The organism is Cupriavidus sp. D39 (genome assembly GCF_026627925.1).
Taxonomy (GTDB): Bacteria; Pseudomonadota; Gammaproteobacteria; order Burkholderiales; family Burkholderiaceae; genus Cupriavidus; species Cupriavidus ulmosensis.
Genome location: NZ_JAPNLE010000009.1, coordinates 4,569,309 through 5,030,681 on the forward strand (window position 1 = coordinate 4,569,309; position 461,373 = coordinate 5,030,681).

General features: G+C 65.6%; 366 protein-coding genes, 7 tRNA genes, 1 other RNA gene and 51 pseudogenes (2 of these 425 running past the window's edge). 245 read left to right on the plus strand and 180 right to left on the minus strand.

Annotated elements, in window-relative coordinates; translation table 11 throughout:
* The 3 genes in view from OMK73_RS33385 to OMK73_RS33395 are tightly spaced (at most 48 nt apart) and all read right to left on the minus strand, a layout consistent with a single transcriptional unit that may run on beyond the window.
* Positions 1–2,675 carry the 5' portion of an efflux RND transporter permease subunit gene (locus tag OMK73_RS33385; protein WP_267605752.1) on the minus strand. 529 nt of this gene lie to the left of the window's left edge, so 2,675 of the gene's 3,204 nt are visible here — the first part of the coding sequence; it begins with the start codon at positions 2,673–2,675; its stop codon lies beyond the left edge, outside the window.
* Positions 2,672–3,904, minus strand: coding sequence for an efflux RND transporter periplasmic adaptor subunit (locus OMK73_RS33390; protein ID WP_267605753.1), 1,233 nt, complete (start codon positions 3,902–3,904; stop codon positions 2,672–2,674). Before OMK73_RS33390 ends, OMK73_RS33385 begins: the two co-directional genes overlap by 4 nt.
* Positions 3,905–3,952: 48 nt before the next feature.
* Positions 3,953–5,401 carry an efflux transporter outer membrane subunit gene (locus OMK73_RS33395; RefSeq protein WP_324291795.1) on the minus strand — a complete coding sequence of 483 codons (1,449 nt, stop codon included), beginning with the start codon at positions 5,399–5,401 and terminating at the stop codon, positions 3,953–3,955.
* A gap of 3 nt (positions 5,402–5,404) precedes the next feature.
* Here OMK73_RS33395 and OMK73_RS33400 point away from each other — a divergent pair, with 3 nt between their 5' ends.
* The 7 genes and pseudogenes from OMK73_RS33400 (at position 5,405) to OMK73_RS33430 (ending at position 10,302) form a co-directional block, all read left to right on the plus strand.
* Positions 5,405–5,533 carry a hypothetical protein gene (locus OMK73_RS33400; RefSeq protein WP_267605754.1) on the plus strand — a complete coding sequence of 43 codons (129 nt, stop codon included), beginning with the start codon at positions 5,405–5,407 and terminating at the stop codon, positions 5,531–5,533.
* Positions 5,534–5,978: 445 nt separating this feature from the next.
* Positions 5,979–6,263, plus strand: a complete 285-nt coding sequence (locus OMK73_RS33405) for a winged helix-turn-helix domain-containing protein (RefSeq protein WP_267605755.1) — start codon at positions 5,979–5,981, stop codon at positions 6,261–6,263.
* 141 nt (positions 6,264–6,404) lie between these two features.
* Complete coding sequence (locus tag OMK73_RS33410; protein ID WP_267605756.1) at positions 6,405–7,013, plus strand: 2OG-Fe(II) oxygenase; 609 nt, start codon at positions 6,405–6,407, stop codon at positions 7,011–7,013.
* Positions 7,014–7,053: 40 nt separating this feature from the next.
* Positions 7,054–7,779 carry a Crp/Fnr family transcriptional regulator gene (locus OMK73_RS33415; RefSeq protein WP_267605757.1) on the plus strand — a complete coding sequence of 242 codons (726 nt, stop codon included), beginning with the start codon at positions 7,054–7,056 and terminating at the stop codon, positions 7,777–7,779.
* A gap of 238 nt (positions 7,780–8,017) precedes the next feature.
* Positions 8,018–8,488 (plus strand): hypothetical protein, encoded by a 471-nt coding sequence (locus OMK73_RS33420; protein ID WP_267605758.1) that lies wholly within the window; start codon positions 8,018–8,020, stop codon positions 8,486–8,488.
* 599 nt (positions 8,489–9,087) lie between these two features.
* Positions 9,088–9,303 (plus strand): hypothetical protein, encoded by a 216-nt coding sequence (locus OMK73_RS33425; protein WP_267605759.1) that lies wholly within the window; start codon positions 9,088–9,090, stop codon positions 9,301–9,303.
* A 142-nt stretch (positions 9,304–9,445) separates the two neighbouring features.
* Positions 9,446–10,302: pseudogene (locus OMK73_RS33430) on the plus strand (LysR family transcriptional regulator).
* A 942-nt stretch (positions 10,303–11,244) separates the two neighbouring features.
* Here OMK73_RS33430 and OMK73_RS33435 read toward each other — a convergent pair.
* Positions 11,245–12,234, minus strand: coding sequence for a zinc-dependent alcohol dehydrogenase family protein (locus OMK73_RS33435; protein WP_267605760.1), 990 nt, complete (start codon positions 12,232–12,234; stop codon positions 11,245–11,247).
* A gap of 612 nt (positions 12,235–12,846) precedes the next feature.
* On the opposite strand from OMK73_RS33435, the gene groES reads away from it, so the two are divergent.
* Together groES and groL are read left to right on the plus strand one after the other, a co-directional pair.
* The gene (groES, locus tag OMK73_RS33440; RefSeq protein ID WP_267605761.1) at positions 12,847–13,137 is read left to right on the plus strand and encodes a co-chaperone GroES; all 291 of its coding nucleotides are present in this window, start codon (positions 12,847–12,849) and stop codon (positions 13,135–13,137) included.
* 41 nt (positions 13,138–13,178) lie between these two features.
* On the plus strand, positions 13,179–14,831 hold the full coding sequence (groL, locus tag OMK73_RS33445) for a chaperonin GroEL (protein WP_267605762.1): 1,653 nt from the start codon (positions 13,179–13,181) through the stop codon (positions 14,829–14,831).
* 140 nt (positions 14,832–14,971) lie between these two features.
* Here the strand turns inward: groL and OMK73_RS33450 are convergent, their stop codons facing one another.
* The 15 genes and pseudogenes from OMK73_RS33450 to OMK73_RS33520 all read right to left on the minus strand — a co-directional run.
* Positions 14,972–15,760 (minus strand): metallophosphoesterase, encoded by a 789-nt coding sequence (locus OMK73_RS33450; protein WP_267605763.1) that lies wholly within the window; start codon positions 15,758–15,760, stop codon positions 14,972–14,974.
* A 90-nt stretch (positions 15,761–15,850) separates the two neighbouring features.
* Positions 15,851–16,519, minus strand: coding sequence for a methyltransferase family protein (locus OMK73_RS33455; RefSeq protein ID WP_267605766.1), 669 nt, complete (start codon positions 16,517–16,519; stop codon positions 15,851–15,853).
* 127 nt (positions 16,520–16,646) lie between these two features.
* The gene (locus OMK73_RS33460) at positions 16,647–18,128 is read right to left on the minus strand and encodes a vWA domain-containing protein (RefSeq protein ID WP_267605769.1); all 1,482 of its coding nucleotides are present in this window, start codon (positions 18,126–18,128) and stop codon (positions 16,647–16,649) included.
* A gap of 24 nt (positions 18,129–18,152) precedes the next feature.
* Positions 18,153–18,788: a TadE family protein gene (locus OMK73_RS33465; RefSeq protein ID WP_267605771.1), complete on the minus strand. Its 636-nt coding sequence runs from the start codon at positions 18,786–18,788 to the stop codon at positions 18,153–18,155.
* Positions 18,788–19,267, minus strand: coding sequence for a TadE/TadG family type IV pilus assembly protein (locus OMK73_RS33470; RefSeq protein ID WP_267605772.1), 480 nt, complete (start codon positions 19,265–19,267; stop codon positions 18,788–18,790). Before OMK73_RS33470 ends, OMK73_RS33465 begins: the two co-directional genes overlap by 1 nt.
* Before the next feature lie 63 nt (positions 19,268–19,330).
* Positions 19,331–20,284, minus strand: coding sequence for a type II secretion system F family protein (locus tag OMK73_RS33475; protein ID WP_267605773.1), 954 nt, complete (start codon positions 20,282–20,284; stop codon positions 19,331–19,333).
* Positions 20,285–20,333: 49 nt separating this feature from the next.
* The gene (locus tag OMK73_RS33480) at positions 20,334–21,308 is read right to left on the minus strand and encodes a type II secretion system F family protein (protein ID WP_267605774.1); all 975 of its coding nucleotides are present in this window, start codon (positions 21,306–21,308) and stop codon (positions 20,334–20,336) included.
* Positions 21,309–21,339: 31 nt separating this feature from the next.
* Entirely contained in the window at positions 21,340–22,695 is a 1,356-nt protein-coding gene (locus tag OMK73_RS33485) for a CpaF family protein (RefSeq protein ID WP_267605775.1), read from the minus strand.
* Positions 22,696–22,843: 148 nt separating this feature from the next.
* Entirely contained in the window at positions 22,844–23,956 is a 1,113-nt protein-coding gene (locus tag OMK73_RS33490) for an AAA family ATPase (RefSeq protein ID WP_267605777.1), read from the minus strand.
* A 35-nt stretch (positions 23,957–23,991) separates the two neighbouring features.
* Positions 23,992–24,303: a hypothetical protein gene (locus OMK73_RS33495; RefSeq protein WP_267605778.1), complete on the minus strand. Its 312-nt coding sequence runs from the start codon at positions 24,301–24,303 to the stop codon at positions 23,992–23,994.
* A 38-nt stretch (positions 24,304–24,341) separates the two neighbouring features.
* Positions 24,342–26,236: pseudogene (locus OMK73_RS33500) on the minus strand (type II and III secretion system protein family protein).
* Positions 26,237–26,302: 66 nt separating this feature from the next.
* On the minus strand, positions 26,303–27,154 hold the full coding sequence (gene cpaB / locus OMK73_RS33505; protein ID WP_267605779.1) for a Flp pilus assembly protein CpaB: 852 nt from the start codon (positions 27,152–27,154) through the stop codon (positions 26,303–26,305).
* 113 nt (positions 27,155–27,267) lie between these two features.
* Positions 27,268–27,441: a hypothetical protein gene (locus tag OMK73_RS33510; protein WP_267605780.1), complete on the minus strand. Its 174-nt coding sequence runs from the start codon at positions 27,439–27,441 to the stop codon at positions 27,268–27,270.
* A 73-nt stretch (positions 27,442–27,514) separates the two neighbouring features.
* The gene (locus OMK73_RS33515; protein WP_267605781.1) at positions 27,515–28,042 is read right to left on the minus strand and encodes an A24 family peptidase; all 528 of its coding nucleotides are present in this window, start codon (positions 28,040–28,042) and stop codon (positions 27,515–27,517) included.
* Positions 28,043–28,163: 121 nt separating this feature from the next.
* Positions 28,164–28,331, minus strand: a pseudogene (locus OMK73_RS33520) (Flp family type IVb pilin); the annotation flags it as partial.
* Between the two features lie 1,250 nt (positions 28,332–29,581).
* Here OMK73_RS33520 and OMK73_RS33525 point away from each other — a divergent pair.
* Together OMK73_RS33525 and OMK73_RS33530 are read left to right on the plus strand one after the other, a co-directional pair.
* The gene (locus OMK73_RS33525; protein ID WP_267605783.1) at positions 29,582–30,679 is read left to right on the plus strand and encodes a YjgN family protein; all 1,098 of its coding nucleotides are present in this window, start codon (positions 29,582–29,584) and stop codon (positions 30,677–30,679) included.
* 129 nt (positions 30,680–30,808) lie between these two features.
* Entirely contained in the window at positions 30,809–31,897 is a 1,089-nt protein-coding gene (locus OMK73_RS33530) for a M48 family metallopeptidase (protein WP_267605784.1), read from the plus strand.
* Positions 31,898–31,900: 3 nt separating this feature from the next.
* On the opposite strand, the gene OMK73_RS33535 is transcribed toward OMK73_RS33530, so the two are convergent.
* On the minus strand, positions 31,901–32,959 hold the full coding sequence (locus OMK73_RS33535) for a LysR substrate-binding domain-containing protein (RefSeq protein ID WP_267605785.1): 1,059 nt from the start codon (positions 32,957–32,959) through the stop codon (positions 31,901–31,903).
* Positions 32,960–33,036: 77 nt separating this feature from the next.
* On the opposite strand from OMK73_RS33535, the pseudogene OMK73_RS33540 reads away from it, so the two are divergent.
* Positions 33,037–34,296 (plus strand): annotated as a pseudogene (locus tag OMK73_RS33540) (MFS transporter); the annotation flags it as partial.
* 18 nt (positions 34,297–34,314) lie between these two features.
* On the opposite strand, the pseudogene OMK73_RS33545 reads toward OMK73_RS33540, so the two are convergent.
* The 3 genes and pseudogenes from OMK73_RS33545 to OMK73_RS33555 all read right to left on the minus strand — a co-directional run bounded on the left by OMK73_RS33545 (position 34,315) and on the right by OMK73_RS33555 (position 36,323).
* Positions 34,315–34,817, minus strand: a pseudogene (locus OMK73_RS33545) (TPM domain-containing protein).
* Positions 34,818–34,823: 6 nt separating this feature from the next.
* Entirely contained in the window at positions 34,824–35,687 is an 864-nt protein-coding gene (locus tag OMK73_RS33550) for a TPM domain-containing protein (RefSeq protein ID WP_267605786.1), read from the minus strand.
* Positions 35,688–35,702: 15 nt separating this feature from the next.
* Positions 35,703–36,323 (minus strand): LemA family protein, encoded by a 621-nt coding sequence (locus OMK73_RS33555; RefSeq protein WP_267605787.1) that lies wholly within the window; start codon positions 36,321–36,323, stop codon positions 35,703–35,705.
* Positions 36,324–36,778: 455 nt separating this feature from the next.
* Between OMK73_RS33555 and dapA the strand changes: the two genes are divergently transcribed.
* Positions 36,779–37,723: a 4-hydroxy-tetrahydrodipicolinate synthase gene (gene dapA / locus OMK73_RS33560; RefSeq protein ID WP_267605791.1), complete on the plus strand. Its 945-nt coding sequence runs from the start codon at positions 36,779–36,781 to the stop codon at positions 37,721–37,723.
* Positions 37,724–37,751: 28 nt separating this feature from the next.
* Here dapA and hemL read toward each other — a convergent pair whose 3' ends face one another.
* A complete protein-coding gene (hemL, locus tag OMK73_RS33565) occupies positions 37,752–39,041 on the minus strand; it encodes a glutamate-1-semialdehyde 2,1-aminomutase (protein ID WP_267605792.1) in 1,290 nt (429 codons plus the stop codon).
* A 214-nt stretch (positions 39,042–39,255) separates the two neighbouring features.
* On the opposite strand from hemL, the gene OMK73_RS33570 reads away from it, so the two are divergent.
* The 6 genes and pseudogenes from OMK73_RS33570 to OMK73_RS33595 all read left to right on the plus strand — a co-directional run bounded on the left by OMK73_RS33570 (position 39,256) and on the right by OMK73_RS33595 (position 49,828).
* Entirely contained in the window at positions 39,256–39,426 is a 171-nt protein-coding gene (locus tag OMK73_RS33570) for a rubredoxin (RefSeq protein WP_267605793.1), read from the plus strand.
* Between the two features lie 444 nt (positions 39,427–39,870).
* Positions 39,871–40,365 (plus strand): response regulator, encoded by a 495-nt coding sequence (locus OMK73_RS33575; RefSeq protein ID WP_267605795.1) that lies wholly within the window; start codon positions 39,871–39,873, stop codon positions 40,363–40,365.
* Positions 40,366–40,391: 26 nt separating this feature from the next.
* Positions 40,392–40,760, plus strand: coding sequence for a response regulator (locus OMK73_RS33580; RefSeq protein WP_267605797.1), 369 nt, complete (start codon positions 40,392–40,394; stop codon positions 40,758–40,760).
* A 53-nt stretch (positions 40,761–40,813) separates the two neighbouring features.
* Positions 40,814–41,391, plus strand: a pseudogene (locus OMK73_RS33585) (chemotaxis protein CheW).
* 69 nt (positions 41,392–41,460) lie between these two features.
* Positions 41,461–43,629, plus strand: coding sequence for a methyl-accepting chemotaxis protein (locus tag OMK73_RS33590; RefSeq protein WP_267605800.1), 2,169 nt, complete (start codon positions 41,461–41,463; stop codon positions 43,627–43,629).
* A gap of 85 nt (positions 43,630–43,714) precedes the next feature.
* On the plus strand, positions 43,715–49,828 hold the full coding sequence (locus OMK73_RS33595) for an Hpt domain-containing protein (RefSeq protein WP_267605801.1): 6,114 nt from the start codon (positions 43,715–43,717) through the stop codon (positions 49,826–49,828).
* 441 nt (positions 49,829–50,269) lie between these two features.
* Here the strand turns inward: OMK73_RS33595 and OMK73_RS33600 are convergent, their stop codons facing one another.
* The 3 genes from OMK73_RS33600 to OMK73_RS33610 form a co-directional block, all read right to left on the minus strand.
* Positions 50,270–51,574, minus strand: coding sequence for an MFS transporter (locus OMK73_RS33600; RefSeq protein ID WP_267605802.1), 1,305 nt, complete (start codon positions 51,572–51,574; stop codon positions 50,270–50,272).
* 115 nt (positions 51,575–51,689) lie between these two features.
* A complete protein-coding gene (locus OMK73_RS33605) occupies positions 51,690–51,932 on the minus strand; it encodes a hypothetical protein (RefSeq protein ID WP_267605804.1) in 243 nt (80 codons plus the stop codon).
* The gene (locus OMK73_RS33610; protein WP_267605808.1) at positions 51,925–53,361 is read right to left on the minus strand and encodes an aldehyde dehydrogenase family protein; all 1,437 of its coding nucleotides are present in this window, start codon (positions 53,359–53,361) and stop codon (positions 51,925–51,927) included. The genes OMK73_RS33605 and OMK73_RS33610 overlap by 8 nt, the downstream gene beginning before the upstream one ends.
* Positions 53,362–53,550: 189 nt before the next feature.
* Here OMK73_RS33610 and ppa point away from each other — a divergent pair, with 189 nt between their 5' ends.
* Both ppa and OMK73_RS33620 read left to right on the plus strand, forming a co-directional pair.
* A complete protein-coding gene (gene ppa, locus OMK73_RS33615) occupies positions 53,551–54,078 on the plus strand; it encodes an inorganic diphosphatase (RefSeq protein ID WP_006162794.1) in 528 nt (175 codons plus the stop codon).
* A 179-nt stretch (positions 54,079–54,257) separates the two neighbouring features.
* Positions 54,258–54,811, plus strand: a pseudogene (locus OMK73_RS33620) (cytochrome b).
* Between the two features lie 15 nt (positions 54,812–54,826).
* Here OMK73_RS33620 and OMK73_RS33625 read toward each other — a convergent pair.
* On the minus strand, positions 54,827–55,993 hold the full coding sequence (locus OMK73_RS33625; RefSeq protein WP_267605810.1) for a GNAT family N-acetyltransferase: 1,167 nt from the start codon (positions 55,991–55,993) through the stop codon (positions 54,827–54,829).
* A gap of 308 nt (positions 55,994–56,301) precedes the next feature.
* Between OMK73_RS33625 and glnK the strand changes: the two genes are divergently transcribed.
* On the plus strand, positions 56,302–56,640 hold the full coding sequence (gene glnK, locus OMK73_RS33630; RefSeq protein ID WP_006162803.1) for a P-II family nitrogen regulator: 339 nt from the start codon (positions 56,302–56,304) through the stop codon (positions 56,638–56,640).
* A gap of 88 nt (positions 56,641–56,728) precedes the next feature.
* Here the strand turns inward: glnK and OMK73_RS33635 are convergent, their stop codons facing one another.
* From OMK73_RS33635 to trxB, 3 genes are all read right to left on the minus strand, one after another.
* Positions 56,729–57,370, minus strand: coding sequence for a trimeric intracellular cation channel family protein (locus OMK73_RS33635; RefSeq protein WP_267605821.1), 642 nt, complete (start codon positions 57,368–57,370; stop codon positions 56,729–56,731).
* Positions 57,371–57,383: 13 nt separating this feature from the next.
* Complete coding sequence (locus OMK73_RS33640; RefSeq protein ID WP_267605822.1) at positions 57,384–58,067, minus strand: Smr/MutS family protein; 684 nt, start codon at positions 58,065–58,067, stop codon at positions 57,384–57,386.
* Positions 58,068–58,379: 312 nt separating this feature from the next.
* Positions 58,380–59,327 (minus strand): thioredoxin-disulfide reductase, encoded by a 948-nt coding sequence (gene trxB / locus OMK73_RS33645; protein ID WP_267605823.1) that lies wholly within the window; start codon positions 59,325–59,327, stop codon positions 58,380–58,382.
* Positions 59,328–59,498: 171 nt separating this feature from the next.
* Here trxB and OMK73_RS33650 point away from each other — a divergent pair, with 171 nt between their 5' ends.
* The 4 genes from OMK73_RS33650 to OMK73_RS33665 all read left to right on the plus strand — a co-directional run bounded on the left by OMK73_RS33650 (position 59,499) and on the right by OMK73_RS33665 (position 64,293).
* On the plus strand, positions 59,499–61,823 hold the full coding sequence (locus OMK73_RS33650) for a DNA translocase FtsK (protein ID WP_267605824.1): 2,325 nt from the start codon (positions 59,499–59,501) through the stop codon (positions 61,821–61,823).
* A 133-nt stretch (positions 61,824–61,956) separates the two neighbouring features.
* A complete protein-coding gene (gene lolA / locus OMK73_RS33655; protein ID WP_267605825.1) occupies positions 61,957–62,595 on the plus strand; it encodes an outer membrane lipoprotein chaperone LolA in 639 nt (212 codons plus the stop codon).
* Between the two features lie 8 nt (positions 62,596–62,603).
* Complete coding sequence (locus OMK73_RS33660) at positions 62,604–63,023, plus strand: hypothetical protein (protein ID WP_267605826.1); 420 nt, start codon at positions 62,604–62,606, stop codon at positions 63,021–63,023.
* 235 nt (positions 63,024–63,258) lie between these two features.
* The gene (locus OMK73_RS33665; RefSeq protein WP_267605827.1) at positions 63,259–64,293 is read left to right on the plus strand and encodes a Fe(3+) ABC transporter substrate-binding protein; all 1,035 of its coding nucleotides are present in this window, start codon (positions 63,259–63,261) and stop codon (positions 64,291–64,293) included.
* Between the two features lie 76 nt (positions 64,294–64,369).
* Here the strand turns inward: OMK73_RS33665 and OMK73_RS33670 are convergent, their stop codons facing one another.
* Complete coding sequence (locus OMK73_RS33670; protein ID WP_267605828.1) at positions 64,370–65,032, minus strand: hypothetical protein; 663 nt, start codon at positions 65,030–65,032, stop codon at positions 64,370–64,372.
* 222 nt (positions 65,033–65,254) lie between these two features.
* Entirely contained in the window at positions 65,255–66,907 is a 1,653-nt protein-coding gene (locus tag OMK73_RS33675) for an ABC transporter permease (RefSeq protein ID WP_267605829.1), read from the minus strand.
* Positions 66,908–67,106: 199 nt separating this feature from the next.
* Here OMK73_RS33675 and OMK73_RS33680 point away from each other — a divergent pair, with 199 nt between their 5' ends.
* The 6 genes and pseudogenes from OMK73_RS33680 to OMK73_RS33705 all read left to right on the plus strand — a co-directional run.
* The gene (locus OMK73_RS33680) at positions 67,107–68,168 is read left to right on the plus strand and encodes an ABC transporter ATP-binding protein (RefSeq protein WP_267605830.1); all 1,062 of its coding nucleotides are present in this window, start codon (positions 67,107–67,109) and stop codon (positions 68,166–68,168) included.
* A gap of 143 nt (positions 68,169–68,311) precedes the next feature.
* Positions 68,312–69,325 (plus strand): TRAP transporter substrate-binding protein, encoded by a 1,014-nt coding sequence (locus OMK73_RS33685; protein WP_267606610.1) that lies wholly within the window; start codon positions 68,312–68,314, stop codon positions 69,323–69,325.
* A 117-nt stretch (positions 69,326–69,442) separates the two neighbouring features.
* Positions 69,443–70,810: a replication-associated recombination protein A gene (locus OMK73_RS33690; RefSeq protein ID WP_267605831.1), complete on the plus strand. Its 1,368-nt coding sequence runs from the start codon at positions 69,443–69,445 to the stop codon at positions 70,808–70,810.
* A gap of 157 nt (positions 70,811–70,967) precedes the next feature.
* Positions 70,968–72,272 (plus strand): serine--tRNA ligase, encoded by a 1,305-nt coding sequence (gene serS, locus OMK73_RS33695; protein WP_267605832.1) that lies wholly within the window; start codon positions 70,968–70,970, stop codon positions 72,270–72,272.
* A 78-nt stretch (positions 72,273–72,350) separates the two neighbouring features.
* Positions 72,351–72,440: transfer RNA gene (locus tag OMK73_RS33700), tRNA-Ser, on the plus strand.
* A 474-nt stretch (positions 72,441–72,914) separates the two neighbouring features.
* Positions 72,915–74,552 (plus strand): annotated as a pseudogene (locus OMK73_RS33705) (DUF1653 domain-containing protein); the annotation flags it as partial.
* A gap of 157 nt (positions 74,553–74,709) precedes the next feature.
* Here the strand turns inward: OMK73_RS33705 and OMK73_RS33710 are convergent.
* Both OMK73_RS33710 and OMK73_RS33715 read right to left on the minus strand, forming a co-directional pair.
* Positions 74,710–76,023, minus strand: coding sequence for a hemolysin family protein (locus OMK73_RS33710; RefSeq protein ID WP_267605833.1), 1,314 nt, complete (start codon positions 76,021–76,023; stop codon positions 74,710–74,712).
* A 94-nt stretch (positions 76,024–76,117) separates the two neighbouring features.
* Positions 76,118–77,071: a LysR family transcriptional regulator gene (locus tag OMK73_RS33715; RefSeq protein ID WP_267605834.1), complete on the minus strand. Its 954-nt coding sequence runs from the start codon at positions 77,069–77,071 to the stop codon at positions 76,118–76,120.
* Positions 77,072–77,198: 127 nt separating this feature from the next.
* On the opposite strand from OMK73_RS33715, the gene OMK73_RS33720 reads away from it, so the two are divergent.
* The 4 genes from OMK73_RS33720 (at position 77,199) to OMK73_RS33735 (ending at position 81,130) form a co-directional block, all read left to right on the plus strand.
* Positions 77,199–78,461 (plus strand): D-amino acid dehydrogenase, encoded by a 1,263-nt coding sequence (locus tag OMK73_RS33720; protein ID WP_267605835.1) that lies wholly within the window; start codon positions 77,199–77,201, stop codon positions 78,459–78,461.
* A 104-nt stretch (positions 78,462–78,565) separates the two neighbouring features.
* Complete coding sequence (locus OMK73_RS33725) at positions 78,566–79,486, plus strand: glutamate/aspartate ABC transporter substrate-binding protein (protein WP_267605836.1); 921 nt, start codon at positions 78,566–78,568, stop codon at positions 79,484–79,486.
* Between the two features lie 157 nt (positions 79,487–79,643).
* Entirely contained in the window at positions 79,644–80,441 is a 798-nt protein-coding gene (locus tag OMK73_RS33730; RefSeq protein WP_267605837.1) for a transporter substrate-binding domain-containing protein, read from the plus strand.
* 29 nt (positions 80,442–80,470) lie between these two features.
* Positions 80,471–81,130: an amino acid ABC transporter permease gene (locus OMK73_RS33735; RefSeq protein WP_267605838.1), complete on the plus strand. Its 660-nt coding sequence runs from the start codon at positions 80,471–80,473 to the stop codon at positions 81,128–81,130.
* 222 nt (positions 81,131–81,352) lie between these two features.
* Here OMK73_RS33735 and cphA (OMK73_RS33740) read toward each other — a convergent pair whose 3' ends face one another.
* Both cphA (OMK73_RS33740) and cphA (OMK73_RS33745) read right to left on the minus strand, forming a co-directional pair.
* Complete coding sequence (gene cphA / locus OMK73_RS33740; RefSeq protein WP_267605839.1) at positions 81,353–83,923, minus strand: cyanophycin synthetase; 2,571 nt, start codon at positions 83,921–83,923, stop codon at positions 81,353–81,355.
* 20 nt (positions 83,924–83,943) lie between these two features.
* Complete coding sequence (gene cphA / locus OMK73_RS33745) at positions 83,944–86,580, minus strand: cyanophycin synthetase (RefSeq protein WP_267605840.1); 2,637 nt, start codon at positions 86,578–86,580, stop codon at positions 83,944–83,946.
* 240 nt (positions 86,581–86,820) lie between these two features.
* On the opposite strand from cphA (OMK73_RS33745), the gene OMK73_RS33750 reads away from it, so the two are divergent.
* Entirely contained in the window at positions 86,821–89,109 is a 2,289-nt protein-coding gene (locus tag OMK73_RS33750; protein ID WP_267605841.1) for an ABC transporter ATP-binding protein, read from the plus strand.
* A 14-nt stretch (positions 89,110–89,123) separates the two neighbouring features.
* Positions 89,124–89,594, plus strand: a complete 471-nt coding sequence (locus OMK73_RS33755; protein ID WP_267605842.1) for a DUF1854 domain-containing protein — start codon at positions 89,124–89,126, stop codon at positions 89,592–89,594.
* Positions 89,595–89,615: 21 nt separating this feature from the next.
* On the opposite strand, the gene OMK73_RS33760 is transcribed toward OMK73_RS33755, so the two are convergent.
* A complete protein-coding gene (locus tag OMK73_RS33760; RefSeq protein ID WP_267605843.1) occupies positions 89,616–90,338 on the minus strand; it encodes a hypothetical protein in 723 nt (240 codons plus the stop codon).
* A gap of 1,218 nt (positions 90,339–91,556) precedes the next feature.
* On the opposite strand from OMK73_RS33760, the gene OMK73_RS33765 reads away from it, so the two are divergent.
* The 10 genes and pseudogenes from OMK73_RS33765 to OMK73_RS33810 all read left to right on the plus strand — a co-directional run bounded on the left by OMK73_RS33765 (position 91,557) and on the right by OMK73_RS33810 (position 97,073).
* A complete protein-coding gene (locus tag OMK73_RS33765) occupies positions 91,557–92,795 on the plus strand; it encodes a hypothetical protein (RefSeq protein WP_267605844.1) in 1,239 nt (412 codons plus the stop codon).
* Between the two features lie 136 nt (positions 92,796–92,931).
* Positions 92,932–93,147: a helix-turn-helix transcriptional regulator gene (locus OMK73_RS33770; RefSeq protein WP_267605845.1), complete on the plus strand. Its 216-nt coding sequence runs from the start codon at positions 92,932–92,934 to the stop codon at positions 93,145–93,147.
* A gap of 2 nt (positions 93,148–93,149) precedes the next feature.
* Positions 93,150–93,932 (plus strand): Rha family transcriptional regulator, encoded by a 783-nt coding sequence (locus OMK73_RS33775; protein WP_267605846.1) that lies wholly within the window; start codon positions 93,150–93,152, stop codon positions 93,930–93,932.
* A gap of 237 nt (positions 93,933–94,169) precedes the next feature.
* Positions 94,170–94,331, plus strand: a pseudogene (locus tag OMK73_RS33780) (helix-turn-helix domain-containing protein); the annotation flags it as partial.
* A 368-nt stretch (positions 94,332–94,699) separates the two neighbouring features.
* Positions 94,700–94,888, plus strand: coding sequence for a hypothetical protein (locus OMK73_RS33785; protein ID WP_267605847.1), 189 nt, complete (start codon positions 94,700–94,702; stop codon positions 94,886–94,888).
* A complete protein-coding gene (locus tag OMK73_RS33790; protein ID WP_267605848.1) occupies positions 94,881–95,360 on the plus strand; it encodes a hypothetical protein in 480 nt (159 codons plus the stop codon). The genes OMK73_RS33785 and OMK73_RS33790 overlap by 8 nt, the downstream gene beginning before the upstream one ends.
* Positions 95,353–95,667, plus strand: a complete 315-nt coding sequence (locus OMK73_RS33795; protein ID WP_267605849.1) for a hypothetical protein — start codon at positions 95,353–95,355, stop codon at positions 95,665–95,667. Before OMK73_RS33790 ends, OMK73_RS33795 begins: the two co-directional genes overlap by 8 nt.
* A gap of 37 nt (positions 95,668–95,704) precedes the next feature.
* Positions 95,705–96,037, plus strand: a complete 333-nt coding sequence (locus tag OMK73_RS33800) for a hypothetical protein (RefSeq protein WP_267605850.1) — start codon at positions 95,705–95,707, stop codon at positions 96,035–96,037.
* A gap of 29 nt (positions 96,038–96,066) precedes the next feature.
* Positions 96,067–96,399: a hypothetical protein gene (locus OMK73_RS33805; RefSeq protein ID WP_267605851.1), complete on the plus strand. Its 333-nt coding sequence runs from the start codon at positions 96,067–96,069 to the stop codon at positions 96,397–96,399.
* Between the two features lie 170 nt (positions 96,400–96,569).
* Positions 96,570–97,073, plus strand: coding sequence for a PriCT-2 domain-containing protein (locus tag OMK73_RS33810; protein WP_267605852.1), 504 nt, complete (start codon positions 96,570–96,572; stop codon positions 97,071–97,073).
* Positions 97,074–97,098: 25 nt separating this feature from the next.
* Here OMK73_RS33810 and OMK73_RS33815 read toward each other — a convergent pair whose 3' ends face one another.
* Entirely contained in the window at positions 97,099–97,242 is a 144-nt protein-coding gene (locus tag OMK73_RS33815; RefSeq protein ID WP_267606660.1) for a hypothetical protein, read from the minus strand.
* Between OMK73_RS33815 and OMK73_RS33820 the strand changes: the two are divergent.
* The 4 genes and pseudogenes from OMK73_RS33820 to OMK73_RS33835 all read left to right on the plus strand — a co-directional run.
* Positions 97,193–97,381 (plus strand): annotated as a pseudogene (locus tag OMK73_RS33820) (hypothetical protein); the annotation flags it as partial. The gene OMK73_RS33815 and the pseudogene OMK73_RS33820 sit on opposite strands and share 50 nt — an antisense overlap.
* A 195-nt stretch (positions 97,382–97,576) precedes the next feature.
* Positions 97,577–99,409, plus strand: a complete 1,833-nt coding sequence (locus tag OMK73_RS33825) for a DUF927 domain-containing protein (RefSeq protein WP_267606611.1) — start codon at positions 97,577–97,579, stop codon at positions 99,407–99,409.
* Positions 99,410–99,926: 517 nt separating this feature from the next.
* The gene (locus OMK73_RS33830) at positions 99,927–100,328 is read left to right on the plus strand and encodes a hypothetical protein (protein WP_267605853.1); all 402 of its coding nucleotides are present in this window, start codon (positions 99,927–99,929) and stop codon (positions 100,326–100,328) included.
* 463 nt (positions 100,329–100,791) lie between these two features.
* Positions 100,792–101,358 carry a hypothetical protein gene (locus OMK73_RS33835; RefSeq protein WP_267605854.1) on the plus strand — a complete coding sequence of 189 codons (567 nt, stop codon included), beginning with the start codon at positions 100,792–100,794 and terminating at the stop codon, positions 101,356–101,358.
* Between the two features lie 1,610 nt (positions 101,359–102,968).
* On the opposite strand, the gene OMK73_RS33840 is transcribed toward OMK73_RS33835, so the two are convergent.
* The 6 genes and pseudogenes from OMK73_RS33840 to ompA all read right to left on the minus strand — a co-directional run bounded on the left by OMK73_RS33840 (position 102,969) and on the right by ompA (position 107,623).
* Positions 102,969–103,508, minus strand: coding sequence for a hypothetical protein (locus OMK73_RS33840; RefSeq protein WP_267605855.1), 540 nt, complete (start codon positions 103,506–103,508; stop codon positions 102,969–102,971).
* Positions 103,509–103,570: 62 nt separating this feature from the next.
* Positions 103,571–104,815: a tyrosine-type recombinase/integrase gene (locus tag OMK73_RS33845; RefSeq protein ID WP_267605856.1), complete on the minus strand. Its 1,245-nt coding sequence runs from the start codon at positions 104,813–104,815 to the stop codon at positions 103,571–103,573.
* Positions 104,816–104,988: 173 nt separating this feature from the next.
* Positions 104,989–105,347, minus strand: a transfer-messenger RNA (tmRNA) gene (gene ssrA, locus OMK73_RS33850).
* Positions 105,348–105,434: 87 nt separating this feature from the next.
* A complete protein-coding gene (gph, locus tag OMK73_RS33855; protein WP_267605857.1) occupies positions 105,435–106,106 on the minus strand; it encodes a phosphoglycolate phosphatase in 672 nt (223 codons plus the stop codon).
* A 2-nt stretch (positions 106,107–106,108) separates the two neighbouring features.
* Positions 106,109–106,858: a bifunctional 2-polyprenyl-6-hydroxyphenol methylase/3-demethylubiquinol 3-O-methyltransferase UbiG gene (gene ubiG / locus OMK73_RS33860; RefSeq protein ID WP_267605858.1), complete on the minus strand. Its 750-nt coding sequence runs from the start codon at positions 106,856–106,858 to the stop codon at positions 106,109–106,111.
* 107 nt (positions 106,859–106,965) lie between these two features.
* A pseudogene (gene ompA / locus OMK73_RS33865) lies at positions 106,966–107,623 on the minus strand (outer membrane protein OmpA).
* 458 nt (positions 107,624–108,081) lie between these two features.
* Here ompA and gyrA point away from each other — a divergent pair.
* The 7 genes and pseudogenes from gyrA (at position 108,082) to aroA (ending at position 117,626) form a co-directional block, all read left to right on the plus strand.
* Positions 108,082–110,795 (plus strand): annotated as a pseudogene (gene gyrA, locus OMK73_RS33870) (DNA gyrase subunit A).
* Between the two features lie 82 nt (positions 110,796–110,877).
* Positions 110,878–111,441, plus strand: coding sequence for a DUF2059 domain-containing protein (locus tag OMK73_RS33875; RefSeq protein ID WP_267605859.1), 564 nt, complete (start codon positions 110,878–110,880; stop codon positions 111,439–111,441).
* Positions 111,442–111,551: 110 nt separating this feature from the next.
* Positions 111,552–112,710: pseudogene (serC, locus tag OMK73_RS33880) on the plus strand (3-phosphoserine/phosphohydroxythreonine transaminase).
* Positions 112,711–112,881: 171 nt separating this feature from the next.
* Positions 112,882–113,967 (plus strand): prephenate dehydratase, encoded by a 1,086-nt coding sequence (pheA, locus tag OMK73_RS33885; RefSeq protein WP_267605860.1) that lies wholly within the window; start codon positions 112,882–112,884, stop codon positions 113,965–113,967.
* Positions 113,968–114,060: 93 nt separating this feature from the next.
* The gene (hisC, locus tag OMK73_RS33890) at positions 114,061–115,176 is read left to right on the plus strand and encodes a histidinol-phosphate transaminase (RefSeq protein WP_267605861.1); all 1,116 of its coding nucleotides are present in this window, start codon (positions 114,061–114,063) and stop codon (positions 115,174–115,176) included.
* Between the two features lie 39 nt (positions 115,177–115,215).
* Positions 115,216–116,205 carry a prephenate dehydrogenase gene (locus OMK73_RS33895; RefSeq protein WP_267605862.1) on the plus strand — a complete coding sequence of 330 codons (990 nt, stop codon included), beginning with the start codon at positions 115,216–115,218 and terminating at the stop codon, positions 116,203–116,205.
* 110 nt (positions 116,206–116,315) lie between these two features.
* Entirely contained in the window at positions 116,316–117,626 is a 1,311-nt protein-coding gene (aroA, locus tag OMK73_RS33900) for a 3-phosphoshikimate 1-carboxyvinyltransferase (RefSeq protein WP_267606612.1), read from the plus strand.
* On the opposite strand, the gene OMK73_RS33905 is transcribed toward aroA, so the two are convergent.
* Complete coding sequence (locus OMK73_RS33905) at positions 117,627–117,860, minus strand: DUF2061 domain-containing protein (protein ID WP_267605863.1); 234 nt, start codon at positions 117,858–117,860, stop codon at positions 117,627–117,629. It abuts the gene before it with no gap.
* Between the two features lie 134 nt (positions 117,861–117,994).
* On the opposite strand from OMK73_RS33905, the gene cmk reads away from it, so the two are divergent.
* The 12 genes and pseudogenes from cmk (at position 117,995) to cysM (ending at position 132,212) form a co-directional block, all read left to right on the plus strand.
* Positions 117,995–118,657 (plus strand): (d)CMP kinase, encoded by a 663-nt coding sequence (gene cmk / locus OMK73_RS33910; RefSeq protein ID WP_267605864.1) that lies wholly within the window; start codon positions 117,995–117,997, stop codon positions 118,655–118,657.
* Positions 118,658–118,808: 151 nt separating this feature from the next.
* The gene (gene rpsA, locus OMK73_RS33915; RefSeq protein WP_006158411.1) at positions 118,809–120,503 is read left to right on the plus strand and encodes a 30S ribosomal protein S1; all 1,695 of its coding nucleotides are present in this window, start codon (positions 118,809–118,811) and stop codon (positions 120,501–120,503) included.
* A 32-nt stretch (positions 120,504–120,535) separates the two neighbouring features.
* Positions 120,536–121,039, plus strand: a complete 504-nt coding sequence (locus OMK73_RS33920) for an integration host factor subunit beta (protein WP_267605865.1) — start codon at positions 120,536–120,538, stop codon at positions 121,037–121,039.
* Positions 121,040–122,098: 1,059 nt separating this feature from the next.
* Positions 122,099–123,801: pseudogene (gene ltrA, locus OMK73_RS33925) on the plus strand (group II intron reverse transcriptase/maturase).
* Between the two features lie 166 nt (positions 123,802–123,967).
* On the plus strand, positions 123,968–124,297 hold the full coding sequence (locus OMK73_RS33930) for a lipopolysaccharide assembly protein LapA domain-containing protein (RefSeq protein ID WP_183032076.1): 330 nt from the start codon (positions 123,968–123,970) through the stop codon (positions 124,295–124,297).
* A gap of 3 nt (positions 124,298–124,300) precedes the next feature.
* Positions 124,301–125,530: a lipopolysaccharide assembly protein LapB gene (gene lapB, locus OMK73_RS33935; protein WP_267605866.1), complete on the plus strand. Its 1,230-nt coding sequence runs from the start codon at positions 124,301–124,303 to the stop codon at positions 125,528–125,530.
* Positions 125,531–125,602: 72 nt separating this feature from the next.
* Positions 125,603–126,976, plus strand: coding sequence for a UDP-glucose dehydrogenase family protein (locus tag OMK73_RS33940; RefSeq protein WP_267605867.1), 1,374 nt, complete (start codon positions 125,603–125,605; stop codon positions 126,974–126,976).
* Positions 126,977–127,046: 70 nt separating this feature from the next.
* Positions 127,047–127,994, plus strand: coding sequence for a D-glycero-beta-D-manno-heptose-7-phosphate kinase (gene rfaE1, locus OMK73_RS33945; RefSeq protein ID WP_267605868.1), 948 nt, complete (start codon positions 127,047–127,049; stop codon positions 127,992–127,994).
* A gap of 40 nt (positions 127,995–128,034) precedes the next feature.
* Positions 128,035–129,030: an ADP-glyceromanno-heptose 6-epimerase gene (rfaD, locus tag OMK73_RS33950; RefSeq protein ID WP_267605869.1), complete on the plus strand. Its 996-nt coding sequence runs from the start codon at positions 128,035–128,037 to the stop codon at positions 129,028–129,030.
* A gap of 185 nt (positions 129,031–129,215) precedes the next feature.
* Positions 129,216–129,596 (plus strand): ComEA family DNA-binding protein, encoded by a 381-nt coding sequence (locus OMK73_RS33955; protein ID WP_267605870.1) that lies wholly within the window; start codon positions 129,216–129,218, stop codon positions 129,594–129,596.
* 276 nt (positions 129,597–129,872) lie between these two features.
* Positions 129,873–131,202: pseudogene (locus tag OMK73_RS33960) on the plus strand (solute carrier family 23 protein).
* Positions 131,203–131,309: 107 nt separating this feature from the next.
* Positions 131,310–132,212, plus strand: coding sequence for a cysteine synthase CysM (cysM, locus tag OMK73_RS33965; protein ID WP_267606613.1), 903 nt, complete (start codon positions 131,310–131,312; stop codon positions 132,210–132,212).
* Positions 132,213–132,287: 75 nt separating this feature from the next.
* Here the strand turns inward: cysM and mltB are convergent, their stop codons facing one another.
* On the minus strand, positions 132,288–133,394 hold the full coding sequence (gene mltB, locus OMK73_RS33970) for a lytic murein transglycosylase B (RefSeq protein ID WP_267605871.1): 1,107 nt from the start codon (positions 133,392–133,394) through the stop codon (positions 132,288–132,290).
* Positions 133,395–133,512: 118 nt separating this feature from the next.
* Here mltB and OMK73_RS33975 point away from each other — a divergent pair, with 118 nt between their 5' ends.
* The 8 genes from OMK73_RS33975 to OMK73_RS34010 all read left to right on the plus strand — a co-directional run bounded on the left by OMK73_RS33975 (position 133,513) and on the right by OMK73_RS34010 (position 141,771).
* Positions 133,513–134,436, plus strand: coding sequence for a histone deacetylase family protein (locus OMK73_RS33975; RefSeq protein WP_267605872.1), 924 nt, complete (start codon positions 133,513–133,515; stop codon positions 134,434–134,436).
* Positions 134,437–134,447: 11 nt separating this feature from the next.
* Complete coding sequence (locus OMK73_RS33980; protein ID WP_267605873.1) at positions 134,448–135,260, plus strand: enoyl-CoA hydratase; 813 nt, start codon at positions 134,448–134,450, stop codon at positions 135,258–135,260.
* A gap of 169 nt (positions 135,261–135,429) precedes the next feature.
* Positions 135,430–136,464 carry a methionine ABC transporter ATP-binding protein gene (locus OMK73_RS33985; protein WP_267605874.1) on the plus strand — a complete coding sequence of 345 codons (1,035 nt, stop codon included), beginning with the start codon at positions 135,430–135,432 and terminating at the stop codon, positions 136,462–136,464.
* Positions 136,454–137,107, plus strand: a complete 654-nt coding sequence (locus tag OMK73_RS33990; protein ID WP_267605875.1) for a methionine ABC transporter permease — start codon at positions 136,454–136,456, stop codon at positions 137,105–137,107. The genes OMK73_RS33985 and OMK73_RS33990 overlap by 11 nt, the downstream gene beginning before the upstream one ends.
* Before the next feature lie 68 nt (positions 137,108–137,175).
* Positions 137,176–137,973, plus strand: a complete 798-nt coding sequence (locus OMK73_RS33995; protein WP_267605876.1) for a MetQ/NlpA family ABC transporter substrate-binding protein — start codon at positions 137,176–137,178, stop codon at positions 137,971–137,973.
* A 204-nt stretch (positions 137,974–138,177) separates the two neighbouring features.
* On the plus strand, positions 138,178–138,927 hold the full coding sequence (locus OMK73_RS34000; protein WP_006158397.1) for an electron transfer flavoprotein subunit beta/FixA family protein: 750 nt from the start codon (positions 138,178–138,180) through the stop codon (positions 138,925–138,927).
* Positions 138,928–138,946: 19 nt separating this feature from the next.
* The gene (locus OMK73_RS34005) at positions 138,947–139,882 is read left to right on the plus strand and encodes an electron transfer flavoprotein subunit alpha/FixB family protein (protein WP_174423155.1); all 936 of its coding nucleotides are present in this window, start codon (positions 138,947–138,949) and stop codon (positions 139,880–139,882) included.
* A 104-nt stretch (positions 139,883–139,986) separates the two neighbouring features.
* Entirely contained in the window at positions 139,987–141,771 is a 1,785-nt protein-coding gene (locus OMK73_RS34010; RefSeq protein ID WP_267605877.1) for an acyl-CoA dehydrogenase, read from the plus strand.
* 74 nt (positions 141,772–141,845) lie between these two features.
* On the opposite strand, the gene OMK73_RS34015 is transcribed toward OMK73_RS34010, so the two are convergent.
* A complete protein-coding gene (locus OMK73_RS34015) occupies positions 141,846–143,150 on the minus strand; it encodes a D-amino acid dehydrogenase (protein WP_267605878.1) in 1,305 nt (434 codons plus the stop codon).
* A gap of 109 nt (positions 143,151–143,259) precedes the next feature.
* Between OMK73_RS34015 and OMK73_RS34020 the strand changes: the two genes are divergently transcribed.
* Positions 143,260–143,763 (plus strand): Lrp/AsnC ligand binding domain-containing protein, encoded by a 504-nt coding sequence (locus OMK73_RS34020; RefSeq protein ID WP_006158394.1) that lies wholly within the window; start codon positions 143,260–143,262, stop codon positions 143,761–143,763.
* A gap of 34 nt (positions 143,764–143,797) precedes the next feature.
* On the opposite strand, the gene OMK73_RS34025 is transcribed toward OMK73_RS34020, so the two are convergent.
* The 5 genes and pseudogenes from OMK73_RS34025 to OMK73_RS34045 all read right to left on the minus strand — a co-directional run bounded on the left by OMK73_RS34025 (position 143,798) and on the right by OMK73_RS34045 (position 148,319).
* On the minus strand, positions 143,798–144,880 hold the full coding sequence (locus tag OMK73_RS34025; protein WP_267605879.1) for a PA0069 family radical SAM protein: 1,083 nt from the start codon (positions 144,878–144,880) through the stop codon (positions 143,798–143,800).
* 121 nt (positions 144,881–145,001) lie between these two features.
* Positions 145,002–145,904 carry a LysR family transcriptional regulator gene (locus OMK73_RS34030; protein WP_267605880.1) on the minus strand — a complete coding sequence of 301 codons (903 nt, stop codon included), beginning with the start codon at positions 145,902–145,904 and terminating at the stop codon, positions 145,002–145,004.
* Positions 145,905–145,930: 26 nt separating this feature from the next.
* On the minus strand, positions 145,931–146,416 hold the full coding sequence (locus OMK73_RS34035) for a TM2 domain-containing protein (RefSeq protein ID WP_267605881.1): 486 nt from the start codon (positions 146,414–146,416) through the stop codon (positions 145,931–145,933).
* A gap of 267 nt (positions 146,417–146,683) precedes the next feature.
* A complete protein-coding gene (locus OMK73_RS34040) occupies positions 146,684–147,091 on the minus strand; it encodes a hypothetical protein (protein WP_267605882.1) in 408 nt (135 codons plus the stop codon).
* Positions 147,092–147,250: 159 nt separating this feature from the next.
* A pseudogene (locus tag OMK73_RS34045) lies at positions 147,251–148,319 on the minus strand (PQQ-dependent sugar dehydrogenase).
* A gap of 208 nt (positions 148,320–148,527) precedes the next feature.
* Here OMK73_RS34045 and rpsP point away from each other — a divergent pair.
* From rpsP to OMK73_RS34070, 5 genes and pseudogenes are all read left to right on the plus strand, one after another.
* On the plus strand, positions 148,528–148,782 hold the full coding sequence (rpsP, locus tag OMK73_RS34050) for a 30S ribosomal protein S16 (protein ID WP_006158390.1): 255 nt from the start codon (positions 148,528–148,530) through the stop codon (positions 148,780–148,782).
* 160 nt (positions 148,783–148,942) lie between these two features.
* Positions 148,943–149,530, plus strand: coding sequence for a ribosome maturation factor RimM (gene rimM / locus OMK73_RS34055; protein ID WP_267606614.1), 588 nt, complete (start codon positions 148,943–148,945; stop codon positions 149,528–149,530).
* Between the two features lie 81 nt (positions 149,531–149,611).
* Positions 149,612–150,399 (plus strand): annotated as a pseudogene (gene trmD / locus OMK73_RS34060) (tRNA (guanosine(37)-N1)-methyltransferase TrmD).
* 75 nt (positions 150,400–150,474) lie between these two features.
* Positions 150,475–150,879, plus strand: coding sequence for a 50S ribosomal protein L19 (rplS, locus tag OMK73_RS34065; RefSeq protein WP_267605883.1), 405 nt, complete (start codon positions 150,475–150,477; stop codon positions 150,877–150,879).
* Positions 150,880–151,021: 142 nt separating this feature from the next.
* Positions 151,022–151,701, plus strand: a pseudogene (locus OMK73_RS34070) (NUDIX hydrolase).
* Positions 151,702–151,716: 15 nt separating this feature from the next.
* Here the strand turns inward: OMK73_RS34070 and OMK73_RS34075 are convergent.
* Positions 151,717–152,574: a sulfurtransferase gene (locus tag OMK73_RS34075; protein WP_267605884.1), complete on the minus strand. Its 858-nt coding sequence runs from the start codon at positions 152,572–152,574 to the stop codon at positions 151,717–151,719.
* A gap of 182 nt (positions 152,575–152,756) precedes the next feature.
* Here OMK73_RS34075 and dnaE point away from each other — a divergent pair.
* Positions 152,757–156,266: pseudogene (gene dnaE, locus OMK73_RS34080) on the plus strand (DNA polymerase III subunit alpha).
* Positions 156,267–156,362: 96 nt separating this feature from the next.
* Positions 156,363–157,619, plus strand: a complete 1,257-nt coding sequence (locus tag OMK73_RS34085; RefSeq protein ID WP_267605885.1) for a glycosyltransferase — start codon at positions 156,363–156,365, stop codon at positions 157,617–157,619.
* On the opposite strand, the gene OMK73_RS34090 is transcribed toward OMK73_RS34085, so the two are convergent.
* Complete coding sequence (locus tag OMK73_RS34090; protein ID WP_267605886.1) at positions 157,567–158,334, minus strand: glycosyltransferase family 2 protein; 768 nt, start codon at positions 158,332–158,334, stop codon at positions 157,567–157,569. The genes OMK73_RS34085 and OMK73_RS34090 overlap by 53 nt on opposite strands.
* 11 nt (positions 158,335–158,345) lie before the next feature.
* Between OMK73_RS34090 and OMK73_RS34095 the strand changes: the two genes are divergently transcribed.
* The 4 genes from OMK73_RS34095 (at position 158,346) to OMK73_RS34110 (ending at position 163,357) form a co-directional block, all read left to right on the plus strand.
* The gene (locus tag OMK73_RS34095) at positions 158,346–159,599 is read left to right on the plus strand and encodes an O-antigen ligase family protein (RefSeq protein ID WP_267605887.1); all 1,254 of its coding nucleotides are present in this window, start codon (positions 158,346–158,348) and stop codon (positions 159,597–159,599) included.
* A complete protein-coding gene (msbA, locus tag OMK73_RS34100; RefSeq protein ID WP_267605888.1) occupies positions 159,596–161,365 on the plus strand; it encodes a lipid A export permease/ATP-binding protein MsbA in 1,770 nt (589 codons plus the stop codon). Before OMK73_RS34095 ends, msbA begins: the two co-directional genes overlap by 4 nt.
* A gap of 110 nt (positions 161,366–161,475) precedes the next feature.
* Positions 161,476–162,066, plus strand: coding sequence for a peroxidase-related enzyme (locus OMK73_RS34105; protein ID WP_267605889.1), 591 nt, complete (start codon positions 161,476–161,478; stop codon positions 162,064–162,066).
* A gap of 76 nt (positions 162,067–162,142) precedes the next feature.
* Positions 162,143–163,357 carry a cation:proton antiporter gene (locus tag OMK73_RS34110; protein WP_267605890.1) on the plus strand — a complete coding sequence of 405 codons (1,215 nt, stop codon included), beginning with the start codon at positions 162,143–162,145 and terminating at the stop codon, positions 163,355–163,357.
* Between the two features lie 30 nt (positions 163,358–163,387).
* On the opposite strand, the gene OMK73_RS34115 is transcribed toward OMK73_RS34110, so the two are convergent.
* The 10 genes and pseudogenes from OMK73_RS34115 to OMK73_RS34160 form a co-directional block, all read right to left on the minus strand.
* Positions 163,388–163,897: a hypothetical protein gene (locus tag OMK73_RS34115; RefSeq protein WP_267605891.1), complete on the minus strand. Its 510-nt coding sequence runs from the start codon at positions 163,895–163,897 to the stop codon at positions 163,388–163,390.
* A 118-nt stretch (positions 163,898–164,015) separates the two neighbouring features.
* Positions 164,016–164,228 (minus strand): annotated as a pseudogene (locus tag OMK73_RS34120) (sterol desaturase family protein); the annotation flags it as partial.
* Between the two features lie 88 nt (positions 164,229–164,316).
* On the minus strand, positions 164,317–165,783 hold the full coding sequence (rng, locus tag OMK73_RS34125) for a ribonuclease G (protein ID WP_267605892.1): 1,467 nt from the start codon (positions 165,781–165,783) through the stop codon (positions 164,317–164,319).
* 132 nt (positions 165,784–165,915) lie between these two features.
* On the minus strand, positions 165,916–166,557 hold the full coding sequence (locus tag OMK73_RS34130; protein ID WP_420715627.1) for a Maf family protein: 642 nt from the start codon (positions 166,555–166,557) through the stop codon (positions 165,916–165,918).
* Positions 166,558–166,642: 85 nt separating this feature from the next.
* A complete protein-coding gene (gene rlmH / locus OMK73_RS34135) occupies positions 166,643–167,113 on the minus strand; it encodes a 23S rRNA (pseudouridine(1915)-N(3))-methyltransferase RlmH (RefSeq protein ID WP_267605894.1) in 471 nt (156 codons plus the stop codon).
* Positions 167,114–167,136: 23 nt separating this feature from the next.
* Positions 167,137–167,895: a ribosome silencing factor gene (rsfS, locus tag OMK73_RS34140; protein ID WP_267605895.1), complete on the minus strand. Its 759-nt coding sequence runs from the start codon at positions 167,893–167,895 to the stop codon at positions 167,137–167,139.
* A gap of 15 nt (positions 167,896–167,910) precedes the next feature.
* Positions 167,911–168,681: a nicotinate-nucleotide adenylyltransferase gene (locus OMK73_RS34145; protein ID WP_267605896.1), complete on the minus strand. Its 771-nt coding sequence runs from the start codon at positions 168,679–168,681 to the stop codon at positions 167,911–167,913.
* Between the two features lie 10 nt (positions 168,682–168,691).
* A complete protein-coding gene (gene hemF / locus OMK73_RS34150; protein ID WP_267605897.1) occupies positions 168,692–169,603 on the minus strand; it encodes an oxygen-dependent coproporphyrinogen oxidase in 912 nt (303 codons plus the stop codon).
* 220 nt (positions 169,604–169,823) lie between these two features.
* On the minus strand, positions 169,824–171,092 hold the full coding sequence (purD, locus tag OMK73_RS34155; RefSeq protein WP_267605898.1) for a phosphoribosylamine--glycine ligase: 1,269 nt from the start codon (positions 171,090–171,092) through the stop codon (positions 169,824–169,826).
* Between the two features lie 105 nt (positions 171,093–171,197).
* Positions 171,198–171,923 (minus strand): YebC/PmpR family DNA-binding transcriptional regulator, encoded by a 726-nt coding sequence (locus tag OMK73_RS34160; RefSeq protein WP_267605899.1) that lies wholly within the window; start codon positions 171,921–171,923, stop codon positions 171,198–171,200.
* Positions 171,924–172,181: 258 nt separating this feature from the next.
* Here OMK73_RS34160 and OMK73_RS34165 point away from each other — a divergent pair, with 258 nt between their 5' ends.
* On the plus strand, positions 172,182–173,729 hold the full coding sequence (locus OMK73_RS34165) for a helicase HerA-like C-terminal domain-containing protein (RefSeq protein ID WP_267605900.1): 1,548 nt from the start codon (positions 172,182–172,184) through the stop codon (positions 173,727–173,729).
* A 12-nt stretch (positions 173,730–173,741) separates the two neighbouring features.
* Here OMK73_RS34165 and OMK73_RS34170 read toward each other — a convergent pair whose 3' ends face one another.
* The 4 genes from OMK73_RS34170 to OMK73_RS34185 form a co-directional block, all read right to left on the minus strand.
* Positions 173,742–173,888, minus strand: a complete 147-nt coding sequence (locus OMK73_RS34170) for a DUF3149 domain-containing protein (RefSeq protein ID WP_267605901.1) — start codon at positions 173,886–173,888, stop codon at positions 173,742–173,744.
* A gap of 137 nt (positions 173,889–174,025) precedes the next feature.
* The gene (gene upp, locus OMK73_RS34175) at positions 174,026–174,676 is read right to left on the minus strand and encodes a uracil phosphoribosyltransferase (protein ID WP_043344561.1); all 651 of its coding nucleotides are present in this window, start codon (positions 174,674–174,676) and stop codon (positions 174,026–174,028) included.
* 114 nt (positions 174,677–174,790) lie between these two features.
* Positions 174,791–175,750 (minus strand): Bug family tripartite tricarboxylate transporter substrate binding protein, encoded by a 960-nt coding sequence (locus tag OMK73_RS34180; RefSeq protein ID WP_267606615.1) that lies wholly within the window; start codon positions 175,748–175,750, stop codon positions 174,791–174,793.
* A 213-nt stretch (positions 175,751–175,963) separates the two neighbouring features.
* Positions 175,964–177,118: an acyltransferase family protein gene (locus OMK73_RS34185; protein WP_267605902.1), complete on the minus strand. Its 1,155-nt coding sequence runs from the start codon at positions 177,116–177,118 to the stop codon at positions 175,964–175,966.
* A gap of 301 nt (positions 177,119–177,419) precedes the next feature.
* On the opposite strand from OMK73_RS34185, the gene OMK73_RS34190 reads away from it, so the two are divergent.
* The 4 genes from OMK73_RS34190 (at position 177,420) to OMK73_RS34205 (ending at position 180,779) form a co-directional block, all read left to right on the plus strand.
* A complete protein-coding gene (locus OMK73_RS34190; RefSeq protein ID WP_267605903.1) occupies positions 177,420–178,442 on the plus strand; it encodes a DMT family transporter in 1,023 nt (340 codons plus the stop codon).
* Position 178,443: 1 nt separating this feature from the next.
* Entirely contained in the window at positions 178,444–179,232 is a 789-nt protein-coding gene (locus OMK73_RS34195) for an SDR family oxidoreductase (protein WP_267605904.1), read from the plus strand.
* A gap of 99 nt (positions 179,233–179,331) precedes the next feature.
* On the plus strand, positions 179,332–179,736 hold the full coding sequence (locus tag OMK73_RS34200; RefSeq protein WP_267606616.1) for a methylglyoxal synthase: 405 nt from the start codon (positions 179,332–179,334) through the stop codon (positions 179,734–179,736).
* 68 nt (positions 179,737–179,804) lie between these two features.
* On the plus strand, positions 179,805–180,779 hold the full coding sequence (locus tag OMK73_RS34205) for a quinone oxidoreductase family protein (protein WP_267605905.1): 975 nt from the start codon (positions 179,805–179,807) through the stop codon (positions 180,777–180,779).
* 32 nt (positions 180,780–180,811) lie between these two features.
* On the opposite strand, the gene OMK73_RS34210 is transcribed toward OMK73_RS34205, so the two are convergent.
* The 6 genes and pseudogenes from OMK73_RS34210 to OMK73_RS34235 form a co-directional block, all read right to left on the minus strand.
* Positions 180,812–181,105 (minus strand): YkvA family protein, encoded by a 294-nt coding sequence (locus tag OMK73_RS34210; protein WP_267605906.1) that lies wholly within the window; start codon positions 181,103–181,105, stop codon positions 180,812–180,814.
* A gap of 268 nt (positions 181,106–181,373) precedes the next feature.
* Positions 181,374–182,519: a BMP family ABC transporter substrate-binding protein gene (locus OMK73_RS34215; RefSeq protein WP_267605907.1), complete on the minus strand. Its 1,146-nt coding sequence runs from the start codon at positions 182,517–182,519 to the stop codon at positions 181,374–181,376.
* Between the two features lie 180 nt (positions 182,520–182,699).
* Positions 182,700–183,620: an ABC transporter permease gene (locus OMK73_RS34220; protein WP_267605908.1), complete on the minus strand. Its 921-nt coding sequence runs from the start codon at positions 183,618–183,620 to the stop codon at positions 182,700–182,702.
* A 17-nt stretch (positions 183,621–183,637) separates the two neighbouring features.
* Positions 183,638–184,739 (minus strand): annotated as a pseudogene (locus tag OMK73_RS34225) (ABC transporter permease).
* Positions 184,732–186,320: pseudogene (locus tag OMK73_RS34230) on the minus strand (ABC transporter ATP-binding protein). Before OMK73_RS34230 ends, OMK73_RS34225 begins: the two co-directional pseudogenes overlap by 8 nt.
* Before the next feature lie 432 nt (positions 186,321–186,752).
* Positions 186,753–187,682 carry a pirin family protein gene (locus tag OMK73_RS34235; RefSeq protein ID WP_267605909.1) on the minus strand — a complete coding sequence of 310 codons (930 nt, stop codon included), beginning with the start codon at positions 187,680–187,682 and terminating at the stop codon, positions 186,753–186,755.
* 702 nt (positions 187,683–188,384) lie between these two features.
* Between OMK73_RS34235 and OMK73_RS34240 the strand changes: the two genes are divergently transcribed.
* The 4 genes from OMK73_RS34240 (at position 188,385) to OMK73_RS34255 (ending at position 191,919) form a co-directional block, all read left to right on the plus strand.
* Positions 188,385–189,101, plus strand: coding sequence for an ABC transporter permease (locus tag OMK73_RS34240; protein ID WP_267605910.1), 717 nt, complete (start codon positions 188,385–188,387; stop codon positions 189,099–189,101).
* Positions 189,102–189,198: 97 nt separating this feature from the next.
* Entirely contained in the window at positions 189,199–190,083 is an 885-nt protein-coding gene (locus OMK73_RS34245) for a glycine betaine ABC transporter substrate-binding protein (RefSeq protein WP_420715689.1), read from the plus strand.
* Positions 190,084–190,093: 10 nt separating this feature from the next.
* Positions 190,094–190,741 (plus strand): ABC transporter permease, encoded by a 648-nt coding sequence (locus OMK73_RS34250; protein ID WP_183036068.1) that lies wholly within the window; start codon positions 190,094–190,096, stop codon positions 190,739–190,741.
* Positions 190,742–190,743: 2 nt separating this feature from the next.
* Positions 190,744–191,919, plus strand: coding sequence for a betaine/proline/choline family ABC transporter ATP-binding protein (locus OMK73_RS34255; RefSeq protein ID WP_267605912.1), 1,176 nt, complete (start codon positions 190,744–190,746; stop codon positions 191,917–191,919).
* A 512-nt stretch (positions 191,920–192,431) separates the two neighbouring features.
* On the opposite strand, the gene OMK73_RS34260 is transcribed toward OMK73_RS34255, so the two are convergent.
* A complete protein-coding gene (locus OMK73_RS34260) occupies positions 192,432–194,009 on the minus strand; it encodes an aldehyde dehydrogenase (NADP(+)) (RefSeq protein WP_267605913.1) in 1,578 nt (525 codons plus the stop codon).
* 211 nt (positions 194,010–194,220) lie between these two features.
* Entirely contained in the window at positions 194,221–194,949 is a 729-nt protein-coding gene (locus tag OMK73_RS34265; RefSeq protein WP_267605914.1) for a FadR/GntR family transcriptional regulator, read from the minus strand.
* Positions 194,950–195,192: 243 nt separating this feature from the next.
* On the opposite strand from OMK73_RS34265, the gene gudD reads away from it, so the two are divergent.
* The 3 genes from gudD to OMK73_RS34280 all read left to right on the plus strand — a co-directional run bounded on the left by gudD (position 195,193) and on the right by OMK73_RS34280 (position 198,192).
* Positions 195,193–196,551 carry a glucarate dehydratase gene (gene gudD, locus OMK73_RS34270; RefSeq protein WP_267605915.1) on the plus strand — a complete coding sequence of 453 codons (1,359 nt, stop codon included), beginning with the start codon at positions 195,193–195,195 and terminating at the stop codon, positions 196,549–196,551.
* A 164-nt stretch (positions 196,552–196,715) separates the two neighbouring features.
* A complete protein-coding gene (locus OMK73_RS34275) occupies positions 196,716–197,669 on the plus strand; it encodes a Bug family tripartite tricarboxylate transporter substrate binding protein (RefSeq protein ID WP_267606617.1) in 954 nt (317 codons plus the stop codon).
* Positions 197,670–197,817: 148 nt separating this feature from the next.
* Complete coding sequence (locus OMK73_RS34280) at positions 197,818–198,192, plus strand: hypothetical protein (protein ID WP_267605916.1); 375 nt, start codon at positions 197,818–197,820, stop codon at positions 198,190–198,192.
* Between the two features lie 241 nt (positions 198,193–198,433).
* Here OMK73_RS34280 and OMK73_RS34285 read toward each other — a convergent pair.
* A tRNA-Ser gene (locus OMK73_RS34285) sits at positions 198,434–198,523 on the minus strand.
* 285 nt (positions 198,524–198,808) lie between these two features.
* Between OMK73_RS34285 and OMK73_RS34290 the strand changes: the two genes are divergently transcribed.
* Positions 198,809–199,333 carry a glycine zipper 2TM domain-containing protein gene (locus OMK73_RS34290; RefSeq protein ID WP_267605917.1) on the plus strand — a complete coding sequence of 175 codons (525 nt, stop codon included), beginning with the start codon at positions 198,809–198,811 and terminating at the stop codon, positions 199,331–199,333.
* A gap of 93 nt (positions 199,334–199,426) precedes the next feature.
* Here the strand turns inward: OMK73_RS34290 and hemW are convergent, their stop codons facing one another.
* From hemW to OMK73_RS34315, 5 genes and pseudogenes are all read right to left on the minus strand, one after another.
* A complete protein-coding gene (hemW, locus tag OMK73_RS34295; protein WP_267605918.1) occupies positions 199,427–200,677 on the minus strand; it encodes a radical SAM family heme chaperone HemW in 1,251 nt (416 codons plus the stop codon).
* Positions 200,674–201,291: an RdgB/HAM1 family non-canonical purine NTP pyrophosphatase gene (gene rdgB, locus OMK73_RS34300; protein ID WP_267605919.1), complete on the minus strand. Its 618-nt coding sequence runs from the start codon at positions 201,289–201,291 to the stop codon at positions 200,674–200,676. Before rdgB ends, hemW begins: the two co-directional genes overlap by 4 nt.
* A gap of 13 nt (positions 201,292–201,304) precedes the next feature.
* Complete coding sequence (gene rph / locus OMK73_RS34305; protein WP_267605920.1) at positions 201,305–202,024, minus strand: ribonuclease PH; 720 nt, start codon at positions 202,022–202,024, stop codon at positions 201,305–201,307.
* A 181-nt stretch (positions 202,025–202,205) separates the two neighbouring features.
* The gene (locus tag OMK73_RS34310) at positions 202,206–203,120 is read right to left on the minus strand and encodes a PP2C family protein-serine/threonine phosphatase (protein ID WP_267605921.1); all 915 of its coding nucleotides are present in this window, start codon (positions 203,118–203,120) and stop codon (positions 202,206–202,208) included.
* A 171-nt stretch (positions 203,121–203,291) separates the two neighbouring features.
* Positions 203,292–204,343 (minus strand): annotated as a pseudogene (locus OMK73_RS34315) (serine/threonine protein kinase).
* A gap of 178 nt (positions 204,344–204,521) precedes the next feature.
* Between OMK73_RS34315 and OMK73_RS34320 the strand changes: the two are divergent.
* From OMK73_RS34320 to OMK73_RS34335, 4 genes and pseudogenes are all read left to right on the plus strand, one after another.
* On the plus strand, positions 204,522–205,463 hold the full coding sequence (locus OMK73_RS34320; RefSeq protein ID WP_267605923.1) for a YicC/YloC family endoribonuclease: 942 nt from the start codon (positions 204,522–204,524) through the stop codon (positions 205,461–205,463).
* A gap of 5 nt (positions 205,464–205,468) precedes the next feature.
* On the plus strand, positions 205,469–206,122 hold the full coding sequence (gmk, locus tag OMK73_RS34325; protein ID WP_267605924.1) for a guanylate kinase: 654 nt from the start codon (positions 205,469–205,471) through the stop codon (positions 206,120–206,122).
* A gap of 84 nt (positions 206,123–206,206) precedes the next feature.
* Positions 206,207–206,410: a DNA-directed RNA polymerase subunit omega gene (gene rpoZ / locus OMK73_RS34330; protein ID WP_006162413.1), complete on the plus strand. Its 204-nt coding sequence runs from the start codon at positions 206,207–206,209 to the stop codon at positions 206,408–206,410.
* A 257-nt stretch (positions 206,411–206,667) separates the two neighbouring features.
* Positions 206,668–209,072 (plus strand): annotated as a pseudogene (locus OMK73_RS34335) (RelA/SpoT family protein).
* Positions 209,073–209,151: 79 nt separating this feature from the next.
* Here OMK73_RS34335 and greB read toward each other — a convergent pair.
* Positions 209,152–209,708 (minus strand): annotated as a pseudogene (gene greB, locus OMK73_RS34340) (transcription elongation factor GreB); the annotation flags it as partial.
* 123 nt (positions 209,709–209,831) lie between these two features.
* On the opposite strand from greB, the gene OMK73_RS34345 reads away from it, so the two are divergent.
* The 5 genes from OMK73_RS34345 (at position 209,832) to OMK73_RS34365 (ending at position 213,701) form a co-directional block, all read left to right on the plus strand.
* A tRNA-Arg gene (locus tag OMK73_RS34345) sits at positions 209,832–209,908 on the plus strand.
* 444 nt (positions 209,909–210,352) lie between these two features.
* Complete coding sequence (gene ltrA, locus OMK73_RS34350) at positions 210,353–211,723, plus strand: group II intron reverse transcriptase/maturase (protein WP_267600714.1); 1,371 nt, start codon at positions 210,353–210,355, stop codon at positions 211,721–211,723.
* A 421-nt stretch (positions 211,724–212,144) separates the two neighbouring features.
* The gene (locus OMK73_RS34355) at positions 212,145–212,909 is read left to right on the plus strand and encodes a DUF1266 domain-containing protein (protein ID WP_267605925.1); all 765 of its coding nucleotides are present in this window, start codon (positions 212,145–212,147) and stop codon (positions 212,907–212,909) included.
* 115 nt (positions 212,910–213,024) lie between these two features.
* Positions 213,025–213,306, plus strand: coding sequence for a hypothetical protein (locus OMK73_RS34360; RefSeq protein WP_267605926.1), 282 nt, complete (start codon positions 213,025–213,027; stop codon positions 213,304–213,306).
* Between the two features lie 319 nt (positions 213,307–213,625).
* Positions 213,626–213,701, plus strand: a tRNA-Met gene (locus tag OMK73_RS34365).
* Positions 213,702–214,400: 699 nt separating this feature from the next.
* Here OMK73_RS34365 and OMK73_RS34370 read toward each other — a convergent pair.
* Positions 214,401–214,688 (minus strand): hypothetical protein, encoded by a 288-nt coding sequence (locus OMK73_RS34370; protein WP_267605927.1) that lies wholly within the window; start codon positions 214,686–214,688, stop codon positions 214,401–214,403.
* Positions 214,689–214,927: 239 nt separating this feature from the next.
* On the opposite strand from OMK73_RS34370, the gene OMK73_RS34375 reads away from it, so the two are divergent.
* Complete coding sequence (locus OMK73_RS34375; protein WP_267605928.1) at positions 214,928–215,611, plus strand: Fe2+-dependent dioxygenase; 684 nt, start codon at positions 214,928–214,930, stop codon at positions 215,609–215,611.
* A gap of 132 nt (positions 215,612–215,743) precedes the next feature.
* Here OMK73_RS34375 and OMK73_RS34380 read toward each other — a convergent pair whose 3' ends face one another.
* Positions 215,744–216,046, minus strand: a complete 303-nt coding sequence (locus tag OMK73_RS34380) for a hypothetical protein (protein ID WP_267605929.1) — start codon at positions 216,044–216,046, stop codon at positions 215,744–215,746.
* A 253-nt stretch (positions 216,047–216,299) separates the two neighbouring features.
* On the opposite strand from OMK73_RS34380, the gene OMK73_RS34385 reads away from it, so the two are divergent.
* The 3 genes and pseudogenes from OMK73_RS34385 to lpxO all read left to right on the plus strand — a co-directional run bounded on the left by OMK73_RS34385 (position 216,300) and on the right by lpxO (position 220,655).
* Complete coding sequence (locus tag OMK73_RS34385) at positions 216,300–216,611, plus strand: hypothetical protein (RefSeq protein ID WP_267605930.1); 312 nt, start codon at positions 216,300–216,302, stop codon at positions 216,609–216,611.
* Positions 216,612–217,897: 1,286 nt separating this feature from the next.
* A pseudogene (gene ltrA / locus OMK73_RS34390) lies at positions 217,898–219,605 on the plus strand (group II intron reverse transcriptase/maturase).
* Positions 219,606–219,752: 147 nt separating this feature from the next.
* Entirely contained in the window at positions 219,753–220,655 is a 903-nt protein-coding gene (lpxO, locus tag OMK73_RS34395) for a lipid A hydroxylase LpxO (RefSeq protein WP_267605931.1), read from the plus strand.
* Between the two features lie 66 nt (positions 220,656–220,721).
* Here the strand turns inward: lpxO and OMK73_RS34400 are convergent.
* The 3 genes and pseudogenes from OMK73_RS34400 to OMK73_RS34410 all read right to left on the minus strand — a co-directional run bounded on the left by OMK73_RS34400 (position 220,722) and on the right by OMK73_RS34410 (position 224,423).
* Positions 220,722–222,198 (minus strand): annotated as a pseudogene (locus tag OMK73_RS34400) (diguanylate cyclase domain-containing protein).
* A gap of 207 nt (positions 222,199–222,405) precedes the next feature.
* A complete protein-coding gene (locus OMK73_RS34405) occupies positions 222,406–222,807 on the minus strand; it encodes a hypothetical protein (protein ID WP_267605932.1) in 402 nt (133 codons plus the stop codon).
* Between the two features lie 173 nt (positions 222,808–222,980).
* Positions 222,981–224,423, minus strand: a complete 1,443-nt coding sequence (locus OMK73_RS34410; RefSeq protein ID WP_267605933.1) for a PLP-dependent aminotransferase family protein — start codon at positions 224,421–224,423, stop codon at positions 222,981–222,983.
* A gap of 173 nt (positions 224,424–224,596) precedes the next feature.
* On the opposite strand from OMK73_RS34410, the gene OMK73_RS34415 reads away from it, so the two are divergent.
* Together OMK73_RS34415 and OMK73_RS34420 are read left to right on the plus strand one after the other, a co-directional pair.
* A complete protein-coding gene (locus tag OMK73_RS34415) occupies positions 224,597–224,971 on the plus strand; it encodes a hypothetical protein (protein WP_267605934.1) in 375 nt (124 codons plus the stop codon).
* Positions 224,972–224,995: 24 nt separating this feature from the next.
* Positions 224,996–225,214 (plus strand): annotated as a pseudogene (locus tag OMK73_RS34420) (pyridoxal-phosphate dependent enzyme); the annotation flags it as partial.
* Here the strand turns inward: OMK73_RS34420 and OMK73_RS34425 are convergent.
* Positions 225,209–225,514, minus strand: coding sequence for a single-stranded DNA-binding protein (locus OMK73_RS34425; protein WP_267605935.1), 306 nt, complete (start codon positions 225,512–225,514; stop codon positions 225,209–225,211). The pseudogene OMK73_RS34420 and the gene OMK73_RS34425 sit on opposite strands and share 6 nt — an antisense overlap.
* Positions 225,515–225,737: 223 nt before the next feature.
* Between OMK73_RS34425 and OMK73_RS34430 the strand changes: the two genes are divergently transcribed.
* The gene (locus OMK73_RS34430; protein ID WP_267605936.1) at positions 225,738–227,360 is read left to right on the plus strand and encodes an NAD(P)/FAD-dependent oxidoreductase; all 1,623 of its coding nucleotides are present in this window, start codon (positions 225,738–225,740) and stop codon (positions 227,358–227,360) included.
* A 7-nt stretch (positions 227,361–227,367) separates the two neighbouring features.
* On the opposite strand, the gene OMK73_RS34435 is transcribed toward OMK73_RS34430, so the two are convergent.
* On the minus strand, positions 227,368–228,636 hold the full coding sequence (locus OMK73_RS34435) for a TIGR03862 family flavoprotein (protein ID WP_267605937.1): 1,269 nt from the start codon (positions 228,634–228,636) through the stop codon (positions 227,368–227,370).
* A 181-nt stretch (positions 228,637–228,817) separates the two neighbouring features.
* Here OMK73_RS34435 and OMK73_RS34440 point away from each other — a divergent pair, with 181 nt between their 5' ends.
* Together OMK73_RS34440 and OMK73_RS34445 are read left to right on the plus strand one after the other, a co-directional pair.
* Positions 228,818–229,201 carry a hypothetical protein gene (locus OMK73_RS34440; protein WP_267605938.1) on the plus strand — a complete coding sequence of 128 codons (384 nt, stop codon included), beginning with the start codon at positions 228,818–228,820 and terminating at the stop codon, positions 229,199–229,201.
* A gap of 61 nt (positions 229,202–229,262) precedes the next feature.
* Positions 229,263–229,829: a DUF1415 domain-containing protein gene (locus OMK73_RS34445; protein WP_267605939.1), complete on the plus strand. Its 567-nt coding sequence runs from the start codon at positions 229,263–229,265 to the stop codon at positions 229,827–229,829.
* 94 nt (positions 229,830–229,923) lie between these two features.
* Here the strand turns inward: OMK73_RS34445 and OMK73_RS34450 are convergent, their stop codons facing one another.
* Positions 229,924–230,829, minus strand: coding sequence for a class I SAM-dependent methyltransferase (locus OMK73_RS34450; RefSeq protein WP_267605940.1), 906 nt, complete (start codon positions 230,827–230,829; stop codon positions 229,924–229,926).
* A 100-nt stretch (positions 230,830–230,929) separates the two neighbouring features.
* Here OMK73_RS34450 and OMK73_RS34455 point away from each other — a divergent pair.
* Positions 230,930–231,033: transfer RNA gene (locus tag OMK73_RS34455), tRNA-OTHER, on the plus strand.
* Here the strand turns inward: OMK73_RS34455 and OMK73_RS34460 are convergent.
* Positions 230,984–231,931 (minus strand): annotated as a pseudogene (locus tag OMK73_RS34460) (bestrophin family protein); the annotation flags it as partial. The gene OMK73_RS34455 and the pseudogene OMK73_RS34460 sit on opposite strands and share 50 nt — an antisense overlap.
* A 332-nt stretch (positions 231,932–232,263) precedes the next feature.
* Between OMK73_RS34460 and OMK73_RS38535 the strand changes: the two are divergent.
* The 3 genes from OMK73_RS38535 (at position 232,264) to OMK73_RS34470 (ending at position 235,160) form a co-directional block, all read left to right on the plus strand.
* Positions 232,264–232,845, plus strand: a complete 582-nt coding sequence (locus tag OMK73_RS38535; protein ID WP_324291796.1) for a flagellar assembly protein A — start codon at positions 232,264–232,266, stop codon at positions 232,843–232,845.
* On the plus strand, positions 232,785–233,921 hold the full coding sequence (locus OMK73_RS34465; protein ID WP_324291797.1) for a FapA family protein: 1,137 nt from the start codon (positions 232,785–232,787) through the stop codon (positions 233,919–233,921). Before OMK73_RS38535 ends, OMK73_RS34465 begins: the two co-directional genes overlap by 61 nt.
* Before the next feature lie 729 nt (positions 233,922–234,650).
* Positions 234,651–235,160: a DNA-binding response regulator gene (locus tag OMK73_RS34470; RefSeq protein ID WP_267605941.1), complete on the plus strand. Its 510-nt coding sequence runs from the start codon at positions 234,651–234,653 to the stop codon at positions 235,158–235,160.
* An 8-nt stretch (positions 235,161–235,168) separates the two neighbouring features.
* Here the strand turns inward: OMK73_RS34470 and OMK73_RS34475 are convergent, their stop codons facing one another.
* Positions 235,169–236,089, minus strand: a complete 921-nt coding sequence (locus OMK73_RS34475; protein WP_267605942.1) for a LysR family transcriptional regulator — start codon at positions 236,087–236,089, stop codon at positions 235,169–235,171.
* Positions 236,090–236,255: 166 nt separating this feature from the next.
* Here OMK73_RS34475 and OMK73_RS34480 point away from each other — a divergent pair, with 166 nt between their 5' ends.
* On the plus strand, positions 236,256–237,371 hold the full coding sequence (locus OMK73_RS34480) for a zinc-binding dehydrogenase (RefSeq protein WP_267606618.1): 1,116 nt from the start codon (positions 236,256–236,258) through the stop codon (positions 237,369–237,371).
* A 228-nt stretch (positions 237,372–237,599) separates the two neighbouring features.
* On the plus strand, positions 237,600–239,624 hold the full coding sequence (locus OMK73_RS34485; protein ID WP_267606619.1) for a gamma-glutamyltransferase family protein: 2,025 nt from the start codon (positions 237,600–237,602) through the stop codon (positions 239,622–239,624).
* A gap of 233 nt (positions 239,625–239,857) precedes the next feature.
* On the opposite strand, the gene OMK73_RS34490 is transcribed toward OMK73_RS34485, so the two are convergent.
* Positions 239,858–240,421 (minus strand): hypothetical protein, encoded by a 564-nt coding sequence (locus tag OMK73_RS34490; protein ID WP_267605943.1) that lies wholly within the window; start codon positions 240,419–240,421, stop codon positions 239,858–239,860.
* A gap of 481 nt (positions 240,422–240,902) precedes the next feature.
* Positions 240,903–241,394: a hypothetical protein gene (locus OMK73_RS34495; protein ID WP_267605944.1), complete on the minus strand. Its 492-nt coding sequence runs from the start codon at positions 241,392–241,394 to the stop codon at positions 240,903–240,905.
* Positions 241,395–242,516: 1,122 nt separating this feature from the next.
* Here OMK73_RS34495 and OMK73_RS34500 point away from each other — a divergent pair.
* Positions 242,517–242,777: a hypothetical protein gene (locus OMK73_RS34500; protein WP_267605945.1), complete on the plus strand. Its 261-nt coding sequence runs from the start codon at positions 242,517–242,519 to the stop codon at positions 242,775–242,777.
* Positions 242,778–243,115: 338 nt separating this feature from the next.
* Here OMK73_RS34500 and OMK73_RS34505 read toward each other — a convergent pair whose 3' ends face one another.
* From OMK73_RS34505 to OMK73_RS34530, 6 genes and pseudogenes are all read right to left on the minus strand, one after another.
* A complete protein-coding gene (locus tag OMK73_RS34505) occupies positions 243,116–243,481 on the minus strand; it encodes a hypothetical protein (protein WP_267605946.1) in 366 nt (121 codons plus the stop codon).
* 409 nt (positions 243,482–243,890) lie between these two features.
* Entirely contained in the window at positions 243,891–244,868 is a 978-nt protein-coding gene (locus OMK73_RS34510; protein ID WP_267600512.1) for an IS5 family transposase, read from the minus strand.
* Between the two features lie 51 nt (positions 244,869–244,919).
* Positions 244,920–246,005, minus strand: coding sequence for an IS630 family transposase (locus tag OMK73_RS34515; protein WP_267605947.1), 1,086 nt, complete (start codon positions 246,003–246,005; stop codon positions 244,920–244,922).
* A 187-nt stretch (positions 246,006–246,192) separates the two neighbouring features.
* Positions 246,193–246,268, minus strand: a tRNA-Thr gene (locus tag OMK73_RS34520).
* Positions 246,269–246,392: 124 nt separating this feature from the next.
* A pseudogene (locus OMK73_RS34525) lies at positions 246,393–246,676 on the minus strand (amino acid permease); the annotation flags it as partial.
* Positions 246,677–246,993: 317 nt separating this feature from the next.
* Positions 246,994–247,638, minus strand: a complete 645-nt coding sequence (locus OMK73_RS34530) for a TetR/AcrR family transcriptional regulator (RefSeq protein ID WP_267605948.1) — start codon at positions 247,636–247,638, stop codon at positions 246,994–246,996.
* Positions 247,639–247,711: 73 nt separating this feature from the next.
* Between OMK73_RS34530 and OMK73_RS34535 the strand changes: the two genes are divergently transcribed.
* Both OMK73_RS34535 and OMK73_RS34540 read left to right on the plus strand, forming a co-directional pair.
* Complete coding sequence (locus OMK73_RS34535) at positions 247,712–248,653, plus strand: crotonase/enoyl-CoA hydratase family protein (protein ID WP_267606620.1); 942 nt, start codon at positions 247,712–247,714, stop codon at positions 248,651–248,653.
* Between the two features lie 186 nt (positions 248,654–248,839).
* The gene (locus OMK73_RS34540) at positions 248,840–249,925 is read left to right on the plus strand and encodes an IS630 family transposase (protein WP_267605949.1); all 1,086 of its coding nucleotides are present in this window, start codon (positions 248,840–248,842) and stop codon (positions 249,923–249,925) included.
* A 45-nt stretch (positions 249,926–249,970) separates the two neighbouring features.
* Here OMK73_RS34540 and OMK73_RS34545 read toward each other — a convergent pair whose 3' ends face one another.
* Together OMK73_RS34545 and pepN are read right to left on the minus strand one after the other, a co-directional pair.
* Positions 249,971–250,987: a class 1 fructose-bisphosphatase gene (locus OMK73_RS34545; RefSeq protein WP_267605950.1), complete on the minus strand. Its 1,017-nt coding sequence runs from the start codon at positions 250,985–250,987 to the stop codon at positions 249,971–249,973.
* Between the two features lie 134 nt (positions 250,988–251,121).
* Positions 251,122–253,820 (minus strand): annotated as a pseudogene (gene pepN, locus OMK73_RS34550) (aminopeptidase N).
* A 331-nt stretch (positions 253,821–254,151) separates the two neighbouring features.
* Here pepN and OMK73_RS34555 point away from each other — a divergent pair.
* The gene (locus OMK73_RS34555; RefSeq protein WP_267606621.1) at positions 254,152–254,781 is read left to right on the plus strand and encodes a DUF4136 domain-containing protein; all 630 of its coding nucleotides are present in this window, start codon (positions 254,152–254,154) and stop codon (positions 254,779–254,781) included.
* 268 nt (positions 254,782–255,049) lie between these two features.
* Positions 255,050–257,377 (plus strand): NADP-dependent malic enzyme, encoded by a 2,328-nt coding sequence (locus OMK73_RS34560; RefSeq protein WP_267605951.1) that lies wholly within the window; start codon positions 255,050–255,052, stop codon positions 257,375–257,377.
* A 140-nt stretch (positions 257,378–257,517) separates the two neighbouring features.
* Here OMK73_RS34560 and OMK73_RS34565 read toward each other — a convergent pair whose 3' ends face one another.
* Both OMK73_RS34565 and OMK73_RS34570 read right to left on the minus strand, forming a co-directional pair.
* Positions 257,518–257,763: a hypothetical protein gene (locus OMK73_RS34565; protein ID WP_043344643.1), complete on the minus strand. Its 246-nt coding sequence runs from the start codon at positions 257,761–257,763 to the stop codon at positions 257,518–257,520.
* Positions 257,764–258,254: 491 nt separating this feature from the next.
* Positions 258,255–259,832, minus strand: a complete 1,578-nt coding sequence (locus OMK73_RS34570) for an MFS transporter (RefSeq protein WP_267605952.1) — start codon at positions 259,830–259,832, stop codon at positions 258,255–258,257.
* A 150-nt stretch (positions 259,833–259,982) separates the two neighbouring features.
* Between OMK73_RS34570 and OMK73_RS34575 the strand changes: the two genes are divergently transcribed.
* Complete coding sequence (locus OMK73_RS34575) at positions 259,983–260,864, plus strand: LysR substrate-binding domain-containing protein (protein WP_267605953.1); 882 nt, start codon at positions 259,983–259,985, stop codon at positions 260,862–260,864.
* Between the two features lie 15 nt (positions 260,865–260,879).
* Here OMK73_RS34575 and OMK73_RS34580 read toward each other — a convergent pair whose 3' ends face one another.
* A complete protein-coding gene (locus tag OMK73_RS34580; protein ID WP_267605954.1) occupies positions 260,880–262,076 on the minus strand; it encodes an MFS transporter in 1,197 nt (398 codons plus the stop codon).
* Between the two features lie 400 nt (positions 262,077–262,476).
* Between OMK73_RS34580 and ltrA (OMK73_RS34585) the strand changes: the two are divergent.
* Together ltrA (OMK73_RS34585) and OMK73_RS34590 are read left to right on the plus strand one after the other, a co-directional pair.
* Positions 262,477–264,023 (plus strand): annotated as a pseudogene (gene ltrA / locus OMK73_RS34585) (group II intron reverse transcriptase/maturase).
* A gap of 160 nt (positions 264,024–264,183) precedes the next feature.
* Positions 264,184–265,071: a LysR family transcriptional regulator gene (locus tag OMK73_RS34590; protein ID WP_267605955.1), complete on the plus strand. Its 888-nt coding sequence runs from the start codon at positions 264,184–264,186 to the stop codon at positions 265,069–265,071.
* A 74-nt stretch (positions 265,072–265,145) separates the two neighbouring features.
* Here OMK73_RS34590 and OMK73_RS34595 read toward each other — a convergent pair whose 3' ends face one another.
* From OMK73_RS34595 to OMK73_RS34615, 5 genes are all read right to left on the minus strand, one after another.
* A complete protein-coding gene (locus OMK73_RS34595) occupies positions 265,146–266,231 on the minus strand; it encodes a porin (RefSeq protein WP_267605956.1) in 1,086 nt (361 codons plus the stop codon).
* A gap of 190 nt (positions 266,232–266,421) precedes the next feature.
* Positions 266,422–266,940: a 2-oxo-4-hydroxy-4-carboxy-5-ureidoimidazoline decarboxylase gene (gene uraD, locus OMK73_RS34600; RefSeq protein WP_267605957.1), complete on the minus strand. Its 519-nt coding sequence runs from the start codon at positions 266,938–266,940 to the stop codon at positions 266,422–266,424.
* A gap of 20 nt (positions 266,941–266,960) precedes the next feature.
* Positions 266,961–267,911: an allantoinase PuuE gene (puuE, locus tag OMK73_RS34605; protein ID WP_267606622.1), complete on the minus strand. Its 951-nt coding sequence runs from the start codon at positions 267,909–267,911 to the stop codon at positions 266,961–266,963.
* A 48-nt stretch (positions 267,912–267,959) separates the two neighbouring features.
* Positions 267,960–269,366, minus strand: coding sequence for a nucleobase:cation symporter-2 family protein (locus OMK73_RS34610; protein ID WP_267605958.1), 1,407 nt, complete (start codon positions 269,364–269,366; stop codon positions 267,960–267,962).
* Between the two features lie 150 nt (positions 269,367–269,516).
* Entirely contained in the window at positions 269,517–270,260 is a 744-nt protein-coding gene (locus tag OMK73_RS34615) for a GntR family transcriptional regulator (RefSeq protein ID WP_267605959.1), read from the minus strand.
* 312 nt (positions 270,261–270,572) lie between these two features.
* Between OMK73_RS34615 and uraH the strand changes: the two genes are divergently transcribed.
* From uraH to OMK73_RS34635, 4 genes are all read left to right on the plus strand, one after another.
* Positions 270,573–270,926, plus strand: coding sequence for a hydroxyisourate hydrolase (gene uraH / locus OMK73_RS34620; RefSeq protein ID WP_267605960.1), 354 nt, complete (start codon positions 270,573–270,575; stop codon positions 270,924–270,926).
* Positions 270,927–270,957: 31 nt separating this feature from the next.
* Positions 270,958–272,163: a urate hydroxylase PuuD gene (locus tag OMK73_RS34625; protein ID WP_267605961.1), complete on the plus strand. Its 1,206-nt coding sequence runs from the start codon at positions 270,958–270,960 to the stop codon at positions 272,161–272,163.
* 536 nt (positions 272,164–272,699) lie between these two features.
* On the plus strand, positions 272,700–274,070 hold the full coding sequence (gene ltrA, locus OMK73_RS34630; protein ID WP_267600714.1) for a group II intron reverse transcriptase/maturase: 1,371 nt from the start codon (positions 272,700–272,702) through the stop codon (positions 274,068–274,070).
* 180 nt (positions 274,071–274,250) lie between these two features.
* Positions 274,251–275,501 carry an IS256 family transposase gene (locus OMK73_RS34635; RefSeq protein WP_267604911.1) on the plus strand — a complete coding sequence of 417 codons (1,251 nt, stop codon included), beginning with the start codon at positions 274,251–274,253 and terminating at the stop codon, positions 275,499–275,501.
* An 865-nt stretch (positions 275,502–276,366) separates the two neighbouring features.
* Here the strand turns inward: OMK73_RS34635 and OMK73_RS34640 are convergent.
* On the minus strand, positions 276,367–276,924 hold the full coding sequence (locus OMK73_RS34640; protein ID WP_420715690.1) for a c-type cytochrome: 558 nt from the start codon (positions 276,922–276,924) through the stop codon (positions 276,367–276,369).
* A 101-nt stretch (positions 276,925–277,025) separates the two neighbouring features.
* Positions 277,026–278,696 carry a pyrroloquinoline quinone-dependent dehydrogenase gene (locus tag OMK73_RS34645; protein ID WP_267606624.1) on the minus strand — a complete coding sequence of 557 codons (1,671 nt, stop codon included), beginning with the start codon at positions 278,694–278,696 and terminating at the stop codon, positions 277,026–277,028.
* A gap of 347 nt (positions 278,697–279,043) precedes the next feature.
* Here OMK73_RS34645 and OMK73_RS34650 point away from each other — a divergent pair, with 347 nt between their 5' ends.
* The gene (locus OMK73_RS34650; protein ID WP_420715628.1) at positions 279,044–279,712 is read left to right on the plus strand and encodes an ankyrin repeat domain-containing protein; all 669 of its coding nucleotides are present in this window, start codon (positions 279,044–279,046) and stop codon (positions 279,710–279,712) included.
* A gap of 7 nt (positions 279,713–279,719) precedes the next feature.
* On the opposite strand, the gene OMK73_RS34655 is transcribed toward OMK73_RS34650, so the two are convergent.
* A complete protein-coding gene (locus OMK73_RS34655) occupies positions 279,720–280,802 on the minus strand; it encodes a beta-propeller fold lactonase family protein (protein WP_267605962.1) in 1,083 nt (360 codons plus the stop codon).
* Between the two features lie 63 nt (positions 280,803–280,865).
* Positions 280,866–283,223, minus strand: coding sequence for a TonB-dependent receptor (locus OMK73_RS34660; protein ID WP_267605963.1), 2,358 nt, complete (start codon positions 283,221–283,223; stop codon positions 280,866–280,868).
* Between the two features lie 232 nt (positions 283,224–283,455).
* Here OMK73_RS34660 and OMK73_RS34665 point away from each other — a divergent pair, with 232 nt between their 5' ends.
* On the plus strand, positions 283,456–284,265 hold the full coding sequence (locus OMK73_RS34665) for an NADPH-dependent F420 reductase (RefSeq protein WP_267605964.1): 810 nt from the start codon (positions 283,456–283,458) through the stop codon (positions 284,263–284,265).
* Between the two features lie 31 nt (positions 284,266–284,296).
* On the opposite strand, the gene OMK73_RS34670 is transcribed toward OMK73_RS34665, so the two are convergent.
* From OMK73_RS34670 to xdhA, 7 genes and pseudogenes are all read right to left on the minus strand, one after another.
* Positions 284,297–284,725 (minus strand): hypothetical protein, encoded by a 429-nt coding sequence (locus OMK73_RS34670; protein WP_267605965.1) that lies wholly within the window; start codon positions 284,723–284,725, stop codon positions 284,297–284,299.
* Positions 284,726–284,970: 245 nt separating this feature from the next.
* Positions 284,971–286,070, minus strand: a pseudogene (locus OMK73_RS34675) (fatty acid desaturase).
* 177 nt (positions 286,071–286,247) lie between these two features.
* Positions 286,248–287,579 carry a guanine deaminase gene (gene guaD / locus OMK73_RS34680; protein ID WP_267605966.1) on the minus strand — a complete coding sequence of 444 codons (1,332 nt, stop codon included), beginning with the start codon at positions 287,577–287,579 and terminating at the stop codon, positions 286,248–286,250.
* 61 nt (positions 287,580–287,640) lie between these two features.
* Complete coding sequence (locus tag OMK73_RS34685; protein WP_267605967.1) at positions 287,641–288,687, minus strand: adenosine deaminase; 1,047 nt, start codon at positions 288,685–288,687, stop codon at positions 287,641–287,643.
* A complete protein-coding gene (xdhC, locus tag OMK73_RS34690; protein ID WP_267605968.1) occupies positions 288,684–289,718 on the minus strand; it encodes a xanthine dehydrogenase accessory protein XdhC in 1,035 nt (344 codons plus the stop codon). The genes OMK73_RS34685 and xdhC overlap by 4 nt, the downstream gene beginning before the upstream one ends.
* A 273-nt stretch (positions 289,719–289,991) precedes the next feature.
* Entirely contained in the window at positions 289,992–292,355 is a 2,364-nt protein-coding gene (gene xdhB, locus OMK73_RS34695) for a xanthine dehydrogenase molybdopterin binding subunit (RefSeq protein WP_267605969.1), read from the minus strand.
* Between the two features lie 12 nt (positions 292,356–292,367).
* Positions 292,368–293,882: a xanthine dehydrogenase small subunit gene (xdhA, locus tag OMK73_RS34700; protein ID WP_267605970.1), complete on the minus strand. Its 1,515-nt coding sequence runs from the start codon at positions 293,880–293,882 to the stop codon at positions 292,368–292,370.
* Positions 293,883–294,102: 220 nt separating this feature from the next.
* On the opposite strand from xdhA, the gene OMK73_RS34705 reads away from it, so the two are divergent.
* From OMK73_RS34705 to OMK73_RS34720, 4 genes are all read left to right on the plus strand, one after another.
* A complete protein-coding gene (locus OMK73_RS34705) occupies positions 294,103–295,053 on the plus strand; it encodes a LysR substrate-binding domain-containing protein (protein ID WP_267605971.1) in 951 nt (316 codons plus the stop codon).
* 1,299 nt (positions 295,054–296,352) lie between these two features.
* Entirely contained in the window at positions 296,353–297,660 is a 1,308-nt protein-coding gene (gene ltrA / locus OMK73_RS34710) for a group II intron reverse transcriptase/maturase (protein WP_267605030.1), read from the plus strand.
* Positions 297,661–297,773: 113 nt separating this feature from the next.
* Positions 297,774–299,321, plus strand: a complete 1,548-nt coding sequence (locus OMK73_RS34715; RefSeq protein ID WP_267605972.1) for an IS3 family transposase — start codon at positions 297,774–297,776, stop codon at positions 299,319–299,321.
* Positions 299,322–299,407: 86 nt separating this feature from the next.
* Entirely contained in the window at positions 299,408–300,508 is a 1,101-nt protein-coding gene (locus OMK73_RS34720; RefSeq protein ID WP_267605973.1) for an IS5 family transposase, read from the plus strand.
* 154 nt (positions 300,509–300,662) lie between these two features.
* Here the strand turns inward: OMK73_RS34720 and OMK73_RS34725 are convergent, their stop codons facing one another.
* On the minus strand, positions 300,663–301,517 hold the full coding sequence (locus OMK73_RS34725; protein ID WP_267605974.1) for a substrate-binding domain-containing protein: 855 nt from the start codon (positions 301,515–301,517) through the stop codon (positions 300,663–300,665).
* 142 nt (positions 301,518–301,659) lie between these two features.
* On the opposite strand from OMK73_RS34725, the pseudogene OMK73_RS34730 reads away from it, so the two are divergent.
* The 5 genes and pseudogenes from OMK73_RS34730 (at position 301,660) to OMK73_RS34750 (ending at position 307,473) form a co-directional block, all read left to right on the plus strand.
* Positions 301,660–302,755, plus strand: a pseudogene (locus tag OMK73_RS34730) (substrate-binding domain-containing protein).
* 108 nt (positions 302,756–302,863) lie between these two features.
* Positions 302,864–303,480, plus strand: a pseudogene (locus OMK73_RS34735) (DUF4126 domain-containing protein).
* A gap of 297 nt (positions 303,481–303,777) precedes the next feature.
* Positions 303,778–306,315, plus strand: coding sequence for an ABC transporter permease (locus tag OMK73_RS34740; protein WP_267606626.1), 2,538 nt, complete (start codon positions 303,778–303,780; stop codon positions 306,313–306,315).
* Between the two features lie 52 nt (positions 306,316–306,367).
* Complete coding sequence (locus OMK73_RS34745) at positions 306,368–306,805, plus strand: group II truncated hemoglobin (RefSeq protein WP_267605975.1); 438 nt, start codon at positions 306,368–306,370, stop codon at positions 306,803–306,805.
* Between the two features lie 50 nt (positions 306,806–306,855).
* Complete coding sequence (locus OMK73_RS34750; protein WP_267605976.1) at positions 306,856–307,473, plus strand: DUF924 family protein; 618 nt, start codon at positions 306,856–306,858, stop codon at positions 307,471–307,473.
* A gap of 32 nt (positions 307,474–307,505) precedes the next feature.
* Here the strand turns inward: OMK73_RS34750 and OMK73_RS34755 are convergent, their stop codons facing one another.
* From OMK73_RS34755 to OMK73_RS34810, 12 genes and pseudogenes are all read right to left on the minus strand, one after another.
* Complete coding sequence (locus tag OMK73_RS34755) at positions 307,506–307,634, minus strand: hypothetical protein (RefSeq protein ID WP_267605977.1); 129 nt, start codon at positions 307,632–307,634, stop codon at positions 307,506–307,508.
* Positions 307,634–308,218 carry a TIGR00730 family Rossman fold protein gene (locus tag OMK73_RS34760; RefSeq protein ID WP_267605978.1) on the minus strand — a complete coding sequence of 195 codons (585 nt, stop codon included), beginning with the start codon at positions 308,216–308,218 and terminating at the stop codon, positions 307,634–307,636. Before OMK73_RS34760 ends, OMK73_RS34755 begins: the two co-directional genes overlap by 1 nt.
* Positions 308,215–308,913 (minus strand): TetR/AcrR family transcriptional regulator, encoded by a 699-nt coding sequence (locus OMK73_RS34765; RefSeq protein WP_267605979.1) that lies wholly within the window; start codon positions 308,911–308,913, stop codon positions 308,215–308,217. Before OMK73_RS34765 ends, OMK73_RS34760 begins: the two co-directional genes overlap by 4 nt.
* A gap of 137 nt (positions 308,914–309,050) precedes the next feature.
* Positions 309,051–309,551, minus strand: coding sequence for a diacylglycerol kinase (locus tag OMK73_RS34770; protein WP_267605980.1), 501 nt, complete (start codon positions 309,549–309,551; stop codon positions 309,051–309,053).
* Positions 309,451–310,604 (minus strand): annotated as a pseudogene (locus OMK73_RS34775) (glycosyltransferase family 4 protein). The gene OMK73_RS34770 and the pseudogene OMK73_RS34775 overlap by 101 nt, the downstream one beginning before the upstream one ends.
* A 103-nt stretch (positions 310,605–310,707) precedes the next feature.
* Positions 310,708–311,724, minus strand: coding sequence for a UDP-2,3-diacylglucosamine diphosphatase (locus tag OMK73_RS34780; RefSeq protein ID WP_267605981.1), 1,017 nt, complete (start codon positions 311,722–311,724; stop codon positions 310,708–310,710).
* Positions 311,725–312,650: 926 nt separating this feature from the next.
* Positions 312,651–313,238, minus strand: coding sequence for an esterase/lipase family protein (locus OMK73_RS34785; protein WP_267605982.1), 588 nt, complete (start codon positions 313,236–313,238; stop codon positions 312,651–312,653).
* Positions 313,239–313,374: 136 nt separating this feature from the next.
* Positions 313,375–313,635 carry a hypothetical protein gene (locus tag OMK73_RS34790; RefSeq protein ID WP_267605983.1) on the minus strand — a complete coding sequence of 87 codons (261 nt, stop codon included), beginning with the start codon at positions 313,633–313,635 and terminating at the stop codon, positions 313,375–313,377.
* Positions 313,632–314,197 (minus strand): annotated as a pseudogene (locus tag OMK73_RS34795) (RDD family protein). The gene OMK73_RS34790 and the pseudogene OMK73_RS34795 overlap by 4 nt, the downstream one beginning before the upstream one ends.
* Positions 314,198–314,378: 181 nt before the next feature.
* A complete protein-coding gene (locus OMK73_RS34800; RefSeq protein WP_267605984.1) occupies positions 314,379–315,158 on the minus strand; it encodes a DUF3106 domain-containing protein in 780 nt (259 codons plus the stop codon).
* A 2-nt stretch (positions 315,159–315,160) separates the two neighbouring features.
* Entirely contained in the window at positions 315,161–315,595 is a 435-nt protein-coding gene (locus OMK73_RS34805) for a DUF3619 family protein (protein WP_267605985.1), read from the minus strand.
* Positions 315,592–316,158, minus strand: a complete 567-nt coding sequence (locus OMK73_RS34810) for an RNA polymerase sigma factor (protein WP_006156852.1) — start codon at positions 316,156–316,158, stop codon at positions 315,592–315,594. Before OMK73_RS34810 ends, OMK73_RS34805 begins: the two co-directional genes overlap by 4 nt.
* Before the next feature lie 367 nt (positions 316,159–316,525).
* Here OMK73_RS34810 and OMK73_RS34815 point away from each other — a divergent pair, with 367 nt between their 5' ends.
* The 7 genes from OMK73_RS34815 to OMK73_RS34845 all read left to right on the plus strand — a co-directional run bounded on the left by OMK73_RS34815 (position 316,526) and on the right by OMK73_RS34845 (position 324,204).
* Complete coding sequence (locus OMK73_RS34815) at positions 316,526–318,286, plus strand: acetolactate synthase 3 catalytic subunit (RefSeq protein WP_267605986.1); 1,761 nt, start codon at positions 316,526–316,528, stop codon at positions 318,284–318,286.
* Positions 318,286–318,777, plus strand: a complete 492-nt coding sequence (ilvN, locus tag OMK73_RS34820; protein ID WP_267605987.1) for an acetolactate synthase small subunit — start codon at positions 318,286–318,288, stop codon at positions 318,775–318,777. Before OMK73_RS34815 ends, ilvN begins: the two co-directional genes overlap by 1 nt.
* Before the next feature lie 97 nt (positions 318,778–318,874).
* Positions 318,875–319,891 carry a ketol-acid reductoisomerase gene (gene ilvC, locus OMK73_RS34825; protein ID WP_267605988.1) on the plus strand — a complete coding sequence of 339 codons (1,017 nt, stop codon included), beginning with the start codon at positions 318,875–318,877 and terminating at the stop codon, positions 319,889–319,891.
* 152 nt (positions 319,892–320,043) lie between these two features.
* Positions 320,044–320,688, plus strand: a complete 645-nt coding sequence (locus tag OMK73_RS34830; protein WP_267605989.1) for a phosphatidylserine decarboxylase — start codon at positions 320,044–320,046, stop codon at positions 320,686–320,688.
* 42 nt (positions 320,689–320,730) lie between these two features.
* Entirely contained in the window at positions 320,731–321,633 is a 903-nt protein-coding gene (gene pssA / locus OMK73_RS34835) for a CDP-diacylglycerol--serine O-phosphatidyltransferase (protein WP_267605990.1), read from the plus strand.
* A gap of 144 nt (positions 321,634–321,777) precedes the next feature.
* Positions 321,778–322,287: a peptidoglycan-binding protein LysM gene (gene lysM, locus OMK73_RS34840; protein WP_267605991.1), complete on the plus strand. Its 510-nt coding sequence runs from the start codon at positions 321,778–321,780 to the stop codon at positions 322,285–322,287.
* 378 nt (positions 322,288–322,665) lie between these two features.
* Positions 322,666–324,204, plus strand: coding sequence for a 2-isopropylmalate synthase (locus OMK73_RS34845; protein WP_267605992.1), 1,539 nt, complete (start codon positions 322,666–322,668; stop codon positions 324,202–324,204).
* A gap of 129 nt (positions 324,205–324,333) precedes the next feature.
* On the opposite strand, the gene OMK73_RS34850 is transcribed toward OMK73_RS34845, so the two are convergent.
* A complete protein-coding gene (locus OMK73_RS34850; protein ID WP_267605993.1) occupies positions 324,334–324,861 on the minus strand; it encodes a hypothetical protein in 528 nt (175 codons plus the stop codon).
* A 218-nt stretch (positions 324,862–325,079) separates the two neighbouring features.
* Between OMK73_RS34850 and OMK73_RS34855 the strand changes: the two are divergent.
* From OMK73_RS34855 to OMK73_RS34995, 29 genes and pseudogenes are all read left to right on the plus strand, one after another.
* A pseudogene (locus OMK73_RS34855) lies at positions 325,080–326,323 on the plus strand (branched-chain amino acid ABC transporter substrate-binding protein).
* Between the two features lie 189 nt (positions 326,324–326,512).
* Positions 326,513–326,784: pseudogene (gene rpsO / locus OMK73_RS34860) on the plus strand (30S ribosomal protein S15).
* Between the two features lie 473 nt (positions 326,785–327,257).
* The gene (pnp, locus tag OMK73_RS34865) at positions 327,258–329,471 is read left to right on the plus strand and encodes a polyribonucleotide nucleotidyltransferase (RefSeq protein WP_267605994.1); all 2,214 of its coding nucleotides are present in this window, start codon (positions 327,258–327,260) and stop codon (positions 329,469–329,471) included.
* A 223-nt stretch (positions 329,472–329,694) separates the two neighbouring features.
* Positions 329,695–330,699, plus strand: coding sequence for an NAD(P)H-quinone oxidoreductase (locus OMK73_RS34870; RefSeq protein WP_267605995.1), 1,005 nt, complete (start codon positions 329,695–329,697; stop codon positions 330,697–330,699).
* Between the two features lie 150 nt (positions 330,700–330,849).
* A pseudogene (gene tpiA, locus OMK73_RS34875) lies at positions 330,850–331,553 on the plus strand (triose-phosphate isomerase).
* Between the two features lie 46 nt (positions 331,554–331,599).
* A complete protein-coding gene (gene secG / locus OMK73_RS34880; RefSeq protein WP_267605996.1) occupies positions 331,600–331,968 on the plus strand; it encodes a preprotein translocase subunit SecG in 369 nt (122 codons plus the stop codon).
* Positions 331,969–332,176: 208 nt separating this feature from the next.
* A tRNA-Leu gene (locus OMK73_RS34885) sits at positions 332,177–332,261 on the plus strand.
* Between the two features lie 165 nt (positions 332,262–332,426).
* Entirely contained in the window at positions 332,427–332,786 is a 360-nt protein-coding gene (locus OMK73_RS34890; protein ID WP_006156838.1) for an NADH-quinone oxidoreductase subunit A, read from the plus strand.
* Positions 332,787–332,792: 6 nt separating this feature from the next.
* The gene (locus OMK73_RS34895) at positions 332,793–333,275 is read left to right on the plus strand and encodes a NuoB/complex I 20 kDa subunit family protein (RefSeq protein WP_006156837.1); all 483 of its coding nucleotides are present in this window, start codon (positions 332,793–332,795) and stop codon (positions 333,273–333,275) included.
* A gap of 1 nt (position 333,276) precedes the next feature.
* Positions 333,277–333,876, plus strand: coding sequence for an NADH-quinone oxidoreductase subunit C (locus OMK73_RS34900; protein ID WP_267605997.1), 600 nt, complete (start codon positions 333,277–333,279; stop codon positions 333,874–333,876).
* 9 nt (positions 333,877–333,885) lie between these two features.
* Positions 333,886–335,139, plus strand: a complete 1,254-nt coding sequence (locus tag OMK73_RS34905; protein ID WP_006156835.1) for an NADH-quinone oxidoreductase subunit D — start codon at positions 333,886–333,888, stop codon at positions 335,137–335,139.
* 213 nt (positions 335,140–335,352) lie between these two features.
* Positions 335,353–335,859 (plus strand): NADH-quinone oxidoreductase subunit NuoE, encoded by a 507-nt coding sequence (gene nuoE / locus OMK73_RS34910; RefSeq protein ID WP_006156834.1) that lies wholly within the window; start codon positions 335,353–335,355, stop codon positions 335,857–335,859.
* 1 nt (position 335,860) lies between these two features.
* Complete coding sequence (gene nuoF / locus OMK73_RS34915; protein WP_267605998.1) at positions 335,861–337,156, plus strand: NADH-quinone oxidoreductase subunit NuoF; 1,296 nt, start codon at positions 335,861–335,863, stop codon at positions 337,154–337,156.
* A gap of 12 nt (positions 337,157–337,168) precedes the next feature.
* The gene (nuoG, locus tag OMK73_RS34920; protein WP_267605999.1) at positions 337,169–339,547 is read left to right on the plus strand and encodes an NADH-quinone oxidoreductase subunit NuoG; all 2,379 of its coding nucleotides are present in this window, start codon (positions 337,169–337,171) and stop codon (positions 339,545–339,547) included.
* 18 nt (positions 339,548–339,565) lie between these two features.
* Positions 339,566–340,630 carry an NADH-quinone oxidoreductase subunit NuoH gene (gene nuoH, locus OMK73_RS34925; RefSeq protein ID WP_267606000.1) on the plus strand — a complete coding sequence of 355 codons (1,065 nt, stop codon included), beginning with the start codon at positions 339,566–339,568 and terminating at the stop codon, positions 340,628–340,630.
* Positions 340,631–340,695: 65 nt separating this feature from the next.
* A complete protein-coding gene (gene nuoI / locus OMK73_RS34930) occupies positions 340,696–341,187 on the plus strand; it encodes an NADH-quinone oxidoreductase subunit NuoI (protein WP_267606001.1) in 492 nt (163 codons plus the stop codon).
* A 155-nt stretch (positions 341,188–341,342) separates the two neighbouring features.
* Positions 341,343–341,993 (plus strand): NADH-quinone oxidoreductase subunit J, encoded by a 651-nt coding sequence (locus tag OMK73_RS34935; RefSeq protein ID WP_267606002.1) that lies wholly within the window; start codon positions 341,343–341,345, stop codon positions 341,991–341,993.
* A gap of 17 nt (positions 341,994–342,010) precedes the next feature.
* Positions 342,011–342,316, plus strand: a complete 306-nt coding sequence (gene nuoK, locus OMK73_RS34940; protein ID WP_267606003.1) for an NADH-quinone oxidoreductase subunit NuoK — start codon at positions 342,011–342,013, stop codon at positions 342,314–342,316.
* 59 nt (positions 342,317–342,375) lie between these two features.
* Positions 342,376–344,475, plus strand: coding sequence for an NADH-quinone oxidoreductase subunit L (nuoL, locus tag OMK73_RS34945; protein WP_267606004.1), 2,100 nt, complete (start codon positions 342,376–342,378; stop codon positions 344,473–344,475).
* Positions 344,476–344,488: 13 nt separating this feature from the next.
* Entirely contained in the window at positions 344,489–345,955 is a 1,467-nt protein-coding gene (locus OMK73_RS34950) for an NADH-quinone oxidoreductase subunit M (protein WP_267606005.1), read from the plus strand.
* A gap of 18 nt (positions 345,956–345,973) precedes the next feature.
* A complete protein-coding gene (gene nuoN / locus OMK73_RS34955) occupies positions 345,974–347,449 on the plus strand; it encodes an NADH-quinone oxidoreductase subunit NuoN (protein WP_267606006.1) in 1,476 nt (491 codons plus the stop codon).
* A 22-nt stretch (positions 347,450–347,471) separates the two neighbouring features.
* Complete coding sequence (locus OMK73_RS34960; RefSeq protein ID WP_267606007.1) at positions 347,472–347,780, plus strand: DUF2818 family protein; 309 nt, start codon at positions 347,472–347,474, stop codon at positions 347,778–347,780.
* A gap of 51 nt (positions 347,781–347,831) precedes the next feature.
* The gene (locus tag OMK73_RS34965) at positions 347,832–348,455 is read left to right on the plus strand and encodes an NUDIX domain-containing protein (protein ID WP_267606008.1); all 624 of its coding nucleotides are present in this window, start codon (positions 347,832–347,834) and stop codon (positions 348,453–348,455) included.
* A gap of 748 nt (positions 348,456–349,203) precedes the next feature.
* Positions 349,204–349,653, plus strand: coding sequence for a DUF1178 family protein (locus OMK73_RS34970; RefSeq protein ID WP_267606009.1), 450 nt, complete (start codon positions 349,204–349,206; stop codon positions 349,651–349,653).
* 95 nt (positions 349,654–349,748) lie between these two features.
* The gene (locus OMK73_RS34975; protein ID WP_267606010.1) at positions 349,749–350,951 is read left to right on the plus strand and encodes an acyl-CoA dehydrogenase family protein; all 1,203 of its coding nucleotides are present in this window, start codon (positions 349,749–349,751) and stop codon (positions 350,949–350,951) included.
* 13 nt (positions 350,952–350,964) lie between these two features.
* Entirely contained in the window at positions 350,965–352,083 is a 1,119-nt protein-coding gene (locus OMK73_RS34980; protein WP_267606011.1) for an acyl-CoA dehydrogenase family protein, read from the plus strand.
* 126 nt (positions 352,084–352,209) lie between these two features.
* Positions 352,210–352,658 (plus strand): annotated as a pseudogene (locus OMK73_RS34985) (MaoC family dehydratase).
* A gap of 137 nt (positions 352,659–352,795) precedes the next feature.
* Positions 352,796–353,275: a MaoC family dehydratase gene (locus OMK73_RS34990; protein WP_267606012.1), complete on the plus strand. Its 480-nt coding sequence runs from the start codon at positions 352,796–352,798 to the stop codon at positions 353,273–353,275.
* 94 nt (positions 353,276–353,369) lie between these two features.
* Positions 353,370–354,002 (plus strand): hypothetical protein, encoded by a 633-nt coding sequence (locus OMK73_RS34995; RefSeq protein WP_267606013.1) that lies wholly within the window; start codon positions 353,370–353,372, stop codon positions 354,000–354,002.
* A 7-nt stretch (positions 354,003–354,009) separates the two neighbouring features.
* On the opposite strand, the gene OMK73_RS35000 is transcribed toward OMK73_RS34995, so the two are convergent.
* From OMK73_RS35000 to OMK73_RS35010, 3 genes are read right to left on the minus strand one after another with little or no spacing between them, the layout of a single operon-like run.
* Entirely contained in the window at positions 354,010–355,311 is a 1,302-nt protein-coding gene (locus OMK73_RS35000; RefSeq protein WP_267606014.1) for an MFS transporter, read from the minus strand.
* Between the two features lie 60 nt (positions 355,312–355,371).
* Positions 355,372–356,157 carry an alpha/beta fold hydrolase gene (locus tag OMK73_RS35005; protein WP_267606016.1) on the minus strand — a complete coding sequence of 262 codons (786 nt, stop codon included), beginning with the start codon at positions 356,155–356,157 and terminating at the stop codon, positions 355,372–355,374.
* Between the two features lie 56 nt (positions 356,158–356,213).
* Positions 356,214–357,752, minus strand: a complete 1,539-nt coding sequence (locus tag OMK73_RS35010) for a flavin-containing monooxygenase (RefSeq protein WP_267606017.1) — start codon at positions 357,750–357,752, stop codon at positions 356,214–356,216.
* Positions 357,753–358,099: 347 nt separating this feature from the next.
* Here OMK73_RS35010 and urtA point away from each other — a divergent pair, with 347 nt between their 5' ends.
* From urtA to ureG, 14 genes and pseudogenes are all read left to right on the plus strand, one after another.
* Entirely contained in the window at positions 358,100–359,365 is a 1,266-nt protein-coding gene (urtA, locus tag OMK73_RS35015; RefSeq protein WP_267606018.1) for an urea ABC transporter substrate-binding protein, read from the plus strand.
* A gap of 182 nt (positions 359,366–359,547) precedes the next feature.
* On the plus strand, positions 359,548–361,185 hold the full coding sequence (gene urtB, locus OMK73_RS35020) for an urea ABC transporter permease subunit UrtB (RefSeq protein WP_267606019.1): 1,638 nt from the start codon (positions 359,548–359,550) through the stop codon (positions 361,183–361,185).
* Positions 361,185–362,390: an urea ABC transporter permease subunit UrtC gene (gene urtC, locus OMK73_RS35025; RefSeq protein ID WP_267606020.1), complete on the plus strand. Its 1,206-nt coding sequence runs from the start codon at positions 361,185–361,187 to the stop codon at positions 362,388–362,390. The genes urtB and urtC overlap by 1 nt, the downstream gene beginning before the upstream one ends.
* Complete coding sequence (gene urtD, locus OMK73_RS35030) at positions 362,387–363,235, plus strand: urea ABC transporter ATP-binding protein UrtD (RefSeq protein WP_267606021.1); 849 nt, start codon at positions 362,387–362,389, stop codon at positions 363,233–363,235. Before urtC ends, urtD begins: the two co-directional genes overlap by 4 nt.
* Before the next feature lie 35 nt (positions 363,236–363,270).
* Entirely contained in the window at positions 363,271–363,963 is a 693-nt protein-coding gene (gene urtE / locus OMK73_RS35035) for an urea ABC transporter ATP-binding subunit UrtE (protein ID WP_267606022.1), read from the plus strand.
* A gap of 204 nt (positions 363,964–364,167) precedes the next feature.
* A complete protein-coding gene (locus OMK73_RS35040) occupies positions 364,168–365,040 on the plus strand; it encodes an urease accessory protein UreD (protein WP_267606023.1) in 873 nt (290 codons plus the stop codon).
* A gap of 66 nt (positions 365,041–365,106) precedes the next feature.
* A complete protein-coding gene (locus tag OMK73_RS35045; protein WP_267606024.1) occupies positions 365,107–365,409 on the plus strand; it encodes an urease subunit gamma in 303 nt (100 codons plus the stop codon).
* A gap of 78 nt (positions 365,410–365,487) precedes the next feature.
* Positions 365,488–366,111 carry a HupE/UreJ family protein gene (locus tag OMK73_RS35050; protein ID WP_267606025.1) on the plus strand — a complete coding sequence of 208 codons (624 nt, stop codon included), beginning with the start codon at positions 365,488–365,490 and terminating at the stop codon, positions 366,109–366,111.
* A gap of 37 nt (positions 366,112–366,148) precedes the next feature.
* A complete protein-coding gene (locus OMK73_RS35055; protein WP_267606026.1) occupies positions 366,149–366,454 on the plus strand; it encodes an urease subunit beta in 306 nt (101 codons plus the stop codon).
* Positions 366,454–368,172 (plus strand): urease subunit alpha, encoded by a 1,719-nt coding sequence (gene ureC / locus OMK73_RS35060; protein ID WP_267606027.1) that lies wholly within the window; start codon positions 366,454–366,456, stop codon positions 368,170–368,172. Before OMK73_RS35055 ends, ureC begins: the two co-directional genes overlap by 1 nt.
* Before the next feature lie 35 nt (positions 368,173–368,207).
* Positions 368,208–368,819, plus strand: coding sequence for an urease accessory protein UreE (gene ureE, locus OMK73_RS35065; RefSeq protein ID WP_267606028.1), 612 nt, complete (start codon positions 368,208–368,210; stop codon positions 368,817–368,819).
* A gap of 103 nt (positions 368,820–368,922) precedes the next feature.
* Positions 368,923–369,405, plus strand: coding sequence for an endonuclease domain-containing protein (locus tag OMK73_RS35070; RefSeq protein WP_267606029.1), 483 nt, complete (start codon positions 368,923–368,925; stop codon positions 369,403–369,405).
* 404 nt (positions 369,406–369,809) lie between these two features.
* Positions 369,810–370,502: an urease accessory protein UreF gene (locus tag OMK73_RS35075; protein ID WP_267606030.1), complete on the plus strand. Its 693-nt coding sequence runs from the start codon at positions 369,810–369,812 to the stop codon at positions 370,500–370,502.
* Positions 370,503–370,551: 49 nt separating this feature from the next.
* A pseudogene (gene ureG / locus OMK73_RS35080) lies at positions 370,552–371,180 on the plus strand (urease accessory protein UreG).
* A gap of 19 nt (positions 371,181–371,199) precedes the next feature.
* Here ureG and OMK73_RS35085 read toward each other — a convergent pair.
* Entirely contained in the window at positions 371,200–371,931 is a 732-nt protein-coding gene (locus OMK73_RS35085) for a class I SAM-dependent methyltransferase (protein ID WP_267606032.1), read from the minus strand.
* Positions 371,932–372,053: 122 nt separating this feature from the next.
* Between OMK73_RS35085 and OMK73_RS35090 the strand changes: the two genes are divergently transcribed.
* Together OMK73_RS35090 and OMK73_RS35095 are read left to right on the plus strand one after the other, a co-directional pair.
* A complete protein-coding gene (locus tag OMK73_RS35090) occupies positions 372,054–372,230 on the plus strand; it encodes a hypothetical protein (protein ID WP_267606033.1) in 177 nt (58 codons plus the stop codon).
* A 100-nt stretch (positions 372,231–372,330) separates the two neighbouring features.
* Positions 372,331–373,350, plus strand: coding sequence for a threonine/serine dehydratase (locus OMK73_RS35095; protein WP_267606034.1), 1,020 nt, complete (start codon positions 372,331–372,333; stop codon positions 373,348–373,350).
* A gap of 39 nt (positions 373,351–373,389) precedes the next feature.
* On the opposite strand, the gene OMK73_RS35100 is transcribed toward OMK73_RS35095, so the two are convergent.
* Positions 373,390–373,779 (minus strand): helix-turn-helix domain-containing protein, encoded by a 390-nt coding sequence (locus tag OMK73_RS35100; RefSeq protein ID WP_267606035.1) that lies wholly within the window; start codon positions 373,777–373,779, stop codon positions 373,390–373,392.
* A gap of 368 nt (positions 373,780–374,147) precedes the next feature.
* On the opposite strand from OMK73_RS35100, the gene OMK73_RS35105 reads away from it, so the two are divergent.
* Positions 374,148–374,909 (plus strand): hypothetical protein, encoded by a 762-nt coding sequence (locus OMK73_RS35105; RefSeq protein WP_267606036.1) that lies wholly within the window; start codon positions 374,148–374,150, stop codon positions 374,907–374,909.
* Between the two features lie 33 nt (positions 374,910–374,942).
* Here OMK73_RS35105 and OMK73_RS35110 read toward each other — a convergent pair whose 3' ends face one another.
* Positions 374,943–375,635 (minus strand): glutathione binding-like protein, encoded by a 693-nt coding sequence (locus OMK73_RS35110; RefSeq protein ID WP_267606037.1) that lies wholly within the window; start codon positions 375,633–375,635, stop codon positions 374,943–374,945.
* A 157-nt stretch (positions 375,636–375,792) separates the two neighbouring features.
* Entirely contained in the window at positions 375,793–377,055 is a 1,263-nt protein-coding gene (locus OMK73_RS35115; protein WP_267606038.1) for an acyl-CoA dehydrogenase family protein, read from the minus strand.
* 192 nt (positions 377,056–377,247) lie between these two features.
* Between OMK73_RS35115 and OMK73_RS35120 the strand changes: the two genes are divergently transcribed.
* Both OMK73_RS35120 and OMK73_RS35125 read left to right on the plus strand, forming a co-directional pair.
* Positions 377,248–378,183 carry a LysR family transcriptional regulator gene (locus tag OMK73_RS35120; RefSeq protein ID WP_267606039.1) on the plus strand — a complete coding sequence of 312 codons (936 nt, stop codon included), beginning with the start codon at positions 377,248–377,250 and terminating at the stop codon, positions 378,181–378,183.
* 976 nt (positions 378,184–379,159) lie between these two features.
* Entirely contained in the window at positions 379,160–379,519 is a 360-nt protein-coding gene (locus OMK73_RS35125) for a hypothetical protein (protein WP_267606040.1), read from the plus strand.
* A 181-nt stretch (positions 379,520–379,700) separates the two neighbouring features.
* Here the strand turns inward: OMK73_RS35125 and OMK73_RS35130 are convergent, their stop codons facing one another.
* From OMK73_RS35130 to OMK73_RS35160, 7 genes are all read right to left on the minus strand, one after another.
* Positions 379,701–380,321, minus strand: coding sequence for an RNA polymerase sigma factor (locus tag OMK73_RS35130; protein WP_267606041.1), 621 nt, complete (start codon positions 380,319–380,321; stop codon positions 379,701–379,703).
* A gap of 95 nt (positions 380,322–380,416) precedes the next feature.
* Entirely contained in the window at positions 380,417–382,207 is a 1,791-nt protein-coding gene (locus tag OMK73_RS35135; protein ID WP_267606042.1) for a vWA domain-containing protein, read from the minus strand.
* A gap of 129 nt (positions 382,208–382,336) precedes the next feature.
* On the minus strand, positions 382,337–383,344 hold the full coding sequence (locus OMK73_RS35140) for a Bug family tripartite tricarboxylate transporter substrate binding protein (protein WP_267606043.1): 1,008 nt from the start codon (positions 383,342–383,344) through the stop codon (positions 382,337–382,339).
* Positions 383,345–383,603: 259 nt separating this feature from the next.
* Positions 383,604–384,680, minus strand: a complete 1,077-nt coding sequence (locus tag OMK73_RS35145) for a phosphotransferase (RefSeq protein WP_267606044.1) — start codon at positions 384,678–384,680, stop codon at positions 383,604–383,606.
* A 73-nt stretch (positions 384,681–384,753) separates the two neighbouring features.
* Positions 384,754–385,488 (minus strand): histidine phosphatase family protein, encoded by a 735-nt coding sequence (locus OMK73_RS35150; protein ID WP_267606045.1) that lies wholly within the window; start codon positions 385,486–385,488, stop codon positions 384,754–384,756.
* A gap of 106 nt (positions 385,489–385,594) precedes the next feature.
* Positions 385,595–386,374, minus strand: coding sequence for an oxepin-CoA hydrolase, alternative type (locus OMK73_RS35155; RefSeq protein ID WP_267606046.1), 780 nt, complete (start codon positions 386,372–386,374; stop codon positions 385,595–385,597).
* Between the two features lie 93 nt (positions 386,375–386,467).
* Positions 386,468–387,991, minus strand: a complete 1,524-nt coding sequence (locus tag OMK73_RS35160) for a 3-hydroxyacyl-CoA dehydrogenase (protein ID WP_267606047.1) — start codon at positions 387,989–387,991, stop codon at positions 386,468–386,470.
* 233 nt (positions 387,992–388,224) lie between these two features.
* Between OMK73_RS35160 and OMK73_RS35165 the strand changes: the two genes are divergently transcribed.
* Entirely contained in the window at positions 388,225–388,866 is a 642-nt protein-coding gene (locus OMK73_RS35165; protein ID WP_267606048.1) for a glutathione S-transferase, read from the plus strand.
* A gap of 287 nt (positions 388,867–389,153) precedes the next feature.
* Here OMK73_RS35165 and OMK73_RS35170 read toward each other — a convergent pair whose 3' ends face one another.
* Both OMK73_RS35170 and OMK73_RS35175 read right to left on the minus strand, forming a co-directional pair.
* Positions 389,154–390,341, minus strand: a complete 1,188-nt coding sequence (locus OMK73_RS35170; protein ID WP_267606049.1) for a pyridoxal phosphate-dependent aminotransferase — start codon at positions 390,339–390,341, stop codon at positions 389,154–389,156.
* 54 nt (positions 390,342–390,395) lie between these two features.
* On the minus strand, positions 390,396–390,962 hold the full coding sequence (locus OMK73_RS35175) for a putative toxin-antitoxin system toxin component, PIN family (RefSeq protein WP_267606050.1): 567 nt from the start codon (positions 390,960–390,962) through the stop codon (positions 390,396–390,398).
* Between the two features lie 39 nt (positions 390,963–391,001).
* On the opposite strand from OMK73_RS35175, the gene yaaA reads away from it, so the two are divergent.
* The gene (yaaA, locus tag OMK73_RS35180; RefSeq protein WP_267606051.1) at positions 391,002–391,787 is read left to right on the plus strand and encodes a peroxide stress protein YaaA; all 786 of its coding nucleotides are present in this window, start codon (positions 391,002–391,004) and stop codon (positions 391,785–391,787) included.
* A gap of 91 nt (positions 391,788–391,878) precedes the next feature.
* Positions 391,879–393,021 (plus strand): M14 family metallopeptidase, encoded by a 1,143-nt coding sequence (locus OMK73_RS35185; RefSeq protein WP_267606052.1) that lies wholly within the window; start codon positions 391,879–391,881, stop codon positions 393,019–393,021.
* Between the two features lie 349 nt (positions 393,022–393,370).
* On the opposite strand, the gene OMK73_RS35190 is transcribed toward OMK73_RS35185, so the two are convergent.
* The 3 genes from OMK73_RS35190 to OMK73_RS35200 form a co-directional block, all read right to left on the minus strand.
* On the minus strand, positions 393,371–394,186 hold the full coding sequence (locus OMK73_RS35190; protein ID WP_420715630.1) for a BspC domain-containing protein: 816 nt from the start codon (positions 394,184–394,186) through the stop codon (positions 393,371–393,373).
* Positions 394,187–394,467: 281 nt separating this feature from the next.
* On the minus strand, positions 394,468–395,340 hold the full coding sequence (locus tag OMK73_RS35195; protein WP_267606053.1) for an N-formylglutamate amidohydrolase: 873 nt from the start codon (positions 395,338–395,340) through the stop codon (positions 394,468–394,470).
* Positions 395,341–395,352: 12 nt separating this feature from the next.
* Positions 395,353–396,339 (minus strand): tripartite tricarboxylate transporter substrate binding protein BugE, encoded by a 987-nt coding sequence (locus OMK73_RS35200; protein WP_267606054.1) that lies wholly within the window; start codon positions 396,337–396,339, stop codon positions 395,353–395,355.
* A 179-nt stretch (positions 396,340–396,518) separates the two neighbouring features.
* Between OMK73_RS35200 and gcvA the strand changes: the two genes are divergently transcribed.
* From gcvA to OMK73_RS35240, 8 genes and pseudogenes are all read left to right on the plus strand, one after another.
* Complete coding sequence (gene gcvA, locus OMK73_RS35205) at positions 396,519–397,421, plus strand: transcriptional regulator GcvA (protein ID WP_267606055.1); 903 nt, start codon at positions 396,519–396,521, stop codon at positions 397,419–397,421.
* Between the two features lie 140 nt (positions 397,422–397,561).
* Positions 397,562–397,879, plus strand: coding sequence for a YXWGXW repeat-containing protein (locus OMK73_RS35210; protein ID WP_267606056.1), 318 nt, complete (start codon positions 397,562–397,564; stop codon positions 397,877–397,879).
* A 5-nt stretch (positions 397,880–397,884) separates the two neighbouring features.
* On the plus strand, positions 397,885–398,043 hold the full coding sequence (locus tag OMK73_RS35215) for a hypothetical protein (protein WP_267606661.1): 159 nt from the start codon (positions 397,885–397,887) through the stop codon (positions 398,041–398,043).
* Positions 398,044–398,118: 75 nt separating this feature from the next.
* Positions 398,119–398,678: pseudogene (locus OMK73_RS35220) on the plus strand (RNA polymerase sigma factor).
* Between the two features lie 85 nt (positions 398,679–398,763).
* Positions 398,764–399,072, plus strand: coding sequence for a hypothetical protein (locus OMK73_RS35225; RefSeq protein ID WP_324291798.1), 309 nt, complete (start codon positions 398,764–398,766; stop codon positions 399,070–399,072).
* The gene (locus OMK73_RS35230) at positions 399,069–399,554 is read left to right on the plus strand and encodes a periplasmic heavy metal sensor (protein WP_267606057.1); all 486 of its coding nucleotides are present in this window, start codon (positions 399,069–399,071) and stop codon (positions 399,552–399,554) included. Before OMK73_RS35225 ends, OMK73_RS35230 begins: the two co-directional genes overlap by 4 nt.
* 117 nt (positions 399,555–399,671) lie before the next feature.
* Positions 399,672–401,057 carry a DUF1800 domain-containing protein gene (locus OMK73_RS35235; protein WP_267606058.1) on the plus strand — a complete coding sequence of 462 codons (1,386 nt, stop codon included), beginning with the start codon at positions 399,672–399,674 and terminating at the stop codon, positions 401,055–401,057.
* A 5-nt stretch (positions 401,058–401,062) separates the two neighbouring features.
* The gene (locus tag OMK73_RS35240; RefSeq protein ID WP_267606059.1) at positions 401,063–402,196 is read left to right on the plus strand and encodes a DUF1501 domain-containing protein; all 1,134 of its coding nucleotides are present in this window, start codon (positions 401,063–401,065) and stop codon (positions 402,194–402,196) included.
* Between the two features lie 21 nt (positions 402,197–402,217).
* On the opposite strand, the pseudogene OMK73_RS35245 reads toward OMK73_RS35240, so the two are convergent.
* The 3 genes and pseudogenes from OMK73_RS35245 to OMK73_RS35255 all read right to left on the minus strand — a co-directional run.
* Positions 402,218–402,421: pseudogene (locus OMK73_RS35245) on the minus strand (IS4 family transposase); the annotation flags it as partial.
* A gap of 83 nt (positions 402,422–402,504) precedes the next feature.
* On the minus strand, positions 402,505–403,755 hold the full coding sequence (locus tag OMK73_RS35250) for an IS256 family transposase (RefSeq protein WP_267604911.1): 1,251 nt from the start codon (positions 403,753–403,755) through the stop codon (positions 402,505–402,507).
* A gap of 55 nt (positions 403,756–403,810) precedes the next feature.
* Positions 403,811–404,898 (minus strand): annotated as a pseudogene (locus tag OMK73_RS35255) (IS4 family transposase); the annotation flags it as partial.
* Positions 404,899–405,217: 319 nt separating this feature from the next.
* Here OMK73_RS35255 and OMK73_RS35260 point away from each other — a divergent pair.
* From OMK73_RS35260 to OMK73_RS35275, 4 genes are all read left to right on the plus strand, one after another.
* Entirely contained in the window at positions 405,218–405,829 is a 612-nt protein-coding gene (locus OMK73_RS35260; RefSeq protein WP_267602332.1) for a helix-turn-helix domain-containing protein, read from the plus strand.
* Complete coding sequence (locus OMK73_RS35265) at positions 405,751–406,254, plus strand: IS630 family transposase (protein ID WP_267606628.1); 504 nt, start codon at positions 405,751–405,753, stop codon at positions 406,252–406,254. Before OMK73_RS35260 ends, OMK73_RS35265 begins: the two co-directional genes overlap by 79 nt.
* A gap of 909 nt (positions 406,255–407,163) precedes the next feature.
* Complete coding sequence (gene ltrA / locus OMK73_RS35270; RefSeq protein WP_267602420.1) at positions 407,164–408,663, plus strand: group II intron reverse transcriptase/maturase; 1,500 nt, start codon at positions 407,164–407,166, stop codon at positions 408,661–408,663.
* The gene (locus tag OMK73_RS35275) at positions 408,654–409,778 is read left to right on the plus strand and encodes an IS110 family transposase (protein WP_267606060.1); all 1,125 of its coding nucleotides are present in this window, start codon (positions 408,654–408,656) and stop codon (positions 409,776–409,778) included. Before ltrA (OMK73_RS35270) ends, OMK73_RS35275 begins: the two co-directional genes overlap by 10 nt.
* A gap of 137 nt (positions 409,779–409,915) precedes the next feature.
* Here OMK73_RS35275 and OMK73_RS35280 read toward each other — a convergent pair whose 3' ends face one another.
* From OMK73_RS35280 to OMK73_RS35300, 5 genes and pseudogenes are all read right to left on the minus strand, one after another.
* Positions 409,916–410,953 (minus strand): IS630 family transposase, encoded by a 1,038-nt coding sequence (locus tag OMK73_RS35280; RefSeq protein WP_267601780.1) that lies wholly within the window; start codon positions 410,951–410,953, stop codon positions 409,916–409,918.
* An 833-nt stretch (positions 410,954–411,786) separates the two neighbouring features.
* Complete coding sequence (locus OMK73_RS35285) at positions 411,787–413,523, minus strand: IS1634 family transposase (protein ID WP_267606061.1); 1,737 nt, start codon at positions 413,521–413,523, stop codon at positions 411,787–411,789.
* Positions 413,524–414,494: 971 nt separating this feature from the next.
* Positions 414,495–415,669 (minus strand): annotated as a pseudogene (locus OMK73_RS35290) (vWA domain-containing protein).
* Positions 415,670–415,721: 52 nt separating this feature from the next.
* Entirely contained in the window at positions 415,722–416,336 is a 615-nt protein-coding gene (locus OMK73_RS35295) for a GNAT family N-acetyltransferase (protein WP_267606062.1), read from the minus strand.
* 10 nt (positions 416,337–416,346) lie between these two features.
* A complete protein-coding gene (locus OMK73_RS35300; protein WP_043344836.1) occupies positions 416,347–417,225 on the minus strand; it encodes an AAA family ATPase in 879 nt (292 codons plus the stop codon).
* Between the two features lie 416 nt (positions 417,226–417,641).
* On the opposite strand from OMK73_RS35300, the gene OMK73_RS35305 reads away from it, so the two are divergent.
* Together OMK73_RS35305 and OMK73_RS35310 are read left to right on the plus strand one after the other, a co-directional pair.
* On the plus strand, positions 417,642–417,989 hold the full coding sequence (locus OMK73_RS35305) for a c-type cytochrome (RefSeq protein ID WP_267606063.1): 348 nt from the start codon (positions 417,642–417,644) through the stop codon (positions 417,987–417,989).
* Between the two features lie 12 nt (positions 417,990–418,001).
* Entirely contained in the window at positions 418,002–418,400 is a 399-nt protein-coding gene (locus OMK73_RS35310; protein WP_267606064.1) for a c-type cytochrome, read from the plus strand.
* A gap of 121 nt (positions 418,401–418,521) precedes the next feature.
* On the opposite strand, the pseudogene aroG reads toward OMK73_RS35310, so the two are convergent.
* Positions 418,522–419,600 (minus strand): annotated as a pseudogene (gene aroG / locus OMK73_RS35315) (3-deoxy-7-phosphoheptulonate synthase AroG).
* A gap of 325 nt (positions 419,601–419,925) precedes the next feature.
* Positions 419,926–420,225, minus strand: coding sequence for a helix-turn-helix transcriptional regulator (locus tag OMK73_RS35320; protein WP_318236682.1), 300 nt, complete (start codon positions 420,223–420,225; stop codon positions 419,926–419,928).
* Between the two features lie 213 nt (positions 420,226–420,438).
* Here OMK73_RS35320 and OMK73_RS35325 point away from each other — a divergent pair, with 213 nt between their 5' ends.
* On the plus strand, positions 420,439–421,494 hold the full coding sequence (locus tag OMK73_RS35325; protein WP_267606065.1) for a class I SAM-dependent methyltransferase: 1,056 nt from the start codon (positions 420,439–420,441) through the stop codon (positions 421,492–421,494).
* 36 nt (positions 421,495–421,530) lie between these two features.
* Here the strand turns inward: OMK73_RS35325 and tldD are convergent, their stop codons facing one another.
* The 4 genes from tldD to OMK73_RS38540 form a co-directional block, all read right to left on the minus strand.
* Entirely contained in the window at positions 421,531–422,991 is a 1,461-nt protein-coding gene (tldD, locus tag OMK73_RS35330) for a metalloprotease TldD (protein ID WP_267606067.1), read from the minus strand.
* A gap of 105 nt (positions 422,992–423,096) precedes the next feature.
* Entirely contained in the window at positions 423,097–423,966 is an 870-nt protein-coding gene (locus OMK73_RS35335; RefSeq protein ID WP_267606069.1) for a carbon-nitrogen hydrolase family protein, read from the minus strand.
* Positions 423,967–424,032: 66 nt separating this feature from the next.
* A complete protein-coding gene (locus tag OMK73_RS35340) occupies positions 424,033–427,569 on the minus strand; it encodes a YhdP family protein (protein WP_324291799.1) in 3,537 nt (1,178 codons plus the stop codon).
* A complete protein-coding gene (locus tag OMK73_RS38540) occupies positions 427,544–428,362 on the minus strand; it encodes a hypothetical protein (RefSeq protein WP_324291800.1) in 819 nt (272 codons plus the stop codon). Before OMK73_RS38540 ends, OMK73_RS35340 begins: the two co-directional genes overlap by 26 nt.
* A gap of 255 nt (positions 428,363–428,617) precedes the next feature.
* On the opposite strand from OMK73_RS38540, the gene glnE reads away from it, so the two are divergent.
* Together glnE and rrtA are read left to right on the plus strand one after the other, a co-directional pair.
* Positions 428,618–431,458: a bifunctional [glutamate--ammonia ligase]-adenylyl-L-tyrosine phosphorylase/[glutamate--ammonia-ligase] adenylyltransferase gene (gene glnE / locus OMK73_RS35345; protein WP_420715691.1), complete on the plus strand. Its 2,841-nt coding sequence runs from the start codon at positions 428,618–428,620 to the stop codon at positions 431,456–431,458.
* The gene (rrtA, locus tag OMK73_RS35350; RefSeq protein ID WP_267606073.1) at positions 431,455–432,090 is read left to right on the plus strand and encodes a rhombosortase; all 636 of its coding nucleotides are present in this window, start codon (positions 431,455–431,457) and stop codon (positions 432,088–432,090) included. Before glnE ends, rrtA begins: the two co-directional genes overlap by 4 nt.
* Positions 432,091–432,161: 71 nt before the next feature.
* Here the strand turns inward: rrtA and OMK73_RS35355 are convergent, their stop codons facing one another.
* From OMK73_RS35355 to OMK73_RS35365, 3 genes and pseudogenes are all read right to left on the minus strand, one after another.
* Positions 432,162–433,640 (minus strand): S8 family peptidase, encoded by a 1,479-nt coding sequence (locus OMK73_RS35355; RefSeq protein WP_420715631.1) that lies wholly within the window; start codon positions 433,638–433,640, stop codon positions 432,162–432,164.
* Positions 433,641–434,465: 825 nt separating this feature from the next.
* Positions 434,466–436,184 (minus strand): annotated as a pseudogene (gene recN / locus OMK73_RS35360) (DNA repair protein RecN); the annotation flags it as partial.
* 72 nt (positions 436,185–436,256) lie between these two features.
* On the minus strand, positions 436,257–437,174 hold the full coding sequence (locus OMK73_RS35365; protein ID WP_267606075.1) for an NAD kinase: 918 nt from the start codon (positions 437,172–437,174) through the stop codon (positions 436,257–436,259).
* Positions 437,175–437,288: 114 nt separating this feature from the next.
* Between OMK73_RS35365 and hrcA the strand changes: the two genes are divergently transcribed.
* The 3 genes from hrcA (at position 437,289) to OMK73_RS35380 (ending at position 439,983) form a co-directional block, all read left to right on the plus strand.
* Positions 437,289–438,326, plus strand: a complete 1,038-nt coding sequence (hrcA, locus tag OMK73_RS35370; protein ID WP_267606076.1) for a heat-inducible transcriptional repressor HrcA — start codon at positions 437,289–437,291, stop codon at positions 438,324–438,326.
* A gap of 112 nt (positions 438,327–438,438) precedes the next feature.
* The gene (gene hemH, locus OMK73_RS35375; protein ID WP_267606078.1) at positions 438,439–439,554 is read left to right on the plus strand and encodes a ferrochelatase; all 1,116 of its coding nucleotides are present in this window, start codon (positions 438,439–438,441) and stop codon (positions 439,552–439,554) included.
* Positions 439,555–439,587: 33 nt separating this feature from the next.
* The gene (locus tag OMK73_RS35380) at positions 439,588–439,983 is read left to right on the plus strand and encodes an RNA-binding S4 domain-containing protein (RefSeq protein WP_267606079.1); all 396 of its coding nucleotides are present in this window, start codon (positions 439,588–439,590) and stop codon (positions 439,981–439,983) included.
* A 44-nt stretch (positions 439,984–440,027) separates the two neighbouring features.
* Here the strand turns inward: OMK73_RS35380 and OMK73_RS35385 are convergent, their stop codons facing one another.
* Complete coding sequence (locus tag OMK73_RS35385; RefSeq protein WP_267606080.1) at positions 440,028–440,183, minus strand: hypothetical protein; 156 nt, start codon at positions 440,181–440,183, stop codon at positions 440,028–440,030.
* Positions 440,184–440,457: 274 nt separating this feature from the next.
* Here OMK73_RS35385 and grpE point away from each other — a divergent pair, with 274 nt between their 5' ends.
* Positions 440,458–441,015 carry a nucleotide exchange factor GrpE gene (gene grpE, locus OMK73_RS35390; protein ID WP_267606081.1) on the plus strand — a complete coding sequence of 186 codons (558 nt, stop codon included), beginning with the start codon at positions 440,458–440,460 and terminating at the stop codon, positions 441,013–441,015.
* Positions 441,016–441,104: 89 nt separating this feature from the next.
* Positions 441,105–441,545: a thioredoxin family protein gene (locus OMK73_RS35395; protein WP_267606083.1), complete on the plus strand. Its 441-nt coding sequence runs from the start codon at positions 441,105–441,107 to the stop codon at positions 441,543–441,545.
* A gap of 5 nt (positions 441,546–441,550) precedes the next feature.
* Here OMK73_RS35395 and OMK73_RS35400 read toward each other — a convergent pair whose 3' ends face one another.
* Together OMK73_RS35400 and OMK73_RS35405 are read right to left on the minus strand one after the other, a co-directional pair.
* Positions 441,551–442,813 carry a phospholipase A gene (locus tag OMK73_RS35400; protein WP_420715692.1) on the minus strand — a complete coding sequence of 421 codons (1,263 nt, stop codon included), beginning with the start codon at positions 442,811–442,813 and terminating at the stop codon, positions 441,551–441,553.
* A gap of 175 nt (positions 442,814–442,988) precedes the next feature.
* Positions 442,989–443,419, minus strand: a pseudogene (locus tag OMK73_RS35405) (DUF1841 family protein).
* A gap of 143 nt (positions 443,420–443,562) precedes the next feature.
* On the opposite strand from OMK73_RS35405, the gene OMK73_RS35410 reads away from it, so the two are divergent.
* On the plus strand, positions 443,563–444,507 hold the full coding sequence (locus OMK73_RS35410; RefSeq protein ID WP_267606084.1) for a DMT family transporter: 945 nt from the start codon (positions 443,563–443,565) through the stop codon (positions 444,505–444,507).
* Positions 444,508–444,591: 84 nt separating this feature from the next.
* The gene (locus OMK73_RS35415; RefSeq protein ID WP_267606085.1) at positions 444,592–445,179 is read left to right on the plus strand and encodes a malonic semialdehyde reductase; all 588 of its coding nucleotides are present in this window, start codon (positions 444,592–444,594) and stop codon (positions 445,177–445,179) included.
* Between the two features lie 599 nt (positions 445,180–445,778).
* On the opposite strand, the gene nth is transcribed toward OMK73_RS35415, so the two are convergent.
* Together nth and rsxB are read right to left on the minus strand one after the other, a co-directional pair.
* Positions 445,779–446,423: an endonuclease III gene (gene nth, locus OMK73_RS35420; protein WP_267606086.1), complete on the minus strand. Its 645-nt coding sequence runs from the start codon at positions 446,421–446,423 to the stop codon at positions 445,779–445,781.
* Positions 446,420–447,244 carry an electron transport complex subunit RsxB gene (gene rsxB, locus OMK73_RS35425; RefSeq protein ID WP_267606088.1) on the minus strand — a complete coding sequence of 275 codons (825 nt, stop codon included), beginning with the start codon at positions 447,242–447,244 and terminating at the stop codon, positions 446,420–446,422. The genes nth and rsxB overlap by 4 nt, the downstream gene beginning before the upstream one ends.
* 189 nt (positions 447,245–447,433) lie before the next feature.
* Here rsxB and OMK73_RS35430 point away from each other — a divergent pair, with 189 nt between their 5' ends.
* Positions 447,434–448,069: a TetR/AcrR family transcriptional regulator gene (locus OMK73_RS35430; protein ID WP_267606089.1), complete on the plus strand. Its 636-nt coding sequence runs from the start codon at positions 447,434–447,436 to the stop codon at positions 448,067–448,069.
* 76 nt (positions 448,070–448,145) lie between these two features.
* Here OMK73_RS35430 and OMK73_RS35435 read toward each other — a convergent pair whose 3' ends face one another.
* Both OMK73_RS35435 and OMK73_RS35440 read right to left on the minus strand, forming a co-directional pair.
* Positions 448,146–449,387: a polyhydroxyalkanoate depolymerase gene (locus OMK73_RS35435; RefSeq protein ID WP_267606091.1), complete on the minus strand. Its 1,242-nt coding sequence runs from the start codon at positions 449,385–449,387 to the stop codon at positions 448,146–448,148.
* 272 nt (positions 449,388–449,659) lie between these two features.
* Positions 449,660–450,856 carry an amino acid aminotransferase gene (locus OMK73_RS35440; protein ID WP_267606092.1) on the minus strand — a complete coding sequence of 399 codons (1,197 nt, stop codon included), beginning with the start codon at positions 450,854–450,856 and terminating at the stop codon, positions 449,660–449,662.
* A gap of 157 nt (positions 450,857–451,013) precedes the next feature.
* Here OMK73_RS35440 and uvrB point away from each other — a divergent pair, with 157 nt between their 5' ends.
* From uvrB to hscA, 11 genes and pseudogenes are all read left to right on the plus strand, one after another.
* Entirely contained in the window at positions 451,014–453,116 is a 2,103-nt protein-coding gene (gene uvrB / locus OMK73_RS35445) for an excinuclease ABC subunit UvrB (protein WP_267606093.1), read from the plus strand.
* Positions 453,117–453,177: 61 nt separating this feature from the next.
* Complete coding sequence (locus OMK73_RS35450) at positions 453,178–453,477, plus strand: putative quinol monooxygenase (protein ID WP_267606094.1); 300 nt, start codon at positions 453,178–453,180, stop codon at positions 453,475–453,477.
* A 298-nt stretch (positions 453,478–453,775) separates the two neighbouring features.
* A complete protein-coding gene (locus OMK73_RS35455) occupies positions 453,776–454,267 on the plus strand; it encodes a low molecular weight protein-tyrosine-phosphatase (protein ID WP_267606095.1) in 492 nt (163 codons plus the stop codon).
* A 48-nt stretch (positions 454,268–454,315) separates the two neighbouring features.
* Positions 454,316–456,400: pseudogene (locus tag OMK73_RS35460) on the plus strand (site-specific recombinase); the annotation flags it as partial.
* An 84-nt stretch (positions 456,401–456,484) separates the two neighbouring features.
* Positions 456,485–457,039, plus strand: coding sequence for a Fe-S cluster assembly transcriptional regulator IscR (gene iscR, locus OMK73_RS35465; protein WP_267606631.1), 555 nt, complete (start codon positions 456,485–456,487; stop codon positions 457,037–457,039).
* A 62-nt stretch (positions 457,040–457,101) separates the two neighbouring features.
* On the plus strand, positions 457,102–458,325 hold the full coding sequence (locus OMK73_RS35470) for an IscS subfamily cysteine desulfurase (RefSeq protein ID WP_318230773.1): 1,224 nt from the start codon (positions 457,102–457,104) through the stop codon (positions 458,323–458,325).
* A 55-nt stretch (positions 458,326–458,380) separates the two neighbouring features.
* On the plus strand, positions 458,381–458,782 hold the full coding sequence (iscU, locus tag OMK73_RS35475) for a Fe-S cluster assembly scaffold IscU (protein WP_006160178.1): 402 nt from the start codon (positions 458,381–458,383) through the stop codon (positions 458,780–458,782).
* A gap of 31 nt (positions 458,783–458,813) precedes the next feature.
* On the plus strand, positions 458,814–459,134 hold the full coding sequence (gene iscA / locus OMK73_RS35480; RefSeq protein WP_017229301.1) for an iron-sulfur cluster assembly protein IscA: 321 nt from the start codon (positions 458,814–458,816) through the stop codon (positions 459,132–459,134).
* Positions 459,135–459,162: 28 nt separating this feature from the next.
* Positions 459,163–459,396 carry a DUF3565 domain-containing protein gene (locus OMK73_RS35485; protein WP_267606097.1) on the plus strand — a complete coding sequence of 78 codons (234 nt, stop codon included), beginning with the start codon at positions 459,163–459,165 and terminating at the stop codon, positions 459,394–459,396.
* A 111-nt stretch (positions 459,397–459,507) separates the two neighbouring features.
* Complete coding sequence (gene hscB / locus OMK73_RS35490) at positions 459,508–460,026, plus strand: Fe-S protein assembly co-chaperone HscB (protein ID WP_267606099.1); 519 nt, start codon at positions 459,508–459,510, stop codon at positions 460,024–460,026.
* Positions 460,027–460,150: 124 nt separating this feature from the next.
* Positions 460,151–461,373, plus strand: a pseudogene (gene hscA, locus OMK73_RS35495) (Fe-S protein assembly chaperone HscA); it runs 639 nt beyond the window's last position.

Consider the following 461,373-nt stretch of genomic DNA (forward strand, 5'->3'; position numbering starts at 1 on the left):
TGGATGTAGCTTTCGTACAGCAGCCCCAGCACGATGTACACGGCGACCAGGGCGGCGGCGATCAGGTAGGGCTGGGAGGCAAGCGAGGCGGCGAAGGCCTGGGCCGTGCCCTGGAACGAGCCGGAGAGGGTTTGCGGGCGGCCCATGCCGGACAGCGTGCTGTTGATGGCCTTGACGGCATCGCCGAGCGCCACGCCCTGTGCCAGGTTGAAGGAGATCGTGACGGCGGGGAACTGCCCCTGGTGGCTGATCGACAGATAGGCAGTGCTGTCGGTGTCAATCTTGACGAAGGTGGACAGGGGCACCTGCTCGCCGGTCAGCGGCGAGGTGACGTACAGCTTGCTGAACAGGCGCGGGTCTTCCTGCAGTGCCGGCGTGACCTCCAGGACCACGTGGTAGCTGTTGATCTGCGTGAAGTACTGCGCTACCTGCCGCTGCCCGATCGCGTCGTACAGCGTGGCATCGATCAGGGCCGGTGTGATGCCAAAGCTGGACGCACGCGCGCGGTCGATGGTCAGGCGCGCGGCGGCGGCGGCGTTCTGCTGGTCGGACGCCACGTCTCTCAACTCCGGCAGGGCGCGCAGGCGCTCCAGGATGCGCGGCGCCCACTGGTTGAGCTCGTCCAGGCTGGAGTCCATCAGCGTGTACTGGTATTGCGTGCGCGACAGCCGCCCGCCCACGTTGATGTCCTGCCCGGCCTGCAGGAACAGGTTGGCGCCTTGCACCTGCGCCAGCTTGGGCCGCAGCCGCGCGATCACTTCGTCGGCGCTGGCGGTGCGGCCCTGGTCCTTGGGTTTCAGGCTGATGAAGAAGTTGCCGGTGTTGAGTGTGTTCTGCCCTCCGGTCATGCCGACCGCCGCGACATCGGGATCGGCGCGCACGATATCCGCGAGCTGCACCATGCGCGCGTTCATGGACTTGAAGGAGGCGTCCTGCGCCGACTCCGCGATGCCGAACATGAAGCCGGTGTCCTGCTGCGGGAAGAAGCCCTTGGGTATGTAGATGAACAGCGCCACCGTGGTGGCAACCGTGGCGATAAACACGCACAGTGTGAAGAACTGGTGGCGCATCACCACGTCCAGCCCGCGCTTGTAGCCTGCGAGCATGGTGTCGAAGCCATGCTCGAACCAGCGGTAGATGCGGCCGTGATGATGGCCGCGCGGCGGGGTCAGGAAGCGCGAGCACAGCATCGGCGTCAGCGTCAGCGAGACCAGCACCGATACCACGATGGTCAGCGTGACAGTCACGGCAAACTCGCGGAAGAGCCGCCCCACGATGCCGCCCATCAGCAGCAGCGGGATGAACACCGCCACCAGCGAGACCGAGATCGACACGATGGTGAAGCTGATTTCGGCGGCGCCCTTGAGCGCGGCGTCGATCGGTGCCATGCCGCCTTCGACGTGGCGATAGATGTTCTCCAGCATCACGATGGCATCATCCACCACGAACCCCACCGCGATGGTGAGCGCCATCAGCGACAGGTTGTCGCGGCTGTAGCCGAGCAGGTACATGCCGCCTGCGGTGCCCATCAGCGCCAGCGGTACGGTGACGCTTGGGATGACCGTGGCGGCCACGTTGCGCAGGAACACGAAGATGATCATCACCACCAGCGCGATGGTGAGCACCAGCGTGGACTCCACGTCGGCCACCGAGGCACGGATGGTCTGGGTGCGGTCGGCCAGCGTGTTGACGTTGATGGTGGGCGGGATCGCGGCCTGCAGGCGCGGCAGCGCGGCGCGGATGCGGTCCACCGTCTCGATCACGTTGGCGCCTGGCTGCTTGGTGATGGCCAGGATGATGGCGCGCCCGTTGTGGAAGGTGTTGTCCGCCGGCGCGGCGGCGCCGGCAAAGCCCCAGCCCGCCAGCTTGGCGTTCTCGGGCCCGTCCACCGCCACGCCGACATCGCGCACGCGCACCGGCGCGCCGTTGCGGTAGGCCAGCACCATGTCGTTCCACGCCGCCGCCTTGGTGACCTGGTCGTTGGTGTAGACGTTGAAGGCCTTGGTGGCGCCATCGGTGCTGCCGGTGGGCTGGTTGACCGTGGTGGCGGCAATCACGCCGCGCAGGTCTTCCAGGCTCATGCCCATGGCCGAGAGCTTCTCGGGATCCACCTGGATGCGCACCGAAGGCTTCTGCTGACCACCGATGAAGACCAGCCCCACGCCGGAAATCTGCGAGATCTGCTGCGCCAGCACGTTGTCGGCGAAGTCGTTGATTTCGGTCAGCGGCAGGGTGTCGGACTGCACCGCCAGGACCAGGATCGGCGAGTCGGCGGGATTGATCTTGCGGAATGTCGGCGGCGTGGGCAGGTTGCTTGGCAACTGGCCGCTGGCGGCGTTGATGGCGGCCTGCACGTCCACGGCGGCGGCGTCGATGCTGCGGTTGAGGTCGAACTGCAGCGTGATCTGGGCGTTGCCCTGCGCGCTGGTCGATGTCATCTGGGTGAGCCCGCTGATCAGCGAGAACTGGCGCTCCAGCGGCTGGGCCACGTTCGACGCCATGGTCTCCGGGCTGGCGCCGGGCAGGTTCGCCGAGACCTGGATGGTGGGGAAATCCACCTGCGGCAGCGGCGCGATGGGCAGCAGCGGCCACGCGGCCACGCCGACCAGCAGCACCGCCAGCGCCAGCAGCAAGGTGCCGATCGGGCGCTTGATGAAGATCGCGGAAATGCTCATGGCCGTGCGTTCCCGGCGACGTTTGCCGGCCCGCCGGCGGCAGGTGCGGAGGCGGGCGCGGCACCGGCTACCGCTACGGTCGTGGCTGCGGTCGTCTCGTTCACGCGGGTGCCGGGCTTGAGCTTGTACTGCCCGTCCACCACGACCCGCTCGTCAGCCGCCAGCCCCTTGGTCACGACGGCCTTGGCGTCCTGCGTTTCCGCCACCTCGATCGGGCGGGACGCCACGGTATGGTCCGCCTGCACCACATAGACATAGGTGCCGGTCTGGCCGCGTTGCACGGCGGCGGCAGGGATGGTCAGCGCCTGGTCGCGCTCGCCGAGCACCAGCCGCGCATTGACGTACTGGCCAGGCCACAGTGTGTGCGACGGATTGGGAAAGCGCCCTTTCAGCTGGATGGTGCCGGAGGTCGTGTCGATGGTGTTGTTGAGCAAAACCAGCTTGCCCTGTCCCAGCAACTGGCCGGTGGCGCGCTCGCTGGCTTGCACCGCGAGCGGCGTGCCGCTGGCCTGCATGGCGCGGTTGATGCGCTGGAATTCGCCATCGGGCAGCGTGAACACCACGTCGATCGGGTCGATCTGGCGGATCACCACCAGGCCGTTGGCGTCGGCGGCGTGGACGATATTTCCCGGGTCCACCAGGCGCGCACCTACGCGCCCGGACAGCGGCGCGGTGATGGTGGTGTAGTCGAGCTGCACGCGGGCGACGTTGACCAGTGCTTCGTCGGTCTTCACCGCGGCGGCCAGCTGCGCCACCTGCGCGCGCTGGGTATCCAGCGTTTGCTGCGTGGTGGCGTTTTCCTTGATGAGGCCCTCGTAACGCTGCAGGTCAAGACGCGCATTGGCTAGCTGCGCTTCGTCGCGCGACTTTTGCGCCATGGCTTGCTGCAACTGCGCCTGGAACGTGCGCGGGTCGATTTGCGCCAGCAGCTGCCCGGCCGTGACGTCCTGGCCTTCGACAAAGCCGACGCGGTCGAGCTGGCCGTCCACGCGTGGCTTGACCGTCACCGTGGCCATCGCCTGCACCGTGCCGACGCCGGCCAGGCCGATCGGCACGTCCTCGCGCTTGACCTGCGCGCTGGTCACGGAGACCGCTGGCGCCGGCGGCGCTGCCCGGCGCGGCGCCACCATGCGCTTGAGCGGGCCGACGGCGAACCACACCACGGCTGCCAGCACGAGCACGGCCAGGCCGATCAGGACGGGATTGCGACGGGAGGGCTGGGTCGCCATGGATTGCCTTGAAGGTGGTCTGTCGATGTGGATCAGGGGGCCAGGGGATCAGGGTTGGGCCAGCGCATCGCTTTGCCAGCCGCCGCCGATCGCCTTGACCAGCGCCACGCTGGCTGCAAGCTCCCGGCCTCGCAACTGGATAGCGGTCCGTTCGTTAGACAAGGAAAGGGCCTGTGCCGTTACCACCGAGAGGTAGGAAGCGGTGCCGGCGCGGTATTGCGCCAGGCTCACGCGCTCCGCCACGCGGGCGGCTTCCACCGCGTGGTCCTGCACCACCACTTCCTGGTCGAGCACGCGCAGCGCCGAGAGGTTGTCTTCCACCTCCTGCATGCCGCTGAGCACGGTTTGCCGGTACGCCGCGACGGTCCCGTCGTAGGCCGCCACGGCCTGGTCGTTCTGCGCGTTGCGCAGCCCACCGTCGAAGATGGTGCCGGCCAGCGCCGCGCCCAGCGACCACACCCGGCCGGGCGGCCCGAACCAGTTGGCCAGGCTGCCGCTGCTGGCGCCGCCCACAGCGGAGAGCACCAACGACGGAAAGTACGCGGCGCGCGCCACGCCGATATTGGCATTGGCCGCCGCCATGCGGCGCTCGGCCGCCGAGATGTCGGGGCGGCGCTCGAGCAGCGCCGAGGGCAGTCCCAGGGGCACCGCCAGCGGGCGCATCGAAAACGGCTCGGGCGTGAGCGTGAACTCGGCCGGGGCGCGCCCCAACAGCACGGCGATGGCGTGTTCCAGCTGGTTGCGCTGCACGTCCAGATCCATCGCCTGCGCTTGCGCCGCGTTCAGCGTCACCTGGGCCAGCGCCACGTCGCCCGAGGTAGCCACGCCGGCGCGGAACTGGCTCTGGGTCAGCTTGAGCGATTCTTCATACGCGGCCAGGGTGCGGGCATACAGTGCCTTGAGCACATCGGTGACGCGCAGCTGGATATAGTCCTGCACCAGTTCGCCCTGGATCGTCAGCCGCGCGGCCGCGAGGTCGGCGGCGCTAGCCTGGGAGTTGTCGCGGGCGGCCTCTATGCTGCGCCGCACCTGGCCCCACAGGTCGATCTCCCAGCTGGCATCGAGGTTGGCCGAATGGGTGTTGGACACGGCCTGGATGCCCAGCGCGTTGGTGCGCGCGCGCCCCACTGCCACGCCTGCGCCGAGCGTGGGATACAAGCCGGCCCGCGCCGCCTGCGCCAGCGCGCGGGACTGCCGGTACTGGGCCTCGGCCTGGCGCAGGCTCTGGTTGGCTGCGTTGGCTTGCCCCACCAGCTCATTCAGCCGGGCATCGTCGAACCCCGCCCACCAGGCCTGGGTCAGGTCCACCGCGCGGGGCTCGGCGACCTTCCATTGGTGATCGTCCGGCACGGCCTCGCGATACGCGGTAGGGGTCTCCACCGGGGGCCGCTGATAGTCCGGCCCGACCGCGCAGCCGCCCATCCAGGCAGACGCCAGGGCGATGCAAAACAGGCGCGGCGAAAGCAAACGCGCGGCGTTCATGAATGCAAGGGGCAAGCGATGGTCATGACGGACTTTCGTGAGGCGATGCCGTTGTTTGTCGTTTCCTGCTTGGGCTGGCGGATTGGTTTTCCCGCGCATGCCACCGCCGGCGCGGCGCAGCGCTGGCTGGTCTTATGGCAAGCATAGTGCGGCGCGCGCAGGTGTGAAACGCGCTGCGCATTACCGGATATTTCACTCGCTTACGCCGATGCGCCCAGCGGCGCCACTGCCGCGCAAGCAAGCGAGGCGTGAAATACATCCACGGTTGGCGGCACGCGGCGGGCGCGCGCGCCGGTTACGGGATCTTGCAGCGGGTGGGTGCCGGATTGTGCGGCGCGGCAAAAAATGAGCGCGCGCCAGCGCCGCGCAAGGACGCCCGCGTTGCCGCGCTTGCGGCCACGGGCGGGCCGCCGCAGCCTGTTGTAATCTCGTGTAAATGTGCGCCAGCGAGCCCCGGCGGGTTGCATTTGCTGCGCCTGCCGCGTAGAAAGTAGGTGTCAGGCGGTCACGGCGGGAGGGCTGCGGCAATCCGAATGGCCGGCCGACGCATATAACTACATGACATCTGGACGACGAGCGGGAAGACGTGGCCATGGAGACCGATCAAGAAAGCACACTGACGTACGCACTGCTGACAGTGCCAGCGCGTGCCGCCATCTGCCGCGCGCTGCTGGAAGCGGGCGAAGCCGGCATGCCGGCGTTCGACCTGGCCGGCGTCGCCGGGCTGAGCCTGCCGCGCGCCAGCCGCCATTTCAATGAACTCATGCAGGCCGATGTGCTGACCCTGGTCGTGCGCGACCGGCAGGTGATCTATGTGCTCAAGGCCCGCCGCGCGGTGAGCCTGGCGCTGGAGTATCTCGACAGCAGCGGGTTGTAGGCCGGCGGGGCAGCCGGCACGGCTGGCGGCCCCGGCGCTGTTAAAATATGCGCCCGCGCGCCAAGGGCCTCCTTTTGTCCAGGTGGCCCTTTTCGTTTTGACGTTTCTTTTGACGTTTCCCCAGCACGAAATCTCCCACCCATGCCAGCCCTGGAACGTTTGTTTGTAGCCCTCGAAGAGCAGGGCTGGGCCGTGTCCGACGACCTCATCGACACCACGCTGGCGGCGCGGCTGCATGCCGAGGGCCGCGCGGCGTGGGAGGCCGGCCTGTTCCACCCCGCCCGCATCGGGCGGGGCGAGGCCACTGCCCGCGACGCGGGCATTCGCGGCGATTCGATCCTGTGGCTCGACGACGCGCCCGCCGGCGCGGCCAGGGCGGATTTCCAGGCCTGGGCGGCGGGTTTGCGCGAGGCCTTGAACGAGCGGTACTTCCTGGGCTTGAAGCGCGAGGAATTCCACTTCTCGCACTATCCGGTCGGCACCGCCTACAAGAAGCACGTGGACCAGCACCGCGCGACCCTGCATCGCAAGATTTCGCTGGTGCTCTACCTCAATCCCGAATGGAGCGAGCGCGATGGCGGCGAGCTTGCCCTCTACGCGCAGGACGACGGCGCCACCGAACTGCACCGCGTGCTGCCGCAGCGCGCGCGGCTGGTGGTGTTTCGCAGCGACCTGGTCCCGCATGAGGTATTGCCCTGCCACAAGACCCGCTGGGCACTCACCGGCTGGTTCCGCACCGATCCGGCCTGAGCGGCATAAGCAGCATCAGCAGCACAACCGGGGCAAAGGCATGAGCACACGACCGCAGCCGCACGAAGATGACGCCGCCGCCGCTGGACAGTTTTCGGCCGAGCTCGAAGCACTGCTCCGGTCGCATGCCATGCGCAGGCAACTGGTCAAGGGCGAGGTGCTGTTTACCTACGGCTCCAACCCGGACGCGCTCTTCTGCGTCGAGCGCGGTGCCATCAAGGTCAGCAGCACGGCGCAGAACGGGCGCGAGGCAGTGGTCAGCCTGCTGGAAGCCGGGCAGTGGTTCGGCGAGGTCTCGCTCTTCATCGACGCGCATCGCGTGTACGACACGCGTGCCGCCGAGGCCAGCGAGCTGCTGGTGATCCCCGCCGCCACCTTCCATGCGCTCATCGCGCGCGAGCCACGTTGGCTGATGGAGTTCACGCAACTGATCTGCCGGCGCTATCGCAGCGCACTGGAGTGGATCGACGAGGTGATCCTGATGCCGTTCCCGGTGCGGCTGGCGCGGCGACTGCTTGCCGTCGAGCATGCGCATGCGCTGTCCACCCACGGCACGCCCGGCGTGCGGAAATCCGGCGCCCCCGCCGCGCTGAAGCTCTCCCAGGAAGACCTTGGCCATATGCTCGGCGTGTCCCGTCAGAGCGTCAACCGGCAGCTCAAGGACTGGGAGAAGCAGGGCGTGCTGCGCCTGGAATACGGGCGCCTGACGCTATCCGACAAGGCGGCGCTGCAGGCCATCGCCAGCGGGTCCGCGCCGGGCACCTAGCGTGGGACGTTGCGCTTCGTCGCAAGAATGAAATAACCGGCGGCTAAGATCCTGACGGGGCCGGTGGACACTTTTCCCTTCGCGGGGATGGCAGGTTTTTTGACGAAATCCGTGTCTGCCCGGCCCCGTCCCGATTGACGGCCATGGCTGTTCCCTCCCGTTCGCACCGCTTGCGAAAGTCAACGATATAAACGGTATATACTGTTTTTGTACCAATGCGATCAAGACAGGAGGATGCATGGCAACGGTCTCCAATGGGCGCACGCGTGCGCCCGCGCCCACCGCGGCGCAGAAAAAGGCAGCCGCCGCGGTGAAGCGGCCGGTCACGCGCGCAAGGAAGACGCAGACGGCAGTGAAGGCAGCCAAGGTCGAAACGGTCAAGGGCGTGGTTGCCGCACCGAAGGCCGAGAAAGCCGAGAAGGTTGAGAAGGTTGAGAAGGTTGATAAGGCGCAGAAGCCCGCCAAGGCCAAGGTCGTGCGCGACAGCTTCACCATGCCGGAGTGGGACTATGCCAAGCTGGCGGAGCTCAAACGGCGCTGCCTGAACGGCGGCGCGCACGTGAAGAAGAGCGAGTTGCTGCGGGCCGGGCTCAAGATGCTGGAGTCGCTGCCGGAGCGGCAATTGCTGGCCGTCGTGGCCCAGGTCGAGACCGTCAAGACGGGCCGGCCGGCCAAGCGCAAGGCGCGCGACGGGGCTTCCGGGCAGTAAGGCTGCGGTCCACATTGCATGCCACCTGGATGCATTCCGTCCACGTGCGCAGTGTTTTTGCCGGGTTTCATGAATAGTTGATGACAGCCTCAACCATCTGCCGATTCGGTCGTTAAGATAGGTAAGGCTTATCAATCCTGGAGCCGGACCGACCGGGCGCTGCCTCGCCGGTCCTTCGCTTTTCAGAGCCTTCACCATTTCTTGCCGGCGCCATCGTCATCCGCAGAATGAGTCTCTTCAGGCCGTCTTTCTGGTGCCCGTTTTCCGTGTTCGCCGTCGTCACGGTGCCCCTGGCCGAGCCACCGCGGGAACGGCCTCCGGGCGATGTTTCGGCGCAAGCCGAATCGAACCCGGACGCGCGGCGAGACCTCCTCACGGCGCCCACGCTCCCTGACCGCTAGCCGGGCATTGTTGCGTTTTGCGACCGTAGTTTCGCTGCACTGCAAGGCGACTCATTGCCAGCTATAAATCTGGCAAAGATGCGAAAAGCGCCTATAATTATGCTGCTTTGCATCAATTTTACGCGCTGCCATCCGGTAGCACCGGATCGCGTCCGCGCCCCTGATCAGGTTGCCCAGCTATCCAGACGAGGTCAGTCGATGTTGCCGTGTGAGCGATGCAAGCGCCAGGCCGGCAGGCCAGGACACCTGCCGCCGCACGAGGACCTGGAGGCCGCGCGCGCCAATGCGGCGGCCCAGGACGGCGCCCCCTTTGTCTACCGTTGCCGCCAGTGCGGCTTTACGATGGTGCTGCGCAGCCCCAGCCTGGAAGTGCCCGACTACTGGGCCCTGGAAGACCAGGCGTCCTCCACCTGAAGCTGACGGGATGCCGGCCGGCTCCCGGCGCGCCCGCTATTGTTCCCGCCACATCGCCGTGCCATCATCGCGCAGCCGCCTGCGAGTTGCCTGGCCGCGCTGAACCCGACACCTCCCAAACTAACGTCAGCACATTCCCCGCATGGATTGGAGCGATATCAAGGTCTTCCTGGCGATCGCCCGGGCCGGCACCCTGGGCGGCGCCGCGCGCGCGATCGGGCAGACCCAGCCGACCATGGGCCGCCGGCTGAAGGCGCTGGAGGACGCCGTCGGCCATGCCTTGTTCCAGCGCACCAGCGACGGCTACGTGCTGACCGATGAAGGCGCCGCCGTGCTCGCCCACGCGGAGCGCATCGAGGAGGAGGCGATCGCCTTCGAGCGCCAGCTCGATGGCCAGGCGCGGGAACTGGACGGCATGCTGCGGATCTCGTCGTCCGACTGGTTTGGCGTGCACATGCTGACGCCGGTGATCGCGGACTTTATCCGCGCGCATCCGCGCGTCGCGGTGGAACTGGTCACCGATGCGCGCTTGCTCAGCCTGGCGCGCCGCGAGGCCGACCTGGTGTTTCGCATCCGCGCGTTCGACGAGGCCGATATCGTGCAGCGCAAGCTGATGCACATGGACTACGCACTCTACTCGGCGCCCGGCGTGGCGCCGCCGCGCGCTGGCGACGGCGCGGGCCATGCCCTGCTGACGCTGGACGCGGGTTTCGCGGGCTTGCCGGATGTGGCGTGGATGCGCAAGCTGCTGCCCAACGCCCGGGTGGCATTCGGCAGCAACAGCCGCGAGGCGCAGGCCAAGCTGTGCGCGGCCGGCGCGGGGCTGGCCGTCCTGCCCTGCGTGCTGGCCGAGCGCCTCCGCGGGCTGCAGGCCATCGACATGGGGAGGCGCCGCCCGGGCGCGATGTCTGGGTGGGCTATCACCGCGACCTGCGCCGCCTGGGGCGGCTGCGCGCCTTCCTGGATGCAACCATCGAGCGCCTGGGCAGCGAAGTCTAGTGTCCCGTTCCGCTGCTGATTCGTTCGCAAAACCTGTTGAGATTAGAGCAGGAATTTTTGGGGGCGAAGTGTGCGATGGGTATTGCTTGTAGCCCGCTGACGCGGGGGATGCGTGTGTGGGCGGGGTTTTCGCTCTTCTAGCTGCTGGCGCGGCTGGGCGGTGTTGCCGTTTTAGAACGTGTGAGATGTCACTTTTCTTTACTCGTAAAGAAAAGTAACCAAAGAAAGCGATCCTTGCAGGAGGCTGGCGTGGCGTCATTGGTGACCCCAATGGTTTCGTCGTCAGGCCCCGGGTTCTAATGACCTCGTGCCGTTACCAGTTTAGATCATCACGACGCTGCCAATGCCCAGGGTTTCGTGGTGGCCCCCACCGGTAGCCACCACCACGAATTTCAGGCCGTCTGTCGCTCGCGGCGCGGGCGGCCACGAAGTTGCGTGCGTCCCGTTTTCGTCGTGGGCGCGGTGGCACCGCCGAAATAGTTTTGAGGGATTCACCACCGCGCCCACCCCACCACGAAACCATCACGGTGTGATATATCGTGGTGCTTCGCGCCGGTACCGGCAGATGTGTGGATGAGCAGGGATGCTGCTACCGAGCAGCCTCACGACGAAACCGGCGTCATTCGCAAGATCGTGGCCATTTAAACCGGTAACGGCATGAGGCCATTAGAACCCGGGGCCTGACGACGAAACCACCGGGCTGCGCAACCCCGACACGCCAGCCTCCTGCAAGGATCGCTTTCTCTTGGTTACTTCTCTTTACGAGTAAAGAGAAGTGACATCTCACATGTGTAAACGGCCAACCCCGTACAGCCGCGACAGCAGCTAGAAGCGCCAAAACACGTCCAGCCCATCAACCATCAAAGCCGCCCAGCCGCGCAAGCAGCCAGAAGCCAGAAGCATCAAAACCCCGCCCTAAAGAGACACCCCCGCGTCAGCGGGCTAGTCCTTCGCAACATCCACCACCAGTTTGCCCTTGGCCGTGCCGGTCTCTATCGCGCGATGCGCCTCGATGGCGTCCTCGAGCTGGAAGTGCCGCGGGTCGAGCCGCACGGAGAGCTTGCCCGCGTCGGCCAGCCGCGCTGCTTCGCGCAGGATCTCGCCGTGGTGCGCACGGCCCTTGCCGGTGAGCATGGGCATCAGCGTGAACACGCCGGAGTACGTGGCCGCACGAAACGACAGCGGCGCCAGCGCATGCGTGCCCCAGCCAAGGCAGCTCACCACATGGCCGCCATAGGTGCGCGCGGCGAGGAACGAGCTGTCCAGCACCGCGCCGCCCACCGTATCGTAGACCACGTCGAAGCCCGCGCCCGCCGTGTATTGGTCGACATACTGCGCGACCGATGTCGTGGCGTGGTCGATGGCGGTGGCGCCGTAGCCCTCGATGATTGCCTTCTGCGCGGCCGAGCCCGTGGCGTAGACCTGCGCCCCGAGCGCGCGGGCGATCTGTACCGCGATATGCCCCACGCCGCCCGCGCCGCCATGCACCAGCACCTTCTCGCCGGGCTGCACGCGGGCCCGGTCGACCAGGCCTTCCCACGCGGTGATGAATACCAGCGGCAACGCGGCGGCTTCGCGCATCGACAGCGCGGCGGGCTTGTGCGCGAGCAGCTCGGCATCGACCGCCGCGTACTGGGCGAGCGAGCCTTGCAGGCCGCCGACGCCTCCTGTCATGCCATAGACATCGTCGCCGGGCGCGAAGGCCGTCACGCCCGCGCCCACGGCTTCGACCACGCCGGCCAGGTCCAGGCCCAGCACGGCGGGAAATGGGTGGCGGGCGTGCTCCGCGTGGCCGGCGCGGATCTTGGTGTCGAGCGGGTTGACGCCGCTGGCCAGGATGCGCACCAGCACCTGGCCGGGGCCGGTGTTTGGCTTGGGAAGCCGGGCGGCCGTGAACGGCGCGCCCGCGGATTCGACGACGAGGGCCTGCATGGGGTGGCTTGGGGCATGATGCGCTCCGGATAGTTGGTGATAGATTGGCGATGGAGTGGCGGTGGGTTTGTGTGGCCATTCTTGGCCATGCCGGCGTGTTCGTAAATCAACGCTTCTGTACTCTTGCCATGCAGTTTTGAATGGAGTGTTTCTCCCCATTTGCGCACGCCCAGGTAGAAGATGCTGCAGGCTCCAGATCAGCTCGATCCCCGCTTCCTGCTCGGCCGCACCCTCGGGCGCGGGGATGCCGAACTCGGTCCGGATCTCGTCTGGCACCGGCAGGAAGATCCTGGTGCGCAGCTTGTTCAGGTACTTGTATGGGATCCGGGAGGTGTTGTAAGGGTGGTCTATAAGTAACTTCGATCTCGGCGGAATTCGTTGGGCCGCGAATAAAGATTCTGCCGCGCGGCCAGTCCCCACAACGATTTTCACGATTCCAGGGTAAACACGTATCAAGTCGTCGACTTGAAAACGCCACCCCCGTCCCTATAATTAGCACTCGCTGGGCATGAGTGCTAACAGACCTCTTCCAGCGTACTAATTCTGCTGGCCGTCAGTGCTGGCGGTCAATTTTTGTGAACCTAAAATCACTTTTTGTACCAAGGAGTCCGTATGAATCTGCGTCCTTTGCACGACCGCGTGATCGTGAAGCGTCTGGACAATGAAACCAAGACCGCTTCCGGCATCGTGATTCCCGACAACGCTGCCGAAAAGCCTGATCAAGGTGAAGTGCTCGCCGTGGGCCCCGGCAAGAAGGATGACAAGGGTGCTTCGATTGCGCTCGACGTCAAGGTGGGTGACCGCGTGCTGTTCGGCAAGTATGCCGGCCAGGCCGTGAAGGTGGATGGCCTGGAACTGCTGGTCATGCGCGAAGAAGACATCATGGCCGTGGTGAACAAGTAATCCACGCACCCCCATTCGTACAGATTTAGGAGATTCAGAACATGGCAGCTAAAGACGTAGTATTCGGCGACGCCGCCCGTGCCAAGATGGTCGAAGGCGTGAACATTCTCGCCAACGCAGTCAAGGTTACCCTGGGCCCGAAGGGTCGCAACGTGGTGCTGGAGCGCAGCTTCGGCGGCCCGACCGTGACCAAGGACGGTGTGTCCGTGGCCAAGGAAATCGAGCTGAAGGACAAGCTGCAGAACATGGGCGCGCAAATGGTCAAGGAAGTGGCTTCCAAGACCAGCGACAACGCCGGTGACGGTACCACCACCGCAACCGTGCTGGCCCAGTCGATCGTGCGCGAAGGCATGAAGTACGTTGCCGCCGGCATGAACCCGATGGACCTGAAGCGCGGTATCGACAAGGCTGTGGTGAACGCGGTTGAAGAGCTGAAGAAGCTGACCAAGACCACCACCACCAGCAAGGAAATCGCCCAGGTTGGCTCGATCTCCGCCAACAGCGACGAAGTGATCGGCAAGCTGATCGCTGAAGCGATGGACAAGGTCGGCAAGGAAGGCGTGATCACCGTGGAAGACGGCAAGTCGCTGGCCGACGAGCTGGAAGTCGTGGAAGGCATGCAGTTCGACCGCGGCTACCTGTCGCCGTACTTCATCAACAACCCGGAAAAGCAGGTTGTTGCCCTGGAAAACCCGTTCGTCCTGCTGTTCGACAAGAAGATCTCGAACATCCGCGACCTGCTGCCGGTGCTGGAACAAGTGGCCAAGTCGGGCCGCCCGCTGCTGATCATCGCTGAAGACGTCGAGGGCGAAGCCCTGGCGACCCTGGTGGTGAACAACATCCGTGGCATCCTGAAGACCGCTGCTGTCAAGGCTCCGGGCTTCGGCGACCGCCGCAAGGCCATGCTGGAAGACATCGCCATCCTGACCGGCGGTGCAGTGATCGCTGAAGAAATCGGCCTGACGCTGGAAAAGGCAACCCTGCAAGAACTGGGTCAAGCCAAGCGCATCGAAATCGGCAAGGAAAACACCATCATCATCGACGGCGCCGGCGACGCAGGCTCGATCGAAGCACGCGTGAAGCAGATCCGTGCCCAGATCGAAGAAGCGACCTCGGACTACGACCGTGAAAAGCTGCAAGAACGCGTGGCCAAGCTGGCCGGCGGCGTTGCAGTGATCAAGGTTGGAGCCGCCACCGAAGTCGAAATGAAGGAAAAGAAGGCACGCGTGGAAGATGCACTGCACGCAACCCGTGCAGCCGTGGAAGAAGGCATTGTCCCCGGCGGCGGTGTGGCACTGCTGCGCGCTCGCGCTGCCATCGCTGGCCTGACCGGCGACAACGCTGACCAGAACGCGGGCATCAAGATCGTGCTGCGCGCCATGGAAGAGCCGCTGCGCCAGATCGTGCTGAACGCTGGCGAAGAAGCCTCGGTCGTCGTGGCCAAGGTCATCGATGGCAAGGGCAACTACGGCTATAACGCCGCCACCGGCGAGTACGGTGACCTGGTGGAAATGGGCGTGCTGGACCCGACCAAGGTGACCCGCACCGCGCTGCAGAACGCTGCTTCGGTCGCTTCGCTGATGCTGACCACCGACTGCGCAGTTGCTGAAACGCCGAAGGATGAATCGGCTCCGGCAATGCCGGGCGGCATGGGCGGCATGGGCGGCATGGGCGGCATGGACGGCATGATGTAAATCTGCCGGCCCGCCAAACGGCAGCCTGCTGTACCCGTAGTAGCAAAAACCCCGCTGGCGCGAGCCGGCGGGGGTTTTTGCTTGTGGGGCGACGGTATGCGGGGCGATATGGGCAAGCTGCGCGCCGTCGCCGGAAAGCCTCAGAGCTCCACGGTATAGCACCAGTCGAAGGCCGGGTTCTCCAGCTCGCCGGTCTTGCGGCGGATATAGCCGCGCGGGTTGCACACCACGCGCGCATCGTCGAGGCGGTAGTCGAAGCCCGTATGCGTATGGCCATGCACCCACAGGTCGGCCTGCGCGACCAGGTCCGGGCGGCGCGAGATAAAGCCGGCGGAGACCAGGTCGTGGGAGAAGCGCGGGTCGAGGCTGCCCAGATCCGGCGCATGGTGGGTGACCACCACCGTCTTGCCGGCAAAGGGCGTGGCGAGCTGCGCCGCGAGCCAGGCGCTGGCGGCCTGGTGCCGCGCCAGGGCATCGGCCACGGTGAAGCGGCGGTGCTGGCCGTTGCCATCCGCCACCTCGATCAGGCGGTGGTCGACCATCACGCCCGCGCAAGCCAGCATCGACTCCTCGCGCCGGCCGGCGCCGAACAACGCGTAGTCGGTCCACCAGGTGGTGCCGATCACGCGCACCGGTTCGCCCGCAAGATCATCGAAATAGGCAACGGCATCATTGAGCACCCGCACGTGCGGCGCCGCCTGGGAGGCTTGTGCCATGGCGGCGTCGACCGTTTCGAAGGCGCCCTCGTAGTACTCGTGATTGCCCGGCACATAGACCACCGGCCCCGAAAAGGTGCGCGCGGCCCAATCGACGCCGGCGCGGCCGTTGGCGATATCGCCGGCCAACACCACCAGGTCGGCGGGGCAGGCGGGGACTGACTCCGGCGCGTCGTGTTCGAGGTGCAGATCGCTGAGGATGCGGATTCTCATGCTGGCTCCATGCGGGTGTGCGCTGGCGCAGGCGCGCACGTGCATGGATTCTTCAGAAAAGCGCCGGCCCGGTCAAGGCCGGCGTGGCCCTCAGAAGACGCCCGGTAAAACGCGGTAGTGAACCTTGCCCCGATAGGCCCGGTACTCGGGATCCTCCGACAGCAGCGCTTCCACGCGGGCGATGCGGATCCCCTGCAGGACAAACTGCCCGGCGAACACCAGCACGTTCTGCAGCCCGAAGTTGGCCAGCAGGAAGCCGATGTCGGTGGCGAGGTAGCCCAGGTAGATCGGATGACGAACGAGCCGGTAGGCGCCATCCGACACGATTCCGCGGTTGGCCGGCAGGATGCCGAACGAATAGCGCAGCGAGGCCTTGGCGAAGATCTGCCAGGCCAGCCCGGCGATCTGCAGCCCGGCGCCGATCGCCTCCGGCACGATGCGCGTGCCGGGCGCAAGCTGGATGGCCATGAAGTAGTAGGTGCCCCCGAGTGAGCAGAGGACGGCGACGAAACTCCAGTCGCGCCGCGCCGGCACCCGTACGATCAGTGACAGCCCGACCGTCAGGCATTCCGTCACGACGATCAGCAGCAGCGTGATGCGCGTCGGCTCGGCGAGCCAGTGCGTGATAGCCGCGTAGGCGAACAGGCCGAGGAGCAGGGCGGTGGCGATGCGCAGGCCCATCTCAACCACGATCTCGCGGGGCCGCAGTGCCATGGGCGGGGGCGTCCCGACGAACTCAACGGATTTGCTGTCGTACATGATTTCTCCCTGAAAAGGCACCACTTCTGGATCGCAATTGCAACGCGTTCATACCATCCCGCGCTTTACCCGTTTGCCTGCCGCACCGTCGCCACCCGTGGCCCGTATCCCGTGTCCCGTGTCCCGCTCACTTGGAAATGCGCAGGATCTCCGAAGCCAGCTTGGAAAAACACGGTTTGAGGCCGCTGATGTTGGCGGCGTAGCAATAGACGCCTGACGGCTGGGCGCTGTTGTACAGAGGCGCATCCGGCGTGTTGGCCAGGTTCTTGAGCAGGTCGGCGTTGAAGCCGCCGTTGCCGTCCAGTCCCAGGGTAAATATGTACACGCCGTTGCTGCGCAGGTAGGTGGCCATCTCCACCGGCACGTTGGTCGAGGCGTTGTAGATGTTCTGGGCGTTGAAGGTGGAGTCGACGACGTAGGGCACCGAAGTGGGCGTGATCGGGAACTCGTGGTCGGCCGCGTTGTGGGCGTTGTAGTACGCAGGCATCTGGGTCGGCGTGACCGTGGTGGTGGTGGAGGTGGAGGTGAAGATGCCGGGCGTCTTGCCGTCCCCCGAGCTGCCGCTGGTCTGCGTCGAACTCGAGCTGAGATTCGCGCAGGCGCCGGTCATCTTGGTGTTTTGCTGGTTGATCTGGTAGAAGCCGCCAACGCTGGAGCTGGGCGAGCTGGTCGTGGCGCTGCCCGCGCAGAACGTGGTGCCGTTGACCGTGCTGCTGGTGGTGTTGCTCGTGCTGCTGCTCTTGCAGGCCTTGCCCTTGCTGTTGCAGGTGGTCGTGGTGATGGTGGTGGTGGTGCTCGTGCTGGTGTCCATGCGGTAGCTGGCGGCCAGCGTATTGGGCTCGCCGTCTGAGAAAAGCACCACCACGCGCAGGCTCGACCGGTTGCTGGTCGCGATGCTGTTGAGCTGCGAGCGGGCCTGCCACAGCGCTTCCGCATAGTTGGTGTTGCCGCCGTTGGAGAGGTTGGTGATCGTGTTCTCCATGACCGTGCGGTTGAACCCGCGCTGCGTCGTGTTGATGTTGATATCCGAAACAGCCCCGGTTGAAAAATGCACCAGGCCCACGCGGTCCTCCGTGGGGCTGAACTGTTCGAGGAAGCTGTTGGCGTTCGCCCTGACCGTGCTCCATACGGGACCCATCGAACCCGATGAATCAATGATGAAGATCAGGTCAAGGTCCTTGCGGATGGACTGCGATGTCGCGGCCACGGCGATATTGTTGAAGCCGAGAATCTTCATCAGCGAAAGCGGCATCGTCGCCGTGGCGGAGACGCCGATGGTGATCGCCCCCAGCGTGGGCGTATCGAAGTTCACTGTCACCGGATTCAGCGAGGGCGTGGCGCGCAGGTAGCCCGTGGGATAGTTGGCGTAGAAGAAGTTGTTGGCGGCCTGGCGGGCATTTGCCGCCTGGTCGGCCTGTGTGGTGCCGTTGGTGACCGCCTTGGCCGCGGCGACCGCGGCGGAGTCCACGGCGGCATTCAGCTTGGCCTTGGTCACATAGGCCATGCCGGCATCCACGGCCAGCCCGACGACGCCCAGCAGCCCGATCACCAGCAGGCCCGCGATGATGGTGATCTGCCCCCGTTGCTTGTCAGCGTGTTGCAGTTTCATGGCTGCTCCTTGGCGTTCCTTGTTTCAGAACGAGGTGACCGAGTACAGGTTGGGCCCGATGTTCGGCATTTTCAGCACGCCCATCGTCAGGCCCTTGAAGTACATGTCGAAGTTGTAGTAAGACTCGACGACGTAGACGATCTGGCCGTCGCTCAGCAAGCCCGTCATGGCGTTCGCGGTGGGCGACGAGGTGCCGCCGGAAGGCAGGCCGGCGCAACTGCCGTCGCTCGCCCATGAGCCGCTGCCGCTGCCGCAGTTCCACACCAGGCTGCCCGGCACGGAGCCGCCTAGCGACCAGCCGCCCGTCCAGCGGTACTGCTCAAGCACGATGTTGCGCACCGTGCAGTTACCGCCGGCGCAGTTCTCGGCGTCGCCCATGACCTTGGTGATGTAGATCATGCCGCGCTGGCTCATCTTCAGCGGCGGCGTGGTTTGCGCCAGAGCCACCATGATGTCCTGCGGTGTGTAGGCCGCGCTGCGCGAGGCCAGGTTGGCGCCTTCGCGGGTCAGGTTGACCAGGATCAGGTTGGCCTGGATGGCCCGCGCGAAATCGATCACGGGCAGCGTCAGGAAGATGAAGATCGGCAGCAGGATGCCGAACTCGATCGCGGCGATGCCGCGCGCTGCCTGCCTGCGGCGCAGTGGACGGGTGCGTTTCATCAGAAGGCCTCGTTGCGCATGGTGGCGGCGACGCTGAAGTTGTACTTGCCGCCAGTGGACGTGAAGAAGGCCGCGACCATCGGCGTGAGCAAGGGCCAGGAGCAATTGACCTGGATCACCACAAGGTCGCCGGCGGCGCCGAACATGCTGCCGCCGCTGGCCTGGCTGGTGCCGTTGACCCAGGTGGTGACCGTCGCGTTCGACATGTCGTACACCCCCAGAGAGCTGTCGTGGATCTTCGTCAGCACGGCCACGTAGCGCTGCTGCGAACTGGTATGCGGATCGAGGTTGTCCTGTCCGGTGACCGCATAGCGCGCGCCTTCGCGCACGGCGTGCTGCATGGTCAGGTTGGCCCACATCATCATGCCGAAGTCCGCGATCGAGAACAGCAGCAGGAAGAACACGGGGGCCACCAGCGCGAACTCGACCGCGCTGGCGCCGCGTTGCCGCCGGGAAGTCTTGGTGTCCAGGGTTTGCATGTCGTAGCCCCTTGTGGATTGCGGCGGTACCGGTGCCAGTACCGGTGCCAGATACGCGGCCCGCTAGCTGGTGCCCATCATGAACGGCATCAGCGAGCGATAGAACTGGATGGCCGGCGAGCCAAGCAGCACCACGAACAACGACGGCAGGATGAAGAAGATCAGCGGGAACAGCAGTTTCACCGCGATCTTTGCCGCGCACTCCTCTGCGTACTGGCGGCGCTTGACGCGCAGTGTGTCCGCGTGCACCCGCAGCGAGTCCGACACGCTTGTGCCGAAACGGTCCGCCTGGATCAGCATGCTGACCAGCATGTCGACGTCTTCCACGCCCGTGCGCAGCGCCAGGTTGCGGAGCGCCTTCTCGCGTGACAGGCCGGCGCGCAGCTCCAGCACCAGCAACTCAAGCTCCTCGCCCAGCGCGTTGCGGTTGGCGCGCAATTCCTCGACCACCTTGAGCAAGGCCGCGTCGAGCGCCAGGCCGGCTTCCACGCACACCGTGATCAGGTCGAGCGCATCTGGGAAGTTCTCGAAAATCTCCAGCTTGCGTTGACGGATGCGCCTGCGCAGCACCAGGTCCGGCAGGTAGAAGCCGGCGATCGCCACGCCCAGCAGCGCGGCGGGCAGCAGGCGTGGGCTGTCCTCGCTGATCACGCCGCCCGTCAGCACGAACAGCAGCAAGGGGAAGAGCAGGGCCAGCGCGGTCTTGGCGGCGAAGTAGACCGGCACCGCGGAGGGGCTGCGCCAGCCGGCGTTCATGAAGCGGGTGCGCAGGGCGGAGCCGTCCCAGCCGTCCTTGGGCAGGGACAGCTTGGCCAGCGGCTTGGACACCCGTTCCAGCTTGCGCATCCAGTCGGCCTGCAGCGCGGACGGGGTGGCATCGTCGGGGGCAGCGGCCCGGGTCACCTGCGTGATGCGCCGCTGCAGCGCATCGCTGCGCAGCAGCATCATGGCGGCCAGCGTGACTCCGAAGGCCAGCAAGAAGGTGAAGACCAGGAGGAGGATTTGCTCGAGTCTCATGATTGTGTTGGGCGGCGCCCATCCTTTCCTAAGTTGAACTTGTCCCTGCCTAGATATGGATACGCACTATCCTGCGCATCCACACCAGGCCAAGCACCATCAGAGCGATGGCATAGCCGACGATCCACGGCCCGCTGGGATCCGTCACCAGCGGCGTGAGGAAATCCGGGTTCAGGAAAAACATGGCGCCCGCCACGCCGAAGGGCATCAGCGCCAGGATCACGCCAGAGAGCCGTCCCTCGGCCGAGAGCACACGCACCTGGCCCAGCAGCTTCATGCGTTCGCGGATGATGTGGCTGACGTTGCCGAGGATCTCGGCCAGGTTGCCGCCGGATTCGCGCTGGATCATCACGGCGATCACCAGGTAGCGCAGGTCGGGCAGCGGCGCGCGGGTGGCCAGGTTGTTCAGCGCGTCGTGCATCGAGGCGCCGTAGTTGATTTCGTCGAAAGCCAGGCGGAACTCCGCGCCGAGCGGATCAGGCAATTCGTCGCCGGCCATGTCGAGCGCGCTGGAGAAGGAGTGCCCGGCGCGCAGCGCGCGGCTCATCATGTCGGCTCCTTCGGGCAGCTGCGCCTCGATCTGTTGCAGGCGGCGGCTGCGGCGTCGGTTGACGAACCACAGCGGCACCGGCAGCCAGCACAGGCCCGCGGCGGCGGCCGGCAACGCAGCCAGGTCCAGCAGCAGGCTGATCACGTAGAGTGCCGCCGCCGGCAGCAAGGTCAGGCCGAGAAAGGTCGACACGTTCCAGTAGAGGCCGGACTGCATCAGCAGGCGGTCCAGCGCCTGGACGCGCGGCGTCTTGCGCAGCAGGTTCGCGAAGAAGGCCGAGCCGCTCAGCTGGCGCTGCTTGATGATGGACGAGGTCTCGCCTTGCCAGGCCGTCTGCGCCACTGCGCGCAGGCGCCGTCCCAGGCGCCGCGCGCTGGCGCTGTGCTTGCGCTGCCACCACTGGTAGCCCACCACGATCAGCAGCACGATGGCGATGAAGAGCGAAAGGCCGAAGCCAGCGAGGGTCGTGTTCATGGCGTGGTCTCCTGCGCAGCGTGCGGGTGGGTCATACGTCGAAGCGCAGCGAGGGCTCGAACAGCCGGTCCGGCACGCTCAGGCCGAACGAATGCAGCCGTTCGCAAAAATGCGGCCGCACGCCGGTGGCGCAGAAGTGCCCCTTGACGCGACCTTCCGCGTTCACGCCGGTGCGTTTGAAGGTAAAGATTTCCTGCATGTTGACCACATCGCTCTCCATGCCGGTGATCTCCTGCACGCTCATCAGCTTGCGCCGGCCGTCGGTCAGGCGCGACACCTGCAGGATCACGGTGATCGCCGAGGTGATCTGCTGGCGCATCGTCTTGGGCGGCAGCGCGAGGCCGGCCATGCTGACCATGTTCTCGAGCCGGGTCAGCGCGTCGCGCGGCGTATTGGCGTGGATGGTGGCGAGCGAGCCTTCGTGCCCGGTGTTCATCGCGTGCAGCATGTCGAGCGCTTCCGCGCCGCGCACTTCGCCGAGGATGATGCGGTCCGGGCGCATGCGCAGCGCGTTCTTGACCAGCGCGCGTTGCGTGATCTCGCCCCGGTCCTCGATGTTGGGCGGGCGCGTCTCCAGGCGCAGCACGTGGTCCTGCCGGAGCTGCAGTTCCGCCGCATCCTCGATGGTGACGATGCGTTCGCTCGGCGGGATAAAGCCCGAGAGGATATTGAGCAGCGTGGTCTTGCCGCTGCCGGTGCCGCCCGAGATCAGGATGTTCAGCTTGGCCTTGACCATGGCCTCGATCAGCTGCGCCATCGGCGGCGTGAGCGTCTGCAGCTCCACCAGGTCCTTGACCATCAGCGGATTGACGGAGAAGCGCCGGATCGACAGCAGCGGGCCGTCCACTGCCGACGGCGGGATGATCGCATTCACGCGTGAGCCATCGGGCAGCCGCGCATCCACCATCGGGCTCGATTCATCGATGCGCCGCCCTACGCGCGACACGATCTTGTCGATGATCTTCATCAGGTGGGCATCGTCGTTGAAGGTCACCCCCGTCAGTTCCAGCTTGCCGCGGCGCTCCACGTAGACCTGCTTGTACGTATTGACCAGGATGTCCGAGACGGTCGGGTCGCTCAGCAGGGGTTCGAGCGGGCCGAAGCCGAGCATCTCGTCGCGCACGTCCGACACCAGCCGCTTGCGCTCGGTTTCGTTGATGGGGATATTGCGTTCGTCGATGATGCGCTCGACCAGCAGCGCCAGCTCGCGCCGTACCTGCTCCGGCGAGAGGCGCTGCAGTTTCTCCAGTTCCACGCGTTCGATGATGGCTTCGTGGATCTCCGTCTTGAGCTGCTGGTAGGCCGCGTTCGCGGTGTTGCTGGCAGCGCCGATGCGCTCGGTGATGGTTTCGCCAGCCTTCTCGTAGAGTTGTTCACGCAATGACATGTCGGTTCTCCGCTGCGCGCCTGGCGCCGATGTGTTTGATCAGGGCTGGCTAGGCATGCTTCTCGATGCGCAGGCCGGTGCCGGCCTGGCTGCCGCGATGTCCCAGCAGCTTTTGCAGCAACCCGTCCTCTTTCTTTGCCGCGCCCGGCTAGACGCTCTCGACCATCTGCACCAGCGCGCGCGAGATTGCGCTGCGCTCGGCCAGTTGCAGCACCGGCACGCCCTGGTTGCTGGCGTCGCGTGCCGGCTTGGGATCCGACGGCAGCATGTGCGCGACCTTTGCGCCCAGCGTCTCTTCCAGCGTGTGCAGGTCCACCGGCGGGTTCTTCTCAAACTGGTTGATCACCATGTGCAGGCGCTCGGTGGGATAGCCCAGCGAGTGGAAGATCTCCATCAGATGCCGCCCGGCGCGCAGGTAGGGCAGGGTGAGTTGCAGCACTGGATAGATCCTGTCGCTGTGGTCCAGCACCATGATCGAGGAAGGGTTGATGTCCTGGCCCACGTCAAAGATGATCACGTCGTATGCCGGGCGCACCAGGTCGAGGATGCTCTCGAGATGGGCTGCCTTGATATCCCCCGCCTTCACCGGGTCGCCGGCTCCGGCGATGACGTCGAAGTTGGGATGCGCATGCGTGATGCACGCGTCGAGCAAGGCCAGGTCCAGCCGGTCGACTTGCTGGCAGATGTCGGTGAGCATGGCCGGCGGCGCCTTGTCCGTGACCAGAAAGGCGGCATCGCCGAACTGCTGGACCAGGTCTACCAGCAGGACGCGCTTGCCGCGCGTGGCGGCAATGGCATAGCCGAGGTTGGCGGCGACGAAGGTGGTGCCGCTGCCGCCTTTGCAGGAGGTGAAGGTCAGCGTGCGGGCCTCGGCCTCGGCGCTGCCGTGCGGCTTGATCGCCAGGCGTTCCAACTCGTCGTTGAACTCGCGGGGGTCCAGCGGCCAGCGCAGCACGCTGCGCACGCCCATGCGCATGGCGCGCATCAGCAGCTCGGAGGTTGGCGAGGGCGTGACCAGGATGCAGGGCACGTCCCCCGGCTCCGGAAAGCGCTGGCGCAGGCGTTCCAGCACGTTGAGGCTGAAATCGTCCGCCTGCAGGATCAGGAAATCGGATGGGTGGATCAGTCCGGCCATGCCGAGCGCCCGCTCCGGATCGGTGCAGACCAGTTGTACCTGCCGCTGCGTCGCGACCTGTCCGGCCATCGCGGACATTTGCCGGGCCCGCGTCTCGTCGGCCGAGACCAGAATTAGCTTTGCCATCTCGATATCTCCCAGTTTGCGGATCGGCCTCGCGGTCAGGGCGTGGAGCCCAAGGACGATGAGCTGCCCACCCCGATCGCGTAGGCGTTCCCGTCGCTCGGCGGGTTGCGGTACGATGAGTTGTAGCGATCCAGGGCAAAGGTGGCGCTGCGCGCATCGACCCCGGTCACCGGGTCCGCGTTCGCCGACGCGTCAGGGTTGAGCGTCTGCATGGCACGCACGGTGCGCACGGCGTCGCCGAAGTGGGCGTCGTACACCGGCGTGGTGGTCATGCAGCCGGCCACGCCGGCCGCCGCGGCAGTGACGGCAAGCCGGGAGAGTCGTGCAGGTAGGTTGTGGAAGTTCATGATGTTCCCCTGTTCTTTGCGTTCCGTTGGCATCGGGCTCATTGCGTTGAGTCCATGCTCGACGCCGGCGCCGCGGGCGAGCCAGGCAAGGTAGCGTCGGCGGTGGTTTGCGCTGCCATGGCGCCGGCGGTGGATGCCGGCATGAGCGCGCCAGCGTTGGCCGTGTCGCGCGCGCCGCTCGCGGGCGAGGTGCTGGTGGTGGGCGCGGCCGGTGCCGGTGCCATGGGTGCGGGAGGGGCGCCAACGGGGGCCGGTGGCATGGGAGGCGGCGCGGTGACCGCGGGATGGCCTTCCATGTTGCCGTTGATGAAGACCTCGCCCGGGGTCGGCGCGCCGAAGGAGTCCGTGGGCATCGGATAGTTGGCCGGCAGCGGCTTGACTAGCCGGGGCGTGACCACGAACAGCAGTTCGCTCTTGTCCTGCTGGAAGTTGGTGCTGCGGAACAGGTTGCCCAGCACGGGCAGCTCGCCCGCGCCCGGCAGTGCCTTCAGGCTTCCCGTGACGTTGCTCTTGATCAGTCCGCCGATGGCAAAGCTCTGGCCGTCCATCACCTGCAGCGTGGTGGAGGCGCGGCGGGTCGTGATCAGCGGCAGGATGGTGGTGCCACTGAGATTTGGCGCGCTGAGCGCTACGCCGGTCGGCGAGAGCTCGGAGACCTCGGGCGCCACCTTCAGGTTGATCCGGCCGTTGGCCAGCACGGTCGGCGTGAAGCGCAGGCCGACGCCGAAGGTTTCCTCCTGCAGCGTGATGGTCGTGCCGCCGGCGCTGGAGGCTTGCGGCACCGGGATGAATACTTTGCCGCCCGCGAGGAAGCTGGCTTCCTGGCCGCTGATGGCCATCAGGTTGGGCTCGGCCAGCACCTTGACCAGGCTGTCGCCTTTCTGTGCATCCACGTGGAAGTTGAAGGGCAGGTTGTTGGACTTCATCCCGGAGATCACGCCGGCGCCGCCCGAGAGGAAGTTGGCAAGCAGCCCAAAGCTCCAGCTGCCGAACGCGCCGTTCAGGTTGGCCGAGGCGCCGAGCTGGTCGATCAGCGTCTTCGATACTTCCGCCACCTTGACTTCCAGCATCACCTGCTGCGGCGAGTCCACCGTCATCATGTTGATGATGCGCGGACTGCGCAGCGGCTGCGCGCCGTTGCCGCCGGCGGGCGCGCCGAGCATGCCCAGCCCGCCCATGCTGTTGCCGGCCATGGCGAGCATCGGGTTTGCCACGGGGACGCCGATCTGCTGCTGCGGCGCCTGCAGCGGGCTGCGGGTTTGCCGCACGACGAAGGCGTTGGCGATGTCGATGACCATCTGCGCGACGGTGGAGTCGGGCACGTTGCCGCTGAGCACCAAGCTGTCCGCGGCAGAGGCAACGCGCACCTGGCGGGCCTGGGGCAGCAGTTCGTGCAGGGTCGACTGCAAGCCGCCCGGGTCGGCGCCGACGGTCACGTCGATGACCGAGCAACTGCCGCTCTTGCCCTGCACGATCATGTTTGTCGTTCCGACATCCAGGCCGAGCAGGTAGAGGGTTTGCGGCGACACCAGCATGGCCTGCACCACGCTGGGGTTGCCCAGCGTGCGCGTGCGCACCGCTTCCGGCAGCGAGATCATCCGCGACTTGCCAACCGGCACCTGCACCTGCTGCGGCTCGCGCGCGGCGCTGGTGCAGTTCGGCCCGCGGCTGATGCCCGCGTCGGGGGCGGCGGCGGCACGCTGGCCGCGCCGATGGTGAGCTGGATCGGGCCGGCGGCGGCCAGTTTCATCGCCTGTTGGGTGCCCGGCGCGGTTTGCGCGGCAGCCGCGGCATCGGCGGCTTGCGCCTGTTCGCTGGCCAGCCAGACGCTGGTCAACGACAGCACGGCCAGCGCGGTGAGGCTCCGCCTTGTGGGGCCGCTGCGCGGCGCGCTGGCGCGCGGGCTGCCCTCCTGGTGGTGGTCTCGGTCCATTTGAATTCCCCCGGTTGTTGACCCCATCGGCTGGGGCCGGCATTTGGCAATGTCAACGTCTGTGCGTTAGAAGCATTCTTGGTTTTGCTGCATGCCGCTGATCACGCCTACGCAGTTGGTGGCGATCTTCTTTTCTGTGAGGCGATGCACGACCTGGACGGCCTTGACCACCACCGGCGCGGCCACCGCGGCCTTGAGCACCGGCTCGTTGAGCAGGCTGCGCTTGGTGGCGCCGGCGGTGTCCACGGGATGCGGGTCGATCTGGTTGCGCAACACCAGCGAGAGCGTGCCCACGCTGCGCGCCAGGTCGAGCTTTTCCGCTTCCTCGGGCGAGACTTCGAGCGTCACGGCGTTCACCACCTTGGGTTTGGTCTCGTCGCGATTGACCTCTTGCGCGATGGCCAGCACCAGGATCTTCTCCAGCACGATCTTCGAGATCGACTGTTCGTTCTGCGTGGTGTTCTCGCCCTTGGTGGTGTCCTTCTGGGTGTTCACGATGATGTCGACGAAGCTGCCCGGCAGCGCGAAACCCGCCACGCCCACCACGTCGTTTACGCGCACCGTGATGGCACGCTTGCCGTCGGCAATCACCGCGGAGAGTCCGCCGCGGGTGCCAATGGGCGTGAGCTTGGATTCCAGGATGGGCTCGCCGCGCATGACGCTGGACTTGGTCACCCGTCCGTCGATCAGTTTCTGGTCGGTCAGCGCGCCGGGCGGCAGGCTGTCGCGCGGCCAGTCGACGGCCTTGACGAATTCGGGCGCGAGCCGTTGCCCCAGGTTGATGTCGGTCGCGGCCACCACCACCTTGGTCACGCTGCCCGAGCTTTGCTGCATCATCCAGCGCGAGGCCAGGACAACGGCTGCCAGGCCGGCCAGGGCCGCCACCAGCAGCATCACGATTGCGCGTACATTTCTCATTTGATGGTCCTCCCCAGTTTGAATCCCGGCGTCGGCGCGCCGCCAGGCGATGCGCGAGCGCGTCCCTTGGCTGTCACGCCAAACTCCATGTCAGCGGTGCCGCGTGGCGGCGTTCAGTTGCAGGCGGAGATGCGGCGTCCGTGGCCGTGCGCGCTCCGGCGGCAGCGCAGCAGCGCGGCACGCGTGCGCCGGTGTGCGAGCCATTGGCGATAGAGGCCGGTATTCTCGCGCCGGCGCTTATGCGACGGCGCGGATGAGGGTGGGGCGGTGGACAGGTGCTCGCGCATGATGGTTCTCTCCCTTTTCTCAGCCCACTGGCGGGGCCTGTGTACCGATGTCCGTCGCGTAGCGCTGCGTACCTCAGAGCGTGCCTGCCATGACCAGCAGGACGCCGCCTGCCATCGCGACGGCGTAGGGCAGGCGTGCGGTTGTTTCCATCTGGTCGTTGCCCGTCGCAGTGGCGCGCCAGCCAAACGGCAGCCACAGCAGCCGCGCAGACAGGCTCGCCAGGGTCTGGCGCGCGTGTTTGCGTGTCAGCATGATGGTCACCGCCATCACGCCGCCAAGCAGGAAGCTGGCGACCACGATATGCAGTGCGGCTTGCACGCCCACGAAGGCGCCGATGCTTGCCATCAGCTTGGCGTCTCCGGCGCCCAGCGCGCCGATCAGGTAGAGCACGAGGAACGGTGCCAGGCCGGCCGCCGCCCCGGTTAGCCACGCCCAGCTGCCTGCGCTAATGCCGTGGCCGAAGACCTGCACGAGCCATGCTGCCTGCAAGCCTGCCAGCACCAGCCAGTTCGGAATCCGGTGGCTGCGCAGATCGCTGATCGCGGCAATGCCGAGCATGGCGAGCAGCAGTCCGTTGGCGGTGAGGTCGAGTGCGCGCATGGCATGCCTCCGTGGGCAGGCGTTCTTGTTACGGGTGTTGGCTCTTGCGTTCGTGTTCGCTACGGCCCTGCCAGCGGCAGAGGCTGTCAGGGCCGTGCGTGCCGCACCAGGCCGCGGCGGTGAGAGCGGTCTGGATGTTGGTCCAGATGGTCGTCACGGCAGTCTTGATCAGCGGTCCGGCTGTCACCATGCAGAGCGCCACGAACGCAAGCAGCAGTGCGTATTCGATCCCGGCGGCCCCGTCCTCTTCACGTGCAAAACGCTTGATGCCTTCGAACATGGTGTTCATGTCCTTCTCCTTCACGTCATGGTTTAAAGGGAAAAAGCGCCCGCTGAAGTTCGGGCACAAGATTCGGCTGGGGACGCCAGCCATGGCCAAGATGGGGGATGTCACGATGACGCGGTGCACGCTAGCGCTACAGCGATGCAGAGATCGCTGTCCCCCGGTGCGCAACACGACAAGGTGGGCCTCCCAGCTCCACCATTTTCCAGGGGATCATCCGGCTGGCTTGCCACCCGGCTGGCCCTCACCTGGCGCGTTGCCGCTGATGCGGCTTATGGCGCCTGGGTAGGTGCCGCGGGCCGATTCTTTTCCTCCCTCAGGAATCGGTCCCGCGCCTGAAAGTGCTACAAGACTGCTTTTGTGATCGCTGCACCGGCGCGTTGATGATCACCGTGTGCGGCGTGGGCCATGGATTCTCAAAATTGCGCTGGCCCGGCGCTCAACCTCCCCGCGAAGCAACCCCTGTCACGGCCGCCGCTTCACCCCCGTCAAGTCTGTTGTCGTGATGTCTGTGCTGGTGGTTCTGAAACCCCTTGGCTCCGGCATCCTTGGCGACCCATTTTTGTGTTTCGGTCGCTCTGCTCTTTGTAACGAGGATAAGAGCGACGAACGTGCCAGAGGTGCTAAGTCTTTGATTTAATGCGTGATGTTTTTTTGGCACTTGTTACACGCGACGTTTCTTGTAACAAGATGTTTCCTTGTTGTTACTGCTTGCCAGCTGTTTGCTTGCGCCGCAACATGGCGCGGAACGCAAAGAGTGATGCGTTCCGTGCCTACCTGTGCCGCCAAGTGCTTAAAAGGGCGCCTAAGAGGCTTTTTGCGGGCCCCTCCCGGATCCGGCGCCAGGGATTTTGCGATGGCGTATCCGGGTGGTGGAGCAGTCGCCGCACGACCGTGCGAATGGTTGCAGTGGTGATACTCCCCAGCACGAACGGGTTATCCGCCCTAGTGCACGCGGACATTGCGACAGGTGCCGCGACAGGGCGGGGAGTGCGCCAGAAGCGTACTCCGGCGACAAAAGATGTAGCCGGACAGGAGGACGAATGTTGGCTGGCTCACATTGGCCCGGGCGCTTCCTCGTCTTGTTGGATGACCTGGGAACTTCCTACGATGCTCGCGGGATACGGTCGATTTGGTTGCATTCCTGATACATTGCTGGCCGCTATGCCGGGATAAGAGATATCGTCACGCGGCGTGCGGGCACCGCGGTTAGCCGACGCATCGCTAATTTGCACAATTCACGGGGAGAAAACAGGATGCAGCTAGACAACAATGCGTTCCACGCGACGGCATACGAGCAGCCGGCCGCGACGGTGCGTCCTCTGCGGTTCGAGTTCATCGGCTCGGGCTCCGAGTTTTTCCGCATCTGGATCGTCAATACCTTGCTGACCATTGTCACGCTGGGCATCTACTCGGCCTGGGCCAAGGTCCGCACGATGCAGTACTTCTACCGCAACACGCGGCTGGACGGCGCGAGCTTCGATTACCACGGCCGTGCCTCCGCCATCCTCAAGGGCCGCGCCATCGTGTTTGGCCTGGCGATGGTGTTCCAGCTTGCCAGCCATATCTCCTTGTTCCTGACATTGGCGCTGGGCCTGGCGCTGGCGGTGGTGTTTCCGTTGCTGCTGGTGCGTTCCCTGCGCTTTCGCATGGCGAACTCCAGCTACCGCGGCCTGCGCTTTGCCTTCACCGGGGGCGATGCCCAGGCCTACAAGGTGTTCCTGCTCTGGCCCGTGCTCACGGTGCTCTCCCTGTATGCGCTGGCGCCGCTCGCGCATCAGCGCTTCAAGCAATACCAGCATGACAACACCCGCTTCGGCACGGCGCCCTTCGGCATCAGCGCGAGTGCGGGCGGCTTCTATGGTGTTTACCTGCGCGCGTTCGGCATGATGGTGGCTGTCGTGGTGGGAACGAGCATTGCCGGCGGCATGCTGGGCAAGGGCATCGGTGCCGGGATTGGCGCCGGCATGGGGGCGGGCATCGGCGCGCCGGCGGTGGCGGGGATCATGGCCGTCATCGGCTTCTTCGTGGCGATGCTAGCCGTCGGCCCCTTCTTCATGGCACGGCTGCAGAATCTGGTGTGGAACCACACCACGCTGGCGCCGCACGCGTTTCGCAGCGAGGTTGGCGCGGGCCGCCTGTTCTTTATCTTTGTCACCAACATGATCGCCAACGCGCTGACGCTGGGCCTGTTCCTGCCGTTCGCGCGGGTGCGTTCGATGCGCTACCGTATCGAGAGCATGACCATGCTTGCGGCGGCGCCGCTGGACGCCTTCGTGGCTGGCGAGACGCAGCAGGTGGGCGCGCTGGGCGACGCCGCTGTGGACTGGTACGACATCGATATTGCACTGTGACCACGCCCATCGCTCCGCCCACTTCATTTTCTCCGCTACGAAGGTCCTGATGAAGGTTCCCCCGATGCCACGGCCGCCGCCCCGGTAGCCGCCACTTACTTCGATGGCCGCTCGTCGCGAGCGCATCGGGTGAGGCTGTCTATCGAAGGGCGCGACGCGGTGCTGCGCGAAGCCGATGGCACGGTGCTGCGCCGCGCGCCGCTGGCCGCGCTGCGCGTCTCCGAGCGGGTCAAGCGTGCGCCGCGCCTGGTGACGTTTGCCGACGGCGCCTTCTGCGAGGTCACCGACCACGCCGGCTTTGCCGCGCTGCTGGGTGCCAGCGGCCACCGCGAAAGCTGGGTGGTGCGTGCGCAAAACAGCTGGCGGCTGGCGCTGCTGTCCGTGCTGGGCCTGGCCGCGGCGCTGTTGCTGGGATATTTCTACGTATTGCCCTGGGGCGCCGGCGTGGTGGCGCGCAGCGTGCCGCCGGCGCTGGAAGCCCGGCTCGGCGAGGCCACGCTCGCCAGCATCGATCATGGCCTGCTCCTGCCTTCGGCCCTGCCGCAGGCGCAGCAGCAACGGATTCGCGCCGACTTCGCCGCGCTCGTGCGTCCGGCCGATCCGGGCCACGCGTACAAGATCCTGTTCCGCCACGGCGGCCGGCTCGGGGCCAATGCGCTGGCGCTGCCGGGTGGCACCATCGTGGTGACCGATGAGCTCGTCAAGCTGACCGGCGTGGGTCCGGGCCTCATGGGCGTGCTCGCCCACGAGGCCGGGCACGTGGCCGAGCGCCATGGCCTGCGGCAGATCCTCCAGGCCTCGGCGGTGGGCGCGCTGGCGGCTTATTTCTTTGGCGACTATTCCACGGTGCTGGCGGGCGTGCCTGCCGCGATCCTGACGCTGCGCTACTCGCGCGACCATGAGCGCGCGGCGGATGCGTATGCGGTGGAGGTCATGCAGCGCAACCACTTGCCGGTGTCGGCGTTTGCCGATGTCTTGCAGGCGCTGGAAGACGCCCACACCCGGCAGGCGGAAGTCCAGGCAGCCAAGGCCGATGGCGGGAGCGAGGCCAGCGCGCCAGTCGCCTCCGGCGAGCGCGAAACCAAGCGGGAGCGCCGCAGCCGGCGGGCCGCGGAGGATGGCGGCAACAACGGGGATAACGACGAGGGCGACAGCTTCTTCTCTACCCATCCGCTCACGCGCGAGCGCATCGAGGCGCTGCGGGCGGCTGGCCGCTGAGCCTCAGCTGCCTGGCTGCGGCGCATCGAGTGGCGCGTCAAGGGGCGCGTCAAGTGGCGCGTTCGGGGCTACGGCCGCCACCTGGCCTTGCAGCCAGCCATGGAACCGCAGGATGGCCTTCTCGCGCGGGTTGCCTTCTCGCCAGGTGACCCAGTAGTGCAGGCTGGACGGGATGCGCGTGGTGCCGATCTGCACCAGTTCGCCGCTGGCAAGGTAGTCGCTGGCGAGTTGCAGGCGCGCGGTGGCCACGCCCAGCCCCGCCACCGCCGATTGCAGCATCATGCCCGCGTCCTGGAAGATCGGCCCGCGCTCGGGCTCCGTGCCGGGCAGGCCGGCGCTTTCCAGCCAGTCGCGCCACGGCCGCAGCGCGAAGCGCAGCATCGGCAGGCGGGGCAGGTCGGCCAGCTTGAAGCCGGGGTAGCGTGCCAGCAGCGCCGGGCTGGCGACCGCAATCACATGGTCCTCGATCAGGTTGTGGCAGGCAAAGCCGGGCAGGTCCACGCGCTGGTGCCAGATGCCCACATCCACCGAGTACGGATCGGGCGGTGTGATCTCGGCGTGCAGCCGCAGGTGCAGGTCCAGTCCCGGCAGGGCCGCGTGCAGGCTTGGCAGGCGGCGAATGAGCCACGCGTTGGCCAGGTCGGCCATGACGCTCACCTCCAGCCGCACCACCTGCGGGGCGCCACCGTTGCTGGCCTCGCGCAGGCCGTCTTCCAGTTCAGCCAGCCCGTCGCGAATCCGCTCGGCCAGCCGCGCGCCCACATTGGTGGGGATCATCAGGTGGCCGGTGCGCTGGAACAGCTTGGTGCCCAGCTTGTCTTCCAGCGCGCGCAGATGGTGGCTGATGGCGCTGTGGGTCAGCGCCAGTTCTTCCGCGGCGCGGGAGAAGCTGCGGTGGCGGGCAGCGGCCTCGAGCGCCCGCAGCGCCTGCAGCGCTGGCAGGTGCGGCGCGCGCTGCGCGCGCAGGGGCTCGGGCGGCGGGGCGGGTTCAGCCGGCCCGGCGGGCAAGCTGGACTGGCCGGGCAGGCCGGGCTTGGTGGTTTTAGGACGTCGGGAGATCATTGCCGTCAAATTCTACTCACAATTGCGGCGGGTATCTTTCGTTGGTGTTGCGCGCGGCGACTGACGACAATGCAGACATGACTTCTACCAATGTATCCACCCCTGCCACTGCCGCGCCTTCTCCTGCCTCACTGGCTGGCGATCCCGCGCTGGCCGCTGCGCGCTGGCGCGTGCTTTGCATCTTTTCGCTAGGTTTCCTGGTCTCCTATATCTTCCGGGGCGTCAACCTGGGCTTCGCGCCGCATCTGATCCGCGAGATGGGGCTGGGCGCTGCCGACCTGGGGCTGCTGACCAGCTTCTACTTCCTGGGGTTTGCCTGCGCCCAGTTGCCGGCCGGGCTGATGCTCGACCGCTTTGGCCCGCGCCGCACCGAGGCCGCGTTGCTGCTGGTGGCGGTGGCCGGCGCGCTGGTGTTCGCCTCGGCGACCAGCATGGCCGCGCTGGCGGCCGGGCGCCTGATGATCGGCGTGGGCGTGTCGGTTTGCCTGGGGGCTGCCATCCAGGCCTTGTCGATCTGGTTCCCGCTGTCGCGCATGCCCTTGCTCAACGGGGTGGTGATGGCGATCGGCGGGCTGGGCGCCGTCGTGGTGGGCGCGCCGCTGGGCTGGCTGCTGTCGTGGACCGACTGGCGCACCGTAAGCTACGGGCTGGCCGGGTTGACGCTGGCCATGGCGGCGCTGCTGTGGCTCGGTGCGCCCGAGACCAGCCGCGCTGGCAAGCAGCGCCTTGCCGAGCAGTTACGCGGCACCTGGCAGGTCTTGCGCAATGAGCGCTTCCTGCGCGTGGTGCCGCTGGCCCTGTTGAATCAAGGCGTGTTCCTGGCGGTGCAGACGCTGTGGGTCGGTGCCTTCCTGCGCGACGTGGCCGGATACTCGCCGGAGCAGGGCGCTCGCCTGGTGTCGGTGATCGGCTTTGCCATGATGGGCGGTTGCGTTTGCGCCGGCTGGGCCGCGCGCCACCTGGAGCGTGCCGGCGTGAGCCTTTACACCTTCGCGGGCGTTGGCATGAGCGGGTTCATCGTGATCCAGTGCGTGATCATGGCGGGTGTGCCGCTGCCGCCGGCCTTGCTGTGGGCGGCCTATGGGGTGTTCGGCTCCAGCGGCATCCTGGCCTATGCCGTGCTGGCGCGCAGCTTCCCCGACGCGTTGATCGGGCGCGCCACCACGGCGCTGACCTTGACGGTGTTCCTGTCCACCTTTGCCTGCCAGGTCGGCATCGGGCTGCTGCTGGACCTCTGGGCCGCCGATGCAGGCCGCTACCCGAAGGCGGCGCACCTGACAGTGTGGGGCGGGCTGGTGGCGCTGCAGGTGCTGGCCGCGCTGTGGTACATGCTGGGGCGCGTCGCGGCAGCAGCGCTACAGCATGACCGGCCGGTCGTCGAGCTCGTTCGGATTGGGCCGGTCGCCAGCGGGGAAGTGGGCGGCGAGCTGATGGTGGATTTTTCCACCGCCGCCAGCACGGGCTTGACCGATAGCTCCCGCGCCAGCCCGCTCGCCAGTTCGTTGCAGATGGCGCGCCAGGTCTGCGGGCCGACGCGTGCATCGATGCCGCGGTCGGCCAGCAGCTCCACCGCGTGATCGGCCAGGTTGATGTAGAGCAGCACCCCGGTGTGGCCTTCGGTGTTCCATACCTCCAGCGCGCCGAACAAGGCGCGGGCACGCTCGCGCGGGGTGGTGCCAGAGAAGGCCAGCGCCACGGGCAGGCTGGATTCGATCACTACCCGGATTTCGCCGTGATGCCGCTGCTCGCCGGCGCGCACCGCCTGCTGCAGTTGCTGCTGGGCGTCGGCGGGGAAGTGCTTGCTGGCGGCGCCGGGGCGCGTGCCAAGATGGCGCAGGGCGCGTTTGAAGTGTGGCATGTGTCGTTACCAGTTGCCGGAGGCGCCGCCTCCGTCGAAGCCGCCACCGCCACCGCCACCACCACCGAATCCGCCACCGCCACCGCCTCCTCCGAAGCCGCCGCCGCCGCCGCCGCGTCCCCAGCCGCCACCCCCGAGACCGCCAAGGGTGCCGCCGAGTCCGCCGGCGGCCGCGTCCCAGCCACGCCCGCGCGTCACGATCGGCGAGCCGCCCGAGCGGCGGGCCGCGGAGATGAAGAAGAACAGGATGATGGCGAGCGGGAACAGCACCGGCAGCCAGTCGGTCCACGAGCCGCTCGGGGCGGCTTTGCGGCCGGCCTGCGGGCCGGGCAGGGCTTCCTTGTCGATGGTGGCCTGGATCGCCGAGACGCCGGCCGCGATGCCGCCGTAGAAATCGTTCTGGCGGAAGTGCGGCGCCATCACGTCTTGCAGGATGCGCTTGGACATGGCATCGGTCAGCGAGCCTTGCACGCCGCGCCCCACTTCCAGGCGCATCTTGCGCAGGCCGGGCGGGTTGTCCTTGGCGATCAGCAAGATCACGCCATCGTCGATGCCCTTGCGCCCGGCGCGCCAGGCGTCGGCCACGCGGATGCTGTAGGCGTCGATGGGCTCGGGATCGGTAGTGGGCACCATCAGCACGAAGATCTGGCTGCCGCGCTGCTGCTCATACTCGGCCAGCACGTTTTCCAGCGCGCTGCGCTGGCTGGCGCTGAGCGTGCCGGTGAGGTCGGTCACCCGCTGCGTGAGCGGCGGCACCGCGACAAAGCCGTCGCCGGCGGCCATGGCCGGGGACGCCAGCAGCGCGCCCAGCCACAGCAGCAGCGCCAGCATGGCGGCTGTCCAGCCACTGCGCTCAGAGAGATTCCGCATAAGCATGGTCCGGGATCAGAACTTCACCGTGGGCGGCGCCGAGATGGCCTTCTCGTTTTCCACCGTGAACGATGGCTTGACCGGGTACTTGAAGATCATGGCGGTCAGGTTGGTGGGGAAGCTGCGCGCCAGGATGTTGTAGTCGCGCACCGCGGTGATATAGCGCTGGCGTGCCACCGTGATGCGGTTCTCGGTGCCTTCGAGCTGCGATTGCAGGTCGCGGAACGATGCATCGGCCTTGAGTTGCGGATAGTTCTCCGACACCGCCAGCAGGCGCGACAGCGCGCCGCTCAGCTCGCCCTGGGCTTGCTGGAAGCGCTTGAAGGCTTCGGGGTCGTTGAGGGTCTCGGGCGAGACCTGGATGCTGGTGGCCGCGGCGCGGGCCTTGGTGACGGCCTCCAGCGTCTCGCGCTCATGCGTGGCGTAGCCCTTGACGGTATTGACCAGGTTGGGGATCAGGTCGGCGCGGCGCTGGTACTGGTTGATCACCTCGCCCCAGGCCGCCTTGACGGCCTCGTCCTTGGCCTGGAAGTCGTTGTACCCGCAGGCGGACAGCAGGCTGGCGCACAGGGCCAGCAAGAGCCAGCGCAGGACAGAGCGCCCGGAGGACAGGGACAGGGAAGGGGATGCGCGCATCGAAGACTCCGGAATTCGTGGAGTCCCCAGTGTAGCGCAGGGGCCGGCCCGCGCAAGCGAACCGGCCCGGGTGTAGTTGACGGAAGGCCGGCCGTCCCGGTAGATTATCGTTTCTGCCGTGGTTGCTACGGTGGCGCCATCCCGGCGCCATGCCGTGCTCCCAGCCAGCCCCAACCCGCCCCAACCCGCCATGCGCGCTGTTTCGTCGATTTCCGCACTTGTTTGCCCTGCCTCGCAGCGGCAGGTGCCGGCGCGCGCCAAAGCCAAAAAACAGCCGCTCATCTGACCGGGGCGCTGTTCCGTCAGATGAGCGACGGAGCGGCACCTGCGTACCAGCGTACGGGGGCGAGGCCAGGATTCACGGTTCAGGCTTTCCCACTGTCCCACGCGGGCTCATCTGCCACCCGGCGCACTTCTGCACGGTTTTTATTGACCGGTCGTACAGGAGTGATTCGATGCAAGCAGTAGCTCAAGACCAGCAAGACCAGCAAGACCAGCAAGACCAGCAAGCACAACAAGTCTTTTCCGGAATCTGGCTGCCATTGGTGACGCCCTTTGCCGACGGCGCGGTCGATTTTCCCGCACTGTCCCGCCTGGTGGCGCACTACGCCGGCAGCGCCGTCGCCGGGATCGTGGTGTGCGGCAGCACTGGCGAGGCAGCCGCGCTTGATGAGGCCGAGCAACTGGCCGTGCTGGATACGGTGCTGGCCAGTGCCGGCAACTTGCCGGTGATGATGGGCGTGGCGGGCAGCCAGGCGCGCCAGGTGCAGGCGCGCGTGCGCCAGCTGGCTGAGCGGCCGCTGGCCGGGCTGCTGGCGCCCGCGCCTTACTATGTCCGTCCGTCGCAGGCCGGCCTGCTGGATTATTTCCGCGCCCTGGCCGACAGTGCCGCCGCGCCGCTGGTGCTGTATGACATTCCCTACCGGACCGGCGTGAAGCTCGAGACGCAGACCATCCTGGCGCTGGCCGCCCATCCGAGTATCCGCGCCATCAAGGATTGCGGCGGCGATTACCACGGCACGCAGGCCATCATTGCCGACGGGCGCTTGAGCGTGCTGGCGGGCGAGGATCACCAGTTGCTGGGCACGCTGTGCCTGGGCGGCACGGGCGCGATCATCGCCTCTGCCCATCTGTATCCGGAGCTGTTCGTCGCGCTGGCGCAGGCGGTGGCCGGGCAGCGGCTCGACCAGGCGCGCCGGCTTTTCCATGCCTTGATGCCGATGATCAAGCTGCTGTTTGCCGAGCCCAATCCGGGCCCGCTCAAGGCCATGCTGGCGCGCGAGGGATGGCTGCGCAACGAGCTGCGCGCGCCGATGACGCCCGCCAGCGCCTCCCTTGAGGCAGCGCTGGCACGGGCCTGCGAGCAGGTCGGGGCGGCTGCGCCCGACCTGCTCGGCTGACCCGGCGGGCCTTCGGGCCTTCCTGCCCTCAGGCCGCGAAGGCCTTGCGGGCGGCTTCGATGGTGGTCGCGAGGATGGCGTCGTCGTGCTGCGCTGAGACGAAGCCCGCCTCGAAAGCGGACGGCGCCAGGTAGACGCCGGCATCCAGCATGGCGTGGAAGAAGCGGTTGAAGCGCGCGGTATCGCACTGCGTGACTTCAGCAAAGCTGCCCGGCACGCCTTCGCGGAAGTACAGCCCGAACATGCCGCCGATGGCATCCGCCGCGAACGGCACGCCGGCAGCCACCGCCGCCGCGGCCAGGCCGTCAGCCAGCTTGCGGGTTTGCGCGGCCAGGCGGTCATGGAAGCCCGGTGCCTGGATCAGCTTGAGGGTGGTCAGCCCGGCCGCCACCGCCAGCGGGTTGCCCGACAGCGTGCCGGCCTGGTACACGGCGCCCAGGGGCGCCAGGCAGGCCATGATGTCGCGCCGGCCGCCAAAGGCCGCTGCCGGCATGCCGCCGCCGATCACCTTGCCCAGGCAGGTCAGGTCCGGCGTGATGCCGTAATGCGCCTGCGCGCCGCCCAGCGCCACGCGAAAGCCCGTCATCACCTCGTCGAAGATCAGCACCGCGCCATGCTGGGTGCACAGCGTGCGCATGGCTTGCAGGAACGCATCGCTGGCACGTACCAGGTTCATGTTGCCGGCCACCGGCTCCACGATCACGGCGGCGATCTCGCCGGCGTGCTTGATGAAGGCTTGCTCGAGCTGTTCGACGTTGTTGTACTCCAGCACCATGGTGTGCTTGGTCACGTCGGCGGGCACGCCGGCCGAGGAGGGCGCGTTCTTGGTGGTGTCGGCAAAGGTCAGCAGGCCGGAACCGGCCTTGACCAGCAGGCTGTCGGCGTGGCCGTGGTAGCAGCCCTCGAACTTCACGATCAGGTCGCGCTTGGTGAAGCCGCGCGCCAGGCGCAGTGCGCTCATCGTGGCCTCGGTGCCGGAGGAAACCAGGCGCACCTGCTCGATCGATGGCACCAGTTTGCAGATTTCCTCGGCCATCTCGATCTCGGCCTCGGTCGGCGCGCCGAACGAGAAGCTGTGGGCCGAGGTCTCCTGCACCGCGCGCACCACTTCGGGGTGGGCATGGCCGACGATCATCGGGCCCCACGAGCCGATATAGTCGATGTAGCGCTGGCCGTCGGCGTCCCACATGTACGCGCCTTCGGCGCGCGTGATGAAGCGGGGCGTGCCGCCCACCGAGCGGAAGGCGCGCACGGGCGAATTGACGCCGCCCGGGATGGTTTGCTGTGCGCGGTCGAAGAGCTGCTGGTTACGAGACATGGCTTTGCGTGAAATCAAAAGCGGGAGAAACGCGTTCTAACAGGCAGCAAGTTACGTTGAAGATGCCGGCAAAAGGCTCAAATGCGAGGCATATACGCGGTAACGTGCGCGAACACGGCGTATTTGGCCCGAATCCTGCTTGCCCGGCTGGCGCCGGCGGCGCCGATTCGGTACCATCTGGCCCTGAATTTTAATGGAGAGTGACTGGACCGTTATGGAATACAAGACCTGGATGTGCCTGATCTGCGGCTGGATTTACGATGAAGCTACCGGCGCGCCCGAAGACGGCCTTGCCCCCGGCACCAAATGGGAAGACGTGCCCATCAACTGGACCTGCCCGGAATGCGGTGCGCGCAAGGAAGATTTCGAGATGGTGGCGCTCTGACACGCTCCAGGGTTGCTGGAGTTGCTGGATAGCAACGCTAGATTTGCTGCGTCGCCAGCCAGGACAGGCTGGATGGCGTGATCTGGTCATGCGCGACCATGACGCGACCGTGACTACACGGCCTGGGCCGGTCAGCCCGCCGCGGCGCGTCGCGTCGATGCGACAGATCGATAGGGGCTGCCCGAGATTCCGGATTGACGGCCCCACGGCGACTTGTCACACTCTGTTTCAAATTTGAAAATCCACCCTTTGGGGGGGACCGCGGCAGGCGCGGGTACCACGCGCCGCCGTTTGCCGGTCACCGGAGCTTTCCGGCCGGCGTGTTTTCGGGAATCAAATCGTTTTGTTTCGGGGTCCGTCGGGGCAGCCAGGCTGCCTTGCGCGGAAGTTCTCAAGTGAATGCCGGCGTTTCCGTGAGGGAAACATGCTGGTCGCGGGAACGAGATGCGGGTCGCTCAACTACAAGAAGGTATTCGGGTCAGCGCTGAGGTCAGCGGCGCGGTCGAAGCTGGCGCCGGCGCCAGCGGCGGCGCTGCGCCTGCGCGCCGCAAGGTGCTCGTCATCGACGATTCCAGCACCATCCGCCGCACCGCCGAGATATTCCTGTCCCAGGCCGGCTGCCAGGTGCTGCTGGCCGAAGACGGCTTCGAGGCACTCGCCAAGGTCGGCGACATGCATCCGGACCTGATCTTCTGCGACATCCTGATGCCGCGCCTGGACGGTTACCAGACCTGCGCCCTCATCAAGAAAAGCCCTCGGTTCCATGCCATCCCGGTGATCATGCTGTCCTCCCGCGACGGCGTGTTCGACCGTTCGCGCGGCCGCCTGGTCGGCGCGCAAGACCATCTCGCCAAGCCATTTACCCGTGAGTCGCTGCTGCAGGCGGTAGACGCCTGCGTGCCACGTGCCGCTGCCGTGGCCAGCCCCTTGCCGGCTTGAGCGCAACCCAAGGAATACCCATCATCATGACTATCAGCAAAATCCTCATCGTCGACGACTTCCCCACCGAAGCCCTTTTCATGTCCGACCTGCTCGGCAAGAAGGGCTTCAAGGTCTCGGTGGCCGGCAATAGCGAGCAGGCCTTCGCCCGGCTCGAGAAGGAACCCTTCGACCTGATCCTGATGGACGTGGTGATGCCCGGCCAGAACGGCTACCAGGCGACCCGCGCGATCAAGCGCGACGACCGCTTCAAGGACATCCCGGTGATCATGTGCACCAGCAAGGGCCTGGACACCGACCGCATCTGGGGCATGCGCCAGGGCGCGGCCGACTACGTCGTCAAGCCGGTCGATGGTGAAGAACTGCTGACCAAGATCGCCGCGCTGGCGCACTGAGCCGCTGCCCGATCGCATCCGACCCCATCCTTGCTTTTCACCGGACTCCGACCATGACTGCGCCGCGCCAGGATCTTCGTGCCCGCCAGACCCGGCTGCAGGACTACCAGGCCATGCTGGCCCGCCGGCTGCGCGAGGCGCGCAACCTGCCAGCGGTGGACAGCTTCCTGGGCCTGCAGGTGGGACAGCGGCACTGGCTGCTGCCGTTGCCGCAGACGGGCGAGGTGCTGGAGATGCGCCAGCCCAGCCGCGTGCCGCTCACGCAGTCCTGGTACACGGGGCTGGTGAACGCGCGCGGCAGCCTGCTGGGCGTGATCGATTTCGGCCTGTTCTGCGGCGAGGAGCCACCCCGCTGCAGCCGGGCAGCAAGATCGTGGTGCTGTCGCGCCAGGTGGAGCGCGCCTGCGGCATCCTTGCCACGCGCGTGATCGGGCTGCGCCATGCCGGCGACCTGTCGTTGCCGGTAGAGGTGGCTGATCCGGCCAATGCGGCCCGGGCACGGCAGGAGCCTGCACCGGATTGGGAGGGTCCCCGTTTTGCCGATCGCGACGGGCGCGACTGGCAGGTGCTCGACGTGCGCAGGCTGCTGGCGTCGCCGGCCTTCCTGCAGGTGGGCAGGCAGGCCGCCTGAGCGCCGCGCGGGCTGCCCGCGACGACGCGACGACAAATCAAATTCAAAAAATAACGGACAGAGGGTGCTATGGGATTCAAGATGTTCAGCCTGGGTCGCCAGGCGCCGGCGGCCGGTGCCGCCGAACTGGCGGTAGACGCTGCGGCCGCGCCCATCACGCGAAGCACCCCGGCCGAGAAGCTCTCGGGCCGGCTGTCCCGCATCCCGTTTGCCAGCCAGCAGCGCGCGCTGACCGCTGGCGTGGTGCTGTCTCTGGTGGCGTTGCTGGCGTCGGTGTATTTCGATAACCGCGAAGCCAACAACGGCGCGGCGCAGATCGAGATCGCCGGCGACATGCTGATGCACTCGCAGCGCCTGGCCAAGGCGGTGCCGGTGGCGCTGCTGGGCAATGCGCAGGCGTTCACGCAGCTGCGCCAGTCCAAAAGCGAGCTCGCGGGCGACTTGCAGGCGCTGCAAGACGGCAGCGAGGCCAAGCACGTGCGCGCTACCGGCGCGGTGGCCGCGCCGCTGCTGGAAAAAGCCATGGAATCCTGGCAGCGCACCGAGAAAAGCGCAGGCGACGTGCTGGCCCAGCAGCCCACCCTGACCACCATCGGCCAGACGCTGCAGATCTTCAATGCCTCCAACCCCGAACTGCTGGAAAGCGCGGAGCAGGTGGCGGCAATCAAGCTGCAAAGCGGCGCCAACGCGCGCGAGGTGGCCGCCTCCGCGCAGCTGGTGATGCTGACGCAGCGCCTGGGTAAAAACCTGAACGAGTTCCTGGCGGGCGAAGGCGTCAACCCGGAAACCGCGTTCTTGCTCGGCAAGGACACCAACACCTTCCGCGAAACCCTGGACGGCCTGATGAACGGCAGCGAAGCGCTGCGGCTGTCGGCGGCGGGAGACGCCGAAACCCGCGGCTACCTGCAGCAGCTGTCGCAACGTTTCGACGCGGTGCAGAAGACCACCCAGACCATCCTGCAGAACCTGCCCGGCCTGATCGCCGCCAAGCGCGCGCAGCAGCAGATCTTCAACGACAACGAGGCACTGCGCGGCGAGCTCTCCGCGTTGCAGGCCGCTTATGCGCAAGGCGCCCGCGTGCGCCCGCTCACGCTCGGCGCCACCATCGTCTCGGCCCTGCTCACGCTGCTGTTCCTGGCCGGTCTGGCCGCGCTGTACCTGCGCGATTCGCGCGCCCGTACCCTCGAAGCCGAGGCCCGCGAGCGCGAGGCCGAAGCCCGCCGGCTGGACGAAAAGCGCAACAACGACGCGACCCAGAAGGCGATTTTGCAGTTGATGAACGAGCTGCAGGACATCGCCGACGGCGACCTGACCAAGCAAGCCACCGTGACCGAGGACATCACCGGCGCCATCGCCGACTCGGTGAACTACACCGTGGAAGAACTGCGCGAACTGGTCGGCCGGGTGCAGCAGACCGCCGGCGAAGTGACGCAGGCATCGGGGCAGGTGCAGGACACCTCCACCGAGCTGGTCGCGGCCTCGGAAGAGCAGTCGCGCCAGATCCGCCAGACCGGCGAATCGGTGGTGGAAATGGCCGACCGCATCACGCAGGTCTCGCGCGGCGCGGCGGAATCGGCCAACGTGGCGCGCGCCTCGCTGGCCGCGGCCGAGCAGGGCCAGCACGCCGTGCAGAATGCCATTGTGGGCATGAACGACATTCGCGAGCAGATCCAGGACACCTCCAAGCGCATCAAGCGCCTGGGCGAATCCTCGCAGGAGATCGGTGAAATCGTCGAGCTGATCTCCGACATTACCGAGCAGACCAACGTGCTGGCGCTGAACGCCGCCATCCAGGCCGCGTCCGCCGGTGAAGCCGGCCGCGGCTTCTCGGTGGTGGCCGAAGAAGTGCAACGGCTGGCAGAGCGCTCCGGCGAGGCAACCAAGCAGATCGGCGCGCTGATCCGCACCATCCAGACCGACACGCAGGACGCGGTGCACGCCATGGAGCGCAGCACGCAGGGCGTGGTGGAAGGGGCCAAGCTGTCGGACAACGCCGGCGCCGCGCTGGTGGAGATCGGCCGCGTGTCGCGCCAGCTCGCCGAACTGATCGAGCAGATCTCGCAGACCACCTCGCACGAGGCGGGGCTGGCTACCGCGGTGGCACGCAACATCGAAGGGATCCTGCAGGTGACCGAGCAGACCTCGTCCGGCACGCGCCAGACGGCACTCTCGGTGCGCCAGCTGACCTTGCTGACCGAAGAGCTGCGCAACTCGGTGCTGCGATTCAAGATCGCCTGACAAGCCAGCACTGGTGTTCAACGCGAGCCCGCGCGGATGCGGGCCACGGACCGGCGCCACCGCATTGGACGCATTGGAAGCAGTCATGTCATTGAATTTCCCTGTCTCGCGCGAGGCCGCCGGCACCGATCCGGCCGTGCAGGATCCGCTGCCGTCGCCAGCACTGGCCGCGCCCGCGCCGGACCTGTCCGCCGAGCTATCCGCTCCAGTCGGGAAAGCCGCTGCCCCGGTGGCCCGGGATCTTTCCGTGCTGGCCTGGCTGGCGCCGAGCCTGCGCACCGCGCTGGACGATGCCGCCGCGGAGCTGGGCCACTACGTCGATGAAGTGCAGCAGGCGCCCGAGGCGCTTGGCGCGCGCGACACCACCTCGCTGCGCCTGGCCGGCCAGCATCTGCACCAGGCCGCCGGCGCGGTGCATATCGTTGGCCTGCGCGGGGTCGATCCGTATTGCCAGGCGCTGCGCCGCTTGCTGGAAGGCGTCGATGGCGGCGCCGTGCCCGCCGACGCCGGCACGCTGGCCGCATTCCGCCTGGGCGTGCAGGCGCTGGCCGAGTACGTCGACGACCTGATGGCTGGCGACGAGGAAGATCCGGTGCGGCTGTTCCGTTCCTATGCCGACGTGCTGGGCCGCCTTGGCGAAGACCGCGTGCACCCCGCCGACCTGTGGGTGGACGAGCTGCAGATGCTGCCCGGCATCCTGCTGCCGATGCGCATGGCCGCAACCGTCACGCGCGCGCGCCAGCGCTTCGAGGCGGCGTTGCTCAAGGCGCTGCGCTTGCCGGTGCCGTGCGTTGACCCGAGCCTGTTGCACGAGGCCTATCTGCCGCTGGAATCCGCGCTGGAAGACGTCCGTGCGAGCGAGCAGGAACTGCGCCGCGCCACCGACCATCCCGACCGCGGCGTGTGGCACGTGCTGGCGCTGGTGTTCGGCGCGCTGGCCCACGGCCTGCTGCCGTCGGACCTGCTGGCCAAGCGGCTGGCGGGGCGGGCCCACCTGCTGCTGCGCCAGTACCTGCAAGGGCAGGTGCGGGTGCCGCAGGCCTTGCTCAACGACGCCGTGTACCTGCTGGTCACCACCAGCGGCACGCTGCCCGCGAACGAACCGCAGAGCGCGCCCGTGCTGGTGCTGCGCTCCGCCATTCGAGAATGCCTGCAAGCCTTCCGCATCGACGCGGCGCACGCCGCGGTGCATGCCGATTTCCGCGTGCGCTATTACGGCTGGCTCGACCCGATCGATACCCGCAACCTGCAGCAGGCGGCCACCGCGCTCGAGCGGGCCGCCGCCGCCGGCCCGGACTACGGCGAATGGCATAACGCGCTCGCCGTGCTGGCCGAAGCCGCGCAGCCGCTGGCCCAGCCGGCGCTGCTGCGCTGCCTGGATGCCGCGGCGCAGGTCCGCCCCGGCGCCGACGACCCCTTTGGCGCCGGCGCCATTGCCTTGTTCCTGGGGCGGGCACTAGCGCTGCCATGGCGCGTGCATGGCAGCACCGGGCACGCGGCGGCCGCCGAGTTCGCGCGGCGTTGCGATGAACTGACCTCGTACCTTGGTGCGCGCGAGCGCGGCGAGCCGGTTGCGCAAGCGCCGCGCTGGCTCGCGCAGATGGTGGACCAGGCGCGCACGCAACGCCTGCGCGAGGCCGCGCTCGCGCAACTGCGCGGCCACCTCGACAGCGGCGAATCCTGGCTCGATGCCTATGACCGCGATGCCGCCCGTGCCGAAGCCGGCGCCCACCTGCGCGACGCCGAACGCGCTTTCGCGGCGCTTGCCGGGACGCTGGATGGCCTGCGCGAGGCCGGCGCGCTGCCGGAAGCACTGCAGGCCGATGCGCTCGCGGTAGCGGCGGCGCTGGAGCGCGTGATGCCAGCGCTGGAATGGCTTGCTGGCGCTCGCGCCACGCAGGTTGCAGGCGACGCTGCCAGCGCTGCCGACGCGGCGCGCGAGCGCGCTGCCCGCCTTGCCGCGATTGCCGGCGAGCTGGGTGTTGTGCATGCCTTTATCGATGCGCTGGCATTTGGCCGCACCGCAGCGGCGGATGCGCATGCCGAAGCCGCCGACATTGCCGCTCAAGAAGAGCAGGGCAGCGCGGTTTCCCACGCGAGGCTGCTAGCCAATGCGCGCGCGGCGGTCAACGATGCGGTGCGCCATCCGGCCGCAGCCGACGCGCCCGAGGTGACGGCGCTGCGCGCCGCGCTGCAGGCCATGAACGAGCAGGCCGCCATTGACGACGCAGCCGGCCTGCGTCGCCAGGCCGGCGAAGCCACCACGCAACTCAATGCCTGGCTCGCCGGTTCCGAGGGCGCGGCCGAGCGCCTGGTGGTGGCGCTGGCCGAGGCGCTGCCGACCAGCGCGCCCGGCACGCCCGCGCCCGCGGCAGCGATGCCCGCCGCGGCCGACACCGCCGCGATCGACGCCGAACTGCTGGATATCTTCCTGACCGAAGCGGTCGAGGTGCTGGGCGAGGTCGCCAACGATCTCGGCGGCGGCCTCCTGGCGCTGGCAGTTGCCGATACCATCAGCCGCCTGCGCCGCGCCTTCCATACGCTCAAGGGATCCAGCCGGATGGTGGGCCTGCATCGTTTTGGCGAGGCAGCCTGGGCGATCGAGCAGGTGATGAACCTTTGGATTGCCGAGGCCCGCGCCCCGGCGCCGGTCCTGCTGGACTTGCTGGTGCGTGCCCACGACGAGCTGTCCGGTTGGGTGAGCGCGCTGCGCGACGATGCCCATGCCGCGCACGACGCCACGGGCCTGCTGGCCACGGCGCAGTCTGTGCGCGCGGGCGAGCAGCCCGAGCCGGAGCACATCGCCGAGGCGGTGGCTTCGCCTGTGCAGGCGGCCGGGCCTGAGCTGGTGGTGGCGCAGCCCGAAGACGGGCAGGTGCTGGAAGCACAAGCGGAGCAAGAGCCGGAGCAAGAGATTCAGCTCCCGCTGCAGGCGGCTGAACAGCCGGCCGAGGCCGAAGAAGACAGCGCCGCCGCCGGGGATGCCAAGGTCATTCCTTTCCGCTTTGCCAGCACGCCGGCTGAGGAAAACGACCACTTCAAGCTGATCGGCCCGGTGCGTATCAGCCTGCCGCTCTACAACGTCTACTTGCAGGAAGCCGACGACCTCATCCGCCAGTTCGCCACCGATGTCTCGGAGTGGCGCCACGAGGGCCGTCCCTGCCCGAGCGAGCTGGCGTTGCGCGTCGCGCATACCTTGCAAGGCAGCGCTTCCACGGTCGGCCTGGAGCCGGTGCGCGCGATTGCCGAGGCGCTTGAGCGCCTGATGCTGCAGCTCGGCGCGCACCCGGTGGCGATGCACCCTGGCGACTTCCGCTTGCTGGAGCAGGCGGTGGAGCGCGTGCGCGGCATGCTGCACCAGTTTGCCGCGGGCATCTGGCCGGCCGCCGATGACGCGCTCTGCCGCAGCCTGCTGGAGCTTGGCGAGCGCGCCATGGTGCGCCCACGGCTGGCGTTGCCGGCGGTGGATCTGTTGGCCGAGGCGGAGGACGCGCCGGTTGCGTTGCTGTTCGGCAAGTTGCCGGGCGCGGCCAGCAGCGGCATGCTGCACGACGCCACCGTCATGCCCCTGCATGCGGCGGAGGTACAAGCGGCTCCGGATGCCACGGATACGCCGGACAAGCAAGCTGCCGAGGCCGCCGAGGCCGCCGAGGAGGCCCTGGATCCGGCGCTCGTCGAGATTTTCCTGGAAGAGGCGCACGGCAGCCTGCCGGAACTGGGCAAGCTGCTGCGTGGCTGGGAGACGGCCTGCGGCGATGGCGAGCATGCCAGCCACGCTGGCCTGATCCTGCGCGCGCTGCACACGCTCAAGGGCAGCGCCCGGATGGCCGGCGCCATGGCGCTGGGCCAGGCCGCCCACGAAATGGAAACCCTGCTCGATGCTGGCGTGCGCGCCGATCGCGTCGGGCCGGTCATGTTCGTGCGCCTGTATGCCTGGTACGACCGCATCCTCGCGCATAGCGAGGCGCTGCAGGCCGGCCGCCTGCTGCCGGTGGACGATCCCGAGCTGATCAACACCATGACCGGGCAGAACAGCGCGCCGGAAGTGGAACCGGTATCGGCTGCCCCAGCACCTGCACCAGCACCAGCACCTGCGCCCGTGCAAGACGCGCCGCAAGCTGGCGCTGCCCGCCACGCCGCATCGACGAGCGCCACGCTACAGCCGTGGCTGCCCGCCACGCCCATGCTGCCGGCCGGGGCATCGCTGCCGATGCCCGCTGCCGGCGCTGCGCCGATGCCCGCCACCGATGCCGTCGAACGCCAGCGCGCGCTGGTGCGGGTGCAGGCCCGCACGCTCGATACGCTGATCACCGATGCCGGCGAAGTCGGCGCGACGCGCGCGCGGCTGGAGAGCGAGCTCGACGCGATGCGCAGCTACCTGGGCGAGCTCAACGACAACGTGGCGCGCTTGCGCGGCCAGTTGCGCGAGATCGAGATCCAGGCCGAGTCGCAGATGGCCTCGCGCACCGCCGATGCCCAGCACAAGGTCGAGTTCGATCCGCTCGAGTTCGATCGCTTCACGCGCTTCCAGGAACTGACGCGGATGATGGCCGAGTCGGTCAACGACGTGGCCACTGTCGAGCAAAACCTGCAGCGCGGCTTCGATCGCGCCGCCGGCGACCTCGACGCGCAGGCCCGCTTGACCCGCGGCCTGCAGCGCAGCCTGATGCAGGCACGCATGGTGCAGTTCGACGCGCTGGCCGAGCGTTTGTATCGCGTGGCGCGCCAGGCTGCCAGCGAGACCGGCAAGGAAGTGCGCCTGCTGATCAAGGGCGGCACCGTGGAGGTCGACCGCTCCGTGCTGGACCGCATGGCTGGCCCGATCGAGCACCTGATCCGCAATGCGGTGGTGCACGGCATCGAGTCCGCTGACGTGCGCCGCGAGGCAGGCAAGCCCGCCACCGGCGCGCTCACGCTGGAAGTGCAGCAGGAGGGCAATGAGGTGGTGCTGCACTTCGTGGACGATGGCGGCGGGCTGGACCTCGCGCGCATCCGCGCGCGCGCCATCGAGCGTGAGCTGCTGGCGCCGGACGACGACGCGGGCGATGCCCGGCTCACCGAGATGATCTTCGCCCCAGGCTTCAGCACCGCGGATACGGTGTCGGAGCTGGCAGGGCGCGGCGTGGGCATGGACGTGGTGCGCGCCGAAACGGTGGCGCTGGGCGGGCGCATCGCGCTGGCCACTCAATCCGGGCAAGGCACCCGCTTTACCGTGCACCTGCCACTGACGACAGCCATCACGCAAGTGCTGCTGGTCACGCTGGGCGGCCGGCCGTTCGCCATCCCGAGCGGCATGATCGACCAGGTCCAGCAACTGCGCTCGCAAGGGCTGCTCGAAGCCTACAACCAAGGCAGCCTCGACGCCCCCGGCGGCGCTGTGCCGTTCCACTACCTCGGGACGCTGCTGGAAGAAACGCCGGCGGTAGCCGCGGGCAAGAAGTATTCGCCGGTAGTGGTGGTGCGCAGCGGGGCCGAGCGCATCGCCGTGCACGTGGACGAAGTGATCGGCAACCGCGAAGTGGTGGTCAAGCACATCGGCCCGCACCTGGCACGCCTGGAAGGCATTGCCGGCGCGACCACGCTGGGCGACGGCGAGATCGTGCTGATCTACAACCCGGTGGTGCTGGCGCAGCGCTTCGTGCGCGAGCGCGGCGAGCTGGCCCGTCCGCAGCTTGCCGATCTGCCGCAGCTTCCCCAACTGGCGTCGCAGCCGATGCTGGGCGCGGTGGCAGAATTCTCGCAAGGCGGCGCAGCTCCGGTGCAAGGGCTGGGCACCCAGCCAACCGTCATGGTGGTCGACGACTCACTGACCGTGCGCAAGGTCACGCATCGCTTGCTGACGCGGGCTGGCTACCAGGTGGTGCTGGCGCGCGATGGCGTGGATGCGCTGCGGCAGTTGCAGGAGGTGATGCCTGACGCGATGCTGGTCGACATCGAGATGCCGCATATGGATGGGTTTGACCTGACGCGCAATGTGCGCGCGGATAGCCGGACCGGGCATATGCCGTTGGTGATGATCACTTCGCGCACGGCGGAGAAGCATCGGCGTTATGCGGCTGAGATTGGAGTTAATGTTTATTTGGGCAAGCCGTATAACGAAGACGAGTTGCTGACCACGCTGCATCATTTGCTGGGTGAGCGGGCAGTGGGTACGTCGGGGTCGGTGGCGCAGATGTTGGGGGAGGATGCGGGGAATTGAGGGTGGGGTGGGGCTTGAATGCAACTGCAACTGCAACTGCAAAATCAACTTCAACTGCAGTTTCACCACCCCTGCGGGGCGGCGACCTACTTTTTTGTCTTGCCAAAAAAGTAGGCAAAAAGGCGCGCCGGATGGGGCGACACCCCTCGGGATTCGACGAAAAGAGCGGCCGGGACCCAAACTCGCATCGCCTTAAGGCGATACTCAGACATGGGTCCCTCTTTTCCGCTCTTTTCGCCGAATCCCGAGGCGCCCCATACGGCCTCTGCACACCTTGACGGCTCGCTTCGCATTGCGTTGGGGGTGTTCCCCGCCTGGGGGCGGGTCACACGGCTACACCGAATCGTTCGCTATGTCCGCTGGTTGGCTCCCCTCTCCCGCCAGCGGGAGAGGGGCTGGGGGAGAGGGCGGGCGCTCGATGTGGCGCTCGCCCTCATTCTCTTACTTGTTCACCATCCGCGCCGGCACCGAGAGTGTCAGTGCCGCACCCACCACCAGACAGGCTGCGAGCAGGTACATCCCGGAGTCCGTGCTCTGCGTCAGGTCCTTCAGCCAGCCTACCGCGTAGGGGCTGATAAACCCGGCCAGGTTCCCCAGCGAGTTGATCAGCGCAATCCCCGCGGCCGCGCCCGTGCCTGCCAGGAATGCCGTCGGCAGGCTCCAGAACAGCGGCAGGGTGGTCAGGATGCCGATGGTGGCCAGCGTCAGGCCGAGCAATGCCAGCACGGTATTGTTGTGCCATTGCACCGACAGCACCAGGCCAACGGCACCCAGCAGCGCGGGAACGGCGATATGCCAGCGGCGTTCGCGGGTGCGGTCGGCGCTGTAGGCCACCAGCACCATGCCGACCACCGCGCAGCCGTAGGGGATGGCGGTGAGCAGGCCGATGTCCAGCGGGCTCTTCACGCCGGTCTGCTTGATGATGGTGGGCAGCCAGAAGCTCACGCCGTACAGGCCCATCACGAAGCTGAAGTAGATCGCGCTCATCAGCCACACGCGCGGGCTGGACAACACCTTGCCGATGGGCGCGTCTTCCTTGTGCATGTCCTCGGCAGCGATATTGCGCTGGAGCAGCGCTTTTTCTTCGTTGTTCAGCCACTTGGCGTGGACGATGCGGTCGTCCAGGTAGGCCAGCACCACCAGCCCTACCAGCACCGACGGGATGCCTTCGAGCAGGAACATCCATTGCCAGCCGGACCAGCCGTTGCGGCCGTCGAACGATTGCATCATCCAGCCCGACAGCGGGCCGCCGATCACGCCGGAGAGCGCGATCGCGGTCATGAAGAAGGTGGTGGTGCGCCCGCGCCGGTGAGACGGGTACCAGTAGGTCAGGTAGAGGATGATGCCGGGGAAGAAGCCGGCCTCGGCAATTCCTAGCAGGAAGCGCAGCACGTAGAACATGGTCGGCGTGGTGACGAACATCATCGCCGCCGAGATCACGCCCCAGGTGATCATGATCCGCGCGATCCAGATGCGCGCGCCGACCTTGTGCAGGATCACGTTGCTGGGCACTTCGAACAGGAAGTAGCCGATGAAGAAGATGCCCGCGCCGAGGCCGTAGATGGTCTCGCTGAACTTCAGGTCGCCGAGCATCTGCAGCTTGGCGAAGCCTACGTTGACGCGGTCCAGGTACGCCACCACGTAGCAAAGCAAAAGGAATGGCACCAGGCGCAAGGTCACCTTGCGGTAGGTGGCGTCCTCGAACGCGGGATCGGCCACGCCGGAGTGTACTGCGGTCGTTGTCATGCGGTCTCCTCTTGGGTCTGTAGATCTACATGGATCTGTTTTTTGGGTTGCACGATACCGCTGGGTGGGCGCCGCTTGCCGCTTGCGGCGCCCAGGAAAATGTCCTGGCAAGTTCCTAGTGGGAGAACGGGCCGCGTCCGCGCAGCGCGTTGGCGACCATCATCAGCGCCAGCAGGAAGGGCAGCGCCACGTAGAGGCACCAGTGCACGCGGTCGCCCACGCTGTCGCCCCATTTGCGCTTGAAGACTTGCAGGCGGGGCATGGCCGAGGGGTTGGTGGCACGTTTGTTTCTGACGTGCCACGCCATCCAGAAGAAGAAAATGGCGAAGGCGACGGACAGGAAGTTGATATTACCCATGTTGAATTGCGATGGTTTTCAGTGTGGTGAATCCGTACAGGGCCTCGAAGCCCTTCTCGCGGCCGTAGCCGGACTGCCCGCTGCCGCCAAAAGGTAGCTCTACCCCGCCGCCGGCACCGTAGTTGTTGATAAAGACCTGGCCGGCGCGCAGCTTGTGCGCCAGGCGCAACTGGCGCGCGCCATCGCGGGTCCAGATGCCGGCGACCAGGCCGTAGGGCGTGCCGTTGGCGAGCGCGATGGCTTCGGCCTCGGTGTCGAACGGTGTGGCCGCCAGCAGCGGGCCAAACACTTCTTCCTGCGCCAGCCGGTGCGTGGGCGGCACGTCGCGGAACAGCATCGGCACCTGGTAATAGCCGGACTCCGGCGCTTCCGCGACGATCTGGCCTTGCGCCATGGCGGTAATGCCGGCGTGCTGCGCGTCGGAGACGAAGTCCCAGACCCGCTGCTGCTGCTTGCGGTTGATCAGCGGGCCGCATTCCAGGTCCAGCTCGGACGGCCCTACGCGCAAGGATTCGAACACCGTGGCAAGGCGGTCGAGCACGGCATTGTAGAGCGGGCGTTCCACCAGCACGCGGCTGCCGGCCGAGCAGGTCTGGCCCGCGTTCTGCACGATGCCGTTGACGATGACCGGCACCAGCGCATCGAGGTCGGCGTCGGCAAAGACGATCTGGGGCGACTTGCCGCCAAGCTCCAGCGTGACCGGCACGTGGTTCTCGGCCGCCATCTGCGCGATCAGCTTGCCGGTCTGCGGCGAGCCGGTGAAGGAGATGTGGTTGATGCCCGCGTGGCGCGCCAGCGCGGCGCCAGCCTCATGGCCATAGCCGGTGACGATGTTCAGCGCGCCTTCGGGCAGGCCGGCCTCGGCCGCCAGTTCCGCCACGCGCAGCAGCGACAGGCAGGCGTCTTCGGCGGGCTTGACCACGCAGGCATTGCCCGTGGCCAGCGCCGCGCCCACGCTGCGCCCGAAGATCTGTAGCGGATAGTTCCACGGGATGATGTGGCCGGTCACGCCGTGCGGCTCGCGCACGGTCAGCACGGTAAAGCCGGGCTGGTAAGGGATGGTCTGGCCGTGCAGCTTGTCGACCGCGCCGGCATAGAACTCGAAGTAGCGCGCCACGGCGCGCGCGTCGGCGGTGGCCTGGCGCAAGGGCTTGCCGGTGTCGCGCGCTTCCAGCGCGGCGAGTTCGGCTTCGTGCTCGATGAGGGTGAGCGCCACGCGGTTGAGCAGGCGGGAGCGCTCGGCGGGCGCCATCGCGCCCCAGGCGCCTTCGGCGGCCTGGCGGGCTGCGTGGACGGCCACGTTGATGTCGACCGCGTTGCCGCGGGCGATTTCGGCGAAAGGCTCGCCGCTGGAGGGGTCGAATACCTTGATGCGCAAGCCGGAGTCCGGCGCGATCAGGCGGTTGGCAACGAAGTGCTGGGCGTGCATTGGAATGGCTCCGGCTGGATGCGACTGCCTGGTTGTGGCGGGCAATGCGCCTGTCGATGCGTCTGTCGGACAATCCGTCATTATCACTCACCGCGCGCGGCGTGCAAGGCACGCGAACGTCAGGCCTGGGTCAGCTTCGAACCGCTATAATGCCCGCCATCCTCAAACACAGGCATCTGGAGAGCAAGCATGAGCTTCAATCTCGTTTCCCCCGGCAAGGACATCCCGAACGATTTCAACGTCATCATCGAAATCTCCGCCCAGAGCGATCCGGTGAAGTACGAAGCCGACAAGGAAACCGGCCTGCTCTTCGTCGACCGTTTCATCGGCACCGGCATGCGCTACCCGGCCAACTACGGCTTCATCCCCCAGACCCTGTCGGGCGATGGCGACCCCGTCGACGTGCTGGTGCTCTCGCCGTTCCCGATCCTGGCTGGTGCAGTGGTGCGTTGCCGCGCGCTGGGCATGCTCAAGATGACCGACGAGTCGGGCGTGGATGCCAAGCTGATCGCCGTGCCGCTGGACAAGCTGTCGCCGGCCACCGCCTTCATGAAGGGCCTATCGGACGTGCCGCAGAACCTGCTGGACCAGATCAAGCACTTCTTTGAGAACTACAAGGCACTCGAGGCAGGCAAGTGGGTCAAGGTCGAAGGCTGGGCCGGCATTGAAGAAGCCCACAAGGAAATCACCGACGGCGTGGCGAACTACACCAAGTAAGCATCCGCTTTCGCGCTCAGTCATGCCGGATTCCGGCGCGTGGCTGAATCGATGCTGAATAACCCCGCTGCGGCGGGGTTTTTTGTTGCGCCAGGCTTGATGGAAACCAAAGATGCCATAAAGCCGGTGCGTTAAGCTTCAATCACAGAACAACCAGGCAGACACACTGCCAATTCCCCATGTCCGCTACCTTTTCGACGCCGTCCACCATGGCGCGTTATTCCGGCCCGGCGGTGTTCTTCCACTGGGCGGTGGTCCTGCTGATTGCCACTGCGTACAGCGCGATCGAGTTGGAGGGCTTTCTGCCCGAGCGCAGCGCCTCCCAAGCCTTGTCGATGTCAGTGCACACTTGGGCTGGGGCCCTGGTGTTCGTCCTGGCCGTGCCGCGCCTGCTGTGGCGCCTGGTGCGCGGCGCGCCAGCCCCGAGCCTGGTCCGCGCTGGATACAGCTGCTGGGCAGTGCCATGCACCTTGTGCTCTATCTGTTCATCTTCGCGCAGCCCGTGCTGGGCCTGCTGGCCCTCAACGCCGGCGGCCACCTGCTGACGGTGCCGGGGCTTGGCGTCGAACTGCCCGCGCTGGTGGCGCAAAGCCGGGACTTGAAAGACATCCTCGAGGAAATCCACGGCACACTGGGCACCGCCTTCTACACGGTGATCGGACTGCATGCCATCGCCGCGCTGTTCCACCATTACATGCTGGGCGATAACACGCTGCGTCGCATGTGGCGGTGATGCGCCAAGCTGGCCTTAGCTGCGTGCAAACGGCGTGCGGTCGTTGAGTTCGTCCAGGTAGGCGTCGATGCCCTGGCGCTCGCGCACCAGGAAGCGTTCCACGGCATCGGCAAAGGACGGATGCGCCAGCCAGTGGGCGGAGCGGGTCGCCACCGGCAGGAAGCCCCGCGCCATCTTGTGCTCGCCCTGGGCGCCGCCTTCGAAGGTGCGGATGCCCTGGGCTATGCAGAACTCCAGCGGCTGGTAGTAAGCCGTCTCGAAATGCAGGCACGGGTGATGCTCGAGCGCGCCCCAGTAGCGCCCGAACAGGGTGCTGCGCGCCGGGCCGTCATCGTAGACCACCAGCGATGCGGCGATCGGCTGGCCGGCACGCTCGGCCACCACCAGCAGCAGGTTCTCCGGCATGGCGGCGCCGATGCGCTGGAAGAAATCCAGGTTCAGGTAGGGCGTCGAATGGTGTTCGCGGTACGTCTGCCGGTAGCAGCGGTTGAAAAAGCGCCATTGCGCCTCGCCGATTTCGGGGCCACGCAGCTGCCGGAAGGTGATGCCGGCGTCGGCCACGCGGCGCCGTTCGGCGCGAATGTTCTTGCGTTTCTTTTGCGAGAGCGTGGCCAGGAACGCTTCGAAGCTCTCATAGCCCGGGTTGGTCCAGTGGAACTGCACGCCGTGGCGCATCAGCATGCCGGCGTCTTGCATCAGCTCGGCCTCATGCTCGTCGGGAAACAGCACGTGCAGGGAAGACAACTGGCTTTGTTCCGCCAGCGCCAGCGCACATTGCAGCAGGTAGCCGCGCGCGTCTTCGTCCTCGGCCAGCAGCCGCGCGCCCTGTACGGGCGTGAAGGGGAGCGCGGACAGCAGCTTGGGGTAGTAGGGCAGGCGATGCTGCGCGTAGGCGTCGGCCCAGGCCCAGTCGAACACGTATTCCCCATAAGAGTGCGACTTCGCGTACAGCGGCATGGCCGCCGCAAGGCGCTCGCCACCCTCGGCGCGTGGCGCCCACAGCGTCAGGTAGCGCGGGCTCCAGCCGGTCTCGTCGCAGGCGCTGCCGCTGGCATGCATGGCATGCAGGAAGGCGTGGCGCAAGAACGGCGTGGCCCCGGGCTGGGCCGCCACCAGGGCGTCCCATTCGGCTTCGGGCAGCTCGGACAGATCGAAAACGATCTGCGTGCGATAATTCTCCATCCGCTCGTGTTCCTGTCTGCCTTGTGCCGCAGCCGCCCCTGGGGTGGCCGCATCAGGCTGGTCGGAGCCGGGCTTGAAAGATTCAGACTGCATTGCGCTAGATTCGCTCATCATTGGCGCTGCTCTTGGGCAGGCCCTTGTTCCGGCGTGGCCGATACGGCTGATACGACTGATCGCCCCGCGCCCGCGGCAGGCGGGTGGGGCGACGGTTGAGTCTACCGGAAATGGCGCGGTGCGGCAGGCCACATCCGGCCGCTGGCAGGCAGGCTAAAATCTCTCACTAACCAACGACTATATAAGGGGCCAATATGAAGCAGATTACCGCCATCATCAAACCGTTCAAGCTGGACGAAGTGCGCGAGGCGCTGGCTGACGTCGGCGTGACCGGCCTGACGGTAACCGAGGTGAAGGGTTTTGGCCGCCAGAAGGGGCATACCGAGCTATATCGCGGCGCTGAATATGTGGTCGACTTCCTGCCCAAGATCAAGATCGAGGTCGTGGTTGCCGAGAACCAGCTCGACACCGTGCTGGATGCCATCGTCAAGGCAGCGCACACCGGCAAGATCGGCGACGGCAAGATCTTCGTGACCGAGATCGAGCGCGTGATCCGTATCCGTACCGGCGAGCAGGACGAAGCCGCCGTTTAAGCGTTCAAGCGCCGGCGAGCAATTCTGGCGGTCCCACGGGAGGGGGCGCCGGGATTGCCGCGGGCGTTGTTGCCCGGCTCGGCACTGCCTAGCTCGGCAGCTTCCAGCCGAAACGCACGCACAGCAGGCGCGCCGCCGTGATGGTGATGGCGCCCGCCAGCAGGGCCAGTTCCTGCTCGGCCCGCAGCCAGGTCAGGCCAACATAGACGCAGCAGCCGACGAAGGCACAGGTGGCATAGGGCGAGCGGTCCCGCAGGATCATCGGCACCTCGTTGCACAACACGTCGCGCACCACGCCACCGAACACCGAAGAGATGATGCCCATCATGACCGCCACGGTCGGGGTCATCTGCGCCACCAGCGCGAGCGATGTGCCGGTGACGGAAAACAGCCCCAGGCCGATTGCATCGGCCGTGATCATGGTGCGCTCGGACGCTACCCGGCTGACCACGCGCAGCACGAACGACGCGCCGAGCGACATTACGAAGATCAGGATCACATAGCCTTCGTGGTCGACCCAGTAGAAGGGTCGGCGGTCCAGCAGCACGTCGCGCACCGTGCCGCCGCCGAAGGCGGTGGCGAACGCCACCACGAAAGTGCCCACGGCATCGAAGCGCTGCTTGCGCGCATCGACCACGCCGGAGACGGCAAAGGCGAGCACGCCCACCACTTCCATGACATGCAGGATCAGGGGCAGCCGCCCCATCAGGAGATCGAGCGGCAGATGCATCGTGCGCGCCGTCTCAGGCGTGCGGCTGGCGCAGCAGCACCATCAACGCGCCGGCGCCACCCTCGGCGCCGCGTGCCTGCACGAAGGCCAGCACTTCTTCCTTCTGTACCAGCCAGCTGCGCACCTTGCCCTTGAGCACAGGCGTCTTGTCCGGCGAGCCGTTGCCCTTGCCGTGGATCACGCGCACGCAGCGCACGCCACGCTTGACCGAGCGCCGCACGAACTCGGCCAGCGCCTCGCGCGCCTCGTCGCTGCGCAGGCCGTGCAGGTCGATCTTGTCCTGGGGCACCCATTCGCCGCGGCGCAGTTTCTTGACTACGTCCATGCCGATGCCGGGGCGGCGGAACGACAGGGTTTCATCGGTATCCAGCAGGCTTTCGACGTCGAACTCGTCGGAAAGCGACGCGGCCAGCACGGCTTTGTCGTCCAGCTGGGTTTGTATCGGCACGGGCGCGGGGTGCCGCGGGGCGGGGTTGACGCGGTTGCGGTCGCGCAGGGTGTTGACGTTGCCTACGCTGCTGCGGAATACGTCGGCCTCTTCGCGAGCGCGCTGCGCCGCTTCGTCCGCCGCGCGGCGCTCGGCTTCACGCCGCTCGGTGTCGGCCTTGAGGGAGTCGCGCAGGCCGGACAGGTCGGTCAGGCCGAAACGCTTGGGCTGGCTGGCGGGTTTGGCGGATTTCTTGGCGCCGTGCGTCATGGAGTCTCTCCGGGGTGCTCGGCGTGATTATAGGGTGGGCAGGCCCGGCCTTTGTCTCAGCTTGCCGACAAAGCCGGCTCTGCGTTGTCGTGCTCCCCTCGCGCGCGCGGGAGAGGGGCTGGGGGAGAGGGCGGGCGCTGGTTACGCTGTCGCGCTGGAAAAAACAGCCGGCTTCGCTTCAAGTGGCTCCTAGCTAAGCCACCCCTCTCCCCCTGAGGGGAGAGGGAGAGACAGGCGTCGTCATGGCGCGCGGCATTGGCCTGTTCGGCGGCTTCGGCCGATGCTACAGGTTTGTCAGCAGTCTTAGTCGCTTTACTGCAGGGCTTCCACGTAACGCTGCGCATCCAGCGCTGCCATGCAGCCCGTGCCGGCGCTGGTGATCGCCTGGCGATAGATGTGGTCCTGCACGTCGCCGGCAGCGAACACGCCCGGGATGCTGGTGGCCGTGGCATCGCCGGCCAAGCCGGTCTTGGTCACGATGTAGCCGTTTTTCATGTCGAGCTGGCCCTCGAACAGGTCGGTATTGGGCTTGTGGCCGATGGCGATGAACACGCCCGCCAGCTTGAGCTCTTCGGTCTTGTCGCCCTGGGCATCGCGCAACTTGATGCCGGTCACGCCCGATTCGTCGCCCACCACCTCGTCCAGCACGGTGTTGTAGCGGATTGCGATACGGCCTTCCTTCTCGCGCTGGAGCAGGCGGTCGACCAGGATCGGCTCGGCGCGGAACTTGTCGCGGCGGTGGATCAGGGTGACCTTGCTGGCGATATGCGACAGGTAGAGCGCTTCCTCGACCGCGGTGTTGCCGCCGCCGACCACGGCCACTTCCTGGTTCTTGTAGAAGAACCCGTCGCAGGTGGCGCAGGCCGACACGCCGCGGCCCATGAACAGCTCTTCCGACTGCAGGCCAAGGTACTGGGCCGAGGCGCCGGTGGCGATGATCAGCGAATCGCAGGTGTATTCACCGGCATCGCCAACCAGGCGGATCGGGCGTTCGGTCAGCTTGGCGGTATGGATGTGATCGAAGATGATTTCGGTGTTGAAGCGCTCGGCATGCTCCAGGAAGCGCTGCATCAGTTCCGGGCCTTGCACGCCGTTGGCGTCGGCGGGCCAGTTTTCCACGTCGGTGGTGGTCATCAGCTGGCCACCCTGGGCCAGACCGGTGATCAGCACCGGCTGCAGGTTGGCGCGGGCCGCGTAGACGGCGGCGGTATAGCCGGCGGGGCCGGAACCGAGAATCAGCACTTTTGCGTGTTTGGCCATGATGCTTTCCTAAGGCTGGTGCGCCTTGATGCGCACTAGCGTGAATCGAAACCAGCATTATAAGTGGACCGGCGTTTGCTCACTGTTGCAAATTCCAATGGGAGCGATAGCCCCGGCCAAGGTTAAAATGGCCGCCACCACCCTCTTCAAATGGCAACCCAGACCCAAGGCATGGCCCGAGCTACTACCACAACACGTACCGATCCTTCCGCGCTGCCCTCGCGCATCGGCAAGCTGCTGGGCGAAGTGCGCTGGTTCCTGTTGCTGGCGGTCACACTGGCCTTCGTCTGCATCCTGGCCAGCTACAGCAAGGCGGACCCCGGCTGGTCGCACGCCAACCAGGTGGCCGACATCCACAACCTCGGCGGCCGCGTGGGCGCCTGGATGGCCGACGTGCTGTTCTTCGTCTTCGGCTTCTCCGCCTACTGGTGGGCCGTGCTGCTGGTGCGCCGCTGCTGGCGCGGCTGGCGCGCGCTGACCGCCGAGCTGCCCGAGCGCACCGGCGAGGCCCGTCAGGGCCTGGTGGTGAGCTGGATCGGCTTTGGCCTGTCGCTGACCGCCAGCATGGGGCTGGAAGCCATCCGCATGTATCCGCTGCGCGCCGCGCTGCCGCGCGCCCCCGGTGGCGTGCTGGGCGACCTGCTGGGCGGCTGGATGCAGATGGCGCTGGGCTTTACCGGCGCCACGCTGCTGCTCTTGCTGACGCTGGCCATCGGCCTGTCGCTGTTCTTCCATTTCTCGTGGCTATCGGTGGCCGAGCACGTGGGCGGCTTCGTCGAGACGCTCTTCCTCGGCTTTAAGGCGCGCCGGGAGAGCAAGCAGGACCGCATCATCGGCGAGGCGGCCAAGGTCGTGCGCACCGAAACCGTGGAGGTGCAGCGGGTCAAGATCGAGGAAGCCGCGCCGGTGCAGATCGTGCGGCCGCAGGCGGTGCCCAAGCACGAGCGCGTGGAGCGCGAGAAGCAGCAGCCGCTGTTCGCCGATATCCAGGACTCCGACCTGCCGCCGCTGGCGCTGCTGGACCCCATCCCGACCCACCAGGAAACGGTGAGCGCGGAAACGCTGGAATTCACCTCGCGCCTGATCGAGAAGAAGCTCAAGGACTTTGGCGTCGAGGTCAAGGTGGTGGCGGCCTACCCGGGCCCGGTCATCACCCGCTACGAGATCGAGCCGGCCACCGGCGTCAAGGGCAGCCAGGTGGTCAACCTGGCGCGCGACCTGGCGCGTTCGCTGTCGCTGGTCTCCATCCGGGTGGTGGAAACCATCCCCGGCAAGGTCTACATGGGGCTGGAACTGCCCAACCCCAAGCGCCAGACGGTGCGGCTGTCCGAGATCCTCGGCTCGCAGGTCTACAACGAGAGCGCGTCCAATCTCACCATGGCGCTGGGCAAGGACATCGCCGGCAAGCCCATGGTGGCGGATCTCGCCAAGATGCCGCACTGCATGGTGGCCGGCACCACCGGCTCCGGCAAGTCGGTGGGCATCAACGCCATGATCCTGTCGCTGCTCTACAAGGCCAAGGCCGAGCAGGTGCGGCTGATCTTGATCGATCCGAAAATGCTCGAAATGAGCGTCTACGAAGGCATCCCGCACCTGCTGTGCCCGGTGGTGACGGATATGCGCCAGGCCGGCAACGCCCTGAACTGGGCGGTCGGCGAGATGGAGCGGCGCTACAAGCTGATGAGCAAGCTGGGCGTGCGCAACCTGGCCGGCTACAACAAGAAGATCGACGAAGCCGCGGCGCGCGAGGAAAAGCTCCCCAATCCGTTCAGCCTGACCCCGGACGCGCCAGAGCCGCTCGAAAAGCTGCCGATGATCGTGATCGTCATCGACGAGCTGGCCGACCTGATGATGGTGGTGGGCAAGAAGGTGGAAGAGCTGATCGCGCGCATCGCGCAGAAGGCCCGCGCCGCAGGCATCCACCTGGTGCTGGCCACGCAGCGCCCGTCGGTCGACGTGATTACCGGGCTGATCAAGGCCAACGTGCCAACCCGCATCGCCTTCCAGGTCAGCAGCAAGATCGATTCGCGCACCATCCTCGACCAGCAGGGCGCGGAAGCGCTGCTCGGCATGGGCGACATGCTCTACCTGGCGCCGGGCACCGGCGTGCCGATCCGCGTCCACGGCGCCTTTGTCTCCGACGATGAAGTGCACCGCGTGGTCGAAAAGCTCAAGGAAGGCGGCGAGACCAACTACATCGAGGGCATCCTCGAAGGCGGCGTGGCCGAGGGCGACCTGGGCAGCGATGGCATGGGCGGCGGCGCCGGCATTGGCGGCGGCGGTGAGGCCGATCCGCTCTACGACCAGGCAGTCGACGTGGTGCTGAAGAACCGCCGAGCCTCGATCTCGCTGGTGCAGCGCCACCTGCGCATCGGCTACAACCGCGCCGCGCGGCTGCTCGAGGACATGGAGAAGGCCGGCCTGGTCTCCGCCATGTCGGGCAACGGCAATCGCGACATCCTGGCCCCGGCCGGCACGGCCCGCGAGGAAGAATAAGCTGCCGCGCGTAACATGCTGTTACGTGCGAAGCACATCGTTGCGGAATCCGGCGCCCGTGCGCCGCTCTAACCGGACAGGCAGCGCAGCCGCCCCGGCGGTGCGCATCCTCCAACCCAGCAAGGACAACACCATGCGAATCCGCATTCTCGTGTCGGCGTGCGCCGCGGCGGCCATGCTGTCGCTGACTGCGACGGCGGCCATGGCGGCCGGCACCGACCAGCTCCAGGCCTTCGTGGCGGGCGTGAAGAGCGCCAAGGGCGAATTCACCCAGCGCCAGGTCAAGGGGCAGGGCGACAGCCTCAAGGTGGCCAGCACATCCAGCGGCACGTTTGCTTTTTCGCGCCCCGGCAAGTTCACCTGGCGCTACGTCAAGCCTTACGACCAGTTGCTGCAGGCCGACGGCCAGACGCTCTACATCTACGACAAGGACCTCAACCAGGTCACCGAGCGCAAGCTCGATGGCGCACTGGGTTCCAGCCCCGCCGCGATCCTGTTCGGCAGCAATGACCTGGAAAAGAACTTTGTCGTGAAGAACGGCCCCACGCGCGATGGCGTGGAGTGGCTTGAGCTTACGCCCAGGGCCAAGGACACGCAGTTCGAGCGCATCGGCATCGGCTTCAAGAGCGGCAACCTGGAAGCGATGGAGTTGCGCGATGCCTTCGGCAACACCACGCTGCTGACCTTCAGCGCGATGCAGAAGAACCCCGTGCTGCCGGCCGACACCTTCCGGTTCGCGGTGCCCAAGGGCGCCGATGTGCTCAAGCAATGAGGCGCCCCATGATCCCCGCATTCCTTGCGCTGCCGGCTTGGCGCCGTGGCGGTGCCATTGCCGGCATTGGCGCTGCCGCGCTGCTGGCCGCGTGCGCCAGTCCCGGCGCCAGCAAGCAGTTCGACGTGGATGCCTTCCTGCGCGCCTCCGATACGGCGCTGCCGGAAGTGCTGGCCAACCCGGATTTCCTCTCCGCCACGCAGGCCAGCGCCAACGATTGCGCCGTGCTGCTGCAGTCGGTCACCAGCGGCGTGCTGGAAGGGCTGCCGCCCGCCGGCAGCGGACGCGGGCCCGCCTGGCTGCTGCATCCGGCTGGCGCCCCGGCCAACGTGTGGCTGGTGGTCAGCAAGAACGGTGGCGAACGGACCTGCCATGGGCCGCTTCCAGCCGATGCCATGAAGGCGTTGGTGGAGCGCGCCAGCACTTGAATGTGATGCGTGGATAGTGCCGGGACGTGATGGCAGCCCCGGCGGGCTCTGCCATTCCGGTGTGCGTCTCTATCATCACTTTTGCACTCCCGTGCTCGCTTCGAGAAAAATGACAACGTTGTAACTTGACCCCGGAAACAGGAATGATTATTGTTCTGTTTCTCAGTTGTCTTGCCAAGGATGCATCCAAGGCATCTTCAGGACGGCATACAACAATCATCGAAGGGGGAGAGTCATGACCGTATTCCGCCGCTTGCTGCCGCGCGCCGCTGCGCTCGCTGTTCTGGCATTGCCGCTCGCCGTGTCCGCCCAGGAGAAGGTGCTGAACCTTTACACCGCGCGCCACTACCAGACCGACGAAGCGCTCTACGCCAACTTCACCAAGCAGACCGGCATCAAGATCAACCGCATCGAGGGCCAGGAAGACCCGCTGCTGGAGCGCATCAAGAGCGAGGGTGCCAATAGCCCGGCCGATGTGTTCATCACCGTCGACATCGGCCGGTTGTGGCGGGCCCAGCAGGCGGGCGTGTTCGCGCCGCTCAAGTCGAGCGTGCTGGAGTCGCGCATTCCCGCCAACTACCGCGACCCGAACGGCGACTGGTTCGGCTTCTCGGCGCGGGCCCGCGTGATCGCCTACAACAAGGCCACGGTCAAGCCCGGCGACATCAAGACTTACGAAGATCTCGCCGATCCCAAGTGGAAGGGCAAGCTTTGCATCCGCTCCAGCGGCCACGTGTACAACCTGTCGCTGATGTCCAGCCTGATCGCCCATGACGGCGAGGCCAAGACCGAGCAATGGACGCGCGGCGTGGTGGCCAACCTGGCCCGGGCGCCCAAGGGCGGGGACACCGACCAGCTCAAGGCGGTGGCAGCGGGCGAGTGCGAGATCGCGGTGGCCAACACCTACTACATCGCCCGTATCCTCAAGTCGACCAAGCCCGAGGACAAGGCCGTGGCGGAAAAGCTCGGCGTGCTGTGGCCCAACCAGGCCAGCCAGGGCGTGCACATGAACATCTCCGGCGGCGGCATGCTCAAGCATGCGCCCAACAAGGAGTCGGCGCGCGCGTTCCTGGAGTACCTGGCCAGCGACGAAGCGCAGCGCTACTTTGCCGATGGCAACAATGAGTGGCCGGTGGTGGAAAGCGTGAAGATCAGCAATCCGGCGCTGGAAGCCCTGGGCAGCTTCAAGGCGGACAAGATCAACGTGGCCGAACTGGGCAAGCACCAGCCGCAAGCGCAGAAGCTGGCGGACAAGGCTGGGTACAAGTAAGAAGTAAGAAGCAAGAAGGCGCCAGCGCGACCTGGCTGGCGGGACGGAAATGGCGGCGCGAGCCGCCATTTCCTATTTAAGGCTTGGGCACGGGCCTGGCTTTGGCCCCGGGCCGCCTGGCGGCCTTGCCCTCGCTGCCTTCGCCATTTTCAAGGCGCCGGAAGTTCAGCTTTGCGCCGCGTTCCCTGTGCTTCTCGAAGGTCACCTTCAACTGCTCGCGCCGCTTCTTGTGCGTGTGGCCCAACGTGCCAGCCGCATACGGGAGCTTGGCCACCACCGCACCCGCGGTCTGGCGCGCCAGCAGCACGTCCAGCGCCTGCCGCGCGCGCACCTGGGCGTGCAGCAGCGCATCCGAGGGATTGGCCTTGGCGCGGTTCATGTCGTAGGGCAGCATGACCGGCCCGGCAAGCTGGCGCAGCGCCGCGCGGACATGCGGGCTGTCCAGCCCGGCCTCGTGGAGGACCCAGGCGGCGTCATGGCGCAGCCACGGCTCCGGGTCGCCGAGCTTGCGCAGCAGGGCAAGCGAGATATCGGCCTGGCGGTAACCGTGCGCGCGCCTTACCGCGTTGAGCGCGATGCGCCTGACATGGGAGTTCTCGTGATCGAACAGGTCCGCCACCAGGCGCTCGACCATGCCAGGCTTTTCCAGCTGTTCAGCCAGTTGGCCCGCCAGGGCGATTTCCTCGACTGCGCTGATCCGGCCTTGCCGGGTCATCCGGTTCAGCTTGAACACGAGCATGCGGTAACGAAGCTGCATAACACTCCCTGAAAACGCGGCGAACAAATGCCGGGCAAGGATTGCGGCCGGCACAGTTATGATGCGGCGCGAAGCACGCCAGCGGCGGGGGCAGACCGCTTTGGCTCGCGCGAGAAAGGGCGCGGCGAGCCGGGGCGCAGCTTCGGACTAGGGGGATATCGGCAATACGTTGAAGATCTTTAGGAAATTTCGCAAGCCCGCCGGTTATTCCCGCGCATCCCGCCGTATCGAGCGCGACAGCAGGATCACCGGCAGCAGGCCCACCGCCACGATCACCAGCGAGGCGGTGGCGGCCCCGGCCAGGCGCTCGTCGGAGGCCAGGTTGTAGGCCTGCACGGCCAGCGTGTCGAAGTTGAACGGCCGCATCACGAAGGTGGCCGGCAGCTCCTTCATGACATCGACGAAGACGATCAACGCCGCGGTCAGCAGGCTGCCGCGCAGCATCGGCAGGTGCACGCGCCGCAGCGTGGCGCCGGGGCCGTGGCCAAGACTGCGCGCCGCCGCGTCCATGCCCGGCGTGATCTTGACCAGGCCAGCGTTGACGGTTTGCAGCGCCACGCCCAGAAAGCGCACCAGGTAGGCATAGACCAGCGCGGCAATGCCGCCGGTCAGCAGGAGCCCGGCCGACCATCCCAGATGCTGCTGCAGCCAGGCCGACATGGCATTGTCCAGTCGCGCCACCGGCACCAGCACGCCGACCGCCACCACCGAGCCGGGCAGGGCATAGCCCATGCCGCACACCCGCGTCAGCGCGCGCAGCAGCCAGCCCCGGCCGGCGGCCATGCCGCGCCCCGCATAACCGATCACCAGCGCTGCCAGCACCGCGATCAGCGCGGTGACGCTGGCCAGCGCGAAGCTGTTGCGCACCAGGCCGATAAAGCGCGGGCCGAACTGCGCGTCGCCTTCGGCCAGCGCCATCTTGCACAGCATCAGCGCCGGGATGGCAAAGCCCAGCAGCACAGGCACCAAGCCTACCAGCAGCGCCAGCGCGGCACGCCAGCCGTGCAGCCGGTAGGCCGGCGCGCGGCGCTGGCCGCCGTGCACGCGGGCGCGGCCACGGCTGGCGCGCTCGACCAGCAGGATGCCGATCACGAACAGCAGCATGCAGGCCGACAACTGCGCTGCCGCGTTCTTGTCGCCCAGCGAGAACCAGGCGCGGTAGATGCCCGTGGAAAAGGTCGGGATGCCGAAATAGGCCACCGTGCCGAAATCGGCCAGTGTCTCCATCAGCGCGAGCGCGGTGCCGGCCACAATGCCGGGCCTCGCCAGCGGCAGCATCACGCGCCAGATGCTGCCCCAGGTGCCATAGCCAAGCAGCCTTGCCGCTTCCAGCGTGTTCAGCGTCTGCTGCAGGAAGGCCGCGCGCGCAGTCAGGTAGACATAAGGGTAGAGCACCAGCGTGAACAGCACGATGGCGCCGCCCAGCGAGCGGATATCGGGGAACCAGTATTCGCGCGCACGCCAGCCGGTCACTTCGCGCAGCCAGCTTTGCACCGGGCCGGCGAACTGCAGGGCATCGGTATAGGCGTAGGCAATGACATAAGCCGGCATCGCCAGCGGCAGCACCAGCGCCCATTCCAGCCAGGCCCGCCCGGTGAACCGGTAGGTGCTGACCAGCCACGCGGTGGGCACGCCTACCAGCAGCACGCCGGCGCAGACCCCGGCCAGCAGCCACAGCGTGTTGCCAACGTACTCGGCCAGGACCGTATCGGCCAGATGCCGCCAGGTGTCGCCGCTGGGCACGAGCAGGCTGCCGGCCACCTGCGCGATCGGCAAGGCGATCAGCAGCGCGGCCAGGGCGGCAACCAGGGCTAGCGGGTGCAGGCGGCGGGTACGGCTCGGGCGAAGCAGGATCATGCGGCAGCGGATTGGGTGGTGGGTTTGGCGCGGGACAGGTCGAGGCCCGGCGGCAGGGCTCGGTCGGCAGGCCTTGCGAGGCCAGTCCCGCATTCTAGCAATGCGGGTACGCCGGGGGACACATCCCATGTGACAGACATCAAGGGCCTGCGTCCATATAATGCTCGGCATGCCAGGCCACCCGCATTCCAATTCATCCATGCCAGCACGATCCGATATCGTGATCGAGGTCGATCGCATCCACCATGGCTTTGGCAGCCAGCGCGTTGTCAACGACCTGTCCTTCACCCTCGCGCGCGGCAGCATCGCCTGCCTGCTCGGCCCCAGCGGTTGCGGCAAGACCACCGTGCTGCGCGCCATCGCGGGTTTCGAGCCGCTGCGCGAAGGCCGCATCCTGCTGCAAGGGCAGGTGATGTCGTCGCCAGGGTTTGCCGTGGCGCCCGAGCACCGGCGCATCGGCATGGTGTTCCAGGACTACGCCTTGTTCCCGCACCTGAGCGTGGCGGACAACGTGGCCTTCGGGCTGCATGCCGTGCGCCGCGGCGAACGCGCGGCGCGGGTCGAGGAAATGCTCGCGCTGGTGGGCCTGGCCGGATCCGGCGGCAAGTTTGCGCATGAACTCTCGGGTGGCCAGCAGCAGCGCGTGGCGCTGGCTCGCGCACTGGCGCCAAAGCCGGAGCTGCTGCTGCTCGACGAGCCGTTCTCCAACCTTGACATCGAGCTGCGCGAGCGCCTGAGCCTGGAGGTGCGCGACATCCTCAAGGCCCAGGGCGCCACCGCCATCCTGGTCACGCACGACCAGTACGAGGCCTTTGCCATGGCCGACGAGATCGGCGTGATGCACGCCGGCGCCATCGAGCAGTGGGACAGCGCGCACAACCTGTATCACCGGCCGGCCACGCGCGTGGTCGCGGGCTTCATCGGGCAGGGCGTGCTGATCCCGGGCCAGCTTGCCAGCCCACACTCGGTCACGCTGGAACTCGGCACGCTGCACAGCAAGGAGCCGCTGGGCGTTCCGCCTGCCACGGCAGAGGTCGATGTGCTGATCCGCCCCGACGATATCGTCCACGACGACGACAGCCCGCTGCGCGCCCAGATACTGCACAAGGCCTTTCGCGGCGCAGAGATCCTGTACACCCTGCGCCTGGCCGGCGGCGGGCAGGTACTGTCGCTGGTGCCTTCGCACCACGATCATGCGCTAGGCGAACACATCGGCATTCGCGTGGAGGTTGACGACGTGGTGGCGTTCCGGCGCGGATGAGCGCGCGCCGCCAGGTCCTGGCAGCTTGCTTGCTTACTGATTTGTCTTTCCCGACACGACGGCTTCAAGGCTTCATGGCCTCACTACCTCACGATTCCAGGACTCTCATCGTGTTTGCTTCCCTGAAGTGCGCATCCCGGCCGCTGCGCCGCCAATGCCTGCGCAGCGGCCTGCTGCTGGCCTTGCTGGCCTGCGGCGCAAGCCAGGCCTGGGCCCAGCCGGCTGCCGGCGCCACGTGGCGGATGGCCACCGAGTACCCGGCCAGCGCCATGCCGGGCGAAGGGCTGGGCACCTTCGCCGACGAGGTCAAGGCGCGCACCGCAGGCGCAATCGAGGTCAAGCCCAGCTTTGACGCCAGCGCGGGCGTCAAGTCCGCGCAGATGCCGGCCGCGGTGAAAGAAGGGCGACTGGAGGGCGGCGACGCCTTCGGCGGCGCGCTGGGTGCGGTCGATCCGCTGTTCCTGCTGTCTTCGCTGCCGTTCGTCGCCACCTCGGTCGACTCAGCCAAGCGCCTTGCCGAACTCGCCCGCGCCGACTACGCGCGCGCCTTCGAGGCGCAGGGGCAGCATCTGCTCTACGTCACGCCGTGGCCGCCCACCGGCTTGTGGTCGCGCAACGCCGTTGCCACGCTGACCGACCTGCGCGCGCTATCGGTGCGCACCTATGACGAGACTTCCACCGAAGTCATGCGCGCTGCCGGCGCGCAGTCGACCAACCTGTCGTTTGCCGACGCGATGCCGCGCCTGAAAGACGGCACGGTCAAGGCGGTGCTGTCGTCCGGCGATGGAGGCGCCGGCCGCAAGCTTTGGGACTACCTGCCCAACTTCACGGCCATCGGCTATGCGATGCCGTTGTCGTTCACCACGGTCAATGCGGCCGCGTATGCGGCCTTGCCGCCCGCTTTGCGTGCCTCGGTGGACGCCGCCGCGCAGGCGACCGAGCAAAAGCAGTGGGCCCGCCTGGGCACCCGCCTGGCAGAGAACGCCGCGCGCATGCGCGCCAACGGCGTGACCATCCAGGACAACCCCGCTCCGGCGGTGCAGCAGGCACTGCGCGATGCCGGCGCGGGCGCGGTGACGGCCTGGCGCGCGCGCGTGGGCAGCGAGCGTGCCGGCGTGCTGGATGCCTTCACGCGCAATGAGCGCGCCGCGCGCTGATTCGCCAGCCGTGGCGGGCTGCGCGGCCCGCCGCGCGCGATGGTCTACACTGTCAGGTTCCTAGGCGCAGCGGGCACGCACCGTGCGCGCCTGACCTGACATAAAGGCCTGAATACCGTGGCGGACACGCTGTTTTCCGAAGCTCCCGATCGTTCCCAACAACCCCTGGCCGAGCGCCTGCGTCCGCGCAATATCGACGAGGTGATCGGCCAGCAACACCTGCTTGGCGCCGGCAAGCCGCTGCGGGTGGCGTTCGCGTCCGGCGAGCCGCATTCCATGATCCTGTGGGGCCCGCCCGGCGTGGGCAAGACCACGCTGGCGCGGCTGATGGCCACGGCCTTCGATGCCGAGTTCATCGCGTTGTCGGCGGTGCTGTCCGGCGTCAAGGACATCCGCGAGGCAGTCGAGCGTGCCGAGCAATACCGGGCCCACGGACGGCGCACGCTGGTGTTCGTGGACGAGGTGCACCGCTTCAACAAGAGCCAGCAGGACGCCTTCCTGCCGCACGTGGAAAGCGGGCTGTTCACCTTTATCGGCGCCACCACCGAGAACCCGTCCTTCGAGGTCAACGGCGCATTGCTGTCGCGCGCCGCGGTGTATGTGCTCAAGAGCCTGGACGACGCGGAACTGACGCAACTGGCGCGGCGCGCCAGCGAAGAGCTGGGTGGCCTGCAGTGGGAGGAAGAGGCGCTGCTGCTGATCGTGGCCTCGGCCGATGGCGATGGCCGCAAGCTGCTCAACAATATCGAGATCGTGGCGCGCGCCGCGCGCAGTGCCAACGCGCCGGTCATCGACAACGCGTTGCTCGGCAGCGCCTTGTCGGAGAACCTGCGCCGCTTCGACAAGGGCGGCGACGCGTTCTACGATCAGATCAGCGCGCTGCACAAGTCCGTGCGCGGCTCCGATCCCGATGCCACGCTGTACTGGTTCTGCCGCATGATCGACGGCGGCGCCGATCCGCGCTACCTGGCGCGGCGCATCGTGCGCATGGCGTGGGAGGACATCGGCCTGGCCGATCCGCGTGCCGCCCGCATCACGTTGGATGCCGCCGAGACCTACGAACGGCTGGGCTCGCCCGAAGGCGAGCTCGCGCTGGCGCAAGCCTTGATCTACCTGGCCGTGGCGCCCAAGTCCAATGCCGGCTACAACGCCTACAACACCGCGCGTGCCTTCGTGGCCAAGGACAAGTCGCGGGGCGTGCCGGTGCACCTGCGCAATGCGCCGACCAAGCTGATGAAAGAACTCGGCTACGGCCACGCCTACCGCTACGCGCACGACGAGCCCGAAGCCTATGCCGCCGGCGAGCACTACTTCCCCGACGACCTCAAGCGCCCGGGCTGGTACAAGCCCACGCCGCGCGGGCTGGAAGGCAAGATCGGCGACAAGCTGCGCCACCTGCGAGATCTTGACGCGCAATGGCGCCGGCAGCAGGGCAAAGGCAGGGGCAGGGACGACGACGGTGGCGACGGCGGCGGGGCGCAATAGCGCGCATCGCCCTTGCCCGGCGGCGTGTCCTCGCGAGCAGCGGGCGATCCGCCAGCCTGTTCTCCAGCCGGCGCAACGGTGTCAGCCCCGGCCAGTACAGTAAAATGCCGGATCCGCCAGCATGTCGCTGGCCAATGCACCTGCCCTCACACGCAACATGCTAGACATCCAGCTGTTCCGCAAAGACATCGACGCCGTGGCGCAACGCCTTGCCACGCGCGGATTCCAACTCGACGTAGCGGCCTTCCAGGCACTCGAAGCCGAGCGCAAGCAACTGCAGACCCGGACCGAGGAACTGCAGGCGCGCCGCAACAGCCTCTCCAAGCAGATCGGCATGCTCAAGGGCAAGGGCGAGGACGCCTCCGCGGTGATGGCCGAAGTCGGCGGCATCGGCGATGCCCTCAAGGCATCGGCCGCGCGCCTGGACGAAATCCAGGCGCAGCTCGCCGATATCCTGGAGGCCATCCCCAACCTGCCGCACGAAAGTGTGCCGGTGGGCCGGGACGAGACCGGCAACGTGGAAGTGCGCCGCGTCGGCACGCCCCGCAGCTTCGACTTCGAGGTCAAGGACCATGTCGACGTGGGCGAGCGCCTCGGGCTGGATTTCGATACCGCGAGCAAGGTCACGGGCTCGCGCTTCGCCATGCTGCGCGGTGGCATCGCACGCATGCACCGCGCGCTGGTGCAGCTGATGCTGGACACCCACACGATCGAGCACGGCTACACCGAGATGTACGTGCCCTACATCGTCAATGCCGCATCGATGCGCGGCACCGGCCAGCTGCCCAAGTTCGAAGAAGACCTGTTCAAGGTGCCGCGCAAGGTCGGCAGTGAAGAGGGCGAGCGCATCGAGAACTTCTACCTTATCCCCACGGCCGAGGTACCGCTGACCAACATCGTGCGCGACGCCATCGTGGCCGGCGACAAGCTGCCGCTGCGTTTCGTTGCCCACACGCCTTGCTTCCGCTCGGAAGCCGGCTCCTACGGCCGCGACACGCGCGGCATGATTCGCCAGCACCAATTCGACAAGGTCGAGCTCGTGCAGGTGGTGCAGCCCGAGCACTCGTTCGATGCGCTGGAGCAGCTCACCGGCCACGCCGAAGCTATCCTGAAGAAGCTCGACCTGCCGTTCCGCACCGTGGTGCTGTGCACCGGCGACATGGGCTTTGGCAGCACCAAGACCTATGACCTCGAAGTGTGGATCCCCGCGCAGGGCACCTACCGCGAGATCAGCTCCTGCTCGAACATGGGCGACTTCCAGGCCCGCCGCATGCAGGCCCGCTTCCGTGCCGGCCAAGGCAAGCCGGAACTGCTGCATACGCTCAACGGCTCCGGCCTGGCGGTTGGCCGCACGCTGGTGGCGATCCTGGAGAACTACCAGAACGCGGATGGTTCTCTGACGGTGCCGGCCGCATTGCAGCCGTACCTGGGCGGCCTGGCGCGCCTTGAGCCCGAGGCGTAATTTTTCACGCGAGGGGCTTGCGGGGCAAACAAGATTTCCTCTATAATCTTGTTCTTCGCGACAAGCGACCCAGTTACCGGAGAGGTGGCAGAGTGGTCGAATGTACCTGACTCGAAATCAGGCGTAGGTGCGAGCCTACCGTGGGTTCGAATCCCACCCTCTCCGCCAGCAGTACCCAAAGCCTCACGATTCCTCACAGAGTCGTGGGGCTTTTGCTTTGGGGGTACGGCCTCGCGTTGCCGGCACTATATTGGTTAAGTGGCAACCGCCACGTCGACCAGAATGGAGGTAAGGCATGAGCCGGAACGCTCACTCCAATTCGAAGCGGCCATCCCCGAATATCCGCATAGAGAAACGGCACAGCAAGGAGAGCGAGGTGCAGGAGGTTTCTCAGAAGGACCCGAAGATGGCTGAGCCTGGCGCGATGCGTCAGCGCACGCATCGCAAGTAATTTAGCCAACCCGCAGTCAACCACGCAGTCAACCCTGCGCACCCGCGCGGGGCCCGCAACCGGCCCCGCGCAGTCAATGCACTATCATGACGCTGCTCCGATTTGAACAGCCGCTCATGACACAGTCTTCTTACCAGCCTTCCCCGCACGCCTTGCCCGGCGCCGATGCGTCCTCCGACTATCTGCATGGCATGCCCTTTCGCCACTACAAGGGCGGTGCCTATGCCATCGTCGGGCTCGGCGTGATCGAGTCGGACCTGTCGCAGGTGGTCGTGTACGAGTCGATGCGGGATCGCTCCCGGTTGTGGGTGCGGCCGCTGGACGTATTCAGCGAAAGCGTGGCCGCGCCGCAGGGCACGCAGCCGCGTTTCGCGCCAGACTGGCCGGCCGCGCTGGCTTGCCTGGACTGGTTGCCGCGCGCGACCGTGCTGCAGGTGCTGGCCTGCTACGACGCGCCTTACCGGCATTACCACGATCGCCGCCATGTGCTGGAGATGTTTGCGCTGGCGCAGGCGCGCGGCATTGTGCTTGCGCCAGCGCAGGCGCTTGCCGTGCTGTTCCACGACGCGGTCTACGTGCCGGGTTGCGAGCATAACGAAGCGGCATCGGCCGGGTTGATCGAAACCATGGTGAGCGGGGTCGATGCGGCGGTGACAGCGCTGGCCGCACGCATCGTGATGGATACGTGCGGGCATCGTGCTTCGGTGCCGGAGTCCGAGGCGGTGCTGGATCTGGACCTGTCTCGGCTGGCCGCACCCGAGGCGGACTTCGACGCCTGGACCGCCGCCGTGTTCGAGGAAAACAAGGCGCTGCTGGCCAATCGCCTGGGCTTGTCCGGAGACGCCTTGTTCGCGGCCTTCATGCAACGCCGCATTGCGTTCCTGCAGGCGATGGCGCAGCGCCCGCGGCTCTTCCTCACCGCGGCATTTGCCGATTGCGAAGCACCGGCACGCGCCAATATCGCGCGCATGGCGGCGGGGGCTGAGCCGATGGTGGCTGCTCCTGTTCAAGCGCTCGCCGCGGTCCAGCCGGCTGGCGCGCCCTGGCTCACACCGGCAACCGCGCTGGGCGTGGTGGGCCTTCTCGCCTTGTTCGCGCTGTTGCTGCTTTGCGTGGTGCGCGGCCTGCTGCTGGTCATCCGCCCGCTGGTGCGCCGGCTCGATGCCGCGCGGCTGCGTGGCCGCGACGCGCTGCGCGTACGCGCCACGAAGCCGTGGCCGCGCGTTGCCAGCCTGCTGGAGCGCGATATCGTCGAGTTGCTCGTGCTGGCGGTGGGCGGAGTGCTGTTGCTGGCGTGCGCTGCCGCCTTGCTGTGGCTGGGTGAATCCATCGCCGAAGGCGCGCCACTGGTGCAGGTGGACCAGGCGGTGTTCGCGCAGCTTCGCGCATGGCAGCAAGGCTGGCTGGATACGGCCATGGTGGCGCTGACCGAGCTGGGTGGCGCGCGGGTATCCGTGGCGGTGGGCGTGGCGGTCTTTGGCTGGCTGGCGTGGCGCCGGGCCTGGGTGGCGGCGGCGTACTGGGTGGGGGCGCTGGTTGGCGCGCGCGCCTGCGTGATGGTGCTCAAGCTCGCCCTTGAGCGCAGCCGGCCGGCCAGCATCTACGGCGGCCTGGAGTCGTTCTCGTTTCCCAGCGGCCACGCCACCAGCAGCATGGTGACCTACGGCTTCCTGGCTTTCCTGTTGTGCCTGCGCCAGCCGTGGCGGGTACGGATGCCGGTGGTCGCGCTGACGGCGGTGGTGGTGACGCTGATCTGCCTGTCGCGGCTCTACCTTGGCATGCACTGGCTGTCCGACGTGCTGGCGGGCTGCGCGCTCGGCTTTGCCTGGATCGTGCTGCTGGGCACCGCGTACGTTACCCTGCATGCGCCGGAGCGCCTGGCGCCGCTGCGCCTGGGCGCGGTCGCCGCCGCGGCGGTGGTGGTGGTCGGGGCCTGGATCGTGGTGTTCCAGTTGCCCACCACGGTCGAGCGCTATCGCCGCGCGCTTACGGCTGGAACGGCTCCGCCGGCGGCAGCCGCGAGACCAGCAACTGATCGATCTTGTGATGGTCGATGTCCAGCACCTCAAAGCGGAATCCCGCGGCCTCGATCGCTTCCGATTTCTTCGGGATCCGCTTGAGCGTGTAGATGACGAGCCCGGCGGCGGTGTCGACGTAGTCTTCGCCGGGCAGCTCATCGAGCTCCAGCGCCTTCTTCAGGTCCACCAGCGGCGTCACGCCGTCGACCAGCCACGAACTCTCGTCGCGCCGCACGATCTGCTCGTCTTCGGTGGAGTAGATGATGTTGCCCATCAGCGCGCCAACGATATCGTCCAGCGTGACGATGCCCACCACCAGTCCATACTCGTTCATCACTACCGCAAAATTCTGGTGCATCTCGCGAAAGCGCGTGAGCGATTCGGTGAGCGTCAGCGTGTCCGGGATCACCAGCACGTTCTTGTCGTGGTGCTTGCCGATATTGCCGATGTTGCCGATCACGCCGGTGGAATCGTCGGCGAGGAACATCTGCAGGATGTCCTTCGAATCGATATAGCCCAGCACGTCGTCGAGGTTATGCCCGCACACCGGATACTGCGCTTGCGGATAGTTGACCAGCTTGCGCCGCAGGCTGTCGGCGGACTCGTCCAGGCCGATGTAGACCACATCGTCGCGCGGGGTCATCACCGCGGTGACGTTCTTCGCGTCCAGCTCGAACACGTTCTCGATCAGGTGGATCTCGTGCTTGTGCAGCACGCCGGCCTCCGCCCCGGCATCGACCATGGCGGCGATGTCTTCCGTGGTGATCTGGTCGATGTGCTTGGTGGGCACGCCGAACACGTGCAGGGTGGCGTTGGCGGCGCCGTTGAACACATAGACCAGCGGCTTGAAGATCTTGATGAGCGTGAGCATCGGCCCGATCACCACCAGCGCGCAGGCCTCTGGAAACGTCATGGCGATGCGCTTGGGGATCAGGTCGGCGAACTGGATGAAGAGCAGGGTGACGATCAGGAAAGAGCCGACATTGGCGATGCGCTGGGTAGTGACCACGTCCAGGTAGGGCAGCAGCGCCGTCTGCAGCAGGTCGGAGACATGCTTCTCGCCGACGATACCGGCCAGGATGGCCACGCTGTTGACGCCGATCTGCACGATGGTGAAGAAGTTGCCCGGCTCCTCCTTGAGCAGCATGATCTTGGTGGCGCGGCGGTCGCCACGCTCCGACAGCACCTGCAGCTTGGTGCGGCGCGATGCGGTCAGCGCGATCTCGGAAATCGAGAAGAAGGCGCTGATCAGGATAAGGAGAAGCAGGATAAGGGCGAACATAGGTTTTGGGGGGCACCGTTCAGGCGCTTTGATGATGGTGCACGGTGCACGGTACTGTCAAATTCTGCAAAGGGCCGGGGCAGGGCAGCCCGCTTCATTTAGGGGCATGCTCGAAGCTGACCGCCGGCGCCTCCAGCCGCTGCGGCAGCGCAGCAGCCAGCGCTATTGCGGCGGCGGCAAACTGCTCGCGCATATCGTCGGCCAGGCTGGAGCTGCCGCGGTGGCTGGCGCGCAGCAGCTGGATCTCGAAAGGCAACGCGGGCTTGACCTCATGCAGCGACACACGCTCCGGGTTTGCGCCCAGCGCGGTGTACTGGTCTAGCAAGGTGAGGCCCAGGCCGGCATCGACCAGGGCCAGCGCCAGCGAATAGGTCTGGACTTCCAGCGTCGAGCGCGGCTCGAGCGCATTGCGCGCCAGGGTCTGGCGCACCAGCAGCCCGAGCGAGCTGTTGTCGTCGTAGGCGATGAAAGGGCGCGCCACCAGCCGGTGCATTGGCACGTCGGCCCGCCGGCCGCGGGCCGCCAGCGGCTCGCCGCGCGGCACCGCCAGCAGCATCTGGCCGCCAGCTACCGGTTCGCTGATGATGGCTTCGTGGCGCGGTGGCGAGAAGGCGAAGCCCAGGTCGATCTGGTTGGCCAGCAAGCCTTGCACGATCTCGCCGGTGTGGTGGGTCAGTACCTGCACCTGGGTGTCGGGATGGCGCGCGCAAAAGCGGCGTGCGGCTGGCACCAGCAGCGGATTGGCCAGGCTCGGCGTGGCCGCCACGCGCAGGCGGCCGGCGCCTTTGTGGCGCAGGCTTTCGGAAACGCGGCGCACCCGCTCGATCTCGCCATATAGCCGCTCGACATCGCCATACAGCGCGTTGGCCTCGGGCGTGGCCTGCAGCCTGCCTTTTACCCGGTCGAACAAACGGAAGCCGAGCGTGGCCTCGGCATGCTGCAGCACGCGGGTGACGACCGGCTGGGAGACGTGCAGCAGCCGCGCGGCCTCGCTGACGGTGCCGGTCAGCATCACCGCCCGGAAGACTTCGATCTGACGCAATCGCATGTTGCAAGGGAGGGCGCCCTGGAATAGCGGCATCCATAGCCTAAAGACATATTCTTGCACGTATTGGCATTGGGCAAGCCGGGCTCTCGTGGACTACCCTCTGTGGATCGGATCAAAGAGGCGGGTGATGAAGGTTGTGATCGTAGGGGCGGGCGTGATCGGGATGAGCGCGGCGTGGCGGCTGGCAGGCGACGGGCACGAGGTGACCGTGCTGGAGCGGCGCGATGGCCCGGGCGAGGAAACCAGCTTCGCCAACGGCGGGCAGCTCAGCTATAGCTATGTGGCGCCGCTCGCCGGGCCGGGCGTGCTGGCCAAGGTGCCCGGGTGGCTGCTGCGCGCCGATTCGCCGATGCGCTTCCGGCCATCGGTGGACCCGGCACAGTGGCGCTGGCTGGTTGCGTTTGCACGGGCTTGCAATGCCTCCGCCAGCGAGGCCACCACGCGCAAGCTGCTGCGCCTGGCCTTCTACTCCCGCGACCTGATGCAGGCTTTCGTCGACAGCCAGCCGGTGGAGTTCGGCTTTGCCCGGCGCGGCAAGCTGATTGTGCACCGCGATGCGGGCAGCTTCGATGCCGCGTGCCGCCTGCTCGATTACCAGGCCAGCCTGGGCTGCGAGCAGCAGGCGCTGGACAGCGATGCCTGCGTGGCGCTGGAGCCGGCGCTGGCCGGCATCCGCGGCGAGATTGCCGGGGCCATTCACACGCCGAGCGAGGAAGTGGCCGATTGCCATCGCTTCTGCCTGGCGCTGGCACAGTTGCTGCAAGACCGTCCCGGCGTAGCGCTGCGTTTCGGCACCGGCGTGCTGGGTATCGAGCGCGCAGGCGAGCGCGTGACCGGCGTGCGCACCGCTGCCGGCATCGAGCGGGCGGACGCGGTGGTGGTGGCAGGCGGCATCGGCAGCGTGGCGCTGCTCAAGCCGCTGGGGCTGCGGGCGCCGCTGTGGCCGCTCAAGGGCTACAGCATCACGGTGCCGATCCGCGATGGCGAGCGTGCGCCGCACATCAGCATCACGGATTTCGCGCGCAAGATCGTCTATGCCCGCATCGGCAACACCTTGCGTGTGGCGGGCATGGCCGACCTGGTGCGCGGGGACACCATCATCGACCGTGCCCGCATCGCCACGCTGGCCTTTGAGACCCGCGCGCTGTTCGGCGACATGGCGCCGGGCATGGAGCCGGAGCAGTTGCAGCCCTGGGCGGGCCTGCGCCCGGCCACGCCGACCGGCCTGCCGATGGTGGGGCCCACGAGCCTGCGCGGCCTGTGGCTCAATATCGGCCACGGCGCGCTTGGCTTCACGCTGGCCATGGGCAGCGCGGGCTTGCTGGCCGATGGCCTGGCCGGGCGCAAGCCGGCCATCGATGAAAGGGATTTTGCCGCGGCGCTGGCTTGATGGGCAGCGTTCCGGGGCAGTTTTTTCGTTTGCATTACCGCTGAGAAATACCGCTTCACGACCAAGCAGGACTTCGAGCCATTCCCATCCAAGGAGAAAACGATATGAAATCGCACGTCCGTTCCCACCGATTCTCCCGTTGCCTGCTGGCGGTTGCCATGCTGGCTGGCGCCGCCGGCGCCGTTCACGACGCCAATGCTGCAGACGGCGATACGCTGCGCAAGATCAAGGACACCGGCGTGATCTCGCTGGGCTATCGCGAGTCCTCCATCCCGTTCTCCTATACCAACGGACGCGATGTGATGGGCTACTCGCACGAGATCCTGCTGCAGATCGTCGACAAGGTGAAGGCGCAACTGCAGTTGGCCAAGCTCGAGGTCAAGCTGGTGCCCATCACCTCGCAGAATCGCATTTCGCTGATGCAGAACGGCACCATCGACATCGAGTGCGGCACCACCACCAACAACCTGGAGCGGCAGAAGCAGGTAGCGTTTTCCAACAGCCTGTTTGTCTACGGGCTGCGCATGCTGACCAAGAAGGATTCGGGCGTGAAAGACTTCCCCGATCTCAAGGACCGCAATGTGGTGACCACCGCGGGCACCACGGACGAGCGCCTGCTGGTCAAGATGAATGGCGAAAAGGCCATGAACATGAACCTGATCAGCGCCAAGGACCACGGGCAGTCCTTCCTGATCCTGGAGACGGGCCGCGCGGTGGCCTTTGTCATGGACGAGCCGCTGCTCTACGGCGAGCTGACCAAGGCCAAGAGCGCCAATGACTGGACCGTGGTGGGCACGCCGCTGCAGACCGAGAACTACGCCTGCATGTTCCGCAAGGACGATCCGTCCTTCAAGGCGCTGGCCGACGGCGTGATCGCCGACCTGATGACCAGCGGCCGTGCCGAGCAGTTGTACAAGAAGTGGTTCCAGTCGCCGATCCCGCCGCGCAACATCAACCTGAACTATCCGCTGTCAGCCGACATGAAGGATCTTTACGCCCACCCGAACGACAAGGCGTTCCAGTAAGCAGGGCGGCGCAGGGCCCGGCAGGGCAGGGCGAATCGTTATTGCTGTTCGACAGGAAATTGCGCTAGGCTAAAAGCCGGCCTGCGCTCTTGGCGGGCCAACGCTTGCCGGACCGATGCGGACGCCGTCCGCGTCGGCTGTGCTGACTGGAGAACATATGCGATCGCTTCGTACTGGCTGTCTCAACGCCCTGTTCGCCGTTTCGCTGCTGGCGGCCGGCGCTGCCGCGCAGGCCGCGGACCTGCTCGATACCGTAAAGCAGGCCGGCGCGCTCAAGATCGGGCTGGAAGGTACCTATCCGCCGTTCAACTACCGCGGCAGCAACAACCAGCTGGAAGGCTTCGATGTGGATGTGGCGAAGGGCGTGGCGGCCAAGCTGGGCGTCAAGCCGGAGTTTGTCACCACCGAATGGAGCGGCATCATTGCCGGGCTGCAGGCTGGCAAGTTCGACGTGATCGTCAACCAGGTCGCGGTGACGCCGCAGCGCAAGCAGGTGCTGGATTTCTCCACGCCTTACGTGTATTCGGCGGCGCAACTGATCCAGCGCAAGGATGACAACCGGCAGTTCAAGTCCCTCGAGGACCTGAAAGGCAAGAAGCTGGGCGTGAGCCTGGGCAGCAACTACAACGAGCTGGCCAAGTCTGTGCCCGGCATCGACGTCAAGACCTATCCGGGCGCGCCCGAATACCTGCGCGACCTGGCAGCCCAGCGCGTGGATGCCGCGCTCAACGACCGCCTGATGATCAGTTACCTGATCAAGATGTCCAACCTGCCACTGCGGCCCGGCGCGATCGTCGAAGGCGGCAACTCGGAGGTGGCGATTCCCTTCCGCAAGGACAACCCGAAGTTCGCACAGGCCATCGACCGGGCACTGGACGAGATGCGCAAGGACGGCAGCCTCGGCAAGCTGTCGGTGAAGTGGTTTGGCGGTGACGTGACCAAGCCCGCCAAGTAAGCGCGGGCGCGTTCCCGCCAGGGCTTCCCATGTCCGCTCTCCAGCTTGTCGTCGAGTCGCTGCCCGTGCTGCTGCAGGGCATGCTGCTCACCATCAAGTTCGCGCTGCTGTCGATGGTCTTCGGACTGGTGATCGGCACCGCGGTGGCGCTCATGGGCATCAGCCACCGGCGCGTGCTGGAGGCCATCGCGCGGGTCTATGTGAGCATCATGCGCGGCACGCCGCTGCTGGTGCAGATCTTCGTGGTGTATTACGGCTTGCCGGGCATCGGCATCGCCATGGAACCCACGCCGGCGGGCGTGTTGACGCTGAGCCTGAACGTGGGCGCCTATCTCTCCGAGAGCATGCGCGGCGCCATCCTCGGCATCCCGCGCGGGCAGTGGCTGGCCGCCTATAGCCTGGGACTGACGCAAGGCCAGACCCTGCGCTATGTGGTGGGCCCGCAGGCGCTGCGGCTGGCGGTGCCGAGCCTGTCGAACAGCCTGATCAGCCTGATCAAGGACACCTCGCTGGTATCGGTGATCACCGTGACCGAGTTGCTGCGCACGGCGCAGGAGGTGATTGCCGCGACCTACCAGCCGCTGCCGCTCTATGTCGCGGTGGCCGCGATCTACTGGATGCTCAGCACGGCGCTGGCGCAGGTGCAGCGGAAGCTGGAGCGGCGCTTGTCGTTGCCGGGGCGGCACTAGGCCGCACCGGGCCCTATCGCAGCGCCAAACGAAGCCGCCGAACGAAGCCGCCGAACAGGCCAAAGCCGCGCGCAATGACGACGGCTGTCTCTCCCTCTCCCCCGGCTTGCTCTCCCACAAATGACAGAGGGGTGCAAACCAACGCATATCGGCACCACGCAGAAAGCAGAAAGCCAGCCGGTGTGGCTGGCTTTCTTGCGTTGCTGCTTCACTGCGCCGCGCTCAACCCTGCGCGATCCGCTGCTCGATATGCGCGAGCGCTTCCTCCACCTGATCCACCAGGATCAGGCAAAGGTCGCCCGGCTGCAGGTGCGACAGCGCGGTGTCGATGGCGAGGAATTCCCCGCGGATCTCCTCCACTGCGCTGGCGCGCGTCGCGCCCTCCAGGCCTGCGCGCAGCAGGGCCAGCACTTCGCCGTCCTCGCGTCCGCGCTGGCACTGGTCCTGGTACAGGATCACTTCGTCGAACACGCCACCGAGGATTTCGGTCTGGCGGCGGATATCGACGTCGCGGCGGTCGCCCGCGCCGCTGATCACCACCGAGCGGCGCTTGGCCGGCATGCCTTCGATGGCGTTGCACAGCGCCTGGATCGCATCCGGGTTGTGGCCGTAGTCGGCGATCAGCGTCGCGCCCTTGTGGTCGAACACGTTGAAGCGTCCGGGGGCGGTGGCCGCGTCGTTGACAAAGGTCGCCAGGCTGCGGCGGATCACTTCCCAGTCGATGCCGAGCGCCCATGCCGCCGCGGTGGCGGACATGGCGTTCTCGACCTGGAACCCGATCGAGCCGCCGCGCGTCAGCGGAATGCTCGACAGCGCGATGCGCACCTGGTTCTCGCCTTCGGCGGCCACGATATGGCCATCCTCGACGTACACCACGCGCTTGCCCTGCGCGCAGTGCGTGGCCATCACGGGGTTGTTGAGGTCGGCCGCGAAGAAGGTCACGGCGCCGGGGCAGGCGTCGGCCATGCGCACCACCATGGGGTCCGCGGCATTGAGCACGGCCATGCCGTGCGGTGCCACGTTCTGCACGATGACGCTCTTCAGCACGGCCAGGTCTTCCACGGTGCTGATGTAGGACAGCCCGAGGTGGTCGCCTTCGCCCACGTTGGTGACCACGGCCACGTCGCAGCGATCGAAGGCCAGGCCCTCGCGCAGCAGGCCGCCGCGCGCGGTCTCGAACACGGCGGCGTCCACGTCGGGATGCATCAGTACATTGCGGGCGCTGCGCGGGCCGCTGCAGTCGCCGGTATCGATGCGCTCGCCCTTGACGTAGACACCGTCGGTGCCGGTCATGCCGATGCGCAGGCCGCTGCCGGCTAGCAGGTGGGCAATCAGGCGGACCGTGGTGGTCTTGCCGTTGGTGCCGGAGACCGCCACCACGGGGATGCGGCCATCGTCGCCGTCGGCGAACATCGTGGAGATGATGGCCTCGCCCACCGCACGGCCCTTGCCGTAGGAGGGCTGCAGGTGCATGCGCAGGCCCGGCGCGGCATTGACTTCGACGATGCCGCCGGCCTGTTCCTCGAACGGCTTGAGCACGGTCTCGCAGACCGCGTCGACGCCGCAGATGTCCAGGCCGACCATGCGCGCGGCCGCCACGGCGCGGGCGGCCATGTCGGGGTGCACATCGTCGGTGACGTCTGTCGCGCTGCCGCCGGTGGACAGGTTGGCGTTATTGCGCAGCACCACGCGGGTGCCCTTGGGCGGCACCGCATCCGCGGTGAGATGCTGCTTGGCCAGCGTGGCCAGCGCGATATCGTCAAAGCGGATCTTGGTCAGCGAGGTGGCGTGTCCCTCGCCGCGGCGCGGGTCGCGGTTCACTTCCTCGACCAGTTGGCGCACGGTGTGCTTGCCATCGCCGGTGACCTGGGGCGGATCGCGGCGTGCCGCGGCGACCAGGTGGTTGCCCACCACCAGCAGGCGGAAATCGTGGCCGGGAATATAGCGCTCGACGATCACGTCGGAGCTGATCTCGGCGGCCACTTCATAGGCGGCGATGACTTCCTCGCGAGTGCGGATGCGTACCGCCACGCCCTTGCCCTGGTTGCCATCGCGCGGCTTGACCACCACCGGCGCATCGATCTCCTGCGCGACGGCCCAGGCTTCGTCGGGGTCCGAGACGGAGCGGCCCATCGGCACCGGCACGCCGGCGGCGTGCAGCAGCTTCTTGGTGAGTTCCTTGTCTTGCGCGATCGATTCCGAGACCGCACTGGTCATGTCGGTCTCGGCGGCCTGGATGCGGCGTTGCTTGCTGCCCCAGCCGAACTGCACCATGCTGCCTTGCGTCAGGCGGCGATACGGAATGCCGCGTGCCACGCCCGCGTAGACGATGGAGCCGGTGCTCGGCCCCAGGCGCACGTCTTCATCGAGCTCGCGCAGGCGATGCAGCGCATCGGCCAGGTCGAACGGCATGTCGTCGCGCGCGGCGCGGCACAGCGTGGCGGCAAGCTCCAGCGCCAGCCGGCCGACTTCTTCCTCGCTGTACTGCACCACCACCTGGTAGGTGCCGGGTTCGACGGTGGGCGCGGTGCGGCTGAAGCTGACCGGGCAGCCGGCCTCCGCCTGCAGGCGCATGGCCGCGCATTCCAGCGCGTGCGCCAGCGACACCACGCCTTCGTTGTCATCGGGCCGCAGCGGGCCAACCTCGGGAAAGCGCGCGCGCAGGCGCTCTTCAAAACCGGGCAGCTGAGCCAGCGTATGGGCCTCGTCGGAGCACGAAACGATGGCTTCGATGGCGGTGTGGCGGCACCACAGGTTAGGGCCGCGCAGGGCCCGGATACGTGAGACTTCCATGAAATCAGTTTCCTTCCGGATCAGGCGCGGCGGCCCGGTTGGCCCATCCACTGGTGCACCAGGTCGACCGTCGGCAGGGTCGTCGCCTCATCGCATTGCAGGACCAGCAGGTCGCCGGCCACTACTTGCGCGAGTGCGGCCTCGATCGCCTGGCGGCGCGAGCCCTCGTCGATGATCTTGGTGACGCGGCGGCCTTCGTACAGGCCCTGCTTGAGCAGCGCGCGTGCCTCGGTGTCCGGCAGCGTGCGCTTGACCGAGGTGTCCTCGCACAGGAAGACGCGGTCGAATGCAGCGCCCAGCACCTTGCCTTGCTTGACCATGTCTTCGTCGCGGCGCGGCGCGCCGGCGCCGTACACCACCACGCGGCGCTCGCTCGGGAAGCGTTCCAGCGATGCCACCAGCGCTTCCAGCGCGGGCGCATTGTGGGCGTCGTCGATCACCACGATGGCGCCGTTGCGCTCGAACAGCGTGAAGCGTCCGGGCACATCCACCTGGCCCACATCGAACGTCACCACGCCAGCGCGGATCAGGTCGTTGGAGATGCCCAGCGCCCAGCCGGTGGCCACCGCCGCCAGCACGTTCTCGACCTGGAAGGCCACGCGGCCCGCATAGGTGAGCGGGATCGCGGCCACATCGGTCAGCGGCACCTCGCGGCTGCCGGTGGCGAGCACCACCTTGCCGTCGCGCACGTAGACCGCGCGGCGCCCCGCCGCGCGATGCGCGGCAATGGCGGGCAGGTCGGTCGTCAGGCCGAAGAAGATCACGTCGCCATCGCACAGCTCCGCCATCTCGACCACCAGCGGGTCGCGCGCGTTGAGGACCGCCACACCGCCGTCCAGCACCACGTCGACTTGCGTGCGCAGCACGTTGTACATCTTCTCGACTTCTTCGACGTAATACTGGCCGAGGTGGTCGGGCACATCGATATTGGTCACCACGCCAACCTGGCAACGGTCGTAGGCGAGGCCTTCGGACAGGATGGCGCCGCTGTCGTTCTCGAGCACGGCGGCATCCACCGCGCGGTTCATCAGGATGCGGCGGGCCGCGTCCCAGTTGGCGCGGTCGCCGCCCTGGACCTGGCGGCGGTCGAGGTAAAGGCCGTCGCTGCACGCCAGGCCGGTGTGCTTGCCGGAGAGTTGCAGCAGGCGCGCCACCAGCTTGGCCACCACGGTCTTGCCGTTGGTGCCGGTGATGCCGACCACCGGGATGCGGCCGTTGTCGTCGCCTTCGCCAGCCGGGAACAGGTGATCCACCACGGCACGGCCCACCGGGCGGGCTTCGCCGTTGGAGGGCTTCAGGTGCATCAGCAGGCCAGGGCCGGCATTGACCTCGACGATGGCGCCGCGCTGCTCGGCGAGCGGGCGCGAGATGTCCTGGGCCACCAGGTCGACCCCGGCAATGTCCAGGCCCACCACGCGCGCAGCCAGCGAGGCATGCGCGGCCACGCTCGGGTGCACGCGGTCGGTGACGTCGAAGGCCACGTTGCCATTGCGCTGGATCAGCACATGCTTGCCCTCGGGCGGCACGGAAAGCGCCTCAAAGCCTTGGCGCTTGAGTTCCAGGCGCGCGGCCGAATCCAGCCGCACCTTGTTGAGCGGGTGGTCTTCGGTGCTGCCGCGGCGCGGGTCGGAATTGATCTGCGACTCGATCAGCTCGTCGATGGTCGACTTGCCGTCGCCGGTGACGCTGGCCGTCTCGCCCATGGCGGCGGCCACCAGGCGGCCGCCCACCACCAGCAGGCGGTGTTCATTGCCCAGTACGAAGCGCTCGACGATGACGCCGCTGCCTTCGTCGATGGCCACGCCATAGGCGGTCTCGACTTCTTCGCGCGTGGTCAGGTTGGTGAATACCCCGCGGCCGTGGTTGCCGTCATAGGGCTTGACCACCACCGGCAGGCCGATGTCCTCGGCGGCGTCCCAGGCGTCGGCGGCACTTTCCACCAGCCGGCCTTCGGGCACGGGCACGCCGCAGGATTCCAGCAGGCTCTTGGTCAGGTCCTTGTCGCGCGAGATGCTCTCGGCGATGGCGGCGGTGCGGTCGGTCTCGGCGGTCCAGATGCGGCGCTGGCGGCTGCCATAGCCGAGTTGCACCAGGTTGCCCTCGGACAGGCGCAGAGCCGGGATGTCGCGGTCGTCGGCAGCGTCGACGATGCAGGCGGTGCTCGGGCCCAGGCAATGCTCGTCCACCATGCGGCGCAGGTGGTCCACCGTCTCCTGGACGTCGTAGGGACGGTCTTCGATGGCCGCCATCACCAGGTCGCGGGCGGCGAACAGAGCGGCGCGGGTGACGTCCTCGTGCCAGGCCCGCACGATCACCTTGTAGACACCCCGGATCGGGGTCTCGCGTGCCTTGCCGAAGCCGCCGGGCATGCCGGCGAGGTTCTGCAGCTCAAGCGTGACGTGTTCCAGGATGTGGCCAGGCCACGTGCCTTCCTTGAGCCGCTGCAGGAAGCCGCCGCGCTCGCCAATACTGCAGCGATGCTCGACCAGCGAGGGCAACCATGCCGACAGACGCTCGTAGAACCCCGGAATCGTGTTGGAGGGAAAATCCTCCAGTTCCCCGATATCGACCCACGCCTCCAGCACAGGCCGATATGTCCACATATTCGGGCCGCGCAGCGACATGACATCGAAAATCTCAATGTCCTTCTTTTTCATTGATTTAGCTTGAGGCAGTGGGCGAGTGCCCGAGAAATAGAAGCCTAACCTTTCAGTAACGTTACAACGGTCAGCCGGTTGACTTTCTTGATTAAAAAGCGATTGTGCAGTGCATCATGGGCGCCCGTGTGTTTGGCCTTATGTATACTGCGGGCAAATCGGCGGGCCGCCAGGGCGCGCCCGCACTAAATTGTTTCAAGTTATGTCCATAGCCCAAGGACGCAGCATGCCGTACCAACGATGACCCAACCTTCCTTGCCCGTGATTGACAGCGACGCCCAGAACGAGCCGTGGCGTAACGAACTCGGCACCCGCCTGCAACCTGGCGAAGCCGTCCTTGCCTGGCTCGAAGTCGACCTTGACGCAAAGCTGCATTTTACCCAAGGCTGGGTACTTGTGACGGATCGTCGCTTGCTGGCGCGCATGCCTGGGCAAAAAGACTGGCAGGAATGGGTGATCCAGCCCGGATTATCGCTGCATCACGCCGATCACGCGGGGGTCGGCACGCTGGAGCTGCAGGATAGTGGGCGATTGCTGGCAAGCTGGCGCTACACGCTCGGCCACAACCCGGCCGCGTTGCGCCTGATCGACCAGTTCCATGCGCAGCGCGACCTGTCGGCCTCGGGCCGGGCGGGGCTGCCGGATATCGATGCCGAGGCGGTCTGTCCGACCTGCAAGGCGCCGCTGCCCCCGGACGACGATCAATGTCCGCAATGCAGCCGTGACCTGGAAACCCCGCCCTCGACCTGGGCGCTGTTGCGCCTGTGGCGCTTCGCCAGGCCGTACCGCTTCCAGTTGCTGGCCGGCTTCCTGCTGACGCTGCTGTCCACAGCCGCTACGCTGGTGCCGCCGTACCTGACCATGCCGTTGATGGACAACGTGCTGATTCCTTACCAGAACGGCCTGCCCATCGACTACAGCCGGGTCAAGCTGTACCTGGCCGGCCTGCTGGGCGCGGCGCTGGTGGCGTGGAGCCTTGGCTGGGCGCGTACCTATCTGCTGGCGCGGGTGTCCGAGCGGATCGGCGCGGACCTGCGCACCACCACCTACGAGCACCTGCTGCGGCTGTCGCTGGAGTACTTCGGCGGCAAGCGCACAGGCGACCTGATGGCCCGCATCGGCTCGGAAAGCGATCGCATCTGCGTGTTTCTGTCGCTACATCTGCTGGATTTCGCCACCGACGTGCTGATGATCGTGATGACGGCGGCCATCCTGATTTCCATCAATCCGTGGCTGGCGCTGGTCACCCTGGTGCCGCTGCCGTTCATCGCGTGGATGATCCACCTGGTGCGCGACCGGCTGCGCCACGGCTTCGAGAAGATCGACCGGATCTGGTCGGAGATCACCAACGTGCTTGCCGACACCATCCCGGGCATCCGCGTGGTCAAGGCGTTCGCGCAGGAAAAGCGCGAGGTGGAGCGCTTTCGCGAGGCCAACCGGCACAACCTGGCGATCAACGACCGGGTCAATGCGGTGTGGTCGCTGTTCACCCCGACCGTCACGCTGCTGACCGAGATCGGCTTGCTGGTGGTGTGGATCTTCGGCATCTGGCAGGTCTCGCACAACGCGATCACGGTCGGCGTGCTGGTGGCCTTCCTCACCTATATCAGCCGCTTCTACACGCGCCTGGACTCGATGAGCCGCATCGTCTCGGTCACGCAGAAGGCCGCCGCCGGCGCCAAGCGCATCTTCGACATCCTCGATCACGTGTCCAGCGTGCCGGAGCCCACGCGGCCGGTGCACCTGGAGCGTGTCGAGGGCGCCATCGAGCTGCGCGACCTGGGCTTTCGCTACGGCAACCGTGCCGTGATCCGCGGGCTCAACCTGTCGATCGCGCCGGGCGAGATGATTGGCCTGGTGGGACACAGCGGGTCGGGCAAGAGCACGCTGGTCAACCTGATCTGCCGCTTCTACGATGTCTCCGAAGGCGCGATCCGGCTGGATGGCGTCGATATCCGCTCGCTGCCGGTATCGGAGTTCCGCAGCCATATCGGGCTGGTGCTGCAGGAGCCGTTCCTGTTCTTTGGCACGATTGCCGAGAACATCGCCTACGGCAAGCCGGGCGCCACGCGCGAAGAGATCATCTCTGCGGCGCGGGCTGCCCATGCGCATGAATTCATCCTGCGCCTGCCGCACGGCTACGACTCGCTGGTGGGCGAGCGCGGGCAAGCGCTGTCCGGCGGCGAGCGCCAGCGCATCTCCATCGCCCGCGCGCTGCTGATCAACCCGCGCATCCTGATCATGGACGAGGCCACCTCGTCCGTGGATACGACCACGGAGAAGGAAATCCAGAAGGCGCTGGATAACCTGGTGCAGGGCCGCACCACCATCGCCATCGCCCACCGCTTGTCCACGCTGCGCAAGGCGGACCGCCTGGTGGTGATGGACCGTGGGCAGATCGTGGAAGTCGGCAACCACGATGAGTTGCTGGCGCGCGAAGGCGCCTATTACAAGCTTTACCAGGCGCAGGCCCGCAATGTCGACGCCGACGCGGATCTCGCCTCCGCCGAAGCGCTCAACGTGCAATAAGGATGGGAGCTCACATGCAGCAAGTCGATTTCAAGCTCTCCCGCAATGCCCTTGGGCGCCTGGTGATGACCACGGCGGATGGCGTTGCGCATGATGGCGTCGTTCCCGTTCGCGCGTTTCCCATCGCCGCGCCCGACGATGGCGTCGGCCTGGTCAGCACCGATGGCCGCGAACTGGCCTGGCTGCCCCGCCTGGATACCTTGCCCGCCCCCGTGCGCGAGATGATCGAGGCCGAACTGGCCAGCCGCGAATTCATGCCTGAGATCCGCCGCATCCGCTCGGTGTCCACCTACGCCACCCCCAGCACCTGGGAGGTGGAGACGGATCGTGGCCTCACCTCGCTGGTGTTGCGCGGCGAGGAAGACATCCGCCGCCTCGCCGGCTCCACGCTGCTGATCTCCGACAGCCACGGCATTCACTACCTGGTGCGCAACCTGACCAGCCTGGACAAGGGAAGCCGCAAGATCCTCGATCGCTTTCTCTGATCTGCACCTCAGAGCTGCACCTCAGAGCTTGCCGGTGAAGATCACCCCGACCTGGCGGTCGGGGTGCATCGCAAACAGGTAGAGCTGGCCGGGCGTGGGCAAGCTATGCGTGGTGGTGGGGTCGTAGTAGGCGATGCCGGTCATCGGCGTGTTCGCGTAGCGGCAGGTCGGGCCGCTCAACTGCAGGGTGACGTTGTAGACCTTGCCTTGGCGCCGCGGCGTGGCGGTCCCCGTCAAGCTGCAGCCTGAGCCGCTGCCATCGAGCGTGAAGTTGCCGTTGGCGTCGATGACCAGCCGTACGCCGCCCGCGGTGATCCCGCTGGTGTCGATGACGTTCGACGTGCCGTAATAAGTCCCCTTCAAGCCGTCGGTGGTCGCGATGAAGTTGTAGTCGGTGCTGTAGGTGGCGTTAACGACCGAGTTCCTCCCGTTGCGGTAGGTGACCTGCGCCTGGATCGACTTGCCTGGCACATAGGCCGCCATCAGGTTCGCCGCAGTCAGGCTGTAGCCCGCCGCCTCCTGGTTGAAATCCAGCCCGTTGTTGTTCGTGGTCAGCGCGCCACTCCCCGAGCTGTAGTTGCCGGTCAGCACCCCGGTCGATACGTCCGGTATGCCCGCCATGGCGTAGAACGCGTAATAGACGTTCTCGTCCAGCACCAGGATGTTGAACCGTTCGTTGGCGGCGGAGGTGCCGATGTAGAAGCCGGAGCCGAGCGCGATGGTGTCGGGCGCCGCCGGAATCACCGGCGTCGTCGGATCCGTGGGTGTCGTCGACGTGGTGGCGGGAGGGTGCGCACGATTGCCAGTCCACCACCGTTGTCGCCCGATCCGCCGCAGCCTGCGAGGGCCAGCGCAATGCTTGCAGCCCCAATGCGTCTCTTCATCTGTACTTTGCCCGTTCCTGTGCGCAGGGGCGCCTCTAGCGCCGCTTTTCGGTTGCCAAAAAAATGTCGACTGTAACAGATGATTACAATTTGCTGATGACCTTGGCGACACATGCCCGAGTGCGCAAAAAGACGCCCGCACAAGAGTGGGCGGGCGCTGGAGGGCAACGGACGCGGGCCTCGAAGGTCCGCGTCGGGAAGACCGCCTCTGCAGCGGCAGCCAGTGGGGATGATGCAGGCGTGAGGGCGTTATGTGAATCAGACAACTCTTAATTTGGCCGATATTGCCCTGCTTTCCTGCAATTTTTCTGGGGGTAGTGAGGAGGCATGCGCCGCCCTCATTATCTAAGCCGGAAAAGAAAACCCCGAGGATGGGAATCCTCGGGGTTTTTGGTAGTCCCGGAAATAACCGGAACTGAATATTGGTGGGCCGGCGTCAATCGAATAGTTGCCGGAAAGTGGCCATGGTGGCTGATTTTGGCTTCTGACTGGTCAAAGTTACCCCCAAAGTTACCCCCAGACTAGGCACGCTGCCCCTCCCGCGAGGTTCAGTGCGACGAGCGCCAGCCAGTCGAAAGATTGGTGTTGGCCGGTGTTGCGTGGACGCTGCGGCGGCACGCTGGAAAAGCTAGCTGCAAAAACGCTTGGTGACATTGGTGACAGGGTAGGGAATCGACCGGAAAGCCATGCCTGTCAATGGTTTCAGTGTCACCAACTACCTTTGTGTTTTTTGGTGACACACATATATTTTGGTGACAAAGTTGGTGACAGCGCCAAATCTGCAACGGTGGCATAAGGCTTTGCAGGCCATTTCTTCCCGCAAACCCGCTTGGCGCGGTGATATTTGCTTTTCGGTGTCGATTGTGCTTTGCCGGTAGAGGGTCGCCCTCTTCTGGGGCTGGGTCTACTCGCGCTCTTCCGGGACGCGGCGCGATGAGAATCGCCCCGTGCCGCCGCCCAACCGGCGCGGGATGCACTTGTTACAATCGGCCTCGCGGGGCCTAGGGCGGCCACCCGAACGCCGGATACCTTCACCGGCTGGCCTCGCATCCTCTGAAGGCGCATGGAGGGTGCGACATTGGATGAGACAGCGAGCCAGCAAATGGCTTGTTTCGATAGCTTTGCTGAGGAGCAACGGCGGCGCGTGGAAGAGGCTTGCGCGCGAATTGCGGAGATCGATAACCATTCGACCACGCGTATGCAGGACTGGATACTCGCGCATGGTTTCAATCGATCATTCGATGAATATCTTGCCGAAGCGCACGCTAGCCGAGGTCGGGCCGTTACGGAGCTGCGTAGCGCTGATCCACTGGGGATGGGAGGACCTTCGTTCTTTGCTGCGGAAATGAGTCGACAGCTTGGCGGCGCGGCTTTTCACGAAGTACAAGCGCGGATTGAATTTGACGCGCTACGCTTCAAAGCGCAAATGCGCACGGTCGCGGACTTCTCAAACAAATATCACAACCAATTGGCCGCAGTAGCGGGCTGGTCCAACGAGTATGGCGCGTTGGCTGCCACAGCGGCGAAACTGCCCGCTTGGCCAAGCCTGCAGGCTGACGCCTCTGCCATCCTGGATCGCCTTAAAGCTGACACATTAGCGCTGCCTTCGATGGACCAGGCAATCAATGCTTTATTGGGGCGCGAGGCCATCAAGGGAGCAAGCATTGCCGCATTGGGGCTTGGCAGCTATGGCCCGGCTATCCTTCGCCTGCCGCGTGTTTCGGGGCGTGACGATGCAGAGGACGCGGGGGAACGCCGTGCGCAAGCGGTGCGCCAGGCTATCCAGGATGTTGAGTCAACCCCAGTGCGCGACGAGCCTCCAGATGCTTCCCTTCGGCGTCGCGTGGAATGGTCTGCCGTGCAAATGGAGGTTCGCAAGTGTGGACATCTCGGCCCGGTTCTGGCGCTCAAGGGCAAGGGGAATCTGACGGAAGATGAGCTTTGGCGGGTTCTTAGCCAAGCTGATGCCATGTTGCGGCAACTGGATTCCTCGGCGCCTGGTGTTGCCCCCCGTCCCGATAGTGAGCTTGCCTTGGGCCGCGCTGGTGACGCTGGTAAGAGGCATCCGCGCGACCGGGCGGCAGCAGCGCGGGCAGCAAGAGCAATGAAGCTACGCGGTTATCTTGCGCGCATTGCGGCCGATGAGCGGAAGGGAGTTGCCATCATGGGGAGGGACTATGCCGCCAAGCTGGCGGCCGAGTTGTGCTTGACGGCATCCTATGTCCGCGATCTGCGCACCCAACACTTGAAGGGAAAAACGCCAAATCCTGGCAAGGACAAAGACGAAGAAAGCGAGGCTACTGTCATGTCACAGTAGCCGCGTTCTACAGCTTCAAACGTGGTTTCTGTCGGATGGGCTTTCAGTAGCCGCGTTTCGCTCCCTAGCATATGGCACATGCCGCGACGAACAAGGATGCTCGGTGACGCGGCGGTGAAACTCACTGTGAGGCCATATGCAAAGCACACCCGTCGCCAATGCCACCCCTGCTGGTGGCCCCCTCTGGAGACTCCCTACCGTCACGGATAAAACGGGGCTCTCGCGCTCGGAAATCTATCGCCGTATCGCCCGCCAGGAGTTCCCGGCCGGCGTCCGCCTGGGCGCGCGCTCTCGTGCATGGCGGGCGTCCGAGGTAGAAGCATGGATTGCGGCTCTCCCGGCGGCGGTATGACAATGGCTCGCCCGAACACCTCCAGCGCCATTGCATTAGTCCAGTTGCGCGGCGGCGTGCCCGTTACCGACTCCCTATCAATCGCGCGTGAGTTTGGCGTTCGCCATGACAACGTGCTGCGTTCGCTTGATTCACTGATTTCGGACGGCACAATCAGCCACCTCAGTTTTGAGTTGGCTGAATACCTGGATGAGCAGGGCAAGCCACGGCGAGCAATCCAGCTAACCGAGCGCGGCGCTCTGATTGCCATGCCGTTCATCGGTGGCCGCAACTCGCGCTCTGGACAGGTGCGGTTAGTCGATGCCTTCCTGGCACTGCGTCAGCAACTGACCGAGCCTAAGTCGGTCGGCTGGAGCACAGCGCGTGGCGAGGTTGCCGCCAACTATGCCGTTGTCTCCCAAATGCTGGCCATGCGCCGCGAAATGGAAGGCAAAGGCACGAGGTCCCACCACTACGCGAATGAGGCTCGGCTGATCAACAGTGCTTTCAGTGGCAAACCCGATCCGATAGACCGCGCCGCGCTAAGCGCGCCCGAGCTGCACATCCTGCGTCGCCTTGAGGTAAAGGCTTCGGCGCTGATCGGCATGGGCCTATGCTACGAAGAACGCAAGGCGGCGCTTCTTGCTTATGGTGCCGAGCTGCGCGGCCAAAAGGCTGGCCGCTTGGCGGGCGGTGGACATGAAAACCCCGAGATGATCGCAGCCGCAGCCAATCGGGCGTGCGATTGGGCGGCGGGGGCTGCGGCCGCGTCTGGTGAGGGTGAGGCACGCCATGATGACGCGTAACGGAAATAACGGAAAGCCTGATGCCGCCCAGCATTCGATTGCTACGCTTCGCCATGGGGAAGTGGACCGCTATGGGAATGTTCGCCTGCGTCACGTAAGCGCCTACCTGGTCAATGCCACGTACCAGGTGAAAGTGCCGGTGAGTCGTCGGATGCTGTGCAAGGGCATTGAGGGCGGTAGACGTGCTGAAGCCGAGCGCGCCCGCCTGCTTGCCGGCCTGCGCCGGGGGCGCTCGATAGCCTCGCTGCAGCTCGCGTGCATAGCATCCAGGACGTACCGTGCCGCGTGCTTGAGCTGCGGGCGCTAGGTCACAAAATCACCACGCGCCTGGAGTGGCGCGTTACAGCGGATGGCAAGCGCCACAATGTGGCGGTCTATACGCTGGAGGGCGGGGCATGATGTGTTTCCGCCTGCGCCTGTTGGCCATGGCCGCCGCCCTGACGCTGGCCCGTTGCGGCCCTGAGCCCCTTGCCCTGGTACTGGCCTCGCAGGCGTCGCCGGCGTGGGCTTTCGCCACGGCGGCCAGCTCGCGCTATACTGTGCGTGCTGTCGAGACAACGATAGCCGGGTTTGGCGACTCGGTACTACAGGCGGACGGACCGCCTCAACTGGCGGTATTTTTTCGTCCGGCCATTGCGTCTCCTATGGGGCGGCATGGTGGGAGGGGTTCGCCCCTGCCGGGCACCTGTAGCCGGTTCGCCAACCTGCCATTGCCGCCCCACCCGTTTGGCGACGGAGGGCGGTTCCTACCTCTACAGGAGCCTGCCATGCGTGCTAGTGCCTCTGCTCGTCCCGAGCAAACCCAACTCCCTGAAATCCTCGCTATCGTCCGCACCGCGCTGCGTGATGCCGTTTCCGCACCTACTGATCGCGAATCGCTCGATGTAGCCGGCGCTGCCCTGGTGGCCGTCGCTGACCGTGTGCGTGCCCTGCAAGCGGAGGTGCGTCATGCGTAACAGCACCGCCTCCGATCCTTTCGCCGTCACCATGCGCCAATTCAAGGCGTTGGCCGATTTCATGCTTGATCCAGACGGCGATGCATTCGACACGCTGCCCGCGCTCTGCAAGGCGGAGCTGTCTCTGACGTTCAACCGGCTCAGTGCCGAACTTGTGCACCTGGCTGTGCAAGGGAGCCGCGCCATGTGTAAGCAGCATCAAGACACCCGAGAGGGCCTGCGCGAAACTGCGGAGACGGCAGAGCACGTGTGCATCGTAGCGATGGATTGCTTCACAGGCCTGACAGCGATCTGCGAGGCCATCATTCGTCTGGCATCCGTCAAACACAAGCCCGACAACTTGGATGCTATCGAAGGGCTTGCCCGCCTAGGCGCGCGTATGGCCGACGAGACTCACAATGACGTGGACCTGCACCGGGACGAGTTCCAGGCGCGGTGGCGCAAGCTTGTTGGAGAGCCGAGCCATGTCTAAATCACCGGAAGCGCTCCACCACCGCTCGATCACGCGATATGGCGTTACGGCGCATCGTGCGGGAGACGACACGGTACTTTCAAACCGCGCGCTGCTTTCGGAGCCCGTGGATATGGCCGTAGGCAGGGCTGAGCAGCTTCACGCGCTCCTGACGATGACTCGTGGCGAGGGCTTCGAATACTTCACCAGGCTGGACAAGCCCCTGCAAGAGGCGTTGCTGACCCTTGCCTCTGGCCTAGCGCTAGAGGTTCAGCTCTTGAGCGAACTGCAATCCGCGCCAAGAACAGGGGAGGCGTGCCATGTGTGAATCATGCGAATGCCGCACGTGCCAGGCGCGCGAGCGAATGAGTCAGGCTCAGGCCGTCTTGGGAGACGTAGCAAAGGGAAAGGTGTCGAATGCGATTAGTGCCCTGCATGGGATTCGCTGGGCCGCTGGCTATGCACAATCTGAGGATGATATAGACGCCTTCTTGTGTCTGCTCGATGCCGTGCTGCCTCGCGTCGGTGCAGAACTAGAGATAGTGCACAGTGCATTGGGCGGCACGCCTGTTGGCTACTTTGCACACGCGAAGAGGGGGACGACGATGCGCGCCAGGTCTGATGTCGTTGGCCGCTGTCTGAATGATCTGTTCCCCTGGCCTACAGCCGGGATCATCAACACGGAGGATAAGGCGTGACCACTACTACTCGAACGAAGACGGCCACTGTGCCGGCCATCAAGCGCGCGCCGAGCTTCTGCGTCGCCTTTCCTTTGGAACTGCAATGGGCCGTCGATCTTGGCGTTGGCGCAGCGGAAGAAATGCTGCCCTACTTGGGTCGATTGCGATTGCATGAGCTTATGCGCGACTCGGCGCAGCAACTTAAGCGAGCCTTGCTCAGTGGTGCCAAGTTGGTGCCGGAGCCGCCCGATGAGCGGCTGATAGCGGCGTCCGTAGATGCGTACATGGCTGGCCTGGTCGGACGGATTCAGCAGCACCTCATTGCGGGCATGGGCCTGCCCACCGACGAGGAAGCGCAGGACGCGCCTAGCGTCCACTAAGCGCCAATACCGATGAAATGCAAACCCGTGCTGGCTCCACCAAGAGCTGGCGGGGCGCACTCGCGCCCAAAATCTGTAGAGGTAGCCTAATGCAACGTGAGCACACCCCGGAAAAGATACGCGCCGCCCTGGCCTGTATCCCGGCCGATGACCGCGAGCTGTGGGTTCGAATGGGCATGGCCCTCAAGAACGAGTACGGCGACGAAGGCTGGCCGCTCTTCAAAGAGTGGAGCGAGTCAGCGGCGAACTACGAAGCCGCGGCCGCCGCCGCAACTTGGAAGAGCTGCAAGGCTTCGGGAGGCGTGGGCCTTGGGACGCTGTGGCGCGAAGCCATGGGGCGCGGCTTCGATCCTAAGCGGTTTGGGCCGGCACCTGCCTTGTCGAAAGAAGAGACGGCGCGCCGCGATGCCGAACGCAAACAACGTGAGTTGAGTGACAAAGCAAAGCAGGCGGACGGGCAGCGCCAGGCCGCTGCCAAGGCCGTGGAGTTGTGGGAGGCCGCGTCCGAGTCGGGTAGTTCGACCTATCTGAAGCGCAAGGGTGTGGAGGCCTACGGCCTGCGCTTCGGCAAGGGCTGCATCCTGGTGCCGGTGCGTGACGCAGCGGGCCAACTGTGGAACCTGCAGCGGATCTACGGCAAACCCCTGCGCGACGGCAACGACAAGATCTTTTGAAGGGTGGGCGCGTGTCGGGCTGCTATCACCTGATCGGCACGCCGGATGCGACGGGGTGGCTGCTGGTGGCCGAGGGATATGCCACGGCCGCGACGTTGCACCAGGTGTGCGGCTTGCCGGTGGTGGTGGCCTTCAATGCGTCGAATCTGCGGCACGTGGCAGAAACCATGCGGCAGCTCTTCCCGGATGTGCAACTGCTAATCTGCGCCGACGATGACCGGGCCACCGAAGCGGAGACGGGCAAGAATCCGGGGCTGCTGGCGGCCAAGGATGCTGCGCGGCGGGCACGTGGTCAGATGGTGGCGCCGGCAGGCTTGCCGGAGGGCGGCAGCGACTTTAACGACCTGGCCCGCGCTTCTGGAACTGAGCAGGTGCGCCAGCAGCTTGAGGCCGCCATGCGGCCGGTGCCTTCGGCTGTGCCTGCAGCGGACGGGACTGATAAGGCTGCGGCAAGCCATCGGACTGCCGCTACGCGCGACGCAAAGGTGCAGGGTGGGGGTGAGGTGGCCACCACCAAGACGAAAGCGCCTAAGGCCGCTAAATCGGCCCGGCCGGCTGGCCGCCCATGGTTCGATGTGGATGCCAAAGGGGTTTGGTATCACGGCTTTAGCGACCAGGGCGACCTGTTGCCGCCGTACTGGGTCTGTTCGCGGCTCGATGTCGAGGCCAAGACCCGCGACGAACACAATGGCGAGTGGGGTTTTCTCCTGGTGGCCAACGATGCCGATGGCCACCCGAAGCAATGGGCGATGCCGGCGCGCATGTTGGCCGGCGATGGCACGGAATACCGGGCGACATTGCTTTCCATGGGCGTCAACATCGCACCTGGTTCGAAGGCAAAGAACCTGCTGACAACGTACATCCAGACGGCCGCGACGGAAACACGGGCGCGCTGCACGGATCGCATCGGCTGGCATGGGAGCGCGTTTGTCTTGCCGGATCGCACCATAGGGGAGGCAGAGGGCGAGCGTGTGCTGTTCCAGTCGGCTGCGGGCGTTGTATCGCAGTTCAAGCAACGTGGCACGCTCGATGAGTGGAAAACGCAGGTTGCGGCTGCGTGCGTCGGTAACACGCGGTTGACCTTCTGTGCCTCTGCGGCGTTCGCGGCGCCGCTCCTGCATTATGCGGGCTTGCAGTCGGGCGGCTTTCACCTGGTAGGGGACAGCTCCAGCGGCAAGACAACGGGCCTGCGCGTCGCGGCCTCAGTGTTTGGGGGGCGTGACTATGCGCGGAGCTGGCGTGCGACTGACAACGCCTTAGAACTGACCGCTGCGCAGCATTCGGATGCGCTGCTCATTCTGGATGAGATTGGCCAGGTCGATCCGAAAATTATCGGGGATACGGTCTACATGCTGGCCAACGAGGCCGGCAAGGGGCGCGCCACGCGCACTGCCACGGCGCGGCCGGCGCTCACGTGGCGACTGCTGTTCTTGTCCGACGGCGAGATCAAGCTATCCGATCACATGGCCGAGGCCGGCAAGGTGGCGAAGTCGGGGCAAGAGATCCGCCTGGCCAACATCCCGGCCGATGCAGGTAAGGGCCTGGGCGTGTTTGAAGACCTTTGCGGGTTCGTCTCGGGCAAGGCCTTGTCCGATCACCTGCAAGAGGCTACGCGAAGCTACTACGGCACGGCGGGCATGGGGTTCATTGAATGGGCGGTGGCCAACCAAGCCGAGCTTGCGGAGGCCTTGCGGGAGGGTGTTAGCGCCCTGGTGAGTGATTGGGTGGCGGGCGGCGCTCATGGCCAGGTGTTTCGCGTGGCGTCGCGATTTGCGCTGGTGGGGGTGGCCGGCGAGCTGTCCACCAGTGCGGGTTTGACTGGCTGGCCGGCGGGCTGGGCCACATCTGCGGCACGGGCTTGCTTTGACGCGTGGCTGACCGAGCGCGGCGGGGCAGGCAGCGGCGAGCATAAGTCAATGGTTCGGCAGGTACGCAGCTTTCTGGAACTGCATGGGGATGCGCGCTTTACCTGGGTGAATCGTGCTGCGGATGATCACAAGCCCAATACGATGAATCGCGCGGGATACAAGCGCCTGGTAACGGGCAGTGGAACACCGATCAACACGAATACTGACTACCTGCGCGAGTTTGGCGACAAGATGAGCCCTGAGGCGGCGGAGGCTTCGGCGTGCGAGTACTTCATCCAGCCCGAAGTGTGGCGCAGGGAGGTATGCAAGGGATATGACCCGAAGGCAGTGGCTGCGCTGTTGATGGCGATGGACGTACTGCAGCACGAAGAAAAGAGCGGCCGACCGGATAAGCTGATGCGAATACCCGGTGTGGGGCGAACGCGCGTGTATTGCATTTCCTCGGGGCTCTTCGAGATGGATACATGAAACCTGTTCGTACCGAGGATGACTATCGGGGCGGACGCATCTCCGCCTGCGATGGCTAGCTGCAATCAAACAAGACAGATAGACAGAATATTCCGGCGGTTAGAAACGCTACTGTTCCGCCAAGATCGTTCAGCGCGATTTTCGAGATATTACTGCTTTTCATCCTTTTGACCCCAAAGTGCCGATCCCGCAGTGTGAGGGAAGAGCAACCGCCTCTCCAGGACAGTTTCCTTCTCAGGCGCGGCAATCCACACCACTCGTCGCACAGCGCGGAGGGACGCCAGAGGGACGCGACGTACAATACCAGCCTCACCACTTGCCAGTAAGAACAAACATGCCCGCTTCCGCAGTAGTCGCGGCCAGTACAGTCGCCACGGCCAGCGTAGCCGCGCCCGCGCTTGGGGATAGTATCGCAAGCGGCCTATGGTCATTTGCTGGTGGCGTTCTCGCGGCCTTCGTAGCTTTCGGAGTCGCGTGGTACCAGCAGAGAGCGCAGAGCGACCGTGAGCGCCTCAAGATGGCTGCGGACTCCGCAGGCTCGCATATGGCGAATGTTGCCTTCGACAAGTACGTCGCGTTCTGCGAGTCATATGTGGAAGGCTCTGATAGGGCCTTGGCTACCATCACCGCACATGGCCCCACTGAGAAGGTCTTGGCGGATGCTTATGAACTAGCATGCATCCGGCGCAAGTGGGCTCTCTGGATTCCGGCGGACACAGATGGGAAGTTGCAGAAGTTCGAGAAGGCGCTGAGGGAAATTGGCGCTTCTGCTCACTACATTGAGGTAACCCGTGCCGATCCGAAAGCGGCAGCGAGGGAAGAAATGATTGACCGGATGTATCGCAGCTTTTATGCGGTGGTCGGTCTTGGAGAATGGAAGGGGAGAAGGTCAACGATGAGGCTGCGCACACGAGTCTGATTCTCTGGCTGCGGCGAGTCTTGGGCACGGAGCAATTCGACACGCTCCGGAAGGCAGTAATCGCCCGGGCGGTGGCGGAGTTCAGTGCGTCACAGCAATAGGGGCAGCCTACCTAGCGTCCTGCCGTCAACAGGCAGCGCCATTCCGAGGCCCGGTAAGGCTCCGCGCCCGTCAGGCTGCCTGGCGGGACGCGAGGGCGCGCGGAAGGGCCGATTTTTCTGGGTCGGTCGCCGTGACGGTGAACGGCGCATCAATCCGCCTGACCGCAGGGCACGATCCTGTGGAAGAATGTGGCGGTTCGGCTTAGCTCACATACCAGATGCCCACCCCACCCATTCTGCAGACTAGTAGCAGCCCAAGCGTCGCACCGCGTGGCGAGCCCCCGTCAGTGCTGGGCGCTTCCACCGTCCAGCAGGGGACACGGCCTGAGTCCAAGCACGACTACGGGTCTTCAGAGTGGGCAATGGTGTACGTAACCATCGTGCTAACAGTCGCAACTATTGGGCTGGCCATCTACACCGCTCGGCTCTTCAGGGCCACGGTTCGCCTCGCGGAAGACGCCAAGACGAACTCCGAACGTCAGGGCAATCTCGAGCGACCGTGGCTATGTGTCGAACACATCCACATCGTTCGGCGCGAGGGTGCGCCGATTCGGCCAGAGTTGCTTAACAACTGGTATGCGAGCTTGAAGTGGAAGAATGTTGGCCGCTCACCAGCTCGCATCGAGTCTTGCGTAGTGAAGATCGAGGACAAGACAACACTTCCCGAACAGCCCAGCTACGAAAACGCATCGCCGCTTGTTCACGTGGCTACGTTGGCCGTTGGAGAGAACTTTGAGACCAATCAGGTAGGCCCACCAGTAGAACACGGCCACAGGGAGGGGGATGCGATCCAGTTCCTGTTCTATGGTGTATTGACCTACACGTCTCTTGGTGGGGAGCGTTATCGCACTGGATTTGCGGTTGACGTTTCCCCGAATCTTCCAGCAGCGGGCTTCGACTCGCGCGCACACTACACCTTTTACGAGTAGCGACCTGGGCCCGTTGCCATCGAGCCAAACAAAAGGCCGCGCGGCCCTTGCCAGGTACGCGCGGCTCTCGCTACAGCATCAAACGCCGGCCGCCAAACAGCATTGCTTGCGGCGTGGCAGCTAGGCATTGCGGCGAGAACTTCCTCAGCGCGACTCGATAGGGGAATGATGCGTGCGTGTCCGTTCTTGGTCAGCGGCAGGTGCGCCGTTTGCCGCTCCAAGTCGATGTGCGCCCAGGTGAGGTTGATGAGTTCCCTTCACGGCCGATCTGAGTCGCTGAGCAGCACGCTGAAGCGACGGTAGCGCCCGCAGCAGGCCGCAAGGCTCGCAGCTCGATGCCGACCAGGTGGTGACGCCCTGCGTCCCGCTCAGGCGGGCCGTGATGGCCAGCAGCGTGAGCGCCTGGCGGTGCGGCGGTGGCGGCCTGGTGGAGGCTCTATGCACGCGGCGGCCGGCAAGCCGTTGGCCAGCTCCAAGGCACGCGTGCCAGCGATGTGGCCATGTCTCGATGCCGGCGGCCTGCCGCCCGGCGCGGCAGCGCCCTCCACCATCACGATAGATCCGGCGGTGGATCAGCGGCAACGCCCGCAGCGGGCCGCAGGCTTCTCCCTCGATGCCGACCAGGTGGAGGCCCCCTGCGGTCGCTCAAACGAGCGGTGATGGCCTGCGGCGTGAGCGCCTGGCGGTGCGGCGGTGGCGGCCTGGTGGAGGCTCTATTCGCGCGGCGGCCGGTGAGCTACTGGCTAGCTCCAAGACATGCGTGCCGGCGACGTGCCCACCTCCCGATGCCAGTGGCCAGCCGCCCGGCGCGGCAGCGCCGTCCACCATCACGATAGATCGGGCGGTGAAGCAACGGCAACGCCTGCAGCGGGCCGCAGGCTCGCCCCTCGATGCCGACCAGGTGGTGTCGCCCCATGCCCCGCTCATGAGTGCCGTGGTGGCCTGCAGCGTGAGCGCCTGGCGGTGCGGCGGTGGCGGCCTGGCGGAGGCCCTGTTCGCGCGGCAGAATGGACCGGCTGAGTCTAGCTCCAATAGGTTGGGGGGGCGGCGGTGAGGCTTTGTAGGGTAGTGTGTTGAAAATATCTGAATGATCGCCGCGATGGGTTATCTCGGCATTTTGGTACTCGCAGTCGCCCGGGATGCGTTGATTTACTGTCAGGCCTGGTGCCACTTGTCACCAGCGTCACCAGCTCGGGACCCGCGTCACCAGCCGTTTTTGGTGACGCGCAAACCGTTGATTTAGAGCGGCTGGCGGTACTTATCCACAGGGTGTCACCACTGTCACCATGTTTTCAAAATGACTTCCAAGTTGATCGGCGGAATTGTGTGGGGATCTCGCTTAGTTGATCAGAAAATGTGAATGGCATCTAGCAGTGGCGATCCACACCTCCGGTCCTAGGCGGGAGTACCCCTCCGGGTGCGGCTTGGCGCACGCGGGTCCTTCCGGGGTCCGATCTCATGGGGGTCATTCGCACCGCAATCGTTTTCTAGATGAAAGACCCCTTAGGGTGAGTTAATTACCGACCGGTAGATAGACCACGATTAGCGTGCGGTGGCGGAGTAGGCGGGCATCCCCGTTATTGGGAAAAATACGTTCTGGCCATTAGTTACTATTCGTGTGAGTAAGACTGCACATGCATAAAGGCGCGTGCAAATAGCTCCTGTAGTTGGGGCGGCGGCACTGACAGAAAGGCGCAAGCTACAGGTGCAAATGCCTCGATCACGTCAACGGCAGTTGGAAAAGCGACGCCTGGGCGGGCCAGCCGAAGAAGTTCTTCCATGGCGCTCACATCCTGTTGCGGGATGCTAGGGTCTAGCGAGTGGCCAAAGCGATTTCGGATCCTATTCAATTGAATAATGCCTGGCCGAACAGTTGCGGCGCTCGCTTGCTTGGCTGGCAGGAGCTTGGCCTTTTGGGCGAATGTGAGCCGCAACTCAGCCAGATCCGTGATGCCAAGATGCCCTTCGAGATACCTATCTAGGAAGTTCTCTATGACCAGGTGCGACCGCAATACGCGTCCAATCGCATCGTGGTCAGCCTTGGCCAGCTCCAGATAGCGAGCATTGTGTTTGTTGAAGTCGTCCTCGATGGCGGCCCAATGGGGTTTTAACTCTTCCAGGACCCGCTCTATGCCATCTATGTCTTTCATGTCGTCGCTCTCCGCTATTGGCTGTTGCTGCTGAATCGCTTTCTCTGCAAGAGCTGATCGTGCTAAGCGGCCTGATCGCCTTCAAATCGAAGGATCTGCGCTCCGCGTTTGATCCCTTCTAAATAGTCAGCCCAGCGTTGCATCATCTCGCGTCGCTGCGGCAGGTGGGCAGTGCGGTTGTAGGCGCGGCCAAGCGGATCTTTGACGGCGTGCGCGAGCTGCGCCTCAATGATGGCCGGCGGGAAGGCTAGCACTTCGTCCAGTATGGTGCGCGCCATGGCACGGAAACCGTGGCCCGTCATGGTTTCGTTGTCGTAGCCCATGCGCCGTAGGCCGGCGTTGATGGTGTTGTCGCTCATGGGGCGGCTCGGCGAGCGAACGCCAGGCAGCACATAACGGCCGGTGCCGGTCAGGGCGTGCAGCTCGCGGAGGATGGCAACCGCTTGACTCGGTAACGGCACGATGTGTGCCGCGCCCTCGGCCTTGCCTTGCTTGGTCCGCTTCATACGGCCAGCTGGAATTTCCCAAGTGGCTCCGTCCAGGTCGAACTCAGGCCACTCCGCCAGGCGCAGTTCGCCGGGACGCTGGAATAGCAGTGGTGCGAGCTTGAGCGCACAGGCTACGGGGAAGGTCCCGGTATAGCCGTCGATGGCCCGCAGCAACTCGCCCACCTTGGCCGGCTCGGTGATCGCCGCGAAGTGCCGCTTCTGTACTGGCGGCAGGGCGCCGCGCAGGTCGGCGGTGATATCTCGCTCGGCTCGGCCGGTGGCCACCGCGTAGCGCATCGCCTGGCCGATGTTGTCGCGTAGGCGGTGAGCGGTTTCCAGGGTGCCGCGGCGCTCCACCCGCCGCAGCACTTCCAGCACATCGGCCGGCTTGAGATCGGCCGTAGGCTTGCCGCCAATCCAGGGGAAGGCGTTGGCTTCCAGGCGGCGCAGGATCCTCACGCCGTGGCTGGCTGACCAGGTGCTCGCGTACTTTGCGTGCCACTCGCGCGCGACCAGCTCGAAGCTGTTGGCCTCTCGCGGCGCTTTGGTGCTCTTGGCCGCCTTGCGGTGGGCGCTGGGGTCGATGCCATCAGCCAGCCGCCGCCGGGCCTCGTCGCGGCGCTCGCGGGCTTCACGCAAACCCACCTCGGGGTACGTGCCAAGGGAAAGCATCTTTTCCTTACCCCCAAGCCGGTACTTGAGCCGCCACCACTTGCCGCCGCTGGGGGCAATCCACAGCAACAGGCCGTCAGCGTCATACAGCTTGACGGGCTTCTCGCCTGGCTTGGCGTTCTTGATGGCAGTGTCGGTGAGTGGCATTTGGGGGTAACTATTTTGGGGGTAACAAGCTACCCCGAAAGTTACCCCCAAAATGCTCGGGCTGTAAAGAAATGCCCCGGTACCGTATGGGACGCTAAATCCCGAGAAACCAAAGAAAAAGCCCGGATATACCGGGCTTTTGGAATGTCCAGGATTAACCTGAAACTAGTATTTGGTGGAGCCGGCGGGAATCGAACCCGCGTCCGCAAGCCCTCCACAGAGAGTTCTACATACTTAGTCCTGTCATTTGATTTAACCGGTGCATCGCGGACGGACACGCTCTACAACGGCGAGTCACTAAATTTTCGTCCCTAGGTCCGTGACATACTCAGGGCTTATCTGGCGTTAATGACCTCGCGTAGTCTTGCGACTCTAGCCCGCCAGCGAGCCAGTGCGAGGACGGCCGCAATTAAGCGGCCAGTGCGTAACGTTCGTCGTTAGCAGTTATTGCATTCCCATTGATTAACGAGGTGACGGGTCCTCGGTATGCCCTCCACTGCTTTGTAACCCACGTCGAAACCAGGTCGGCCCCTGCGTGAACTGTGTGAACAGTGTCAAGAAGGCAGATTGTACTCCGTTGGCGGCTCCAGGTGTCAATGACTGCGGGCCGCCTCCAGCGTCAGGGATGCCCGACAGGTGCCAGCAGCGCGATCAGCTCGCTGGGATGGCGCACCAGATAGTCGGCACCCCATGCCTCGGGCGGCTCGCCGTCACCGCAGTAGCCGTAGGCAGCGGTGATCGTGATCATGCCGGCGGCCTTGCCGGCCTGGATGTCGCGCACGTCGTCGCCAACATACACGCAGCGCCCGGGCGCCACGCCGCTGACTTCGGCGGCATGCAGCAGCGGCGCGGGGTGGGGCTTGGCGTGCGCCGTGGTGTCGCCGCTGACCACGGCCGAGGCGCGCGGCGCCAGCCCGATGGCGGCGACCAGCGGCGCGGTGAAGCGCGTGATCTTGTTGGTGACGATGCCCCAGCGGATGCCGGCGGTTTCCAGCGCGTCCAGCACCTCGGCCATGCCGTCGAACAGGCGCGTATGCACCGCGATGTCGGCCTCGTAGTAATCGAGGAAGGTATCGCGCAGCGCGGGGAACTCAGGATCGGCCGGACTCTTGCCGAAGGCGGCGCCGATCAGGCCGCGCGCGCCGTGCGAGGCGACCGGGCGGAGTTTCTCGTAGTCCACGGGCGGCCGGCCGTGCTCGGTGACGAGCCGGTTGGCCGCCGCGGCCAGGTCAGGGGCGGTGTCGGCGAGGGTGCCGTCGAGATCGAAGAAGACTGCGTCGTAGGTGTGCATGTTCAGGCCGGCCGGCGAAATGCCATCATATAGTTCACATCGGTGTCCCGGCCCAGCGAGTAGACCTGGGTCAGCGGGTTGTAGGTCATGCCGCGCATCTCGACCAGCTCGAGCCCCGTGTTGCGGGCGTAGCGAGCGAGTTCGGATGGCGTGATGAACCTGTCGTAGTCATGCGTGCCGCGCGGCAGCATCTTGAGCACGTATTCGGCGCCGACCACGGCCAGCAGGTAGGCCTTGAGGTTGCGATTGATGGTGGAGCAGAACACGTATCCGCCAGGGCGCACCAGCGTAGCGCAGGCACGCACGATCGATTGCGGGTCCGGTACGTGCTCGAGCATCTCCATGCAGGTCACCACATCGACGCTGGCGGGCATGCGAGCCGCCAGGGCTTCGGCAGCGATTTCCTCGTAGGTGACGGACACGCCTGATTCCAGGCTATGCAGGTCGGCCACCTTCAGTGCCTTGGTGGACAGGTCGATCCCGCGCACCGTGGCGCCGGTGCGCGCCATGCTCTCGGCCAGGATGCCGCCACCGCAGCCGATGTCGACCACGTCCTTGCCCTTGAGGCTGGCGATGCCGTCGATCCAGCCGAGCCGCAGGGGATTGAGCTCGTGCAGCGGCTTGAACTCGCTTTCCGGGTCCCACCAGCGATGGGCCAGCTCGCTGAACTTGTCGATTTCGCGCGCGTCGGCGTTCTTGCCGATCAAGGTGGTTTCAACGGTCGGATGAAGCGGGGAGGATATCTGCGTCATGGAGTTTGGCGCGCCACCAGGGCGGCGGCGTGAAGGCGGAGGATATGCAGCGACTGTATCAAAAAAGCCCAGCTTGCGCTGGGCTTTTTTCATCGGAAAGGTTCCGATTAACGTGCGCTGCGGGTGCCGACCACTTCGACTTCCACGCGACGATTCGGCTGCTGGCAGCCGATTTGCGCCTTGCGATTGCCCTTGCACGACTTCGGGTCAACCTTCAGCTGACGCTTGCCCTTGCCTTCCGTGTAGACACGGTTGGCTTCCACGCCCTTGCTGACCAGATAGGCCTTGACGGCTTCAGCACGACGGATCGACAGGCGATCGTTGTACTTGTCCGAACCGAACGAGTCGGTGTGGCCAACTGCGATAATCACTTCCAGGGTGATGCCCGACAGCTTGGAGGTCAGGTCGTCCAGCTTGGACTTGCCTTCCGGCTTCAGCACAGCCTTGTCGAAATCGAACAGGGTGTCAGCAGCGAAAGTGACCTTTTCGCTGGAAACAACCGGAGGAGCAACCGGTGCCACCGGGGGCAACCGGAGCGACCGCCGGAGCCAGGGCGCCGTCGCACAGGGCGTTGGCGGTGGCCGGGGTCCACGAGCTGTCGCGCCAGCAGAGCTCGTTCGTGCCGTTCTTCCACACGTACTCGCTCGTACCGTTGCCCCAGTTATCGTTCACAGCCTTCTTTTCGTAGGGGACGGACTGGGCTTGAGCGGATGCAGCCATTACTGCGGTAGCTGCAACGAGCGCGAGCTTGGCAAATTTTTTCATATTTCTCCTCTCAGGATGAGATCACCGCAGGGTTACTGCGAGCAAATGGACGGAAACAAGTCATACATTCTTCGGAGTATAACATTCTCGATGCGGTGTATGCTCCACTTCGAACAATGTCTGGCTCTTCGCTGGGGAATTGTGCCACAAGGGTCGTTTCCTAAGAAGTAAATATATTCGATTCCACCAATGGGTTTTAGGCCTGTGGTGTTTGTGCAACATGGCTCTTGCGATGCCCGCAAACCCTTGTCGGGCCGTGCTTGCAGGATTTTCGACACGGCCTTGCGCGCGCTTTCCCGGCCCTGCCGGAACCCCTGCCAAGGGGGCCGCCGCGGCTGCGGGAGAGGGCAGCCGCGCATGTTAGAATGTCACGTTGCCCACCTGTCAGACGCCGCTTTGGCGAATGGCGATTCACCTGGGTGCCTTCTGTTTAAATTCGCCGGATAACCCACGCCGCAATGGATCAATTCGCCAAAGAAACCCTTCCGGTCTCCCTCGAAGAGGAAATGCGCCGTTCCTATCTCGATTACGCCATGAGCGTGATCGTCGGGCGCGCGCTTCCCGATGTACGGGATGGCTTGAAGCCGGTACACCGGCGCGTGCTCTATGCGATGCATGAGCTTAACAACGACTGGAACCGGCCGTACAAGAAATCGGCCCGTATCGTAGGGGACGTGATTGGTAAGTATCACCCCCACGGCGACACTGCTGTATACGATACGATCGTGCGGATGGCGCAGAATTTCTCGCTGCGCTACATGCTGGTCGATGGCCAGGGTAACTTCGGGTCGGTGGACGGGGATAACGCGGCAGCCATGCGTTATACCGAAATCCGCCTGTCCAAGATTGCCCACGAGATGCTGCTCGATATCGATAAGGAAACTGTCGATTTTGGGCCGAATTATGACGGCTCCGAACATGAGCCGCTGATTCTGCCGGCACGCATCCCGAATCTGCTGATTAATGGTTCGTCGGGTATCGCGGTGGGTATGGCCACCAATATCCCGCCACATAACCTTAACGAAGTGGTCGATGCCTGCCTGCATCTGCTGCGTAATCCGCAAGCCACGATTGACGAGCTGATCGAGCTGATTCCGGCGCCGGACTTCCCGACCGCCGGCATTATCTATGGCATCCAGGGCGTGCGCGAAGGCTATCGCACCGGCCGCGGCCGCGTCGTCATGCGCGCCAAGACGCACTTCGAGGATATCGACCGTGGCCAACGCCAGGCGATCATCGTCGACGAGCTGCCCTACCAGGTCAACAAGCGCACCCTGCTCGAGCGGATCGCAGAGCTGGTGACGGACAAGAAGGTCGAGGGCATCTCCGATATCCGCGACGAGTCCGACAAATCCGGCATGCGCGTGGTGATCGAGCTCAAGCGCAACGAAGTGCCGGAGGTGGTGCTTAACAACCTCTATAAGCACACCCAGCTGCAGGACACCTTCGGCATGAACATGGTGGCGCTGGTCGACGGCCAGCCGCGCCTGCTGAACCTGCGCCAGATGCTGGATTGCTTCCTGTCGCACCGGCGCGAAGTCGTCACCCGCCGTACCGTGTTCGAGCTGCGCAAGGCGCGCGAGCGCGGCCACGTGCTGGAAGGCCTGGCGGTTGCTCTTGCCAACATCGATGAGTTCATCGCCATCATCAAGGCGGCGCCCACGCCCCCATCGCCAAGCAAGGGCTGATGGCCAAGGCCTGGGATTCCAGCCTGGTGCGCGAGATGCTGGCACGCGCCGAAGGCGACACCGCCGGCGGCCGCGCCTCCTACCGCCCGGACGGCCTGCCGGCCATCTTCGGCATGCAAGCCGACGGGCTGTACCGCCTGTCCGACTCGCAAGCCCAGGAAATCCTGCAGATGCGCCTGCAGCGCCTCACGGGCCTGGAGCAGGACAAGATCGTCCAGGAATACCGCGATGTCATGGCGGTCATCTCCGACCTGCTCGACATCCTGTCGCGCCCGGAACGCATCAGCACCATCATCACCGACGAGCTGACTGCCATCCGCGCCGAGTTCGGCGACCTGCGCCGCTCGCACATCGAGCTCAACGCGACCGAGCTCGATACCGAGGACCTGATCACGCCGCAGGACATGGTGGTGACCCTGTCGCACAGTGGCTATATGAAGAGCCAGCCGATTTCCGAGTACCGCGCGCAAAAGCGTGGCGGCCGCGGCAAGCTGGCGACCACCACCAAGGAAGACGACTGGATCGACACGCTCTTCGTCGCCAACACGCACGACTACATCCTGTGCTTCTCGAACCGCGGCCGGCTGTACTGGCTGAAGGTGTACGAGGTGCCGCAGGGGTCGCGCAACTCGCGCGGCAGGCCGATCGTCAACATGTTCCCGCTGTCCGATGGCGAGAAGATCAACGTCATCCTGCCGGTGCGCCAGTTCGACGCCGAGCATTTCATCTTCATGAGCACCGCGCGCGGCACCGTCAAGAAGACGGCGCTGACCGAGTTCTCGAACCCGCGCAAGGCCGGCATCATCGCGGTCGATCTCGACGAGGGCGACTACCTGATCGGGGCTGCCGTCACCGACGGCCAGCACGACGTGATGCTGTTCTCGGATTCCGGCAAAGCCGTGCGCTTCGACGAGAACGACGTGCGTCCGATGGGCCGCCAGGCCCGCGGCGTGCGCGGCATGAACCTGGAAGAAAGCCAGACCGTGATCGCCATGCTGGTGGCCCCGGCCGAGACCAGCGAGCAAGCCGTCGCGGTGGGCAGCGTGCTGACCGCCACCGAAAATGGTTACGGCAAGCGCACTCCGATCGCCGAGTACACTCGACACGGCCGTGGCACCAAGGGCATGATTGCGATCCAGACGAGCGAGCGCAACGGCCGGGTAGTGGCTGCCGCGCTGGTGTCGCCGGAGGACGAGATCATGCTGATCACGACCGGCGGCGTGCTGATCCGTACACGTGTGTCTGAAATCCGCGAGATGGGGCGCGCCACGCAAGGCGTGACCCTGATCAATGTGGACGAGGGCACCAAGCTGTCCGGCCTGCAGCGAATCGTCGAAAGCGATGCCGACAACGGTGTGGCGGGCGACGAACTCGAAGAAGGGGCGGACGCGGTGGACGCGGCGGCTCCGGCTGCCGACGGTGAGCAGGCAGGTGCGCAGGACGGCACCGACGCTGGCACGCCTGATACAGGATCAAATTCGTAAGTTGTTGCAACATTGACCCGTTGGACGGAACTCGATTGCCGGCCGCGGGACTAAAAACGGACATATTTACAAGGGAGTCACAATGCTCAAAACCTATCGACGTATCGCTGTTCTGGCTGCCTTCGTTCCGGCCATGATGCTGGCCAACGCGGCGCATGCCCAGGACGCCGACAAGACCACTGCCATCAAGGAACTCCTGACCGTGATGCAAGCCGACCAGGCCGTCAAGGGCCAGGCCGAGAACTGGCAGCAAGGCGCCAAGCAGGAAGCGCCCATGGTCTTGGAGCAGGTACTGGTCGAGAACAAGACGCTCAACGACAAGCAAAAGCAGGCTGCTGTCGAGAAGCTCAAGAAGAACGGCGCGGTGCAGCGCATGGTCGATGGCGCCGGCACGGCATTCACCACCGACGGCTTCAAGAGCGATGCCATGAAGGCCCACTACGACGCCTTCGGCAAGTACTACAGCGCCCAGGAAATCAAGGACCTGACCACGTTCCTGAAGTCGCCGACCGGCCAGAAGTTCATGGCCAACCAGGGCAAGGCGACCCAGGAAATCTGGGGTTCGATGATGCAAAAGTACGGCCCGCAAGTCGGCAAGTCGATGCGCGACGCCGCCGAGAAGGAAATCGCCGCCGCGGCGAAGTAATCCGCTGGGCGGGCGGGGCGCTGTCCTCGCCTCCCCAATCTGGCGCGGGTTTGATGGATAATGGCTGCTTGGGTAATACCGGCAGCCATTTTTCATTTCCATCCCGATCCATGAACGAACCCCAGAATCCAGCACTTGCCGCCATGATGCAGCGCGCCGTGGCCGAGCGTGTCTATAACTTCTCGCCCGGTCCGGCAGCCCTGCCGACCGAAGTGCTGCTGCAGGCAGCCGACGAGATGCTGTCGTGGCACGGATCCGGCGTCTCGGTGATGGAAATGAGCCACCGCAGCCGCGAGTTCGAGAGCATCCAGGCCGAGGCGCTGGCCAACCTGCGCGAGCTGCTGCAGGTCCCGAAGAATTTCCGCATCCTGTTCCTGCAGGGGGCGCCATCGGCGAGAACGGCATCGTGCCGCTGAACCTGATGCGGCGCGTGAACGCCGATCGCCCCAAGGCGGATTTCGTCGTCACCGGCACCTGGTCGGTCAAGTCCGAGCAGGAAGCGCGCCGCTACGGCGAGGTGAATATCGCTGCCACCAGCACCGCGCAAAAATTCGTCCGCATCCCGGATGTGGCTGACTGGAAGCTGTCGGACGATGCCGACTACGTGCACCTGTGCACCAACGAGACCATCGTTGGCGTGGAGTTCCAGGACGTGCCCGACATTGGCCAGCACCGCGATGGCGGACCGGTCGTGGTGGCCGACGTCTCCAGCCACATCCTGTCGCGCCCGGTCGACTGGTCGCGGGTGCAGGTGGCCTACGGCGGCGCGCAAAGAACATCGGGCCGGCCGGCCTGACCATCGTGATCGTGCGCGAGGACCTGCTGGGCCATGCGCATCCGCTCTGCCCGTCCGCGTTCAACTGGCGCCTGGTGGCCGAGCACGACTCGATGTACAACACGCCGCCGACCTATTCCATCTATATCGCCGGGCTGGTCTTCAAGTGGCTCAAGGCGCAGGGCGGCGTGGGCGCGATCGAGCAACGCAATATCGCCAAGTCGCATGCACTGTACGAGTTCCTCGACCAGAGCGCGTTCTACCGCAACGAGATCGATCCGGGCAGCCGCTCGCGTATGAACGTGCCGTTCTTCCTGGCCGACGAATCCCGCAACGACGCCTTCCTGGCAGGCGCGCGTGCCAATGGCCTGGTGCAGTTGAAGGGCCATAAGTCGGTCGGCGGCATGCGCGCCAGCCTCTACAACGCCATGCCGATCGAGGGCGTTGCCGCCCTGATCGAGTACATGCGCGAATTCGAGCGGACCGCGGCCTGATCCTTCGTTTGCAGCGGCATCGCGTGGCGCTGCCGCTGCAGTGCCGATTCGGTTTTTTCCAGGGCCATTTCCATTGCCATTGCCACTGCGCAATGACGTGGCGTAGCGGATTCATACAATGACAAATCAAGACAAGCAAGGCGCGCAGGGGAGGCGCAGCAGGACAATGGCGTGGCCGAGAAAGCGCTGGGCGTCGAGCTGACGCCGCTGCGCGAGCAGATCGACACGCTCGACCGCGAGCTGCTGGCGATGCTGAACCGCCGCGCGCAACTCGCCCTCGACGTAGGCGAGGTCAAGAAAAAGTACGGCGCGCCGGTGTTCCGTCCCGAGCGCGAGCTGCAGGTGATTCGCAAGGTCCAGGGCGCCAACCCCGGTCCGCTGCTCGACGACAGCGTGGCGGCGATCTGGCGTGAAGTGATGTCGGCCTGCCGCGGTCTGGAAAAGCCGCTCGAGGTGGCCTTCCTCGGCCCGGCCGGCACGTTCTCCGAGCAGGCGCTGTACGCGCACTTCGGCCACGAGGTCAGCGGCGTGCCGTGCCCGAGCATCGACGAGGTGTTCCGCGCGGTGGAAGCCGGTACTGTCGAATACGGCGTGGTGCCGGTGGAAAACTCCACCGAGGGCGCGGTCTCGCGCACGCTGGACCTGTTCCTGCAGACCTCGCTGAAGATCAGCGGCGAGATCGCGCTGAAGGTGCACCACAACCTGATGGCAACGTCCCCCGACATGAAGGGCGTGACCGTGGTGCGCGCCCACGCGCAGGCGCTTGCGCAGTGCCAGCACTGGCTCACGGCCAACTACCCGCACCTGGAGCGCCAGGCGGTATCGAGCAATGCGGAAGCGGCACGCATGGCCAGCGAGGATCCCACCGTGGCGGCCATCGCCGGCGAGTCGGCGGCCAATCGCTACCACCTGCATCTGGTGCGCACGCATATCCAGGACGATCCGCATAACCGCACGCGCTTCGCGGTGATCGGCCGCTACGAGACCGAACCCTCCGGCAGCGACCAGACCTCGATGATCCTCTCGGTGCCCAACAAGGCCGGCGCCGTCTACCAGTTGCTTGCGCCGCTGGCCGACAACGGCGTGTCGATGTGCCGGTTCGAGTCGCGCCCGGCGCGCAGCGGCGCGTGGGAGTACTACTTCTACGTCGACGTGGAAGGCCACCAGCATGATGCTTCGGTGGCGCGCGCGCTGGAAGAGCTGCGCCGCAACGCGGCTTACTTCAAGGTGCTGGGCTCCTATCCGTCCAGCCGGTAACGAGGCGGCAACCAGGCGGCGGAGCCGCTGGCATGGGTGCGGCTGCCAGGCGGCAGCCGGATCCGCGAACAACGTTTCAGAGAAGGAATGAACATGGCAGAGCAGGGCAAGCAGTTCGGTCCCGAGTATGTGCGGGCGATTTCCCCGTACGTGGCGGGCAAGCCGATTTCCGAAGTCGCGCGCGAGTTTGGCCTGGACGAGTCCACCATCGTCAAGCTGGCCTCGAACGAGAATCCGCTCGGCATGCCCGAATCGGCCCGGACCGCCATCGCTGCCGCCATGGCCGACCTGGGCCGTTACCCGGACGCCAACGGCTTCGTGTTGAAGGGCGCGCTGTCGGCCCGCTTCGACGTGCCGGCCGACTGGCTCACGCTGGGCAACGGCAGCAACGACATCCTGGAAATCGCGGCGCATGCGCTGGTCAAGCCGGGCGAGTCGATCGTCTATGCCGAGCATGCATTCGCGGTGTATGCGCTGGCCACGCAGGAAGTCGGCGCGCGCGCCATCGAGGTCAAGGCGCGCGACTACGGCCACGATCTCGCCGCCATGGCCGCGGCCATGGCGGCGGACACGCGCCTGGTCTTTATCGCCAACCCCAACAACCCGACCGGCACCTTCCTGCCGGCAGCCGACATCGAGGCCTTCCTGGCCAAGGTGCCGGCCGACGTCGTGGTGGTGCTGGACGAGGCCTACAACGAATACCTGGACGACGCGCAGCAGTACGATTCGATCGCGTGGGTCCGCAAGTATCCCAACCTGCTGGTGTCGCGCACCTTCTCCAAGGCTTACGGCCTGGCCGGCCTGCGCATCGGCTACGCCGTGGCGCAGCCTGCGCTCACCGATCTGCTCAACCGTATCCGCCAACCCTTCAACGTCAACAGCCTGGCGCAGGCCGCGGCGGTGGCGGCGCTGGGCGATGCGGCCTTCCTGCGGCGCAGCGCCGAGCTCAACCGTGCCGGCAAGGCGCAACTGGTGGCGGCGTTCGACCGGCTTGGCCTGCAGTACGTGCCGTCCTCGGGCAATTTCGTGCTGGTGCGTGTGGGCCAGGACGATGGCGCCGGCGCGCGGGTCAACCTGGCGCTGCTCAAGCAGGGCGTGATCGTGCGGCCGGTGGGCAACTACAACCTGCCGCAATGGCTGCGCATCACCATCGGCCTGCCTGAAGAAAACGCTGCCTTTATCGCGGCGCTGGAAAAGGCCCTCAAATAAGCGCTGTCCCGGCCCCTGCGCGGGCCGGCACCGCCCCGGATGCCGGAATGGCGGCGCCGACGCCCGGCGGAGAAGTTACAATATCGGATTCCCGAACTTCCTTGCCTGGCAGCGTATCCCCGTGACCGTTCCTGCGTCCGCTCCATTTTTTCCCGTGTCGTCATTGTCGGCGTTGGCCTGATCGGCGGCTCGCTGGCACTCGCGCTCAAGCGCGCGGGTGCGGTCGGCACGGTGGTCGGCGTTGGCCGCTCGCAAGCTTCGCTCGAGCGAGCGCTCAAGCTGGGCGTGATCGACGAGGCGGCCACGCTGGAAGACGCCGCCAAGGGCGCCAGCATGATCGTGCTGTGCGCGCCGGTGGCGCAGACCTTTGCGCTGCTCCATGCACTTGAGCCGCATCTGGAGCCCACCACCATCATCACGGACGCCGGCAGCACCAAGTCCGACGTCATCATGGCGGCCAAGACCGCGCTGGGCGACAAGGCGGCTCAGTTCGTGCCGGCTCATCCCATCGCCGGACGCGAGCTGCATGGCGTGGAAGCCGCGCTGGACGATCTCTATGTCGGCAAGAAAGTCGTGCTGTGCCCGCTGCAGGAAAATGCCCGCATCGACGTGGCCGCCGTGCGCGCCATGTGGGAGACCACGGGCGCCCAGTGCAGCGTGATGTCGGCCGTGCAGCACGATGCCGTGTTTGCCGCCGTCAGCCATTTGCCGCACCTGCTGTCCTACGCGCTGGTGGCCCAGGTGGCCAATGCCGAAGACGCGGCGCTCAAGCTCGATTTCGCCGGCGGCGGCTTCCGGGATTTCACCCGGATCGCGGCGTCCTCGCCGGAAATGTGGCGCGATATCTGCGTTGGCAACCGCGAGGCGATGCTGAGCGAGCTCAGCACCTACCAGGCCATGCTGGCGCATCTGAAGACCCTGATCGAAAGCAGCAACGGCGAGGGCCTGGAACGTATTTTCCAGCGCGCCAGCCAGGCGCGGCAGCAATGGGGCGCGCAGCGCGTGCCGGCTGTCAACGCCGAGCCCTGATCGTCACGCAATCGCCACGCCAGCCATACGCCACCACTACGCCAACGCCACGTCACCAACGGAGCGGCGCGCCTTTCATCGAAAGCCGCCGGCCAACTAGCATGCAAACCATGGAACATCTCACGCTCGGTCCCTTCACTCGCGCTTCGGGCACGGTTCGCCTGCCGGGTTCCAAGAGCATCTCGAACCGGGTCCTGCTGCTGGCGGCGCTGGCCGAGGGTGAGACCCGCGTGTGCGACCTGCTCGACTCGGATGACACGCGCGTGATGCTGCAGGCGCTGCGCACGCTGGGTGTCGAATGGCGCCAGGAGGACGGCGTTTGCGTGGTGCGCGGCGTGGGCGGCAATTTCCCCAACAAGGCGGCCGAGCTGTTCATGGGCAATGCGGGCACGGCCATCCGCCCGCTCACCGCGGCGCTGGCGCTGCAGGGCGGGAGCTACAAGCTGTCCGGCGTGCCGCGCATGCATGAGCGGCCGATCGGCGATCTGGTCGATGGCCTGCGCCAGATTGGCGCGAGCGTCGCTTACCTTGGCACCGAGGGCTATCCGCCCTTGCAGATTTCTCCCGCGCAGATTCGCATCGATGCGCCGATCCGCGTGCGTGGAGACGTGTCCAGCCAGTTCCTGACGGCGCTGCTGATGACCTTGCCGCCGGCCGATGCGCCTGGCGACACCATCGAGATCGAAGTGGTGGGCGAGCTGATTTCCAAGCCCTATGTGGAGATCACGCTTAACCTGCTGGCGCGCTTTGGCATCGAGGTCCGGCGCGAGGGCTGGTCACGCTTCATCCTGCCGGCTCGCGCCGCATATCGCTCGCCGGGCGAGATTTTTGTCGAGGGCGATGCGTCTTCGGCCTCCTACTTCCTGGCTGCGGGCGCCATCGGCGGCGGCCCGCTGCGGGTGGAGGGCGTAGGCATGGCAAGCATCCAGGGCGACGTCAAGTTTGCCGAGGCGCTTAACCGCATGGGCGCCAACGTGATGGCCGGCGCCAACTGGATCGAGGTCCGCGGCACCGAGCGCGACGATTGCCGCCTGCACGGCATCGAGCTGGACTGCAACCATATTCCGGACGCTGCCATGACCCTGGCCGTGGCGGCACTGTTCGCCGAAGGGCCCACCACGCTAACTAATATCGCCAGCTGGCGGGTCAAGGAAACCGACCGCATCAGCGCCATGGCCACCGAGCTGCGCAAGCTGGGTGTCGAGGTGGAAGAGGGCGCGGATTACCTGAAGGTGACGCCGCCGGCCCAATCCGCCTGGCAGACGCCGGCCGCCGGCATCGATACCTATGATGACCACCGCATGGCGATGTGCTTTTCGCTGGCCGCGTTCGGTCCGCTGCCGGTGCGCATCAACGAACCCGGCTGCGTCGCCAAGACGTTCCCGGATTACTTCGAGGTGTTTGGCACGGTGGCGCGCTGATCACGCGGCCAGTTGCAGGCCGTCGTCGCCGCGCCCGGTTTGGGGCGAGCGCTTGTGCTGCGCGCCGGGTTCGCGCCGTTCCCAGTAGCGGTCGAAGAAGTAATGCGCCACAGTGTTGACTGCTGGTTCGACGAACGTCACGGCGCCGCTGACAGCCAGATTGCCGGTCAGCGTATAAGTGACGCCAAAGGCAATGACAACGTGCATGATGCCGAACGACAGGGTCTTAGCCATGGTAGATTGCCTCGCGAAGATGTCGGTTGTTTGCTGCATGGGCCCGGGTTTTTGTCGGGTGCCCGTCATGAACCACATACTAATGATTCTCAATTGATTTAAGAAATCAATATTTTGTTCTGTCTTAATAAACAATGACTATCGTCGACGTCATCACAATCGACGGGCCCACCGCATCAGGAAAGGGTACCGTAGCGCACAAGGTGGCCGACGCGCTCAGTTTCCACTTGCTGGACAGCGGTGCGTTGTATCGCCTGGTGGCGCTCGCCAGCGAGCGTGCGGGCATCGACATGCACGATGTCGACGGGTTGGCAAGCCTGGCTACCCGCCTCGATGTGAAGTTCGGGCCGGACCGTGTCTGGCTGCGCGGCGAGGAGGTCAGCCTGGCCATCCGCGCGGAAGCCACCGGCAACCGGGCCTCGGCGATCGCCGTCCACCAGCCGGTGCGCGACGCCCTGACGGCGCTGCAGCGCGGTTTTCGCAAGCTGCCCGGCCTGGTTGCCGACGGCCGCGACATGGGCACCGTGATTTTCCCGGATGCCCGGCTGAAGGTGTTCCTGACGGCAAGTGTCGAGGCGCGCGCTCGCAGGCGCTATAAACAATTGATTGATAAGGGAATTTCTGCTAATATCGAAGACCTTTTGCGAGACCTTGAGTCGCGCGACCAGCGGGATCGCTCCCGCACGGCCGCGCCGCTGCGTCCCGCAGAGGATGCGCACCTGCTCGATACCTCCGACATGACGGTGGATCAGGCGGTGGCGCAGGTGCTGCAGTGGTACGGCACGCCGGGTTACTGACCCGCGCGAGTCCAGCCGCTGCAACATCGAAGTGCCGGCAGAGCCTGCAAGCGCAGATCCGCCGGTGTTGTTCAACCTGACCCCGCTGCCCGGTGCAGACTGAGCGCGATCCACGCGCCGGCCCGAGTACTGCGGATTGATACTCAAGTTTATGTCCGACCTGCAAACTAACGAATCCTTTGCCGCACTGTTCGAGGAATCCGTCGCCCGCTCCAATATGAAGGCTGGCGAAGTGATTTCCGCTGAAGTCGTGCGCATCGACCACAATTTCGTGGTCGTCAACGCCGGCCTCAAATCGGAAGCCTTTGTGCCGGTGGAGGAGTTCCTGAACGACCAGGGCGAACTCGAAGTGCAGGCCGGCGACTACGTCTCCGTGGCCATCGACGCGCTCGAGAACGGCTATGGCGACACCATCCTGTCCCGCGACAAGGCCAAGCGCCTGGCATCGTGGCTGAACCTCGAGAAGGCGCTGGAAGACGGCGAAATCATCTCGGGCACGGTCACGGGCAAGGTCAAGGGCGGCCTGACCGTCATGGTCAACGGCATCCGCGCGTTCCTGCCGGGCTCGCTGGTCGACGTGCGTCCGATCAAGGACACCACGCCGTACGAAGGCAAGACCCTGGAATTCAAGGTCATCAAGCTGGACCGCAAGCGCAACAACGTGGTGCTGTCGCGCCGCGCCGTTGTGGAAGCGACCCTGGGCGAAGAGCGCCAGAAGCTGATGGAAACCCTGAAGGAAGGCGCCATCGTCAACGGTATCGTCAAGAACATCACGGACTACGGCGCATTCGTGGACCTGGGTGGCATCGACGGCCTGCTGCACATCACCGACCTGGCATGGCGTCGTGTGCGTCACCCGAGCGAAGTGCTGTCGGTTGGCCAGGAAATCACCGCCAAGATCCTCAAGTTCGACCAAGAGAAGAACCGCGTCTCGCTGGGCGTGAAGCAGCTGGGCGAAGATCCGTGGGTCGGCATCTCGCGTCGCTACCCGCAAAGCACCCGCCTGTTCGGCAAGGTGACCAACCTGACCGACTACGGCGCATTCGTTGAAATCGAAGCCGGCATCGAAGGCCTGGTCCACGTTTCCGAAATGGACTGGACCAACAAGAACGTGGCCCCGTCCAAGGTTGTCCAGCTGGGCGACGAAGTCGAAGTCATGGTTCTGGATATCGACGAAGACAAGCGTCGTATCAGCCTGGGCATGAAGCAATGCAAGGCCAATCCGTGGGACGATTTCAGCCGTAACCACAAGAAGGGCGACAAGCTGGGCGGCCAGATCAAGTCGATCACCGACTTCGGCGTGTTCATCGGCCTGCCCGGTGGCATCGACGGCCTGGTGCACCTGTCCGACCTGTCCTGGCAAGAAACCGGCGAAGAAGCCGTGCGCAAGTACAAGAAGGGCGACGAAGTGGAAGCCGTGGTTCTGGGCATCGACGTCGACAAGGAACGCATCTCGCTGGGTATCAAGCAGCTGTCGGGCGACCCGTTCAACAACTTCATCTCGGCTAACGACAAGGGTTCCCTGGTCAACGGCACGATCAAGACTGTTGATGCCAAGGGCGCTGTCGTGCAACTGGCTGATGACGTCGAAGGCTACCTGCGCGCATCCGAAATCTCGGCTGACCGCGTGGAAGATGCTCGCAACGTGCTGAAGGAAGGCGAACAAATCACCGCCCTGGTGGTGAACGTCGACCGCAAGTCGCGCAACATCAACCTGTCGATCAAGGCCAAGGACAACGTCGAGCAGCAAGAAGCCATGCAAAAGTTCGCTGCTGACACCGGCACGGCTGGCACGACCAACCTGGGCGCGCTGCTGAAGGCCAAGCTCGGCCAGGACAACCAGTAAGCATTGGTTCTTACGCCTGCTAGCGGATGCCCATGACCAAGTCCGAGCTTGTCGAAAAACTGGCTGCCCGGTTCCCGCAGCTGTTGCTGCGGGATGCGGATATCTCGGTGAAGACGATCCTCGACGCGATGTCCGAAGCGCTGGCCGATGGCCACCGCATCGAGATTCGCGGATTCGGCAGTTTTGGTCTGAACCGGCGTCCGCCGCGCGTTGGGCGCAACCCCAAGTCCGGCGAACGCGTGCTGGTGCCCGAGAAACGGGTGCCGCACTTCAAGGCGGGCAAGGAGTTGCGTGAACGTGTCGATCGCAGCCCGGCGCTGCCGCAGGCAGGTAGCGGCGGCGGTGCTGGCGCCAATGCCAACGGAAGTCACGTTGTTGGCAGCGGCAATGCGAATGGCAGCATCCATGGCGGCGGCAATGGCCATGGCGCTGCGGCTGGTGCGGGTCATGCGACCGCGCCTGGCCAGGCGAAGCCGGCAGCCGTTGCCGGCAGCGCCTTGCATGATGACGGCGGGCTGAAACTGGCCCAGTCCTGAATCCGCTGCGTTTGGCTCGTGATGTGCCTGGATAGTCAAAAAAGCGCCCCTTATCGGGGCGCTTTTTCATTGCGCGTGCATACAAGAGGTTACCGTTGGCACGAGGCGATTCCGCTACAATGCCGGGAATCGTGCGATGCGTGAGCCTTGAACACGCAGCGGCCTAGCCGCAACCTAAATGTAATGACCTCGGGTATACCCCTTGGTCCTCCCTGCAAGGTGGACTCTCTGGCTTCGGCCAGCGATCCCGCCATGAGTAGTATGAAATGAAGCTCGTTCATACCACGCCTAGGGCGGAATCCTCCGCCCACAAGGCGGTGGAGTGCGCGACATTTGACCCGCAAGGGTTGTGTAATAGGGCGAGAAGCTCTGTGCGTTATGGTTCAGTCGGACCAGCCTTGAGGCTGCCCGATAGAGAACCTGCTATGCGACTAGCAGTAGCCGATGGAGACATGCGTCACTGGTAACGGTGGGGTGTGAAGCTTTCCTGACAATGTAGCCCCCGCAAGGGTGTTGATCGACCGTGAAGACGAACAGCAGAGACTCCGAGCAGCACCGGGGTTGAGGAGCTAGGCTGGCTGGTATGGGTAATGTAAGTGAATTGCTGATAAACGTCGTGAGCATTGCGGTGCCAAAGCTGCTGTCAGGCACTAACCAAAAGGTACGTGGTCGGTTGTCCCGCTGGTTCCTCGGGGCACGTCGTCACTGGACCACCGGCGAAGAGGCAGACCCTAACCCAGTCTTGTAACGTGCAGGGAACGCAGTAAGCCCGTATGACCGCCGAGGGGCAGTTGACCTCGGCAGGCGAACCGTAAGGAACGTTGTTGGTCGTGCGGGTATGGGAGGTTGGAAAAAGCGAATGCCGGGCTGTAATGGTTCGGATAGGGGTTGCAACATCACCCCACGCGAAAGCGGGCAGACTTCCAACTGGTCTTTCGTCGCAAGACGAACTGACAGATCTCGCTTGAACGTGAAATTTTCCCCTAGGGGCCAACGTGCCCCTTAGGGGGCAAGTTGTCTCTCTTGATGTTGGGGTAACCCTCAAGATAGGAGAGCAGCATGGAAGTAATCATCCGCAAGGATGATTCTGCGCTTTCCGGCGCACCGCGAAGCTGGACGACCATTGATTGGCGTCGGGTAGAGCGGAACGTTCGGGAGATGCAGGTCAGAATTGCGAAGGCAACAAAGGAAGGGGACTGGCGCAGGGTGAAAGCTCTGCAAAGGTCTCTGACCCGCTCGTGGTCCGCCAAAGCATCGGCGGTACGACGAGTGGCGGCAAACCGAGGTAAGCGAACGGCAGGCGTCGATCGCGAACTGTGGGATTCGCCTGAAGCCCGGTGGGAAGCCATTGGGCGGTTGAAGCGCCGAGGGTACCGACCTATGCCATTGAGGCGGGTCTTTATCCCTAAGGCCAACGGGAAGGAGCGCCCACTAGGCATTCCGACCATGTTGGATCGAGCCATGCAGGCCTTGTACCTGCTGGCGCTGGAACCAGTGTCCGAAGGGACGAGCGATCCGAACTCGTATGGGTTCCGGCTCAATCGTTCCACGTTGGATGCCATGTCCCAGCTATACGTGGCCTTGTCACAGAAGGTCTCAGCCCAATGGGTGCTGGAAGCGGATATCAAAGGCTGTTTCGACCATATCAGTCATGACTGGCTGGAGAGCAATGTCCGAATGGACAAAGCGATCCTGAGGAAGTGGCTGAAGGCTGGCGTGGTATTTCAGGGCCAGTTTCAGGCAACCGAGGCTGGAACGCCGCAGGGGGCATTATTTCCCCAACATTGGCAAATGTGGTGCTGAACGGACTGGAGGGGCAACTGCTTGCGCAACTGAAGGCGAAGCTGGGGGTCGCAAGGTCTAAACGGCTGAAGGTTAACGTTGTGCGATATGCGGATGACTTCGTCATCACTGGAATCTCGCAAGAGGTGCTGGAAGGTGAGGTGAAGCCGTGGGTAGAGCAGTTCCTGGCAGAACGGGGGCTGACACTATCGATGGAGAAAACGCGGATCGTCAATATTGCTAAAGGCTTTGACTTTCTGGGGTGGAATTTCCGGAAGTACCTGGGAAAGCTACTCATCAAGCCAAGCAAGAAAAACGTGCAAACGTTCTATCGCAAGGTGAGAGAGGTCATCAGCAACAACAAGACGGTTAAGCAGGAGGAGCTAGTCCGCCTGTTGAATCCGATGCTACGAGGCTGGGCGCAGTATCACAGTCCCGTAGTTGCCAAAGCGACGTTCACTCGCCTAGAGCACAGCATCTTTGTGGCTCTACGGCGATGGGCTAAACGGAGACATCCAACGAAGAATGCCGAATGGATACGCAAGAAGTACTTCGCGTCCATCGGTGGTCAGAACTGGGTGTTTGGAACCACAGTAGTGAAAGATGACGGTAGTAAGGATTGGACGGAGTTGTACTCGCTTGCGGGAACACCCATCCGGCGCCACCAGAAAGTCCGAGGGGAGTTCAATCCCTTCGATCCAGCGCAAGAAGTGTATGGCGAAACCTTGCGGCAGGAGCGCATGCTGAATAACATGTCGCACCGTAAGCAGTGGATCAAGTTGTACATGTCCCAGCGAGGCTTGTGTGCGTTGTGCCAGTGCAGGATGACCAAAGAGACGGGGTGGCATGACCATCATATCGAGTATCGTGTACACGGTGGCTCGGACGCTCTAGGAAATCGCGTGCTGCTGCATCCAGACTGCCACGTCCAAGTGCATAACCACGGTCTAACCGTAATGAAACCGGTCCCATTAATTTGAAGGGATTTTGTAAGGGCTTGAGCCGTATGCGGTGAAAGTCGCAAGTACGGTTCTTAGGGGGATGGGTCAGCAATGACCTGTTCCTACCCTACCACCGAGGGGGCGCCGCCCGCCGGCGTCCGCATCACCGGAGTCCGATCCATCCCATCTGCCGCATGAAGCCCGCATGAAACTTGTCGCCTGGATCATCCGCATCGTCCTGTTCGCGCTGCTGTTCGTGCTGGCGCTGCGCAACACCGCCGACGTCTCGTTGCAGCTCTTTTTCGACGCAGTCTGGCGCGCGCCGCTGATCCTGATCTTGCTGGCCGCTTTCGGGCTGGGCATCCTCGCTGCACTCGCTGCTCTCGCGCCTGTGCTGATGCGCCAGCGCATGGAGGCGGGCCGGCTGCGGCGTGCGCTGGGCGAGGCGCGCAGCCAGTCGGCGGAAAGTGCGCGCGACCCACAGGCCGCGGCAGGTTCCGGCATTCCTTACAACGTAGTTGGCCCGAAAGTCTGACCCATGATTTTTGAAACCTGGTGGCTGCTGGCGCTGCCGCTCATTTTCGGCCTCGGCTGGATGGCTGCCCGCTTCGATGCGCGCCAGCTGATGAGCGAGCAGGGCGCGCTGCCGCGCTCCTATTTCAAGGGGCTGAATTTCCTGCTCAACGAGCAGCCCGACCAAGCCATCGATGCGTTCATCGAGGTGGTGCGCCTGGACCCCGAGACCACCGAGCTGCACTTTGCGCTCGGCGCCTTGTTCCGCCGGCGCGGTGAAACCGAGCGCGCCATCCGCGTGCACCAGAACCTGGCCAGCCGCCAGGATCTTCCTGATGCCGAGCGCGAGCACGCGCTCTATGAGCTGGGCCAGGACTTCCTGCGTGCCGGCCTGCTTGACCGCGCCGAGGAATCGCTGCGCCGCCTGATGTCCGGGCCGTATGCGGCCCCGGCAAAGCATGTGCTTCTGGAGCTCTACGAAGTCGAGAAAGAGTGGAAGAAGGCCATCGACGCGGCGCGCGAGCTGCAGCCGCTGGAGCACAAGGACTACAGTGTGCAGATCGCGCAGTTCTGCTGCGAGCTGGCGCAGGACGCGCTGCAGCGCAAGCAGCCCGACGATGCCATCGGCTGGCTGCAGCAGGCAGTCAAGGAAAACCCCGCCAATGTGCGCGCGCCGATGCTGCTGGGCGACGTGGCGATGGCGGCGGGCGACGCGCAAGGCGCGCTCGGCCACTGGCTTGGCATCGAGAAGCAGGATGCCTCCTACCTGCCGCTGGTGGCGGATCGCGTGGTCAAGGCGTACCGCCAGCTGGGCGACGATGGCCGGGCGCTGGAGTGGTTGCGTGGCCTGCTCAAGACCAACCTGGCTGCCGAGCTGCTCGATAGTGCCTATCGCGCCGAGCAGGAACTGCACGGCGCGCATGCCGCGGCCGTGCTGATGCGCGAGCAATTGCGCCGCCAGCCGTCGTTGCAGGCCCTGACCAAGTATTTCGAGGCGCAGGCTGCGGAGGTAGCGCAAGCCAGCGTGGCTGTCACTGCCGATGGGGCCGATGCCGAGCCGGCGGGCTCCGCCCACGATATCGAGCATGAGCAGGAGGTGTCGGCGATTCGCGACCTGCTGCAGCATCGCACGCGTAACCTGGCGCGCTATACCTGCCGCGAATGCGGCTTCCGCGCCCGATTGTTCTATTGGCAGTGCCCCGGCTGCAACCGCTGGGAAACCTATGCACCGCGGCGTTCCGAGGCGCTCGGCTGACGCTGGCGCCGATGCTGATCTCGATGTTGATGCTTTAGCGTCGCACGCCAATCCCTATCTGGAGTACAAGTTATGAAAGTCACCATTATCGGCAGCGGCTACGTCGGTCTAGTGACCGGGGCCTGCCTGGCTGAGCTGGGCAACGATGTGTTCTGCCTGGACGTCGACGAACGCAAGATCGCGATGCTCAATGCCGGCGGCGTGCCGATCTACGAACCGGGCTTGAAAGAGCTGATCCAGCGCAACCGCGAGGCTGGCCGGCTGACGTTTTCCACCGATGTGGCGGCCAGCGTGGAGCATGCCGACGTGCAGTTCATCGCCGTTGGCACCCCGCCCGACGAGGACGGCTCGGCCGACCTGCAATATGTGCTGGCGGCTGCCCGCAATATCGGCAAGTACATGACCGGCTTCAAGGTGGTGGTGGACAAGTCCACCGTGCCGGTTGGCACCGGCGACCGTGTCGCCGAAGCCATTCGTGAAGAGTTGGCCGCGCGCGGCCTCGAAGACCTGCAGTTCTCGGTGGTCTCGAATCCGGAGTTCCTGAAGGAAGGCGCCGCGGTGGAGGACTTCATGCGTCCCGACCGTATCGTGCTGGGCTGCAATGCCGACGTGGCAGGCCGCCACGCCAAGGCGATCATGCGCCAGCTCTACGCGCCCTTCAACCGCAATCATGAGCGTACTTTCTATATGGACGTGCGCTCGGCCGAGTTCACCAAGTACGCCGCCAACTCGATGCTGGCCACGCGCATCTCGTTCATGAACGAGCTGGCGAACCTGGCCGATGAGGTCGGCGCCGATATCGAATTGGTCCGCATGGGCATCGGTTCCGATCCGCGCATCGGCTATAGTTTCCTGTACGCCGGTGCCGGCTACGGCGGCTCGTGCTTCCCCAAGGATGTGCAGGCGCTGATGCGCACGGCCAGCGCGCATGGCAAGCCCATGCGCGTGCTGGAAGCGGTGGAAGCGGTCAACGATGCGCAAAAGCAGGTCCTCGCCGACAAGGTCGTGCGCCGCTTCGGCGAGGATCTCACCGGCCGCACCTTTGCGATCTGGGGCCTGGCATTCAAGCCCAATACCGACGACATGCGCGAAGCGCCGTCGCGGGTGCTGGCGCAAGCGCTGGTGTCCCGGGGCGCCTGCCTGCGCGTGCATGATCCGATCTCGATGGCCGAGGCCAAGCATGCGCTGGCCCTCGATCTCGCGGACATCGAAGGCGGCTTCGCGCGCGTGCATTTCAGCGACGCGCAGATGGATACGCTCGACGGCGCCGATGCCCTGGTCATCGTCACCGAGTGGAAGGTGTTTCGCAGCCCGGATTTCAACCAGATCAAGCGCCGCCTGAAGGCACCCGTCATCTTCGACGGACGCAATCTGTACGAGCCCGAAGCCATGCAGGAAGCGGGCATCGAATATCATGCGATCGGGCGGCCGACCACGACGCGCTGAAACGCAACCCAACGGGAACGACAAGCCAACGCCCCGGCTGACGGACCGGGCCGTGTTGCCAAGGATGTCCATGAGCAAGAACCATATTCCGCAGCAACAGATCAATCAATCGCGCATCCTGGTGGCGGGCGACATGATGCTCGACCGCTATTGGTTTGGCGATGTCGAGCGCATCTCGCCGGAAGCGCCGGTGCCGGTGGTGCAGATCAAGCGCAGCGACGAACGCCTCGGCGGCGCCGCCAACGTGGCGCGCAACGCCGCCGCGCTGGGCGCCCAGGTAGGCATGCTGGGCGTGGTCGGCGACGACGAGCCCGGCCGTACGCTGGAGGCGCTGCTCAGCGCCAGCCACGTGCAGCCCTACCTGCATCGCGACCCCACGGTCAACACCACCATCAAGCTGCGCGTGGTGGCGCACCAGCAGCAGTTGCTGCGGGTGGACTTCGAGAATGTTCCGGGACATGAAGTGCTGGCTGCGGTGCAGGATCGTTTCCTGGCCCTGGTCAAGGAGTACAAGGTCCTGGTGCTCTCCGACTACGGCAAGGGTGGCCTGGCCCACGTCGGCCGCATGGTCGAGGCGGGCCGCGCCGCGGGCTGCCTGGTGCTGGTCGACCCCAAGGGCGACGATTACTCACGCTATCGCGGCGCCACGCTGATCACCCCCAACCGCGCTGAAATGCGGCACGTGGTGGGCGCCTGGAAGACCGAGTCCGATCTCACCATCCGGGCCCAGAACCTGCGGCGCGAGCTGCATCTCGAAGCGCTGCTTCTGACGCGCTCGGAAGAGGGCATGACGCTCTACACCGAAGCCGAGGTGCTGCACGTGTCGGCGCAGGCGCGCGAAGTCTACGACGTGTCCGGCGCCGGCGACACCGTGATCGCCACGCTGGCGACCATGCTGGGCGCGGGCGTGCCGCTCAAGGAAGCCGTGCAGCACGCCAATCGCGCTGGCAGCATCGTGGTGGGCAAGCTGGGCACCGCGGTCGTCACCTATCCTGAATTGTTCGGCACGCCGGCGTAATGGCCGCGCTGCCTCCTGGCTCGGCTGAGCCCACACGACCATGACCATCATCGTTACCGGCGCTGCCGGCTTCATCGGCAGCAACCTCGTCAAGGGCCTGAACGAGCGCGGCGAAGACAATGTCGTCGCCGTCGACAACCTGACGCGCGCCGACAAATTCCACAACCTCGTCGACTGCGAGATCCGCGATTACCTCGACAAGGGCGAGTTTATCGAGCGCTTCAAGCGCGGCGAGTTCGGCAAGGTGCGCGCGGTGTTTCATGAGGGTGCCTGTTCGGACACCATGGAGACCGACGGCCGCTACATGATGGAGAACAATTTCCGCTACACCAAGGCGCTGATGGATGCCTGCCTGGAGCAGGGCACGCAATTCCTCTACGCCTCGTCGGCGGCCACCTATGGCGCCTCGCAGGTGTTCAAGGAAGAGCGCGAATTTGAGAAGCCGCTGAACGTCTACGGCTACTCCAAGTTCCTGTTCGACCAGGTGGTGCGGCGCACGCTGCCGTCCGCGCTGTCGCAGATCGTGGGCTTTCGCTATTTCAACGTGTATGGCCCGCGTGAGGCGCACAAGGGCCGCATGGCCTCGGTGGCGTTCCACAATTTCAACCAGTTCCGCGCCGACGGCACGGTGAAGCTGTTTGGCGAGTATGGCGGCTATGTGCCGGGTGGCCACACCCGTGACTTCATCTCGGTGGAAGACGTGGTGAAGGTCAACCTGTTCTTCCTGGAGCATCCGGACAAGTCGGGCATCTTCAACCTCGGCACCGGCCGCGCGCAACCGTTCAACGACATCGCCGCGACCGTGGTCAACACGCTGCGCGAGGCCGATGGCCGGCCCCATCTGACGCTCGACGAGATGGTGCAGGAGGGCCTGGTGGAGTACATCAAGTTCCCCGACGCGCTGCGCGGCAAGTACCAGTGCTACACCCAATCCGATGTCTCGCGCCTGCGTGGCGCCGGGTACAAGGAAGCGTTCTACACCGTGGAAGAAGGCGTGTCGCGCTACTGCCGCTGGTTGTTGCAGAACAAGGGCTGAAGTCGCAAAGACGCGCGCATAGAACCACTTGCCGCCCGCTTTCCGCGTACTGTGGAAACACCTCGGTAGCGTTGAGGTGAACTTTTGTTGCGGGGTGCGCCAAGCCGCTTGCCCGCTCCTATCCTGCGTGTTGCTTCGTCCAGCCAGGGCGAAGCCACCTTCATCAACGGATAGGAGAAATTCCCATGTTCAAGCCAACTTTGACGCGTGCGTCCAGGCAGGTCCTGCTGGCCGCCGCCGTCTGGTTCTCGCTCTCGGGCGCCGCGCTCGCGGCGATCGATGTAAATACCGCCGATGAGGCCGCGCTGGTTTCGCTCAAGGGCATCGGGCCTGCCACGGCCAGCACCATTGTCAGCGAACGCAGCCGGGGCGGTCCTTTCAAGGATGCCGCGGATCTCGCCGATCGGGTCAAGGGTCTGGGGCAGAAATCGGTCGTGCGCTTGCAGGAGGCCGGCATGACCATCGGCGCCGGCGGCGCAGCCGCGCCGAAGGCCACGGTGGCCGCGGCGGCTCCGGCCAAGAAGGACGCCAAGGCGGAGAAGCCGCCGGCCAAGGCCGTTCGCTAAGGCTGCCGCGGGCGTGCTGCGCGGCGCCCGCCCCGGAAGCTATCCGATCGTCGAAGCCCCGGCCGAGCCCGGGGCTTTTGCTACCCATGCACCAGCACGAGGATCCGGCGCTGGTATGGCTCGTGCTAGTGCCGTGTGGCTTATCACGAATGCGGCCGCGCGGTATCATGCGGACGCTGTTGCGGCCCGAGCTGGCTGCGTGGCCAACAAGATCCAAAATCGAGCCGGACCTGCCCGCATACGGGGGCGGCCAGGCCAATAAAAAGGAGCTGGACAATGGGAAATAACGAGGACGCGGGATTCCTGCCCAAGTGGCGGCTAAAGACGCACGGTGTGATTGCGCCGGATGAGCGCCTGCCCGCCGGCCAGACCCTCCTGGCAGGGATCCAGCATGTGGTGGCGATGTTCGGCTCGACCGCGATCGCGCCGATCCTGATGGGCTTCAATCCCAATATCGCCATCCTGTTTTCCGGCATCGGCACGCTGATCTTCTTCCTGTGCGTGCGCGGCAGGGTGCCGAGCTACCTGGGCTCCAGCTTTGCCTTCATCGCGGTGGTGATCGCGGCGACCGGCTACGCCGGCAGCGGCCCCAACCCGAATATCCCGGTGGCGCTCGGCGGCATCATCGCAGCGGGCGTGCTGTACCTGCTCATTGGCCTGGTGGTGCAGTCGGTCGGCTATCGCTGGGTGGAGCGGCTGATGCCGCCCGTGGTGACGGGCGCCATCGTGGCGGCCATCGGCCTGAACCTGGCGCCGGTGGCGGTCAAGGCCGTGAGCGGCGCCGCGCTGGACACCTGGGTGGGCCTGGCCACGGTGCTGGCCGTGGGCATGGTCGCAGTCCATGCGCCGGGCATGCTGCGCCGGCTCCCGGTGCTGGTGGGCGGGCTGTTCGGCTACGTGCTGTACTTCGTCTGCGCCAACGGGCTGGGCATGGGCAAAGGCATCGATTTCTCCGGCGTGGCCGCCGCCGCGCTGGTTCGGCCTGCCGGTCTTCTCCACGCCGGTGTTCCAGGCCAGCGCCATGCTGCTGATCGCCCCGGTAGCCATCGTGCTGGTGGCGGAAAACCTCGGGCATATCAAGGCCATCAGTGTGATGACCGGCCGCAATCTCGACCCGTATATCGGCCGCGCCTTCATCGGCGACGGCATTGCCACCATCATCTCCGCCGGCGGCGGCGGCACGGGCGTGACCACTTACGCCGAGAACATGGGCGTGATGGCGGTGACCAAGATCTACTCCACGCTGATCTTCGTGGTGGCGGCGGCGGTGGCGCTGGTGCTGGGCTTCTCGCCCAAGTTTGGTGCGCTGATCCTGACCATCCCGGGTCCGGTGATCGGTGGCCTGACCATTGTCGTGTTCGGCCTGATCGCTGCCACCGCCGGGCGTATCTGGGTGCAGAACAAGGTCGATTTCTCCAGTTCGCGCAACCTGATCACGGTCGGCGCCACGCTGACCGTGGCGGCCGGCGACCTGACCCTGAAGCTGGGCGGCATGACGCTTGGCGGCATCGGTACCGCCACTTTTGGCGCGATCCTGCTGTATCACCTGCTGGGCAGCCGCAAGGCGGAGGCCGAAGCCGAGGCGGAAGCCGAAGCCGAAGCCTGACACACCGCGAAGCTAGCGGGCGCTCCCGCGGGGAGCACCCGCCACGTCGGCAACGCGGGCTTTGCGACTGCATTACAATGAGCGCCGACATTGGAATCCCGCTCACCATGGCCTACAAGACGATTGAAGACACCATCGGCAATACGCCGCTGGTGCAACTGCAGCGCATCCCCGGCGCCGCCGGCACGCCGCGCGGCAACGTAATCCTCGGCAAGCTCGAGGGCAACAACCCGGCGGGCTCGGTCAAGGACCGGCCGGCAGTCTCGATGATTGCCCGCGCCGAGTCGCGCGGGCGCATCAAGCCGGGCGACACGCTGATCGAAGCCACATCGGGCAATACCGGCATCGCGCTGGCCATGGCAGCTGCCATCCGTGGCTACAAGATGGTGCTGATCATGCCGGAAGACCTGAGCATGGAGCGCCGCCAGAGCATGGCCGCCTACGGCGCGGAAATCATCCTGACGCCGGTCAAGGGCGGCATGGAATACGCGCGCGACCTCGCGGACTCCATGGAGCGCGATGGCCGCGGCGTGATCCTGGACCAGTTCGCCAACCCGGACAATCCGCTGGCGCACTACGAGACCACTGGCCCGGAGATCTGGCGCGATACCGAAGGGCGCATTACTCACTTCGTCTCTGCCATGGGCACCACGGGCACCATTACCGGTGTTTCGCGCTACCTCAAGGAACAGAACGCAGAGATCCAGATCGTGGGGGCGCAACCCGCCGAAGGCTCGCGCATTCCCGGCATCCGCAAGTGGCCCGAGGCGTACATGCCGAAGATCTACGACCCGAAGTTCATCGACCGTACCGAGCCTGTCGGCCAGGGCGATGCCGAGCACATGGCACGCCGCATGGCGCGCGAGGAAGGGATCTTCTGCGGCATCTCGGCTGCCGGCGCGCTGTGCGTGGCGCTGCGTATCGCCGAGGAAGTGGAGAACGCCACCATCGTGTTCGTGGTGTGCGATCGCGGCGATCGCTACCTGTCGACCGGGGTGTTCCCGGCCTGACGCCGCGTTGCTCGCGCATTAAAAAAAGCCCCGCGAATCTTGCGGGGCTTTTTGTTTCTGCTGCGATTAGCGAGGTCAGCCCATCGCCGCCTTGACCGCCTCGCCCAGCTGGTACACGGCCAGCGCGTAGAAGAAGCTGCGGTTGTAGCGTGTCAGCACATAGAAGTTGCGCAGGCCGAGCATGTAGTCGGTGGTTTCGCCGGGCGTGGGCAGGTCCACCACCAGCACGCCGGTTTCGCCTTCGCGTGCCAGGTCGATCGGCTCGTCCACGCGCAGGCCGGCCTTGAGCAATTGGTTGAGCGTGCGGGTGGGCCATGGCTCGCCATCCGCAGCGGCGGCGGCGATGCCGCGGCTGCCGTCGTCGGCGGCGATGCGCCAGACCACCGGGCGGCCCTGTTCCCAGCCGTGCAGTTGCAGGAAGCGGGCCACGCTGCCGATCGCGTCGGCGGCGCTGCTGCGCAGGTCGATGTGGCCGTCGCCGTCGTAGTCGATGGCGTATTCGCGCAGGCTGGTGGGCATGAACTGCGGAATACCCACGGCGCCCGCGAAGGAGCCCAGCACCGAGAACACGTCGGTGTTGGTGTCGCGGCACCACAGCAGGTAGTCGGCCAGCTGGTTGCGGAACAGCGTGGTGCGCGCTTCGCGATTGGGCACGTCCGGATAATCGAAGGCCAGCGTGGAGAGCGAGTCGATCACGCGGAAGGTACCCATGTCGCGGCCATAGATGGTCTCGACACCGATGATGCCGACGATCACCGCGGCCGGCACACCGAACTCGGCTTCCGCGCGGCGCAGCGTTTCGCGATTCTGCTGCCAGAAGCGCACGCCTGCATTGATGCGGATCGGCTCGATAAAGCGCGAGCGGTAGGTGCGCCAGCTTTTGCGTCCCGGTGTGGCGGGCGGCATGATCAAGCGGACCACCGTGGATGAATACACGGCCTGGCCGAACCAGCCTTCCAGCGTTTCGCGGGCAAAGCGGTGGCGCGCCACCATCTCGTCGATGAAGGCGCGGCTCTTGGGGTTGTCACGATAGCGGCCCGGCTCGATTTCTTCTTCGCGCACGCTCACGCGGCGCTTGCCGGCGGCAAGCAGGGCGGGGGAGACGCCGCACAAGCTCAATGCGGCAGCGGAGAGTGCGGCGCCCAGGAGCGGGCGGCGCAGGGAGCGCTGGGAGTCGGTCATGGTGTCCTTTGCAAGTCGCAGCGAGTATAGCGGATGGTGCCTGCGCGCCACCCCGCTGGGTGGCCAGCGCGGCATGTGCTAACGTAACGAACGGAGACCACGATTAAAGCAATAAGACATGCCCACAGGCTATTACACGCATCCCGAGTTCCTGCTGCATGAGATGGGGCATTTCCATCCGGAGTGCCCCGAGCGCCTGCAGGCCATTGAGGATCACTTGATCTCGCACGGCATGGTCGGCCTGCTCGACCGGCGCGAGGCGAGCGCCGCCACCGCCGAGCAGATCGGGCGCGTGCATCTTCCGCAATACATCGCCACGCTGGCCGCGGCCAGCCCTGCCAGCGGCTACTACCCGATCGATCCCGATACCTCGATGAACCCGCACACGCTGGCCGCCGCCACCCATGCGGCCGGCGCCGCGGTGGCCGCCACCGATGCGGTGATGGCGGGCGAGGTCGAGAACGCGTTTTGCTGCGTGCGCCCGCCGGGGCACCATGCCGAGCCGGATCGGGCCATGGGCTTTTGCTTCTACAACAATGTGGCGATCGCCGCGCGTCATGCGCTCGCCGCGCACGGGCTCGAGCGCGTGGCCATCGTCGATTTCGACGTGCATCACGGCAATGGCACCGAAGCCGCCTTCCGTGGCGACGCCCAGGTGTTGATGTGCAGCTTCTTCCAGCATCCGTTCTATCCCTACAGCGGCACCGAGCACATCGCCGCCAATATGTCGAACATCCCGCTGCCGGCCTATACCAACGGCCTGGCGGTGCGTGAAGTGGTGGAGACGATCTGGCTGCCGCGCCTGAACGCGTTCAAGCCGCAGATGCTGTTTATCTCGGCTGGCTTCGACGCCCATCGCGAGGATGACCTCGGGCAGATGGGGCTGGTCGAGCAGGACTATGCCTGGATCACCGCCCAACTGGTCGACGTCGCCCGCGCCCATGCGAAAGGGCGCATCGTCAGTTGCCTGGAAGGTGGCTATAACCTGAGCGCGCTGAGCCGTAGCGTGTGTGCGCACCTCAAGGTGCTGCTCGAACGATAGGAGGCCCTGGCATGGCTGAAACCGATATCCGCGATATCCGCGCCGTGACGCCGCTGCTCACCGAAAGCCTCGACGCCCCGGGCGTGCTGCGCCTGACGATGAACCGGCCCGAAGCGTTCAACTCGCTGTCCGAGGACCTGCTGGACGCGCTGTCCGCGGCGTTTGCCCGCGCCGGCGCCGATGCCTCGGTCCGCGTGGTGGTGCTGGCTGCGGCCGGCCGCGCGTTCTGCGCGGGACATGACCTGCGCGAGATGCGCGCCAGCCCGTCGCACGACTACTACCGCCGCCTGTTCGACCGCTGCACCCGCATGATGATGGCGATGCAGAAGATGCCGCAGCCGGTCATCGCGCGCGTGCAAGGCATTGCCACCGCCGCCGGCTGCCAGCTGGTGGCGATGTGCGACCTGGCGGTGGCGGCCGACGTGGCCCGCTTTGCGGTATCGGGCGTAAATCTCGGCTTGTTCTGCGCGACCCTCGGCGTGGCGCTGTCGCGCAACCTGTCGCGCAAGCACGCCATGGAGATGCTGCTGACCGGCGACATGATCGACGCCCTGCAAGCCCGGGACCGCGGGCTGGTCAACCGCGTAGTGCCGGCCGATGCCCTCGATGCCGAGGTCGCGCGCCTGGCGGCCAGCATCTGCGCCAAGCCGGCCGCCGCCGTGGCCGCCGGCAAGGGCCTGTTCTACCGCCAACTGGAGATGGGCATCGAAGCGGCCTACCAGCTCGCCGGGCAGACCATGGCTTGCAACATGATGGATCCGGCGGCGCTGGAGGGCGTCCAGGCCTTTCTCGATAAGCGCCCGCCCTCTTGGGGTGATGTTTAAATAACGTTTTGTTGGCTTTTGCCGGTCTATATGCCCTCAACATATAAAGACATCGGCAAAAAGTCGTTTCTGGTATGAAGCGGATCGCTTAAAATGCGCGCTTCGCCCAAAAATAAAATGCGGCAACAGCGCTAGAGAGACTTTCTCGCCTGTTGCCGTTTTCTTTCACATGATCGAACTGCAAGGTCTTTCGCAGCGCTTCCCCGGCGGGTCGGGTGAAGTGCATGCGCTGCGGGACGTCAACCTGTCGATTGCGGCAGGTGAGGTCTTCGGCATCATCGGCCGCAGCGGCGCCGGCAAGAGCACGCTGGTGCGCGCCATCAACCTGCTTAACCGCCCCAGCGCCGGCCGCGTGAGCGTGGCCGGCCAGGAGCTGACCGCGCTCGACAGCGCCGCGTTGCGCAAGGCACGCCGCGACATCGGCATGATCTTCCAGCATTTCAACCTGCTGTCGTCGCGTACCGTCTATGACAATGTGGCGCTGCCGCTGGAGCTCGCCGGCAAGTCCCGCAGCGAGATCTCCGATACGGTGCTGCCGCTGCTGGAGCTGGTCGGCCTGACGGCGCTCAAGGATCGCTATCCCGCCCAGGTCAGCGGCGGGCAGAAGCAGCGCGTGGGGATTGCCCGCGCGCTGGCCAGCAAGCCCAAGGTGCTGCTGTCGGACGAGGCGACCTCCGCCCTCGATCCGGAGACCACCCGCTCCATCCTCGAACTGCTCAAGCAGATCAATCGCGAGCTGGGCCTGACCATCGTCATGATCACGCACCAGATGGAAGTGATCAAACAGGTCTGCGACCGCGTGGCCGTGCTCGAAGCCGGCCAGGTGGTGGAAACCGGCCGGGTGATCGACGTATTCCTGCGCCCCAAGCATGAAGTCACGCGCGCCATGATCGGCGACGTGATCGCGCAGGAACTGCCGCCCAGCGTGCTCAAGCGTGTGGAAAGCCGGCTAGGCAACGGGCGCGACCACGTCTACCGCCTGGCCTTCACCGGCGCGGGCGTGGACCAGCCGGTGCTGGCCCAGGCGATCCGCCGCTACGGGCTGGACTTCAACATCCTGCACGGGCATATCGACGAGATCCAGGGCCAGGCCTTTGGCTCGCTGGCCATCATGGCCACCGGCGAGCCGGCCGACGTGAAGGCGGCGATGGAGTACCTGCAACAAGAGGGCGTAGTGGTGGAGGAGATCGAGCATGTGGTCTGAAATGTTTGACCTGTTCCTGGCCTCGTTCAACGAGACGCTGCTGATGGTGAGCATCTCGGGCGTGGTCGGCGCGTTGCTTGGCGTGCCGCTGGGCGTGCTGCTGCACCTGACCAACCGCGGCGGCGTGCTGTCGCATCCACTGTTCAACCGCACCATCGGCGTGGTGGTCAACGCCGTGCGCTCGATCCCCTTCATCATCCTGCTGGTGGTGGTGATCCCGTTCACGCGCTTTATCGTGGGGTCGTCGATCGGCACGACCGCGGCCGTGGTGCCGCTGACCATCGCCGCGATCCCGTTTATCGCGCGCCTGGTGGAAAGCGCGCTGCGCGAAGTCGACAAGGGCCTCGTCGAAGCCGCCCAGTCGATGGGCGCGAGCACTGGCCAGATCGTGATGAAGGTGCTGCTGCCCGAGGCCATGCCTGGCATCGTGGCCGGCCTGACCATCACCTTTGTCAGCCTGGTGGGCTATTCGGCCATGGCCGGCGCCATCGGCGGCGGCGGCCTGGGCGACCTCGGCATCCGCTATGGCTACCAGCGCTACATCACCGAGGTGATGGTGGCGGTGGTACTGATCCTGATCGTTTTCGTGCAAGCGGTGCAAAGCTTCGGCGACTGGCTGGTGCGGCGCATCAGCCACAAGTAACAGGTCAGCCCGGCATTCCGCCCGGCTATCTGCAAAGACATAGAGCCATCGAGAAAAAGGAAGTCAACATGCAACGTCGTAACTTGCTGCAATGGATTGTCGGCGCCGCCCTGGGCGCCACCCTGGCCACCGGCGCCGTGGCGCAGGAAAAGCCGATCAAGATCGGCGTCACCGGCGGCCCGCACGCCCAGATCTTGGAACAGGTGAAGAAGGTCGCGGCCAAGGATGGCCTGAACATCCAGGTGGTGGAATTCAGCGATTACTTCCAGCCGAACGCCGCGCTGGCTTCGGGTGACCTGGATGCCAACAGCTACCAGCACCTGCCCTACCTGGAAGCGCAGATCAAGGACCGTGGCTACAAGTTCACCCACATTGCCTTCACCGTGACCTTCCCGATGGGCGTGTACTCCAAGAAGATCAAGTCGCTCGAACAGATCAAGGATGGCGCGCGCGTTGGCGTCCCGAACGATCCTACCAATGGTGGCCGTGGCCTGCTGTTGCTGCAAAGCAAGGGCCTGATCAAGCTGCGCCCGGACGCTGGCCTGAAGGCTACGCCGCTGGACATCGTCTCCAACCCGAAGAAGATCCGGATCGTCGAGCTGGACGCCGCGCAACTGCCGCGCTCGCTGGATGACCTCGACGCTGCAGCCATCAACGGCAACTACGCCGAATCGGCCGGCTTGTCGCCGACCAAGGACGCGATTGCCATGGAAGGCCCCAAGGGTCCCTATGCCAACCTGATCGCCATCCGCGAAGCCGACAAGAACAAGCCCTGGGTGGCCAAGCTGGTCAAAGCCTATCATTCGCCGGAGATCAAGCAGTATGTCCAGAGCACTTTCAAGGATTCGGTGATTACCGCCTGGTAAGTTTGAAAAAACCCTCAAAAACCGTGTGCCGCAGGGCATCCTGCGGCACAATACGGCGAAGTTTTCACATTGCCGGGCTATGCCCGGCAATTCTTTACCGATAAAATAGTACGACCGTTCGAAAAATAAGAGTGCCACCCACCCGGTGGTTATAATGGCGAGCGAACCAAATTTCTGACTATCGACTATCAGTGGAGTGAGCGCATGAAAGTACTCGTCGCAGTCAAGCGCGTGGTGGATTACAACGTCAAGGTCCGGGTGAAGTCGGACGGCACGGGCGTGGATCTGGCCAACGTCAAGATGAGCATGAACCCGTTTGACGAAATCGCCGTGGAAGAAGCGGTGCGCCTGCGGGAAGCCGGGGTGGTCACCGAGGTGATCGCCGTGTCCTGCGGCGTGACCCAGTGCCAGGAAACCCTGCGTACGGCGATGGCCATCGGTGCCGACCGCGGCATCCTGGTGGAATCGAACGAAGACCTGCAGCCGCTGGCCGTGGCCAAGCTGCTCAAGGCCCTGGTCGACAAGGAACAGCCGCAACTGGTGATCCTGGGCAAGCAAGCCATTGACGACGACTCCAACCAGACCGGCCAGATGCTGGCTGCGCTGGCGGGCCTGCCGCAAGCTACCTTCGCCTCGAAGGTGGTGGTGGCCGATGGCCGCGCATCGGTGACGCGTGAAGTGGATGGCGGTCTGGAGACCCTGTCGCTCAAGCTGCCAGCGGTGGTGACCACCGACCTGCGCCTGAACGAGCCGCGCTACGTGACGCTGCCGAACATCATGAAGGCCAAGAAGAAGCCGCTGGATATCGTCAAGCCGGAAGATCTCGGCGTGGACGTGGCGCCGCGTCTGAAGACCGTCAAGGTCGTTGAGCCGCCCAAGCGTAGCGCGGGTGTGATGGTGCCGGACGTTGCGACGCTGGTGCAAAAGCTGAAGAACGAAGCCAAGGTCATCTGAGCGCGCCAGGAGATAAAACATGACTGCACTCGTCATTGCTGAACACGACAACCAATCCATCAAGGCCGCTACCTTGAACACGGTGACGGCAGCCGCCCAGTGCGGCGGCGATGTCCACGTGCTGGTGGCTGGCGCCAATGCCGCTGCCGCCGCTGCTGCTGCCGCGAAGATCGCCGGCGTGTCCAAGGTGCTGCTGGCCGACGCGCCGCAGTTCGCCGACGGCCTGGCCGAGAACGTGGCCGAGCAAGTCCTGGCCATCGCCAGCGACTACAGCCACATCCTGGCGCCCGCATCGGCCTACGGCAAGAACATCCTGCCGCGCGTCGCGGCCAAGCTGGACGTAGCCCAGCTGTCGGACATCACCAAGGTCGACAGCCCGGACACGTTCGAGCGCCCGATCTACGCCGGCAACGCGATCTCGATCGTGCAGTCGTCGGACAAGGTCAAGGTCATCACCGTGCGCGGTACCGGCTTTGACGCCGCCGCCGCCGAAGGTGGCTCGGCCGCCGTCGAAAACCTGCCCGCAGTGGCCGACGCTGGCATCTCGCAATTCGTTTCGCGCGAAGTCACCAAGAGTGACCGCCCCGAGCTGACCGCTGCCAAGATCATCGTGTCCGGTGGCCGTGGCGTGGGTTCCGGCGAGAACTACACCAAGGTGCTGACGCCGCTGGCCGACAAGCTGAACGCCGCGATGGGCGCTTCGCGCGCTGCCGTGGACGCCGGCTTCGTGCCCAACGACTATCAAGTCGGCCAGACCGGCAAGATCGTCGCGCCGCAGCTGTACATCGCCGTTGGTATCTCCGGCGCGATCCAGCATCTGGCCGGCATGAAGGACTCCAAGGTGATCGTCGCGATCAACAAGGACGCCGAAGCCCCGATCTTCTCGGTGGCCGACTACGGCCTGGTGGGCGATCTGAACACCGTCGTGCCCGAACTGGTGGCGGCGCTGGGCTGATCCCCACTGCCCGGCACGGCGTTTGACGCGCCGGGCTCGATCAGGAAGTACAAGCCGTTCCGGGCCCGCCCGAGAACGGCTTTTTATACATACCGGAGACATCGATGACCTACCGTGCCCCGCTCAAGGACATGCTGTTCGTGATGAACGAACTGGCTGATCTTGACGCCGTCAGCAAGCTGCCCGGCTTCGAGGACGCCACGCCGGAGACGGCGCAGGCGGTGCTCGACGAGGCGGCCAAATTCAACGAACAAGTGGTGGCGCCGCTCAACCGCATCGGCGACATCGAGCCCAGCAGCTGGAAGGACGGCGTGGTCACCACCACACCCGGTTTCAAGGACGCGTTCCGCCAGTTTGGCGAAGGTGGCTGGCAGGGCGTGCTGCATCCGCAGGAGTTCGGTGGCCAGGGCTTGCCCAAGCTGATCGCCACGGCCTGCAACGAGATGCTGAACACGGCGAACCTGTCGTTCGCGCTGTGCCCGTTGCTGACCGACGGCGCCATCGAGGCCCTGCTGACCGCGGGCAGCGACGCGCAGAAGGCCACCTTCCTGCCCAAGCTGATCTCCGGCGAATGGACCGGCACCATGAACCTGACCGAGCCGCAGGCCGGCTCGGACCTGGCCGCCGTGCGTACGCGTGCGGAGCCGCAGGGCGATGGCACCTACAAGGTGTTCGGCACCAAGATCTTCATCACCTACGGTGAGCACGACATGGCGCAGAACATCGTCCATCTGGTGCTGGCGCGCACGCCCACGGCACCCGAGGGCGTCAAGGGCATCTCGCTGTTCATCGTGCCCAAGTTCCTGGTGGGTGAAGACGGCTCGCCGGGCGCGCGCAACGACGCGCACTGCGTGTCGATCGAGCACAAGCTGGGCATCAAGGCCAGCCCCACAGCCGTGCTGCAGTTCGGCGACCACGGCGGCGCCATCGGCACGCTGGTCGGCGAGGAAAACCGCGGCCTGGAATACATGTTCATCATGATGAACTCGGCGCGCTTCTCGGTTGGCATGCAAGGCGTCGCCGTGTCGGAGCGGGCCTACCAGCAGGCCGTGAATTTTGCCCGCGAGCGCGTGCAAAGCCGTCCGGTCGATGGCTCGGCGCGCGAGGCGGTGACCATCATCCATCACCCGGACGTCAAGCGCATGCTGATGACCATGCGCTCGCTGATCGAAGGCGCGCGTGCGGTAGCGTATGTGGCCGCGGCGGCGTGCGACACGGCGCACCAGCACGCCGACGAAGCGGTGCGCAAGCAAAGCCAGGCGTTCTACGAGTTCATGGTGCCCATCGTCAAGGGCTGGAGCACGGAGCTGTCGATCGATGTGACCAGCCTGGGCGTGCAGGTGCACGGCGGCATGGGCTTCATCGAGGAAACCGGCGCGGCCCAGCACTATCGCGATGCCCGCATCCTGCCGATCTACGAAGGCACGACCGCGATCCAGGCCAACGATCTCGTCGGCCGCAAGACGGTGCGCGACGGTGGTGCGGTGGCCCGGGCGATCTGTGCGCAGATCGCCGAGACCGAAGCGGCGCTGGGCAAGCATGGTGGCGCGGCGTTCACCGCGGTGCAGGCGCAACTGGCCAAGGGGCGCGCGGCACTGGAGGCCGTGGTGGCGTTCGTCGTGGCCAACGCCAAGTCGGATCCCAATGCCGTGTTTGCCGGCAGCGTGCCTTACCTGAAGCTCTGCGGCATCGTGTTTTCGGGCTGGCAGCTTGGCCGGGCGATGCTGGCCGCGGATGCGAAGCGTGGCGAGGATCCGTCCTTCCACGACGCCAAGATTGCTACCGCGCATTTCTTCGCGGAGCACATCTTGTCGCAGGCATCGGGTTTGCGCGATGCCATCGTGGCGGGTGCGGCGCCGGTCAATGCGTTGAGCGAAGCGCAGTTCTGAGCCTCCTGATCCCGGCAAGAAAAAGGCGGCCCCGCGGGGCCGCCTTTTTATCGCGCGTTGGAACAGTGCGCGGGTCAGGCCGTCGCGTGACGCGGCGCGGCGTGCGTTCTCGCCGGCTTGAGATAGCGCATGACCGAGAGGTCGTCCGCGCGGATCGCCGGCGCGGTGCCGGACACCAGGTCCGACAGCAGCTTGCCCGAGCCGCAGGCCATGGTCCAGCCCAGCGTGCCGTGGCCGGTATTGAGCCACAGTCCCTTGAGCGGCGTGGGGCCGACGATGGGGGTGCCGTCCGGCGTCATCGGGCGCAGGCCAGTCCAGAAGCTGGCGCGGCTGACATCGCCCGCGCCCGGGAACAGGTCCGTGACCACATGCTCCAGCGTGCGGCGCTTGGCCGGGTCGAGCGAGCGGTCGTAGCCGACGATCTGCGCCATGCCGCCTACGCGGATGCGATCGTCGAAGCGCGTGATCGCCACCTTGAACGTTTCGTCGAGCACGGTGGAAACGGGGCTGCGGTCCGCATTGGTCATGGGCACCGTGAGCGAGAAGCCCTTGAGCGGATAGACCGGCAGGTTCGACAGGCCCGGCAGGATGTTCTTCACGAACGGCGTCGACCAGCTACCCAGCGCTACCACGACCAGGTCGGTCAAGACGGGCTCGCCGCCAACCATGGCGCCGGTAACGGCATCGCCCTTGGTCAGCAGCCCGTCGATGGAGCGGTTGTAGTGGAACTGCACGCCCAGGCCCTCGGCCATGGCGGCGAGTTGCCGGGTGAACAGCTGGCAGTCGCCGGTTTCATCGTTGGGTAGCCGCAGGCCGCCGCTCAGCTTGTGGCTGACGGCGGCCAGGGCCGGTTCGCTGGCGGCGAGTTCCTCGCGCGATAGCAACTGGTAGGGCACGCCGGCTTGTTCCAGCACGGCAATGTCCTTGGCGGCACCGTCGAGCTGCTCGGCGGTGCGGAAGAGTTGCAGCGTGCCTTGCTGGCGGCCTTCGTAGGCGATGCCGGTATCGGCGCGCAGGGCCCGGATGCAGTCGCGGCTGTACTCGGCCAGCCGCACCATGCGCTCCTTGTTGACGGCATAGCGCTCGGCGCTGCAGTTCATCAGCATCTGCCACATCCATTGGAGCTGGAACAGCGTACCGTCCGGCTTGATGGAGAGCGGGGCGTGCTCTTGGAACATCCACTTGATGGCTTTGAGCGGCACGCCGGGCGCGGCCCAGGGCGATGCATAGCCCGGGGAGATCTGGCCGGCATTGGCAAAACTGGTCCCAAGCGCGGGCGCGGCCTCACGGTCGATCACGGTGACTTCATGGCCGGCACGGGCCAGGTACCAGGCGCTGGTAACGCCAATTACGCCACTGCCAAGAACGAGAACGCGCATAGTCGGAAGCTCGCAACCAAGAAATAGAATGGATAAAGTATTTACATCTATACTATTGAAATATTGGTAGTCATAGTTGTCGTAATTTTCAGGGAAACAGGAAGAACTAATGAGAACAAGTCGTCAGCCCGTGCGCAGCCTGGACCGGCTGGATCGGAAGATCCTGGCTTTGCTCCAGGCGGACGGGCGCATGTCGATGAAGGAACTGGCGGAAGCGGTCGGCCTGACCATCACGCCATGCATCGAGCGGGTCAAACGCATGGAGCGCGACGGCGTCATCATGGGCTATTACGCGCGCCTGAATCCCGCGCTGCTCGGCAGCGGCCTGCTGGTGTTTGTCGAGATCTCGCTGGGCAACAAGTCCGGCAATATGTTCGAGCAGTTTCGCCGCGAGGTGTCGCGCATCCCGGAGGTACTTGAGTGCCATCTGGTCTCGGGCGATTTCGACTACCTGATCAAGGCCCGCATCCGCGAGATCGGCGAGTATCGCCGCCTGCTGGGCGACATCCTGCTGCAGTTGCCGGGCGCCGCGCAGTCCAAGAGCTACGTGGTGATGGAAGAGATCAAGGAAACGCTGGCGATTGCGGTCGACGAGAAGGCCCCGCACGCCTGAAGCCGCGCTGGCCTGCTGTATCTGGCAACACGGCCTAGAACAGCGACATCTGCGGCGCGGCGCTCGCCCGGGAAAAATGCTCTGTGGTCAGGGGATGGCGCTCGGCGTTAAGCCCGAAGCGCTGGCAGGCGAGCTTGAAGCGCTTGCGCAGCAGTTCGGCAAAGATGCCCGTGCCGGTCATGCGCGTGCCAAACCGGGAGTCGTAGGCCTGGCCCCCGCGCATTTGCGCAACCAGGCTCTCCACATGCCGGGCGCGCAGCGGATGGTAGGTGGCCAGCCACTCGGAGAACAGCTGCTCCACCTCGCGCGGCAGGCGCAGCAGGATATACGCCGCCGTTTTCGCCCCGGCCTTGGCTGCCGCCTCGAGGATGGACTCCATTTCCGGATCGGTCAGGCTCGGAATGACCGGCGCCACCATCACCCCCACCGGAATGCCGGCCTCGCTCAGCGCTGCGATGGCGGCCAGGCGGCGCGCCGGCGCGCTGGCGCGGGGCTCCAGCGTGCGGGCGATTTCATTCTTGAGCGACGTGACCGACATATGGACTCGGACCAGGTTCTTGGCCGCCATGCGCTGCAGGATGTCGATGTCGCGCGTGACCACGCCCGACTTGGTCGTGATGGCCACCGGATGGTTGAACCGCTCCAGCACTTCCAGGATGCCGCGCGTGATCTTGAGATCCCGCTCGATGGGCTGGTAGGGGTCGGTATTGGCTCCCAGCGCGATTACCGTCGGTACATAGTTGCGGTGAGCCAGCTCGGCCTCGAGCAGGGCGGCGGCGTTGTCTTTTGCGTACAGGCGGGTTTCGAAGTCGAGGCCCGGCGAAAGCCCCAGATAGGCATGGCTGGGCCGGGCATAGCAATAGATGCAGCCATGCTCGCATCCGCGGTACGGATTGATGGACGCGTCGAACGGCAGGTCTGGCGACTGGTTGCGCGAAATGATGCGCTTGGCTTTCTCCGTGAAGACAATGGTCTGGATCTGGGGTGTCTCTGGCTCATCGAAGGCTTGGGACTCATCGGCGACCCGCTCGCGGGTCCAGGCGTCGAACCGGCTGACATCGTTCGAGCGCGCCGCCCGGCCTTTCAGCGGGCTGGAGGAGGGAGGTCGGGTCGTCACGTTGGCGGTCCTGCGGCTACGGTTTGTACTGTATATTTATACAGTGTTTCGCGTAAACAGCCAAGGCGTGTTTTTACCGGGCCGAAGAGGCAGAGGAGGCTGAATAGGCGGAAGACCCTGCCTAGGGGCAGTCCCAGTAGGGCGGGGAGCCGAAGTGCGCGGCAAAGAAATCGATAAACGCGTGCGTCTTCGCCGGGACCTGGCGACGGCTGGGATAGACCGCCCAGATCGACACGGCCGGCAGCACCGGGTAATCGGGGAGCACGCTGACCAGCGCACCGCTGCGCAAGTGGGGGCCAACATCCCAGGTGGACTTGAGCGCCAGCCCCATGCCAGCCAGGACCGCATCCCGGATGACTTCGCCATTGTCCGTGCGCAGGTTGCCGGTGACCGCCACCGCGGTCTTGCCCAGCGCCGTGTCGAACTGCCAGGAGGCCTGGTCGCCCAGCACGATGCAATTGTGGTTGCGCAGGTCTTCCGGGTGACGGGGCGTGCCATGCGCGGCGAGATAGGCGGGCGAAGCGCAAACGGTGCGATGGCTCGGGGCCAGGGGGCGTGCTACCAGGGATGAGTCCGGCAGCGCGCCCATGCGCAGTGCCACGTCGACGCCGGCCTCGACCAGGCCGATCACATGGTCGGTCAGGCGCAGGTCCAGTGTCAGGCCGGGATAGGCAGCGAGGAAGGCGGGAATGGCCGGCGAGACGTGCTGGCGGCCGAAGGAGGCGGGCACCGTGACCCGCAGCGGCCCCTGGGGCGCTTGCGCGCCGTGGCCGACCGACTGCGCGGCCTGGTCGGCCGTGTCGAGCAATTGCGCGGCATGTTCGAGGAAGCGCTCGCCCTCGCCGGTCAGGGAGATGCGGCGCGTGGTCCGGTGCAGCAGCCGCGTGCCGAGCTGCTGCTCGAGCTGCGCCAGGCGGCTGCTGGCCGAGGAGGTGGACAGCCCGAGATCGCGCGCCGCGGCCGAGAGGTTGCCCAGCGACGCAGCGCGCACGAACACGGCGATGTCCAGCAGGTCGAAGTGCATCGGCGCTGGGGTGCGGGGCCTGGGGCTTACTGCGACAAGGCGCGCGCGGCTTCGACCTGGGATTCGAAGAAGGTCTGGAAACTGATGGCCAGGCCTGCCATCAACAGGCCGGTACCGATCAGCAGGGACAGGATGACCAGGATCACGACGGGCCAGCCCGAGCGCGTCGGCGTGCCATGCGGGTTGAAGCGGGCATCCCATTTATCGTCGGGGCGCAGGCCATACACGATGGCCGCCAGGAACGCGCTGATCACCGACGTGCCGCCGGCAATGGCAAAGGTCCAGTTCAGGGCCGGCAAGCCGGCGCCCGTCTGCATCGACATGACGCCGATGACCCCGGCGAGTGCCGCCAGCAGGTGCGCCCAGGCAAATTTATCGCGCAAGCCACCTAGGTAGAAGCGATGCAGGCCCACGGTGCCGAACAGGAAGGCCAGTGCGACCGTGATCAGTTTGGATTTGCCCTGAAGCGGCTTGGGGCTAGCGGTGGCTGAAACTTGGGTGGCGGCAGGCATGGGCGACAGCTAGGTTAATGGCCGGCAGGGGCGGCCGACGCAAAATCAGGTGAGTGCCAGTCAGGCTGGCGTCGGCGCTCATTGTACGCTGGCATCAAACGCGGGCGGACGCCGGCGGAGCAAGGCAGGAGGCTATACGCGTCGGACGAGCAATACCCGCGAGAGTTCCTTTCGCGGCACATCGTCAAGGAGGGGAAGCCAGGGGAGCGCTGATCGCCGCGGGCAGGGCAATCAGCCAGGAAGTGGGTGGGGAGGGGGCCGGCGTGCCTAGCGGCCGCCGTCTCGTCCGCGCGCTTGCCAGCCCGGGCCCATGCCGGAGCTGCGCTGGTCGCCGCGCCCGTTGTCGCCTTGCATATTGCGATCGGGCTGCCGGTTGCGTTCATCGCCGCGTTCCTGGGGCGACTGGGGGCGGCCATTCAGGCGGTCATCGGCGCGCGCGCGGGCTTCCATTCGTTCGATCTGGGCCCGCACATGGTCTTGCCGTTCAGCGCGTACGCTCGCCATCGCCCATGCGCCCTGGCCAGGCTGGCTTTGCGCATTGCTCACATTCCGGCCTTCGGGCCGGCTATGTTGCCAAAACGCGACCTGTGCATGGCTGACAGCAGTGAGGCCGAGCAAAGAAACGGCCAACAGGATGCCAGCCACCGAGTCGCGCAGGAGGGTGCGGGGGAGCATGCGGAATCCCAGTATCCTGTCGCGTGGTGAGGTTGTTCGAGATATGGGTTCATGGTACGCACGCGTCTTCGACGCGCCTATGCTAAAGCCGTTACCGGTGTAACGGATTGTTTCGCTACTGTCCCGAGAGCCACGCCGTATCCCGCGCGCGGCAAGGGTTCAGGGTGCGTAGCGGATGCGATATACCGCGCCCGCCATGTCGTCGCTGACCAGCAGTGAGCCGTCCGGGGCAACCTGGACATCGACGGGCCGGCCCCAGGGTTTGTCGCCCTGCAGCCAGCCTTGCGCGAACACCTCCTGGCGCACCGCCTGGCCGCGCTCGTTCAGCACCACCCGGACGATGCGGTAGCCGATCGGCTTGGTTCGGTTCCAGCTGCCGTGCTCGGCAATGAAAATATTGTTGCGGTATTCGGCGGGGAATTGCGTGCCGGTATAGAAGCGCATGCCGAGCGCGGCGACGTGGGCGCCCAGCTTTGCCACCGGCGGCTCGAACTCGGAGCAGGCGCGCTGCTTGCCGAATTCCGGGTCGGCAACACTGCCAGCGTGGCAGTACGGATAGCCGAAGTGCTGGCCGGCCCGGGTCACCCGGTTGAGCTCGTCGTCGGGCACATCGTCCCCCAGCATGTCGCGCCCGTTGTCGGTGAACCAGAGTTGGCGGGTGGCCGGGTGCCAGTCGAAGCCCACCGAATTGCGCACCCCTTGGCCACGACCTGCAAGTCGGTGCCGTCGGGCTTCATCTTCATGATGTTGGCGTAGCGGTTTTCGTCGGGCGCGCAGATATTGCAGGGGGCGCCGACCGGCACATACAGATAGCCATCCGGGCCAAAGGCGATAAACTTCCATCCGTGATGCGTTTCGGAGGGAAGCGATCGCTTACCACAACGGGCTTGGGCGGGTTGTCCAGGCGGGCATCGATGTCATCCAGGCGGACGATCCGCGAGGTCGAGGAGGCGTAAAGCGCGCCGTCGCGGAAGGCCACGCCTACCGGCATGGTCAGGCCGGTGGCGACGGTCCTGAGCTTCGGGGCGGGCGCCAGCGGGTTGCGGATTGCATACACCTTGCCTTCGCCGCGGGTGCCGACAAAGAGCGTGCCCCCCGGCGACAGGGTCATGCCACGTGCTTCCGGCACCTCCGCGCTCAGCAATTCGATGCGAAAGCCTGGCGGCAGCTGGATCTGCTCCAGCGGCAGGGCGGCGTTGGCATCGGGACTGAGCCAGATCGCTGCCACGAACGCCGCGAAAGTGCTCGCGAGCAGGGTCCGGAAGCTGCGAATGTGAAGGTGAAAACGCATGGCGCGCTCTCCTGTCGGGGTTTTCACCACGATGCCTGTGGCCGGGTGTCGCGTCAATCGCTCTAAGTGTTTGTTTGGCCTCGGAATTTGGTCTATACTCTTGCGTTTCGTGTTCGAACATCAAGTTTTCTGAGGAATCAAACCCATGGTCGTAATCCGTCTGGCTCGCGGTGGCAGCAAGAAGCGCCCCTTCTTCAATATCGTCGCTGCTGACTCGCGTAATCGTCGCGATGGCCGTTTCATCGAGCGTATTGGTTTCTACAATCCCCTGGCTTCGGCAAGCGAAGAAGGCCTGCGTCTGGTGCAAGACCGCCTGACGTACTGGACCGGCGTTGGCGCCCAGCTGTCGCCGACGGTTGCCCGTCTGGTCAAGCAAAACGCCGCCAAGGCTGTAGCCTGATAGTTGTGACGCGCGTTTCGCGACGCGTGGCAAACGACACGTGACAGAACGCAAGCAAGGCGCCCCGGCGCGGCGGCCACTCAACGTGCCGCTCGAGCCCTCGGCCCGGCGCGAGGCCGGTGAGCAGGAAAAGCCCAGTCTCAATCGCGGCGCAACCGGGTTGCCGGCGGCGCTGGCGTATACCGATAAGCTGCCGGACGACCTGATCGAGGTCGGTTATGTCGGCGCGGCTTATGGAATACGGGGCTGGATCAAGGTCCAGCCGCATGCCGACGATGCGAGCGCGCTGTTGCACGCGCGCCGCTGGTGGCTGCTGAAACCGCCGCCAACCGGCCTGGCTGGCGCGGCGGATGCCGTTGCCTTCGAGGCCTTGTGCGTAAAGATCGTGCAGTCCCGCGAGCACAGCGGTACCGTAGTGGCCCAGGCGAGCGGCGTGTCCGAGCGCAATCACTCGGAAGCGCTCAAGGGTCGCCGTGTCTGGATTCGTCGCGAGGATTTCCCCGCGCCGGATGAAAATGAATTCTACTGGGTCGATCTGATTGGCTGCGCCGTGTTCAATGAGCAGGGCGAGTCGCTGGGCGAAGTGTCCGGGCTGATCGACAACGGTGCGCACCAGATCCTGCAGGTGGCGCATGCCTTGCCCGATGGCAAGGCGGGTGAGCGCCTGATTCCCTTTGTCGACGCATTCCTGCGCTCGGTCGATATTTCGGCCCGGCGCGTGGTGGTGGACTGGGGCCTGGATTACTGAGCGGCCCGAGCTGGTGAATGCGCGGGCGCTTGGCCGGCGATGGCCGGTGGGCGAGTGTTGGGCAAGTAAAGGGAGAGGCGGATGCAGTTCGACGTAATCACGCTGTTTCCCGAGATGTTCCGCGCGCTGACCGACTGGGGCATTACCAGCCGGGCGGCAAAGCAGCAGCGCTACACGCTGCGCACCTGGAATCCACGCGACTTCACCAGCGACAACTACCGTACCATCGACGATCGCCCCTATGGCGGCGGCCCTGGCATGGTGATGCTGGCCAAGCCGCTGGAAGATGCCATCGACGCGGCGTGTTCCGCCCAGCAGGCGGCGCAGGCTGAGCCGGTACGGCCGCACGTGGTGCTGATGTCGCCGCAAGGCGCGCCGCTGACGCACCAAAAGTGATGTCGCTGGCACAACGCCCCGGCCTGGTGATGCTGTGTGGCCGCTATGAAGCGATCGACCAGCGCTTGATCGAGCGACGGGTCGATGAGGAAATCAGCCTCGGCGATTTCGTGCTGTCGGGCGGCGAGTTGCCGGCCATGGCCGTGATTGACGCGGTGGTCAGGCATTTGCCGGGTGTACTGGGCGACGCCCAGTCGGCTGTCCAGGACAGCTTCGTCAACGGGCTGCTGGATTGTCCGCACTACACGCGGCCGGAAGAATACGAAGGTGTGCGGGTGCCCGATATCTTGCTCGGGGGCCATCATGCCGAGATCGAGAAGTGGCGGCGCCAGCAGGCGCTGGCAAATACTGCGAAGAAGCGCCCCGATCTGATCGAGGCAGCGCGCAGCCAAGGGTTGCTAAGCCGGGTCGACGAGAAATTCCTGTCGGCATGGCTGGCGAAAGAAGGGCGGGAGTTCGCTCCCGCCAAGTGAAACCCCATCCTCTGCCGGGGCCCAGGCCATGCCTGGGGCATACAACGTCGGCATGATGGACAAGGAGAAGAAACGATGAACATCATCGAGCTGATCGAGAAAGACGAAATCGCGCGTCTGACCGCGAACAAGACCATCCCCGCATTCGCACCCGGCGACACCGTGATCGTCAGCGTGAACGTGGTGGAAGGTAGCCGCAAGCGCGTCCAGGCTTATGAAGGCGTCGTGATTGCCAAGCGCAATCGTGGCCTGAATTCGTCCTTCATCGTGCGCAAGATTTCGTCGGGTGAAGGCGTGGAACGTACGTTCCAGCTGTACTCGCCGCTGATCGCCGCGATCGAAGTGAAGCGCCGTGGCGACGTCCGCCGCGCCAAGCTGTATTACCTGCGTCAGCGTTCGGGCAAGTCCGCGCGGATCAAGGAAAAGCTGGCATACAAGTCGGCACCGGCCAAGGCTGCTGCCAAGGCTGCTGCTCAGTAAGGCGCCAGTTGCCGCGATCGGCTTGCCGGTCGCAGCTGCGCAAAAGGGCACCCTCGGGTGCCCTTTTTGCATCTCGGCGTGCCACGTTTGCCGCGTCGCAGCACAAACGTTTTGGCTGGCTTCTGTCATACTCGCAACGATTATGCGTCCTGCCTTTGATCCCGAATCCCTCCCCATCGTCGCCACCGATACCCGGCACCCCCGCTGGCCGACGTGCGCCTGCAGCCGGAGTTCATCCGCCACCGGCTCCAGTCGCCGCCTGTCTGGGACCCCGAGCTGACCGATGAGTCGCGCGCCTATGACCGCAGCCTGAAGCTGCGCGATGCAGCCGTGCTGGTACCGTTGGTGGAGCGAGAGGATGGGCTGACCGTGCTGCTGACCGAGCGCAACGCCAACCTGAGCGCGCACGCGGGGCAGATCAGTTTCCCGGGTGGGCGGCACGAGGCGTTCGATATCGACCGGACTGCCACGGCGCTACGCGAAACCGAGGAAGAGGTGGGGCTGGCGCGCGATTATGTGGAAGTGCTGGGTAGCTTGCCCGACTACATCACGGGCACCGGCTTCCATGTGAGCCCGGTGGTGGGCCTGGTCCGCGACGGTTTCACGCTGCGCCCCGATGCGCGCGAGGTTGCCGATGTGTTCGAGGTGCCGCTGGGTTTCCTGATGGACCCGTCGCATCACCAGCAGCGCCTGTTCCGCTGGGTGGACGGCGAGCGGCTGTTCTACGCCATGCCGTTTCCGCGCGAGGATGGCGGCCACCGGTTTATCTGGGGCGCCACTGCCGGCATGTTGCGCAACCTCTACCACTTGCTGGCAGCCTGAGGGCTGCCCTCGCGCTCAGGCGGCTGCAGCCGCCGGCTCGATGTCTTCCCCGGTGCAGTGCGGGCAGCTCTTGCCCACCACGTAGTGCGGGCTTTGCTGTTCCTCGGCGGTGACCACGGCGCGGCAGGCAAAGCACTGCTTGGGGCCGGCCGGTTCCAGGCTGGGGTTCAGCGCGGTGCGGTAGTCAAAGACGAAGCAGTCGCCCTGATAGTGGCTGCCGCCGACTTCCTCGAAATACTTCAGGATGCCGCCCTCGAGCTGGTAGACGTGCTCGATGCCGGCTTCCTGCATGTGGATGGCGGCTTTCTCGCAGCGAATGCCGCCGGTGCAGAACGACACGATGGTCTTGCCCTCGAACTCCGCCTTGTGCGCGGCGATGGCCGGCGGGAAATCGCTGAACTTGGCGATGTCGTAGTCGACCGCCTGCTCGAACGTGCCGACCGCGACTTCAAAGGCATTGCGTGTATCCAGCATCACCACCGGGCGGCCGGCATCGTCGTGGCCCTGGTCCAGCCAGCGCTTGAGCTCGACCGGCTTGACCGCCGGCGCGCGGCCTGCCTCGGGGCGGATCAGCGGCATCTTCATGGTGATGATTTCCTTCTTCTCGCGCACCAGCATGCGCTTGAAGGGCTGGTTCTCCGACAGGCTTTCCTTGGGCTCGATATCGGCAAAGCGCGGGTCGGCGTGCAGCCAGCCGACGAAGCCGTCGATGGCCTCGCGCACGCCGGCCAGGAACAGGTTGATGCCTTCCGGCGCGAGCAGGATCGTGCCCTTGAGCCCGTGTGCTTCGCAGCGCGCGCGCATTTCCGGGCGCAAGACCGGGATGTCGTCCAGCGAGACGAATTTGTAAGCGGAGATGTTTACGATCTGCATAGGTGGCGCGCAACGGGCCCGCGCCGTGTGAGCGCGCGGTAACTGCCTGATTGGAAAGGCGAAATTATAGCGCCTTGCAGGCCTCGTGCCGGGCTTTTCCGAGCGCCCGGCTCAGTCTTGCGATCGGGTGCGTGGCGCAAAGAAGGCAGGCGCGGGCATGCCGAGCCGGTACAATTACGGCCATGTCTGCACCTCGCTTCGTTCATCTCCGTCTCCATTCCGAATACTCCGTCGTCGACGGCATCGTGCGCCTGGACGATGCCGTCAAGGCTGCGGCCGCCGATGGCATGGGCGCGCTCGCCCTGACCGACCTGGCCAATGCCTTCGGCCTGATCCGCTTCTACAAGGAAGCGCGCGGCGGTGGCGTCAAGCCCGTGGTCGGCACCGACGTCTGGCTCACCAACGCCGACGATCGCGACAAGCCGGCGCGGCTGCTGCTGCTGGTCCAGGACCGGATTGGCTACCTCAATCTCTGCGTGCTGCTGTCGCGCGCATGGCTTTCCAACCAGTACCGCGGCCGCGCCGAGATCGACCCGGCCTGGTTCGATGAAACCGGCGAAGAGGGCCAGCCGCTGGCTACCGGCCTGATTGCGCTGTCCGGCGCCATGGGCGGCGACATCGGCATGGCGCTGGCCAACGGCAACGATGCGGCCGCGGCGCAGGCTGCCGCGCATTGGGCCAAGGTGTTCCCGCAGCGGTTCTACATCGAGTTGCAGCGCGCCGGCCTGCCTGGCACCGATGCTTATGTGCAGCAGGCGGTGCAGCTGGCGGCCAGGATGCGCCTGCCGGTGGTGGCAACGCATCCGGTGCAGTTCATGACGCCCGACGATTTCACCGCGCACGAGGCTCGCACCTGCATCGCCGAAGGGAGTTGCTGGCCAACCCCGCCGCGTGCGGCGCTTCACCACCGACCAGTATTTCAAGACCCAGGACGAGATGTGCGCGCTGTTCGCCGACATCCCGTCCGCGCTGGAAAACGCGGTGCAGATCGCGCGCCGTTGCAACCTCACGCTGGAGCTGGGCAAGCCGCGCCTGCCGCTGTTTCCCACGCCCGACGGCATGTCGCTCGACGACTACCTCGTGCACCTGGCCAAGGAAGGCCTGGAAAAGCGCATGGCGGTACTGTTCCCCGACGAAGCCGTGCGCGAGGCCAAGCGCCCCGAGTACTACGCGCGGCTCGAGTTCGAGACCGGCACCATCATCAAGATGGGCTTCCCCGGCTACTTCCTGATCGTGGCGGACTTTATCAACTGGGCCAAGAACAACGGCGTGCCGGTTGGCCCGGGACGGGGCTCCGGCGCCGGTTCGCTGGTGGCCTATGCGCTCGGCATTACCGATCTGGATCCGCTTAAGTACGCGCTGCTGTTCGAGCGGTTCCTGAATCCGGAACGGGTTTCGATGCCCGACTTCGACATCGACTTCTGCCAGCAGGGACGCGATCGCGTGATCACGTACGTGAAGGAGAAGTACGGCCACGCCGCGGTATCGCAGATCGCCACCTTCGGCACCATGGCCGCCAAGGCGGCGGTGCGCGACGTGGGCCGCGTGCTGGACCTGGGCTATGGCTTTGTCGACGGCATCGCCAAGCTAATCCCTTTCAAGCCGGGCAAGCTCGTCACCATCGAGGAAGCCAAGAAGGAAGAGCCGCTGCTGACCGAGCGCGAGAAGAACGAAGAAGAAGTGCGCCAGTTGCTGGAGCTGGCGCAGCGCGTGGAAGGCATGACGCGTAACGTCGGCATGCACGCCGGTGGCGTGCTGATCGCCCCGGGCAAGCTGACGGACTTCTGCCCGCTCTATACGCAGGGCGCGCAGAACGACGGCATGAGCGGCGTGGTCAGCCAGTACGACAAGGACGACGTGGAAGCGGCCGGCCTGGTCAAGTTCGACTTCTTGGGCCTGACCACGCTGACCATCCTGGACTGGGCCGAGCGTTATATCCGCCGGCTCGACCCGTCCATGGCGGACTGGAGCTGCAGCCACATCCCGCTCGACGACAGCAAGGCATTCGACATCCTCAAGACGGCCAACACGGTCGCGGTGTTCCAGCTGGAAAGCCGCGGCATGCAGGGCATGCTGAAGGACGCCAAGCCTGACCGCTTCGAGGACATCATCGCGCTGGTGGCGCTCTACCGCCCGGGCCCGATGGACCTGATCCCCAGCTTCTGCGCCCGTAAGCACGGCCGCGAGAAGGTGGAGTACCCGGACCCGCGCGTCGAGCCGGTGCTCAAGGAGACCTACGGCATCATGGTCTACCAGGAGCAGGTGATGCAGATGGCGCAGATCATCGGCGGCTACTCGCTGGGCGGCGCCGACTTGCTGCGCCGCGCCATGGGCAAGAAGAAGGCCGAGGAAATGGCCCAGCACCGCGAGCTGTTCCGCGAGGGTGCGGCCAAGAACGGCCTGACCGCCGAGAAGGCGGACGATACCTTCGACCTGATGGAAAAGTTCGCGGGCTACGGCTTCAACAAGTCGCACGCGGCCGCTTACGCTTTGCTGGCCTACTACACGGCCTGGCTCAAGGCGCACCATCCGGCCGCGTTCATGGCAGCGAATATGTCGCTCGCCATGGACGATACCGACAAGGTCAAGATCCTTTTGATGACTGCAAGCTCAACAAGCTCCAGGTGCTGCCGCCTGACGTCAACGCCAGCGAATACCGCTTCGCGCCGACCGATGCCAAGACCATCCGCTACGGCCTTGGCGGCATCAAGGGCTCGGGGCAGGGCGCCATCGAGGACATCCTGCGTGCCCGCGAGGAAAAGCCCTTTGCCGACCTGTTCGATTTCTGCGAGCGCGTCGACCGCCGCCAGGTCAACCGCCGCACCATCGAGGCGCTGATCCGCGCCGGCGCCTTCGACAGCCTCAACGACAATCGCGGCCAGTTGCTGGCCTCGGTGTCGCGCGCCATGGAAGCCGCCGAGCAGAAGGCTGAATCGGCCAACCAGGTGTCGCTGTTCGACCTGATGGCCGACGCCGGCGAATCGCACCGTCCCGAGCTGGTCGACGAGCCGGCCTGGGCGCCCAAGCGCATGCTGCAGGAAGAAAAGCAGGCGCTGGGCTATTACTTCTCCGGCCACCTGTTCGACGCCTATCGCGACGAAGTCGGCCGCTTCCTCAAGGGCACGCTGGCCGGCCTGGAAAAGGAAGTGCAGGGCAACGGCGGCGGCTACGGCCGCGACGTGCGCGGCAAGGTCATCGCCGGTGTCATCACCGGCATGCGCACCCAGATGACGCAGCGCGGCAAGATGCTGATCGTCTTGCTCGACGACGGCACCGGGCAGGTCGAGATGACGGTGTTCAACGAATTGTTCGATGCCAACCGCCATATGTTCCGCGAGGACGAGATGGTGATCGTGCAGGGCAATGCCCGCCATGACACCTTTACCGGTGGCGTGCGCTTCACCGCCGAATCGGTGATGGACCTGGTGGCGGCGCGCGCCAAGTACGCCGAGGCGGTAGGCCTGGCGTTCAACGGCAATGCCTCCACCGAACTGCTGCGCGAGTTGCTTACGCCCTACCTGGCGAACGTGGCCAATACGCCAGGCGTGCCGGTGCGCGTGAGCTACGCCACCACCGGCGCGCGCTGCGAGGCGGAGCTGGGCCGGCAGTGGCTGGTCACGCCATCCGACGATGCCCTGGCAAGCTTCCGCGCGGCCCTGTCTGGCGAGAATGTCCGCATGCTGTACGGCTGACCCGGGCTTGCCGGCAGGGCGGCAACGGCAGTGCGCCGCCCTGGCCGGCCTTGCTGCCGTCCATCTTCGTCTTTCCATGGATCACACAAGCCCCGCATGGCCAAGCAACGCATCCTCTTCCACCTGACCCACTTTCTGCGCGGCGGCATCGAGACCTCGCTGGTATCGCTGCTGGCCTCGCTGGATCGAGAGCGCTTCGAGATCGGCCTGACGCTGACCTATCCGACCGAGGCGCTGGAGACGCATTTCCGCGCGATGCTGCCGCCGGACGTCAAGATCCATATCCTCGCGCCGGAGGCCTGGCTCTCGCACTGCCGGCAACTGAAAAAAGCCGGCAAGCTGGGCCCGCTGGGCAAGATCTATGAAGAAGTGCTGTTGCCGCCGCTGCGCAAGCCGCTGGTCAACCGGCGCTTTCGCGGCATCGCACGGGACTATGACCTGGTCATCGACTATGACATGTCGCTCTCGCGGCTGACCGGCCGCCTGCCGGTGCCGATGATCGGCTACCAGCATTTCAGCGTGGCCCACCTGGAGCGCGAGAACCGCCGCAAGCTGCGCAAGCTGCGGCGCCAGTGCCGCGAGCACTATGACCGCATCGTGGTGCTCAACGACAGCATGCTGGCCGACGCGCGGGCGCTGATTCCCGAGGCCGCCGACAAATTCATCCGCCTGTACAACGCCACCGACCTCGATCGCATTCGCGCGCTCGGCAAGGCGCCTTTCACCCCGCTGGCTTATCCCTACATCGTTTCGGTGGGGCGGCTGGAGGAAAGCCAGAAGGATTTCACCACGCTGCTGCGGGCCTACGCGGCGCTGGTCAGGGGCACGGGCTTGTGCGAGCGGCTGGTGCTGGTGGGTGACGGCGCTTCGCGCGGCCGGCTCGAAGCGCTCGCGCGCGAGCTCGGCATCAGCGAGCGCGTCAGCTTTGCCGGCTTCCAGGCTAATCCCTATGCGTGGATCCACCATGCGCGGCTGATGGCGTTCAGCTCCAAGATGGAGGGGCTGCCCAATGTGCTGCTCGAAGGCATGGCGCTGGGCCAGTTGGTGGTGAGCACCGATTGCCCGGTGGGCCCGCGCGAGATCCTGGCCGAGGGCAAGGCCGGCCTGCTGACGCCGGTTGGCGATGTGCCGGCGCTGGCGGAGGCGATCCGCCTCGGGCTCGAGGACGCGCCGCTGCGCGCCCGCCTGCTGGCCTATGCGGCGGTCCACATCGAGCAGATGGGCTTTGGCCCCACCTCGGCGGCCTTCAGCGCTTGTGTCGAGGGGCTGCTGGGTGCACCTCAGGCAGGGGCGGCAGCCCCTACCGTGGCGGCACCTGCTGCTCGCTCTTCTGCTGCAGGTACCACAGTTTGATGTATTTGTAGTAGCTGGCCTGGCCATTCATCAGCGCCACGCCGAGCCCCTGCGCGCCGTCCAGGAAGCCGCGGCGCAGCAGGTAGGTGCGCAGGAATGCCCAGGCGCCATGCAGCACGGCGCTGGCGGGCGACGCCGTCTTGCCGCGGGCAAATCCCTGCTGGGCGCCCAGGCTGGAGTATTTGTCGATCTTTTGCAGCACCTGCGAGAAATCGTCATAGGTGTAATGCAGCAGCGGCGAATTGAGCCTGCCGACCGGCGCATCGGCTACCACGCGCTCGTGCACGAGATCGTCGGTGAAGCGGGCGCAGCCACGGCGGAACAGCCGTGTGACGTAGTCGGGGTACCAGCCGCCGTGGCGGATGAAGCGGCCGCAAAAGCGCGACAGCCGAGGCACCTCGTACGCATCGGACTGGCCGGATGCCACCGCGGCGAGGATCTCGTCGCGCAGCTCGGGGGTGACCCGTTCGTCGGCGTCGATGGAGAAGATCCAGTCGCCGTCGGCCTTCGATACCGCCAGGTTTTTCTGGGCGCCGAAGCCGGGCCAGTGCTCGGTTTCGAAGACCTCCGCACCCAGGCTTCGGGCCAGCTCGACCGTGCCGTCCCGGCTACCTGAATCCACTATAATCGCGCGGTCGCACCAGGACACGCTTTCCAGGCACTCCCGGATGTTATGTGCCTCGTTTTTTGTAATTAGTACGACTGAGATTCTCATAGAGCTTGTTTATGATGTTCCGTGCCGGAAAAGTGACCGCTTTTACCAATGCGCTAGTTCTGGCATTCCCAATCCTGCTACTGTGCGTGCCGAAGGGCGCCGGCATTTTCCTGGGCGCCATCTTGCTGCTGGCCTTGATTGTCCATAGCGGCATGGGGCCCACGTTATCGCAGTATCGCGCCACGCTGTGGCCCATCGGGCTCGCTATTCTAGCTTTGGTGCTTGTCTTCCTGGGTTCCAAGCTCTATTTTCACGTCCCCTGGAACGTGATGGATAACCCTTCACGCATCCTCCTTTTGTTGGTGACATGCCTGGTTATCCTCAAAATCGCGCCAGACCCGCAGCGGATCTGGCGTGGTATCACGATCGCTTTGGCGATGAGCCTGGTGGTTGTCCTGTTCCAGTATTGGGTCCTCAACGATCCACGGCCGTCGGCCTGGACCCAGGCCATCGCATTCGGGAACATGGTTGCCGCATTGGGGCTGATTGGCTTCGTGCGGCCTGGGACCAGCCGCAAGTCGCATCTGGTTGCCTGGCTAGACCTGGCTCTCGCGGGTTCGGTGCTGATTGTGAATGGCACGCGCGGCGCTTGGCTGGCATTGTTTATCACGATGATCCCGCTGCTCTTTGTTCGCTACCCGAGCATGAGGCCGGCGAAGTTCTTTGGCGCCGTGGTGCTCATCGCTGCCTTGGCTGCGGGATTCTATCTGGTGCCTGGCAGCCCCGTCGCGCAGCGGGTTGACCTTGTGCGGGGACAATGGGAGCAGTTCCAGCACGGGAATACCGAAACGTCGGTGGGTGCACGGTTGAAGCTCTGGCAAATGGCGCTGGAATCGATCCACTTGCATCCATGGCTTGGCGTCGGGGTCGGACAGTTCGCGCGTATCCCTCAATCTTCCATCTTCTGCAAGGAGCATGGGTCGTCTGACGTTTGCACCCTTGAGCACGCGCACAATGATGTCCTCGAGGCCGCAGCGACAATGGGCATGCCGGGCATGCTGGCATTGCTGGGCTTGTTTCTGGTCCCTGGTGTCCTGTTCTGGCGGTTGCTAGGCGTATGCAGGCGCAACGCCAATCCCCTTGGCGTCAGCTTGTGCGCTTCCGGCATCGGCGTCGTCATGGCCAGCCTGATCAGCGGCCTGACCCAGGTGACGATGGCGCACCAGGCAAATATCGTTTTTTATGCCGGCGTGATCGGGCTGTTGCTCGGGCTGGCCGCAGTACAAGCAAAGTATCCCCGCGCCGACGGGGTGGAGAAAACGTGAAAGTCCAAGAACAAAATGCGCCCCCGGCCCAGGAAGCCGACACCCTGAAGCGAGTCTGGTCCTACCTGCGCCCGGAAATGCGCGTCTTCATCGTCGCCATCATCGCGATGGCGGCTGTGGCGGGCGCCGAAGGGATCATGCCCAAGGTCGTCAACGACCTGCTCGACAACGGTTTCGGCGGCGCCTATGCCGGCAAGCTCTGGCACGTGCCGGCCCTGCTGATCGGCGTGGCGCTGGTACGCGGGGTGGCGCAGTTCGCTTCCGGCTACCTGCTCGCCCTGATCTCCAACCGGGTGCTGCTGAAGATGCGCATGCAGATGTTCGAGCGCATGCTGCATGCGCCCGCGCTGTTCTACCATCGCAACACCGCGGCGTCGCTGATCAATGCGGTGATCTTCGAAGTCAACCAGGTCATGCAGATCCTGACTGGCGTGCTGATCACCCTGGTGCGCGATTCGCTCACCGTGCTGGCGCTGCTCGTCTACCTGTTCTATACCAACTGGAGCCTGACGCTGGTGGTGGCGGTGATCCTGCCGGTGATCGGTTTTGTCATGGCCAAGGTCAATCGCCGCCTGCGCCGCCTCAATCGCGATCACCAGGCGCTGACCAACACCGCGGCCTACGTGGTCGAGGAAGCCGCCGGTGGCTACAAGGTGGTCAAGCTGCATGGCGGCGAGGCGTATGAGACTTCGCGTTTCGCGGCCATGGCCGAGCGCCTGCGTGGCTATTCCATGCGCATGGCAGTGGCGGGCGGGCTGAACCAGCCCGTCACGGCATTCCTGGCGGCGCTGGCGTTGTCCGTCATCCTCACCATCGCGATGATCCAGTCGCAGTCCAACCACACGACGGTGGGCAGCTTCACCGGCTTTGTGATGGCGATGCTGCTGCTGGTCTCGCCGCTCAAGCACCTGACCGACCTGAACCAGCCGCTGCAGCGCGGCCTGACTGCGGCCGAGATGATCTTCGGCCTGATCGACGAGCCGGTCGAGCCGCAAGACGGCGGCCTGCCGCTCGAGCGCGCGCGTGGCGAACTGGTGTTCGAGAAGGTGGGCTTCCGCTACGGCGAGGCCGCCCGCCCGGCGCTGGACAACATCAACTTCAACGTCAGCGCCGGTGAAGTGGTGGCGCTGGTGGGGCCGTCGGGCAGCGGCAAGACCACGCTGGTCAACCTGGTGCCGCGCTTCTTCGACCCAACCGAGGGCCGCATCCTGCTGGACGGCAGGACCATCGACGCGTTCTCGCTGCAGGACCTGCGCCGCCAGATCGCCTTTGTCAGCCAGGACGTGGTGCTGTTCAACGACACGGTTGCCGCCAACGTGGCCTATGGCGTGCATCCGGCGACGCAGATCGACATGGCGCGCGTCGAGCGCGCGCTGGCCGCCGCCTACCTGACCGATGTGATCAAGGGCCTGCCGCAAGGTCTCGAGACCAATATTGGCGACAACGGCATGAAGCTGTCCGGCGGCCAGCGCCAGCGCATGGCGATTGCGCGCGCGCTATACAAGGACGCACCGATCCTGATCCTCGACGAAGCCACCTCGGCGCTCGACTCGGAATCCGAGCGCCAGGTGCAGGCCGCGCTGGAGGCCCTGATGGTCGGCCGGACCACGCTGGTCATCGCGCACCGCCTGTCGACCATCGAGAACGCCGATCGCATCGTGGTGCTCGACCACGGGCGGGTAGCGGAGCACGGCAGCCACGCCGAGCTGCTCTCGTCCGAGGGGCTCTACGCCGGGCTGCACAAGATCCAGTTCGCCACCCAGTAAGCCGGCGCAGTCAGTCGGCGCAGTCAGCCAAATTCCCGCTGCCCGCGGCAGCCAGCGTGGGCGGTTCATGCGCAGTGCATAGAGGGGGACACCCCCGAAAGGAGACCACCATGACCGCATCGCCACCCCCGCTGAGCCGTTACCCGGTTCCCGCCATCGCGGACCTGCCCGAGGACATCCGGGCTCGCATCCTGGAAGTCCAGGACAAGGCCGGCTTCGTGCCGAACGTGTTCCTGACACTGGCCCACCGGCCCGATGAGTTCCGCGCCTTCTTCGCCTACCACGATGCGCTGATGCTCAAGGAAGGTGGCCTCTCCAAGGGTGAGCGCGAGATGATCGTGGTAGCCACTTCGGGCGCCAACCAGTGCCTCTACTGCGTGGTGGCGCACGGCGCCATCCTGCGCATCTACGAGAAGAAGCCGATGCTGGCCGACCAGGTGGCGGTCAACTACCGCAAGGCCGATATCACGCCGCGCCAGCGCGCCATGCTCGATTTTGCCCTCAAGGTCTGCGAGGCCTCGGCCGAGGTTGGCGACGCCGATTTCGCGGTGCTGGCCAAGCATGGGTTCAGCCAAGAGGACGCCTGGGATATCGCTGCCATCACCGCCTTCTTCGGCCTTTCCAACCGCATGGCGAACACCATCAGCATGCGGCCGAACGAAGAGTTCTACCTGATGGGGCGCGTGCCGAAGGCTAAGTAGCGCCTCTGGATGCACGTGCGGTGGGCGCCTGCCGCGCCCATCTCCTTGTTCCACTTCTCTCGATCCGCCCGTCGCCTTGAATCCCGTCTCGCTCTTCTTTGCCCAGGCCTGCCTGGTGGTCGGCACGCCGTTCCTGCTGTGGCGCGGGCTGCGCATCGGCAGCATCGTGCCGCTGGTGGCCATGCAGATCGTGGGCGGCATCCTGCTCGGGCCGTCCCTGCTTGGCGCGTTGTGGCCGCAAGGCTGGCAGGCCCTGTTCGGGCCGGCGCAGCTAGCCGCGCTCTCCGGGCTGCAATGGCTGGCGGTGGTGCTGTTTGCCTTCCTCTCCGGCTTGCATATCGGCGGCGCGCAGCAGCAAGGGATGCGGCGCATTGCGATGGCGGCAGCGCTGGGCAGCGTGCTGGGGCCGTTCGCGCTCGGCACGGCAGCCGGGGCCTGGCTGGCCTACGCTACGCCGGGTGCAGTCGGGCAAGCGGCATCCGCCTGGCAATTCGCCTTTGCCGTGGGCGTTTCCATGGCGGTAACGGCACTGCCGGTGCTGGGGGCGATCCTGCGTGAAATGAAGCTGTCCGACTCCGTGCCCGGACAGCTGGCGCTCGGCTGCGCCGCCTTCAGCGATGCGGCCATCTGGCTGGTGCTGTCGGCCATCCTCGCCAGCGCAGGCCGTTCGTCGTCCTACGACTTCCTGCGCCTGGCGTTGCTTGGACTCGCCTACGTCGGTGCGATGCTGTGGCTGGTACGTCCGCTGCTGGCGCGCATGCTGCCGCGGATGGCCGCCGTTGATGCGCGCCTGGCGCTGGTCGCGGTGCTGATCTTCGGCTCGGCGCTGATCTCCGAATCGATCGGCCTGCACTACATCCTTGGCGGCTTCCTCGCGGGCGTCGTGCTGCCGAGCGATGCGGCCGGCGAGCTCCGGCGCCAGCTCGAGCCTGCCACCGTGGTGGTACTGATGCCGTTCTTCTTTCTGATGACCGGGCTGCGTACCGACATCGCCATGGGTGGTCAGGAGACCCTGCTGGAGTTCGGCCTGTGCACCGTGGTCGCGGTGGCCAGCAAGGTGGTCGGGACCGCATTGCCGGCGCGCCTGGCCGGCCTGCCGCGGCGCGAGGCCTGGATGCTGGGCGCGCTGGTGCAGACCAAGGGCCTGATGGAAGTGGTGGTGCTGGGCATCTTGTTAGAGGCCGGGCTGATCGGCATGACGGCCTTCTCTGGCCTGCTGCTGATGGCGCTGGCCACCACCGTGCTGGCCAAGCCGTTGACACGCGCGGCGGCGCGCCTGCGCGAACGCTGAGCCGCGCTTGCCGTCACCAGCCGGGCAGCGCTAGCGGATCTGCGCGCACGTGCCGCTGCGCGGGTCGAACAGCACCGGCCAGGCCTGCTCGTAGATGCCAGGGGTGCAATGCTGCTCGCAATGCGCATGCGCCAGCGTGACGCGCCGCGGGTCCTGCCAGACCATCAGCGTGCAGCCGCTGCCATCGATCGCCCGCAGTTCGATATGCGGGGTCTTGCGCACCTGACGGAACTCCGTGAGATCGAAATGACAGGAGCCATGCCGGCCCACCCACAGCTTCCAGCTGAGGCTGCGCACATCGTTGCTGGCCACCCGCATATGGGCATCCTCGCGAAAGCCGTCTTCCTCCGTACGCTGGCAATCGGCGGCGATATCGATGTCGTGCGGGGGAATGGGCGTGGCGCGTTCCCGCGCCACGGGGGCGGGGGCCGTTTGTGTCGCGGGTACGCGCGCAGCTGGCGGGGAGGGAGGAGGCAGTGTCACCGTGCATGCCGCCAATGCGGCAGCTAACGGCCACAACAGCAAGCGCTTGTTCTTCATGATGACTCCTTGCGCCCGGCGCCCGCGAGGCAATCTGAATGCCGGCACCTGTCTCCATATTTATAGCGGATAGGGCAAGGAAGGCGAGAGGAAAGCGTGCGCACGCGCACCGCTCTTGCTACTTCGGCGCAGCGCCGTCGCCTCCCGAGGCAAGGGTGCCGACGAGAGCGACCTGACGGCGAAGCGCTTCGGTGGTGTGGCCCTGTCCGAAGAGCCTGTCGAAGACGACCAGCACGCCGCCGAAGCTGGCATCCAGGTATTCGACGTTGGCGGCGTGATGGACCCGGTGCGCGGACGGCGTATTCAGGACATATTCCAGCCAGCCGAGCCGCGATCCCTGGAGAACCTGGAACGCATATTTGAGTCGACCATCCGTCTCCTGGACACGGAGGGGCTGAAGGGTTTGAGCACCAGCCGGATTACATCAGGATGATGTCGTACTGCTCCTGGTGGAACGTCGATTCCACCTGCAGCGAGATCGGCTTGCCGATGAAGTCGCCGAGCATGGCCAGATGCTGGCTTTCTTCTTCCAGGAACAAATCGATCACGTGCTGCGAGCCGAGGATGCGGAACTCGCGCGGGTTGAACTGGCGCGACTCGCGCATGATCTCGCGCAGGATGTCGTAGCAGACCGTGCGCGGCGTCTTGACCTGGCCCTTGCCCGTGCAAACGGGGCACTGCTCGCACAGCACGTGCGCCAGCGATTCACGCGTGCGCTTGCGGGTCATCTCCACCAGCCCGAGCTGAGAGAAGCTGTTGACGGTGATGCGGGTGCGGTCGCGTGACAGCGCGCGCTTGAGCTCCGAGAGCACCTGGTCGCGATGCTCCGTGTTCTCCATATCGATGAAGTCGATGATGATGATGCCGCCCAGGTTGCGCAGCCGCAGCTGGCGCGCGATGGTGTGCGCCGCTTCCAGGTTGGTCTTGAAGATCGTGTCGTCGAAGTTGCGCGCGCCGACGTAGCCACCGGTGTTGACGTCGATGGTGGTCATGGCCTCCGTCTGGTCGATCATCAGGTAGCCGCCGGACTTCAGGTCGACCCGGCGCGACAGCGCCTTCTCGATCTCGGCGTCGATATTGAAGAGGTCGAAGACGGGGCGCTCGCCGGTGTAGTGCGACAGCCGCGGCAGCACCGCGGGGGTGTACTCCTGGGCGAACTCGACCAGCTTCTGGAAGTTCTCGCGCGAATCCACCTGGATCACGTTGGTGGCGTCGTTGACGAAGTCGCGCAGCACGCGCTGGGCCAGGTTGAGGTCCTGGTAGAGCAGGCTGGGCGCGGGCAGCGTGGTGGCGTTCTGGCGGATCGAGGCCCAGATCTTGCGCAGGTAGGCGATGTCGTTGCCGAGCTCTTCGTTGCTGGATTCCTCGGCGATGGTGCGCACGATGAAGCCGCCGCGCTCATCCGCCGGCACCAGCCCCTGCACGCGGGCGCGCAGGGTTTCGCGGTCGACCTCACCCTCGATGCGCTGGGAGATGCCGATGTGCGGGTCCTGCGGCAGGTAGACCAGGGTGCGCCCGGCAATGCTGACCTGCGTGGACAGGCGCGCGCCCTTGGTGCCGATGGGATCCTTGATGACCTGGACCATCAGGGCCTGGCCTTCGTAGAGCGTCTTCTCGATGGCCAGCGGTGCGGCATTGGCGTTCTTGTCCGGGTCGCGCGGGTGCCAGATGTCGGCGACATGGAGGAAGGCGGCGCGCTCCAGCCCGATATCGATGAAGGCGGACTGCATGCCGGGCAGCACGCGCACGACCTTGCCGAGGTAGATGTTACCGACGAGCCCGCGCGACAGCGTGCGCTCGACGTGGAGTTCCTGCACGGCGGCCTGCTGCACGATGGCCACGCGTGTTTCCTGCGGTGTGATGTTGACGAGGATGTCTTCAGTCATAGTGGATGAAACTCGTCGCCGGCTGACCGGCCAGGTGGTTGTCCGCATTGTGCTGCCATGCGTCCCGTGGGCGCTGCCGTGGCCAGGGTGGCAGCAGCTTGAAGCGGGAACGGATGGGCGGCGGCGGGTTTCTCAGAACCGCAGATGGGCCTGTCTGAGCAGCGAAGCCGTCTCGAACAGGGGCAAACCCATGATACCCGAATAGCTGCCGTCGATTCGCTCGACGAACTCGGCGGCGCGGCCCTGGATGCCATAGGCGCCGGCCTTGCCGGCCGGTTCGCCGCTGGCGACGTAGGCCGCGATCTCGTCGGCGGTCATGGTGCGAAAGCTCACCTCGGAAACCGACAGCGCATGGCGCTGGCCCAGCGCAGAGACCACGGTTACCGCGCTCAGCACACGGTGGGTGCGCCCGGACAGGACGGCCAGCATGCGGGCGGCATCGGCGTCGTCGGCGGGCTTGCCGAGGATCTCGCCGCCCAGGCAGACGGTGGTGTCCGAGGTCAGGATGGGGGCGTCGGGCAGGGCGCGCCGCTCGCGCCGGCGCAGCGCGGCTTCGGCCTTGAGGGCGCACACGCGCTGCACGTAGTCGTCCGGGCTCTCGCCAGGCAATACGACTTCCAGCGCCTCGGCGTCTTCATCGTCGTCGGCCAGCAGCAGTTCGTAGGCGACGCCAAGCTGGGTCAGCAGCTCGCGCCGGCGCGGGCTTTGGGAGGCGAGATAGAGGAAGGTATGGGTCACGGCAGGGCAGTCGGGAAGGATCCGGGGATAGGGCATGCCAAATGCGGCTGCAGCGCATGCGCCGCTTCGGTCGCATTGTACCCGCGGCCTCGCCCGGTGCGTGACACAGGCGCGCTTGGTTTCAGGCGCGGTGGTAGGGGTGGTTCTGGGTGACCGACCAGGCGCGATAGAGCTGCTCTGCCAGCAGCACGCGCACCATGCCGTGCGGCATGGTCAGGCTGGACAGGCGCAGCAGGGTTTGCGCGCGGGCCTTCAGGGCGGGATCGAGGCCGTCGGCGCCGCCGATCAGGAAGGCGACGTCGCCGCCTTCGCGCTGCCAGTCGCCCAGCTGGGCGGCGAGTTGCACCGTAGTGAGGTCGCGTCCGCGCTCGTCGAGCGCCACGATGCGGCATTGCTTGGGCAGCGACGCCTCGATGCGGGCCGCCTCGCGTTGCATCACGGTGGTGGCGTTATTGCTCGAGGAGCGCGTCTCGGGCTTGATCTCGCGTAGTTCGATGCGCAGCTCGGGCGGCATGCGCTTCGCGTACTCCGCGAATCCGGTTTCGATCCAGCCGGGCATCTTGTGTCCAACGGCCACGATCAGCAACTGCATGGCGGGAAGCGGGCCGGTCCGGCTCAGGCCGAGCGGGTGGTGCGCTTGCGCGCGACCGGAGCCTTCGCGGCCGCCGTCTTGGCCGGTGCCTTGGCGGCAGTCTTGGTCGCAGCCGTCTTGGTGGCAGTCTTGCGTGCCACGCCGGTGCCGGCCGCGGTCTTGCGCGGCGCGGCCGTCTTGGCCGGTGCCTTGCGTGCCGGTGCCGAGCCCAGCGCGCTGGTCAGGCGTTTTTGCACGGTCGGGGCGCGGTTGGTGGCGATGGCGTCCGGGTCCGTATCTTCGTGGCCAAGCGGCGGCGAAGGCTCTTTCATGCCTTCGGGCAGGCGGGCCAGTGCCGGGCGCAGGCCGGTGGCGCGGCGCGCGGTGCGCACGACCGGTGCCTCGTCTTCGTCTTCGCCGTCGATCGGCTCACTGGCCTTGGCCAGGCCCTTCTTGGCCGTGGACAGCTTCAGGCGTACCGGCTTGTCACCCCAGAGTTCTTCCAGGTTGTAATACATGCGCAGCTGCGGCTGCATGATGTGGACGACGGCGTCGCCACAGTCGACCAGCACCCATTCGCCCGTTTCCAGCCCTTCCACCGCAACGATATGGCCGCCGGCGTCCTTGACGGTATCGCGGACCGAGGCGGCCAGCGCCTTGGTCTGGCGGTTCGAGCTCCCGCTGGCGATCACCACCCGGTCGAACAGCTCGGTCAGGTGGGTGGTGTCGTACACCTTGATGTCCTGCGCTTTGACATCTTCGAGGCCGTCGACGATGGCGCGTTGCAGTTTGCGAATATCCATGGTGCTTTTTTCAGTTCAGCTGAGATCGGTTTGGGGGCGGGCCGGGATGGGCAGATCCAACTGCGTCGGCCGATACAGGCCGCGGCTCGCGATGTAGTGTGCCACGCCGGACGGCAGCTGGTCATCTGCCGGTTGTCCGGCAGCCAGGCGTTGGCGTAGGGCGGTGGAGGAGAGGTCGACGGCTAGCGTCTGGTCGATCCACATGCGGCCGGAGGGCATGGATTGTATCAGGTCGGTGGACGCACGCCGTTCTGCGAGCTCCTGGCGCACCGGACCGTCCAGTTCCGCGAGGTCGAAACCGGGCCGCGTCGCCACGCAAAGGTGGACGTGCGCGAACAGTTCCTGCCAGCCATGCCAGGTGTGCAGGCGCAGCAACTGGTCGGCGCCCATGAGCCACGCCAGCGAGGCGTTGGGGCCATAGTGCTCGCGCAGTTCATGCACGGTATCAACGGTGTAGCTGGGGCCGGCGCGATCGACTTCCATAGGGCTGGCATGGACCAGCGCGCGGGTGTCGGACAACGCCTGCGCGGCCAGCTCGGTCATGGCGAGGCGGTCGGCGGCAGGGGTGACGTCGTCGCCTTTTTGCCACGACTGGCCGGTGGGAATCCAGACCAGCTCGTCGAGCTCGAGATGTTCGATGCACAGGCGGGCGAGTGCCACGTGGCCGATGTGGGGTGGATCGAAGGTGCCACCGAGAATGCCGAGGCGGTAGGGGCGGTTGCTCTTGGTCGAGCCTGCTGCGTCTGCCGCGTTGGCGGTGAGCGATCGTGCGATGTGGTGTGCCATGGGGTTGCCGTCAGGCCCACTCGCGCACTGGCAGGAAGTCCGTGTACAGCGCGGCCTCCGCGCTGCCCGGCTCGGGCTGCCAGTCGTAGCGCCAGCTGGCCAGCGGCGGCATCGACATCAGGATCGACTCGCTGCGTCCGCCCGATTGCAGCCCGAAGTGCGTGCCGCGGTCGAACACCAGGTTGAACTCCACATAGCGGCCGCGCCGGTAGGCCTGGAACTCCCGCTCGCGCTCGCCATAAGGCATGTCCTTGCGCGCCTGCAGGATCGGCAGGTAGGCGTCGAGGAAGGCGTCGCCGACCGACTGCATCATGGCAAAGCTGCGCTCGAAGCCGAGCGCGGAGAAGTCATCGAAGAAAATGCCGCCAATGCCGCGCGCTTCGCCGCGGTGCTTGAGGAAGAAATACTCGTCGCACCATTGCTTGAAACGCGGATAGAGGTCATCGCCATAGGGGGCGAGGGCGTCGCGGCAGGTGGCGTGGAAGTGCGTACAGTCGCCAGCGTTGCCGTAATACGGCGTCAGGTCCATGCCGCCGCCGAACCACCAGACCGGTTCGGCGCCTTCCTTCACCGCCAGCAGGCAGCGCACGTTCATATGCACGGTCGGGACAAAGGGATTGCGCGGGTGGAACACCAGCGAGACGCCCATCGCCTCGAAGCCGCGGCCGGCCAGCTCAGGCCGGTTGGCGCTGGCCGACGGCGGCAGGGCATCGCCCCGCACATGCGAGAAGCCCACGCCGGCACGCTCCATCACGGCGCCGCCTTCCAGGATACGGGTGCGGCCACTACCGCGCAGGCGCTCGGTGGGCGGCTTCTCCCAGGCATCGGTCGAAAACGCCTTGCCGTCGATGGCGGCGACAGCGTCGGTGATACGGTCTTGCAGACCGAGCAGATAGGCACGGACTGCCTGGGAATCGATCATGGTATGCGGGCGGGTGGGCCGGAGCGGTGACGGCCGGGCAGGTCAGTCAACCTGCCCGGCCGTCATAGCGATGTCATGATTGTACTGGCTGAGGCAACGCTTGGCCGGATTCGGGGAATTCTGTTCCGGCGTGTCGAAAGGGGCGAAGAAATCGTAGCGAGCGGCCCATCGCGAGCACCGCAGGGCTCGCCATGGGCCGCGCAGTAGATTTATTCGTCCTTTACCGTTTGATGGCGCGGTAGCCGATGTCGGTACGGTACTGCATGCCATCGAAGTGGATCTTCTCGGCCGCGCCATAAGCCGCGCGCTGCGCTGCCTTGACGGTATCGGCCAGCCCGACCACGCACAGCACGCGGCCGCCCGTGGTCAGCAGCACGCCGTCCTTGAGCGTGGTGCCGGCGTGGAAGGTCACGCTGTCGTCGGTCTCGGCCGGGATGCCGGTAATGGTGTCGCCCTTGCGCGGGGCATCGGGATAGCCAAAGGCCGCCATCACCACGCCCAGCGCGGTGCGGCGGTCCCAGTCCAGTTCGATCTCGTCGAGCTTGCCGTTGACGGCGTGCTCCATCACATCGACCAGGTCGGTCTTCAGGCGCGTCAGGATCGGCTGGGTTTCCGGGTCGCCCATGCGGCAGTTGAACTCCAGCGTCTTCAGGTTGCTTTCGCTGTCGATCATCAGGCCGGCATACAGGAAGCCGGTGTAGGTGATGCCGTCCTTTTCCATGCCGCGCACGGTCGGCATGATGATCTCGCGCAGCGCGCGTGCATGCAACGCGGGCGTGACCACCGGGGCCGGCGAGTACGCGCCCATGCCGCCGGTATTGGGGCCGGCGTCGTGATCGAGCAGGCGCTTGTGGTCCTGGCTGGTCGCGAGTGCCAGGACGTTCTTGCCGTCCACCAGCACGATGAAGCTGGCTTCCTCGCCCTCGAGGAATTCCTCGATCACCACGCGCGCGCCGGCGTCGCCGAGGCGGTTGTCGGCCAGCATCATGTCAACCGCGGCGTGCGCTTCTTCCAGCGTGGCGGCAACCACCACGCCCTTGCCGGCGGCCAGGCCGTCGGCCTTGATCACGATCGGCGCGCCCTGCGCGTCGATATACGCGTGGGCCGCGGCGGCGTCGTTGAAGGTCTGGTAGGCGGCGGTCGGGATGCCGTGGCGCTGCATGAAAGCCTTGGCGAAATCCTTGGAGGATTCCAGCTGGGCCGCCGCTTGCGTCGGGCCGAAGATGCGCAGGCCCTTGGCACGGAAGATATCGACGATGCCGGCCGCCAGCGGCGCCTCGGGGCCGACCACAGTGAAGCTCACGCCTTCGCGCTCGGCAAAGGCGGCGAGCACTGCCGGATCGGTCAGGGGAACATTCTGCAGCCGCTTGTCGAGCGCGGTGCCGCCGTTGCCCGGCGCCACGTACACCACCTGCACCTTGGGCGACTGGGCCAATTTCCAGGCCATCGCGTGTTCACGACCACCCGAGCCGACAACCAATACTTTCATGATCTACTGCCAGAAAAAATGACGCATGCGAAATGCGAAAAGCGGCAGCAATGGCTTATCGAGCCGCGCTGCCGCCGTGAGGCGAGGTCTTGCCCGATCCCCGCCTTACTCCTCGATCACCGCGTTGGTGAAGACTTCCTGCACGTCGTCCAGGTTTTCCAGGGCGTCGAGCAGCTTTTGCATCTTGACGGCGTCGTCGCCGGTGAAGCTGACTTCGTTCTGCGGCTTCATCGTGACGTCGGCCATCTCGGCCTTGAAGCCCGCGGCTTCCAGCGCGGCCTTGACCGCGCCGAAATCGTTGGGCGGGCACAGCACTTCGATCGAGCCGTCGTCGTTGGTGACCACGTCGTCGGCGCCGGCTTCCAGCGCCGCTTCCATCAGCTTGTCCTCGGCCGTGCCGGGGGCAAACAGGAACTGGCCGCAATGGGTGAACATGAACGCCACCGAGCCTTCCGCGCCCATGTTGCCGCCGTTCTTGGAGAAGGCATGACGCACTTCAGCCACGGTACGGGTACGGTTGTCGGTCAGGCAGTCGACGATGATCGCCGCGCCGGCCAGGCCGTAGCCCTCATAGCGGATTTCTTCGTAGTTGGCGCCTTCCAGGCCACCCACGCCGCGCTGGATGGCGCGCTGGATGTTGTCCTTGGGCATGTTCGCATCCATCGCCTTGTCCATGGACAGGCGCAGGCGCGGGTTGGAGTCGGGATCAGCGCCGCCGAGCTTCGCGGCGACGGTGATTTCCTTGATCAGGCGGGTCCAGACCTTGCCGCGCTTGGAGTCAGCCGCGGCCTTCTTGTGTTTGATATTGGCCCATTTTGAGTGACCGGCCATGATTCTCTCCGCAGCGGAAAATGTTTGACGCGCGTGCCTTGGCGTTGCGCGCCGGCTGTGCCGGGCGGGCAACGGGTGCTCGCTGGCGGCGCGCCGGGTGGTTTATGTGTCTGTGAGCCGGCCTGGGGGCTGGCTATAATCAGCCCAGCATTTTATCACGCGGCCCCGCCGCCGCTGGCCTCCCGATCAAGGGAGCCGCCGGGAAGGGCGGGGACGGTCGCGGCGAATGCGCCGCGCGGCTTGCCAACCAGAGAGACCATGGCCGAACCCATCATCATCGCCAAGAACGCCGAGCTGGAACTTGCCCTGCTGCCCGAGATGGGCAACCGGCACGGCCTGATCACCGGCGCCACCGGCACCGGCAAGACCGTGACGCTGCAAAGCCTGGCCCAGGGCTTCTCACGGCTGGGCGTGCCGGTCTTCATGGCCGACGTCAAAGGTGACCTGACCGGCATTTCCCAGCCGGGCAAGCTCTCCGACAAGCTCAAGGCGCGCCTGGCCGAACTCGGCCTGCCCGAGCCGGTGTGGGGCGCCTGCCCCACCACCCTGTGGGATGTGTTCGGGCAAAAGGGCCATCCCGTGCGCGCCACGGTCTCCCATATGGGGCCGCTGCTGCTGTCGCGCATGCTGGAGCTCAACGACACCCAGCAGGGCGTGCTCAACCTGGTCTTCCGCATCGCCGACGCCAGCGGGCTGCTGCTGCTCGACGCCAAGGACCTGCGCGCCATGCTGCAGTACGTGGGCGACAACGCCGGGCAGTTCACCACCGAATACGGCAATATCTCTGCGGCCTCGATCGGGGCCATCCAGCGCGGGCTGATGGCGCTGGAGTCGCAAGGCGCCGACGTGTTCTTCGGCGAGCCCATGCTCAACCTGGATGACTTCATCCAGACCGAGAACGGGCAGGGCGTGGTGAACATCCTGGCTGCCGACAAGCTGCTGAATTCGCCCAAGCTCTACGCCACCTTCCTGCTCTGGCTGCTGTCGGAGCTGTTCGAGAAATTGCCCGAGGCGGGCGATCTCGACAAGCCCAAGCTGGTGTTCTTTTTCGACGAGGCGCACCTGCTGTTCAACGACGCGCCCAAGGCTCTGCTCGACAAGATCGAGCAGGTGGTGCGGCTGATCCGCTCCAAGGGCGTTGGCGTGTATTTCGTCACGCAGAATCCCGTCGACATCCCCGATACCGTGCTGGGCCAGCTCGGCAACCGCGTGCAGCACGCGCTGCGCGCGTTCACGCCACGCGACCAGAAGGCCGTCAAGGTGGCGGCCACCACCATGCGGGCCAAGCCGGGGCTGGATCTGGAGAAGGCGATCGGGGAGCTCGGTGTGGGCGAGGCGCTGGTGTCGCTGCTCGACGCCAAAGGCATTCCCGGCATCACCGAGCGCGCTTGGGTGCTGGCGCCCGGCAGCCGGATCGGCCCGATCACCGACGACGAGCGCAAGCAGTTGCTGGCCAGCTCGCTGGTGGCCGGCACCTATGAGCACACCATCGATCGCGAGTCGGCTTACGAGAAGCTCAAGGGCCGTGCCGCCGCGCCTGCGTCTTCTCCCACCGCTGCCGGCAGCGGCGCACCCGCGCCCGTGCCCACGGCAGGCCAGCCGGAGCCCGCGCATGGCGGCGGCTGGCTGGACCAGGCGGGCGAGATCCTTGGCGGGCTGACCAAGGGCACCGGCAAGACCGGGCGTGGCGACTCCATCCTGGAGTCGATGGCCAAGTCGGCCGCGCGCACGGTGGGCTCGCAGGTCGGGCGCGAGCTGATTCGCGGCGTGCTGGGCAGCTTGCTAGGCTCGGGCAAGAAGAAGTAGGCGGGGGAGGGCTCAGCGGCGTTGCGCTGCTGCCTCGTCTTCCCGCATCTTGCGCAGGAACAGCCGGATGAAGAACCAGCCCATGCCGATGATGAAGGCAATGACGGCCAGGCTCATCAGCCCGGTGGGGGTCGCAAACAGGATCTTCAAGGCTGCCATGTGGGTCTCCCAGGTCAGGCGAGGCACACCGGACGGTGTGCCTCTGCCGATACCGATAGTCTAGGGAGAGCCGCGGCCGGCGGGATTGAGGCCGGTCAAGCCGGGCGCAGACGAAGGCCCGGACAGGCAGGGAACACTCAGTTCTTGGTGCCGAACAGCCGGTCGCCCGCGTCGCCCAGGCCCGGGATGATGTAGGCGTGCTCGTCCAGGTGGCTGTCCAGCGAGGCGACAAACAGTTTCACGCCGGGGTGTGCCTTCTGGAACACTTCGACGCCTTCCGGCGCTGCGACCAGCGCCACGAACGTAATCGCATCGTCCTTGACGCCGCGGCGCTTGAGCACATCCACCGCATGCGCGGCGGAGTAGCCGGTGGCGACCATCGGGTCGCACAGGATAAAGCTGCGGTCTTCCACGTCGGGCAGGCGCACCAGGTATTCCACCGGGCGGTGCTGGTCGTCGCGGTAGACGCCGATATGGCCGATGCGGGCCGAGGGAATCAGCTCGACCAGGCCGTCGCTCATGCCCACGCCGGCGCGCAGCACCGGCACGATGGTGAGTTTCTTGCCGGCGATCACCGGCGCGTCCAGCTCTACCAGTGGCGTTTCGATGCGGCGCGTGGTCAGCGGCAGGTCGCGCGTGATTTCATAGCCCATCAGCAGCGTGATCTCCCGCAGCAGCTCGCGGAACGTGCGCGTGGAGGTGTCCTTGTCGCGCATATGGGAGAGCTTGTGCTGGATCAGCGGGTGATCGAGGATGTACAGCTTGGGAAAACGGGGATCTTGCTTCATGGCGGGTAGGCGGCTGGAGTGGGCGCGAGGGCCCGTTGCAGCCGGATTGTAATGGATGCGGGGCTGCCCGCCCCCGGCGATCCTCCCGCCGCAAGCGCGCAGCCCCGCGTGCGCTCAATCCACCGAGATGCTGGCGCTCTTGGCGACCTTGCCGAATTTCTCGTACTCGGACAGCGTCAGCGACTGCAGGTCCGCTGCGCTCGAACCCTTGGGGTTGAAGCCCGCCTGCACCAGTTTGTCCTTCACGTCCACGTTGCCCAGCGCCTCGACGAAGGCGGCATTGAGTGCTTGCACCACCGGCGCGGGCAGCCCGGCCGGGCCGTACACGCCGAACCACGGCTCGACGGCGTAGCCCGCCAGGCCGGCCTCGGCCAGCGTTGGCACATTCGGCAGCGCCGGCGAGCGGCTCTTGCCGGCCACGGCCAGCGCGCGCAGCTTGCCGCCCTGGATGTGCGGCAGCGAGGCGGGCAGGTTGTCGAACATCACCTGCACGTGGCCGCCGAGCATGTCGTTGATGGCCGGGCTGCTGCCCTTGTATGGCACATGGGTCAGGCCCGTTTGCGTCATCTGCGAGAACATCGCGCCCGCCAGGTGCATGGACGTGCCGGTGCCCGCGGTGGCGTAGGTCAGGCCGGGATGGGCCTTGGCGTAGCTGACCAGTTCGGCCACGTTCTTCACCGGCAGGCTGTTGCTGACTTCCAGCACGATGGTCGAGGTGCCGAGCAGGCTGACCGCGGTGAAATCCTTGCGCGGGTCGAACGGCACGTGCTTGTAGATATGCGGGTTCAGCGCATTGGTCGAGATCGCGCCGAAGCCGATGGTGTAGCCGTCCGGCGCGGCCTTGGCGACCGCTTCCATGCCGATATTGCCGCCCGCACCGGGGCGATTCTCCACCACCACGGGCTGGCCGAGTTTCTCCGCCACCTTCTGGCCGACCGTGCGCGCCACCAGGTCGGTGGTGCCGCCCGCGGCGTAAGGCACGATGAATCGGATCGGCTTGACGGGGTATTCGGCCGCGTTGGCGACCGATGGCAGCCAGCCGCTTGCGAGCGCGGCAACCGCGGCGGCGGCCATCATCAGCGGGCGGGCGGCGGTTTGCTTGTCAACTGGAACGGGAATGCGCGAGGAAAGCGTAGCGAGGGGTGCTGCCGTCATGAATGCTCCTGGTTTTTCTTATGCGGCGCGCGTGTGACGCGCCGACCGGCGAGCTTACGGCAGTTTCAGGATGGCTGCCAGGGTTGCCCTCAGGGCAGGCTGGCAAGCGAGGCAAGAGCGTGGCGGCTAGCGCTAGATATTCTGCCCGCGCTCCGCCGCCGGCAGCGCCGGGCGGCCAAGCAGGTCGCGCACACGCCGCGTATTGCGCTCGAATACCCAGTACACGGCAAAGGCATAGGCATAGCAGCCCACCAGGATCAGCGCCACCAGGCCAAGGCTGCCGGCGCCGACGGGCTGGCGGACCTTGACCAGGGCCGCGGCGATGAACAGGGCCAGCGGGAAATGCGTGAGGTAGAGCGAGTACGAGAACCCGGACGCCACCGTAGCCAGGCGCGACAAGCCAGCGGGGCCGATGCGGATGCGCGTCGACAACACGGTCAGCAGCAGCACGAAGAAGCCCAGCGCGACAGCGGCGTCGGCGTATGGCCGATGCTTGGCGAGCGCAATGGCGGCGAGGAAAACCAGCAACGCCGGCAGCACTAGCCACCTGCGCCGAGCGATCGCCGCCACCTTCGCCAGCCGCGGCTCCAGGGCTTGCGCCAGCACGCCCAGCAGCCAATACAAAAAGCCTTCGACCAGGCCGTGGAACAACCCCATCGTGACCAGCGCCGCCAATACGCACAGCAACACCTGCGGCGTGCGGCGCAGGTGCCAGGCGCCGTATAGCGCAGGGAACCAGAGGTAGTACCAGAACTCGTTGGCCAAGCTCCACAGCGGCCCGTTGGAGCCGTAGGTCTGGCAGGCAAGGGTCTGCAGGAAGGCTGCGTTGCAAACGAATCCGGCGACGCCGAGGTTTTGCGAGATATCGATCTGCTGGACTGCGTTGCCCTCGGTGCCCAGGTAGAACGGTCCCCACGCCAGGTGGATCCCAGCGCTGTCCCAGAACAGGCCGAGCAGCAGCGCGGGCAGCAATACGATCCATAGCCGCGTCATGCGGTCGGCCAGGTAGCTGCGCCAGGACCAGTCGCCACGCGTCATCTTGCGGCGCACGGTGCCGCCCACCAGGTAGCCCGAGAGCAGGAAGAACACGATCACGCATTCGTGGCCGACGCTGCAAAGCGCGTAGAACAGCGGCAGCGCTACGCCGGCCGCACCGCCATGCGGGCCGCTCGCGCCATAGTCGACGATGACCAGCGCCCGGATATGGCCAAGGCAGACCAGGCCCGCGGCCAGCGCCCGGATCAGGTCCAGCACATCGTATTGTCTGCTTCGGTCCGTGCCATCCACGACCAGTCTCCCGGTTCCGGCTCGCCAGGGCTGCGGGCGGCACACGGCGGCCCGCAGCGCGGAACTCTACTGGGCAGAGCTTAGCCTGGCGGCCACGGCGTGAAGGTGCGCCATCCCACATAGCGAAAGCCGCGTTGCATGATGGTTCCTTCAAAGGGAAGGTTGGGGCACGTCGCCCAACACCTGTACACAGCACAATGCGCATCGGATGCCATTGCCTCTTTTCGAATACAATGGCTCGCGTCCGTGGCGGGCCGCCCGCGTCCAGCGGCGCGCGGCCCCACTATCTCCGGCTTCTCCCTTGTCTGCATCCCAACTTTCCCGCTCCTTGCCGGCCACCGAGCCGGCATCGCAGCGCGCCGGCCTGGCCGTGGCTGCCGTCGGCGCCATCCTCTTTTCCGGCAAGGCGATCGTCGCCAAGCTGATGTACCGCTACCAGGTCGATGCGGTCATGGTCATCAGCCTGCGCATGCTGTTTGCCGTGCCGCTGTTCATGGCGATCGGCTGGTGGCAGTCGCGGCGCCTGCCGGCGCTGTCCTGGGCCGATCGCGGCCGCATCGTGTTCCTCGGCATCATCGGTTACTACCTGTCCAGCTTCCTCGACTTCCTCGGCCTGCAATACATCACGGCCGGGCTCGAGCGGCTGATCCTGTTCCTGACGCCGTCCTTCGTGCTGCTGGCCAGCGCCGTGCTGTTCAAGCGGCGCATCAGCATGCGGCAGTGGCTGTCCCTGGCGCTGGCCTATATAGGCATCGTGCTGGTTTTCGCGCATGATCTCGACGTGAGCGGCGGCCAGGTGTGGCTCGGCGCCGCGCTGGTGCTCGGCAGCGCACTGACCTACGGCGTCTACCTGATCGCGTCCGGCGAATTGGTGCAGCGCATCGGTTCGTTGCGGCTGGTGGCCTATGCGATGTGCGTTTCCACCGCCTGCTGCGTGGTGCAATATCTGGTGCTGCGCCGCCCGCTGGCGGCGCTGCTGCAGCCTGCGCCCGTGATGTGGCTTTCGCTTGTCAATTCGGTGTTTTGCACGGTGCTGCCGGTGTCGCTGACGATGGTGGCGGTGGCGCGCATCGGCGCGCCGATGGCATCGCAGGCGGGTATGCTCGGACCGGTCTCGACCCTGTTCCTGGGCTTCTGGCTGCTGGGCGAGCCGATCACCGGCGTGCAGCTCGCCGGCAGCGCGCTGGTCATGGGCGGGATATATTTGCTGTCGGCGCGCAGCGGCAAAGGCACTGCCCGGGCAGCAGGGCGCGGCGGCAACGCGATGGATACGCAGGACAACAAGCAGGCGGGTGGCCGCCTCGATGACACAAGGAGTCGATGAGATGGATCTAGGATTGCGCGGCAAGCATGCGCTGGTGTGTGGCGCCAGCAAGGGCCTCGGTTTTGCCTGCGCCGACGCGCTGGCTGCCGAAGGCGTGGATGTGGTGATCGTGGCGCGCGGCGCCGAGGCGCTGGAAAAGGCGGCGGCGGACCTGCGCGCGCGCCACGGCCGGCGCGTGATGGCGGTTGCCACCGACATCACCACCCCAGCAGGGCGAAAGCTGGCGCTGGACGCCGTCGCCAAGCTGGGCGACCTGGACATCCTCATCAACAACGCCGGCGGCCCGCCCCCGGGCAATTTCCGCGACTGGGACCGCGACGCCTGGATCGCGGCGATCGACGCCAACATGCTGACCCCGATCGAGTTGATCAAGGCCACCGTGGACGGCATGATCGCGCGCAAATGGGGCCGCATCGTCAACATCACCAGCGGCGCCGTGAAGGCCCCGATCGATGTGCTCGGCCTGTCCAACGGCGCGCGCTCGGGCCTGACCGGCTTTGTCGCCGGCCTGGCGCGCGAAGTGGCGCAGCACGGCGTGACGGTGAACAACCTGCTGCCCGGCCCGTTCAATACCGACCGTCTCTACAAGACCATGGAAGGCGGCGCCAGGCAGGCCGGCCTGTCGATCGAGGAAGTCTCGAAGCGCCGCGCCGCGCAGAACCCGAGCCGCCGCTTTGGCGAGCCGGCCGAGTTCGGCGCCACCTGCGCGTTCCTGTGCAGCCGCCACGCCGCGTACATGACCGGGCAGAATGTGCTGCTCGACGGCGGCGCCTACCCCGGCACGTTCTGAACGACTGCCGCACCCAATCCGCGGCGCGCGGGCGGCCTGGCAGCCGTGCCGCGCCGCGGGCGTTTTCCCGCCGGGCCATGCCGGCCCGGCCTTTCTCTGATTGGCCAGGATGATGCCGATGACTCCCCTCGTATTGCGCTGATTGCGCACGACCACAAGAAAGACGACATCGTGGCCTTTGCGGGCCGCCATCGCGATTTCCTGTCGCGCTGTGAACTGCTCGCCACCGGCACCACGGGCGGCCGGCTGAGCGATGAAATCGGCCTGACGGTGACGCGCATGCTCTCCGGCCCGTGGGGCGGCGACCTGCAGATTGGCGCGCAGCTGGCCGAAGGCCGCGTGGGCGTGGTGATTTTCCTGCGCGACCCGATGACGCCGCAACCGCACGAACCCGATATCAATGCCCTGGTGCGCGCCTGCGACGTGCACAACGTGCCCTGCGCCACCAATGTGGCCACCGCGGATCTGCTGATCGCGGAGCTGCGGCGGCTGTATCCGGAGTAAACCGCTTCAGCCGGCGTACTTCCGCATCAACACATACCAACAACGCATCAACTGGAAAGGAGCGAGACATGAGCAAGGCCATCCGCATTTTCGAGACCGGCGGCCCGGAGGTGATGCAGTGGGTCGACGTCGAGGTCGGGGAGCCCGGCCCCGGCGAGGTGCGCGTGCGGCACGAGGCGGTTGGCCTCAACTACATCGACGTGTATTTCCGCACCGGGCTGTACAAGCAGCCGCTGCCGGCCGGCCTCGGCATGGAAGGCGCCGGCGTGGTGGAGGCGGTTGGCGATGGCGTGAAGCACCTGAGCGTGGGCGACCGTGTTGCCTATGCCGGCCGTCCCACGGGCGCCTATGCGCAGGTGCGGGTCATGCCGGCCGATATCGTGGTGCGCCTGCCGGATGCCATCTCGTTCGAGCAGGGCGCGGCGATGATGCTGCAGGGCCTGACCACGCAATACCTGGTGCGTGACAGCTACCGCGTGCAGGCCGGCGATACCGTGCTGCTGCACGCCGCCGCGGGTGGCGTTGGCCTGATCGCCAGCCAGTGGCTCAAGGCGCTGGGCGCCACCGTGATCGGCACCGCCGGCAGTGATGAGAAGGCCGCGCTGGCGCGCGCGCATGGCTGCGACCACACCATCGTCTACACGCGCGAATCCTTCGTCGACAAGGTCAAGGAAATCACCGGCGGCAAGGGCGTCGCCGCGGTCTACGACTCGGTTGGCAAGGACACCTTCAATGGCTCGCTGGATTGCCTGAAGCCGCGCGGCACCATGGTGATGTTCGGCAACGCATCCGGCCCGGTGCCGCCGTTCGATCTGTCCGTGCTGGGCAACAAGGGCTCGCTGCGCATCACGCGGCCGACGCTGATGACCTATGTGGTCCACCGTGAACTGCTGGAGCCGATGGCGGCCGAGCTGTTCGAGATGGTGACCAGCGGCCGGGTGAAGATTGAAGTCCGCCAACGCTATGCGCTGGCGGATGTGGCACAGGCGCATCGCGACCTGGAAGGCCGCAAGACCACCGGCACGACCGTCCTGCTGCCCTGAGCCTGGCAGCCCGGTGCGCGCCTGCCAGGCGGCTAGCGGGCTCGCACCGTCTGGGCGCCGGCGCGCGCCTCGGCCTGCCGCAGCACATGCGGCGGCAGGCACCTGAGGATGAAGTGCACTGCCAGTGGGATCAGCACCACGTCGTCCATGAGGCCCAGGACAGGGATGAAGTCGGGAATCAGGTCAACTGGCGAAATGGCATAGAGCACCAGACCGAACGCGGCCGGGCGCAGCCAGCGCGGGGCGTCGGGATGGCGCAGCGCGTACCACAGCAGGCGGCCATCGCGCCGCACCAGGGTCCACAGTGCCGAAAATCGTTTCCACATGAGAGGCCTCCTTCACTTATCGCAAATGCCACTAGTGTGATCGAGCGCGATGAAGCGCGATCAAGCGGCGTGGCCGATTGCGCCACTCGCAGATAGCTTGGGCCAATCTTCGGCGCTTCAAGTTCCGCGGGGATTTCAGGCAGGGGAGGGGTGACGCGAAGGGCATCCAGGATAGGTGGCGGGGCCGGAGAATCGCCCCGCCACCGTGCCGGCAGGCCCGCGAGTGCGGACTGCCGGCAACTGCTTCAAGCTCAAGCGCTACTGGCGATCAGCCCGGGATCTTGCCTTCCACGCCTTCCACGTAGAACTTGATGCCATGCAGGAAGCCATCGTCGGCGACCTGGTCCTTGGTCAGCTGCTCCTTGCCGGTATTGTCCTTGAGCGGACCCTTCCAGATCGGCGCGGAGCCGTCGACCACACCCTTCTTGCGCTCTTCCACCAGTGCCTTCACATCATCCGGCACCACGGCGTTGAAGCCCTTCAGGTCAATCATGCCTTCCTTGACGCCCCACCACGTGGTGCTGTTCTTCCACTGGTTGGCCAGCACGTCGCCGACCACCTTGTTGTAGTACACGCCCCACGAGATCACCGAGGCGGCCAGGTGGGCCTTCTCGCCGAACTTGCTCATGTCGCTGTCCCAGCCGAAGGCGTACACGCCCTTTTCCTGCGCGGTCTGCACCACGGCGGCGGAGTCGGTGTTCTGCATCAGCATGTCCACGCCCTGGCCGATCAGCGTGGTAGCGGCTTCGCGCTCCTTGCCCGGATCAAACCACTTGTTCACCCACACCACCTTCACGGTAGCCTTGGGATTGACGCTGCGCGCGCCCAGGGTGAACGAGTCGATGTTGCGGATCACCTCGGGAATGGGCACCGATGCCACCACGCCCATCTTGCCTGTCTTGCTCATCTTGCCGGCGACCACGCCAGCCAGGTAAGCGCCTTCATAGGTGCGCACGTCGTATTGCGCGAGGTTCTCAGCGGTCTTGAAGCCGGTGGCGTGCTCGAACTTCACGTCCGGGAATTCCTTGGCGACCTTGAGCATCGACTCCATGTAGCCAAAGGTGGTGCCGAAGATGAGCTTGTTGCCTTGCGCGGCCAGGTCGCGGAACACGCGTTCGGCATCGGCGGCGGATTCGGGCACGTTCTCGACGAAGGAGGTCTTCACCTTGTCGCCGTACTTTTCTTCCACGGCCTTGCGGCCGGCGTCGTGGGCGTAGGTCCAGCCGGCATCGCCGACCGGGCCGATGTAGACGAAGGCGACCTTGAGCGGCTCGGCCTTCTGCTCGGCGACGGGAGCGGAGGCCCCAGCCGCACTTTCCGCCGGTTTTTCGGCTTCTTTCTTGCCGCAGCCCGCGAGAGCCAGCACGGCGGTGGCAGCCAGTGCGGCAAGGGTTTTCCTGCGCGTGACGATCATGATTTCTCCTTGTAATGACCGAGGTACTGAGTACCGATGTTTTGACTAAGGTTGCAACTGTGGCTCTGAACAACGAGGGCTTTAAGCCTGGAGTCTCTGATGGACTTTTGACAAACTAAATAAAAACGAAAACGCGGCGCTGCCCGGCACGGCGCCGGGCAGGCACGGCAACAGGATCGGTCAGGCGGCACCGGGGCGGAATGGCTTGCCAAGCGAGGCCGGCATGTTCAGGCGGATCCACGCGGGGTTGCGCGAGATCAGCGCGAGCACGACGATGGTCGCCGCATACGGCAGCATCGACAGGATCTGCGACGGCACCGATACGCCAATGCCCTGCAGGTAAAACTGCAGGATGGTGACGCCGCCGAACAGCCACGCCCCGGCCCATACGCGGCCCGGGCGCCAGGTGGCGAAGGTGGTCAGCGCCAGTGCGATCCAGCCGCGCCCGGCCACCAGGTTCTCCACCCACATCGGCGTGTACACCAGCGACAGGTAGGCGCCGGCGAGCCCGCAGCAGGCGCCGCCGAACAGCAGCGCGCCAAAGCGGATCAGGCGCACCGGGTAGCCTAGCGCATGCGCGGATTCCGGCGACTCCCCAATCGCGCGCAGCGTCAGCCCGGCGCGCGTGCGGAACAGGAACCACATGATCGCGCCGCACAGGAACACGCTGAAATACACCATCCAGTGCTGCTGGAAGAAGGCCGGCCCGAAGAAGGGAATGTCGGCCAGCCAGGGAATCGACTTGGCCTGCGACGGCATGGCAAAGCCGACAAAGCGCTGGCCCATGAAGGCCGACAGCCCGGTGCCGAAGATCGACAGCGCCAGGCCGGTGGCCACCTGGTTGGTGGCCAGCACCAGCGCCAGCCACGAGAACAGCGTGGCCATCAGCATGCCGGCCAGCGCGCCGGCGGCAAAGCCGATCAGTGGCGACTGGGTCTGGTAGCCGACCATGAAGCCGAACGCCGCGGCCACCAGCATCATGCCTTCGGCGCCCAGGTTGAGCACGCCGGCGCGTTCGTTGATGAGCAAGCCAAGCGCCGCCAGCAGCAACGGCGTGCCGGCGTTGATCGCGGTGGCGATAAGAGGGGCTAGTTGTTCCATGTCTTGTGGGCTCTCGCTCAGGCGGCCTTGGCGCGCCAGCGCAGGCGGTTGTCGATCAGCGTATCGCTGGCCAGCAGGAAGAACAGCAGCATGCCCTGGAACACCGAGCCAAGCGCCGAAGGCAGGCCCAGGCGCGACTGGGCCATTTCGCCGCCGATATAGAACAGCGACATGACGATGCCGCCAAACACGGTGCCCACCGGATGCAGGCGGCCCACAAAGGCCACGATGATCGCGGTGAAGCCGTAGCCGGGCGAGATCGAGGGCAGCAGCTGGCCGATCGGGCCGGTTACCTCGAACGCGCCTGCCAGGCCGGCCGTGCCGCCGGAGATCATCAGCGCGCTCCACAGCGAGCGGCGCGCCGAGAAGCCGGCATAGCGCGCCGCCGCCGGGGCGGTGCCGCCCACCTGCAGGCGGTAGCCCGCGAAGCTGCGGAAGATGAATGCGGTCATCAGCACCACCAGCACCAGCATCACCACAAAGCCTGCGTGCAGGCGCGAGCCCGACATCAGGTTAGGCAGCAGGAACTCGGAGGAGAACACCTTGGACTGCGGGAAGTTCATGCCGTTGGGATCCTTCAGCGGCCCGTTGACCACGTACAGCATCAACTGCTGCGCGATATAGGTCAGCATCAGCGACACCAGGATCTCGTTGGCGTTGAACTTGTCCTTGAGCGCGGCGGTGAGCGACGCCCAGAACATGCCGCCGACCACGCCGGCCAGCGAGGCCAGCACCAGCACCACGGTGCCGTTCGACACCATTGCCCGGCACGTCGAAGTACAGCACGGTGGCGCCGGCGAAGATGCCGCCGACGATGAGCTGGCCGTCAGCGCCGATGTTCCAGATATTGGCGCGGTAGCACACCGAAAGCCCGAGCGCGCACAGCACCAGGGGCACGGTCTTGAGCAGTACCTCGCCAATGGCGCGGCGGTCCTTGAGCGGGTCGACCAGGAACACCTTGAGCGCGGCGACCGGATCCTTGCCGAGCAGCAGGAAGAGCAGGGCGCCGAAGGCCAGCGTCAAGGCCAGCGCGATGAAGGGCGAGGCATAGGCCATGCGGCGCGAGGGCAGCCCGCGCGGTGCCAGCGATACCGGCGAACGAAGGAGGAAATCAGCCATGGAACAAGGCCTCCTCTTGTTCGCGCCGCCCGCCAGGGCCACCTTCCCAAAGACCGCTCATCCACAGGCCCACCTGCTCGCGCGTGGCGTCCTGGGTGGGGATCGACGGCGACAGCCGGCCCTTGGCGATCACGTGCAGGCGATCGCAGATGGCGAACAGTTCATCCAGCTCTTCAGACACCACCAGCAACGCGCAGCTCGTGGCCTTGAGCGCCAGCAGCTCGTTGTGGATCTGCGCCGCTGCGCCGACGTCCACGCCCCAGGTGGGCTGGGCCACGATCAGCACCTTCGGGCCGCTTTCGATCTCGCGGCCGACGATGAATTTCTGCAGGTTGCCGCCCGACAGGCTCTTGGCCAGCGCGTCAGGCCCATTTGCCTTCACGCGAAAGCGGCCGATCACGGCTTGCGCCAGGCTGGCAGCGGCCTTGGGTGAAATCATGCCGCGCCGCACATAGGGCGCGGACTGGTGCGACAGCAGGATGTTGGCGGCCAGGCTCATGCCGGGCACGGCGCCACGGCCGAGGCGCTCCTCCGGCACGAAGGCCAGCCCGGCGCGGCGGCGCTGGCGCGCGTCCAGCTTGCCCACCGGCTTGTTATCCAGGGTGATGGCGTCGCGCGCGGCGCGCACGTCCTCGCCCGACAGCGCCGCCAGCAATTCCTGTTGGCCGTTGCCGGACACGCCGGCGATGCCAACGATTTCGCCGGCACGCAGGTCCAGCGAAATCCCGGAGAGCTCCGTCGCAAACGCATGCGCGCGCGGCAGCGAGAGTTCGCGCACCGCCAGCCGGCAGGCGCCTGGCTCGGTCTGCACGCGCGCCTCGCGCGGCGGCTCGCCGCCGATCATCAGGCGCGACAGCGAGGCCGCGCTTTCCTGGCGCGGATCGCACACGCCGGTGACGCGGCCCATGCGCATCACGGTGGCGCTATGGCACAGCTCGCGGATCTCGTCGAGCTTGTGGCTGATGTACAGGATGCTGGTGCCTTCCGCGGCGAGCTGGCGCAGCGTGACGAAGAGCGTCTGCACCGCCTGCGGGGTCAGCACCGAGGTCGGCTCGTCCAGGATCAGCAGTTGCGGCTTGGCCAGCAACGCGCGCACGATTTCCACGCGCTGGCGCTCGCCCACCGACAAGGTGTGCACATGGCGGTTCGGCTCCAGCGGCAAGCCATAGCGCTGGGCAGTCTCACGGATCTGGTCGGCCAGCTGCTTCATATTGGTGCCCGCGTGCGGGCTGCCGGCCCCGCCTTGCTGCCCCGGGGCAGGCCAAGGGCGATGTTTTCGGTCACGGTCAGCGTATCGAACAGCGAAAAGTGCTGGAACACCATCGCGATGCCCAGGTTCCGTGCGTCGTGCGGATTATGGATGGCGGCGGGTGCACCGTTGAAGTGCATGTCGCCGGCGTCCGGCTTGACCGCGCCAAAGATGATTTTCATCAGGGTGGACTTGCCGGCGCCGTTCTCGCCGAGCACGGCGTGGATTTCGCCGGGGGCGACGACGAGGGACACGTCGTCGTTGGCGGTCACGCCGGGGTAACGCTTGCTGATATGGGCAAGCGCCAGCCTTGGGGTTGTGCTTAAGGTCACTGAGGCGGCTCGGGTTGTTATGGCAGCAACGTGGATCAATGTTCGTATCAGGCAGCACCTCCTGCAGTGCGTGGGGCAGGATCGCCGTTACGCATTGCAGCAACCATCACTGGCCGGTGATGCCGTTTATTAACCTTGGATTATATAAGTGTGCGGGGTTTGGACGACCTGATCAGGCCAGTTTTCTCGGCCCCGCAACGGATACAAGCAGGTTGCAAGTCGCATGCCGGGCGTTTCGGGCGGGGGCGCGGGCGGTTGGGCTGCCGAGGGCGGCCAGCATGGCCGATGGGCGCGAAACCGGCGGGAAATTTGCGGAAAGCGGGAGGAGCGGGGGGAGCGGGGAAGGGGAGGGAATCGGCGGCCGGGGCAGGACGCCCCGGCCTATGCCGGAACGGGGGCGGCGCGCTGTCGCCCCCGATGGCTTGCGGCGTGTCAGGCGCCGTTGCTGACCGCGATCTGGTTGAAGCGGCCTTCGCGGAAATCGGCCAGGGTCTGGTAGATCTCCTCCTGGGTGTTCATCACGAACGGCCCATATTGCGCGATCGGCTCGCCCAGCGGCTTGCCCGCGATCAGCAGGAAGCGCGCATCGGCCGTGGCCGTGACGTTGACCCCGTCGGCGCCGGCGGCATTGTCCAGTACGCCCATGCGCTGCGCTTGCAGCACGGCGGCGTTGTTGCCGGTGCCGACCGCGATTTCGCCGCGATAGGTGTACAGGAAGGCGTTATGCCCTTGTGGCAGCGCTTGCGAGAAGGTCTGCCCCGCCGGCAACGACACGTCCAGGTAAAGCGGCTCCGTGACCGGGCGCGTGACCGCGCCAGCCACCCCGTGCGAGGCGCCCGCCAGCACGCGCACCGTGGCGCCGCCCGGCAGTGCTACCGTGGGCACGGCGGATGCCGGCAGGTCGCGGTACCAGGGCGCCGTCATCTTGTCCGCGGCGGGCAGGTTCAGCCACAACTGGAAGCCTTCCATGCGGCCGTCTTCCTGCTCGGGCATCTCCGAGTGCACCACGCCGGCGCCGGCCACCATCCATTGCGCACCGCCGTTTTCCAGCAGGCCCTCGTTGCCGGCGCTGTCGCGATGGCGCATGCGTCCGGCCAGCATGTAGGTGATGGTCTCGAAGCCGCGGTGCGGGTGGTCGGGGAAGCCGCCGATGTAGTCGTCGCGGCTATCGGTGCCGAACGCGTCCAGCATCAGGAACGGGTCCAGGCGACGCTGCAGGTTCTGCGTGAGCACGCGGGTGAGCTTGACGCCGGCGCCGTCCGAGGTGGCGATGCCGCGCACCACGCGGTCGACCGCGCGCGAGCGCTGCACGGTTTCCGTGGCGGTGGCCGGGACGGTGGGGGCGGTAGTGCGTTGTTCCATGATCGATCTCCTGTTGGCTGGGGGTGGCGGCAATGGCGCGCGGCCCCAAAGGCCACCCTCGTAATTTAAGGGTTTCGGCCAGAACCGGTAGAGGGCATCCGGGCAAAAGATTGTTCTGCCCATGGCACGGTCGGCCTCGCTCGCTGTGTCATTTTTGGAACAACGCGCGTGGCGCCGAGATGTCATGCGAAGTCGGATAAAGGCAGCCAGAAAGCGGCGTGAAAACGCAAGGGAAGCGTGATGATGACAAGATCGATGAAAATGGGTATAATAGCGCTCTCGTTGTCATCCGATGCCGCGTAATCATGTCGGCGTGTCGGGCAGGCAGGGCCCGGGCAGGCGTTTTCGAGTGCCGCCCCAACCCCTTGCATTCCCAAGCGTGGCACCGGCCGATTGATCCGGCGGCGCGTCGGAACCACCAAATTTGCGCTGCCACTGGCCTCCCGTTCCTGCACCTTGCAGCGGGTTGCGCCGCTCCCGGGACTCCCGCCTTTACCGGCACGGTGTCTCTTCAATTGGGTTTCCCGCTCTACAGCGTGAAACCCGGCGTCCGTCCACCGGCTCATCTGCCGGTCATGGCGGGCAAGGCAATCTAGTCAGGGCCGGCGGCCCCCATTTGCACCCGCCCGAGCCCACTTAGTTCGTCCGTCAATCCGGATGTGGCGTTTCGTGCCCACATTCGGCATGCGGACAGAGGGGAATATGTCCAAGCAATCCGTACAGGCGCTGGCCTGGGGATGTCTCACGCTTGCTGCGCTGGCCGGTCTGGTCACGTGGATCGGCGTGGATGCCGTCCTGCAATATCAGGACCGCCTGTGGTACGACGTGGCCGACCACCTGCGCCTGGTGGCGTGGTCCATGGCGCTGGCGCTGGCCACCGGCATCCCGGCCGGCATCGGCCTGAGCCGGCCCTGCATGCGCCGCTGGGCCGACCGCCTGATGCAGATCTTCAATATCGGCAACACCGTGCCGTCGCTGGCGGTGCTGGCGCTGGCCCTGGCCGTGCTTGGCATCGGCGAGCGTCCCGCCATCCTGGCGCTGTGGCTGGCTTCGCTGCTGCCGATCGTGCGCAATACCTGCGAGGGCTTGCGCGGCGTCTCCCCGGCACTGATCGAGGCCGCGCGCGGCCTTGGCATGACCGCCACGCAGCGCCTGTTCCGGGTCGAGCTGCCCAATGCGCTGCCGGTGATCCTGGCGGGCGTGCGCATCAGCCTGGTGATCAATGTCGGCACGGTGCCACTGTCCTTCCTGATCGGCGCCAACAGCCTGGGCGAATTGATTTTCCCCGGTATCTACCTGAACAACCAGCCCCTGCTGTTGCTGGGCGCCGCGGCCACCGCGCTGCTGGCACTCGCCCTCGACGGCCTGTTCGCCGCCGCCGGTTATTGCTACCTGCGCCGCCGCGGGCTGGCGCGCTAAGGCACTGATGGGCGCACAGAACATGAAGGAGAACCCGATGCATTTCATCACAAGCGCGCTGGCCCACGCGGGCCGCGCGGCCCGTGGCCACGCACGCATGCTGGCGAGCGTGGCCGTGCTTGCCGCCGTGGCAGCCCTGGCGCTGCCGGCGCACGCCGACACCGTTCGCGTAGGCGGCAAGAATTTCACCGAGCAGCTGATCCTGTCGTCGATGACCACGCAGTACCTGCAGGCCAAAGGCCTCGCCACCGAGCTGACCGCGGGCCTTGGCAGCACGCTGATGCGCCAGGCGATGGAAAGCGGCCAGCTCGATGTGGTGTGGGACTACACCGGCACGGCGCTGATCGTGTTCAACAAGGTCGAGGAAAAGCTCGGCGCCGAGGAAAGCTATGCGCGCGTCAAGATGCTCGACGCCGCGCGCGGCCTGATATGGCTCGACGCCTCCGGTATCAACAACACCTATGCGCTGGCGATGCCGAGAAAGCGCGCCGCAGCCGCTGGCGTGACCACGTTGTCGGCCTTCGCCGAGAAGATGCGCGCCGCCGGCGAGGGCACCGCCCATCCGTTCGCGGTCGACATGGAGTTTGCCGCGCGTCCCGACGGGCTGGAACCGCTCAAGACGCTCTACAAGCTGCCGTTCTCGCGCCGCGACGTGATCCAGCTCGATCCCGGCCTGGTCTACACGGCGCTGAAGAACGAGCAGGTCGAGCTGGGCCTGGTCTACACCACCGATGGCCGCGTCAAGGGCTTCGACCTGGTGCTGCTGGAAGACGACCAGCATTTCTTCCCCGCCTATAACGCGGTACCCGTGGTGCGCAAGGCAACACTGGACGCGCATCCCGAGCTCGCGGGCCTGCTCAACGCGCTGTCGGCCCAGCTCGACAACGCGGCCATGACCGAGATGAACTACAAGGTCGACATCGACCAGCAACCGGTCGACAAGGTGGCGCAGGAATTCCTGCGCGGCCACGGCCTGATCTGAGGAGGGCCGCATGGACTTGCTGACTTACCTCCAACACAGCTGGCCGACCCTACTCAAGCTCACCGGCCAGCACCTGGCGCTGGTGGGCTCAGCGGTGGGCCTGGCGATCGTCGTCGGCGTGCCGCTGGGCATCCTGTGCGCGCGCTTCCGCTTTCTCGCCACGCCGCTCTTGACGCTGGCCACCATCGTGCTGACCTTGCCGTCTATCGCGCTGTTCGGGCTGATGATCCCGATCTTCGCGCGCTTCGGCCACGCACTTGGCTACGTGCCGGCGGTGACCGCGGTGTTCCTCTATTCGCTGCTGCCGATCATGCGCAATACCTGCGTAGCGCTCACCAATGTCGACGACGGCATCCAGGAAGCCGGCCGCGGCATCGGCATGACCACCTGGCAGCGCATGCGGCTGGTGGACCTGCCGCTGGCCGTGCCCGTCATCCTCGGCGGCGTGCGTACCGCCGTGGTGATGAATATCGGCGTGGCCACCATTGCCGCCATCATCGGCGCGGGTGGCCTCGGGGTGCTGATCCTGCAAGCGATCAGCCAGAGCAACATGAGCAAGCTGGCGATCGGCGCGGTGCTGGTCAGCGTGCTCGCCATCGTGGCCGATGCCTGCCTGCAGTGGTTGCAGCGGGCGCTGACACCGAAAGGAATTCGCTGAACATGATTGAACTCGACCAACTCACCAAGACCTTCAAGCAAAAAGACGGCGCCGAAGTGCGCGCCGTCGATGCCGTTTCGCTCACGGTGCCCAAGGGCGAGATCTGCGTCTTCCTCGGTCCCTCGGGCTGCGGCAAGACCACCACGCTCAAGATGATCAACCGCCTGATCCAGCCCAGCTCCGGCCGGGTGCTGATCGACGGCGAGGACACCACCCGCGTGGACGAAGTCACGCTGCGCCGCAAGATCGGTTACGTGATCCAGCAGATTGGCCTGTTCCCCAACATGACCATCGAGGAGAACATCATGGTGGTGCCGGGCCTGCTGGGCTGGGACAAGAAGCGCTGCCGCGAGCGGGCGCGCGAGCTGATGTCGATGGTGCAGCTCGATCCCAACAAGATGCTCACGCGCTATCCGCGCGAACTCTCGGGCGGGCAGCAGCAGCGCATCGGCGTGATCCGCGCGCTGGCGGCGGACGCGCCCGTGCTGCTGATGGACGAGCCGTTCGGCGCGGTGGACCCGATCAACCGGGAGAGCATCCAGAACGAGTTTTTCCTGATGCAGCGCCAGCTCGGCAAGACCGTGATCATGGTCTCGCATGATATCGACGAGGCCATCAAGCTGGGCGACCGCGTGGCCGTGTTCCGTGGCGGGAAGCTGGTGCAGTTCGATCATCCCGACGCGCTGCTGGCACGTCCGGCCGACGATTTCGTGCAAGCCTTCATCGGCCACGACAACACGCTCAAGCGCCTGCTGCTGGTGCGCGCCGGCGATGCCGCCACCATGGCGCAGACCTGCAGCCCTGGCATGCCGCTGGCGCAGGCCTTCGCCATCATGGACGAGGCCGATGTGCGTCACCTGCCGGTGGTGGACGACGCGCAGCGCGCGCTGGGCTACGTCACGCGGCGCGATGCGCGCGCGGGGCAGGGCGTGTGCGCGGACGCGATGCGGCCGTTCATGGCGACCGCCGCGTTCGACGAGCACCTGCGCATCGTGCTCTCGCGCATGTACCAGCACAACACCAGCTGGCTGCCGGTGGTGGATGCCGATGGCGTCTACCTCGGCGAAGTCACGCAGGAGTCGATCGCCGACTATCTCAGCTCGGGCCGCTCGCGCGGGAACGCGCCGGTGATTCAGCCGCCGCAGGCGCCGGCTGCCATCGAGCGCGTTGCGGCGTAGCGCATGGCAAGTGCCAGATAGAAACCGGGCCGGGGAGAGGGGTGGCCTAGCTAGGAGCCACTTGCAGCGAAGCCCGTGGTGTTTTTCAGCACGCAGGCGTAACGAGCGCCCGCCCTCTCCCCAGCCCCTCTCCCGCGCGCGGGAGAGGGGAGCACGACAACGCAGATCCGGCTTGGTCGGCAGGCTGAAGCTAGCACCGAAGTGACGTGCCTCAGACTGCTGATAAACCTGGTGCACAAGCCGAAGCCGCCGAACGGGCCAAAGCCGCGCGCCATGACGACGGCTGTCTCCCTCTCCCCTCAGGGGGAGAGGGCCGGGGAGAGGGGTGGCTTAGCTAGGAGCAACTGAAGCGTAGCCCGTGGTGTTTTTCAGCACGCAGGCGTAACGAGCGCCTGCCCTCTCCCCCAGCCCCTCTCCCGCGCGCGGGAGAGGGGAGCACGACAACGCAGAGCCGGCTTTGTCAGCAGCCTGGGGCCGGAATTTCCGGCTTTTTTATCGCGGCGTATGCGAACTCAGCCGCGGGCCAGCTGCCCGTCGGTGAGGCGCCACACGTTCAGCGGGTTGCCATCCTGCAGCGCGGGCGGCAGCAGTTCCGCCGGCACGTTCTGGTAGCACACCGGGCGCAGGAAGCGCTCGATGGCGGATGCGCCCACCGAGGTGGCGCGCGTGTCGGACGTGGCGGGGAACGGGCCGCCGTGCACCATCGCGTACGACACTTCCACGCCCGTCGGATAGCCGTTGAACAGCACGCGCCCGGCCTTGCGCTCGAGCACGGTCAGCAGGCTGCCGGCTTCGGCACGGTCCGCCGCATCCGCTTGCACGGTGGCGGTGAGCTGGCCTTCCAGGCGGCGCGCAACCGCCAGCATTTCCGCGTGATCGCGGCAGACGACCAGCACAGAGGACGGGCCAAACACTTCGGCTTCCATGCGGTGGTCCGCAAGGAAGCGCGCCGCCGTGGTTTCGAACAGCGCGGGGCGGGCCTGGTTGGGGCCGCTGGCGGCCTGGCCGCTGCCGATGCGGCGCAGCCCTTCGATATCGCTGAGCTGGGCCACGCCGTTGTCATAGGCCTGGCTGATGCCGGGCGTCAGCATGGTGGCGGCGGCTTTCTCCGCCAACGCGGCAATCGCGCCCTGGCGGAACATGTCCAGCGCCGGGCTTTCCACCGCCAGCAGCAGGCCGGGGTTGGTGCAGAACTGGCCCACGCCCATCACCAGCGAATCCACCAGGTTGCGCGCGATCTCCGCGCCGCGGGCAGCCAGGGCTGCCGGCAGCAGGAACACCGGGTTGATACTGCTCATTTCCGCGTAGACGGGGATCGGCTGGGGACGGCTGTTGGCCGTGTGAACCAGCGCCAGGCCGCCGCTGCGCGAGCCCGTGAAGCCTACTGCCTGGATCGACGGATGCGCGACCAGGGACGTGCCCACGGCAACGCCCGCGCCTACCAGCAGCGAGAACACGCCTTCGGGCAGGCCGGCGTCGGCCACGGCCTTCTGGATCACGCGCCCGACCAGCTCGGAGGTGCCGAGGTGGGCCGAGTGCGCCTTGACGACGACCGGGCAACCGGCCGCCAGCGCGGACGCGGTATCGCCGCCCGCCACGGAGAACGCGAGCGGGAAATTGCTGGCGCCGAACACCGCCACCGGGCCAACCGCGATCTTCTGCAGGCGCAGGTCGGGGCGCGGTGGCGTGCGTTCCGGCAGGGCCGAGTCGAGCGTGGCGGATTGCCAGCGGCCATCGCGCAGCACGCTGGCGAACAGGCGCAGCTGGCCGGCGGTGCGGGCGCGCTCGCCCTGCAGGCGCGCGATGGGCAATGCGCTCTCGGCGTGGGCGCGCTCGATCAGCGTATCGCCCAGGGCCTCCAGGCCGCTGGCGATCGACTCCAGGAATCTGGCGCGGGTTTCCGGCGAGGTGTTGCGGTAGGTGTCGAATGCGGCTTCGGCCAGCGCGCAGGCACGCTCGGCCTCGGCGGCGCCGCCGCCATGGAATTCCGGTGCCAGGACTTCACCCGTGGCCGGGTTGTTGGCATGAAGGATCTTGGTGGTGCCGCGCACAGCGCTGGCGCCGATCAGCATTTCGCCGGTAATGGTCATGAGCGTTTCCTGCTTTTCAACTGCGATCAAGTGGGAGCGCGCCGTAGCTTGCGCTTGAGGCGGCGCTGATGTGGCCCCGGGCGAACACGCGGGACGCATAAATGGGGATATGTCCTCGCCGTGCATTATTGTAAGACATCCTACAACACGAGGCGCTTGTCGGGCAAGCAAGAAATCCCGGACTCCGCCGGGATGATGCGGGAGCTCGGCCCTAGCCGGCTTCCACCGCCGCCGACGCCTTGCGCAGCCGCTCGCGGCTGTTGGTCAGGTGCATGCGCATGGCAGCCTTGGCGCCTTCGGGGTCGCGCCGCTCGATGGCGTCAAAGATATTCTCGTGCTCGATATTGACGCGCTCGAGGTACTGCTCCCGCTCCTGGGCGCTGACATGCAGCCGGCTGCGCGGGATCACCATGGTGCCGAGGTGGCCCATGATGTCCGTGAAGTAGCGGTTGCCGGTAGCGCGCGCGATGAGCAGGTGGAACTCGAAATCGGCGCCGACGGAATCCTCTCCGCCCGCCGCCGTGCGCTTGAGCTCATCGAGCGCGCCGCGCATTGCCGTCAGTTGCTCGTCGCTGCGCCGCGATGCTGCCAGGCTGGCCGCCTCGGCTTCCAGGCTGACGCGGAATTCCAGCATGGCCAGCACGTCCATGGCAGTGCCCATGGTGGCGGGATCGATGCGAAACGGCGAGCCGTTCTCGGCGCTGCGCGCCAGCACGAAGGTGCCGATGCCGTGGCGGGTTTCCACCAGGCCGCTGGCCTGCAGCCGCGACAGCGCTTCGCGCACCACGGTGCGGCTGACGCCGAGCGCGGCCATGATCTCGGACTCGGTCGGCAGCTTGTCGCCCGGCTTGAGCTGGCCTTGCTGGATGCGCTCACTCAGGTTGCTCACCGCCTCTTCGGCAAGCGTGCGGCCGCGGCGCCGCAGCGGGGGTGGAGGCAAACATCGGGTTTGACATGGTGATGGGCTGGGGCTTGACCGGATCGCAATGGCCTCATTATACTGCGTCGTAAGTCATATGACGACCGATAACAGGTGTCTCCCGCTACATGGGCTATAGCAGCCGCATCGGGACCTGGAAAGCACCGCACACAAGGATCCGGCAGCAGCCGGCGCATCCAAACCGAGACAACTGCAAGGGCCGGCAGCCAACGCGGCGAGCCGCTCTTCCCGCTGGAGTTCAACATGGCCCAATCGTCCCTTTCCGCCGCGCCCGTGGCAGGCACCCCCGTGATCACCGAGCTGACCGTAGTGCCGGTGGCCGGCCACGACAGCATGTTGATGAACCTGTCCGGCGCGCACGGTCCGTTCTTCACCCGCAATATCGTCATCCTGAAAGACAGCGCGGGCAATACCGGCGTTGGCGAGGTGCCGGGCGGCGAAGCCATCCGCCAGACGCTGGACGACGCGCGCGAACTCCTCGTCGGCCAGTCGATCGGCAACCACCAGGCGCTGCTCAATCGCGTGCGCACCGCCTTTGCCAGCCGCGACGCGGGTGGCCGCGGCCTGCAGACCTTCGACCTGCGCATCGCCATTCACGCGGTCACCGCGCTCGAGGCGGCGCTGCTCGACCTGCTGGGCAAGCATCTGGGCGTGCCGGTGGCCGCGCTGCTGGGCGAAGGCCAGCAGCGCGATGCCGTGGAGATGCTGGGCTACCTGTTCTATATCGGGGACCGTAACCGCACCACGCTCGGCTACCGCAGCGAGCCCGAGGCTGACAACGACTGGTTCCGCCTGCGCAATGATGCCGCGATGAACGCCGAGGGCGTGGTACGGCTGGCCGAGGCTGCCTATGAGCGCTATGGCTTTAACGACTTCAAGCTCAAGGGCGGTGTGCTGCGCGGCGACGAAGAGATGGAAGCCATCCTGGCGCTCGCCGAGCGCTTCCCCAAGGCGCGCATCACGCTGGACCCCAACGGCGCGTGGTCGCTGGCCGAAGCCGTGCGCCTGTGCCGCGACAAGCATGGCCTGCTGGCCTATGCCGAAGATCCTTGCGGCGCGGAGGACGGTTATTCGGGCCGCGAGATCATGGCCGAGTTCCGTACCGCCACCGGCCTGCCCACCGCCACCAACATGGTCGCGACCGACTGGCGCCAGATGGGCCACGCGGTGCGCCTGCAATCCGTGGACATTCCGCTGGCCGATCCGCATTTCTGGACCATGCAGGGCTCGGTGCGGGTGGCGCAGATGTGCGCCGAGTGGGGCCTGACCTGGGGCTCGCACTCCAACAACCATTTCGATATTTCGCTGGCCATGTTCACCCACGTGGCCGCCGCCGCGCCGGGCCGCGTCACCGCCATCGACACCCACTGGATCTGGCAGGACGGCGAGCGCCTGACCAAGGCGCCGCTGAAGATCGAGAACGGCAAGGTGGCCGTGCCGACCGAGCCGGGCCTGGGCGTCGAGCTCGATATGGAGCAACTGGCGCTGGCGCACGAGCGCTACAAGAACATGGGATTGGGTGCGCGCGACGACGCGGTCGCCATGCAGTTCCTGATCCCGGGCTGGACCTTCAACAACAAGGCGCCCTGCATGGTCCGGTGAGCGGCATCCCTGGCCCGGCACGAATCCTAGAAACCAACAAAAAAACCAGCAAAAACCAGGAGACAACCATGAACAAACCATACGCCCGGCCCGCTACCGCCGGCACGCTTGCCGCACCCGCGCGGCGCAAGTTCGGCCGGCTTGCCGCGGCCATGCTGGCCACCATGACGGCACTGGCCGCCGCAGGCGCCGTGACCAGCACCGCGGCCGCCGCGCCGGCATGGCCCCAGAAGGCCGTATCGGTGGTGGTACCGTTTCCCGCGGGCGGCTCTACCGACACCATCGCGCGCATGCTGGCGGTGCCGCTCAATGAAAAACTGGGCCAGCCGTTTGTGATCGACAATCGCCCGGGCGCAACCGGAGCCATCGGCGCGACCATGGTCAAGCGCGCGCCTGCCGATGGCTACACCTTGCTGGTGGCATCGATCGGCGTCTATGCCGTGAACCCGTTCCTGCAAAGGAACCTGGGCTATGACCCGGCCAAGGACTTCGACCTGCTGACGGTGGCCGTGCGCGCGCCCAACGTGCTGGTCACCAAGCCTGATTTCCCCGCGAAGAACTTGCAGGAACTGGTCGCGTACATGAAGAAGAATCCGGGCAAGGTGGCGTTCGCCAGTTCCGGCGCCGGTTCGTCGGACCATCTGACGGCCGCGCTGTTCTGGCAAAAATCCGGCACCGACGGGCTTCACGTTCCCTACAAGGGCGGGGCGCCGGCCATCTCCGACCTGCTCGCCGGCCAAGTGGACGTCTCGTTCCAGAACGTGAATGCGGTACTCCAGCATATCCGCAGCGGCAAGCTCAAGGCGCTGGCCGTGACCGGCGACAAGCGCTCGGCGGTGCTGCCGAACGTGCCCACCATGGCGGAGGGCGGCGTGAAGGATGTGGACGTGTATTCGTGGCAAGCCGTGGCCGCGCCGCGCGGGCTGCCCAAGGACGTCAAGGCCAGGCTGCATGCCGCGCTGGTCGGCTCGCTGGGCGCGCCGCAGATGCGCCAGAAGCTGGCCGAGAACGGCTTCGAGGTGGTCGCCAATACGCCGGAGCAGTTCGAACAGTTCGAGAAGCAGGAACTCCAGCGCTGGAAGGGCGTGATCGAAGCCGGCAAGATCAGCATCGACTAAGCGCGGCTTGCGCCCACGCATTGCTCTTTGCCCCGCGACGGCGGGGCGTTTTTATTTGTGCGGACGGGCGGATTTGGGCTCAGGCGCGGGCCGGCGCGACCTGATAGGCTTGGCTTATGTTCATCGATGCGCGCCTTCGACCCCGGCCATGATCCGCTTTTGCAAATCGCCCCTCTGCCTGCTGATCGAGACCAGCTCCCGATGGCTGATTCCGCGCGGGTTCGACGGCTTCGCGCCGGGGCCGCTGATCCTGGTGCGGCCAGGCGTGAGCCAGGCGCTGATCGAACATGAGAAGGTGCACGTGCGGCAATTCTGGCGCTGGTGTGGCCTGATGGGCGTGCTCTACCTGGCGAGCCCGCGCTGGCGGCTGCGTTTCGAGCTGGAGGCTTACCGCGAGCAGCTCAGGCACTGCGAGCCGGGCGCCGCACATCACTTCGCGCGCATGCTGGCCCGGCACTACCGGATGGGCATTACGCAGGAGCAGGCGTATCGCTTGCTGACGGCGCCGGCCGAGCCAGGATGAACCGCGCAGTGCGGACCGATTCAGCCGAGATGGCTGCACTTGTGGATGATCAGCGCGAGCGCCACGATGCCAAGGGTCATTACGATAAGGTCTAGCACTGCGGCTCCGTGTGGCGATGTCTTGAGGGGGAGCCGCCAATCTATCGCGTAACGGGTTGCGGAGTTGTCGGGAAGCGTCTGAATCGTTGTGAGGATAATTCCCACAAGCAACGGAGCAACGGCTGCGCCGCGGAGAAGAATTCTGGCGGAAGCGGTGAGATTCGAACTCACGGATGGGTCACCCCATCGGCAGTTTTCAAGACTGCTGCCTTAAACCACTCGGCCACGCTTCCGGGAGGGTTCCGAAAGGAAGAGCAGGCATTGTAGCGCGAACCGGGAAGGCCCCCGTCCGTGCTGCGTGCTGCTTTGACGCTGGCGCAACGTCCAGCGCCGCGCATTATAGCAAGGCCGCGCGACGTGGGTGGCATGAGAAGATGCCTGTGGGCTTGTCGGTGTCTGTCGGACACGGCGGAACCTTCAATCCGGCTTCATGCTCCTATCATGCGTGAGGGGAATCGCGCTCATGCGGGCGCTCCCTCCTGTTCCATGCAGTAGCAGTCAATCGAGGAGGAGAAGCAATGAACGGCAAGACTCTGTTGAGCGTGGCGGCGGCCGCCGCGGTGGTTGGCTTGGCGGGTTGCGCGGCGCCGGGTGGTGGCTATGGTGGCGGTTATGGCGGTGGCTACGGTGCGCCGCAGCAAGCAGCGTACCAGGCACCGCCCCCGCCCCCGGGCACCAGCACCTACCAGGCACCCGCGAATTCGGTGCTTTATGGCCGGGTTGAATCGATCGAGCCCGTGACGACGCAGCAAAACAGCTCGGGCTTGCTCGGCACCGTGATCGGCGGCGTGGCCGGCGGCTTGCTGGGCCACCAGATCGGCGGGGGCACCGGCAATACCGTTGCAACCATCGGCGGCGCGGTGGTGGGTGGGGTGGCGGGCAACCAGATCGAGAAGCGTGCCGGCAGCAGCACCCAGACCGTCTATCGCGTCAACGTGCGGCTGGACGATGGCCGCATGGCGACCGTGACGCAGCGCGATGTCAGCAACCTGCGCATTGGCTCCCGGGCCCAGGTGGCCAACGACATAGCGACGCCGTACTGAGCGGCATCGCTGCGCGGCCAGTACGCGAGCAAACCGCCAGCAAAACGGCCACCCGAGGGTGGCCGTTTTGCTGGCCGCGGCGTGACGTCGAGATCAACCTTTCAGGAACATCTCCTGCAGGTCGTTCAGGAAGCGCCGGCCTAGCTCGGTGGGCTTGATGGTGGCGAGATCGGCCTCCAGCAGGCCCTTCTTTTCGGCGGCAGCCAGGTCGCGGCTGATGGTGTGCAGTGGCAGGCCGGTGTGGTCGAAGAAAGTGCTGGCCGGCACGCCGTCGGTGAGGCGCAGCGCGTTGAGCATGAACTCGAAGGGCAGGTCGGCGGCGCCGACATCGTGCTGCTCCTGCACCGCGTTGCCGGCCATGGCCTGCGCCATATACGTGGCGGGATGCTTGTGGCGCACCTGGCGCAGCACCCGGTGCGGGAACGACAGCTTGCCGTGCGCGCCGGCCCCGATGCCCAGGTAGTCGCCGAAGCGCCAGTAGTTCAGGTTGTGGCGCGCTTGCCGATGCGGTCGGGCGTAGGCGGAGGTTTCGTAGTGGACATAGCCCGCCTGCGCGGTGCGCGCTTCGATCAGGTCCTGCATTTCATACGCGCTGTCGTCATCCGGCAGCGCCGGCGGGAACTTGGCGAACAGCGTATTCGGCTCCAGCGTCAGGTGGTAGAGCGACAGGTGCGTGGTGTTGAACGACAGCGCGGTTTCCAGGTCCTCGGCGCATTCCGCCAGCGTCTGGCCAGGCAGCGCGTACATCAGGTCGAGGTTGACGTTGTCGAAGTTGTCCAGCGCGATGCCGATCGCGGCGCGGGCTTCGGCGCCGCCGTGGATGCGGCCAAGCGCGGCAAGATGGCGGTCGTTGAAACTCTGGATGCCGATCGACAAGCGGTTGATGCCGCTGGCGCGATAGCTGGCGAAGCGCTCTGCCTCGAAGGTGCCGGGGTTGGCCTCCATCGTGATCTCGGCGTCGGCGTCCAGCGGCAACAGCGCGCGGATATCCGACAGCAGCCGGTCCATGCCCGCGGCCGACAACAGGCTGGGCGTGCCGCCGCCGATGAAGACCGTGTGCACCTGGCGGCCCCATACCAGCGGCAGCGATTGCTCCAGGTCGGCGCGCAGCGCGTCCAGGTAGGCGTCTTCCGGGATGTCGTGGCTGTCTGCCGCACCGGGTACGGCATGCGAGTTGAAATCGCAGTACGGGCACTTGCGCACGCACCACGGGATATGCACGTAAAGCGACAGCGGGGGCGAGGCGGGCAGCGCGAGCTGGCCCGGCTGCAGCCACAATGACTTGGTGTCGGCGGGGGCGCCAACGCTGGCGCCCGTGGACGCCAGGGGAACGATCGGGATCATGGGCAGCCAATCTTGGGGTCGCTGGCCTGCAGGCGCTCGGTCAGCGCCTTGAGCGCGAGCGCGCGATGGCTGACGGCGTTCTTTTCCTCGGCGCTCAGCTCGGCCGCGGTCTTGCCCAGGTGCGGCAGCAGGAAGTGCGGGTCGTAGCCAAAGCCGGCATTGCCGCGCGGCGCGTCGACCACCTCGCCAGCCCACACGCCTTCGGCGATCACCGGCCGCGGATCCTCGGCATGGCGCACCAGTACCAGCACGCAGTAGTAGTAGGCGCGGCGATTGAGCTTGCCGGCTAGCTGCGAGATGAGGTGCGCGTTGTTGGCGGTATCGGACTTCGGCTTGCCCACCAGTTGCGCGTAGCGCGCCGAGTAGACGCCCGGCGCGCCATCCAGCGCGTCGACGCAGATGCCGGAGTCATCCGCCAGCGCGGGCAGGCCGGACAGGCGGCTGGCGTGGCGCGCCTTGGTGAGGGCGTTCTCGACGAAGGTGGCGAAGGGCTCCTCGGCCTCGTCAATGCCGAGCTGCCCCTGCGGGATCACCTCGAAGCCGAGCGGCGCCAGCAGCGCGCCAAACTCGCCGAGCTTGCCGGGGTTGTTGGAGGCGAGGACCAGGCGTTGCATCGCGTTCACCGTATCAGGCCAGGCCCAGCGCGCGGCGCTGGTGCGCCACCAGTTCGGCGATGCCTTGCTCCGCGATGCGCGTCATGGCATCGAGATCGGGACGGCTGAACGGCACGCCTTCGGCGGTGCCTTGCACTTCGACAAAGCCGCCGCTGCCGGTCATCACCACGTTCATGTCGGTGTCACAGTTGCTGTCTTCGGCATAGTCCAGGTCGAGCACGGCCACGCCATCCACCATGCCGACCGACACGGCGGCAACGAAGTCGCGGATTGGGCTGGCTTTGATCTGGCCTTCGCGCAGCATGGCGGAGACGGCGTCATGGGCGGCCACGAAGGCACCGGTGATGGCCGCGGTGCGGGTGCCGCCATCGGCCTGCAGCACATCGCAGTCCAGGTGGATGGTGAATTCGCCCAGCGCGGACAGATCGAACACCGAGCGCATGGCGCGGCCGATCAGGCGCTGGATTTCCTGCGTGCGCCCGGTCTGCTTGCCGCGGGCGGCCTCACGGTCCGAGCGCGTGTGGGTGGCGCGCGGCAGCATGCCGTACTCGGCGGTGACCCAGCCTTCGCCGCTGCCCTTCTTGTGGGGAGGCACCTTGGCCAGCACGCTGGCGGTGCACAGCACCTTGGTATCGCCAAAGGCACTCAGGACAGCACCTTCGGCGTGACGGGTGTAGTGGCGGGTCAGGGTAATAGGGCGCAGCGCATCGGCTGCGCGTCCGCTGGATCGCATGTGGGGGTTTTCTCGGGAATCGGTTCAGGACCGGATTTTAACGCCGCAGGGCGCCGCGTGCGCGTCCGGCATCAATTCCCCCACAGGGAACCGCGAATTCCCGCGTCATTGCGGCGCGGGCGGTACTTTAGCCCGGAATCACGCCGGTTTCAGGGGCGGGCGCCGCCGCGCTAGCTCAGCCTCAGCGCATGAAATTGCTGGTCTTGTCGATCGCTGCGCGGATCTCGGCGATGGAGCGCTCGATCTCCTCCTCGGAGAGCAGGTCGGTATCGCCGCCATTGTTCTCCAGGATCGAGGTGGTGAACGTATTGAGCGGCAGGGTCTCGGTGGCGACCGAGTCCTCATTGGACAGTTGGGCGTCGAGCTCCCACATCATGGCGATGGCGGTCGTGTTGTCGGCGCCGTCGCCGGCATTGTGCAGTGCCTGCTCGATCAGGTCCGGAATCGCATGCACCACGGACAGGTTGGTGACCTTCTCCACCAGCAGTTGCTCTTCGATGCTGCCCCACAGCCCGTCGGAGCACAGCAGGGCCACGTCGCCCGGCTCCAGCCGCAGCGGGCCGCCGATATCGATCAGCGGCAGGTTGGGCGAGCCGAGGCAGTTGTAGAGCTTGTTGCGCTCGGGGTGGTTGGCCACCTCCATCGGCAGCACGCGCTCCTGCTGCAGCAGGTTCTCGATCTTGGAGTGGTCGCGCGTGCGGGTCAGCAGATTGCCTTTGCGCACCAGGTAGAGCCGCGAATCGCCGGCGTGGGCCCAGTGGATCTGGCCGTTCTGGACCAGGCAGCAGACCACGGTGGTACGCGGGACGTCGGCCAGCTGGTTGGCTTCGGCATAGCGATGGATTTCCCGGTGGGCCAGCATGATGGTGTCCTGCAGGAAATCGGCAGGATTGCGGATCGAGGGCCGGGCCTGGGCCTGGAACTGGCGTGCCAGGGTCTGCAAGGCTTGTTGCGCGGCGACTTCGCCTAGCGCGTGGCCGCCCAGGCCATCGGCCAGCACCATCAACAGGGCATCCCGCGTGAAGCAATAGCCCATGCGGTCCTGGTTGATGCGGCGGCCGCCTTTTCTGCTTTCCTGGTAGACGGAGAATCGCATGGTGGCTGTAGGGGGTCAGTTCTTGAGAGACGGCGGCGCCATCTGCGCGCCCCACCGGCACAGCGTGCGGGCGGGCCGCGAGGCGACGGTTCTCATCATAGTTGTTAATGGTGGCAGAGGGTGGCGCAGGGAGGAGGTCTGCACACGGCGCATGGAGGGCGCTTCTGTGCTTTATTCGCCGCTCGAGCCGGCCTCCTTGGCCTGGATGGCGGCGGCAGGTTCCTCGCGCTTGCGCAGCAGCGTCAGGAACCGGCTTGCGAGGGGCGCTCGGCGGCGGCGGCCGCGGCGGGCGCGGCCGCCTGCTCGCCCAGTGCATTGGTCTGTTCGCGCAACTCCTTTTGCAGCCGGAACACGCTCTGCGGCCGCTCGGACGGGGTCAGGCGCAGGCACCATTCGACCAGGTCAACCAGGCCGTTGGTATAGCTGGCGCGCAGCCGCGTGATGGAGTCCGCCATGCGGTCGTCCTTCTCGCGCTGGTTGGCCTCCTGGGGCGGCATGCCGGCCATGCAGGCATAGAGCGTGGCGCCGAGGCTGTAGATGTCGGTCCACGGCCCCAGTTCGGAATGCTTGCCGTACAGTTCCGGCGCGGCAAAGCCCGGCGTGTACATGGGCTGGAAGCGCGCCGCTTCCATGGTCAGGATCTGGCGGGCGGCGCCAAAATCCAGCAGGATGGGCGATTCGTCTTCGCGCAGGTAGATGTTGCCGGGCTTGATATCCAGGTGCAGCAGCTTGTGGATATGCACCTCGCGCAGGCCGCTCATCAGGTCGTGGAAGACCTTGCGGATGAAGTGTTCGCGCAGCACCTTGGCGCGGCCTTGCTGGCGCGCGTGCAGGATGTGTTCCTGCAGCGTCTTGCCCAGCTCGTAGTTCATCACCATGTAGACGGTGGAATTCTCACGGAAGAAATTCACCACGCGCACCACGCTGGGATGCGAAATCTTCGCCAGCGAGCGGCCTTCCTCAAAGAAATACTTGAGCCCCAGCCGGAACGACGCCGCGCTTTCCTCGGGCACCACGGGGATCAGTTCGCCAGGCTTGCGGCGTGCCAGCGACGACGGCAGGTACTCCTTGATCGCGACAGGGGAGCCGGTCTCGTCGGTAGCTAGGTAGACGAAACTGAACCCCCCGCTGGCCAACTTCTTTACAATACGATAGTTGGACAGCAGCGTGCCGATGGGCAGCGGTGCGCTCTTTGGAGGTGATGCGCCCTTTGGCTCTGTCATAGGATTCGGGACCTTGATTGCCTCCGGATTGTCCTGACTAATCGATGACTTGTAAAGAACACTATAGCGGCCATTTTGGCCTCTCTTTTCGGCGTTCAACCAGCGTGGTTGCGGGGCTGCCGGCTCCCCAGGCTGTTTGAAGCCAAGCGGCCAGATGGCCATTTCACGAGACTACTCAATGATCCACAGCATGACAGGCTACGGCCTGGCGACGCGCCAGGCGCCGCTGACGGACGCGCAAGGCGCGCCCACCGGCAGGACCGCATCCGTTTCGGTGGAGTTCCGCACGGTCAATTCGCGATTCCTCGACCTGTTTTTCCGGGCTCCCGAAGAATGCCGAGCCTTCGAGCCGGCGCTGCGGGAAATGCTCATGGCGAAGCTGTCGCGCGGCAAGCTGGAATGCCGCATCAACCTGCAGCGCGCCGATGCCGGCGCCGGCGGCACCACGCTGGCGCTCAACGATGCCTTGCTGGCGCAGATCCGCTCGATCGAGGCCACGGTAGCGGGCACCTTCACCGAGGCGGGCTCGCTGCGCATGGGCGAGATCCTGCGCTGGCCCGGCGTGCTGGTGGAACCCGAATTGTCGCAGGACGCCCTGCGCGAGGCCGTGACGGGCGCGGCCAAGGAAGCGCTGGGCCAGTTGCTGGAAGCGCGCCGCCGCGAGGGTGACGCGCTCAAGGCCACCTTGGACGAGCGCATCGAATCCATGCTGGCCATCGTCGAGCGCCTCACGCCGACCATCCCGCAACTGATCGCCCACCACCAGGACAAGCTCACCGAGCGCCTGCAGGAGGCCTTCAACCTGGTCGCGCCCGGTGGCATGCCCTCGATGAGCCGCGATGAAATCGGCGAGCGCATCCGCCAGGAAGCCACGGTCTATGGCATCCGCATCGATATCGCCGAAGAGTTGTCGCGCCTGCAGGCCCACCTGAACGAAACCAGCCATATCCTCAAGAAGGGCGGGCAGGTTGGCAAGCGGCTCGATTTCATGATGCAGGAGCTCAACCGCGAAGCGAACACGCTGGGCTCCAAATCAGCGGCCAAAGAACTGGCCGATGCCGCCATGGAACTCAAACTGCTGATCGAGCAGATGCGAGAACAGATTCAGAACCTAGAATAATCATCATGAGTGAAACGTCGTCCCACGTCGCCATCGACACCGCCTACCCCGGCAACCTGTTCATGGTGGTGGCGCCTTCCGGCGCCGGCAAGTCCACCCTGGTCAACGCGCTGCTGGCGCAGGACCAGGCCATTCGCCTGTCCATCTCGCATACCACCCGCGCGCCGCGTCCCGGCGAGCAGGATGGCCGCGAATACCACTTCACCACCGTGGACGCCTTTCGCGCGGCGCGCGATCGCGGCGAATTCCTCGAGTGGGCGGAAGTACATGGCAACTACTACGCCACCTCGCGGGTGTGGATCGAGCAACAGATGGCCCAGGGCAACGATGTGCTGCTGGAAATCGACTGGCAGGGCGCGCAGCAGGTGCACCAGCGCTTTTCCAACGCCATGGAGATCTTCATCCTGCCGCCGTCGCTGCAAGCGCTCGAAGAGCGCCTGAAAAAGCGCGGCCAGGACGAGCCCAACGTGATCGTGCGCCGCCTGCTGGCAGCCGGCAGCGAGATGGCGCACGCGTCCGAGTCGGACTATGTCATCATCAACGAGGTTTTCGAGCAGGCGCTCGAACAGCTGCGCAGCGTCATACGTGCTACCCGTCTGCGGTTTTCGTCGCAAAAAGCGCGTCACGCCGACCTCTTCATCGAGCTCGGTATTCATTGAGTCGGAGCGCGGCGGGAACGTTTCTTGCCGCGTGCTGTAAAATAGCCGGCATCGCATAAGGTTTTGTCCCGAGGTGGATTTGATATGGCGCGTATTACCGTCGAAGATTGTCTGAAACACATCCCGAATCGTTTCGAGCTCGCGCTCGCGGCGACCTACCGGGCCCGTCAGTTGGTGCAGGGTCACACTCCCAAGGTCGAGGCCAAGGACAAGCCCACGGTTGTGGCGCTGCGTGAAATCGCCTCGGGCCAGATCGGCATCGAGATGCTCAAGAAGGTACCGACCTGATTTACGGGCGGCGGTGGCCAGTCCTAGCAACGCGTACCTTTGCATTGAGACTCTGCTAACGTACCTGTTCGCTTACTCGCTTAACCAGCCAGATTACAGAAGCCGCCCACATGTCTTCCTCCCAGCCTTCCTCCCCTGTCGCGACGGCAAGCCCCACGGCCACGCCGGCGCGATCGCGCGGAGAAGCCCCTGGTGAGGCGAGTGGCGATGCAGTGCCACCCGTTCAGCGCAAACGCGCCGCGCCCGGTCAGTCGAGCGTGACCGCGCGTACCGGCGCTCCCAATCTTCCCGATCCGCTTGGCAACGATGTGGTTGGCGAGCGGGCCGTTGCGCCCGCGATGGGCGCAGGCAAGGCAAGAGCCGCCCAGGCAGCCGCCGAAAGTGAGCTGAGCGAGGCGTCGCCGGGCGACGCGCTCTTCATCGACGCAGTGCTGGCGCAGTCCTACCGTCACTTCTTCGGCCCGACCTCGCAACCGGCGGTGCCCCGCGCCAGCAGGTGATCTCGATCACCCGGCTGATGGAAAAGCTCGCTTACCTCAAGCCGGCGGACCAGGCGCACGTGCGCGAAGCCTTCCAGTTTTCGGACGAGGCTCACCTTGGCCAGTATCGCCAGAGCGGCGAGCCCTACATCACGCATCCGGTCGCGGTGGCGGAGCTGTGCGCCGACTGGAAGCTCGATGTCCAGTCCATCATGGCGGCGTTGCTGCACGACGTGATGGAAGACCAGGGCATCACCAAGAGTGAGCTGGCGGAAAAATTCGGCCCCAAGGTGTCGGAACTGGTCGATGGCCTGACCAAGCTGGACAAGCTCGAATTCCAGAGCCGCGAGCAGGCGCAGGCGGAGAGCTTCCGCAAGATGCTGCTGGCGATGGCGCGCGATGTGCGGGTGATCCTGGTCAAGCTGGCCGACCGCACCCACAACATGCGCACGCTCGATTTCGTGCCGCCGGAAAAGCGCAGGCGGATCGCGCTCGAAACCATGGAGATCTACGCGCCGATCGCGCATCGGCTCGGTCTCAACACCACGTACCGCGAACTGCAGGAACTGTCCTTCAAGGTCGGTTCGCCGTTCCGCTATGCCACGCTGGAAAAAGCGGTCAAGGCCGCGCGTGGCAACCGGCGCGAAGTGGTCAAGCGCATTCTCGAAACCGCGCAGAAGGCGCTGGGCGATGCCGGCATCGTGGCGGAGCTGTCGGGGCGTGAAAAGACGCTCTATAGCATCTACCGCAAGATGCACGACAAGCAGCTGTCGTTCTCTCAGGTGCTCGACGTGTATGGTTTCCGCGTGGTGGTGGAAACCCAGATGCACACCTATATGGCGATGGGCGCGCTGCACGGGCTGTACAAGCCCATGCCGGGCAAGTTCAAGGACTACATCGCCATTCCCAAGATCAACGGCTACCAGTCGTTGCACACCACGCTGGTGGGCCCGTTCGGCACGCCGGTGGAGTTCCAGATCCGCACCCGCGACATGCACCAGATCGCGGAAGCCGGCGTGGCCGCGCACTGGATGTACAAGCACCAGGCCGACCAGGCCAACGATATCCAGCAGCAGGCGCACCAGTGGCTGCAGTCGCTGCTCGATATCCAGAGCCAGACCGGCGATTCGCAGGAATTCCTCGAGCACGTCAAGATCGACCTGTTCCCGGATGCGGTCTATGTGTTCACGCCCAAGGGGCATATCCGCGCGCTGCCGCGCGGCGCCACCGCGCTCGATTTCGCCTATGCCGTGCACAGCGACCTCGGCAACCAATGCGTGGCGGTCAAGATCAACAACGAGCTGCTGCCGCTGCGCACCGAGCTCAAGAGCGGCGATATCGTCGAGGTGGTGACGGCTCCGTACTCCAAGCCCAATCCGGCCTGGCTGGCGTTCGTGCGCACCGGCAAGGCGCGCGCAGCCATTCGCCATTACCTCAAGACCACCCGGCTCGACGAAGCCATCCAGCTTGGCGAACGCCTGCTGGAGCAGTCGGCGCGACAGCTCGGCATCGAGCTCAGGGCGCTGCCGCAGTCGGTGTGGGACCGCATGGTGCAGTGGACCGGCAACAAGCACAAGGAAGACATTTTCGCCGACCTGGCGCTGGGGCGGCGCGTGCCGGCCGTGGTGGCCAAGCGCATGGAGATCCTGCTGCAGGAGCTCTCCGGCGATGTCGACAGCGCGCTGCTGGCGGCCGTGCAGACCTTCTCCGGCGAAGAAGCCCCGGCGGTGCCGATCACCGGCGACGAGGGCATGTCGATGATCTTCTCGTCATGCTGCCGGCCGATTCCCGGCGACTCCATCGTCGGCTACCTGGGCAAGGGCGAGGGCTTGCAGATCCACGTGCAGGACTGCAAGGTGGCCAAGCGCCTGCACAGCAAGGATCCGGAACACTGGATCGACGTAATGTGGGCGAAGAAGACCACGCGCTCCTTCGATGTGTCGATCAAGGTGATGGTGCGCAACGTCAAGGGCATCGTCGCCCGCGTGGCGGCGGACCTGACCTCCGCGGACGCCAACGTGGCGCACGTGGCGATGGAGCAGCAGGAAGGCGGCCACCAGGAAGCCACCTACATGCAGTTCATCATCCAGGTGCAGAACCGCCTGCATCTTGCCAACGTGATGCGGGCGCTCCGGCGCAACCCCGACGTCATCCGCATCTTCCGCGACCGCAACGACGGCTGACGCTGCCGTCCCGCACGCATGCACTGAGCCCGGCCAAGCCGGGCTCAGTGCTTTCGGCTCGCGAGGCGATCGGCTCCGCCTGCTTCCTGGGATAGCAGACTTTCAGGATATCGATCTGCTCCACCCCGGCCGGCGTGCGCAGCGGCACGGTATCGCCTTCGCGCGCCTTGAGCAGCGCGCGCGCGATCGGCGAGATCCAGCTCACATGGTTGCTGTCCAGGTCGACCTCGTCCGTGCCGACGATCGTCACGGTGGTTTCCTCGCCCGCCTGGTCGGCGTAGGTGACCGTGGCGCCGAAAAGATCTGGTCGTTGTCGCCCTGCAGGGAGGGATCCACCACCTCGGCCTTCTCCAGGCGCTTGGTCAGGAAGCGGATGCGGCGGTCGATCTCGCGCAGGCGCTTCTTGCCGTAGTGATAGTCGCCGTTCTCGGAGCGGTCGCCATTGGATGCGGCCCATGAAACGATCTGGACCACCTCCGGGCGCGCCACGTCGATCAGGTGCATCAGTTCGTCGCGCAGGCGCTGGTAGCCTTGCGCCGAGATGTAGTTCTTGGTGCCGGGTGGCAGCGGGGCGGCGCCTTCGGGAAGGTCGTCGTCCTCGTCGCCGGGTGACTCTTTGACAAATGCCTTGTTCATGATCCGATCACATCTACGGGGCTGTCATTATAGGAAGCGGCGGCCTGCCGAAGGGAAAAGCAAAAAAAGTGGGGCAGGGGGGTTCCCAAACTTCAAAAGTACGTTATAATTTCTTTCTCGAGTGCGGCTGTAGCTCAGTTGGATAGAGTACTTGGCTACGAACCAAGGGGTCGTGGGTTCGAATCCTGCCAGCCGCACCACTCATTGCGAAAAGAGCTTCCAGAAATGGAAGCTCTTTTTTCATGTGCGCCCAGCATGGGCGCACTCCTGTGGGTGCAAGTCCCACCGTAAGTTGATCACAGCGATCGAAGCGAAGCGCAACTGCGAAAGGGCGACCGATCGTGGGGAGGAAGCGTGGAGCGAAGCTGCGAGCCGAGGAACACGAACCGGATAGAAGGCGGTGCCGACCAGGACGAGCGGGCATGAAACCGCGAAGTTCTCGTGATCAAGGGGAGGCGGCGTAAATCCGGCGGTTGTGCAGCGAAGGAGTGCGTTCTTACCTGGGGAGATCTCGCCTCATGCCTGAAAGGGCGACGGCGTCGAGCCGGAGCGAGAAGTCAGCAGAGGTCGAAGTAGTTGGGGGTAGCGCCGGCAAGGCTCGAATCCGCCGACGAAGGACCGAACGAGAGGGAGTGTTCGAAGCCATGTCGATACCGAAGGCATTGCGTCAGAAGCCCGCGCGAGCGGGGCGGGAGGGAGTAGCGGGCGGTGAAGCCGGCCGTGAACCCGCCTGCGACGAAGCCGGCGGTCCGCGGCGGGGACCGGAGGACACGGGGTCGGCGCTGCTGGCAGCGGCGCTGACGCGAGAGAACCTGAAGCAGGCGTTCAGGCGGGTCCGCCGCAACAAAGGCGCCGCTGGCGTGGATGGTCTGGATATTGATCAGACCGCCCGCTATCTGGTGTCGGCGTGGCCGGAGATCCGCCAGCAACTGCTCAAGGGGACGTACCGGCCCAGTCCGGTACGGCGGGTAACGATTCCGAAGCCGGACGGAGGAGGCGAGCGCGAGCTCGGTATTCCGACGGTGACGGACCGGCTGATCCAGCAGGCGCTGTTGCAGGTGCTGCAGCCGATGCTGGACCCCACCTTCAGCGAGCACAGCTACGGCTTCCGGCCTGGGCGGCGTGCGCACGATGCGGTGTTAGCCGCGCAGTCGTACGTGCAGTCGGGGCGGCGAGTGGTGGTGGACGTGGATCTGGAGAAGTTCTTTGACCGGGTCAACCACGACATCCTGATTGACCGTCTACAGAAGCGCATCGGGGACGCCGGGGTCATCCGGCTGATCCGGGCGTATCTGAACAGCGGGCTGATGGATGGCGGGGTAGTGCTGCAGCGGTACGAGGGCACGCCGCAAGGCGGGCCGCTGTCACCGCTGCTGGCTAACGTACTGCTCGATGAGGTGGACAAGGCGTTGGAGCGTCGAGGTCATTGCTTCGTGCGCTATGCCGATGATGCGAACGTGTACGTGCGCAGTCGGCGGGCGGGCGAGCGAGTGATGGCGCTATTGCGGCGCTTGTACGGCAGCCTGCGCCTGAAGGTCAACGAGGCAAAGAGCGCGGTGGCGAGCGCGTTTGGCCGCAAGTTCCTCGGCTACAGCTTCTGGGTGGCCGCAGGGGGAGTGGTCAAGCGCAAAGTGGCAGTTAAGCCGCTGCTGACGTTCAAGCAACGCATCCGCGAACTGACTCGCCGCTCAGGCGGGCGGAGTCTGCAGGCAGTCGTGGATCGGGTGAGGCCATATGTTCTGGGATGGAAGGCCTACTTCCGGCTGGCGCAAACGCCCCAGGTCTGGCGCGAGCTGGACAAGTGGATGCGCCACCGGCTGAGGGCCATCCAGCTCAAGCACTGGCGCCGTGGTCGGGTCATTTACCGAGAGTTGCGTGCGCTGGGTGCTACAGCGGATGCCGCCAGGCAAGCAGCGGCGAGTAGCCGGTGCTGGTGGCGCAACAGCGGCGACACGCTGAACCGGGTCCTGACCATCGCCTACTTCGATCAGTTGGGCATGCCCCGTCTCACTTAACCTCAACCTCTCGAACCGCCCGGTGCGGACCCGCATGCCGGGTGGTGTGGCAGGGGCGCAGCCAGTGGGCTGCCCCTATGCCGATTTCCGCTTCCGCTTTCGGTTCCTGATCCGCCTGCTTTCCGGATCCGGGTCTGACCATTCTACGGCGTTGCGCCGCGCATCGACGGGAATGCGGGAATGGCCGCGATTGAGACTTGTCTCATCGTGCGCCGGGCTTCCTGCCGCTAATCTTTGTTCCGGTGCGCATCCGTGCGCGTTCATAACCGGATCGCTCTCTTGCTGCTGTTTCCCGATCTGCCGGGCCGAGCGATCGCGCTTTCCTCTGGGGAGTCTTGCGATGCGATCATTGCCATGGTTTGTCTGTGCCGCCGTGCTCGCCGTAGTGGCCGGTGCTGCATGCCGTAGGCGCAAGCCGGGCATGCCGCGAACCGCGTTGCCGTCAGCGACGGAGCGCCGGCCTGGCTCGCAAGGCTGTGCTTGTAGCCAGGCGCTCGAGGGCAAGCCAGCGCCAGCCACCGGCGAGCGCACGCGCAGTTTGCTGGTGGGCCTTTTGCACGATGCGCGGTTGACCCTTGACGTCAGCACCCTTGCCACCGGCGTGGATTCGCGCACGCAGGCGGGCTTGCTGGCTACCGACTGGCATATCCATACGGCAGGCGAGGCGCGGGGCACGCTGGCGTGGCTGCTCGAGGAAGGGCATCGCGCGCTGTATCCGCAGGTTTGCCGGATCTTGTTCTCGGTGCCGCGCGCGGCGCGCGAGCGGGAGATCGTGCTGCTCGACGATCGCTTCGATCCGGTGTCGCTGGCCCGCTGCATCGACAATCTCGAGCGCGCCATGCCGGACCTACGCGCGAGCCGCCTGCTTGGCTCGCGGGTCGACCTGGCGCGCGGCGTGCTGGCCTGGGACATGAGCCGGGCGATTCATGTCGCGCGCGCCGCCTACGACTGCGGCATGCAAACCGAAGCGCAGGCCTGGGCCGTGATCGAGCAGGCCGCGTCGCAGGTCTTCGCGCAGATGGCGTCCTGGCAGGAGGTTGCGGTGAGCTACCTGCTGGGCCGCGCGATGTGGGCCGGGCCTGGCGCCGGGCTGCAGCGGCAGCTAACGTTTGTCCGGCATTGCCTCGAGGATTCGGATGGCCCCTTGCGCGACGTGCGCTATCGCGCTGCACGCCATGGTATGTAGGCGCGTGCCGTCTTGCCGGGCTGAGGCCGGCGGCCTAGGCTGGTTCAGGAGGGCGCAGGGCGCAGGGCGCCAGGCGCTATGCTTCATGCTTGCGGCAAGAACCAGGGAGGATCCAATGAGCAATGCGGACTGGCGGGTGGAGGCGTATCGGGGCATGGACGTCTACGTGCTTGTATCGAAGCCGGGAGGCAACGGCATCCCGGCGTTGGGCAAGGTTGCCCAGTGGGGGTACGAGGTGCGCGTTTGCCAGGAGGGCGCGGATCCGTCCGATGCCGGCGACATCGAGAGCTTGTCAGGCGACGGCGCGCGGTTTGCTACCCGGCACGCTGCCGAAGTCGCGGCATTTGCTGCTGCCTATCAGCTTGTGGACAAGCTCGTGGGGCCGGTGACGGACTAGTGGGCGTGTCGCCTTTGCTTGCGGGAAAGGCGGAAGTGCGCCGTAGTGCGTGCCGCCGCGTGCCGGCGAAGGCGCCGCTTCGCGGGTTATTGCGTCCTTCGAGACCAAGCTCGAAGCGCTGGATCAGGTGAACCGTTACCTGAAAGACATGCGGGAGCCGGAAGACGGTGAGGCGCGCGCAGGCCGGTGCGCTTGACAGCGGGCCGAAACAGGGCTCAAAACAGGGCTCAACGCAGGGTCCTGTGGCGGCTCATTTCACGATGGCGTCACAAAGCGATTGCAATGCGCGGCGGGATCCACCATAATCCGGCCTCTCGGACGCGGGGTGGAGCAGTTGGCAGCTCGTCGGGCTCATAACCCGAAGGTCGCAGGTTCAAGTCCTGCCCCCGCAACCAAAGACCCTTTCCGGTCTTCCGAGACCTAGTCTCCGGGCCGTCCTGGCCAAGTTCTGCAAATTTCCAAAGATTCGAAACCCGTGCATTGCCCGGGACAAGTTCGCATTGCGTGCGCCCTGGCTCGTGCTGTTCAGTGTCGCCCGCGGCCGCCTCCACCTCCGCTGCGTCCGCCTCGCGCTCCCCCGTGCCTCCCCAGCCGCCCCCATGGTAGTAGCCGTGCGCCATGCCGGCATGGTGGGGATAGCCGCCGTAATATCGCGGCTCGCCCGCGTGGTAGCCGGGGCCGCGATAGTAGCCATAGGCGCGATAGCCACGATAACCGTGATAGCTGCCGTAACCGTAGTAGAAGGCGGGACTGTAGAACCCACCGTAGTAGGGCAGCGCATAGGCGTAGCCGTAGCCGTAAGTGCCAGGAGGATAGACGACGCTGCCGTCGTAGAACCCATAGGGATCGTAGGGGTTGTAGGGGGTGTAGCTGTCGTAGGGGTCGTAGGGGTCGTAGTAAGGAAAGCCGGCGCATGCGCCCACGCACAGCACGGTCACTGCTAACAACAAGCGGAGCAAGGCGCGGTGCATGGCGTTTCTGGTTCACCAACGGATCGCGCCCGGCGGGTGCCGGGCGATAGCAATTTGAGATTGTGATCCGCCGGGAGGCTCACTGTCACGCGGGCTCGCACACGCACGGCGCCCGCCAGAGATTCAGGCCGGCGCCCGGGCCAGTTCGGCCGCGCGCAAAAACGTGTCGCGCACCTGCGGCTGGCCTTCGCGCGCGGCTGCCTCGGACAGCGCCGTCAAGCGCTCGATCAGTACGCTCAGGTTATTGCCCTCCGGGGCAGTCTTGCTCGCGCCGCACTGATCGACGGCCTCGCGCACTACCTGTCCGAGTTCCTCGTTCACATCCGCGCCGTCGAAGGCGCTGATCGACAGGGCGGAAATCTGCTCGAGGTAGAGGTTGACCAACGCTTCGTCGTGTACCGGTTCGGGCATTTCCGTCTCCTTGGCAAAATGGGCTGGGTGCAATCCATTGTAGTAGGCCGCATGTCCGACGCATGTCGGCACGCGGCCTACACGGCGGCCCCTCGCGCAGGGCTTGCGTCAGGTCAAGGCGCGTGGATGTTGATAATGATTCTTATTTGTAAGAACGCAGGCTTTCTCTTACAATCGGCGCTCGCCTGGGGCACGGCAAGGTGCTCCTGGCCAACTGTCTTGCCGAGGTAATCGAAATCATGATGCTGCAGATCCCCGATGTGCTGACAAAGGCGCAGGTAGCCCAATGCCGCGCCTGGATGGACGCGGCGGAATGGACCGACGGCAACGCCACTTCCGGGCACCAGTCGGCCCTGGCCAAGCGCAACCTGCAACTGCCCGAAGGCTCGCCCGTGGCGCGCCAGGTGGGCGACCTGATCCAGGACGCGCTGGGCGCCAATCCGCTCTTTATCTCGGCCGCACTGCCGCTCAAGGTCTATCCGCCCTTGTTCAACCGCTATGAGGGCGGGCATGCGTTCGATAACCATATCGACAACGCGATCCGCCACCTGCGCGGCACCAACTTCCGCGTGCGCAGCGACCTCTCGGCAACGCTGTTCCTGACGGAGCCGGAAGACTACGATGGCGGCGAGCTGGTGGTGGAGGATACCTACGGGCAGCAACGCGTGAAGCTGCCAGCGGGGCACATGGTGCTGTACCCGGCCACCAGCCTGCACCACGTCAGCCCGGTTACGCGCGGCGCGCGCGTGTCGTCATTTTTCTGGATTCAAAGCATGGTGCGCGACGAGGGCCAGCGCTCGGTACTGTTCGAGCTCGATACGCAGATCCAGCGGGTGGGCCAGGCCCTGGGGCACAAGGACGCGGCCGTGGTGGGGCTGACCGGCGTGTATCACAACCTGCTGCGACGCTGGGCCGACGCGTGAGCGGCGACGTGGGGAATGAGGAAGACGGGGAGGGGCGAAGCGGGGAAGGGGATGTTGAGGCAGGATGCCGAGGCTTGATACTCGCGAATCGCCGGCATCGGCCAGCCATTCGCGATTCACTGTGCAACGAGGCTAACGGCGATCCCGATGCTGCGGCGGTAGCGGGACCATGGCTACGCGTCGTCGCGCGGGCTTGAGCGCACGCTGCATCGGCCAGAACACGTATTGGGTATGCGGGTCCATCGGCTTGCCGAAGTAGGACACCCACACCTGCACGCCCTGTTCGGTTTCTGCGACGATGGCAGCCACTGCGCGGGCTGCGACTGCGGGAGATTTGAGCAAGGTGGCCAGTGCTTCGACACCTTGGACCACGTGGTGCTTGACACCACCGAACCATGCATATTGACGCATGGCAGATAACAAACGCTCGGTCATGAACTCTAGTGTTTGGTTGGTAGTAATGATCAGACCGGAGCTTACACGCTTTGTTCAGTGCCGATCGATGGGACCTGTCTATCGCTTACCCTGAGTCATCGGATGTCCCAACCGCGGGCGCCGGCCCTCTTGTCTGTTGTCATTGCGTCATTGCGCTAGTGCCGATCGGCCCGCGCATTGACAACGCAAGGGCCGAGGATTAGCGTCATCAACAGGAACATCCGACCCTTGAAGCCTTCCTGGGAGCTTGCCGATGACCGAAGACATGCTGCTGCAACTGATGGTGGAAGTCGAGAAGGAAGACCCGATCGACTATGCTGATCTGCCCTTCGACGACGCCACGCTGCGCGCGTTGGTGTGCCGTCTGGTGGCGCAGCGCTCCAGCGCCATGGAGACGGCCGGCATGCCGGTGGACGCGTTGCTGGCTACCATGTGGGCCTCCACCGCCAAGCTGGTGCTGGAGAATATGGTGCTTAACGCGCGCCTGTTGACGCTGCAGGGTTTGCCGGATGACGCCAACGCGCTGATCGACCGCATCGCCCGGCAATCCCGCGGCACGCCCTGAGCCGAGTCCGCCTTCCGGCGGCTTAGGCCGCTTGCGCCGCCGATCCGAAGTGATGGATCGGTGTGTGGCGCATCGTTATCATCCAGCAGGGCGCCTCCCATTTCGATACACTACGGGTTTTCGGTGCGACACGGCACGCTCCGTGTAGAGGGACAGCCCCTCTTAAATCAGCTGGATCCTCGGTCCAAAACGATGTCTCAGTTCTGGTCGCATTACGAGAAGAGGCATTGAGGTAAGAGGGAAATGGACAGTTTCTGCTGGCCGTCAGCCCCTCCAACAGTTAGCGATGCGCAGCCTACCATAGCTGTGGCCGCTAACGCCTGCTGATACCCAAGGACTCGTTCCTCGGGTGCTGCTCTACAAGGCTGGCCTAACTGGTCAGTCCATCTCCGGGGGCACGCTTTCTTGCCATCGGGGGAGTTCCATCCAACCCGCAGTATGGGTTAGGTCTGGCGTTAATTTTGTCAAACGGTCCGGAAGGGTCGTCGAGACGCCGCGTGGGCGGATGCCATTCGCCCACAAGGCGAAAAGGTATTTGTAGATCCGGTCCGTCTGGACCGGCAGGTGAAATTTAGAGTAACCCGGAGCGTGAAGCTCTGCGCGTTATGGTTCGGTCAGACACATCCGCGAGGGTGCTCGGATAGAGAACCTGCTATGCGATTAGCAGTAGCCTAGGGAGACATGCGTCACTGGTAACGGTGGGGTGTGAAGCTTTCCCGACAATGTAGCCCCCGCCAGGGTACGACAGGTCCGTGAGGACTTGCCGTAGAGACTCCGAGCAGCATCGGGGTTGAGGAGCTAGGCTGACTGGTATGAGTAATGTAAGTGAACTGCTGATAAACGTCGTGAGTAGTAAGGTGCCAAAGCTGCTGTTAGGCATTAACCAAAAAGGTGTGTGGTTGGTTGTCCCGTTCGAAACTCGGGGCACATCGTCTTTAAACCACCGGCGAAGAGGCAGGCTCTAACCCAGTCGTGTAACGCGCAGGGAACGTGGTAAGCCCGTATGGCTGCCGGCGTGCAGTATGGCTCTGGCAGGCGAACCGCAAGGGACGCTGCTGGCTGTGCGGGTATGGGAGGTTGGAAAAAGCGAATGCCGGGCTGTAATGGTCCGGATAGGGGTTGAAACATCACCTCACGCGAAAGCGGGCAGACTTCCAACTGGTCAATCGTCGCAGGACGGCTGACAGAACTCGCTTGTGTAATTTTCTTCCCTTGAGGGGCAATATGTCCCTCAAGGGGCAAGTTGTCTCTATGTTTTGGGAAGTTTCTCAAGATAGGAGAGCAGCATGGAAGCATTGATCCGCAAGGATGAATCTGCGCTCTCCGGCGTACCGCAAAGGTGGGGCGACATCAATTGGCGCCACGTCGAACGGAACGTTCGGGTAATGCAGATTCGAATTGCGAAGGCAACACAGGAAGGGGACTGGCGCAGGGTAAAAGCCCTGCAAAGATCCTTGACCCGCTCGTGGTCCGCCAAGGCATCGGCGGTGCGACGAGTGACTGAAAACCGTGGCAGGAAAACAGCAGGTGTAGATAACGTGCTGTGGGATTCGCCCGAACCCCGGTGGGAAGCCATCGGGCGGTTGAAGCGCCGGGGGTATCGGCCCATGCCATTACGGAGGGTCTTCATCCCCAAGTCCGACGGAAAGGAACGCCCTTTGGGTATTCCGACCATGTTGGACCGAGCCATGCAAGCGCTGTATTTGCTGGCACTGGAACCGGTGTCCGAAGGAACAAGCGATCCGAACTCTTATGGGTTCCGGATCAATCGTGCAACAGCGGACGCCATGTCTCAGCTATTTGTCTCACTATCCAAAAAGGCTTCGGCCCAATGGGTGTTAGAGGCAGATATCAAAGGGTGCTTCGACCATATCAGCCACGACTGGCTAGAGCGCAATGTCCCGATGGACAAAGTGATCCTGCGGAAATGGCTGAAAGCTGGCGTGGTATTTCAGGGTCAGCTTCAGGCGACCGAAGCCGGAACACCACAGGGGGTATCATTTCCCCGACTCTGGCAAATGTGGCATTGAACGGGTTGGAACAGCAACTGGTTAAGTCTTTACAAGCTAAGCTGGGTGTTGCCAAGACTAATAAGCTAAAGGTGAACGTTGTACGGTACGCAGACGACTTTGTGATCACCGGTAGTACACCGGAGATGTTAGAGAACGAGGTGAAGCCGTTGATAGAACAGTTCCTGGCAGTACGGGGACTGACGCTATCGACGGAGAAAACGCGGATAGTCAGTATCACTAAAGGCTTTGATTTCCTAGGGTGGAATTTCCGGAAGTACTCGGGGAAACTGCTCATCAAGCCCAGCAAGAAGAACGTGCAGACGTTCTATCGCAAGGTGAAGGAGGTCATCAGTGCCAATAAGGCGGTGAAGCACGAGCACCTGCTTCGACTGCTGAACCCGATGCTAAGGGGTGGGCGCAGTATCACAGCCCAGTGGTTGCGAAAGAGACGTTCACACGAGTGGAGCACGATGTATTTCGGGCGATATGGCGGTGGGCGAGACGGCGGCATCCGAAAAAGAACGCCGGCTGGGTGCGAAAGAAGTACTTCGCATCGGTCGGTGAGCGGAACTGGGTGTTTGGAACCACAGTAACAAGGAAGGACGGCAGTAGCTACTGGATGGAGTTGTACTCGCTTTCGAGTACGGTCATTCAACGGCACACAAAAATCAAAGGGAACTACAACCCCTTCGATCCCAGGCAGGAACGGTATGGTGAGAAATTGCGACAAGAGCGCATGCAGTCGAGCATGTCGCACCGAAAGCAGTGGATCAAGTTGTACATATCTCAGCAAGGGCTGTGTGCGGTGTGCCAGTGCAAGATCACCAAAGAGACAGGGTGGGAAGACCACCACTTGGAACCGCGCATCCTTGGCGGCTCCGATGCTCTAGGAAATCGCGTGCTGTTGCACCCGAACTGCCATAATCAAGTTCACCACCACGGTCAAACAGTTGTGAAACCGGTGTTTAACTACACTTTGTAACGGCTTGAGCCGTATGCGGGGAAACTCGCACGTACGGTTCTTAGGGGGGATAGCGCCAGCAATGGCCTATCCCTACCCTACCCCCGACACCGTCGCGTTGCCCGCGTATGCAACTGCGCGCGGTACTGCTGATATGGAGGATTTCGGGTGATCAAGTGGATAATCGTCGCGGCGTACCTGGGAGCGATCCTGTACGTGCATTTCCGCGGCAAGGTGAGGCTGCGCATCTGGCGCCAGTTGCTCGACCATTCGGCCCTGGTGGCCCCGGTCAACTGCTTCATGTATGTATTCTCCGGCGTGCCGCGCACGCCCTACATCCCCGTCGAGCGTTTTCCCGAACTCGAGAAAATCCGCGCCGCCTGGCCGGAGATTCGCGATGAAGGCCTGGCCCTGGCTGCCATGCGCAAGATCAAGGCCGCCGACAAGAACGACGATGCCGGTTTCAACTCGTTCTTCAAGTACGGCTGGAAGCGTTTCTACCTGAAATGGTACGAAGCCCGCCATCCCTCGGCCGAGGTCCTGTGCCCGCGCACGGTGGAGTTGCTCCGTGGCTTGCCGAGCGTGAAGGCGGCGATGTTCGCCGAGCTGCCGCCCGGTGGCAAGCTGAACCCGCACCGCGATCCGTTCGCGGGTTCGCTGCGTTATCACCTGGGCCTGGCCACGCCTAACGACGACCGCTGCTTTATCGAGGTCGACGGCGAGCGCCATAGCTGGCGCGATGGCGAGGGCGTGGTGTTCGACGAGACCTACCTGCACTGGGCGGAGAACAAGAGCGACAGCAACCGCCTGATCCTGTTCTGCGACATCGAGCGTCCGATGCGCTTCGGCTGGGCCGGCAAGATCAACCGCTGGCTGGGCCGCAAGGTCATGACCGCGGCGAGCTCGCCCAACGAAGAGTCTGACCAGACCGGCATGATCAACCGCCTGTTCCGCATTGTCTGGCTCGGCGGCCAGTATCGCCGGCGTTTCAAGGCGTGGAGCCGGCCGGCTTACTACGTGGTCAAGTTTGGCTTGATCGCCGCTGGCGTGGCGCTGATCGTGTACCTGTAACGCTGTAACGTGCAAAATGAAAGGGCCGGCTGATGCCGGCCCTTTCATTTGCACATCGGCGATTGGCTATCGGCGCCGCCGCTCCAGCTCGTCGTCGAGCGCCTCGTAGTGGGCGCGCTTGGCCTGGTACATGCGGGTGTCGGCCAGCTTGACGGCATCGCTCAGGCGCTCGCCTGCGCTGCAGCTTGCCGTGCCGATCGACAGGCTGAGCGCGGTGCCCGGATAGAACTGGTTGTTGAGCTCCACCACCTGGTGGATCTGCTCGACCACCGTGGCCACGCCGCGCTCGTCGCGCGCCGGCAGCAGCACCATGAATTCGTCGCCCCCGACCCGCGCCACGCAGACCTGATCGCCCACGGCCTTCTTCAGCGCCTCTCCGGTACGGCGCAGGAGCGCATCGCCGTCGCCGTGGCCGAGCTTGATCGTTGACCTGCTTCAGGCCATTCAGGTCGACCGCGATCACGCTGACCGGCCACGGGCCCTTGCGTCCCAGCCGCGCGAGCTCGTCTTCGTAGTAGGCGCGGTTGTAGAGCTTGGTCAGTACATCGTGTTTGCCCAGGAACTCGACATAGGCCTCGGCCTTCTTGCGTGCGGTGATGTCGGTCAGCGACACCAGCACCTGGTCCCATTCCGCCTCGCAGCCGGGGAACACCGACCACTGCATGAACACGTCCACGGCCCGGCCATCCAGCGCATAGTTGATGACTTCGCGCTGCTGCCAGAGCTTCTCGTTCCAGAGATCGATCAGCTGCTCGGCGAACTGGATGCGCATATTGTCGCGGAACACATCGCCCAGGCGCGAGAGCAGCTCTGCCTTGGTTGACGCGCTGAACATCAGCAGGGTTTGCTGGTTGACGTCGAGCACGCGGATTTCCTGCATGCAGCGCGAAATGAAATCCGGATGCACGTTGAGGAAGGTGCGGAAGTCCGTGATGCCCGCACCGCGGACTTCATCCAGCAGTACCTTGACCGCGCTGAAATCCTCGACCCACAGCGACACCGGCGAATGCTCGAACAGGCCCAGCGCGTATTGCTCGCTGCGGCGCAGCCCGCGCTCGGTGGCCACGCGCGCGGTGATGTCCTCGATCGACAGCAGCACGCGTTCCCACGTTGCCTCAAAGCCGGGCATGACGGTGGCATCCAGGCGGATGTCCAGCCGCTTGCCTTCCAGCGTGTAGTTGACGGTCTGGCTGGAAAAGCGCAATCCGCCGTCCCACAGCTGGCCGAGTTCCTCGACGTGCTGGTCGAACATATCGTCGCGAAAGACGGTGTCGAGGTTATTGACGAGGTCGGCGAGGTCGGCGGCGCGAAAGAGGTCCAGCGTGCGCTGGTTCACGTCCAGCACGCGGATCCGTGCCGAGCAACGCGCGACTTGTTCCGGATTGGCGCGCAGGTGGCTGCGCAGGTCGGTCACGCCCTGCGCGCGCAGGGCCTGGAAGTGTTCGCGCACCGCGCTGAAGTCTTCCAGCCACAACGAGACTGGCGCCAGCTGGAACAAGGCCTTGTATTCGTTATCGATCCGCTGCGTGTCGGTCGTTGCCATCAATGCGTCTTTTCCCAATCCCTATCCCCATCCCAATCCTGTTCGGCGCGGGCCAGGGCTGGCACGCGTGTGGCGCGGCTGGCTTTGTGCCGCCTCGGATTTGCCGGGGCCGCCGCCATGCTCGCTTCGAGCGATAGCATAGGGCAGCAGGGGAGGAAATGGATAGCGTGTGGCGTAAAAACCCCACACATGGCGCCCGCCGGCGCGTCAGCCCCGGCGGGAGAGCTCGGCGATGCGTGCGGGGGCGTAACGGTGCCGCGCGTTCTCCTGTTCGGCGATCAATTGCAGCGTGGCCGCCTGCAACAGCGAGCCGGCGGTCAGGTGCGAGGCCAGGGTGCGCAGTTCATCGAGCTTGCCGCTGGCGGCGGAGTTGGCATGAGTCATCTCAGTCAAGGTCTGGACAGGAACCCGGCCGATGGTATCGGCAAGCCGGGTGGGCCTGCTTTGTCCCTGGTCATGCTCTGTGCGCGCGGCGTTGTCTTTGGTGTCCTGGCCAGCTCTGGCATCGGTGCGCGCCACGCGATGCGCCGCGTCGGCGCGGCGGGCGGTGCATAGGCGCAGGGCGGAGCCCACGGTCTCGATGGCGAGCGGGAGGGAGGGGTGCGGCATCTTGTTCTCCTTGGAGCGCGGCCTGCCGGTTTCGGCAATGTTCGCAAGGATGCCGGCCCGGTCCGCCGCCGCCTAGCGCGCTGCGATGAACGGCGCGATGCTAGGAGCGAATGGTGGCGCGAGGCGACGGATGTGGCGCGCCAGGCCCGTCGCCAGCCATCCAGCATCGGCCGCTATGGCTTGTCCGCCAGGCGCGCCACCACCGCAGCGAGCTTGCGCAACGCCCGCTCGATCTCCGGCGTGAACGGCGTGCCGCAATTGAGCCGCAGGAAATGGTCGAAGCGGTTGGAGTTGGAGAACATCACCCCGGGCACGACCCGGATGCCGGCCGCCATGGCCTGGTCGAACACGGCCTCGGACGGGACCGAGCCCGGCAGCTCGACCCACAGGTGCAGGCCGCCGTTCGGGTTGGAGGCGCGCGTGCCCGCTGGAAACTCGGCGGCAATCGCCTGCGCCACCTGCGCGCGCTGGCTGCGCAATTGCTCGCGCAGGCGCCGCAGGTGCCGCTCGAATGCGCCGGAACCCATGAACTCGGCCGCCGCCATCTGCGCCAGCAACTCATTGGGCCGCGACTGGCTGTACTTGAGCATTTCCACGCGCGCCTGCCACTTGCCCGCGGCGATCCAGCCCAGCCGCATGCCGGGCGCCAGGATCTTGTGCAGCGAGGCGCAATGGATCACGCCGCCGCTGCGGTCCCAGGCCTTGAGGGCGGCCAGCGGCGCGTCGCTGTCCGCCAGCGCGGAGAAGCAGTCGTCCTCGATCAGCGCGATGGCGCGCGCCTCGCACCAGGCCACCAGTTGCGCCTTGTTGGCGTCCGGCATGATGCTGCCCAGCGGATTCTGCAGGTTCGGCACCACCACCACGGCGCGGATGTTGTCGTAGGTCTGCGCCGCCAGCTCCAGCGCTTCGAGCGAGATGCCGGTCTGCGGGCTGCTGGGAATCTCCAGCGCGCGCATGCCCAGGCTTTCGAGGATTTGCAGCAGGCCGTAATAGGTGGGCGATTCCACGGCAATCACGTCACCGGGCTGCGCCACCGCGCGCAGCGCGAGGTTGAGCGCCTCGGTGCAGCCGTGGGTCACCAGGATATCTTCCGGCGCTACCGTGATGCGCGCGAGCAGCGCGTTGCGCGCCAGCACGGCGCGAAAGGCCGGATGGCCGCCGGCGTCGGCCGCGCTGCCGAACAGTTGCGGGTGAAGGCGCAGCGCGCGCGCCGCCGCATTGCGCAGGCCTTCCGCCGGGTACAGCGCGGGCGCGCCGCAGGCGCCGGCAAAGTTCACCGCGACCGGTTGCTGGCGTCCGCGCGCGGTGATGGCGGAAATGCGCTCATGGATGCCCACGTATTGCGCGGGGTCCGGCAGCGCGGCGACCGGCTCCTCGATCGGCGCCAGCGGCCTGTGCCGGTGGTGCCGCACGAAGTAGCCCGAGCGCGGCCTGGCCTCGAGCAGGCCATCGCTTTCCATCTGCCGGCAGGCCTGCAGCGCGGTGGACAGGCTCACGCCGTGCAGCTCCATGAGCGTGCGCACGGAGGGCACGCGGTCCCCCGGCTTCAACACGCCCGTTTCAATGGCGTGCAAGTAGTGCTGGGCAAGCTGGCGGTAGAGCGGGACGGATTCCATGCGGCATGGTGACGCGGCGGCGGCCGGCGCAACAGATACAGATAGGGGCTTCTGTATCGTAACAGATGGTCTGTCATGCCTCTGTTACGGTTCACAAGCCATTGGCGTGTGCCTGTTTTGGCCCGGCCCGCATCGGTAGTCTGGAACCCTGTCAAAGCCAGGGAGCCGGCATCATGCAAAGCTATCGTTCAGACCCGACCATCCCCACCGTCCAGCCTGTCCAGCCTGTACAGCCCACGCGCGCCATGCTGGCTGGCGCTGAGCCGCAAGCCCAGGCGCTCGACCTGGAAAGCAGCCGCGTGCTGCGCTTCCATGCCAAGGCCGGCACGACCCTTTGCGTGCTGGAGGGCGAAATCGAACTCACCGAGGCGCCGCGATGGCTGGCCGGCACCGTTTGGCGCCAGCCGCGCCGCCTGCCGGCCGGCAGCGTCGTGGCGCTGTCGCCGGGCTGGGTGGAAGTGCTAGCCCGTCAGGCCGCCTTGCTGCGGCTGCAGGCCCCTGCGGCAAGGCCCTGGTGGAACCGCTGGCTGCGGCTGGCGCAGGCATGAATCCATGGAGAGCAACACGATGGGATCGTCCATATCGACGTGCCCGCCACGCTGGCCGACGGCCCGCAGACCCAGCACCTTGGCGACCTCACCTTCCCGGTGCTGCGCCGCCTGGTGGGCGATGTGGTCACGGTCAGCGACGCGGAACTGGTCCAGGCCATGGCCTTCTTCGCCGGGCGCATGAAGATGATGGTCGAGCCGACCGGCTGCCTGGCCGGGACAGCCGCCTTGGGGCGGTCAGTCCTGGCGGTCGTGCGCGCTCAGCATGGCATGGGCCACCAGGTCCAGGGCGGGCCGGGTATCGCCGTTCTTGTCAGTCCAGACCTTGGGCGTGAGGCTGCCCGACAGCGCCACGGACTCGCCATCCTCCAGCGCCAGCAGGCCTGCGCGCACCTTGTCGGCAAACGCGATCACATTGACGATGACGGTGTCGCCATCGTTGATCGCGGCCTTGAGCTTGGCGGTCACGTACTGGCTGCCGCCCTGGCCGGTACGCTCGCTGGCGTGGCCGTGGAGCCGGCCGCTGACTAGTGCGTCGATCATCTTGCTTCCTTCCTGGTCTGTTCTGTTAGGCACGCTGGCGTTGGGCACGGTAATGCCTTGCCGGGGTGCGGAAGATCTCACAATTTAGCGGTCTCGTGGCAGAGAATGCGGACCCTGGCCCTAAAAACGATAAAATTGCGGTCCGGCCAGCCCGACGCTCAACCAGAGTGCAGTCAGCGCCCCTTCCAGGGCCGACCCACCGGCCGCAGAATTCCAGGTTCCCATGCTACGTCTAAGTGAAGTCAAACTCCCGCTCGACCATGCCGAGAGCGATCTCAAGGCCGTGGTCCTCGCCCGCCTCGCCGAGCTTGGCGTCAAGGCCGATGGCCTGACCGGGTTCACCGTGTACCGCCGCGCGCACGATGCCCGCAAGCGTTCCGATATCAAGCTCACCTACATCATCGATATCGCGGTGAAGGACGAAGCCGCGGCGATCAAGCGCATGGCCGGCAAGCCGAACTGGAGCGTGACGCCGGACATGGCCTATCGCTTCGTCGCGCAGGCGCCCGCGCCGGGCACCACGCTGCGCCCGGTGGTGATCGGCATGGGCCCGTGCGGGCTGCTGGCCGGGCTGATCCTGGCGCAGATGGGCTTCAAGCCGATCATCCTGGAGCGCGGCAAGGAAGTGCGCGAGCGCACCAAGGACACCTTCGGCCTGTGGCGCAAGAGCGTGCTCAACCCCGAGTCCAACGTACAGTTCGGCGAGGGCGGGGCCGGCACCTTCTCCGACGGCAAGCTCTACAGCCAGATCAAGGACCCGAAGCATTACGGCCGCAAGGTGCTTGACGAGTTCGTCAAGGCCGGCGCGCCGGAAGACATCCTCTACCTCGCGCGCCCGCACATCGGCACGTTCCGCCTGGTGAGCATGGTGGAGAAGATGCGCGCCGAGATTTTCTCGCTCGGCGGCGAGATCCGCTTCGAGACCCGCGTCGAGGACGTCGACATCGAGGGCGGCAAGATGCGCGGCCTGACGCTGTCCAACGGCGAGTACCTGCAGGCCGACCACGTCGTCCTGGCGGTCGGCCACAGCGCGCGCGACACCTTCGAGATGCTGCATGAGCGCGGCGTGTTCATGGAGGCCAAGCCGTTCTCGCTGGGTTTCCGCATCGAGCACCCGCAGGGCATGATCAACAGCAGCCGCTTTGGCAAGTTCGCCGGCAACAAGCTGCTGGGTGCCGCGGACTACAAGGTGGTGCACCACGCCAGCAACGGCCGCGCTGTGTATAGCTTCTGCATGTGCCCGGGCGGCACGGTGGTGGCCGCGGCCTCGGAGCCGGGCCGCGTGGTCACCAACGGCATGAGCCAGTACATCCGTGCCGAGCGCAACGCCAATGCCGGCATCGTGGTGGGCATCACGCCGGAGGATTTCCCCGGCGGCCCGCTGGCCGGCATCGCCTTCCAGCGCCACTGGGAAGAGCGCGCATTCGAGCTTGGCGGGCGCAACTACAATGCGCCGGCCCAGCTGGTGGGCGACTTCATCGCGCGCCGGCCTTCCACCGCGATGGGCTCGGTCGAGCCTTCGTACAAGCCGGGCGTCACGCCGACGGACCTGTCCACCGCGCTGCCCGACTACATCATCGAAGCCATCCGCGAGGCGCTGCCCGAACTCGACAAGAAGATCGCTGGCTTTGCCATGCATGACGCGGTGCTGACCGGCGTGGAAACGCGTACGTCATCGCCGCTGCGCATCCGCCGCAAGGACAACTACCAGAGCATGAACGTGGAAGGCCTGTACCCGGCCGGCGAAGGCGCCGGCTATGCGGGCGGCATCTACTCCGCGGCCATCGATGGCATCGAAGTGGCCGAGGCCGTGGCATTGAGCATCGTCAACGGCAAGGCGGGCTGAACGGGTTTTAGCCTGCGGCAGGCCTGGAAGCTTCCAGCCAGGCCGCAGCCCCCAGCCCGGCCGCGCGCCCGCTGGCAAAGCAGGCGGTCAGCAGGTAGCCGCCGGTGGGCGCCTCCCAGTCCAGCATTTCGCCGGCGGAGAACACGCCCGGCACGGCGCGCAGCATCAGCTGCGCGTCCATCGCCTCGAACGCGACGCCGCCCGCGCTGCTGATCACTTCATCGATCGGGCGCGCGCGCAGCAGGCGCAAGGGCAGCGCCTTGATCGCCGCCGCCAGCCGCGCGGGATCGGCAAATTCCTCCTTTGACAAGCACTCACGCAGCAGCCCGGCCTTGACGCCGGTGATGCCCAGCTTGCTCTGCAGGTGGCTCGACAGCGAGCGCGCGCCGCGCGGGCGCTGCACTGCTTCGGCCACGCGTTCGGCAGACAGGCCCGGCGCCAGGTCGAGATGGATCGTAGCCTCGCCGGTGGCCTCCAGCAGGTCGCGCATTGGCGCGCTCAATGCATAGACCAGGCTGCCCTCGATGCCGCCGGCGGTGATGACGAACTCGCCCTGGCGATAGTGCTCCACGCCATCGCGGTCGCGCAGCCCGAGGGCCACGGCTTTCAACGGATGGCCGGCAAAGCGCGTGTGGAAGTGCTCGCTCCAGGCTACGTCGAAGCCGCAGTTGGCGGGGCGCAAAGCGGCGATGTCCACCCCGCGTGCCGCCAGCAGCGGTACCCATGCGCCATCGGAACCCAGGCGCGCCCAGCTGCCGCCACCAAGCGCCAGCACCGTGGCATCGGCATGAACCAGCCGCTCGCCATCCGGCGTGGCAAAGCGCAGCTTGCCCGATGCATCCTCCCAGCCGCGCCAGCGATGCCGCATATGGAACTGCACGCCGGCATCGCGCAGGCGATGCAGCCACGCACGCAGCATCGGCGCGGCCTTCATGTCGGTGGGGAAGACGCGGCCCGAACTGCCGACAAAGGTCTCGATGCCAAGGCCGTGCACCCAGTCGCGCAGCGCTTGCGGATCGAAGCCAGCCAGCAGCGGCGCGATCTGCGCGCTGCGCTTGCCATAGCGCCCGAGGAAGGGCTGCGCCGCTTCGGAATGCGTGAGGTTCATGCCGCCGCGGCCGGCCATCAGGAATTTCCGGCCGACCGAGGGCATGGCGTCGTACACGTCCACGCGCAATCCACGCGCCGCCAGCACTTCGGCCGCCATCAGGCCGGCCGGCCCGCCGCCGATGACGGCGACGCTGGCGGTGGAGGCGGAAGCGGTGGAAGAGGGCATGGCTTGAATCCGGGGAAACGCAGTCGATCGGGGAATGCAGGCCGCGTGGGGATGCTGCCTGCGGCGGATCGGATTATATAGGGCGGCCCTTCGCCGGGGCTGCGGCGCGGGCTACTGCTAAGATCGCCCTTTCGCCCATTTCACCCATTTCGCGCGCGCCACCGGTTTGCTGCATCTGTCCATGTCCCTGTCGTCCACTTTCTCATTGCCTCGATCCGCCGCGCGCGCCCTCGCGCCGGTGCTACTGAGCCTGCTGGCCGCCATGCAGCCAGCGCACGCGCAGGAGACCGCGCAAGGGCTGCAGGAAAAGGCGATGAAGGGCGATTTCCTGTCGCAGCGCAACCTGTCGTACTGCCTGCAGTCCGGCTGCCTCGGGCTGGAGCGCGACCGCGTCAAGGCCTGCATGTGGCGCAAGGTGATCGTGCTGTCCGGCGAACGCCATGTCACCGACCTGGATACCGCCAACCTGGAGTACGTCTGCGGCAAGCTGGGCACGGCCGAGCGCGATGCGGCCATGCGCCAGGCCGACGCGCTGGCCAAGCAGATCTACGGGCCGCGGCGCTGAGCGGCTTTGGCGTGCCTGGGCGGGAGGCTAAAATAGCGGTTTAGCGCCGCCACTCATCGCCATGCCCACCGCTTCGCCATCCACCCAGTCCGTCATAGACGCTACCCAGCAATGGCTCGAGCGCGCGGTGATCGGCCTCAACCTGTGCCCTTTCGCAAAGGCTGTGCACGTGAAGCAGCAGATCCGCTATGCGGTGAGCGATGCCACCGATACCGAGGGCGTGCTGACCGATCTCGAGACCGAGCTGCGCATGCTGGCCGAGGCCGACCCCGCCGAGATCGACACGACCCTGCTGATCGTGCCGCATGCGCTGGCGGAGTTTCTCGACTACAACGATTTCCTCTACTTCGCCGAGCGTTTGCTCAAGAGCCTGCGCCTGGCGGGCGTCCTGCAGATTGCGAGCTTCCATCCGCACTACGAGTTCGGCGGCAGCGAGTCGGACGACATCGAGAACTACACCAACCGCGCGCCTTACCCCATCCTGCACCTGCTGCGCGAAGACAGCATCGCACGGGCCGTGGCGGCCTTTCCCGATGCGTCGGACATCTACGAGCGCAACCAGGAAACCATGCGCCGCCTCGGCCATGACGGCTGGCGCAGGCTGATGACCGAGGCCGGCGGGCAATAAATCTGGCAATAGGCCGGGTAATAGGCTGGGTAATAGGCCGGGCAATAAAAAACGCGCCGCATCGGCGGCGCGTGGAGGCGGGCTCGGGAACGCCTCAGCCGGCAGCCGCGGCTGCCGGCTCGCCAGCATGGTCCTGCGTATAGAAGCGCGTTTCCATCTCTTCCAGTCCCAGCGTGCGCAGCACTTCACCCAGCCGCTCGGCCGGGCGGCGGCGCGGCAGGTCCTTGTACTGCGCGATGATCAGTTCGTTCTTCATCGAGTGCTCCCAGCCCACCAGTTCGGTCACGCTGACCTGGTAGCCGTGGGCCTCCAGTTGCAGGCAGCGCAGCACGTTGGTCACCTGGCTGCCGAACTCGCGGGTATGCAGCGGATGGCGCCAGATCTCGGTCAGCGGATTGCCGGCCAGCAGCTGGCCCTTGTGCTTGCGCAGCACGCCGGCCACCTCGGCCTGGCAGCATGGCACCACCACGATGTACTTGGCGCGTTTTTCCAGCGCGAAGCGGATCGCATCGTCCGTGGCCGTGTTGCAGGCGTGCAGTGCGGTGACGATGTCGATGGTGGGCGGCAGTTGATCCGACGTGATGGAGTCCGCCACCGACAGGTTCAGGAACGACATGCCCTTGAAATCCAGCCGGCTGGCTAGCTCCTGCGAGCTGCGCACCAGTTCCTCGCGCGTCTCGATGCCGTAGATGTGCGACTGGTCGAGCCGCTCCTTGAAGAACAGGTCGTACAGGATGAAGCCGAGGTAGGACTTGCCGGCGCCGTGGTCGACCAGCGTCACGTCGGGGTGATCCTGCTTGAGATCCTGCAGCAGCGGCTCGATGAACTGGAACAGGTGGTAGACCTGCTTGAGCTTGCGGCGGCTGTCCTGGTTCATCTTGCCGTCGCGCGTGAGGATATGCAGCGCCTTGAGCAGCTCGATGGACTGGCCGGGACGGATTTCGTGGGGGCTGGACGCCGGTGCGGCGGGCGTCTTGGACGCCGGGGACTTCTGGGCCATCTGGGATGTCTGGAACCTGGGGAAAAGCGGTGAGGCGTGCGCCAAAGCCGGACGACGCTGCGCCGGTACAGCGGCAGTTTACCGAAAGTCGCGCTTGCTCGGGCGAGTGGCGCAACCGGCGCACGCTGGCGCAGTCTTGCCAGGCCGCCTAAAGCAAGCAGTAATCCACCGGTTCGAGCGGCGGCGGTAGCTCGGTTTCGCCCATCGCTTCCTTCATGCCGATCTCGATCGTGCGGCAGAGCGCATCGAGCGGCAGGTCGTTGGCGCGGGTGCCGAACGGCTCTTCCAGTTCATCGCCCAGCGCATCCAGGCCGAAGAAGGTGTACGCCACGATGGCCACCACGACGGGCGTGACGAAGCCGATGGTATCCACCAGCCCGAACGGCAGCAAGAAGCAATACAGGTAGGCGGTACGGTGCAGCAGCAGCGTGTACGAGAAAGGGATGGGCGTGCTGTGGATGCGGTCGCACGCCACCGCCGTGGCCACCATGGCCGACAAGGTGCCGTCGATGCCGGCGGCGAGGCAGGGCTCCACGCGGTGCTGCCGCACGCACTGGCCCAGGTCCTCGCCCATGCGCATCATCAGCAAGGCGGGCGCATTGGTGCTGCGCTGCAGCTCGGCAAGCTCCGCCGGGCGCAGCCAGGCGGGGTCCAGGCCGGTGGCGGCGCTGGTGCCGCGCAAACGGTTGCGCAGCGCGTAAGCATAGGCAATCGTGCGGGAAATCATGCGCACGCGCGCGTCGTTGAGGCCCGCCGGCTTATGGCCGGCGCTGTCGGGCACGTTGTCTGCGATCAGGCTGAGGCATTGGCGTGCCAGGTTCTGGCTGCGCACCACCAGCTCGCCCCACAGCTTGCGGCCTTCCCAGAAGCGGTCGTAGGCGGCGGTATTGCGAAAGCCCAGGAAGATGGCCAGCGGCAGGCCGATCAGCGTGAAGGGGATGGCCGTGAGCGTGACCTTGTGCTGGAAGAACGCGCCGTGGCTGATGGTGACGGCAACCGCTACCAGGAAATTCACCAGCAGCACGCGCCAGATGCGTGACAGGATCGAGCCTCGCAGGACCAGGAACAGCCTCGGTCCCGATGGGCGGTCTCGCACAATCATCTGTGATCCCCTGGTGTTGCGGCGCGGCGTTCCGTCAATGGGCAGAAGTGTACATTTTTCGCCCGGGGTTTGCCCTGAGGGCGAGTTGGGGGCGGGCGCGGTGGCTCAAGTTTTCCGCGAACTGGCCGATGGTGTTGTGTGCGTCAGAAGGGACTGAGATCCAGCGTCGCATCAATGACATCCCCGGCTTCAAGGGCCTGCCTGGCAGGCCACGGGCACTGGGCGGCCGCGCCATTGCGCCGCGGCGGCGCAGCACCGCCGAGGCCGGGATTGCGGACGACCCGAGGACGGGGCGGAGACGTCCGGACACGATCCATCAAGGGAACAACCGAATGGAAGACCGGGGACAAGACACAGCGGCCGGCGGTTTGCAGGTCAGTCTGGATGACAGCGCCAGGCAGCTGCGCGCGGCATATGCCGTCACGCCGGGCCGGATGGCACCGGACCGCGCCGCGCTGCAAGAGGCGCTGGCCGGCGGCGGCTGGGCAGACGCGAAACTGGACACCGCCGCGATCGGCACCTTTCTCGCGCAATGCCAGCGCGCCACCGCGGGGGCATCCGTGGAGGCGCTGATCGGCGAGCTGACGGACGGCTATTTCGATCTCAGCGTCAGCAGCGACAACCTGAGCGTGCGGCTCAACCTGCTGCCGCCGCAGGGCGGGCGCGAGGTGACGCGGGACGAAATCCGTGCCGCGCTGGCCGAGCGCGGCGTCAAAGCCGAGCCGGACAGTGCGGCCCTGCGCGGCGCGGTCGAGGCGGGCTATTGCGACGGGCTGGAGATTGTCACCGGACGCGCGCCGTTGCCCGGCACGCCCGCGCGCTTCGAGAGCCTGCTGGCTCCCCCAAGCCGCTGGTGGCCGAGGACGAAAGCGGCCGCATCGACCTGCGCGACCTGGGCACGCTGTTGCTGGTGAATCCCGGCACGCCGCTGATGCGGCGCATCCCGGCCCGCCAGGGCAGCGACGGCGTCGATGTCTTCGGCAAGGTTGTGCCCGCCGTGCCGGCCGCCGATCCGCCGTTCGCGGACGGCCTGACCGGCGTGGCGCCCGATCCCGCCGATCCCGAGGTGCTGGTGGCCACGATCTCAGGCTCGCCGGCCTTGCTGGCGCAGGGCGCATCGGTGAGCCCGGTGGTCGATGTGGCAGCGGTGGACATGCACTCCGGCAACATCACCTTCGACGGCACGCTGCGCGTCAACGGCGATATCAAGACCGGCATGACCGTGCGCGTGACCGGCGATGTCATCGTCAGCGGCACCATCGAGGCCGCCCATGTGGAGGCGGGCGGCAATGTGGTGGTAAAGGGCGGCATCATCGGCAAGGCCGAGGGCACGCATCAGGCCGCGCAGCAGGGCGCCGACAGCGCCGTCGCGCTGGCGCGGGTGACCTGCAAGGGTTCTGTGCATGCGCGCTTCATCGAAAGCGCGGTGGTCGAGGCCGGCACCGAGGTCAAGGTGGAAAGCGGTATCCGCCAGAGCGACGTCGCCGCCGGGCGCAGCATCGTTGCCGGCAGCCCCAAGGGTGGCCAGGGCAACATCACCGGCGGGCGCTGTCGTGCGCAACTGGCCGTGCGCACCGCCACGCTTGGCGCCTCCGCAGGCACCGCCACCACCGTGCAGGTGGGCACCAATCCCTATGCCGAGACCGAGAAGGCCGAGGTAGAGGCCCAGCGCCGCCAGCTCGAGACCGAGCAGGCCAAGGTGCAGCAGCTGGTCAGCTTCTTCGCCAAGAATCCCGAGAAAGCCGTCGGCGACCTGCGCGAGAAGGCGCGCGCCACGCTGTTCAAGCTCACCCGCGACTCGATTGCGCTCGACGCCAGGCTGGCCAAGCTTGCCGAGCAGCTACGGCCGTCTCCCGAGGCGGTGATCGAGGTGAGCCGGCGCATCCACGGCGGGTGCAGCCTGCATATCGGGCCAAAGTCGATGAAGATCATGGAGGACAAGCCGGGCGGCCATATCCGGCTGGTGGAGGACCGCATCGCGCTGGTCTGAGCCGCGTTTCCCTCCATCGCACACCGGTCGCCGCGCTTCTAGCGCGGCGTTTTGCATGTGCGCCCGGCAGGGCGAACTTCAGGCTGCTGGCAAAGGTGCAAACCAGCGAAAGGGATAACCCAACGACTCGGTTTAGCCGTGTGACTCGCCCCCAGGCGGGGAACACCCCAACGCGATGCGAAGCGAGCCGTTAAGGTTTGAATCTCCCGTTATGCGGCGAGGAGTCTTTCGCCGCATCCGGGTCGCCTTCTTTGCCTACTTTCTTGGCGAGACAAGAAAGTAGGTCGCCTCCCCGTAGGGGAGGTGAAACTGCAGTTGCTCTTGACGTTAAGCAGTTGATTTTGTAGTTAAGCAGCGCGGATGGTGAACAAGTAGGCGTTCGAAGGCCAACGCCACATCCAACGCCCGCCCTCTCCCCCGCCCCACTCGACACGCTTGCTCTCCCGCGTGCAGGAGACGGGAGCGCGACAATGTAGATCAACCTTCGTCAGCAAGCTGACGTGCATCCAGAACAAGATGCGGAACATGTTACGTGACGCGTAACACCCCGCGCCGCCGCCCAGGCCGTGGTGCCGGTTGCCCCGCGCCAGCAACAATCCCTTGCCAGGCAAGGCCGGGCGGCCTGTCCCGCGCGGTACGGCAGACCGGCCTGGCGGCTGGCACGTGCCTTGCGAAGTAGCCTGCCAGGCGCTCTCGCCGGCGCCGTTCCAGGAAAACAAAGGAGGAATCATGGACGTGGCACTCACCAGCCGGGCAGGCGTCGACAGCATTATCCCGCGCGGGCTCTCGTCGGGCTTGCCTGCGGCCATGTCGCCAAGGCCGCTAGCCCGGCTGCCGCACGCGGGCCGCGGCCCGGCACGGCTCAAGGCGGTGGTGATCGACGAATGCGCGCTGCTGCGCCTCGGCCTGACCCGCATGCTGGAGAGCATGCCAGGCGTGGAACAGGTGGATGGCGCGGATCCCGACGATCTCTCGATGCACGGAACGACGATCCGGGAGGCCGGCTTGCTGGTGTTTGGCATGCCGCAGGACGTGACCAGCGGCTGGCGCCTGCTGCGCAAGCTGCGCGGCATGCTGCCCGCCCAGCGGGTGCTGCTGCTGTCGGACAATATGTGGCTGCACATGCCGCCGCCGGAGATGGGCTACGGCATCTGCTGCTGCCTGCCCAAGACCGCCGCCCTGGTGACCCTGGAAGCCGCTATCAGCAGCATGCTCGAGGCCGAGGTGCTGGCCGCCTGAGCCGCGCTTCAATCCACCCCGGCCGCATCTGCCACGCCGGCGATCCTCTCGCGCAGCCAGAGGATCGCCGGATCGGCGTGGTTGCGCGGGTGCCATGCCGCGAACAGGGAAAACCCGTTCGCCTCGAAGGGCAGCGCAAAGGCGTCCAGCCGGTCGCCGTAGCGTTGCGCCAGCCGGCAGGGCAACGTGGCCACGTAGTGGCTGTGGCTGAGCAGTTCGGGCACCAGGGTAAAGGTCTGCAGCGATAGCACCACCTTGCGCCGCCGCCCCAGCGCCTCCAGTTGCTCATCCATGTAGCCGTGGAAGCTGCCGCCGCTGGTCGACACCAGCACGTGATCCAGTGCGCAATACGCATCCAGGTCCAGCGGGCGCATGCCGCGCGGATGGTGCTTGCGCTGGACCATCACGAAGCGCTCGTCGAGCAGCTTCCTCGCCTTCATCGACGGCGCCACCATCCGCTCGGAGCCGATCAGCAGGTCCACCTCGCCAAGCTCCAGCCTGGCGCCGATGGTGGCGGGATCCGCCGCCACGAACGCCATCTGCACACCCTGGCCCGCCATCCCCGACAAGGTCTCCATCAGCCGTAGCCCGAGCACGGCGATGGCATTGTCGCTGGCCGCCACCACGAAGCGCCGCGTATCCGTCAGCGGGTCGAACGCCGCGCGGTGGCGCACCACGGATTCCAGGTTCTTCAGGGCCGCATGCAGCGGCTCGGACAGCGCGATGGCCAGCGCCGTCGGCGTCATGCCGCGGCCCGTTTCCGTGGGGATGAGCAACGGGTCGCCAAAGACATGCCGCAGGCGCGCCAGCTGGGTGGAAACCGCGGGCTGCGTCAGGTGCAGGCGTGCCGCGGCCCGCGTGACATTGCATTCCGCCAGGAGCGTATCCAGCGAGACCAGCAGATTGAGGTCGAATGCCTCTGAGATCAATCATGTTGATAGGTCGGATATCAGTAATTGATTTCAAAGATAGGTCGGCGGTGCCTAGAGTGCAATCGTGCGCGCGCATCGGCGTGCCATCGCATCGGAGGACAACGACATGGACAAGGACATGAATTTGAAGCCGGACCCGAACCCAGCCCTGAACCAGATCAACATGAAGGCCTGGATGCTCGACCAGCTCGGACAAGCCCTGGCACTCCGGGATGTGCCCGCGCCGCAGCCGCGCGCGGGCGCGGTGGTGGTGCGGATGGAGGCGGTGCCGCTCTTGAGCTACACCCGTGCGTACCTGCAAGGCGCGCTGCCCTACGCGTACCCGCCGGGGCCCTTTAGCCCCGGCACCAATGGCATCGGCCGTATCGCCGCAGTGGGCGAGGGCGTGCAATCGCTGCAGGTTGGCCAGCGGGTCGCCGTGAATCCGCTCTGGCGCAGCAGCGAAGCCGGGCCGGAGCCCGAGCAGATCCTGATCGGCCTGACCGGCATCAGCGCTGGCAGCGCCGCCATGCTCGCTGCTTTCCCCCACGGTACGCTGCGTGAATTGGCCGAGATGCCGGCCTCGACCCTGATCCCGCTGCACGGGCTGGAGCACCTGAGCGCCGCGCGGCTGGCGACGCTGGCCAAGTTCATCGTGCCCTTCGGCGGCTTGCGCCGCGGCAGGCTGCAAGCGGGGGAGACGGTGGCCATCAATGGCGCTAGCGGGTACTTCGGCAGCGCGGCGGTGATGGCGGCGCTCGCCATGGGTGCGGCCAGGGTCATCGCGCTGGGGCGGCGCGCGGCGCCGCTGGAACGGCTGGCCGCGCTCGGTAGCGGCCGGGTGGTGCCGGTGATCCTGCATGGCGATGCCGACGCGGACGTTAGGGCGATCCGCGCCGCCGCGGGCGGCCGGGTCGACCTGGCCTTCGATATGGTCGGGCAGGCGAGCGATGCCAGCGCCACGCTCGCGGCGCTCAAGAGCCTGCGGCGTGGCGGGCGGCTGGTGCTGATGGGCAGCATGCAGGTGCCGCTGCCGATTCCCTATGGCGAGATGCTGCGCAACAACTGGGAGTTGATCGGCCATTTCATGTATGAGAGCGCCGACTACCTCGCCCTGGTGGCACTGGCAGCCTCGGGTCAGTTAGCGCTGGATGCCGTGCAGGTGGAGACCTTTGCCTTCAGCGAACTGGAAAGCGCGATCGATGCGGCGGGACGCATGGACGGACTGGCCTGCACGGTCGCGCTGCTTGGGGGGCGGGAAGTGACTTGGGAGGCGGCGGCAATGCCGCCGAAGGCATGATGCGCATCTTGCAGCACTCCCAAGTATGAACCACGTTCACTTGTCTGTAAATTCAGACATGTAGCTATTCAGTATCGCAAATGGCAGGTCTATGTTGACTCTTCGTCACAACCGCTCCCCATCAACAGCGATTGCGGCGATCGACGAGGGAAGCGTCGATTTTCTGAAGCCTCAACATAAGACAGGAAGAACATGCCAAAGACTGCTCACGAAGCGGTGACCTCGCCTATGCATCCGGCCGCCACCCGCTTCACCCCGACCCGGCTGAGCGCCATCGCGCTCGCTTCGCTGGCGCTGACCCTGGGTGCCTGCGGCGGCGACGATCCCGTTGCTACCACCCCGGCATCGACCACGCCCGCTGTAGTCGCGGGCTGCGAACTGAACGGCACCACCGGCGGCGAAGCCGTGGTGCTGCCGGGCGACCCCAACGCCCCGGAAATCGCCACCGGCTATGCGCCGAAGAACACGGTCTACGCCAAGACCTATATGGCGGTGACCAACAACCCGGTCTCGACCAAGGCCGCCTGCGACGTGCTGAAGAACGGCGGCACGGCGGTGGACGCCGCGGTAGCGGCGCAGATGGTGCTGAACCTGGTCGAGCCGCAATCGTCCGGCATCGGCGGCGGCTCCTTCATCATGTACTACGACGCGGCCACCAAGAAGGTCACCGCTTACGACGGGCGCGAGATGGCGCCGGCCGCCGCCGACGGCAACTACATCCAATGGAAGTCCGCCGCCGACCAGACCCTGCCGGCGCCCAACCCGACGCACAGCGGCCGCTCCATCGGCACGCCCGGCACGCTGCGCGTGCTGGAGCTGGCGCACGGCGAGCACGGCAAGCTGGCCTGGAAGGACTTGTTCTCTCCCGCCATCAAGCTGGCGACCGATGGTTTCCCGATTCCGCCCCGCATGGCTGCCGCGATCGCCTCGGCGGTCAGCAACCCGGTCACGGCCCCCAGCATCAAGCGCGATGCCGAGATGGCCGGATATTTCCTCAACGCCGACGGCACCCCGCGCGCGGTCAACACCATCATCAAGAACCCGGCGCTGGCCAATGTGTTCAGCGCGGTCGCCACCGGCGGCGCCGACGCCTTCTACAAGAATGGCCCGATCGCCCAGGCAATCGTCAACAAGATCCAGACCACGTACGGTGGGACCGCCACGCCAGGCGTGACCACCGTGGCCGACCTGGAGAGCTACGTCGCCAAGAAGCGCACGGCGGTCTGCACGACCTACCGCGAGTACGAGATCTGCGGCATGCCGCCGCCGTCCTCCGGCGGCATCGCGGTGGCGCAGATCATGGGCATTCTCGAGAACTACGAGATGTCGCGCTACGCGCCGTCGAACATGGACAAGAACGGCGGCCGCCCGAGCGTGCTCGGCGTCCACCTGATGGCCGAGGCGGGCAACCTGGCCTATGCCGACCGCAACAAGTACGTGGCCGACACCGATTTCATCGGCCTGCCGGGCGGCAGCTGGGAGAGCATGCTGAACAAGCCCTACCTGCGCAAGCGGGCGGACCTCATCAGCACGGTGGGTTCCATGACGCTGCCGGTCGCCGCGGGCGACCTCGGCGCCGTGCCGCTCGCCCCGTCGATCATCAACGAGCACGGCACCACGCACCTGTCGCTGACCGACAAGTACGGCAACGTCGTCTCGATGACCACCACCATCGAAGCGGGCCTCGGCTCGTATCACTTCACCAACGGCTTCCTGCTCAATAACCAGCTGACCGACTTCAACGCGGCCCCCGCCGATGCCGGCGGCACGCCCATCGCTAACCGCGTGCAGCCGGGCAAGCGCCCGCGCAGCTCGATGGCGCCCACGCTGGTGTTCAAGCGCAACGCCGACGGTTCGCGCGGCGACTTCTACATGACCACCGGCTCGCCGGGCGGCGCCAGCATCATCCAGTACGTAGCCAAGACCCTGGTGGGCGTGCTGGACTGGAAGATGGACGCGCAGCAGGCCGTGTCGATGATCGACTTCGGTGGCTCGAACAGCGCCGCCAGCGGCATGATGGTCGGTGGCGAGCATCCCAACGTGGATGCCACCAAGCCGGCCGGCGGCCTGGCCGGCGACAACGACCCGCTGGTCAAGGGCCTGCGCGGGCTCGGCCACGTGGTCAACGTGACGGCGCAGTCGAGCGGCCTGAGCGCCATCATCCGCACCACCGTGGGCGGGTCGACGGCGCTGGTCGGCGGGGCCGATCCGCGCCGTGAAGGCGTGGTGCTGGGCGATACGTTCAAGCCATAAGCCGGGACGGAAGGGATTTGCGGAAATTTCTCAGCATGCATTAGGAAATGGCTGATAGGTCGAAGCGAGTCCGCTCGCTACAGTAGCCACATACCGCTCTCTCCCCGGGGGTGGTATTCCCGATGAGGGCCTAATCCCTTGGTCCTCTTTCCGTAGCGCTGCATGCTCTCGCATGTGGCGCTATTTTTTTGCCCGTCCTTTCTTGCCTCCCGCCGTTGCGTCACGGGAATCGCTTACCAGACCCGGATCTTGATCTGCAGAGAGATGCAGCCATCCACCTTTCCCCGCATCGTCGGCACATAGAGCAGGTTCGCACCCACGCGCCCGTACTCGATGCTGATCACCGGCGCCGCCATCGGCGACCAGCCACCGTGATTGACATCCGGATACCCGCGCACCGCGCCCGCCGTCCCGCCGATCCGCACCGGGCCGAGATGCAAGGGCTGCCAGGTGACGCTGGCGTAGGTGGAGTGGCGGCGCATGCTGTTGCGGTATTCGCCCGCGGACAGGGTGAAATCCTCGGTGACGCGGACATCGGCGCCCACGCCCCAGTTGGCCGCGTTGTAGTGCGCCGCATGATTGAAGTGGTACGAGAAAAACCCGGCGTTCAGCCAGACCTGCGGGCTGAAGGCGGGCGTCGGCGTAGCCTTCGCCGAATCTGCTGGCGTGTCTGGCGGTGTGCTGTCATCCGCGCGGGCGGTGACGGCCCACAGGGATGCGCCTAGCGCAAACACCATCAGGAGCTTGCGCGGAAAAAGGCGATACCTCGCCGCGCCAGGAACTGGATAAGCATCCATGGCCGCTTCCTTGTCGATTGTCTTGGCTGGGAGCTGGCTGGACGCGACGCGAATCGGCGCGTGGGCGCAGCCATCCTGCGCGAGTCCGGCGTGGCGCCGGCGGCCCTAGGTGGCGGCGGTGTGCATGGTGTTCCCCGGTTGCGTGGCAAGTGCGAACGCGTGCCGTGTACTGCGCGGCCGGTTCGTCATCGATCCCGGCGGCCAATTGGATTGGCGGGCCGGCGTTATATTTGTCGTGTTACCAGCCTGGTGCTTCGGCGCGGGCTATTCAATCAATCGAATGCCGTAAGCCTATGGAGGGGATTGGAGGGCAAGCGGATGTCAACGTCCCGGTAACACGTGACGTTCCGCGAGCTTGCGCAGGCAGGCAGGGGAGGGTTTAGATACCGCTGGCGGCTGCCAGGCGGCAGCCCCAGGACATAGCGCGATCAGGCGAACACGCGTTCGACAATGCGGGCAGGGGTGCGCCGCGGCGCTCGGGTCATGCGGGAGACGCGCTGGCCGAATTCGCCTGCCTGTGCGCCATCGCACGCCAGGCCGGGTGCGCGGTGCAATTGGATGGCTCCGCACGCATGCCTTGCGCGCGCACGTCCGGAAAATCCGATACGTCGAGCCAGACCGACAGGAAGGCGCCCATCGCATCCAGCAGCGTGTCCGAGTTGATGCCGGTCGGCCCGCCCACCTTCGGGCAGATGACCAGGTGGGTGCCCTCGTGCGAATACACGCGCAGCGTCTTGATCAGGTCCGCCGGCTGCAGGTGATGCTCCGAGCAGGGCACGCCCTGGAAACCGAACGCCAGCAGGAATTCCTCCTCCTCGGCCTTGCCAGTGCAGAGAATCACCTTGGGGCGCATGCGCCGGCGCTGCTCCGCGATAAAGCGGAAGCGCCCACCCTGGCGGCAGAATTCCACATAACGCCAGCTCGGGCTGAGGCACGGGTTGCGACGAAAGGCCTCGATCTGCGAGAGGTCCATCTGCTGCGGCTTGGGCAGGGGTAGAGGTTGAGCTTGAACTCCCAGCCGTGCGGCGCGTAAAGGTACTGGTCGAAGTAGCCGCGCCAGTCCAGCCCCGGCATGGTTTCACGCAGCGTTGCCGCGCGCGTCGCCGCCATGATGCGGGCGAGGCGCTGGTGCGTTTGCCAGCGCGGCATGTCGTGCCGGTGGCGCTCGCGGAATGCGCTGTCCCAGGCAGGCGGCTCATGCACCGGTACCAGCGAGGCACCCGGCGAAGACGCAAGCAGGTGCGGCTCCTTGTCGCATATCCAGACAGCCGCGCCGATGTTCCCTCCCTCCATGCCGGCGTACGAAGAGAAATACGCGTCCAACTCTTCACTGCTGAAAACTGATGTCATTTGATTCCCCATTCGTCGTTGCCCGTCATGCAAGCCCCAGTCGGTGCATGGGGCAGTCGACAGGGTTTCCCGCGTAGCAGCGGCATGGCGCCGTGCCGTCGATGCGCACGCGTTGCCTGCCGTGTCGTTGTTGTCGTGCTTCGCCTGGCCTGCTTCGTGCGCACCCGCTTGCCGGACGGGCGCACCATGCTTGGCCGGATTCAACGCGGCGCTGCTCGCTCGCGCGTGAATGACGAGGACTAGCGCAATCGCCGTGCCATATGGCCGATGGCGCTGGCCGGCGCGCCGCAGTCGTGGCGCGAGGTGGGTACGATCAGGCTGGAAGCGGCGCCAGATAAGGGATTGCGGGCGATCTGGCTAGGGCGGGGCGAGGGCGGCGCCGTGGGCCGCCGCGCGGGGGATGGCGCGGTGGTGTTACGCGTTACGTAACGCGGGCTGTGCGGGGAACGCGGTGGCCGCTTTGCCAGCGTCTTGCGCTGAGAGCGAGTGAAGATGGATGGCGATCGATTTATCGGGAATCCGGTGTTCTGGATGCAATTCATACCCCGTTGCATCCCCCATATTCGTGCGGTACCCCCATGGCGGGTGATTCTTTTGCCACTGTTGCCCAAGGTCGGCAGGCGCCGTCAAATCCCGAAGGGAAGGGCGGCGGGCGAAATACCTGCTGCAGGCGCTGGACCGGCTCACGCCCGGAATGGACAACGGAGATTCGTGTCTAACTGGTCAAACGCACCAGGAGGCCGCGATGAGCGCATGTATCAGAAACCTCACAATCTGTGCGGCCTTGTTGCTGACCGGCTGCGTGGTCGTGCCCGCTTATGATGCCTATGGCTACAGCTACCCGGCCTACAGCGCCTATCCCTATGAGCCTTACTATCCCGCTTACCCCGGCCCCTACTACAACTACGGTTGGTGGCCTGGATTTTATGGCGGTGCGGTTTTCTTCGGCGGCGGTGGCCATGGCGGGGGACGCCACGGCGGCCGCGGAGGTGGCCGTGGCCGCTGAGCCGTGTCGCGCTTACGGGTTCATTCAGGCTCAGCCAGTAGCGTGTCGCACCGACCTTCGTCAAGGACATGAACTTTCGCCGCACTCCTTCACCGCGGCGCTCAGCCTGACCTTAGTCCGGTTACGTTGTCGACCACGTCATTCCTCTTTGCAATTGCGGTGCCGACGAGCCAGGCAATATGCAATGGCAGACCGTCGAGGAGGCCAGGGTCAAGGACAGGCGGGAGCGCAGGATCTGCAGCGCTCCATCGTCGACGCGTTGACGTCATTCCAGGCAGCCCGCGGGTGCGCATACCTATGAGCTGGGTGCCGTCCCAAACGGGCCTGTCGCCCCGGTGTCAGCGCTTCCAGGCTATCGGCGCGGAGGCAGAGCAGGTGGCGAATTTGCCAGACCCGGTCCTGCTGGTGGCGACCTGGATGCTTTGCTCGTTGACCGGCTCGAGCTGCCGTTGCCGGCGCTCGGCCAGGCTGTTGGCCACGCTGGTCAACGCTGACTTGCATGCCGCCTCCGCCGCGCTGGAGCGCACGAAGAACTGCGGATAGCGATAGTTGACCATGAGGGTGAAACCGTCCGCGACATACTCCACCGTGTATTCGGTGTTGCTGTCATAGGTCGACATCTGTCGGCTGGCGGATGGCGCGGGCGTCGTGCAAGCCGCTGATATCAGGCAGGCCACTGCTGCCAGCATCTTCTTGTATTGCACAGCATGATCTCCATGGATTGCATTGCAGGGAGCGACGCGCGCACCTTGACACGTGCGAGTCCGCGGCTGGATGGTACCAAGGAATGGCGGCGCAGGAATCCGGAAAAATATGGGGCCGGCATGTTCCTGCAAGGATGGCTTCTTCGAAGCCGATGTACGACTTCGCTATCCGCGATGAAATGAACAGGCGAGCGTATCCGAGGGCAATCGCTTCCCTTAAGATTCGACGGGATCGCTTCAAGGGGGGCGGGTTTGAGGCTGGCCACGCGCTAGGGCTACGCTGAAGAAGCCGCCGTTTTCGTCGACGGCCTGCTGCTGAATTTCGGAATGCGAGATCAGCGACGCGATTGGTTCGATTTTCTTGCCCCGAAGGGCCTTGTAAGCGGGTCTCCCGACCCACTTTGGCCGCTCATGGACGCACCTGTGCCATGAGCCGCTCGCGGCTCATGTAGATGTTGCTCAACGCCAGTGCTGTGAAGGCGCGCGTGGCGTTCTTCGCCAGGCCGCGATAGCGCACCTTGACGAAACCCCATAGCCGCTTGACCACCGCAAAGACGTGCTCGACCCGCGCACGTATCTTCGACTTGTTGCGGTTCTTCGAGCGTCTGGCGTCATCGACTTCACCACTGCGCCTGCGCACACGCTGGTTGGTAAAGTCCTTCGCGTGCGGTGCCTTGCTGGCAATGAGTTCCTTCTGGCTCGCATAGGCGCTGTCGCCGTACACACGCCGCTCGGCGCCGTGCAGCAGAGCCGGCAGCGGATGCTTGTCATGCACGTTCGCAGCCGTCACTACCGCGCTGTGTGCCAGTCCCGTCTGGCTATCCACGCCGATGTGCAGCTTCATGCCGAAGTACCACTGCTGGCCTTTCCTCGTCTGATGCATTTCGGGGTCTCGCGCCTTGTCCGCATTCTTCGTGGAACTGGGCGCCCCGATGATGGTGGCATCCACGATCGTGCCGGTGCCAACCTTCAGCCCCCGCCCTTGCAGTACTTCGCCGACCTTGGCGAACAACTGCTCGCCGAGCTTGTTGCGCTCCAGCAGCCGGCGAAACTTCAACAGCGTCGTGCCATCGGGAACGCGCTCGCGCCCCAGGTCAATCCCAACGAATCGCCGCAATGCAGTGCTGTCCAGCAGCGCCTCCTCGCACGCTTCATCCGCCAGGTTGAACCAGTGCTGCACAAAGTGCATGCGCAGCATGCGCTCCAGACCAACTGGCGGGCGACCGCCTTGACCCTTCGGATAGTGCGGCTCGACAACCTCGCACAACTGCGTCCACGGCACGATCTGCTCCATCGTCTCAAGGAACACATCACGTTTGGTTGGCCGACGGTACTGTTCGAATCCGGCGCCTTGATCGGCCGCCATCGCAAGGGTCTGTTGTTTCATCCGCATTTAACGATTCACCGCCCAACGGCGTTGACCTTTTTCAGCGTAGCCCTAGTGTCCTGCGTCAGAAATTCGCAGACAAAATCTCCTGATGCTGGCGAGGATGTCATCGGCGGACTTGGTCCACACGAAAGGCGTGGGGTTGGCGTTGTTCAGGTCGAGGTATTGATGGATGGCTTGCTCAAGTTGTCGGGTTGATCGATGCGTGCCGCGGCGGATGTATTGTTCCGTGATGGCTGCAAACCAGCGTTCCACCTGATTGATCCATGAGGCGGAGGTCGGTGTGAAATGAACATGGAAGCGCGGATGGCGAGCGAACCAAGCCTTGATCGACGGCGTCTTGTGCGTGCCGTAGTTGTCCATGACGAGATGCACATCGAGCTTGGGTGGCACGTTGGCTTCAATCGTGCGTAGAAACTGCAGGAACTCACTGCAGCGATGTCTGCGATGCAATTCACCGATAACTTTTCCAGTGGCGATGTCCAGCGCGGCGAACAACGTTGTCGTGCCATGGCGCATGTAGTCGTGCGTGCGTCGCTCGGGGATGCCTGGCGCCAGCGGTAGCATGGGTTGCGTGCGGTCCAGTGCCTGAATCTGGCTCTTCTCGTCAACGCACAACACCATGGCTTTGAGCGGTGGGTCGAGGTACAACCCCACGATATCGCGCACCTTCTCCACGAACAATGGGTCGGTGGAGAGCTTGAAGGTCTCCTGTCGATGAGGCTGCAATCCAAAGGCACGCCAGATACGCGTCACGGTCGACGGAGATAGATTTGCCGCGCGAGCCATACTGCGCGTGCTCCAGTGGGTGGCGTTGGCTGGCACGGATTCGAGCGTCTTGGCAATAACCGCATCCACCTGTGTATCATCGATGGACCTCGGTGCCCCTGGGCGCGGCGCATCAAGCAGTCCATCGAGCCGATGCGCCACGAAGCGCGCACGCCATTTCGATACGGTTTGCTGAGTGACACGCTGCTTTGCCGCGACGGTCTTGTTGTCCAAGCCTTCAGCGCTAGCCAGCACAATGCGCGCGCGTAACGCCAACGCCTGTGCGGTCTTGCGCCGCATCGTCAGCGCCTTGAGTTGCTCACGTTCGGCCTCATCCAACACGAGTTCCGCCTTTGGTCTTCCTCTCATCACCGCCTCGCCGTTTGCGTGCCTTCAACGCAGACTACTATGTGGTGTCAATAATGCAAGGAACTTCTGACGCAGGCCACTAGCTACATGGATCGAAAACCCTGTACCGATGGCTGCATGGTGGCTACATGACGTCCAGAAACAACAAAGCCCAACCGGACAGGTTGGGCTAAGTGCTTGAATCTTATGGTGCCGAAGAGAGGAATCGAACCCCCGACCTTCTCATTACGAATGAGCTGCTCTACCGACTGAGCTACTTCGGCCCATCATCCGTTGACAACTGGATGAAGCCCGCAATCATAGCAGCGTTTTTTTACTGGGAAGACCCGGCGCAAAAAATTTGCCGGGAGTCCCCGCAGGCGCGCCGCCAGGTGGCGGCGCGGTCATTCAGGCGGCGTCGTTGGCGGCTAGTGGCGCGGTTTCGGCGCGCTGGCGGAACCAGAGCAGGTAGGCCACGCTGAGCGCCGCCAGGAAGGGGATGCCGGTGAGCAGCGTCATGCGGAAGGCTTCGGTGAACAGGGTGGTCAGCATGATGGCGAGCAACATGCCGGGGCCCAGCAGCGTGAGCACGGGGAAGCCGCGCATGCGGAAGGCCAGGGGCGCTTGCCGGCGGCGACCCATCGGCGGCGGAAGCGGTAGTGGGTGACGAAGATCATGAACCAGGTGAAGACCGGCCAGAGGATGCTCAACTGCCAGGATCTCAAGGCGCTTCTGCGCTGTTCTTAGCACGACAGGACATGCTTTGGTCGGTTTCATGTGGGATTCTCTGCGAAAGGACCTTGTAGAAACTATGGAGGGCGTATGCGCCCTCCGGCACGACCTCGACGAGCGCCGCTCGGCGTGGCTCCGCGCTCGCCGCCCGGCGCAAGGCTTCGCCAGTCGAAGCAGCAAGCACTTCGCGCGTCTTGTCGGCGGGCCAAGAGGAGTGAGTCAGTGATGCGTGCTGTCGTGTCATTGTGGCTCCAGAAGCAAGCAGCGGTCGCGGGTGTCAGCTATCCACCGGGAATTCCTGTTCAAGCAGAAGCCTTGCGGCCCATGTCCATTGGCTGATTAGCTGCTGTCGTCGCGCAGGGCTGCGGCGAAGCACGCCGGAAATCGCAAGGCCACGGAGAAACTCGAGGCTTATTGCCACTACGGGTGCGTACCCCGGCCGGTCGCTAACCTGGGCGAAGACTTCGGCGACGACACGCTCGTTCTCCTTGCGCGCGGGGCGCTCGGCAGCCACGAGTGCAGCACGAAGATCCGGATCGGTGCGTGCAACCGCCCAAAGCTCGAGTTCGGCCATGTATGAAGGCTGCGAGACCGTCGCAGCCAGGGTCTGGATGGCACGCTCGACCGGGTCTGACCGGCCTGTGAGCCGGGCGCGCGTCTGACGCACCGAGGACTCATTGCGGCGCACCAGTTCCTCGATCGTTGCCGAGAGCAATTCGGCGTGGCTTGGGAAGTGGTGAAGCAGCGCGCCGCGGCTCACGCCGGCACGCCGCTGGACTTCCAGTGTCGTGGTGCGCGCCACGCCAATGTCGATCAACGATGACACGGCGGCATCGAGAAGGAGTGCCCGCGTTGCCATCCGCGATTCTTCGCGACGGGTCGGTTTTTCGCCGGCGGGGGATTCATTTTTCGTTTCGATCATGGTGTATAGTCTATTGACAGTCAGTGTTGACTGTCAATAGAGCGTTCCCTACAGTCAGTCATGACGGTCAGAAATCTCATCCTCTTCCACGACGCAACAACGGAACTTCAAGATGCCAGATTTTTCTACATTGACGATCGAGCAGGATCCGCAATCGCCACGCGTCGCGCGCCTGCTCCTCAATCGGCCGGAGCGGCTAAACGCGATCAACGGGGAGACGCCACGAGAGATTCGAGCCGCCGTCGAATGGGCGCAAGCCAATGACGACGTCCACGTTATCGTGGTGGAAGGTGCCGGCAAAGGGTTCTGCGGCGGCTACGACCTGGCCGACACCGCGGAGCAGACTATCGAGCACCCATGCCAGCAAGAGACGTATCCTTGGGATCCCATGGTCGACTACGCATACATGAAGCGCAACACCGAAGACTTCATGAGTCTGTGGCGCTGCAGCAAGCCTACGATTGCCAAGGTCCATGGCTATGCGGTTGCCGGCGGCAGCGACATCGCCTTGAGCTGTGACCTGCTGGTGATGGCCGAGGATGCGCGAATCGGTTACATGCCGACGCGCGTCTGGGGCTGTCCGACCACGGCGATGTGGACCTATCGGCTGGGCCCTGCGCGCGCCAAGCAGTTGATGTTCACCGGAGACACGATCGACGGGCAGACTGCCGCTGCCTGGGGCCTTGCCAATGAGGTCGTTCCCATCGGTGAACTAGAGGCGACGACGCTCAAGCTTGCCAACCGGATTGCCGGCGTTCCGCGCAGCCACCTTGCCATGCACAAGCTGGTGGTCAATCAAGTCATGCTGACAATGGGGCTGGAGCAATCGCAGATGATGGCGACCATGTTCGACGGCATTACACGGCACAACCCGGAGGGACTCTGGTTTCGCCGGTACGCGCAAGTCGAGGGATTCAAGGCGGCGGTGCAATGGCGCGATAGCGGCAAGCCTATACCGGAAGGCGACGAGGCCCGTGCGCTGATTCGCGAGCTGGAAGCAAGGCAGGGCAAATAGTCCCGTGAAGCGTCGTCGGATCCACGCCCCGGATCGGACACCAGTAAAAATGGGGGCAGTCACCAGGACTGCCCCCAAATTTTTCAACATATCTTGCTATCGGCTAGTGTCCTGCGTCAGAAGTTCCTTGCATTATTAGCACCACGTAGTAGTCTGCGTTGAAGGCACGCAAACGGCGAGACGGTGATGAGAGGAAGACCAAAGGCGGAACTTGTGTTGAGTGAGGTCGAACGTGAGCAACTCAAGGCGCTGACGATGCGGCGCAAGACCGCACAGGCTTTGGCCTTACGAGCGCGCATTGTGCTGGCTAGCGCTGAAGGCTTGGACAACAAGAGCGTCGCGGCAAAGCAGCGTGTCACTCAGCAAACCGTATCGAAATGGCGTGCGCGCTTCGTGGCGCATCGGCTCGATGGACTGCTCGATGCGCCGCGACCAGGGGCACCGAGGACCATCGGTGATGCACAGGTGGATGCGATTATTGCCAAGACGCTCGAATCCGTGCCAGCCGCTGCCACCCACTGGAGCACGCGCAGTATGGCTCGCGCGGCGAATCTATCGCCGTCGACCGTGACGCGGATCTGGCGTGCCTTTGGACTGCAGCCTCATCGACAGGAGACCTTCAAGCTCTCCACCGACCCATTGTTCGTGGAGAAGGTGCGCGATATCGTGGGGTTGTACCTCGACCCACCGCTCAAGGCCATGGTGTTGTGCGTTGACGAGAAGAGCCAGATTCAGGCACTGGACCGCACGCAACCCATGCTGCCGCTGGCGCCAGGTATCCCCGAGCGACGCACGCACGACTACATGCGCCATGGCACGACAACGTTGTTCGCCGCGCTGGACATCGCCACTGGAAAAGTTATCGGTGAATTGCATCGCAGACATCGCAGCAGTGAGTTCCTGCAGTTTCTACGCACGATCGAAGCCAACGTGCCACCCATGCTCGATGTGCATCTCGTCATGGATAACTACGGCACGCACAAGACGCCGTCGATCAAGGCTTGGTTCGCTCGCCATCCGCGCTTCCATGTTCATTTCACACCGACCTCCGCCTCATGGATCAATCAGGTGGAACGCTGGTTTGCAACCATCACAGAACAATACATCCGCCGCGGCACGCATCGCTCAACCCGACAACTTGAGCAAGCCATCCATCAATACCTTGACCTGAACAACGCCAACCCCACGCCTTTCGCGTGGACGAAGTCCGCCGATGACATCCTCGCCAGCATCAGGCGATTTTGTCTACGAATTTCTGACGCAGGACACTAGCGCCGCGGCGTTGCACTTCTTCAGGTGCGATGAAGCCGCCGGCGATCAGGCGGCCGGCTTGTCTTCCTGGTGATAACGGGTCGCGCGTTCCACTTCGTTCTTCGAGCCGAGGATCACCGACACGCGCTGGTGCAGCTTCTCAGGCTGGATGTCGAGGATGCGCTCATGGCCGTTGGTGGCGGCGCCGCCGGCTTGCTCGACCAGCATCGCCATCGGGTTGGCTTCGTACATCAGGCGCAGCTTGCCGGGTTTCTCCGGCTCGCGCTTGTCCCACGGGTACATGAAGATGCCGCCGCGCGTGAGGATGCGGTGCACGTCGGCCACCATCGAGGCGATCCAGCGCATGTTGAAGTTCTTGCCGCGCGGGCCTTCGTCGCCGGCCAGGCATTCGTCGATATAGCGGCGCACGGGCGGGGCCCAGTGGCGCATGTTGGACATGTTGATCGCGAATTCCTTGGTGTCTTCCGGGATCGTCACGTCGGATTGCGTCAGCACAAAGCTGCCGGCCTCGCGGTCCAGCGTGAACATGTGCACGCCGTTGCCGACGGTCAGCACCAGCGTGGTCTGCGGGCCGTACACGGCGTAGCCGGCGGCGACCTGGCGGCTACCGGCCTGCATGAAGTCGGCCTCGGTCACGGCCTGGCCCGGCTTGGGCATGTGCAGCACGGAGAAGATGGTGCCGATCGACACGTTCACGTCGATGTTGGAAGAGCCGTCGAGCGGATCGAACAGCAGCAGGTATTCGCCCTTGGGATAGCGGTTCGGGATCTCGTAGATGCTGTCCATTTCCTCGGACGCCATGGCGGCGAGGTGGCCGCCCCATTCATTGGCGTCGAGCAGGACTTCGTTGGCGATCACGTCCAGCTTTTGCTGGGTCTCGCCTTGCACGTTGCCGGTGCCGGCCGAGCCGAGGATGCCGGCGAGGGCGCCCTTGCTGACAGAGTTGGAAATGGCCTTGCAGGCGCGCGCCACCACTTCGATCAGGAGCCGCAGTTCGGGCTCGATCGTGTTGTGCTGGCGCTGCTCCTCGACCAGGTAGCGGGTGAGGCTGATGCGACTCATGGGGATTCTCCTTGGATGGCCGCAATTCTACATGGGCGCCAGCCTGGCAGGCCATTGCCACCGGCCGGTGGGGTGCTGTCGGCGGGGCCGGCGCGCGGTGCTGCCGGCCCCGCTCCGGCCTGCCTGGCGCCGACTTACGGCGCCAGCGCCTTGCTCACGATCTCGCGCACATCGCGGGACAGGTCGCTGGCCGCCGCCACCTGTTCCAGCGCGGCGCGCATGCGGTCGCGCAGCGGCAGCGCGTACTTCTGCCAGCGGTCCATCACCCGCGCCAGGCGCGAGGCCACCTGCGGGTTGATGGCGTCCAGCGCCAGCACCTGCTCGGCCCAGAAGGCGTAGCCCGAGCCATCCTCGGCATGGAACTGGGCCGGGTTGGCCGCGCAGAAGCTGAAGATCAGCGAGCGCGCGCGGTTGGGGTTGCGCAGGTTGAAGGCGGGGTGCTGCATCAGCGCGCGCACGGTGTCGATGGTGCGCTTGCCTGCGTGGCCGGCGCCTTGCGGCCCCACGGTGCCGCGCTGCGTGCCTTGCAGCGAGAACCATTTGTCGATCACCAGCGGGTCTTGCTCGAAGCGCTGGTAGAAGTCGGCCAGCGCGGCTTCGCGCCCCGGGGCAAAGGTATTGACCATCGCGCCGAGCGCGGTGAAGCGGTCCGTCATGTTGTCGGCGGCCTTGTATTGCGCTTCGGCCAGCGCCTGCATGGCGGCGTCGCCGCTGTCGGCCAGGTAGCCCAGCGCCAGGTTGCGCAGCGCGCGCTTGCCGCCGGACACGGCATCCGGGCTGTAGGCGCCCGGCGTGGCATTGGCTTCGAAGGCGGCCAGCCAGTCGGCCTTGAGCGCGCGCGCCAGCGCCTCGCGCATGAACTGGCGGGCGCGGTGGATGGCGGCCGGATCGGCCACGCCCATGCGCTCGGCGAGATACGCTTCGGCCGGCAATGTCAGTGCCTGTTCGCGGAAGGCGGGACTGAGCTGCTGGTCGTTGAGCACGGTGCGCAGCGCGGCCACCAGCGCCGGCTCGAGCTGGAGCTCGCGGCCGGCCTGGCTCTGGGCCACCAGTTGCAGCAGCGCGCGCGTGGTCAGGCGCTGGCCGGCTTCCCAGCGGTTGAACGGATCGCTGTCGTGCGCCAGCAGGAAGGTCAGCTGCGCCTCGCTGTACTCGGCGTCAATGATGACCGGCGCGGAGAAGTCGCGCAGCAGAGAGGCCAGCGGCGGCTCGGCGCCGCGCGGCAGGTTGATGAAGCGGAAGGTCTGCTCGGCCTCGGTGAAGTCCAGCACGCGCGTGGTGGCGCCGGGCTGGCTTTCGCCCTCGAGCTGCAGCGGCAGGTCGGCGCCGCTGGCATCGATCAGGCCCAGCGCAAAGGGAATATGGAAGGGCAGCTTGTCCGGCGTGCCGGGGTGCGTTTCGATGCCGACCTTGGGGCAGCTTTGCGACAGCGTCAGCGCCAGCGTGCCGGTGGCGGCGTCCCACGCGGTGCGCACCGCCACCACCGGCGTGCCGGCCTGGCTGTACCAGCGTCCGAACTGGGTCAGGTCGCGGCCGTTGGCGTCAGCCATGGCGGCGCGGAAGTCGTCGCAGGTGACAGCCTGGCCATCGTGGCGCTGGAAGTACAGGTCCATGCCCTTGCGGAAACCGTCCCGGCCCAGCAGGGTCTGGTACATGCGCACGACCTCGGCGCCCTTCTCGTACACCGTCAGGGTGTAGAAGTTGTTGATCTCCTCGTAGCTGTCGGGGCGCACCGGATGCGCCATGGGGCCGGCGTCCTCGGGGAACTGCACCTGGCGCAGCATGCGCACGTCCTCGATGCGCTTGACCGCGCGCCCGGATTCGGAGCCCATCATGTCGGCCGAGAATTCCTGGTCGCGGAACACCGTCAGGCCTTCCTTGAGCGAGAGCTGGAACCAGTCGCGGCAGGTCACGCGATTGCCGGTCCAGTTGTGGAAGTACTCATGCCCGACCACGGATTCGATATTGCCAAAGTCGGCATCGGTGGCGGTCTCGGCGTTGGCCAGCACGTACTTGGTGTTGAAGATGTTGAGGCCCTTGTTCTCCATCGCGCCCATGTTGAAGTCGCCCACGGCGACGATCATGAAGCGGTCCAGGTCGAGCTCCAGGCCGAAGCGCTGCTCGTCCCAGCGGATCGAGTGGATCAGCGAATCCATGGCGTGGCGCGTCTTGGGCAGGTCTTGCGTCTCCACCCAGACCTGCAGCAGTTTTCCTTGCCGGAGGCGGACCGGATCCGCTCCTCGATGCATTCCAGCTTGCCGGCCACGAGCGCGAACAGGTAGGCGGGCTTCTTGAACGGGTCTTCCCAGACGGCTTCGTGGCGGCCATCGGGCAGCTCGCGCTCGCTGATCAGGTTGCCGTTGGACAGCAGTACCGGGTAGTCCGCGCGCTGTGCGCGCAACGTGACCCGGAAGGTCGACATCACGTCGGGGCGGTCCAGGTAATAGGTGATCTTGCGGAAGCCCTCGGCTTCGCACTGGGTGAAGAAGTTGCCGTTGGAGACGTAGAGGCCGGACAGCGACGTGTTGGCGGCCGGCTGGCAGGCGGTGACGATTTCCAGGGTGCCGTGCGCGGGCAGCTCGGGCAGGGTCAGGCTGCCGGGCGCCTGCTGCGCGCCTTCCAGCGGCTTGCCGTCGAGGCGGACCCCGACCAGCTCCAGTGCCTCGCCGGCCAGCACCAGCGGGCCGGGTGCCCGGCGCGTGAAGCGCAGGGTATTGGTGACCACCGTGCGCGCCGGATCGAGCTCGAGGTTGAGGTCGACGTGCTCAAAGGCGAAGGCCGGCGGAGTATAGTCTTTGCGATGGACGGTAACGGGCGTGTCGGTGCGCAGCATGAAGGGATCCTGTCCTCTGAGGGCCACTTGGGGCGGCATGGTCGCCATGGTCACGGCAGGGGGCAGGGCGGGAAGCCGCTGCCGGGGTCGCGTGCCACGGCACTGAAGAACCCATTGTAGCCAAGCGCGGGCGCCCCGGCTCGGGCGCGCGGTGCTGGTGGCGGATCGCGCCGGAATTCCGAGCGCCCGGCACGGTCTGAGTCACACAATGGACAACGAATCGATGAGGGGCAAGATGCCAAAACAATGGCTGGCGAAGCTGTGGAAGCTGGCGAAGCTTGGTCAGGGCTGGGGCCGGATAGCCGGCGAAGGCTTGCGCGGCAGCCGGCTGATGCTGAGCGCGGCGCTGCTCGGCGCGGCGCTGCTGTCCGGCTGCGCCAGCACCGTCACCACGGAGGTGACGGCGTTCCGCCAGGGCAACTGGCAGAACGATCCGCCGCGCACGTATGCGTTCGATCGGACCAGCGGCCAGGAGGCGCAGCTCGAGGACCAGACCTATGAGCAGTGGCTGGCGCAGGCGCTCTCCGGGGTCGGCTTCGAGCAGGTGGCCCGGCCGCAGGCGCACTACCTGGTCAACATGGAGTACGACAGCAACGCGCGGCTGATGCGGATCCAGGAGACCAATTACGTCGACCCGTGGTCACCCGGCTTTTATCCCGGCCCATACTGGGGGCCTTACTACCGCCCCTGGGGCCCGTACGGCTGGGGCGGCCCGGGCTACTGGCCGCCGGTGACCACGGTGCGCGATGTGCCTGTCACCCAGTCCACGCTGCGCGTATTCTTCAAGGATGCCGCCACCGGGCGCCGGGTCTACCAGGTCACGGCGAATCACCGAGGCGAGGGTTCGTCCCTGCAGGCGGCGATGCCCTACCTGATCCGCAGCGCCTTCGTGCAGTTCCCGGCGGCGGAGAGCGGCCGGCCGAGGCGGGTGACATTGCCGCTGGACCCGAATGACAAGTAGCAGGTAGCAAGCAAACAGCAACAGGCGAGGCATTGTCTGTGCGGCGGTAAAAACTGAATTGCCCGGCGAAAAGCCTTAAAACCCTGGATGCACCCGTGGGAGGGGCTTCGCGCCGGGCTTGGGTGAGCTAGAATGACGGCTCGATTTTTCGGCCCGAGCCGCCGGAGCCCGTCTTTGAAAGCTGCAATGGAAGATTCCGGCAAGCACGCCGGATACGACCGGCGCGGCCTTGGCGGGCACTGGCTGGGCCACTTCCTGGACGAGCATAATGACCAGCAAGACCGGCGGTGATGCACCGCAACATGCCCCCAACAGTCCTGAAGCGCAATTGCGCCTGGCCGCGCTGGAATACCACCGCAGCCCGACCAAGGGCAAGATCCAGGTAAACGCGACCAAGGCGCTGTCCAACCAGCGCGACCTGTCCCTGGCCTACTCCCCGGGCGTGGCCTACGCCTGCGAGGAGATCGCCAAGGATCCCGCGATGGCCGCCGAGTACACCTCGCGTGGCAACCTGGTGGCAGTGATCACCAACGGTACCGCCGTGCTCGGCATGGGCGACATCGGTCCTCTGGCCGGCAAGCCGGTGATGGAGGGCAAGGGCTGCCTGTTCAAGAAGTTTGCCGGCATCGACGTGTTCGACATCGAGCTCGATGCGCACGACCCGGACAAGATCGTCGAGATCGTGGCCGCGCTGGAGCCGACGATCGGCGGCGTGAACCTTGAAGACATCAAGGCGCCCGAATGCTTCTACATCGAGAAGAAGCTGCGCGAGCGCATGAACATCCCCGTGTTCCACGATGACCAGCACGGCACCGCCATCATCTCGGGCGCGGCGCTGCTCAACGGCCTGAAGGTGGTCGGCAAGGACATCGCCAAGGTCAAGCTGGCGGTTTCCGGCGCCGGCGCCGCGGCCATCGCCTGCCTGGACACCATGGTGGGCCTGGGCGTGACCCGCTCGAACATCTCGGTGGTGGACTCCAAGGGCGTGATCTATGTGGGCCGCGACGCCAGCATGGAGCCCAACAAGGCCCGCTACGCGCAGGAAACCGCCAACCGCACCCTGGCCGACATCGTCAACGGCGCCGACGTGTTCCTGGGCTGCTCGACCGCCGGCGTGCTGACCGCCGAGATGGTCAAGACCATGGCCGACAAGCCCATCATCCTGGCGCTGGCCAACCCGGAACCGGAAATCCGCCCGGAAGTGGCCAAGGCCGCGCGCCCGGACTGCATCATCGCCACCGGCCGCTCGGACTACCCGAACCAGGTCAACAACGTGCTGTGCTTCCCGTACATCTTCCGTGGCGCGCTCGATTGCGGCGCCACCAAGATCACGGAAGCCATGAAGCTGGCCTGCGTCAAGGCCATCGCCGACCTGGCCGAAGCCGAGCTGAACGACGCCGTTGCCGCCGCCTACGGTGGCCAGGAGCTGAAGTTCGGCCCCGACTACATCATCCCGACCCCGTTCGACCAGCGCCTGATCGAGAAGATCGCGCCGGCGGTGGCCAAGGCCGCTGAAGAGTCCGGCGTGGCAACCCGTCCGATCAAGGACCTGGAAGCCTACCGCCAGCAGCTCACCCAGTACGTCTACCACACCGGCCTGATCATGAAGCCGGTGTTCACGGCAGCCAAGGCCGCGCCCAAGCGCGTGGTCTATGCCGAGGGCGAAGAGGAGCGCGTGCTGCGTGCGGTGCAGACCGTGGTGGACGAAGGCCTGGCCCGTCCGATCCTGATCGGACGCCCGCACGTGATCCAGATGCGCATCGACAAGGCCGGCCTGCGCCTGAAGGCCGGGACGGACTTCGAGCTGATCAACCCGGAAGACGACCCGCGCTACCGTGCCTACCACGAGGCCTACCATGCGCTGCGCGGCCGCGACGGCGTCACGCCTGACATGGCCAAGGTGGCGCTGCGCCGCTCCAATACGCTGATCGGCACCATGCTGATGCATATGGGCGACGCCGACGCGCTGCTGTGCGGCACCGTGGGCCGCTTCGAAGCCCACCTGGAGCACGTGCAGGACGTGATCGGCCTGGCGCCGGGCGCCAAGGTGTTCGCCGCGATGAACGCGCTGATGCTCGAGAAGTACACGCTGTTCATCACCGACACCTTCGTCAACGACGATCCCACCGCTGAGGAACTCGCCGCCATCACGCAGCTGGCCGCCGAGGAAATCGCGCGTTTCGGCCAGCACCCGAAGGTGGCGCTGATGTCGCACTCGATGTTCGGCTCGTCGAACCGCCCATCGGCCAAGAAGATGCGTGCGGCCCAGGAGATCCTGGCCCGCGAGGCACCGCACCTGGAAGTGGAAGGCGAGATGCAGGGCGACGCCGCCCTGGTCGAGGACGTGCGCCGTCACTTCCTGCCGGGCACCAAGCTGGCCGGCAGCGCCAACCTGCTGGTCATGCCGACGCTGGACGCGGCCAATATCGCCTTCAACCTGCTCAAGATCACGGGCGGGCAAGGCGTCACCATTGGCCCGATCCTGCTGGGCGCGGCCAAGCCGGTGCACATCCTCAACCCGCAAGCTACCACCCGCCGCATCGTCAACATGACCGCGGTAGCGGTGGCGGAAGCCAACGCCAGCGCGGCGCGCTGATCCTGCGGCGCGGCCGGCTTGCCGGCCGCCGCCCAATGAAAACGGGGCTCCTGGAGCCCCGTTTTGTTTGACCGGCTTGTGCTGCAGTTCCGCCGGCCCGGAAAACCTGTCCTGCCCTGATCCCGTTGCAGCTATTCCAACTATTGCAGCATGTTGTACTGCTCTCGCATCACGACGATGATGGACTTGGCCGCTGCCAGCCGGGTTGGCAAATGGTCCTCCTCCTCGCGCGGGAAATCGACTTCCGCGCTCCAGTTGCAACCGGTATGGTCGGGCTGGTGAACGCGCATGGCGTGCAATTCGCACTCGCCGCACTCGGGATTGTTGTTTAGGAACTGGTTCAGGATGGCCATCAACTCCGACCGGGTCTTTGCATCACGCCGCATGAGTCACCTCGTCCGTTGCCGTTTTGTTGCCTGGAACCTAAATCTAGGCACGCAGGCGCAGGCTCGCCAATTGAATCGCCCTATTAAGCAGCGACTTTCGATCCCGATTTCCGGTAGTTTGCCTCTATCGCACTGCAACAAATCCATGCAATAAATCCATGCTGCGTCGCGCCAATGCCGAAACCGACGGCGCACCATCCGGTCGAATCGCCAATGGTGCGGCGCGCGAATGCCATGCAGCGGGCGCGAGGCGCGCAAGGCGCAGCGATCCGGCGGCGAGGCTCCCTCGACTCCTGAACAATCTCGCGAACCTGGCGGACCCTGGTAAAACCTCAAGGCGATCCCGATGCTAAAGAATCTTTGGCATGTGCTGGACCAATCGGCGAATGTGCGCGCCGAGGCGCGCCCGAGACGGCCCGGTCAAGCACCTGCGGCGGCTAGCGGACGCAGGGCGCGCCGCGCACCTTCAAGGTGGCGATGACCATGGACTTCTAGGCGGAGCGGCAGGCGGGATCGGCAACTGGCTGGCGCTCCTGCTGCCCTTCTAGCCCTCGTTTGCCGGGCGCGAACACGATCAGGCTGAGCAAGGCCAGCACCCAGGCGCCGATCCCGCCATACACCATCACCCAGCCAAAGCCATGAACGAGCGCCGCATGCAGTGCGGCGCCGGACGCGTCCAGCGCGGGCAGTTGTGCAAAGGCGTCCCCGAGTGAATCCATGTTGCCCGCAGCAATGTGCTGCGCCAGCGCGCGCAACTGCAACGTATCGAACGCCCCCGGAAAGGCTCGCTTCAGATACGACGAGATGCCCGCGACCAGGATGCATCCCATCAACGCGATATTGATCGCCAGCGAGATCATCCGCGCGCTCATGTCGATGCCGGACGCCATGCCGGCGCGGCTGCTGGGAACCGAAGCGGTGGTGGTATTGGTCACCGGCGTGTTGGTGATGCCCAGGCCGATGCCGGCCAGCAGCGAACCCGGGAGCAAGGTCAACCAGCTTGCCTGCGCCAGGCTGCTGCCGAGCTTCATGAGCATGAAGCCCAGCCCGATCGTGAACAAGCCCAGGGGAATGACCACGCCGGGCCGGTACCGCAGCGCAAGGCGCTCTCCCAGCGGCGGAAACAACAGCGTGGGCAGCGTATAAGCCAGCAAGGACAAACCGGCGGCCACGCTGCCGTAGCCCAGGCCGCCGTGGAAATAAAGCGGCAGGTAGATCATGAACGGCCAGAAGCTGAAGTTCATGCCCATGGAGCCAAGCAGCGCACCGGAGAAGTCCCGGCTGTGGAAGACCGAAACATCGAACATCGGATGCGCACTGAATTTTTCCGCTAGCAGGAAAGCCACGAAGCTGGCTGCCGTCACGGCCATCATGCCGATCGCGGCGGCGCGGGAAATGCCGGCTTCCGCTCCCTGCGTGATCAGATAAGCCAAGCCGAAAACGGCCAGCGACAGCGTGACGACGCCCGCGATATCGAGCTTGCCCGCCTGCGGATCGCGTGACTCTTCCACGCCGGCGAATACCAGCGCCAGGGTCAGGATGGCAAGCAGCACGTGAACCAGGAACACCCATTGCCAGCCGGATACGGCAACGATCATGCCGCCGACGATCGGCCCGAAACCCAGGCCGATCCCGAACACGATGCCCCAAGCGCCAAAGGCCTTGCTGCGTTCCTTGCCCTCCTGGAATTGATGCGACAGGATCGCCACCAGGCAGATCAGCATAGCGCCGCCGGCCATGCCCTGGAGAAACCGGCTGGCGATCAGGACGGAAGCGCTTTGCGCCAGGCCACAGATCAGGGAGGCGATGCCGAACAAGGCAACGCCGAGGATGAACACGCGCTTGCGGCCAAAGCGGTCGGCCAATGTGCCGGCCGCCATCAGCACCGTGGTGCAGGCGATGGTGTAGGCATTCATGATCCATTGCATGTCCCTGAAGTCGCCGTGCAGCACGCGCTCGAGGGTGGGCAGTATGACCGGCACACTGGAAATCTCCAGGCCGAACATCAGGGCGGCCAGGCAGACGGCGGCCAATGCCATTTGGTTTTTACGGGAATGAGTGAGGCGCATCGATAGTGCTTTCCAGGCGGATCCGGTTTCAGGGAACGGATGGCGTCATGCTCGACACCGGTCTTGGCGCACATTGTGGGCGAGTCCTCGCTATGATAGAAATGATCTAATTTCTTCCGATTCATTAGTACTCATCATATATACGGGACCATGGATTTCGATCCGACACTGCTGCGGGCCTTTGTCGCCGTCAAGGAAACCGGCGGCTTCACGCGCGCGGCGCAACGGCTGCACCTGACGCAGTCCGCAGTCAGCCATCAGATCCGGCGGCTCGAAGAGCAGGTCGGCCGGCCGCTGCTGTACCGCACCACACGCACCCTGACCCTGACCGAGGACGGCAACGAGTTTCTCCAGCATGCGCAGCAGATCCTGGCCTCGCTCGATGCGCTTTCGCGCCGCTTCCAGCCGTCTCCCGTTTGCGGCGTGGTGCGCTTCGGCGTGCCGGAAACCTTCCTGGGCGAGCGGCTGCCGCAACTGCTGTCGCAGTTCGCCCGGGCATTTCCCAAGGTGCGTCTCGATGTGAACGTGGGCACGTACCTGGATTTGCGCGCGATGATCAAGGCCGGCGAGCTGGATCTTGCCGTGGTTTTGTCAGAGCCCGGCGGGGAGGGTGGCACGGTGCTGCAGCAGACGCAGTTTGTGTGGGCCGCTGCCCAGACCTTCGAGATCGCACCGGGTGCGTCGTTGCCGCTCGCGCTGTCCCCCTCGCCGTGCGTTAACCGGCAGGTGGGCGTGGCGGCATTGGAGGGCACATCCATACCGTGGCACGTGGCCTTCACGTCGCCAAGCCAGGAGGGCATCCGCACGGCGGTGCTGGCAGGACTCGGCGCCTCGGTGCAGATCCGCGGCGACCTGAAACCGGGGATGAAAGTGGTGGATGGCCAGTTCGGGTTGCCGGCGCTGCCGGCGGCGGATTTTGCGCTGATCTGGAGCGATGGCGAGAAGCCGCCGGCCGCCCGCGAGTTCGGGCAGTTGCTGGTGAGCCTGCAGGAGCCGCCGCCCAAGCCTGGCCGGCGGCTCAGGAAGCCTTAGCCTCGCAGCGCCCCGCTATGCTGCATCGGGCCGCGCCGGGAACCCATGCCCGCGCGAGGTCCACGCAACCGCCAGGCCGGCAACCAGCAACGCAAGCAGCGCCCACGGGAACGCGCCGACGCCGTGCGTCTCCAGCAGGACGCCGCCGAGGATGCCGCCGGCCGCGATGGCGAGGTTCCAGGTGGTGACGAGCATCGATTGCGCGACATCCGCGCCGGGCCCGGCCGCTTCGGCGGAAGCGGTCTGGAGCAAGGCGGGGGAGCCGCCGAACGTCAGGCCCCAGGTCACGACCGCCAGATAGACCACGATTGGATGGCTGCCCCCAATGCCGAGCGCTAGCGAGGCCATGGCGAACAGCGCAAGGCTTGCCAGCACCAGCACGCGCAGCATGCGGTCGATCAGCAGGCCGCTGATCCACACGCCGCCCAGCGACGCCACGCCGAACACCAGCAGCACGATATCCACCTGCCCGGCCAGCCCGGCGGGCACGAGAAACGGCACGACATAGGTGTAGAGAACGTTGTGGGCCATCACCCACAAGGCCAGCACGGCGAGGACCGGCCGCACGCCAGGGGTCGCGAATACCCGGCGCACCGGCATGTGCTTGCCCGCCGCCTGGCCGGCGTAATCCGGTGCTCTCAACGCGACCCACGCCATCACGGCCAGCGCCAGGATCGACATCGCGCCGAACGTGGCGCGCCAGCCCAGCGCGGTGCCCAGCAGCGTGCCGAACGGCATGCCCAGGCACAGCGCCAGCGGCGCGCCGACGCCGGCCACGGCCAGCGCACGGCCTTTGAGATGATCGGGCACCATGCGCCGCGCATAGCCCGCAAGCATGCCCCAGATCAGGCCGCCCGCCATGCCCGCCAGGAAGCGCGCCACCAGTGCCACCACATAGCCGGGCGACAGCGCGGTGAGCGTATTGAAGACCAGCAGCCCGGCCAGCGCGGCCAGCAGCAATGGCCGGCGGCGCCAGCCTTGCGTGGCCGCTGTGAGCGGGATGGCCGCCACCAGCGAGCCGATGGCGTAGAGGCTCACGAACTGGCCCGCGAGTGCTTCGGATACCCCCAGCCCTTCGCTGATGCGCGAGAGCATGCCGGCCGGGATGGTCTCCGTCAGCAGCGTCAGGAATCCCGCCATGGCAAGCGCAAGCAAGGCCGGCAGCGGCAGGCGGTCCGCGTCTGCGGCGGCGGGGTTGTTCATTGTCAGCATGTTGATCCTGTGCGCCGGTCAAAACCGGCAAAGTGTTGTGAATGAAAGAGTCATACGTTGAAGGTCTAGCCAGCCACGGCGGCCCCGAGTCATGCGTGTGTACCCGCAAGGGTGCAGGCGAAGCGTTGACAGGGGTACGCGCGGGCCGGGTATTGAGCCGCGAAATACATGCCCCGTGCCGCAAGGCACGGGTTGAACGGGGTGCCGAGGCTCTAGGATTAAGCCGAAGGTCACATCGGTGCTGCCGCATTGGCGAGGCAGCATCGGACCCCGCGCGGTCGAAGACCCCGTGCACGCGCAGAAACACTTTGCTCGGGAACCGGGAGATCCCGCGCCCTGCTACGTCCCGCTGGGAAGCGTTGGGCGTAGCGCGCATCGTGAAGCCTGAGGGCGTACGACGATGAGCGACGGGCGTGGGAAGTCGGACTGCTGCGTAGTACCTGAGAAGCTGCCGAACAAGACTGCGGGTGCAATTCCTGCGGTGGCGGAGGTGGTGGAGGGAAGGCGGCGGGCCAAGGGCAATGCAGTCGCAGCGCGCATGTCCCGCAGATTGGGGCGGGCATATGACATGGGAACGGCGCTCGACGGCATACGACAGACGGCCAAAGGCCGACCGGGTGCGAAGTTCACCACCCTGATGCATCACATCTACGCAGTCGACCGCCTGCGGGCAGCCTACGTTGCGCTGACGCGCAAGGCGGCGGCCGGGGTGGACGGTCAGACGTGGCAGTCGTACGGACTGGACCTTGAGGCTCGCCTTCTGGACCTGTCCGACCGGCTGGCCCGAGGGGCTTACCGGCCCCAGCCTGTCAGACGCGTGTACATCGACAAGGCCGACGGCAGCAAGCGCCCGCTGGGCGTGCCGGCGCTGGAGGACAAGCTCGTCCAACTCGCCACGGTCGAAGTGCTGAACGCAATCTACGAACAGGATTTCCTCGGGTTCAGTTACGGCTTCCGTCCCGGCAAGAGCGCGCACAACGCACTGGACGCCGTGAGCGTGGGGGTGGAACAACGAAAGGTGAACTGGATACTCGATGCGGACATCAGCAAGTTCTACGACACAATCGAACACGACTGGCTGGTCAGATTCATCGAGCACCGGGTAGCGGACACACGGGTTGTGCGGCTCATCAAGAAGTGGCTGCACGCTGGTGTGCTGGAAGACGAGAGGTTGACGCAGAGCGAGGTGGGGACAGTTCAGGGCGGAAGCATCAGCCCGTTGCTGTCCAATATCTATCTCCATTACGCGTTCGACCTGTGGGTGAAGCAGTGGCGTGCGCGGCATGCCGAAGGCGATATGGTCATCGTGCGCTATGCCGATGATTGGGTCGCAGGGTTCCAGTACATCGGTGACGCTGAGCGTTTCCAGCGCGAGGTGACCGAGCGGATGGCCCGCTTCGGCTTGAAACTGCACGAGGGCAAAACGCGGCTGATCGAGTTCGGGCGTTTCGCGCGCGAGAACTGCCGACGCCGTAATGGGGGCAAGCCGCCGACCTTCGACTTCCTTGGATTCACGCATTGCTGTGGGAAGACACATAAGGGACGGTTTGCGGTCCTGAGGCTGACCAGCGCCAAGCGCATGCGCGCCAAGCTGCTGGCAGTCAAGCAACAACTGCGACGACGCATGCACCAGACCATCGCGGAACAAGGCAAGTACTTGGGGTCCGTGGTAAATGGACACATGCGGTACTTCGGCGTGCCGCGGAACGGGCCGCGTCTTGCCCGCTTCCGGGCGCTCGTGGCCCGCGTGTGGTATCGCGCATTGCACCGCCGAAGTCAGAAAAGCCGACTGCGCTGGCAGCAGATGAATCGGCTCGTTGCCCATTGGTTGCCCTGTACTCACATTTGCCATCCCTATCCGAACCAGCGTCTGATCGTTACGACCCAAGGCAGGAGCCGTATGCGGTAATTCCGCTCGTACGGATCTGTGGAGGGGGTGCTGGGTGACTGGCATTCCTACTCCGACTCCCATTTCTCGGGCAACAGAATGGGGCGAGTATTGGCTGCGGGGGACTAATGAACAATGGGCTATAGTTCCAAACATATCTGACAGATTAGTCAGTAATCAAATCTGTCAGCCATCAAAGCCATCATCGAGAGGTCGGCAATGGATAGCCTGGGTTCGCTTGGCGTGTTCGTCAGGGCAGGGGAAGCCCGCAGTTTCACCGTGGCGGGACAGCAGCTGGGCATCTCGTCCTCGGCGGTCAGCAAGGCAATCGTGCGGCTGGAGGCGAGCCTCGGCGTGCGGCTGTTCCATCGCTCCACCCGCAACGTCAGCCTGACCCCGGAGGGCGCGCTGTTTCTCGAGCGTTGCCGGCGCATCCTGTGCGAGGTCGAGGCGGCCCAGACCGAGCTCTTGCAGACGCAGAGCGCGCCGCGCGGCAAGCTGAGGCTCAGCCTGCCATCGATCGGTGCCCCGTTCATGAACCGGCTCGCCGAATTCAAGCGGCTTTATCCCGAGGTCGAGCTGGAGATCGATTGCACGGACCGGCTGGTCGAGGTGATCGAGGAGGGCTTCGATGCGGTAATCCGCACCGGCGAGCCCAGCGATTCCCGCTTGATGTCGCGCACCATCGGCTCGTTCCGGCTGGTGATGGTCGGCTCGCCGGATTATTTCCGCCGAGCGGGGCTGCCGCGGGAGCCAGAGGATCTTGCCCGCCACGACTGCTTGCTGTACCGCTACCCCACCACCGGCAAGCTGCAGGCATGGCCGCTGTGCCGCGACGGCCAGCCGGCCGAAATCGAGCGCCAGGCCAGCATGGTGACGAACACGCTGGAGCCGCAGGTGTGCTTCGCCGAGCAAGGCCTCGGCATCGCCTGCGTGCCGGATATCGCCATTCGGCGCCAGCTGGACGAAGGCACGCTCGTCAGCGTGCTGGACGACTACAACCAGGACCGCACGATGCTGCGGGTGCTGTGGCCGTCCAGCCGCCAGCTGTCGCCCAAGCTCCGGGCCTTCGTGGACTTCATCACCGGAAACCTGCTGGCACCTTGAGCATGGCGTGCCGGCGGGGCATAAAAAACCCGCCACAAGGGCGGGTTTCAATTCCCGTTGACAAGGGGAAAGCGTCAGAACTTGTGACGCAGGCCAACACCGAAGGTGTCGCCGTGCGACAGGTCGGTGATCTTGTCGTAGAAATAAGCGGCGTAGACGTCGGTGCGCTTGGACAGGTTGTAGTCGTAGGCGACCGCCACCGTGTTGCGCTTGAAGTCCGCCACCGAGTTCTTGGTCTTGTCGTAGGCGTAGGACGCCAGGATATTGCCGTTGCCGACCGGCACCGAAACGCCGACCTGGCCGTTGGTGTGCTTGATGTCGCCGTTGACGTTGTTGTTGATGTCCGACTTGATGTACTGGCCTTGCGCGAACAGCTTGACGACCTTGAAGTCGTAGCTCACGCCGCCTTGCACCGCGTTCTGCTTGCTGAAGCCGACCAGCAGCGGGCTGGTCGACGCGGTCACGTCACCCGGGTTGCTGTCGAACTTCACTTGCTGGAAGGCCAGCGTAGCGGCGAACGGGCCGTTGAAGTACATCAGGTTGCCGCCCCACTTGTTCTGGCCGGTGGCACCTGCCTTCTCGCCGAAGGAGTAGATCACGTTGGCGGTCAGGCCGCCGAAGTTCGGCGTGGAGTACAGCAGCGAGTTGTTCCAGCCCGAATCGCCGATGATGCCCGGGTCGAGCACGCGCGCGGTGGACGCGCCGAAATAGGTGTGGAACACCATCGGCGAGAACACGTAGGAGTCGATCAGCGGGTTGAACAGGATGGTCGACACGAAGAAAGGCGTGGTGTTGCGGCCCAGCTTGATGGTGCCCAGCTTGTCGTTCTGCAGGCCGACGAAGGCATTGCGGCTGAACATCGAGTCGCCGTTGAAGCGGCCCGAGGAACCGCTGTCGGTGCGGAAGAATCCGTTCAGGTCGAAGATGGCCTTGGTGCCGTTGCCGAGGTCTTCGGTGCCCTTGATGCCCCAGTACGAGGTCTGCATGCCGCCCGAGTTGGCGACATAGGCGCGGTTGGACGCGCCGACGTTCTTGACGCCGCCGACGAACATGTCGGCCTGGCCGTACAGCGTGACGCTGGATTGCGCCATGGCCGCGCCGCTGAAAAGGGCTGCCGCCATCGCTGCCAGCTTGAGGGCCGGCTTGATATGCTTGTGCATTGTGGGTTTCTCCGTGGTTGATCCGTTGCGTTCGTTGTGTACTGGGTCCCTGACGGGTTCTATTCGTTTTATTGGTGCTGATGCTATTTTTGGCAGGCGCCGGACCTTGGCTCGGTCCGGGCGTTGTCCGTTACAGCGGCATGGGTCACGCAGGGTAACGAAAAGGTAACGAAACGACTGCTTTTTTTGCTCAGCCGGATACTAAGTCGTTCAGGCGGAATTGCGCAATGCGGTGGATCTGGTTGATGCAAGTTTGCAACTCTGCGGCGGGCGAATTGTTCACGCGCCTTGCGAACTCGGCAATGATGCCGGCGCGGTCATAGCCACGCACGGCCAGGATGAAGGGAAAGCCGAATTTCTCGTTGTACTGGCGGTTGAGCGACTGGAGCTGCTCGAACTGCTCGGCGGAGCATTGGTCCAGGCCGGCGCCGCTTTGCTCGCGGGTCGACTCGGCGGTCAGCTCGCCGCGCACGGCGGCCTTGCCGGCCAGCTCCGGGTGGGCGCGCACCAGCTTGATCTGGGCGGCGTCGCCGGCGCCGTCAACGATGGCGCGCATGGCGTCGGCCAGCGCGGCAGCGTGGGCGAAGGGTCGCTGCGTGGCGGCGGCTTCGGCCACCCACGCGGAGTGTTCATAGATGCCGCCAAGCGCCTGGATGAAGTCGGCGGCCGGCAGGGCGTTGAGTTGGTCGAGGGTGTAGGTCTGGCTCATGGTTCGGCTTATGGTTCGGCTTATGCGTGGTTCTGTGCGGAGTAGGGATGGGTCTCGGCCCAGTGGCGCGCGATATCCACGCGCTTGCAGATCCAGACTTTGTCATGGCCCTGCACGTAGTCGAGAAAGCGCTGCAGCCCGCGCATGCGCCCCGGGCGGCCCAGCAGGCGGCAGTGCATGCCGACCGACAGCATCTTGGGGCGGTCCAGCCCCTGCGGATCGCCCTCGGCGTAGAGCACGTCGAAGGCGTCCTTGAGGTACTGGAAGAACTGCTCGCCGGTATTGAAGCCTTGCGGCGTGGCAAAGCGCATGTCGTTGGAGTCGAGCGTGTAGGGCACCACCAGGTGGGGCTTTGTCTCGCCGTTGCTGACCTCCACCTCGGTCCAGAAGGGCAGGTCGTCGCCGTAGTAGTCCGAGTCGTAAAGCAGCCCGCCGTGCTCCACCACCAGGCGGCGCGTGTTGGGGCTGTCGCGGCCGGTGTACCAGCCCAGCGGCAGCGAGCCGGTCAGCTCCTTGATGATCTGCATGCCGATGCGCATGTGCTCGCGCTCGGTGGCTTCGTCCATGCCCTGGTAATGGATCCAGCGCCAGCCGTGGCAGGCGATCTCGTGGCCAAGCTCGACAAACGCGCGGGTCAGCTCCGGATGGCGCTGCAACGCCATCGACACGCCGAAGATCGTCAGCGGCAGCCCGCGCTGCTCGAACTCGCGCAGGATGCGCCAGACCCCGGCGCGCGAGCCGTACTCGTACACGCCCTCCATGCTCATGTGGCGCTCTGGGTAGGCCGCCGCGCCGATGATCTCGGAGAGGAACTGCTCGGAGCCGGCGTCGCCGTGCAGCACGTTGTTTTCGCCGCCCTCTTCGTAGTTGAGGACGAACTGCAGCGCAATGCGCGCGCCGCCCGGCCAGCGGGCGTGCGGTGACTGGCTGCCGTAACCGATCAGATCGCGTGGATAGTTGTGGCTTGTCATCAGGGTCATGGTTCTTCAGGAAACGGTGCCGGCCGCCGCCGGCTGGACTTATTCCGTGCCGTGCGAGTTGGCCGCGGCGTTGCGCATCGCTTCTTCACGCGACTGGATGCCGTTGAAGAAGACGTTGAGCACGACTGCCACGATGGTGCCCAGCACGATGCCGCTGTGGGTGAACGGGTCGGTCCACTTGGGCAGGTACTGGAAGAAGGTCGGCGCCAGCGTCGGGATCATGCCGAAACCGATCGAGATGGCGACGATGAACAGGTTGAAGCGGTTGCGGTTGAAATCGCACGAGCCCAGGATGCGGATGCCGGTGGCGGCCACCATGCCGAACATCACGATGCCCGCGCCGCCGAGCACGAACTGCGGCACCGAGGCCACGATGTGCGCCATCTTCGGGAACAGGCCCAGGCCGATCAGGATGATGCCGCCGGCCACCGCCACATAGCGCGAGCGCACGCCGGTCACGGTCACCAGGCCCACGTTCTGCGAGAACGAGGTGTAGGGGAAGGTGTTGAACAAGCCGCCGATCACGGTGCCCAGGCCGTCGGCACGCAGGCCGCGGGTCAGGTCCTCGTTGGACAGGCGCTTGCCGGTGATGTCGGCCAGCGCGAGGAACATGCCGGTGGATTCCACCAGCGTGATCAGCATCACCACGCACATCGACAGGATGGCGGGAATGTCGAAGGTCGGGATGCCGAAATGCAGCGGCGTGATCAGCGCGATCGCGCTGGCTTCATTGATGCCTTCGAAGGAGACCTTCCCCAGCGCCATCGCCACCAGGGTGCCGATGACGATGCCCAGCAGCACCGCGCAGTTGGAAATCAGGCCACGGCCGTATTTGCTCAGCAACAGGATCGCCACCAGCACCAGCGCCGCGATGCCCAGGTTCCCCAGGTCGCCATAAGCCAGGTTAGGCACATCCTTGACCACGCCGTCGATCACGGCACGCGTGGTGGGCTGGCCGCCGGCCGCCCAGTTGATCCCCACCCGCATCAGCGACACACCGATCAGCGTGATCACCGTGCCGGTGACCACAGGCGGGAACAGCCCGAGCATGCGTCCCATCAGCGGCGCCACCAGGATGCCGAACACCCCCGCGGCAATCACCGCGCCGTAGATGCCGAGCAGGCCTACGTTGGGGTCGGAACCGATGGCGATCATCGGCGCCACCGAGGCGAAGGTCACACCCATCATCACCGGCATGCGGATGCCGAACTTCCAGAAGCCGAAGGCCTGGATCAGCGTGGCCAGGCCCGCGGCGAACAGGTCGGCATTGATCAGGAAGGCGAGTTGGTCCTTCGGCAGCTTGAGCGCGCCGCCGATGATCAGCGGCACCGCGACGGTACCGGCATACATCACCAGCACGTGCTGCAGGCCGAGCGCAAGCAGCCGGCCCGAAGGCAGCCGCTCGTTGGTCAGGTCCGTGGGGACCGTGGTGCTAGCGCTAGTCATGAGTGTGTCTCCTCTCCTTTGGGTTTGATGGGAACGCTGCCGGGCGGGGTGGCTCTTGGTGTGTGACTCCGGCTGCGCGCATCATCGGGGACGCGTTTCTCATGAGCAGGAATCGGGCCTTGGCCGCAGCTTGGCAGCGGGAACAACCTGCTAGGTGGAGTGACCCAGCACGCTGCGAAGATCGAAATTGCCCGGTTCATCGGGCTGCACGCGGTCGGCGCAAGCGCCGAGATGGTGCGCCATGCGGCTCTGGGCGAGGGCGGCGTTGCCCTGTTCCAGTGCGTCGAGGATCTCTTCGTGTTCGTCGAAGGAGCAGGCGTTATTGCCCGGCGCCTCGACGCTGGCGATCATCAGCGTGGTGCGCGACACCAGCCGGCGCATCATGGTGACCAGCAGCGCGTTGCCCGAAAGCTCGGCCAGCGCGGTATGGAATTCGGCCGACAGGCGGATCCACTTGGGCCGCTCGTTGGTCAGGAAGGCCTGGCGCTCGGCCTCCACCATCTTGCGCAGCGGCGCGATCACGCGCTTGACGTCGCGCATGCCGGCGAGCTTTTCCAGTACCGCGCGCTCCAGCATCTGGCGCAGCTCGAACATGTCGTGCGCCTCGTCGGTGGAGGGGCTGGCGATGAAGGCGCCGCGGTTGGGCTCCAGGTCCACCATGCCGTCGGCGGCCAGGTGCGCCAGCACCTTGCGCACCGTGTGGCGCGCCGTGGCATAGATTTCGCACAGCGAGTGCTCCGTCAGCTTGGTGCGCGGGGGCAGCCGGTGCTCCATGATCGCGTCATAGATCTCGTGATACATGCGCTCCTCGACGGAGCCCTTGCGGGCGGGCTTGATTTCGGTCGGGGCGGCGGTGTCATCGGCACCGGCGATCAGCTTGAGACTCTTGGACATCTTGGCACCAGCGTATCGGTGAGGAGGGGAGCAGCGCGCCGTGGTAAGCGGGGTGAAGCGATGGCGCGCCCCAAAAATTGTTGACAATTATTTGGTTATGACGGCAATATTGTCAACAAAACCGAGCTAGGTTTTCGACAAGTCAGGGTAATTCCTGAGTTGCCATCCGGAGTGGTGCGAAGCATTGTCGCCATGCACCAGTCCAGCGCCGGGATGCGTTAGAAATACGTACCGAGCGGGCACCATTCCCACAAATGGTGCTAGTGAAGGCAGCGGCGCCTCTCACAACCCAAAGCCCTAAGGAATAACAGGATGGGACGCTTGACCACACATGTACTCGACACCGCAGCCGGCACGCCCGGCGCCGGCATGTCGATTACCCTGCATAAAATTGTCGACAATCGCAAGGAGACGCTGAAGACAGTCGTCACCAACCACGATGGCCGTTGCGACCAGCCCCTGCTGGATGGCGAGACCATGGCGGTCGGGGTGTACGAGCTCGAATTCGGCGCCGGCGATTATTTCCGCACCCAGGGCACCAAGCTGCCCGAGCCGGCATTCCTCGACGTGGTGACGCTGCGTTTCGGCATTGCCGACACCAGCGCGCATTACCACGTGCCGTTGCTGGTCTCCCCTTGGTCGTACTCGACCTACCGCGGTAGCTGAGCGCGGCAACGGGCAATAAAGGAGACAAGACATGGAAGGCTATATCCTCGACTGGGCCAATCTGCTGCTGCGCTGGGTGCACGTCATCACGGCGATCGCGTGGATCGGTTCCTCGTTTTATTTCGTCTGGCTCGACAACAGCCTGACCCGTCCCGACGACCCCGACCTGCAGGAGAAGGGCGTGGGCGGCGAGCTGTGGGCGGTGCACGGCGGCGGCTTCTACAACCCGCAGAAATACCTGACCGCGCCAAAGACACTGCCGGAGAACCTGCACTGGTTCTACTGGGAGTCGTATTCCACCTGGATGACCGGCTTCGGCCTGCTGGTGGTGCTGTACCTGTTCAACGCCAGCACGTTCCTGATCGACAAGAACGTGATGGACATGTCGCCGGGCGCGGCAATCGGGTTTGCGCTGTCCTACCTCGGCGTGGGCTGGCTGGTGTACGACTGCATCTGCCGCGTGTTCGGCAAGAGCGACCGCACCGTCGGCATCCTGGTGGCGATCTACGTGGCGCTGGCCGCGTTTGTCGCCTGCCACGTGTTCTCGGGCCGCGCGGCGTTCCTGCTGACCGGCGCGATGATCGCGACCATCATGAGCGCCAACGTGCTGGTGTGGATCATCCCGGGGCAGCGCAAGGTGGTTGCCGCGCTGCGCGCGGGCGATCCGGTGGACCCGGTGCATGGCAAGAACGCCAAGCAACGCAGCGTGCACAACACCTACTTCACGCTGCCGGTGCTGTTTGCCATGCTGTCGAACCACTACAGCATGACCTACAGCTACAAGTACAACTGGGCCGCGCTGGTGCTGATCATGCTGGCCGGCGTGCTGATCCGCCAGTTCTTCATCCTCAAGCACAAGGGCAAGATCAACGTCGCGTGGCCTGCTGCCGGCGTGGCCGTGCTGGCGGTGGTAGCGGTGATGATCGCGCCGGTGCAGCGTGAGGTGGTTGCCGGCAAGGACGGCGCCGCCGCCACGCAGGTGAGCTTCACCAAGGTGCAGGAAGTCATCAACTCGCGCTGCATCCAGTGCCATGCCGCCGCGCCGAAGATGATGCCAAGCGCTGCCAAGGGCATCAAGCTGGATACGGCCGACGAGATCAAGGCGCATGCGCAGCTGATCTATCAGCAGGCGGTGCAGCAGAAGGCCATGCCGCTGGGCAATGTCACGCAGATCACGGATGACGAGCGTGCGCTGCTGGGGCAGTGGTTTGAGGCTGGCGCCAAGACCACCAATTGATCGGATAGAGATCGACGGGCCTGCCCGAGAGGCGGGCCTCACCGAGCATCGGTGATCGGCGGTCCGGTGGCCGTGTTGTTGATGGCCGGAGGTCCGGACCGACGAGGGTTTGAGCGGGGCGCAAGCCCCGTTTTTTGTGCGCCCAGCATGGGCGCACTCCTGTGGGTGCAAGTCCCACCGTAAGTTGATCACAGCGATCGAAGCGAAGCGCAACTGCGAAAGGGCGACCGATCGTGGGGAGGAAGCGTGGAGCGAAGCTGCGAGCCGAGGAACACGAACCGGATAGAAGGCGGTGCCGACCAGGACGAGCGGGCATGAAACCGCGAAGTTCTCGTGATCAAGGGGAGGCGGCGTAAATCCGGCGGTTGTGCAGCGAAGGAGTGCGTTCTTACCTGGGGAGATCTCGCCTCATGCCTGAAAGGGCGACGGCGTCGAGCCGGAGCGAGAAGTCAGCAGAGGTCGAAGTAGTTGGGGGTAGCGCCGGCAAGGCTCGAATCCGCCGACGAAGGACCGAACGAGAGGGAGTGTTCGAAGCCATGTCGATACCGAAGGCATTGCGTCAGAAGCCCGCGCGAGCGGGGCGGGAGGGAGTAGCGGGCGGTGAAGCCGGCCGTGAACCCGCCTGCGACGAAGCCGGCGGTCCGCGGCGGGGACCGGAGGACACGGGGTCGGCGCTGCTGGCAGCGGCGCTGACGCGAGAGAACCTGAAGCAGGCGTTCAGGCGGGTCCGCCGCAACAAAGGCGCCGCTGGCGTGGATGGTCTGGATATTGATCAGACCGCCCGCTATCTGGTGTCGGCGTGGCCGGAGATCCGCCAGCAACTGCTCAAGGGGACGTACCGGCCCAGTCCGGTACGGCGGGTAACGATTCCGAAGCCGGACGGAGGAGGCGAGCGCGAGCTCGGTATTCCGACGGTGACGGACCGGCTGATCCAGCAGGCGCTGTTGCAGGTGCTGCAGCCGATGCTGGACCCCACCTTCAGCGAGCACAGCTACGGCTTCCGGCCTGGGCGGCGTGCGCACGATGCGGTGTTAGCCGCGCAGTCGTACGTGCAGTCGGGGCGGCGAGTGGTGGTGGACGTGGATCTGGAGAAGTTCTTTGACCGGGTCAACCACGACATCCTGATTGACCGTCTACAGAAGCGCATCGGGGACGCCGGGGTCATCCGGCTGATCCGGGCGTATCTGAACAGCGGGCTGATGGATGGCGGGGTAGTGCTGCAGCGGTACGAGGGCACGCCGCAAGGCGGGCCGCTGTCACCGCTGCTGGCTAACGTACTGCTCGATGAGGTGGACAAGGCGTTGGAGCGTCGAGGTCATTGCTTCGTGCGCTATGCCGATGATGCGAACGTGTACGTGCGCAGTCGGCGGGCGGGCGAGCGAGTGATGGCGCTATTGCGGCGCTTGTACGGCAGCCTGCGCCTGAAGGTCAACGAGGCAAAGAGCGCGGTGGCGAGCGCGTTTGGCCGCAAGTTCCTCGGCTACAGCTTCTGGGTGGCCGCAGGGGGAGTGGTCAAGCGCAAAGTGGCAGTTAAGCCGCTGCTGACGTTCAAGCAACGCATCCGCGAACTGACTCGCCGCTCAGGCGGGCGGAGTCTGCAGGCAGTCGTGGATCGGGTGAGGCCATATGTTCTGGGATGGAAGGCCTACTTCCGGCTGGCGCAAACGCCCCAGGTCTGGCGCGAGCTGGACAAGTGGATGCGCCACCGGCTGAGGGCCATCCAGCTCAAGCACTGGCGCCGTGGTCGGGTCATTTACCGAGAGTTGCGTGCGCTGGGTGCTACAGCGGATGCCGCCAGGCAAGCAGCGGCGAGTAGCCGGTGCTGGTGGCGCAACAGCGGCGACACGCTGAACCGGGTCCTGACCATCGCCTACTTCGATCAGTTGGGCATGCCCCGTCTCACTTAACCTCAACCTCTCGAACCGCCCGGTGCGGACCCGCATGCCGGGTGGTGTGGCAGGGGCGCAGCCAGTGGGCTGCCCCTATGCCGATTGTTTGAGCGGTGTTGGTTTTGGACCCAAAAGCCCGTACGAGGGCCTGTACGGGATTTTGTGTGCAGGGCATAACATGTCGACAAGGAGCATGTAATGCCACGCAAACCAAAGGCCATACCCAGGGACCTTCCGACCATCCCTAAGGAGCTGATCGATCAGTTCGTTAAAGGTCCGATGACTGCTGAGGCGGTGCAAGACGCCGCCATGGCGTTCAAGAAGGCCCTGATCGAGCGGGCGATGGGCGCGGAGCTGGGCCATCACCTGGGCTACCCGGCGGGTGCCGAGCGCCCCGAGGATGCAACCAACCAGCGCAATGGCTCCAGCGCCAAGACCGTGCTTACGGACACGGGACCCTTGCGGCTGGCGATCCCGCGCGACCGCGACGGCAGCTTCGCGCCCATCCTGATTCCCAAGCACGACCGGCGTTTTACTGGCTTTGACGACAAGATCATCGCCATGTATGCGCGCGGCATGACGGTACGCGAGATCCAGGCGTTCCTGGTCGAGCAGTATGGCACTGAGGTGTCGCCCGCGTTCATCAGCTCGGTAACGGATGCGGTCATGGAGGAAGTCACCGCCTGGCAGGCCCGTCCATTGGAGGTCATGTACCCGGTCGTGTTCTTCGACGCGCTGCGGGTCAAGATGCGCGAGGATGGCGTCGTGCGCAGCAAGGCGGTCTATCTGGCGCTGGGCGTGCTGCCCGATGGCACGCGTGACATCCTGGGCCTGTGGATCGAGACCACCGAAGGGGCAAAGTTCTGGATGAAGGTGTTCAACGACCTGAAGACGCGAGGCACCCAAGACATCCTGATCGCGGTGACCGACGGCTTGAAGGGCATGGAGCAGGCCCTGAACGCGGTGTTCCCGAGCACGACACTGCAGACTTGTGTCGTGCATCTGATACGCGGCAGCCTGGACTACGCGAGCTGGAAGGACCGCCGTGTGGTGGCGGCCGCGCTCAAGCCTGTCTACACGGCTGCCACGGTTGAGGCCGCCGAGGCGGCGCTGTTGGCCTTCGAGCAAAGCGACTGGGGCAAGCGCTACCCACCGATTGCAGCCTCCTGGCATCGCGCCTGGGACCGGGTGATTCCATTCTTTGCGTTCCCGCCGGCCATCCGCAAGATCATCTACACCACGAATGCCATCGAGAGCATCAACGCGCAACTGCGTAAGATTATCAAGACCCGCGGGCACTTCCCGAGCGATGAAGCGGCCACCAAACTGCTGTGGCTAGCCTTGCGCAACATCACCGGCAAGTGGGGCAGCGCCACGCACGACTGGAAAGCCGCCATGAACCAGTTCGCGATCCTCTACGAGGATCGCTTCACACAACCCCATCGCTGAGATAGGATCAAAGGCCTGCCTGCCGGGCAGCCTGCCCGGCAGGCAGGTTTTTAGCCTTGCACACAAAAATCCTGACACCCCCCGTACGACCTGGGAGGTTGGTCGCTGTTTCTTTGATCGGTGTTGGTCTTTGCACCCAACAGCCATACGACATCCCCCTGCGGGGGCTGCCGGTCACTCTTCTTTGCGCGGCAAAGAAGACTAACGAGAAGAAAGCCGCCCTGCCGGGAGCAGAGCAATAAGGCTCTCGGAAATCGATGGTTTCGTCGTACGGCCCGGAGTGCCAGCGGGCTTCTGCCGGTACCGGTTTGAAGGGCCACGAACCTGCCGGCCTCCGGGATTCACGGTGGGGCCCCCGGTAGCAGACATCACTTGCTGCAAGCCGTCTGTCGCTCGCGGAGTGGCCGGCCACGAAGTTGCAGGCGCACCGGTTCCGTCGTGGGCGCGGTGGCACCGCATTGATATGCCCGAGACCTTGACCACCGCGCCCGCCCCACCACGAAACCATTGGCGGGCGATGTGTCGTGGTGCTTCGCGCCGGTAACGGCAGATTGCCGAATGGGCAAGGATTCCGCTACCGGGGGCCCCACCACGAATCCCGGAAACTAGCAGCTTCGTGGCCGATCAAGCCGGTACCGGCAGAAGCCCGCCGGCACCCTGGGCCGTACGACGAAACCCCCGAGGCCGAATAGCCTTATTGCTCTGCCCCCGGCCGGCCGGCTTTCTTTTGTTAGTTTTCTTTGCCGGGGCAAAGAAAAGTGACCGGCAGCCCCCGCAGGGGGATGTCGTATGGCTTTTGGGTTCAACAGCCATCGCCGACGAAATAAACAGCGACCAACCCCGCAGATCGTACGGCGGCTGGGTCCTACTGCAAATTAGCCATATAACTCGCAAGATTCTGAATATCCGCATCCGACAACCCGCGCGCCACGCTGGTCATGCTCCCCGCATCATTAGTCCGCTTGCGCGCGCGGAAGTCTTCCAGCTGCTTGACGATATAGGCGTACTGCTGCCCCGCCACGCGGGGAATTTCATTCTGCCCGGCAAAGCCGCCAAGATGGCACATGGTGCAGAGCACTTCCTCGGCCTTCTTCCTGCCGGCTTCCACTTTTCGCCCATCGGCCTTGAACTGAGAGGCAATAGGTTTCTGCGCGGCAAAATATTCGCCCAGGTCGAGCATGTCCTCGCGCGACAGCGGCGCGGCCGTCGGCGTCATCATCGGGTCGCTGCGCCGGCCTTCCTTGAAGTCCTTCAGCTCCAGGTAGATGTAGCGCGCGGTCTGGCCGGCCAGTACCGGATAGAGTGGATTGCCGGAGTTGCCCATCGGGCCGTGGCAAGCCACGCAGGATTCCGCCTTGCGCCTGCCGGCTTCGGGATCGGCGCACGCCGTGCCGGCCGCGCATGCCAGCAGCACGCATAGCAAAAGGCCGGCCCCGGCAGCGCTGGCTGCCGGGGCCGGGCGAGACCGCACGGGATCCGCATGCCTATATGCCTATGCGCCTATATGCCCATACGCCTATGTGCCTATTGCACCGCGAACACCAGCACGCTGTTGCCGCGCTTGAAGTCCAGTTGCGTGTTGCCGCCGGCCGCCACCGCGATGTACTGCTTGCCGCCGACCATGTAGGACACCGCCGGCGCATTCACGCCCGCGCCGCACTGGTACTCCCACAGCTTCTTGCCGGTGGCAGCGTCGAAGGCGCGGAACAGGCCGTTGCCTTCACCGTTGAAGACCAGGCCGCCCGCCGTGGCGAGCACGCCGCCGATCAGCGGCTGGTCGGTCTTGTAGTCCCACACCACCTTGCCGGTATCGATGTTCACCGCGGAGAGCTTGCCCCACTGCGCCTCGGCCGGGATGGTCTTGAAGGCGCCGCCAAGCCAGAGCTTGCCGCCCGGGTAGGGAGAGGCTTCCACCTGGTACGTCATGGGCTGGTGCAGGTTGGCGGCATAGGCCATCCGCGTCTTCGGGCTGAAGGCCATCGGCGACCATTCCACGCCGCCGTTGGCGCCCGGCAGCATGCGCGCGCCGGCGGCCGTGGGCAGGGTCCACATGTCTTCCTGCGGGATCATGGCTTGCGAGAAGCGGATCAGGCGGCCGTCGCGGCGGTCATGCACATAGACGTGGCCCGTCTTGCCGCCGTGGATCACGCCGGGAATCATCTGGCCGTTCTTGTCGCGCACGTCGACCAGGATCGGCGGGCTGGCGGCATCCAGGTCCCACACGTCATGGGCGATGTACTGCGAGTGCCATTTGTAGGCGCCGGTATCCAGGTCCACCGCGACCATCGAATCGGTATAGAGGTTGTCGCCGGGGCGGATGGCGCCATACAGGTCGGGCGAAGGATTGCCCACCACGAAGATCGCCATCTTGTTCTTGCGGTCGATCGCCGGCGGCATCCACACGCCGCCACCGAGCGCCTTGTAGAAGTCCCCGCCCTTGTCCGCGAGCTGCTTCTTCTCGGCCGCGATGTCGCGCTTCATGTCGCGCCCGGTCGCGTCCTTGGTGGCCCACACGCCTTCATGGCCTTTTTCGGGGATGGTGTAGAAGGTCCACAGCAGCTTGCCGTCGGTGGCGCTATACGCCTTGAGGAAGCCACGGATGCCGTACTCGCCGCCGTTGGTGCCGATCAGGATCTTGTCGTCCACGACCACCGGCGCCATGGTTTCCGAGTAGCCCAGTTCCGGGTTCGCGATCTGGGTTTCCCAGAGCAGCTTGCCGGTCTTGGCGTCCAGCGCGACCAGCTTGGCGTCGAGCGTGCCCATGAAGAGGCGGTCGCCGGCGACGGCTACCCCGCGGTTGTTGGGGCCGCAGCAGAAGGTCGTGATCGGCCCCATCTTGTGCTTGTAGTGCCAGAACTCCTTGCCGGTCACGGCATCGATCGCATAGACGTGGTTATAGGACGTGGTCAGGAACATCACGCCGTTGATGACGATCGGTGCGGTCTCCATGGACTCGAGCACGGCGGTCTGGAACAGGAACGCTGGTTTCAGCTTTGCCACATTCTTGGTGTTGATCTGGCTGCCCGGGTAGTAGCGCGTCTGCACGTAGGAGCCATTGGAATGCACCCAGTCGTTCGCGTTGTTGCCGGCCGCGTCGAGCTGTGCCTGTGTCACCGGCGGCAGGGGCCGGGTCATGGCCGCGCCCGGGGTGGTCGCGCCGCCCTGGCTCTCGTCCGCGCCGAAGGCTGCGGGCATGAGCGCGGCGGCCGCGGCGGCCAGCGCAAGCAACAGCAAGGGAGGGTCAACCGGGTATGGCTGCGGGAAGAGAGCATGGGAAGCTCCTTTTGAATTTCCGTGCCCCGGCTTTCCCAGGGCGAAAGCGTGTGCTTGTCGCACACTGTGGCGGCCCGGGTCACAAGCAGTATAGGCAAGAGTGCAGGCAAAACAACCCGCATTGCAGTGGGTGCTTAAACCATGCTCGCCGCGCTGCAACATGCGTGCGGACGTTCCTTGAAATTGCGCGTCTTACCCACCACACTTAGCCGGCGAAGGTGTCGCGATGAGACTGGCAACGTAGTCAACGGCAGCGGCGGGAGACGGACATGAACGGACGCACTGGATGGCGCGCGGGGCTTGCCGCTGCGTTGCTATGTGGCATGGGCGTGCTGTGCCTGCCGGCCAAGGCCGACGACGACATCAGCCTCAATGCCCGCCTGCTTGCCGCCGCCCGGGCCGGCGACACGGCGGCGGTGCGCGCATCGCTGCAGCAAGGCGCGGCGGTGAATGCACGCAACCGCATCGGCGATACGCCGTTGCTCACCGCGGCCAAGCGCGGGCTGACCGACATGGCGCGCACGCTGGTCGAGCATGGCGCCGACGTCAGCCAGGCCAACGTCCAGGGCGTGACGCCGCTGATGGCCGCGGCCTTCGGCGGCTTTGAGGAGATCGTGGCGATGCTGCTGGCGCGCCATGCGGAGCTGGCCGCCACGGATCGCGTCGACAAGACCGCCATGATCTACGCGGCCGGCGAGGGCCATGCCGGCGTGGTGCGGCAACTGCTGGACGCCGGCGTGGACGTCAACACCCTGTACGCGAATGGGCTCACCGCGCTGATGTGGGCGGCCGGCTACGACAAGGTCGAGACGGTGCGCCTGCTGCTGTCCAGAGGCGCCCGGCCCGAGCTGCGCGACAACCGCGGGCTGACCGCGCGGGAGATTGCCGATCAGGCTGGCGCGAAGACGGTCGCCGGCTTGCTGAGCGCGCAGCACTGATCGTCGCTCATGGCGCATCGAGCGTGCCCGCGCTCTTCGGGTACGTGACGATGCCCCAGTTCAGCGCGATGCCATCCAGCCGGCGCACCGGCTGGTAGGTCTGCGCATCGACCACCAACACTGCATTGGAGCGGCCGCACGCAATCAGCAACCGCGCATCGTCGGGCGTAAAGCTGAAGTGCCAGCAGCGCTTGCCGATGTCGATGTTGGCGATGTTTTCATAGTTGTTTGCATCGAACACCTGCAGCGTGTCCGCACGCGATGCGGCGATGAACAGACGCTTGCCAGCCCGGTCGAATGCGACGCCATACGGCCCGGTGCGGGTCGGCACGGTTTGCAGCACGCGGTAGTCCGCGGCATCGAGCACCAGGAAGCTATTGCTCGATTCCAGCGTGACGATGTAGCGCCGTCCGTCCGGGCTCACCTTGATGCCGCGTGGCCGCGAGCCCTGCGGCGCGTTCAGCAGCCTGATCCGCTGCCCGCTCGCGCGCGCGTAGACCGAGATCGTATCGTCGCCTTCATTGGTGACCAGCAGCTGGCGGCCGTCGGGCGAGAATTCGATGCCTTCGGTTTCCAGCCCGCTGGGAATGGCGCGGGCGATGCGCCACTGCGCGAGGTCGATCACTGCGATCTCCGCCGGGGCCGGCGCGTCGTCGCCAGCCTTGGAGGGCTTCGGCGCGCCCGCCGTCCCTGCGCGCTCGCCGGGTTCATAGGTGACAAAGGCCTGGCCGCCGGAGACCCGCACGAACTCGGGATTCTGCCCGATGGGCAGGCGCTTGATCACTTGCCCGTCGCGCGTGTCGATCACGGAGAGATCGCCGGTGGCCTTGTTGGCGGTCAGCAGGTATTTGCCATCCGCGGTGAGCGCGAGGCCACGCGGGCCCTTGCCACCGGGATCGAGCATGCGTGTGACCTCAAGCCGGTCGAGGTCGATCACCGCAACGCCGCCGCTCTCGCTTGTCACGTAGGCGGTGGCGGCGCGCAAGCTCACCGTGCCCCCCAGCCCCACGCACAAGGCCAGCATCGCGACGCCACGCTTGCGCGAACTCCCCATTGCCGCCATGTGTGCCTCCACTTTCTTGTTTGCCACCGCATTCGTCGGATCGATTCATTCTTGGCGAGGGCGCCGCGCTTGCCAAGGTATTCCTGCGCGCTAGCGCCCACCCCATTCATAGCGCACGCCCACCAGGAAGAGCCGCGGCGCGCCGGGCGCGACGAAGCGCTCGACCGGCACCGCCGCGCCGGGCCGCAGCAGCGTGCCGCCGGGAAACACGTTGAGGCCTGCCTGCCCATAGGTTTCATAACGGCGGTCCAGCACATTGTCGACGCGCGCATAGAGCTGCCAGCGCGCATCGACCTGCCAGCTCGCCCGCAGGTTGAACAGCACGAAGCCGGCGGTGCGCGCCAGGCGCGGATCCTGTGCGCTCAGCGCGCCGTCCTCAACGCCGGCCACCGGGCGCGACGACGATACCACCATGGAGCCGCCGAGCGTGACCGACTCGGTTGCGCGCCAGTCTCCGCTCAGCTTGAAGCTATGCAGCGGCACGCCCGCCATGCGCGTGCCGGGGCGCACGTTGACGGGCGCCGCGAACGGCGTCTGGATCTGGCCGTCCGCCTGGTAGGTGGATTGCAGGTAGCTGTAGCTCGCGCGCAGCATCACCCGGCCCAGCCGCTGGCGCAGTCCGAGCTCTAGCCCCTGGCTGCGGGTCTTGGGGAAGTTGGTGAAGTAGCCGAGCGGGCTGACCGGCGAGCGCTGGAACAGGATGTCGTCGCGGTTGTCGCTGCGGTACATCGCCAGCGTGAGGTCGGTGGCATCGTTAGCCTTCCAGCGCCCGCCGAACTCCACCGTGCGCGACACCACCTGGCGCAGGTACGGGTCCGCCTGCAGGCCGGTGGGCAGCTGGCAGGCGTTGGCCGGATCCGCGCAGCCCAGCTCGATCGCGGTCGGCATGCGCGTGCCTTGCGAGGCCGAGGCAAAGACCGTGAGGCCGCTTAGCAACGGGTGCGAGATGCCGAGCGAAGGATTGAGCTTCGAGAACGTGAAGCGTTCGTCGGACGCGTTCGGCAAGCTCAGCACGGTGTGCGTGCTCGAGGTGTTCCAGCGCGCGCTCGCGGTGAGGTAGCTGTGCGGCAGCAGCTTGATGGTATCGGAGGCATACAGGCTGACGGTGCTGGTGCGGCCATCGAGCGAGGCATTGGTGGTGGGCGTGGCGCCGGGGTCCGCCACCGCCACGCGATCGTCGTTGAAGCTGGCGGGCTGCGTGTCCTGGCGATACGTCGCGCGGCTCAGCGCAAAGGCCGCGCCCAGTACCGCGTTGTGGACGTCGCCCGTATGCGACCACTGCCCGGACAGCCCGTAGTCATGCGTGTTGACGGTCGCGGTATTGAGCACCGCGCTGGCCGGCGCGGCGCCTGGCTCGCAACCGGCGTTGCCAGCATTGCCCCGGCAGCCGAGCAAGGTGTCGAGGTAGTCGTTGCTGACATCGCCGGTGCTGGCCTTTGCGTGCCCCAGGCGAGCGTAAGCCGTCAGCGCGAGCTGGTCCTCGGCGTTGAACTGGTGCGTGCCGTTCAGCGTGACCTGCAGCGAGCGCGTGCGGGTAATGTCCGGCGCGGTGTAGATGGCGTTGCGCTGGCTGCCGTAAATACTGTCCGGCAGCAGGCCGTTGCCGGACAGGCTGCTGCCGCTGCCCAGCACGCTCACGCTCCATTGCGTATCGGTGGTGGAGCGGCCGAGCTTGGCGAACAGGTTGCCCAGGCTGCTGCCGGAGCCCTGGCGCCAGCCGTCCTCGCGAAAGCCCGTGCCCGCCACGAAGGCGTGCCAGCCATCGCCGAGCACGTTGCCCGCGCTTACATCGAGCCGCGCGCGGCCGTGGCTGCCGAGGCTCAGGTCAGCCTCCACGCCGGGATGCGTCTCGCCGGACTTGGTGGTCAGCGCCAGCGCGCCGCCAAGCGCGTTGAGGCCGTAGAGCGGATTGCTGCCGGGCACCAGCGTGATGGTGCTGATCGCAGCCTCGGGGATTGCCGTCCAGTCGACCACATCGCCCAGCGCGGCATTCTGGCGTACGCCGTCCAGGTAGAGCGTGATGCCCTGCGCCGCGCCCAGGGTGGAGGACAGGCGGTAGCCGCGATAGAGGATGTCCTTCTGGAATGGGTTGCCCTGCACGTCGTTGATCACCACGCTGTCCATGGTTTCGCCGAGGAACGAGGACAGGTTGCCGGACTTGGCGTGCTCCATGTCGGCGTCCGTCGCGGTTTGCACATTGCCGGGAAACGCCTCGCGCGGGATCGAGAATGAAGGCAGCGGCGCGGGTGCGACCACGGTGACTTCGCGCAGGTTGTGGACCTCGTCGGCCGGCGGCGCTGTCTCCGGCGTCTGGGCGGCCACGCCCGCCGGTACGCTCACTGCCAGCGCTACCAGTGCCATCAGCGCCACCAGCGCACAGCCGGCCGCCGTACGCTGCGCGGCGGGCGCGAGCCTTGAGCGGCGCGGACAGGGGAGGGCGAGGGCCATTACCTTCTCCGTCGGGACAAGGGCGCAGCGCAGGGGTGCCGAGTGATGCCGGGTGATGCAAGTGCTACTTACTGTAGTGCACAGTGTGGCAAGCGCCAAATCGATCACGCGGCGGCAGCGAGCCGGCGGCGCGCGCTGCATTTTTCGCCTAGAGTTTGAAGGCGTGCCAAGCGCACCGCACCCGCATGCTGTCTTGCAGCACCCTGCTCTTCACCGGATCGAGGAGTCCGCCATGCCGTTTGCTGAGCCCGTCGAACCCATCGCATCCATCGACCGGCGCCGCCGCTTGCTCACCGGCAGCGTTAGCCTCGCCTTGCTGGCGATGTGGCTGGGGATCTCGCCCTCGCGCTTGCGCGCGCAGGCTAGCCGGGATGGCGCGCCCATGCCCATTGGCGTGATCGGCTCGGGCCGCATCGGCGGCACGGTGGGTGGCCTGTGGGTGAAGGCTGGGCACCCCGTGCTGTTCTCCTCGCGCCACCCGGATGAGCTCAAGCCGCTGGTCGAGAAGCTCGGCCCGCTTGCCCGCGCGGGCACGGTGGCCGAGGCGCTGGCCTTTTCCAATGTGATTCTTCTCGCCGTCCCTTACAAGGCCTTGCCCGAGCTCTCGGCGGAGTACGGCAAGGCCTTTGCCGGCAAGGTGGTGGTGGATGCGACCAATGCCGTGCGCGCGCGCGATGGCGCTGTAGCCGAAGAGGCGATGCGCAAAGGCATCGGCATCACCACCGCAAAGTACCTGCGTGGCGCGCGCATCGTGCGTGCCTTCAATTTCATGGGCGCAACCAACTTCGCGAACATGAACCACCGGGCCGAGGGCCTGATCGCGGTGCCGATCGCCGCCGACGATCCAAAGGCGCTGCGCATTGGCGAGCAGCTGGTGCGCGATGCCGGCTTCGAGCCGGTGGTGGTTGGCCGGCTGGCCACGGCCGACAGCTTTGCCCCGGGCGGCCCGCTGTTCCACCAGATCGGCTCGGCCGACGCCATGCGTGCGCGCATCGCGGAGCTAGGCGGGAAGACGGGGGCGGCAGGCGCTGCATCCAAATAAGAACGGCGCTGGCCAGCCCGCCCGAGCGGGCTTAGCCGCGCCAGGCGCCCTTCATCCAGACCCAGCCGCCGCCTTCGAAGCGCCAGACCCAGTGTCCGGGCACCCAGTAGGCGTGCTGCGCGGGCATGACCGTGATCTCCTCCACGACCATCGGCGGCATGGCCGGCACCGGCTGCTGTACCCAGCGGCCGTGCACCCAGAACCAGTCGTTGCCTTCCCACTTCCAGTGGCCCGGCACCCAGTTCCAGCCGTAGGCCGGCGCGGGACCGCGGTCCTCGTGCACCGGCGGCGGCATATTGCGCACCACCTGGTGAGGCGGCGATGGCGGCGGCTGCCGTACTACCACGCGTTCGGTCACGCAGCCGGCGAGGCTGCCGAGCACGGCCAGCGAGGCGAGCGCCGGCAGGGCGCTGCGGAGCAGACGGCGGCGCGTGAGCGCATGAGGTTTGCTGGTTGCCATTTCTCTATGTCCTGTGGAATCTGATTTGCGGTCAGGCGTCGTCTAAGGGGCGGCCCCGGGGCGGCATGCGCAATGACCTTGGGACCGATATCTTCCTTAACGAGGCAAGCGCCGCGCCGCGGGACAAGCACAGGGAAAGACTTTGTAATTGAGTATTACGCGCCCCAAATGAAAAACCGCAGCCAGGGGGCTGCGGTTGCGGCGGGCGGCCATCGGTGGCCGCCGGGGCGGTGCTTCAGGCCGGCTCAGGCCGGCACCGGCGCGTTGGCGCTGGTCTGCCGGCCGCGGAAGTCCGTCCAGCAGAGCGCCTTGAAGTCGTACAGCTTGCAGCGGCGCGCCGTATGGAAATACCAGCGCCAGGTGAAGTTCTGGATGATGATGCGGCCCGGCAGCGCGTGCTCGAGCAGCGCCTGCGCGCGCTTGAGGCGGTACAGCGGCACGCTCATGTCCACGTGGTGCGCGGTGTGCTCCATGATGTGATGCAGCGCCGCGCCGATGCCATAGCGAAAGCGCAGGTGCACGGTGGTGGAGACGAAGGGCTGGGCGCGCGCCCACATGGCCTTGGTGTCGTACCAGGCCACGCTGGTGTGGGTGTGGTGCACGTAGAGCACGAAGCCCACGGTGAAATTCCAGACCAGGAACGGCAGCACGAAGCCCAGCCCGACCAGCAGCGCGACCGACTGGCCGGTGGCAATTGCCAGCCACGCCAGCGCGCCGATCCACGCGGCGCCGAACAGGGCCACCAGTGCGCAGTCCCACATGAAGACGGCGCGGCGCGTGGGCATCTGGCGGCGGCTGGGGAAGAACATCTTGAACCACCAGATCTCGACCAGGTAGTACAGGCCCGCGCCAAAGCCGGTGCGGTAGACGCGCTCCAGCGCACGGCGCCAGCGCGGCAGCGCCTGGAATTCATCCAGCGAGTAAGGCGCCCAGACAAAGTCGAAGCCCTTGAGGTTGGAGTAGCCGTGGTGGACCACGTTATGGCCCACTTCCCACAAGCTGTAGGGCGTGAGCGACGGCAGGAAGGTCAGCCGGCCTAGCCATTTGTTCAGGCCGCGCCGGGGCGTCAGGCTCTGGTGGCAGGCATCGTGGCCGATGATGAACAAGCGGGCGATGACCAGCCCCGTCGCCACGCTGGCGGCCAGCTTGGCGAGCCAGTGGGAGAACAGCACCACCCCGGCCAGCGCGGCCAGGAACAGCGCGGTGTCCAGCGCGAACAGCGCCAGCGCGCGCGGTGTGCTGCGCGCGCCAAGCGGGATCAGCCAGCCGCGGATGATCTTGCGCGAAGGCAGGGGGCGTCAGGGGAAATCGGCTCCGGTAAGGAAGCTTGCTGCGAGGCAATCATGCAAAAACCTTCAGTTGTCGAACGCGGGGTCGGGTGCCTGGGTAGGCCCGAGACTGGCGATGCGCGGCCACAGGACAGGCCGATGGTGTGACAGCTTAGAAGGATTGCGTGACAGGGGTGTTGATCCGGGTCAAGCCGATGCGGCCGGACCCGGTACGACGCAGTTAAAAGTGATGTTTAGTGCGTGGCGGAGGCCGGCGCGCTTGCCGGCTCGCCCATCACATAGACCTCGCCGATGACGCGGTCGTCACCCAGCATGGCGAAGGCGAACAATCGCTCTTCCAGCGTTTCCGAGCGCTCGCTGCGGCGCGCGATCAGCGGCGTGGCCTGCGGGTCGAGCACGATGAAGTCGGCCTCGCAGCCCGGCGTGAAGCTACCCACGCGCTCGCTCCAGCCCAGTGCGTCGGCGGCAGCGCGGGTGGCCAGGTAGAACATGCGCAGCGCGGTGAGGTGGTAGCCGCCCATGCGGGCCACCTTGTGGGCGGCGTTCATGGTGCGCAGCATCGAGAACGAGGTGCCGCCGCCCACGTCGGTGGCCAGCGTCACGTTGAGGCGGTGCGCGTCCGACTGGTGGAAGTCATAGAAGCCGCTGCCCAGGAACAGGTTGGAGGTGGGGCAGTGCGCCACCGCGGCGCCGCTGTCGGCCAGCCGCTTGCGATCGTCCTGGTCCAGGTAGATGGCGTGGCCGTAGAGCGCGCCCGGGCGCAGCAGGCCGTAGTGATCGTAGATGTCGAGATAGCTGCGCGCTTGCGGGAATAGCTCGGCCACCCACTTCACTTCGTCGCGGTTTTCCGCCACGTGGGTCTGGATGAAGGCATCGGGATACGCCTTGGCCAGTTCGCCGCAGGCTTCCAGCTGCGCTTCGCTGGAGGTGGGCGCGAAGCGCGGCGTGATGGCGTACGACAAGCGATTCTTGCCGTGCCAGCGCGAGATCAGGTCGGCCGAGTCGCGCGCGCCGGACTCGGCGGTATCGCGCAGGAACTCGGGGCAGTTGCGGTCCATCATGACCTTGCCGGTGACGAGACGCAGGTTGCGGCGATCGGCTTCAGCGAACAGCGCATCCGCCGAGGCCGCGTGCACCGTGCTCCAGGCCACCGCGCTGGTGGTGCCGTTGCGCAGCAGTTCGTCGGCGAAGAAGCCGGCGACGGCTGCGGCGTACTCCGGCTCGGCAAAGCGGCGCTCCTCGGGGAACGTATAGGTCTCCAGCCAGTGCAGCAGGCCGGGCGAGGGCGAGGCGATGATGTCGGTCTGCGGGTAGTGCACGTGCGTGTCGATAAAGCCTGGCACGATCAGCTTGCCACGGCGGTCGATCACTTCGGCGCCGGCCGGGATCTGGTCGGCCAGGTCGGCATGGTTGCCAACCGCGGCGACATGCCCGGCGGTGACGATCAGCACCCCGTCTTCCCAATACTGATACGCGTCGTCATGAAACTGGGGGTCGCGCAGAAAGTGCAGCACGCGGCCACGGATGGCGCGGGTGATGGACTGGGTGGGGGGCGTGGTCGTCATAGCGATGTCTCGTGGGCGCCGGCGCGCACATGGCGCGCCGGCATCTTGGTGTGAGCCGCGCTCAGGCCGTGGAGGCCGCGGCGGGCAGCGGGGATTGCCAGAAGTGGTCGACTTCGGCGAGGAAAGCCGTCTTTTGCGAGGCAGGCAGGAACGACGCCTCGAAACTGTTGCGGGCCAGCTTGTGGCCATCGGCCGCGGTCAGCGGCAGGGCTTCGAAGGTGGCTTCCCAGTTCGCGTTCATATAGCCGCCGAAATAGGCGGGGTCGTCGGAGTGCAGCGTGACCAGCACGCCGGCTTCCAGCAGGCGGTGCAGGGAGTGGTCGCGCAGGTCCGGGTAGACCTTGAGCTTCTGGTTGGACAGCGGGCAGACCGTCAGCGCCACCCGCTCGCGGGCCAGCCGCTCGACCAGTGCCGGGTCGTCGATCGCGCGCACGCCGTGGTCGATGCGCTCCACCTTGAGGATGTCGAGCGCGTCGGTCACGTATTGCGCCGGGCCTTCCTCGCCGGCATGCGCCACCAGGTGCAGGCCGAGCTCGCGGGCGCGGGCAAACACGCGGGCGAACTTCTCCGGCGGGTTGCCCTGCTCGGAGGAGTCCAGCCCGACGCCGACAAAGCGGTCGCGGTAGGGCAGCGCGGCTTCCAGCGTGGCGAAGGCGTCTTCCTCGGAGAGGTGGCGCAGGAAGCAGAGGATCAGGCTGCTGGAAAAATCGTACTGCGTGCGGGCCTGGGCCAGCGCGTCGGAAATGCCGTCGATCACCACGTTGATCGGCACGCCGCGTTCGGTGTGCGTCTGCGGGTCGAAGAAGATCTCGGCGTGGCGCACGTTGTCGGCGACGGCGCGCTGCACGTAGGCCATCGTCATGTCGAAGAAATCGTCCTCGGTCAGCAGCACGCTGGCGCCTGCGTAATAGATATCGAGGAACGACTGCAGGTCGGTGAAAGCGTAGGCCTCGCGCAGGGCTTCCACGCTGGCGTACGGCAGCTTGACCTTGTTGTGCTGGGCCAGCCGGAAGATCAGCTCAGGCTCGAGCGTGCCTTCGATATGGACATGCAGTTCCGCCTTGGGCGTCTGGCGAATACGGTCTGCGAGCGCGGCGTCGAGCGTCATGGGGTTCCTTTTGCGGTCTTGGTTTGCGTCGTGCTCGTCGCTTTGCCGCTGCGGCCCGCGGTCAGCGCGCCCAGATGGGCGAGGCGCTGGTCGCGAACCTGCAACAACTGAGCGACGATGGCAACCGCAATCATAGCCGGAGCCTTGTCCGTGATGCCGGAGACGCCCATCGGGCACGTCATTTCCGCAAAGCGGGAAGGGTCAATCCCGTGCTCCGCCATGCGATGCTCGAAGCGCGCGCGCTTGGTCTTGGAACCGATCAAACCGAAGTAGGCGAAGTCATCGCGCCGCAAGATCCGCTCGCACAGCGTCTGGTCCAGTGCGTGGCTGTGCGTCATCACCAGGAAGTAGCTGCCGGCCGGCGCATGGTCGACCACGGCTTCGGGGATGTCGCTGGCTTCCGGGGTGACGTTATCGGGCAGGTCGGACGGGAACAAGGTGTCGCGCTCATCCACCCAGTGCACCTGGCATGGCAGGTTGGCCAGCACCTTGACCAGCGCATGGCCCACGTGCCCTGCGCCGAACAGCACCACGTGCAGCTCGTCCGGCACCAGGGTGTCGGTCCAGCCGCCGTCCGCATGCAAGGTCACCGAGGGCAGCAGCGCCGGCGCCGCGGCGTGCTGCACCGCGCCGGTGCGCGGCACCGTGCGCATCAGCGAGCGGCCGGTGCCGAACGCGGCCTGCACCGCGTCCAGCCACGGCAGGTCGGCCTCGCCCAAAACCTCGAAGGCGAGCAGTACCACGCCGCCGCAGCATTGCCCCAGCGCCGGGCCCAGCGGGATGCGCACGATCTGCCGCATTGCATCGCGCTCGGCCAGCATGGTGCGGGCGATTTCCATGCCGCGCCATTCGAGATGGCCGCCGCCGATGGTGCCAACCAGTTCGTCGGCGGTCACCAGCATGCGCACGCCTGCCTCGCGCGGGGCGGAGCCTTTCACCTCGGCGATGGTGACCATCGCCACCGGCACGCCCGCGCGCACCCAGCGGGTGGCGTCGGCGAAGCGGAAGGGTTTGAGGGGTGCGTCCTGCATGGTGATGCCTTTTAAGGTTGATGCTTTGGGTGAAGCTTGTTACTTCGTTACTTCGTTACTTCGTTGCGATCTTCAGCGACGGTGGCCTGTGGGTGCCGGTGGTTCCTGCCGGCGCCCGCCCTCTCCCCCGGCCCCTCTCCCGCAAGGCGGGAGAGGGGAGCGAAACGTCGGTCGGGCAAGCGTCGAGGCAAGCGGACCTTCTGGACTCGCCCCTCTCCCGCGCAGCGGATGAGGGGAGGGGAGAGGGCGGGCGCATCCGTCAGCCACCTCGCCTCACTGCACCACCGGCACAGCCACCCGCACCGCATCCACCGCATCCAGAATCGCCTCGCTCGTCGCAGGCGCCACCAGCGGCGGATTCACCTTGTAATCCCCCACGCTGGCCACCGCATCGCGGATCGCGAAGAACACCGAGAACGGCAGCAGCAGCGGCGGCTCGCCCACGGCCTTGGACCGATGGATGCTGTCCTCCGCATTGTCGTTCTGGAACAGCCGCACGTAAAAATCTTCCGGGCAGTCGTTGACGGTCGGGATCTTGTAGGTGGAGGGCGCATGCGTCATCAGCTTGCCGTCCTTGTTCCACCACAACTCCTCGGTGGTCAGCCAGCCCATGCCCTGGATAAAGCCGCCTTCGACCTGGCCGATATCGATGGCCGGGTTGAGCGAGCGCCCGGCGTCGTGCAGGACGTCGGCGCGCAGCAGGCGCCATTCCCCGGTGAGCGTGTCCACCAGCACTTCGGAGCAGGCCGCGCCATACGCGAAGTAGTAGAACGGCCGGCCCTGCAGCTTGGACTGGTCCCAGTACAGCTTGGGCGTGGTGTAGAAGCCATCGGACCACAGCTGCACGCGCGCCACATAGGCTTGCCGCGCCAGGTCGCTGAAGTCCAGGCGGAGTTCGCCCGCTACCACCAGGTCGTCGCCGAACTGCACGCTGTGCGCATCCACGCCAGCCTGGCGCGCGGCAAATGCTGCCAGGCGCTCGCGGATCTGGCGGGCGGCGTCCTGCGCTGCCTTGCCGTTGAGGTCAGTGCCGGTTGAGGCGGCGGTGGCCGAAGTGTTGGCCACCTTGCTGGTGTCCGTGGCGGTTACGCGCACGCGTTCCAGCCGGATGCCGAGTTCATGCGCCACCACCATCGCCACCTTGGTGTTCAGGCCCTGGCCCATCTCGGTGCCGCCGTGGTTCACCAGCACCGAGCCGTCGTTGTACACGTGCACCAGCGCGCCGGCCTGGTTGAAGTGCGCCACGTTGAAGGAGATGCCGAACTTCACCGGGGTGAGGGCGATGCCCTTCTTCAGCACCGGGCTGCTCGCATTGAAGGCGCGCGTGGCCTCGCGGCGCTCGCGGTAGGCGCTGGTCGCTTCGAGCTCGTCGAGCAGTTCGTGGATGACATTGTCTTCCACGGTCTGGCCGTAAGGCGTGACATTGCGCTCGGTCTTGCCGTACAGGTTGGCGCGGCGCACGTCGAGCGCATCGCGGCCCACGGTGCGTGCCACGTTGTCGAGGATGTACTCCATGGCAAAGGCGCCCTGCGGGCCGCCGAAGCCGCGGAAGGCGGTATTGCTCTGCGTGTTGGTCTTGCCGCAGTAGCCGTCGATCTGCACATTCGGCAGCCAGTAGGCGTTGTCGAAGTGGCAGATGGCGCGGGTCATCACCGGGCCGGACAGGTCCGCCGAAAAGCCGGCGCGCGAGACCATTTCCACCGACACGCCGTCGAGACGGCCTTGGGCATCGTGGCCGACTTCGTAGTCGAAGACGAAGTCGTGGCGCTTGCCGGTGATCATCATGTCATCGTCGCGGTCCGGGCGCAGCTTGACCGGGCACAGCAGCTTCCACGCGGCCAGCGCGGCGCAGCAGGCGAACATCGCCGACTGCGATTCCTTGCCGCCGAAGCCGCCGCCCATGCGGCGGCACTCCACCAGCACCTGGTGCGCGTGCCAGCCCAGCATATGCGCCACCGCATGCTGCATCTCGGTGGGGTGCTGGGTCGAGCACCACACGTGCATGCCATCATTCTCCTTGGGCGCGGCGTAGGCGATCTGGCCTTCCAGGTAGAACTGCTCCTGGCCGCCCAGGCGGATATTGCCCTTGTCCCGATGAAGCGCCGCGGCGATATGGCTGGCCGGCTCGCCGCGCGTCAGGTGCATCGGCGGCAGCACATAGCTGCCGGCCTGGTGGGCCGCCTCTGGCGACAGCACCGGCCCCAGGTCTTCGTATTCGACAGCGCCCAGGCGTGCCGCACGGCGCGCGGCGTCGTGCGAGGTCGCCACCACCACGAACATCGGCTGGCCGATGAATTGCACCAGGCCGTTGGCCAGGATGGGGTCGTCGTGGATGATCGGGCCGCATTCGTTGGCGGCGGGGATGTCCTCGGCGGTCAGCACTGCCACCACGCCCGGCGCGGCGCGCACCTTGTCGAGCGAGATCGACTTGATGCGGGCGTGGGCGCGGGTGCTCATGCCGAGCGCGGCGTGTAGCGTGCCGGCCAGCTCGGGGATGTCGTCGGTGTAGGTGGCCGTGCCGGCCACATGCAGGTGGGCCGATTCGTGCGGGCGCGATACGCCCACTTGCGGCGTCGACACGGCGGTCCTGGCTTCGATCGCAGCGTCGAGCAGGAAGGGTTCGGTTTGCTTGTTCATGCCGATCTCTCCTTACGTGGTGGCGGTGGCGGTGGTCGCGCCCGCGCCGATGGCGCGGACATTGACGGCGGCGGCGGGCAGCGCGTCGGAGCGCGTCTCCAGCCAGAAGCGGTACAGCAGGTTGGCGGCGCCGCGGCTGCGGTAGGCAGCGGTGGCGCGCATGTCGGACAGCGGGGTGAAGTCCTGCGACAGCGCGCTCATGGCGGCGCGGGCGGTGGCTTCCGTCCAGGGCTGGCCAACCAGCGCGGCTTCGGCATGCGCGCCGCGCTTGGGCGTGGCGGCCATGCCGCCGAAGGCCACGCGTGCATGCCGGATCGCGCCGTCCTCGATGGTCAGCGCAAAGGCGGCGCACACCGCGGAAATGTCCTCGTCAAAACGTTTCGACAACTTGTAGGTGCGCAAGTGCTGGGGGCCCGCCAGCGGCACGCGCAGCGCCGCGACGAACTCGCCTTCGGCCATGGCGGTCTTCTGATAGGCCAGGTAGAGGTCTTCCAGCGGCAGGGTGCGGCGCACGTCGCCGCGCTGCAGCACCACTTCGGTGCCAAGCGCGATCAGCACGGGCATGGAGTCGCCGATGGGCGAGCCGTTGGCGATATTGCCGCCCAGCGTGCCGGCGTTGCGGATCGGCAGGGAAGCGAAACGCTTCCACATTTCTTCCAGCTCGGGATGGATGTCGTTGAGCGCGGCGTAGGCGCGCTCGAGCGAGACCGCCGCGCCGATTTCCAGCGCGCCGTCCACTTGCCCGATGCTATTCAGGTCAGCCACCTGGCCGACGTACAGCAGGTTGCCCAGCTCGCGGAACTGCTTGGTCACCCACAGCCCCACGTCGGTGCTGCCGGCCAGGATGCGCACGCCGGGCTCGGCGGCCTTGATGGCGGCAAAGGCCGACGCCGTGCGGGGCGCGTAGAAATGCTGCCCGTCGGCGCTGTAGTGGAAGGTGTTGTCGCGCTGCAGCGAGCGCAGCGTGTCGGCGATCTGGCGCGGGTCCAGCTTGCTGGCCTGCGGCGCCGGCAGCGCCATCATGCGCTGGCCGGCCTCGATGATGGGGCGGTAGCCGGTGCAGCGGCACAGGTTGCCGGTCAGGGCGTCGCAGATGGCCTCGCGCGCCGGGGCGCGGCCGGTGCCGGCGTCCTCGGATTTTTGCTGGTAGAGCGCCCACAGCGACATGACGAAGCCGGGGGTGCAGAAACCGCACTGGGAGCCATGGCACTCCACCATCGCCTGCTGCACCGGGTGCAGCGCACCGTCGGCCTGGCGCAGGTCTTCCACGGTGATCAGCGCGCGGCCGTCCAGGGTGGGCAGGAACTGGATGCAGGAATTGACCGCCTTGAACTCGACCTGGCCGTTTTCGCCCAACTCGCCAAGCACCACGGTGCACGCCCCGCAATCGCCTTCGGCGCAGCCCTCCTTTGTGCCCGTGCAGCGCGCGTCCTCGCGCAGGTACTGCAGCACGGTGCGGGTAACGGGCGCGTTAGCGACCTCCGTCACCTTGCCCCGGTGGTAAAAGCGGATGGTTTGCGTCTCCATGGTGTCTTCTCTCTTTGTGGATGGGGCCAAACATAGCACTGACGCCGACGATGCAATATTCGGCCCAGGTGATATGCCCCATCAAGGGGAGAGCATTCCGGCGGCGCGACTGGCGCGGCGGCCACCGGATTTGACCAATGACGGGGTGCCTGACATACACTATGCGCCGTTCCCATTCCCCACGCCACCGGCCGCGAAGCGCGCCAGGCGCCCCCTCGCCATGCACGGACGCGACCATCTCGACACCTATTTGCTGCGGGTGCTGCACACCCTGCTCACCGAGCAGAGCGTGACCCGCACCGCGGTCCGGCTCGGCCAATCGCAGCCCGCCATCAGCAATACGCTCAAGCGGCTAAGGGAAATCACGGGGGATGCCATCCTGGTGCGCGGCAAGAGCGGCATGGTGCCCACCGAGCGCGGCCGCGAGCTGCTGCAGCTGGCCGAACAGAGCCTTGCCGCCATGGACCGCATCGCCCGGCCACCCCAGCATTTCGACCCGGCCACCACTACCCGTACCTTCCACCTGGGCGCGCCGGACTACCTGGACGCTTTCTTCCTGCCCAATATCGTCGAACGGGTGCGCCGGCTGGCGCCCGGCGCCAAGCTGTTCGTGCACCCGATGACGTCATCGAGCGACTTCCTCGACAGCCTGGAGCAGGGACAGCTCGACATCGTGGTAGGCAACTGGCTGTCGCCGCCAGAACATCTGCATATTTCGCCGTTGTTCGACGATGAGGTGGTGTGCATGCTGGGGGCGCAGCATCCGCTGGCGCGCAAGGGGCTGACCCTCAAGCATTACCTGGAGATGCCGCACCTGGCGCCGGCGCCGTATGCCTCGATGCAGCGCAGCATGATCGACCAGGCGCTGGCCGAGCAGGGGTACAAGCGGAATATCCAGGTCACGCTGCCGTATTTCGGGCTGGTGCCTTATGTGTTGATGAAGACGGATATGGTGTTCACCACCGGGCGGCAATTTGCTGCGCATTATGCGCAGTACCTGCCGTTGAAGATGGTGCCTTCACCAGTGGCGTTTCCGCGGATGCGGTTTTATCAGCTTTGGCATGAGCGGTGTCATGCTGCGCCGGATGTGATGTGGTTGCGCAGGATGATTGCGGAGGTGGCTGGGGAGTTGCCGGTTTTGCCTCAGTTGGCGAGAGTAGGGGAGGGGTAGGGGAAGGTTGGACAAGGGCAGAACCGTTGGCTCTTGTTTTGTGGTTGGCTTTGATTTTTGCGGCGTTGGCTTTTGCACCCAAGGGCCGTACGACATCCCCCTGCGGGGGCTGCCGGTCACTCTTCTTTGCGCGGCAAAGAAGACTAACGAGAAGAAAGCCGCCCTGCCGGGAGCAGAGCAATAAGGCTGTTCGATGGGGGTGGTTGCGTCGTACGGCCCTGAGTGTTGGCTGGCGTGTCCTACCGGCCCAAAGGACATCGCTGTTGCATGACCCATGGGTTACGTGGTGCGGCCCCTGACCTCGCGTGCGGTGCGCGTTCGACCATCTGCCGTTCGCGGCGCGAGGGGCTGCGCCGTTTCGGGTGTGGCTGGTTTCGTGGTTTTGTCTCGGAGGGCAAGCCCGGTGATGTTCGAGCGTGAACCCTCGCGGACGGGCCACGGCGCCCACCACGAAACCAGGGGCGCTGAGAGCAAGGCGCCAGCAGCGCCGGTACGGCAGGGCATCAAATGGCCGGGCACTCGCCGCCAGAGACAAAACCACGAAACCACCAAGCCAGGCAGCATCGCGGCCCTATGCTCCGCGAACGGCAGATGTGGGAATGCGCACCGAGCAAAGCGATCAGGGGCACCACCACGTGACCATTGGGTCATGCAGTAGCGATGCCCTTCGAGCCGGCATGGCAAGGCCAGCCAACACTCGGGGCCGTACGACGAAACCAACGAGGCCGAACAGCCTTATTGCTCTGCCCCCGGCAGGGCGGCTTTCTTTCGTTAGTTTTCTTTGAGGGTGGCCCTCCATGTCAGGATACTTGTCGGTGTGCCAAGAAGGAAAGCGACAGTACGTCGTCGTACATGCTGTATCTGTGATGAGGGTAGGCCCCTCGGTTTCGCCGATCAGGCGGTGATACCAAACCACCCTGAGCTGCAGCCGTTAAGAGCGGTTGTGGTGAGCGTCAAGGGAAAAGGCGGGATGAATCTCGTCAGGTAGGCAAGGAGGAGGCGAACGCAAGTGAACCATCGAAGAAGTGTCGAGAATTGCAATGATGTCAAAACCGAGGGCTCGACAACACCTCGGGATAAGTCAGACGGCAACCTGGAGGTGGGTCTGACGGCATCCGGCATAGAGATGGCGCGACCTTCCTGCAGGCATGGATACGGAACTTGGGAACCTGTCGTCTCGATGCTAAGGGAGAAACTCAAGCGGAGAACCCGTGAGAGTCAGAGTACCAATGCGAGGCACAGGGGCGGAGTCATGCGTAGTAGCGGTGAAAGGGTTGTAATGACCTCTGGAGCGAAGGCATGACCTTGTCCGGCAGAGACCATAGAACAACCGCGATGCGGGAGGATTCCAGGGTCGACGCCAAGTCGTTCGAGATACCCAAGCGGTTGATTTGGGAAGCCTGGAAGCGTGTGGCCGCCAATCAAGGCGGGCCGGGCGTGGACAGCGAAAGTATTGAAATCTTCCGAAATCGTTTGGCAAGGAATCTATACGCCCTGTGGAATCGAATGAGTTCGGGGAGTTATTTTCCCCAGCCGGTCAAAGAGGTGCTGATTCCGAAGGGGAGCGGGTTTCGTCCTCTCGGGATACCGACCATCACTGACCGAGTGGCGCAGATGGCGGTCAAGTTAATGGTGGAGCCGAGAATCGATGCGATATTCCATGCATCATCGTTCGGTTATCGGCCGAACAAATCGGCGAAGCAAGCTGTGGCGCAAGCGAGAAGGAACTGTTGGCGCTACGATTGGGTAGTCGATATTGACTTGAAATCCTTCTTTGACACCATCGACCACGAGCTTCTCAGGCGTGCGGTAGAAAAGCATGTCACGGAGCCATGGGTACGACTCTACATTAGACGCTGGCTAGAGAGCCCGGTGCAGAAGCAAACCGGGGAATTGGTTGCTCGGGATAGAGGCACTCCGCAAGGCGGGGTGATCAGTCCATTGTTGGCTAACCTCTTTCTTCACTATGCGTTTGATCGATGGGTCCAGACCGAGCATCCGGAGGTGCCGTTTGAACGGTATGCCGACGATGTGGTTTGTCATTGCAGGACGAAGCATCAGGCGGAACAGTTCTTGTCTGCCTTGAGGGAACGGCTTACCGATTGTGGGCTTTCGCTACACCCGGAAAAGACGCGCTTGGTTTACTGCAAAGATGGACGACGTCGAGAGGACCATATCCATACAAAGTTCGACTTCCTTGGATTCAGCTTTCACGCTCGGACGGTACAGGACCGAGCGGGAAATTTGTTCAACGGATTCGGACCTGCGGTAAGTCAAAAGGCACTAACGCGCATGTCTCAGGCCATCCGAAGCATGAGTCTCAATCGAAGTACCTCAATGACGCTGCGCGAACTGGCGCAGCGCATAAACCCAATGGTACGGGGATGGGTGAATTACTACGGTGCTTTCTATCCAGAGCGGCTGAAACAGTTCTTGATCAGAATAGACTTACGGCTTGGCAGGTGGGCGCGAAATAAGTACAAGCGGTTGAGAGGACATAAACGAGGATCTTGGGCGTGGCTCAAACGATGTCGGGAAAGTCTTCCTCAGCTGTTCGCGCACTGGGATTTCTGTTTCGAAGAACGGCGGACAAGAAGAGCCGTATGAATCGAGAGATTCACGTACGGATCTGTGAGAGCCTGAGGGGGCAGTTCCCTCGGGCCACTCGACTCTCCGTCTTCTTTGATGAAGCAAAATGGAGGGTGGTGTGCGACTGGAAGATGAAACGATATACGGCCGAGCGCCGGGAGTGGGCGGTCGAGCAGATGATGCCTCCGCTTAACCGATCGGTAGTGGAGTTGGCCAAGGCCACGGGGATCACGACAGTGACCTTGCGGACTTGGCGCGAGATGGCGAGAGCTGCAGGAAGAATTGTGCCGGGTGACGGGAAGCAAAGTGATCAATGGTCCAGTGCGGACAAGTTTCGCGTGGTGCTGGAGACGGCGCCACTGAGTGAGGCGGAACTGTCGGAATACTGCCGGATGAAGGGCATCCAGCCGGAGCAGATCCGGCAATGGCGCGAGGCGTGCGAGCAGGCTAATGCGGTGGCACCGGCCAAGCGAAGCCTGGCGCAGCGCCGGGAAGACGAAGCGGCGCAGAAGCGTGTACGAGAACTGGAGCGCGAGCTCAAGCGCAAGAATGCGGCGCTGGCGGAAACGGCAGCGCTGCTGGTACTGCAAAAAAGCCGCAGCGATCTGGGGACGGGACGAGGAAGACTGATCAGCACCCCGGATCGCTTTGAAGCCATACAGTTGATCGATGAAGCGGTGAGCGCCGGGGCGCGACAGGCAATGGCCTGCGAAGCGCTGGGCTTGACCGAGCGAACCTTGCAGCGCTGGCGGCATGCCCCTGCCGATAAGCGGCTTGAGGCGCGTCGCGACGCGCCTGCCAACAAGCTCAGCGAAGCGGAACGGCAGGCATTGCTGACGGCGGCGAACCAGCCTGGCTATGCCAGCCTGACGCCGCACCAGATCGTGCCGAAGCTGGCGGACGAAGGGATCTACCTGGCGTCGGAATCGACGTTCTACCGGATCCTGAAGGCGGCGGGACAAGGCAGACGGCGTGGCCGCAGCAAGGCCCCGAGCGCTCGTCCGTTGACGACGCACCGGGCGGAAGGTCCGAATCAGGTTTGGTGCTGGGACATCACTTGGCTACCGACCACAGTCAAGGGACGGTTCTTCTACTGGTACATGATGAAGGACATTTACAGCCGCAAACTGGTCGCCAACGAGGTGCATGAGAGCGAGTCGGCCGAGCATGCCAGCCGTCTGCTGATGCACGGTTGTTTGCGCGAGCAGACGGCGGGCCGCCCGCTGGTGCTGCACTCGGACAATGGCACGGCCATGAAGGGGGCGAGCATGCTGGCAACGATGTATGACTTGGGCGTGGTGCCGTCCTACAGCCGGCCCAGGGTGAGCAACGACAACGCCTACGCCGAAGCGTTGTTCCGCACGGCGAAGTACTGCCCGCTGTGGCCGGAGCGCCCGTTCGAGAGCCTGGAGCAAGCGCGTGCCTGGGTGCTGAGCTTCGTGCGTTGGTACAACGACGAGCACCGCCACAGCAGCCTGAAATACGTCACGCCAAGCCAGCGGCATCAGGGCAAAGCCACTGCCCTGCTGGCGCAGCGCACGGCGCTGTATCAGGCCGCGCGAGCCCGGAACCCGCAGCGTTGGGCTGCGGGCATCCGTAACTGGCAGCTAGTCGATGCCGTGTACCTGAACCCGGAACGAGCGCAGCAAAACGTGGGGGATTGCAAGAAAGCAGCGTAACGGCTGAGGCGACAACTACCTTGACACACGCCGGTGGAGACAAAAGAAAGACCTATTCTTCCTAAACTGAACATGGAGATGCAGTCATGGGGAAGATGGGAAGGCCCTTGGCCATAGACGAGGAGCATCACGCGCAGTTGCGGGAACTGGTGAGAGGCCATCCGAACGCGACGATGAGGGAGTTGGCCCAAAGCCTTGCCGAGCAAGGTGGCCCCAGGGTCAGCACGGTCACGCTGGCGGCGGCTTTGCGCCGCGCTGGATTGAAGCGAGTTGCGCAACCCAGCGCTGTACTCTATGCAAAGCCCAGTGAGTCCGCGCATTACGGCTACAGCGATTCTCATCGCCTGGAGCCGGCCGATCCTGGCAAGTACACCAGTTGCCTGACCGATGCCGAATGGGCGCTGGCGGCCGACCTGTTCGAACGGCCAGAGGGACATCGGGGACGACCTGCGGTGTACGAGAGGCGCCGCATGGTCGATGCGTGCTGCTACGTGCTGCGCACGGGCTGCTCCTGGCGCATGCTGCCGCGCGAGTCCTTTCCACCCTGGCCGGCCGTGCAAAAGGCCTTCCTGCGTTGGAGCGCGCAAGGCAAGTTCGAGCAGTTGCACGAGCGCCTGCGCCAGCAATGGCGCAGGCGCATCCAGCGCGAGGCCCAGCCCACAACCGCCATCATCGATTCACAGTCGACCCGGATCTCGCCGCAGGGGGCAGGCCAAGGATACGACGCGGGCAAGAAGGTCAAAGGGCGCAAGCGACATATCGTGGTGGACACGCTAGGGCTGTTGTTGGCGGTATGCATTACCAGCGCTAGCGTGCAAGATCGCGACGCAGCGCCAACGGTGGTGGCTCAAGCTTGCGCCAAGGCCGGCACGTTGCAGCGGCTGTTTGCCGACTCGGCGTATGCGAGGCGCTGTGCCGCCGCCCTTGAGCAAGCTCACGGCCTGGATGTGCACATCGTGCGTCGCCCGCCCAAGGCTGGGCATTGGCACGATGCGCAGCAGTCCCTGTGGCCGCTGGATCAAACGTTCCCCACCTTGCCCATGCGCTGGGTGGTGGAGCGCACCCATGCCTGGAACGAGCGCTCGCGCCGCCTGATCATGCATCACGATCGCAGCATCGCCAGCGCAACCGCCTGGGTCTGGCTAGCTCAGGCACGTTTGCTCGTACGCCGATTGACCAATGCCTGAATTTGTCCTCACCCTCTTTGCCGGTCAAAGAAAAGTGACCGGCAGCCCCCGCAGGGGATGTCGTACGGCTCTTGGGCCCAAAAGCCAACGCCGCAAAAATCAAAACCCAACCACAAACCAAGAGCCAACGGTTCTGCCCTTGTCCAACACCCCCTCACTTCCCCTTATAACTCGGAAAAAACAACTGCTCCCCCTCCACCTTGTACGCCGCGATGGCGTCCTGCCCTTCCTTCGACGTAATCCACTCCACCAGCTTCATCGCATCCGTGTAATTCGTGCCAGGATGCTTGGCCGGATTCACGGCGATCACGCCATACGGGTTGAACATCCTGGGATCGCCCTCCAGCAGGATCGCCAACCCGGTCTTGGCGCGGTAAGCGCCGTAGGTGGCCCGATCAGACAACGTGTAGCCCGGCATCTGCGCTGCCATGGTCAGCACCTCACCCATCCCCAGCCCCGCGTTCACATACCAGGGCTGTCCCTTGGGTTCGATCCCCACCTGTTTCCAGTAGTCCTTCTCCATCACGTCGGTCCCGGAGTTGTCCCCGCGCGAGATGAACTTGGTGCTGCCGGCGGCGATCTTCCTGAAGCCGGCTAGCACGTCCTTGCCGCCCTTGAGGCGGTCGGGGTCGCTGGCCGGGCCGACCACGATGAAGTCGTTGTACATGACGTCGCGGCGGTTGACGCCGTAGCCCGCGGCCATGAATGCGTCTTCCATCTTGCGAGCGTGCACCAGCAGCACGTCGACGTCGCCCATCTCGCCCATCTTCATCGCCTTGCCCGAGCCCACCGCAATCACCTTGACGGCCACGCCGCTCTTTTGCTCGAACCTGGGCAGCAGGAATTTCAGCAGGCCGGAGTTTTCCGTGCTGGTGGTCGTGGCCAGCTTGAGTTCGCCAGCGAAGGCGCCAGCGGCGCCCGTCAGGCAGACCAGGCAAACCAGTCCCAGGTTGCGCGCGGCGCGGGTCGGTAAGTGACCCAAAAGGCTTTGTTTGGCGACGGCTTGCATGGAGTCTCCTTGTCTTATGTTTTCAGAAACATAATTGCCACAAACTCATGAGATCGGTGAGAATGCAGCGAAATACGTGGAAATCAGCGCCTTGCATTCTCGATGAACCACATCTCTAAAGTAAATATGAAAGGCGTTTCATATGACATTTCGCTTTGACCTGTTCCCGGTAGTGGCCTCGGACGACAATCCGCGTTCCAATGCCAAGGTGTTCCAGCTGCTCAAGGCAGTGCGCGAGACCGGCTCCCTGCATCGCGCGGCGCGCGAGATCGGGCTGTCATACCGGCACGCCTGGGGCGTGATGCGATCATGGGAGGAAATGCTTGGGCGCAGCATGCTCGACATGGAGCGTGGCCGGGGGCGTCGCTGACGCTGTTCGGCGAGCGCTTGCTGCGCGCCGAAGGGCGCTTGCGCGATGCGATCGACCCGATCGTGCAAAAGGCGATGGTCGATTTCCTGGCGGACCTGGACGACGCGGCCCAGCCGCAGACCCGCATCCGCTTCTCCGGCAGCCACGATCCGGCCATGGAGGTCCTGGCGGGGGCACTGCGCGATGCGCCGGGCGGCCTGCAGCTCGACACCGTGTTCTGCGGCAGCGTGGAGGGCCTGATCTGCCTGCAGGAGCGGCAGTCCGAGCTGGCGGGCTTCTACGTCTCGCCGATCCAGAAGGCTGGCTCCGTGGCCCACGTCACGCTGCGTAAATGGCTGCGTCCGGCCGCCGTGCGCCTGATCCGCCTGGCCTGGCGCGAGCAAGGCCTCATCGTCGCGCCCGGGCTCGCGCGCGAGATCCACGACCTGCGCGACCTGGCCCGCACCCGGGTTCGCTTTGTCAATCGCCAGCGCAGTTCGGGCACGCGCATGCTGTTCGACCAGCTGCTGGCCACCGAGGGGCTGTTCCCGGACCAGATCGTCGGCTATGAAACCCCCGAGTTCAGCAACGAGAAGGTGGCGGAAGCGGTCCACGCCGGCCGCGCCGAGGTGGGATTCGGCCTGCGCATGAATGCCGAGGCCCATGGGTTGGCCTTTGTGCCGCTGACCCGCGAGGCCTACTACCTGGCGCTGCGCAAGAACGACCAGATCACGCCCTGGGCGCATGGCCTGCTGGCGCATATGGCCGACCCGGCCTTGCGCCGCCGCATCGAGGCGCTTCCCGGCTACGCCATGGCCGAGCCCGACGGCATCCTGACGCCGCAAGAGGCACTCCCTGGTACGGCCCCGACGGCAAGGAAGACGGCTGACGCCGTCCACCAGGGAGGACCGGATCCCGGCCGTTTGAGCGCGCGCGTATTACACTGGTTAGGTAGGCGGGGCTGCATGCCCGCCAGACAAACCCTGCAAGGAGCGCCATGCTAGAAACGGCCGCGTTGGCCGCGGGCTTGTCCTGGACCAGCGGATTCCGCCTTTACCTGGCCGTGTTCACGGCTGGCGCGCTGGGCCGCCTGGGCTGGCTGCACCTGCCGCCCGGCCTGCAAGCGCTGGAATCGTGGTGGGTGATCGCGCTGGCCGCGGTGCTGGCCCTGGCCGAGTTCGTGGCCGACAAGGTGCCGGGCTTCGATTCTTTCTGGGACAGCATCCAGACCTTTATCCGCATTCCCGCCGGCGCGATCCTGGCCGCCGCGGCCTTCGGGCAGCTCGATCCGCAATGGATGGTCGCCGCCGGGCTGGTGGGCGGCACGCTGGCCGGCACCGCCCATGCCGCCAAGGCCGGCACCCGCGCCCTGATCAACGTCTCCCCGGAACCGTTTTCGAATTGGGCTGCCTCACTGAGCGAGGACGTTGCCGCCAGCAGCGGACTGCTGCTGGCTTTTTCCTGCCCGTGGTGTTCCTGGTGGTGCTGGGCGTGCTGCTGCTGGTGGCGGCGTGGCTGCTGCCCAAGCTGTGGCGGGGCTTGCGCCATTTGCGCGACGCGCTGGCCAAGCGTGCGCCGGCAGCCTCGCCGGCGGGGCGCCAGCCCCGGCACTGAGTGGCGGGTTCGCCCCTCGCTTTGCCCAATCCGGCCATAATCTGGCCCTGGTCCGGCGGATGCGCGCCGGGATCCACCCGCTGGTATCCTGCCGTGGCGCCAATCCCGGCCCGCGGCCTGCCCGGCTGGCCGCCGCCCTGCATGTGCACGGACAAGAGATTAGCGATTAGAGATAAGAGATCAATGTCTTCAGAACCCGCTTCCCAGCACGTTCCCGCAGCAGCAACCGCAACTACCGTAGCGGCATCGTCCGGCGCCCGCCCGACGCGTTTCTCGCCCTGGCACCAGGCTTTGCGCATGGCGCGGCGCGACTGGCGCGCCGGCGAGCTGAGCCTGTTGCTGTTCGCGCTGGTGCTGGCCGCGGCGGCGCTCAGCAGCGTGGGTTTCCTGGGCGACCGGATGCGCCTGGGGCTGGAGCGCGACGCGCGCCAGATGATCGCCTCCGATGTGCTGATCGTGTCCGACCAGCCGTTCGATGCCGTCTTCGCCAGTCACGCCGCGCAAGCGGGCTTGGCCACCACGCAGACGGTCACCTTCCCGAGCATGGCCAGCGCGCACGCGCCGGGCAGAGCCGCAACAACGCAGGGGCCGCGCGCGGCCAGCGGGGCACCGGCCGACGCCCCCTCGCAACTGGCTGCGCTCAAGGCGGTCGCCCCCGGCTATCCCCTGCGCGGGCAGCTCAAGGTAGCGGCCGGGCCCGGCGCGCCGGAAGCCGCCGCTACCGGCATCCCCGCCGAGGGCACCGTCTGGGTGGACGAGGCCTTGCTGGACTCGCTTGGCGTCGCCATGGGCGACACCATCCAGCTGGGCAGCCGCGGCTTTCGCATCGACCGCATCATCACGCAGGAGCTGGATCGCGGCGCCGGCTTCATGAATTTTGCACCGCGTGTGATGCTGCCGCTGTCTGACCTGGCGGCCACAGGGCTGGTGGGGTGGGGCAGCCGGGTCTCCTACCGCCTGCTGGTAGCCGGCCCCGACGCCGCCGCGCAGGCTTACCAGAAGTGGGCCGAGGCTCAGATCGACAAGCGCGCGCTGCGCAACACCCGGGTCGAGTCGCTGGAATCCGGCCAGCCGCAGATGCGCGCCACGCTGGACCGCGCCGAGCGCTTCCTGTCGCTGGTGGCGGTGCTGTCCTCGATGATTGCCGCGGTGGCCATCGCCATGTCGGCGCGCCGCTATATGCAGCGCCATACGGATGCCTGCGCCGTGTACAAGTGCATGGGCCTGTCGCGCCGCGAGATCCTGCTGGCCTTCGGGCTGGAGTTCCTGCTGCTGGGCGTGGGCGGTGCGGTGGCCGGCGTGGCGCTGGGCTACCTGGCGCACTACGGCCTGCTGCTCTCGCTGGGCAACCTGCTGACCGTGACGCTGCCGCAGCCTTCCGCCTTGCCGGCCGTGGTTGGCGTGCTGGCGGGCGTCGTCCTGCTGACCGGCTTTGCCTTGCCGCCGCTGCTGGCGCTGACCTGGGTGCCGCCGCTGCGCGTGCTGCGGCGCGATGTCGGCGCGCCGCCGGTCTCGACCTGGATCGCCTACGGGCTCGGCCTGGGCGCCTTTGTGGCGCTGCTGCTGGTGGCCGCGCGCGATCTCAAGCTGGGGCTGACCACCGCGGGCGGCTTTGCCGCCGCTGGTGTCGTGTTCGCGCTGCTGGCCCTGGGCCTGCTGAGCCTGTTGTCGCGGCTGATGCGCGGTGGGCGCCTGGCGCGCGGTAGCGTGGGCTGGCGCTTTGCGCTGGCGGTGCTGGAGCGCCGCCGCGGCGTGACGGTGCTGCAGACGGTGGCGCTGGCAGTGGGCCTGATGGCGCTGCTGCTGCTCGGCATGACCCGCAACGACCTGATCGCCTCCTGGCGCAACGCCACGCCGGCGGACGCGCCCAACCGCTTCGTCATCAATATCCAGCCGGACCAGCGCGCGCCCCTGTCGGGCATGCTGGAGCACGCCGGCATCGCCGACCTGCTGTACCCGATGGTGCGCGGCCGCCTGACACATATCGGCGGCCAGCCGGTGCGCGCCGATCGCTTCGCCGATGGCCGCGCCCGTAACCTGGTCGAGCGCGAATTCAACCTGTCCTATACCGACGCGCTGCCGGCCGGCAACCGCGTGGTGGCCGGCAACTGGTTCGGCGCCGGCAAGGCCGGCGCCTCGGTGGAGGAGGGCATCGCCAAGACCCTGGGGATCCGGCTCGGGGACACCTTGCGCTTCGACGTGGCGGGGCAGTCGGTGGAGGCGCCGGTGACCTCGCTGCGCAAGCTGGACTGGGGCTCGATGCGGGTCAATTTCTTCGTCATCCTGCCGCCCGCCGCCATGCAGGGCTTGCCGCAGACCTATATCACCGCCTTCCACCTGGCGCCCGCGCAAGCCGCGCTGGGCAACCGGATGGTGGCGGCCTTCCCGAACATCACGGTGGTCAACACCGACATGATCCTGCGCCAGATCCAGGACGTGCTCGACCAGGTCATCGCCGCCGTCGAGTTCCTGTTCGTGTTCACGCTCGCGGCCGGCGTGACCGTGCTCTACGCGGCGCTATCCGGCGCGCGCGACGAGCGCAAGCGCGATGCCGGGCTGCTAAAGGCACTGGGCGCATCTGCCGCGGTGGTGCGGCAGACCCAGTACGCGGAGTTCCTGGTGGTGGGCGGACTGGCGGGCTTGCTGGCCAGCCTGGGCGCGATCGCGGTGGGCTGGGGCTTGTCGCAGTTCGTGTTCGATTTTCCCTACCGCTTCAACGGCTGGATCGTGCCGGCCGGTGTGCTTTCTGGCATGCTGTGCGCTTTCGCGGGCGGCTGGCTGGTTTTGCGCGAGGTGCTGCGCCAGCCCGCGCTGGCCACGCTGCGTGATGCGTGATGCGTGATGCGTGATGCGTGATACCTGAAGCCTGAACCATCTTTGAGTGTTTATGAGTACCGATTCCAAGCCTGAAAATGCGGCATCCGCGGCCTCCGACGCCGCCCCGGAAGTCACTGCCTATGAACTGATCGGCGGCGAAGCGCGCGTGCGCGAACTGGTCGACCGTTTCTACGACCTGATGGATCTGGAGGACGAGTTCAAGGGCCTGCGTTCGCTGCATCCCGCCTCGCTCGACGGCTCGCGCGACAAGCTGTTCTGGTTCCTGTGCGGCTGGCTGGGCGGCCCCAACCACTTCATCGAGCGCTTTGGCCACCCGCGCCTGCGCGCGCGCCACATGCCGTTCGAGATCGGCACCAGCGAGCGCGACCAGTGGATGCGCTGCATGGCGCTGGCCATGCAGGACGTTGGCCTGCCCGAAGACCTGCAGCTGCGCCTGATGCAGGCCTTCTTCGGCACCGCCGACTGGATGCGCAATGTGCCGCGTTGATGGGCAAGGCCACCGAACCAGCCACCGAACCAGCCAATGATCCCGACACCATGACGGACACGTATCTCGAAGCCGCCACGGAGCTGCCTGCCGATGCCCGGCGCATACTCGATTTCTGGTTCGGCGCGCCTGCCTCGCCGGAATGGAACACAACGCGCTCGGTGTGGTTCACCAAGTCCGATGACTTCGACGCCACGGTCCGCGCTGCCTTGCTGCCACTGTGGGACGCCACGCACGCGGGCGCGAATGCCGACTGGGCGCAAAGCCCCGAAGGCGCTTGCGCACGCATCGTGCTGCTGGACCAGGTGCCGCGCAACGTCTTTCGCAACGACCCGCGCAGCTTCGCCTCCGACCCGCAGGCGCTGGCAACGGCCCGCCAGATGGTGGAGAGCGGCGCCGACCGCCTGTTGCCAACGGCGTTCCACCGCATGTTCTGCTACATGCCGTTCGAGCATTCTGAGGCGCTTGCCGACCAGAACACGGCCGTGCGGTTGATGACGGCACTGCGCGACGAAAGCGAGGGCAAGGCGGACGTGGTCGAATGGGCGATCAGGCACCGCGCGGTGATCGAGCGCTTCGGGCGCTTCCCGCATCGCAACGCCGTGCTGGGACGGCAGGATACGGCGCAGGAGAGCGCGTTCCTGAAGGCGCCCGGCTCGTCGTTCTGAGCCGGGCTCGCCTGACGTTACTGTCCCGGTTTCTACACCAGCTTCACCAGCTTCACCAGCTTCACCAGCTTCACCAGCTCGATCCAGAACGCGGCATGGCGGCGGGGCTGGGACTCAAGCCGATCTAACTGGCCCTGGGCAGGGCCAGCGGGAAGCGCCATCAGGTCTCCCCGCGCTTCTCCTGCCACTTGTCCACCAGCAAGCGCGGCGCGTTGGCGAGCTTGTCGAGGATGCCTTCGGGCGTGGGGGCCACATGCAGCAGGTCGTTGTGGACCTGCTTCAGGAAGCCTTCGTCCACGGCGTGCTGCATGAAGCCCAGCATGCTGTCGTAGAAGCCTTCCACATTGAGCAGCCCCACCGGCTTGGCGTGATAGCCCAGCTGCAGCCAGGTGAAGGTCTCGAACAGTTCCTCGAAGGTGCCGACGCCGCCCGGCATGGCGATGAATGCATCGGCGCGGTCGGCCATCATCTGCTTGCGCTCGTGCATGTTGCGCACCACGTGCAGCTCGGTCAGGCCGCGATGGCCGACTTCCTTTTGCATCAACGCATCCGGAATGATGCCGATGGCGGTGCCGCCATTCGCCAGCACGGCGTCGGCCACCGTGCCCATCAGCCCGACCTTGCCCCCGCCGTACACCAGCGCAAGGCCGCGCTCGGCCAGGGTCTTGCCCATGGCGCGCGCCGCGGCGGCGTACTCGGGGCGATTGCCGGGGCTGGAGCCGCAATAGATGCAAACGGACTTCACGTTTTTTCCTTTTCGGTTTGTGCCGCCCTGGCGGCAGCGTATTCTCGGGCTTGCTTGTCGAACGCTTGGCGGGCCTTGCCGCGCAGGTAAGGGGCAAGGATCGAGAAGATGTGGTAGCTGGCACCGTGCAGGTAGCCGCGGATCAACTCGGGGTCGTTGTACTGGCGCGGATGCTGCACGAACTGGAAGGACAGCCAGTAGGTCGCGATCACCACGATATTGGTGCAGATGGCCTCGACCTGCTCGGGCGTGGCCTCCATCTCGCCGTCTTCCTGGAACTGCCGGCAGATCTCCATCGCAAAGCGTTTCTTCTGCTCGACGATACGCTTGAAGTTGGTTTCAAGCATGCGGTTGCGCGCCAGCAGGTCGTTGATGTCGCGGTACAGGAAGCGGTAGTTCCACAGGAACTCCGCCATGTACTGCAGGTAGCCCCAGCTTTCGTCCAGCGTGGCCTTGTGATCGTCGGGCAACTTCAGGCGGCGCTCCATCTCCTGCTCGAACAGCACGAAGATGGAGTTGATGATGTCGTCCTTGTTGCGGAAGTGATAGTAGAGATTGCCGGGGCTGATCTCCATGGCTTCCGCAATGGTGGTGGTGGTGACGTTGGGCTCGCCCACCTCGTTGAACAGGCGGAGCGAGACGTCTAGGATGCGGTCCCGGGTGCGGCGGGGGCCGGCTTGCTGTTTGGGTTCCATGGGCGACCGGGCGAGCGGCAATTCGGTAAGTTGAAGGCGATTATAAGCAATCGCCGTTCGCCGCAATGCCGCAAGCGCCTTTGGCCCTGTCCGCGCGGCGCTTTGTCCGCTGGTGCCGGGCTTGCGCCGCGAGCCTGTCAGGCCGCCAGCGCGCGCAGCCAGTCCACCACGATCGGCCCCGCAATGGCCAGCCAGGTGCCGCCGCACAGCACCAGCGCCAGCATGACCGCGGCGCTGCCGAAGTCCTTGGCGCGCTTGGAGAGGCTGTGCCGCTCCAGCGAGATCCGGTCCACGGCGGCCTCCACGCTGGAGTTGAGCAGTTCCACGATGAGCACCAGCAGCAAGGTGCCCAGCAGCAGGATGCGCTCGACGATGCCGACCGGCAGCAGCAAGGCGCATGGCGTCAGGATCACCACCAGCGTCAGCTCCTGGCGAAACGCGCTTTCTTCGAGCACCGCATAGCGCAGGCCGGACACCGAGTTGATGCCGGCATGCCAGGCCCGCGCCAGGCCGCGGTTGCCCTTGTGGGGGTTCTGCTCAATCGTGTAGTCGTTGCTCGGCGAATCCGGGGCCGGGGTGGCGGTCTGCGGCGCCGGCGGGCGGTGCGGTTTGGACGGTGTGCGATGCGGAGTCGGCATGTTCGGAAGAGGGGCGGGCAGCGGTGCCGGTAGTGCCGTTGGGGGTCGCGCGTACGGCCGGCAGCGGCTGCAGGTGAGTCAGGAACTGCTCGGAGGCGGCGCGCCACGAGAACCGTTCGGCATGGGCGCGAGCGGTGGCGCGGTCGATGCGCAGCGCTTCCAGGCAAGCTTCACGCAAGTCTTCGTGCATCACCCCGGCGTCACTGTGGCCGAGCACATCGATCGGCCCGGTCACCGGATATGCCGCCACCGGCAGCCCGCTGGCCAGGGCTTCGAGCAGCACCAGCCCGAACGTATCGGTGCGGCTGGGGAATACGAAGACGTCGGCCGAAGCATACACCTTGGCCAGCTCCGGCTGGCTCAGCACGCCCAGGTAGTTGACTCCCGGATAGCGCGCGCGCAGCGACGCGAGCGCCGGCCCGTCGCCCACCACCCATTTGGAACCGGGCAGGTCCAGCGCGAGGAAGGCCTCCACGTTTTTTCCACGGCCACGCGCCCAACGTAGAGAAAGATCGGGTGCGCCGTGTTGAGCACGTTAGCCTGCTGGGTGGTGAAAACATCGAGATCGACGCCGCGGGTCCACAGCACGCCGTGGGTGATGCCGAAGCGATGCAGGTCTTGCAGCACCACCGGCGTCGGCGCCATCACGGCGCGCGCCGGGCCGTGGAACCAGCGCAGGAAGCGGTAGGTCCAGGCCAGCGGAATGCCGAAGCGCGCCTGCACGTACTCCGGAAAGCGCGTGTGGTAGGCGGTTGTGAACGGCAGTTGCTCGCGGATCGCATGGCGGCGCGCCGCCAGCCCGAGCGGGCCTTCGGTGGCGATGTGCAGCGCGTCCGGCGCGAAGGCGCGGATGCGCTCGCGGACCCTGGCGCCGGCGAACAGGGACAGCGCGATCTCCGGATAGGTCGGGCAGGGAATGGTGGTGAATTCCTGTGGCGTGATCAGCTCCACCGTGTGCCCCATCGCGATCAGCTCGCGGCGGGTGGACTTGAGCGTGCGCACCACGCCATTGACCTGCGGCTCCCAGGCATCGGTGACGATCAGGATCTTCATAGCTGCTCCTTGCGGCCAGGCCGCGTGGGTGGCCGGCCTCGGCGAGGCCACGGCAATACCGGTGTTCGGGTGGCGGCGTGGCGGATGCCGCGCTAAAGTCTCGTCAGGCCGTGGCGGTGGCGCGGCGGCCAGCCGTGGCCGGCGCATCGAGCAGCGTGGTCCAGTAGACGATCTGCAATTCGCCGTCCTGCGTCTCCACCAGGGCGGAGAGGCTCTCCACCCAGTCGCCGTCGTTGCAGTAGAGCTGGCCGTCGACCTCGCGGATCTCGGCCTTGTGGATATGGCCGCAGATCACGCCGTCGCAGCCGCGCCGGCGCGCCTCATCCACCATCGCCTGCTCGAACGAGTTGATGTAGTTGACCGCGTTCTTGACCTGGTGCTTCAGGTATTGCGACAGCGACCAGTAGGGAAAGCCCAGGCGGGCGCGGATGCGGTTAAAGTGGCGGTTGACCGCCAGGATCAGGGTGTAGAGCGAGTCGCCCAGGTAAGCCAGCCAGCGCGCATGCTGCACCACGCCGTCGAACAGGTCACCGTGCACCACCCACAGGCGCTTTCCTGCGGCGGTGACGTGGACGGCGTCCTCGCGCACCGTGATATCGCCGAAGGCGAGGCCGTCGAACTGGCGCGCCACCTCATCGTGGTTGCCCGGCACGTAGATCACCTCGGTGCCTTTGCGCGCCTTGCGCAGCAGCTTCTGCACCACGTCGTTGTGGCTTTGCGGCCAGTACCAGCCGCGGCGCAGCTGCCAGCCATCGATGATGTCGCCGACCAGGTAGAGCTGGTCCGATTCATTGTGCTTGAGGAAGTCGAGCAGGTAATCGGCCTGGCAGCCGGGCGTGCCGAGGTGGATGTCGGACAGCCAGATGGCGCGGTAGTGGCGGATGGGATGGGACGGTTGCTGGGAGTGGGCGGTGGGTTCGGGAGGCGCGGCGTTGGCGGGAGCGGTTGCGGACCGGGCCCCAGGCCGTTGCTGCAAGTCGCTGGCCGGTGGCATGAAGGCGGCCAGCGCGGCAGGCAATGACATGGGCCGCGGCAGCGATTGCGACTCGGTGGTGCGGCTGCGCAGCAGTTGCGTGGCCTTGGCCAGACGTCCGCAGGCAGAACGAAGAGCTTGAACCATGGCGGCCCCGGTAGCGACGATGGCTGCATTGGGCCTGTCGCGTGTGACGGGAGCGTGAATGTCATATGAAAGTTAAAGAACGGGGGTATGTGCTTCTAGCCCGCTGACGCGGGGGATGCGTGTGTGGGCGGGGTTTTCGCTCTTCTAGCTGCTGGCGCGGCTGTACGGGGTTGGCCGTTTACACACATGTGAGATGTCACTTCTCTTTACTCGTAAAGAGAAGTAACCAAGAGAAAGCGATCCTTGCAGGAGGCTGGCGTGTCGGGGTTGCGCAGCCCGGTGGTTTCGTCGTCAGGCCCCGGGTTTTAATGGCCTCATGCCGTTACCGGTTCAAATGGCCACGATCCTGCGGATGACGCTGGCTTCGTGGTGAGACTGCTCGGTAGCGGCATCCCTGCTCATTCATCCATCTGCCGGTACCGGTGCGAAGCACCACGATATATCACGCCGTGATGGTTTCGTGGTGGGGTGGGCGCGGTGGTAATCTCCTCGGAATTATTTTTTCGGTGCCACCGCGCCCACGACGAAAACGGGACGCTTGCAACTTCGTGGCCGCCCGCGCCGCGAGCGACAGACGGCTTGAAATTCGTGGTGGTGGCTACCGGTGGGGGCCACCACGAAACCCTGGGCATTGGCAGCGTCGTGATGATCTAAACTGGTAACGGCACTAGGTCATTAGCACCCGGGGCCGTACGACGAAACCATTGGGGTCCCCAATGACGCCACGCCAGCCTCCTGCAAGGATCGCTCTTTTGGTTACTTTTCTTTACGAGTAAAGAAAAGTGACATCTCACACGTTCTAAAACGGCAACACCGCCCAGCCGCGCCAGCAGCTAGAAGAGCGAAAACCCCGCCCACAAGAGACCCACCCGCGTCAGCGGGGCTAGAGGCGCAAAAACCCCGCCCCCCCCCCCCGCCCCCCGCAATCAAGAAGCCGGCGCCACCTCCGACAACTCCGCCAACGCCCGCAAAACCGCCTGCGTAGCCACCGGATGCCGCAACAAACTGACATGCCCAATCCCGCCAAGCGCGATATGCCGCGCCCCCTCCAGCCAGGAGGTCCCCGTCGGCCCGGAAATCGAGTCATGCCAGCTAAAGATCGACACCAGCGCCACGCGTTGCCGGGGCGCTAGCCGCATCTCCCGCGCGGCCAGCGCTCGCAGCCAGGCGCTCCCGCAGCGCATCTGCCGGGCATTGAAGCCCCTGCCATAGCGCGCCAGCACGCTACCATGATGCGGGGTGCCCAACGTGACGATGCCGCGGCAGGGTGGGGGCTTGCCGCGTCCCGCCAGCGCGGCGCGTGCGGCCAGGCCGCCCATGCTGTGGCAGAGCAGCAGTGGTGGCTGGCCGGTGGTGGCGGCGATGCGCGCGATGGCAGCGCGCACTTCGAGGGCGTATTGGTCGATGTCGCCGAAGACCGGGTCCAGGTCGATCGCTTCGCAGTGGTAGCCGGCCGCCGCCAGCGCTGGCTGCATGTCGAGCCAGACCGCGTGGTTGCAGCCGTAGCCGTGCACCAGCAGCAGCGGGGGCGCAAGAACGGGTCCTTGGCCGGGCGCAAGCGGCGGTGCGCGCAGAAGGGCTGCAGCCAGTTGAACATCCGGAACACGGCAGCGTATTCGCGCAGGTAGCAGGCCAGCGCCTGCCATGGCGTCAAGCGGGCCGGCCGGGTGGCTTCCAGGGCAGCAGGGATCGGGGGCGTGTCGCCGCGGGCTCGCCGAGGCCGCGCAATGTAAAGGCAAAGGCGCCGGCAACGGACAACCCCAGTATCGCCAGCACCACGCTAATGCCGGCCAGCAGTCCCGCGGCCAGGGGCCAGCCGTGCCAGGCGTGGAGTTCGGCGGCGCAGCCCAGTGCCACGGCGGCCTGCAATGCCACCGCGATGCGGCGCAAGGCGGCGGCCGACAGGTTCATGGCTTGGGCGGGCGCAGGTCGGTCAGGCGGGTGCGGGCCAGGCGGTCGTGCAGGAACTGCCGCCTGGGGTCGAGCAGGGCCAGCAGGACCCAGGCCAGCAGGCCGGCGCACAGCACGCCGACGAACGGGCCTTTGACCAGGCCGAGCAGATGCCCGAGCGCCGCCGAAGGCGGCAGCCACAGCCATGCCAGCAGGTAGCGCAGCGTGGCCTGCGGCCAGCGCGGAGGCACGCCCGCGGCCGTCTCGACCCGCATGCGCCAGGTCTGCATGGCGAGCGTCTGCCCGTTGCGCTGCCAGAACCAGACGAAGTAGCAGCCCAGCACCAGGAAGCTCCAGCACTGCACCGTGAATGGGCCGTCCAGCCCAAGCTGCTGCAGCGCCGGGCGCGCCAGCAGGTAGACCCCGTCGAGGCGCTCAGCACGCCGAACAGCAGCACGCCCTCGTACAGCATGCAGGCGATGCGGCGGCGGATCGTCGGTGCCTCGGCCGGGCGTGGAGGACTAGCCGGCGCAGCGGATGCGGCCGGCTTGGCGTTGGGTGTGGGCTTGGTCACGGCGGGCATGGCGATAAGGCGGTAAGGCCGTAAGGCCGGAGGAGGGCAAGGCCTGGCAGAGAGGGCCGGGCCGCAAGGCAGCAAGCGAGCGCGGCCAGGCCGGCGCAAGCGGCATTATGCCAAAGCGCGCGTGGGGCGGGTAGCTTGCATGGGGGGTAGGGGCGAGCCGGCCGGACAACCGCGCAGCGGTTCAGCGGCGCACCGGCTCGTCGGGACTGGCGGTAGCGCCGGTGCTGCTGGCCGTGGCCTCGGTGGCAGCCTCGCGCGGCGTGTCCACTGTCGGCACCGGTGCGCCGGCGGTGGCGCCTGGCATGGCGGCATGGGACTCCGCCCCCGGCGTGCCGGCATCGCGCACGCGAGCGCGCGCGCTGGTCGATGCGGCGCCGGCGGGTGCCTTCTTTTCCAGGTGCAGTTGCCGGGCGGTCTCGGCGGGCAGGCGCTTGCCAGAGGGCAGGGCGCTGACCGCGCCGGGACGGCGGGGCACTTTCTCGGCGGCCGCCAGGTTCTTCTTCTGCTCTTCCGGCAGTTGCTGGTACTTGTTCCAGGCCTCGGCCTTCTTCTGCGCGGGCAGCGAACGCGTGATCTGGTAGTTTTCGCGCGCCAGGCGCCGCTGCTGGGGCGTCATCTTGACCCATTCGGTCATGCGGGTTTGCAAGCGCGCCTGCTCGGCGGGCGAAAACTTCTCGTATCGCTCCGCAATCTGCAGCCATTTGCGCCGGTTGAGCTCGGGGAAATTGTTCCACTCGCCTGCCAGCGGCGCGAGCACGCGCTGCTGGACGGCGTTGAGTTCGTTCCAGGTCGGGTGCGCATTGGCCACGCTGGCAGCGGGCGCGCTGCCAGCGTGGCCGCCCTGCGCCTGGCAAGTGGCCGGAACCAGGGACCAGATCGTCGTGGCGGCGGCCAGGCCGGCCAGCAGCAAGGCTGCCAGCCGCCGGCGCGGTGCGTCGGGGTTGAAGTCAGCGCGGGCCATGCCTACTGACCGCGCTTCAGGAACACGTGGAAGCCCTGATCCGCGTAGGCCGTCGGCGGGAGGTCGTCGAGCAGCATCGCCGCGTCCACATCCGCCAGCTCATCGACGCGCTTTTGCTGCTGCCAATGGTAGATGCCCGCCAGCCCGGCGGCCAGCGCCACCAGCGTCCATACCAGCCCAAGACGGCGCAGCCAGAAGCCTGCGCGGTGGAGTGCCGAATCGTCCTCGTCGAACGAGAGCGTGGGCATCCCGGCCGAGGCCAGTTGCGGCACGGCGATGGCGGCTTGCGCCTTCTTGCGAGACAGCGCAATCCGCCGCGCGGCGGCAAGCCGATCGGTCACATTGTCCGGCAACGCATTCGCAGAGGCATCTAGTGCCGTGCGGATCTCGTGTGCCAGGCGGCGTTCGTTGATTTCTTTTTCGTTTCTGGTGCTCATAGTCGGACCCCCCGCGCTCGCAATGCCTGCGCCAGTGTGTGCGTGGCACGGGAACAGTGCGTCTTGACGCTGCCTTCGGAGCATCCCATGACAGCAGCCGTTTCCGCGACGTCCATATCCTCCCAGTAACGCATCAGGAAGGCTTCGCGTTGACGTGTCGGCAGGCGCTGGATCTCCTGTTCGATGATGTGCATGGTCTGGGCGCGTTCCACCTTGTCGGCGCTGCTTTCGGCAGATTCGGAACCGATTTCGGCCTCGAAAGTGTCGAGCAGGTCATTATCCTCGCCTTCGCGGTCGTCGCGCAGGTTGGAAAACAGGGTGACCCAGGTATTGCGTACTTTCTGGCGGCGGAACCAGTCGTGGATTGTGTTCTGCAGTATGCGCTGGAACAGCGGCGCGAGTTCGGCGGCGCTCTTGTCGCCGTATTTTTCGGCGAGCTTGATCATTGCGTCCTGGACGATGTCCAGGGCGGCTTCGTCGTCGCGCACCGCAAACACGGCCTGTTTGAAGGCGCGCCGCTCGACGCTGGCGAGAAAGTCGGATAGTTCCTGATCGGTTGCCATGCAGGCGGGGTACAGACGGTGGGGCCGTGGCCGGTGGATGTGCAGGGTAGGGCTTCTTGCACGTCCAAAATGGTGGGATGCTAGCAAATAACCCCCCGGTGACCATCCTTGTTCTCTCTTGTGGTCATTCAGGCTCAGGCTGTGGTGCAGGCGTTTGGCGGATGGCGCGATGCCCCCCGGACAAAAAAGCCCGTAGACCAGCCCGATCCAATCCAGTATCATCGCGGGTTCACACGACATCAGTGGTTGTCTCATTCGGCCGCTTATGAGGCGGTCTATCATGCAGACGCGCACCGCTTGAACCCGTGCCACAAGCCCGGCAGAGAGCATCCGAACAATTTTTTGCCGAAAATTGCAAAGGACTAAAATGAACATGCCCAGCGCGGAATTCCACGCAGACAGCAATTCATCCGCCGCACCCGAAATGATCGGGGCGGAAATTCTCGTTCACGCACTTGCCGAAGAAGGCGTCGAGTACGTCTGGGGCTACCCCGGCGGCGCAGTGCTGTATATCTACGACGAGTTTTACAAGCAAAAGAAGATCGAGCACATCCTGGTGCGCCACGAGCAGGCCGCGGTTCATGCCGCAGACGGCTATGCACGTGCGACCGGCAAGGTGGGCTGCGCCCTGGTGACCTCCGGTCCCGGCGTCACCAATGCGGTGACGGGCATTGCCACGGCCTACCTGGACTCGATCCCGATGGTGATCATCACCGGTAACGTGCCGACGCACGCTATCGGCCAGGATGCTTTCCAGGAATGCGACACGGTCGGCATCACCCGTCCCATCGTCAAGCACAACTTCCTGGTCAAGGATGTCCGCGATCTCGCCGCGACCATCAAGAAGGCGTTCTATATCGCCGCGACCGGCCGTCCCGGCCCCGTTGTCGTCGATATTCCCAAGGACGTTTCCCGCAATTCCTGCAAGTACGAGTATCCCAAGTCGATCGACATGCGCTCGTACAACCCGGTGAACAAGGGCCATTCGGGCCAGATCCGCAAGGCGCTCGCGCTGTTGCAGGGCGCCGAGCGGCCATTCATCTACGCAGGTGGCGGCGTGGTCCTGGCCAACGCCAGCGACGAGCTGCGCCAGCTTGCCGCGCTGACCGGCCATCCGGTCACCAACACGCTGATGGGCCTCGGCTCGTTCCCCGGCACCAGCAAGCAGTTCGTCGGCATGCTCGGCATGCACGGCACGTATGAAGCCAACATGGCCATGCAGAACTGCGACGTGCTGATCGCCATCGGGGCGCGTTTCGACGATCGCGTGATCGGCAATCCGGCGCACTTCACCTCTCAGCCGCGCAAGATCATCCATATCGACATCGATCCGTCTTCCATCTCGAAGCGCGTCAAGGTCGACATTCCTATCGTGGGTCACGTCAAGGATGTGCTGCAGGAGCTGATCTCCCAGCTGCAGGCCAGCGACGTCAAGCCCAAGCGCGAGGCCCTGGCCAAGTGGTGGGAGCAGATCGAGCAGTGGCGTTCGGTGGACTGCCTGAAGTACGACCGCACCTCCGAGATCATCAAGCCGCAGTACGTGGTGGAGAAGATCTGGGAACTGACGCACGGCGACGCCTTCGTCTGCTCGGACGTAGGCCAGCACCAGATGTGGGCCGCGCAGTTCTACAAGTTCGACGAGCCGCGCCGCTGGATCAATTCCGGTGGCCTGGGCACGATGGGCGTGGGCCTGCCGTACGCCATGGGCATCAAGAAAGCCTTCCCCGAGAAGGAAGTGGTGACCATCACCGGCGAAGGCTCGATCCAGATGTGCATCCAGGAGCTGTCGACCTGCCTGCAGTACGACACCCCGGTGAAGATCTGCGCGCTCAACAACCGCTACCTCGGCATGGTGCGCCAGTGGCAGGAAATCGAGTACGACAACCGTTACTCGCATTCCTACATGGACGCGCTGCCCGACTTCGTCAAGCTGGCCGAGGCCTATGGCCATATCGGCATGCGTGTCGAGAAGACGGCCGACGTCGAGCCCGCCCTGCGCGAAGCCTTCCGCCTCAAAGACCGTACCGTGTTCCTCGATTTCCAGACCGACCCGACTGAAAACGTGTGGCCGATGGTCCAGGCCGGCAAGGGCATCTCCGAGATGCTGCTTGGCGCGGAGGACCTGTAATGCGACATATCATTTCGGTCCTGCTGGAAAATGAACTGGGCGCGCTGTCGCGCGTGGTTGGCCTGTTCTCGGCGCGCGGCTACAACATCGAGACGCTGACGGTGGCCCCCACCGAAGACGCCTCGCTGTCGCGCATGACGATCGTCACCAGCGGTTCGGACGACATCATCGAGCAGATCACCAAGCACCTGAACCGCCTGGTGGAAGTGGTCAAGGTGGTGGACCTGACCGAAGGCGCGCACATCGAGCGCGAGCTGATGCTCGTGAAGGTGCGCGCGGTCGGCAAGGAGCGCGAGGAAATGAAGCGTACCGCCGACATCTTCCGCGGCCGCATCATCGACGTCACCGAGAAGACCTACACCATCGAGCTGACCGGCAACGGCGGCAAGCTGGATGCCTTCCTGGACGCCATCGACCGCGCCGCCATCCTCGAGACCGTCCGTACCGGCGGCTCGGGCATTGGCCGCGGCGAGCGCATCCTGAAGGTCTGAACCTGATTGCAGTATCCAAGGGCGGCGCCGGTGCCGGCACTAGCCGGGCGGTGGCCGCCAACCCGACACACGAAAACGAAAGACTGAAGGAACGATCATGAAAGTGTTTTACGACAAGGACGCCGACCTCTCCCTGATCAAGGGCAAGAACGTCACCATCATCGGCTACGGCTCGCAAGGCCATGCCCACGCGCAAAACCTGAACGACTCGGGCGTCAAGGTCACCGTTGGCCTGCGCAAGAGCGGAGCATCGTGGAACAAGGCCGTCAACGCCGGCCTGCAAGTCAAGGAAGTGGCCGACGCGGTCAAGGAAGCCGACGTGGTCATGATCCTGCTGCCGGACGAGCAGATCGCCGACGTGTACAAGAACGAAGTGCACGACAACATCAAGCAAGGCGCCGCACTGGCCTTCGCCCACGGCTTCAACGTGCACTACGGTGCCGTGATCCCGCGCGCCGACCTCGACGTCATCATGATCGCCCCGAAGGCCCCGGGCCACACGGTGCGTTCGACCTACGCGCAAGGCGGCGGCGTGCCCCACCTGATCGCCGTGCACCAGGACAAGTCCGGCGCCGCCCGTGACATCGCCCTGTCGTACGCTACCGCCAACGGCGGCGGCCGCGCCGGCATCATCGAGACCAACTTCCGCGAAGAAACCGAAACCGATCTGTTCGGCGAGCAAGCCGTGCTGTGCGGCGGTACCGTCGAGCTGATCAAGGCTGGCTTCGAGACGCTGGTGGAAGCCGGCTACGCGCCGGAAATGGCCTACTTCGAGTGCCTGCACGAACTCAAGCTGATCGTCGACCTGATCTATGAAGGCGGCATCGCCAACATGAACTACTCGATCTCCAACAACGCTGAATACGGCGAATACGTCACCGGCCCGCGCGTCGTGACCGAGGAGACCAAGAAGGCCATGAAGCAATGCCTGACCGACATCCAGACCGGCGAGTACGCCAAGAGCTTCCTGCTCGAGAACAAGGCCGGCGCGCCGACCCTGATCTCGCGCCGCCGCCTGACCGCTGAGCACCAGATCGAAGAAGTGGGTGCCAAGCTGCGCGCCATGATGCCCTGGATCGCAAAGAACAAGCTGGTCGACCAGTCGAAGAACTAAGCTGTACTACAGCCCGACGGCCCGCCGCTCCTGACGGCGCGGGCCGCAGCCGTTCAGCCATCCGCACAATTCCCCCTCGAGGGGTTGTTCAGGCGGGGGCTGAACGGCTTTTTGTTATCCTTGTCAGACTTTATCCACCAAGTAAGCATTGCATGAACTATCCTCATCCGCTGATCGCCCGTGAAGGCTGGCCGTTCCTGGCCGGCGCCTTTGTCATCTCGCTGCTGGTGCAGGTCAGCGCCGGCTTCTGGTGGGCCTTGCCGCTGTGGATCATTACACTGTTCGTGCTGCAGTTTTTCCGTGATCCGCCGCGGCCCATTCCCGCCCAGCCGAACGCCGTCCTGGCGCCCGCCGATGGCCGCATCGTGGTGGTCGAGAAGACCATGGACCCGTTTGCGGGCCGCGAGGCGCTGAAGATCAGCGTCTTCATGAACGTGTTCAACGTACACTCCAACCGGGTGTCCGTGGACGGCAAGGTAGAGAAGGTCGAGTATTTCCCCGGCAAGTTCGTCAACGCCGACCTCGACAAGGCCTCGCTCGAGAACGAACGCAACGCCGTGGTCATCCGCCGTGCCGCAGACGGCAAGGTGGTGACCCTGGTACAGGTGGCCGGCCTGGTGGCCCGCCGCATCCTCTGCTACACCCGCGTCGGCGAGACGCTGTCGCGCGGCCAGCGCTATGGCTTCATCCGCTTTGGCTCGCGTGTCGATGTCTACCTGCCGGTGGATGCGCGCCCGCGCGTCACCATCGGCGAGAAGGTATCGGCCACGTCGACCATCCTGGCTGAGCTGGATTAATCCGGCTCAGCCGGAGCAGATCAGACCCACTGGAGAACAGGCATGGGTGCTTTCAACCGACGCAACAAGCGCGTTAGCAATGGCAACGTGACCAATTTGCGTCCCTTCCGCCACAACCAACTGCGCGGCAACGAACCCGACGACTTCGACGAGGAAGCGGGCGACGATCACGACATCGAATACGTGCGTCCGCGCCGGCGCGGCATTTACCTGCTGCCCAATGCGTTCACCACGGCCGCGCTGTTTGCCGGTTTCTTCGCCATCGTGCAGGCCATGAACATGCGCTTCGACAGCGCGGCCATCGCCATCTTCGCCGCCATGGTGCTGGATGGCATGGACGGCCGCGTGGCGCGCATCACCAATACGCAGAGCGCGTTCGGCGAGCAATACGATTCGCTTTCGGACATGGTCTCGTTCGGGGTTGCGCCGGCGCTGGTGATGTACGAGTGGATCCTGCACGACCTGGGCAAGTGGGGCTGGATCGCCGCCTTTGTGTACTGCACCTGCGCCGCGCTACGGCTGGCGCGCTTCAATGCCAACATCGGCGTGGTCGACAAGCGCTTCTTCCAGGGGCTGCCCAGCCCGGCGGCGGCGGCGCTGGTGGCCGGGTTCGTCTGGCTGGTGATCGACAACAAGCTGCCGGTCAAGGAACTGTGGATGCCGTGGGTGGCGTTCGGCATCACGCTGTACGCCGGGCTGTCGATGGTGTCCAATGCGCCGTTCTACAGCGGCAAGGCGCTCGACGTGCGCTACCGCGTGCCCTTCGGCATGATGGTGCTCGTGCTGGTGCTGTTCGTGGTGGTTTCCACGGATCCGCCGGTTGCCTTGTTTGGCCTGTTCGTGGCCTATGCCATCTCCGGCTACCTGCTGTGGGGCTGGCATGCGCTGCATGGCAAGCCTGCCGAGATCCGCAAGGTGCGGGACGGCGGGAACGATCGTTCCTGATCGCAGGTCGGTGAAAAGGCGCCACGGCGCCTTTTTTACATTTGTTTTCCAGGATGCCGCGCTTGCCGTGGCGATTGTCGTGGTTCACTGTAGCCACGGTTGTACTGTAGTCCCCTTGTTGTCCACTAATCACTGGAGGTTCTCATGGGCATGCTCGACTTCATCAAGGAAGCAGGAGAGAAACTGTTTGGCGGGAGCGCAGCGCAGGCCGCGCCCGCTGCGGCTCCGGCCGATGCGCCGGCGGCGGACGCCGATGCCGATGCGGCCAACCGTGCCGCCGGCGATGCCATCGAGGGCTACATCAAGCAGATGAACCTCGATGCCACCGGGCTGATGGTGCAGGTGGACGGCTCGCAGGGGCTGGTGACGGTATTCGGCGTGGCCCCGGACCAGGCCACCCGCGAGAAGATCATCCTGTGTTGCGGCAACGTGCAAGGCGTGGACAAGGTCGATGACAAGATGTCGGTCAATGTCGACTCCACCGAATCGACCTGGCACACCGTGGTCAAGGGCGACACCCTGTGGGCGATTTCCCAGGCGGCCTACGGCAACGGCGCGCTGTACACCGCGATCTTCGAGGCCAACGAGCCGATGCTGACGCATCCGGACAAGATCTACCCCGGCCAGAAGCTGCGTATCCCGCCCCAGGCCTGACGCCCGGCGCCCAGGGGACTTGGCCGCCCCCTGGGCCTGCTTTTTCGGCTTATCGGCTATTGGCCCGATTAACGCATCCATATTGCGCACGCCCGGCTTCTCGGCTATAGTCGCTCACATGATTTCGCGCCAAGCCCTACTCGCCCGCACCATTCTAGGTGGCCTACTAGGCCATCAGGTCGGGACGCGTTCGCGCTGAGGGAAGCCAAGCCCCTCGCGTAAAGTCACACAGGATTTATAAACGCCCCGGCCTGCATCACTGCACGCCGGGGCGTTTTGCATTCAGCACGCATACAGCAGCACAGCAAAACGAAACGGCGGATGCCGAAACAGTAACTTGATTCGCCAAATACAAAAGTAAGCCCAGGAGCCCCACCCATGTCCGACAAACTCATCATTTTCGACACCACCTTGCGCGACGGCGAACAGTCGCCCGGCGCCTCCATGACCCGCGAGGAAAAGATCCGTATCGCGCGCCAGCTGGAGCGCCTCAAGGTCGACGTGATCGAAGCGGGCTTTGCCGCCAGCTCCAACGGCGACTTCGAAGCGATCCGCTCCATCGCCCAGGTCGTCAAGGATTCGACCATCTGCTCGCTGGCCCGCGCCAACGACCGTGATATCGCCCGCGCCGCCGAGGCGCTCAAGCCGGCCAACGCCTTCCGCATCCATACCTTCATCGCCACCTCGGCGCTGCATATGGAAAAGAAGCTGCGCATGACGCCGGACCAGGTGTTCGAGCAAGCCATCCAGGCGGTGCGCTTTGCGCGCCAGTTCACCGACGATATCGAATTCTCGCCCGAAGATGGCAGCCGCTCGGATATGGATTTCCTGTGCCGCGTGCTCGAAGGCGTGATCAAGGAAGGCGCCACCACCATCAACCTGCCGGATACGGTGGGCTACGCCGTGCCGGAAGGCTACGCGGGCCTGATCCGCTCGGTGCGCGAGCGCATCCCCAATTCCGACAAGGCCATCTGGTCCGTGCATTGCCACAATGACCTCGGCATGGCGGTTGCCAACTCGCTGGCGGCGGTCAAGCTCGGTGGCGCGCGCCAGGTCGAGTGCACCATCAACGGCCTCGGCGAGCGTGCCGGCAATACCAGCCTGGAAGAAGTGGTGATGGCGGTCAAGACGCGCCGCGACTACTTCGACCTGGACGTCGGCGTGGATACCACCCAGATCGTGCCGGCCTCCAAGCTGGTGTCGCAGATCACCGGCTTCGTGGTGCAGCCCAACAAGGCCGTGGTGGGCGCCAACGCCTTCGCGCATGCTTCGGGCATCCACCAGGATGGCGTGCTCAAGGCGCGCGATACCTACGAGATCATGCGCGCGGAAGACGTGGGCTGGACCGCCAACAAGATCGTGCTGGGCAAGCTCTCGGGCCGCAACGCGTTCAAGCAACGCCTGCAGGAGCTCGGCATCGAGCTGGAGAGCGAGGGCGAGGTCAATGCCGCGTTCACCCGCTTCAAGGAACTGGCCGACCAGAAGTCCGAGATTTTCGACGAAGACATCATGGCCATCGTTTCCGACGAGGCGCACGACGTCAACGAGCACTTCCGCTTTATCTCGCTGTCGCAGCACTCCGAGACCGGCGAGCGCCCGCATGCGCGCGTGGTGTTCAACATGGATGGCCAGGAAGTGACGGGCGAAGGCGAGGGCAACGGTCCGGTCGATGCCACGCTCCACGCCATCGAAGGCAAGGTCGCCAGCGGCGCCGAACTGGTGCTGTATTCGGTCAATGCCATCACCGCCGGCACGCAGGCCCAGGGCGAAGTCACGGTCCGCTTGTCCAAGGGCGGGCGCATCGTCAACGGCGTGGGCACCGATCCCGATATCGTGGCCGCGTCGGCCAAGGCCTACCTGGCCGCGCTGAACAAGCTGCACGACAAAGCCGTGCAGAAGATCAACCCGCAGATCTGATCGCGATCTGATTGGTAAGCCCGCGGCCCATCCGGCCGCGGGGCTTGAATCGGCCCGTCGCATTCCCACGAGGATGACGGCGGGCTTTTTGCGTTTCCGCTCGCCCCTCGGCCCTGCCGCGTCCGCGCTTCAGCGGCGCCTTCTGTCAGGGTCGGCGAGCGGGTCCGGCGTGATCTGGGTCTGGCGCAGCACGCCGCCGTCGTCAAAATAGAAATTGAACATCGACGGCCAGTTGTCCTCGTGGAGGAAGCGGTAAGACCACACTTCGCGCTTCATTAGTGGGAAATATTGCGTGGGCTCGCGGGGCTTGCCGAAGTGCTGCTCCACGTCCAGCCTGGTCCAGACGTCGACCTTCGCCTTGTAGAGCTCGTTGGTCTGCAGCATCTGGCGGAACGTGGTGAGATGGCCGCTGCGGTCGAAGTCCGCTGCATAGGCCTGACGTCCGAAAGGCTGCTTCGAATAGATCCAGCGCTGCGTGCCGTCGGCTAGCCGGTAGGTATCGGTTGGCGTGCCGAAGCGGGCTTGTACGGCGGCTTCCGGCGCGCCCACCATGTCCTGGCCGACTTTGACCGGTTGCAGCACCGAGCAGGCCGGCAGGATGGCTGCGGCTGTTGCTAGCACGAGCCACCGGGCGGCATGGCGCGATGAGCCTTTCATGGGGGGCCTCTTCTTGAAATTCGTGATGATATGGATGGAGAGTGTAGCGGCGCACGAAAGTTGTGTGCGTCTCATGTGGCACGTGCCGGCTTTTGCAGGCAAGCGGTGGCATGGCGCAGCCATCCTCGCCCAATTGCCCGTTTTGCCGCGAGTGCGATCCGATTTGCCTAGGCTGGGCCCCTGGCTTACCATGCAGCGCTTTGGCGGGAGATCACTCGATGTGGGCAAAACGATGGCTGGCGGGCTGTTTGCTGGCGGTGGCGGCGAGCGCCGGCGCGCAGGAGCCGATCCGTCTCGGCATGATCGAAGGGTTGTCCGGCCCCTTTGCCAACGCGGGCGACGCGGTGGTGCGCAACCTGCGGCTCGCCATTGACCGGGTCAATGCGCGCGGCGGCGTCAAGACGGCGGAAGGCGCGCGGCCCTTCGAGCTCGTTACCTTCGACAGCAAGGGCAATGTCGACGAGAGCCTGATCCAGTTGCGCGGGCTGGTGGACAAGCGGATTCCCTTGTCCTGCAGGGCAACAGCTCGGCGGTGGCCGGCGCGCTGGTAGGCGCGATCAACCGGCACAACAGCCGGCAGCCCGATGCCCGCGTGCTCTTCCTGAATTACTCGGCGGTCGATCCCACGCTGACCAATGAGGGGTGCAGCTTCTGGCACTTCCGCTTCGATGCCAGCGCCGACATGCGCATGCAGGCCCTGACCGAGGTCATCCGTGCCGATAAGAGCGTGCGGCGCGTCTACCTGATCGACCAGGACTACAGTTTTGGCCATCAGGTGTCGCGTTCGGCGCGCGAGATGCTGGCGGCCAAGCGTCCCGAGTTGCACATCGTGGGCGACGAGTTCCATCCGATCGGCAAGATCAAGGACTTCGCCCCGTATATTGCCAAGATCAAGGCGAGCGGCGCGGATGCGGTGATCACGGGCAACTGGGGCAACGATCTCACCCTGATGATCAAGGCCGCGCGCGAAGGCGGGCTGAACGCCAAGTTCTACACCTTCTACGGCAATGGCCTGGGCGCACCGGCTGCCATGGGAGACGCCGGGGTAGGGCGTGTGCTGGCGGTTGCGGAGTGGCATCCCAATGTGGGCGGCGCGGCGTCGGACGCGTTCTACCAGGCCTTCCGCGCGCGTTACCCGGAGCCCAAGGACGACTACGTTCACCTGCGCATGCAGATGATGGTGGAGATGCTGGCCCGGGCCATCGAGCAGGCGGGCTCGACCGACGCGGTCAAGGTGGCGCGTGCGCTGGAAGGCATGCGCTACGTCAACGACTTCCATGATGCGACGATCCGCGCAGATGACCACCAGGTGCTGCAGCCGCTCTACGTGTCGGTGATGGAGAAGCAGGGCGGCGACGTGCGCTTTGACAACGAGGGGTCGGGATACGGCTTTCGCACGGTGAGGAAGCTCAAGTCGGCGCAGACCATGTTGCCCACGACCTGCAAGATGGAGCGTTTCTAGCAGTTCCGGGCCTGCGTTGCCGCAAACGCCATCCCCAGCCCGTTTTCCGCTATAATCGCCCGCTGTCATAGCCAGCCGGTTGTCAAAACCGGCCCGGCGAGACAGTTGCCTGTATGTAAGACACGCACAAGGCACGACGCATACGGCACATTTCGTGCTGTAGCGTTCGCAAGTGAAAAGGAAATCACCATGGCAGAAGCCCAAATCAGCAGCAAAACCGAAGTCATCAAGCAGTTCGCGCGTGCCGCCAACGACACGGGTAGCCCCGAAGTCCAGGTCGCTCTGCTGACCACCCGCATCAACGAACTGACCCCCACTTCAAGGCCAACATGAAGGATCACCACAGCCGCCGCGGTCTGCTGCGCATGGTGAGCCGTCGTCGTCGCCTGCTGGACTACCTCAAGGCCAACGATGCCGACCGTTATCGTTCGCTGATCGAGAAGCTCGGCCTGCGTAAGTAAGCAGCCAGGATCGTCCGGATGGCAGCACGAATGGATGCACTGCACGCCTTCGCGTGAGCCACTAATGCCTGCGTCAGCCTCGCTGATGCAGGCATTTTGTTTTTGCGGATGAAATGTTGCGGATCAGGCCGCCGTCTGGCCGATGTCCGGCATTGCTGTAAGTGATTTTTGTTTCACTTGATGGTGCCATGACCCCGGGTCTGGCACACGTTGCGCCAAGACGTGCAACGGAGTAAGTTACTGTGTTCTTTAGCTTTTTTCAGCTTTTTTACTGTTAATCCATACCGGAGTCGGACAAGGAAGCGGGGCTTTGTGTCATTCCAGCGCGGTATCCGCCCAGGCAGGTGTCGGGTGCCGCGCTGGAATGGCATAGCACTTCCCTGTGACTGCGACCGACGCTGATCCGGCAGTTCGCCCGCGGCTGCTAACGCGGGCGTTGCACAAGCGTGCAAGCACGAACAAAAGGAACGCTCATGACCATGTTCAACAAGATCGTCAAGGAATTCCAGTGGGGCCAGCACAAGGTGCGCCTGGAAACCGGCGAGGTTGCCCGCCAGGCTGGCGGTGCCGTGATCGTCGACATTGAAGACACCGTGGTGCTCGCCACCGTTGTCGCTGCCAAGTCGCCCAAGGCTGGCCAGGATTTCTTCCCGCTGACCGTCGACTACATCGAAAAGACCTACGCTGCCGGCAAGATCCCCGGTGGCTTCTTCAAGCGTGAAGGCCGTCCGTCGGAAAACGAGACGCTGACCTCGCGCCTGATCGACCGCCCGCTGCGTCCGCTGTTCCCGGAAGGCTTCTACAACGAAGTGCAAGTGGTCATCCACGTGCTGTCGCTGAACCCGGAAGTGCCGGCCGACATCCCCGCCCTGATCGGCGCCTCGGCTGCCCTGGCAGTGTCGGGCATCCCGTTCAGCGGCCCGGTCGGCGCAGCGCGCGTTGGCTACAAGGACGGCCAGTACCTGCTGAACCCGACCCGTTCGCAGATCGCTGCGTCGGAACTGGACCTGGTGGTTGCCGGTACCGAGCGCGCCGTGCTGATGGTGGAGTCGGAAGCCCGCCAGCTGTCGGAAGAAGTGATGCTGGGCGCCGTGGTCTATGGCCACGAGCAAATGCAGACGGCCATCAACGCCATCCATGACCTGGTGCGCGACGGCGGCAAGCCGGAATGGGACTGGACCGCGGCACCGAAGAACGAAGCGCTGATCGCCAAGGTTGGCGAGATCGCTCTGCCGCTGCTGCAGGACGTCTACCAGCTGCGCCAGAAGTCGGCGCGCAGCCAGAAGCTCAAGGAAGTCTACGCCACCGTTGCGGCCAAGCTGGCCGAAGCCGGCGTGGAAGCCGACAAGGTCGAAGTGGGCAACGTGCTGTTCGACATCGAAGCCAAGATCGTGCGCAGCCAGGTGCTGTCGGGCGAGCCGCGCATCGATGGCCGCGACACCCGCACCGTGCGCCCGATCGAGATCCGCTCGTCGGTGCTGCCGCGCGCCCACGGCTCGGCCATCTTCACCCGTGGTGAAACGCAGGCGCTGGTGGTTGCCACGCTGGGCACCAAGGGCGATGAGCAGATCATCGACGCGCTCGCCGGCGAATACCGCGACCGCTTCATGCTCCACTACAACATGCCTCCGTTCGCCACCGGCGAAACCGGCCGCGTGGGCAGCCCCAAGCGCCGCGAAATCGGTCACGGCCGCCTGGCCAAGCGCGCGCTGATCCCGGTCCTGCCGAAGGATGACGAATTCGCCTACACCATTCGCCTGGTGTCCGAAATCACCGAATCCAACGGCTCGTCGTCGATGGCATCGGTGTGCGGCGGCTGCCTGGCACTGATGGACGCCGGCGTTCCGATCAAGGCGCACGTGGCCGGCGTGGCCATGGGCCTGATCCTGGAAGGCAACAAGTTCGCCGTGCTGACCGACATCCTGGGTGACGAGGACCACCTCGGCGACATGGACTTCAAGGTCGCGGGTACCGACACCGGCATCACCGCGCTGCAGATGGACATCAAGGTCCAGGGCATCACCAAGGAGATCATGCAGGTCGCGCTGGCGCAAGCCAAGGAAGGCCGCCTGCATATCCTGGGCAAGATGCAGGACGCGATGGGCCATGCGCGCACCGAGCTGTCGGAGCACGCACCGCGCATGATCACCATGAAGATCCATCCGGACAAGATCCGCGAAGTGATCGGCAAGGGCGGCTCGACCATCCAGGCGCTGACCAAGGAAACCGGCACCACCATCGACATCCAGGAAGACGGCACCATCACCATCGCCTCGACCTCGACCGAAGGCATGGCCGAAGCCAAGCGCCGCATCGAAGGCATCACCGCGGAAGCCGAAGTGGGCAAGATCTACGCCGGCACCGTGCTCAAGCTGCTGGACTTTGGCGCTATCGTCAACATCCTGCCGGGCAAGGACGGCCTGCTGCATATCTCCGAGATCGTCAACGAGCGCGTCAAGGACATCAAGGACTGGCTCAAGGAAGGCCAACACGTTCGCGTCAAGCTGATCCAGGCTGACGAGAAGGGCCGCCTGCGCCTGTCCCTGAAGGCCGCGCTGGCCGAAGAGGGTGGCAGCATCAGCCCGATCGCCAACACCAGCGAAGCCCCTGCCGCGCCGGCCGCACCGGCTGCAACGGCCGCACCGGCTGCGCCGACGACGCCTTCGGCGGACCAGCAGCAGCAGTAAGCGGTTTGCGGTAGCTGTAGTACCGCACCCGTAGCAGAAGCAGAAAAAACGGCTGGCGATGTCCAGCCGTTTTTTTGTTTACACTGCCGCCAGTCCCGCCCCATGCAGCCCGGCTGTTCGGCCCGCTGTTCGGCCCGCCATGCGGCGGATGCGCAGATCGATCCCCCCGCCATGCGTGCGCGAGCCCGCCGCATGCGTGAAGTCCCCAACGCAAGGAGCAGCAATGCAAGCCATCGAAATCCGCGAGTACGGCGCCCCCGAAGTCCTGCAACTGGCGCAACGCCCCGACCCCGTGCCCAAGGCCGGCGAGATCCTGATCCGCGTGGCGGCGGCCGGCATCAACCGCCCGGACGTGTTCCAGCGCACCGGCAATTACCCGGTGCCGCCGGGCGCCTCCGACCTGCCGGGCCTGGAAGTGGCCGGCGTGGTGGCCGGCGGCGACCTGTCGCACCCCGACAACCGCTTCGGCCTGAAGCTGGGCGATCGCGTGTGCGCGCTGGTGCAGGGCGGCGGCTATGCCGAGCTGTGCGTGGCGCCCGCGGCGCAATGCCTGCCGGTGCCTGCGGGCCTGTCGGATATCGAGGCGGCTGCATTGCCGGAGACGTTCTTCACCGTGTGGAGCAACGTGTTCGATCGCGGCTACCTGGGCCGCGGCCCGCTGGGCAAGGACGAGACCCTGCTGATCCAGGGCGGCTCGAGCGGCATCGGCACGACCGCCATCCAGATTGCCAAGGCCCTCGGCCACAAGGTATTCGTGACCGCCGGCAGCGCCGACAAGTGCCGTGCCTGCGAGGCACTGGGCGCCGATCGCGCCATCAACTACAAGACCGAGGATTTTGTCGCCGAGGTCAAGGCCCTGACCGGCGGCCGTGGCGCCGACGTCATCCTCGACATGGTGGCCGGCTCGTACCTGGCGCGCGAGCTGTCGTGCGTAGCCGACGATGGCCGCATCGTGATCATCGCGCTGCTGGGTGGCGCCAAGGCCGAGATCCCGCTGGGCGACATCCTGCGCCGCCGGATCACCGTGACCGGCTCCACGCTGCGTCCACGTCCGGCCTCGTTCAAGGGCGAGATCGCACAGGCGCTGCACCAGCACGTGTGGCCGCTGCTGGCCGCGGGCAAGATCAAGCCGGTGATCCACCAGACCTTCCCGGCCGCCCAGGCCGCGGATGCGCATCGCCTGATGGAGTCCAGCGAGCACATCGGCAAGATCGTCCTGACCTGGTAGCCGGATGATGGCCGGGTGCGGCCGGGGCCGCGCGCCCCGGGCCGATTTCGGGGCCCTTCTGTGGCGTAGGGCCCTGGCCCGCGCTACAATAGCCGGTTTGATTGAGAGGGGCGCCCTGTGAGACAAAAGCTCGTTATCGGCAACTGGAAGATGCACGGCAGCCTGGCTGCCAATGTGACCTTGCTGGAAGCGATCAAGGCAGCGAGCGCGAGCGCACGCCTGGCGGTATGCGCGCCGTTCCCGTATCTTGCACAGTGCCAGGCGTTGCTGGCCGGGTCCGCGGTGGCCTGGGGGCGCAGGACGTGTCCGCCGAGGCGCGCGGCGCCTTCACGGGCGAAGTGGCGGCCTCCATGCTGGCTGAATTCGGTGTTGCGTACGCCCTGGTGGGCCATTCGGAGCGCCGCAGCTACCATGGCGAGACGGATGCCACGGTAGCAGCCAAGGCGCTGCGCGCGCTGGAATTCGGCATTGTGCCGGTGGTGTGCGTGGGCGAGACCCTGGCGCAGCGCGAGGCAGGCGAGACCGAGGCCGTGGTTGGCCGTCAGCTCGGCGTCGTGCTCGAAGCCCTGTCGCTCGAGCAGCTCGGCCGCATCGTGCTGGCCTATGAGCCGGTGTGGGCGATCGGCACGGGCAAGACCGCAAGCAGCGAGCAGGCCCAGGCCGTGCACGCCTTCCTGCGCGCCCAGGTGGCGGCGCGCGACGCAGGCGTGGCGGCTCGCATGGCCATGTTGTACGGCGGCAGCGTCAAGCCGGACAACGCGGCAGAACTGTTTTCCATGCCCGACATCGACGGGGGCCTCATCGGAGGCGCCTCGCTGAAGTCGGACGATTTCCTCGCGATCGGCAACGCCTGAATGCCGGCCGCTCATAGGGTCTGATCAGGCAAGCGAATCGAACCAAATGGCAATTTTCAAAACTTTGTTGGTAGTGGCGCAGGTACTGTCCGCGCTTGGCGTGATTGGCCTGGTGTTGCTGCAGCATGGCAAGGGCGCCGATGTCGGTGCGGCGTTCGGCTCGGGGGCCTCGGGCAGCCTGTTCGGCGCCACCGGCTCGGCCAACTTCCTGTCGCGTACCACCGCCGTGCTGGCGACGCTGTTCTTCATCTGCACGCTGAGCCTGACGCTGATGGGCAACTATCGGCCGGCAGCTTCGCTGGGCGTGATGGGCTCCGCGCCTGCGGTGGCACCGGCAGTGGCGGGGGCTTCTGCGCCTGCTGCTGCAGCGGCTGCCGCGGCATCGAATCCTTCTGCGCCTGCTGTACCGAAATAATCAACGAGCCTTGTGACTTATTCTTGAAGATTTTTGCTGTTGTGCATTGAACAAAACAAGAATCCTAGGTTAGAATACAAGGCTTGAAACGATCCCCCAGCGACGGGGCTCCAGCCAGGATAAGGTAGTATCCCAGCCAGAGTTCCGAAGGGTGTAACAACCCTGGGCCCTGAAAAGCCCGGCGCGAGGCAATATTGTTTCTCCCCCAGCCGACGTGGTGAAATTGGTAGACACGCTATCTTGAGGGGGTAGTGGCGAAAGCTGTGCGAGTTCGAGTCTCGCCGTCGGCACCAAACAAGCTTGATCGGGACACCCATCCGGAAATCATCCCGGGCAGGTGTCCCGGCCAGTCCGCAAGGCGGCGTCGTAATTTCTACGGAATGGCGCTTGGGGTGGGCAACAGGACGCCGCTTACCGCTGGTGCTGTTGACAACATTCCAGATAAGGCTGGCCGTACCTTGAATCTCGAAGCCTACTTCCCCGTCCTCATCTTCATCATCTTCGGTGTCGTGCTCGGCATTGCACTGATGTCGATCGGCCGAATTCTCGGTCCAAACAAACCTGATCCCGCGAAGCTCTCTCCCTACGAGTGCGGCTTCGAAGCGTTCGAGGACGCGCGCATGAAGTTCGACGTGCGCTACTACCTCATCGCTATTCTTTTTATCCTGTTCGATCTCGAGACCGCCTTCCTGTTTCCCTGGGGTGTAGCCCTGCGGGATATCGGCTGGCCGGGTTTCTTCGCCATGGGCGTGTTTCTGCTGGAATTCATCGTGGGCTTCGTCTACATCTGGAAAAAGGGCGCGCTCGATTGGGAGTGATGTGATATGGCAATCGAAGGCGTTCTCAATGAAGGCTTCGTCACGACTACTGCTGACAAGCTGATCAACTGGACCCGCACCGGGTCGCTCTGGCCGATGACCTTTGGCCTGGCGTGCTGCGCTGTGGAAATGATGCATGCTGGCGCCGCGCGCTACGACATGGACCGCTTCGGCGTGATTTTCCGCCCGTCGCCGCGCCAGTCGGACGTGATGATCGTGGCCGGCACGCTGTGCAACAAGATGGCCCCCGCGCTGCGCAAGGTCTATGACCAGATGGCAGAGCCGCGTTGGGTGATCTCGATGGGTTCCTGCGCGAATGGCGGTGGCTACTATCACTACTCGTATTCAGTGGTGCGTGGTTGCGATCGGATCGTGCCGGTGGATATCTATGTGCCTGGCTGCCCCCCGACGGCGGAAGCGCTGATCTACGGCATCATCCAGCTGCAGAACAAGATCCGTCGCACCAACACCATCGCGCGCAAGGGCTGACATGTCGAACCTCGATACTCTGAAGGCCGCGCTCGAAAAGGTACTGGGCAAGCGTATCCAGAAACTGGTAGAGGCGCTAGGCGAGATTACCCTTATCGTCAAGGCCGATGACTACCTGGAAAGCGCGCTGATGCTGCGCGACGACCCTGCACTGCATTTTGAGCAACTGCTCGATGTGTGCGGCGTCGACTATTCCACCTATGGCGACGGTGCCTGGGACGGTCCCCGTTTCGCGGCCGTGGCGCACCTGATCTCGATCAAGCATAACTGGCGCCTGCGCGTACGCGTGTTCGCGCCGGACGACGACGTGCCCGTGGTGCCCTCGCTGAACGACGTCTGGAACTCGGCCAACTGGTTCGAGCGCGAAGCGTTCGACTTCTACGGCATCGTGTTCGAAGGCCACAACGACCTGCGCCGCCTGCTGACCGACTACGGTTTTGTCGGCCACCCGTTCCGCAAGGATTTCCCGGTCTCGGGCTATGTCGAGATGCGCTACGACCCCGAGCAAAAGCGGGTGATCTATCAGCCCGTCACGATCGAGCCGCGCGAGGTCACGCCCCGCGTGATCCGCGAAGAGAATTACGGCGGCTTGCAGCACTGAGAACGCGCAATGGCAGACATCAAGAATTACACCCTTAACTTCGGCCCGCAGCACCCTGCGGCACACGGCGTGCTGCGCCTTGTGCTGGAGCTGGACGGCGAAGTCATCCAGCGCGCCGACCCGCACATCGGCCTGCTGCACCGTGCCACCGAAAAGCTGGCAGAGCAGAAGACCTGGATCCAGAGCGTGCCGTACATGGACCGCCTCGACTACGTGTCGATGATGGTCAACGAGCATGCCTACGTGATGGCCATCGAGAAGATGCTGGGTCTCGAAGTGCCGATCCGCGCGCAATACATCCGCGTGATGTTCGACGAGATCACGCGCTTGCTGAACCACCTGATGTGGATCGGCTCGCACGCGCTCGACGTGGGCGCGATGGCGGTGTTCCTGTACGCCTTCCGCGAACGCGAAGACATGTTCGACATGTACGAGGCGGTGTCGGGCGCACGCATGCACGCGGCCTACTATCGTCCGGGCGGCGTGTATCGCGACCTGCCGGACACGATGCCGCAATACAAGGCGTCGAAGATCCACAACGAGCGTGCCATCAAGGCCATGAACGAAGCGCGTTCGGGCTCGCTGCTGGACTTCATCGAGGACTTCACCAACCGCTTCCCGAAGTACGTCGACGAATACGAGACGCTGCTGACGGACAACCGGATCTGGAAGCAACGCCTGGTCGGCATCGGCGTGGTGAGCCCCGAGCGCGCGCTGCAGATGGGCTTTACCGGCCCGATGCTGCGCGGCTCCGGCATCGAGTGGGACCTGCGCAAGAAGCAGCCCTACGAAGTGTATGACCGCATGGACTTCCAGGTGCCGGTGGGCGTGGGCGGCGATTGCTACTCGCGCTACCTGGTGCGCGTGGAGGAAATGCGCCAGTCCAACAACATCATCAAGCAGTGCATCGACTGGCTGCGCCGCAATCCGGGCCCGGTGATGAGCGACAACCACAAGGTGGCGCCGCCGTCGCGCGTGGACATGAAGTCGAACATGGAAGAGCTGATCCACCACTTCAAGCTCTTCACCGAAGGCATTCACGTGCCCGAAGGCGAGACTTACGCGGCAGTGGAGCACCCGAAGGGCGAGTTCGGCATCTATGCCATCTCCGACGGTGCGAACAAGCCGTATCGCCTGAAGATCCGTGCCCCGGGCTTTGCCCATCTGGCCGCACTGGATGAAATGGCCAAGGGCCACATGATTGCGGATGCGGTAACGATCATCGGTACGCAAGACATCGTCTTCGGCGAAATCGACCGCTGACGAGCTAACAAGAGCCGCCGGCCCCGGACGACGATCCGGGCGCCCCTGGCACGGACCCACAAACGATCGTGTCCGGTCACGGGAAACCCGCGGTGAGCCCTGCATGCCTTTGATCATGCGGGCTGCAACGGCAGCGACGGCTGCAAACCTGCGGGATGCGCGCCATGTGGCGGCGCAGATCCGCAAATGACACGGCGTATTACAGCAACGACCATGCTATCAGCAGAAGCTCTCAAGGAAATCGATCGCGCGATCGCCAAGTATCCGGCTGACCAGAAGCAGTCGGCCGTGATGGCGGCGTTGGCCGTGGCGCAGGGCGAAGTGGGCTGGGTCTCCCCGGAAGTCATGCAGTTTGTTGCCAGCTACCTCGACATGCCGCCGGTATGGGTCGAGGAGGTCGCAACCTTCTACAATATGTACGACACCAAGCCGGTCGGCAAGTACAAGCTGACCGTCTGCACCAACCTACCGTGCGCACTCTCCGGCGGCGAACGGGCCGGCGACTACCTCAAGCAAAAGCTGGGGATCGGCTACAACGAGACCACCCCGTGCGGCACCTTCACCCTCAAGGAAGGCGAGTGCATGGGTGCCTGCGGCGACGCACCGGTGATGATCGTCAACAATACCCGCATGTGCAGCCATATGAGCGACGCCAAGCTGGACGCGCTCGTCGACGAGCTCAAGGCCGCCGGCAGCACTGCAGCCAAGGGGGATAAGTAACATGACCTCTCTGCACGACCGCCATATCAAGCCGCTGATCCTGGCTGGCCTCGATGGCAGCAACTGGCACCTCGACGACTACGTCAAGCGTGGCGGCTACCAGCAGCTCAAGCGCATCCTGCTTGAGAAGATCACGCCCGAGCAGGTGATCGCGGACGTCAAGGCCTCCGGCCTGCGCGGCCGTGGCGGCGCGGGCTTCCCCACCGGCCTGAAGTGGAGCTTCATGCCGCGTCAGTTCCCCGGCCAGAAGTACCTGGTCTGCAACACCGACGAGGGCGAGCCCGGTACCTTCAAGGACCGCGACATCATCCGCTACAACCCGCATGCGCTGATCGAAGGCATGGCCATCGGTGCGTACGCGATGGGCATCACCGTGGGCTACAACTACATCCACGGTGAGATCTGGAACGAATACAAGATCTTCGAGGAAGCCCTCGAAGAGGCACGTGCCGCCGGTTTCCTGGGTGAGAACATCCTGGGCTCGGACTTCGACTTCCAGCTGCACGCCCACCACGGCTACGGCGCCTACATCTGTGGCGAGGAAACCGCGCTGCTCGAATCGCTGGAAGGCAAGAAAGGCCAGCCGCGCTTCAAGCCGCCGTTCCCGGCCAGCTTTGGCCTGTACGGCAAGCCGACCACCATCAACAACACGGAAACGTTTGCCGCGGTGCCGTTCCTGTTGTCGATCGGGCCGGAAAACTACCTGAAGATGGGCAAGCCGAACAACGGCGGCTCCAAGATCTTCTCGATCTCCGGCGACGTCGAGCGCCCCGGCAACTACGAGATCCCACTGGGCACGCCATTCGCGACCCTGCTGGAACTGGCTGGCGGCATGCGCGGCGGCAAGCGCATCAAGGCCGTGATCCCGGGCGGCTCGTCCGCCCCGGTGGTGCCGGGCGACATGATGATGGCGTCCGACATGGACTATGACTCGATCGCCAAGGCCGGCTCGATGCTGGGCTCGGGCGCGGTGATCGTGATGGACGAGACGCGCTGCATGGTTCGCTCGCTGCTGCGTCTGTCGTATTTCTACTTTGAAGAATCGTGCGGCCAGTGCACGCCGTGCCGCGAAGGCACCGGCTGGCTCTATCGCATGGTGAATCGTATCGAACACGGAGAAGGGCGCCAGGAAGATCTGGACCTGCTCAATAACGTCGCTGAAAACATCATGGGCCGCACCATCTGCGCGCTCGGTGATGCGGCAGCGATGCCGGTCCGCGGCATGCTCAAGCACTACTGGAAAGAGTTCGAATATCACGTCGAACACAAGCAGTGCATGGTTCCGGCCTACTCTTAAGCGTGGCAGAACATGGTTGAACTCGAGATCGACGGCAAGAAGGTTGAGGTTGCTGAAGGCAGCCTGGTGATGGAAGCCGCCCGCCAGCTGGGCACCTACATCCCGCACTTCTGCTACCACCGTAAATTGTCCATCGCGGCGAACTGCCGCATGTGCCTGGTTGAGGTTGAGAAGGCGCCCAAGGCGCTGCCCGCCTGCGCCACGCCCGTCACCCCTGGCATGAAGGTCTTCACCAATTCGGAGAAGGCAGTCAAGGCCCAGAAGTCGGTGATGGAATTCCTGCTGATCAACCACCCGCTGGATTGCCCGATCTGCGATCAGGGCGGCGAGTGCCAGCTGCAGGATCTGGCCGTGGGCTACGGCGCATCGGAATCGCGCTACAAGGAAGAAAAGCGCGTCGTCTTCCACAAGAACGTGGGCCCGCTGATCTCCATGGAAGAGATGAGCCGCTGCATCCACTGCACCCGCTGCGTGCGCTTTGGCCAGGAAGTGGCCGGCGTGATGGAGCTGGGCATGCTGGGCCGCGGCGAGCACTCCGAGATCACGACCTTCGTTGGCCAGACCGTGGATTCGGAACTGTCCGGCAACATGATCGACCTGTGCCCGGTCGGCGCGCTGACCAGCAAGCCGTTCCGCTACTCGGCCCGTACCTGGGAGCTGGCACGCCGCAAGTCGGTGTCGCCGCACGATGGCCTGGGCGCGAACCTGGTGGTGCAGACCAAGAACCAGCGCGTGATGCGCGTGCTGCCGCTGGATAACGAAGCCGTCAACGAATGCTGGCTGTCCGACAAGGACCGCTTCTCGTACGAGGGCCTGAACAGCCCGGACCGCCTCACCAAGCCGCTCGTCAAGCAGGGCGGCGAGTGGATGGAAACCGACTGGCAGACCGCGCTGGAATACGTGGCCAATGGCCTCGCGAGCATCAAGCGCGACCATGGCGCCGACCAGATCGCCGCGCTGGCCAGCCCGCACAGCACGCTGGAAGAACTCCACCTGCTGGGCAAGCTGGTGCGTGGCCTGGGCAGCGACAACGTCGACTTCCGCCAGCGCCAGACCGATTTCTCGGCCGCCGTCAAGGGCGCGCCGTGGCTGGGCCTGCCGATTGCCGACGTCTCCACGCTGCAACGCGTGCTGGTGGTCGGTTCGTCGCTGCGCAAGGATCATCCGCTGCTGGCCGCGCGTCTGCGCCAGGCTGGCAAGAAGGGTGCCCGCGTGGCCGTGCTCGGGGCTACCGCCGACGACCTGCTGATGCCGCTGGCCGCACGCATTGATGTGGCGCCGTCCGGCTGGACCGCAGCCCTGGCCGGCGTGGCCCGTGCCGTTGCCGCCGCCAAGGGCGTGGCCGCGCCGGCGGGCACCGATGGCTTCGATGGCGACGACAAGTCCAAGCTGGTGGCCGACGCGCTGCTGTCGGGCGAGCGCCGCGCCGTGTTCCTCGGCAACGAGGCCGTGCGTCACCCGCAATTCGCCACGCTGCACGCGCTGGCACAGTGGATCGCCACGGAAACCGGCGCCACGCTGGGCTTCCTGACCGAAGCCGCGAACACCGTCGGTGGCTATATCGCCGGCGCGCTGCCGCAAAACGGCGGCGCCAACGCGCAGGCCATGTTCGATACGCCGCGCCGCGCCTACGTGCTGCTGAACACGGAACCCGAGTTCGATGCCGCCAACCCGAGCCAGGCGCTGGCCGCGCTGGCCCAGGCCGGCACCGTGGTGGTGCTGTCCGCGTTCCGCTCGGACGCCGCGCTGCAATACGCTGACGTGATCCTGCCGGTGACCCCGTTCACCGAAACCGCCGGCACGTTCGTGAACTGCGAAGGCCTGCCGCAAAGCTTCAACGGCGTCGTCCGTGCGCTGGGCGATTCGCGTCCGGGCTGGAAGGTGCTGCGCGTGCTGGGCAACCTGCTGGACGTGCCTGGCTTCGACTTCGAGACCGCCGAGAGCGTGCGCGACGAAGTGCTGGCCAAGCCGGTCGCACCGCAACTGAACAACGGCACCGACGCGGCCATCCGCGTGACCGCCCGGGTGGCAGGTGGGATCGAGCGCATCGCCGATGTGCCGATCTACCACGCCGACCCGATCGTGCGCCGTGCCGATTCGCTGCAGCTGTCCGCAGCCGCGCGCCGCGCCATGCAAGCCGGCCTGTCGGCCGACCTGTTCGCCTCGCTGGGCGTGCAGGCTGGCGACCCGGTGCGCGTGACGCAAGGGCAGGGCAGCGTGGTGCTGCCGGCCGCCCTCGAAGCCGCGTTGCCTGCCGGCACCGTGCGCGTGTCCGCCGGCACCGTTGCCGCGACCACGCTGGGCGCACCGTTCGGCACCGTCACCGTAGAGAAAGCCATCGACCTGGCCGCCACCGCGAAGGGCGCGGCCGAGCCGGCGGCCACGGCATAAGAAGAGCGAGAAAGAAACATGATCGACTGGATTACCTCGCAAGGACAGAATCTCTTCGGCGGCGCCTGGACGCCGCTGTGGATCCTGATTCGCGCCGTGGTCATTGTGGTGCCGCTGCTGTTGTGCGTGGCCTACCTGATCCTGTGGGAGCGCAAGCTGATTGGCTGGATGCACGTGCGTATCGGCCCGAACCGGGTCGGCCCGCTGGGCCTGCTGCAGCCGATCGCCGACGTGCTCAAGCTGCTGCTCAAGGAAGTGATGATGCCCACGCAGGTCAGCCGGGGCATGTACCTGGTTGCCCCGCTGATGGTGCTGATGCCCGCCGTGGCGATCTGGGCGGTGATTCCGTTCCAGGCCGAAGTGGTGATGGCCAACGTCAACGCCGGCCTGCTGTACGTGATGGCGATCAGCTCGGTCGGCGTCTACGGCGTGATCCTGGCCGGCTGGGCCTCCAACTCCAAGTACGCCTTCATCGGCGCCATGCGCGCCGCGGCGCAGATGGTGTCGTATGAAATCGCCATGGGCTTTGCCCTGGTGACGGTGCTGATGGTGTCGGGCAGCCTGAACCTGTCGGCGATCGTCAATTCGCAGAACACCGGCTACTTCGCCAATATGGGGATCAACGTACTGTCGTGGAACTGGCTGCCGCTGCTGCCCATGTTCGGCGTGTACTTCATCTCCGGCGTGGCCGAAACCAACCGCCACCCGTTCGACGTGGTGGAAGGCGAGTCGGAAATCGTGGCTGGCCACATGATCGAGTACTCGGGCATGGGCTTCGCGCTGTTCTTCCTGGCTGAGTACATCAACATGATCGTCATCTCGACGATGACCGCGCTGATGTTCCTGGGAGGCTGGGCGCCGCCGTTCGAAAGCTTCATCACCAATGCGGTCCCGGGCTTCTTCTGGCTGCTGATCAAGGTATTCCTGCTGCTGTCGGTGTTTATCTGGATCCGTGCTTCGTTCCCGCGCTACCGCTATGACCAGATCATGCGCCTGGGCTGGAAGATCTTCATCCCGCTGACCGTGGGCTGGCTGATCATCGTGGCGATCTGGATCCGGTCGCCCTGGAATATCTGGCACTGAACGGCCAAAGCAAGGGCGCAACCGCATTCGGCGGCGCCCTGTGGAATCATTAGGAAGCAATCGTCATGCTGCTCGCCATCAAGGACTTCTTCAACAGCCTGCTCCTGAAGGAACTCTTCAAGGGCATGGCTCTGACCGGGCGCTATCTCTTCGCGCGCAAGATCACAGTCCAGTTCCCCGAAGAGAAAACGCCGATGTCGCCGCGTTTTCGCGGCCTGCACGCGCTGCGCCGCTACCCCAACGGGGAAGAGCGCTGCATCGCCTGCAAGCTGTGCGAAGCGGTTTGCCCGGCCGTGGCCATCACCATCGAGTCCGATGCCCGCGCCGACGGCACCCGCCGCACCACGCGCTATGACATCGACCTGACCAAGTGCATTTTCTGCGGCTTCTGCGAAGAGGCCTGCCCGGTCGACGCCATCGTCGAGACGCATATCCTCGAATACCACGGCGAGAAGCGCGGCGACCTGTACTTCACCAAGGACATGCTGCTGGCCGTGGGCGACCGCTACGAACCGCAGATCGCCGCGGCCAAGGCCGCGGACGCCAAGTACCGCTGATAAGGCGCATTACAGGGCGCGTGCGCTGAGTCTGGCACACGTTGCCAATGAATAGTGAATCGGGCCCCGTGCGGGGCTAACGAAAAGGATGCCGCAAGGGGCAGGCCACCGGGGGTGGCTTGTGCCGGAAGGCTCAGAGAGGATCCGACAGGACCATGGAACTCACGACCACCATCTTCTATGTCTTTGCGCTGGTGCTGGTGCTCTCCGCACTGAAAGTCATCACCGCGAAGAACCCGGTGCACTCCGCACTGTTCCTCGTGCTGGCGTTTTTTACGGCAGCCGCCATCTGGATGCTGCTGAAGGCCGAATTCCTCGCCATCCTGCTGGTGCTCGTGTATGTGGGCGCGGTGATGGTGCTGTTCCTGTTCGTGGTGATGATGATCGATGTCGACATCGAACACCTGCGACGGGACTTCTGGACCTATGTGCCGCTGGCCTCGGTGGTCGGTGCGATGATCATTGCGGAAATGGCCACCGTGCTGGTGCGTAACTTCATCGGCACGACCACGCCGCTGAACAACGTGGTACACGGCCCGGAATATTCCAACACCGCCGAGCTCGGCAAGCTGATCTACACCGACTACAACTACGCCTTCGAAGTGGCCGGCATCATTCTGCTGGTGGCCATCATCGCCGCCGTGGCGCTGACGCTGCGCCACCGCAAGGACAGCAAGGCGCAAGACGTCGGCGTGCAGTTGCGTACCCGTCGCCAGGACCGCGTGCGCCTGGTCTCGATGCCCAGCGAAGCCCGTGCCGGCACCCAAGCCAGCCCGGATGCCGCGGCTGCCGCTAACAAGAACTAAAAGCCCGGAGAAACGCTGTGCTCTCTCTCGCCCATTTCCTCGTGCTCGGTGCGATCCTGTTCGCCATCAGCATCGTTGGTATTTTCCTGAACCGCAAGAACGTGATCGTGCTGCTGATGGCGATCGAGCTGATGCTGCTTGCGGTCAATATGAACTTCATCGCCTTCTCGCACTATCTGGGCGACCTGGCAGGACAGGTTTTCGTTTTCTTCATCCTCACGGTGGCTGCGGCCGAATCGGCAATCGGCCTTGCAATCCTGGTCGTGCTGTTCCGCAACCTGGACACGATCAACGTGGACGACATGGATACCCTCAAGGGCTGATCCCCGTCGCTACGTTATGAACCAAGACCGTTCTCCGACCGCACACCACTAAGCGTCCTATGGCAACCACGCTCGACCCCAACCTGCTACTGGCGATTCCGCTCGCACCGCTCGCCGGTGCAGCCATCGCCGGCCTGTTCGGCACCAAGTTCTTCGGCCTGATCTCCTCGGAGACGCGCGCCGGCCGCACGCTGGCCCACACCGTGACGATTCTCGGTGTGGCGATTTCCTGCCTGCTGTCGATCATCGTGCTGATGGACGTCATGAACGGCGCGAGCTTCAACGCCACCGTGTACGAGTGGATGAAGATCGGCGACCTGAAGATGGAAGTGGGCTTCCTGGTCGACTCGCTGACCGCGATGATGATGGTGGTGGTGAGCTTCGTCTCGCTGATGGTGCACATATACACCGTCGGCTACATGAGCGAAGACCCCGGCTATAACCGCTTCTTCGCCTACATCTCGCTGTTCACCTTCTCGATGCTGATGCTGGTGATGAGCAACAACTTCCTGCAGCTGTTCTTCGGCTGGGAAGCTGTGGGCCTGGTGTCCTACCTGCTGATCGGCTTCTGGTACACCCGCCCGACCGCCATCTTCGCCAACCTGAAGGCCTTCCTGGTCAACCGCGTGGGTGACTTCGGCTTCATTCTCGGCATTGGCCTGCTGCTGGCCTACAGCGGCAGCATGAACTACACCGACGTCTTCGCCGCGCGCGACCAGCTCGCCACGGTGATCTTCCCGGGCACCGACTGGCTGATGATCACGGTCGCCTGCATCTGCCTGTTCATCGGCGCCATGGGCAAGTCGGCCCAGTTCCCGCTGCACGTCTGGCTGCCTGACTCGATGGAAGGCCCGACCCCGATCTCCGCGCTGATCCACGCCGCCACCATGGTGACGGCCGGCATCTTCATGGTCGCGCGCATGTCGCCGCTGTTCGAGCTGTCGGACACCGCGCTGTCGTTCGTGCTGGTCATCGGCGCCATTACCGCGCTGTTCATGGGCTTCCTGGGCATCATCCAGAACGACATCAAGCGCGTGGTGGCCTACTCCACGCTGTCGCAGCTGGGCTACATGACGGTTGCCCTGGGCGCCTCGGCTTACTCGGTGGCCGTGTTCCACCTGATGACCCACGCGTTCTTCAAGGCACTGCTGTTCCTGGCGGCCGGCTCGGTCATCATCGGCATGCATCATGACCAGGACATCCGCAACATGGGCGGCCTGCGCAAGTACATGCCGATCACCTGGATCACCTCGCTGGTGGGCTCGCTGGCGCTGATCGGCACGCCGTTCTTCGCGGGCTTCTACTCCAAGGACTCGATCATCGAGGCCGTGGCCGAGTCGCATATCCCGGGCTCCGGCTTTGCTTACTTCGCGGTGCTGGCCGGCGTGTTCGTCACGGCGTTCTACTCCTTCCGCATGTACTTCCTGGTGTTCCACGGCGAAGAGCGTTTCGGCAAGGAAGAGCACCACGCGCATCACGCGGGCAACCACGAAGACGAGGAAGTCACGGCCGACCATCATCACGGCCTGGCCCCGGGCGAGAAGCCGCACGAGTCGCCGTGGGTTGTCACGCTGCCGCTGGTGCTGCTGGCGATCCCTTCGGTGGTGATCGGCGCCATCGCGATCGGTCCGATGTTGTTCGGCGACTTCTTCAAGCACGGCGTGGCCTTCAAGGACGTGATCTACGTCGGCGAGAACCACCATGCGATGGAAGAGCTTGGACAAGCCTTCCACGGCTGGGTGGCGATGGGCCTGCATTCGCTGACCACGCCGGTGCTGTGGCTGGCGATCGCCGGTGTGGTGCTGTCCTGGTTCTTCTACATGAAGCGCCCGGACATCCCGGCTGCCATCAAGCAACGTTTCTCGGGCCTGTACACGCTGCTCGACAACAAGTACTACATGGACGCGATCAACCAGGTCGTGTTTGCCCGCGGTGCCCGTCTGCTCGGCACCGGCCTGTGGAAGGGCGGCGACCAGGGCCTGATCGATGGCCTGGTGGTCAACGGTGCCGCGCGCGTGGTGGCCTGGTTCGCGTCGGTAAGCCGTTACCTGCAATCCGGCTACATCTATCACTACGCATTCGCCATGATCCTGGGCATGTTGATACTGCTGACGATGACGGTGTTCGGCACCTCGTTCGCCACGGTGAGCGCCAAGTAAGGAAAACTAGAAAATGGTTCTGTCTTTCGCTATCTGGCTGCCAATCTTTTTTGGCTTGCTGGTCCTTGCCTCGGGTTCCGACCGTAGTGCTGGCTACGTCCGCTGGATGTCGCTGTTCGGCTCGATCGCCAGCTTCGTCGTGACGCTGCCGCTGGTATTGCACTTCGACCGTTCCACGGCTGCCATGCAGTTCGTCGAGAAGTCGAACTGGATCGAGCGCTTCAACATCAACTACCACCTGGGTGTCGACGGCATCTCGATGTGGTTCGTGGTGCTGACCGCCTTCATCACGGTGATCGTGGTGATCTCCGCCTGGGAAGTGATCACTGAGCGCGTGGCCGAGTACATGGCCTCGTTCCTGATCCTGTCGGGCCTGATGGTCGGCGTGTTCTGCGCGCTCAACGGCATGCTGTTCTACGTGTTCTTCGAAGCCACGCTGATCCCGATGTACATCATCATCGGTGTCTGGGGCGGCCCGAACCGTGTGTACGCAGCCTTCAAGTTCTTCCTCTACACGCTGCTCGGCTCGCTGCTGACGCTGGTCGCGCTGCTGTACCTGTACAGCAAGACCGGCACCTTCGACATCCTCGAATGGCACCAGGCCAAGCTGTCGATGAACGAGCAGATCGCCCTGTTCATCGCGTTCTTCCTGGCCTTCGCGGTCAAGGTGCCGATGTGGCCGGTCCACACCTGGTTGCCTGACGCGCACGTGGAGGCGCCGACCGGTGGTTCGGTGGTGCTGGCCGCCATCATGCTGAAGCTGGGCGCCTACGGTTTCCTGCGGTTCTCGCTGCCGATCGCGCCGGATGCCAGCCATAGCATGGCCACCTTCATCATCACCATCTCGCTGATCGCCGTGATCTACATCGGCCTGGTCGCGATGGTGCAGGCCGACATGAAGAAGCTGGTGGCGTATTCGTCGATCGCCCACATGGGCTTCGTCACGCTGGGCTTCTTCATCTTCAACGAGATCGGCATCGAGGGCGGCATCATCCAGATGATCTCCCACGGCTTTATCTCGGGCGCCATGTTCCTTTGCATCGGCGTGCTGTATGACCGCGTGCATTCGCGCCAGATCGCCGATTACGGCGGTGTGGTGAACACCATGCCGAAGTTCGCGGCGCTGTCGGTGTTCTTTGGCATGGCCAACTGCGGCTTGCCGGCCACCTCGGGTTTCGTCGGCGAGTTCATGGTGATCCTGGGCGCGGTCAAGTTCAACTTCTGGATCGGCCTGCTGGCAGCCACCGCGCTGATCCTCGGCGCCGCCTATTCGCTGTGGATGGTCAAGCGCGTGATTTTTGGCGACGTGGTGCACAAGCACGTGGCCGAACTGGTCGACCTGAACAAGCGCGAGTTCTTCATGCTCGGCCTGCTGGCGATCGCGACGCTCTATATGGGCCTGTATCCGAAACCCTTCACCGATGTGATGCACGCCTCTGTTGTGAACCTGCTGTCGCACGTGGCGCAGTCGAAGCTGTAATCGGGGAGAGAAACAAACATGCAACCGTCCTCGACATTGGCACCTGTGGCGCCAATCATTTTCCTGGCGATCGCGATCGCCGCGGTCAACTGGATCGACCTTGCCCGTGGCAAGACCCGGTCCAGCGTGGCCTATCCGCTGTCGCTGCTCACCACGCTCGTGCTGACCGTGTGGTTCGGCCTGAACGCCGCCGCCGGCGAGACACACTACGCCTTCACCAACCTGGTGGTGGTGGATCCGATGGCCAATGTGCTGTCGGCCTTCGCCTCCGGCGCGCTGTTCGTCACGCTGGTCTATACGCGCAGCTACCTGGCTGACCGCGACATGTACAGCGGCGAGTTCTACATGCTCGCGCTGTTTACGCTCGGCGGCCAGATCGTGATGATCACCGGCAACAACTTCCTGACCCTGTACCTGGGCCTGGAACTGCTGTCGCTGGCGTCCTACGCGCTGGTGGCGCTGCGTCGCGATAACCGTGTGACTTCCGAATCGGCCATCAAGTACTTCGTGCTGGGCGCGCTGGCCTCGGGCTTCCTGCTGTACGGCATGTCCATGCTGTACGGTGCTACCGGTTCGCTCAACCTCGGCCAAGTGTTCCGCGTCGTGGAGTCGGGCCGCGTCAACACCACCATGCTGGCCTTTGGCGTGGTCTTCCTGGTGGCGGGCATTGCGTTCAAGATGGGCGCCGCGCCGTTCCACATGTGGATTCCGGATATCTACCAGGGCTCGCCGACCGCGGTGACGCTGCTGATCGCCGGCGCACCGAAGCTTGCCGCCTTCGCCATGGCGCTGCGCCTGCTTGTGGAAGGCCTGCTGCCGCTGGCGGTGGACTGGCAAGTGATGCTGGTCGTGCTGGCTGTGGCCTCGCTGGCGATCGGCAACCTGACCGCCATCGTGCAGACCAACCTGAAGCGGATGCTGGCGTATTCCACCATCTCGCACATGGGCTTCCTGCTGCTGGGCATGCTTTCCGGCGTGGCCGACGGCAAGGCCGACGGCGCCGCCAGCGCCTACGGTTCGTCGATGTTCTACGCCGTGACCTACGTGATCACCACGCTGGGCACCTTCGGCATCATCCTGCTGCGCGCCGGCAAGGATTTCGAGGCCGAGACCCTGGACGACCTCAAGGGCTTGTCGCGCAAGAATCCGTGGTACGCGCTGCTGATGCTGGTGATGATGTTCTCGCTGGCCGGCATCCCGCCGACCATGGGCTTCTACGCCAAGCTGGCCGTACTCGAGGCGGTGGTCCGCAGCGGCATGACCTGGCTGGCCGTGGTCGCGGTGCTGTTCTCGCTGATCGGCGCGTTCTACTACCTGCGCGTGGTCAAGCTGATGTACTTCGACGCGCCGACCGACGACGTCAAGCTGGAATCGTCGATGGGCCTGCGCTCGATGCTGACCCTGAACGGCGCGGTCATCATTGCCCTGGGCCTGTTCCCGGCAGCGTTGATGAACCTGTGCTACCAGGCCATCCGCGCCACGCTGGCGTCCTGATGCACGACGGCGGCGTAGCGATATGAGTGCATCCGCGGCGGGCTGGTTTGTCATCTTGCTGGCATTGGTCTGTGCCAACCTGCCGTTTATCAACCAGCGCCTGTTTGCGCTGATTCCGCTGCGCTTCGCCAGGAAGCCGCTGTGGATGAGGCTGGCCGAGTTGATCACCTGGTATGTGGCGGCAGGCCTGGCCGGCTTCGCCGTGGAGGCGGGGCTGGGCAATGCCTTCGCGCAGGGCTGGCAGTTCTACGCCATCACCGCCTGCATGATGCTGGTGTTTGCCTTCCCGGGCTTCACCTGGCAATACCTCGTCAAACATCGCGCGGCCTGAGGCCGGGTAGCGAAGGCGCCCGGGCCGGCCGCGTCCGGACCCGGAGCTTTCATGAGCGACAAGATTGACACGCTGGACGCCGGCGAGATCGCCGCTGGCGACGATCAAGGCCTGAAAGAAGTGTGCGTGGCGTCCGCCACGCTGCACACAGGCAAATTCCTCACGCTCAAGCAAGATATCGTCAAGCTGCCCGACGGCAAGCATGCCGGGCGCGAATACGTGCTGCATCCCGGCGCAGTGATGATGATCCCGCTGTTCGACGACGGCACCGTGCTGCTGGAGCGGCAGTACCGCTATCCGGTTGGCGAGGTGATGCTTGAGTTTCCTGCTGGCAAGCTGGATCCCCAGGAAGGCGCGCAGCGCTGCGGCGAGCGCGAGCTCCGCGAGGAAACCGGCTACAGCGCGCGGCGCTGGGATTACCTGACGCGCATCCATCCCGTCATTTCGTATTCCACCGAGTTTATCGATATCTTCCTGGCGCGGGATCTGACCGCCGGGCCGGCGCAGCTCGATGAAGGCGAATTCCTCGAGACGTTTATCGTGCCGGCGGGGCAGGTGATCGACTGGGTGCGCTCGGGGCGGATTACCGACGTCAAGACGATCATTGGAGCGTTTTGGCTGGAGAAGGTGGTGTCGGGGGTATGGGGGGTGGGGGAGCAGGTGTTGCCGGGATAGTGGGGGTGTTGGCCAAGGGCAGAACCGTTGGCTCTTGTTTTTGTGGTTGGGCTTTGATTTTTGCGGCGTTGGTTTTTGGGCCCAAGAGCCGTACGACATCCCCCTGCGGGGGCTGCCGGTCACTTTTCTTTGCGCGGCAAAAAGAAAACTAACGAAAGAAAGCCGCCCTGCCGGGAGCAGAGCAATAAGGCTGTTTTTGCCTCTGTGGTTGCGTCGTACGGCCCTGAGTGTTGGCTGGCGTGCCTTACCGGCTTTAGGGTCATCGCAACTGCATGACCCACGGGTCTCGCCGTAAGGCCCCTGATCGCTTTGCTCGGTGACCATTCCCACATCTGCCGTACGCGGTGCGGAGGGCCGCGATGCTACCCACGTTGCTGGTTTCGTGGTTTTGTCTCTGGCGGCGAATGCCCGGCCATTTGATGCCCTGCCGTACCGGCGCTGCCGGCGCCTTGCTCTCAGCTTAAAGAAGCAGCAAAAGACCCGCGCATGGAGGCACGTGGGCCCAAAATCCAACACCGCAAACATCACATTCCAATCCCCCATCAAGCGCCAATTGTTTGCCGCCCCCAGCACCCCACCCCCTAACCGCGTAAAATCTCCAATTAGCCGTGCGCCCGCAGCCATACCTAAAAATCCCCCGGACCCCGCAAGGCCCACCGGATGCCAACATGGCTGCAAAAAAATTAGCACGACCGTTCACAAAATTCCGTTTCGCGGATACTATAGCCTTCGACGGGCTGGAAACATCATGAAGGTGCTCGACCTGCGCTGCGCGCAAGACCATCGTTTCGAGGGCTGGTTCGCTTCGGAGGACGACGCGCAATCGCAGATTTCGCAAAATCTCGTCCAATGTCCGGTCTGCGAAGACCATGCCATCACCCGGTTGCCCAGCGCGCCGCGCCTGAATCTCTCGGGAGCGGCCGCCGCGCCGGCGGGCAAGCCGGCCGGGGCGAAGGTCCCGGCGGCGCCGGCAACACTGCAGTCGCTTTACCTGAAGGCGGTAAAGCAGGTGCTGGCGCAGACCGAGGACGTGGGCGAACGCTTTGCCGAAGAGGCCAGGCGCATGCATTACGACGAAGCGCCGGAACGCGGGATCCGCGGAACGGCTTCGCCGGATGAAGTGCAGGCGCTTGCCGACGAAGGCATCGATACTTTCCAGCTCGTGGTGCCGGATGCGCTCAAGCAGACGGCTCACTGAATAGCGTCCTGTGCCCAAGGCAGTGTTCTTGCCGGCGCATGACGCGCTAGCTAGAACAATTTGCCGGTCTCACACCGGCATCACTGGAGACGGGCATGGATCTCAACTATTCGGCGTCCGACGATGCCTTCCGCGCCGAAGTGCGCGGCTGGCTGGAGGCCAACCTGCCGGCGGAAATCAGCAGCAAGATTCTGAACCACCGCCGCCCCAACCGCGACGACCTGGTGCGCTGGCACAAGCTGCTGGCGGGCCGCGGCTGGTCCGCGCCGCACTGGCCGGTGCAGTACGGCGGCACGGGCTGGAACGCCACGCAGCGCCATATCTGGGACGAGGAAAATGCCCGCGTCGGCGCGCCCGGCGTGCTGCCCTTCGGGGTGGCCATGGTCGCGCCCGTGATCATGAAGTACGGCAGCGAAGCGCAGAAGGACTACTACCTGCCGCGCATCCTGGATTGCACCGACTGGTGGTGCCAGGGTTACTCCGAGCCGGGTTCGGGTTCCGACCTGGCGTCGCTGAAGACCCGCGCTGAACTCACCTCCGACGGCAAGCACTACATCGTCAACGGCCAGAAGACCTGGACCACGCTCGGCCAGCACGCCGACATGATCTTCTGCCTGGTCCGCACCGATCCCGAAGCCAAGAAGCAGGAGGGCATCTCCTTCCTGCTGATCGACATGAAGACCCCGGGCATCACCGTGCGCCCGATCATCATGCTCGACGAAGAGCACGAAGTGAACGAAGTGTTCTTCGACAACGTCGAGGTGCCGGTGGAGAACCGCGTGGGCGAGGAAAACCGCGGCTGGACCTACGCCAAGTACCTGCTTGGCCATGAGCGCACCGGCATTGCCCGCGTGGGCAACTCCAAGCGCGAGCTGGGCTTCCTCAAGCGCGTTGCCAAGCAACAGCAAAAGAACGGCCGCCCGCTGCTGGAAGATCCGCTGTTCGGCGCCAAGGTTGCCGCGCTGGAAATCGAGTTGATGGCACTGGAACTGACCGTGCTGCGCGTGGTGTCGAGCGAGAGCGCCGGCAAGGGCCCTGGCCCCGAGGCTTCGATGCTCAAGATCAAGGGCACCGAGATCCAGCAGATGCTGACCGAGCTGATGGTGGAGGCTGTCGGCCCCTACGCGCAGCCGTTCGACACCGCCTACCTGGAGTGCGAACACGAGCACGCGGTGACCGGCTACGACGATGCCGCGCCGCTGGCCGCTTACTACTTCAACTATCGCAAGACCTCCATCTACGGCGGGTCCAACGAAATTCAGAAGAATATCATCAGCCAGATGATCCTGGGGCTGTGAGGAGACACGCGATATGAACTTCAATCTCAGCGACGAACAGAAGCAACTGGCTGACGCCGTCCATCGCTTCATCGATAAAGACTACGATTTCGAAACCCGCAAGAAGGGCATCAAGGCCGAAGCCGGCCATAGCGATGCCGCCTGGGGCGCGCTGGTCGAGCTCGGCCTGACCGCGCTGCCGGTGCCGGAAGCGCAGGGCGGTTTCTCGGGCACGCCCGTCGACATGATGGTGGTGATGCAGGAACTGGGCCGCGGCCTGGTGGTCGAGCCGTACTTCGCCACCGTGGTTGCCGCCTACGCGCTCAAGCTGGCCGGCGGCCAGGACGCGCTGCTGGAGCAGGTCGCTGGTGGCGAGCTGAAGTTGGCCACCGCCTTCAACGAGCCGCATGCCCGCTATGCGCTCAATGACGTGCGCGTGACCGCCAAGGGCGGCAAGCTCAACGGCCGCAAGGTCGTGACCATCCACGGCGCGCAAGCCGGCAAGCTGGTGGTGTCGGCCCGCACCAGCGGCGCCGATGCCGACACCAATGGCATTTCGCTGTTCCTGGTGGACCCGAAGGCGGCCGGCGTCAGCATCACCGACTACCGCACCATCGATAACCTGCGCGCTGCCGATATCACTTTCAAGGATGCACAGGGCGAGTTGCTGGGCACCGAAGGCGCGGCGTTTGCGCTGATCGAGCAGGTGGCCGACTACGCCGCCGTGCTGCTGTGCGCGGAAGCCGTTGGCGTGATGGACACGCTCAACGCCGCCACGCTGGAGTACGCCAAGACCCGCCAGCAGTTCGGCGTGCCGATCGCGCGCTTCCAGGCGCTGCAGCACCGCATGGTGGAGATGTTCATCCACGCCGAGCAGTCGCGTTCCATCACGCTGCTGGCCGCCGCCAAGTTCGACGAGGCCAGCCCGGAAGAACGCCGTCGCTTTGCCTCCGCGGCCAAGGCACGCGTGGGCCAGGCGGCTCGCTCGGTCGGCCAGGAAGCCGTGCAGATCCACGGTGGCATGGGCGTCACCGATGAACTGCCGGCGGCGCACATGTTCAAGCGCCTGACGCTGATCAACACCACCTTCGGGGATGTCGATCATCACCTGTCGCGCTTTGCGGCGCCGCCTGGCTTCCTGGAAACGGTCTGATCCAGGTGGCATCAAAGAACCGCGCCGGTTGTTCCAGGCGCGGTTTTTTGTTATGTATGGATCTCGTGTTTTGCAGTGCGTTTCCCGTGTCCCGTATTTACTGATTCCCCGTTGACGGAGCGATTCATGTCCACCCTGTATTTCGAAGACTTCGCCGTCGGCAGCAAGCGCGACCTCGGGTCCCACCTGGTGACGGAGGAGGAGATCCTGGCCTTCGCCCGCCAGTACGATCCCCAGCCTTTCCACGTCGACAAGGAAGCCGCGCAAAAAGCATCTACAAGAATCTCATCTCCAGCGGCTGGATGACCTGCTCGATCATGATGCGCCTGCTGGTGGATAACATGACCTCCAAGGCGGCCAGCATGGGCTCGCCCGGCGTGGACGAAATCCGTTGGCTCAAGCCGGTCTATGCGGGCGATACGCTGAGCGTGTCGCTGGTGGTGCTGGATGCGCGCGCATCCTCGTCCAAGCCGGACCGCGGCGTGGTGCACACCCAGTGGGATGCCACCAACCAGCGCGGCGAACTGGTCTGCACCGTCAAGGGCATGGGCATGTACGGACGGCGGCCTGCCTGATGCGCCAAAGCCGCTTGATATAACGGTGGTGTTTGCTCCCTCTCCCCCAGCCCCTCCCGCACGCGGGAGAGGGGAGCAAGGCATCACCCCCGACTGAACCCCGGCCATCCCGGCCAGCACAACAACAAGGAGACACCATGCGTACCATCGCTTCGCTCGAAGAACTGGAAAGCCTGCAGGGCCAGGAAGTGGCCATCAGCGACTGGATCGAGATCACCCAGCAGCAGGTCAACCAGTTCGCCGAAGCCACCGGCGATCATCAATGGATCCACGTCGACGTGGAGCGCGCCCGCCGCGAATCGCCGTTCGGCGGGCCGGTGGCGCATGGCTTCCTGACCTTGTCGCTGCTGCCGGCGTTCATGCACAACGCGATCGACATGCCCGGCGTGAAGATGGGCGTCAACTATGGCCTGAACCGCGTGCGCTTTACCGCGCCGGTGCCGGTCGGCAGCCGCCTGCGTGCGCGCGTGAAGCTGCTATCGGTGGAGCGCCTGGAGCCGCTGCCGAACGCGCCCGCGCTGGTCGGCGCCCAGTCCAACTGGGAAGTCACGGTGGAGCGCGAAGGCAGCGAGCGCCCGGTGTGCGTGGCGGAATCCATCAGCCGCCGCTACTCGTAATGCAGGCCGGCCGCCGCCACACCAAGGTGCGCGGCGGCCCGCGCCGTTTCTTTATCGGCGCTGGTCATGCGGGCGCCATTTCAAGGTGACCTACATGTCCAGGGGCGCAATCGATCTCGGCGATCTCGGCAAGTCCATGCTCAAGGCGGGCTCGCTCTATCTCTGGGAGATCGTGCGCTGCTGCGTTGCCGGGCTGGTCCTCAGCCTGATCGCATTCACGCTGGTGGCCAAGGGCAGCGCGGGCATGGGCTGGCCGCTCGCGGCGGCTGCGGCGGTGTTATTGATCGGTTTTCCCATAGCTTATTTCGTGGTTGGCCAGCAGCGCGCGCTCGACCGTGTGCTCGGTACGCTGGCGAACGCGCATGGCGAGCGCTTCTACGACGCCACGCTGGGGCGCTTCGTCGACTCGCTGCAAGCGCAGCAACCCGGCGCCCTGGCCAGCCTGCTTGCCAAGCCGCAAGCATTGACGGCCCGCTTGCGCGATTTTCTCGAGGACAGCGAGCGCATGCCCCGGCTGGCGCGCCGCATGGCGCTGCATCTCTCGGACAAGGTGGTCGCGGCGGTGCCGTTTGCCGGGCTGGCCGCGCAGGACGCGCCGGCGGCCTTGCGCACGGCTGCCGTCAACGCGCTGCAGGACCAGTTCGACGCGTCGTGGCAGCCGTTCCTGATCGTTGCCGCGGGCCAGGCCGCCGCAGCCGGCGCGGCCTGGTGGTGGCTGTCCCGCTAGGCGCAGCTCAGGCCGGTGAGCGCGCGGCCGCGATGTCTTGTGGCGAGGCCGCCAGCGCCTTTGCGGAACGCTCGGGATTGAGCCAGCACAGGCCAATCACACCGCTGGCCAGCAGTAGCAAAGCGTTGATCGTGAAGCCCACTTCGAAGCCCCCGTTCATGCCATGGCGCTGCACCAGTTGCCCCACCACCGCCGGTGCCAGGATGCCGGCCAACGTGGTCAGCGCCGTGTGGATGGACAACACGCTGCCGCGCTGGCCCTCCGGCACGATCTGCGCGAGCATGGCTGGCGTCAGTGCGAACGCCACGGGTGGCAGGCATGCCGCCACGGCAATCAGCAAGGTCTTGGGCACCGGCGCCAGCGAGATCGACGCGATCGCCAGGTACACGCCGCCGCCTGCCAGCGCGGCCACCGAGATGACCGCGCCACGCGCGAGCCGCGACGATGCGCCCGCGCGCAGCATGCGCTGCGACAACCCGCTAAGGACCAGCGTGACGGGCATGGCCGAGGCCACGATGGCGGCATACCAGCGCCCGGTGGTGACCGGGTCGAAGCCCAGGCCCTTTTCCAGGTAGGCGGGCAGCCAGGTCAGCCCCAGCGCCAGCGCCCAGTACGCGCAGAAGCCGACGGCCAGGCAGGCCAGCACGGTCGGATCGCGGAAGATGCGGCGATAGGGCAGGCGCACGGGCGTGGCCGCGGTGCCGGCGCGTGGCGCGCTTGCCTGCGCCAGCGGCCCCTCGCGCCCCACGCAGAGCCACATCGCGCTCCACGCCATGCCGATGCCGGCCAGGATCATGAAATTGGCGCGCCAGCCCCATCGTATCGTCACCAGCGGGATCAGCAGTCCCGCCAGCAGCAGGCCCACGTTGGCCCCCTGGTTGATCATCGCCACCGGCAGGTTGCGCTTATGGTCTGGAAACCATTTGAATAGCGCATGCACGGAGATCGGGAAGGCCGGCCCCTCGGCCGCGCCAAGCAGCATGCGGCAAAGCAGGATGGTCATGGCCGATCCCGCCAGCGCCAGCGGAACCTGCAGCACGGCCCACGCCAAGCCCATCGCCAGCAGCAGCCAGCGCGTGGCCACGCGGTTGGACAGAAAGCCAACCAGCACGGTGGATAGCGAGAACAGCCAGAAGAAGCTGCTGGCGATCAGGCCGAACTCGGCCGGCGCAAGCTTCAGGTCCGCCATCAGCGGCACCGCGACCATGCCCAGCACGATCTTGTCGAGGAAGTTGATCAGCGAAAGCCAGGTCAGCATCGAGGCCATGGCCCAGGCGCTGCGTGGCTGGTAGGTGGGAAGTGTATTCATCGGTCAGCCTCAGGATCGGTTCAACGTGTCGGCTTGGTGTGCGCTTGTGCTGGTGATTGCTCAGTCCAGGTGTTGCTCGATCAGTGCGAGCAGGCGCTCGGGTTGCTCCAGCATCACCAGGTGCCCGCTGTCGATCTCCGCGTAGCTGGCGTCGCCAAGCGCCTCGGCAAGCGCGCGGCAATGCGCCGGCGGCACCATCTGGTCGTGGCGCATGCCGATCACCAGCGTGGCGGCGCGGATGCGCGCCAGCAGCGGTGTGATGTCGATGGTGGCGTCGAGCGCGGCCTGGCGGTCGCTGCCGGGCGCCAGGCCTGCGCCGAAACGCCGCAGGATGCCCTCGATGGTGGCGTCGTCCATGGGCGCGATGAAGTGCTCCGATACGCCGTTGAGCAGGATCATGCGCGCCAGTTGCTTGCGGTCCGACTGCGCCAGCGACTGCCATAGCGCAAACAGCAGGCGCACGCGGCTATCGGTGCGCGCCCAGGCGCCGAACACCACCAGGCGCCGCACGTGCTCCGGCATCAGCGCAGCCGCGGCGGCGGCCACCACCCCGCCTAGCGAATAGCCGACCAGGTCCACGGGCGCATCGCCCTCAAGCGCCATGCAGGCGCGCACCTGTCCCACCAGCGCATCGAGCGTCAGCGGTCCGCCGTCGTCGCGGGTTTCGCCGGAGCCGGCAAGGTCCAGCGCCAGGCAGCGCCTGCGCTGCGCGAGCCCGGGCAGCAGCGCGGCCCAGTTGGTCTCCGCGCTGGAACTGGTGCCGTGCACAAGCAGGGTGGGGCGGCCGGTGCCGGCCTCGATCAGGCTGGTCTGGATGGGTTCCGACGCGATGGCCAGACGTTGCATGGCGAACTCCATTGGCTTCTCCTGGCGGGCTGGTTTGGCGAAATGACGCGGCAGGCTTACTGGGCAGTGATGCCGCCATCGACGGTGAACTGCGAGCCCGTGATGTAGCGGCCCCCGTCGCTGGCGTGGCGCAGCACAAAGTGTCCCCAGTCCGGCTTGCGCGTCTTCCACCAATAGGCGGTGGCATGGCTCGACCAGTTGTTGATGACCCTGCCGCTCGCCGACTTGTACCAACTGCTGCACGAGCCGGCCCACGCGGTCTGGCCGATGGCCGCCTGCAATGCCTGGTTGAAGCGCGTCACCACCTCCGGGCGCACTTCCATGGAGGCGAAGCGCGCTGAGCGGCAGGCCTGGATGCACTGCAGGACATAACGCGCCTGGCACTCGAGCATGAAGATGATGGAGTTGTGGCCCAGGTTGGTATTGGGGCCGTACAGCACGAACAGGTTGGGAAACCCCGGCGCCGTCATGCCCAGATAGGCCTCGGGATCCTCGCGCCACTGATCGGCCAGGGTGCGTCCATGGCGGCCGTGGATGCGGATCGGCGCGAGGAAGGAGCGGGCGTCGAAGCCGGTCGCGAAGATGATGGCGTCGGCCGGATGCCTGGCGCCGTCGGCGGTGACCACGGCGTCGGCTTCGACACGGGCGATGCGGGTGGTCTCGACCTGGACGTTAGGCCGCTTGAGCGCCTGGTAGAAATCGTCGGAGATCAGGATGCGCTTGCAGCCGATCGGGTAGTCCGGCGTGAGCTTGGCGCGCAGCGCGGGGTCGGCAATCATGTGCGCCAGGTAGCGGCGCGCCAGCGTTTCCAGTTCCCGGTTGCGCCCGCTGTCCCGTTGCATGCGCCCGAAGCGCAGCTCACGCTGCAGGTAGAGGTGCCAGCGATGCAGCCGCGCCGTCCACGGGTGACGCCGGAAGCGCGCCTGTTGCTCGGCGGTATAGGCCTCGCCGTTGCGCGGCAGCACCCAGTTGGCGCTTCGCTGGAACACCGTCAGCTTGCCCGCTTCCGGCGCGATGCGTGGAATGAACTGCAGCGCGCTGGCACCGTTGCCGATCACCGCGACCTGCTTGCCGCGCAGGTCGGCGTCATGCCGCCAGCGCGCGCAATGGAAGGCCGTGCCGGCAAAGCTGTCCAGCCCCGGGATGTCCGGCGCCAGCGGACGGTTGAGCTGCCCGGTGCCGCTGACAAGGATGCGCGCGGCGATGGTGTCGCCGTTACCTGTGCTCACCTGCCACAGGCAGGCGCCTTCGTCGTAGCGTGCCTCGGTGACCTCGATGCCGAAGCGGATATGCCCGAGCAGCCCGAAGCGCTCGGCGCAATGCTGCAGGTAGCGGTGTATCTCCGGCTGGGGCGAGTACGCGCTGGACCAGTCCGGCTTGGGCGCGAACGAGAAGCTGTAGAGATGGGAGGGGATGTCGCAGCCGCAGCCCGGGTAGGTGTTGTCCCGCCAGGTGCCGCCTACCGTGCCGGCCTTCTCCAGGATGACAAAGTCATCGATGCCGGCCTGCTTGAGCCGGATGCCCATGCACATGCCGGCCACGCCGGCGCCGATGATGACGATCTGGTCCGCGCCGGGCGTCGTTGACGCTTTCAATGGGCTGTCTCCGTCGTGCTTTTACTTGGTAGTTGCGGCTCATCCGGCAACGCCGTGGCGCGCAATCGAGAGGCCACCATAGTGCCGATTCCGGATTCGGGCAAGTCACGGCGCAGCATACGCACTGCCATGTGCCCCAATCTGAGTCAGCCGGCGGCAGCGCACAGGCTTGGTGCGTGACGCTTGCGCACTATCGTGGTGCGATGTGCGGCATTGCGACCGCTGAAGGCTCGCCAGACCGTGTGCACAGCCATGTATACAAGCTTGTATGCCATGGCATGCTAGTTGCAGAAGGTGTACCCGGGGTGCGTTGTTCCTTTATCCAACACGACAATCTGGGAGCTGCAATGAAAAGACGTGACATGCTGAAGCTGTCGGCGGTAGCCGCCGCGGCCTTGTTTGCAACGGCAGGCGTGAGCCCGCTGGTAATGGCGCAGTCCAAGGAACCGATCAAGATCGGTATCCTGCATTCGCTGTCCGGCACCATGGCCATTTCCGAGACTTCGCTCAAGGACGTGGCGCTGATGACCATCGACGAGATCAACAAGAGCGGCGGCGTGCTTGGCCGCAAGCTTGAGCCGGTCGTGGTCGATCCCGCTTCCAACTGGCCGCTGTTTGCCGAGAAGGCGCGCCAGCTGATCACCAAGGACAAGGTCGCCGTCACGTTCGGCTGCTGGACCTCGGTGTCCCGCAAGTCGGTGCTGCCCGTTTATGAAGAGCTGAACTCACTGCTGTTCTATCCGGTGCAGTACGAAGGCGAGGAGATGTCCAAGAACGTCTTCTACACCGGCGCGGCGCCCAACCAGCAGGCCATTCCCGCGGTGGAATACCTGATGAGCAAGGAAGGCGGCGGCGCCAAGCGTTTCTTCCTGCTCGGCACCGACTACGTCTACCCGCGCACCACGAACAAGATCCTGCGTGCCTTCCTGAAGAGCAAGGGCGTGGCGGACAAGGATATCGAAGAGGTCTACACGCCGTTCGGCCACAGCGACTACCAGACCATCGTCGCCAACATCAAGAAGTTCTCGCAAGGCGGCAAGACCGCGGTGATCTCCACCATCAACGGCGACTCCAACGTGCCCTTCTACAAGGAACTGGGTAACGCTGGCCTGAAGGCCAAGGACGTGCCGGTGGTGGCGTTCTCGGTGGGCGAGGAAGAACTGCGCGGCATCGACACCAAGCCGCTGGTGGGCCACCTGGCCGCATGGAACTACTTCATGTCGGTCAAGAACCCGGAAAACGAAGCCTTCAAGAAGCAATGGGCGGCGTGGGTCAAGGCCAACAACCTGCCGGGCGGCGACAAGCGCGTGACCAACGACCCGATGGAAGCCACCTACGTGGGCATCCATATGTGGGCGCAAGCCGTGAAGAAGGCCGGCACCACCGACACCGACAAGGTCCGCGCCGCCATGTACGGCCAGACCTTCAAGGCCCCGGACGGCTTCACCCTGACCATGGGCGAGAACCATCACCTGTACAAGCCGGTGATGATCGGCGAGGTCAAGGGCGATGGCCAGTTCACGGTGGTGTGGAAGACCCCGAAGGCCGTGCGTGCGCAGCCGTGGAGCCCGTTCATCGCGGGTAACGAAGGCAAGCCGGACAAGGTGATGTAAGCAAGGGCTCTCGCTCAGCGCTCTCTTCCTCTCTCTTGCCTCGTGGCTGGTGCGGGAGGAGGGAGCCTGGCAGTGTCTTTGCCGCTTCCCATGCTGTCCGCCGCTTCGGCGCGGTGGGCGGCAAATCGTCACGCCGATCAAGGTGACGCGCGTGCTTCGTCGCGCGCGACTCTGCAAACCTTATGCACCGACCCTTATCGTTCTCTCTCGCTTCACGGTTGCGCGCCATGCTGGCCGCGCTGCTCCTGCTGGCCGCGTGCCCGCTGTGGGCCGCGCCGCTGACGCAGGCCGACCTGAAGCCGTTGGCCGAAGACGACTTCGATGCCAAGACCGCCGCGATCACCGCGCTGACCAAGGCACCGGTGGCGCAGGCCGGCCCCATTCTCAAGGCGTTGCAGGACGATACGCTGCAATACGCGCCCGGCGTCGGCATGGTGCGCCAGGACGCAGACAAGCTGGTGGATGCGATCAGCGGCAAGCCGGTCACGGTCAAGCCCGACGTGCTCGAAGCGCTCACCCTGAACAACAGCCTGCGCGCCATGGTGGACAGTGCCGCCAGCAGCACACTGCTGCAATCGCCCGACGCGGCGGTGCGCACGCAGGCCGTCAATACGCTGCTGGACCAGCCGGGCAGCGCTTCGCGCCCGGTGGTCGAAGCCGCGCGCAAGGCCGAGGCCGATGCCGGGCTGCGCGCGAAGCTCGATGTGATCTGGGCCAATATCGTGCTGGCCGATGGCAACCGCGACGATCGCCTCGAAGCCATCCGCATCCTCGGGCGCGACAGCAATCCGCAGAGCCGCCAGAAACTGCAGCCATTGCTGGAAAAAGATGCCGCCGGCAACTATCGCGAGCCCGACGCCGAACTGCGCGGCGCCGCGCAGCAGGCGCTCGATGCCCTGCGCGGCGACCAGCGCCGCGCCGAACTGATCGGCAACCTCTTCGCCGGCCTGAGCCTGGGCAGCGTGCTGCTGCTCGCCGCGTTGGGGCTGGCTATCACTTACGGCCTGATCGGCGTCATCAACATGGCGCACGGCGAATTCCTGATGATCGGCGCGTACGCCACGTACATGGTGCAGGGCGTGTTCCGCGCGCACTTCGCCAGCGCGTTCGACTGGTACCTGCTGTTCGCGTTGCCGGCATCGTTCCTCGCCTCCGCCGTGGTCGGCTTCGTGCTGGAGCGGCTGGTGCTGCGCCATCTCTACGGCCGTCCGCTGGAGACGCTGCTGGCCACCTTCGGCGTGAGCCTGCTGCTGATGCAGACGGTGCGCACCCTGTTTGGCGCGCAGAACGTGGAAGTGGCCAATCCGTCCTGGATGAGCGGCGGCATCGAATGGCTGCCTGGCATGGTGCTGCCGTACAACCGCATGGTCATCATCGTGTTCGCGCTGGCGGTGGTGGCAGTGGCCTGGGCTGTGCTCAACCGCACCCGCCTTGGCCTGTTCGTGCGCGCCACCACGCAGAACCGCACCATGGCGGCCTGCGTCGGCGTACGCACCTGGAAGGTGGACAGCTACGCCTTTGCCTTCGGCGCGGGCATTGCCGGCCTGGGCGGCTGCGCGCTGTCGCAGATCGGCAATGTCGGCCCCGACCTCGGGCAGGCCTACATCATCGACTCCTTCATGGTGGTGGTGCTGGGCGGCGTGGGGCAGCTCGCGGGCACCATCATCGGCGCCTTTGGGCTGGGCCTGATCAACAAGTTCATCGAGCCGTTCTATGGCGCGGTGCTGGCCAAGATCTTTGTCCTGGTGCTGATCGTGCTCTTCATCCAGAAGCGCCCGCAGGGACTGTTCGCGCTCAAAGGGCGCAGCGCGGAGGCATGATGAAGACTTCACCCTCGAACCATTACGCGGCGGGTTTCCGGCTGGCCGTGCCGGAGCGCCAGCCGCTGTTCTCCGGGCGCAGCTGGACGGCGTTGGCTCTGATCGCGCTGGTGGTGGGCATCGGCGTGCCGGTGTGTGCGCTGCTGGTGCCTGAAGGCCATCCCATGCATCTGTCGGCCTACGCGCTGACGCTGATCGGCAAGATCATGTGCTTCGCGCTGGCGGCGATTGCGCTGGACCTGGTGTGGGGCTACTGCGGCATTCTCAGCCTCGGCCACGGCTTGTTCTTCGCGCTTGGCGGCTATGCCATGGGCATGTACCTGATGCGCAGCATTGGCCGCGAAGGCGTCTACAAGAGCGACCTGCCCGACTTCATGGTGTTCCTCGACTGGAAGGAGATGCCGTGGTTCTGGCACGGCACCGAGCATCTTGGCTACGCAATGCTGCTGGTGGTGCTGGTGCCGGGCGTGCTGGCATGGCTGTTCGGCTTCTTCGCCTTTCGCTCTCGCATCAAGGGCGTGTACCTGTCCATCATCACGCAGGCCATGACGTATGCGGCCATGCTGCTGTTCTTCCGTAACGAGACGGGCTTTGGCGGCAACAACGGCTTCACCGATTTCAAGCGCATCGCCGGCTTTGCAGTGGCCGCGCCGCAGACCCGCACCGCGCTGTTCGTGCTGACGTTCTTTGCCTTGCTGGCCGGCTTCATCGCCTGCCGCTATATCGTGACGTCCAAGCTCGGCCGCGTCGTGACCGCGATCCGCGATGCCGAGATGCGCGTGATGTTCTCGGGCTATAACCCGCTTGGCTACAAGCTGTTCGTGTGGACGTTCTCGGCCGTGCTGTGCGGCATCGCCGGCGCGCTCTACGTGCCGCAGGTGGGCATCATCAACCCGGGCGAGATGTCGCCGGCCAACTCCATCGAGATGGCGGTATGGGTGGCGGTGGGCGGACGGGGCACGCTGATCGGCCCGATCATCGGCGCTTTCATCGTCAATGGCGCCAAGACCATGTTCACGGCGTACTTCGCGGAGTACTGGCTGTTCCTGCTGGGCGCGATGTTCGTGCTGGTGACGCTGTATATGCCGGACGGCGTGATCGGCCTGCTCAAGCGACTGCGTGGCATGCGCGCAAGCCCGCAGGCCGCGCAGGGCAACGGCGCGAATGCGCCGGCGGCCGCCACCCGCAGCGGAGGTGAAGCATGAACGCAGCACTGGGAGCACAACAGGCGGAAAGCGGTGGCACCACCGGCCTGGGCCGCATCATGGAGCCGGGCGTCATCGACGTCTCGCACGGCCCCATCCTTTACCTGGAAGACGTGACCGTGCAGTTCGATGGCTTTCGCGCGCTGAACAAGCTCACGCTGTCGATCGACCACGGCGAGCTGCGCTGCGTGATCGGGCCCAATGGCGCGGGCAAGACCACCATGATGGATGTGATCACCGGCAAGACCGGGCCGCGCAACGCCAATGTGAGCGGGCGCGTGTTCCTGGGCCAGACCATCGACCTGATGCGCATGACCGAGCCCAGGATCGCGCAGACCGGCATCGGCCGCAAGTTCCAGAAGCCCACCGTGTTCGAGCAGCACGAAGTGTGGGAGAACCTGGAGCTGGCGATGAAAGGCGACAAGCGCTGGTTCACTTCATTGCGCGCGCGCCTGGGCGCCGAAGGGCATCGCCGCATCGAGCAAACGCTGGCGCTGACGGGGTTGGAGGATGAGGCCTATCGCCCGGCCGGCTTGCTGTCGCACGGCCAGAAGCAGCGGCTGGAAATCGGCATGCTGCTGATGCAGCAGCCGCAATTGCTGCTGCTCGACGAGCCGGTGGCGGGCATGACCGATGAAGAAACCATGCAGCTGGCCAAGCTGCTCAACAGCCTGCGCGGCACCTGCTCGATGATGGTGGTGGAGCACGACATGGAGTTCGTCGCGGCGCTGGCCGGCGATGCGGGCAAGGTGACCGTGCTGGCCGAGGGCAGCGTGCTGGCCGAAGGCACGCTCGACGCCGTCAAGCGCGAGGAGCGCGTGATCGAATCCTATCTCGGCCGCTAGGCGCTGCGCACCGGATAGAAAAAGGGAACGAGACTATGTTGCAGGTCAATGCACTCAACCAGTTCTACGGCGGCAGCCACATCCTGCGCAACGTCACCTTCGAGGTGCCGCAAGGCAAGCTGACGACCTTGCTCGGCCGCAACGGCGTGGGCAAGAGCACCTTGCTCAAATGCCTGATGGGCGTGGTGCCGACCAAGAGCGGCAGCATCAGCTGGGCGGGGCAGGCTCTGGAGAAAAAGCCGCCGTACGAGCGCGTGGCCTCGGGCCTGGCCTACGTGCCGCAGGGCCGCGAGATCTTCCCGCGCCTGACGGTGGAGGAGAACCTGCTGATCGGCGCCGCCAGCCTCAAGAGCCCGCAGGGCGTGCCGGACCGCATCTACCAGTTGTTCCCGGTGTTGCGCAGCATGCGCCAGCGCCGCGGTGGCGATCTCTCCGGCGGCCAGCAGCAGCAACTGGCGATCGGCCGCGCGCTGATGAGCGAGCCCGAACTGCTGATCCTGGACGAGCCGACCGAAGGCATCCAGCCTTCGATCATCCAGGACATCGGGCGGGCGCTGCGCCTGCTGGTGGATGAGTTCGGCATGACGGTGCTGCTGGTGGAACAGTATTACGAATTCGCCCGGCACCTGGCGGATCACTACGTGGTGATGAGCCGCGGCGAAGTGGTGGCGAGAGGCGAGGGCGCGAAGATGGAAGAGGAGGGCGTGCGGGAGCTCATCGCGGTGTGACGTGACACGCGGTGCCGCATGATCGTAGTGCTGGTGTGTTCCCCTCTCCCGCTGCGCGGGAGAGGACGGACACCTGGCGGGCGCCGATTGCGTGTCGTCCCGAAGCCCGCCTCGAATACCACTTCCAGTGCCTCCGGCTGCGCGCTATGATGCCCGCATCCAGCGCACGATGCATTGCCGGCCGCCTCCGCCATTCCCACATTCATGCGTCATCCAGACTTTCCTTCGACCCTCGCCGTGCCGCCCGCATGGGAGGCCAGCCTGCGCCTGCGGTTTGCCGCGCGCGGGGAGCGCAGCGCGTTGGTCGAGCGTCGCCACCAGGGGCCGTTGCTGGTGCAAAAGCCACTCTATCCGGAGGGGTCTATCTGCCATGTGGTGATCCTGCATCCGCCCGCGGGCGTGGCCGGCGGCGACAGCCTGGACATCGACGTGACGGTGGGCGCGCTCGCCCATGCGGTGCTGACGACGCCCGGCGCCACCAAGTGGTACAAGTCGCTCGGCCGCCATGCCGCGCAGCGCGTCACGCTGACGCTGGAAGCCGGCGCGCGGGTGGACTGGCTGCCGCAGGAGAACATCGTCTTTGACGACGCGCACGCGCGCCTTGCCACCACCGTGACGGTGGCTCCCGGGGCCAGCGCGATCGGCTGGGATGCCATCGTGCTGGGCCGGCAGGCCAGCGGCGAGACCTGGAGCCGCGGCACGCTGGGCATGGAGACACGGGTGCAGGGCGGCGGCAAGCGCGCGCTGTGGATCGAGCGCGCGCAACTGGACGCGGCTTGTGCGCTGCGCCATGCGGTGGCCGGGCTGGACGGGCTCAACGTCATGGGCACGCTGTGGGCGGTGGGCGATGGCGCGACGCAGGCACTCGCGGAAATGCTGGCCGGGCAGCTGCCTTATCGGGCGGACCTGCGCGCTGGCGTGACGCGGCTCGAGCAAGACGGCCAGTCGATGTTGCTGCTGCGCGTGCTGGGCGCGCAGATGGAAGCGGTCAGGCAGTTGATGGTGATGGCGTGGAGCGCGCTGCGCGAACCGATCCACGGTGTGCCTGCCAGGCCCCTGAGGCTGTGGGCGACGTAGGCGCAGACTTTGGGATTTGCCACCGCGCATCGCACGGATAAAACAAGAAACAACGGGAATACCAGGATGGAACTCACTCCGCGAGAAAAGGACAAGCTGTTGATCTTCACCGCCGCGCTGCTGGCCGAGCGCCGCCGCGCGCGCGGGCTCAAGCTCAACTATCCCGAGGCGGTGGCCTTGATCACCGCCGCCATCATGGAAGGCGCGCGCGATGGCCGCTCCGTGGCGGAGTTGATGCATGAGGGCACCACCGTGCTCTCGCGCGAGGACGTGATGGATGGGGTGGCCGAGATGATCCACGATATCCAGGTGGAAGCCACGTTCCCCGATGGCACCAAGCTGGTCACGGTGCACCATCCGATCATCTGACGCCAAGGCGCATGGCACGCCGGACGTGAAGCACGCCGGTTGCAGCGAAATCCCAGAACCAGGACACGAGGTCAAGACATGAACCACTCCAACCGCTCGCGCGCCGTGAGGCTCGCCACCGTGGGCGCCTCGCTGGCGCTTGCCAGCGCCGCTGCCGTCGCGCATCCGGGCCATGATGCCGCCACTGCCGGCGCCAGCCTGTGGGCCGGCTTGCTGCATCCCTTCACCGGCATGGATCACTTGCTCGCCATGGTGGGCGTGGGCGTATGGAGCGCGCTGGGTGCGCGCTCGCCGCGCGAAGCCTTGCGCATGCCCTTTGTCTTCGTGGCTTTGATGCTGGCTGGCGCGGTGCTCGGCCTTACCGGCATGAGCCTGCCGCTGGTGGAGCCGATGATTGCCGCGTCGCTGCTGGTGATTGGCCTGCTGGTTGCGCTGCGCGCCAGGCTGCCGGCATGGGCGGGGATGGCCATTGTGGGCGGCTTCGCCGTCTTCCACGGCTATGCCCACGGATCCGAGTTGCCGGCCGCGGCCGGCGCATTGCCCGCGGTGGCGGCCTATGTGAGCGGCTTTTGCGTGGCCACGATGGTGCTGCACGCGGCCGGCATCGGCCTGGGCGGCGCGCTGCGCCGCCACGCCGGCTGGCTGGCACGGCTGGCGGGCGCGGGCGTGGCGCTGTACGGCGTCGGCCTGATGGTCGCTTGAGCGCACCGACCGCACCGACCGCAACAAGGAACCCATCATGATCCCCGGTGAACTGATGCCCGCAGAGGGCGAGATCGAACTGAACGCCGGCCGCCCCACGGTCAGCGTGGCGGTGGCCAACACGGGCGACCGCCCGGTCCAGGTCGGCTCGCACTTTCATTTCTACGAGACCAACCCCGCGCTGGATTTCGACCGCGAGGCCACGCGCGGCTTCCGCCTGAACATCGCCGCCGGCACCGCCGTGCGCTTCGAGCCGGGCCAAAGCCGCACGGTGGAACTGGTGGCGCTGTCCGGCGCGCGCATCGTCTACGGCTTCAACGGCAAGATCATGGGAGCGCTGTGATGAGCGTGAAAATCTCCAGGCAGGCTTATGCCGAGATGTTCGGCCCCACCACCGGCGACCGCCTGCGGCTCGCCGACACCGGGCTCGTCATCGAGGTGGAGAAGGACTTCACTGTCTACGGCGAGGAAGTGAAATTCGGCGGCGGCAAGGTGATCCGCGACGGCATGGGGCAGAGCCAGCGCATGGCCAAGGACTGTGTCGACACCGTCATCACCAATGCGCTGATCGTCGACCACTGGGGCATCGTCAAGGCCGACATCGGCCTCAAGGACGGCCGCATTGCCGCCATCGGCAAGGCCGGCAATCCGGACATCCAGCCCGGCGTGACCATCGTCGTCGGGCCGGGCACCGAGGTGATCGCGGGCGAGGGCATGATCGTCACCGCCGGCGGCATCGACAGCCACATCCACTTCATCTGCCCGCAGCAGATCGAAGAGGCGCTGATGAGCGGTGTCACCACCATGATCGGCGGCGGCACCGGGCCCGCCACCGGCACCTTCGCCACCACCGTCACGCCCGGCCCCTGGTTCATGGAGCGCATGCTGCAGGCGGTGGAAGCCTACCCGATGAACATCGGCCTGCTCGGCAAGGGCAACGCCAGCCTGCCGGGGCCGCTGATGGAGCAGGTCGAGGCCGGCGCCATCGGGCTCAAGCTGCACGAAGACTGGGGCACTACACCCGCGGCCATCGACAACTGCCTGAGCGTGGCGGATGCCACCGACACGCAGGTGGCAATCCACACCGATACGCTCAACGAGGCCGGCTTCGTCGAAGCCACCGTGGCTGCGTTCAAGGGCCGCACCATCCATACGTATCACACCGAAGGCGCGGGCGGCGGCCATGCGCCCGACATCATCAAGGTCTGCGGCGAGCCCAACGTGCTGCCGTCGTCGACCAACCCGACGCGGCCATACACCGTCAACACGCTCGACGAACACCTCGACATGCTGATGGTCTGCCACCACCTGGACCCGTCGATCGCCGAGGACATCGCCTTCGCCGAGAGCCGCATCCGGCGCGAGACCATCGCCGCCGAAGACATCCTGCACGACCTCGGCGCGTTCTCGATGATCTCCAGCGATTCGCAGGCCATGGGCCGCGTGGGCGAGGTCATCATCCGCACCTGGCAGACCGCGCACAAGATGGCCGCGCAGCGCGGCAAGCTGCCCGGCGACCCCAACGACGCGCGCGGCGGGCATGACAATTTCCGCGTCAAGCGCTACATCGCCAAGTACACGATCAACCCCGCGCTCACGCATGGCATCGCGCACGAGGTGGGCTCGATCGCGGTCGGAAAATGGGCCGACCTGGTGCTGTGGAAGCCGGCCTTCTTCGGCGTCAAGCCGAGCCTGATCCTCAAGGGCGGGATGATTGCCGCTGCTGCCATGGGCGACCCCAACGCATCGATCCCCACGCCGCAGCCGGTGCACTACCGGCCGATGTTCGCCGCCGCCGGACGGGCATTGCACAAGTCGTCGCTGACCTTTGTCTCGCAAGCGGCGCTGGCCGCCGATGTGGGCGGGCGCTATGGCCTGAACAAGGTGCTGTCGGCGGTACAAGGCACGCGCACCGTGGGCAAGCGCGACATGGTGCACAATGACTGGCAGCCGAACGTCACCGTGGATCCCGAGACCTACCAGGTGGTGGCCGACGGCCAGTTGCTGATCTGCGAACCGGCGACCGTACTGCCGATGGCGCAGCGCTATTTCCTGTTTTGATGTCCATGATGTCCGTGATGTCCATAAGGCCCGCTTTGCAGAAGATCGACAAACACCTCGCCGCCCCGCACGGCATCGCCGCCGTGCTGGTGCGCCGCGCGCCCAAGCTGGTGCTGCCTTTCGCCGAGCGCAGCAAGAGCCGCCTGCGCGCCACGCTCGACAATGGCGAAGAAGTGGCGGTGTTCCTTGCGCGCGGCACCGTGCTGCGCGGCGGCGACCTGCTGGTCACCGAAGGCGGCCTCTTTGTCGAAGTGCAGGCGGCGCCGGAGTCCGTGCTGCAAGTCGGCGCCAGCGATCCGCAGGCACTGATGCGCGCGGCCTACCACCTCGGCAATCGCCACACGCCGGTGGAAGTGGGCCGCGACTACCTGCGCCTGGAATTCGACCCGGTGCTCGCGGACATGCTGGCCCGCCTTGGCGTGCAGGCCGAACGCGCGGAACTGCCGTTCGAGCCGGAAGCCGGCGCCTACGGCGGCGGGCACAAGCATGGGCACGATGCGACGTTTGCGGAGGACTATGCCGCCGCGCAGGCGGTGTTCCATGAGCATCATGGGCACGACCACGATCATGGCCATGCGCACAGTCATGACCATGGCCACGACCATGCGCCACACGTGCATGACGAGAACTGTGGGCACAAGCACTGAGGCTTGGCCCCCTATGCATGAGCAAGCCACCGCACGCCCAACCTCCGATGACGGAACTCCCCTCTCCCGCTGGCGGGAGAGGGGCGGGGGAGAGGGCGAGCGCGTGCCGAAGCCTCAGTTCGCCAAATCGCTCCGTGCCAGCCAGACAGATGCCGAGCAGCGGCTCTGGTATCGCCTGCGCGCCCATCGCTTCATGGGCCTTAAGTTCAAACGCCAGAAACAGATTGGCCCTTTCATTGCCGACTTCGTGTGCATGGAATTGAAATTGGTGATCGAGGCTGACGGCGGGCAGCATGCCGATGCGGCCGATGTCGCGCGCGACGCGTGGTTCAAGCGCAGTGGCTATACGCTCTTGCGCTTCTGGAATCACGAAGTGCTAGCGCAAACCGATGCCGTGCTGGAACGAGTGCGAGAGGTCGTTTTGACGCTGGGGCACGTGGAAGCGCCCGCCCTCTCCCCAGCCCCTCTCCCGCAGGCGGGAGAGGGAGCAAACCGGCGGTGCGCTGGCGCGAGCTGGTTCAACACCGCTAGCCTCGGCAACTCTGCCGTCTCCCGCAGGCGGCGGACGGGAGCAAACCGGCGGTGAGCTGGCGCGAGCTGGTTCGACACCGCTAGCCGCGGCAACTCTCCCGTCTCCCGCAGGCGGCGGACGGGAGCAAACCGGCGGTGCGCTGGCGCGAGGTGGTTCGACACCGCTAGCCTCGGCAACTCTGCCGTCTCCCGCAGGCGGCGGATGGGAGCAAACCGGCGGGGCGCTGGCGCGAGGTGGTTCGACACCGCTAGCCTCGGCAACTCTGCCGTCTCCCGCAGGCGGCGGACGGGAGCAAACCGGCGGTGCATTGGCGCCTGCAGATTCGACACCGCCAGCCTCACCAACACTCCCTCTCCCGCTTGCGGGAGAGGGGGCGAGGGAGAGGGCGGGCGCTCGCCGAAGCCTATGGCCTCTGAGCCCCCGGGCGATGAAAAGCAGAGCCATACCCGGAAGCGCCCATGACCCAGCTCTCTCAACTCATCTCCCTGCTGCACCTGGCATCGCCGGCGCTGCCGATCGGTGGCTTCAGCTATTCGCAAGGGCTGGAGGCTGCCATCGAGTGCGGCATGGTGCACGATGCCGGCAGTGCGGAGCAGTGGGTGCGCAGCAATCTGCTGGACGTGCAGGCGCAGTGCGAAGCGCCAGTCTGGCTGCTGCTGTTTCGCCATTGGCGCACGCTGGATGCCGCGCGCCTGGCCGAATGGAACGACTGGTTCCATGCCACGCGCGAGAGCGCCGAGCTGCGCCTGGAGACGGAGCAGATGGGCTGGTCGCTGGCGCGGCTGGTGGCGCAGATGGAGTGGGGCGATGCCGCGCTGCGCGCGCAGCTCGCGACGTTGTCGCCGGTGTGCCTGCCTACCGCGTTTGCCGCGGCTTGCGTGGCGCTGGATGTTACTGAGCGTGACGGGCTGGCGGCCTATTGCTTCAGCTGGGCGGAGAACCAGGTGGCCGCGGCGCTCAAGGCGGTGCCGCTGGGGCAGGTGGCCGGGCAGCACATCCTGCGCCGGCTGCATCCCGCGGTGCTGGAGACCGTCGATGAGGCAGTGCGCCGCGCCGATGCCGAGCCGCCGCGGCTGTCTACTTTTTCCCCGATGCTGGGGCTGCTGTGCGCGCGCCATGAGACGCAGTACTCGCGGCTGTTCCGTTCCTGACGCGTGCGCCGGCGGCATTCAAACGATTCCCCAAGACAAGATGTCCATCATGACCCAGGCTCGTACCAAGAAGAACCCCCGTTGCGCGTCGGCGTGGGCGGCCCCGTCGGTTCCGGCAAGACCACCTTGCTGGAGATGCTGTGCAAGGCCATGCGCGAGCGCTATGACCTGGTCGCCATCACCAACGATATCTATACCAAGGAAGACCAGCGCCTGCTGACCATCTCCGGCGCGTTGCCGGCCGAACGCATCATGGGCGTGGAAACCGGCGGCTGCCCGCACACTGCGATCCGCGAGGATGCCTCCATCAACCTGGAAGCGGTCGACCGCATGCTGGGCAAGTTTCCCGATGCCGACATCGTCTTCATCGAGTCCGGCGGCGACAACCTGGCGGCCACCTTCAGCCCGGAGCTGTCGGACCTGACCATCTACGTGATCGATGTGGCCGGCGGCGAGAAGATCCCGCGCAAGGGCGGCCCGGGCATCACCAAGTCGGACCTGCTGGTGATCAACAAGACCGACCTGGCCCCTTATGTGGGGGCCAACCTCGAAGTGATGGAAAGCGATGCACGCAAGATGCGCGGCACGCGTCCGTTCGTGATGGGCAGCGTGAAGTCGGGGCAGGGGCTGGATGAGGTGATCGCGTTCATCGAGCGGCAGGGCATGCTGGGCGTGTAAGCGATGGCGCCCCTCGCCATCAGCGGCGGCGTGCGCGCACGCACAGGAAGCAGGGCGCGCGCGACAGCCAGGCGTGCAGTTGCGGGTTCACCTCGCGCATGGCTTCCAGCGGCTGCGGCTCCAGCAAGGTTTCCAGCGCCCAGCCGGCGTCCATCAGCGGATTGAGAAATCCCGACAGCGGCCGGCGGTAGCTGTTGACCACCGGCAGCGGTTCGCCAAAGCCCTTCCACGGGATGGCGTAGGCCTCGGTCTGGTGGTAGTTGCCGTCGCCGCACAGCCGCCACGCATCGATCGGGTGGCTGGCCGAGAACACCAGCAACGCATCGCGCCGCGCGACGCGGCGGAACTCCGCGAATACCGGCGCCCAGTCTTCGATGTAGTCGAGCACAAGCGGGCACAGCACGATGTCGAACTGCGCATCGGCCAGCCAGTCCAGCGGTTGCTCCAGGTTGCCGGTGCGCACTTCTACATCAAGCCCGGCGGTGCGGGCTTGCGCCAGTGCCACCATTTCCGGCGTGACATCGAAGGCATGCACGCTGGCGCCGCGCGCGGCCAGGATCTCGCTGTACAGGCCGGGCCCGCAGCCAGCATCCAGCACGCGCAGGCCGCGCAGGTCGCCGGGCAGCAAGGACAGCGTGGCGGGGCGCTCGTACAGCGCGTTGTGTGGCTTGGTGGGGGCTGCGGCAGCGTAGCGGTCGGCGAACTGTTCGTAGTTTTGCTGGCCGAGCGATTTGGCGTTGTCGGTGGACATGCGGGCAACTTCCTCCTGGGCGGGTGGCGGCCGCTGCATACAAAGGGTTTGACTGCAGCCGATCCCCTCGCATTCTACGCATGCCGCCACAACGCCGCGGCTTGTGGCATACTTGGCGATCCATGACGTTCCATTCGCTCGCCCCTTCTTCGCTGTGCCGCACCACCGATACCGGCGGCGCCGCTGCATGCGCGGGTGCCGGGCTGCCGGTGGGCCTTGCCTCCAAGTCCGGCCTGTCGTCGCGTACCGTCTCGATTTCCTTCTCGTTCTCCATTATTCGAATTATCCGGGGTCGCTGAGCTGCGGCTTTGGCTGGTGCTCGGTGGCCCGTGGTCCCTCCTTGCCGTGCACGGCCATAGGGGCCTGCACGCGACCCACCGATTCGATGGAGAACACCCGATGTCCGATCTATCCGACCTGCGTGCGCATGCACGCTATCCCTTGCTGCCCGAAATCCAGGACACCGCGCGGCGCCTGCAAGGCAAGGTGCTGGAGACGCCCGTGTGGCGCTGGCAGACCGGTGCGGCCCAGCAACTCGATGCCGGCACGGAAGTCTGGCTCAAGCTGGAGCTGTTCCAGATCACCGGCACCTTCAAGGTGCGTGGCGCGCTCAACAGCATCGAGCGCATGGATGCATCCGCGCGGACGCGCGGCGTGGTAGCGGCCAGCGCCGGCAACCATGCCATGGCGGTGGCCTACGCGGCTAAGGTGGCCGGCGTCGGCGCCAAGCTGGCCATGCCGGCCACCGCCAGCCCGGCACGCGTGGCGGCCTGCCGTGAGGCGGGTGCCGAGGTGCTGTTGCTGCCGGATGTCCATGCTGCTTTTGACCACGCGCTGCAACTGGTGGCCGACGAGGGCCGCACCATGGTGCACCCGTACGACGGCCCGCTGATCGCGCAGGGCACGGCAACGGTTGGGCTTGAGCTGATGCGCCAGGTGGCCGGGCTGGATGCGGTGGTGGTGCCGGTGGGCGGTGGCGGCCTGTGCGGCGGCATCGCCGCGGCGGTCAAGCAGATCAATCCGGCTTGCCGGGTCTATGGGGTCGAGCCGGAGGGCGCCGACGCCATGAACCGCAGCTTCGAGGCCGGGCGGCCGCAAACGCTGGAGCGCGTCACGACAGTTGCCGACAGCCTGGGCGCGCCTTATGCGCTGGACTACAGCTACGGCGTGTGCCGCCAGTTTGTCGACGGCATGGTGCGCGTATCCGACGAGGCGATCCGCGCAGCCATGCGCATCCTCTATCGCGATATGAAGCTGGCCACGGAGCCGGCCACCGCGGTGTCCACCGCGGCGCTGCTGGGGCCCCTGCGCCAGACGCTGGCGGGCAAGAAGGTCGCGCTGATCGTGTGCGGGTCCAACCTAGACTCCGCGCGCTTTGCCGAATTGCTGGCCGTGGACGAGCCCGCCAGCGCCAGCTGAATCCGGCGCCGCCCGGCGCGGCTGATCGGCCCGGCGCCGTCAGGCCTGCATGGCCCTGACGGCGATCGTGCGCGCCACCGATGCGATCACGTCCTGCTCTGTATCGGTCATCAAGGCCATATGGCGCACGGTGACGCGCTGTGCCGGGGTGATGTTGAACTCGGCGCAGCGTTGCTCCAGCACGAGCGCGCCGCCGCCGCTGCTGCTGTCGGCCTCGCTGAAGTTGAGCATCTCGCTGGCGTCCACGCCAAGCGTGCCGGCCAGCGCGCAGATATTGATCAAGGAGACATTGCGCACGCCGCGCTCGATACCGCTGAGGTAGGAGCGCGCCATGCCGCTTTCGAGAGCGAGCTTTTCCTGCGACCAGCCACGCTGTTTGCGCAGCTCGGCAAGGTGCAGCCCGAAGAGCTTGAGAGGATCGGCGACCATGGCGCTATACGTGATTGAGAACGGATCGAGGCTAAGGGTTTGACCTCTTTGTAGCGACGCCTTATAGTAGCACGTACTATAGGTGGCATTGTTGGTAGTTATGACATATATGGCATACATGATGTTTATGGCAAAAAGCGGCGGTAGGGCGGTGCCCACAACCTGCTGATGATGCCCGCCGGCGAAGGGCTAGAACTTGTCCAAATGATACGAATGGGGTCCGCGGCCACAAGCCAGAGGCGAGCCGCCTCGGCATCCTGTTAAGGCGGCAAGGCACCAGGCAAAAAAATCACGACCTCGACATAGAGGCACTCCAAACCCCGGGAAGCGCGGCGCTGTTTTTTCCATTACGCGGAGAGTGGGGTGCTATGCGTATTTTTTCGTTGTTCGACGCGCAGGTGCGCGGCGAGATCCTGGCCGGTGGTACCGCGTCGCAGTTGCGCGTGGGCCTGCAGGTGAGGGTGGTGCCAGAGGCCGCCGGCCTGGGCAGCAGTGGTGACTACATCTTTTTGCCGCAAGGCGCGATGCAGTCCGGCATTGTCACGACGCGTGCCGAGTGGTGGGCTTGCCTGTGCGGCACGATCAAGCTGACGCCGGTGGGCGGCGAGCCCGTGCTGGTGTCCGCGGGCGGCGTGTATGCGCTGCGCCAGGCTGAGCGCCTGCATCTGGCGGTGCTGCAGGACACGGTATTGATCCGTGCAATCCTGGATCCGAATGCCGTCGGGCTGGTGGGTGCGGGCGCGACCAGCAGCTACGATGCCTTTGCCGTGGGCCAGGCGGATCTCTGGCAGGCCGATGGCCCGGAGCGCGGCGCGCATGGCGTGCCGCGCGCCAACGCGGCCTTTGTCTCGCTGGCCGAGGGCGAGCCGGAATGGGCGCTGCGCTTGCGCGCTGGCGGGCTGAACTGGGCGGCTTGCCATGCGGGCACGCTATGCCTGCAGTGGCATTCGCCCTGGCCGCACGTCGAGCGGCAGGTGGCGTACCTGCAGCCCGGCATGGTCTTCGCGCCGGATCCCGATGAAGCGTACCGGATCGATGCGCTGTATCCCGTGGCGAGCCTGCTGTGCTGCCTGCAGGCGCCGGCGCGCGTGGCCGGCGCGGGCGAGTGGCAGGCGATTTCCCTGCATTGATCGCCCGGCGCCGTGGGCACGCTGGCCGGCTGCTCAGCGGCGCTGGTATTGCGTGGCGCCGAACAGGATTTCCCGTTCCTTGTCGCCGCTCAGCGGCTTGCGTTCCTGCGCCAGCACGGCGACGCCGCGCTTCACGGCGGGCCGCTCGGCGATCTCAAGGAACCAGCGCTTCAAGTGCGGATAGTCGTCCAGCTCCACGCCCTGGTTCTGCCAGCTGCGCAGCCACGGGAAGGTCGCGATGTCGGCCACGGAGTATTCGCTGCCGGCCAGCCACGCATGTTCCGACAATTGCTTGTCGATGACGCCGTACAAGCGCTTGGCCTCGTTGGTATAGCGGTTGATGGCGTACTCGATCTGCTCTGGCGCATACATGCGGAAATGGTGCGCCTGGCCGAGCATCGGGCCCACGCCGCCCATCTGGAACATCAGCCATTGCAGCGCGTCGTACTTGCCGCGCACATCCTCGGGCAGGAACTTGCCGGTCTTGCCGGCGAGGTACAGCAGGATGGCGCCGGACTCGAACAGCGAGATGGGCTCGCCGTCCGGGCCGTCGGGGTCGACGATGGCCGGGATCTTGTTGTTCGGGCTGATCTTGAGGAATGCTTCGCCGAACTGGTCGCCGGCGCCGATATTGATGGGGTGGACCTTGTACGCTAGGCCGCACTCCTCGAGCATGATGTGGATTTTGTGGCCGTTGGGCGTGGGCCAGCTGTAGACGTCGATCATCGGGAAAGGCTCCTGGCTGCGATCGTGCAAACGGTGAACCGCCACATCAACCACTGACGTGGCGAACCGCGCGATTTAAGCACAGAAGAAAAAACGCGCAGGCAGGCTGCGCGTTTTCCATGTAGCCAGCAGGGCCGGCGGTGGGGCTGAATGCGGCTTAGAAGCCGCGTGCCACCGGCATGCTGATGTCGTCCGGGCTCACGCCCATGTGCTTGGCCAGTTCCAGCTTGGCGATGGCGTTGCGGTGCACCTCGTCCGGGCCGTCGGCCAGGCGCAGGGTACGTTGATGCGCCCACCACGTGGCCAGCGGGAAATCGTCCGAGACGCCGGCGGCGCCGTGGACCTGGATGGCCCAGTCGATGACCTTCAGGGCCATGTTCGGGGCAACGACCTTGATCATGGCGATCTCGGCCTTGGCCACCTTGTTGCCCGCGGTGTCCATCATGTAGGCGGCCTTGAGCGTGAGCAGGCGCGCCATTTCGATTTCGCAGCGGGCTTCGGCGATGCGCTCGCGCGTCACGCCCTGGGCGGCCACCGGCTTGCCGAAAGCGACGCGCGACAGGGCGCGCTTGCACAGCAGTTCCAGCGCGCGCTCGGCCACGCCGATGCTGCGCATGCAGTGGTGGATACGGCCCGGGCCGAGGCGGCCCTGGGCGATCTCGAAGCCGCGGCCTTCGCCCAGCAGGATGTTGGCTGCCGGCACGCGCACGTCCTTCAGCTCGATCTCCATGTGGCCGTGCGGCGCGTCGTCGTAGCCGAACACCGGCAGGTAGCGCTTGATGGTGATGCCTGCGGTATCGGCCGGCACCACGATCATCGATTGCTGCTCATGACGGCCCGCTTCCGGATCGGTCTTGCCCATCACGATATAGACCTGGCAACGGGGGTCGCCCGCGCCCGACGACCACCACTTGGTGCCGTTGATCACGTATTCGTCGCCATCGCGGCGGATGCTGCAGCGGATATTGGTGGCGTCCGACGAAGCCACGTCCGGCTCGGTCATCAGGAAGGCCGAGCGGATCTCGCCGCGCAGCAGCGGTTCCAGCCACTTGTCCTTGAGTTCTTCCGACGCGTAGCGCTCCAGCGTCTCCATGTTGCCGGTATCGGGCGCGGCGCAGTTGAAGACTTCAGCCGACCAGGGCACCCGGCCCATGATTTCGCACAGCGGTGCGTATTCCAGGTTGGACAGGCCTTCCGGAGCACGCTTGGAATGGGGCAGGAACAGGTTCCACAGGCCGGCTTCGCGGGCCAGCGGCTTGAGTTCCTCGATCACCTTGGTCGGGACCCAGGCGTTGCCGGCCTGGCGATTGGCCTGGATCTCGGCGTAGAAGCGCTTCTCGTTCGGATAGATGTGCTTGTCGAAGAAGGCCAGCAGGCGAGCCTGCATTTCCTTGACCTTGGGGGTGTACTCGAATTGCATGTTGTCTCCTCCACCTCTGAATGAGGCCGGTATCGATTGGGCCGCCGCGGGTTGCGGTGGGCCGTTCCCGGCACCGGCGGACGCGGTTTGCGCCGACTGGAGAGGACTGTACCGCAATCCAGGTAATTAGAAAAATGAATTTTCTGGATTTGCCAGTATCAATACCGTGCATTCCATGCCAGAATTCCCGTCATGCAGCTATCCCGCATCGACCTGAATCTCTTCGTGGTGTTCGACGCTATCTATAGCGAAGGCAGCATCACGGCCGCCGCCCGCCAGCTTAACCTGACGCAGCCCGCGGTCAGCCACGCGCTGGGGCGCATGCGCACCTTGTTCGACGACCCCTTGTTCGAGCGGCGGGGGCAGGGCATGGCGCCCACGCCGCTGGCGCGCTCGCTGGCCGCCGAGGTGCGCACAGCGCTGCAATCCTTCGCCCGCACCTTGCAGGACACGCCGCATTTCGATCCGGCGGCCACGGTGCGCCGGTTCACCATCGGCATGCGCGATGCACTGGAGTCCACCTTGTTGCCGCCCCTGATGGCGCGCGTGACCAAGGTGGCGCCGCAGGTGGAGATCGCGGCGATCCGCTTCGACCGGCGCGAGATGGAGTCGGAGCTGCTGGCGGGCACGCTCGATGCCGCCATCGATATCCTGCTGCCGGTGTCGCCGGCCATCCATCACACGCCCTTCATGGCCGACCCGATGGTGGTGCTGGCCCGGCGCGACCATCCGCTGATGAAGAAGGAGCTGACGCTGGAGCGCTACCTGGCCGCCGAGCATGTGCATGTGTCTTCGCGCCGGCGCGGGGCCGGGCTGGAAGACCAGGCGCTGCACCGCATGGGCCTGACGCGTCGGGTGCGGTTGCGCTGCCAGCATTACGCCGCGGCCTGCCGCGTGGTGAGCTGCACCGACCTGCTGGCCACGCTGCCGCTGCGCTACGCGCGCATCGCCAATGAGCCCTATGCCAACCGCCTGCTCTCGCTGCCCTTCAAGGTGCCCACGCTGGAGCTGCACCTTTACTGGCACGCCGGCGGCGAGAACGACGGCGCCAATCGCTGGCTGCGCGAGCAGTTGCTGGCGGTGATCAACGCGCTGGGCGGTAGCGTAGGCGAGGTGGCGCAGGGCTGAGTGCGTGCGGCTCGCCCTGTGCCACCTTTCACGGTGCGCTGTCGGGCTGGCGCTCGATGCGCACGGTGGCTGGCGGCAATGTGCTGTCGGCCTGCACCGCATAGGGCAGCGGCGGCCGGTGTTCGGGTGGGACTGCCTGCCATAGCCGTTCGACCCAGGCCCTGACCTCGGGGCTTGCCGGCGCCGACGCCGTGATGCGCAGCGCGAGCTGCGCCCCGGCGGCGGGCTCTGCCCCGCTGGGGCGGACAACAAGCGCTCCACGGCCAGCTGAGGTTCTTCCCGCAAGCTCATCGTCAATGTTCCCACCCTTTGCACGCGTGCAGCAGGCGCGGGTGCCCGTGCCGCATCGGCCTGCTGTGACGGGCTGGCGCGCAGCGCGAACCTGGGCGGCTCCATGGTGGGCGCTGGCGCCGGTGGGGCGATGGGTGCGATCGGGGCTGGCGGCGCGATCGGCGCGATCGGCGCGATCGGCGCCATAGGAGCCATGGGAGCCGGCGCACGTACCGCAGCTGCGGCTGCGGCGGCGGGTGGCGCGCCGGCAGAGAGCGAGCCAGTCGTGCCTGCGGCGCTTTTCATGGGTTCAGATGCACGCTGTTCCGCTAGCCGGCTGGGTTCGCGCTGCGCGGCCTTGGCCTGTGCCTCGGCGGGCGGGGCGCGATGGGTTTGTGCGTTGGCCGTGGCAGGCAGGTTGGCCTGTGCTGGCGCAGGCTGTGCGGGTTGCACGGGTGGTGGAGGCACTGGCGCATCCACGCGCGGCGATGCCGGCTGCCCAGCGGATTCTGCTTGCGGAGCCGGAGCCGGAGCCGGAGCCGGTGCCGGTGCCGGAGCCGGCTGCGCTGCCGGCTGCACTACCGCCTGCGCAACCGGCTTGGCGGCATCCGCCTGCTTTGCCGCCTTGTTTGCCGCCGTGTCCGCTAGGGGAGCCGGGGCTTGGGCCGGCAACGTGATTTCGCCGTCGCGCAGGTCCAGCTGGCGCATGACGATCTGCAGCGACAAGACGCCCACGCCGAGGGTGGCGGCGAGCACGCCCAGCGCGGGCCACCAGCGCCGGGCCGGGCGCGCACGAGCCGGCTTGCCGGCTGCCTGCTCGCCTGCGGCTGGCTGCGCGGGGTCCGCCTGTTCACGCAGCCACGCCTGCGCAGCCTCGCTGACCGGCGCGCCTAGCACGCGCTGCGGCGCGTCGCCGCGCCGGACTTCCTCCAGCACCGCATTGCGGCGCGTGGCCTGCGCCGCCTGCATGCGCGCGGCTTGCGCCATGACCGACGCCTGCAATCCGGCCGGCGGCGTGAAATCCAGTTCGGCATCGTCGGCGGGGGCTTCGGCCTGTTCGGCGTAAGCCCGGACCTTGGCCGGCAGCGAGGCAGGCGGCAGCGGCGCTGGCGCGTTGCGCGCTGCCTGCTCCGCACGCGCCGCCGCCATCACCGAGGCCTCCAGCGAGGCGGGCGGCACAAAGGCGGGCAGCTCGCGCAGCAATGCCGCGAGCCTGTCCTCGCCGGCGATGAAGCGTTCGTCCGCGCTCATGGCAGCCGCTCCTGCGACGCCGTGGCCGCCAGGCTCTCGCGCAGTCGCGCAAAGGCGTAGCGCAGCCGGCTCTTGATGGTCTCGAACTTCTCGCCCAGCGTCAGGGCGATGTCCTCCACGCTCATCTCGCTGAAGAAACGCAGCACGATCACCTCGCGCTGCGCCGCCGGCAGCGCCAGCAGCGCTTGCCGCACGCCTTGCAGGTTCTGCCGCAACTGCGCCTCGGCCTCGGGGCTGAGGTCGTCCGCCGGCATGGCGAGGTGCGTCTCGTCGAGCGTGTCGCGCTGGCGCTCGTAGGCGCCGCGCAACTGGTCCAGCCAGGTATTGCGCGCGATCTGGAACAGGAAGGTGCGCAGGGCCGCGCTGGGCTGGTAGTCTGCGCAGCGGGTCATCAGCTTGACCCAGGTCTTCTGGGTCACGTCCTCGGCCTCGCCGGTGTTGCCCTGGCATAGCCAGGCCACGTAGTTGTACAGCGCCGCGTTGTGGCGGCGGAACAGCTCGGCCACCGGCTGCTCGATCAGGCCGTTGGCGACCAGCAGCATCAGGTCGGTGTCCGGCAGCGCGGACAGTCCGGCAGCGGGTTGGGATGGCGAGGCGCCAGGCGGGGAGGCATGCATGCGCGGGAGTATATGACAGCCCCCGCGGCTGTGCGGGGCTGTCCGTGCCGGGCGCTTGCGCGCGAGCAGCCCGGCCGATGGTGGGGATGGTGGCCTCAGCGTGGCGGCTCCCCGGCATCCCCGCCTTGCGCCAGCGGCGCGCGCGTCGACAAGGCCTGCGCCAGGTCGACCAGCCTGATGAATTCGCCGCGGTAGCCGAAGCGGTCGGTGCCGCGCGCGCCTAGCGCCAGGGTGCGCGCATCGGCGTAGGTCCAGCTGCCGACGTGATTGCCGCCGCGCAGCAGCTGGCCAAAGCCGGCTACCGCCGTGGCGAAACGCAAAGCGTCGTCGGCCTGCGCCAGCGGCCGCACCGAGGTGGCCTGCACCGGCAGGTCGATCAGCTCGCTGGTTTGCGCCTGCGGCAGCTTGTAGCGCAACTTGATGTGGGCCAGCTCGCCGGCGATGCCGTTGTCCGGCCGGGCGGCGGGGCTGGCCGGCTGGTAGCGCAACGGGTCGATCAGGCCTGGCTGGCCCGCCAGCGTTAGCTCATACAGCGCCGTCACGGTGTGGCCGGCGCCGATATCGCCGGCATCGACCTGGTCGTTGTTGAAGTCCTCGCGCTTGAGCGCGCGGTTCTCATAGCCGATCAGGCGGTACTCTTTGACCGTGGCGGGGTTGAACTCGACCTGGATCTTGACGTCGCGCGCCACCGTGGCCAGCGTGGAGCTGAACTCTTCCACCAGCACCTTCTGGCCTTCCATCAGGTTGTCGATATAGGAGTAGGCGCCGTCGCCCGCGTCGGCCAGCTGCTCCATCAGCTGGTCGTTGTAGTTGCCGGTGCCAAAGCCCAGCGTGGACAGCGAAACGCCCGACTTGCGCTTCTCCGCGACCAGGGCCTTGAGCTGGCGGAAGTCGGTGATGCCGACATTGAAATCGCCATCGGTTGCCAGCAACACGCGATTGATGCCGCCCGCGATAAAGCTCTGCTGCGCGGCCTGGTAGGCCAGCGCGATGCCGCTCGCGCCGGCGGTCGAGCCGCCTGCCACCAGGGAGTCGATGGCCGACGAGATGGCGGCCTTGTCGCTGCCCGAAGTCGGCGGCAGCACCACGCGCGTGCCGCTGGCGTAGGTCACCAGCGTGATGCGGTCCTGCGCGCGCAGCGCGTTGGTCAGCAGCTTGAGCGAGGACTTCAGCAGCGGCAGCTTGTCGGGCGAATACATCGACCCCGACACATCGACCAGGAACACCAGGTTGGCCGCCGGCAGGCTGTCGCGCGCCGCGTCGGCCGCCTTGATGCCGATGCGCAGCAGCACGTTATGCGCTTGCCATGGCGCGGGCGCGGCGTCGGCGTGCACGGCAAAGGGACGGCCGTCGCGCGGCTGCGCGTAGTCGTAGGGAAAGTAGTTGATCATCTCCTCCACGCGCACCGCGTCGGCCGGCGGCAGGCGGCCGGCGTTGAGCAGGCGGCGCACATTGCTGTAGCTGCCGGTGTCGACGTCGATGCTGAAGGTGGAGACGGGAGCTTGGGCTACCTGCTGCACGCCGTTCTCGTCGATGGCGCCATAGCGCTCGCGGTCTGGCCCGGGCTGCGGCTGCGGGTAGGGCATGGGGCGAACCATCAGCGCCAAGGGCGCCGCGGGCTGGGCGCGCATGGCGGGCGCGCGCGCATCCGCAACGGCGCCGGCGGCCGCCTCCCTGGCGGGGGACGCCGCGTCGCGGGCCTTTGCCGCGGGCACGCTTTGCATTGGGGTGGCTGGGGCAACCGGGGGCGGCGCGACCGGCTGCGTGGCCGGTGCTGCGTTGTCGGCTCGCGCGGGCGAATCCGGCGGGGTAGGGGCGGTGGTGGAATGACCACCGCAGGCGGCCACCGCGAAGGCAATGGCCAAGGCTCCCAAGCGCTTAAGCATGTTCTTTTCTCCTGAAGGGCCGCGCCGGCGATGCCGGCGGCAGGGCGCTGTCAGTGAAACGAGGCAGCCTGGCGCAAGGGGTTAAGCGCGATCAAAAAAGCAAGAACTGGCCAAGACCCGGCGCGCTGCTCAGTCCAGCCGGATGTCGGCCTGCTTCACCACGGTCGCCCAGCGTGCGCGCTCGGCGCCGAAGAACTTGTTGGTTTCCGGCGGCGTCATGGTCACCACTTCCGCGCCCTGGCCGGCGAGTTGCGCGCGCACGTCCGGCGAGCGGATGATGCGGATCAGCTCGCTGCTGATGCGCGCCACCAGCGCATCGGGCATGCCGGCCGGCGCCATCACGCCCTGCCAGGTGCCAGACTCGAAGCCCGGCACGCCTTGCTCGGCAATGGTCGGGACTTGCCCCACCAGCGGCATGCGTGTTTTCTTGGAAACGGCGATCACCTTCAGCTTGCCCGCCTGCACCTGGGGCAGCGTAGCCAGCATGCCGTTCATCAGCACCTGGGCCGTGCCGCCTACGGTATCGGCGACCGCCTGCGCGCCGCCTTTGTAAGGCACGTACTGCCATTTCGCGCCGGTGGCTTGCGCCACCGCCACGCCAGCCAGGTGCGGCGCGCTGCCGATGGCGGTCACGGCGAAGTTGAGCTGGGTGCGCTTGGACAGATCCACCAGCTCCTTGAGGTTGCTGACCTGCACCGAGGGATGGACTACCAGCAAATGCGGCGAATACGCCAGCATGGAAACGCCCTTGAGGTCCTTGCCCGGATCGAAGGTGAGCTTGGTATAGACGGAAGGGCTGATGGCTAGCGCGCCGACATCGCACAGCAGCAGCGTGTGATTGTCGGTGCCGGCCTGCGCAACCATGGCGGCGCCGATATTGCCGTTGGCGCCCGGGCGGTTATCTACCACGATGGGCTGGCCGAGGGCTTCGCCGAGCTGGCGGCTGATCAGGCGGGCGATGATGTCGGAGGAGCCGCCAGCGGGGTAAGGGACGACCAGCCGGATCGGGCGGGTGGGCCAATCGGCGGCTTTGGCCGGGGACGAGAGCAGGGTGCCGGCTGCGCCGAGGCTGCCCAGCGTGGCGGTGGCGCCCAGGGTCGAGAGTTGGGTCAGGAAGGTGCGGCGGTTGCTTGGCATCGGCTTTGTCTCCAGATTTGTATTAGTTGTATGTTGTCGTATCTGTTGGATCATAGCCGGAAGTCCCGGGCGGGTCCAGGGCATTTTCCTGGCAGGGTTTTCGGCGTGACGGATGGCGAACCTGGGGGGCGGAGCGATGGGTTTGATGCAGAAAACCAGGCGGCACATCATCTGATACGATAACTTGCCCAGTAAAAAAGCCTCTTCCCGCAGTGTGAGGGAAGAGGCTTCCTGATGATCCCGGCGAAGCGCCAGATTGTTATTGCTTTGCCTTCCTTGCGTACTCCCAGCCCATTTCCGCCATCGGCCGGGCACGCTTTCCGGCATCCGCGGCCTGCGCGGACGAAGCCGTCCCGTCCACCACGCGCTTCATGATCCCCTGCAGGATGCCGGCAATGCGGAACATGCTGAAGGCCAGGTAGAAATTCCAGTCGCCCGTGATGGGCCGGCCGGTGCGTTGCTCGTAGGTGCGCCGGTAGCTTGCCTCGTCAGGGATGCCGAGCCCGGCATGGTCCAGGCCGGCGATGCCGCGGAACTGGCCTGGGGCAATGTGCCAGCTCATGCAGTGGTAGCCGAAGTCGGCCATCGGATGCCCGAGCGTGGACAGTTCCCAGTCGAGCACGGCCAGCACGCGCGGCTCGGTGGGGTGGAACATGAGGTTGTCCAGCCGGTAGTCGCCATGCACGATGGACGTGAGATCGGCGTCTTCCTGCGGGATATGCTCGGGCAGCCAGGCCATCAGGGAGTCCATGGCGGGGATGCTCTCGGTCTCGGACAGCTTGTACTGCTTGGTCCAGCGCTCGATCTGGCGCGAGAAGTAGTTGCCCGGCTTGCCGTAGTCGCCCAGGCCGATGGCCTTGTAGTCGACGGTGTGCAGCGCGGAGATGACGCGGTTCATCTCGTCGTAGATGGCGCCGCGCTCGGCCGGCGTCATGTCGGGCAGGGACTGGTCCCACAGCACGCGGCCGGCGACGAATTCCATGATGTAGAAGGCGCGGCCGATCACGGTTTCGTCTTCGCACAGGGCGTACATCCTGGCGACCGGCACGTCGGTGCCGGCCAGCGCGGCCATCACGCGGTATTCGCGTTCGATGGCGTGGGCCGAGGGCAGCAGCTTGGACTTGGGGCCGGGCTTGGCGCGCATCACGTAGGTCTGGCCCGGCGTGACCAGCTTGAAGGTGGGGTTGGACTGGCCGCCCTTGAATTGCTCGATGGAGAGCGGACCAGCAAAGCCGGCCACATGCTCGCGCATCCAGGCTTCCAGCGCGGCCATGTCGAAGCGTTGCTGCTCGGCTACCTCGCGGGTGCCTTCGAAATTCGAAACGTTGGTGCTCATGCTGTCTCCGTGTTTTCGGTATGTTCCGGGTTTTCCGAGATTCGAATCTGTCTTTTTTCCGTCTGCGGCGTGGCTAGCTGGCCGGCCCGCGCAGGCCGCGAAAGCGCAGGTACTGATGCAGCAGCACTTCCATGGTGGTGTGGCGCGTGCCGCTGTGCACCGGTGTGGGCGGTGAGTAATTCATCATGCGTACCACCCAGTCCAGCGGCTCGTCGCCCACGTCCAGCACGTTGATGCAACCGGCGGTTTGCATCAGGCTGCCGTAGAACACGCGGCGCCCGCAGGTAATGGCGTGAGAGAGGATGGCGCGGTTGGTGCCGCCATGCAGGACCAGCAGGGCGGTGTCCCAGTTCGGGTCGTCGCGCAGGCGGCGCAGCGCGGGCAGCACGCGGTCGAGGAATTCGCCCACGCTTTCGCCATCGAGGAAGCGCTTGTCTTCCGGCACTTCGCCTTCAAAGGCGCCGATAAACGCATCGCGCAGCTTGTCGTCACTGATGCCTTGCAGCTTGCCGCCGCGGATTTCCTGCAGCTCGGGCCAGGTTTCCATCGCGGCGTCGGCCATGCCGGGCAGTTCCGCCAGCACGCGCTCGGCGGTTTCCACCGTGCGCGGCAGGCCGCTGACGATGATGCGGTCAAAGCGGATGTTCTCGGCAGCAAAGGCGCGGCCAGCCGCGCTGGCCTGCTCGCGTCCGGTCTCGTTGAGCGGCACCAGTTCGGGCAGCGCCGGACGCCCGGTCTCGTCGAAGTAGGTCACCGCGCCATGGCGCATCAGGTAGACGCGGCGGCGGGGCGAGGGCGGCAGTTCCATGCAAGTCTCCGGTGCTTGTGCTTTTGTGCCCGTCTGCGCGGGCATCGTTGGCGTGGCGTGGCATTGCGAGGCCGGGTGCGCGCATGGGCGAACCCGGCGCAAAGGCTCAGCGGTAGTTCGGCTTGCGTTTTTCCAGGAAGGCGCTGATGCCTTCGCCGCCGTCCTTGTGATGCAGCGCGGCCACGAAGCTGTCGCGCTCTTGCGCCAGGTGCTCGGTCAGGCTGGCGGTGGCGGCGTGGTTGATCAGGCCTTTGATGCGGCCCATGGCATGCGGCGAGCGCGCGGCCAGCGATTCGCCCAGGCGCAGCGCTTCGGTAAGCGCCTGGCCGGGCGGCACCACGCGGTTCACCAGGCCGAAATGGGCCAGGCGCGCCGCATCCACGGGCTTGCCTTCCATCATCAGTTCGGAGGCGAGCTGGCGGGGCAGCGCGCGGGCCAGCTCGTACGAGCCGCCGCCGTCAGGCGTCAGGCCAACGTTGACGTAGGCCATCACGAACTTGGCGTCGCTGGCGGCCAACACGAAGTCGCAGGCGAGCACCAGCGAGAAGCCGGCGCCAGCAGCAGGGCCTTCCACGGCCGCGATGATCGGCTTGGGGAAGGCGTGCAGCGTTTCAATCCAGTGGTTCAGGACTTCGATGCTCTCGGCCTGCACCTCGCGCGGCTTGGCGCGGTTGCCGAGCAGGCGGTTGAGGTTGCCGCCGGCGCAGAACACGCCGTTGGCGCCGGTGATCACCACCGCGCGGATTTCGTCGTCGCGCGAGGCCAGCTCAAGCGCTTCCTGCGAGGCCGCGTAGATGTCCGGATGCAGCGCGTTGCGTGCTTCGGGGTTCGAGATGGTCAGCACCAGGGTGGTGTCGACGCGTTCGGTGAGCAGCTGTGCGGTCATGGTGGCCTGTACGGATGAGCGAATGCAACGATGCAAATGCGGTGTCGGATACAAAACGACCGCAGGCCCAAAACAAGCCTGCGGTCGTGGTTCTTACTGCTCTTCGGCCAGCAGCGACAGGCCTAGGCCGGCGCGGCGCCACAGCCACGGGCTGGGGCGGTAGCGCATGTCGCCGGTCAGGCGCTCCAGGTTGCGCAGCACGGTCAGCACCAGGTGCGGGCCGATGACATCGCCCAGCGCCAGCGGGCCCTTGGGGTAGCCCAGGCCGAGGTTGACGGCGAGGTCGATGTCCACTGGCGTGGCAATGCGCTGCTGCGCGATGTCGCTGGCGATGTTCACGATGCAGCCGATGATGCGCTGGGCCACGAAGCCGGCCGAGTCGCGGATCACGGTCACGGGGACGCCGTCGCTGCCGAACAGGCCGTGCGCGGCCTCGCGCATGGCGGCAGACGTGGCCGGCGTGGTCATCAGCGTGCGGCGCTTGGTGGCTTCGAACGGCAGCAGCGTGTCGATGGCGACCACGCGGGTGGGGTCCAGGCCCTCATGCAGGGCACAGGTGGTGGCGTCCAGGCCCAGCGGCGTCACCACGATCAGGGCGTCGTCCGAGGGCCGGTTGCCGGCTTCGGGCGTGATGCCCAGCGAGAGCAGCAGCTTGACGGCCATGCCATGGCCGCGTTCGTCGTTCAGGCTGACCCAGACGCTGGCCGGGCGCGCGCTGGGCACGGCGGCGGTGGCGGGCAGCTGCTTCTGGCCGTCCACGTAGCGGTAGAAACCGGCGCCGGCCTTGCGGCCGATCAGCCCGCCCACCGAGCGGATCGCGGTGATGGGCGACGGACGGTAGCGCGGTTCCTGGTAGAACTGGTTGTAGATGGATTCCATCACCGGGTGCGAGACGTCCAGCCCGGTCAGGTCCATCAGCTCGAAGGGGCCCATGCGGAAACCCGCCTGCTCGCGCATGATGGCGTCGATGTCGGCAAACCCGGCCACGCCTTCCTGCGCGACCTTCAGGCCTTCGATGTTCATGCCGCGGCCGGCATGGTTGACGATGAAACCGGGCATGTCCTTGCAGCGCACCGGGGTATGGCCCAGGCGGCGCGACAGCGCCATCAGCGCGTCTCCCACGGCGGGGTCGCCGGACAGGCCGTCGATCACCTCGACCACCTTCATCAGCGGCACCGGGTTGAAGAAGTGATAGCCGGCGATGCGGCCCGGCTGCTTTGCGCCGACCGCGATCGCGGTGATCGACAGCGACGACGTGTTGGAGGCGATCACGGCATCCGGACGCAGGATGGCTTCGAGCTTGGCCACCAGGTCACGCTTGACTTCCAGCTTCTCGACGATGGCTTCGAGCACCATGTCGCAGCCGGCCAGGTCTTCCAGCGCATTGCAGGGCAGCACGCGGGCCAGCGCGGCGGCGCTGTCCTCGGCGCTCATCTTGCCCTTCTCGGCCAGCTTGGCGAAGGTATCCTGCAGGTATTGCCGGGCAGCCGCCACGGCTTGCGGGTTGGTGTCGTACAGGCTGACGGTCAGCCCGGCCTGCGCGGCGATCTGGGCAATGCCCCGGCCCATGGCACCGGTGCCGACGATGCCCAGCGAGTCAATGGTGAAAGTGCTCATAGTGCGTCCAGAGAAGTGTGGTTAAATTAGCACGATCGTACGTTTTCTGCATCATCCGCGACAGTGGGGCGATGCAGGCGGCGTGCGCTGATCGGCCAACGCGGACCGCCAGAGTCTGTCATGGCACACAATGCCTGCTTGTCAATGTGCGGGCAGGGCACCTTAGCCCCTGATTCCATCGCGATCCACCTGGTGGATTGCCAATCACGCAATAACGAGGAGAGAGAGACGACATGCTGAAGCTCTGTGGTTTTGCCGCCAGCAACTACTACAACAAGGTCAAGCTGGCCTTGCTGGAAAAGAACCTGCCGTTCGAGGAGGAACTGGCCTGGATCGGCAAGACCGATCTCGAAGCCTCGCCCCTGGGCAAGGTGCCCTACATGATCACCGATCACGGCCCGCTATGCGAGTCCGAAGTACTGGACGCGTACATCGAATCGACCTACCCGCAAGCGCCGCTGCTGCCGGCCAGCCCCTACGAGGCTGCCAAGGTGCGCGAACTGGTGACATTCCTGGAGCTGTACCTGGAGCTGACCGCGCGCGAGCTTTACCCCGAAGCGTTCTTCGGCGGCAAGGTCAGCGACGGCGTCAAGGAACGCCAGAAGAAGCTGCTGGAGCGCTATATCCCCGCCTTCGGCAAGCTGGCGAAGTTCTCGCCCTACCTGGCCGGCGACACCTTCACGCTAGCGGACTGCGCCGCCGTAGTGCACTTCCCGCTGATCTCGTCGTGCACCAAGATCATCTACGGTACGGACATGCTGGCTGACTTGCCAGTCAAGGAGTACCTGAAGCGGATGGGTGAGCGGCCCACCGTGCAGAAGATGAACGCGGATCGCAAGGTGAATACCGAGCTGATGCTGAGCGGCAGCAAGTAAGCCAGGGATTGCACCAGGCAAAACGCCCGCGATCCGCGGGCGTTTTGCCTTGATGGGTTAGCGGGGTTTGGGTGGTAGTGGCTCCGTTCAGCGCCCGCCCTCTCCCCAACCCCTCTCCCGCAAGCGGGAGAGGGGAGCTAAGCCTGCGAGAGAGTGAGGCTGCGCGCTTGCGGATCGCTCGGTTTGCTCCCTCTCCCACGCAGTGGGAGAGCAACCGGGGAGAGGGCGGGCGCTCGCAGGACCGATATGGCTCAAATAACCAGCGCCGAACCCAGGCCCCGAGGCGCTTACAGCGCTTTCAACCGCTCCAGCGCCAGCGCCAGCGTCTCTTCCCTCTTGGCAAAGCAAAAGCGCACCACGCCCGACTCGCGCGGCTGCGAGTAGAAGGCCGAGACGGGAATCGCGGCCACGCCGATCTCGCGCGTCAGCCACATCGAGAAATCCGCCTCGCTCATGTCCGAGATGGCGGAGTAGTCCACGCACTGGAAGTAGGTGCCGTCCGACGGCAGCAGCTTGAAGCGCGTGGTGGCCAGCCCGCTGCGGAAGAAGTCGCGCTTGGCCTGGTAGAAGGCCGCCAGGTCCAGGTAGGGCGCCGGATCCGCCATGTAGTCGGCCAGCCCATGCTGCACGGGCGTGTTCACCGTGAACACATTGAACTGGTGCACCTTGCGGAATTCGGCCGAGAGCGCGGCCGGCGCGGCCACATAGCCCACCTTCCAGCCGGTCACGTGATAGGTCTTGCCGAAGCTCGACACCACGAAGCTGCGGCGTGCCAGCTCAGGGTGACGCGACACCGACTGGTGCGGCTGGCCGTCGAACACCATGTGCTCGTACACCTCGTCGGACAGCAACAGGATGTCGGTGCCTGCCAGCAAGTCGGCCAGGCGGTCCATGTCGCCGGCGCGCCAGATGGTGCCGGTGGGGTTGTGCGGCGTGTTGATCAGCAGCATCCGCGTGCGCGGCGTGATGGCGGCGGCGAGCCGGTCGAAGGGGATGCGGAAGTGCGGCGCGTCCAGCGCCACCGACACCACCTTGCCGCCGGCCAGCTCGATCGCGGGGATGTAGCTGTCGTAGCAGGGTTCCAGCACGATCACTTCATCGCCCGGGTGCACGGCGCACAGGATGGTGGTCAGGATGCCTTGCGTCGCGCCGGCCGTGACCGTGATCTCGCTGTCCCAGTCGTAGGCATGGCCGTACAGCTTGCCGATCTTGTCGGCGATGGCCTGGCGCAGCTTGGGCACGCCCGCCATCGGCGGGTATTGGTTCAGGCCCGAGCGCATCGCATGCGTGACGGCATCGACGATCTTCGGGTCGCAGTCGAAATCCGGGAAGCCCTGGCCGAGGTTGACGGCATTGCGCTCGGCGGCCAGCGCCGACATCACGGTGAAGATGGTGGTGCCGACCTTGGGCAGGCGCGAAATCGGCGGCGTGAAGGGAGCAAGGGTGCCGGGCTGGGCGGAGAGGTTCGTGGGCATGGGAAGCTGCGTCAGGCTAGGCGGTCGGGATGGGCGGAAAACGATGCTGGCATTCTAGCGGGGATCGGCCGGCGCCTGCGCCGTGGCCTCCTCACGCGCTGCCAGCCAGCTGGCGAAGGCCTGGGGCAGCATGATTTCCACGCCACTCTGGCGGCGCAGGCGGCCCTTGAGCTTGAGCACGGCCTTGTCCTTGGAGACCAGGCAGGCGGCCTGGGCAAAGTGCGCCAGCTCGATGAACTTCTGGTCGTCCGTGTCGCGGCAGCGCGGCAGGCGGGCGGCCAGCGTGTCGGCTTCGTCCGGGATGGCGATGGCGGTGGTCAATCGGTCGACCGTGGCCATGGCGGCAGGAATATCGACGCCAAAGTGGGCAAATTGCGGATAAGCGAGCACTCGGCGCAGCTCCTCGCGGCAATCGGCGCGGATCACCGCGGCAATGGCGCCGGCATCCAGCGCGGCCCGGATGGGCTCGACATGCGGATCCACAAAGACCAGCAGGTCGACCCAGATGTTGGAGTCGAGCACGACCCGCGGCGCCAGCAGGCCGGGAACGGGGCCGGGGCCGGGAATGGCCTGCGGTGGCGGCGGGGAATCGACGGGTACTGCGGTGGAGTCGGGGTGCATTCGTTACAATCTGGCCTTTGTGTTTGCCGCGATTTTGCCATGCTCATCGTCCTGTCCCCTGCCAAGTCGCTCGACTACGAGACGCCCGCGCGTCTGAAGACCCATACGCTGCCCCGTTTTATCGACCGCTCGGCGGTGTTGATCGAGCGGTTGCGCAAGCTCGCGCCGCAGGATATCGGGGCGCTGATGGACATCTCGGATAAGCTCGCGGTACTCAATGCCACCCGCTATGGCGACTGGTCGCCGGCGTTCACCGCGGCCAACAGCAAGCAGGCCGTGCTCGCCTTCAATGGCGATGTGTACGAGGGGTTCGACGCGTCCAGCCTGTCGGCCGACGAGCTTGGCTTCGCGCAAAAACATGTGCGCATCCTGTCCGGCCTGTACGGCGTGCTGCGCCCGCTCGACTGGATGCAGCCCTACCGGCTGGAGATGGGCACGCGCCTGGACAACGTGGCGGGCAAGGATCTCTATGCGTTCTGGGGCGATGACGTCACGCAGTTGCTCAACGATGACTTCAAGGCACAGAAGGCAGAAGGCAGCCCGACCCTGGTCAACCTGGCCTCCGAGGAATATTTCAAGGTGGTGCGTCCCAAGGTGCTCGGCGCCAGGATTGTCACGCCGGTGTTCGAGGACTGGAAGGGCGGCCGCTACAAGATCATTTCGTTCCATGCCAAGCGGGCGCGCGGCTTCATGGCCCGCTACGCGGTGACGCATCGCATCACCGAGCCGGCCAAGCTCAAGCGCTTTGCCGAGCACGGCTACGCCTTTGACGCCGCGGCTTCCGACGATGCCCGCTGGGTCTTCCGCCGCCGCTTGGAAGACTGACACACGCTGCGGCTACGGCCTATCGCCCCCGAACCCAGCGCCAGGGATGGCCCACAGGCTTCCCGGCACGCACCCTCCGAGACGCAATACCATGAGTTCAGCCCTGCATATTTCCGCCAGTTTCGACGCGGGCGCCATCGAAGTCGAATCGCTTGCGCAAGCTAGCGACATCCGCCTGCGCATCCGCGCCGACTCGCACGCCGAGTTCCGCCAGTGGTTCCATTTCCGCCTGCAGGGCGCGGGTGGCCAGTCTTGCCGCCTGCAGTTCCTCAATGCCGGCGACTGTACCTACCCCGACGGCTGGCGCGGCTACCAGGCCGTGGCCTCCTATGACCGCGCGCACTGGTTCCGCGTGCCGACCAGCTTCGATGGCAGCACCATGACGGTGGCCTTCACGCCCGAGCACGACAGCGTCTGGCTGGCCTACTTCGAGCCGTACTCCGAAGACCGCCACCTGTCGCTGCTGGCCACCTGCCAGCGTTCGCCGCTGGCGCGGCTGTCGCACCTGGGCAGCACGGTAGACGGACGCGACATGACCGCGATCACGGTCGGCACGCCCGGCGACGGCAAGAAGACCATCTGGATGATCGCGCGCCAGCATCCCGGCGAGACCATGGCGGAGTGGTTCTGCGAGGGCGTGCTGCAGCGCCTGACGGGCACCGGCATGTGGGCCGGCGACCCGGTGGCGCGCTGCCTGCTGGAGCGCGCCGTGTTCCATATCGTGCCGAACATGAATCCCGATGGCTCGGCGCGCGGCAACCTGCGCACCAATGCGGCCGGCGCCAACCTCAACCGCGAATGGATGGCCCCCAGCGAGCAGACCAGCCCGGAAGTGTATCACGTGCGCCGGGCCATCGAGGCCACCGGCTGCGACATGTTCTTCGACATCCATGGCGACGAGGGCCTGCCCTATAACTTCGTCGCGGGCAGCGAGATGCTGCCCGGTTTTACCGCGGCGCAGAAAGCCGAACAGCTTCGCTTCATCGATGCGTTCAAGCGCGCGACGCCGGACTTCCAGGACGTGCACGGCTACGCTGCCAGCAAGTACAACCAGGACGCGCTCAAGCTGGCCTCGAAGTACATCGGCCATACCTTTGGCTGCCTGTCGCTGACGCTGGAGATGCCGTTCAAGGACAACGCCGACCAGCCCGATCCGGTGGTGGGCTGGAACGGCGCGCGCAGCGCCTTGCTGGGCGCGGCGATGCTGCAGGCGGTGCTGGCGCAACTGGGCTAAGGACGCGTGACCTGCACCAGGCCGCCCGCTTGGGCGGCCTGGTGCAGGGCGCAGACTGCTGACAAACCTGAAGCATTAGCCGAAGCCGCCGAACGGGCCAAAGCCCCGCACCATGACGACGGCTGTCTCTCCCTCTCCCCTCAGGGGGAGAGGGCCGGGGAGAGGGGTGGCTTAGCTAGGAGCCACTTGAAGCGAAGCCCGTGGTTGTTTCCAGCACGCAGGCATAACCAGCGCCCGCCCTCTCCCCAGCCCCTCTCCCGCGCGCGGGAGAGGGGAGCACGACAACTCAGAGCCGGCTTTGTCAGCAAGCTGGGCGGCCCCTTTGGGGCCGCAGGCGCCTGGCCAGGTCTTAGTGCGCCTTCTTGGTGGTGGACTTGCCCGTGGTCTTGGTGCTGCTCTTGGCGGTCGATTTGCTGCTGCTCGACTTGGACGAGGTCGACTTGGTGGCCTTGCCCGAGCTGGACTTGCTGGCCTTGCTGCCTTTGTGGCCCTTGCTGCTGGTGGCCTGCCGCGTACTGCTGCTGCGCACCGCGGGCGCTGCCGCCGGCTCGCTGATGACGGTGCCGCTGCCATCGAGCAATTCATAGGCCAGCATCATGCCATCGGCATAGCCGCAGCGTACCTTGACCGGTTCCCACTGGGCTTCGGCGCGGCGCTTGTGGGCGGTCGCGGAAAATGTCACCACGGAGCTGACGGGCACCGCTTGCTTGCCTTGCGAGAAGCGGCCGTCCCATGGCTCCACGGTAGCCTGGCCGGCGCCGAGCGCGCCGGTGGGGATCTTCAATGCGTCGTAGGTGGCCGAGCGGGGCACCACCCAGCTGGCGTGCGCGGCGCAATCGGCCACATCCGCGCTGGCATTCTCGGTCTGCATCAGTTGCTCGCGCATCTGCGCACGGTACTCGGCCAGGCTCACGCGGCCTTGCGCGGGCAGGGTCACGGTCTTGGTAGGCGGTGCGGCGGTGGCGGGCGGGGTCGGCGCGGGGCGGGTGGATGCGGAGTTGGCAGCGGCTGCCTGGGCGGCCGGGGTGGCGATGCCGGGGGTCACCACGGCGTCGCGATCGTTGAGCGGGGTATCGGCGCAGCCCACCAGGGCGATCGCACCTGCCACTGCAGCAGCGAGCGCACACAGCCGGCTGCTGAGGAGGTCAGAGATTCGTCGGATCACGGGATCGTCTTGCTTTGGAGCATAAGGGGTTGGCAAAGGTCTGCCATGATAGAGGAAACCCATGCAGCAAAGTTCCGAAATCTCCCGACTTTAGGGTTCTGCCCGAAGTGAAAGCATGCGGGATGTGCAGCAGAGTGCAGCGTTCTGCCCGGCTGCACGGGCCGCCCGGGGATGGCGGCGCGAGGTGTGAGATAGGAGTGGGGTGCCAGTGAGGCCTGCCACGCGTTGCGCGGCGGGCCTCCCGGTTTTCAGCGCCTTCAAACTCGAAAACGCTGAATCGCTCAGATGGTCTTGACGAAGACCTTGAGGTCGTCCAGCAGCGCGTTGAGGTCGGCCTTCAGCTTGCCGAAGCCCGCGTTGTGCACCAGGCCGACTTCGTCCATGTACAGCTTGCGGTTGATCTCGAGCTGCAGGCTGTGGCGCTTTTGCGCCGGCTGGCCCACCACACGCACGATTTCCACGCCCTTGTAGGGGTGGTTGCGCCAGACGTCGTAGCCCATGTCCTTGAGCACGCCTTCCACGCGGTCCGTGAAGCGCGTGTCGCAGGTGGTGCCGTCGCGGTCGCCCACCACGAAGTCCGGATGCTGCAGCCCGGGATGCTCGGTGGCGTACTGCGCCGCCTCGCTGGGCATCGAGTGGCAGTTGATGTGCCAGGCGCTGCCGTGCGTGGCGACGGCCTGATCGGCCAGCTTCTGCAGTTGCGCGTAGTAGGGCAGGTAGTACTGCGCAATGCGCGCCTGCACCTCGGCCACGCTCAGCTTGCGGTCGTAGATGGCCTCGCCGGTATCCAGCACGCGCCACACCAGGCCCTTGCCAAGACGGGTCTTGGAGGTTTCCTGGCGCGGGCCGGGCCAGGGCGCGTCGAGCACGGCTTCGTCGATCTCCTCGATGCCGCGGTTGGCGTCGAGGTAGCTGCGCGGGAAGCCCGCGCACAGCAGCGCAATGCCGCGTGCGGGAGCGTCGGCGTACAACTCGTCGACGAACGTGTCTTCGGCCTGGCGCAGCAGCGACAGGGGCAAGCCGGCCGCCGGCCGGAAATCGGCCGGGTAGCTGGTGGCGCTATGCGGCGAATCGAGAAAGAGCGGGCTGCTCTCGCCTTGCGGCAGTTGCAGGAGGTAAGGGCTGAACCCGGTCTTTCGGTCTGCTTCCGTCATGATGTGCGTCGTTTAATCCAGGGTGATCTTGGCTGCGGCGGCGATGCGCTTGTTCTTCGCCACTTCGGTCTTGATCTGCGCGGCGAACTGCGCCGGCGTGTTGCCAACCGGCACCGCGCCCAGCTTCTCCAGCTTAGCCTTTACTTCGGGCAGTGCCAGTACCTTGACGGTGGCGTCGTGCAGCTTGGCTTGCACGTCGGCAGGCAGGTTGGCCGGCGCGATCAGGCCGAACCAGGCGGCGTCGTTGACTTCGGGCAGGCCGAGCTCGGCAAACGTCGGCACATTGGGCAGGGCCGGCACGCGCTTGGGCGAGGCCACGGCCAGGGCGCGCAGCTTGCCGCCTTCGATGAACGGCAGCGAGGACGGCAGGTTGTCGAACAGCACTTGCACCTGGTTGGCCAGCGCATCGTTCAGCGCCGGGCCCACGCCCTTGTACGGCACGTGCAGCAGTTCGGTCTTGCTGCTCATCTTGAACAGCTCGCCCATCATGTGCGAGACGCTGCCGTTGCCGGCCGAGCCGTAGGCCATCTTGTTCGGCTGGGCCTTGGCCAGCGCGATGAAGGCCTTCATGTCGTTGGCCTTCACCGCCGGGTTGATGCTCATCACGTTAGGCACCGAAGCCAGGTTGGTGATGGTGGTGAAGTCCTTGGTGGCGTCATACGACAGGCGCGGGTACACGGCCGGGTTGATGCCGTGCGTGGAAGCGGTGGCGATGCCCAGGGTGTAGCCGTCCGGCGCGGCCTTGGCCAGGTAACCGGTACCGATGCTGCCGCCGGCGCCGCCGCGGTTGTCCACCACCACGGTCTGGCCCAGTTGCTGGCCGAGCTTGTCGGCCACGATGCGCGCCACGATGTCGGTGGTGCCACCTGCCGGGAACGGCACGACCAGCGAGATCGGCTTGGTCGGGTACGTGCCCTGGGCAGCGGCCGACAGCGACAGGCCGGCGGCGGCGGCACCCGTGGCGGCGGCAAGGAGGCGGAGCATGTTACGGCGTTGCATGGTTCGGTTCCTGAATGGAGGGAGGAGATGAGGAAAGGGATTGACGCGATGAAAGCAACTACAGCGATGAAAGCGGGGAAAGGAAAGGCTTCCCTGATTCTGCTTGTTCGTGCAGTCACACCGCAAACGAAATAAAATCGTGCGATCATTCCGTTTGGTAGTGAAGTAAGGGGTTATCTATGCGACGCTTATGTCCGTCGCTGACTGAATTGCAGGCTTTCGAGGCTGCCGCACGCTACAACAGCTTCACCACCGCGGCGCGGGAGCTCCACGTCACGCAGGGTGCCGTGAGCAAGCAGGTGCGCAGCCTGGAGGCCTTCCTCGGCGTGGAACTGTTCGAGCGCGTGCGCCAGCGCCTGATGCTGACCGATGCCGGCCAGCGCTACCTGGACCGCATCCGCCCCAGCCTGACCGAGATCGAGGCCGCCACGGTGGAGCTGATCGCCAAGCAAGGCCGGGGTGGCACCCTGCACATCGCCAGCATGCCCACGCTGGGCGCCAAGTGGCTGATTCCGCGCTTGCCGCAGTTCTTCGAGAAGCATCCCGACGTCAGCCTTGAATTCGTGCCGCACGCGCAGGGCTACGACTTTTCCCAGCCCGACCTCGATGCCGCCATCCGCTTCGGCGACGGCATGTGGCCTGGCAGCCTGGCCGACTACATGACCGGCCGCGAAGTCCTGCCCGTATGCCGCCCGGCCCTGCTGGCAGGGGAGCCCGAAGGCATGGCGCGCGCGCCGTCGGGGCTGCTGCGCTTCTCGCTGCTGCACCACACCACCGTGCCCGAAGCCTGGCCCGACTGGTTCGCCGAGCTTGGCGTGGCGACCCGCAAGGCGTGGAGCGGCGCACGCTTCGACCAGTTCTCGCTGCTGACCCAGGCGGCGATGTCGGGGCTCGGCATCGCGCTGATCCCGCGCTGCCTGATCGAGGAGGAGCTTGCCACCGGCGTGCTGGTGGTGGCGCATCCGGCGCGGGTGCTGAGCAAGAAGGGCTATTACCTTTGCTATCCCGAGCAGAAACAGCATCTGCCGGCGCTGCAGACCTTTCGCCAATGGGTGATGGAAGGCGTCGACGTGGTGGCGTGAGCCGCGCGTCCCCGCTGTAATCAAAACTTACGCTTTTCCGCGACGGTTTTTCCGCCCGCCTGCGTTTAAGAGACATGACAGACATGACAAGCCTGCGCGCGAAGCGGCGCCAGGCTGTGGATTGTGGACTGGAGGTTCTCATGCGCAGGTCAATTGCCCTCTCATCTAGCCTGGCCTGCCTGGGCGTTGCCATGACGGCGGCGTTCGCGCTGGCGCCGGCATTCGCGCAAACCATCGTGATCGCGCCCTCGGCGCCCCCGCCGATGCGCCAGGAGGTCCTGCCGCCCGCGCGCGGCGGCTACGTCTGGGATCCGGGCCACTGGCAATGGCGCAATGGCGCCTACGTCTGGCTGCGCGGCCATTGGCGGCCTGCCCGGGCGGGCTACCGCTGGGTGTCGGGGCACTGGGTGGCGCGCGGCCCGCAATGGCGCTGGGTCGAAGGGCATTGGGCGCCGTGACCGGCATGACATGGGTCAAGCGCGATGGCAGTAACCACAGCAAGGGGAAATCGATGAAAAGCCTTCTGATCGCGGCGCTGGTCGCCGTCACGTTGTCTGGCTGCGTGATCGTGCCGGCCCGGCCCGCCTACTATCACTCTCGCGCGCCGGTTTTTGTCTACTGACGGGGAAGCCGCGCCTGCCCCGGGGGCGGGCGCGGCGTGCGAGAAGGATGAACCGGCAACGCGGAACCACACCCATTGAGCGACACAGATCCGGACGATGCGCTGCTGGCGCGGGTCGGCAAGCATGACGCAGCCGCGGTGCGCGAGATGGTCTCGCGCAAGCTGCCGCGCGTGCTGGCGCTGGCCACGCGCATGCTGGGAGACCGCGGCGAAGCGGAAGACGTGGCGCAGGAAGTCTTCATGCGCTTGTGGAAGCAGGCCGCGCGCTGGCAACCCGGCCGGGCGCGCTTTGACACCTGGCTGCATCGGGTGGCGCTGAACCTTTGCTACGACCGCTTGCGCGGCACGCATGAGCAGGCCATGGATTCCTTGCCGGAACCAGCGGCGTCCGGGGCGGGGCCCGAGGACGGGCTGGATGCAGCGGCGCAAGGCGCGCGCGTGGGCGCGGCGCTGGCCAAGCTGCCCCGCGCCAGCGCGAGGCGCTGGTGCTGCAGTACTACCAGGAGTTGCCCAATGGCGAGGCCGCCGCGCTGATGGGCATCAGCATCGAGGCGCTGGAAAGCTTGCTCGCGCGCGCACGCCGCAACCTGCGCGACTTGCTCATGCAGGGCGGCCATCACGAGGACTTGCGATGACACCTGAGAGATTTCACGCACTGACCGAGATCTATGGTGCCAACCCGGCACGCTGGCCCGAAGGGAGCGGGCCGAGGGCCAGGCCATGGCCGCCGCTCCCGGGCAGCTTGGCGCGTTGGCCGAAGCTGCCGCGCTCGACCGTTTGCTGGCCGCGCATGAGGTGGCGGCCCCGGATGCGGCGTTGCAGCGCCGCATCGCCGCGAGCGCGAGCGCGCCGCGCGCGCCGTGGTGGTGGTCCGGGCTGGGCCTGGCCGGCGTCGGCCTGGCCGGCACCTTGGCGGGCGCGTTGCTGGTCTCGGCCGTGCTGGCCACGGTACCGGCGCCGGCCGCCATCGATCTGCCCTACGCATCGACCGGCTTCGGTGGCATCGCGCATAACGGGAGCGAGGAATGAACGAGCGTACGCCGAAGCGGCTCAAGGTAGCGCTGGCGATCTCCGTGCTGGTCAACGTGTTCTTGCTGGGCGCGATCGGTGGTGGCGGCTATCGCTGGTACGCCGTGGAGCGCCACGCGGCCGCGCAGCCGCGCGGACTGCGCTTTGCCGCCGACGGGCTGGAGGCCGAGCAGCGCAGGCAGTTCCTGCAAGGCTTGCGCGCGGCGCGCCGTGCCGCGGCGTCGGACGTGGACGCCGCGCGCGACGGACGCCACCAGGTGGAGCAATTGCTGCGGCAGCCGCAGTTCGAGCGTGACGCGCTGGCGGCGGCATTAGCCCGCACGCGCGAGGCCGATGCCGCGTTGCGCACCCGGCTGGAAGGCAGCGTGGTGGAATTCGCCGCCACGCTGTCGCCCGCGGATCGGGAGAAGCTGGCCGATGCACTGGTCCAGCGCGGCCCGCTGCGCACGGCGCCGGCGCGGCCCGCGAAGGCAGCGCCATGACGCGGCGATCGAGAACAACAGCAAAGCTGTGGTTGATGCCGACGACGAGGACGACGACGAGGACGAGGACGAGGACGAGGACGAGGACGAGGACGAGGATTTCCCAGGGAGCAACACATGACAAACACCGCCATGACGGCCGCGGCTGTCGCGGTCAACCGGTTCGGGCTGGGCGCGCGCCCGGATGAGCCGCTGCCGGCCGATCCGCGCGGCTGGCTGCTGGGCCAGTTCGAGCGCTACGAGGCCAGGCCCGCCTCCTGGAGCGCGCAGCCGGGCACAGCCGCGTTGGCCGGCGAGTTCGGCGCCCAGCAGCGCGAGGTGCGCCAGGCGCAGGCCGACGCGAAGACCGCGGCGCGCCAGCAATTGCAGCGCGAGACGCGCGAGGCTTATCGCGGTGCCGTCGATGCGCGCGTGACCAGTGCGCTGGTCACGCAGGCGCCGTTCGTCGAGCGGCTGGTGCATTTCTGGTCCAACCACTTCGCGGTCTCGGTGGAGAAGCCGGCCGTAGCCGCGCTGGCCGGCGCCTTCGAGGCCGAGGCAATCCGTCCCCATGTGCTCGGATGCTTCGAGGACATGCTGGTCGCGGTGCAGCGCCATGCCGCCATGCAGGTCTTCCTGGACCAGGTCCGCTCGATCGGCCCCGACAGCATGGCCGCGCGGGTGGCCGCGCAGCACGCGCCCGAGCGCCCGCTCGGATTGAACGAGAACCTCGCGCGCGAAATCCTGGAGCTGCATACGCTCGGCGTGCGCAGTGGCTACCAGCAGGCCGACGTGACCGAGTTCGCGCGGGCGCTGACCGGCTGGAGCATCGGCGGCCTCGGCGCGCGCGAGGACGGCGAGCCCGGGCGCTTCCAGTTCCGCGCGCGCGTGCATGAGCCCGGCACTCGCACCATCCTGGGCCGCAGCTACCCGCAGCAAGGTGAAGCGCAGGCGCTGGCCGTGCTGCATGACCTCGCGCAGAGCGAAGCCACGGCCAATCACCTGGCCACCAAGCTGGTCCGCCACTTCGTCGCCGACGTGCCGCCGCCCGCGCTGGTGGCGCGCTTGTCCGAGGCGTATCAGCGCAGCGGTGGCGCGTTGCCCGAGATGTACCGCGCGCTGGTGCAGTCGCCCGAGGCGTGGGCCAGCGAGCCGGCGAAATTCAAGACACCTTGGGAGTGGACCCTCTCCTCCTTGCGCGGGTTGGGTTTGCGCGAGGCGGGCGCACAGCACTTCGCGCCCATGTTGACCCAGCTCGGCCAGCCGGTCTGGCGGCCGGGCTCGCCCGCGGGCTACGACGACATCGCCGCAAGCTGGGCCGCGCCCGATGCGCTGGTGCGCCGGGTTGAGATGGCGCAGCGCCTGGCGGCGCGCGTCGGCGACCGGATCGATGCGCGCGAGCTCGGCCCCAAGCTGCTCGCCGGCACGCTGTCGGCGCCGACCTCGGCCGCCATTGCGCGCGCCGAAAGCGCGCAGACCGCACTGGCCTTGCTGCTGGTGTCGCCCGATTTTCAACGGAGGTAATTGCCATGTTTTCCCGCCGAGATTTCCTCCGCGCGGCCGGCGGCGCCGCCGCCATGCTTGCGTTGCCGCGCCTCACGCTCGCCAGCGTGGATTCCGATCGCCGCTTTGTCTTCGTCATCCAGCGCGGCGCCGCCGATGGCTTGAACACGGTCATTCCCTACGCCGATCCCGGCTACGCCCGCCTGCGCGGCGCGCTGGCCATCGACGCAGCGCAAGCCATCAAGCTCGACGGCACCTTCGCGCTGCATCCCGCGCTGACGGAGACGGCGCGGATGTACAGCGCGGGGCAGGCGCTGTTCGTGCATGCGGTGGCATCGCCCTACCGGGAGCGCTCGCATTTCGACGGGCAGAACGTGCTGGAGACCGGCGGCGCCGCGCCCTACCAGGTCAAGGACGGCTGGATGAACCGGCTAGTGAGCCTGCTGCCCAAGCGGCCGGATAACGCCATCGCCTTCGCACCCACGGTGCCGGCGGCGCTGCGCGGGCCGGTGGAAGTCGGCTCCTATGCGCCATCGGCGCTGCCTTCGGCGCCCGATGACCTGCTCACGCGCGTCGGGCAGCTCTACGAGATGGACGCGCAACTGCACCCGCTCTGGAACGCGGCCATGCAAGCCCGCGGCCTGGCCGGCGACGCCGGCGCACGGCAGGACCCCGCCAGCCTTGGCCGCCTTGCCGCCGGTTTCCTGGCCCGCGCGGACGGGCCGCGCATCGCCATGATCGAAACCGGCGGCTGGGATACGCACAGCGCGCAAGCGCCGCGGCTGGCGGCCCGGCTCAAGGCCCTCGACACCATGCTAGCCGCGCTGCGCGACGGCCTCGGCCCTGCATGGGACCGCACCACTGTGCTGGTCGCCACCGAGTTCGGACGCACGGCCGCCGCCAACGGCACGGGCGGCACCGATCACGGTACTGGCGCGGTGGCGATGCTGGTGGGAGGGGCGGTCAAGGGTGGGCGTGTCATGGCCGACTGGCCGGGTTTGGGGCAGGGGGCGCTCTACCAGGGGCGCGATCTGGCGCCGACCATGGGGTTGGATGGGTTGATCGCCGCGGCTGCGGGGCAGAGTTTCGGGTTGGATGAGGGGCGGGTTGGAGGGGTGTTGTTTGGGGAGGTTTGGAAGGGGGGAGGATGGGGGAGTTAGTGGCATCTCCTTATACAGAAGTCATGAGTCCTCAGCCCGTAGCGCCAGGATCATGAACGCAGCATCCATGGTTCGCTGCATGCCGATCCAGATCGTTTTGGCGCCGGGCTCGCCATCACTCTTGCGGCCCAGGAAACCACCCAGTGACGCGATCAAGCGAATCATTTGATTGAGCGTGACGGGCGTCTTTGGACGCGCCTTCTTCGCGAGTAGATACGCGCCTCGTGGGGGTGTCAGGATTTTTGTGTGCAAGGCTAAAAACCTGCCTGCCGGGCAGGCTGCCCGGCAGGCAGGCCTTTGATCCTATCTCAGCGATGGGGTTGTGTGAAGCGATCCTCGTAGAGGATCGCGAACTGGTTCATGGCGGCTTTCCAGTCGTGCGTGGCGCTGCCCCACTTGCCGGTGATGTTGCGCAAGGCTAGCCACAGCAGTTTGGTGGCCGCTTCATCGCTCGGGAAGTGCCCGCGGGTCTTGATAATCTTACGCAGTTGCGCGTTGATGCTCTCGATGGCATTCGTGGTGTAGATGATCTTGCGGATGGCCGGCGGGAACGCAAAGAATGGAATCACCCGGTCCCAGGCGCGATGCCAGGAGGCTGCAATCGGTGGGTAGCGCTTGCCCCAGTCGCTTTGCTCGAAGGCCAACAGCGCCGCCTCGGCGGCCTCAACCGTGGCAGCCGTGTAGACAGGCTTGAGCGCGGCCGCCACCACACGGCGGTCCTTCCAGCTCGCGTAGTCCAGGCTGCCGCGTATCAGATGCACGACACAAGTCTGCAGTGTCGTGCTCGGGAACACCGCGTTCAGGGCCTGCTCCATGCCCTTCAAGCCGTCGGTCACCGCGATCAGGATGTCTTGGGTGCCTCGCGTCTTCAGGTCGTTGAACACCTTCATCCAGAACTTTGCCCCTTCGGTGGTCTCGATCCACAGGCCCAGGATGTCACGCGTGCCATCGGGCAGCACGCCCAGCGCCAGATAGACCGCCTTGCTGCGCACGACGCCATCCTCGCGCATCTTGACCCGCAGCGCGTCGAAGAACACGACCGGGTACATGACCTCCAATGGACGGGCCTGCCAGGCGGTGACTTCCTCCATGACCGCATCCGTTACCGAGCTGATGAACGCGGGCGACACCTCAGTGCCATACTGCTCGACCAGGAACGCCTGGATCTCGCGTACCGTCATGCCGCGCGCATACATGGCGATGATCTTGTCGTCAAAGCCAGTAAAACGCCGGTCGTGCTTGGGAATCAGGATGGGCGCGAAGCTGCCGTCGCGGTCGCGCGGGATCGCCAGCCGCAAGGGTCCCGTGTCCGTAAGCACGGTCTTGGCGCTGGAGCCATTGCGCTGGTTGGTTGCATCCTCGGGGCGCTCGGCACCCGCCGGGTAGCCCAGGTGATGGCCCAGCTCCGCGCCCATCGCCCGCTCGATCAGGGCCTTCTTGAACGCCATGGCGGCGTCTTGCACCGCCTCAGCAGTCATCGGACCTTTAACGAACTGATCGATCAGCTCCTTAGGGATGGTCGGAAGGTCCCTGGGTATGGCCTTTGGTTTGCGTGGCATTACATGCTCCTTGTCGACATGTTATGCCCTGCACACAAAATCCCGTACAGGCCCCGCCTCGTATCTCATCGGCATCAAAAAATAGCGACGCGTCCAGGTCAGGGCAGGTTCTGCCCAAACGCATCAGCCGGGCAACGCGCCACGCCACGACCATGTAAAACACCAGAGCCCGTTCCACGCGGTCCATGTGGGATAACTGTAAAGCTTCCACCTTGCACCCGTTCTTCAGGACATTGAAGAACATTTCAATCTCCCACCGGGCTCGATACCAATCGATCAGCTCGACGACGGCATCTGTATCTTGCGCCTCCCGGTTGGTCAGCAGTCGCCACACGACAGGGGTAACGCCTGCCGGGGCGCCGATCTCCTGGGCCACAATGCAGGTGACGGCGGGCCCCGTCTTACCCGGCAGCTTCACGCGTTGCGCACGTAACTCCTGCTTGACCTCGCGCGCCTTCTGGCCTGCGCGCCCCGGCAGGATGAAGCCGATCTCCCCCAGAGCTTCGCTGGCGTCTACCGTGTCCCACAGCTTGCCTGTCTCACCAAGGCTGCGGTTGTGTTGGGAACGTATCAGCCAGTCTGCAGGATTGCCGAGCTCATTAGCACGCTCCATCATCGCAGCGATATCGCCTTCCCGATCCGCCACGTAGACCAGGCGAGTCTCAGGCAACATCGCGGCCTGTTCTGCAACGCGTTCGTAGCTTTCAGTCCACCGTACGCTCTCTGTAATACCAACCCGCTGCCCGTTTGCATCCAGCGGCTCCCGGGCCCACATCCAGGCGTCGATCACACCGAGTGGTTCCCGATCCGGCGTCACAGCATAGGTCGGATGGAGATACATCCCCTCTGCGCTTCGTAGCTCAAGGGCCCGAGCCCATCGATCTCCTGGCCGTTAAAGTTCAGCTCGGTCGTGTCTGCAATGCACAGCACCACCGGGAATTGCCGCGCCCGCCCTGCCGTGCGCTCCCAATGCGGCTGCATCATGTCTGTCCACTCGACTTCCTCGTTGCCGAAAAATCGATAGGCAGCGATGGTCTCTGCCCAGTCCTCGCATGCGCCCGGAATGCTCGCAGTCGGCCTCGCAGCCAGTCGCTTCAGCAGCCCCTTCGCCCGTCGGTCCCGCCTTGGATCGCCAAGATCCAGCACCTCAAATTCTTCGTCCACCCATGCCCCCGACTCGTCGTTCATTCGCGCTCGAAAATCTAGGAGTAAACGCGAGTCCGCGCGAGTTTACAACCCCTCCCGCCCAAGTCCCATCAAATTCTGGCCGCACTGCGCCCGGTCAGGACGCTGGACTTCTGTATAAGGAGATGAGTTAGTGGGGGTGTGATTTGTGTTGCTTGCTTGTGGCCTCGCTGACGCGGGTGGGTCACTTGTGGGCGGGGTTTTATTGCTTCTAAACATGACGACATAAGTATTGCAGCATGTATGATTGCGTGGTTACTCTAATGGAGAGGCAGCCATGCGCAGACTCGAGATTGCAGACGCACAGATCATGCAGTTGGCGATTCGACAGGAGATCGAGCGAAGCGAGGAGTCGCGGTATGACCACCGCCTGCACGGGGTGCTGCTGGTCAGCATCGGTTACTCGTGCACTGAAGTGGGCCAGATGTTCGGTCAAGCGGCCACGACAGTTCAGCGATGGGTCCGACGTTTCGAGCGGGGCGGTTTCGACGGATTGCGGGAAGGTGAACGGCCCGGTCGCCCGCGTGCGTTGAATGACTCGCAATGGCGTCGCATCGAGGCGGATCTGCGCAAGACACCACGCGACTTCGGATTTGAAGCGGGCCTGTGGGATGGGCCCGTTCTATCGGAGCACTTGCGTCAGCGCTATGGCATCAAGCTGGGCGTGCGGCAGTGCCAGAGGCTGTTTCGCCAGATGGGTTTCCGGCTGCGCAAGCCGCGCCCGCAGGTCGCCCAGTCTGATCCTGTTCGCGTTGCGGCGGTAAAAAACTGCGGCGACTGGCAAAGCGCGACGACATTGAGTTATGGAGCCTGGACGAATGCCATTTCCAGCAACACGGATCGCGCTGTCGCATGTGGGTGGCCCCGGAAATCCGCGATCCGGTGTTGATGCATGCGCCGACGCGAAAGTCGGTGGCATGTTTTGGCGCCGTCAGTCTGAGCACGGGTCGCTTCATCTGGCAGGTATGCCCTGTCTTCAACGCAGAAACGTTTGCATCCTTTCTTCGCCAACTACTGCGCCATCGACGTCGCGGCAAGCGCATCGTCGTGGTCCTGGACAACGCCAAGTACCACCATGCCGTTCTGCTCAAACCGTTACTGCACAAATACAGGCGGCACATGACGTTGTTGTTCCTGCCACCATACAGCCCGCAACTGGCGCCTATCGAACGCGTATGGAAACTGACACGGCGCCTGGGGTTACATAACCGGTACTTCGCCACCCTCGTAGAAGTTCTCTCGGCAGTCGACGCCTGCTTCCAGCAATGGAAGAGACCAAACGAGGTACTACGACGACTATGCTGCATTATTTAAGACGTTGTGTTTAGCTGCTGTCGCGGCTGGGCGGTGTTGCCGTTTTAGAACGTGTGAGATGTCACTTTTCTTTACTCGTCAAGAAAAGATGGTATGAACGCGCCCCGTCCCCGCAGTGGAGCGCGAGGAGCCGAAACGGTAGTGTGGGTCGGGCAAAAAAGCCTGAGGAGAAGGGGGTCCCTCCAGACCGAACGGCATCGCAATGTGCCAGAGTGGAAGATGTCACCACCACTACAGGAACGGAGGGACCCGAAATGAATGCTATGACATTTGGGCTGGATATTGCAAAGCATGTGTTCGTGCGACCTGAAAGTCGCCTGAATTTCTGTTTCACAGGAGAACGTATGACCTGACGAAACCGGTTGTTCCATCAACCGTTCCCTACCCAGACATGCGGAGCCGGTAACAGCTCGGTATGAAGCTCTGGGGACAACGTAGCCGCCGGATAACCGGTACGCCCAGCCGCGAGGCGAAGCGGAATCTGCCAGCGCGAAGGCGGAGAGGAGCAAGGGATGAGTGGGTACGACCAACACATGTGAACTTCTGATAAACGTCGTGATCTTTGACAAGCCAAACGTGCTGACAGGCTTGAACCAAAACGGTATGCGGTGAGGAGTGGTCTTTGAATACTGGGCCACCATGGACAACCAGCCGCCGGCGAAGAGGAAGGGTCCGCCCCGCTCGGAGATTCATGCGGAACAGGGTAAGCCCATAGCACTGCCGGCGACGGCAGGCGAACCGTAAGGAACGCTGCTGGTGCTGTGGGTAAAGGAATGCGGAGAAAGCGAACGCCCGGCTGTAATGGCCGGGATACGGACTGCAACATTGCCCGACACGAAAGTGGGCAGACTTCCGCAGGGTCATTCATGGCGAGAGAACCTTGACTAATCGTTATACGGGGAAGAGCAGATGACGGCGAGCGACGTGCAAGCGAGCGCGGCTGGTGCGTCCTCGCACCCGGCGCGGATGTGGGAGCAGGCAAACTGGTCGCACATCGCGGCCGACGTGAAACGACTTCAGGCGCGTATCGCTAAGGCAACATGGGAGGGCAGATGGGGCAAGGTGAAAGCCTTGCAACGTCTGCTGACCCGCTCGCATAGCGGCAAGATGTTGGCCGTGAAGCGTGTGACGGAAAATCGCGGTAAGAGGACGCCGGGGGTGGATGGCAGGATATGGTCGTCCCCGGCGGCCAGATGGAACGGAATGGTGTCGCTACGTCATCGCGGCTATCGTGCGATGCCGCTGCGGCGGGTTTACATTCCCAAGAGTAACGGCAAGAAGCGTCCGCTGGGAATTCCATGTATGCGGTGCCGGGCGATGCAGGCTTTATGGAAGCTCGCTCTGGAACCCGTCGCGGAGACCCTGGCAGACGCCAATTCCTACGGCTTTCGGCCCGAACGCTCGACCGCCGATGCCATCGAACAGTGCTTCAAGGTTCTGGCCAAGCGTGCCTCGCCAGAATGGATTCTGGAGGGTGACATTCGAGGTTGTTTCGACAACTTCAGTCATTCCTGGTTCCTGGAGAACATACCGATGGATAAGGGGGTTCTGCGCAAGTGGCTTCAGGCCGGATATATCGATGAGGGAACCCTGTTCGAGTCGTGGGCGGGTACACCCCAAGGGGGTGTCATCTCGCCCGTGATCGCGAATATGGCGCTGGATGGGCTTGAAGCAGCAGTTCATGCAAGTGTGGGAACATCCAAACTTGCTCGCAGCAAGGCTCAACTCAACGTCGTCCGCTATGCCGATGACTTTGTGGTGACTGGCGTATCGAAAGATGTGCTGGAATCCCGGGTGCTTCCCGCGGTTAGGCAGTTTATGGCCGCCCGATGCCTGGAACTCTCGGAAGAGAAGACCAGAATCACCAACATAGTGGAGGGTTTCGATTTCCTTGGCCAGAACGTGCGCAAGTACGGCGGCAAACTGCTGACCAAGCCAGCGAAGAAAAGTATCAAATCGCTGCTGGACAAGGCCAGGGAAGTCATCAAAGGCAACGCGAGTGCCACCCAAGAGGTGTTGATCCGTAGGCTGAACCCGATCATTCGGGGATGGGCTATGTATCATCGCCACGTCGTGGCAAAAGCGACCTTCTCGACGATAGACTCGCACATCTGGCACCTGCTCTGGAAGTGGGCAAGACGTAGGCACCCCACGAAAGGAGCCCGGTGGGTCAGGCAACGGTACTTCCGGCGAGACGGACACCGGTCCTGGGACTTTGCGACGAAGGGTTCAACCGAGGGTGACACCTGCGGCCTGCAACTCTTCCGCGCAACGACGGTCGCGATTCAGCGCCACGTCAAAATCCGGGGACTGGCCAATCCATTTGATCCAGCATGGGACATCTACCTTGCCCGCCGTCGATCCGCGAAACGCTCCGTCGGGCTGCCCGGTGCCATCCAATGGTGCTGAAGGAATGGCTTGAGCCGGATGCGGGGCGACTCGCACGTCCGGTTCTTAGGGGGCGGCGGCGCAGTAATGCGTCGCTGCTACCCGACCAGCTGTACTGGGTTGACCCTGAGACTGGCGAGATACAAAACCGGCGATTCCAGCGTCAAAAGCTGATCGAGTTCCTAGCTCAGCGCAAAGGACGCGTGGCGCTGGAGGCATGCGGCAGCGGGCACTGGTGGGCTCGCAAGCTCCTCGAGATGGGCTATGAGGTGAAGCTGCTGCACGCGAAATACGTCCGTCCATTCGTGCGAACCAACAAGACAGATGCGGCGGATGCGCGCGCGATCTGGACGGCGGCGCAACAGCCGGGCATGCCGGCAGTGACGCCGAAGACAGTGGAGCAGCAGGCGACACTGGTGTTGCATCGGATGCGAGAGCAGCACATCAAGATGCGCACGATGATGATCAATGCCTTGCGCGGCGCGCTCTATGAGTTTGGCTTGAGCTTCAAGAAGGGGCGTCAGGCGGGCTTGGCGGAGATGCGCGAGCGGCTGGCCGAAGTGGAGGAAGACGTGCCGGCGAGGGTGTTCGAGGCGTTGCGCGAACAGTTCGAGCTGGTCGGTCGGCTAGACAAAGGCATTGAGCAGTTGGAGGGACAGATCAAGGCCTGGTCCCAAACGCAGCCGGCGTGCAAGCGGCTGATGGCGATTCCAGGGATCGGCATGCTCACGGCCACGGCGCTGCTAGCGACGATCGGCGATGCGCAGGGCTTCGAATCGGGGCGGCAACTGTCGGCCTACCTGGGGCTGGTGCCGCGCCAGCGTGGCACTGGGGGCAAGGTGCAATTGGGGGCGATTAGCAAACGCGGAGACTGTTACCTGCGCATGCTGCTGATCCACGGTGCCAGAGCAGTCGTGTACCGGGCCAAGGACAAAGGGGCCTGGTGCGACCAACTGGCGCGCCGACGCCCGTCCAACGTGACGGTGGTGGCGATGGCCAACAAGGCGGCAAGAATTGCCTGGGCGGTGCTGAGGGGCAAGGAGCCGTATGAAAGAGACCACGAGCTGAAGAAGGCGGAGACGGCCAGGCAAATGGCGGATTCCGCGCTAGGTCAGCTGCGCCTACCAAAACCGTAGGCACAGCAGCCCTAGCTGCGGCTATTGAAGCAGGTTAATTGAATTCGACTAGCAGGTTGCGCGGGTAAATGTGACGTGATGGCAAGACAGGTTGGACCGCAAGAACGAGACCCTGATCGGTTACTAAACACAACGTCTTAAATAATGCAGCATAGTCGTCGTAGTACCTCGTTTGGTCTCTTCCATTGCTGGAAGCAGGCGTCGACTGCCGAGAGAACTTCTACGAGGGTGGCGAAGTACCGGTTATGTAACCCCAGGCGCCGTGTCAGTTTCCATACGCGTTCGATAGGCGCCAGTTGCGGGCTGTATGGTGGCAGGAACAACAACGTCATGTGCCGCCTGTATTTGTGCAGTAACGGTTTGAGCAGAACGGCATGGTGGTACTTGGCGTTGTCCAGGACCACGACGATGCGCTTGCCGCGACGTCGATGGCGCAGTAGTTGGCGAAGAAAGGATGCAAACGTTTCTGCGTTGAAGACAGGGCATACCTGCCAGACGAAGCGACCCGTGCTCAGACTGACGGCGCCAAAACATGCCACCGACTTTCGCGTCGGCGCATGCATCAACACCGGATCGCGGATTTCCGGGGCCACCCACATGCGACAGCGCGATCCGTGTTGCTGGAAATGGCATTCGTCCAGGCTCCATAACTCAATGTCGTCGCGCTTTGCCAGTCGCCGCAGTTTTTTTACCGCCGCAACGCGAACAGGATCAGACTGGGCGACCTGCGGGCGCGGCTTGCGCAGCCGGAAACCCATCTGGCGAAACAGCCTCTGGCACTGCCGCACGCCCAGCTTGATGCCATAGCGCTGACGCAAGTGCTCCGATAGAACGGGCCCATCCCACAGGCCCGCTTCAAATCCGAAGTCGCGTGGTGTCTTGCGCAGATCCGCCTCGATGCGACGCCATTGCGAGTCATTCAACGCACGCGGGCGACCGGGCCGTTCACCTTCCCGCAATCCGTCGAAACCGCCCCGCTCGAAACGTCGGACCCATCGCTGAACTGTCGTGGCCGCTTGACCGAACATCTGGCCCACTTCAGTGCACGAGTAACCGATGCTGACCAGCAGCACCCCGTGCAGGCGGTGGTCATACCGCGACTCCTCGCTTCGCTCGATCTCCTGTCGAATCGCCAACTGCATGATCTGTGCGTCTGCAATCTCGAGTCTGCGCATGGCTGCCTCTCCATTAGAGTAACCACGCAATCATACATGCTGCAATACTTATGTCGTCATGTTTAGTGCTTCGAGCACGCTGAAAAGACGAGGGCCGTTCTTGGCGAATTCCATAGGGGCCCGCAGGCTTGACCTGCATGAGGCCGGATATAAGGCTGCAACCAAATCCTCGCCGAGCATCATGAGATGATTTACCTGGCAAACCGGGGCGCGTTCATATAAGTAACCAAAAGAAAGCGATCCTTGCAGGAGGCTGGCTTATTGGGGTTACGTAGCCCGGTGGTTTCGTCGTGCGGCCCCGGGTTTTAATGAACTCGTGCCGTTACCAGTTCAGGCGACCACGATACTGCTTGCGACGTTGGTTTCGTGGTGAGGCCCCCGGTAGTAGCATCCCTGCCCATTCGCCCATCTGCCGGTACCGGATCGGAGCGTCACGATATATCACGCTGTGATGGTTTCGTGGTGGGGTGGGCGCGGTGGTGAATCCCTCAAAACTATTCTGGCGGTGCCACCGCGCCCACGACGAAAACGGGACGCATGCAACTTCGTGGCCGCCCGCTCCGCGAGCGACAGACGGCTTGAAGCAAGTGGTGACAGCTACCGGGGGGACCACCACGAATCCCTGGGTTGGTTACTTCGTGTTGCTTGCTTGTGGCCTCGCTGATGTAGGGGGCTCTTGTGGGCGGGGCTTTGGTGTTCCTAGCCCCGCTGACGCGGGTGGGTCTTTTGTGGGCGGGGTTTTCGCTCTTCTAGCCCGAAGTTCACCAGCCGCCTGGGCGAGTTTCCCCTTTTGCGACAGGCACTTGTCGTGATGCCCGGGTTCCAGTTTCTGTCTACACGCGGATTTGCTGAAGCAAATCCAGAGCCTGCTTCTGTTTCGCGTTTGCCGTGGTGACGAGTTCGAACGTCGGCACTTCAGCGCCAGCGCTGGGTGTACGGCAGGTGTTACGCACGATCGCGGCGAGTTCGGCCATCAAGCTCGAGAAGCTGTGCACGGGCGTGCCGTCGTCAAGTGTGTGGCGCGCCGCCTTGGCCAGCGCTGGCGCAGAGCGCACGGCAGGCGCCACCGGATCACGCGTGGCCTTGGCGGCCTGATCCGGGTCGGCGAACATCAGTTCGCGCCAAGCCTCGCGCATGTGCCATTCGACGTAGTAGGCCAGCCTGCACAGCAGGATATGCGCACGCACCCGATCGGCCGTGCGGTGATGGATTGGCCGCACCTTCAGGTCCACCGTTTTTAGCGAACGGAACGCGCGCTCCACGTTGGCCAGCGCCTTGTAGTTGCGCACGCACTCGGCCGAGTCCATCTGCGCCGCACTCACCGAAGTGCGGATGATGTAGAGGCCGTCGAGCGCCGCCTCGCGGGCGATGCCCTCGCTGTTGCGGCTGAACGTGAAGGCCGCGTCGTCGATGCTCAGCGCAAAGTGCTTGGCCACCTTGTACTTGTCGATCACCTTGCCCACGCGCAGGCCGATCTGATCGCGCCCGGCAAGCTTGCCCGCCTGCACGCGGGCAACGATCGGCTGCAGGCACGCCTCGGTGGCCGCCAACAAATCTTCTCGCTTGTGGGCACGTAGCCTGGCCAGTTCCGGATTGCGGCACGCCACCAGCCGCTCGCCCGGATAGTCCGGTGAACTCAGCTCCAGCAGATTGCGCTCGTCGAACAGGCCAAGCTGCAGTTGCCCTTGCTCGAGCAGCGGGCGGATCGAGGCGCTCTTGAGCGCGGTGATCCAGCCCAGGTCACCGCCCTCACGCATCTGGTCGATGGCCTTGCTGGAGATCATGCCGCGATCGCCCACCATGACCAATCGGGAGAGACCAAATTCCTCTTGCAGGCGCCGCACCTCGGGCATGAAGGTCTGGCTGTCGGCGACGTTGCCCTCATGCACCGACACCGCCACTGGGCAGCCGCGCGCATCGGTGAGCAAGCCGTAGTTGACCTGTAGCAGCCCCTTCTTGCCATCGCGGCTGTAGCCAAGCTTGGCCAGCGGGCAGGTGCTGCCCTCGAAGTAGCTGGAGCTCAGGTCATACAGCACCAGGCCACCGGCGCTCAAGTGGCGCGCGGCGAGCTTCTTCTGGATTGTGCCCTGGCGCGCGAGCAGCCAGTCCATTGCCGCGTACAGGTCGTTCTCGTTGGCCTCGGTCACGCCGAAGTCCTCCGCCAGGGTGCTGGTGTGCCACCAGCGCGTGGTGGCCAGCTTCGTGTGCGGCGCCGCGATGCGCGCGGCCACCATCGCCAGCACCAGGTCGCGCTCGCGCGAGGGCTTGGAGGCGATCAGCGAGGCAAAGCCCAGACGCTGCATGGCCGTGGCCACCGCCTGCACGTGGCCGTGAGCGCGCGAGCGTGTCACCTCGAACGCCTCGCCCAGCGGCACGAAGGTCTCGCCCTTGAGCGAGCGGCGGATGATCTCGATCAGTGCCTCGGGCAAGTGGGACAGGTTGCCCAGCGTCTCGTTCTTGACCACGCCGTCCTCGCGGTAACTGCGCCGCAACAGGTGGGTGCGATAGACCTGGTCCTTGTACTTGCGGGTCGTCGTAACGACGTGAGCGGTTCCGGTTCGTGCTGGCATAGCCAGCAGAATAGGATAAAACTCGCCAATGTCAAGAACTTTTAGTGACTACAAAATGCGGGTATCGAACGCCTCCCAATGAGCCGATTCCTCAATCAGGAAAAGGGCTTCGCGACGCCGCAGCCGCGGCGTCTCCATGGAACTTCGGTCTAGCTGCTGGCGCGGCTGGGCGGCGTTGCCGTTTTGGAACGTGTGAGATGTCACTTTTCTTTACTCGTAAAGAAAAGTAACCAAAAAAGCGATCCTTGCAGGAGGCTGGCGTGGCGTCATTGGGGACCCCAATGGTTTCGCCGTACGGCCCTGGGTGCTAATGACCTCGTGCCGTTACCAGTTTAGATCATCACGACGCTGCCAATGCCCAGGGTTTCGTGGTGGCCCCCACCGGTAGCCACCACCACGAATTTCAAGCCGTCTGTCGCTCGCGGAGTGACTGGCCACGAAGTTGCAGGCGTCCCCTTTTCGTCGTGGGCGCGGTGGCACCGAAAAAATAATGCCGAGGCATTCGTCACCGCGCTCACCCCACCACGAAACCATCACGGCGTGATATATCGTGATGCTTCGAGCCGGTACCGGCAGATGGGCGATTGGGCAGGGATGCCGCTACCGAGCAGCCTCACCACGAAACCAGCGTCACCCGCAGTATCGTGGCCATTCAAACCGGTAACGGCACGAGTCCATTAGAACCCGGGGCCTGACGACGAAACCACCGGGCTACGCAACCCCGACACGCCAGCCTCCTGCAAGGATCGCTTTCTTTGGTTACTTTTCTTTACGAGTAAAGAAAAGTGACATCTCACACGTTCTAAAACGGCCAACACCGTACAGCCGCGCCAGCAGCTAGAAGCGCTAAAACACTGCCCACTCACGCTATTCTGCATCAGCAGCTAGAAGCATCAAAACCCCGCCCACAGGAGACAGCCCCCGCGTCAGCGGAGCCAGAAGCAATAGAACTTCATCAAACCAAAAACCATCTACTTCGACAACACCCTCATAGCCTGCTCCAGCCCCCCAAAGTCACCGGATACATCCGCGACTTCATGATCTGATTGATCACCGTCACCGACTGCCGGTACTGCCAAAGCCCTTCCGGCTCGGGATTAAGCCAGACAAAGCGCGGAAACTGCTCGATCAGCCGGTTGAGCCAGACCGCGCCGGCTTCGGGATTGTTGTATTCGACCGAGCCGCCAGGCTGCAGGATCTCGTACGGGCTCATGGTGGCATCCCCGACAAAGATCACCTTGTAGTCCGGCGTGTACTTGTGGATCAGGTCCCACGTGGCGATCTTCTCCGCATGGCGGCGGCGGTTGTTCTTCCACACATAGTCGTACACGCAGTTGTGGAAGTAGTAATACTCCAGGTGCTTGAACTCCGTCTTGGTGGCCGAGAACAACTCCTCCACGCGCTTGATGTGGTCGTCCATCGAGCCGCCGACGTCCATCAGCATCAGCACCTTGACCTTGTTGTGGCGCTCCGGGCGCAGCTTGATGTCAAGCAGGCCCGCGTTGGCGGCGGTGGAGTGGATAGTGTCGTCCAGGTCCAGCTCGGTCTCCGCGCCTTCGCGCGCGAAACGGCGCAGGCGGCGCAGCGCGACCTTGATGTTGCGCGTGCCGAGCTCGACCTGGTCGTCGTAGTCCTTGTAGGCGCGGGTCTCCCATACCTTGACCGCGGTGCGGTTGCCCTTGGACGGGCCGCCGATGCGGATGCCTTCCGGGTTATAGCCGCCGTGGCCGAACGGCGAGGTGCCGCCGGTGCCGATCCACTTGTTGCCGCCCTCGTGCTTTTCCTTCTGCTCGTCAAGCAGTTGCTTGAGGCGCTCCATCAGCTTGTCGAGCCCGCCCATGGCCTCGATCTTGGCTTTTTCCTCGGCCGAGAGCTCGCGCTCCAGCGTCTTTTGCAACCAGTCCAGGGGGATGTCGGATTTCCAGTCGACCAGGCTCTCGATGCCCTTGAAGTAGGCGGCAAAGGTCTGGTCGAACTTGTCGAAGTGCTTCTCGTCCTTGACCAGTGTCATGCGCGACAAGTAGTAGAACTCGTCGATCGACGGCGTGATCACCTCGGCCTTGAGGGCCTCCAGCATGGTCAGGTATTCCTTGACGGAGACCGGCAGCTTGGCGTGGCGCAGCGAGAAGAAGAAATCGATCAGCATGATGGGCTCGCGTAGAGTGTCCCGGAGCGGGTGCGGCGGTTTGCGTGCTGGTTCACGAGGCGCGCCCCGGCAGGTCCAGGCGGTATTGCAGGTGGCGCTTCACCGTCGGCCATTCGCTGGCGATGATGGAGAACACCACGGTGTCCCGGAGGGATCCGTCGGGCATGCGCTGGTGGTTGCGCAGCACGCCGTCCTGCTTGGCGCCAAGACGGGCGATGGCGGTGCGGCTCTGGTGGTTCATCCAGTGCGTGCGGAATTCCACCGCGATGCACGCCAGCTGCTCGAACGCGTGCGTGAGCAGCATCAGCTTGCATTCGGTGTTCACGGCGCTGCGCTGCACGCGCTGCGCATGCCACGTGTGGCCGATCTCGAGGCGCCGGTTGGCGCCGTCGACATTGAAGTAGCGCGTCGCGCCCACCACCGCGCCCGGCACGCCGTCGCGGATCTCGCGGATCACGAACGGCATCGCGCCTTGTTGCTCGCGCATCTGCAGCGCGGTGTCGGTCCACGCGCGCACCTGGTCCGGCGCCGGCACCGAGGTGTACCAGAGCTTCCACAGTTCGCCATCGGCGACGGCGGCCTGCACCTCGGCCTCATGCTCGAGGCCGAGCGGCTCCAGCAGGGCGTGCTGGCCGCGCAGGGTGACGGGTTCGATAAAGCGTGCCATGGCGCGGCGCTTAGCGGTTGGCGCGGTTCATGAAGACGAGGCGCTCGAACAGGTGCACGTCCTGCTCGTTCTTCAGCAGCGCGCCGTGCAGCGGCGGGATCGCGGCCTTCTTGTCCGGGCTCTTGAGCGCTTCGGGTGGAATGTCCTCGGCCATCAGCAGCTTGAGCCAGTCGATCAGCTCGGAGGTGGAGGGCTTCTTCTTCAGGCCTGGCAGGTTGCGCATCTCGTAGAAGGACTCGAGCGCGGCGGCCACCAGCTCGCGCTTGATGCCGGGATAGTGCACGTCGACGATGCGCTGCATGGTCTCGGCATCGGGGAACTTGATGTAGTGGAAGAAGCAGCGTCGCAGGAAGGCGTCGGGCAGTTCCTTCTCGTTGTTCGAGGTGATGATCACCAGCGGGCGGTGGCGCGCCTTGACCAGTTCGCGCGTCTCGTACACATAGAACTCCATGCGGTCGATTTCGCGCAGCAGGTCGTTGGGGAATTCGATGTCGGCCTTGTCGATCTCGTCGATCAGCAGCACCACTTGCTGGTCGGCCTCGAAGGCCTGCCACAGCACGCCCTTGATGATGTAGTTGCGGATGTCGTGGACGCGGTCGTCGCCCAGCTGCGAATCGCGCAGGCGCGACACCGCGTCGTATTCGTACAGGCCCTGCTGTGCCTTGGTGGTGGATTTGATATGCCACTGCAGCAGGGGCATGCCGAGTGCTGCGGCCACCTCCTCGGCCAGCATGGTCTTGCCGGTGCCGGGCTCGCCCTTGATCAGGAGCGGGCGCTGCAGCGCGCGCGCGGCATTGACGGCCAGCTTGAGGTCATCGGTGGCAACGTACTGCTGCGTGCCTTCGAAACGGTTTTGCTGGTTCTGGCTGGCGTTGGTGGTGTTGGACATGGGGCAACCTGAAGGGGTTTATGCGTGTCGGAATTGGCCAGTATAAAAGAGCTTTTCGGTTCGCGTGCGGCTCGCCGTGCCATGCTGGACTGCCACGTGCAGCGTGCTGTACAATGCGGCGGTTTGACGCGCCCCCACGTCCAAGACTCCACCCCTCGCTTTGTCCGCCTTGTCACTCCCGCGGTCCTTGCCGGGAGGCGGCGATGACAAGAGATGGTTACAGAATGAGGCGGAGACTACGCCGGGATGCACTGGCAGCGGCTGGCACCACCAGCAAGCAGCGCCCAGGTATCCGGCACGCTGGCAGCACCGCATCTACCCGCGGGCAGATACGGTCCGGCCGGACGCATTCTGAAGCCATTTCCGACCGGTTGGGCAGGTCACGCAGGGTTTAACACTTCCAATCAGCTACGACAATGAAAAAGCTCCTCACGATGGTGGTGCTGGGCGCGGCCGCAACGGCTGCGCAAGCCCAGGAAGTCAAGGGCAATGTGGACGCCGCCAAAAACAAGGTCGCGATGTGTATTGGTTGCCATGGCATTCCCGGCTATCGCGCCTCCTTCCCCGAGGTGTACCAGGTGCCCCTGCTCGGCGGCCAGAACGCCAAATACATCGAGAATGCGCTCAAGGAATACCAGAAGGGCGAGCGCAAGCACCCGACCATGCGTGGCATTGCCGCGACCCTGACCGACCAGGACATCGCCGACGTGGCTGCCTACTACGCGCAGCAGTCTTCCAGCACGCAAAACAACACCCAGAAGTAAGAGGACCCACCCATGAATACGCTTAAGACGCTTTCGCTCGCGATCGGCGCACTCGTGCTGGGCGCCTCGGCCATCACCGCCTCGGCTGCCGACCTCGCGCACGGCAAGGCGCTGGTGGAGAAGGGCAACTGCGTGGCCTGCCACGGTGCCGGCATGAACGCCCCCATTACGCCGGATTACCCGAAGCTGGCCGGCCAGCACGCCGACTATCTGTACCACGCACTGGCCGCCTACCAGATCACCGGCAACCCGCAGGTGGGCCGCACCAACGCCATCATGGCCGGCCAGGTCAACGCCAACCCCGGCGTGACGGGCAAGGACGGCAAGCCGCGTCCCTTCACCCGGGATGAGCTGAAGGATATCGCTGCCTACATCGAATCGCTGCCGGGTGGGCTGGTCCTGAAGAAGTAAGCAAACCGGCGCCGGCAAATGCCGCGCGCGGGTCAGGAACAAGAAAAAGCCGCTGATCCCAGCGGCTTTTTCTTTGCCCGCAGCCCCGGAGCGCTCGCGCCCCCGGGCCGCGTCAGGCGGCTCAGTTGCCCGCGCCCTTGGCCAGGCGGCGTGCCTTGACGGCGTTAGCCAGGGTTTCGAGCACCTTCACCGAGTCGTCCCAGCCGATGCAGGCATCGGTGACCGACTGGCCGTAGGTGAGGTCTTCCACCGGCGTGCCCTGGGCGTGGTCCTGGCGACCGCCCACCAGGTGGGATTCCACCATCACGCCGACGATGCGCTCGTCGCCCGCGGCCATCTGGCGGCCGATGTCCTCGCAGACCGGGATCTGGTTCTCGTGCTTCTTGCTGCTGTTGGCGTGCGAGGCATCGATCATCAGGCGTGCGGCCAGGCCGGCCTTGGAGATCGCTTCGCAAGCTTCCTGCACGCTGGCGGCATCGTAGTTCGGAGTCTTGCCGCCGCGCAGGATGATGTGGCAATCCTCATTGCCCGAGGTCGACACGATGGCGGAGTGGCCGCCCTTGGTCACCGACAGGAAATGGTGGGGCTGCGAAGCGGCCTTGATCGCATCGACCGCGATCTTGACGTTGCCATCGGTGCCGTTCTTGAACCCGACCGGGCACGACAGTCCGGAGGCCAGCTCGCGGTGCACCTGGCTTTCCGTGGTGCGCGCGCCGATGGCGCCCCAGCTGACCAGGTCGGCGATGTATTGCGGGCTGATCATGTCGAGGTATTCGGTGCCGGTCGGCAGGCCCATCTCGCTGATGTTCAGCAACAGCTCGCGCGCGGTGCGCAGGCCGTCGTTGATCTTGAAGCTGCCGTCCATGTGCGGGTCGTTGATCAGCCCCTTCCAGCCCACAGTGGTGCGCGGCTTTTCGAAATACACCCGCATCACGACTTCCAGCTCCCCGGCGAAACGATCGCGCTGGACCTTGAGCAGCTTGGCGTACTCGAGCGCGGCGCGGGTGTCGTGGATGGAGCAGGGCCCGATGATCACGATCAGGCGGTCATCCATGCCGTGCAGGATCCGGTGCATGGACTGGCGCGCGCCGTAGATCACGTCGGACGCCTTTCGGAGCAGCCGAACTCGCGGATCAGGTGCGCGGGGGGCAACAATTCCTTGAGTTCGCGAATGCGCAGGTCGTCGGTGTTCTTCAGCATGATGGCTCCGGATTTTGTAGGGTCGTGTGTTTGGGTTGTCTGGGCTAGAGCTGGGTGCGGGCCGGTATAAAAAAAGCCGCCAGGTTCGCTGGCGGCTTTTTTGAATTCTGGAGGCACTTACGATCGTCCCTCTCCATCCGCCAGCGGTGCGAGATCGCTAAAAAAGTAAAAATAAAACTTAGCGGACATGGATGGGATGCGGCTCAAATGGCGTCGGTTATTTGCGGCAACGCGTCACGGGATGGCATAAAATTGCGCCAGCCCTGCCAATTCTGCCGGTAGCGGCGGTTGACCATCCGGTAACGAAGCATCTTTATAGCGCGTTTTATGGGGCTTGGCAAGCGTCCGGCATCGGGCCGGCCACAATTTCCGGACGCACCATGGCGGGTCCCGGATCGAGTTCCAGCCCGCGCATCACGGCGGCGGTGCGGTTCTCCACGCCTAGCTTCACGTACACATGCTGCAGGTGCTTTTGCACCGTACGGGCGCTGATGCCAAGCATGCCCGCGATCTCGCGGTCCGTCTTGCCGTGCGCCAGCCAGCGCAGCACTTGCTGCTCGCGCGCGGTCAGCCTGGCGAGCATGGAGAGCGTCTGGGCATCCTGGCAGCGGCTGACTGTGAGCATTGCGGCGGCTTTGGGTAGCGCGCCGGTACGCAATGCTGCGTATTGGCGCGTTCCCGTGCATGGACCAACATCAATGAGGCCAGTATAGGCGCCGCCAGCGCGCACGGCAGTGCCGCGGCGGCACCTGCACAGGTTTGCCCGGGGGAAGACAGGCGAACGCGGCATGCCAGGCAGGTCAGGCACGCCGGGCTGAGGCGAGGGGAGGGAAACATCATGGCGATCGATGAGGGGAGGCTGAACGCCTTCATGGCGCAGTTCGTCCAGGATCTGGGGGCGGTGATGCATGCCGCCACCATCGTGGTCGGCGATACGCTTGGCCTTTACAAAGCCTTGGCCGAGAAACCGATGACCGTACAGGTGCTGGCCGAGAAAACCCATACCGATGAGCGCTACCTGCTCGAGTGGCTGTCCGCGCAGGCGGCCAGCGGCTATGTCGCGTACGACCCGGCCAGCGATCTGTTCAGCCTGACCGAGGAGCAAGCCTTCGCGCTGGCCCAGGAAGGCAGCCCTGCTTTTATTCCCGGTGCCTTCCAGATCGCGGTGGCGCAGTTCAAGGCGATTCCCAAGATCGTGGATGCCTTTCGCAACGGGCGCGGGCTGGGCTGGCATGAACACGATCCGTCACTGTTCCACGGCACCGAGCGGTTTTTCCGCCCGGGCTATGCGGCGCACCTGACTTCGGAATGGATTCCCGCGCTGGAGGGTGTGCAGGCCAAGCTGCAGGCGGGCGCTCGCGTGGCCGACGTGGGCTGCGGGCATGGCGCCTCCACCATCATCATGGCGCAGGCTTACCCGGCATCGGCGTTTTACGGCTTCGATTACCACGAGCCGTCGATCCGCTATGCCAACGAGGCGGCGGCGCGCGCCGGCTTGCAGGATCGCGTGCACTTCGAGGTGGCAAAAGCCAAGGAGTATGGCGGCAAGGACTACGACCTGGTGGCCGTGTTCGACTGCCTGCACGATATGGGCGATCCGGTCGGCGCAGCCGCCCATGTGCGCGAGACCTTGCGTCCGGACGGCACCTGGATGATCGTCGAGCCCTTCGCCAACGACCGGCTCGAAGACAACCTGAACCCGGTCGGCCGGGTCTTCTACTCGGCCTCGACCTTTATCTGCACGCCAGCGTCGCGCTCGCAGGAGGTGGGCCTGTGCCTGGGCGCCCAGTCGGGCGAGGCACGCATGCGCTCGGTGGTGCAGCAGGGCGGGTTTTCGCGTTTTCGCCGGGCGGCGCAAACGCCGTTCAACCTGATCTACGAGGCGCGGCCCTGAACAGCAAAGGGCCGCGCCCGGCCCGCTGGACGGCAATCAGGCCGTGCCGCCCACCGTCATGTTTTCAATGCGCAGGGTCGGCTGGCCCACGCCCACGGGCACGCTCTGGCCTTCCTTGCCGCACACGCCCACGCCCGAGTCCAGGCGCATGTCGTTGCCGATCATGGTGACGTCCTTGAGCGATTCCGGGCCGTTGCCCACCAGCGTGGCGCCCTTGACCGGCGTGGTGATCTTGCCGTCCTCGATCAGGTAGGCCTCGCTGGCGGAGAACACGAACTTGCCGTTGGTGATGTCGACCTGGCCGCCGCCGAAGTTGACCGCGTAGAGGCCGCGCTTGACGCTGGCGATGATCTCCTGCGGATCGCGGTTGCCATTGAGCATGTAGGTGTTGGTCATGCGCGGCATCGGCAGCGCGGCGTAGCTCTCGCGGCGCGCGTTGCCGGTCACCGGCATCTTCATCAGGCGCGCGTTGAGCGTGTCCTGGATATAGCCCTTGAGGATGCCGTCCTCGATCAACGTGGTGCACTGGGTCGGGTTGCCCTCGTCGTCGAGGTTGAGCGAGCCGCGGCGGTTGGCCAGCGTGCCGTCGTCCACCACGGTTACGCCCTTGGCCGCCACGCGCTCGCCCATGCGGCCAGCAAAGGCCGAGGAGCCCTTGCGGTTGAAGTCGCCTTCCAGGCCGTGGCCGATGGCCTCGTGCAGCAGCACGCCGGGCCAGCCCGGGCCGAGCACGACGGTCATGGCACCGGCCGGAGCCGGGCGCGCCTCGAGGTTGACGAGCGCCGAGGCCACGGCCTCGTCCACGTACTTGCGCAGCAGCTCGTCGGTGAAATAGCCGTAGGCATAGCGCCCGCCGCCGCCGGAGGAGCCGATCTCGCGGCGCCCGTTCTGCTCGGCGATCACCGTGACCGACACGCGCACCAGCGGGCGCACGTCGGCGGCGATGACGCCGTCGCTGCGTGCCACCAGCACCACGTCGTATTCACCGGCCAGGCCTGCCATCACCTGCACCACGCGCGGGTCCTTGGCGCGGGCCATGCGTTCCACGCGCTCGAGCAGCGCCACCTTTTCGGCCGCGTCCATCGAGTCCAGCGGATCGTTGGGCGAGTACAGGTTGCGCCCGCCCTGGGAGGCCATCTTGCTCGCCACCTTGACGCGGCCGCTGCCGGCGCGGCCAATGGTGCGGGTCGCGGCGCCGGCCTTGAGCAAGGCGTCCAGGCTGATGTCGTCGGAGTAGGCGAAGGCGGTGCGGTCGCCGGACACGGCGCGCACGCCAACGCCCTGGTCGATGCTGAAGCTGCCGGACTTGACGATGCCTTCTTCCAGGCTCCACGCCTCGTTGCGGGTGTACTGGAAGTAGAGGTCGGCGTAGTCGACCTTATGCGTGAAGATATCCGCCAGCACGCGCTGCAGGTTGGTTTCGTCCAGGCCGTAGGGGGCCAGCAGCAATTGCTGGGCGGTGGCGAGGTTGCGGATTCCGAGGTCGCCGGCGTTCATGGTTGTCCTTTATCGTCGTGCCGCGGTGGCGCGAAAAGCGCCGCCGCGTAAAAATCTGGGATGTTGGCGATTCCGGGGAATCGGCCAGGTCATGGCTTGTACATGCTACAGCACCCGATGGCGCAGCGCAGGCAGGTTCTGCCGCACCTCGTCCAGCCGGGCGGGATCGATCAGCCCGCTCACCACGCCTTCGCCTTCCGGCAGCACCGCCATCACCTCGCCCCAGGGATCGATCAGCATCGAGTGGCCCCAGGTGCGCCTTCCGTTCTCGTGCTTTCCGCCCTGTGCGGCGGCCAGCACATAGCACTGGTTTTCGATGGCGCGGGCGCGCAGCAGGATCTCCCAGTGCGCCTGGCCGGTGGTGTAGGTGAAGGCGGCCGGCATCAAAATCAAGCTGGTGCCGCCGCCCGCCGCGAGCTGGCGGTAGAGCTCCGGAAAGCGCAGGTCATAGCAGACTGACATGGCGACCCGTCCACAGGGCGCATCGAAGCTGACCGGGGTCTGGCCGGCCAGGATGGTACGCGATTCGTCGTAGCTTTCGCTGCCGCGCGTGAAGCCGAACAGGTGGATCTTGTCGTAGCGTGCCGCGCGTTCGCCGCGCGGGTCGTAGGCGAGCGAGGTGTTGTAGACGCGGTCCTCGTCCTCGCACCACATGGGCAGGGTGCCGCCGACCAGCCAGATACGGTGCCGGCGCGCCGCATCGGCCAGGAATGACTGGATCGGCCCGTCGCCGTCGCGCTCGCGGATGGCCACCTTGTCGCCTTCGCGCAGGCCCATCATGCAGAAGTACTCCGGCAGCAACACCAGCTCGGCGCCGCCCTTGGCGGCCTGCGCGATCAGCGCGTCGGCGCGGGCCAGGTTGGCCTCGGGCGAGACCCCGCTGACGGTCTGGATGGCAGCCACGCGAAAGGGGGCCGCGCTTGGGGCCGCGCTTGGGGCCGTGCTGGGGGCTGGGGCGGAGGCGTTTGCGGTCATGAAGCGGTTTCCTTGGCTTGCGGCGGCTGCGCGGCGGGCTTCGCCGGGCAGGGCCAGTCGCTACGGTTATGGCGCCGGGTAGACACGATTGGACGACGAATCCCGCACGGGGGGCGAGTCGGTCTTATTCTCCCCCACTTTGATGACCTGCGGGTTCGCCCAGCCACCGCTGATATGGAAGCGGCGGCTGAAGGCCTTGGAGAATTCGTCGGCAAATATCAGCTGGGCCGCCAGCGTGCCGATCCCCAGCGCGGGATTGATGAACGCTGCGGCGACCGACGCGGATGTGGCGTTGATGCGCGGCACGACCGTCACATCCAGGTCCTGCGTTTCGCGCGGGATGTTCGCGCTGCCGGTCATCGAGGCGCGCAGTTGCCCGCCCTTGAGCGCGAAATCCTTGGTGCTGGCCACGCCATTTTCGATCGTGCCGGTGCCGGTGATCTCGTCGAACACCATGCCCTGGCCCGCCACGCCGCGGAAGTCGAAGGTGGCCAGCCGCATCAGGCCTTGCAGGCTGAGCACGCCCAGCAGCTTGGCTGCGCCGGGGTCCACGCTGAGGATCTGGCCGTTCTCCAGCTGGAGCTTCATCCGGCCCGACAAGGTGGGGTAGTCGATCGACAGCGGCGAGCCGCGCCATGCGATCCTGCCCTCGAAGGTGCCGCGCCCGTCGGCCAGCATGTGCGGCAGGCCCATGCGTTCGAGCACCTGGCCGCCATTGCGCACGTCGAGCTTGAAGTCGAGCAGCGTGCGGCGCTCGGCGGCAGCGCCGTCGCGTACCCGGCGCGGCAAGCGCCAGCTGCCGCTGCCCGTAAAGGTGGCGCCGGGCTGCTCGATGACCAGGCGGTCCAGCGTCCACACGGGCTCGCCGCCGTTTTCGCTGGCGCGGGCCTTGACCTCCAGCTTGCCGAAGTCGCGGCCGTGCAGCTCGAACCGATCGGCAACCAGGTCCAGCGCGGGCAGGTCGCCGGTGTTGCCGTCGAGCGGATCGGCCGCGTTGGCGGTGTCGCCCGTGTCGGGGATGTTCAGGTGCGACAGGCGCAGCGTGAGCGCGCCCGCCGGTGTGGTTGCATCGCTGCGCCAGCGCATGTTGCCCGCCACCTGGCGGGACTCGATCTGCACGCCCCAGCCAGCGCTTTCGCGGGTGGCCTCGAGCACGACATCGTCGAGCTCGCGGCCAAAGGCGTGCAGCGTGTGCGTGCGCGCGGAAATGCGCTCGGGCAGGTAGTCCACCGCTGGCGCCGCCGAGCCGGCACTGGCGCCCCCGGCGTCCGCGAACAGGGCGCGCCAGGCGTCCAGGTCGATGCGGCTGGCCGTGATCGCTGCGGTGACGCCGCTGGCGGGTTGCGGCGCCGGCTGCTCGATGCCGATCCCGCCGGCCAGCACTTCCATGCCGTCGCCGTTGCGGCGTAGCAGATAGCGCGCATTGAGCACGTTGCCATACTGCACCAGCATTTCCTCGCTGCCGGCGCGGGCGGCGCCTGGGCGCAGTTCAAAGCGCAATGGCACGGCCTGCGCCGCGCTTTTGGCCATCGGTGCGGGCAGGTTCACCGCCAGCCCGGCCAGCTCCGATGCCACCGTGATCTGCGGCTGGTGGTCGCGCACGCCGATCACGGCGCTGTAGGCGGTGCCGCCTTCCAGTTTCTGTATCAGCCCGGCGGCGGGCGAGCCGCCAAGCGCCTCGCGGATGCCCTGGGCGGTGAGATTGCCACCGGCATTGACCCTGACCGTGCCATCGGGCTGGCTGCCGCCGCCGGCACGAATCTCGCCGCCCAGGAAGCGGGCGCGCAGGTCGTTGAGCTGGAAGCCGTGCTCGTTGAAAGCGACCACGCCGGTGGTGCCGGCCAGCACGGGCAATTGCGGGATCAGCACCACATCATTGCCGGGCAGCCGGAACTGGCCGTCGACCTTGGTGGCATGCGCCTCGGTGAGGGGCAGGTCGAGCTTGAGCCGCAGCTCGCCGTTGCCTTGGGCGCGCATATCCGTCAGCACCTGGCCGGTCCAGTCGCGCACCGGGCTGGCGGCGACGAAGCGCAGGAAGGCCGTCATCGCCCCGCTGGCGCTACCGTCCAGCACCAGGCGGCCGTGCTCGCCGAGGTCGGCGATGCGGCCATTGACGTCCTGCAGCGTGACGCCAGCGGCGCCTTGCACGCCAGCGCGCTGCGCGACGAACGACAGCCCGCCGCGCTCGAACAGCAAGTGGCCGCTGATGTCGGTGAAGTTCGGCCAGGCCTTGCCGTCATTGCTGGCGCTGGCGGCGCTGCCCGCCGGCGCGCTCACATGGGGCGCGATCTGGTAGCTGACGTGCTGGATGGGCACCTCGACCCGGAAGTCGCCAGCGCGCTCGAACGGGCTGTGGAAGGGGAAGTGCTCCAGGTCGCCCTTGAGCAGGAACTTGACGTCGCTGGCTTCACCGCGGACCAGGGCGCCGGCCAGGTACTGGCGCGTGGAGGCGGGTATGCCCATGGGCAGGTAGCGCGGCACGCGGCTGACCTGGGCGCGGGTCAGCTCACCGGTCAGGTCGGCAATGCCGCCGTGCCCGTCGCCGCCGGCATGCCAGGTGCCGCGTACGCTGCCGGCGGTATCCGCGTTGGCGAACTGCACGCCGTCGGTGCGCACTGCCAGCTTGCCATTGTCGTTGGTCCAGCGCACCTCGCCGTTGATCTGGTCGAACGAGAGGCGCGGATCCTCGAACATGCCCGGCAGCATCAGCGCGGCATTGTTGCCTTCAAAGCGGGCGCTGCCCTGGTGTTCGTCGAAACTGAAGCTGCCGGAGATCCGCGAAAAGCCCGGCACGCCCAGGTGGGGCTTGCCATTCGCACCGACGGGCGGGTTGGCGGGCTGGCCAAGCACCGAGACGCTGCGCAGCGTGCCCTGCACGTTGAAGTGGCGCTGGCCATCGCGGCGGCTCAGCATGCCCTGGCGATCCCGGGTCCAGTTCACGTCCAGGTTGTCGACATGGCCCGAGGGCTGCAGCGCGCGCAGCTGGCGCGACAAGGCGGTGTCGAGCGGCAGCGAGGTGGCCAGCGCGCGCACGGTGTTCAGGTCGAAGGTGGGCGCCTTGAGTGTGAATTTGCGCAACGCGCCCTTGTTGTCGGTGGCCCAGCCGACCACTACCTTGCGCATGCCTTCGCGCCAGACGCCTTCGCCGCTGGCCAGGCCGGCGGCCGCGCTGGCGCCGCCGGGGGCGGCCGCGGCTGCGGAGGCCGCCTGCGCTTGCCGTGCCGGCGGCACCGCCGGCCCTTCCGCCGGCTCGGGCTGCCACAGCAGGGTGTCGATGGTGAGGATGTTGTCGCGGTCGCGCCCCGCGCGGTGCAGGATAAAGGCCTGGGCACTGGCGAGCTTGAGCGCTTCGGGCGCACCGGAGAGCTTCAGGTCCACGCTGCTGGCGCGCAGCCGGGCCTGGCTGCGGGTGATCTGGCCGCCGCGAAACTCGATGGTGCCGTCGGTGCTGAAGGTGCCGCGCGTGACCCGGTCGAAGATCGCGAGATAGCGCTGCAGCACCGGGAGCTCCAGCCGGCCAAGGTCCCAGCTGGCCTGCCCGTACCAGTTGTGCCAGTCGCCCGTGCGATGCAGGTATTCATGGCGGAAGTCCGCCTGCACCACGAGGGCGCGGCGCGAGCGTGGCCGATTGCGCTTCGAGCTTGAACGTGTGGCGCGAGCCGTGGCGCTGCACGCTGAGCTGGATATTGCCGACGTCCAGTTGCGGCAGCTTGTTCTTGTCGTCGAGCCAGCGCAGCTTGCCGTCGGTGAGCTCGACCTTGCCCTGGGCCAGCAGCCAGTCGAACAGGCGGTTGTCCTGCGGCTGGGCGCCGGTGGTGTCCACGGCCATGCCGGCCACCTTGAGCTTGCCGTCGGCGGAGCGGCGGATCAGCAGGTCAGTCTGGCTGGCGGAGATCCTCTGGAACAGCACGTCCATGCTGAACAGCGAGCGCCATGACAGCTTGCCATCGAGCTCGCCCGCGGCCAGCAGCACGCGCTGCTCGGCATCGATGGCCTTGACGTCGCGGGCATGGAAAGCGGGATGCCAGCCATCCCAGTAGGTATCGAGCTGGCCGATGCTCAGTTGGGCCGCGAGCGCCACCGAGCCGCGCTGCTCCAGCCAGGTGCGGGCGGCCGAGGCCTGTGGCCAGAGCACAAAGCGGATCAGGAGCCCGGCGAGCAGCGCCAGCAGCACCAGCGCCAGGGCCAGGCGCACCAGCACGCGTCCCAGGCCGCGCCAGACGGGATGGCGCAAGCCAGCGAGCAGAGCCCGGCCGACCGCGCGCGCAAACGCGAGCGCGCGCCGGCCGCTTCGCGGCAACGGGGTTGAGCCTGCACCGGCGGCCCCATCAAGTGCCGGCGTGCCGCCGGCGGTGGCGGCGGAGGGATCGGCAGGTGGGGTGGCGTGGCTGGACATGCGCAGATTATCCGACAATACTAGGCGCTCTCCAATACGGTGCCTGACCGGCCGTGCATAACGCGCGCGCCGGCCCAGGGCCGGCTCACGCGCTACCAAGTAACAGGAATGACTTCCACTGATCCGACGAGTTCCGCGGCCGCGCCCGATACCGCCGCAACCGATGGCGCAAACCGTGCCGCAGCCGCGGATGGTCCTGCCGGCGAACATGCGCCCGGCAACACTTCCAGCGCTGCCAGGCAGGCTGTGGCCGACATGGCCACGGGCCCGTTCGCAGTGGTGGCCGCCGCGGAACTCGTGCCGGTCGAATGCGCCGGCATGGCATTGTACTCGCCCGCCTATTCCCATTACACCCGCCGCATGGCGCAGGCGCGTCCCGATCTGGCCGAAATCGTCGCGCGCGCACGCGAGCAGCCGCTCACGCGCGCCTGGATGGAAGCGCGGCTCAAGGTCCTGCACGAGCCGTCGTCCGATGTAGAGGATGCCATCAAGCGCGCGCTGCGCCGCTTGCGCGCGGAAGTGATGTGCGTGGTGATCGAGCGCGATCTGCGCGGCCTGTCGACGCTGGGCGAAGTCACCGGCGCGATGACGGACCTGGCCGAGCTGGGCATCCAGTACGGCCTGGCCATGCTGGAGGCGGACCTCGCCCCGACCTATGGCCGCCCGGTCGGGGAGAGCAGCGGGGAAGTGCAGGAGCTGGTGGTGGTCGGCATGGGCAAGCTGGGTGGCCGCGAGCTCAACGTGTCGTCCGATATCGACCTGATCTTCCTGTACGACGAAGACGGCGACACCCGTGGCGGGCAACGCAGCTTGTCCAATCACGAATATTTCATCCGCCTGGGACGGCGCCTGATCAACCTGCTGGCCGACGTGACCGGAGATGGCTACGTGTTCCGCGTCGACATGCGCCTGCGTCCCAATGGCGACGCCGGACCGCTGGCCTGCAGCCTCGGCATGCTGGAGCAGTACCTGATGGTGCAGGGGCGCGAGTGGGAGCGCTACGCCTGGATCAAGGGCAGGGTGGTGTCGGCGCTGGATACCCCGCATGCGCAGCGTACCGCCGCGCAACTGGCCAGCCTGACCACGCCCTTCGTCTTCCGCCGCTACCTCGACTACGGCGTGATTGCGGCGATCCGCTCGCTGCATGCGCAGATCCGCGCCGAGGCGGCCAAGCGCAGCGGCGGGCTGGCGGCGCCGGGCAGCGGCCAGCGCGTCAACCCGCGTGCCTTCAATATCAAGCTCGGGCGCGGCGGCATCCGCGAGATCGAGTTCATGGCCCAGGTCTTCCAGCTGATCCGTGGCGGCCAGGACCCGGCGCTGCGCATCCGGCCCACCCTGGAAGTGCTGACGGTGGCGGTGGAGCATGGGCTGCTGCCCGCGGGCCAGGCCGAGCAACTGGCCAACGCCTACCGCTTCCTGCGCCAGCTCGAGCATCGGCTGCAGTATCGCGACGATGCCCAGACGCACCACCTGCCCACCTCGGAAGAGGAGCAACTGGCGGTGGCGAAGATGATGGGCTGCGCCGACTGGCCGGCCTTGCTCGAGCGCCTGGCATCGCTGCAGGATCCGGTGGCGCAACAGTTCGAGGCTACGTTCTCGGACCCCGATGAAGCGCATGCGCAGTGCGAGGCGTTGTGGCCCGCGTTGATCCAGGAAGAGCAGGATGAACCGCCGTGCGAGCGCCTGGCCGCAGCCGGCTTCAGCGATTGCACCGGGCTGCTCGACCGCTTGCGCGCCATCGGCGCCTCGCTGCGCTACCGCGCGTTGTCCGAGCCCAGCCGAGTGCGCTTCGACTTGCTGGTCAACCGCGCGCTTGACCTGGCATCGCGCCAGGACGATGCCGACCGCACCATCGCCCGCTTTGTCGATTTCCTGGATGCCATCAGCCGCCGTGCGTCCTACCTGTCCCTGCTTTCCGAGTACCCGCAGGCGATGGCGCGCGTGGCCGACACGCTGCACGCATCGAGCTGGGCCGCCGCCTATCTGACCCGCCACCCGCAACTGCTCGACGAACTGCTCGACAGCGATGCCCTGGCGCGCGCGCCCGACTGGAACGACTTTCGCAGCCGCCTGGCCGCGCGCCTCGACGCGGCCGACGGACAGATCGAAGCGCAGATGGACATCCTGCGCCGCGAACATCATGCCGAGACCTTCCGCATCCTGCTGCAGGACCTGCAGGGCATGGTGACCGTGGAGCAGATCGCCGACCGGCTGTCGGACCTGGCCGATGCCATGCTCGACGTGACCCTGCAGGCAGTCTGGCGCCAGCTGGCCACCCGGCACGCCGAGCAGCCGCGCTTTGCCGTGATTGCCTACGGCAAGCTGGGTGGCAAGGAGCTGGGCTATGCCTCTGACCTCGACATCATCTTCCTCTACGAGGACGAGCACGAGCGCGCGCCCGACGTCTACGCCGCCTACGCGCGCCGCCTGATCACCTGGCTGACCAGCCATACCGCTGCCGGCACGCTGTTCGACGTCGATACGCGCTTGCGGCCCAACGGCGAGGCCGGGCTGCTGGTGACCAGCTTCGAGGGCTTTCGCCGCTACCAGCAGCGCGAGGGCGACAACACTGCGTGGGTGTGGGAGCACCAGGCGCTCACGCGCGCGCGTTTTTGCGCGGGCGACCCCGAGATCGGCTCGCACTTCGAAAGCCTGCGCGACGAGATCCTGCGCCAGCCGCGCGACGCCGCCACGCTGCGCGGCGAGATCGTCGCCATGCGCCACAAGGTGGCCGAGGGGCATCCCAACCCAAGCGGTTTGTTCGACCTCAAGCATGATCGCGGCGGCATGGTCGACATCGAGTTCGCGGTGCAATACCTCGTGCTGTTGCACAGCCACGATCATCCTGCGCTCACGCGCAATGCCGGCAATATCGCGCTGCTGCGCACCGCTGGCGAGATCGGCCTGATCGATGCCACGCTGGCGCGCGAGGTGGGCGACGCGTATCGCGCATTCCGCGCCCGCCAGCACCAGTTGCGCCTGGACGGGCAGGTTCATGCGCGCGTCGCGCCGGCCGTGGTGGCGCAAGAGGCGGAACACGTGCGCACCCTCTGGCAAGCGGTGTTCGGCGAGCCGGTTGCCACCGGCGCCAGATGAACCCGCAGGCGGCCGGCGCGGCGCGCTGGCCGGGATGGCTGGGCGTGCTGGCCGTACTGGCGCTAACGGCCGCCCTGGGTGCCGCATTTACCTTCGTCCCCTGGCTGCACGCGCACGGGCTCTATCTGCGCGATGCGGTCATGGGTCACGGTGCGGCGGGCCAATGGTGGCGCCTGCTGACGGCCATGTGGGTCCACCTTGGCTGGCAGCACTGGCTGGCGGACCTGCTGGCCGCCGCGGGCCTGTTCCTGCTGATTGGCCGCGAGGCGCGCGCCGGCGCGATGCTGGCGGTCCTGCTCGCCTGCGGCGTAGCGGTGCAACTGGCGCTATGCCGGGTGCCGTCGGTGGGTTGGTACGGCGGGTTGTCCGGCGCATTGCACGGGTTGGCCTTGTGGGGCGGGCTGCGCCTGCTCCATGGCAGCGGCGTGTCGCGCGTGCTCGGCGTGGCGCTCTGCCTTGGGGTGCTGGTCAAGACCTGGCTTGAGCAGTCGTGGCTCGCGCCGGTGGTATTCGATGCGCAGTGGGGGTTCGGGGTCGTGCGTATCTCGCACGCGGCCGGCGCGCTGGCCGGCCTGGGCCTATGGCTGGTCCAGGAGTGGTGGCAGCGCCGCCACGGCCAGCCACGCGCATAGGCGCGCTGCGAGGGGACGCAGCCGGCGCAGGCCGGCCGGTGCCCCGCGTTCACCATGACTTCAATGCGATTTCAACGCGATTTCACCGGGCGCCGGCGGCGTCCGACCCAGTTCAGCAGCAGGCCAAGCGCGCACAGCCCGAGCGCGAGCGGCCACGACAGCGCGCCGCCACCGCCCGAGGAGGTGGCTGGCGCAGCGGGCGCCGGCTGGACCACCTGCGTGCCGGCGGCCACGGCTGCATTGGCATCGAGCAGGCCCGCGCCGCATTTGCCGGCATTGGCGGTAGCCGTGCAATAGGTGCCGGCCGGATGGGGCCGTGCCGAACTCTTCAAGGTGGCAAGTACCTGGGCGGGCGTGAGCGCCGGATTGGCGGCGAGCATCAGCGACACCACGCCCGATACCAGTGGCGCGGCAAAGCTGGTGCCTTGCGAGTTGTTGACGATGTAGTTGCCAAGCGAGGTGGTGCCGTCATTGGACAGGGCCCGGATGAACGACTCCGCCACCGAGCATTTGCCGCCCGACACCTTGGAGTTGCCGCAGCCACCGCCCGGCGCGCTCAGCGCAACCTGCGGCCCCACATTGGCATAGCTGGCGTTCTCGCCGTCATTGGCGTGCGCCGTCACGGCCACCACGCCGCTGCAGTCGGCAGGCGCCTCGACCGCGCCGGCGCTGTTGCCCGTGGCGGCGACCACCACCACGCCATTCGCGGCGAGGTCAGTCACGGCTTGCTGCTCGATGCTGGAACAGGTCCCGCCGCCCAGGCTTACGTTGATCACGCGCGCCGGGGTGGGGTTGGCCGGCACATTGGGCACGGACAGGCCGCCGGCCCAGCGCATGCCGTCCACGGTGTCCGAGAGCAGCGCGCCGCAGCGGCCGGAGACGCGCACCGGCTGGATGCGGGCGTTCCAGTCCACGCCGGCGATGTTCACCCCGTTATTGGTGAGTGCGCCAAGCGTGCCCGCCACGCGGGTACCGTGCCAGCTATTGTTGGTGGCGGTCGTGGTAGGCGTGGAGGTGCCTGGGCAGGTGAACCCCACCGGCACGCCGTCGCCGGCGTCGGTGGCGTCGGCGTCCCGGCCCCCACCGTCGTTGGCGATGGACGGATCGGTGATGAAGTCATAGCCGGGCACGAGGCGGCCGGCAAGATCCGGGTGCGGCAGGGAGCCCGTGTCGAGCACGGCGATCACCAGGCTGCTGCTGCCGCGCGTGCGGTCCCAGGCGGGCGGCAGGTTCACGCCGCCCACCACCTGGGCGGGGGTGCCGAGGTAGGGCTGGTTGAGCGCGAACTCAGGGTCGTTGGGCACGGTGTCGTGCAGCCGCAGCCAGCGGTCCGGCACCACATCCGCGATGCGCGGATCCTGGCGCAGCCGGGCGGCGGTGCCTTCCGGGTCGGCGGCATCGCTGCCGGAAACGCTCAGCAGCTGCAGGCTGCCGCCCATCTGGCGCTTGACCGAGAGCGCCACGCCAGTGCTCTGGCGCACGCTCAGCATGCGCTCGGACAGGCCGCTGGCGGCAGCGCTGTCGCTCGCGCCGGCGCTGCTGGCGCTCATGCTGGTGGTTGTGCTTGTGCTGCCGTCGCGCCAGCGCACGATAAAGTTGCCGGTGTAGTGCGGCGCGGGGCGCGCGGCGGGGTCGGGGCCGCGCTGGCTGCGGCGGGGGCGCCCAGCCAGAGGGCGGCGCCCAGCGCCAGCAGCAGGGCTGCATGGCGCGGTGTGCGCCGCGTTTTGCCGGATCGGAATTGACGCTGTGCCTGCATGTCTACGTTCTCCCGTTGAGCCCGCTTCGGACTGACCGCGGTTACAGCATTCAACCTGCAATCTTCTACCTGCAATCTTCAACCTTCAACGTCCAGGCCATGCATTCCGACGACAGCAATCGGGCAGCCGCCGGATTCAGCTCGCCGGCATGTCGCGGCCGGTGGGCTGGGTGCGATTCGGCTTGAGCACGCGGTCAGGCTCGGCCAGCTCGATGCGAGGGGCGCCGCGCAGCGTGGCGACCGCCTGGTCGATCGTGGCATCGGCCGACGCGGAGATCGCGGTGACCAGCCAGACGCCGCCCGACATGGGCCGCTTGACGACGAAGCGGATCGGGCCGGCAATCGACGCCAGCAAGCGATCGGCTTCTTCGGACACGGTGACGGGCGGCGCGGAGAAACGCACCATGATATCGCCTACGGCGCGATCGGCGCTGATGCTGTTGAGCGGCGGCGCCGACGGGCGCTGTTGCGCCTGGCAAGCGGTCAGGGCTAGCAGGGCCAGCAGGCCGCAGGCGGCGGTGATTCGCAGCGGGCGAGCCAGTGAGCGGGAGTGCGGCTGTTTGCCGAGTGACATGGGGAAACTCCTGAATGGTTGCTGGCCAGGGCGCGGGCAATCAGCCTGCGCTGCGCCGCGAACGGCGCGTTTCCAGGCCGTGCCGGTGGTGCCGCGCAGGCCTTGCGCGAGCATCTCCTCGGCGTGTTGCACTGTGGTGGCCGTCACGGTGGTCCCACCCAGCATGCGTGCGGTTTCGACCACGCGGCCGGCGGCGTCGAGGGCGCGGATGCGCGAGCGGGTGACCGAGCCGTTGCCGTCGGGCTGGCTGGTCTCCTTGCTGACCAGCAGGTGGGCGCCGGCCTGGGCGGCCACCTGGGGCAGGTGGGTCACGCACAGCACCTGGCGAGCGCGGCCGAGTTCCTGCAGGCGGCGGCCCACCACCTCGGCCACCGCGCCGCCGATGCCGGTGTCGACCTCGTCGAAGATCAGGGTCGGGGTGGGCGCGGCCTCGCTGGTAATGACGGAAATCGCCAGGCTGATCCGAGCCAGCTCGCCGCCCGACGCCACTTTGGCCAGGGGGCGCGCGCTGACGCCGGCATGGCCTGCCACCAGGAACTCGACTTGTTCCAGCCCATGGCTTTGCCCTTCGTCGAGCGGGTGCAGCGCCACCGCGAAACTGCCGCCCGCCATGGACAGGCCCTGCATGGCATCCGTCACGGCGGCCGACAGGCTTTCGGCCGCCATCTTGCGGGCGGCGCCGAGGTGCTGGGCGATGGTGAGGTAGGCGGCGCGGGCCGCGGCCTCGCGCGCCATCGCCTTGTTCAGGTCCTGGGCGGACTGGAGATCGTCCAGTTGCTGGCGGCGCGCCATCAGTTCGTCCGGCAACTGCTCCGGCGGCATCCGGTACTTGCGCGCGGTGGTGTGCAGCGCCTGCATGCGCGCCTCCACCACCTGCAAGCGTTCGGGGTCCAGGTCGATCCGGTCGACGTAGCGGTTGAGCGAGTGCGCGGCCTCCTCGACCTGGACCAGCGCCGGGTCCAGCGCCGCCAGGACGTCACCCAGCGCGGGGTCGACGTCAGCCATCTGGCGCAGGCGCTGCACCACGCTGTTGAGCCCCGACAGCACCGAGCCATCGGCCTCGGACAGCGCCTCCAGCGCAGCGCGGCTGCCCTCGATCAGCCCGGCGGCGTGTGACAGCCGGTTGTACTCGGCCTGGATGTCTTCCCATTCGCCGGGTTGGGGTGCCAGCTTCTCGAGCTCGCCGACCTGCCATTCGAGCCGCTCGCGTTCCAGCTGCATCTCGCGCGAGCGGTGCTCGACGGTTTCGCGCTGGCGCACGCACGCGCGCCACGAGCGCCAGGCTTCGGCCACCGCGCCGGCCTGCGCGGTGAGCCCGGCATGCGCATCGAGCAGCAGGCGCTGGGCGTCCGGGCGCAGCAGCAACTGATGGGCATGCTGGCCGTGGATATCGACCAGGCGGTCGCCGATGTCGCGCAGCTGGCCCAGCGTGGCGGCGCCGCCGTTGATAAAGGCCTTGCTGCGCCCGCTGGCGTCGACGGTACGGCGCAGCAGCACCGTGCCTTCGTCGCCGGTGAGGTCATGTTCGGCCAGCCACGCGTCGAGCCCGGCCGGGGTGGAGAAGGTGGCGCTGATGCCGGCCCGGGCGGCGCCTTCGCGGACCACGCCGGCATCGGCACGCTCACCCAGCACCAGGGCCAGCGCATCGATCAGGATCGATTTGCCGGCGCCGGTCTCGCCGGTGAAGACGGTGAAGCCCGGGGAGAAGTCGAGGTCGAGCGTATCGACGATGACGAAATCGCGGATGGACAGGCTGCGCAGCATCGTGGTCGACTGGTCGGGGCTGGGTGATGTCAGGGGGCGGATCTGGGCCGGTTCGGTGCGGACCGGGGCGGATCAGAGCCGGTTGTCTTCGCTCGGGTACTCGTGCCAGTGCAGCTTCTTGCGCAGCGTGGCGTAATAGTTGTAGCCGATCGGGTGCAGCAGGTTGACGGTCTTGGCCGAGCGGCGCACCACGATGCGGTCGCCCGGCAGCAGCGAGGTCAGCGACTGCATGTCGAAGTTCACGCTGGCGTCGCGCGCCGTGGCGACCTCGATCGACACCTCGGCATCGTGCGGCAGGACGATCGGGCGGTTGGACAGCGCATGCGGGGCAATCGGCACCAGCACCAGCCCCGACAAGGTAGGGTGCAGGATCGGGCCGCCTGCCGACAGCGCATAGGCGGTCGAGCCGGTCGGCGTGGAGACGATCAGGCCGTCGGAGCGCTGGTTGTACATGAAGTGGCCGTCCACCGACACCGCCAGCTCGACCATGCCGGAAATGCCGGAACGGTTGACCACGACGTCGTTGAAGGCCAGCGCGGAGAAGATCACGCCGTCGTCGCGCACCACCTGGGACTCCAGCAGCATGCGGGTCTCGGACTCGTAGCGGCCCGCCAGCATGTCCGGGAGCACCGAGTGCACATCCTCCAACGGGATGTCGGTCATGAAGCCGAGGCGCCCGTGGTTCACGCCGATCAGCGGCACCGGGTAGCCGGCCAGCTGGCGCGCCAGGCCCAGCAGGGTGCCGTCGCCGCCGAGCACCACCGCCACATCGGCATGCTTGCCGATTTCGTTGGGCGCCAGCGCCGGATAGTCGGTCAGCCCGGTGGCCAGGGCGGTTTCGCGCTCGAACACCACATCCTGGCCGTTCCTGAGGATACAGGCGGCCAGCTCTTCCAGCGGGCCCTCGATGCCGGCAGTGGCGTACCTGCCGATCAGGGCGACGGTGCGAAATGGGGCGCGCGCGGCGCCGGGCTTGGGGAGCGAAGACATGCCGGGATTAGACCATACCGCCGTGACCATTGTCAGCAGGAGGGCGCTCGCCGCCGGGCCGGATCGCGGATGAGCCGCCCGAATGGTGAAAACTTGCGTAAAATCAGGAACATCATGGATGAACGTGCGAAAACGCTTCTCAAAACCCTCATCGAGCGCTACATCGCCGAGGGGCTGCCCGTGGGCTCTCGAACCTTGTCGAAGTACTCGGGGCTCGACCTGTCTCCGGCGACCATCCGCAATGTGATGTCCGACCTGGAGGAAATGGGGTTCATTACCAGCCCGCATACCTCGGCCGGGCGTATCCCCACGCCGCGTGGCTACCGGCTGTTCGTCGATACCATGCTGACCGCCCAGCCGCTGGACGGCGCGCTCAACCTGGCCGAGCTGACCGGCAAGATCCGGGGCCAGCTGCAGGGCCAGCAGCTCGGGCCGCAGCGGATGATCACCTCGGCGGCGCACACCTTGTCCAACCTGTCGCAATTCGCCGGCGTGGTGATGACGCCACGGCGCGCCCAGGCGTTCCGCCAGGTCGAATTCATGCGGCTGTCGGACAAGCGCATCCTGCTGATCATCGTCACCCCTGAGGGCGACGTGCAGAACCGCATCATCCAGACCGAGCTGCCGTACACCCCGTCCCAGCTGGTCGAAGCCGCCAATTTCATCAACTCGCACTTTGCCGGCATGAGTTTCGACAACGTGCGCAACCACCTGCGCGGCGAGCTGCAGGCGCTGCGCATGGATATGTCGCAGCTGATGCAGGCGGCGGTCGAGGCGGGCAGCAGCGCCATGGCCGAGGGGGACGACGATCACGTCTTCATTTCGGGCGAGCGCAAGCTGCTGGAGGTGGAGGACCTGTCCTCCAGCATGGAAAAGCTGCGCCGCCTGTTCGACGTGTTCGAGCACAAGACCGGCCTGCTCAAGCTGCTCGATGTCTCCAGCCACGCCCAGGGCGTGCAGATCTTCATCGGCGGCGAGAGCAAGCTGGTGCCGCTGGAAGACATGGCGGTCATTACCGCGCCCTACGAAGTCGACGGCCAGATCGTCGGCACGCTCGGGGTGATCGGGCCGACCCGCATGGCCTACGAACGGGTCATTCCGATCGTCGACATCACCGCGCGCCTGTTGTCCAGCGCGCTCAGCCAGAACTAGTGTTGGCCTGGCCCGGTCTCACAGACTGCCTGTTCCCCAGATCCTGTAAGCTCGGCGAGCCCTGGCTGCCGCGCGCCTTGTGCCGGCGCCGCCCCGCCACACCGGAAATTACATGACGTTTACTCCCGAACCGGCCTACCAGCATGGCCAGGCGCCGCGCACGGCCATCCTGCTGATCAACCTTGGCACGCCGGATGCGCCAACGCCGAAGGCGGTCGGCAGCTACCTCAAGCAGTTCCTGTCCGACCCGCGTGTGGTGGAGATCCCGCGCGCGGCCTGGCTGCCGCTGCTGTACGGCATCATCGTGCCGCTGCGCTCGCGCGCCTCGGCGATGAAGTACGAGTCGATCTGGCTGCGCGAGGCCCATATGACGGGTTCCCCGCTGCTGGTGCACACCGAGCGCCAGGCACACGCCCTGCAGCTGCTGCTGAACCAGCAAGGCCATGAAGTGACCGTGGCGTGCGCCATGCGGTACGGCAATCCGTCGATCGGCTCGGTGCTGGAAGCGCTGCGCCGCCAGGGGACCGAGCGCATCCTGCTGCTGCCGCTGTACCCGCAGTACTCCGGCACCACCACGGCGACGGGCTTCGACGAGGTGTTCCGGGTACTCAAGCAGTGGCGAAACCAGCCGGAGCTGCGGCTGGTCAAGCATTTCCACGACCATCCGGCGTACATTGCCGCCTTGCACCAGCAGGTGGGGGCATACTGGGCGCAGCATGGCACGCCGGATTTCGCGCGGGGCGACAAGCTGATCCTGTCGTTCCACGGCGTGCCGCGCCGCACGCTGGAACTCGGCGATCCCTATCATTGCGAGTGCCTCAAGACCGGGCGCCTGCTGGGCGAGGCACTGGGCCTGCAGCCTGGGCAGTACCAGGTCACTTTCCAGTCGCGCTTTGGCAAGGCGGAGTGGCTGCAGCCCTATACCGCGCCCACCTTGCAGGAACTCGGCAAGGTCGGCACCGGGCGGGTCGACGTGTTTTGCCCGGGCTTTCCGGCCGATTGCCTCGAGACACTGGAGGAGATCGCGATGGAAGGGCGCTCCGAGTTCCATGTGGCAGGCGGCAAGGTGTTCCACTATATTCCTTGCCTCAACGATTCGGAAAGCTGGATTGCCGGGCTGGCGGAGATCGGCTTGCAGCACTTGCAGGGCTGGCCGCTGCGGCTGCCGCATTCGCATGAGCTGGAGGCCCGCCGCACGCAAGCGCAGACGCGCGGCGCCGCGGCATGAGCGTGGCGCTGCTCAACGCATGGAGGTGACGACATGAGTGTATCTTTCGAGGCCGATGCCCGCCTGCGCATCGATAAATGGCTGTGGTGCGCGCGCTTCTTCAAGACCCGCTCGCTGGCCGCCGAGGCGGTGGAGCGTGGCAAGGTGCAGGTCAACGGCCAGGCGTGCAAGAGTTCGCGCGAGGTGAAGCCGGGAGACACCGTCGTCCTGGAGGCGCACCAGCAACGCTGGGAAGTCGTGGTGAAAGGGATTGCAGGGCTGCGCGGCCCGGCTGCGGTAGCCCAGACGCTCTATGCGGAAACCGAGGCCAGCGAGGCGCGCCGGCGGCAGGATGCCGAGAATCGGCGCCTTAACGTGGAGCCTGCATCGAAGCTGCAGGGGCGCCCGACCAAGCGTGACCGTCGGCAGATCGACGGGGTCAGAGGGTGAGGCGGACGGCCGCACGTGCAGTCGCCCGCAATCACCCGGCTGGGTCAGCGAACGTAGGGAACGATGTAATGCTTGAATACCGCCTTGCCGCTGCCGTATTCGGTGTCTCGTGGCGTGAAGGCGCCAGAGAGGCAGATGAAGGCTGTCATCACCGATAATGCGGCGAGAAGGAAGACCGTCAGAACAGGCAGCTTATGCATGGCTAACCTTTCGAGAGTGGCCCCACTTGAGTTGCATCTTCGACCCCGTTATTTTTGTCATTTTTATACGGTTTCATCTTAGGGTGTGCGCTGTTGCAAAGCAATATGACCCCTATTTCCGCGCACCCCCATTTGTAACCTTGTGTTTCAGTGCACCGTCGCTGTGCGCTCTTGAAAATTGAGGGCCTGCCACCAACTGCAGGCTACATTTGCCGATTGACCACCCGGCGGCCTGCGCCAGGCAGGCCGCGTCTTTGTTTTGATACGGATCGACATGGAAGAACAGAAGCAGACGCCATCCACCACGCCGCCGCTCACGCCAGCCAGCGAGGAGCTGAACACCGCCCCGGCCGGCCAGGCCGAGAACGCCGCCGCGGCGGACGTGGCGGCCCAGTTGGCCGCGCTTGAAGCCAAGGCCAAGGAGAACTACGACATGTTCCTGCGGGCTACCGCGGAGGGCGAGAACATCCGCCGCCGCGCCCAGGAGGACGTCGCCAAGGCCCATAAATTCGCCATTGAGACCTTTGCCGACTACCTGCTGCCCGTGATGGACAGCCTGCAGGCGGCGCTGGCCGACGGGTCGGGCGATATCGCCAAGCTGCGCGAAGGGGTCGAACTGACCGCCCGCCAGCTCGTCAGCGCTTTCGAGAAGGGCAAGATCGTCGAGCTGAACCCGGTTGGCGAGAAGTTCGATCCGCACCGTCACCAGGCCATTTCGATGGTGCCGGCGCCGCAGGAGCCGAACACCGTGGTCACGGTGCTGCAGCGCGGCTACACGATTGCTGATCGCGTGCTGCGCCCGGCGCTGGTTACGGTGTCCGCACCCAAGTAAGCGCAACCTCTTTGCTGTCCGCCCGGCGGGCTGGCACAAGCAACGCCCGGTGCCGCTGGCCCGGGCGTTTTCCATTGCCGGAGACGTCTATGTCCACAAAGCCAGACAACCCCGCCATGCCTGGCACCGCCGTGGATCCGGCGGCGCACCTCGACCACCGCGTCTTCGACGCGTTCGGCATGCGCGCGGTAGATGGTGCCGACATCGATGGCGCCATCGCCGCTGCTGGCGATGCGCTGGTTTGTGTGTTTTTCTGGGGTGTGGACTGCTTCAATTGCGAGATGGCGAAAAAAGCCATGCTGGCCAATCCGGCGCCGGTGCGGGCGCTGGAGCTGCACTGGCTGCACGCCAACGTCTATGCGCACCCGGAGCTGGGCAAGCGCTTCGGCCTGCACGGCATCCCGGTCTTCATGTTCTTCCACAAGGGCAAGAAGCTGGGGCGGGCCACCGGCTGGCATGGGCAGGGCCAGTTTGCCGCGGCGGTGGCCAACGCGCGGCTGAAGGCTAGCGGCAAGCCGCTGGCCGGTTAGGCGGGTCAGCGCGACAGCGCGTATCCCAGCCGGAATTGCCAAGGCAGCTTGTGGTTGTAGTCCAGCAAGCTCTCGCCATAACCCACGAAATAGCCCGCCATCAGGTAACCCGCCGTGCCGGGGATCAGCCTGGCCAGCGGATACGTCACCGACGCATCGACGCTGCCGTAGTACTTCTGCGTGCCTTTGCGCAGGGTGGTGGCGAACTCCCATGAGTCCGGCTTGCCGTAGGCCAGCTTCAGGTCCATGTAGCCCCGGTAGCTGGCAATGTCCGAGTTGTCGTTCTTCTCGATGTAGTAGTACAGCTTGGGCGAGATGCTCCAGTGCCAGTTGGTCATGTCCCCCAGGTAAAACGTGGGTTTGACGAACACCGTATTGATGCTGCGCGACTGGTCGCCGTCGCGGCCATTCGACTCATGCTCCAGGCCGGCGGCGAGCGAGAGCCGTCTGATCACGCGGTTCTGTACCCCGGTGTCCGACAGGTAATAGAACAGGCTCGGCCGGTAGTTGGTGTCGCGGAACGGCCGCGAGTCGCTCGACAAATCCCACAGCGAAAACTGCGTGTAACCGAAGTACAGGTTTTCAAGCAAGCCGCGCGAAGCCGGGTTCTCGCCCTGGTAGATGCGGAACTTGAAGCTGAACTGGAACTTGGCGTTGGCCCCGCCATGCGCCCCGGCCATGAAGTACATCGGGTCGTTGAAGGTCAGCCGCCCCTGGTCTTGCAGGTCTGGCTGGATGGGGGCCGCCTGGCTGGCGGCTGCTACCGGGATGACAGGCACAACCGGCGCAGCCTGGGGGCTGCCTTCGACACGTGTTGCGAGTGCCGGGGTTGCCGCGACCTGGGCCGATGGCGGGTCGTCGGCGCGCGGGGCGCGGTTGAGCGTGACCAGCACAGGCGCGGCGTCGATGTCCACGGGATCCAGTCGCACCACGCCACGCAGGTTGGGCGGCAATGCCGCGCTGTACTCGACGGTGCGGTGCTCGCCCTTGCGCAATTTGATCGTGGCGGGACCCGCGGTGACGCGTTGCATGCTGAGCCTGACGGGGGCCTGCAGATCGGCCGAAGCCGTGACGTCGATCGCCTGGGGGACGAGGAAGCTACGGTTCGCGCCGTCGGCGCTCAACAACAAGGTCAGGGTCAGGGGCTTGGTGCCGTCGACCACCTTTGGTGGCTGCAGCAGTGCCACGGCAGCGTGGCTAGATAGCGGCCAGGCGGCCAGGAGGGCGAGCGCCAGCAGGAGGGCGGGGGCTTGGCCGCAGCGCGGCAGATCTCGGGCTTGAGCGTGCTGGGCAGCATGGGGTAAGGGCAGCGCAGCCTCGCGAAGAGGTGATGCGCACGCGGCAGGATATTGCGACGCGGTACAGCCTATCACGTGACTATCACGCCATGCGCCAGAATTTTGTGATGATTTGTACCCAGTTCCGATGGGCCCGGGACGTCACCTAGCGGGTAGCGCGGCGCTGGATCGAAGCGATGTATTGCTCGCCATCCGGTGGCATGCCGGTGCGCTGTGCCTGCCAAAGCATTTCACCGAGGCATTCCATGACCTGATGCTGCGCCTCGTGCGGTGAGTCCAGGCGCTGCGCCAGGGATTCGTAGGCGCGGCGGATGCCCGGGGGCTGGTCGATGGATACCTGCTCGGAGATCGACAGGTGCATGGCCAGGTGCAGGAAGGGATTGGTCTGGCCGCCTTCAGGCGTGTAATCCTGAGTCAGCGCGCCTTCCGTGTCGGTCAGCAGGCTGTGATACTCGGGATGCTCGCCGATCCAGTCGACCGCAATGACTTCGAGGGGGTGAGGATGCTGCCTGCGCGTTGCTTCTGCCAGGCTTCGCAGAAAAAACGGCGGACTTCTTCGCGGGAGGGATTGAACATGATGCCCGCTATTGTAAACGAGCTCATCCACTGCTGCAGCGCAGCGCAAGTCCGCCGCCCGCAAGCTGACCGAATCGGCCTGCCAGCCACTAGAATGCGGCGTTGCCCGGCGTCGCCGGTCCATTTCCTGCCCGCGCGCCGCCATGTCCGCTTCCCGCTCCTCCTCCGCTAGTGTCCGGCCGCCCCTGCGTCATGCCCGTGAGCAGCTCGCGGGCGTGTTGCTGATCGCCCTGTCGGCCAGCGCCTTTGGCGCCATGGCGATCTTCGCGCGCTTTGCCTACGACGCGGGTGCCGATGTCTACGGCCTGCTGGCGGTGCGTTTCGTGCTGGCCGCGGGCGCGCTGGCGTTCGCGATGCGCCTGCGTGGCGTTAGCCTGCCGGGCTGGCGCAAGGTGCTGGCGCTGGCCGCCATGGGCGGCATCGGCTATGTCGGCCAATCATTCTGCTTTTTCACCGCGCTCAATCATGCCCAGGCCAGCCTGGTGGCCTTGCTGCTTTACTTGTACCCGCTCTTTGTCACCATCCTCGCCGCCATTTTCCTCAAGGAACGGCTCGGCACGGCATCCGTGATCGCGCTCATGCTGTGCTCGGTCGGGGCGGGGCTCACGGTGGGCGGTGGCCAGGGCTCGGCGCTGGGCATCGGGCTTGGGCTGGCCTCGGCCGCGATCTACTCGGTCTACATCATCGTGGGCGCGCGCGTGACGGCGGGTGTCAATCCTCTGGCCACCACCACCGTGGTGTGCAGTGCGGCGGCGGTGGTCTATGTCGTGGTGGGGATGTTGCGCGCGGGCGCCGGCGTGCCCCCGCAGTTCCCGCAGAGCGTCGCAGGCTGGCTGGCGATGCTGGCGATCGCGTTGCTGTCCACGGTCCTGGCGATCCTGACCTTCTTTGCCGGCTTGCAACGGCTTGGCGCGGCGCGGGCTTCGATGTTGTCCACATTGGAGCCGGTGGTAACGGTGATCTTGGCGGCGCTTTTGCTGGGGGAGCATGTGGGGCTGACGCAGGCGCTTGGCGGTGGCTTGATCCTGGCGGGCGTGCTTTGGCTGACCCGCAAGGGTTCCGGCGCGCAGGATGTGCAACAGAATTGAACCCCTTGCTCAAAATCGCTAGTGGGGCGCGGGCGGCGTCTTAGATACAATCCGGTTCTTACTTCTCGTTCAGGAACCGACCGCATGAAACCGATCGACCAGGTTGCAATCGCCCAGCTGTTCACCGAAGCGCGTACCCACAACGTGTGGCAAGACCGTCAAGTGGACGATGCCGTGCTTCACCAGATCTATGACGCGATGAAGTTTGGCCCGACGGCTGCCAACGGTTCGCCGGCGCGCATCGTCTTCGTCAAGAGCGTGGCGGAAAAGGCTCGCCTGGTCGAGTGCGTGTCGGCAGGTAACGTCGAGAAGACCCGCTCGGCACCGGTCACCGCCATCGTCGCCTTCGACAACGCCTTCCACGATCAGCTGCCCAAGCTGTTCCCGCACGCCGATGCGCGTTCGTGGTACGCCGGCCAGCCGGAAAAGATCGCCCGCGACGCACTGATGAACAGCTCGCTGCAAGGCGGCTATTTCATCCTGGCCGCGCGCGCCCTTGGCCTGGATTGCGGCCCGATGGCCGGTTTCGATGCCGCCAAGGTCAATGCTGCCTTCTTCGCCGACGGCAAGTGGTCGGTCAATTTCCTGGTGAACCTGGGCTATGGCGAGGCTGACAAGCTGTTCCCGCGCAGCCCGCGGCTGTCGTTCGACGAAGCCTGCCGCATCGTTTGAGTGCAAGCGCCGGCAGATAAAAAAGACCCGCCAATGCGTGGGTCTCAGGCTGCTGACAGAGGTGCAAATTTCAACGGCTTAACGTCAAAAGCTTAAAGTCAAAGGCAGTTTCACCGCCCCTGCGGGGCGGCGACCTACTTTCTTGTCTCGCCAAGAAAGTAGGCAAAGAAGGCGACCCGGATGCGGCGAAAGACTCCTCGTCGTCAAGCCAAAAGAGCGGCCGGGACCCAAACTCACATCGCCTTAGGGCGATGCTCAGACATGGGTCCCTCTTTTCCGCTCTTTTGGCTTGCCGACGAGGCGCCGCATAACGGGAGATTCAAACCTTGACGGCTCGCTTCGCATCGCGCGTGGGTGATTTCCGCCTGGGGGCGGAAATCACGGCTACCACAATTGGTTGATCTTGCCGCCGGTTGGCTCCCTCTCCCACTTGTGGGAGAGGGGCCGAGGGAGAGGGCGGGCGCTCGCACAGAGTGAGCGCATGCACTTCATATTGCCTCCCGCCCTCTCCCGCGCGCGGGAGAGGCGAGCGCGACAACGTAAATCGACCTTTGTCGGCAAGCTGAAACCCGCCAAAGCGCGGGTTTTCTTGCCTGCGCTCAGATGCGCGGCGCCTCGGTTTTCTCGCGGTATTCGCACAGCGGCTCGATCGCGCAGTGCCAGCACTCGGGCTTGCGCGCCTTGCAGACATAGCGCCCATGCAGGATCAGCCAGTGGTGCGCATCATGCATGAACTCCTGCGGCACCGTCTTGAGCAGTTTCTGCTCGACCACTTGTACGTTCTTGCCGGGCGCCAGGCCGGTGCGGTTGGCCACCCGGAAGATATGCGTGTCGACGGCGATGGTGGCCTCGCCGAACGCGGTATTGAGCACCACGTTGGCGGTCTTGCGGCCCACGCCCGGCAGGGCCTCCAGCGCGGCCCGGTCGCGCGGCACCTGGCCGCCGTGCTGCTCGACCAGGATGCGGCAGGTCGCGATGACATGCTTGGCCTTGGTCTTGTACAAGCCGATGGTCTTGATGTATTCGATCAGCCCGTCCTCGCCCAGCGCCAGCATCTGCTCCGGGCTGTGCGCCACGGGGTAGAGCTTGCGCGTGGCCTTGTTCACGCCCACGTCGGTGGCCTGCGCGGACAGCAGCACGGCAATCAGCAGCTCGAACGGCGAGCTGTATTCCAGCTCGGTGACAGGGGTCGGGTTGACTTCGCGCAGTGTCTCGAACAGGGCGCGGCACTTGGCTGCGTTCATTCGTCCTTGGGGGCTGGGTTGGGGCCGGGCGCGGCATCCGGATCGGGCTGGCCCGGCGGGGCTGTCAGGCCGGCCCTGGCGCGGCGGGCCTCGGCGGCGTCGATCTGTGCCTGCACGGCAGGCAAGACGTTCTCGGTATTGCGCGGCAGCACCGCTTGTTGCTTCAGGCGCGCCCGCTCGATGGCGGCCTGGATGATGGCCTGCTTGCGTGCCTGCGCCGCCCGTTCCTCTTCGCTTTGCGTGGTTTCGGCTTGTAGCGCCTGCAGTTTGGCGGCCGCCTTGGCCGCCAGGCGCGCATCGTTTTCCACGCGCTCGCACACGAGCCGCGAGCGGCGGGCGAGGTAGCGCGCGTGGGCTTCGTCCGCTTGCGCCTGCGACCAGGCGGCCCAGCCGGTACGCTGCGCGGTGACGGGAATCATGGCGATGCAGTCGACGGGGCAGGGCGCCACGCAGAGGTCGCAGCCGGTGCACCAGTCCGCCAGCACGGTATGCATCTGCTTGGGCGCGCCAACGATGGCGTCGACCGGGCAAGCCTGGATGCATAGCGTGCAGCCGATGCACAGCGCTTCATCGATCACCGCCACCGCGCGCGCCTGTTCCACGCCCCGCTCCGGGTCCAGCGGCTGCGGCGGCGTGCCAAGCAGCGCCGACAGGCGGCGGATGCCCTCCTCCCCGCCCGGCGGGCAGCGATTGCAGGCTGCTTCGCCCGCTGCCATGGCTTCGGCATAGGGACGGCAGCCGTCGAAGCCGCACTTGGTGCATTGGGTCTGCGGCAGCAGGGCTTCGAGGCGATCGGCGAGGGTCTGGGAAATAGCGGTCACGACAGCTTTTGGGGTTTGCGGGTACGGCGCGGATGCCGTTCTCTTTTTCCTGGCCGGAACGGGCACGCGGCAGGGATTATCCCCGATTTCGCCGCAGTGCAGAAACGCGCGATGATGCGCCCTTTGCCGGGGCCGCTGCGCGCTAGTTGCCCTGTGCCATAATCCGCGCAACGATTCACCAGCCGTCGCATGCGAAACGAAACCAGAACCAAGCGGGACCCCGAGGGAACACGCCGCCGCATCCTTGATGCGGCCACCGAGGAATTTGCCAAGGGTGGCCTGGCCGGCGCGCGCGTCGACCAGATCGCGCGCCGCGCCGAGACCAACGAGCGCATGCTGTACTACTACTATGGCAGCAAGGAAGGCTTGTTCCTGGCCGTCCTTGAAAAACAATATGCGGAGTTTCGCGCTGCTGAGGAGCAGTTGCACATCGTCGACGAGGATCCCGTGGAGGCGGTACGCACGCTGGCTCGCTTCGTCTGGGACTGGTACTACCGCAATCCCGAGTTCATCCGCCTGGTCAACAGCGAGAACCTGCACGAGGCGCGCCACCTGAAGAAGTCCACCCAGCTGCACCAGCTGATCAACCCGGTGGTCAACGTGCTTGCGGATATCGTCAAGCGGGGCCAGCGGCAGGGCGTGTTCCGCGACAACGTCGACGTCTCGCAGTTATACCTGACGATCTCCGCGCTCGGCTACTACGTGCTGTCCAACCGTTACACCATCAGCGCGGTGATCGGGCGCGACGTGGCGGCGCAGGACGAGCATGAGCGCTTTGCCGAACTGCACACCGATATGCTGCTGGCTTACCTGGAGCGCCGCTGAGGCATGTAGCGGTGACAGCCCAATGAAAAACGCCCGCGGCAGGCCAGCGGGCGTTTTTCATGGCTGGCAATGCGGCTCAACGATACTTGAGCACGAAATCGCGCAGCTCCGGGTAAATCTCCTGGCGCCAGCGGCGACCGGAGAAGATCCCGTAGTGGCCGCACTTGGCCGCGGTGATGTGCTGCTTGCGCGCCTTGGGAATGCCCGCGCAGAGCTCATGCGCGGCGGCGGTCTGGCCGGCGCCCGAGATATCGTCCAGTTCGCCCTCGATCGTCAGCAGCGCGGTGCCCTTGATGTCCTGCGGGCGCACCGACTGGCCATCGATCTCCCAAGTGCCGTTGGCAAGCCGGAATTCCTGGAACACTTCACGGATGGTGTCGAGGTAGTACTCGGCGTCCATGTCGAGCACGGCGTTGTACTCGTCGTAGAAGCGCACATGGGCTTCGGCGTCGTCGGCATCGCCCTCGACCAGGTTCAGGTAATAGTCGTAGTGCGAGGACAGGTGGCGGTCAGGGTTCATCGCCACGAAACCGGCGTGCTGGAGGAAGCCCGGATACACCTTGCGGCCATGGCCCGGGTAATTCGCCGGCACCGTATAGATCACATTGTTCTCGAACCACTCGAACGACTTGTTGGTCGCCAGCGAATTCACCGCCGTGGGGCTGCGCCGCGCGTCGATGGGGCCGCCCATCATGGTCATGGTCTTGGGCGTCTTCTCGCCGGCGGATGCCAGCAGGGAGATGGCCGCGAGCACCGGGACCGTAGGCTGGCACACGGAGATCACATGCAGGTTTTCCGCGCCGATATGGCGGATGAAATCCTGGATGTAATGAATGTAGTCCGCCAGGCGGAAGCGGCCGTTCTCGACCGGCACCATGCGGGCATCGATCCAGTCGGTCACATAGACCTTGTGATCCTGCAGCAGGGTCTTCACGGTGTCGCGCAGCAGCGTCGAGTGGTGGCCGGACAATGGGGCGCACACCAGCACCACCGGCTCATCCTTGAGCAGCTTGATGGTTTCCGGGTCGTCCGCGTAGCGCTCGAAACGCACCAGTTTGCAGAAGGGCTTTTCGACGATGGTCTGTTCCACGATCGGGATGTCCCGGCCGTTGGAGCGTACCGATTTGATATCGAATTCGGGCTTTTCGTATTCCTTGCCGAGCCGGTACAGCAACTCGTAGCCGGCAGCCAGTCGCGTGGCGCCGGGAACCAGGGACATCGGGCTCAGGGGATTGGTAAAGGTCTTGGCCGTGGCCTGCGCCCATGCGGTAAGCGGGTGCAGCATCGAGCGCTGGAATTCATGCAGCTGGTAAAGCATGACGTGGTCCCTATCAGGCTGGGGCGAAGCTGGAATTCAACGCCTGGACAATACAAATGCAACAAACACAGTTGCTAATGTGTTACCGATTATGCTCGTAATCGAACGATCGTGCGATGCAGCATATACCCTAAGGTACGCCCGCATCGGAAAAAGACAATAGGACAAACACTGTACTTCCCGATGACAAATGCAAAAGATCGTTAAAAATTGTCACGAGATACGAAAAAGGCGACCGAAGTCGCCTTCTTATGCACTTTACGCGTTCAGCGTTACAGCACGGCGGCGATGGCGTTGACCACCGCGTCGATGTTGCGGCTGTTCAGCGCGGCCACGCAGATGCGGCCGGTGCCCACGGCGTAGATGCCGTGCTCGTTGCGCAGCACGTCGACCTGGGCCGCGTTCAGGCCCGAGTACGAGAACATGCCGCGCTGGGCCTTGACGAAGGAGAAGTCGCCCGGCACGCCCTTGGCGGCCAGCTTGTCCACCAGCGCATGGCGCATCAGCTTGATGCGGTCGCGCATCTCGCCCAGTTCCTGCTCCCACATGGCGCGCAGTTCCGGGCTGTTCAGCACGGTGGCGACCACGGTGCCGCCGTGGGTCGGCGGGTTGGAGTAGTTGGTGCGGATGACGCGCTTGACCTGCGACATCACGCGCTGGGCTTCTTCCTTGCCCGTGGTGACGATCGACAGCGCGCCCACGCGCTCGCCGTACAGCGAGAAGCTCTTCGAGAACGAGCTCGAGACGAAGAACGGCAGGCCGGATTCGGCGAACAGGCGCACTGCCGCGCCGTCCGGCTCGATGCCTTGCGCGAAGCCCTGGTAGGCCATGTCGAGGAACGGGATCAGGTTGCGTTCCTTGATCAGGCCAACCACTTGCTGCCATTGCTCGGCCGAGAGGTCGACACCGGTCGGGTTGTGGCAGCAGGCATGCAGCACCACGATGGTGTTGGCGTCGTACGACTTGAGCGACTCCACCATGCCGGCGAAATTCAGGCCGTGGCTGGCAGCATCGTAGTAGGCATAGTTGATCACGGGGAAACCGGCTGCCTCGAACAGGGCGCGGTGGTTTTCCCAGCTCGGGTCGCTGATGGCGACCTTGGCATCCGGGTACAGGCGCTTGAGGAAGTCGGCGCCGATCTTCAGCGCGCCGGTGCCGCCAAGTGCCTGGGCGGTCACAACCCGGCCTTCGGTGATCAGCGGCGATTCCTTGCCGAACAGCAGGGTCTGCACGGCCTGGTCGTAGGCGGCGATGCCTTCGATCGGCAGGTAGCCACGCGGGGTGGCGGTGGTCAGGCGAGCCTTTTCGGCTTCCTGCACGGCGCGCAGCAGAGGGATTTTCCCTTCGTCGGTGAAGTACACGCCAACACCCAGATTGACCTTGGTGGCACGGGTATCGGCATTGAAGGCTTCATTCAGGCCCAGGATCGGGTCGCGTGGGGCCATCTCGACGGCAGAAAACAAACTCATTTGGGATCTCGTGGTCAGCTATGTAACAAAACGGGAAGGCGTAGAATGCTCCGGACTGCGCTCGGGAGTGCCGGCGGCCCCCATCTTGATACTTGGCCGCCAACCCCAAGATTCTAGCGTATCCGCCCGTTTTCCTGAGGTTTTCCCTTGCCTGCCTATGTCGAATCTCGTTGAAGTCGCGCCCGCGCTGGATGAAGAGAAGTTCGCGACCTTTCCCGGTTCGCCGTTCCAGCTTTACCAGCCCTATCTGCCGGCGGGCGACCAGCCCGAGGCGATCCGCCAGCTGGTCGAAGGGGTCGAGGACGGCCTTTCGTACCAGACCTTGCTGGGGGTGACCGGTTCGGGCAAGACCTTCACCATGGCCAACGTGATTGCCCGCATGGGCCGTCCGGCCATCGTGTTCGCGCCCAACAAGACGCTGGCCGCGCAGTTGTATTCGGAGTTTCGCGAGTTCTTCCCGCGCAATGCCGTGGAGTATTTCGTCAGCTACTACGATTACTACCAGCCCGAAGCCTACGTGCCGCAGCGCGACCTGTTCATCGAGAAGGATTCCTCGATCAACGAGCATATCGAGCAGATGCGGCTGTCGGCCACCAAGAGCCTGCTGGAGCGCCGCGACACCATCATCGTGGCCAGCGTCTCCGCCATCTACGGTATCGGCAACCCGTCCGAGTACCACAAGATGATCCTGACGCTGCGCACGGGCGACAAGATCAGCCAGCGCGACGTGATCGCGCGCCTGATCGCCATGCAGTACACCCGCAACGAGACCGATTTCCAGCGCGGCACGTTCCGCGTGCGCGGCGATACGCTGGATATCTTCCCGGCCGAGCATGCCGAGCTGGCCGTGCGCGTCGACATGTTCGACGACGAGATCGATTCGCTGCAGTTCTTCGACCCGCTGACCGGGCGCGTGCGGCAGAAGATCCCGCGCTTCACGGTCTATCCGTCGAGCCACTACGTGACCCCGCGCGAGACCGTGCTGCGCGCGATCGAGGACATCAAGGTAGAGCTGCGCGAGCGCCTGGACTTCTTCTATAAGGAGAACAAGCTGGTGGAAGCGCAGCGGCTGGAGCAGCGCTCCCGCTTCGACCTGGAAATGCTCTCCGAGCTCGGCTTCTGCAAGGGCATCGAGAATTACTCGCGCCACCTGTCGGGCGCCAAGCCCGGCGATCCGCCGCCCACGCTGGTCGACTACCTGCCGCAGGACGCGTTGATGTTCCTGGACGAGTCGCACGTGCTGATGGGCCAGTTCAACGGCATGTACAACGGCGACAAGGCGCGCAAGACGACCTTGGTCGACTACGGCTTCCGGCTGCCGTCCGCGCTGGACAACCGCCCCCTCAAGTTCTCGGAGTTCGAAGGCAAGATGCGGCAGGTGATGTTTGTCTCCGCCACGCCGTCCAATTACGAGAACGAGCATGCGGGCCAAGTGGTGGAGCAGGTGGTGCGGCCCACGGGCCTGGTCGATCCGATCATCCACGTGCGTCCCGCGACCACGCAGGTCGACGACCTGCTGTCCGAGATCCACCAGAAGGTGTCCGTCGGCGAGCGCGTGCTGGTGACCACGCTGACCAAGCGCATGTCCGAGCAACTGACGGAGTTCCTGACTGAGAACGGCGTCAAGGTGCGCTACCTGCACTCGGATATCGATACGGTGGAGCGCGTGGAGATCATCCGCGACCTCCGCCTGGGCACCTTCGATGTGCTGGTCGGCATCAACTTGCTGCGCGAGGGCCTGGATATTCCGGAAGTCTCGCTGGTGGCGATTCTCGATGCGGACAAGGAAGGCTTCCTGCGCGCCGAGCGTTCGCTGATCCAGACCATCGGCCGCGCGGCCCGAAACGTCAACGGCACCGCCATCCTGTACGCCGACCGGATGACCGATTCGATGAAGCGGGCGATCGGCGAGACGGAGCGCCGCCGCGCCAAGCAGATCGCGTTCAACGAAGCCAATGGCATCGTGCCGCGCGGCGTGGTCAAGCGCATCAAGGACATCATCGACGGGGTCTACGACCCGGGCGAGGTCAAGGCGGAACTGCTGGCCGCGGAAGAGCGCGCCAAGTACGAGGACATGAGCGAGAAGCAGGTCGCCAAGGAGATCAAGCGGCTTGAAAAGCAGATGTTCGAGCACGCCAAGAATCTCGAGTTCGAAAAGGCGGGGCAGGTGCGCGACCAGCTGGCCAAGCTCAAGCGCCAGATCTTTGGCGCCAGCGGCGATGGGGAGCACCTGCCGCCGCCGGCCGCGGCTGCGTCCTGAGGACGATGGGCCCGGCTACCGTCTATAGTTGGAATCCCGGACGGTGGTGAGGAGATGGTCCATGGTCAAGTTCGCTCTATGGGTTCCGCTGCATGCGAAGCCCGGCAAGGAAAAGGAAGTCGAGGCGTTCCTGCTCGGCGGCTTGCCGCTGGTTCAGGCCGAGGCTGGCACCACAGCATGGTTTGCGCTGCGGCTCGGGCCATCCATGTTCGGCATCTTCGATGCGTTTGCCGATGAGGCCGGGCGCGACGCGCATCTCTCGGGCAAGGTGGCCGAGGCCCTGATGGCCAAGGCGCCCGACCTGTTCGCCAAGCCGCCCTCGATCGAGAAGCTGGACGTGCTGGCGGCCAAGCTGCCCTGAGCCAGTGTGCCTGCTAGCCCTTCGGGGGCAGCGAGCGCAGGCGCAGGAGGGGTGGTAGGAGGCGTTGGCTGAGGCGAAGGTTCACCGCGCGATTATGCGGTGGGCGGCACCTTTGGGTCATCTTTTTTGCCAAGCGCCTTCAAACGGCGTGCTGGCGCTCCCGTGAGCGCGGCCCGGCGGGCAGGGCGGTAGAATCCGCCTTCGTTGCTGCAGCCGCACCCGGTGCGCTGGCTGCAAGCCCGTCGCGCGTGCCGCGGTTTGTCGATCTGCTTTCGGCGCTGGATAGCGCCCCACCCCTATGAAGAAATTCGCCATTTTTATGTGCTGCATGGGAAACATTTGTCGTTCGCCGACGGCGGAGGGCGTGTTGCGTGCCAAGCTGGAGGCGGCGGGCCTGGCCGACCTGGTCGAGCTGGATTCCGCCGGCACGCATGGCTATCACATCGGGCGTGCGCCGGATGCGCGCTCCCAGCGCCATGCGCTGGCCCGTGGCTACGACCTCTCCGCGCAACGCGCGCGCCAGGCCGTGGTGCAGGACTTCGCGCGTTTCGACCTGCTGCTGGCCATGGACCAGGACAACCTGGCGGCGCTGCGCGGCATCTGCCCGGCTGGCAGCCAGGACAAGCTGCGCCTGCTGATGAGTTTCGCGAGCCGGCACGACGCGGACGAAGTGCCGGACCCCTACTACGGAGAGGGCGATGGCTTCGAGCGCGTGCTCGACTATGTCGAGGACGCCTGCGACGGCGTGATCGCCATGCTGCGTGCAAAGGGGCTTGGCGGCGCCACCTGATCGCGCTCGCCCGCCCTTGCAGCCTTTCCATTACTTTCACGAGGATTCATGTTTCGTTCCCTGTTCCGCAAATGGCGCGAGTCGCGCAATGCCAGCCTGCAACTCGACGCAATCCTGGCGGCAGCGGACCCGGAGGCGCCACTGGCGGACCGTAACGGCTGGCTGATCGAGCTAGGCTACTGGATCCGGCGCGACGGGCTGCCGGGCGCCGAAGGCGTGGCGGCCGACAAGAGCCGCCGGGAGCATGTGCGGCTGCGCTACCTGTTGCAGGTGCTTGGCCGCAATCCGGAAGTGGCGGGACGCTTTGCCTGCATGGTGCGCTCCATCGTGCGCGACAACGATCCGGTTACCTTGCTGTGCGACACCGGCGTGGCCTCCCACCCGGGCTTCTGGAGCGAGGTGCTGAACCGCCTGCAGGCGCGGTTCCTGCCGCCGCCGCCCAACCGCGGCGATCTGGCGGGCCTGTTTGCGCTGCTGTTTATCGATGGCAACGATGCCGATTGGGTCGAGGACCTCGATGGCGACCTGCTGGAACGGCTGGCTGCCGTGCTGCGCACCGATGACCCGGAAGCGCCAGGTGAAGGTGCGGCGCCGCCTGAATGGGATCGCTTTGACCGCACGCTGGCCACCAGCATCCAGGTGCTGGTCAGCCAGGTGCGTGCCACCGGGCTGAGCCAGGCGATTCGCTCGCGCCTGAAGGGGAAGGTGCAGGACACGCCATTCTTCCGCCTGGACAGCGCCGTGCAAGCCTTGTGCGAAGAGGACGAAGCGACGCGCGATGGCGAGGCCTTTGCGCACCGGCTCAACTATTTCCGCGCGCTGCTCGATGGCTGCCACCAGGCGGCCCAGCGCGTGTATGACGACCTGGAGGAGAATGGCGTCTCGGTGGAGGTGGTGTTCCAGATCGAGCGCATGAAGGTGCGGCTCGCCCGCATCGAGCTGTTGCTGGCGACCTGGGTCGAGCCTCAGCGGCGCGGCCGGCATGCCCACCTGATCGCGGCGCTGATCCGCTCCACCCAGGCGCGCCGCAGCATCGCGCACCTGGCGGGCAGTTCGTTCTCGCAACTGGCGCGCAAGGTGGTGGAGCGCTCGGCCGAGACCGGCGAGCACTACATCACGCGTGATCGCCGCGAGTATCGCGAGCTGATGCGGGCTGCCGCCGGTGGCGGCTTGATCACAGTCGGCACGGTCTATCTCAAGTTCCTGATCTACGGGCTGCACCTGGACAAGTTCATCGAGGGCCTGCTGGCCTCGCTCAACTATGCGGGCAGCTTCCTGGTGATCCATTTCGCGCATTTCACGCTGGCCACCAAGCAGCCGGCGATGACCGGCCCGGCGCTGGCGCACCGGCTCGATGCGGTCGGCAGGCCGGAAGGCCGGGAAATCTTCGTCGACGACACCATTGCGATGATCCGCTCGAATGCCGCGGCGATTTTCGGCAACCTGGTGGTGGTGTTCCCGGTGGCGATGGGCATCCAGTGGCTCGCCAACCGCATCCTGGGCGCCAACCTGATCACGCCCGCCAAGGCGATCGCCACCATCGAGTCGTTTTCCATTCTTGGCCCCACGCCGGTCTACGCCATCTTTACCGGGGTGCTCTTGTGGCTGTCGAGCCTGGTGGCGGGCTGGGCCGACAACTGGTTCGCGCTGCACAAGGTGCATGACGTGATGGCGTACAACCGCCGCCTGCGCTATGTGCTGGGAGCGCAGGGAGCCACACGGATGGCGGACTTCTGGAAGCGCAATATGTCGGGGATCGCAGCCAATGTGTCGCTAGGGCTGCTGCTCGGGCTGGGCCCGGAAATCCTCAGCTTCTTCGGCCCCCATATGGAGGTGCGGCACGTCACGTTGTCGACCGGCTCGGTGGGCACCGCGATTGGCGTGCTCGGCCTGGCCGTGCTGAAGATGCCGTCGTTCTGGCTGGCGGTGGCGGGCATTGCGCTGATGGGGTTGCTGAACGTCGCGGTGAGCTTTGCGCTGGCCTTCAACATGGCGTTGCGCTCACGCAGCCTGCGCCGGGTGGATCGCCGCGCGCTGAGCTCGGCCGTGCGGCAGCGCATCCTGAAACATCCCTGGTCGCTGATCGTGCCGCCGCGCGGGCCGTTGGCGCGGCCTCGGCGGAGCAGGGGCGGGTTTGATGCAATGCGGCAGGGGTACTTGACCGAATTAGTCAACTCTTTTATACTTGACCGAAATGATCAAGTACTCCCCAGCATCATGAGACTGACGACCAAAGGCCGCTTCGCGGTAACCGCCATGATTGACCTGGCCATGCGCCAGGATCAGGGTCCCGTTACGCTAGCGGGCATCAGCCAGCGCCAGAAAATATCCCTTTCTTACCTCGAGCAGCTGTTCGGTAAGCTGCGCCGCCACGAGATCGTGGAGAGCGTGCGCGGCCCGGGTGGCGGCTACAGCCTTGCCCGCAAGGCGGAAGACGTGACGGTGGCCGACATCATCATCGCAGTCGATGAGCCGCTCGACGCTACGCAATGCGGCGGAAAGGGTAATTGTAACGGAGATGAGGGAACCGGTCGCTGCATGACCCACGAGCTGTGGGCCACGCTGAACCAGAAAATGGTCGAGTATCTCGATTCCGTCTCCCTGAAGAACCTGGTCGACCAGCAGCGTGCCAAGAGTCCCGCTGTGTTGCACGACATGCGCGATGAGTCGGTGGCGCAAACCGTGGCCGCACCACGCGGCAAGGCGGACAAACAGGAAAAACCCGCGCGTCCGCGGGTGGTGAATTCGGTTTTCAGCCTGGCTCAGTCGTAAGGCGGGCAGCCGGCAAGAGAACAGAGAGCAACGTCAAGCATAGCGGTCCCTAAAAGGCAGTCATAACGATGAGCACCCCACATTTCCCCATTTACATGGATTACTCAGCCACCACGCCGGTAGACCCGCGCGTGGCGGACAAGATGATTCCGTACTTGCGTGAACAGTTCGGCAATCCGGCTTCGCGCAGCCACGCCTACGGCTGGGATGCCGAGCGCGCGGTGGAAGAAGCGCGTGAGCAGGTGGCGGCACTGGTGGGCGCCGATCCGCGCGAGATCGTGTGGACGTCGGGCGCAACCGAGTCCAACAACCTCGCCATCAAGGGCGCGGCTAACTTCTATTCGGGCAAGGGCAAGCACCTGATCACGGTGAAGACCGAGCACAAGGCTGTGCTCGACACCACCCGTGAACTGGAGCGCCAGGGTTTCGAGGTCACGTACCTCGACGTGCAGGACAACGGCCTGGTCGACATCGAAGTGCTCAAGGCGGCGATCCGCCCGGACACGATCCTGGTGTCGGTGATGCTGGTCAACAACGAGATCGGCGTGATCCAGGACGTGGCGCAGATCGGCGAGATCTGCCGCGCCAAGGGCATCATCTTCCATTGCGACGCTGCCCAGGCCACCGGCAAGGTAGCGATCGACCTGAATACGCTGAAGTGCGACCTGATGTCGTTCTCGGCACACAAGACCTACGGCCCCAAGGGCGTGGGCGCGCTGTACGTACGCCGCAAGCCGCGCGTGCGCCTGGAAGCGCAGATGCACGGCGGTGGCCACGAACGCGGCATGCGTTCGGGCACGCTGGCGACGCACCAGATCGTGGGCATGGGCGAAGCCTTCCGCATCGCCCGTGAGGAAATGGCAACGGAGAACGAGCGCATCCGCATGCTGCGCGACCGCCTGTGGCGCGGCCTGTCGGGCATGGAAGAGGTCTACCTGAACGGTGACCTGGAGCAGCGTGTGCCGCATAACCTCAATGTCAGCTTCAACTTTGTCGAAGGCGAATCGCTGATCATGGCAATCAAGGACGTGGCGGTGTCGTCGGGCTCGGCCTGCACCTCGGCGTCGCTGGAGCCTTCGTACGTGCTGCGCGCCCTGGGCCGCAACGACGAACTGGCGCACAGCTCGATCCGCTTTACGGTGGGTCGCTTCACCACCGAAGAAGAAGTCGATTACACCGTCGAACTGCTCAAGAGCAAGATCGCCAAGCTGCGCGACCTGTCGCCGCTGTGGGAAATGTTCAAGGACGGTGTGGACCTGAATTCCATCCAGTGGGCCGCGCACTAAGCGCCAGGATCCACGCAAGACCCCATAAATACCGATACGCCAAGAGGTAGCCATAATGTCATACAGCACGAAGGTTCTCGACCACTATGAAAACCCCCGCAACGTTGGCTCGTTCGACAAGAACGACGACGCCGTGGGCACCGGCATGGTTGGCGCGCCCGCTTGCGGCGACGTCATGAAGCTGCAGATCAAGGTCAACGAAGCCGGCGTGATCGAAGACGCCAAGTTCAAGACCTATGGCTGCGGCTCGGCCATCGCGTCCTCCTCGCTGGTGACCGAATGGGTCAAGGGCAAGACCGTGGATCAGGCACTGGAAATCAAGAACACGCACATCGCCGAAGAACTGGCGCTGCCGCCGGTGAAGATCCACTGCTCCATCCTGGCCGAGGATGCCATCAAGGCAGCGGTCGAGGATTACAAGAAGAAGCACGAAGGCGCCGAGCAGAAGGCCGCCTGAGTTCCGTGTTCAATCAAGGGATGAAGCAGCGATGATCACGCTTACCGAGAAGGCCGCCAAGCACGTGGCGCGCTACCTGGACCGCCGTGGCAAGGGCGTTGGCCTGCGCCTTGGCGTCAAGACCACCGGCTGCTCGGGCCTGGCCTACAAGCTGGAATACGTCGACGACCTGTTGCCGGAAGACAGCGTGTTCGAGTCGCACGGCATCAAGGTGATCGTCGATCCCAAGAGCTTGCCGTATATCGATGGCACCGAGCTCGATTTCGCGCGCGAAGGCCTGAACGAGGGGTTCCGCTTCAACAACCCCAACGTCAAGGATGAGTGCGGTTGCGGAGAGTCGTTCCGGGTTTGAGCGTGCTGGCATCAGCGCGCCGGATACGATGAAACGCAGCATTGTCGGCTTTCACCAGGACGAGGAAAGCCACTGGGTGGCAGAACTCGATTGCGGGCATGGCCAGCATATGCGCCACGACCCGCCCTGGCAGATGCGTCCGTGGACGCTGACGCCGCAGGGGCGGGAGGCCCGCATCGGCGAACTGGTGAACTGCCTGAAATGCGATCGGGCGGAGCCGCCGGCGGATAGGGCGGGCAGCAGCGCACAGCGCGCTGCCTGACCGGAACAGTCCGTCACATGGCTGCGGCCTGTGCCGCGCGGTCAGCGTGCCGCTTTCACGCTGAAGGAAGTTCAAGGGGCGGCGCAGCCGCTCCTTTTGTTGGGGAAGGTGTTGAAAGACGATTATTTCGCGCTGTTCGGCCTGCCGGTCGGATATGCAGTCGATGAGACGGCGCTGGACGCCGCCTACCTGACCGTGCAATCGCAGGCGCATCCGGACCGCTTTGCCAATGCCGGCGACGCCGAGCGGCGCGTGGCCATGCAATGGGCCGCGCACGCCAACGAGGCGTATCGTACGCTGCGCCAGCCGCTCAAGCGCGCGATCTACCTGCTGACGTTGCGCGGCGTGGACATCCAGGCCGAGAGCAATACCGCCATGGCGCCCGCCTTCCTGATGCAGCAGATGGAATGGCGCGAGGCCCTGCAGGAAGCGGTCGAAGACAAGGACATTGCGCGCCTCGACGCGCTGTTGCGTGAGCTGCGCGGCGAGAAACGCCAGCGCCACGCGGCGCTCGGTGCGCTGCTCGATGCCGGCGATAACGCGGGCGCCGGCAGCGCGGCCAGGCAATTGATGTTCATCGAGAAAATCGAACACGATACCAGCGAGGCGATCGACCGCCTGGAAGGCTAGGGCTCCAAGGGAGCCCAGCGCCTTCCAGGCACGTTCGCCCCAGCCATGCCACAATGGCGCCCCGGCGCGAGACCGGCCTGTCTGACAGGCCGCCTTGGCACCGCACGAATAAAGAAGATTCATCATGGCACTGCTCCAGATCTCCGAACCCGGCATGTCGCCGGCACCCCACCAGAAGCGGCTCGCGGTCGGCATCGACCTCGGCACCACCAATTCGCTGGTGGCGGCGGTTCGCAACAGCATTCCCGAAGTCCTGACCGACGAAAGCGGTCGCGCGCTGCTGCCTTCGGTCGTGCGTTACCTGTCCAAGGGTACGCAGATCGGCTACCGTGCACAGGAAGAAGCGGTGTTCGACCCCAAGAACACCATCGTCTCAGTCAAGCGCTTCATGGGGCGCGGCCTGCGCGACGTCACGCATATCGAGCATAGCCCCTACGATTTTGTCGATGCGCCCGGCATGGTGCAGATCAAGACCGTGGCCGGCGTGAAGAGCCCGGTGGAAGTCTCGGCGGAAATCCTGGCCACGCTGCGCCAGCGCGCCGAGGATTCGCTCGGCGATGAACTCGTCGGCGCGGTGATTACCGTGCCCGCCTATTTCGACGATGCCCAGCGCCAGGCCACCAAGGATGCCGCGCAGCTCGCGGGCCTGGAGGTGCTGCGCCTGCTCAACGAGCCGACCGCGGCAGCCATCGCCTACGGCCTGGACAATGCCTCGGAAGGCATCTATGCGGTGTACGACCTTGGCGGCGGCACCTTCGACATCTCCATCCTCAAGCTCACCAAGGGCGTGTTCGAGGTGATGGCAACCGGCGGTGACTCCGCCCTCGGCGGCGACGATTTCGACCAGCGCCTAATGTGCTGGATCGTCGAGCAGGCCAGCCTGCAACCGCTGTCGGCCGAGGATATGCGCCTGCTGATGGTACGCTCCCGTGCGGCCAAGGAAGCGTTGTCGGCGGCCGATTCGACCGTGATCGACGCCGTGCTGAACAGCGGCGAGATCGTCCACCTGACGCTGTCGGCCTCGACGTTTGTCGAGCTGACCGCGCCGCTGGTGCAAAGACCCTGTCGCCGGTGCGCAAGGCGCTGCGCGATGCTGGCGTGGCGGCCGACGAGGTCAAGGGCGTGGTGCTGGTTGGCGGCGCGACCCGCATGCCTTCGATCCGCAAGGCGGTGGGAGACTTCTTCGGCCAGCCGCCGCTGACCAACCTCGATCCGGACAAGGTCGTGGCGCTGGGCGCTGCCATGCAGGCCAACCTGCTGGCCGGCAACGGCGCCCCGGGCGAGGACTGGCTCCTGCTCGACGTGATCCCGCTGTCGCTTGGCGTGGAAACCATGGGCGGCCTGGTT

Bases quoted from the DNA above. Each gene is read 5' to 3' on its own strand.
- OMK73_RS34565 (WP_043344643.1), bottom strand. From the start codon at position 257,763: ATGCGGCGTGATGCAAAGACCCGGTCGGAGTTGATGGCCATCCTGAAC.
- OMK73_RS34240 (WP_267605910.1), top strand. From the start codon at position 188,385: ATGTCCAAGCAATCCGTACAGGCGCTGGCCTGGGGATGTCTCACGCTT.
- OMK73_RS33490 (WP_267605777.1), bottom strand. From the start codon at position 23,956: ATGGCAAAGCTAATTCTGGTCTCGGCCGACGAGACGCGGGCCCGGCAA.
- OMK73_RS34215 (WP_267605907.1), bottom strand. From the start codon at position 182,519: ATGATCGTCACGCGCAGGAAAACCCTTGCCGCACTGGCTGCCACCGCC.
- OMK73_RS33510 (WP_267605780.1), bottom strand. From the start codon at position 27,441: ATGCGCGAGCACCTGTCCACCGCCCCACCCTCATCCGCGCCGTCGCAT.
- OMK73_RS35150 (WP_267606045.1), bottom strand. From the start codon at position 385,488: ATGGAACTGCCGCCCTCGCCCCGCCGCCGCGTCTACCTGATGCGCCAT.
- OMK73_RS35215 (WP_267606661.1), top strand. From the start codon at position 397,885: ATGACATGGGTCAAGCGCGATGGCAGTAACCACAGCAAGGGGAAATCG.
- OMK73_RS34870 (WP_267605995.1), top strand. From the start codon at position 329,695: ATGCAAGCCATCGAAATCCGCGAGTACGGCGCCCCCGAAGTCCTGCAA.
- OMK73_RS34310 (WP_267605921.1), bottom strand. From the start codon at position 203,120: ATGCGATTCTCCGTCTACCAGGAAAGCAGAAAAGGCGGCCGCCGCATC.
- OMK73_RS34500 (WP_267605945.1), top strand. From the start codon at position 242,517: ATGAGCGCATGTATCAGAAACCTCACAATCTGTGCGGCCTTGTTGCTG.
- OMK73_RS35135 (WP_267606042.1), bottom strand. From the start codon at position 382,207: ATGCTTAAGCGCTTGGGAGCCTTGGCCATTGCCTTCGCGGTGGCCGCC.
- OMK73_RS35410 (WP_267606084.1), top strand. From the start codon at position 443,563: ATGTCCGCTTCCCGCTCCTCCTCCGCTAGTGTCCGGCCGCCCCTGCGT.
- xdhB (WP_267605969.1), bottom strand. From the start codon at position 292,355: ATGAACAAGCAAACCGAACCCTTCCTGCTCGACGCTGCGATCGAAGCC.
- OMK73_RS33410 (WP_267605756.1), top strand. From the start codon at position 6,405: ATGCCAGCCCTGGAACGTTTGTTTGTAGCCCTCGAAGAGCAGGGCTGG.
- gudD (WP_267605915.1), top strand. From the start codon at position 195,193: ATGGCCCAATCGTCCCTTTCCGCCGCGCCCGTGGCAGGCACCCCCGTG.
- OMK73_RS35385 (WP_267606080.1), bottom strand. From the start codon at position 440,183: ATGCATAAGCTGCCTGTTCTGACGGTCTTCCTTCTCGCCGCATTATCG.
- OMK73_RS34530 (WP_267605948.1), bottom strand. From the start codon at position 247,638: ATGATCGAAACGAAAAATGAATCCCCCGCCGGCGAAAAACCGACCCGT.
- OMK73_RS35155 (WP_267606046.1), bottom strand. From the start codon at position 386,374: ATGACCGCACAGCTGCTCACCGAACGCGTCGACACCACCCTGGTGCTG.
- OMK73_RS34805 (WP_267605985.1), bottom strand. From the start codon at position 315,595: ATGAGCACCAGAAACGAAAAAGAAATCAACGAACGCCGCCTGGCACAC.
- OMK73_RS34935 (WP_267606002.1), top strand. From the start codon at position 341,343: ATGGAACTCACGACCACCATCTTCTATGTCTTTGCGCTGGTGCTGGTG.
- pnp (WP_267605994.1), top strand. From the start codon at position 327,258: ATGACCATGTTCAACAAGATCGTCAAGGAATTCCAGTGGGGCCAGCAC.
- nuoE (WP_006156834.1), top strand. From the start codon at position 335,353: ATGCTATCAGCAGAAGCTCTCAAGGAAATCGATCGCGCGATCGCCAAG.
- OMK73_RS34280 (WP_267605916.1), top strand. From the start codon at position 197,818: ATGATCCGCTTTTGCAAATCGCCCCTCTGCCTGCTGATCGAGACCAGC.
- OMK73_RS34810 (WP_006156852.1), bottom strand. From the start codon at position 316,158: ATGGCAACCGATCAGGAACTATCCGACTTTCTCGCCAGCGTCGAGCGG.
- OMK73_RS34405 (WP_267605932.1), bottom strand. From the start codon at position 222,807: ATGCCGCACCCCTCCCTCCCGCTCGCCATCGAGACCGTGGGCTCCGCC.
- ltrA (WP_267600714.1), top strand. From the start codon at position 210,353: ATGTCGATACCGAAGGCATTGCGTCAGAAGCCCGCGCGAGCGGGGCGG.
- gmk (WP_267605924.1), top strand. From the start codon at position 205,469: ATGAGTGAAACGTCGTCCCACGTCGCCATCGACACCGCCTACCCCGGC.
- OMK73_RS34980 (WP_267606011.1), top strand. From the start codon at position 350,965: ATGAACTTCAATCTCAGCGACGAACAGAAGCAACTGGCTGACGCCGTC.
- OMK73_RS34380 (WP_267605929.1), bottom strand. From the start codon at position 216,046: ATGACCGAGCGTTTGTTATCTGCCATGCGTCAATATGCATGGTTCGGT.
- OMK73_RS33725 (WP_267605836.1), top strand. From the start codon at position 78,566: ATGAAATCGCACGTCCGTTCCCACCGATTCTCCCGTTGCCTGCTGGCG.
- OMK73_RS33650 (WP_267605824.1), top strand. From the start codon at position 59,499: ATGGCCCGAGCTACTACCACAACACGTACCGATCCTTCCGCGCTGCCC.
- OMK73_RS33755 (WP_267605842.1), top strand. From the start codon at position 89,124: ATGCAGCAAGTCGATTTCAAGCTCTCCCGCAATGCCCTTGGGCGCCTG.
- OMK73_RS35160 (WP_267606047.1), bottom strand. From the start codon at position 387,991: ATGAGCACTTTCACCATTGACTCGCTGGGCATCGTCGGCACCGGTGCC.
- OMK73_RS34905 (WP_006156835.1), top strand. From the start codon at position 333,886: ATGGCAGACATCAAGAATTACACCCTTAACTTCGGCCCGCAGCACCCT.
- cmk (WP_267605864.1), top strand. From the start codon at position 117,995: ATGACTATCGTCGACGTCATCACAATCGACGGGCCCACCGCATCAGGA.
- hrcA (WP_267606076.1), top strand. From the start codon at position 437,289: ATGGATGAACGTGCGAAAACGCTTCTCAAAACCCTCATCGAGCGCTAC.
- rpoZ (WP_006162413.1), top strand. From the start codon at position 206,207: ATGGCGCGTATTACCGTCGAAGATTGTCTGAAACACATCCCGAATCGT.
- OMK73_RS34435 (WP_267605937.1), bottom strand. From the start codon at position 228,636: ATGCCCTCTTCCACCGCTTCCGCCTCCACCGCCAGCGTCGCCGTCATC.
- OMK73_RS35310 (WP_267606064.1), top strand. From the start codon at position 418,002: ATGAATACGCTTAAGACGCTTTCGCTCGCGATCGGCGCACTCGTGCTG.
- OMK73_RS33930 (WP_183032076.1), top strand. From the start codon at position 123,968: ATGAAACTTGTCGCCTGGATCATCCGCATCGTCCTGTTCGCGCTGCTG.
- OMK73_RS34260 (WP_267605913.1), bottom strand. From the start codon at position 194,009: ATGACCATTACCGGCGAAATGCTGATCGGCGCCAGCGCTGTGCGCGGC.
- OMK73_RS34250 (WP_183036068.1), top strand. From the start codon at position 190,094: ATGGACTTGCTGACTTACCTCCAACACAGCTGGCCGACCCTACTCAAG.
- iscA (WP_017229301.1), top strand. From the start codon at position 458,814: ATGATCACGCTTACCGAGAAGGCCGCCAAGCACGTGGCGCGCTACCTG.
- glnE (WP_420715691.1), top strand. From the start codon at position 428,618: ATGGCCACGGGCCCGTTCGCAGTGGTGGCCGCCGCGGAACTCGTGCCG.
- guaD (WP_267605966.1), bottom strand. From the start codon at position 287,579: ATGACGACCACGCCCCCCACCCAGTCCATCACCCGCGCCATCCGTGGC.
- OMK73_RS34480 (WP_267606618.1), top strand. From the start codon at position 236,256: ATGAAGGCCTGGATGCTCGACCAGCTCGGACAAGCCCTGGCACTCCGG.
- OMK73_RS35175 (WP_267606050.1), bottom strand. From the start codon at position 390,962: ATGCACCCCGACTCCACCGCAGTACCCGTCGATTCCCCGCCGCCACCG.
- OMK73_RS33985 (WP_267605874.1), top strand. From the start codon at position 135,430: ATGATCGAACTGCAAGGTCTTTCGCAGCGCTTCCCCGGCGGGTCGGGT.
- rsfS (WP_267605895.1), bottom strand. From the start codon at position 167,895: ATGGATATTCGCAAACTGCAACGCGCCATCGTCGACGGCCTCGAAGAT.
- OMK73_RS33675 (WP_267605829.1), bottom strand. From the start codon at position 66,907: ATGATCCTGCTTCGCCCGAGCCGTACCCGCCGCCTGCACCCGCTAGCC.
- OMK73_RS34635 (WP_267604911.1), top strand. From the start codon at position 274,251: ATGCCACGCAAACCAAAGGCCATACCCAGGGACCTTCCGACCATCCCT.
- OMK73_RS33600 (WP_267605802.1), bottom strand. From the start codon at position 51,574: ATGACAACGACCGCAGTACACTCCGGCGTGGCCGATCCCGCGTTCGAG.
- OMK73_RS35430 (WP_267606089.1), top strand. From the start codon at position 447,434: ATGCGAAACGAAACCAGAACCAAGCGGGACCCCGAGGGAACACGCCGC.
- OMK73_RS34410 (WP_267605933.1), bottom strand. From the start codon at position 224,423: ATGGAATCCGTCCCGCTCTACCGCCAGCTTGCCCAGCACTACTTGCAC.
- OMK73_RS33810 (WP_267605852.1), top strand. From the start codon at position 96,570: ATGGGCATGGCCCTCAAGAACGAGTACGGCGACGAAGGCTGGCCGCTC.
- OMK73_RS35090 (WP_267606033.1), top strand. From the start codon at position 372,054: ATGACGTTCCATTCGCTCGCCCCTTCTTCGCTGTGCCGCACCACCGAT.
- ubiG (WP_267605858.1), bottom strand. From the start codon at position 106,858: ATGACGCAGATATCCTCCCCGCTTCATCCGACCGTTGAAACCACCTTG.
- OMK73_RS34255 (WP_267605912.1), top strand. From the start codon at position 190,744: ATGATTGAACTCGACCAACTCACCAAGACCTTCAAGCAAAAAGACGGC.
- OMK73_RS34320 (WP_267605923.1), top strand. From the start codon at position 204,522: ATGATCCACAGCATGACAGGCTACGGCCTGGCGACGCGCCAGGCGCCG.
- xdhA (WP_267605970.1), bottom strand. From the start codon at position 293,882: ATGGAGACGCAAACCATCCGCTTTTACCACCGGGGCAAGGTGACGGAG.
- OMK73_RS33845 (WP_267605856.1), bottom strand. From the start codon at position 104,815: ATGCCACTCACCGACACTGCCATCAAGAACGCCAAGCCAGGCGAGAAG.
- nuoN (WP_267606006.1), top strand. From the start codon at position 345,974: ATGCAACCGTCCTCGACATTGGCACCTGTGGCGCCAATCATTTTCCTG.
- OMK73_RS34560 (WP_267605951.1), top strand. From the start codon at position 255,050: ATGACCAGCAAGACCGGCGGTGATGCACCGCAACATGCCCCCAACAGT.
- OMK73_RS35285 (WP_267606061.1), bottom strand. From the start codon at position 413,523: ATGCCAGCACGAACCGGAACCGCTCACGTCGTTACGACGACCCGCAAG.
- OMK73_RS34015 (WP_267605878.1), bottom strand. From the start codon at position 143,150: ATGCGCGTTCTCGTTCTTGGCAGTGGCGTAATTGGCGTTACCAGCGCC.
- OMK73_RS34085 (WP_267605885.1), top strand. From the start codon at position 156,363: ATGGCCAAGCAACGCATCCTCTTCCACCTGACCCACTTTCTGCGCGGC.
- OMK73_RS34815 (WP_267605986.1), top strand. From the start codon at position 316,526: ATGAACATGCCCAGCGCGGAATTCCACGCAGACAGCAATTCATCCGCC.
- nuoL (WP_267606004.1), top strand. From the start codon at position 342,376: ATGGCAACCACGCTCGACCCCAACCTGCTACTGGCGATTCCGCTCGCA.
- OMK73_RS33785 (WP_267605847.1), top strand. From the start codon at position 94,700: ATGCGTGCTAGTGCCTCTGCTCGTCCCGAGCAAACCCAACTCCCTGAA.
- serS (WP_267605832.1), top strand. From the start codon at position 70,968: ATGCTAGACATCCAGCTGTTCCGCAAAGACATCGACGCCGTGGCGCAA.
- OMK73_RS35210 (WP_267606056.1), top strand. From the start codon at position 397,562: ATGCGCAGGTCAATTGCCCTCTCATCTAGCCTGGCCTGCCTGGGCGTT.
- OMK73_RS33905 (WP_267605863.1), bottom strand. From the start codon at position 117,860: ATGGCTAAGACCCTGTCGTTCGGCATCATGCACGTTGTCATTGCCTTT.
- OMK73_RS34645 (WP_267606624.1), bottom strand. From the start codon at position 278,696: ATGCCCGCAGCCTTCGGCGCGGACGAGAGCCAGGGCGGCGCGACCACC.
- OMK73_RS33535 (WP_267605785.1), bottom strand. From the start codon at position 32,959: ATGATCTCCCGACGTCCTAAAACCACCAAGCCCGGCCTGCCCGGCCAG.
- OMK73_RS34975 (WP_267606010.1), top strand. From the start codon at position 349,749: ATGGATCTCAACTATTCGGCGTCCGACGATGCCTTCCGCGCCGAAGTG.
- OMK73_RS34040 (WP_267605882.1), bottom strand. From the start codon at position 147,091: ATGCTCCCCCGCACCCTCCTGCGCGACTCGGTGGCTGGCATCCTGTTG.
- trxB (WP_267605823.1), bottom strand. From the start codon at position 59,327: ATGGCCAAACACGCAAAAGTGCTGATTCTCGGTTCCGGCCCCGCCGGC.
- OMK73_RS34440 (WP_267605938.1), top strand. From the start codon at position 228,818: ATGTCCCTGTCGTCCACTTTCTCATTGCCTCGATCCGCCGCGCGCGCC.
- OMK73_RS34425 (WP_267605935.1), bottom strand. From the start codon at position 225,514: ATGATCGACGCACTAGTCAGCGGCCGGCTCCACGGCCACGCCAGCGAG.
- yaaA (WP_267606051.1), top strand. From the start codon at position 391,002: ATGCTCATCGTCCTGTCCCCTGCCAAGTCGCTCGACTACGAGACGCCC.
- OMK73_RS34965 (WP_267606008.1), top strand. From the start codon at position 347,832: ATGAGCGACAAGATTGACACGCTGGACGCCGGCGAGATCGCCGCTGGC.
- OMK73_RS33980 (WP_267605873.1), top strand. From the start codon at position 134,448: ATGGCTGAAACCGATATCCGCGATATCCGCGCCGTGACGCCGCTGCTC.
- OMK73_RS34170 (WP_267605901.1), bottom strand. From the start codon at position 173,888: ATGGCAGCCTTGAAGATCCTGTTTGCGACCCCCACCGGGCTGATGAGC.
- OMK73_RS33830 (WP_267605853.1), top strand. From the start codon at position 99,927: ATGGCTGCGGACTCCGCAGGCTCGCATATGGCGAATGTTGCCTTCGAC.
- OMK73_RS33790 (WP_267605848.1), top strand. From the start codon at position 94,881: ATGCGTAACAGCACCGCCTCCGATCCTTTCGCCGTCACCATGCGCCAA.
- nuoF (WP_267605998.1), top strand. From the start codon at position 335,861: ATGACCTCTCTGCACGACCGCCATATCAAGCCGCTGATCCTGGCTGGC.
- OMK73_RS34685 (WP_267605967.1), bottom strand. From the start codon at position 288,687: ATGACGCTCGACGCCGCGCTCGCAGACCGTATTCGCCAGACGCCCAAG.
- OMK73_RS34105 (WP_267605889.1), top strand. From the start codon at position 161,476: ATGACCGCATCGCCACCCCCGCTGAGCCGTTACCCGGTTCCCGCCATC.
- OMK73_RS35380 (WP_267606079.1), top strand. From the start codon at position 439,588: ATGAGTGTATCTTTCGAGGCCGATGCCCGCCTGCGCATCGATAAATGG.
- OMK73_RS33800 (WP_267605850.1), top strand. From the start codon at position 95,705: ATGAGTCAGGCTCAGGCCGTCTTGGGAGACGTAGCAAAGGGAAAGGTG.
- OMK73_RS33555 (WP_267605787.1), bottom strand. From the start codon at position 36,323: ATGCGCGCATCCCCTTCCCTGTCCCTGTCCTCCGGGCGCTCTGTCCTG.
- secG (WP_267605996.1), top strand. From the start codon at position 331,600: ATGGCAATTTTCAAAACTTTGTTGGTAGTGGCGCAGGTACTGTCCGCG.
- OMK73_RS33975 (WP_267605872.1), top strand. From the start codon at position 133,513: ATGCCCACAGGCTATTACACGCATCCCGAGTTCCTGCTGCATGAGATG.
- dapA (WP_267605791.1), top strand. From the start codon at position 36,779: ATGCAAGCAGTAGCTCAAGACCAGCAAGACCAGCAAGACCAGCAAGAC.
- OMK73_RS35130 (WP_267606041.1), bottom strand. From the start codon at position 380,321: ATGCATGCCTCCCCGCCTGGCGCCTCGCCATCCCAACCCGCTGCCGGA.
- ltrA (WP_267605030.1), top strand. From the start codon at position 296,353: ATGACCTTGTCCGGCAGAGACCATAGAACAACCGCGATGCGGGAGGAT.
- OMK73_RS34650 (WP_420715628.1), top strand. From the start codon at position 279,044: ATGAACGGACGCACTGGATGGCGCGCGGGGCTTGCCGCTGCGTTGCTA.
- OMK73_RS35275 (WP_267606060.1), top strand. From the start codon at position 408,654: ATGGTGCTGAAGGAATGGCTTGAGCCGGATGCGGGGCGACTCGCACGT.
- OMK73_RS34665 (WP_267605964.1), top strand. From the start codon at position 283,456: ATGCCGTTTGCTGAGCCCGTCGAACCCATCGCATCCATCGACCGGCGC.
- OMK73_RS34035 (WP_267605881.1), bottom strand. From the start codon at position 146,416: ATGCCTGCCGCCACCCAAGTTTCAGCCACCGCTAGCCCCAAGCCGCTT.
- OMK73_RS34445 (WP_267605939.1), top strand. From the start codon at position 229,263: ATGCCCACCGCTTCGCCATCCACCCAGTCCGTCATAGACGCTACCCAG.
- OMK73_RS33640 (WP_267605822.1), bottom strand. From the start codon at position 58,067: ATGACGCACGGCGCCAAGAAATCCGCCAAACCCGCCAGCCAGCCCAAG.
- OMK73_RS35440 (WP_267606092.1), bottom strand. From the start codon at position 450,856: ATGAGTTTGTTTTCTGCCGTCGAGATGGCCCCACGCGACCCGATCCTG.
- OMK73_RS34090 (WP_267605886.1), bottom strand. From the start codon at position 158,334: ATGAGAATCTCAGTCGTACTAATTACAAAAAACGAGGCACATAACATC.
- OMK73_RS34625 (WP_267605961.1), top strand. From the start codon at position 270,958: ATGGAAGGCTATATCCTCGACTGGGCCAATCTGCTGCTGCGCTGGGTG.
- OMK73_RS34165 (WP_267605900.1), top strand. From the start codon at position 172,182: ATGGCCGAACCCATCATCATCGCCAAGAACGCCGAGCTGGAACTTGCC.
- hemW (WP_267605918.1), bottom strand. From the start codon at position 200,677: ATGATCCCGATCGTTCCCCTGGCGTCCACGGGCGCCAGCGTTGGCGCC.
- OMK73_RS34145 (WP_267605896.1), bottom strand. From the start codon at position 168,681: ATGGCACACCACATCGCACGATCGCTCACCGCCAACGCGGCAGACGCA.
- OMK73_RS35110 (WP_267606037.1), bottom strand. From the start codon at position 375,635: ATGATCGACGTCTACAGCTGGCCCACGCCCAACGGCCACAAAATCCAC.
- OMK73_RS34575 (WP_267605953.1), top strand. From the start codon at position 259,983: ATGGATTTCGATCCGACACTGCTGCGGGCCTTTGTCGCCGTCAAGGAA.
- OMK73_RS33455 (WP_267605766.1), bottom strand. From the start codon at position 16,519: ATGTACGACAGCAAATCCGTTGAGTTCGTCGGGACGCCCCCGCCCATG.
- OMK73_RS33590 (WP_267605800.1), top strand. From the start codon at position 41,461: ATGGGATTCAAGATGTTCAGCCTGGGTCGCCAGGCGCCGGCGGCCGGT.
- OMK73_RS35095 (WP_267606034.1), top strand. From the start codon at position 372,331: ATGTCCGATCTATCCGACCTGCGTGCGCATGCACGCTATCCCTTGCTG.
- gph (WP_267605857.1), bottom strand. From the start codon at position 106,106: ATGCACACCTACGACGCAGTCTTCTTCGATCTCGACGGCACCCTCGCC.
- OMK73_RS34580 (WP_267605954.1), bottom strand. From the start codon at position 262,076: ATGCTGACAATGAACAACCCCGCCGCCGCAGACGCGGACCGCCTGCCG.
- OMK73_RS33955 (WP_267605870.1), top strand. From the start codon at position 129,216: ATGTTCAAGCCAACTTTGACGCGTGCGTCCAGGCAGGTCCTGCTGGCC.
- OMK73_RS33920 (WP_267605865.1), top strand. From the start codon at position 120,536: ATGACCAAGTCCGAGCTTGTCGAAAAACTGGCTGCCCGGTTCCCGCAG.
- OMK73_RS33875 (WP_267605859.1), top strand. From the start codon at position 110,878: ATGCTCAAAACCTATCGACGTATCGCTGTTCTGGCTGCCTTCGTTCCG.
- OMK73_RS35105 (WP_267606036.1), top strand. From the start codon at position 374,148: ATGCGTATTTTTTCGTTGTTCGACGCGCAGGTGCGCGGCGAGATCCTG.
- ilvC (WP_267605988.1), top strand. From the start codon at position 318,875: ATGAAAGTGTTTTACGACAAGGACGCCGACCTCTCCCTGATCAAGGGC.
- OMK73_RS33750 (WP_267605841.1), top strand. From the start codon at position 86,821: ATGACCCAACCTTCCTTGCCCGTGATTGACAGCGACGCCCAGAACGAG.
- OMK73_RS35005 (WP_267606016.1), bottom strand. From the start codon at position 356,157: ATGCAACGTCTGGCCATCGCGTCGGAACCCATCCAGACCAGCCTGATC.
- OMK73_RS34960 (WP_267606007.1), top strand. From the start codon at position 347,472: ATGAGTGCATCCGCGGCGGGCTGGTTTGTCATCTTGCTGGCATTGGTC.
- OMK73_RS34220 (WP_267605908.1), bottom strand. From the start codon at position 183,620: ATGGAACAACTAGCCCCTCTTATCGCCACCGCGATCAACGCCGGCACG.
- OMK73_RS34020 (WP_006158394.1), top strand. From the start codon at position 143,260: ATGAGAACAAGTCGTCAGCCCGTGCGCAGCCTGGACCGGCTGGATCGG.
- OMK73_RS34205 (WP_267605905.1), top strand. From the start codon at position 179,805: ATGAGCAAGGCCATCCGCATTTTCGAGACCGGCGGCCCGGAGGTGATG.
- OMK73_RS34850 (WP_267605993.1), bottom strand. From the start codon at position 324,861: ATGAAAGGCTCATCGCGCCATGCCGCCCGGTGGCTCGTGCTAGCAACA.
- OMK73_RS33995 (WP_267605876.1), top strand. From the start codon at position 137,176: ATGCAACGTCGTAACTTGCTGCAATGGATTGTCGGCGCCGCCCTGGGC.
- OMK73_RS34495 (WP_267605944.1), bottom strand. From the start codon at position 241,394: ATGGACCTCTCGCAGATCGAGGCCTTTCGTCGCAACCCGTGCCTCAGC.
- OMK73_RS33670 (WP_267605828.1), bottom strand. From the start codon at position 65,032: ATGCTCGTGTTCAAGCTGAACCGGATGACCCGGCAAGGCCGGATCAGC.
- OMK73_RS34430 (WP_267605936.1), top strand. From the start codon at position 225,738: ATGCTACGTCTAAGTGAAGTCAAACTCCCGCTCGACCATGCCGAGAGC.
- OMK73_RS33835 (WP_267605854.1), top strand. From the start codon at position 100,792: ATGGTGTACGTAACCATCGTGCTAACAGTCGCAACTATTGGGCTGGCC.
- OMK73_RS34615 (WP_267605959.1), bottom strand. From the start codon at position 270,260: ATGTCCAAGAGTCTCAAGCTGATCGCCGGTGCCGATGACACCGCCGCC.
- OMK73_RS35200 (WP_267606054.1), bottom strand. From the start codon at position 396,339: ATGCAACGCCGTAACATGCTCCGCCTCCTTGCCGCCGCCACGGGTGCC.
- OMK73_RS34745 (WP_267605975.1), top strand. From the start codon at position 306,368: ATGAGTACCGATTCCAAGCCTGAAAATGCGGCATCCGCGGCCTCCGAC.
- OMK73_RS33450 (WP_267605763.1), bottom strand. From the start codon at position 15,760: ATGAGAATCCGCATCCTCAGCGATCTGCACCTCGAACACGACGCGCCG.
- glnK (WP_006162803.1), top strand. From the start codon at position 56,302: ATGAAGCAGATTACCGCCATCATCAAACCGTTCAAGCTGGACGAAGTG.
- OMK73_RS34130 (WP_420715627.1), bottom strand. From the start codon at position 166,557: ATGCCCTATCCCCGGATCCTTCCCGACTGCCCTGCCGTGACCCATACC.
- OMK73_RS35140 (WP_267606043.1), bottom strand. From the start codon at position 383,344: ATGCCAAGCAACCGCCGCACCTTCCTGACCCAACTCTCGACCCTGGGC.
- OMK73_RS35075 (WP_267606030.1), top strand. From the start codon at position 369,810: ATGACCCAGCTCTCTCAACTCATCTCCCTGCTGCACCTGGCATCGCCG.
- rfaE1 (WP_267605868.1), top strand. From the start codon at position 127,047: ATGAGCAAGAACCATATTCCGCAGCAACAGATCAATCAATCGCGCATC.
- OMK73_RS34845 (WP_267605992.1), top strand. From the start codon at position 322,666: ATGTCCGACAAACTCATCATTTTCGACACCACCTTGCGCGACGGCGAA.
- grpE (WP_267606081.1), top strand. From the start codon at position 440,458: ATGGAAGAACAGAAGCAGACGCCATCCACCACGCCGCCGCTCACGCCA.
- puuE (WP_267606622.1), bottom strand. From the start codon at position 267,911: ATGACAAGCCACAACTATCCACGCGATCTGATCGGTTACGGCAGCCAG.
- lolA (WP_267605825.1), top strand. From the start codon at position 61,957: ATGCGAATCCGCATTCTCGTGTCGGCGTGCGCCGCGGCGGCCATGCTG.
- OMK73_RS33710 (WP_267605833.1), bottom strand. From the start codon at position 76,023: ATGTTCGCCCTTATCCTGCTTCTCCTTATCCTGATCAGCGCCTTCTTC.
- cphA (WP_267605840.1), bottom strand. From the start codon at position 86,580: ATGAAAAAGAAGGACATTGAGATTTTCGATGTCATGTCGCTGCGCGGC.
- mltB (WP_267605871.1), bottom strand. From the start codon at position 133,394: ATGACCGACTCCCAGCGCTCCCTGCGCCGCCCGCTCCTGGGCGCCGCA.
- OMK73_RS34415 (WP_267605934.1), top strand. From the start codon at position 224,597: ATGCAAAGCTATCGTTCAGACCCGACCATCCCCACCGTCCAGCCTGTC.
- uraD (WP_267605957.1), bottom strand. From the start codon at position 266,940: ATGAGCCAGACCTACACCCTCGACCAACTCAACGCCCTGCCGGCCGCC.
- OMK73_RS35415 (WP_267606085.1), top strand. From the start codon at position 444,592: ATGAAACCGATCGACCAGGTTGCAATCGCCCAGCTGTTCACCGAAGCG.
- groES (WP_267605761.1), top strand. From the start codon at position 12,847: ATGAATCTGCGTCCTTTGCACGACCGCGTGATCGTGAAGCGTCTGGAC.
- pssA (WP_267605990.1), top strand. From the start codon at position 320,731: ATGGGTGCTTTCAACCGACGCAACAAGCGCGTTAGCAATGGCAACGTG.
- OMK73_RS34610 (WP_267605958.1), bottom strand. From the start codon at position 269,366: ATGACTAGCGCTAGCACCACGGTCCCCACGGACCTGACCAACGAGCGG.
- OMK73_RS33480 (WP_267605774.1), bottom strand. From the start codon at position 21,308: ATGAACACGACCCTCGCTGGCTTCGGCCTTTCGCTCTTCATCGCCATC.
- OMK73_RS34720 (WP_267605973.1), top strand. From the start codon at position 299,408: ATGGGGAAGATGGGAAGGCCCTTGGCCATAGACGAGGAGCATCACGCG.
- OMK73_RS33605 (WP_267605804.1), bottom strand. From the start codon at position 51,932: ATGGGTAATATCAACTTCCTGTCCGTCGCCTTCGCCATTTTCTTCTTC.
- OMK73_RS35305 (WP_267606063.1), top strand. From the start codon at position 417,642: ATGAAAAAGCTCCTCACGATGGTGGTGCTGGGCGCGGCCGCAACGGCT.
- OMK73_RS33940 (WP_267605867.1), top strand. From the start codon at position 125,603: ATGAAAGTCACCATTATCGGCAGCGGCTACGTCGGTCTAGTGACCGGG.
- ltrA (WP_267602420.1), top strand. From the start codon at position 407,164: ATGACGGCGAGCGACGTGCAAGCGAGCGCGGCTGGTGCGTCCTCGCAC.
- OMK73_RS35225 (WP_324291798.1), top strand. From the start codon at position 398,764: ATGGCCGCCGCTCCCGGGCAGCTTGGCGCGTTGGCCGAAGCTGCCGCG.
- uvrB (WP_267606093.1), top strand. From the start codon at position 451,014: ATGTCGAATCTCGTTGAAGTCGCGCCCGCGCTGGATGAAGAGAAGTTC.
- urtA (WP_267606018.1), top strand. From the start codon at position 358,100: ATGAAAAGACGTGACATGCTGAAGCTGTCGGCGGTAGCCGCCGCGGCC.
- OMK73_RS35325 (WP_267606065.1), top strand. From the start codon at position 420,439: ATGGCGATCGATGAGGGGAGGCTGAACGCCTTCATGGCGCAGTTCGTC.
- OMK73_RS34290 (WP_267605917.1), top strand. From the start codon at position 198,809: ATGAACGGCAAGACTCTGTTGAGCGTGGCGGCGGCCGCCGCGGTGGTT.
- rrtA (WP_267606073.1), top strand. From the start codon at position 431,455: ATGAACCCGCAGGCGGCCGGCGCGGCGCGCTGGCCGGGATGGCTGGGC.
- OMK73_RS34995 (WP_267606013.1), top strand. From the start codon at position 353,370: ATGTCCAGGGGCGCAATCGATCTCGGCGATCTCGGCAAGTCCATGCTC.
- OMK73_RS35240 (WP_267606059.1), top strand. From the start codon at position 401,063: ATGTTTTCCCGCCGAGATTTCCTCCGCGCGGCCGGCGGCGCCGCCGCC.
- OMK73_RS33415 (WP_267605757.1), top strand. From the start codon at position 7,054: ATGAGCACACGACCGCAGCCGCACGAAGATGACGCCGCCGCCGCTGGA.
- hemH (WP_267606078.1), top strand. From the start codon at position 438,439: ATGACGTTTACTCCCGAACCGGCCTACCAGCATGGCCAGGCGCCGCGC.
- OMK73_RS34195 (WP_267605904.1), top strand. From the start codon at position 178,444: ATGGATCTAGGATTGCGCGGCAAGCATGCGCTGGTGTGTGGCGCCAGC.
- OMK73_RS38540 (WP_324291800.1), bottom strand. From the start codon at position 428,362: ATGTCCAGCCACGCCACCCCACCTGCCGATCCCTCCGCCGCCACCGCC.
- hemL (WP_267605792.1), bottom strand. From the start codon at position 39,041: ATGTCTCGTAACCAGCAGCTCTTCGACCGCGCACAGCAAACCATCCCG.
- OMK73_RS34705 (WP_267605971.1), top strand. From the start codon at position 294,103: ATGCACGGACGCGACCATCTCGACACCTATTTGCTGCGGGTGCTGCAC.
- OMK73_RS33840 (WP_267605855.1), bottom strand. From the start codon at position 103,508: ATGAAAGACATAGATGGCATAGAGCGGGTCCTGGAAGAGTTAAAACCC.
- OMK73_RS33460 (WP_267605769.1), bottom strand. From the start codon at position 18,128: ATGAAACTGCAACACGCTGACAAGCAACGGGGGCAGATCACCATCATC.
- OMK73_RS34950 (WP_267606005.1), top strand. From the start codon at position 344,489: ATGGTTCTGTCTTTCGCTATCTGGCTGCCAATCTTTTTTGGCTTGCTG.
- OMK73_RS34895 (WP_006156837.1), top strand. From the start codon at position 332,793: ATGGCAATCGAAGGCGTTCTCAATGAAGGCTTCGTCACGACTACTGCT.
- OMK73_RS35250 (WP_267604911.1), bottom strand. From the start codon at position 403,755: ATGCCACGCAAACCAAAGGCCATACCCAGGGACCTTCCGACCATCCCT.
- OMK73_RS34990 (WP_267606012.1), top strand. From the start codon at position 352,796: ATGCGTACCATCGCTTCGCTCGAAGAACTGGAAAGCCTGCAGGGCCAG.
- OMK73_RS33435 (WP_267605760.1), bottom strand. From the start codon at position 12,234: ATGCAGGCCCTCGTCGTCGAATCCGCGGGCGCGCCGTTCACGGCCGCC.
- OMK73_RS34180 (WP_267606615.1), bottom strand. From the start codon at position 175,750: ATGGCCGCCGCCGCGGTTGCCGCGCTCGCAAGCGGCTGGCTGCCATCG.
- OMK73_RS35355 (WP_420715631.1), bottom strand. From the start codon at position 433,640: ATGAGCGCCAGCAGCGCCGGCGCGAGCGACAGCGCTGCCGCCAGCGGC.
- OMK73_RS34450 (WP_267605940.1), bottom strand. From the start codon at position 230,829: ATGGCCCAGAAGTCCCCGGCGTCCAAGACGCCCGCCGCACCGGCGTCC.
- OMK73_RS34075 (WP_267605884.1), bottom strand. From the start codon at position 152,574: ATGCAGATCGTAAACATCTCCGCTTACAAATTCGTCTCGCTGGACGAC.
- OMK73_RS34095 (WP_267605887.1), top strand. From the start codon at position 158,346: ATGATGTTCCGTGCCGGAAAAGTGACCGCTTTTACCAATGCGCTAGTT.
- nth (WP_267606086.1), bottom strand. From the start codon at position 446,423: ATGAACGCAGCCAAGTGCCGCGCCCTGTTCGAGACACTGCGCGAAGTC.
- tldD (WP_267606067.1), bottom strand. From the start codon at position 422,991: ATGAACGCCGGCGACCTCGGAATCCGCAACCTCGCCACCGCCCAGCAA.
- OMK73_RS35185 (WP_267606052.1), top strand. From the start codon at position 391,879: ATGAGTTCAGCCCTGCATATTTCCGCCAGTTTCGACGCGGGCGCCATC.
- OMK73_RS34030 (WP_267605880.1), bottom strand. From the start codon at position 145,904: ATGCACTTCGACCTGCTGGACATCGCCGTGTTCGTGCGCGCTGCGTCG.
- cphA (WP_267605839.1), bottom strand. From the start codon at position 83,923: ATGGAAGTCTCACGTATCCGGGCCCTGCGCGGCCCTAACCTGTGGTGC.
- OMK73_RS34740 (WP_267606626.1), top strand. From the start codon at position 303,778: ATGGCGCGGCGCGACTGGCGCGCCGGCGAGCTGAGCCTGTTGCTGTTC.
- OMK73_RS33715 (WP_267605834.1), bottom strand. From the start codon at position 77,071: ATGCGATTGCGTCAGATCGAAGTCTTCCGGGCGGTGATGCTGACCGGC.
- OMK73_RS33515 (WP_267605781.1), bottom strand. From the start codon at position 28,042: ATGCGCGCACTCGACCTCACCGCCAACGGACTGCTGCTCGCCATGCTC.
- OMK73_RS35125 (WP_267606040.1), top strand. From the start codon at position 379,160: ATGACGATCTGCAGCGACAAGACGCCCACGCCGAGGGTGGCGGCGAGC.
- ltrA (WP_267600714.1), top strand. From the start codon at position 272,700: ATGTCGATACCGAAGGCATTGCGTCAGAAGCCCGCGCGAGCGGGGCGG.
- OMK73_RS35165 (WP_267606048.1), top strand. From the start codon at position 388,225: ATGCTGAAGCTCTGTGGTTTTGCCGCCAGCAACTACTACAACAAGGTC.
- OMK73_RS35450 (WP_267606094.1), top strand. From the start codon at position 453,178: ATGGTCAAGTTCGCTCTATGGGTTCCGCTGCATGCGAAGCCCGGCAAG.
- OMK73_RS33485 (WP_267605775.1), bottom strand. From the start codon at position 22,695: ATGTCATTGCGTGAACAACTCTACGAGAAGGCTGGCGAAACCATCACC.
- OMK73_RS35235 (WP_267606058.1), top strand. From the start codon at position 399,672: ATGACAAACACCGCCATGACGGCCGCGGCTGTCGCGGTCAACCGGTTC.
- OMK73_RS33770 (WP_267605845.1), top strand. From the start codon at position 92,932: ATGCAAAGCACACCCGTCGCCAATGCCACCCCTGCTGGTGGCCCCCTC.
- OMK73_RS33720 (WP_267605835.1), top strand. From the start codon at position 77,199: ATGAAGGTTGTGATCGTAGGGGCGGGCGTGATCGGGATGAGCGCGGCG.
- OMK73_RS33580 (WP_267605797.1), top strand. From the start codon at position 40,392: ATGACTATCAGCAAAATCCTCATCGTCGACGACTTCCCCACCGAAGCC.
- OMK73_RS34715 (WP_267605972.1), top strand. From the start codon at position 297,774: ATGAAACGATATACGGCCGAGCGCCGGGAGTGGGCGGTCGAGCAGATG.
- OMK73_RS35365 (WP_267606075.1), bottom strand. From the start codon at position 437,174: ATGTCTTCGCTCCCCAAGCCCGGCGCCGCGCGCGCCCCATTTCGCACC.
- rplS (WP_267605883.1), top strand. From the start codon at position 150,475: ATGAACATCATCGAGCTGATCGAGAAAGACGAAATCGCGCGTCTGACC.
- groL (WP_267605762.1), top strand. From the start codon at position 13,179: ATGGCAGCTAAAGACGTAGTATTCGGCGACGCCGCCCGTGCCAAGATG.
- rdgB (WP_267605919.1), bottom strand. From the start codon at position 201,291: ATGCAACGCCTGGTCCTCGCCTCCAACAACCCCGGCAAGCTCGGCGAG.
- nuoI (WP_267606001.1), top strand. From the start codon at position 340,696: ATGCTGCTCGCCATCAAGGACTTCTTCAACAGCCTGCTCCTGAAGGAA.
- OMK73_RS33570 (WP_267605793.1), top strand. From the start codon at position 39,256: ATGGAATACAAGACCTGGATGTGCCTGATCTGCGGCTGGATTTACGAT.
- OMK73_RS33775 (WP_267605846.1), top strand. From the start codon at position 93,150: ATGGCTCGCCCGAACACCTCCAGCGCCATTGCATTAGTCCAGTTGCGC.
- rng (WP_267605892.1), bottom strand. From the start codon at position 165,783: ATGACTGAAGACATCCTCGTCAACATCACACCGCAGGAAACACGCGTG.
- OMK73_RS33635 (WP_267605821.1), bottom strand. From the start codon at position 57,370: ATGCATCTGCCGCTCGATCTCCTGATGGGGCGGCTGCCCCTGATCCTG.
- OMK73_RS33405 (WP_267605755.1), top strand. From the start codon at position 5,979: ATGGAGACCGATCAAGAAAGCACACTGACGTACGCACTGCTGACAGTG.
- OMK73_RS33895 (WP_267605862.1), top strand. From the start codon at position 115,216: ATGCCGGAATGGCGGCGCCGACGCCCGGCGGAGAAGTTACAATATCGG.
- OMK73_RS34670 (WP_267605965.1), bottom strand. From the start codon at position 284,725: ATGGCAACCAGCAAACCTCATGCGCTCACGCGCCGCCGTCTGCTCCGC.
- OMK73_RS33990 (WP_267605875.1), top strand. From the start codon at position 136,454: ATGTGGTCTGAAATGTTTGACCTGTTCCTGGCCTCGTTCAACGAGACG.
- OMK73_RS34360 (WP_267605926.1), top strand. From the start codon at position 213,025: ATGAGCAATGCGGACTGGCGGGTGGAGGCGTATCGGGGCATGGACGTC.
- OMK73_RS34470 (WP_267605941.1), top strand. From the start codon at position 234,651: ATGGACGTGGCACTCACCAGCCGGGCAGGCGTCGACAGCATTATCCCG.
- lapB (WP_267605866.1), top strand. From the start codon at position 124,301: ATGATTTTTGAAACCTGGTGGCTGCTGGCGCTGCCGCTCATTTTCGGC.
- OMK73_RS34765 (WP_267605979.1), bottom strand. From the start codon at position 308,913: ATGGAACCCAAACAGCAAGCCGGCCCCCGCCGCACCCGGGACCGCATC.
- OMK73_RS33495 (WP_267605778.1), bottom strand. From the start codon at position 24,303: ATGAACTTCCACAACCTACCTGCACGACTCTCCCGGCTTGCCGTCACT.
- urtE (WP_267606022.1), top strand. From the start codon at position 363,271: ATGTTGCAGGTCAATGCACTCAACCAGTTCTACGGCGGCAGCCACATC.
- OMK73_RS35320 (WP_318236682.1), bottom strand. From the start codon at position 420,225: ATGCTCACAGTCAGCCGCTGCCAGGATGCCCAGACGCTCTCCATGCTC.
- OMK73_RS34370 (WP_267605927.1), bottom strand. From the start codon at position 214,688: ATGCCCGAACCGGTACACGACGAAGCGTTGGTCAACCTCTACCTCGAG.
- cysM (WP_267606613.1), top strand. From the start codon at position 131,310: ATGGCCTACAAGACGATTGAAGACACCATCGGCAATACGCCGCTGGTG.
- nuoG (WP_267605999.1), top strand. From the start codon at position 337,169: ATGGTTGAACTCGAGATCGACGGCAAGAAGGTTGAGGTTGCTGAAGGC.
- OMK73_RS33815 (WP_267606660.1), bottom strand. From the start codon at position 97,242: ATGGTTTCTGCCACGTGCCGCAGATTCGACGCATTGAAGGCCACCACC.
- lysM (WP_267605991.1), top strand. From the start codon at position 321,778: ATGGGCATGCTCGACTTCATCAAGGAAGCAGGAGAGAAACTGTTTGGC.
- OMK73_RS35050 (WP_267606025.1), top strand. From the start codon at position 365,488: ATGAACCACTCCAACCGCTCGCGCGCCGTGAGGCTCGCCACCGTGGGC.
- OMK73_RS35195 (WP_267606053.1), bottom strand. From the start codon at position 395,340: ATGACGGAAGCAGACCGAAAGACCGGGTTCAGCCCTTACCTCCTGCAA.
- hemF (WP_267605897.1), bottom strand. From the start codon at position 169,603: ATGATCGATTCCCAGGCAGTCCGTGCCTATCTGCTCGGTCTGCAAGAC.
- OMK73_RS34790 (WP_267605983.1), bottom strand. From the start codon at position 313,635: ATGAACCTGTCGGCCGCCGCCTTGCGCCGCATCGCGGTGGCATTGCAG.
- OMK73_RS35000 (WP_267606014.1), bottom strand. From the start codon at position 355,311: ATGAATACACTTCCCACCTACCAGCCACGCAGCGCCTGGGCCATGGCC.
- OMK73_RS34375 (WP_267605928.1), top strand. From the start codon at position 214,928: ATGATGCTGCAGATCCCCGATGTGCTGACAAAGGCGCAGGTAGCCCAA.
- ppa (WP_006162794.1), top strand. From the start codon at position 53,551: ATGAGCTTCAATCTCGTTTCCCCCGGCAAGGACATCCCGAACGATTTC.
- OMK73_RS34595 (WP_267605956.1), bottom strand. From the start codon at position 266,231: ATGCACAAGCATATCAAGCCGGCCCTCAAGCTGGCAGCGATGGCGGCA.
- OMK73_RS34490 (WP_267605943.1), bottom strand. From the start codon at position 240,421: ATGGATGCTTATCCAGTTCCTGGCGCGGCGAGGTATCGCCTTTTTCCG.
- hisC (WP_267605861.1), top strand. From the start codon at position 114,061: ATGGCAGAGCAGGGCAAGCAGTTCGGTCCCGAGTATGTGCGGGCGATT.
- OMK73_RS38535 (WP_324291796.1), top strand. From the start codon at position 232,264: ATGGAAGACCGGGGACAAGACACAGCGGCCGGCGGTTTGCAGGTCAGT.
- OMK73_RS35295 (WP_267606062.1), bottom strand. From the start codon at position 416,336: ATGGCACGCTTTATCGAACCCGTCACCCTGCGCGGCCAGCACGCCCTG.
- OMK73_RS35335 (WP_267606069.1), bottom strand. From the start codon at position 423,966: ATGACCGCAAACGCCTCCGCCCCAGCCCCCAGCACGGCCCCAAGCGCG.
- purD (WP_267605898.1), bottom strand. From the start codon at position 171,092: ATGAAAGTATTGGTTGTCGGCTCGGGTGGTCGTGAACACGCGATGGCC.
- OMK73_RS34830 (WP_267605989.1), top strand. From the start codon at position 320,044: ATGAACTATCCTCATCCGCTGATCGCCCGTGAAGGCTGGCCGTTCCTG.
- OMK73_RS34510 (WP_267600512.1), bottom strand. From the start codon at position 244,868: ATGAAACAACAGACCCTTGCGATGGCGGCCGATCAAGGCGCCGGATTC.
- OMK73_RS35230 (WP_267606057.1), top strand. From the start codon at position 399,069: ATGAACGAGCGTACGCCGAAGCGGCTCAAGGTAGCGCTGGCGATCTCC.
- OMK73_RS34515 (WP_267605947.1), bottom strand. From the start codon at position 246,005: ATGAGAGGAAGACCAAAGGCGGAACTCGTGTTGGATGAGGCCGAACGT.
- OMK73_RS34385 (WP_267605930.1), top strand. From the start codon at position 216,300: ATGACCGAAGACATGCTGCTGCAACTGATGGTGGAAGTCGAGAAGGAA.
- OMK73_RS34750 (WP_267605976.1), top strand. From the start codon at position 306,856: ATGACGGACACGTATCTCGAAGCCGCCACGGAGCTGCCTGCCGATGCC.
- urtB (WP_267606019.1), top strand. From the start codon at position 359,548: ATGCACCGACCCTTATCGTTCTCTCTCGCTTCACGGTTGCGCGCCATG.
- rph (WP_267605920.1), bottom strand. From the start codon at position 202,024: ATGCGATCCAGCGGACGCGCAGCCGATGCGCTGCGCCCTATTACCCTG.
- OMK73_RS35170 (WP_267606049.1), bottom strand. From the start codon at position 390,341: ATGCCCACGAACCTCTCCGCCCAGCCCGGCACCCTTGCTCCCTTCACG.
- OMK73_RS34160 (WP_267605899.1), bottom strand. From the start codon at position 171,923: ATGGCCGGTCACTCAAAATGGGCCAATATCAAACACAAGAAGGCCGCG.
- OMK73_RS35120 (WP_267606039.1), top strand. From the start codon at position 377,248: ATGCAGCTATCCCGCATCGACCTGAATCTCTTCGTGGTGTTCGACGCT.
- urtC (WP_267606020.1), top strand. From the start codon at position 361,185: ATGAAGACTTCACCCTCGAACCATTACGCGGCGGGTTTCCGGCTGGCC.
- OMK73_RS34005 (WP_174423155.1), top strand. From the start codon at position 138,947: ATGACTGCACTCGTCATTGCTGAACACGACAACCAATCCATCAAGGCC.
- OMK73_RS33595 (WP_267605801.1), top strand. From the start codon at position 43,715: ATGTCATTGAATTTCCCTGTCTCGCGCGAGGCCGCCGGCACCGATCCG.
- OMK73_RS33420 (WP_267605758.1), top strand. From the start codon at position 8,018: ATGGCAACGGTCTCCAATGGGCGCACGCGTGCGCCCGCGCCCACCGCG.
- OMK73_RS34540 (WP_267605949.1), top strand. From the start codon at position 248,840: ATGAGAGGAAGACCAAAGGCGGAACTTGTGTTGAGTGAGGTCGAACGT.
- OMK73_RS35300 (WP_043344836.1), bottom strand. From the start codon at position 417,225: ATGTCCAACACCACCAACGCCAGCCAGAACCAGCAAAACCGTTTCGAA.
- OMK73_RS34010 (WP_267605877.1), top strand. From the start codon at position 139,987: ATGACCTACCGTGCCCCGCTCAAGGACATGCTGTTCGTGATGAACGAA.
- OMK73_RS33680 (WP_267605830.1), top strand. From the start codon at position 67,107: ATGCCAGCACGATCCGATATCGTGATCGAGGTCGATCGCATCCACCAT.
- OMK73_RS35040 (WP_267606023.1), top strand. From the start codon at position 364,168: ATGCGTCATCCAGACTTTCCTTCGACCCTCGCCGTGCCGCCCGCATGG.
- OMK73_RS33475 (WP_267605773.1), bottom strand. From the start codon at position 20,284: ATGAGACTCGAGCAAATCCTCCTCCTGGTCTTCACCTTCTTGCTGGCC.
- OMK73_RS33660 (WP_267605826.1), top strand. From the start codon at position 62,604: ATGATCCCCGCATTCCTTGCGCTGCCGGCTTGGCGCCGTGGCGGTGCC.
- OMK73_RS34545 (WP_267605950.1), bottom strand. From the start codon at position 250,987: ATGAGTCGCATCAGCCTCACCCGCTACCTGGTCGAGGAGCAGCGCCAG.
- OMK73_RS35280 (WP_267601780.1), bottom strand. From the start codon at position 410,953: ATGCGCAGACTCGAGATTGCAGACGCACAGATCATGCAGTTGGCGATT.
- iscR (WP_267606631.1), top strand. From the start codon at position 456,485: ATGAGACTGACGACCAAAGGCCGCTTCGCGGTAACCGCCATGATTGAC.
- OMK73_RS35435 (WP_267606091.1), bottom strand. From the start codon at position 449,387: ATGCTTTACCAGCTGCATGAATTCCAGCGCTCGATGCTGCACCCGCTT.
- OMK73_RS33465 (WP_267605771.1), bottom strand. From the start codon at position 18,788: ATGAAACGCACCCGTCCACTGCGCCGCAGGCAGGCAGCGCGCGGCATC.
- OMK73_RS33610 (WP_267605808.1), bottom strand. From the start codon at position 53,361: ATGCACGCCCAGCACTTCGTTGCCAACCGCCTGATCGCGCCGGACTCC.
- rpsP (WP_006158390.1), top strand. From the start codon at position 148,528: ATGGTCGTAATCCGTCTGGCTCGCGGTGGCAGCAAGAAGCGCCCCTTC.
- OMK73_RS34770 (WP_267605980.1), bottom strand. From the start codon at position 309,551: ATGCCGACTCCGCATCGCACACCGTCCAAACCGCACCGCCCGCCGGCG.
- OMK73_RS33730 (WP_267605837.1), top strand. From the start codon at position 79,644: ATGCGATCGCTTCGTACTGGCTGTCTCAACGCCCTGTTCGCCGTTTCG.
- rlmH (WP_267605894.1), bottom strand. From the start codon at position 167,113: ATGCAGTTGCTGATCGTGGCCGTTGGACACAAGATGCCCGGCTGGATC.
- aroA (WP_267606612.1), top strand. From the start codon at position 116,316: ATGGAACATCTCACGCTCGGTCCCTTCACTCGCGCTTCGGGCACGGTT.
- ureC (WP_267606027.1), top strand. From the start codon at position 366,454: ATGAGCGTGAAAATCTCCAGGCAGGCTTATGCCGAGATGTTCGGCCCC.
- OMK73_RS34660 (WP_267605963.1), bottom strand. From the start codon at position 283,223: ATGGCCCTCGCCCTCCCCTGTCCGCGCCGCTCAAGGCTCGCGCCCGCC.
- OMK73_RS33735 (WP_267605838.1), top strand. From the start codon at position 80,471: ATGTCCGCTCTCCAGCTTGTCGTCGAGTCGCTGCCCGTGCTGCTGCAG.
- OMK73_RS35085 (WP_267606032.1), bottom strand. From the start codon at position 371,931: ATGTCCACCGACAACGCCAAATCGCTCGGCCAGCAAAACTACGAACAG.
- OMK73_RS34555 (WP_267606621.1), top strand. From the start codon at position 254,152: ATGCTGAGCGCGGCGCTGCTCGGCGCGGCGCTGCTGTCCGGCTGCGCC.
- OMK73_RS34780 (WP_267605981.1), bottom strand. From the start codon at position 311,724: ATGGTTCAAGCTCTTCGTTCTGCCTGCGGACGTCTGGCCAAGGCCACG.
- xdhC (WP_267605968.1), bottom strand. From the start codon at position 289,718: ATGCAGGACGCACCCCTCAAACCCTTCCGCTTCGCCGACGCCACCCGC.
- OMK73_RS35260 (WP_267602332.1), top strand. From the start codon at position 405,218: ATGCGCAGACTCGAGATTGCAGACGCACAGATCATGCAGTTGGCGATT.
- OMK73_RS33665 (WP_267605827.1), top strand. From the start codon at position 63,259: ATGACCGTATTCCGCCGCTTGCTGCCGCGCGCCGCTGCGCTCGCTGTT.
- rfaD (WP_267605869.1), top strand. From the start codon at position 128,035: ATGACCATCATCGTTACCGGCGCTGCCGGCTTCATCGGCAGCAACCTC.
- OMK73_RS34590 (WP_267605955.1), top strand. From the start codon at position 264,184: ATGGATAGCCTGGGTTCGCTTGGCGTGTTCGTCAGGGCAGGGGAAGCC.
- nuoH (WP_267606000.1), top strand. From the start codon at position 339,566: ATGATCGACTGGATTACCTCGCAAGGACAGAATCTCTTCGGCGGCGCC.
- OMK73_RS34115 (WP_267605891.1), bottom strand. From the start codon at position 163,897: ATGAAGAACAAGCGCTTGCTGTTGTGGCCGTTAGCTGCCGCATTGGCG.
- iscU (WP_006160178.1), top strand. From the start codon at position 458,381: ATGTCATACAGCACGAAGGTTCTCGACCACTATGAAAACCCCCGCAAC.
- OMK73_RS34970 (WP_267606009.1), top strand. From the start codon at position 349,204: ATGAAGGTGCTCGACCTGCGCTGCGCGCAAGACCATCGTTTCGAGGGC.
- OMK73_RS35485 (WP_267606097.1), top strand. From the start codon at position 459,163: ATGAAACGCAGCATTGTCGGCTTTCACCAGGACGAGGAAAGCCACTGG.
- OMK73_RS34725 (WP_267605974.1), bottom strand. From the start codon at position 301,517: ATGCAAGCCGTCGCCAAACAAAGCCTTTTGGGTCACTTACCGACCCGC.
- gcvA (WP_267606055.1), top strand. From the start codon at position 396,519: ATGCGACGCTTATGTCCGTCGCTGACTGAATTGCAGGCTTTCGAGGCT.
- OMK73_RS34485 (WP_267606619.1), top strand. From the start codon at position 237,600: ATGCATCCGGCCGCCACCCGCTTCACCCCGACCCGGCTGAGCGCCATC.
- OMK73_RS34000 (WP_006158397.1), top strand. From the start codon at position 138,178: ATGAAAGTACTCGTCGCAGTCAAGCGCGTGGTGGATTACAACGTCAAG.
- OMK73_RS34210 (WP_267605906.1), bottom strand. From the start codon at position 181,105: ATGTGGAAACGATTTTCGGCACTGTGGACCCTGGTGCGGCGCGATGGC.
- OMK73_RS34755 (WP_267605977.1), bottom strand. From the start codon at position 307,634: ATGGCGCTTCCCGCTGGCCCTGCCCAGGGCCAGTTAGATCGGCTTGAG.
- OMK73_RS34355 (WP_267605925.1), top strand. From the start codon at position 212,145: ATGCCGCGAACCGCGTTGCCGTCAGCGACGGAGCGCCGGCCTGGCTCG.
- OMK73_RS33795 (WP_267605849.1), top strand. From the start codon at position 95,353: ATGTCTAAATCACCGGAAGCGCTCCACCACCGCTCGATCACGCGATAT.
- cpaB (WP_267605779.1), bottom strand. From the start codon at position 27,154: ATGAGAAATGTACGCGCAATCGTGATGCTGCTGGTGGCGGCCCTGGCC.
- OMK73_RS35115 (WP_267606038.1), bottom strand. From the start codon at position 377,055: ATGCAATTCGAGTACACCCCCAAGGTCAAGGAAATGCAGGCTCGCCTG.
- OMK73_RS34800 (WP_267605984.1), bottom strand. From the start codon at position 315,158: ATGGCCCGCGCTGACTTCAACCCCGACGCACCGCGCCGGCGGCTGGCA.
- OMK73_RS35055 (WP_267606026.1), top strand. From the start codon at position 366,149: ATGATCCCCGGTGAACTGATGCCCGCAGAGGGCGAGATCGAACTGAAC.
- urtD (WP_267606021.1), top strand. From the start codon at position 362,387: ATGAACGCAGCACTGGGAGCACAACAGGCGGAAAGCGGTGGCACCACC.
- OMK73_RS33425 (WP_267605759.1), top strand. From the start codon at position 9,088: ATGTTGCCGTGTGAGCGATGCAAGCGCCAGGCCGGCAGGCCAGGACAC.
- OMK73_RS34570 (WP_267605952.1), bottom strand. From the start codon at position 259,832: ATGCGCCTCACTCATTCCCGTAAAAACCAAATGGCATTGGCCGCCGTC.
- OMK73_RS33390 (WP_267605753.1), bottom strand. From the start codon at position 3,904: ATGGCGACCCAGCCCTCCCGTCGCAATCCCGTCCTGATCGGCCTGGCC.
- ilvN (WP_267605987.1), top strand. From the start codon at position 318,286: ATGCGACATATCATTTCGGTCCTGCTGGAAAATGAACTGGGCGCGCTG.
- OMK73_RS33400 (WP_267605754.1), top strand. From the start codon at position 5,405: ATGGTCATGACGGACTTTCGTGAGGCGATGCCGTTGTTTGTCGTTTCC.
- OMK73_RS34245 (WP_420715689.1), top strand. From the start codon at position 189,199: ATGCTGGCGAGCGTGGCCGTGCTTGCCGCCGTGGCAGCCCTGGCGCTG.
- OMK73_RS35395 (WP_267606083.1), top strand. From the start codon at position 441,105: ATGTCCACAAAGCCAGACAACCCCGCCATGCCTGGCACCGCCGTGGAT.
- OMK73_RS35045 (WP_267606024.1), top strand. From the start codon at position 365,107: ATGGAACTCACTCCGCGAGAAAAGGACAAGCTGTTGATCTTCACCGCC.
- OMK73_RS35100 (WP_267606035.1), bottom strand. From the start codon at position 373,779: ATGGTCGCCGATCCTCTCAAGCTCTTCGGGCTGCACCTTGCCGAGCTG.
- OMK73_RS33575 (WP_267605795.1), top strand. From the start codon at position 39,871: ATGCGGGTCGCTCAACTACAAGAAGGTATTCGGGTCAGCGCTGAGGTC.
- OMK73_RS33525 (WP_267605783.1), top strand. From the start codon at position 29,582: ATGCAGCTAGACAACAATGCGTTCCACGCGACGGCATACGAGCAGCCG.
- uraH (WP_267605960.1), top strand. From the start codon at position 270,573: ATGGGACGCTTGACCACACATGTACTCGACACCGCAGCCGGCACGCCC.
- upp (WP_043344561.1), bottom strand. From the start codon at position 174,676: ATGAAGCAAGATCCCCGTTTTCCCAAGCTGTACATCCTCGATCACCCG.
- OMK73_RS34235 (WP_267605909.1), bottom strand. From the start codon at position 187,682: ATGGAACAACGCACTACCGCCCCCACCGTCCCGGCCACCGCCACGGAA.
- OMK73_RS33470 (WP_267605772.1), bottom strand. From the start codon at position 19,267: ATGCAAACCCTGGACACCAAGACTTCCCGGCGGCAACGCGGCGCCAGC.
- OMK73_RS35455 (WP_267606095.1), top strand. From the start codon at position 453,776: ATGAAGAAATTCGCCATTTTTATGTGCTGCATGGGAAACATTTGTCGT.
- OMK73_RS33550 (WP_267605786.1), bottom strand. From the start codon at position 35,687: ATGCGGAATCTCTCTGAGCGCAGTGGCTGGACAGCCGCCATGCTGGCG.
- OMK73_RS33625 (WP_267605810.1), bottom strand. From the start codon at position 55,993: ATGGAGAATTATCGCACGCAGATCGTTTTCGATCTGTCCGAGCTGCCC.
- rpsA (WP_006158411.1), top strand. From the start codon at position 118,809: ATGTCCGACCTGCAAACTAACGAATCCTTTGCCGCACTGTTCGAGGAA.
- OMK73_RS34275 (WP_267606617.1), top strand. From the start codon at position 196,716: ATGACGGCACTGGCCGCCGCAGGCGCCGTGACCAGCACCGCGGCCGCC.
- OMK73_RS35145 (WP_267606044.1), bottom strand. From the start codon at position 384,680: ATGAGCACCAACGTTTCGAATTTCGAAGGCACCCGCGAGGTAGCCGAG.
- OMK73_RS34900 (WP_267605997.1), top strand. From the start codon at position 333,277: ATGTCGAACCTCGATACTCTGAAGGCCGCGCTCGAAAAGGTACTGGGC.